The sequence below is a fragment of the Mycobacterium botniense genome (assembly GCF_010723305.1).
GTDB classification, from domain to species: domain Bacteria; phylum Actinomycetota; class Actinomycetes; order Mycobacteriales; family Mycobacteriaceae; genus Mycobacterium; species Mycobacterium botniense.
Map to the genome: position 1 here is coordinate 111,411 of NZ_BLKW01000002.1, position 461,373 is coordinate 572,783.

A 461,373-nucleotide genomic window follows, 5' to 3' on the forward strand; every position below is an offset into this window, starting at 1 on the left:
CACGGATGTCGGCGTACTCCACACCGGGCCCGATGTGTCGGGTGAGATGGGTGCCCAGGCGATCGAGCAACTCGGTCCGCGGAATCGGCGTCAGCTGCGGGGCAGCCAACGGAAACACGATGACCTCGGCGGCGTCCACCGCCCCCGCCGCCGCCAGCAGCCCACCCCGCGCCAGCACCTCGACCCTGGCCCGGATGGGATAGCGCCCCCACCGGTCGGCGACTGCGGCGACCGTCTGCCGTCCCGGCGATGTGGCATCGCAGGTCTTTAGTCGCATTCCCGCGACCGCCGACACCGCGAGGTCCAGTGCCGCGGCGTCATGTTGCGTCACCGCCCACACGTTCACGCGGACTTGCTCGGCCTCAAAACAGCGCTGCGAACCGGGCTGTGCGTGAACCCGGATCGCCGGCACCGGCCGCTGCCAGCTGGCCGAGCACAGCACGCCGAGCAGCGGCGCCGCGAACGCGACCAGCTGCCACCGCTGCCCGATCACGGCAGCCGCCAGTGCCGCGGCAGCGCAGGTGGCGATCGCACCGGCCAGTGGCGATGCACGCCAGCGTAATTCGACGTCGGTGTGGCGAGTCTCGGTCACACGGAATCGGTCCCCCCGCGGGCCCGGGGAACCGGCACCCGCCGCAACAGTTCCTCCACCACATCGGCACTCTGGATCTTTCGCACCCACATCTCCGGCCGCAACGTGATTCGATGCGCCATAGCCGGTGTGGCCAGAGCCTTGACGTCTTCGGGAATGACAAAATCCCGGCCGAGCAGTAACGCACGAGCCCGGGCGAGCTGAACCAGGTCGAGTTCTGCGCGCGGGCTGGCGCCGACCGCGACCTGCGGATGGTGGCGAGTGGCGTTGGCCAGCGACACCACATAGCGCAAGACATCCTCGTGTACACTCACCTGCTCGACCGATTCGCGCATGGCCAGCAGTTCATCGGCATCCACCACTTGGTTGACTGTGGGTTCCGCCGAGCCTCGTTCCAGGCGGCGGCGCAACATCGACGCCTCGTCGCGCTCGGAGAGATAGCGCAGTTCGAGCCGGATCGCGAACCGATCCAGCTGCGCTTCGGGCAACGGATAGGTACCTTCGTACTCGATCGGGTTGTCCGTCGCCAGAACGACGAACGGCGTTGGCAATCTGTGGGTTTCGCCGTCGATACTTACCTGGCCCTCGGCCATCGCCTCCAGCAGCGCCGCCTGGGTCTTGGGCGGCGTGCGGTTGATCTCGTCGGCCAGCAGCAGATTGGTGAAGATCGGCCCGGGACGGAACTCGAAGCGGCCCGACTGCATGTCGTAGACGGTCGAGCCGAGCAGGTCCGCGGGCAACAGATCCGGGGTGAATTGCACACGGGTGAACCCAAGTCCCAGCGCGGCCGCGAAGGACCGCGCGATCAGCGTCTTGCCAAGGCCGGGAAGGTCCTCGATGAGTACATGGCCGCGCGCGAGCACCGCGGTGAGAATGAGCGTAAGGGCGAATCGTTTACCGACTACCACACGTTCGATCTCATCGAGCACCGCTTCGCAGTGTGCGGTCGTCGCCGCGGCTGGCATCGTCATATCTGCTCCCAGCGTTATATCTGCTCCAAGCGTTGCAGAATTTGCTGCAGGGCCCCCCGGCCCGGACCGGGTTCGCGCCGGCCGGTGTCCGCGATGTTGTCCGGATTCACCCACCCCCACAACTCCGCGCCGAACAGCATCCGCCCGGTGGCCTGATAGCCCGCTGGGTCTTTGCTCTTGCGCTGACCGGTCGCGACCTCAAAGCGCCGCGCGAGGATCGGGCGCAGGTGCCGGTCCCAGTCCGCTCGGGTGGATTCGGATCGCCGGATCAATGTCTCGGTTGCCGACACCCAGCGGCGCAGCGACTCGCCCAGCTGATTGGAGTCCGGCTCGGCGATGGACTCACCGGAGTGTCCGAGGAAGCGACGGACACCGAGCAGCGCGACAGCCAACGCGGCACCTGACACCGTCAGCACGAGCCTGCGCTCATGCAGCAATAAAGCGAGCAGCTCGGCTCCGATGATCAGGAAAAGACTCGCTGCCGTCAGTTTTTTCATGTCACGCCCCGCAGTTCGGCGAGCACCAGCCGCAGCACCCGGACGGCGAGTTCCCGGTGGCTTTCGCTCATCACATGCGCACTGAACCGCGCCTCCTCGAACAGGCTCACCAGCTGAGCTGCGTTACCCGCATGCAGCGCATGGTGTTCGACGGCTCGGGCCAGCACCTCGGTCGGGGTGTCGAAGTCCTGTGGAACAGTTTCCGGAACTTTCGCGAGTTCGCGTTCCATCGCCGCATAGCACGCGATGATCGCCTCCCGCGGTTCGCGGCCGAGGTTCCCGATCTCGGCCAATCCGAGTTCGGCCGCTCGCAGCAGCGTTTCCGAACGCGCGGCCGGGGGCACAACCAGTTCGCCGTGACCATCACCAGCACCGGTGTCGCCGCGCTGCTGCTGTCGCCGCTGGTAAGCGGCGGTAACGGTTGCCCCGACCAGCAGTAGGAGAAAGATTACTGTGCTCGCGCCGAGATACCCGATCACATCACCGTCGGTGCGGTGCTGATTGTGTGTCGGCGACGGAGACGGGGTGCCCGAGGTATTGACCGGTGCCGGGGCAGTCGCGCCCGGCGCCTGGGCCGACTGGGCAATGCCGTGCAGCGCGACCGAGCGGGTCAACAGCAGCACAATCACCAACCAGCCCACCAGTATCCCGAGCCCGATCAGCAGTATCCGCCAACTCGGTCGCCCGCCGGGACTCCCCAACATCACCGACAACCCTGCGGTGCCGGGGGGCACGGACCGCGGATCCCGCAATCGGGCGACGATCGAAATCGCCACGATCGCCAACGCCCCGGCGAGCAGCGCGATAACGAACGCCAGCGCCGCAGAATGCGCGGTTTGTCTGGGCGGGATGCGCGTGCTCACCGGGAGATATCCGTGCAAGGCGGCAGCACCAAGGATCAAAAGCACGATCACGGCGACTACGCGCCCTGTCGGCTTGTCAATACCGGGCATCGGCACACCACTCGACCGGTTGCCTGCCGCCGGTGCGGCATTGGCTGGTGTCATCTTTGCACGCCGGTCGGCTGCCCCGCCAGCAGAGGGCGCTCACGGGTCCGCACCCGCTTCTCTAGTGCCGTGTTTCGATCCGGCTGGCCAGCAGTGACGTCCATTCGGCGATGTAGTGTTCGTCCGGCGTGTCTGCGTCCGACACCGCAAACAGCGTTTCGCTGAGTCGTTTGCCCAGCAGTGCATCGACCCCGACGGACGCGAGCATGGCGGCCTCGCCCTTGCTGATGCTTGCCGTCCAGCTTGTTATCCATTCGGCCAGTTCGGCTTTCAGCCCATCGACAAGCGCCGCGTAAGCGGCGTTGAGTCGCGCTGACTGATCCGACGGGATGCGGGAGGCGATCTTCAGCAGCTGCGATTCCTCGTCGAACACGGCCAGGATATAACGGCCCAGCATGGTGAGTTCGCTGCGCAGGTCGCCCAGCCCGGCGAATAGTGCGCGGATGTCACGCATGGCGCGGCGGCGATCCAGCTGCCGATCGATACCTGCGTCCAGCAGCGCCTCCTTCGAGGTGAAGTGGTGATAAAGCGCCCCGGAGCCCGGCGCCAATCCCGCCGCGGCCTCGATCTGCGCGACGCTCGTCGCGGTGTATCCCTGCTCACCGAACAGGCGCATGGCCTCGGTGACCAGGCGTTCTCGTGTGGAGGTTGCCGGCATTGACGACTCCCAAGTATGCACTTAGTATTACCAAGTGAACACTTTACTCTCGTGGTCGGTGCACCGGTAGGAGGCCGCCATGGGAGACCCGGTACCGCGCGGGCGGATCCGTCGCACCATGCCGTTGGCCGGGTTCACCGCTCGGGCTGCCGGTGGCCGGCTGGTGGCTGCGCTGCGGGAGAAGACCGGCGACACCGGTGCCGTCGAGCGTTTTCGCGAGCACGCCGCCGAGCGGTACGCCGAGTTGCTCGGTCACTCCAAGGGTGTGCTGATGAAAGCCGGTCAGGTCCTGTCTATGATCGACGCCGGTTCGATTGGGAACGGCGGTTTTTCGCCGTATCAGGCAGCTCTGGCCCGACTGCAGTCCACTGCGCCCCCCATGGATCCGGTGTTGGCTAAAGACGTCTTGCAGGCCGATCTCGGCCGGCCCGCGGACGAGGTGTTCGCGGAGTTCAGCGACGAACCGATGGCGGCATCCATAGGGCAGGTACATCGCGCGACGTTGCACGACGGCCGCCAGGTCGCGGTTAAGATCCAGTATCCGGGTGTCGCAGAAGCGATTCGCGACGATCTGGCCAACACCGAACTGCTGACGACCTTGGTGCGGTTGGCTGCATCTGCGTCGGGTACCGCGCTGCAGCCGGATCTACGGCAGATGACCCGGGAGATCGCCGCGCGTATTTCTGAGGAAATCGACTACCGCCATGAGGCGGCCAACATCACCGCATTCAGCGAGCTCTACCGCGGTCACCCTTTCATCCGAATACCGGAGGTCATCTATGAGGCATCCGGTAACCGGGTGTTGACCATGACCTATCTCGACGGGATCGACTGGGCCGCAGCGCAACAGAGCGACCAGGATCTGAAGAACACCTGGGCGGAAGTGATTGGGCGGTTTGCCGGGGGTTCTTACCGCCACGCCAACCTGTTCAACGCCGATCCCCACCCGGGAAACTATCGGTTCGGCTTGGACGGGACCGTGGGATTCGTCGACTTCGGCTGTGTCAAGATCCTGCCCGAGCGCACCCGCCGCAGATTCGTCGAGATGGTTCGCGCAGCCATCGAAGGACGCAAACGTGATCTGCACGATCTGATGACCGAGTTGGGTTACTTCGCAGGAGGTTCCACACTGTCCGTGGACGAGACGTACCGGTGGATGGCGGAGCTGCTCTATGAGGCGCTCGCACCCCAGCCGGTCACCTTTACCCGGGACACCTCACAACGTGCCGTCCGCGCCCTGATCGATATCCGTCCGCCCGATCACCCGCTTCGGCGCCTGTCGGCGCCCGACGACTTGGTGTTCTTTCCCCGGCTCAATCTCATCCTGAACCCGATATGCGCCATGCTGGGGGCCACCGTGCACATCCGCTCGGCCATAGCCGACATGGACGGGGTCGCCGAGCCGATCACAGCATTGGGCAAGCAACATCACGCCTGGGTCCGCGCCCGGGGCCTACCGTACGGATTGGAGCCCCATGAGCATCCCTAGCACCACAGCACCACGCCTGCCGTGGGACGCGGTGAATCCCTATCCGTTCTACGAGCGGCGCCGCCGCGACGGCGACGTGGTGTGGGATGAAACCGCCCGATCCTGGCTCGTTCTCGGCTATGACGCCGCACAACAAGTGCTCGGCGGATCAGGGTGGACCAGCGATCCGCGGGCCAACTCCAACGCCCGGGCGGCGATGGATGCGCTCGGCGCCGATCTTCTCGACGGGTCCATGCTGTTCACCGACGGAGCGAACCACACCCGGTTGCGCGGATCTATGCGTGACGTGTTCACTCGCTCTTTCATCGATGGTCTGACCACCGGTGTCGAAGCCATCGCCGCCTCTGTCATCGACCACCCGCCGACAGCCACGACGTTCGATTTCATGGCTGATATCGCCCAGCCGCTGCCGATCGCGGTTGTCGGAGAATGGCTGGGCCTGGACGCCGAGACCTCGAAACTCCTTCGCGAGCAGTCGCCGACGATCATCCGGATGCTGGGTGCACTTGCCGATCCCGACGAGATCAAAGCAGGCGCCGCAGCTTCGGCCACGCTCGTGACGGAGTTTCTGCCCCTGGCCGCCGATCGGCGCTCCCACCCCGGTGATGACCTGCTCAGCTTCATCGCCTCAGACACGGACCTGGTTCTCGATGAGGTCGTCATCACGGCCATCCTGATTGCCGTCGCCGGCCATGAAACTACGGCGAATCTGCTTGGCGCTGCGATGGTTCGGTTATTCTCGGTCGGACCAGGGGGTACCTGCCCCGTGGACGCTGTCGACCCGGCCGACCCGTCGCTGATCAGCGAACTGCTGCGGCTCGACGGTCCGGTGCAGGCCACGGCGCGCACCGCGACAGCGGACCACGTTATTGGCGATGCGGAAATAGCCTGCGGTGAACAAGCTCTCGTTGTCATCGCCGCCGCCAACCGGGATCCGGCCGTCTTCGACGAGCCTGAGCAGTTCCGGCCGGGCCGGGTGGGACCGGCACCACTGGCGTTCGGCTACGGTGCGCATTACTGTCTCGGTGCGGCGTTGGCGCGACTGGAAACCACGGTGGCACTGCGGCAGATCCTCGCTCGCGACCCCGCCCTGGCCGGGCCGGCGACCTGGCGCGACACCCCGGCGATCCGCGGGCCGCTGCACTTGCCGATGGTCTTTCATTCCCCGTAGCCGGGCATCCGGATCCGGCACGGCGTCACACCGCGTGTGTTTGCGGCCGGCGGGGCGGGCGCATGTTGCTGCGCAGCTTGTGGATAGTGCTGACCGCGGTCCGCGCGGCGCCACCATGGGCGGGACACCGGTGCGACAAGTGATTACCGCGGCACGCTGATAGCGGGTCGTGTTGTCGCGGCTGTTTCGGGTCAACCGGTCAAACGCCGGTGTCGGTCTTGAAAGGCAGACAGGCGTGCCGATCCCCCAGCGGTGACGTCATGGATATTTCCTCTAGCGCAGTTGGCGGCGTAGTTCGTCGAGATCACCGATGACCCAGACGTCGGTGATGACGCTGTCGACGCGCTGGCTGACGACAACCCCGCACGTTATCCGCAAACGCATCTAGCGCGGCATCCGCAGCGTCAGAACGGGAAGCCCTCAACGACCACCCGCCCAGCCGGCAGCTGCGCGTCGTCGTGGAGCGGCAGCCAGCAGGTGCGCAGCGGCATCGTCACGGGTCCATCAGGTTGATCGACAATGACCTCGTCAGCGACGGGGTGCCACCCGAGCGTTTCATAGAACCGCACAAGTCCTTGTCTGCAGAACAGTAATCCGAAGGGTCTGCCCATCTGTCGCATCCGTTCTTGTGCGGCCTGAACGACGACCCTGCCGACTCCTCGCCCCCGCCATGTCCGGTTGACGAGCACTGCGCCGAGGCCGACCGCCTGCAGCGGCCGTTCATCAATCCGGAGCTCGACAGGCAGCCAACCTGCGTGCGCGATGAGCCGGCCGTCTGCAACCACCCCGACGTGGCCCGTCTGATCCCGCCAGACCAGGCCCAGCGAATCAGCCCCCCAAGCGTCGTGTTCCCCGCCCAGAATCTGGTCGCGTTGCGCCGGCCCGTAGTTCGGCAGGTCGATGACGTCCATCGCCGCAACGTTAGTACGCTGCACTGCTTTCGCGAACCGCACGAATCGGCCACTATGCCGGATCAGACCGGGCGGGTTGCGCGCCCCGGACGTTCGGACCGGAAGCTGGAAAGCGGGCACTGCGCCGATCCGGTCACCCACCGGGTGCGGTGACGATCACCGCGCGGACAGCGATGTGGGCCCGTGATTCGGAGAGTCGGGCACAGCCCGTGTGGACCGCAGTCAGTCGCGCTCGGCGATCGCGGCGAGCCGGTCCAGAGATGCCCGCAGCTTGTCGGCGGTCGTGCTGCGGGCACGCGGAAGACGTGCCGGGTCAGTCAATTGTGACCAGTCGTAGGTGTGCGTCACTCGGGTACGGGTGTCGTCCAGGGGTTCGAGCTCCCAGCGCCACAGGTGCCCGGGTGGTCGCCGACCAGGTTCTGCGGGCAGCCAGGCGATGCGACGGGCTTCCTCGAACTCCACAATGTGGTTTTCTCGGATGCTGCCCACCGTGATCCGCATCGTGAACACATCGCCGACATGCCGGACCCGCTGTCCCGGTTGAGCTTCCGTCAAGTTGTCGTTGCCGTCCCATCGCGGCTGTTGCGACGGATCGGCGATCAGCTCGAAAATTCGTTCCGGCGCCGCCGCGATCTCGCGGCTCGCGCTCACCACTCGGGGAACGTCGGTGTGGTCGGCCATGACCTGATCAAAGCACTGCGCTGCACTGCGCGCACACGCGGCAGTCCAGGCCGGTGATCCGTTCTCTCACCGCCCGGCCAATTCGGTTATCCACAGTCGGGTTTTCATCCACAGCTGTGGCTTACCGCCGTTGGTCACGCCGGATTTGTCAGCGGGTGTTCATAGCGTCAAGACATGGGTTCACGGGTGAGCGCCGAGGCGGCACGGCAGCGGATCAGTGCTGCCCTTGATGCCATCGACGCTGCCCATGACGTGCTGCGTGACACCTCGTCGGACATCGTCGGCAACGATTTTCGCATTGATGTCGCCGAGCGGCTGGAAACTCAAGAGCGCACCAACCGCGGACTGATGTATCGGTTCTTCGGGGAGATCGCCGACCCACCCGATGAAACCGGGATGGTGCCGGCGGTGCGCGACAAGCTGTGGGCGCGGCTGCGCCTCACCCCCAACGAAATCACCCGCCGTTTCCGGCTCGCCGCGCGGATCCGGCCCCGGCGCTCGCTGATCGGTCCGCCCGTACCCCCGGAGCTGCCGAAGTTGGCGGCCGCGGTGCAGGCCGGCACCGTCGGCGAGGATCACATCCGCGCGGTGTGCCGCGCCGTCGACGTGCTGCCGTCCTGCCTGTCGGCCGCCGACGTGGCCGACGCCGAGCGCACACTGGTCCAGCATGCGACAAAACTCGATGCCGGTGTGGTCACCAAGCTGGGTCAGCGTATCGCGGACTACCTCAACCCGGACGGTCACTTCGATGACACCGACCGGGCCCGCCGGCGCGGACTGCGCCTGGGCCCACAAGGACCCGATGGCATGTCGCACCTGAGCGGGCTGCTCGACCCGGAGACCCGCGCTTATTTCGAAGCCATCGCCGCCGCGGTACGGCCCGGGCGACACCAACCCCACGACAGTGATCCCCCAGCACGCGATGACCGCACGCCTGCCCAACGCTGCCACGACGCGCTCAAACTCGCCCTGGAAACGGCGATCGCCTCGGGCAAGCTCGGTGCACATCGCGGCCATCCCGCCACGGTGATCGTGACCACCACACTGGCCGAACTCAACCAGGCCGCGCTGGCGGCAGCCGACGAATCGCTCCCGATTCCGGCGCCCGCGCGCACCGGCGGCGGCTCCAGGCTGCCGATGCGCGACCTGATCCGGATGGCCGCCAAAGCGATTCACTACCTCGCAGTCTTCGATGACCACACCGAACGCCCGCTGTATCTGGGCCGGCAAAAACGGGTCGCCACCACCGACCAACGGCTGATCTGCTATGCGCGGGACCGCGGCTGCACCCACCCCAACTGTCTGGAACCGGGTTACCACTGCGAAGTGCACCACTCACCGGACTGGGCCAGCGGCGGCCGCACCGACGCCGACAAACTCTACTTCGGCTGCGGCCCGCACCACGGCAGGGCAAGCCGCGGCGAGCTGCACACCCAGGTCATGGACAACGGGCGACTCGGCTGGAGCGACGGCACCGGCCCACCGGAAGTCAACCATGCCCACCACCCCGAGGAACTCCTCCACACCGACCCCGACCCGCCCGACGACCCACCACAGTGAACGACGGGCCGACATACCTCGTGGGACACTGTCTCGCGTGCGGTCGTGTCATCGGCCCGACGCGACGGTGACACCGTGCACCACGATGGCGGCGGTCTGCTGCACCCACTCCTCGCCGAGCGGCTCGTCCGGACGCAACAGCAACGCCAGCATCGTCGCTCCCCCAATCAACTCGATCAGCCGGTCCGGGTCCACATCCGGATGCGCCTCGCCGCGGTCGACGGCCTCCGTCAGCCGCCCGCGCACCGCGGCGAACAGATCGGCGAACCGTGACATCACCCGGGCGTTGAGTTCCGCGTCAGCGGTCATGTCGGCCACCAGCCCGGGCAACGCGGCCCGCACCACCGGGCTGGTGAACACGTCGCGGGTGGCCGCGATCATGGCACGGATATCCGCGGCGATGTCGCCGGCCGGGGCCGCCAGCGCGGTGGGCGCTGCCGGAAACGCTGCCTCGTGCACCAGCTCGGCCTTGCTTGACCAGCGGCGGTACAGCGCCGACTTGGTGGTTCCGGCGCGTTCGGCGACCGCGGCCAGGGTGAGGTTGGAATAACCGATTTGCACAAGCAGTTCCGCGGTCGCCGACAGTATGGCAGCGTCGATCCGCGGATCGCGGGGCCGTCCCACGGCCGGGCCCTTGTCAACCGAAGACGAGTCTGCTTTCATAACGCTACCCACAGTATCGTAATTGCCTCGGCGAAGGAGGCGCTTGTGACCCCGGAACCGGCCATCGAAGACGTCGACCGACTGCAGCGCTCCAGCCGCGATATCACCACTCTGCCGGCGGTGATGTCGCGATGGCTGTCCACCGTACTGCCCGGCGGCACGAGACCCCAGGTGACCGTGCACAGCGGTGTCGACTCCACCGGGATGTCGTCGGAAACCATCATCTTGACCGCCCGCTGGGACCAGGATGGAACACCGATCGCCCAAAAGCTGGTGGCGAGGGTGGCACCCACCACCGAAGACGTGCCGGTGTTCCCCTCGTATCGGCTGGATCACCAATTCGAGGTGATGCGGCTGGTCGGCGAGCTCACTGATATTCCCGTGCCCCGGGTGCGCTGGATCGAGACCACCGGCGAGGTGCTCGGAACACCGTTTTTTGTGATGGACTACGTCGAGGGCGTGGTACCCCCCGATGTCATGCCGTACACGTTCGGCAATAACTGGTTCGCCGACGCGCCCCCCGACCGGCAACGCGAGCTGCAGGACGCTACCGTCGAGGTGCTAGCCAAACTGCATTCGATTCCCAACGCACAGAAGATCTTCGGGTTCTTGCCCACTGCCGGTGACGCGCCGTTGCTCCGGCATTTCGAGTGGGTGCGCTCCTGGTACGAATTCGCGGTGCCCGACATCGGGCGTTCGCCGCTGCTGGAACGCAGCTTCGACTGGCTGCAGGCCCACTGGCCGCAGGACGTACAAGGCTGTGATCCGGTGCTGCTGTGGGGCGACGCCCGGGTGGGCAATGTGCTCTACCGCGACTTTCGCCCGGTCGCGGTGCTGGACTGGGAGATGGTGACGCTGGGGCCACGCGAACTCGACGTAGCGTGGATGATCTTTGCGCACATGGTCTTCCAAGAACTCGCCGGTCTGGCGTCGCTGCCGGGCCTGGCTGAGGTGCTGCGCGAAGACGACGTGCGCGCAACCTATCAGCGGCTCACCGGCGTGCAACTCGGTGATCTGCGCTGGTTTTACGTGTATTCGGCGGTGATGTGGGCGTGCGTGTTCATGCGCACCAGCGCACGCCGGATTCATTTCGGCGAGCTGGAGAAACCGACCGGCCCGGAATGCCCCGAATCGCTCTTTTACCACGCGACGTTGCTGAAACGCCTTATTGGAGAGGATCATTGATGATCGGACCGCTCGATGAGTTCCCGGTGCACCAGCTTCCGCAGCCGATCGCCTGGCCGGGTTCCTCCGACCGCAATTTCTACGACCGCTCGTATCTGAACGCCCACAACCGCACCGGCGAGATCTTCCTCATCACCGGCATCGGTTACTACCCCAACCTCGGCGTCAAGGACGCATTCGTGTTGATCCGCCGTGGTGACACGCAGACCGCAGTGCATCTGTCCGACGCCATCGACCACGATCGGCTGCACCAGCACGTGGGCGGCTACCGCATCGACGTGATCGAGCCACTGCACACGCTGCGGGTAACCCTGGAGGACACCGAGGGTATCGCGGTCGACCTGACCTGGCAGGGGCTGTTCGACGTCATCCAGGAGCAGCCGCACGTCCTGCGCTCCGGAAACCGGATCACGCTCGACGCCCAGCGGTTCGCCCAGCTGGGCACCTGGAGCGGCCGGATCGCGATCGACGGCCAGGAGATCCCGGTCGATCCGGCGACATGGATCGGCAGCCGCGACCGGTCCTGGGGCATCCGGCCGATCGGCGAGCCCGAGCCGGCGGGCCGTCCCGCCGATCCGCCGTTCGAGGGCATGTGGTGGCTGTACATGCCGATGGCGTTCGACGAGTTCGCTGTCGTGCTGATTATTCAAGAGGCGCCCAACGGGTTCCGCTCGCTCAACGACTGCACCCGGGTCTGGCGCGACGGCCGTGTCGAGCAGCTGGGCTGGCCGCGGGTGACGACGCGCTACCGCTCCGGCACCCGCATCCCGACCGGGGCCACCATCGAAGCGACCGGCGCCGACGGCACGCCGGTGCGCTTCGACGTGGAGTCGAAGTTGGCGGTTCCGATCCACGTCGGCGGCGGCTACGGCGGTGACTCGGATTGGCTGCACGGGATGTGGAAGGGTGAAAAGTTCACCGAGCGGCTGACATACGACATGACCGACCCGGCGATCATCGCCCGCTCGGGTTTCGGGGTGATCGACCATGTGGGGCGTGCGCTGTGCCGCGACGGCGACGCGGATCCGGTGGAGGGCTGGGGCCTTTACGAACACGGCGTGCTGGGCCGCCACGACCCGTCCGGATTCGCCGATTGGGTTTCGGTGGCACCGTAGCCGCGCCGGATGCTGTCCCTCGTGATATCGCATCGGCGATCGCTTCGCGGACACGCACCCCAGCGCTAGCCGGTGCCGCTGTGACCGCTGTGGCTCGTGGCCGAGGGGCGCACCCGCGCTGTACCGCCGCGAACCGATCGCACCTGCGGTTGACTAAGGGGCGTGCCGACATGGAGTGCCGAGGTCGTGGTGGTGGGTGCCGGTTTCGCGGGGTTAGTCGCAGCTCGCGAGCTCATGCGCCGCGGACGCGACGTGCTGGTCCTGGAAGGCCGTGACCGGGTCGGTGGGCGCTCCCTGACCGGCAACGTCGCGGGCTTACCCGTCGACCTCGGCGGCACTTTCGTCGGCCCGACCCAGGACGCGGTCCTGGCGCTGGCGGCCGAGCTCGGCGTCCACACCGTCCCGACCTATCACGCCGGCGCCAACCTGATTAGGTGGCGCGGCTGGGTACGGCCCTATCACGGCACGATTCCCAGGCTCTCGCTGACCGGGCTACTCGACATCGGCCGGGTGCGTTGGCAATTCGAACGGATCGCACGCCGCGTCCCGCTCACACAGCCGTGGACGGCACACCGCGCTCACCAGCTGGACACCGTGTCGCTGGGCCAATGGTTGCGGTCGGTGCATGCCACCGCGACATCGCGCGATCTGATGGCCATCATGGCGCGGGTCACCTGGGGCGCCGAACCCGACGAGGTGTCGATGCTGCATGCGGCCCGTTATGTGCACGCAGCCGGCGGCCTGGACCGGTTGCTGGACGTCGAAAACGGCGCTCAGCAAGACCGTTTCCTGGCCGGCACCCAGCAAATCGCGCACCTGATGGCCGAGGAATTGGGTTCCCGCGTCGTGGTGGCCACACCGGTCACCGGTATCGAGTGGCATGACGGGACGGCAACGGTCATCGCGGCGCACGGCCGGGCCGAGGCGCGATTCGTCATTGTCGCGATACCCCCGGCCCATCGCGCATCCATCCAGTTCGCTCCCCCGCTGCCCGTTGAGCACCAGGAGCTGGCCGAACACTGGCCGCAAGGCCGGCTCAGCAAGGCGTTCGCTGCGTACTCCACCCCGTTTTGGCGGGCTCAAGGGTTTTCTGGTGAAGCGCTATCCGATGAGGGCCCGGTTTTCATCACCTTCGACGTCAGCCCGCGCGACGAGGGGCCGGGCATCCTGTTGGGGTTTGTCGACGCCCGCAACTTCGACCACCTGCCCGCTGAACAGCGCCGGCGGGAGGTGGTGTCGTGCTTCGGGTCGCTGTTCGGTGAGGAGGCGGCGAAACCGCTCGACTACGTCGACCACTGCTGGGGCGCAGAAGAATTCGCCGCAGGCGGTCCCACCGCGGCCGTCCCCCCGGGGTCGTGGACCCGCTACGGCCCATGGTTAAGACAACCGGTCGGGCCGATTCACTGGGCCGGCACCGAGACCGCCGACCAGTGGACCGGCTTTCTCGACGGTGCTGTGCGCTCCGGACTGCGGGCAGCCGCCGAGGTTGAGGCGCTGTTATGAGCTGATCCGCCGCGCCGCGGTCACCGATTCCGCGAGCGCTCGCAGCTGGCGGTTGATATCGGCGGGGTGTTCCAGCATCGAGCAGTGGCCGCCGGGCAGCTCCACCAGCTCGACGAGGTTGGGCAGGGCAGCAGCGATTCTGCGGGACTGGCTGATGGGTGTCAGCCGGTCGCGCGTGCTGCCGATGACCAGGGTCGGCACCGTCATACCCGTGACGCTGAGATGTCGCTCACCCAGCGCGTCGGCAAGCATCTTGCCGCAGCTGCCGCGCACTGTCGGCGGCGTGGCGGCGAAAAGCTCATAGATCAGCCCGGCCACGCCCGGGTCGGCTTCGGCGCCCACTGCCAGCGTCGCCACCAACTCCCGAATCGGGCGGTGCATCGGGCTGGGCACCGGAAAAGAGCCGAACACCGAGATCAATCCGCGGGCTACCAGCACGCGTACCCCAGCCAGGGGACGCGGGAGCGGCACCAGCTTGAGCGCGCGCAGCAGGTCACCGGTGGTGGTGTTGATCAGGGCGACCGCGTCGGCGCGTCGGTGAACCTTGTGGCGGTACCGATCCGACCAGGCGGCGATGGCGATGCCGCCCATCGAGTGCCCGGCGATCACGGCGCGCTCTCGCGGGCCCAGGGTCGCCTCCAGCACCGCGTCGAGATCAGATGCCAAGTGGTTCAGGCTGTAACCCCGCCGGTGCGGCACGCCGCTTCGCCCGTGGCCGCGGTGGTCGAAGGCAATGACCCGGTAGTCGGTGGCCAGTTCGGCGATCTGGTACGCCCACACGCGGATAGCACACGTGATGCCGTGGGACAGCACAATCGGGTAACCGTCGTCCGGTCCGAACACCTCGGTGTGCAAATGGGTCCCGTCGGCGGCCCGTACCGCCACGGTGCGGCTGCACGGCAAGGCAGCGGGTATCCCGGTCCGACTCGATCGCTGAGAAACCATCGGTTCCCCTCCGCCGCGGCGACAGTGCTGCACGGCGAGTTTAGCGAGTGACCGGGCCCCGAGTCGGCAAGTTCGCCGCTGCCTCCGGGTGAACGAGCCGGCCCCGATTCGTGGCCGAAGAGGCATGTGATACCTCTGTGGCTGATGATCCGCCTGCGGGCTAAGCGGACTGCCGCTGCTCAGCGGTCGCCCGGCCGAATACCATGTGGTCATCGATCGGCCGCAACCGGTGGTCGAGCGCGTCGCGCAAAAAGTGGTGGCTGATGACCCAGGGTCGGCGGGTGCCCGACTTGGGCAGCACATCTAAAGAGCGCAGCACATAACCCGCCTGCAAGTTGAACGCGGGCTGCTCAGGCATGTCGGTGTCGCCAAGATGCGGATAGGCATGCGTATAGCCGTGGGTACGCATGTATTCCAGCAACTTCGCCACCGATCGCGCGGTCATGTCGGCGCCGAGCGTCCACGACGCATTGGTGTACCCGACACACCAGGCCGCGTTAGGGACGTCCTCGAGCATATGCCGCCGGTACACGAAGCGGTCGTGTGGGTTGATCTTCTCACCGTCGAGGCTGATGGTGATGCCCCCCAGGGCCTGCAGTTGCAGCCCAGTCGCGGTGACGATGACGTCAGCGTCGAGGCGGCGCCCGGATTTCAGCACAATGCCGTGGGCGTCCATGTGGTCGATGTGGTCGGTGACGACGTCGACGGCACCCCTTCTGATCGCCTTGTACAGATCGGCTCCCACCACGAAGCACAACCGTTGGTCCCACGGGTCATACGGCGGCGTGAAGTGGGTGTCGATGTCGTAGCCCGCGGGCAGATGCCGTTCGGCGATGCGCCGCAGCCGCCGCTTCATATACTGCGGCGCCCGGCGTGATACCTCCCATAACAGCACGCCGATCAGCGCGTTGCGCCAGCGGATGATCCAGTGAGCCACCTTCAGCGGCAATAGCTTTCGCAGCAGATTGGCCGTCGGCTCGATCTGCGGCGCCGAAATCATGTATGACGGCGTGCGCTGCAGCATGGTCACGTGCGCAGCTTGCCGCGCGAGCGACGGAATCAGGCTGACCGCGGTCGCGCCGCTGCCGATCACCACGACCCGTTTGCCGGTGCAGTCCAGCGACTCGGGCCAATGCTGCGGGTGGACCACTTCTCCGGCGAAGTCTTGGATACCGGCAAATGCCGGGGTGTAGGGATTGTCGTAGTCGTAGTAGCCGGTGCCGAAGAACACGAACCGGCACCGGTACGTCTCGTCGGCGCCATCACGCTCGGCGCGGATCGTCCAGGTGTCGGTGCTCGAGTCCCAATCCGCCGAGCGCACATGGGTGCTGAAACGAATGTGCTTGTCGATGCGGTGCTTGCGCGCCGTATCGGCCAGGTACTGCCGAATGTGGGCGCCGTCGACGATCATTTCCGGGCGGGTCCACGGCTCCCACGGGAAACACAGCGTGAAGATATCGCTGTCGGACCGGACACCTGGATAACGGAACAGGTCCCAGGTGCCGCCGAGCCGTGGGCGTCGCTCCAAGATCGTGTAGCGCACGTGCGGGTTGCGCTCCCTGATCCGGTACGCCGCGCCGATACCCGATATCCCGGCGCCGATGATCACTACGTCAAAGAACTGGTCGTCGACCACCGCTGCGCTCCCCTCACCCACACCCGGACCATCGCCGGGCACATCCCAGCGTAAAACGTCCGGTGTGACCGGTCGCGCCCGTGAGCGGCCGATTCCGTACTCCACCGGTTCCCACTTCAAAAACCCCATCCGCCACAGGAGCCAAGAGCCAGCCAATAGACTCGGAATCGGGGGGGCTGAAGAGGAGCGTAACCACATGGCCACCATCGAAGCGGACGCAGCGGCCCGCACACCGTTTACCCAGGACCTGGAGAATGAGATAGCCGCCACGCAGCGATACTTCGACAGTCCGCGCTTCGACGGGATCATTCGGCTCTACTCGGCCCGCCAGGTGGTCGAGCAACGCGGCACAATCCCGGTGGACTATACCGTGGCACGTGAGGCCGCCACGGCCTTCTACGCCCGGCTGCGTGAGCTGTTTTCCCAGCGCAAATGCATCACGACCTTCGGCCCGTATTCGCCGGGGCAGGCCGTGACCATGAAGCGGATGGGTATCGAGGCGATCTACCTCGGCGGCTGGGCGACATCTGCCAAAGGGTCGGCTAGCGAGGACCCGGGCCCCGATTTGGCCAGCTACCCGCTGAGCCAGGTGCCGGACGAGGCTGCCGGGCTGGTGCGTGCCCTGCTGACCGCCGACCGCAATCAGCAATACCAGCGCCTTCGGATGAGTGAAGCGGAGCGCGCCGCGACCCCGGCCACCGATTTCCGCCCGTTCATCATCGCCGACGCCGACACCGGTCACGGCGGTGACCCGCACGTCCGGAACCTGATCCGGCGCTTTGTCGAGGCCGGCGTGCCGGGATATCACATCGAGGACCAGCGGCCCGGCACCAAAAAGTGCGGCCACCAGGGCGGCAAGGTTTTAGTGCCGTGCGACGAGCAGATCAAGCGGCTCAACGCGGCACGTTTCCAGCTCGATGTGATGGGAGTGCCCGGCATCATCGTTGCGCGCACGGATGCCGAGGCCGGCAACCTCATCGACAGCCGTGCCGACGAACGTGACCAGCCGTTTTTGCTTGGCGCTACCAACCTGAGAATCCCGTCGTACAAAGCCTGCTGGTTGGCGCTGATGCGGCGCTTTTACCAACTGGGAGTCAAGGAGCTCAACGGTCACCTGCTCTACTCGCTTCCGGACGGCGAGTACGCCGCGGCCGACGCCTGGCTGGAGCGGCAAGGCTTGGTGGACCTGGTCGCGCAGGCGGCTGCGGGGTGGCAGCAGAACGGGCGGCAATCCGTCGATGCGCTCTTCGACAACATCGAGGCCCGGTTCGTCGAGGCCTGGCAAGACGATGCCGGGCTGGAGACCTACGGCGAAGCCGTGGCGGATCTGCTGGAATTCCGGGAGAGCGAGGGCGAGCCGGCCGAGATGAGCACGGCTGAGTGGCGGCAGTTCGCGGCGCACGCTTCGCTGTTCGAGGCCCGCGAAAAAGCCAAGGAGCTGGGCGCCGACGTCGGTTGGGACTGCGAGCGTGCGAAAACTCCAGAAGGCTATTACCAGGTCCGCGGCGGGATACCCTATGCGATCGCCAAGTCGCTGGCCGCGGCGCCGTTCGCCGACCTGTTGTGGATGGAGACCAAGACCGCCGATCTCGCCGATGCCCGGCAGTTCGCCGAGGCGATCCATGCCCAGTTTCCCGACAAGATGCTGGCCTACAACCTCTCGCCGTCGTTCAACTGGGACACCACCGGCATGACCGACGAGGAGATGCGGGCATTCCCCGAGGAGCTCGCCAAGTTGGGGTTCGTGTTCAACTTCATCACCTACGGCGGCCACCAGATCGACGGCCTGGCCGCTGAGGAGTTCGCGACCGCCCTGCGGCAAGACGGCATGCTGGCGCTGGCGCGCTTGCAGCGCCAGCTGCGGCTGGTCGAGTCGCCCTACCGCACCCCGCAGACCCTGGTCGGGGGACCACGCGCCGACGCTGCGCTGCTGGCGTCCTCGGGACGCACGGCGACCACCAAGGCGATGGGCAAGGGCTCCACCCAGCATCAGCATCTCGTGCAGACCGAGGTGCCGAAAAAGCTGCTGGAGGACTGGCTGGCGATGTGGAGCGAGCACTACCGGCTCGGGGAGAAACTCCGGGTGCAGCTGCGCCCGCACCGCGCGGGTTCGGAACTGCTCGAGCTCATCATCTATCGCGAAGGCACCGACGCCGAGCAAAAGCTCGCCAACGTGATTTTCGCCCCGTTCCAAGACCGGCGCGGCAGCACTATCCTCACCGTGCGCGACCAGAACACGTTCGCCGAGCAGCTGCGTCAGAAACGGCTGATGACGTTGATCCATCTATGGCTGGTGCACCGGTTCAAGGCCGACGCCGTGCACTACGTCACCCCCACCGAGGACAACCTGTATCAAACGGAGAAGATGAAGTCGCACGGCATCTTCCGCGACGTGCATCAAGAGGTGGGGGAGATCATCGTCGCCGACGTCAACCACCCCCGCATCACCGAGCTGCTGGCGCCCGATCGGGTGGCACTGGGACGGTTGATTCGCAAGGAGGGCTGACAGCCCATCCGGCGGCAACCACAGCGGCGCGGCCGGAGCCGGGCGGCGCGCTCACCGCGGCACCATGCGCAGCACCACCGTTCGGCGCAGCACCCAGTGCTGGTCCACCGCGAAGCCCTGGCGTTCCGCCGCGCTCGTCACCGGCGACGGCACCCGGCGGTCGACGATGACCCACAGCGTCGCGCATGCCGCTAACCGGGGGCGCACGGTGTCGCTGTCAAGCGGCAGATCCTGTGACCACAGCTGGGCCGCTTCCGCACCCGAAACACCGGCCGCCACGTCGTCGAGCGGCACAAACGCGCCGGGTCGCGCCGCGGCGATGGCCCGCAGCGGTTCACGCGGGGCGGCGCCGAACACCACGCAGTCGTGCGGGCGGGCGCCGTGCTCGATCAGGTCGGCGACCGCGGAATAGTCTGCCGCACCTGGCTTTCCGTAACGGCCACGCTGTGTGATGAACGCCGTGCTCGAACTGGCCGCCAGGACCGCGAGCAACAGCACCACAAGCCGTATCCAGTGCCGCGCGATCGCCACAACACACACCCCGAGCACCAATCCCAGGCCCGGGGTGGTGAAAGTCAGGTATCGAGGTTGATAGACATCGCGGAACCACGCGGAGTAGCCGACGAGCAGCACAGTCGGCACCACGACCCACGGCACCGCCACAGCCAGGGCGGCGTGCGCACCGTGGGCGCGCCGGATTAGCACAGCGGCTGACCCGCAAGCCAGCAGCGCGACGCAAACGCCCAGAAAAAACCGCGAGCGGGTAAACCATTGCTCGAACAGCACCCCGGTCGCGAAACCGCCTTGGGCCGGATTGATCCAGTCGAGTTGTTGGCGTTGATTCAGCGTCAGCGATATCAGGGGGGACGCTAGAGCGAGGCCCCCCGCGGTGGCGGCCGCCCACGGCAGCAGGGTGCGCCGCGGCCGGCGCAGCGCCAGCGTCAGCGCGTGGGCGAACACCATGAGCCCCAGATACACAAAAGAGACGATGGCCAGCGCGAGCACGAGCCCGTAGAGGACCCACAGCGCGGCGCCACGAGCCGACGCCGCGACCACCAGGGCTACCGTGAGCCACACCGCGATCGCCGCGGTCAACGCATACGACCTGGCCTCGACCCCGGCCCACAGCGTGCGCGGCACGGCCGTGGCTGCCACCGCCGCCGCCCACCCGGTGGGGCGGCCGGCCAGCAACGTGCCCAGCACCAGCAGGCCGGCGGCGGCCGCGCCGACCGCGACAGCACTGGGCAGCCGCGCGGTGAACTCGTTGACCGGCACCCACGAGAACCACACGTGCATGGCCAGGTAGTACAGCCCATGAACCGCGTCGAAGTTCAGTAACAGACGCAGGATGTCGACCTCGGACCGGTTGGCAGCGGCTATGGTGGCGGCTTCATCGAACCAGAACGAGGGCCGCCACGACAGCAAAGCTGTCACCAGGGTCGCCGCCGCACCCGCCAGCCAGGGATCGGCGCGCTCCGACACCCGCAGCCTCGCGAGCGGAGTCGTCATCTCGCTGTGCACCGTCCCGCCGGGGGCACGGTCACCTCGCCCTGAGACGGTCGGTGCTGGTCAACGTCTCGCGTTCGGACGCTGAGCATCACCGCACGCCACGTCGGCTACCAGACCCGGATGTAGTCGATGAGCATATCGGCCGGAAAGGTGCCAAGTGCGGGATCGCCAGCGCCCGGCCCACCGACCGCAAGGCTGAAGATGGCAGCCATCAGGTAGCCGGGCTGATTAAAGGGCCAGACTCCTTTGATGGGTTTCGCCGCAACGGTGAAGTAGGGCGCCGCGCCGTCGACATAATCTCTCCAGAACTTGAAACCGTCGTCGTCCCAGCGCATTCGCCACGTGTGCCACCCGCTGTCGACTAACTCGGGGATTGATTTGCCTTCCCAGGTTTTGCCGTCGGACCGTGCATGGACGGTGGTTCCCGCCGGCCAATCACCGTTGCCGTACCACTCGACCACGTCAACTTCGCCGTCGGGAAGCGGTTCCTCGTTCACCGTCCAGAATGCGGGCCAGCAACCGGGAGTGAGGCAGTTGAATTTTATTCGGGCTTCCCAGGTATGGCCGATTCCGCCCTTCCAGTTGCTGTGGATTTTGCCGGTGTACCACTGGTCACCTTCTTGGGTGGCGCGCAGCACCAGATTGGAGTTGCCATCGAGGAAGACATTCTGGGCGCGGTAATGCCCCAAAACCGGGGGGTAGACGTCTTCATCCCAGTTCCACACCGTCCATTTCGCTAAATCGGGGCCCTGACCGGCGGGCCCATCGAACTCGTCCTGGAAGATGTACCCTCCGCTGGCGGCGCCGGGCGGCGCGGCGGGCGATGGCGCCGCCGGGGGGCTTGGCCGGGACGGGTGGGCGTGCGCGTCCGGCATCGGTATGGTGGCCGCGAGCAGGCCGAACCCGGTCATCATCATGATGCTGCGACGATCGATCTGAGCCACAGATCCGATAAAAGCAGGAACGACAGTCGCGGCGCAATTTGTGCATTTCTGGGGGCGCGTCGTCGGTGCGGCGACCGGCAGCAGCAAAAAGCCCCCCGGCGACTGGCTCCGGGGGGCTGTTTTTGGTAGCGGGGACAGGATTCGAACCTGCGACCTCTGGGTTATGAGCCCAGCGAGCTACCGAGCTGCTCCACCCCGCGACGGTAACTACCAGGTTACCGAATGGCTGACAGCGCCGCCAAATCACCGGATGAGCGGTGCGCTGCCGGGCGGCCAGTTGGTGCTGCCCCGCCGCCGAGTCGGCTGTTACTTGGCGGTGTTGAACTTGTTGATGGCGTCTTCGAGACGCTGCAGCGCAGCCCCGTAGCCGGCAAAGTCCCCCTTCTTCTGCGCATCCCGCGCCGCGCCGATCGCCGCCTGGATTTCCTTCAGCGCCGCGGCCTTGGCCGGTGACAACACGACAGCGCCGTTCGGCGACGGTGGGGTCTGCGCAGCCGGTGGCGGCTTGACCCCGGGCGCCGCCGCCAGCGGCGGGGTGCCCGCCGGCGGGTTCGCCGGCGCCCCGGCATCGGCCGGCTCAATTTCCGTCGCCGCCGCACCGGCGCCGGGCCCGAACAACTCGGTGAGCGCATCGCTGACCGTGGGGCCGTAGCCGACCTTGTCGTTGTACATCATCGCCACCCGGATCAACCGCGGGTAAGAGGACGCAGCGTCGCTGGCCCCCGGAGAGGCGTAGACGGGCTCGACATAGAGCAGCCCGCCCCGCCCGACCGGCAGGGTGAGCAGATTGCCCCACCGGATCCGGTTCTGGTTATCCCGCCCGATCACCCCGAGGTCCTGCGACACCGCGGTATCCGTGGTGATCGCGTTGTTGGCGAGTTTGGGACCGTTGACCTGGCCGGGGATGGTCAGCACCGTGATCTTGCCGTACGTCGCGGGATCGGAGCTGGCGCTGATATAGGCGGCCAGATAGTCGCGCTTAAACCTGTTCATCGCGCTTGTCAGCTGGTATGAAGCCGAATTGTCGTCTTTAGCAAGGTTTTTGGCGACGATGTAATACGGCGGCTGATAGCTGCTGGCAGTCGGATTCGGATCCAGTGGTACATCCCAGAAATCCGATGTGGAAAAGAACGTGACCGGATCGTTGACGTGATATTTCGCCAGCAGCATTCGCTGCACCTTGAACAGATCCTCGGGATAGCGCAGGTGGTCGGCGAGCTCCGGTGTGATATCGCTCTTGGGTTTGACGGTGCCGGGGAACACCTTCATCCACGCTTTGAGCACCGGGTCGCGCTCATCTTGCGCATATAACGTGACGGTCCCGTCGTAGGCGTCCACGGTGGCCTTGACCGAGTTGCGGATATAGGACACCTGCTTGTCGGGGGTCACCCGGTTGAACGCCACCTCATTGGAATCGGCCGTGGCCGACGACAACGAGGTGAGCTCGGAGTACGGATAGTTGTCCAGCGTGGTGTAGCCATCGATGATCCACACCAGCCTCCGGTTGACCACCGCCGGGTACACGCGGCTGTCGGTCGTCAGCCACGGCGCCACCGCTTGCACCCGCTGCGCCGGATCACGGTTGAACAAAATTTTGCTGTTAGATCCGATCACATTGGAGAACAAGAAGTTTCGTTCAGCGAATTTCGCGGCGAACACGCTGCGGGACAACCAGCTGCCGATCGGGACCCCGCCACTGCCCGCGTACGTGTAATTCTTGGTTTCGGTGCTGGTTTCGTAGTCGTATTCCCTGTCGGCCCCGTTCTTGCCGACGATCGCATAGTCTGCGGGAGCACTGGCGATCACCGGCCCGAAGTAGATCCGCGGCTGGTCAAGCCGCGCCGGCCCGTCGGAGATCACTCCGCCGTTGGCGCCGACAACATTGACCAAAAACTCCGGATAACCGCCGTTTTGGTTGGGATCGTTGGCGATCCCGCGCACGGTGTTGGCCGGGGACGCGATGAATCCATTGCCGTGCGTGTACACGGTGTGGCGATTGATCCAATCCCGCTGGTTGTCGATCAACCTGTCTGGGTTCAGTTCGCGGGCCGCGACGACGTAGTCACGCAGGTTGCCGTCCCGGTCCACGTACCGGTCGATCGACAGCTGGTCGGGAAAGTAGTAGAAGTTCTTTCCCTGCTCGAACTGGGTGAACGCCGGGCTGACGATGGTGGGATCAAGCAGCCGGATATTCGACGTCGTGGCGCGGTCGGCCGCAACCTGCTGAGCTGTCGCCGGGGCGTCGCCGCTGTAGTTGCGGTAGGTCACCACATCGTCGGTGAGGCCGTACGCTTGCCGGGTCGCGGTGATACTCCGGCGGATGTATTCGCTTTCCTTCTGAGCAGCGTTGGGTTTGACGCTGATCTGCTCGACCATAAGCGGCCAGGCCGCGCCCACGATCAACGACGAGAGCAGCAGCAGAACCAAACCGATAGCCGGAATCCGCAAGTCACGCAACGTGATCGCAGAGAAGACGGAAATCGCACAGATGAGTGCGATCGCCACCATGATCAGCTTGGCGGGCAGCACAGCATTGATATCGGTATAACCCGCGCCGGTGAACGGTTTACCGCCTCGGGTATGCGAAAGCAGTTCGTAGCGGTCCAGCCAGTACGCTGCCGCTTTGAGCAACACCAGCATTCCGGCCAGGCTCAACAACTGCACACGTGCCGAGCGGGTCATCGCACCGGTACGACCAGATAGTCGAATACCGCCGAACACGTAGTGCGCCAACAGGTTTGCTACGAACGCCAGTAGCAGCGCGACGAACAAGTAGCTGAGCACCAATCGATAGAACGGCAGATCAAATGCATAAAAGCCCAGATCCTTACCGAACTGCGGATCGTTGATCCCGAAGTCGCCGCCGTGCAGGAACAGCTGGATGCGCACCCAGTATGTCTGTGCGATGATGCCGGCCAGCAGCCCGATGACCGCGGGTATGCCGATAGCGATCACCCGCAGCCGCGACATGACCACCGCGCGGTACCGTGCCACCGGGTCGTTGTCGTTGCTGGGCACGAACACCGGCCGGGTGCGGTAGGCCAGCGCCAGCCCGCCGAATACGATGCCGCCGACCACCACTCCCGCCACCACGAACACCCCCAAGCGGGTGAGGAGAACAGTGGTGAATACCGAGCGGTAGCCGAGCTCACCGAACCACAACCAGTCGACGTAGCCGTCGATCAGCCGCGGCCCGGCCAGCAGCAACACGATCACAGCCAGCGCAATCCCGATCAGAACCCGGCTGCGCCGGGTCAACTTCGGCATCTTGGCGGCGGGCCGCATTCCCACTGGCGACGCTCCCTGATCACTACGAGATGATGGCGGTGTATAAGGGCGGTTTCCCTACCCTCTGGACGATCACAACTGTACGCATCCCGGGCCGACTGGCGGCCGCCATTCACATAGCCCCTGCTTGGCCGCCCGTTTTCCGCCGGATTTTCTGAGCCACAGCGCAGCTGCGCACCACTAACAACTGGGCGGATGCCCGCCTGCGGTCATGGTGTGCAATGCATCCACCGCCTGGCTGAGGCTGTCGACTTTGATCAACTGCAGGCCGAGCTTGTTGTCGGAACTTGCCTCATAGCAGTTCTTCGAGGGCACCAAAAACACCGTTGCACCGGCGGCACGGGCGGCCACCATCTTGTGCACCACTCCCCCGATCGGGCCCACCTTGCCGTCGGCGCTGATCGTGCCCGTGCCCGCGACAAACGTCGACCCGACCAGGTTCCCGGTGGTCAGCTTGTCCACCACGGCCAGACTGAACATCAGCCCGGCCGACGGCCCGCCCACGTTGGCCAGGTTGAACTCGATGGTGAACGGTGCCCACGGCGCATCCAGCACCGCGATACCCAAAAACCCGTAGTCGCGATCTGGGTTGTGACCCAGCGTAATCCGCGCAATCCCGGGCGGTGAGTTCTTGCGGCGGTAGTCGATCACCACTTGCTGACCGGGCTTGGTGTGCTTCAGCACCGATGTGAACTGGTCCACGTTGGCCACCGGGGTGCCGTTCACCGCGTCCACGGCATCACCGGTGCGCAACGCGCCCGCCGAGGGCCCGGGTTCGTTGACGGCCGCAACGGTCACCGCCTTCGGGTATTTCAGGTATCCCAGTGCGGCGTACTCGGCGTCGTGTTCGGACCGCTGAAATTCGGCGTTGTTGGCCTTGTCGATCTCCTCGCGTGACTTGCCGGGCGGGTAGACGAGATCGCGCGGCATCAATTGCTCCCGCCCGGATACCCACAGGGCCAGGGCTTCACCCAAGGTCAGGTCGTCACGTTCGGAAACCGTCGTCATGTCCAGATGACCTGTCGTCGGGTGCGTTTGGGTTCCCTCGATCTCGACTACTTGCTTGCCGTCCACTTCACCGAGAGTGTCGAACGTCGGGCCGGGACCGAGCGATACGAACGGCACGGTGACCACCGCGAGCAGTACACCGAACGCCACGATCGGTATTAGCGCGACCATCAGCGTCACAATCCGCCTGTTCACGCCGCTTACACTAGACGGGCCGGCCCGGATGGCCCGGGCTGCCTCATGCCGGCGCGTGGCGCGTAGCGTCGCGGGACGGGGGTTCACTCACAGCGAGACCGCGGATGACGCGGTGCGGCTCGCTGGTGAGTACCGTTGAAGGTATGGCTGACCCGCCTTTCGGCTTCTCCGCCGGAGATGATCCCGAGCGCAACACGCCCGGCAAGAACGATCCCCAGCCGGGTTCATCCGACCCGTTCGGTTTCGGCGGCGCGTTCGACATGGCCGACCTGGGCCAAATCTTCACCCGGCTGGGTCAGATGTTCAGCGGGGCCGGCACAGTGATCGCCGCCGGTAAAGCCAGCGGCCCGGTGAACTACGACGTGGCCCGTCAGCTGGCGGCGAACACGATCGGGTATGTGGCGCCGATCCCCGCGGCGACGAACACGGCCATCGCCGATGCGGTGCACCTGGCCGAGACCTGGCTGGACGGGGTGACGGCGCTGCCCGCGGGCACCACCAAAGCCGTCGCCTGGCGTCCCAATGACTGGGTGGATAACACGCTGGACACCTGGAAACGCCTGTGCGACCCCTTGGCCCACCAGATCGCCACGGTGTGGGCGGCGGCGCTGCCGGAAGAAGCCAAGACCATGGCCGGTCCGCTGCTGTCGATGATGTCGCAGATGGGCGGTGTGGCGTTTGGTTCGCAACTGGGTCAAGCACTGGCCCGCTTGTCCCGGGAAGTGCTGACCTCGACCGACATCGGCCTGCCGCTGGGGCCCAGGGGACTGGCCGCGCTGCTGCCGGAGGCCATCAACTCGTTCGCCGCCGGGCTTCAGCGGCCGCGCGATGAAATCCTGACCTTCCTGGCGGCCCGCGAGGCAGCGCACCACCGGTTATTCAGCCATGTGCCGTGGCTGACCAGTCAGCTGTTGGGCGCGGTCGAGGCCTATGCCCGGGGCATGAAAATCGACGTGGCCGGAATCGAGGAGCTGGCACGCGATTTCAATCCAGCGTCGCTGACCGATCCCGCCGCGGTGGAGCAGCTGTTGAGCGAGGGGGTATTCGAGCCCAAAGCGACACCCGAGCAGCTGCACGCGCTTGAGCGGCTTGAGACATTGCTGGCCCTGATCGAAGGCTGGGTCGAGACCGTGGTGACAGCGGCGTTGGGCGAACGGATTCCCGGCACCGCCGCGCTGGCCGAGACGCTGCGGCGCCGCCGGGCCACCGGCGGTCCCGCCGAGCAGACGTTCGCCACGCTGGTCGGTCTCGAGCTGCGGCCGCGCAAGTTGCGGGAAGCCGCGGTGTTGTGGGAGCGGTTGACGCAGGCCGTGGGCGTGGACGCCCGCGACGCGGTCTGGCAACACCCGGATCTGCTCCCCGAATCCCATGATCTCGACGAGCCGGCCGCTTTCATCGACCGGGTCATCGGCGGCGACACCAGCGGACTCGACGAGGTGATCGCCGAATTGGAGAAGGGCATCGATTCGGACCACGACGACGGCTCTGTGGACAACTGAGCCGGGGGTGGTGCCTCGCATGGCACAGTCCCACCCATGCCAGCGGCTGCGTCGCCCCTGTACGCGCTCGACCCGGCGATGCCGGTGCTGCTGCGCCCAGACGGCGCAGTCCAGGTCGGCTGGGATCCCCGCCGGGCGGTGCTGATTTATCCGCCGCCCGGCCTGGCCGCGGCCGCGTTGGCCGCGCTGCTGCGATCCATGCGGTCGCCGGTAGCGATGACCGAGTTGCGCCGGCAGGCCGCCCGTCACGGGTTGGCCGATACCGATGTGCTGAGCAGCCTGGTCGACCAACTCGTGGACGCCGGCGTGGCCACCCGCGGGCGCCGGCGACGGCGGCGGTCGGCGTCGATCCGGGTTCATGGTTGCGGACCGCTGTCGGATCTGATTGTGCAGTCGCTGCGCTGTTCGGGTGCCCGGATCAGCCAGACCAGCCAGCCGCATGCCGTGGCGGCTCGGGCGGCAGCGGACCTGGTGGTGTTGGCGGACTACTTGATCGCTGAGCCGCGGGTACTCCGCGATCTGCATGCGGAGCGTGTGCCGCATCTGCCGGTGCGGGTGCGTGACGGCACCGGGCTGGTGGGGCCCCTGGTCGTCCCCGGGGTGACGAGCTGCCTGGGCTGCACCGATCTGCACCGCAGCGACCGCGACGCGGCGTGGCCGGCGGTCGCTGCCCAGCTGCGGAACACGGTCGGTACCGCAGACCGGGCCACCCTGCTGGCGACCGCTGCGCTGGCGCTGAGCCAAGTGAACCGGGTGATCGCGGCCGTGCACGGGTTCGCAGGGGCCGCCGATCCGGGGCCCCCGCCGGCGGCGCTGAACGCCACGCTGGAGCTCGACCTGGGCGCCGGCTCGATCACCGCGCGGCAGTGGACCAGGCATCCGTTGTGCTCGTGCTGACAGGGACGATCGCGCGGGCACCGGCCACCCGTGATGGATGATGGTGGTGTGACCGATATCAAGCGTGGGCGCGCAGCGCGCAACGCAAAACTCGCCAGCCTGCCGGTCGGCATTGCCGGCCGGGCGGCGCTGGGGCTGGGCAAACGGCTGACCGGCAAGTCAAAGGACGAGGTCAACGCCGAGCTGATGGAAAAAGCGGCCCACCAGCTGTTCACCGTCCTCGGGGAGCTCAAGGGCGGCGCGATGAAGGTGGGCCAGGCGTTGTCGGTGGTCGAAGCCGCCATTCCGGACGAGTTCGGTCAGCCCTACCGCGAAGCGCTGACAAAGCTGCAGAAGGACGCCCCGCCGCTGCCCGCGCCCAAGGTGCACCGGGTGCTTGACGCGCAGCTGGGCACCCGATGGCGGGATCGTTTCCGCTCGTTCGACGACACCCCGGTGGCCTCGGCCAGCATCGGGCAGGTGCACAAGGCGGTGTGGTCAGACGGCCGCGACGTGGCCGTCAAAATCCAGTACCCGGGGGCTGACGACGCGCTGCGCGCGGACCTGAAAACGTTGCAGCGCATGGTCGGGGTGCTCAAACAGTTTTCACCGGGCGCCGATGTGCAGGGCGTCGTCGACGAGCTGATTGCGCGCACCGAAATGGAACTCGACTACCGGCTGGAGGCAGATAACCAGCGCGCCTTCGCCAGGGCGTATCAGGGTCACCCGCACTTTGTGGTGCCCCGCGTGGTGGCAAGCGCTCCCAAAGTCGTCATCCAGGAGTGGCTCGACGGCACCGCGATGTCGGAGATCATCCGCAACGGGACCACCGAACAACGCGACCTGATGGGAACCCGGCTGGCGGAGCTGACGTTCGACGCGCCGCGACGGCTGGAGATGATGCACGGCGACGCGCACCCCGGCAATTTCATGTTGTTGCGCGACGGCCGGATGGGTGTGATCGACTTCGGCGCGGTGGCGCCACTGCCCGGCGGTCTGCCCATCGAGCTGGGGATGACCATCCGGCTGGCCCGCGACAAGAACTACGACCTGCTGCTGCCGACGATGGAGAAGGCCGGCTTCATCCAGAAAGGCCAGCAGGTCGCGGTCCGCGAGATCGATGAGATGCTGCGCCAATACGTCGAGCCCATCGAGGTCGATGTTTTCCACTACACCCGCAAATGGCTGCAACGAATCACCACGCGTCAGATAGACCGGTCGGTCGCCCAGATCAAGACGGCCCGGCAACTTGACCTGCCGGCCGGGCTGGCGATTCCGCTGCGGGTGATCGCCTCGGTCGGTGCGATTCTGTGTCAGTTAGACGCACATGTTCCGATCAAGGCGCTGTCCGAAGAGCTGATCCCGGGCTTCGCCGAGCCCGAGCCGGACACCGCGGTGATCTAACGGCGCCCTGCCGGTGCGCGGTCAGCGGGTAAAACCGCATCGTCGCCGGACGAGCCGCAGCACATCCGCACCGTACAGTTCCAGTTTGCGTGCGCCAATACCCGGGATCGCGACGAGCGCCGCCGCATCGGCCGGACGCGATTCGGCGATTGCGATGAGCGTGTTATCGCTGAAGACGACAAAGGCGGGCACGTTCTGGCGCTGGGCGGTTTGCCAGCGCCACTGTTTGAGCTGCTGCAACAACGGTTCGTCGACATCGCCGGCACAGGTGTCGCACCGGCGCAGCACCACGGCTGCCGACGTGGTCAGCGGTGCGTTACAGATCCGGCAGTGCGCGGTGGCCCCCCGGCCCCGGCGCCCACGGCCCGCCCGCGCACCAGGCTGCAGCTGCGGCGCAATGCCGTTCAGAAACCGTGACGGCTTGCGGGTCTGCCGCCCGCCGGCGGCGCGGGACAGCGCCCAACTGAGCGCCAGATGCACCCGTGCCCGGGTGATTCCGACATAGAGCAGTCGACGTTCTTCCTCGACGGCGTCACTCGCCGGCCCGTGGGCCAGCGCATGCGAGATGGGCAGCGTACCGTCGGTCAGGCCGACCAGGAACACCGCGTCCCATTCCAGGCCCTTCGCGGCGTGCAGCGAAGCCAGCGTGACGCCCTGCAGCACCGGGGGATGACGCGCGTCGGCCCGCAGCCGAAGCTCGGCCAGCAGCCCGTGCAGGTCCAGCCCGGGACGCCGGGCGACCTCGTCGTCAACCAACTCCGCCAGCGCGGTCAGCGTCTCCCAACGCTCCCGGGCGCGGCTGCCGGCCGGCGGCCGGTTCGTCAGCCCCAGCGGGGCGAGCTGCGCGCGCACCACCTCGGGCAGCGCACCCTCGACCCCACGGTCAGCGGCACGCTGCAACGCCAGCAGCGCCTGTTTGACCTCCTGACGGCTGAAAAACCCCTCGCCGCCGCGGACCTGGTAGGGGATACCGGCTTCGGTCAATGCCTCTTCGTAGACCTCAGATTGGGCGTTGATCCGGTACAGCACCGCGATGTCCGCCGGCGGGGTACCGGCGGAGATGAGCCGGGAGATCGCCCTCGCCACCCCCGCCGCCTCGGCAACCTCGTCGGGATACTCGTGGAAAGAGGGCTCAGGGCCGGGCTCACGCTGGCCCACCAACTGCAGTCGGCTGCCCACCGCGCGCCCGTGGGCGCCGGCGATCACCCGATTGGCCAGCGACACCACCTGCGGCGTCGAGCGGTAGTCCCGCTCGAGGCGCACCACCGTGGCGTCGGGAAACTGTCGGGAGAAACCGAGCAGGAACCGCGGCGATGCCCCGGCGAACGAGTAGATGGTTTGGTTGGCGTCACCGACGACGGTCAGGTCATCGCGTTCGCCCAGCCAGGCCGACAGCAACCGCTGCTGCAGGGGTGTGACGTCCTGGTACTCGTCGACGACAAAGCAGCGATACCGGTCGCGGAACTCCTCGGCAACACATGCGTCGTTCTCGATCGCAGCAGCGGTGTAGAGCAGTAAGTCATCGAAGTCGAGCAGCACAACCCCGTCACGGCGGGTTTTGAGGGTTTCATACCCCGAATACACGGCGGCAACCTGCGCGGCGTCGCACGGCGCGTCGCGGCCCGCCGCCGCCACGGCCTGCGCATACTGCTCGGGGCCGACCAGCGACGCTTTAGCCCACTCGATCTCTGCCGCCAAGTCCCGCACGTCGTCGGTGCTGACCTGCAGCCCCGCCCGGTTTGCGGCGCGGGCGACGACGGCGAACTTACTGTCCAGCAACTGCCAGCCGGTGTCGCCGACCACGCGCGGCCAAAAATACCGCAGCTGGCGGTGTGCGGCCGCGTGGAATGTCGAGGCCTGGACGGCCCCGACAGCGCAATCGGTTCCCGTGGCCGCGTGCAGCGCGCGCAACCGGGTGCGCATTTCCCCCGCGGCGCGTTGCGTGAACGTCACCGCCAGCACTTGGTGCGCGGCGACGTGCCCGTGGGCGACAAGCTGAGCGATCCGGTGAGTGATCGTGCGGGTCTTGCCCGTTCCGGCACCGGCCAGCACGCAGACCGGCCCGCGGGGTGCCAGCACTGCCTCCCGCTGTTTGTCATCCAAACCCGCAGTCAGGGGGCTCGCGGTCAGCGGCATGCTGCCCATCTTGGCAGCGGTAGCCGACACCTGCCCAGCGCCACGCCACCCGCGGCTGGGCCGAGCTGCCGCCTACCGGTTAGGTTGAGTAGGTGATGACTGGCGCTGCGCTCACGCTCTACACCACCCCCTGGTGCGGCTATTGCCATCGGCTCAAGATGGCGTTGAAGGTCTCCGGAATCTCCTACCATGAGGTCGATATCGAACAAGACCCCGCCGCCGCGGAGTTCGTCGGTTCCGTCAACGGCGGCGCCAGGACCGTGCCGACGGTGAAGTTCACCGACGGCTCAACCCTGACGAACCCGGATGTGAGCCAAGTCAAGGCGAAGCTGGCTGAGATGGGCACCGGGTGACACCCGGTCACCCTACAGCGCGGCCCACGACTCGATGATCACCCGGGCTATCGAGATTGAGCCGGGCAGAAGAAGTTTCGACTCCGAGGTACTGCTCCAGTCACCGGCTTCCAGCGCTGCTCGCACTTCAGCGCGGGTGAACCACGCCGCTTCGGCGATCTCACCGTCGTTGTACGAGAACTGCTCAGCGGGGTCGGCGGTCGCGTGGAACCCCACCATCAATGAACGCGGGAACGGCCACGGCTGGCTGCCCAGGTAGCGCACATCGCGCACGGTCACACCGATTTCCTCGCGGATCTCACGGGCGACACACGCTTCGAACGACTCGCCGGCCTCCACGAAACCAGCCAGCAACGAAAAAAACCTTTCCGGCCATACCCTTTGGCGAGCCAGGATCACACGATCGCCACCGTCGTGGACCAGGCAGATTACCGCCGGGTCGATCCGCGGGAACTCCTCGTGACCGGTGACAGGGTTCACCCTCGACCAGCCGCCCCGAAACGGTTTCGTCGGTGAGCCGTCCACCGCGGAAAACCGGGCGCTGTCATGCCAGTTCAGCAACGCGATGGCTGACGACACCAGCTGCGCGCTGACATCGTCGAGGGACTGGCCGCCGCGACGAAGGTCGGTGACCACGGCCTGGACGTCAGGGTCGCGCGGGGCTTCCAAGGGGCCCCGGATAGCCCAGACGTGGCGGCCCCCTTCGATCCGGCCGAGAAACACCGCATCGGCAGGTGGTTTGTCGGCAAACGCGCTTGCCGCGCCGAGGACCACCCGGCCGTTTGCCACCAGAACGTGGTTGCGGGAATCGACGCGCAGCAGCGCAGCCTCTGCCCAGCCCGCGATGGCCGCGTCCACATCGGTGCGCAGGTGGTCGGCGCGGTCGGCGCCGACGCGCGACAGCAACGGGACACTGCGCAGCCGGAAATCCACGCGAACCCTAGCTGCCCACGCTGCGGATGTACAGCAGCCGATCACTGGCCTCGATGGCGTCGACCTCCGGGGCGTCCACACGCAGCAGATGGCCGTTGCGAACGACGCCGAGCACGATGTCGCGCAGATGCCGCGGCGAACCACCTACTTCGGTCTGCTCCACCTGACGCTCGGCGATGGCGAACCCGGCGTCGGGTGTCAGCAGGTCCTCGATCATCTCCACCACCCTGGGCGTGGTGGTCGCGATGCCGAGCAGTCGGCCAGCGGTCTCCGAGGACACCACAACCGAATCGGCTCCCGATTGGCGCAGCAGATGCTGGTTCTCGGCCTCCCGGATCGACGCGACAATCTTGGCTTTCGGCGCGATTTCCCGCGCCGTCAGGGTGACCAGCGCCGCCGTGTCATCGCGGCTGGTGGCCACGATGATCGAGGACGCGTGCTGAGCCGCGGCCAACCGCAGCACATCGGATCGGGTGGCGTCCCCGTGCACGGTGACCAAACCCGCGGCCGCGGCCTGGCTGAGGGCGGTCTGGTCGGTGTCGACGACGACGATGTCGCCGGGCGCCGCCTCGTCGCTGAGCATCGCGGCGACCGCCGTTTTTCCTTTGGTGCCGTACCCGATGACGACGGTGTGGTTGCGCACTTTGTTCCTCCAACGCTGAATCTTCCACGCCTGCCGGGAGCGCTCGGAGAGCACCTCGAGCGTCGTGCCGACCAGCACAGCCAGAAACGCGATCCGCAGCGGCGTCATCACGACAACGTTGACCAGGCGCGCAGGCTCGGTGTCCGGGGTGATGTCGCCGTAACCGGTCGTCGATAACGACACCGCCGCGTAATACACGCAGTCGAGGAACGTCAGTTGGCCGCCTTTGATGTCGCGGTACCCGCTGCGCCCCAGATAGACCATCACTGCCGCGGCCATCAACACCAGAACGGCGATGGCGACTCGGCGCACGATGACCCGGGTGGGACTGCCCGGACTTTCCGGGATACGCAGCACACCGACCAGAACATGACCAGGTTGCGCGGTCAGCGCCTCATCGCGAGGAACCAACCTAGTTCTGGCCATCATGCTCCGTCATCGGCTCAACCCGGCGCACGTGACAATGTAACCACGACCGCCTGGGCGGCAGTAGCTCCCCGCAGCCCGGTTACCAGTGCGCCGCCCGGCCCGCGCCGCACCGAGCCAGCAGCGTCGCCAGCTCCCCGGGCCCCGGCACGGTCTGCGGGACAACGGTCTCCCCGGTGCGAACGTAATAGAAAGCGGTGCGCACCAACACTTCTGGGCATCCCCGCAATCCCGCCCAGGCCGCGCGGTAGACGCCAAGCTGGACAGCGGCTTGCCGCACTGCGTGCGGCCCGTCCGGCGGCTCGCCGGTCTTCCAGTCCACCACGGTGACTCCCCCGTCCGGATCAGCGAATACGGCGTCGATGCGGCCGCGCACCACGGTGTCAGCAATCAGCATCTCAAACGGCACCTCGACCGCGAGGGGGCTACGGGCAGCCCACGGCGACTTCATGAACATCGCCTGCAGCTCAGCCAGCTCCGCGGTCTGCGCCTCAGCCAGGTCGGTGTCTGCCGCGCCCGGCAGGTCGGCCAGGTCGAACAGCCGCTCCGCCCCGTAGAACTGCTGCACCCAGTCATGAAAAGCGTTGCCGAGCACGGCATGCGGGTCCGGGCGTGCGGGCACTCGACGTATCAGCCGCTGCGCCGCAGCGACCGGGTCGCGGGCCAGCTCCACAAGGCTGCTGACCGACAACTGGGTGGGCAACGCCGGCGCAGCCGGGCGGGTGGCACTGGCCCGTTCGGCCAAAAGCGCGTCGACGTCGGCGACCCAACCGGCGGCCTGAGCGCTGCCGGGCGGGACCGGGGCATCCGCCGCCATCGCCGCGGTCACCAGCGCTGCCCCGCGTTCCACGTCGGCGCGGCGAGCACCTAGCGGGTCGGCTGGCCAGCACGCTTCGACAGCATTGCCTAGCAACGGATTTCGCTCACCGTCGGCGGGCGGCGGAGCCCACTGCTCCACCACCCCGCATGGCCGGCCATCCACGGCCGAACGTTCGATGACGTCTTTGAGTTCGCAGAGGAATTCCGACGGCCCGCGTGGCTTGACTCCGGTTGGCCCCCAGTGGTGGCCGGACAACAACAGGGTCTCCTCGGCCCGGGTGATGGCCACATACAGCAGGCGGCGCTCCTCGTCGGCGCGGCGCTGCTGCAGCTCACGACGGTGCGCAGCAATCGTGTCGGACAACTGTTTGCGGTCGGCGACTTGCGAGGTATCCAGAACCGGGACACCGTGCGAGCCGCCTGACGCACGGTCGCCGCGCAGCAGCGGCGGCAAGTCGGCAGCATCGGTCAGCCAGGTGCGAGTCGACGCAGTCGATGGGAACACCCCCGCCGACAGATGCGGCACCGCCACCACCTGCCATTCCAACCCCTTGGCGGCATGCACGGTCAGCACCTGCACACGATCGCGCGGGGCGGCGCGCTGGCCCGGCGGTAATCCGTCCTCGACGGCCGCCGCGGCATCCAAGTAGGCCAACAGACCCGTCAGCGTCGGCGCGGACACGCCGGAGCGTGCCGCGGCCCTCTCGGCATAGCCGGCGACCACGTCGGCAAACGCATCAAGGTGCTCGGCACCGGACCAGTCGCCGGAGGCCGCCCGCACCTCGCAGTCCACGCCCAGCATTCGGCGCACCTCGGCGACGAGGTCCACTAAGGGATGGCCCAGGTATCCGCGCAGCGTGCGCAGCTCCTGGCCCAGTGCGAGAATGCGCCGATAACCCACCGCCGAATAGTGGTGCGCCGGCCCCGGATCGCTGAGGGCGTCGGCCAGGCAGGCGCCGTCGGTGTCGCGGATATCGGGCCACGGCGCGGGCTGCTCGACGGCAGCCGACTCCGCCCGGCCCGGCTCAGCGCCGAGTTCTACCGCGCGCCGCCACAGCGCCGCGATATCGCGGCCACCCAGACGCCACCGCGGACCGGTGATCACCCGCATCGCCGCCGCCCCGGCCGTCGGGTCGGCGATCAGCCGCAGCATCGCCACCACATCGGCGACTTCCGGAATTGACAGCAGACCCGCTAATCCGACCACCTCCACCGGTATTCCGCGGGCGCGCAGCGCATCAGCCATCGGTGCGGCGTCGGCATTGCGCCTGACCAGCACGGCGGTGGTGGGTGGGCTGACTCCGGCCCCCCGGGCGCGCCGGTAGTGCTGGTGCACCTGCTCGGCGATCCAGTCGCGCTCGGCGCGCACATCGGGCAGCAACACGCAGCGCACGGTTCCCGGCGGGGCGCCCGGTCGCGGCCGCAGGCTGGGCACCGCAACCGATCGCCGCCGCGCCTCGCCCGCGATCGCGTTGGCGAGCTGCAGCGCCCGTCGCGGGTTGCGCCAGCTGGTGCGCAGCTCCAAGACAGCGGCAGGGGTCCCGTCGGAGCGCGGGAAATCGGTGCAAAACCGCGGCAGGTTGGTGGCCGACGCGCCCCGCCAGCCGTAGATCGACTGGATCGGGTCACCCACGGCGGTCAGCGCCAACTGGTCGTCGACCCCACCGCCGAACAGCGCCGAGAGCATGACCCGCTGGGCATGCCCGGTGTCTTGGTACTCGTCGAGCAGCACCACCCGGTAGCGGCGGCGCAGCTGCGCACCGACGTGCGGAAATCCGGCCGCCAGCCGGGCTGCAGCGGCCATCTGCGCGCCGAAGTCCATCACCTTGTCCGCGCGCAGCCGCTGCTGCAGCGCATCGAGCACGGGCACCAGTTCAGCGCGTTCGGTCTGGGTGGCCAGCATCCGCAGCAACCACTGGTTCGGGCCGTGGTCGCGCTGGTAGCGGCCCGGCGGCAGGGTATGCACGAGCCGGTTCAGTTCTCCATGCATGTCGCGGAGCTGGCTGGTTTCGACGAGGTGTTCGCTGAGCTGGCCCCACAATCGCAGCACCATCGCAGTGACCGCCGCGGGGGTCTGGTCGGTGTGGAGTTCACCGGCATAGCCGGTGACCACGTCGAAAGCCAGCTGCCAGAGTTCGGTCTGGCTGACCAGCCGGGTGTCAGGCTCGATGGAAAGCAGCACACCGTGTTCGCGCAGTAACCACCCGGCGAAAGCGTGGTAGGTACTGACGACGGGCATCTCAGGGGCGCGGCCCGGCTCACTCGCCGCCGGGCACGCGGTCAAACCGGCGCCGGCCAGTCGGGCCAGCCGGGAGCGGACGCGACGCAGCAGCTGTCCGGCGGCCTTGCGGGTGAACGTCAGCCCCAGGACCTGGCCGGGGTCGGCGTACCCATTGGCCACCAGCCACACCACCCGCGCGGCCATCGTCTCGGTTTTGCCCGCGCCGGCTCCCGCGATAACGACCAGTGGGCCCGGCGGCGCGGCGATGATCGCGGCCTGTTCCGCGGTGGGCTCGGACAGCCCGAGCACACCGGCCAGCTCAGCCGGGCTGTAGCGTTCCGCCGGGCTCATGGCCGCCTCTCGGGACCGACATGAGCCGGGCAGCTGGGCCGGATCGGGCAGTGGGCACAACCCTCGTTGACCCGGGCCACAAACTCCGGTCCGGCCGTCGCGGCGGCCGCCTGCCCGATGAGGTTGAGCCAGGTGTGGCGGGCATCCGGGGTCAACGGGTCCTGCTCGCGTTCGACCACACCGTTGGCCCGGCCCAAATAGACCAGCCGTGCCCCGCCGGGTTCGTCCGCACCCGGCAGCAGGCCTTCAGCCACCGCCAGCTGATACATCGCCATCTGCGCATGCCGTTGGGCATCGTCTTTGCTGACCGGTGTCTTACCCGTTTTCAGGTCGACGATGACCAGGCGCCCGGCACCATCTCGCTCCACGCGGTCAACCCGCCCGCGCAGCCTGACCCTGCCGCCATCGGGGGTTTCGACGACACCCTCGACGCCGACCTCGACGCCCACCTCGGTCAGCTCATGGCGCGTCTTTTCCCGCCATCGGCAAAACGCCTGAATCATCGCGTGGTGGCGCGCCCGCTCGTTGGCCGAATACCACGGCGAGTCGAAGGGCAGCTGCGGCCAGACCCGGTCCAGCGCGGCCGCCAGCTCGGGTTCGCTCCGGTCGGGTTGAGCCAGCAACGTGTGCAGCAACGACCCGAGGGTGGAACGCAGGTCGCGGGCGGGAGTTCCGCCGTGGCGTTCGACCAGCCAGCGCAGCGGGCAGTCGGTGAGTGTGCGCAGGGTCGAGGGGGTGAGCGTGACGATATCGCCGCTGCACAGCGGTGCAGTGGTGCTGACCGGGCTCAGGCCGTACCAGTGGGCCGGATCAGCACCCGCAACACCGCTTTGCGCCAAGCGGGCCAATTGTGCTGCGGCGCAGGCGCGATCATGATCGGACACCGCTCCGTCGGCTGCGCACACCACGCTGCGCAACTGGCCGACCACCGCGGCCGCGGACAGCAGCCGCGGCGCTGCGACCGGCTGAACCGCACCGGAACCATCCTCCCCGCCCGCCCACTGCGCGATCTCGACAAAGAACGCCGAGGGCAGCGCAACCTCCTGGCCGGCCTCTCCGGCCTCGTTGTCGACCGCGGTCACCAGCAGCCGCCGCCGCGCCCGCCCCATCGCCGCCACCAGCAGCCGGCGCTCCTCGGCCACCAGTGGCGCCCGCAGAGACGCCTGCTGGGCGACACCGTCGAGGACATCCAGCAACCGCTGCGTGTCCAACACTCCTCCGCGTGGAATCGTGTTGGGCCACAACCCTTCCTGTAGTCCCGCGATGACCACCAGATCCCACTCGTGCCCGAGTGCGGCGTGTGCGCTGAGCACCCTGACCTGTTCTGCCGGCGACAGCGGCTCCGGGTCGCCGACGGGCAGCCGCAACGCCCTGATGTGCTCAAGCAGCCCGTCCAGCGTCGCGCCGGCCGTGCGCGACACGTATTGCTCAGTAAGGTCGAACAACGCGGTCACCGCGTCGAGATCGCGCGCCGCCTGGGCGCCGGACGGCCCGCCGCGCGCGCTGGCGTGAAGCCACCGAGGGTGCAGACCGGAAGCCTGCCACGCCGCCCACAGCGTGGAGCGCGGATCCCGGCCGTCACGGTGACAGCGAGCGGCTGCGTCCAGCACGGCACGCACCCGCCGCAGCGGGCGAACGTGGGTGACCGGCAGGGACGGCGGCTCATCGCCGGTCAGCGCCTCGACGACCAGGTCGTCGAAGCTCGGGGAATCCGCTCCCCTGCGGCGCAGGGCCCGGCGCAGTTGTCGCAGCGATATCGGATCGACCCGGCCGATGGGCCCGGTCAGCAATGCCACTGCCCGCTGCCCGTCCAGCCCGGTGACGGCAGCCTCCAGCACCGTCAACAGCGCGGCCACGGCCGGCTGCGCGGCCAGCGGTCCGCTGGCCGCGGGCACGGCCACCGGAACCCCGGCCGCGGCCAGGGCCTGCGGCAACCGGGCTGCCCGCGACACCGACCGCACGATCACCGCCATCTGCGACCACGGAATCCCGTCGACCAGATGGGCCCGCCGCAGCGTGTCGCCGATCAGCGCCGCCTCCGCCTGTGCGGAGGCGGCCAGCCGCACCGTGACCGATCCGGGATCCGGTCCGGCGCCGCGGATTTCCCTGCCCGGGGCGCTGCCGGGAAGCCGGCGCGCCACCGCGCTCACGGCCCGCGCCACTGCGGGAGCGCAGCGGTGCGACCTGGTCAGCACCACCGCGGGAGAATCGCCGGCGAGCAGGGCGGCCGGGTCGGCACCCCGGAACCCGTACACCGCCTGGTTGGGGTCGCCGGCCACCAACGTCAGATCGGTGCCCGCCGCTAACACGCGGATCAGGCGCGCCGCCTGCGGATCCAGTTGCTGAGCATCGTCGACCAGCAGGATCCGCAACCGGGCACGCTCGCCGGCCAGCAGATCGGGATCGACCGCGAAGGCGTCCAGCACGGCCCCCACCAGTTCGGCGGCGCCCAGCGCCGGCGTCCTCGCCTGCGGCGCCGCCGTTCCGGCGGCCGCGCGCAGCAGCATCACCTGCTCGTACTGGCGGGCAAACCGGCCGGCCGCCGCCCATTCCGGGCGCCGCCACCGTCGGCCCAGCCGCTCCAGGTCCCCCGGCTGGACTCCACGTTCGCTGCACCGCGATATCAGGTGGCGCAAATCGGTGGCGAAGCCAGCGGTGGCCAGCGCCGGCCGCAGGTGTGCCGGCCAGCGACTCGCCGCGGCGCTGTCGGTGTCGTCGGCGAGATCCCCGGCGAGCAACTCCCGGATCACGGCATCTTGTTCGGCGCTGGTGACCAGGCGCGGGGGCCGCTCACCGGCGCGCTGGGCGGCTCTTCGCACGATGGCGTAGGCATAGCCGTGCACCGTGCGCACCAGCGGTTCCCGGATCACCGGCCGGCGCCCGGCGGCAGCCCGCGAGCGCAGCAACGCCCTCGTCAACGCGCTGCGCGTCCGCGTTCCGATCCGCCCGGCCCCCGTGAGCAGCAGAACCGATTCCGGGTCGGCGCCGGCGCTGATGCGGGCAGCCGCCGCGTCGACCAGCAGACTGCTCTTCCCGGTTCCCGGGCCACCCAGGACACGCACCAGCCCGCGCAGACTCGGCTCCAGCAGGCTTTGCGCATGGGCGTCCCAGGTGCGGGGCATAGCCGCATCACAGCACAAGGCTCCGACAACCCGCCGGCGGACGATCAGCGGTGCCAGCGGACCGGCCCGGCCCGCAAGGGAGGTTCATTGTCGACGGGCTCAATCCGCGTGACCGGTATCCGGACCGGGCCGGTGTCCCTGCGGGCGGGGCGAGCGGTGCGGTCATACTCCGCGCGGCGGCGGGGATCACGCAGTAATGCATACGCAGCAAGAATTTGCCGTAGCCGCTCGTCGGCGCCCGAATTCGACGCGCTGGGGCGACTGTCGGGGTGATGGGCGCGCAGCTGGCGCCGGTACGCGCGAGTGATCTCGGCCTGTGTCGCCGTCGGCGCCACGCCGAGCACCGCATAGGGGTCCGTCATGTAACACCGCGCCTTTCAGCCTGCGTCGGCGGTGGACTGCGGCGGTGGGCGCGCCGAACCGCTGTGCGCGCCCACCCCGATCGATGAGGCCCCGCTGTCCTCGGGCCGGGCCACCACCGCCCGTGACACTGCGCCGCAGCCGGCAGCCTGCGGCCCATCACATCAGCTGAGGAACGGCACTGGGGCCGACATGCGAGTGTCAACCGTCGACGCATCACCTCCTCGGTGTCACGGCCGTTGCGGGTAGCCGGCACCGGAGGCGACCGTGGACGGGCCGCTGGTCCGGTGCGTGAACCTGCGCCGTCAGGCGTTGATAGCCGTGCGCTCCGAATCGCGGCTGATCTGGATACGACGCGGTTTGGCTTGTTCTGCGACCGGGATGGTGAGCCGTAGAACACCGTCGTGGTAGTTGGCTTCGATTTTGTCGGTGTCGAGGTTCTCCCCGAGGAACAGCTGCCTGCTGAAAACACCACGCGGCCGCTCGGCCGATACCATTTCCCGGCTTGGGTCCAGGTCGGGACGTTCGGCACGCACTGTGAGCACATTGCGCTCGACGTCGAGATCCAGCGAGTCAGCCTTCACGCCGGGCAGATCGAACTCGACGATGAACTTGTCACCTTCCCGCCAGGCGTCCATCGGCATGACCGCCGGCCGGGCCGCGGTCCCCAGCACCTGTTGGGTCAACCGGTCGAGTTCGCGGAATGGATCCGTCCGCATCAACACCATGTTCACCTCCCCGACTAGGAGCAGATCATCTATGTCTGCTGAGATAACTTTGTCATATCACTAGCAGAAGACTTATGCAAGTATCTAAGAGAAATTTTCTCTCTCAGAATGACGTGAACAGAGGTCGCCAGACCGCTTGGCGGGAGTCACGTACATCTCAAGCGGATGCCGGGCGCTCACGGAATCGATGCTGTTACCAGCGACTACTCGGCCACATCCGCGTTGATCAGTATGAAACCTATGTCCATAGACATAGATTCTCATCTCTATGTATGGTACCTTTGTGTACGTGAGCACCAGCAAGTCTCGTAGCAAAACGGAGCAGCAGTCGGCCACGCAGGAGCCATCGCGTTCCGCGCGCGGAGTGTACGGCATCTCGGTCGCATCCGAGTTGTCCGGCATCGGACCACAGACGCTGCGGCTCTATGAGCGTTGGGGACTGCTGAGCCCGTCACGCACCGCCGGGGGGACACGTCGCTACAGCGACGACGACCTCGACCGCCTCAAACAGATCAGCGAACTTGTCGACCAGGGCGTTAACTTGGCCGGTATCGCACGAATACTGGACCTGGAGAGCCGAAACAGCCAACTGGAATCCCACAACACCCAGCTGCGGCTAGACAATGCCCGGCTCAGAGCCGATCACAAGGAGTCGGCCAGCACCACCAGGCCGAAAAAGGGAAGGAGGGGCTCCGCCAATGAGGGAGGCCGCAACAACCGCGCGAATCGGCGAAACCCCTGAAGCCGACACGGTCGAACAGCACTTGGCGGTGCTCGATGACGAGGGCGGGCTGGACCCGTCGTGCCTTGCCCACCTCACCGATCGCGAAGCCAACGAAGCCGACGTGATCGAGCAGGCCACTGTCGTCCCGGTCGCCGCAGACGAGCCGCCATGGTAAGACCGTCAGCTACAGCCGCGGCCCGCTAGACATCCTCGGCGGGCAACCCGCGTCCCGGCTCGGCGTGCGCCCAGCCGCGCGGGCCGGCGCGGAACAACTGGCCCCAGGTCGACAGCGCAACCGCCGCCGCAGCGTCATCGATGTCCCTGCCGTGCTGATCCTCGGCGAGGGTGACCAGGGCATGCGCCAGGTTGACCGCATCGACGTTGTGCCGCTTGGCCGTGTGCATAATCTCGACGAACGCCTCGTCGAGTCGGTAACGGCGCAGCGCCACCAGAACACCCTCGGCTGTATCGAGGATCCGCGCACCCGTCCTGCGCGTTTCGCGCGGCCGAGCGTCGTGCGTCATGGTCATCACCTCGTCAGGGTCGGACAGACTGGCCGGCGGCGGGTGGTCTGGTCTGGGCCATGTTCCGCCGCACCGTCTTAGGCGTTGACGACCTTCGGCGTCCCGGTCGTGACGGCGAGCTTGCGGGGCTTAGCATGCTGGGCGAGCGGAATCGCCAAGCGCAGCACTCCATCGGTGTAGTCGGCGTGCACGTTGTCGATATCGAGGCTCTCCCCAAGGAATAGCTGGCGGCTAAAGACTCCGTGCGGGCGCTCCCACACCAGCATGGTGTGACCGGACCCAACATCCGGACGCTCCGCGCGCACGGTCAGCACGCCCCGCTCGACAGTGACGTCTAGCGACTCTGGCCGCATGCCCGGCATGTCGAGCTCCACGAAGAACGTGTCGCCGTCCCGCCACGCATCCATCGGCAGGTATGCGGGAAGCGCGGCGGTGCCCAGCACACGGTGGGTGAGTCGGTCGACCTCACCGAGCGCGTCGGCACGCATCAGCATGGACACCACCTCCTTGCCGAGTCCGCAGTTGTTTTCTTCGACTACAACTTGTGGCCGATAACACATATTTCGGGTTGGGCGCAGGGCACGGGCACCACGGTGACCGCCCCGGCCCACCACGGCCGCAGACACAGCTGGCACCATCGACGCGTGACCGTCGACCTTCATGTGCATCGGTATGGTCCGGGCCGGCCCGCACACGTGCTGGCGCTCCACGGGCTGACCGGCCACGGGCAGCGCTGGCAGCAGCTCGCCACCGGGTATCTGCCCGAAATCGCCGTGGCCGCACCCGACTTGCTGGGACATGGACGGTCCTCGTGGGCGGCCCCGTGGACGATTGACGCGAACGTCGAAGCGCTGGCAGCGCTGCTGGAGGAGCAGGCCGACACCCCCGTGGTGGTGGTCGGCCATTCGTTCGGCGGTGCGGTCGCACTGCATCTGGCCGCGGCACACCCCGACAAAGTCGCCGCGCTGGTGCTGCTCGACCCGGCGGTTGGGTTGGACGGCGCCTGGATGCGCGAGATCGCCGATGCGATGCTCGCCGCACCCGACTACCCGACTGCAGCGCAAGCCCGCGCCGACAAGGCGACCGGATCGTGGTCCGATGTAGACCCCGCTGTGCTCGACGCCGAGCTCGACGAGCACCTCGTCGCACTCCCCAGCGGACGCTACGGCTGGCGCGTCAGCCTGCCGGCGATGATGTCGTACTGGAGTGAACTGGCCCGCGACATCGTCTGGCCGCCCCGGACCACCCCGACGACGGTGGTGCGGGCGCGCCGGACGTCACCGCCGTACGTCGGCGACGAGCTCATCGGCGGGCTTCGCCGGCGCCTGGGATCGGGTTTCGAACTGCTGGATTTCGACTGCCAGCACATGGTGGCTCAGGCCAAGCCTGCCGAAGTCGCTGCGTTGATCCGCCGCCACATGCACCACCGATGCCCGCAGTGACCGACGAGCACATCGAGCAAGTGCGCGCATTGGTCGCAGCCATCCCGGCGGGCCGAGTCGCCACCTACGGCGACATCGCCGCTGCCGCAGGGCTTTCCAGTCCACGCACGGTTGGCTGGATCATGCGAACTGATTCCGCCGACCTGCCCTGGCACCGGGTGATCAATGCGTCGGGACGCCCGGCTCGGCATCTGCGGGCCCGTCAGCTGGAATTGCTGCACGCCGAAGGGATTCTGAGCGTCGATGGCAGGATTCCGCTGCAGCAGCACCGCTACGCCTTTCCGCGCCGGCTACAGTATCAGCCGGACCAGGGCAGCAGTGCGGGCCAGACCCGGAAACGCGGCCGCCGTCGAACGCGGGTGCAACGCATGGACGGCTAACCGAAACATCAACGCGCGCAATAGCATTTGTGGCCACTCTGGCAATGCGTCCCAGCGCTCGATGAGCCCGTCGTCGGCCTCGCCCCACGACAACGCATCCACCACGACCACACCGGCAGCCCAGGACGCGGGCCGCCAGTAGGGTGTGATGTCGGTGATCCCCGGCGGGGCGGTTCCAGCGAAAAGCACTGTCCCATACAAATCTCCGTGCACCAGCTGGCTGGGGCTCTTGGTTGGCCGGCGCAGTCCGGCGAGTTGGTTGATCAAGTCGATCGACCGCTGCGCGTCTGCAGTGGCCGGGGCCACTCGCGCCGCCGACGGCACCGACTGCAGTGGACGCTCTTCCCACGCAGCCCGGTCCGCCGCAATGAAAACGTCGACGTCCGCCCACGGGGCGGTGGGCCCTTGGGTGAGGAACCGGGGGCGCTCCAGCCGGGCGGTGGCTTCGTGCAGCCGCACCGCCGCCGAGACAACTTCGTCGTGCCTCGGCTCCGGTCGACCGGCAACGAAAGTATCTGCCCGCCAACCGGAAACGACATACCGTCCGTCGGTCGAACGCACCGGCCGCGCCAGCCGCACCCCGTCGACGAACAATGTCTCACGCACCCGCGCCGACCAGGCGGCGCGGGCGTGGTCGGCCACCATCGACAACACCACTTCGCCGCACCGCCAACCGCCCTCCCAGCCGTCTTCCAGCGGGACGGGGTGGACCCCTCTCAGACCGAACGCCGCCACAACGTGCTCGGGCGGCCGCTCGACACTCACACGGTCAGGGTAACCGCGCCGAGCGCGCGCAACCGGACGAGACACGACAGCCGAGCCGGACTGCCCGCGCCCCGGCCGCGACGCGGCCGGTTATGTCAGTACATCACCATGTCGGGTTGTATCTGTTTGGCCCACGCCACGATGCCGCCCTGCAGATGAACCGCATCGGCAAAGCCTGCCCTCTTCAGCGCGGCCAGCGCTTCCGCTGACCGCACGCCCGTCTTGCAATACAGCACCGGCATGCGATCTTGTGGCAGTTTGGCCAAACCCTCGCCGGAGTTGATCTGCGAATGCGGGATCAACTGGGCCCCATCGATGTGGTTGATCTCCCACTCTGCCGGCTCCCGGACGTCAATCAGTGCCAGCTTCTTACCGGAGTCCAGCAATTCGCGCAGCTCACGTGGTGTGATCGTGGAGTCGGCGACGGCGTCGGCGGCCTCGTCGGACACCACACCGCAGAATTGCTCGTAGTCAACCAATTCGGTGATCTTCGGGGTCGACGGATCCTTGCGGATCGCGATCGTGCGGTAGCTCATCTCCAGTGCGTCATAGATCAAGAGTCGCCCCAGCAGCGGCTCCCCGATCCCGGTGATCAGTTTGATCGCCTCGGTGCCCATCACCGATGCGATCGACGCGCACAGGATTCCCAGCACCCCGCCCTCGGCGCACGACGGCACCAAACCCGGCGGCGGGGGCTCCGGATACAGGTCGCGGTAGTTCAGCCCGATTCCGCCGGGCGCGTCCTCCCAGAACACCGAGACCTGCCCTTCGAAGCGATAGATCGATCCCCACACGTAGGGCTTTCCCGCCAGCACGGCGGCGTCGTTGACCAGATAGCGAGTGGCAAAGTTGTCGGTGCCGTCCACGATCAAGTCGTACTGCTCGAACAGGTCGACAGCATTGTGTGGTCGCAGTCTCACCGGGTGCACACGCACCTGGACCAGCGGGTTGATCTCGGCGATGGAATCGCGTGCCGACTCGCCCTTGGGCCGGCCGATGTCGGAGACACCATGGATGATCTGCCGCTGCAGGTTCGATTCGTCGACGACATCGTCATCGACGATGCCGATGGTGCCGACCCCGGCCGCGGCCAGGTAGAGCAACGCCGGGGCCCCGAGCCCGCCGGCCCCGATCACGAGCACCCGCGCGTTTTTGAGCCGCTTCTGCCCCTCAACTCCCAGGTCGGGAATGATCAGGTGCCGACTGTAACGGGCGATCTCCTCGCGGGTCAGCTCGGCTGCCGGCTCCACCAGCGGTGGCAACGTTGTCGACACCGGTGTCTCCTCGTTATCTCCTCGACTAGGCTCTCGCGGGACATCAGCCACCACCATCACAGCAGCTGTCCCCGTCAACGGCAAACAGATCAACCACACATGGCCGGCGTTGCTTCCCGCCGAGCCCTCTCATGCCAGACGGGCCGGCACCGATCGTCTCAGGTGATCGGATAGGGCCACGGATTGTAGCGACAGGTTTTGCCGTCCGGCTTAACCCATTCCGGGTCGAACTTCGCGGCATCGTCGTCAGCCGTCGAAAACGTCTGCTGCATCATCACCGGCGCCAGGCCCCCTTGTTTGTCGCATGACTCATGACGCAGGTAGCCGATCGCATGACCGACCTCGTGGTTGATCACATATTGGCGGTACGAACCGACATCACCCTCAAAAGGCACTGCCCCGCGGATCCAGCGTGCCTCGTTGATGAACACCCGCGGCTGCCCTGCGGGACCATACGACGGGTTGTAGCAGGAGGTCTCCAGCGGAAACTCGTAGCCGCACCCTTCGCGCACCGTCATCGGCGAGGACAATGAAATCCGAAAGTCAGGGTTTCCGCTGTCGATCCTGGTGAACCCGAACTGCGGGTTGTGGATCCAGCCCTTCGGGTTGGCCAGTGTCTGGTCGACCATCCGCACGAACGCGTCGTCACCGCCAAACAGTGTGGCGTCGATCCCGTTTTCGACCTCGACGGTGTAGGTGAAAACCTTGGCGGTGCCCCGACCGACCTGGGGGGCTGTGCCGGCGAGAATGTGCCAGGTTTTGTCGCCGCCGGGGGTGAACGGGCCACCGTCCGGCAGCACCCCGGTGGGCAGGCTGGCGTCGAAGCGGGCCACACCGCGCGGCGGCGCGTCGATAATCGCGGTACTCACCGCCCCGATCGACGGCGGGCCTTGCGCCGGCTCCTGGGAGGCCGGGGCCGGTGCACTGGTCCCGGTCACCGCCTGGTAGAGCACCATGACGGTCAGCGCCGAGAGCACCGGCAGGGCGTAGGCGCGCCACCCGTATGTCGACACAAACCGGCCGAGCCAGGTTTGCTTGCGCCAGCGGCTGTGGCGGTCCCGATTGGACCGAGCCCGGCCAGTGTTCCAGGCGAGCGGGTCGCGCTGCGCGCGCAACGGTTCTCGCCAGTCGTCGCGAAGCATCGGTACTCGACCGATGCCGGACGGGGCCGGATCATAGGTCACAGCCTCCAGAATGGCACAACTGCGCACAACCCGAACTTGTAACGCGCCCTGCGGGCACGGCCCGGCCGGTGATGTATGCCAAACGTCGACCACGTCGCTGCCGGTCATGACACAGTGATCGGTAGTAGTGTCGACGCGACAACCACGTGCCGATCCGGCGACACCTGGCGGCGACAGATTGAGGACTTGATGAGTGATCTCGCCAACACCACCGAGCGCAGCGGCGTCAAACCTGCCGACAGCGACCTGTCGTTGGACAGCGGAAACCGGCGCGGAAACCGGCTCCCCCGCGATGAACGCCGAAGCCAACTGCTGATCGCTGCCAGTGAGATTTTCGTCGATCGCGGCTACCACGCCGCCGGCATGGACGAAATCGCCGAACGCGCAGGGGTGAGCAAACCGGTTCTTTACCAACACTTTTCCAGCAAGCTTGAACTGTATCTGGCCGTGCTTCGCCGCCATGTGGACAATCTGGTGTCCAGCGTGCGTCAAGCGCTGCGCACCACCACCGACAACCGCCAGCGCTTACACGCGGCGGTGCAGGCCTTCTTCGACTTCATCGAGCACGAAAACCAGGGCTACCGGCTGATCTTCGAGAACGACTATGTCACCGAACCACAGGTTGCCGCGCAGGTGCGGGTGGCCACCGAGTCATGTACCGACGCGGTATTCGACCTGATCAGCGCCGACTCCGGACTCGACCCTCACCGGGCCCGGATGATCGCAGTGGGCCTGGTCGGCATCAGCGTGGACTGCGCGCGGTATTGGCTCGACAGCGACCGCCCGATTTCCAAAGAAGAAGCCGTAGAGGGCACTGTGCAATTCGCCTGGGGCGGGCTGTCGCACGTGCCGCTCACCCGCTCCTAGCAGACTCGATTCCAACGCCGAAGCCGACGCGGCGCGCGTCGGCGACGCCGATTTCCACGTAGGCAATTTTGCTGGCCAGAACCAGGAAGCGGCGACCCCTCTCGTCGCTCAGGCTGAGCACCCGCGAGTCCTCACGCAGCGCGGCGGTGATGAGCTCTTCAACTTCACCAGGCGACTGCGAACTGGTGAACACCAGCTCACGCGGGCTGTCTGTGATACCGATCTTGACCTCCACGCTGGTCCCTTCCGTCCAGTCACACCGTTTCAGCAGCAGGCTAGTAGACCCCCTGGCAGAAGCCGATCGCCCGGCCACACCACCAGTGGCGCCGGCCCGGCCCGGCTGTGGTCACGATCACCCGACACGCCCGTGCCGCAGCGACCGCCACGATGTTCACACAGATAACATCAGCACCATCAGCACCATGAGCCACCTCGATGCCGAGATCGAGGACTACCCGGACGACGAGATCTACGCCGACGCCGTCGACCACCCCGCGCCGACCGATCAGCGCTGGCGCCCGGTGGCTGTCACCGCCGGCGTGGTGCTGGTGCTCGCCGTGGTCGCCACCGTCCTCATCGTCAACGGCGGGGACAACGCATCCACCCCGGCCACCGTGCTGCCTTCACCCAGCCGGACCGTGATCGCCACGCCCGCGCCAACCGCCCCGACGGCAGCGCCCACCACCTCGCTGCCCCCCGAAACCGTCACCACCTTGCCGCCCCGACAGACGCCGGCCCCGGCGCCCACTCACACCCCTACCGCCGCCCCCAGCGCGCCACCGACCGCGCCACCGGAAACAAGTCCGCCGCCGGCGGTGAATCCGCGCACCATTGTGTACACCGTGACCGGGAGCAAACAGCTTCTGGACCTGGTGACCGTGATCTACACCGACGAGCAGGGCCTGCCCCATACCGACTTCAACGTGGCGCTGCCCTGGAGCAAAACCGTCGTCCTCAACCCCGGGGTACAGAACAAATCCGTCGTGGCGACCAGCCTGTACAGCCGTCTGAACTGCGCGATCACCAACGCTGAAGGCCAGACGATCGCGGTGTCGACCACCAATACGATGATCGCGACCTGCACCCGCTGACGCCGCCGGTCGCCCGGGCGACAGCCGAGGCCGGTCACAGCAGGCCCAGTTCACGCATCCGCTGGTCGTGGGTGTGCTGCAGCCGATCGAAAAACGCGCTGAGCTGGGTAAGCCCGTTGGTCCCGGCGGTCACCAGATCCACCAGTTCGTCGTGTTCGGCCAGCACATACTGGGCCTGGGTAATCGCTTCGCCCAGCAGGCGGCGAGACCAGAGCGCCAGCCGGCTGCGCTGCCTGGCACTGGACGTCACCGCGGCGCGCACTTCGGCGACGACGAATTGGGAGTGCCCGGTCTCCGCCAACGCCGCCCGTACCACGTCAGCCACCTCGTCGGGCAGGGCGTCGGCAATCTCCAGGTACAAGTCGGCGGCCAGCGCATCACCGACGTAGGTCTTGACCAGAGCCTCCAGCCAGGTGCTCGGGGTGGTCAGCCGGTGGTAGTCATCGAGCGCGGAGGCGTATTTCGACATCGCCGGCAGCACATCGACACCGCGTCGTTGTAAGGCGTCGCGCAGCAGCTCATAGTGCCCCATCTCGGCGGCGGCCATGCTGGCCATCGAGATCCGGCCGCGCAGGTCCGGCGCCATCCGCGCCTCATCGGCCAGCCGGTAGAACGCCGCCACTTCACCATAGGCCAGCAGCGCGAATAGCTCGTTGACGCCAGGATGGTCCGCCGGCAACCGGGGCTTTTCCGACTCGGTGGCCCGGTCGGCCCGCGGAAGCGAGGTCATGGGTTTCTCCTATGTCAAGCCGCTGCCGGTTGGCAAGGCTGTTGACGGTTCTGTTCGTCGGTCTGGAGGTGGCCGAAGACGACGCGGGCCAAGCGGCGTTTGAGGCAGCGCAGGGCTTCGGTGGTGGAATCGCTGTCGGCTAGCCGCTTCCGGTAGTAAACCTGCCCAAGGCCGTTGAGACGGATCTGGGTTACGGCGATGCGATGCAGGGCGGCGTTGAGTTGGCGGTTGCCCGAGCGGGTCATGCGCACGCGACCGGCAGTGTTTCCCGACCACACCGGGACAGGCGCCACCCCGGCATGGCGCGCGAAGGCGGCCGCGCTTTTGAACCGGGTCACCCCGGCGGTTTCTCCGACGAGTTTGGCCGCGGTCAGCTCCCCGCAGCCTGGAAGAGCAAGCAGCACCGGGGCGACGTGGCGAACTCGCTGTCCGATGCGCTTGGTCAAGGCGTTGATGGTCTCGGTGAGTCGGATGATGTCGGCTAGCTCGTCGCGCGCCAACTCAGCGACCAGGCCAGGCACCGTGGCAAGCCAATCGCCGAGAATCCGGCGGTGCTTGGCCAGATCCAGCGAACGGGCTTTGGGCGCGTGGTCGGGGTCGAGCTCGTGCACCCGCCACAACAGCCGGTTGATGGTGGCAGTGCGTTGCGCCACAAGGACTTCCCGGCGATCCACCAACAACTTCAACTCCCGCGACACCTCATCATGGGAGGCGACCGGCAGATCGGGTTCACGCAGAAAACCGCGCGCGACTGCTAAGGCGTCGATTGGATCAGACTTGCCCCGGGTGCGTGCGCTAGCCCGCGTTTGGGCCATCAACTTCGGCGGCACCCGCACCACCGACTGACCAAAGCCCATCAGATCACGCTCTAACCGGGCCGACAGATGCCGGCAATCCTCGATCGCCCACACCACCTCTGGCCCGAAGCTTTCTCGGGCCCACATCACCCCTCGGCATGACCTGCAGTAGTGGCCTTGACAACCTTCTCGGCCAGCTTGCGCCCGGCCTCATCGACCGCGACGAACGTGTGCGTGCGCTTGTGTACATCGGCTCCAACAACAACCATGGTGGTTGCCTCCTTCACTGTGAGGTGACGGTTGGGCCGGTCGGCGGACACATCTCAGTCGGGGCGGATGCCACGCTCCTATCAAGTCACGCCGGCCGGTCCTTCACACCTGATGCCGACAAAACCCATGCACGCCAGCCCGAAGGCGGCAGACACTCTACGAGCCAGACACCAGGTGATCAGGATCCAACCACCGCAACATGCGGCATCTCACCCTGACACTGACAACACTGTAGTCGGCGCCCGCGCGGTACCGGCGGGCGCGACAGCCGACCAGTTATGCTGGAATCCGGTAGTGGCGGTATTTCGATTTCGTTTACCACTGGTACCGACGACATGTGCGTGCACGCAGTTGGCCCGCCGCGCGTGGGCGCGGGACCCGCGAATCGGCAACGTTTTCGGCTGTCAACTCGTGCGCGCGGGGACCGCGACGAGATGTGACCGCAACGAACACCGAAAGGCTTAACGCCCACGTATGACACAACTTGCTACGACAACCCAATCCAGTTTTGCCAAACTCGGCGTCTGCGACGAAATTGTGCGCGCACTAGCCGAGCAGGGCATCCAGCATCCCTTTGCTATTCAGGAGCTGACGCTGCCGCTGGCGCTGGCCGGGGAGGACGTCATCGGCCAGGCCCGCACCGGCATGGGCAAAACCCTGGCGTTCGGGATTCCCGTGCTGCAGCGCATCACTGCAGCCGGTGCTGAGCGGCGGCTCGCCGGTACTCCGCGGGCGCTGGTGGTCGTGCCCACCCGGGAGCTGTGCCTGCAGGTCACCGAGGACCTGAGCGCCGCCGGGAAATATCTGACCGCCGACGGCCGACGCCGCTTGTCGGTGGTGCCGATCTACGGCGGGCGGGCCTACGAACCGCAAATCACGGCGTTGCGCGCCGGCGCTGACGTCACGGTGGGCACCCCGGGCCGGCTGCTCGACCTGGCCCAGCAGGGCCATCTGCGGCTGAGCGAGCTGTCGGTGCTGGTGCTCGATGAGGCCGACAAGATGCTCGATTTGGGCTTCCTGCCCGATATCGAGCGCATTGTGCGCCAGATACCCGATCGGCGGCAGTCGATGCTGTTCTCGGCGACTATGCCCGGTCCGATCATCACGCTGGCCCGTGCGTTCATGAACCAGCCCACCCACATCCGGGCCGAGGCCCCGCACAGTTCGGCCGTGCACGACGCCACCGAGCAGTTCGTGTACCGCGCCCACGCACTGGACAAGGTCGAGCTGGTCAGCCGGGTGCTGCAATGCCGCGATCGGGGCGCGACCATGATCTTCACCCGCACGAAGCGCACCGCTCAAAAGGTGGCCGATGAACTGGCCCAACGCGGTTTCGCGGTGGGCGCGGTGCACGGTGACCTCGGGCAGGCAGCGCGTGAGGAGGCGCTGAGCGGGTTCCGCAGCGGCGATATCGACGTGTTGGTCGCCACCGACGTGGCCGCCCGCGGGATCGACATCGACCACGTCACCCACGTCATCAACTACCAATGCCCAGAGGACGAAAACACCTATGTGCACCGCATCGGCCGCACCGGGCGCGCCGGGCGCGCCGGGGTGGCCGTCACCCTGGTGGACTGGGACGAACTTCCCCGCTGGGCGATGATCGACAAAGCGCTGGGTCTTGGCTGCCCCGCGCCGGCCGAGACCTACTCCAGTTCGCCGCACCTCTACACCGAGCTGGGCATACCGGCTGACGCCGGCGGCACCGTCGGCGCACCGAAACGCCAGCACCGCAACGGCCAGAAACCCGCGCAGCGCAACAGCTCTCGGCGCCGGCAGCGCACCCGCGGTGGTCAGCCCGCCACCGGACATCCCACCACCAGTCACCGCAAGACGAACGTCGTCGCCAACGCCAACTGAGCCGGCACTGGGCATGGTCAGACCGGAACGGCGCACCACAGCCGATGTGGTCGCCGCTGCGACGATCGCGGTCGCGGTGGTGGTATCCGCGGGATTGATCTGGTGGAACAGCGACGCCCGAGCCACCCTCAGCCGCCCCGCCGTCACACCGGCGCCTAATCCGGCTCCGGCGCGTATGGTTCCGGTGTCACTGACCCCGCTGTGGAGCAGCGTCAGCACCGCCACCACCAGGCCGGTGGTGGTGGGCGGGACGGTTGTCACCGGTGACGGACACCAGGTGGACGGGCGCGACCCGGCCACCGGCAAGGTGCGCTGGAGTTACCGCCGCGACACCGCGCTGTGCGCGGTGTCGTGGGTCTACCGCTACGCGGTCGCGGTCTATCGCGACGGCAGAGGTTGCGGTCAGGTCAGCACGATCGACGCCTTCACCGGGCGTCGCGGCCCGGCCCGCAGCAGTTACGCCGACCGGCATGTCGAGCTCTCCTCCGACGGCACGACAGTGTTGTCGGTGGGCCCCACCCGACTGGAGTTGTGGCGCTCGGATATGGTCCGGATACTGTCCTACGGCGAAGTCGACGCCCGGGTGAAACCGTCGGCGCGGGGACTGCACAGCGGATGCCGACTGGTGTCGGCCGCGGCCAGTGCGTCGGCGGTGTCGGTGTTCGAGACCTGCGGCACTCACACCGGTCTGCGGCTGGCCCTGCTGCGGCCGGGCCGAGAAGAAGACGAACCCGAACAGCGCTATGTCGAAGAGCCCGATGTCAGCGCCGACTCCGGCGCGCGGGTGCTGACCGTCTCTGACACCACGACCGCGGTGTACCTGCCGACGCCGCAGCCCAGGGTCGAGGTGCTCGACGACACCGGCGCCGCCGTAGCGAGCACGCTGCTGCCCAAGCCGGCGTCCCCCTCGGCGGTGATCTCACGGGCGGGCAACCTGGTCACGTGGTGGACCGGCGATGCCGTGATGGTGTTCGACACGGCCAACCTCGTCTACCGCTACACCATCGCCGCGGCCGGGCCGGCGGTCCCGCTCGGGCCGGCCACGATGATGGCGGGGCGGTTGCTCGTCCCGGTTACGGGCGGGATCGGCGTCTACGACCCCGCCACCGGTGCCAGTGAGCGCTGTTTGGCGGTCGAGCGGCCACCGGTCAGCTCGGCGGTGATCCCTGCTGTTTCGGGTTCCACCGTCGTCGAACAACGCGGCGATGTGCTCGCGGCGCTGGGCTGACCAGCGGTGGGGTCAAGCCGTGGGGTTCGGTGTCGGCCCTGGCTACATCTCCACGGTGAACGTCGGCAACGGGTTGCCGGTGTGCCAGTGGGTGAGCAGCGCCTGCGCCAGCTGCCGGTAAGCCTCCGCGCCCTTGTTTTTGCGGGCGGCCATCACCGATGCGCCCGACGCGCTGGCCTCGGCGAACCGCACCGTGCGCGGAATCGGCGGCGCCAGGACCGGCAGGTCATACCGATCGGCGACGTCGAACAACACGTCTCGGGTGTGGGTGGTCCGCGAATCGAAGAGGGTTGGCAGCACGCCCAGTAACCGCAGCCGCGGATTGGTGATCTGCTGCACATCGGCCACCGTGCGCAGGAACTGCCCGACGCCGCGATGCGCCAGCGTCTCACACTGCAGCGGGACGATGACTTCGTCGGCAGCCGTCAGACCATTCAGGGTGAGTACCCCCAGCGAGGGCGGGCAGTCGATGACCACCACATCGAACTGGTCCGCCAGTTTGTCCAGCGCACGTTTGAGCGCATACTCGCGCCCGGCGCGCATCAGCAGCATTGCCTCGGCGCCGGCCAGGTCGATGTTGGCCGGCAGCAGCGTCATCCCCTCGCTGGTCGCGACCAACACCGCGTTCGGCTCCACCTCCCCAAGCAGCACTTCATGCACCGAGACCGGCAGCTTGTCCGGATCGTGTCCCAGCGAGAACGTCAGACAGCCTTGGGGATCAAGGTCGACCAGCAGTACTCGCGGTCCCGCATCTGCGATCGCCGCACCCAGCGACGCCACCGTCGTCGTCTTGGCCACCCCACCCTTCTGGTTGGCCACCGCCAGGGTCTTCGTCACACCGCCATCCTGGCACCTCCCGTCGCAGCGCGGGGCCGGCACCGAGCGTCCGGCACAATCGGTCGACATGGGCGTAGAGAACCACCGGCTGCTGCTGGCGCGACACGGGGAAACCGAATGGTCGAAAACTGGACAGCACACCAGCCGCATCGAACTGCAGCTGACCGAGGCCGGACGCTGGCAGGCCAAGCTCCTGGGCCGAGCCCTGGGGGGAATCAGGCTCGACAACGTCATGGTGATCAGCAGCCCGCGCCGGCGGGCCCTGGCCACCGCCGAGCTCGCCGGCCTGACTGTCGACGAGGTGTCACCGCTGATCACCGAATGGGATTACGGCTCGTATGAGGGCTTGACAACCGCGCAGATCCGCAAGTCCGAGCCGGACTGGTTGGTCTGGACGCACGGCTGCCCGGACGGGGAAACCGTCGCGCAGGTCAGCGACCGCGCCGATACGGCCATCGGATTGGCGTTGCGCCATCTGTCGTCACGCGATGTGCTGTTCGTCGGTCACGGACATTTCTCCCGCGCGGTGATCACACGCTGGCTGCAGCTGCCACTTGTCGAGGGCAGCCGGTTTGCCATGAGCGCCGGATCAATCGCGATGTGCGGCTTCGAGCACGGGGTCCGTCAGCTGCTCGCCCTCGGGCTGAACGGCGCGCCACACCCGCCTGCACCCGGCGGCGCCGGCCGCCACGTGGGCGATGAAGCTTAGCCAGCCGCCGTTCGTCCTGTGCGGGCCGACGGGGACTCTCATTGCCGACGGTGTGCAGGCCCGCTACGCCGACGTCACGGCCGCGCAGGCGATGATGCGCTCGGGTTCACAACCAATGCTGTTGGGCGCGTTGCCGTTCAACTTAGACAGCCCCGCCGCGCTGATGGTACCGCGTGCCGTGCAGCGCACCGCTGCGCCGCCTGATTGGCCCACCGGCCCCCTGCCGGCGGTGCGCATCGCGGCAGAGATCCCGGCGCCAGAGGAGCACCGCGCCCGGATCCGGCGGGCCCACGCCCAGCTGGCGGCACCGGACACTTCGCTGCACAAGGTGGTGCTGGCGCGAGCGTTGCGGCTGGTCGCCGACGCTCCGCTGGATGGCCGCGTCATCCTGGCCCGGCTGCTCGCAGCCGACCCAGCCGCTTACGGCTACCTTGTCGATCTGACCGCGGCCGGTGGTGAGTATTCAGGTGCCGCGCTCGTCGGAGCCAGCCCGGAATTGCTGGTCGCGCGTGACGGCGAACGGGTCATATGTCAGCCGTTCGCCGGGTCGGCGCCCCGTTGCGTCGACGCGGACCTCGACGCCGCGACCGGCTCGGCATTGGCCGCGTCGGTCAAGGATCGTCACGAACACCAACTGGTCGTCGACGCCGTGCGGGAGGTTCTTCGTCCGCTGTGCCGGCAGATGACGATCCCGGCTCAGCCCCGGCTGCGCCGAACCGCGGCCGTCTGGCATCTGTGCACACCAATCACTGCGCGGATCAACGACATCTCAACTACTGCCCTGGATTTGGCGTTGGCGCTGCATCCCACGCCGGCGGTGGGCGGCGTGCCGGCCGATGTTGCGTCGAATCTCATCGCCACCCTCGAAGGTGATCGCGGCTTCTACGCCGGCGCAGTCGGCTGGTGCGATGGCCACGGCAACGGCGAATGGGTGGTATCGATCCGCTGTGCGCAATTGGCCCCCGACGGGTGCAGCACCCTCGTCCACGCCGGTGGCGGGATCGTCGCCGAATCAAATCCCGATGACGAACTTAACGAAACGACCATAAAATTCGGCACGATTTTGACAGCGCTGGGAGTCCAGCGGTGACCGCCGGTGTCCGCCGGTCCGCGCCGTGCCCGGTCACCAAAGTCACTTGCGCACAGCGATTTCAGCGTTCACCGGATGGGTTACCGGTGATCCGGGCCGTCGTCGGCTGCGCCGGGCGGGTGCCGCTCGTCGCTGCGGGCTGCCCAGCGCACTGCAGCGGGATGCAACAGCAACGCCAACCCGCCCAGCGCGCTCACCGCGACGGGAATCCCCCACACAGCCTGATGCGCGTCCACCGCAAGGTTCCAGGCCACGGGCAACAACAACAGCTGAGTGAAAACCGCCAGTCCGCGGCCCCAGCGCCTGCCGGCAACCAGGCCGGATCCGGCCGCTGACACGCCACAGCCGACCAGAACGAACCAGGCTGCGGTTCCGAAACCGTTGACCATGTGCTGCTCGGTTCCGGCGAGCCCGCGCGCCGTCAGCACGGCGGCCACAGCGAGAGCGGCTGCACCCTGCGCTGTGACAATGACTCCCGCACCACGCACAACAACTGGCGCGGGGCGAACCTCCCGCCTGCCGCGGACAGCCACCTGCTCAGCGTAGCTTGCCGGGTCGCTGCGCAACCCGCGTCATCACCGGACTTAAGCTCATGCGTCATGCGCGCCGTGCTGATCGTCAACCCCACTGCCACGTCCACCACCGCCGCCGGTCGCGACTTGCTGGCGCATGCGCTGAAAAGCCGCCTCGAATTGACTGTCGAGCAAACCACTCACCGTGGCCACGGAGCTGAAATTGCACGGGCCGCAGTGTCCGACGGAGTCGACCTCATCGTGGTGCATGGCGGCGATGGCACGGTCAGCGCGGCGGTCAACGGCATGCTTGGCCAGCCGGGTTCGCCTGCACCGCCGCATCTGCCGGCAGTGGCCGTGGTACCGGGCGGATCAGCGAACGTTTTAGCTCGATCATTGGGTATTCCCCCGGACCCTATCGATGCCACGAACATGCTGATTGAGCTGCTCGACCACCACGGGCGCCAACCGAACTGGCGACGGATCAGTCTCATCGACTGCGGCGAGCGATGGGCTGTGCTCAACGCCGGGATGGGCGTCGATGCCGAGGTGGTCGCCGCGGTTGAGGCGCAACGGGACAAGGGTGTCAAGGTCACGCCGTCGCGTTATTGGCGGGTGGCGGTGCCGGCCGTGGTGGCCTACAGCCGCCGCGAACCGCGACTGACAGTGCAGCTACCCAACCGCGACCCCATCCCGGGCGTGCACTTCGCCTGGGTGTCCAACACCAGTCCATGGACCTACAGCAACAACCGTCCGATGCACACCAACCCGAGCTGCAGCTTTGACACCGGGTTGGGGGTGTTCGCCCTGACCGACATGAAGGTGATTCCCACGCTGAAGCTGCTTCGCCAAATGCTCTCCAAGCACCCCAAACTGGAAGCCAAGCAGCTCATCCGCGACGATGACACGGCGTGCCTGCGGATTACCTGCGATGGCCCCCCCATCGCCAGCCAAATCGACGGCGACTACCTGGGTGTGCGCGAGACGATGACGTTCCGGGCCGTTCTCGGCGCCCTGCCCGTCGTTGCTCCACCCCCCAAAAAACCGCTCTGACCTGCGGTGATTATCACCTGACCCGATTGAGGGTGCAACTCAGGCCGTAGTGTAGTACAGATGAGTAAGGGCTTCGGTAACAGATCGTCAAAGTGAGATTGCCCACGTGCTAACGCTCACTATTGACATCTGTTGTCCCTGTGAAACGATCGTACGGTCACCTGTAACGGTACGGAAACCTTTTTCGTGCACGTGTTAACAGCCGAAGAAAAATGCCGGTGCGTCGTGCTGCGCACACAGTGAGGAGTAGCAACGTATGGATTGGCGCCACAGGGCGGTCTGTCGCGACGAGGACCCGGAGCTGTTCTTCCCCGTGGGTAACAGCGGACCGGCGCTCGCGCAGATCGCTGACGCGAAACTGGTCTGCAACCGGTGCCCAGTCACCACAGAATGCCTGACGTGGGCGCTGGAGACCGGCCAGGACTCCGGCGTCTGGGGCGGAATGAGCGAGGAGGAGCGGCGTGCACTCAAGCGCCGCAACGCACGGACAAAGGCCCGCACCGGAGTCTGACCTCGCGATTGTTCGGTTTTGCGGCCCCGACCACGGTTGGGGCCGCACCGTTGTGTTGAGTGTCTTACGTCAGCCTGGTCCGGCGCCCAAGTGGTACCCGCAGCACCACATCGGTACCGCCCTCGGAGGCGTTGTGCATATCCAGTGAGCCGTCGAGTTCGGCCGTTACCAGGGTGCGGACGATGTGCAGACCCAGGCGATCGGACGTGTCCGGGCTGAAACCAGGGGGCAGGCCTCGCCCGTTGTCGTGGACGACGACGTCGAGCCAGCGTGCCGACCGCTCAGCGCGGATCGTGACGCAGCCGCGGCCACGCGCCGGATCGAACGCGTGCTCGATCGCGTTCTGGACAAGTTCGGTGATCACCATGACCAGGGCGGTGGCGCGGTCAGAGTCCAGCACGCCGAACTCGCCCACCCGGTTGATCAGGATCGGCGTGTCCACGCTGGCCACATCGTTCATGATCGGCAGGATCCGACCGATGACATCGTCGAGGTTGACCTGCTCGTCGACCGACATTGAGAGCGCGTCGTGGACCAAGGCGATCGACGACACCCGGCGTACCGACTCGATGAGCGCCTCCCGCCCTTCGGCGTTGGCCGTGCGGCGAGCTTGCAGGCGCAGCAGCGCCGCGACCGTCTGCAGGTTGTTTTTGACCCGGTGATGGATTTCCCTGATGGTGGCGTCCTTGGACATCAGCGCACGGTCCCGGCGCTTCACCTCGGTGACGTCACGCACCAGCACCGCCGCACCGGCGGCCGCCCCGTGCACCACCAGCGGCAGTGTCCGCAGCAGCACCGTGGCGCCGCCGGCGTCGACCTCCATACGCATGCTCGCCCCGCCGGCCAACGAGTTGCGCACATGTTCGGCCATTTCTTGGGCCTCGAAAGGATCCGAGATCAGCGGGCGGGTGATCTCGACGAGGTTGTGACCTTCCAGTTCGGCGGTCAGACCCATGCGGTGGTAGGCCGACAACGCGTTGGGACTGGCATAGGAGACGACGCCGTGAACGTCAAGGCGGATGAAGCCGTCGCCGACCCGCGGGCTGGAGCGCGCCATGGCTACGTCTCCGACGTTGGGAAAGGTGCCTTCGGCGAGCATCTGGACGAGATCGGCAGCGCAATCCAGGTAGGCGGTCTCCAGCGGGCTGGACTTGCGGCTGGCTGTCAGGGCGGTTTGCCGCGTCAGCACGGCCACCACCCGCCCGTCGTGGCGCACCGGCACGGCTTCGATGCTTAGACCCTTCTCCTGCCACGAATAGTGTTGAGCTGATTGGGTTTCCCGGATGGCCGACTCGAAGGCGGCTGCAACCTGCGGTAACTTGTCGGCGGTGACGACAGTGCCCACCAGATCGGTCTGCATTGCCGTGGGTGCGGTAGTGGGGCGGCATTGCGCAACACAGGCCAACGCACCATCGTCGCGACGCACCCACATCAAGTAATCGGCGAACGACAAATCGGCCAGCAACTGCCACTCGCCGACGACCGCATGCAGGTGATCGACGGCGTTGCCCGGCAGTACGGTGTGTTCGGCGAGCAGGTCACCGAGAGTTGACATCGCCCACTCCGGGCCTTAGGTGCAAGAAGGACAACAGCTAGCTGATCACCGCGATCAGGTCGCCCGCCTGGATGACGTCTCCCACCGACACGCTCACTTTGCTGACCGTGCCGGCGACCTCAGCGAGGACTGGAATCTCCATCTTCATCGACTCCAGCAGAACCAGAGTGTCGCCCTCGCCGATCTGATCGCCCTCGTTGACGACAACTTCGAGCACACTGGCCACGATCTCAGCGCGGACGTCCTCGGCCATGATCACCCCGTTCATCACCCGCCGGTGTTTGCGTCATTCTGTCGCTCCCATCGAACCACAATCGCGATCGCCGGTGAGCAATTACCTGTCCACCGGCGGACGTGTTGCCAACACGACTGCCCGCACCGATGACGATGCCGCAGGGCCAGCGTCGCGAGAGTTCCGGACCGCACCTGGCGCCGGCCCGCTTAGCCGGGCCCGAGCAAACCGCTAAGCAAACTCCAAGATTAGTAAGCGGATCTATAGAGTTTGATCTGTGATCGTGTCGTGTTACAGCTGTGATTTTTGAGCAGAATCGTAACCAGAGTGATTTCCGTGTGTGAAGCACGCGTCGTTTCTCGGTGACGAGAGGGGTAGCTCAGTGAACATGTTTGCGATCGCCAAGAGTCGCGGGCCGGTGGCCCGAGCGACCATCGGTGCCGGAGTAGTGCTGGCGGTGATGGGCGCGATTGAGTTTGCCAGCGGGATCGCTGCTGCCTCTCCTCAACCTGTGCTCGTCGACGATCCCGCACCCGCTCCTGCCGCGCCCAACCCGGCAGCAGCTGTGAATGTCGCCAACGCGGTCTTCGCCGAACTCGATTCCCTGCTTAATACGGTGTTCCCCGGCATCGGTCCGGTCTTCATGCCCGCAGCCTCTGGGATGAACCCCTTGACTCCCGGCTATCCCGGTCAGGTCCCCACCACACTGCCCGGACAAACCCCGGCGGCGGCGCTACCGGGCCAGATCCCCACCACACTGCCCGGACAAACCCCGGCGGCGGCGCTACCGGGCCAGATCCCCACCACACTGCCCGGACAAACCCCGGCCACGGGACTGCCGGGCCAAACCCCCACCACACTGCCCGGACAAACCCCGGCCGCGGGACTGCCGGGCCAAACCCCCACCACACTGCCCGGACAAACCCCGGCCACGGGACTGCCGGGCCAAACCCCACCACACTGCCCGGACAAACCCCGGCCACGGGACTGCCGGGCCAAACCCCACCACACTGCCCGGACAAACCCCGGCCACGGGACTGCCGGGCCAAACCCCACCACACTGCCCGGACAAACCCCGGCCACGGGACTGCCGGGCCAAACCCCCACCACACTGCCCGGACAAACCCCGGCCGTGCCGGGCAATCCCGCCTCGACAGCACCCGCGCAGAGCAACCCGGTGGCACCGGCAGACACCAGTCCGGTGGTGTAGCCTCGGCGTCGCCCAGCGGCGGCCGGATGAGAGACTACTGCGTAACCAAATCGGTGAGGAGGACCAGTGATGGCCAAACGTGGCCGTAAAAAGCGCGACCGCAAGCACAGCAAGGCTAATCACGGCAAGCGGCCCAACGCCTCCTAGAACAGCTGTTGACCGCGGATGATGGTGGTCCGCCTGATCTCCATCCGCAGCCGCTCCCGTAAATGGTCCGGCGCCTTCTCGCCTCTGCACTTCGCGGCGATCAGCGCCTTGATCCGTTCCTCAAGACCGTAGTGGCGCAGACACTCCGGGCATTTCTCCAGGTGCTGGCGCAGCTTATTCCTGGTTTCGGGTGTGCACTCACCATCCAGGAGGGTCCATACCTCGGCGATGACTTCTGAGCAATCCACATGGGACTCGCCACCGCTGGCGGCGTCGGAGGGGTTTGACGCGCAAGTGAACTCCGTCACGGCGATACCTCCTCAGTGGTGTGTTCACCGCGCGTGAAACCGCGCTCCTTGGCCACATTGGCCAGCAGGGACCGGAGCTGACGCCTACCGCGATGCAGCCGCGACATCACCGTCCCGATCGGAGTATCCATGATCTCGGCGATCTCCTTATATGGGAAACCTTCGACGTCGGCGTAATAGACCGCCATTCGGAACTCTTCCGGCAGCGCCTGAAGGGCTTCCTTGATTTCGGTATCCGGCAATGCCTCAAGCGCTTCGACTTCGGCCGAGCGCAGCCCCGATGAGGAGTGCTCGGCAGTAGCCGCCAGCTGCCAGTCGGTAATCTCCTCGGTCGGATATTCCGCCGGCTGCCGCTGCTTTTTGCGGTAATTGTTGATGTAGGTGTTGGTCAAGATGCGATACAGCCACGCCTTGAGGTTGGTGCCCTCACGGAACGATCGGAACCCCGCATAGGCTTTGACCATCGTCTCCTGGAGAAGATCCTCGGCGTCGGCCGGATTGCGCGTCATGCGCAGGGCGCCCCCGTAGAGCTGATCCAGCAAAGGAATCGCATCGCGCTCGAACCGCGCGGTCAGCTCCTCGTCCGTTTCCTCGGGTGCGGCGGAAGGGGAGGACTCCGGCCCAGTCGCGCCGTCGACGTCGGCCATAGCGGGTAACACAATCCCTTCTGTCGTGGTGTCACTACAAAGCACCGGCGGCGATACCGGACGCTGAAGGCTGTGAGCCGACTGCTCACCATCCAGCAGACTCGTCGCCGTCGACACCAGACTCCTCCTCCCAATCTAGAGGGTGCGGCTGGCCACGTCCCTCCGGCCCGGGCATGACCGCCACCACAACAGACCCATCAGTCAACAGCATCGGCTGTCGCGCTATTTCCGGCGGTCGGCACGGTCGCTCCCACGCGCTCGCGCGGGCAGGCTATCGAGAACACCACCTGCTCAGCACCGGCCCTCCCCGACGGGTTTTGCAGGTCCACCTGGCGGTGCGGTCGAAGCCGGCCGCCGAGGACTGCGGAGAGCCCATCGTTGATCGGTGCCGACGACCTGCCGCGCCCGGGTGTCACGACCGCGATGCCGTTTGCGGCCCTCGCCGCGGACATACTGACTGCACAGCACCCGGCCCGCCAGAACTGGTGAAACCATAGCCGCAGTGACTTCGAATAACGCTGATCCCCAATGCCTTTCGACATCGCGCTTGAAAGGCGCTTAACACCGGATCGTGTTGGTCTCACGCGAGCCCACCGCTGCAGCATTATCGAACATCACTGTGCGACATGAACCATAACGCCCTCTCGCCAGGTGGCCAGCACCGCGATGTCCGGCAGGCGCGCGGGCTCCGTTATGAACGGGTCCGCGCTGAGCAGAACCAAGTCGGCGATTTTTCCCTCGGCGATCGTGCCGGCCTCGTGGTCAACTCCGAGCGCTTTGGCACCGCCACTGGTGTAAGCGGCGAAAGCGTCCGCAACGGAAATGGCCTCGCCGGAATGTAGCCTTGCGCCCGAGGATGTTTCGCGAGTGACAGCGGACCGGATCGCTCGGAGGACATCGCACCCGGCGACCGGGTAGTCGGAGCTACCGGCCAGAGTCACGCCGGCGCGCGAGAGGCTGGCCAGCGGATTCATGCTCAGCCCCCTGGGCAGTCCGCGGCCGAGCACCTCGTCTCCGATCTCATGCAGGAAGTACGGCTGAACAACGGCGACCGCGCCGCTAGCGGCGATACGCTTTTCCAGACCCGGTGTGAGCAGCATCGCGTGTTCCAGCCGCGGCCGCCCTGGCCGCTCGCTCAGCTCGCTGACCTGGTCCAGCGCGTCGCAGGCGCGCTGCACCGCCCAGTTGCCCAGAGCGTGGATCGCGATCTGCTGACCATTTCCGGCGGCAACCCGGATCGCATGGCGCAGTGCCTCGGGTTCCCAGAAAGGTTCTCCGATGGTGAACCGCGTGCCCGCCAACCGGATCCGGCCAAGACGCATGCCCGCACGCAGCGCCGCCAGGCCGCCACCGGTCGCCGCCCGGCGCAGTGTTGCCCCGGCCATGCCGGCCAGTTGTGCGCCCGACAGGCACACCGCGCAGCGGTCGGCCCCGTCGAGGAACAGCTTCGCCGGCCCGGTCGGCGCAGCCGCCGGCCCGTCGCCCGTCGCGCGGCCGCCGGCTCCCCGGGGTTGCAGAAACGACCGTTCACCCACCGGCATCCGATGCACAGTGACCGGAAGCATCCCGGCCGCGGCAGCTCGATCGTAGAGCGGGTCGAACGCCGGCGGAACCGCGGCGTCACCCACTCGCACGATCCCCAGGGCCAGCAAGGCGCGCCCGTGCGCGTGGGCTTCGGCGAGCCAGGCATCAGCGGAGTCCGCCAGCAGGCTGCCCCGGGATGCCGCCTCGGCTAAAAAGAACGCCGCCTCCAGCACCTCGCCGGTGAGGTGGCCCCGTCGGCGACACAGTACGCCGTGCGGAGGGTCGGGGCTGGCGGCATGCCAGCCCATCGCGGCCAGCCCGGCGGTGTTGAGCACACCCTCGTGGAAGGAGTAGGCGGCGACGAGCAGTGGCCGGTCACTGCAGACCTCGTCGAGTTCTGCGGCGGTCGGTGCGCGCCGCTCGGCCAGTTTCAGCGGGTCGTAGCCCTGCAACCGCAGCCAGCCGGTACCCGGGGCGCGCTCCCTGTGTAAAGCGACTCGGGCCTGCAGGTCGGCGATCGAGGAGCCCGACGGCACGTGCAGGTCGACAGCGCGACGGTCGAATGCCGCCAGGCAGAAGTGGTGATGAGCGTCGATGAACCCCGGCAGCAGCACGCCGTCGAGGTGGACGATGCGCGCGTCCGCCCCGGCCCGGGCAAGCACCTCCCGGCGGGAACCGACCGCAACGACGCGCCCGGCCGAGATGGCGACCGCGGTGGCCGTCGGCGCCAGCGGATCCATGGTGTACACCGCGTTCGCGGTCAGTACGGTGGGCGTCATCGCGCATCCGCCCTGAGCACGTCGGCCGCGGCGTCCTCGCCCGAGCGGATCGCCCCATCGATATAGCCGTTCCAGATCGTGGCCGTCTCGGTGCCGGCCCAATGGATACGCCCGACCGGGGTGCGCAACGCCGGCCCGAACTCGGTCCAGGTGCCCGGGGGCATCACCGCCGTGTAACAGCCCCGGGTGAACTCGTCGGCCAGCCAGTCCTTATCGACGTAGCGCTGCGGCCGGGCCGCCCGCGCCCCGAACAGCCGGGCGAAGGTACCGACCACGAGGTCCCGGCGCGCCGCAGCGGATACGGCCGACAGCCGGCGGGCCTCGCGGCCCTCGAGGAAGCCCAGCAGCACACCCGGTGACCCGCGGGGAGGGCTGTTGTCGAACACCACACTGACCGGGCCCACCAGGCTCAGCGCCTGCCCGCTGAGACCGTCGCGCCGCCAGAACGGTTCGTCGTAGATCGCCATGCACTTGATGACCGACCCCATCGGCATACGTTGAGTGAGCTGGTCGCGGTCGGCGGGCAGCGGCGGCGTGTAGTCGATGCGGCCGGCCAGCGCAGGGTGTAGCGACACGATCACCCGGTGTGCGCGCAGCTGGTGGTCACCGGCGCGGACGGTGACACCGCCGTCGTCAGAGCCGATGCCCCGGACCGGGCGCCCCAGCAGCACGCGGTCACCGAGTTCGCGGGCCAATCCGGCGGCGAGCAGGTGCGTGCCGCCGACGACACGGTCCTGCTGGGCACCACCGCTGGTGCCGACCAGGCGGTCGAACCCGCCGCCGGAATGGATGTAAAACAGCACGTGCAGCAACGACACCTCATGCGGCTCACACGCCCAGACGGCCTTGAGAGCGACGCGCAGCAGGCTGCGCGCGTCACGGGTGCAGACATTGCGCGACAGCCAGGTGGCGAACGTCATCGCGTCGCGTTGCCGGGCGCGGACACTGCTCCAGGGCGCGTCCAGCGGGACGCGCCGGGCCATCCGGTCCAGGCGGGCTTGCGCTTGCCCGACATCTGCCAGCACGAGTGGGTTGATCGGGGGAATCTCGCCGCGATAGCGCAGCAATCGGCCGTCGTGGCGCTCGAGGAGCTTATCGCCCTCGGCGTAGGTCGGATACAGTGTCAGCCCCAGCCGCTGAGCCAGCGCCCGGGCGCGGTCCTGGGTAGGGCCCAGCCACTGCCCGCCCATCTCGATGACTTGCGTCGGATCGGATGAGTCCAGAACTTCGTTGAGGACCCGGCCACCGAAACGGTTGCGCGCCTCGACCACCAGAACCGATTTGCCTTCGGCCACCAGCCGTTCCGCTGCAGAAAGGCCGGCCATGCCCGCGCCGACGACAATCACGTCCGCGTCTGTGCTCACAACGCTCCCCTACTTGACGGCGTTTTCGTCCAGAGTGCCGTCTCCGGCCGGCCGGCACAGCCGGATCGCAAACTGCAGTGTGGCTGTTCGGCACGCTGGCCCACCGGAAAGCCTTGTGGCAGAAGGATTTCACTGTGCTTAGCAGAGAAGTCGCGCACAGTTCCTCCACTTGACAGCCGCGAGCGTGCGGTTACGCTGAGCTCATTCTTACCTCGTTCTTAGCCAGAACCCAGGTTGGCGGGCGTTGTGGGCGGGTCGGGAAGGCAGGTGGGTGATGGCGAACGGATCTGGCTGCCGGCGTTCCCGCCGCGCGCGGATCGCCGCGGCAGGCGTAGCCGCCGGTGCAATGGCCGCCGCGGCGCTGACCCCGGGCCCGGGAACACCGGCAGCGCGGGCCGATGTGCTGGATATGATTCTCGACCCGCTGATGAGCGCGGTGGCAGCGGCCACCACCGACCCGACGGCTGCTGCGGATTCATCGACGGCCACCGTGGTTACTGAGATCAACAACGCGATTCAGGGGTGGATCACCAGTGCGGTGGGCGAGAAGATCGACGGCATCATCAACGTTCCGTTTGTGGATTTGTTCGGGCGGGACTTGATCGGTAACGGGGTTAACGACTTCACCGGCGCCAACACGTCGTTGTTGGGCAGTTCAGGGATCTTCGGCAACCTCGGTGACGGCGGATTCCTGGCCGGGAATGGCGGTGTCGGAGCGACCGGGACTGCGGCGACCAACGGTGTTGGCGGAGTTGGTGGTTCGGCGGGGTTGATCGGTAATGGCGGTATCGGCGGCGCCGGGGTCGACGGTGGGCACGGCGGCGCCGGCGGCAACGCCGAACTCATCGGCAACGGCGGCGACGGCGGGGCCGGCAGCCAGGGCGCCATCGGCGGACTCGGTGGCGCAGGCGGTTCGCTGTTGGGCGGACCCGGCGCCAACGGCCCGGGAACAACACCGCCCGGTGCGGTCCCCCTGCGCGTCGATAACAGCGATCCGTTGTCATCGTCGTCACTGAGCGACGAGCCGGTGGTCAACGTGTCCATCGGCGGCGGACGCGGGGTGCCGGTGCTGGTCGACACCGGATCGGCTGGTCTTATGGTCCCGGTGTCTGACATCGGGTTGGCACACACCGGGTTTCCCACCGGTTTCGGTGTAGTCGAATTCGCCGGCGGGGAATCCGTCGTCTACCTCAAGGTTCCGACAACAATCGATTTTGGAAACGGAACCGGCACCGAACCGATCATCGACGACGCACCGATCTTCAGCTTCCCGTTCCCCTTCAGCTTCCTGCCCGGGCCGGGCAGCGGGATCGACGGCATTGTGGGCGTCGGGCCGGGTGCCCTAGGTCCGGCGGACAGCCCGGCCACCGCGGTATTACCGGGTGAGCTCAGCGACGGTGTGCTTATCGACGAACCCCAGGGCTTGCTGCAGTTCGGCCCCAACCCATTGCCGGAACGGGTCGCGGTTGAGGGATCACCGCTCGTTGAGCACGCCGCCATCCAGGTGAACGACGGACCGATTCAGCCCATCACCGACGCGATGGCCCGATATCCCGCTATAGCCATCGATTCCGGCGGCAAGATGGGAATCTTCCCGTCCTCGCTTGTCCCGGTGACACTCGAACCCGGGACCCGTATCTCGATATATGTGGATAACGCTCCGGGTGGCGAGCCGACGCTGCTGTACTCCTATATCCCCAACGCTGAAACCGGCTCGCCGCTCAGTGTGCCCGACAGCACATTGAAGTCCCTCTACGACTTCCCGAACACCGGAAACGCGCCGTTCGCCGAGCAGCCCATCTACATCTCGAACAGCCCCAGCGGGATTGGGCAGACCATCTTCGATAGCTTGCCTGAATGAGCGGCGTTATCCGGCACCAGGCAGGGCCCGATGATTCGCCGAACCGTGGTGAGCAGCAGCGACACAACACATTCGGGTGCTGACCTTTCTCGGCACGCGCCACGTCGATCCCGCCGGGCTGCACTGTTTGGTCAGCGCAAAATCAGTTGCCGCCTCGGCCACGGCACCAGTGAGCGGGGGCGACACAACAGCGCGGGAGCACGGGAAATTCCCCGGGAACGGCGAAACAGTTTCCGCGGAAAATGCGGAAAATTGGGCGGTGCGGGTTGCGTTGCCGGATAGATGAGGAATAGCTTAACGCAGTCTGAGAATATCGGTGGCCGGGGTTTGTTGGGAGGGGTTGGGGCGATGGCTGGTGCGGGTGATCGTGGACCTGGTGTGGGCCGCCGTCGTGGTGTGGGGTTGTCGCTGGCGGCTGGGGTGGCCGTGGCTGCTGCGCTGGCCCCGGTAGGGGGTGCGGCACGGGCGCGCGCGGATTTTCTGGACGTGATCATCGACCCGCTGCTGGATCCGTTGCAGGCGGTGGTGGCGGGGTTGGCTGATGGTGTGACCGGTGTTGGGGCGGACGGCGGGGTGGTGGGCGCTGGTGTCGCTGATGCGGTTGCGGGCGCCCATGTGGGTGCGGGTGGGGTGGATGTGGGGGCGGGGTCGTCGGCGGCGGTGGCCACGGTGGCGTCGGTACTTCATGATCTGGAGCAGCAGTGGATCACCAGTCGGGTGGGCGCTGAGGTGGATGGGGGGCTGAATGGGTTGTGGCAGGACTTGGGGGGTCGCGGCATCCTGATCGGCAATGGGGCCAATGGGGTGGACGTGGAATGGATGGAATGGAAGGAATGCAGGAATGGATGGAATGGAATGGTGGAAGGGGAATGGATGGAAGGGCCGGTGGTGGCAGGGGAATGGGATGGTTGACGGTGGCAACGGGGGCAATGCGGGTGCGGGCAGCAATCCTGAGGGGTTACCCGCCCTGGGTGGGGCCGGCGGCACGGGGGGTGTGCTTGGGTTGCTGGGCAGCCATGGCGCGCTTGGTCACTACGGCACGGTCAGCGCCGATTCCTCGGGGGTGGTTTCGTCCGGTGACATCTCGTCGGCGCAGATCGCAAACAGCGACATTCTCACCATCGGGACTACCGGGAGCTGGCTGACCAACAGTGAGGGACAGGTGGTGATCTTGCATGGGCTCAACGAGGTGTACAAGGTGCCGCCGTATGAGCCCGCCGCCAGCGGGTTCGGCGCCCAAGACGCCCAGTTTTTAGCTGAGAACGGTTTCAATGTTGTGCGGCTGGGCGTGATCTGGTCGGCGGTGGAACCCCAGCCCGGTGTCATCGACTACGCCTACCTTGAATCGATCGCCCAGACCGTGCAAACCCTGCAAAACAACGGCATCTATGTGGTGATCGACATGCACCAGGACGCGTACAGCAGCGTATTCGGGGGTGAAGGTGCGCCCGCGTGGGCGGTGCAGACCGGCGGGCTGCCCAACCCCACGCTGCCGTTCCCGCTGAACGATTTCATCAATCCCGCGGAGGCTTACGCGTTCGACGCGTTCTGGTCCAACGCCTCCGCACCGAACGGGGTGGGGCTTGAGGACAATTACGCGCAGATGTATGAAGTCGTCGCGGACTACTTCAACGGCAACCCCGACGTGGTCGGTTTCGAGATCATGAACGAACCGTCGCCGGGCTTTATGGACCTGCCCATCTTACTGGGTAGCCGGGCCTTCGACACTCAGGATCTGACCCCCTTCTATGACCAGGTGGCCTCGGCGATCCGCGCCGTCGACCCGACCACGCCGATCTTTTACGAGCCCAACATCCTCTTCGATGCGGGGCTGCCCACCCACCTGGGCACCGTAGACGTGCCCGGCACCGTCTTCTCCTTCCACGACTACTGCGAGTTCCAGCTGGGGCCGCTGGGTTGCCTGCCCAACGTCGCCGACATCGCCAACGGTGCTGAGGCATACGCGCGGGCGCACGATATCCCGGCCTTCATGACCGAGTTCGGGGCCACCAGCAACCAGTCCGAGATCACCGCCCCGATGCTGGCCGCCAATCAGCGCCTGATCGGGTGGACCGAATGGGCTTTCAGCGGTCAAGGCGATATCACCACCAGCGCGTCACCGCCGAGTTCGGAGTCACTGGTGTACAACCCAGAGCTGCCGCCGACGGGCGCCAACGTCAACACCGCGAACCTGGAGACACTCGCCGAACCCTATCCGCAGGTGATTTCCGGCACCCCCAATACCTGGTCGTTTGACAATGGTGTGTTTCAGTTCAGCTATTCCACCGCCAAGGTTGACGGGCTGGGCAGCTTCCCGGCGGGCTCGCAGACGACCATCTCGGTGCCGCAGGTCGAATTCCCCAACGGCTACCAGGTCACCGTCACCGGGGGCTCGGTGGTCTCCGCCCCCGACGCCCCCCAACTGGTCATCGCCTCCGACCCCGGCGTCAGCACCGTCAGCGTCACCGTAAGCCCGGCCACCGCATGACAGCGGCCCCCGCCACCGCAGACCACCGCGCATCCTGTGACCTCGTGCGGAGGTAGACCCGGGGGTCTACCATCGGCGATCATCATGACGACCAGCTATTGGCGCAGCGCGTCCGAGGACGAGGCGATGCAGGACGCGCACCGCTTCGTCTGGCACGCGATGCTCGAGACCATCGACGTCGACCTGGCCGGGACACGGGTGCTCGACGTCGGCTGCAATCGGGGCGGCTTTCTGCGGCTGCTCGCCGACGACTGCGCCATCCACGAGGGTTTCGGCTACGACCCGGCGGCAGCCGCGATCGAAGACGCGCGCCGCCTGGCGGGGCATCGGCCGCTGCGGTTCGCGTCGGCCACGGCACCGCCGGCGGCGTGGGGCGGCTTCGACGTGGCGTTTAGCCACGAGGTGCTCTATCTGCTCGATGACCTGTCGGCGCACGCAGCAGCGATCTTTCGGGCCCTCAAACCCGGCGGGGTGTATTACGCCGTCATGGGTGTGCACGCCGCCAGCCCCCTGATGGCGGCCTGGCACGAGCAAAACGTCGAAACAATGAGCCTGCCACCGCTTTACACTCTCGACCACGTGGCCGCTACGTTTCATGACGCCGGGTTCGAGGTCGCCGCCAGTCGACTCTGCGTACGCTTCATCCCCATCACGGCTCGGCACCTCACCGAGGGCCGGTTACTCGACTGGCTCGACTACTACTACAACCAAAAGATCTTGCTCCGCTTCAGCCGCCCCGGCTCGGCGGCAGGCTTGCAGCCCAAGCGGATTCGTCGCTGACCCAACACCTGGTGGACTGCCGCGGCGACTCATCCGCCCCGACGCCGAGCCCAGCGCGACACCGGCATAGGCTGGCGGCCATGTCGCTTTCCGGGAAAACCATGTTCATTTCGGGCGCCAGCCGCGGCATCGGGCTGGCCATCGCCAAGCGGGCCGCTCAGGACGGCGCCAATATTGCGTTGATCGCCAAGACCGCTGAGCCGCATCCGAAGTTGCCGGGGACCATCTACACCGCGGCCAAGGAGATCGAGCAGGCCGGCGGGCAGGCACTGCCGATCGTGGGTGACGTCCGAGACGGCGATGCGGTCGCCTCCGCGGTCGCCCAGACTGTCGAGCAGTTCGGCGGCATCGACATGTGTGTCAACAACGCGTCGGCGATCAACCTGGGCTCCATCACCGAAGTGCCGCTGAAGCGTTTCGACCTGATGAACGGTATCCAGGTGCGCGGCACCTACGCGGTCTCGCAGGCATGTATCCCCCACATGAAAGGCCGGGAGAACCCACACATCCTGACGCTCTCGCCGCCGATCCGCCTGGAACCCCAGTGGCTCAAGCCGACGGCCTACATGATGGCCAAATATGGAATGACGCTGTGCGCGCTGGCGATTGCCGAGGAGATGCGCGCCGAGGGGATCGCCTCTAACACCTTGTGGCCGCGCACCCTGGTGGCCACCGCCGCAGTGCAGAACCTGCTCGGGGGCGCCGAAGCGATGGCGCGGGCCCGCAAGCCCGAGGTGTACGCCGACGCGGCCTACGTCATCCTCAACAAGCCCGCCACCGAATACACCGGCAACTCGGTGCTCTGCGAGGATGTGCTGCTCGAGTCCGGTGTAACCGATTTGTCGGTATATGACTGCACACCGGGTGGCGAGCTCGGGGTCGACCTGTGGGTGGACTCCGTCAATCCTCCCGGATACGGTCACCCGTAGCCTATTTCGAGCCGGTAGCAGCCGCTGGTGACAGTGCGCAACGCCCTGAGTTTTACAACAGTTTCGCCTGTTCGGGTTGCGGCTCGACCGGTTCGATCAACTCGGGACCGTTGTTGCGCACGTTGTTGACCAAGGTCGAGATTTCACGCACCCGGATGTCAGGCAACTCCGGCGGGCGGGACAGCAGGTCCAGATCCACGGGGGTATCAGGGTCAAGCCAGCGATCCCAGTCGTGTTCGGCCACCACCAGCGGCATCCGATCGTGGATCTCGGCGACCTCGCCGACCGCGTCGGTGGTGACGATCGCACACGTCAGCCAGGGCGCGGCGTTTTCGCCGGGTTTCCACACCGACCACAGGCCCGCCACCAACAGCGGCTCGCCATCCGCGCGGTAGAGGTAAAACGGCGTCTTGCGGGCCTTTTTGCCGGCACGGCCGTCGGGACGCAGACGCCATTCATAGAAACCGTCCATCGGAACCAGGCAGCGCTTGGATTGGGCGCTCGAACGAAAGGCCGGTGATGTGGTGAGTGTGTCGGCGCGGGCGTTGATGAGGTGCGGCCCTTTGGTCTCCGGCGCGCCGTCCGGACCCGGCTTGACCCACGGCGGTATCAGACCCCAGCGCATCAGCCGCAGCCGCCGCGTCGCCGCGCCATCGGGCCCGTCGTGACGGCACACCACAGTGCTGATGGTTGCTGTCGGCGCCACGTTGTAATTCGGGCCGGCCACCGTGCCGGTACCGGTCGTTTCGTCGATCGCCTTGATCTTTTCGGCGAGCGACGCCGGGTCGGTGGACACCGCGAAACGACCGCACATGCCTTTATGGTGGCAGAACCGACCGACAAGCGATGATGGACCAGTGACCACGTGGACGGCCCCGTATGCACCGACACCGGTGTCGGCGACGGTCACCGTGCCCGGCTCGAAGTCGCAGACCAACCGTGCGCTGGTGCTCTCGGCGCTCGCCGCCGCCGGCGGGCAGGGTTCCTCGACCATCCGCGGCGCGTTACGCAGCCGCGACACCGATCTGATGGTCGCTGCGCTGACCGCCTTGGGCCTGCGGGTGGATGCGGCCGGTTCTGCGCTGGCGGTGAGCGGGCGCATCGGACCCGGCCGCAATGCGCGAGTGCATTGCGGGCTGGCCGGCACCGTGCTGCGTTTCGTCCCGCCGCTGGCGGCGCTGGGCCGCTCGACGGTGGAGTTCGACGGTGATGAACAAGCCCGGGCGCGGCCCATCGCACCGCTGCTGAGTGCGTTACGCGGTCTGGGTGTGGATGTCGACGGCGTGGGCCTTCCGTTCCGGGTCCGGGGATCCGGCACGGTCCGCGGCGGCACGGTCGCGATCGACGCCTCGGCATCCTCGCAGTTCGTTTCCGGCCTGCTGTTGTGCGGGGCGTCGTTCGTCAACGGACTGACCGTGCAGCACACCGGTCCGCCGCTGCCGTCTGCGCCGCATATCACGATGACGGTGGCCATGCTGCGGCAGGCCGGGGTCGACGTCGACGACTCGACACCCAGCCGCTGGCAGGTACGGCCCGGTCCGGTCGCGGCGCGGCCCTGGCGCATCGAACCGGATTTGTCCAACGCCGTTCCGTTCCTGGCGGCCGCCGTGGTCAGTGGGGGCACGGTGCGCATCAGCGGCTGGCCGGCGACCAGCATCCAGCCCGCCGACCTCGTGACGGATATCCTGCGGCGGCTGAACTCTGTTGTCACCCAAACTGATTCGTATCTGGAGGTGCGTGGGTCAGCGGTATATGAGGGCCTGGACGTCGACTTGCATGACGTCGGTGAGCTGACCCCGGCGGTGGCGGCACTGGCGGCGCTGGCGCGTCCGGGCGCGGTGTCGCGGCTGACCGGTATCGCTCATCTGCGCGGCCACGAGACCGACCGGCTGGCGGCGTTGAGCACCGAGATCAACCGGCTCGGTGGCAACTGCCAGCAGCTCCCCGATGGTCTGGTCATCACGGCGACACCGCTGCGGCCGGGTCTGTGGCGGTCGTATGCCGATCATCGGATGGCGATGGCCGGAGCAATCGTCGGCCTGCGCGTCGCTGGGGTCGCCGTGGAGGATATTGCGTGCACCGCCAAGACACTGCCGGACTTCCCGCAGCTCTGGGCTGACATGATGGCCGATTCCGGTCCCGACGGTGCGGACCGGGACGGCGCGATCACACGCCGCGAACACACGCGAGGGCCCGGCGGTTGAGGCCCGGCGACTACGACGAATCCGACGTCAAGATCCGCTCCGGCAAGGGATCACGGCCGCGGACCAAGACCCGTCCCCGACACGCCCACGCGAAACCGGCCATGGTGGTCAGTGTCGACCGCGGCCGCTGGGGATGCGTCCTCGGCGGCGACCCGAATCGTCGGGTCACTGCCATGCGGGCACGCGAGCTGGGCCGCACTTCGATCGTTGTCGGCGACGACGTCGACCTTGTCGGCGACCTCTCCGGGCGCCCGGATACCCTGGCCCGCATTGTGCGGCGCGGGCCGCGACGAACGGTGCTGCGGCGCACCGCCGACGACACCGACCCCGCTGAGCGGGTGGTGGTGGCCAACGCTGATCAACTGCTGATCGTCGTGGCGCTGGCCGACCCGCCGCCACGCACCGGGCTCGTCGACCGTGCGCTGATAGCTGCCTACGCCGGCGGGCTGACCCCGATCCTGTGCCTGACCAAGACCGACCTCGCCCCCCCGGGGCCGTTCGCCGCACAGTTCGCCGACTTAGACTTGCACATCGTCACCGCCGGGCGTGACGACCCGCTCGACGCGGTCGTTCACTTATTGACCGGGAAAGTCACCGTGCTGCTGGGACATTCCGGAGTAGGTAAATCAACGTTGGTGAATCGTCTTGTGCCCGAAGCGGATCGCGCTGTCGGCGCGGTGACCGAGATCGGCAAGGGGCGGCACACCTCGGCGCAGTCGGTGGCGCTGCCACTCGACAAATCAGGGAATGCGTCCGGCTGGGTGATCGACACTCCCGGCGTTCGCTCGTTCGGACTGGCGCATATCGAGCCCGATGATGTGCTGTTGGCGTTCTCAGATCTGGCCGTCGCCATCGGCGACTGTCCGCGGGGCTGCGGGCACATGGGCCCGCCCGCCGATCCCGAATGCGCGCTAGACGCCCTGACCGGCCAGGCCGCCCGCCGCGTCGCCGCAGCGAGACGCCTGCTGGCGGTGCTCCGACGCTCTTAGCGGGCACAACCCGGCCAGCGTGCGCACCTGAGGCCGTTGGCGCGCACAGCTCAGACGATCCATGTGCTGTCTTGGCCAGCTGACAGCAAATTTGCAGCAGACCCACTGCCGAAGGGCCATACCAAAAGCGGGGGGTGGAATACCCTTGCGCTCAAGGCGATGACAACAACGCCAAATTCATCCCCCAATAGCCCGCGGCCCGCGCTGCCGGGTCTGGCGGTGCTGCTCACGCTGGTGATCGGCATTACTGCCGCTGCCATCGTGTCGGTGTTCTGCTGGAAACGTGATCCCGCAACGCCGACAGGTTCGATCGCGGTTTCACAAAGCGTGTCCCCGCCGCCGAACCCATTAGACCGGGATGGCCGATTTCTGTTCCTGCTGGAAGCACAGGGGCTTCAACTGTCGGGGGGCCGTGACGCCAGCATCAACGATGCGCACGCCGTGTGCTCACGCGTGGCGGCCGGCGAGAGCGAAGCGCAAATCGTCAAAGACATTGTCCGGGGATCACCGGGCATGTCCCCGGACACGGCAGCCGATTTCGCCGACACTGCTATCACCGTGTATTGCCCGCACGGTTCGGAGACCCCATAGTCACAACGCTCGCCCTGCGCGTGCCCGCGTCGCCGGTCCGACGACATCCGGTAGCGCGCCCCCGGTTGCCGGACGCTGGCATATCGGGCACCAAAACCCGCACCCGCAGACCCGCCCCCTTGCTGCGGCAGGCGCGCTCACGCGCAGCGCGACGGCGCCGCAACGGGTGGTGACCCGGCGCGCCTTTGCCGTCGCCAACCCCGCACGGCGGCCATCGCGGTCTTCAGGCCCCGTCGGCGTCCGGTAGCCGGGTCGGTGCCTGTGACACCGGGCGCCAGCTCGGCGAACATCCGCTCACTGCGGGTCTCCGGCGCATTGTCGGCGGTATCACGCAAAAATGTGTCGGGCAGTGACAGTTTCGCGATGGTCCGCCATGCCTTGGCATACTGCAGCAGAAATGAGCCCGTGGTGTAGGGCAGGTCGTATTTGTCGCAGACCTCACGCACCCGCATCGAGATCTCAGCGAGCCGGTTGCTGGGCAGATCCGGGTAGAGATGGTGTTCGATCTGGTGACACAGGTTGCCGCTCATGAACCGCATCACCGGCCCGGCGTTGAAGTTGGCGCTGCCGAGCATCTGACGCAGATACCACTGACCCTTGGTCTCGCCGACCATGTCGGTTTTGGTGAATTTCTCTGCGCCATCAGGGAAATGACCACAGAAGATGACCGCGTTGGACCACAGGTTGCGGATCACGTTGGCGATCGCGTTGGCCGTCAACGTCGATGCGTATGTCGCGCCGGGCGACAGGGCGGTCAGCGCCGGAAACGCGACATAGTCCTTGAACAGCTGGCGACTGGCTTTTCGCATGAACAGCCGAAAACGGGTCCGGGTCTCTTCGGGGGCCGCCCGGCCCTTGACGACTTTGCCGAGCTCCACATGCTGCAAAGCCACTCCCCACTCGAAACCGATCGCCAGCACGGTGTTGAACAGCAGGTTGAACAGGTTATGCGGCTTCCAGCGCTGATCCCGGGTGACCCGCAGCAGGCCGTAGCCCACATCGTCGTCCATGCCCAGGATGTTGGTGTATTTGTGGTGCACGAAATTGTGGTTGTAGCGCCAGTGCTTGGCGGCCCCGAGGTTGTCCCACTCCCAGCTCGACGAGTGAATCTCCGGATCGTTCATCCAGTCCCACTGGCCGTGCATGACGTTGTGGCCGATCTCCATGTTTTCGATGATCTTGGCCATGCCGAGGGTCACCGCGCCGGCCCACCACGCCCAGCGCCGCGAGCCGGCGGTCAGCAGCACCCGGCCGGCCACCTCCAGCCCGCGCTGTGCGGCGATAGTGCGCCGGATATACCGCGCGTCGCGTTCCCCGAGGGAGTCTTCGATATCGCGGCGGATGGCATCCAGCTCCACCGCCAAATTTTCCACATCTGCGTCGGTGAGGTGCGCAAAGACGTCCACATCGGTGATCGCCATCTGTGATCTGTTGCCCTTCCGCCGTTCTAACCCGTCGCTGACCTACGCTATCGTAACCTACGAACGCGTAGGTTACCAGTCAGTAGCCGTTAGATGTCGAGGACACAATCCCCGGATGCCGCCGAGATACAGGTCTGAATCCGGGTGCCGAAGTGGTGTTCAACGCCGGTTCGCAGATCGCGGACGTGGCCGTCCAGCAGGGGGACGACGCAGGATTTGCAGATACCCATCCGGCAGCCGAAGGGCATCCGCACTCCCACGCTCTCACCGGCATCCATCAGTGAGGTCGCCGCGTCGGCGGCAACACTTTGTCCGCTTCTGGCGAAGGTGACCGTGCCCCCCGCCCCGGCAGCCGCTGCCCGCGACACCGCGAATCGCTCCACGTGCAGCCGCTCGCTGATATCCGCCGAAGACCACACTTTCTCAGCCTGGTTGAGCATGCCCTCCGGCCCGCAGACCCAGGTCTGGCGCTCCCGCCAATCGGGGACCTCATCATCAAGCCGGGTGAGGTCGAGCCTGCCCTCAACGCGGGTCGCGCGTATCCGCAACCGGTAACCCGGATGATTTCGGGCCAGCTCGCTCAGTTCGCCGGCAAACATCACGTCGGCTGCGGTCGGTGCCGAATGCAGATGCTCGATGTCGGTGATCTGGTTGCGCCGCACCAATGTTCGCAGCATCGACATGACCGGGGTGATGCCGGACCCGCCGGTGAGGAACAGGATGGCGGCCGGCGCCGGATCGGGGAGCACGAAATTGCCCTGCGGGGCCGCCAGTCGCACAATCGTCCCGGGTTCGACCCCGCTCACCAGATGAGACGACAGGAAGCCCTCGGGCATCGCCTTGACGGTGATGGTGATGGTGCGTGTCCGCCGTCGGGCGCCCTCGGTCACCGGGCTTGACGTGAGCGAATACGAGCGCCACCACCAGCGCCCGTTGACCAGCAGACCGATCCCGATGTACTGGCCCGGCTGGTAGTCGAAGCTGAAGCCCCAGCCCGGTTTGATGACCAACGTTGCGGAATCTGCGGTTTCGCGGCGCACCGCCACGACGCGGCCGCGCAACTCCCGCGCCGACCACAGCGGATTAGCCAGGTGCAGGTAGTCATCCGGCAGCAGCGGGGTCGTGATGCGGGTGGCAATCTTGCGCAACACGTTCCAGCCCGGATGCTTGTCCGCGCCGACCACGGTGGGCTGCGTGGTGTCGACCACGTTCGCGGTGAGGTTTGCCTGTTTCTTGGAGGGAAGGGAGTTCATCGGAAGCTCCTGCTCACGGTGGAATGGCGGCCTCATGCCACTCACGGAGTGCGGCTTCCCGCCCCCGGCGAACTTACGGTACCGTAACCCATGGGCGCAGCTCCAGTCGCACAGCCGTCCGGACTCACAGCAGCTCCAGCAGAAACGGCAGCTCTTGGGTGGCGTACCAGGCCAAGTCGTAGTCCTGAGCGTCGCCGACGACCAGTTCAGCATCTTCGTCGCCGAGATCGGCCGCGTCGATCACCGCCATCGCCGCCGTGACAGCCGGCTCCGCCGCTGCATTGTCGACGAATACGGCGACAACGTGGTCGAGGGAAACCGGTTCACCAAGTTTGACGACAGCATCGTCGAGATCAGGCCGGCATGTGACATCGTTGACATCGGCGACCAGCACCGCGCGTCGCGGCGGCATCTTCTGATCGGTGTCGGCGGCCAACAGCCGCAGTGACGCCAGCGCGGCCTCGCGCAGCGCCACCTCGGCGAGTTCCTCCTCGTCACCGCTGGCGTAGGTTTCGCGCAGCGTCGGTGTCACCGCGAACGCGGTGCCGCCCGCTGGCCACAGTGCACCCTCGGCGACCAGCAGCTGCAGCGTGGCCAAAGTGGCCGGCACATAGACCCGCATCACGGCACCCACATCGGGCTTGTTGTTGACACCTATCAACGGTGCCACAAACGCTTAGCCGTCAGGTGCCCCAGGTCGTCCCCTCAGCACCGGCGAGGCGGCTGGTTGCCGCGCCCCCGGGCAACGCGACGCTGTGGGCGGGCCGCGGCGGCTGCGCCCGCTTACTGCGCGGCTTCCAACAGCTCGTCGAGTGACTCACTGAGCAGCGACGGCAGCAAGTCGACATCGCTCATCGCGTCATGGTCGGCGTTGATCCCGAAATACAGCATCCCGTTGTACGACGTCACTCCGATAGCCAGCGCCTGATTGTGCAGCAGCGGGGGCACGGCATAGGCCTCCAGCAGTTTGGCGCCGGCGATATACATCTGCGCCTGACCACCGGGTGCGTTGGTGATCAACAAGTTGAACATCCTGGCCGAAAAACCGGTGGCCACCCGGATACCCATGGCGTGCAGGGTCGGCGGGGCGAACCCGGACAATGTCAGCATCGTGCGGGCATCGACCAGGCTGCCCGCCACCGGGTGCGACTCGGTGGCGTGAGCGATCTGCGACAGCCGCACGACGGCGTTGCCCTCCCCCACCGGCAGGTCGACAAGGAACGGAATCACCTGACCGATCGCGCGGCCCGGGTTACGCGCATCAAAACGGCTCTCGGGATAGACCGGCATCGGTGCCATCGCCCGGATCAGGGCGGTGGGTGCCAGCGCCTCGCCGCGTGCCAGCAACCAGCCGCGCAGCGCGCCGGTGACCACCGCCAACACCACATCGTTGATATCGCAGTCGTAGCGCGCACGCACAGCCCGGTAATCCTCCAGGCGTCCACGGGCCACGGCCAGTCGTCGATTGCGGGAGACCTGGGCATTCAGCGGGCTGTTGGGGGCGCTGCCACGGGCCCAGGTGCGTGCCCTGCCGACCAGCCGCCGGCCGGCGTTGACGACCTGCCCGGAATTCGTGACCAGCCCGGCGACCGCGGAACCGGCCGCCTGCAGCTGAGCCCGGGGACCGGAGATCCAGTCGCTGACTGCCCCCACCAGCAGCCGGGTCGTGCCGGGGTCGCGCTCGGGTATCCAGATGTCCTCGGGAGCCGGTGGCGGACGACGAGTCCGGTCGACGATGACATGGCTGAGCGCCAGCGCCGTCATCCCGTCGATCAGTGCTTGATGCGACTTGGTGTAGAGCGCAATCCGGTTCTTGGCCAACCCCTCGACCAGGTACATCTCCCACAGGGGCCGTGACTTGTCGAGCGGGCGTGCGGCCAGCTGGGCGATCATGTCGTGCAGTTGCTCGTCGCTGCCGGGTGACGGCAGCGCCGATCGGCGGACGTGGTAGGTGATATCGAAATCGCCGTCGTCGATCCACACCGGCCGCCCCAGGCCCAGCATCACTTCGCGGACTTTCTTCCGATATCTCGGTACCTGCGGCAGCCGCTGCTCGACGGTGGCCAGCAGCGTCTCGTAGCTCAACCCGGTACGCGGGCGGCGCAGGATCGCCAGCGATCCGACATACATCGGGGTGGCCGTGTTCTCCAATCGATAAAAGGACGCATCCGACGCCGACAGCCGGGTCACCATTGCGCCGCTGTCCTCCTTGCTGATTCGGCCTGCCGCGGCATCACTGCCGCCCACGCTAACCGCTACCGGGAGACGGCGGGGGTGACGGTAAACGCAAAAGCGTGATCTGTGCGATGATTACCGCCGTCTGCCACTCTCCAGCAGGCTCGCCCGTCCGACCGACCACTGGAGAGTACCCGTTGACCGACACGCCCAGTCCGCACCAGACATTCGCCGTGGCACCCGTCGTCGACTACGAGCCGGCGCCGCGGAATATCCGCCAATGCCAGCCTGTATCGCCCTGGACGCTGCGGCAGCGGACAGATGCGCCACGCCGGCATCCCAGCCGGCACCCGGCGGCCACCGAGCCGAACGCGATGCCCGCGCCGATGCGGCAGGCGGCAACATTCGCCGACGCCGCGCTGCGGCGAATCCTGGAAGTCATCGACCGGCGCCGGCCGGCGCATCAGCTGCGCCCCCTGCTGGCGGCCCATCTCGTCGAAGCCCTGCTCGCGGGCAACCCGGCAGAGCCCGCACACACCGCGGCCGCGGTGCTGCGCCGAGTGCGACTCCAGCCGGTCGGCCGCAACAACGCCCTCAGCGCCGCCGAGGTGTTCGGCACCTACCGCCGCGGGCATCGGATTCACGCCATCGCCGGTCGCGTCGAACACACGATCGCGGGCCGGCAACCCCGGTGGCAGGTCGTCGCTTTGCACATCGGATAAACCACGTGCTAGGGCAGGCTGGCCTCGGCGGCCCGGGCGGGGCTCCCGGTGACGCGAGCCACCAGCGGTCCGGCGATGGCCATCACGAACACGTACGACATCGCCAGCGCAGCGACCCCGGTGATCGATGAGCCGACCAGTCCAATGATGATCAGCGAGAACTCGCCCCTGGCGATCAGGATGGTGCCGGCACGTACCTGCCCCCGCCGCGCCACGCCGTCACGCCGGGCGGCGAAGATCCCGGTCGCCAGCTTTGTCGCCGCAGTGACAGCGGCCAGCGCGACAGCGACCGGCAACACCGGCACCAGCCGCTGCGGATCAACCGACAGGCCAATTCCCAGAAAGAAAACCGCGGCGAACAAATCACGCAACGGGCCCAGCACCCGACGGGCCCGGTCGGCCGTGTCGCCGGTCAGCGTCAGACCGACCAGAAACGCGCCGACAGCAGCCGAGGCGTGCACCGACTCGGCCACCGCCGCCACCATCAACGTGATTCCCAGTACCCGCAGCAGCAGCTGCTCGGAATCCGGGTGCGTCACCAGCCGCCCGACATGGTGGCCCCAGCGATAAGACGCCGAGACCGCAATCCACAGGGCGGTGACGGCGGCGGTCATGCTGCCCACCGCGTGCCACCAGCGACCACCGGACGCGACCACCGCGAAGAACGGCAAGTAGCCCGCCATCGCGAAATCCTCCAGCACCAGCAACGACAACACGGCCGGTGTCTCCCGGTTACCCAGCCGGCGCAGATCCTCCAGCAGCCGCGCGATCACACCCGAGGAGGAGACATAGGTGACACCGGCCAGCGCGAGGATGCCCACCGAGTCGAGTCCCACCAGCCAACCGGCCAGCGCGCCGGGCGTGGCGTTCAGGGCCACGTCGACCACCGCGGACGGCAGGTGGTGACGCAGGCTGCTGGCGAATTCGGTCGCGGAGAACTCCAGACCCAAGGTGAGCAAGAGCAGCACGATGCCGATGGGTGCGCCGGTGGTGATGAATTGGCCCGCAGCGGCCACCGGTACGATGCCGCCGTTGCCGAGGGCGAGACCGGCCAGCAGGTACACCGGGATCGGAGACAGCGCGAAACGGCGTGCACCAGCACCCAAAAGCGCGAGCGCGGTCAGGACGGCGCCGAGTTGCAACAACAGCGCCACCGAAATTTCCACCAGCTCAGCCCTTGTCGATAATGTGCTCGACCCCGGCGATGCCCTCTTCGGTGCCGATCACCACGAGGACATCTCCGGCGCGCAGCACCTCCGTCGGCGCCGGCGACGGAATCACGTTTTTGTCGCGCACAATCGCCACGATCGAGGCGCCGGTGCGGGTGCGCGCGCAGGTCTCGCCCAGCGGGCGGTCCACAAACCGGCTGCCCGGTTCGATGTCGACCTGGCCGACATCGAGTCCGGGAACTTCGCGGGTCAGCTCGGTGAACCGTTCGGCGATCCGCGGCGCGCCCAGGATCTGGGCGACGGCGTCAGCCTCGTCGTCAGTGAGGTAAAAGACCGGCCGAGCCTGGTCGGGGTCGTCGCGGGGATACAGGCAGACCTCGAAGTCGCCGCTGCGGCGGGCGACGATGCCGACCCGGTCACCGTTGCGGGTGGTGAACTCATACCGCACACCGATGCCCGGCAGCCGTACCTCCTTGACATCCATGCACCAATCCTTCACGACGGGCTGCGAGAGCGGCAATTCAGCGCATCCACAGACCGGTCCGGCGGGTGCCGGTCCGCCGAGAACCCGCTGCGCGCACCGAGGAACACCTCAGCGGAGCGGGCCAAAAGTTAGTGTCGCGAAACCGATTTCGATGGTTTCGCAGGTCTGCGCGACGCTAGCGCTTCTTCACCGGTTTCAGCGGCTTCGCCCCGCGGCCTTGACGGCGTGCAGCTTCACGTCGTTCGCGCCGGGTGGTTCCAGCCTGCGCCTCCCGCTGCGAACCATCCCCGCTGCGCTGGATTTGAGCTGAGCCGTCTTCGGACGGCCCGGTGTAGGTCAATGCACGGGTCTCGTCCTCAACTCCTCTGGCGCGCAACGTGCTTGGCGCGGTCTGGCTTGCACTGCCCGCAGCGCCCGCCACCCGCTGCTGCGCCGCAGCGGCTGACGCTGTCGCGAACTCGGCGAGGTCCTGCGGCTCGGCTTCCGGCGGCGGCTGCGGGGCGGGCACCGCTTCGACGGCAACGTTGAACAAGAAGCCGACCGACTCCTCTTTGAGGCCGTCGAGCATGGCCATGAACATGTCGTAGCCCTCACGCTGGTATTCCACCAGCGGATCACGCTGGGCCATGGCGCGCAGGCCGATGCCCTCCTTGAGATAATCCATCTCGTAGAGGTGCTCGCGCCACTTACGGTCGATGACGTTGAGCAGCACACTGCGTTCCAGCTGGCGCATCGCACCGTCGCCGGCGAGCGCCTCAATCTCGGCTTCCCTTGCGGCGTAGGCTCGTTCGGCGTCTTTCAGCAACGCGTCGAGCAGTTCGTCGCGGGTCAGCTCACCGGGTTCGCCGACGGCGTCGGAGTCAATCAGATCCTTATGGTCGATGCCCACCGGATACAGCGTCTTGAGCGCATCCCAGAGCTTTTCCAGGTCCCAGTCCTCGGCGTAGCCTTCCGCGGTCGCCCCGTCGACATAGGCGGTGATCACGTCGCGGACCATCGACAGCGCCTGCTCCTTGAGGTTCTCACCCTCCAGGATGCGGCGGCGCTCCGCATAGATGACCTTGCGCTGCTGGTTCATCACCTCGTCGTATTTGAGGACGTTTTTGCGGATCTCGAAGTTCTGCTGCTCGACTTGGGTCTGGGCGCTCTTGATCGCGCGGGTGACCATCTTGGCCTCGATCGGCACGTCATCGGGCAGGTTCAGCCGGTTGAGCAGTGCTTCCAGCGCGGCGCCGTTGAACCGGCGCATCAGTTCGTCCCCCAGCGACAGGTAGAACCGCGACTCGCCGGGGTCGCCCTGGCGACCGGAACGCCCGCGCAGCTGGTTGTCGATCCGGCGCGCCTCGTGGCGTTCGGTGCCCAGCACGTACAGCCCGCCGGCCTCGATCACCTCCTTGGCTTCCGCGGCGGCCTCGGCCTTGACCAGGGGGAGCTCCTCATGCCAGGCCCGCTCGTATTCCTCGGGGGTTTCCAGGGGATCGAGTCCCCGCTCGCGCAGCCGTTTGTCGGTGAGAAAGTCGACGTTACCGCCCAGCACGATGTCGGTGCCGCGACCGGCCATGTTGGTGGCGACGGTGACCGCCCCGCGCCGGCCCGCCTCGGCGATGATCCCCGCCTCCTGTTCGTGATATTTGGCGTTGAGCACGTTATGCGGGATGCGCCGCTTGGTCAGCAGCCGCGACAAATACTCGGATTTTTCGACGCTGGTGGTGCCGATGAGCACCGGCTGGCCCTTTTGGTAGCGTTCGGCAACATCGTCGACGACCGCGAGGTATTTGGCTTCCTCGGTCTTATAAACCAGATCGGACTTGTCCTCCCGGATCATCGGCTTGTTGGTGGGGATGGTCACCACCCCGAGTTTGTAGATCTCGTGCAGCTCGGCGGCTTCGGTCTGCGCGGTGCCGGTCATGCCGGCCAGCTTCTCGTAGAGCCGGAAATAGTTCTGCAAGGTGATGGTGGCCAGCGTCTGGTTTTCGGCCTTGATCTCCACCTGCTCTTTGGCCTCGATGGCCTGGTGCATACCCTCGTTGTAGCGCCGCCCGTAGAGCACCCGGCCGGTGAACTCGTCGACAATGAGCACCTCACCGTTGCGGACGATGTAGTCCTTGTCGCGGTGGAACAGCTCCTTGGCCTTCAGCGCATTGTTGAGGTAGCTGACCAGCGGCGAGTTGGCGGCCTCGTACAGGTTGTCGATGCCCAGCTGGTCTTCGACGAACTCCACCCCGGCCTCGTGCACACCGACCGTGCGCTTGCGTAAGTCGACCTCGTAGTGGACGTCTTTTTCCATCAGCGGCGCGATCCGCGCGAACTCGGCGTACCAGTTGGTGCCGCCGTCGGCGGGGCCGGAGATGATCAGCGGGGTGCGCGCCTCGTCGATCAGGATCGAGTCGACCTCGTCGACGATGGCGTAGGCATGGCCGCGCTGGACGCATTCCTCCAGCGAATGCGCCATGTTGTCACGCAGGTAGTCGAACCCGAACTCGTTGTTGGTGCCGTAGGTGATGTCGGCGGCATAGGCTGCGCGGCGCTCGTCGGGACCCATTCCGGCCAGGATCACGCCGACGTCCAGCCCCAGGAACCGGTGCACCCGCCCCATCCACTCGCTGTCGCGTTTAGCCAGGTAGTCGTTGACGGTGACAATGTGCACGCCCCGGCCGCCCAGTGCGTTGAGGTAGGCGGGCAGCACCGAGGTCAGGGTTTTGCCCTCACCGGTTTTCATCTCGGCGACGTTGCCGAAGTGCAGCGCCGCAGCGCCCATCACCTGCACATGGAAAGGACGCTGATCGAGCACCCGCCAGGCGGCTTCCCGGGCCACCGCAAACGCCTCGGGCAGCAGGTCATCGAGGCTTTCCCCGTCGGCGTGGCGCTTGCGGAACTCGTCGGTCTTGGCGCGCAGTTCGGCGTCGGTGAGCTGCGCGACGTCGTCGGCGAGGGTGTCGACATAGTCGGCGACCTTCGCGAGACGCTTGACCATGCGGCCTTCACCAAGGCGCAGCAACTTCGACAGCACAGCTGGTCCCCTATGGGTCGAACGGATCCGTCGGACAAATCTCGCGGAATCCATCCTAGGTGACATCGTGTTGCGGACAGCCGTCAACGACCGGTGTCGGCATCCCGGCCGGCCCGGCGGCCCGGCCGGCCTCAGGCGAGCCTGATCAGACCGTAGTCGTAGGCGTGACGGCGGTAGACGACCGACGGCCGGTCGGTGTCCTTATCGTGAAACAGGAAGAAATCGTGGCCGACGAGCTCCATTTCGTAGAGCGCGTCATCGACCGACATCGGCGTGGCCGGGTGCTCCTTGACCCGCACGATCCGGCCCGGCTCGTGGTCGGTGACGGCGACGTCCAACCCGGGTGACTCCGTGGGTTGGATCCCGGTACTGGCGGGGTCGTGATCCGGCGGTGTCACCGCCGCGGCGACCTCGCACAGTGACACGGGGGTTTTGTCGCCGTAGTGGACTTTGCGGCGATCGTTGACCCGGCGCAACCGGTTCTCCAACTTGTTGACAGCGGTCTCGAACGCGGCGTAGAAGCTGTTCGCGCAGGCTTCGCCGCGCACGACCGGTCCGCGGCCGCGTGCCGTGATTTCCACGTGCTGACAGAATTTGCGCTGGCGGCGGTTGGGTTCATGCTCGAGTTCGACGTCAAAAAGGTAGATGGTCCGGTCGAACCGCTCCAAACGGGCAAGTTTCTGCGAGACGTAGGTGCGGTAGTGATCGGGAATCTCGACGTTGCGGCCCGTGACGACGACCTTGGCGCGGGGCACCCGTTCATCGCGCTCCTGAACCCCAGCTCCTGGCCCCTGATCGGAATCCACGGTTTGCCTCGACATGCGCATCAACTCGTCTCTTCTCCCTCAGCACGCACAGGGCGTGTCCCGGCTTGCCATATCCGTCCGGCGGGAGTTGCGCAATCGCCCGCAGTCCACCCGCCGGTGACAGGTATCGACAATCACCTCCTAGCGCTATCGGTGAAATGGCGCTCAACCGCGGAGGATGTGTGGCCGTGCGGCCTTCACGGGTGTCTAGCTCGACGGTAGCCGGTGTTCACCTGGACGTGCTAGTGCTTTCCCGGACCTGTTGCACGTTATTCACGTCCGCAAGCCTGACAGGTGGCGCGCCGGGTTGGGCTCATGCCGCCGCCAGGGTGAGCACCCCGGTCACTTGCAGGCCGGCCGACCGCAGGACGCGGACCGACTCGCGCGCGGTCGCGCCGGTAGTGACGATGTCATCGACGAGCAGCACCTCGCCGGTTTCGGGCAAAGCCCGCTGTCGCAGCCGCACTCGGCCCGCGATATTGCGCTCACGGGCGGCGGTGCCCAGGCCGACTGAGTCGCGGGCTGAGGCCGTCATCCGCAACGCCGCGATCACGGTGATCTGCGGGTGCCGCGCCACCGCGGTGGCCGCCATGCGGCAGACGGGGTCACCGCCGCGGCGCCGCGCCGCCCACCGTCGCGTCGGTGCGGGCACGAGCGTCAGCGGGGTTTGCACCATACCCCAGACCAGCAGCCGGTGCACACCGAGGGCCAGGGCGCGCGCCAGCGGTGCGATGAGGTCGGAGCGGCCGTGCTCTTTCATCGCGACGATGGCGCGCCGCCGCGCGCCGGCGTACCGCCCGAGGGCAAACACCGGCACGTGCGGGTCGATGCGCGGGCTGACCACGCGCGGCTGGTCGGGCCCGACCTCGAACTGCCGGGCGCAGGTGTCGCACCAGCGGGTGGCCGGTGCACCGCAGCCGCCGCATTCCAGCGGAAGGACCAGATCGAGCACGGCTGCAGTGTGCCGCGCCGGGGTGACAGCGCCACCCCCCGCCGGCTGGCCGGACACCGCCGGGCACCGCCGGCCGCTCCCCGGTGCACCGCTCAGCCCGGCAGCACCGGCACCGCCCCCGGCACCGCGAACCCGGGCACCTCCGACCAGATTTGCTCGCTTTCTGCGGCGGAACTGGACAACTGCACCACCCCGCGCGGATCAGCCACATATACCGTCGACGGGTTCGCCGCGATCGTTGAGACCGGAGTCTGCAAACCCCGGTTGGGCGCATCGGAGTTCACCCCGTCCAGGTTCACATACGACACCGGATGGGTAGGGTCGGTGCGGCTCACCACGATGTCGTCGCCGGTCCGCCACGACAACGACACCACCGAAGAGCCCAGCCCGAACCCCAGCCGTCGCGGGTAGGTCAGCGCGAACTGACCCGCCTGCGTTTGTTCGACACTGGCCAGGATCACCTGCCCCTGGATGACCATCGCCGCCCGCGTCCCGTCCCGGGACAACTGCAGCTCAGCGATCGGACCCGGGAAGCGGCTGGACACCGCACCGGAATCGACCGGAATGCGCGCCGGCTGCCCGGAGGCTGGTTCGGCGAAGGCGCGCAGCACAGTGTTGCCGTCGACAACCACCCACACCGCGTTGTCAAGCGACCAGCTGGGCCGCGACAGGGTGTGACCGTCTGCGGCCTGCACCGCCTCACCGCCCAGATTGCCGATCCACAGGGAATCGGCCCTATCCGGAGCACCGGGCCGCTGGGTCACCACCGACGCCACCTGATGCCCATCGCGTGACACTGTGGCGGCGGTCTGATCCGGCGTGCGCCCGAACGCTCCCGGCACCGGGGCGGAATGCTGTCCGTCCAGCGCTACCAGCGAACCGCCCACCAGCGCGTGCACTCCGGCGCCGGCGCCGTCGGCCATACCCGGATCGGTGGCCGCCACATCAGATGTCGTCCACCCGTCGGCGAACCGGTCATCGAGCGGCGCACCATCGGCGTTGATCACATACGGCCCCTTGATATCAGCGCGGGCCAGTGTCCAAATGATTTGTGCAGCAACCAAAAGCCGGCTGTGCGGGTCCGTGGTAGACAGGTTCTGCAGATCCACCCGTGCCCCGGCGTAACCACGGCCCACGCCGCTCTTCCCGCCGTCGGCGCGGGTGACCGGACCGCTCAGCCGCAGCGGCGGCGCGAGCAGATTGTGCACGGCGTGGGCCATCTCCGGACGCGGACCGGCGATCAGCTTCGAAACCAGCTCAGTGCCCAGCTGATCGCGGTCGGCCACCGCGATATAGCGGGGGTCGGGAACCATGGTTTTACCGGTAGGGTCGGCGAAATAGAGAATGTGGCGCTTGTAGGTCGCCTGAAACTGCTGCCAGTCCAAGAACACGCCGTTCGGTAACCGGTTGATGCGCCATCCGCCCGTCGTCTTCACCAGTTCAATCGGTCCCGGGTCCGGCAGCGCGCCCTCGGCGGTCTCGAACACGCCCATGTCGGAAAGAGATCCGAGAATATCAGCTCGCATGGTTACTAAAACCCGTTCCGCGCCACGGGTTTCGACGAACACCACATGGTCTATCAGCAGCGCGCTTCCCCCATCATCCCACGCATTCGATGCCGACTGGGTGAGAAACTGGCGAGCCGCCAGGTGCCGGTTCGCCGGATCTGCTGTGGCCTTGAGGAATTCGCGCAGCACCATGTCGGGATCCATACCCGGGGTGGGTTTGGGCAGGTTCGACGGAGCCGCGCGTTCCACCGTGCCAATGGCCTGCGGCGCCGACGAGCTGGGCACTCCGGCACAGCCCGCCAGCAGCACCGCGGAAAACAGCACAGTGGCCAGCCACCGCCCGGCGACGGTGCGGGCCGCAACGGCGCGGGCCGCGCAATCGGGCCGCCGCACTAACCGCTCCTTTCGGCGTGCTCCCGCCGGCGGTGCGGACCCGGTTCGGGAGCAATCGGTTTCAGCGGAAGGGGGCTGGTGGTGACCTTGTGTCCGCGAACCAGCGGAAGTGTCAGCCGGAAGCAGGCACCCTTACCCGGCTCCCCCCACGCCTCCAGCCGGCCCTGATGCAGCCGCGCGTCCTCGAGGCTGATCGCCAGCCCCAGCCCGGTGCCACCGGAGCGCCGCACCCGCGAAGGGTCCGAGCGCCAGAACCGGCTGAATACCAGTTTCTCCTCGCCGGGCCGCAGCCCGACGCCGTAGTCGCGCACCGTGACCGCGACGGTGTCCTCGTCGGCGGCCATCCGGATCCGCACCGGCTTGTGCTCGGCGTGGTCGATCGCGTTGGCAATCAGGTTGCGCAGAATGCGTTCGACCCGCCGCGCATCGACTTCGGCTATTACTTGGGTCTCGGGCATGTCCACGATCAGCTTGACGCCGGCTTCCTCGGCTAGATGGCCCACATTGCCCAGTGCGCTTTTGACCGTTGCGCGCAAATCGACCGATTCGACCGACAGCTCCGCCACCCCCGCATCATGGCGGGAGATTTCCAGCAGGTCATTGAGCAGTGACTCGAAGCGGTCCAGCTCGCTGACCAGCAGCTCGGTGGAGCGTCGCAGTGCCGGGTCGAGGTCATCGCTGTGGTCATAAATCAAGTCGGCGGCCATCCGCACCGTGGTCAACGGTGTGCGCAGTTCATGGCTGACATCGGACGTGAAGCGCCGCTGCAGGTTGCCGAACTCCTCGAGCTGGGTGATCTGCCGCGACAGACTTTCGGCCATATCGTTGAACGACACCGCCAGCCGAGCCATATCGTCTTCGCCGCGCACCGGCATCCGCTCGGAAAGGTGTCCCTCAGCGAACCGTTCAGCGATCCGCGACGCCTGCCGGACCGGCACCACCACCTGGCGGGACACCAGCAGCGCGATGGCCGCGAACAACCCCAGCAGCACCAGCCCGCCGGTGGCGATGGTGCCGCGCACCAGCGCAATGGTGGCCTGCTCGTTGTTGAGCGGATAGATCAGGTACAGCTCCAGGTTGGTGACCCGGGACGACGTCGGCGTGCCGATGATCAGCGCCGGCCCGGAAAACGCCTCGGTGTGCACCGTCGCGTATTGGTAGGCCACCTGCCCGGCCTTCACGAAATCGCGCAACGCCGAAGGCACTTGGTCGATCGGTCCGGCCGTGGTCGCGGCGCGGGGCCCGTCACCGGGGACCACCAGCGCAGCGTCGAAGGCGCCGGCGAGCCCCGGTCCCAGGGCCGGGTCGGTTTTGGATGTCAAGGTGTTGCGGGCAAGTTGCAGACTGCTGTCGAGCGACCGTGCCTCCTCACCGCTGACAATCCCGCTGACGGTGTTGCGTGCCCGTTCGATTTGCTCGGTGGCGGCCTTGAGCTTGACATCAAGTACGCGGTTGGTGACCTGACTCGTCAGCACGAACCCGAGCACCAAGATCACCGCGAGCGAAAGGCCCAAGGTGAGCGACACCACCCGTAACTGCAACGAGCGCCGCCAGGCAACGGCAACGGCCCGCCGCAACGCACTCATACCGCGGGTCAACGGGCCGGAACGGCCCCACCGACTGCGAAGGCGCCGCCTCGAGCCCAGGATCACCGGCGCCGCTCCTCCGCATCGCTGCGGTCTGCACCGTCGCCGGTGCCGATCACGGGGGTCCGGCCTTGTATCCCACTCCTCGAACGGTCAGTACTACCTGCGGGTTTTCCGGATCTTTCTCCACCTTGGCCCGCAACCGCTGGACATGCACGTTCACCAAACGGGTGTCCGCGGGATGACGGTATCCCCACACCTGTTCGAGCAGCACATCACGAGTAAACACCTGCCGCGGTTTGCGTGCCAGCGCCACGAGCAAATCGAATTCCAGGGGCGTCAGCGAGATCTGCTCGCCATTGCGGGTGACCTTGTGCGCCGGGACGTCGATATCCACGTCGCCGATCGACAGCATCTCGGCGGGCTCGTCGTCGTTGCGCCGCAACCGCGCCCGCACCCGCGCGACCAGTTCTTTCGGTTTGAACGGTTTCATGATGTAGTCGTCGGCGCCCGACTCCAGGCCCAGCACCACGTCAACGGTGTCGGTCTTGGCGGTCAGCATCACGATCGGAACCCCGGAGTCCGCGCGCAACACCCGGCACACGTCGATACCGTTCATACCGGGCAGCATCAAATCCAGCAGGACCAGGTCGGGGCGCAACTCACGCACCGCAGTGAGCGCCTGGCTGCCGTCGCCGATGACCGCAGTGTCGAAACCCTCCCCGCGCAGCACAATGGTCAGCATCTCGGCGAGCGAAGCGTCGTCATCGACGACGAGAATCCTTTGCCTCATGGTGTCCATGGTGTCACCAGATCGCGACAAAACTCAGGTACTACACGCGCGTTTCTTCGACGACCCGGCCGAATCTGTCGGCCGAGCCGCCGGCCGGCCGGCGCGGAACCCTCGTCAGCCGCCCCACAGGGTCCCGGCCAGCCGGCCAGGGTCGACGCCGGCGTCGACGACCAACCAGCGCCCGCCCCACCCGCTGGCCGCCAAAGCCGCATAAACCATGCCGGTGCGCTGCTGCAGACCCTCATCGTGTTCGTAGAAGTCACGTGGCCGGTTTGCCTCCCGCTCGGCTCGGCGCCGGGCCCGCTCACCAGCCAGTTCAGTTGAAACATCAAGCAACACTTGTAAATTCGGCTTAGGTAGCTGCAGCCGGTGGTATTCGATGTCGTGCACCCAGGCCACCACCTCGCCGGTCGCTTCCTGACGCAGACGCGCCGCGCTGTATGCGGCGTTGGAGGCCACGTAGCGGTCGAGGATCACCACGTCATGGCGGCGGCACAATTCGCTGATGTGCGCCTTCGCTTCGGCGCGGTCGAAGGCGAACAGCAGCGCCATCGCATACACCGAAGACGCCAGATCACCGTGCCGGCCGTGCAGCGCCTCGCCGGCGATATCGGCCGCCACCGAGTGCCCATAGCGCGGGAACGCCAACGTCGCGACCGAGGTTCCGGCAGCCTCGAACGCCGCCCGCAGCCCGTCCGTCAGGGTGCGTTTACCGGCGCCGTCCACCCCTTCGATCGCGATCAACACTGACGCGAGCCTAGCGCCCCGCCGCCCGGGCGCTCAGTAACGATAGTGATCGGCTTTATACGGCCCGTCGACGTCGACGCCGATGTATTCGGCCTGCTCTTTGGTGAGCTTGGTCAGCTTGCCGCCAAGCGCCTCGACGTGGATGCGGGCAACCTTCTCGTCGAGGTGCTTGGGCAACCGGTACACCTCGTTGTCGTACTCGTCGTGCTTGGTCCACAGCTCGATCTGGGCGATCACCTGGTTGGAGAAACTGTTGCTCATGACGAACGAGGGGTGCCCCGTCGCGTTACCCAAGTTCAGCAGCCGGCCTTCGGAGAGCACGATGATCGAGCGGCCGGTGTCGGGGAAGGTCCACTGGTCGACCTGCGGCTTGATGGTGGTCTTGATCGCTCCGGAACGTTCCAGCGCGGCCATCTGGATCTCGTTGTCGAAGTGGCCGATGTTGCCGAGGATGGCCTGATCCTTCATCCGCCGCATGTGCTCGAGCGTGATGATGTCCTTATTGCCGGTCGCGGTGACGACGATATCCGCCTGGTCGATGACATCGTCGACCGTCTTGACCTCGTAGCCCTCCATCAACGCCTGCAGCGCGTTGATGGGATCGATCTCGGTGACGGTGACCCGGGCGCCCTGGCCTTTCATCGCCTCCGCGCAGCCCTTCCCGACGTCGCCGTAGCCGCAAATCAGCACGCTTTTGCCGCCGATGAGCACATCGGTGCCGCGGTTGATGCCGTCGATCAGCGAGTGCCGGCAGCCATATTTGTTGTCGAATTTGGATTTGGTCACCGAGTCGTTGACGTTGATCGCCGGGAATTTCAGCTCCCCGGCCGCGGCGTACTGGTAGAGCCGCAGCACACCGGTGGTGGTCTCCTCGGTGACACCCCGGACCGACTCGGCGATCCTCGTCCACTTGGTCTTATCGGTCTCGAAACGGTTGCGCAGCCGGTTCAAAAACGCTTTATATTCGGTCGAGTCGTTCTCGTCGGCGGGCGGCACCACGCCGGCCTGCTCGTACTGCATACCGCGCAACACCATGAGGGTGGCGTCTCCGCCGTCGTCGAGAATCATGTTCGCCGGTTCACCGGGCCAGGTCAGCGCCTGCTCGCAGGCCCACCAGTACTCGTCAAGTGTTTCGCCCTTCCAGGCGAACACCGAGGTGCCCTTGGGCTCCTCGGGGGTGCCGTGTGGCCCGACGACCACGGCGGCGGCGGCATGGTCCTGGGTGGAGAAGATGTTGCACGACGCCCACCTGACCTGTGCACCCAGTTCCAGGAGGGTTTCGATCAGCACCGCGGTCTGCACGGTCATATGCAGCGACCCCGAAATCCGGGCACCCTTCAGCGGCTTCACGTCGGCGTACTCACGGCGCAGCGACATCAAACCCGGCATTTCGTGCTCGGCCAGGCGGATCTCTTTGCGACCGAAGTCCGCCAGCGACAGGTCAGCGACCTTGTATTCGATTCCGTTGCGGACGTCGGCGGTCAGTGTCTTCTCAGTCGTCGTCATAGTGAGTACCCAATCGTTAATCGATCCAACTACTTAGCTAACGTACACATTATTGCGCGGGGTGCGGTCCGCCGACGATGTGCCGCACCGGCCGGACGCGCCGCGAGACCTATGGCTGCGTTGCATCCCGGGCCGGGCGGCCCATCTGATCACAGAAGCCTCCGTAGCGTTCGGCCGCCGGGGTGAACAGGCGCGCCAGGTCGGCCGCGACGTCGTGATCGGCCTCCGGCGGCATCGACACATAGCTCATCGCCAGCCGCACGATCGCACGCGCCAAAATGCCGGCATCGTCATCACCGGCCTTGATCCAGCTGTGGGTAAACAGCGCGGTAAGCCGCGCAGAGCAGTGGGCGATGATAGGGGCGCTGTCAGTGGTGATCAGTTGCAGCAGATCGGGTTTGGCGACTCCGCTGAGCAGTGAGATCACCAGCGGATCGGCCGCCGATTCGGTGAAGAATGTCCGAAACCCCTGGAGGAATGCGGCGTAGATGTCGCCGACATTGGCGTTGATCGCATCGCCGACCGCGTCCACCAGGCGGTCGGCCAGCCGCAGGGCATAGCCTTGCGCGAGCCCTTGCCGCGACCCGAACTCGTTGTAGATGGTCTGCCGGCTGATACCCGCCGCGCGGGCCACATCGGCAAGGGTGATCGCAGACCAGTCGCGGGTCATCAGCAGGTCACGCATGGCGTCCAGCACCGAATCGCGCAACAGCGCCCGCGACGCTTCGGCGTACGGGACCCGTCTCACGTGCGCGACACTAGCGGTGATCGCGCCGCTCCTGCTCATCGCTGCGCTCCGCATCGCCGCCGGCAGGGCTACTCACGACCGCGCCACCTCCACCATCTCGAAGTCGGATTTGGCCGCGCCGCAGTCCGGGCAGCTCCAATCGTCGGGAATGTCGTCCCAGCGGGTACCCGGTGCGATGCCGTCGTCCGGCCAGCCCAGCGCCTCGTCGTACTCGAATCCGCACTGGATGCAGCGAAACAGCCGGTAGTCGTTCATGAGTGTGCTCCTATCGGTTCGAAGTCGACCTTCTCGCGCACCCCGCAGTCTGGACAGCACCAGTCCTGCGGGATGTTCTGCCACGGTGTGCCTGCCGGAAAACCCTCCCGTGCAGCACCTTTGGCTTCGTCGTAGACGTAGTCGCAGACGGGACAGCGGTAGGCGGCCATCACGCCGCTGCCCCGTAGCGGCCCAGGATCTGCTCCCGGCGGCGCGGATGCAGGTTGGCTCGGGTGATGTCGCCGCCGTAGTGGGCCAGCACCCGCTTATCCATCACCCGCCGCCACAGCGGCGGAAGATAGGCCAGCGTGATCATCGACGCATACCCGCTGGGCAGGTTGGGCGCGCCGTCCAGGCTGCGCAGCGTCTGGTAGCGCCGGGTCGGGTTGGCGTGATGATCGCTATGGCGCTGCAGATGGTAGAGGAACAGGTTGGTCACCAGATGGTCCGAGTTCCAGCTGTGTTCCGGTGTGCACCGTTCGTAGCGACCGGTCGCCGTTTTGCGGCGAAGCAGCCCGTAGTGCTCGAGATAGTTCACGGTTTCCAGCAGCGAGATACCGTAGACCGCCTGGATGAGCACGAAGGGGATCAACGCCGGGCCGAACAGCGCAAGCAGCACCCCCCACAGCAGCACCGACATCAACCAGGCGTTCACCACGTCATTCGACGGGTGCCAGGGGCTCTTGTTCAGCCGGCGCATCCGCTGGGCTTCCAGCCGCCATGCCGAGCGCAGGCTGCCCACGACGCTGCGCGGCAGAAACTCCCAAAACGTTTCGCCGAAACGGGCCGACGCCGGGTCGTCGGGGGTGGCCACCCGCACATGGTGGCCGCGATTGTGCTCGATGTAGAAATGCCCGTAACAACTCTGCGCCAGCGTGATCTTGGCCAGCCAGCGCTCGACAGCCTCCTTCTTGTGCCCCATCTCATGAGCGGTGTTGATACCCACCCCGCCCAGCGCACCCACCGAGAGGGCCACACCGATTTTGGCCGGCCAACTCAGCCCGCCGTGATAGCCGAGCCAGCCCAGGTCCGCGGCGGTGAACAGACAGGCGCCCACGATCACGCTGAGGTACTGAAACGGGATGAAGGCGTACGTGCAGTAGCGGTAGTACCTGTCGTTCTCCAGCCACTCCATCGCCTCGTCGGGCGGGTTCTGGCCGTCCGGGCCGAAACGCAGGTCCAGCGCCGGCAACACGAGGTAGAGCAGGACCGGGCCGATCCAGAACAGCGCCTGCGAGACACCAAGCCCGCCCAGCCGGTTGATCCCCCACACCAGCGGCAGGATCACGAGCAGCATCGTGGGCGCAATCAGCCCCAGCAGCCACAGGTAACGCTTCCTATCGCGCCACACCGCGGCATCGTGACCGGGTTCCGCGGGTGCACCGGCAGCCATAACGTCAACCTCCCTGGTCTCCACACCGTAGTCCGTGTGGACAATATCGGGATTTTTGTCTTTTGTCTAGACATATTTATGTCTTTTGTAAAATCTCGGCGCCTGCCCGGCGCACCGGCGAACGGGATGGCGGTACCCCAAGGCCGTCCTCGTCATGTGCTGATGGCGCGTGCAGCGGAGGTCGACGTCGTGTTCCCCGGCCCGTTCGAGGACATGGCGGCTGCGGGAATTCCCATCCCCGCGTCGCCTGGCGCGCAGCCCGGACCGCAACGTCGATCTCCGACGTCAATGCCACCTGCCAGGCCCGTCTGCCACACGCTCTTTCCGACCACCAGGTGACTGAGCGCCGCGGCGACGGCCCAGACATCCTCTCAGCAGCAGTCCACACCATGGGCCGGCTCCAAGCTCCCGAACAAGAACACCGCACGAGCAGACACCACACTCCACGGAAGACCGCTCAAACTCAGGGATCACCATGTGTCCCAGTCGGACCCTCGGATTCGCCCGTGGACTCACACCGAGGCTCAATGTCGGACCCGGTTGCGATGATGTCGGTATGTCGTTGACCGCATCGTCTGCCGCGCCGGTGAGCCCTGCCGGGCGCCTGGAGGTGTTGTTCGAGGAATTGGCGCAGTTGGCCGGTCAGCGCAATGCGATTGACGGGCGCATCGTGGCGATCGTCGCCGAGCTGGACCGCGAGCAGCTGTGGGGGGCGACGGGGGCGCGGTCGGTGGCGGCGTTGGTGGCCTGGAAGCTGGGGGTGTCCTCGGCCAATGCCCACACGATCGCCACCGTGGCGCGCCGGCTTAACGAGTTTCCGCGTTGCGCGGCGGGCCTGGCCGAGGGGCGGTTGTCGCTGGATCAGCTCGGGGTGATCGCGGCGCGGGCGGGTGAGGGCTCCGATGCGCATTACGCGGCGCTGGCGCGGGTGGCCACGGTCAACCAGCTGCGCACCGCGGTGAAGCTCGAACCGCGGCCCGAGCCTGATCCTGCGCCGCCGCCGCAGCGCTCGATCACCAAAACCAGCACCGAGGCGTTCACCTCGTGGCGCATCAGGCTTCCCCACGATGAGGCGGCGATGTTTGAGGCGGCGCTGGCGTCGCATCGGGAGGCGCTGATCGCCGAGTGGACACACGATCACGGCAATGCCGAGCGCATATCGATGAATTGTCCCCCGGTGCCTGGCAGTATCGAGGCGTTTTTGCGCCTGGTGCAGACCGGCTGGGACGCTGAGGCGGTTCGGCGCCCGCACGGGCAGCACACCACGGTGGTGGTGCACGTGGACGTCACCGAGCGTGTTGGTGCGCTGCATGCCGGTCCGTTGCTGAGCGACGCGCAACGCCGATACCTGACCTGTGAGGCCAGCTGTGAAGTCTGGTTCGAACGCGACGGCGAGGTTATCGGCGCCGGCCGGGCGACCCGGGTGATCAACCGGCGGCTGCGCCGCGCCCTCGAGCACCGCCACCCGATGTGCGCGGTGCCCGGCTGCGGGGCCACCCGCGGCCTGCACGCCCACCACATCCGCCACTGGGAAGACGGCGGCCCCACCGAGTTATTCAACCTGGTGTTGGTCTGCCCATATCATCATCGGTTACACCACCGTGGGGGGATCACCATCGCCGGAACCGCCGACGATCTGACCGTCACCGACCGCTCCGGGCGACGCCTTCACGCAGGATCCCTGGCACGCCCACCCACCAAACCCCCACCCGCTGTGCCGCCGTGGGCCGGACCCACCGGCGAACGCGCCCACTGGTGGTGGTATGAGCCCTTCCAACCCCACCCACCCCCACCCAACTAGCCCGGCCAAGGACAGGTGCCAACAGCTTGAGGCTGACCACACTCGCCGCTGACCGACGCCGCGATACGCGCCACGGCGGGGCTCACGCCAGACCCGGCGTGCGATGGATCACCCCGCGCCCGGATGGTGACCTTACCGCGCAGATAGGCTCGGACGCAGCGCGTCGGGGCGCGCGCCACCGCGGCCAGAGGCCCATCAGCGCCTGCTACACACCCACGGTGGCGCGAAACAGCGTGCTGGGCCGGCGCGCCGCCAACCGGATCGGCCCGTCGTCCGCCGCCACCCACGCGGCCATACCGCGTTCCAGGGTCAGTGCCCCGGACTTTGCGGACACCGTGGTGCAACCCTCGGTGCACAACAGGATTTGTGGACCGTCGTGCCGTGCCGGCGCGTCGACCTCATGACCGAGGGAGTGCCCATCAAGCGTCAACAGCGAAACCGCGAACTCATCGGCGGGAGTGTCGTAGACCAACTCGAGTCCGTCCCGGTGTGTCGGGGGGCGCAACTGAGCTTCGGTGGTGGGCGTGAAGTCCAGGACGCGCAGCAGTTCGGGCACGTCGACGTGTTTAGGGGTGAGGCCTCCGCGTAAGACGTTGTCGGAGTTAGCCATTACTTCCAATGCGACACCGCGCAGATAGGTGTGCAAGTTTCCTGCCGGCAAGAAGATCGCCTCGCCGGGGGCGAGGCTGATGCGGTTGAGCAGCAAGGCCGCCAGCACACCGGCGTCGCCGGGATACCGCTCACCCAGCTCCAGCACCGTCTTGGCTTCGGCGGCGAACTGTGTCGCACCACAACTCACATAGTGGATCGCGCCGTCCAGCACTGCGGGCACCAGCACGTCGATATCGGGCTGGGGGGCAGTGATCCACGTCGTGAACAGCGCACGCAGACCGTCAGCGTCGGACTGGTCGTTCAGCAAGTCGATAAACGGGTCAAGATCAGACACCGCCAGCGCGCGCAGCAGCTCGACGGTTTGCCCTGCCGGCCGGAACCCGGCCAGCGCCTCGAACGGCTCCAGCGCGATCAAAAGCTCGGGTTTGTGGCTGGTGTCCCGGTAGTTGCGCACCGGGGAAGTGACCGGAATGCCGAGTTGCTCCTCCCGCCGGTAACCCTCGAGCGCCTGCTCGGCGCTGGGATGGGCCTGCAGCGAGAGCGGCTCGTCGGCCGCGAGCACCTTCACCAAAAAGGGCAGCCCATCGCCGAATCGGGCACGCGACGCGGCGCCGAGCTGTCCATCGGGGTCGGCGGCAAGGCGTTCCAGCAGCGACACTTCGCCGTCCTCGGTCTGCAGCCGGGCCGGATCAGCCGGGTGTGCGCCCAGCCAGAGTTCGGCTTCGGGGTGCACGGCCGGCACCGGCCGGCCGGTGAATTCGGCGATAGCGGTCCGTGACCCCCACGCATACGTCCGTATCGCTCCGCGTAGCAATTCCACGGTGTGTCTATCCCCGCACCAGTCGCAAATAAACCGCAGCCATCTCCAACCGGACGGCCAGTATCGCCAGTTGCTGGTCGGCCCGGTGCATGCCGGTCGGCGCCGGCGACCCGCCGGACACGACGGGCATATCCGGCACATCCTCGGCCGCGACCAGATCAACATCGTCGAGCCCGGCGACCCGTGCCGCTACCACTGTCCGTTCACCGGCCAGCGTCAGGGCCAGCACTCGCATCCGTTCCGGTAACGGGCCGTCGATCTGGTCATCGTGAAAAAGCGCGTCTGCCGCGCGGGCGGGTCCCGACGGCAGCCGGGAGCGCAGCGCCACCACCGCATCGGCCAGCCCGGTCGCGGCGGTCACCTGGCGGGCGACCCGCAGCAGCACCGCACTGCCGTGCCGGGCCAATGCCAGTGTTGCAGCGCAGTCACCGACCAACACCACATCGCGACCCGACATGCGTTCGGCAAGCGTCTTCGCGGGGTTGGTGAATAGTTCGCGGCCCGCACTGTTGCGCAGCGCCTCGGCGTCCAACTCGTCGGCCAGGGCCGCTAAATCCGTTCCCAGCCTGCCGTCCACGCTGTGCAGTGCGGCCAGGCCGACCGCCAGGTATCGGCTCAACCCGAATTCGTCGGGAACCTGCAGCCGTGGTTCCAGCACCGCGACACGGCCGGCCGTGGTGTCGCGCAGCGGCCCCTCGTAGGGCGCCGCGACTACCACCCGCGCGCCCCGGCGCACCCCGGACGCGGCCGCTCCGACCAACGCCGGATCGCCGGGGTCGTCGCCGGCGACGATCACCACATCCAGCGTGCCCAGCCAGGGCGGCGTCTCGGCGGCGAGCACGATCGGCACCCCGGCCACACCGCCCAGCGTCGCCGACAGGATCGCACCGGCGGTCTCGGCGGTGCCGCGACCGGCTACCCAGATCACCGCACGCGGGCGGTCGTCCCCGCGCACGGGGTCGAGGGCGCCCTCATCGACCGCGGCGGCGGTGGCACGTACCTGCGCGCCCGCCATGGATGCCGCTCGCAGAAGGCCGTCGCGGTCGGCGGCGATCAGGCTCTCGGTGTCGTCGAAGTCGATGGTGGCGCCGATAGCGTTCATTGCTGAGCCCTTTCAGACGCCCTTTCCCGCACACCGCCCGTTGCGGTGATCTGGGCGGCGATGTGTTGGACCACCGCGTCGACGTCCTCGGCGCAACGTCCCTCCACATTCAGCCGCAGCAACGGCTCGGTGTTGGAGCTGCGCAGGTTGAACCAGCTGCCGTCACCTAAGTCGACCGTCACGCCGTCCAGGTGGTCGATGGAATGAATCCGGCTCCCAAAGGATTTCAGCACCGCGTCGACAGATGCGGTGGCGTCGGAGACGGTGAAATTGATCTCGCCGGAGGATTCGTAGCGTTGGTAGTCCGCCGCCAGCTCCGAAAGCGGACGCTGCTGCTCACCGAGCGCCGCGAGCACGTACAGCGCGGCCAGCATACCGGAATCGGCTCCCCAGAAATCCCGAAAGTAATAGTGCGCAGAGTGCTCGCCGCCGAAGATCGCGCCGGTCTCCGCCATCAGCGCTTTGATATACGAGTGGCCGACACGCGAACGCACCGGTGTGCCGCCGCGCTCGAGCACCAGTTCGGGCACCGCGCGTGAGGTGATCAGATTGTGGATGACGGTGGCACCGATTTCGCGGGTCAGTTCACGCGCGGCGACCAGCGCAGTCACCGTCGACGGGGAGACCGGCCGGCCACGCTCGTCGACCACGAAGCACCGGTCCGCGTCCCCGTCGAACGCCAGCCCGATATCAGCGCCGGTGGCCCGCACATAATCCTGCAGGTCCTTGAGGTTTGTCGGGTCGAGCGGATTGGCCTCATGGTTGGGGAAGGTACCGTCGAGCTCGAAGTACAACGGCAACAGGGTGATCGAGTCGATCGGGCCCAGTACCGCGGGAGCGGTGTGGCCGGCCATCCCGTTGCCGGCGTCGACAGCCACCCGAAGGGGACGCAGTCCCGACATGTCTACCAGCGAGCGCAAAAACGCCCCGTAGTCGTCCAGCACATCTCGATCGGTGGTCGTTCCAGGTGGCCCATCGTAGCCTGCGACGCCGGTGATCAGAGCTTCGCGGATCGCGGCGAGCCCGCTGTCCTGGCCCACCGGTTTGGCGCCGGCCCGGCACATCTTGATGCCGTTATAGGCTGCCGGGTTGTGGCTGGCCGTGAACATCGCGCCGGGACAATCCAGCATGCCGGAGGCGAAGTAAAGCTGATCGGTGGACGCCAGACCGATCCGTACCACGTCAAGGCCCTGGGCGATCACCCCGCCGGCAAATGCAGCAGCCAGGGCGGGGGAACTGTCCCGCATATCGTGGCCGATCGCGAGCCGCTGCGACCCCTCACCGCGCATCAGCCTGGCGAACGCGGCGCCGACGTCGGCGGCGAGAGATTCGTCGATCTCCGTGCCAACCAGTCCCCGAATGTCATAAGCCTTAATCACACGATCGACAGCCGCAGCGGGCCGAGACATGACAGGGCTCCTGATGACGTGGACTCTTCACGGTCAGCCTATCGGTTTTGTCGGCATCGCCGGTCAGCAAACGGCGCGCTCGCACAATCGCGGTGCTCGCACGGTTCCCACAGTGGCGAGCCCATTCTGCTGCCCGCAGCGTGATATCGCCACGACGAAGCGGGCGTCCGTTCGAGTGGGACCCGGCACGCCTTAATCGGTCGGGTCAGGCAGGACCCGCAGGTGGCCGCGCCGGCGCCCGGAACTGGTGTGCGGGGGCGCGAGCACACTGCCGGTCTGCACCGTGGGAAGCTGGGACGGCAGAGTCCCGACGCCGTTGGGCGGCGGGCGCGTCGCCGATCGATCGCGGCCCTCCCGAACCGCGTCGGCGAGCGCGACCAGGTCGTCCTCATCGGGGTGGGTGGGCAATGGACCCGCGTGGCGCACGAGTTCCCACCCGCGTGGCGCGGTGATCCGACCGGCGTGGCCGACGCACAGATCCCAGGAATGCGGCTCCCGCGCGGTGGCAAGCGGACCGATCACAGCAGTCGAATCAGAGTAGACGAACGTCAGCGTCGCCACCGCGTAGTGCGGGCACCCGGGCCGGCAACAGCGACGGGGAACGGTCACGACCGAGAGGCTATCGTGGTCAAACCGCCCGGCAGCGCGGACACGCGCATGCGCACGGCCCACGATGTGTAACCGTTACCATCGGCGCGTGAGCGATTCGCGCAGCTCGCGGCGACGCGATCGGACGGTGCGCAGATCCGTTGCCCGGCGCGGCCGAGAGATGCGGGGGCCGTTGCTCCCGCCTACTGTGCCGGGGTGGCGCAGCCGGGCCGAGCGGTTTGACATGGCGGTGCTGGAGGCCTACGAACCGATAGAACGACAATGGCAGGACCGGGTGTCCGGGCTGGACGTGGCGGTTGATGAGATTCCGCGCATCTTTCCCAAGGATCCGGACAACGTGCAATGGCCGCCCGAGGTCGTCGCCGACGGCCCGATCCCGCTGGCCCGGTTGATCCCCGCCGGTGTCGACGTCCGCGGCCACGCTACCCGCGCACGAATCGTGCTGTTCCGCAAGCCAATCGAGCGACGCGCAAAGGACACGGTCGAGCTGGCCGATTTGCTGCATGACATTCTGGTGGCTCAGGTAGCCACGTATCTGGACGTCGATCCCTCGATCATCGACCCGACAATCGATGACGAGTAACGAGACACTCAGATGATGCCGCGCTTGAGACGGCGGCGCTCACGCTCCGAGAGACCGCCCCAAATGCCGAAGCGCTCGTCGTGCGCGAGCGCGTACTCCAGGCACTCATTGCGGACCTCGCAGCCCAGGCAGATTTTCTTGGCCTCGCGGGTCGAGCCGCCCTTCTCGGGAAAGAATGCCTCGGGATCGGTTTGCGCGCACAATGCGCGGTCTTGCCATTGCTCTCTCGTGACCGGCACCCGCGGAAATACTTCGGGCGCGTCGGGAACCAAACTCAAATGAGGGCGGGATGCCGCAGTTGTCCTCGCCGCGCCGATATTGGTGTGCGGTGTGCCTCCCACAACGCCCCGAAGGTGCTCATAGGACATGCTCCGCCTCCTCACCTGATTGGTCGTGAATGTCGCGCGCTGTTGTGATGTGTGTGTGATGTGCGGCCATCTCAATTTTCGAACAAGTGATCGAATCTCGGCTGCGACACCGTAATCGGCTGGCCACCGGGAATGACACTGATGTGATTACACACGCGTAATTGGCCGCGGTCAAGCGCTGGAATGCAAATTCATACCATCTCGTGACCAAATTTTGGTGGTGCGCGGCAGTTCGCGTTTTGGCGTGTCGGGGCGCGGACCTCGCCGCAGGCGCCAACGTTCCACTCCCGCAGACCACCTCGTCATCCGGCGTACTGTCTGCGATGTGAGGATCACGGTTCTGGTCGGCGGTGTCGGCGGTGCCCGCTTCCTGCTCGGCGTGCAGTGCCTCCTCGGCCTCGGGCAATTCGCTCCCCAACGCCGCCAGGCCGGTGATCACGAACTGACCGCCGTTGTCAATATCGGCGACGACGCCTGGATTCACGGGCTGCGTGTGTGCCCCGACCTGGACACCTGTATGTACACCCTGGGCGGCGGCGTCGACCCGCAACGCGGCTGGGGCCAGCGCGACGAAACGTGGCACGCCATGGAGGAACTCCGGCGCTACGGCGTGCAGCCGCAGTGGTTTCAGCTTGGCGACCGCGACCTGGCTACCCACCTGGTGCGTACCCAGATGCTGCGCGCGGGCTACCCGCTGTCGCAGGTCACCGCCGCGCTATGCGACCGCTGGCAACCCGACGCACGATTGTTGCCTACCAGCGACGACCCGTGCGAAACGCACGCGGTCATCACCGACCCCGCCGACGGCAACCGGCGAGCGATTCACTTCCAGGAATGGTGGGTGCGTTACCGTGCCCGGGTGCCGACCCACAGCTTCGCCTTCATCGGAGCCGAAAAGGCCAGCGCCGCACCCGAAGTGTTGAAAGCCATCGCTGACGCTGACCTCATCTTGTTGGCGCCGTCGAATCCGGTGGTGAGCATCGGCGCCATCCTCGCCGTTCCCGGTATTCGGGCAGCCCTGCGCTCCGCTGCCGCCCCGATCATCGGTTATTCACCGATCGTCAGCGGAAAGCCGTTGCGCGGCATGGCTCATGAATGCCTTACTGTCATCGGTGTGCAGTCCACCGCTGAGGCCGTCGGCCAGTATTACGGCGCACGCAACGCGACCGGGATCCTGGATTGCTGGTTGGTTCATGAGACTGACCATGCTGACATCGACGGGGTCGCTGTGCGCTCGATACCGCTGCTGATGACCGACCCGAAAGCGACGGCCGAGATGGTCAGCGCAGGTCTCGAGCTCGCGGGCATGGTGAGATGACCCGCACGCCAGCGCCGGCCAGAGCCGAGCATGGAACCGGCTCGGCGATCGAGATTCTCCCCGTCACCGGCCTCCCGGAATTCCGGGCCGGCGATGATCTGTGCGCTGCGCTGGCCGCTGCGGCGCCGTGGCTGCGTGACGGCGACGTCGTCGTGGTCACCAGCAAGGTGGTGTCGAAGTGCGAGGGCCGGCTGGTGCCGGCCCCCACCGATCCCCAAGCCCGAGACGAATTGCGGCGCAAGTTGATCGAACGCGAAGCGGTCCGCGTGCTGGCCCGCAAAGGCCGGACGTTGATCACCGAGAACACGCTCGGCGTGGTTCAGGCCGCCGCCGGGGTGGACGGCTCGAACGTCGGCACGGGCGAATTGGTGCTGCTTCCCGCCGATCCCGACGCCAGCGCCGCGGCCCTGCGCGCCGGTCTGCGCGAGCGACTCGGGGTCACGGTGGGCGTCGTCATCACCGACACCATGGGCCGCGCCTGGCGCACCGGTCAGATCGACGCCGCCGTCGGTGCTGCCGGGTTGACGGTGCTGCGCAGTTACGCCGGTGTCGTGGACCCGCACGGCAACGAACTGGTCGTCACCGAGGTCGCGGTCGCAGACGAGATCGCGGCCGCAGCTGATCTGGTCAAAGGCAAACTGACCGCGGTACCGGTGGCAGTGGTGCGCGGGCTCAACGGCAGTGTTGTGACTGAAAATGGTTCGACAGCAAGACATTTGGTGAGACCGGGCACCGAGGACCTGTTTTGGCTGGGTACTGCTGAAGCGCTTGAGCTCGGCCGGCAGCAGGCTCAGCTGCTGCGCCGCTCCGTGCGCCGGTTCACTGCCCAACCGGTGCCCGCACACCTGGTGGAAGCCGCTGTCGCAGAGGCGCTGACCGCCCCCGCACCGCACCATACCCGGCCGGCGCGGTTCGTGTGGCTGCAGACCCGCGCGACCCGCACTCGGCTGCTGGACGCGATGCGCGACAAGTGGCGGGCCGATCTCGCCGGAGACGGCAAGTCCGCCGAAGCCATCGAACGGCGGGTAGCGCGCGGCCAGATCCTCTACGACGCACCCGAAGTCATCATCCCGATGCTGGCCGCCGAAGGCGCACATCCCTACCCTGACGCCGCCCGCGCCGCGGCAGAGCACACGATGTTCACCGTGGCCGTCGGCGCGGCGGTGCAAGCCTTGCTGGTCGCACTGGCGGTGCGGGGATTGGGCAGCTGCTGGATCGGGTCGACCATCTTTGCCGCCGATGTGGTCCGCGCCCAGCTGCAGTTGCCATCCGACTGGGAACCGTTGGGCGCCATCGCGATCGGCTACCCGCACGACCCAGCCCAGCCACGGCAACCGGCGCCGGTCGACGGTGGGCTGGTGCGCAAATGAGCGTTCGGGATTCGGCGATCGCGATGCTCACCAGTTGGCGGGCACCCGATCCGGCCCAGGATGCACTGCGGGAGGCTGTGCTGGCGTTTGTCCATGCTCGCCGCGATTCTTGCCGCCGCGAGTGCGCGCCGGGGCATGTCACCGCCTCGGCGCTGGTGCTCGACGACAGCGGCGGTCAGGCGCTGCTGACCCTGCACCCGCGGGTGGGCCGCTGGGTCCAGCTGGGCGGGCACTGCGACGACGACGACGCCGATATCGTCGCGGCCGCCCTGCGCGAGGCCACCGAGGAATCCGGTGTTTCCGGCTTGCGCATCCACCCCGAACTGGCCGCTATCCATGTGCACCCGGTGACCTGCTCACTGGGTGTGCCGACGCGCCACCTCGACCTGCAGTTCGTGGCACGGGCACCGGCGGGGGCGCAGATCGCGGTCAGCGCCGAATCGGTGGATTTGCGCTGGTGGCCGGTCGACGCCTTGCCTGACGGCACCGATCCCGCGCTGGCGTACCTGGTTCGCCGAGCCTCGAGTGGCCTGGTGTGACGGTCGCTTCACCCCCGGGGGCTGGCCGCCGTCATCTGCCCACACTCGCGGTCGGCTGGGCCGCCTTCTGGATCGCTCATCTCCTGCGCTTACCGGCAGAACCACCGGAAATCTGACCGGCCTCACCAGCGACAAACCCCGGTGGCACGGTTCAGCAGTCCCAGCACCAGGGGGTGGGAACACCTCGACGGCGGCGACGAGGTACCGCTGTCAGTGCCCGGGACGGGGCCGCCCACCACTACAGCCGTCTGCTTGCGCTCCGCTGCGGCAGGGGCCCCGCTTGTTATCCGACACGAGACCCTCTCGCCGGCACCATCAGCGCGGCGTTATCAGTGGCCGAACCGCCACCCGGTCACCGCCGCCGCGGTGATACCAGCCGCCTACGCGCCGGGCTGCCCGCCGGCGCCGCCGGCGCCCCCGGCCCCGCCGGTGGCGTCGGTGGGTGTCACACCGGGCTCACCGGCCTCACCGGGCTGACCGGCCACACCATTAGTGCTACCGCCCTGACCACCGGTGCCACCGTGACCGCCGGTGCCGCCGGTACCGGTCAACTCGGTGGCGTTACCACCGGCCCCCCCTGTGCCGCCCGTGCCGCCGGTGCCACCGGTATTGCTACCGCTGCCGCCGGCGCCGCCGGTGCCGCCGGCCCCGCCGTCAGCGCCCTGGGTAGTGCCGGTGCCACCCACACCACCGGTGCCACCAGTGCCGCCGTTGCCGCCGATATAGCTGCCGTTTCCGCCCGCGCCGCCGGCCCCACCGGCACCGCCGGTCTCGCCGCTGACGCCCGCCGCACCGGTACCACCGGCACCACCGTTACCGCCGACGGAATACTCACCGGTTCCTGCGCCGCCGGTACCGCCGGCCCCGCCGGCCCCAGCGGTCTGGCCACCGGTACCTCCGGTGCCGCCATTACCGCCGTTGCCCGCGAGAGCGCTCTCACCGGTCGTTGCCCCGCCGGTACCACCGGCCCCACCGGTTCCACCGACCTCGCCGCCAGTACCACCGGTGCCACCGTTACCCCCGGTGCCACCAAGGAGGGGTGCTTGGCCGCCGGCCCCGCCGGCTCCGCCGGTGCCACCGGTGACGGCGCCGGTGCCGCCGTCCCCACCATTCCCACCGGTGCCGCCGGTACCGGCAGTGTCGCCGTCATAGTTGTTGGCCCCGCCTGCCCCGCCAGCGCCGCCGGTGCCACCGGTGAGACCTTCACCCCCGGCACCACCGTTACCGCCGGTGCCGGCTTGCACCGGGTTGCTGGTTGCGCCACCGTTACCGCCGGTGCCGCCGTTCCCGCCGTTCCCTTCGATACCGCTGGCGCCGTTGGTCCCGGCCGTGCCATTAACGCTCCCGGTGCCCGCGGCCCCGCCTTCACCACCGGCGCCACCGGCCCCGGCGTTACCACCGGCGCCGCCATCACCACCGGTGCCGGGGGTACCAGGCGCCGTCGGCAGCGAGGTGGCGCCACCGACTCCACCGGTGCCACCGTCACCACCGTTACCGCCGATACCGCCGGTCCCGCCGGCGCCACCGTCACCACCGGCCCCGGTCCAACCACCATGCCGCCGACACCACCCCCGCCACCACCACCCCACCACCCACCCACCTTCACCCGCCACCACCATCACCGCCCTCCCACCGGCACCGACCCCGCCGTCACCGCCGGTCCCACCGGCGCCGCCCGCACCGTCATTGGTGCCCAACACACCGGCCGCGCCCTCCGTGCCGGTTGTGCCCGTGGTGCCGGTCGCCCCGGCCGCTCCGGCCCCACCGGCGCCACCGGCGCCGCCGTTACCGAACAACACCGCCGAACCACCCGCACCACCGGCCCCGCCGGCCTCACCCGCGGTGACAGCGTCCCCACCAGCACCCCCCTCACCACCATTGCCCAGCAGCCACCCACCGGTGCCCCCCGCACCACCAGCACCCCCATCAACCCCGGCACCGCCGGCGCCCCCATCACCGATCAGCCCGGCCGACCCCCCAATCCCGCCGGCACCCCCATCAACCCCGGCCACCCCCGTGGCCCTGATGCCGTTACCGATCAAAAACCCGCCATCACTCAGATTGCCGAACAACCCCGAGCTACCCAACAGCGAATCATTAGTCCCGGTGAAATCATTGATCCCGTTACCAATCAAATCCCGGCCAAACACCAACACAAACGGGGTGTTGATCACCTCATCAACAGGCCCCCCGATCGGGCTGGTGATCCAATCCTGGGCCACCCCGTTCACCACGTTGTTGAGGTCTTGCACCACCCCCACCAGCGCCGCATCCAATCCGCCCAGCGGATCAGCCGACACCGACGTGGCCGACCCCACATCAGCCAGCCCCCCAACACCCAGCGCCGCGGCGGCCCCACCCAGATCACTCATCCCCGCACTCAGCGCACTCATCATCGGATCAAGAATGGGATCGATGATCACATCCACAATGTCGGCCCGCGCCCCCGGCGCGGTAGCACCCGCGGCCGCCACCAACCCCGCAGCCGCCGCACCCACACCAAAACCGCGCACCACCACCCGCCGCCGACGAGCATCCCCACCCGCCTGACGCCGCTGCCGCCGACTCCGCGGACCTCCAGCCATGACCTACCCCACCTTTCGTGCTGTGACCGGAGCCCAGTCAACCTAAGCGCTGACTGAGAACACGTTAAGCCTCTCTGTCATTGCTCACATGTCGAATGAAAAAATTTGCGTCTCCACCCGCCCCGAAACTCGCGGCGATACTCCACAACCAGATCGGCTCGGGGTGACCGAACACGCCGCTGCGCGTATGGGTCCGACCAGCGCCGTCGGCGCCGCTGGCGGGCTGAAAATCAGCGCACCGGCTCCATGACCAGCCGTCGCCCACTCGCCAGCGCGTACCACCGATACGGCGCCCTGCCAGGCTCGGCCACGGCGTTGTCACGACACAGCAGTGCGACACGACATGGACCGTTTTGTTAAAGTCGTAGTGCTTTTCTGCGGGTGCCGGCAAGGACGACAATCGAGGCACACGTGCAACGTTGAGAACCTTTGCCCGGGAAGGCAAGTCGATGGCTGATCGCAGCAGTTACACCGACCTACCACGGCTGTCACGCAACGCCCGGGCGCGCTGGCGTCGGGTAGTCGCGGGTGCGACCGTCGGCGCATTTTTGGCCGTGACCACAGCCTGGTCGTGGGTCGCCGCGCCCTCCGCCAAGGCCGACCTGCTCGATGTCATTCTTGACCCTATCGTTCAGCCCATCGTGAGTGCGATGACCGACATGGTCGGCGCCGCTGACCCCTCTGCCGCCACGGACCTGACGACGTTTTTCGACGCGGCAGGCTCCAGCGCAGGAGGTTTGAGCCTGAACTCGCTTGATCCGGCGGCTGCGTTGACACCGGCAGCCGATCCAGCCGCCGCGTCATCACCAGCTGACGCCTCGACAGCGGCCGACGTCGCAATCCCGCTGACCGTCTACGAGGGCACCGAACCCGCTGTTGACGTCTCGGTCAACGGCGGATCGGAAATACCGGTGTTAGTGGATACCGGATCCAGCGGACTGGTCGTTCCCTGGCAAGACTTGGGGCTGAAGGGACTATTGGACCTCGGGTTTCCCACTGGCATCGGCCTCAGCGGATATAGCGGGGGTGTGGACTATCTCTACTTGACCTACGACACAACCGTCGATTACGGCGGCGTCGTCAGTAGCTCGAATACCCCCGTCGATGTGGAGATCTTCTCCTGGCCGACATCCCCCGACTCACCTCCGTCGTTCCAGGCATTTCTCGCCGACGACGATGTACGCGGCATCATGGGTATCGGAGACAACGATGCCGGCCCGGGTATCAGCCCGTTGAAAGCCGCGGGCTATGAGGGAGTGCTCGTCGACGTGCCCCAGGATCAGCTTATCCTCGGTCCCAACCCGTATACCACCGACGACATCACGCTGAGCGGGGCGCCGATTACCAACCTCGAGGTCAGCATCGATGGCGGCTCCCCGGTTGCGGTGACCGGCGATGTGGATTCCGGTGGCGTGTACGGAACCATGCCCGAGTCGGTGACCGACAACCTGCCGGCGGGCACCACGATCACCGTTTATGACGGCAGTGGTCAAGAGCTGTACTCCTACACGACGACTGCCACGAATGACCCGACACTGGTGTCCAGCAGCTCCGACATGGACACCGGGTATGAACCATTCTTGCAGTACCCGATTTACATCAACTACACCGACGACACAATGGTTTTCGTTGAACGTTGGTAGTCAACACCAGGGTCGGGCGCGCGCGGCTGCATGGCCTCCAACCGGGCCAGCGGACCGGCGGACAGCCCGCCAGCCGGCTTCGGTGAATTGGCGAGCCCACCCGCAGCGCCAAGACGTCCGCCACCGCGCACATCGCAGCCGGGCCCACACGATCCCCCGGTGCAGCGGGTCACTGTGCGGACACCCGACATCCCCGCGCCGGCTGCCCGCACTACCCGAGCTGTGCCTACGAACGCGGTAGGCTTGTCCAACGAAATGTGGGCGTCAAATAACAGGATTAATCGTCAGCCGGAGTACCTCAATAAACGCCCGTCGTGCGGGGGGACTGGTCACCTCTAGTCCCCACCGGGGCCGACATCGTGAACATCAGTGACACGCCAAAAGACGGGAGACCTTTGGCCATCGACACCACCCCCCCGCGAGAAGCCGGTGCGCGTTCGCTGCCCGGGGCCAACACCGGAGCGGAGCCGTCGGCCGGTGAGGCCGGCGAGGACCGCAATGCGCCCAACCCGCGCGACACCGTGCCCGTGCTGGCGCTACCCACGGTCGGGATCTATCTGGCGGGGCTGATGGTGTTCGTGCTTTCGACCGGCGCGGCCCTGGCCGGACGCGCACCGATCTGGGTCACGATCCCGGTCAACGCCGCGGTGACCTACGCGATGTTCACCGTCGTGGTGCATGAGGCGGTGCACTACTCCATCAGCACGAAACCGTGGGTCAACGCACTGTTCGGCCGGCTCGCGTGGATTTTCGTCTGGCCGACGTCGTGTTTTTCGTCGTTCGTGTTTATCCATCTCGCGCATCACCGCTACACCAATGACCGCGCGAACGACCCGGATGCGTTTGCGACTGATGCCCGATGGTGGCAGCTGCCGTTTCGGTGGGCGCTGGCCGACGCGTTCTACGTGACCTACTACATGCGCCGGGTGCGCAGCAGACCGGCGCGTGAACTGGCCGAGACGACGCTGCTGCTCACGCTGAGCATGGCGACGGTGGTCGCCGCGGCGGCAACGGGGAAGTTGTGGACGCTCGCGGTGGTCTACATCATCCCGCAGCGCATTGCCATCACCATCTTTGCCTGGTGGTTCGACTGGCTTCCGCATCACGGACTCGAGGACACCCCCGCCGACAACCGCTACCGGACGAGCCGTGCCCTGGTTGGTGCGGAGTGGTTGGTGACACCGCTGATGTTTTCGCAGAACTATCACGTCGTGCACCATCTGCATCCGCGGATTCCCTGGTATCGGTATTTGGCGACATGGCAGGACAATGAGCCGGTCTACCTGAAGGCGGGTGTCGCACTCGGCACAGTGTTCGGGCGCCCGCTGACCCCGGAGGAGTTTGTGAAGCGGAAACGACTCGCCGGGCGTCGGCAGCGGCCGCTCTCGATACCGGCGGGCCGGGTGTCACGCGCACCGGCGGCCGAAACCGGGCGCGATGCGCCCGATGACGGTGTCGACGTCGTGGTGGTGGGATCCGGGCCGGCGGGGTGCGCGGCCGCGATCCTGCTCGGCCGCAGCGGCCTGCGGGTGGCGCTGCTGGAAGCCCACCGCAACCACGATCACTACAAACGCTTGTGTACGCACAGCATCCGTTCCAGTGCGCTGCCCACACTCCGGCGCCTCGGTCTGGACGCTGCCCTGGAACAGCGCGGCGCGGTGCGTAGCCGCGATTACCTGTGGACCAGACACGGATGGGTTGTCCCGAACCCTGACGGCGAGGTTTGCGGGCACGGCTACAACATCAGCCGTCACGTGCTGGATCCGCTGCTGCGGTCAACGGCCGCGGAGATTCCCGGTGTAGAGCTGATGCTGGGCGCAAGGGTCACCGAGCTGACGTTCGACCACGACGGCCGGGTCAGCGGGGTGGTGGCGGCTGTCAACGGCGCGGTGCACCGCATTCGCGCATCGCTGGTGGTGGGCGCTGACGGCCATGCGTCCACGGTGGCCGAGCTGGCGTCGCTGCCGGGGAAACGGTGGCGCAACGACCGGTTCATCTATTTCGCGAAGTACCGCAATATTGACCTGCCGGACTGGTGCACGACGACGTTATGGCTGCGCGAGCCCGATGCCGCCTACGTGTTTCGCAACGACGAAGACGTGACCCTGCTGGCGGCGATGCCGACGAAAGATCAGCTGCCCGCGTTCAGCCAGAACCGGGAGGCCGCACTCGTCGCGCTGTGCTCCGACCTGCCCGGCGGTCCCGACCTCACCAAGGCCGAGCGGGTGTCGGAGATCGTCGGGACCACCGACTACCCGAGCATCACCCGCACCCGCATCGTCGCCCCCGGGGTGGCGTTGATCGGCGACGCGGCAATGGTCAGCGACCCGCTGTGGGGTACCGGCTACGGATGGGCGCTGCAAAGCGCGGAGTGGTTATGCGATGCCGTCACCGATGCCCTGTTACAGGGAACCCGGGCCGATGTCGATGACGCCGCCCGCAGTTACCAAAGCCGGCACCGCCGGAGTTTGCTGCTGCATCAACTGATGAATATCGACTTCAGCCGTAGACGGCGCCTCAACCTCGTCCAGCGCCTGCTCTACACCGGGGCTGCCCGCGATCGTAAGGTGGCCGACGCGGTGCTGGCGGTGGGCTCCCGCGCCCGTTCCCCGCTCGTGCTGGCCTCACCGGTACTGCTTGTGCGGTCCGCCCTCGCCGCCCTCAAGCCGGCAACCGAACCCTCGCCCCGCGCCGTCGAGTACGTCTAAGACACCTCCCCGACGCAGGCTCACCGACCCGGCGCGACTCACACATCCGACGAGTAGCGGATGCCGCCATCGGGAATACACACCCCGGGCCATACCCGCGCACCACGAAGCAGCTCGCAGCGCGCGCCGATGTCGGCCCCGTCACCGACCACACCGTCGCGGATGAGTGCCCGCGGACCGATGCGGGCACCGAACCCGATGATCGAGCGCTCGATTACGCTGCCGGCCTCGATCCGCACCCCGTCGAAGATGACCGCTCCGTCCAAGCGGACACCGGGGCCGATCTCGGCGCCCCGCCCGACGGCCGTGCCGCCGATCAATACCGCTCCCGGCGATACCGCCGCACCGTCGTGCACCAGGGACTCCCCGCGATGCCCGCGCAGCGCCGGTGAGGGGGCGATACCGCGCACCAGGTCTGCCGATCCGCGCACGAAGTCTTCGGGTGTGCCCATATCACGCCAGTAGGCGGAGTCGACGTAGCCGCAGATGGTGACGCCTTCGGAAAGCAGCGCCGGAAACACCTCACGTTCGAGCGATACCTCCCGGCCGGTGGGTATCCGGTGGATCATCGCGCGCGAGAAGACATAGCAGCCGGCGTTGATCTGGTCGGTTGGCGGATCCTGGGTCTTCTCCAAAAATGCGGTGACCCTGCCGTCCTCGGTGGGCACACAGCCAAATGCCCGCGGGTCGGAAACCCGCACCAGATGCAGGGTGATGTCGGCGTGGTTGCTGCGGTGGTAAGCCACCAGCTGGCCCAGATCCGCCCCGGAGAGCACATCACCGTTGAACACCATCACGGTGTCATGGCGCAGATGGCTGACGACGTTGGCGATCCCGCCGCCGGTCCCCAACGGACGCTCCTCGGTGACATAGTCGATCTGCAGCCCCAGCTTGGATCCGTCCCCGAACTCCGCCTCGAACACCGCGGGCTGGTAGGAGGTGCCCAGCACCACATGCTCGATCCCGGCCGCGGCGATCCGCGACAACAAGTGGGTCAACAGCGGCAGTCCCGCGGTCGGCAGCATCGGTTTGGGCACCGACAGCGTCAGCGGCCGCAGCCGCGTGCCCTTTCCGCCCACCAGGACCACCGCATCCACGTCGGGCTCTGCCACCTCAATGCCGCCCTTCTGCCCGCCGCGCGCGGCGCGCCAACAACCGCGCCCGGGTTGCCAACCCGGCACGCATCGCCCATCGCAGGGGGGCTCGCCACCACCCCGAATGCCGGTCGGCAAGGAATATATACGTGCTTTTATGATGGGCCGCCAAATGGCCGATCGGGTCGCGGCCGGTGGAATGAGCCTGGTGATGCAGCACTTCTGCTGAGGGCACGTAGACGTTCAGCCAACCCGCTTTGTGGAGCCGGTCACCGAGGTCGACATCCTCGAAGTACATGAAGTAGCGCTCGTCGAAGCCGCCGACCTGCTCGAAAGCTGTGCGGCGCACCAGCAGACACGACCCGGATAACCAACCCACCGGGCGTTCGCTGGGCTCCAGGTGCTGTTGACGGTAGCTGGTCGACCACGGATTGTTGCGCCAGACCGGACCGATCACCGCATGCATTCCCCCGCGAATCAGGCTGGGCACGTGCCGTGCTGACGGATACACCGAGCCGTCGGGCTCCCGGATGAGCGGGCCCAGCGTGGCCGCCCGCGGCCAGCGAGCGGCGGCACCGAGCAAAGCGTCGATGCTGCCCGGCCCCCATTGCACATCCGGGTTCGCCACGATAAACCACTCGTCGGCGACTCCCTCTTCAGCAAGCCGGGCCACCGCGCGGTTCACCGCCGTTCCGTACCCGAGGTTGGCGCCGGTGGAAAACAGCCGCACGTTGGGGTAGCGCTCAAGCGCCGCCTGCGGTGCCCCGTCGGTGGAGCCGTTGTCCGCCAGCAGCACACTCACTGGCCGCTCGGTGGCCAGCGACAACGAAGCCAAGAAACGTTCGAGATGCGGGCCCGGAGAGTAGGTCACCGTCACCACCGGCAGGACGTCGCTCACGGCTTGAGGGTAACGGTCAGCGGCTGAGCGCATCGGCAAGTGCGTCGCGCCACGGCCGCAGCGGTGACAATCCGGCCTGCACCGACAGCCGGCTCGACAGCGCCGAGTACCGCGGCCGTGCCGCCGGGCGCGGATAGTCGTCACTGCTGACCGGGCGCACCCGCCGCGGGTCGGCACCGAGTTCCTCGAACACGGCCCGGGCTTGCCCGAACCGGGTCACCGCGCCCTCGTTGGCGGCATGCACGACGGGAGCGTGCACGTATCCGTCGGCGACCTGCAGCAGCGCGACGACCAGGTCGGCGACATAGGTCGGTGAGCCGGTCTGGTCGTCCACGACGTCCACGGTGCTGCCGCCCGCCGCCAGCCGGCGCATGGCGGCGACGAAGTCCTTGCCGGTCCCGCCGGTGTAGACCCAGGCGGTGCGCACCACAGTAGCGTTCGGAAGTGTTGCGAGAACAGCCAGTTCGCCGGAGAGCTTGGTGCGGCCGTACACGCTCAGCGGCCCGGTCTCATCGCCGGGCTCATACGGGCGCGGCGGTGAATCCCCGAACTCACCGCTGAACACGTAGTCCGTGGAGATGTGAATCAGCCGGGCGCCGGCCCGCGCGCACGCCCGCGCGATGTATTCCGGGCCGCGCACGTTGACCGCGTAGGCCCTGGAGGCGTCGCTTTCGGCGCCGTCGACATCGGTGTAGGCCGCGCAATTCACCACCACATCGCCGGGCTGGATGATCTGCTCGGCGGCGGCGCGATCGGTAATATCCCATTGCGCGGAGGTCAGTGCCAGCACGTCACGGCCCTGACCAGTGGCCTCGGCCGCCAGACAACTCCCGACCTGTCCACCGGCCCCAGAGATAACGATCCTGCCGGCGCGGGTCCCAGACACCGCTCCTCCTCACCGCTTCGCTTGGTCACCGGCGCGGTGTCGAGTCTGGCACGCCGGACACGCGCTCCCCACCCCGGGGCTGTTACGCAAGTAATCTGAAGTGATGCCTGCGCAACGTGTGGTCCGTGCGATTGCGACCGCGGCGGCCGTCGCCGTCGTGCTCGGCACCGGGGTGGCGTGGAGCAAGGTCCGCTCGTTCGAAGACGGCATCAACCACATCTTCGCCCCGTCGCTGGGCCGGGGGGGCGACGACGGCGCCATCGACATCCTGCTCGTGGGCGTGGACAGCCGCACCGACGCCCACGGCAACCCGCTGTCGGCCGAGGAACTGGCGACCCTGCGCGCCGGTGACGAGGTGGCCACGAACACCGACACCATCATCTTGATCCGCATACCCAACAACGGAAAGTCGGCTACGGCGATCTCGATTCCGCGCGACTCCTACGTGTTGGCGCCCGGTTTGGGCAAGACCAAGATCAACGGCGTCTACGGCCAGGTCAAAGAAGACAAGCGGGCCAGCCTGGTGCGATCGGGGGTTCCCGAAGTGGAGGCCGAAGCGCAGGGAACCGAAGCCGGCCGCGAGGCCCTGATCAAAACGGTCGCCGACCTCACCGGCGTGACCGTCGACCATTACGCCGAGATCGGGCTACTAGGTTTCGCCCTCATCACCGACGCTTTAGGGGGTGTCGATGTATGCCTGAAAGAACCTGTTTACGAACCACTTTCAGGCGCCGACTTTCCGGCCGGCTGGCAGAAACTCAACGGCCCGCAAGCGTTGAGCTTCGTGCGGCAACGGCATGACCTCCCGCGAGGCGACCTCGACCGGGTGGTACGCCAGCAGGCAGTGATGGCATCCCTGGCCCACCAGATCATCTCCGGCAAGACGCTATCCCACCCGGCCACCGTGGCGCGCCTCCAGCAGGCCATTCAGCGTTCGGTCGTCATCTCCTCGGGCTGGGACATCATGGATTTCGTGCAGCAGCTACAGAAACTGGCCGCCGGCAACATCGCCTTTGCCACCATCCCGGTGCTCGATGAAGCCGGCTGGAGCGACGACGGCATGCACAGCGTGGTCCGGGTGGATCCCCACCAGGTCGCGGAGTGGGTCGCCAGCCTACTGCACCAACAGGATCAGGGTAAAACCGAGCAACTGGCGTATACCCCCGAGAAAACCACCGCCGACGTGCTCAACGACACTGACATCAACGGCCTGGCTGCCGCGGTGTCAGCGGTGTTGGCCGCCAAAGGTTTTACCCAGGGCACTGTCGCCAACAACGAAACCGGGCATGTGACCGCCAGCCAAGTGCGGGCCGCTAAAACCGATGACCTGGGCGCGCAAGCGGTTTCCAAAGACCTCGGCGGCTTACCGGTCGTCGCCGATCCGACGGTGCCACCCGGGTCGGTGCGGGTGGTGCTGGCCAACGACTACACCGGCCCGGGTTCAGGTCTCGAAGGCGGCACGACGGCGTCCACTGCGGCGTCGCAGCAAGCGCCCGACAGCACCGCCCCCCCACCATCGCCGATTATCACCGCCGGCTCGGACCGCCCCGAGTGTGTCAACTGACGTGCGCACACTCAGCGGGGCGATCCTCGACCCGATCCTGCGCACCGATCCGGTGGGGCCGCTGATCACCTACTACGACGATGCCAGCGGCGAACGCATCGAGCTGTCCGCGGCGACGCTGGCCAACTGGGCCGCCAAAACCGGCAATCTGTTGCGCGACGAGTTCGGCGGCGGCCCGGACAGCCGGATCGCGGTGTTGCTGCCGGCCCACTGGCAGACCGCGGCCGTGCTGTTCGGGGTGTGGTGGATCGGCGCGGACGTCGTCCTCGGTGGCCCGCAGGCCGACATCGCCTTGTGCACCGCCGACCAGCTTGCCCGGGCCGAGAGCCTCGTCGGCGCCGACGGTGCGGTGGCGGTGCTTTCGCTGGACCCGCTGGGCCGGGCAGCGCCGGACCTGCCGGTGGGCGTCACCGACTTCGCCACCGCGGTGCGGACGCATGGCGATCAGATCGTTCCCGAACGCCGCCCCGGTCCGGCTCTGGCTGGCCGATCGGTCGACGACATCCTCGCTGACTGCCAAAGATCCGCTGCCGCCAGGGGTGTGACGGCAGCCGATCGGGTGCTCTCGGCGATGCCATGGGCCACTGCACCCGAGCTGATTGACGGTTTGCTCGCGATTTTCGCTGCCGGCGCATCGCTGGTGCAGGTCGCCCACCTGGATCGCTCGGCGTTGCACCGCAAGATCGAGACGGAGAAGATCACCCGCGTCATTGACTAGACCCGCGAACGCTTTATGAGCAATCCTGTTGCCTGACAACGTGAGAACGCTCGACCTCTGGATCCGCGATCCACTGCGGCAGAACAGTCCGTCCTACGGTAACCAACCCGCGCATATCAGACTCGACACCCGCGTCGACACACTCGCCAACCGGGACGATTCGGTCAACCGGAAGCGCGCCCGGCGACGGCCGCGGCGCCTGCTTCCCCCTGCCCACTTGACACAACGAATTACCTACTCAGCGTGTCGAACAACGCTGGTGGTGTTCGGCACCGCCGTTCTCGGGCGTCGTCGGTTCAGGCCGCGGATGCGGTGTGAACGCCGGTGCCGGAAATCGCGGCGCACGGTGGCGACCCGGTGATGATGCCGGCCCAACCGGGCGGCGGTCACGGCCTCACCGCCCGCATATTTTCATGTTGATATAGCAATATTTCTATGTTATCGTGCGGCGCATAACCTGCCAAGCAGGCAGACCGGGAGGAAGGTTGATCGATGCCGGGGCACGGGTTCTTCACCAAGGCAGCCACCACACTGCTCACCGGGCTGGTCGGGGCGACCGCCTACGAGGTACTGCGCAAAGCGGTGGCCAAAGCGCCATTGCACGGGACCGCGGTCACGGCGGCCGAGTGGGGCCTGCGCGGCACCCGCCGCGCCGAAGAAGCCGCCGAATCGGCCCGGCTGAAACTCGCCGACATCATGGCGGAGGCGCGTGAACGTATCGGTGAAGAGGCGCCGACGCCGGCCCTCACCGATATCGAAGACCACGAACACTGAGGTCCTATGAGCACTGATGTTCGCGTGCCCGACAGCTCCGGGCCGGCTGCCGGGTGGCCCGGGGTGCAGATCGTCTCGGATGCGGCCGGGCGGATGCGGGTCGCTGTCTCGTGGGTGCGCGCGAATCCCCGCCGCGCGGTCGCGGTCGAAGAAGCCGTGGGCCAGCAGCACGGGGTCCGTGTGGTACACGCGTACCCCCGTACCGGATCTGTGGTCGTGTGGTATTCGCCCAAGCGCTGTGACCGCTCCGCGGTCCTGGCGGCGATCACGGAGGCCGCGCACATCGCTGACGCGCTGATCCCGGCGCGCGCGCCGCATTCGTCGGAAATCCGCAATGCTGACGTGCTGCGCATGGCCGTCGGCGGTGCCGCGCTGGCGCTCCTGGGCGTGCGCCGCTACGTGTTCGCCCGCCCGCCGCTGCTCGGGGCCACCGGTCGGCTGGCCGCCACCGGTGTCACGATCTTCACCGGGTATCCGTTCCTGCGCGGCGCCTTGCGCTCGATCGGCTCGGGTCGCGCCGGCACCGACGCGCTGGTGTCAGCGGCCACGGTGGCCAGCCTGGTGCTGCGTGAGAACGTGGTCGCGCTGACGGTGCTCTGGCTGCTCAATATCGGTGAGTACCTGCAGGATTTGACATTGCGGCGCACCCGCCGGGCCATCTCCGACCTGCTGCGCGGCAGCCAGGACACGGCGTGGATCCGGCTCACCGACGGCCCCGACGCGGGCCGCGAAATACAAGTGCCGATCGATTCGGTGCAGATCGGCGACGCGGTGGTGGTGCACGACCACGTGGCGATCCCAGTGGACGGCGAGGTCGTCGACGGCGAGGCGGTTGTCGACCAGTCCGCCATCACCGGTGAGACCCTGCCGGTCAGCGTCATCGTCGGATCAACCGTGCATGCCGGTTCGGTGGTGCTGCGCGGCCGCCTGGTGGTGCGTGCCCGCGCGGTGGGCCAGCACACCGCGATCGGCCGCATCATCGCCCGCGTCGAAGAGGCCCAGCATGACCGGGCGCCGATCCAAACTGTCGGCGAGACCTTTTCGCGGCGGTTTGTGCCGACCTCGTTCGTCGTTTCCGCACTCACCTTGGCGATCACCAGGGATGTGCGGCGCGCGATGACGATGCTGCTCATCGCCTGCCCGTGCGCAGTGGGTCTGGCCACCCCGACCGCGATCAGCGCCGCGATCGGCAACGGTGCCCGCCGCGGCATCTTGATCAAAGGGGGGTCACACCTTGAGGAGGCCGGGCGGGTCGACGCCATTGTGTTCGACAAAACCGGAACACTCACCGTCGGGCGCCCGGTGGTGACGAATATCGTCGCCATGCACGAGGATTGGCAGCCCGAGGAAGTCTTGGCGTATGCGGCCAGCTCGGAGATCCACTCACGGCATCCGCTGGCCGAGGCGGTGATCCGCTCGACCGAAGAACGCCACATCACCATCCCGCCGCACGAGGAGTGCGAGGTGCTGGTCGGCCTGGGCATGCGAACCTGGGCCGACGGCCGCACGCTGCTGTTGGGCAGCCCTTCGCTGCTGCAGGCCGAAAACGTTGTGGTGTCGCAAGAAGCGGCAGCATGGGTGAACAAGTTGCGGCGGCAGGCTGAGACCCCGCTGCTGCTCGCCGTGGACGGCACCTTGGTGGGATTGATCAGTCTGCGCGACGAAACGCGCCCCGAGGCAGCGGAGGTGTTAAACAAGCTGCGCGCCAACGGTGTCCGTCGCGTTGTCATGCTCACCGGTGATCATCCCGAAATCGCTGAGGTGGTCGCCCGTGAACTGGGTATCGAGGAGTGGCGCGCTGAAGTGCTGCCCGAGGACAAGCTCGACGCGGTGCGCCAGCTGCAAAACGAGGGCCACGTCGTGGCCATGGTCGGCGACGGCGTCAACGATGCTCCCGCGCTCGCGGCCGCCGATATCGGAATCGCCATGGGGCTGGCGGGAACTGATGTCGCGGTGGAAACAGCCGATGTCGCCCTGGCCAACGACGACCTGCAGCGGCTGCTCGACGTGCGGGATCTGGGTGCCCGCGCGGTCGAGGTTATCCGGGAAAACTACGCGATGTCGATTGCGGTCAACGCTGCGGGGCTGCTTGTCGGCGCCGGTGGCGCGCTGTCACCGGTGCTGGCCGCGATCCTGCACAACGCGTCATCGGTGGCGGTGGTCGCCAATAGCTCCCGGCTGATCCGCTACCGCCTGAACTAAGGGGGCCGAGGGCATGCCGCGCCGGGCGTGGCCGGGCCCGCAGCCCCTCGTCAGCAGGCGCAGTTCTCGCCGCGCCAGGCCCGGACGCCCTGCCACAGCGCGGCAGCGGCGATACCCAGACCGATCGCCGGGTCGAGCCACCACCAGCCCGGCCACCTGGCGGTGACCGCGAGACCGGCCAACACCGCGGCGGCCTGGACGCCGCACAAATAGTTCTGGGTGCCTTCCCCTGCGGTGGCTGCTGAGCTCAGCCGTGCGGCGAGGCGGTGTTTGGCCCGCCCCAGGATCGGCATCAGCACCGCGGCGAGCGCTGTCAGCACAATGCCGATCACCGACGTGTCGGGGTGATGCCCGCCGAGCAGGTCGCGAACCGATTCCGCGGCGATATACGGAGCCGCGAGCCAAAACGACACGGCGACACCGCGTTGCGCACGCGCTTCGGCGATCTCGGAGAGGGTGCGCCAGCCACTAAACCGCCACACCACCATGGCGCTGGCCAGGGCTTCAGGTGCGCTGCCCAACGCCCATCCGGTCAGCGCTATGGACCCGACCGCCAGGCCCTGCCAGCAGCCCACCGCACCCTCGGCGAGCATCGCGGCCAGGCTGATCCAGGCCAGTCCCCGCGCCCAGCGAGCCGCGTGGTGCCAGGGGGTCCCCCGCGGTTCCGGGTGGGCCAGCGCAGACACCGCACAGCAGGTGTCGCGCCCGAGCCCGGCCCGGCTGCTGGGGCGCGAAAAGGTCACCAGGCGATGGTAGGCGATCAGGTCAGGCGCGGACGCCCCGCCGCCGGTGGCTGGGGTGAACCATCGCCGCGCGCAAGCCGACACGGCGTCCCCGGCTCGCCGATAGCGGCTCGTTACCCTGGCTGGTATGGCGCGTACCGATAACGACACCTGGGATCTTGCGACGAGCGTGGGAGCCACTGCCACCATGGTGGCGGCCGGCCGGGCCCGTGCCACCAAAGCCGGACTCATCGACGATCAGTTCGCCGAGCCGCTGGTCCGCGCGGTCGGCATCGATTTCTTCACCCGCTGGGCCGCCGGCGAGCTGGACTCGGCCGAGGTGGACATCCCCGACTTGCCGTGGGGCATGCAACGGATGACCGATCTGCTGGCGGTGCGTACCCGTCACATCGACGCGTTCGTCTCCGATGCTGTTGCCGCGGGCATCCGCCAAACCGTCATCCTGGCCTCCGGTCTGGATGCGCGCGGGTATCGGCTGTCGTGGCCCGCGGGGATGACGCTGTTCGAGGTGGATCAACCGCAGGTCCTCGAGTTCAAGGCCGAGACCCTGGCCGCACTGGGCGCCCAGCCGAAAGGAGATCTGCGGATGGTGCCGAGCGATCTGCGCCACGATTGGCCGGCGGCGCTGCGTGCGGCCGGGTTCGACGCCGGCCGGCCCACCGCGTGGATCGCCGAAGGTCTGCTGGCCTTCCTGCCGCCGTCGGCACAAGATCGTTTGCTGGACCAGATCACCGCGCTCAGTGCCGACGGCAGCCGGCTGATCGCGGAGATCTTCATGAACACCGGAGAAAATCTGCGGGTTCTGGAAGCCGCCAACCGCAAGTGGTACGAGCACGGACTGGACGTCAGACTCGACAACTTGGGCTACCAGGGCGACCGTCACGATGTCGCGGACTATCTGGCGAGCCGGGGCTGGCGCACCTCGCGCACCCTGGCCAGTCAGCTGCTGGCCGCCAGTGGCTTACCGGTGCCGCCCCGAAACGAGGGGTACCGCGAAAACTACTACTGCACCGCGCTCCTGGGTTCACGCTGATGCCCGGCAACAACGGCCCCCGGCCGCTGGAGGGGTTTCGGGTGCTCGATTTCACGCAGAACGTGGCCGGGCCGCTGGCCGGGCAGGTGTTGGCCGATCTGGGTGCCGAGGTCATCAAGGTCGAGGCGCCCGGGGGCGAAGCCGCCCGCCGCCTCATCTCGGTTCTTCCCGGCCGCCCGCCGTTGGCCGCATATTTTCTGCCTAACAATCGGGGCAAGAAATCGGTGACCGTCGACCTCACCTCCGAGCCGGCCAAACAGCAGATACTGCGGCTGGCCGACACCGCGGACGTGGTGCTGGAGGCTTTCCGCCCGGGGGTCATGGAAAGACTCGGCCTGGGTCCGGGTGATTTGCAGTCGCGCAACCCGAAATTGATCTACGCCCGCCTGTCGGCCTACGGCGGTAACGGCCCGAACGGGGACCGGCCCGGGATCGACCTGATGGTCGCCGCCGAGGCCGGCATGACCTCCGGGATGCGCACCCCTGAGGGCAAACCGCAAATCATCCCCTTTCAACTCGTCGACAACGCCAGCGGTCACGTACTGGCCCAGGCGGTGCTGGCGGCGCTGCTCAACCGCGAGCGCCACGGTGTCGCTGACGTCGTGCGGGTCGCGATGTACGACGTCGCCGTCGGGCTGCAGGCCAACCAGCTCATCGTGCACCTGAACCGGTCCGGCGTCGACCAGAAAGCATCAAAACCGAAGGGACGCAAGACAGTTGGCTTCGCCAGCCAGCCCTCGGACGCCTTCCGCACAGCGGACGGGTACGTCGTGATCAGCGCGTACGTGCCCAAGCACTGGGAGCTTTTGTGCCGAACCATCGGCCGGCCCGACCTTCTCGACGACGCCCGGTTCGCCGACCAGCGCTCGCGGGCGGTCAACTACGCGGAGTTGGCCGACGAACTGGAAGCGACGCTGACAACCAGGACCGCCGCCGAGTGGGTTGAGCTGTTGCAGCGCAACGGCATCATGGCGTGCCTGCCCCACACCTGGAAGCAAGTGGTCACGACCCCGCTGTTCGCCGAGAATGACCTCGCCGTGCGGGTCGGCAGCGGTGATGACGCCGTGACACTGATCCGCACACCGGCGCGCTACTCCACGTTCACCGCGACAGCAACAGGGCCGCCGCCGGCGGCGGGCCAACATAATGATGAGTTGCTGGTGGCGCCCGAGAGCGTCTCGCCCGAGCCGTGACCGCACGGGTGCTCCTGGCGGGTGTTTTCTGCGGCAAACCAGCGGCGGCGGCAGTGCCGCCGGTGTAGCCTGCGCCGCTGTGGTGGTGAACCCGAGCGAGAGGATGAGTCTGATATGCGCGACGCGCGGTTGACCGGCGGTCTGCGCACGGCCGGTGTCGCGCTCGGCGCCGTGGTGGGTGTCGGGCTGGTCAGTGCCGGGGTGGCCGGTGCCGCCGACCCGGTCCAGGTGAAGAGCCGACTAGGCAACTGGTGCCTGGACACCCCGAATGGCAGCAGCACCGCGGCGGTGGTCAACCCCTGCGACGGGTCGCGTTCTCAGCTGTGGGTTGTCGGCCCTGCCGGCCAGGCTGGCGGCCAGATCGAAAGTGTGGCTTTCCCGGGCAATTGTCTGAGCATCAGCAACTCAGCCGACAACACCCCGGTGCTCCTGGCCGCCTGCCGGGTCAATGCCACCACCGAGCAGTGGAACTTCCAGCCCGACGGCCAGATCACCAGTGCCCTGGGTCCCTGCCTGAACGTCTTCGGCGGTGTCGCGCAGCCCGGGACCGCGGTGATCGCCTACCACTGCATTCCCGGCGTAGCCGACGAACAGTGGGAAAGCGTGGCCGGCTGACACCGCGCACAGCTGCGGTGCCGCACGCCCGGGTGCGCCGCGAATCAGCGCAGCAGCGCGCGTGACATCACCACCCGCTGAATCTGGTTGGTGCCCTCATAGATCTGGGTGATCTTGGCGTCACGCATCATCCGCTCGACCGGGAAGTCGCGGGTGTAGCCGTATCCCCCGAACAGCTGCACGGCATCGGTGGTGACCTGCATTGCGACATCGGAGGCAAAACACTTCGACGCCGCGGAGATAAAACCCAGGCCCGTCTCGCCGCGCTCGGCGCGGGCCGCGGCGGTATAGACCATCAGCCGCGCTGCCTCCAGTTTCATCGCCATATCGGCAAGCATGAACTGCACACCCTGAAAGTCGCTGACCGGCCGGCCGAACTGGCGGCGCTCCTTGGTATAGGCGATCGCGGCGTCGAGCGCCCCCTGGGCGATGCCGACAGCCTGCGCGCCGATCGTGGGCCGGGTGTGATCCAGCGTCGCCAAGGCTGTCTTGAAACCGGTGCCGGGTTCGCCGATGATCCGGTCGCCGGGGATGCGGCAGTCGTCGAAGTAGAGCTCGGTGGTGGGCGACCCTTTGATGCCGAGCTTGCGTTCCTTGGGCCCGACCGTAAAACCGTCGTCGTCTTTGTGCACCATAAACGCCGATATTCCGTTGGCTTCCAGGTCGGGATCGGTCACCGCCATCACCGTGTACCAGGTCGACACCCCGCCGTTGGTGATCCAGCATTTCGACCCGTTGAGCACCCAGGAGTCCCCGTCAGCCCGGGCACGAGTGCGCATCGCCACCGCGTCGCTGCCCGAACCCCGCTCAGAAAGCGCGTAGGACGCCAGCGCCTCCCCGGAGGCAACCGTGGGCAGCACCTGCTGCTTCAACTCCTCTGACCCGCTCAGCAACAGGCCCATGGTGCCCAGCTTGTTCACGGCCGGGATCAGCGAAGCGGACGCGTCCACACGCGCCACTTCCTCGATGACGATGCAGGTAGCCACGGCGTCGGCGCCCTGACCCCCGTACTCTTCGGGGATGTGCACCGCCGAGAACCCGGCGCCGTTCAGCGCCGAGAGCGCCTCCTCGGGGAAACGGGATTGCTCGTCCACCTCGGCGGCATAGGGTGCGATCTCTTTTTCCGCCAGCGCACGTACCGCCGCCCGCAGCGCGTGATGCTCCTCGCGCAGCGCGAACAGGTCGAACGCCGGGTTTCCCGCCCACTTCGCCACCTCGGCCTCCTCGCTTCGTCGTGTGTGCCCGGCTTCTCGGGCCGCTAACCGCCGGTGACCTTACCGCGCAGCGCCTGGTCTTTGGCCCGCACCGTCTCGACCAGCTGCTCCTGGAAGGCCACGACCCGGCTGCGCAGCTGCGGGTTCGCTGACCCCAGTATGCGCACGGCCAGCAGACCGGCGTTGCGGGCGCCGCCGATGGACACCGTGGCCACCGGCACCCCGGCGGGCATCTGAACGATGGACAGCAACGAGTCAAGACCATCGAGATGTGCCAGCGGCACCGGCACCCCGATCACCGGCAACGGGGTGGCGGAGGCGACCATTCCGGGCAGGTGGGCCGCGCCCCCGGCGCCGGCGATGATGACCTCGATACCACGCTCGGCGGCACCGTGCGCGTAGTCGAGCATCAGCATCGGCGTCCGATGGGCCGACACCACCCGAACCTCGTAGGGGATGTCGAACTCGGCCAGCGCGTCGGCGGCGGCGGCCATCACCGACCAGTCGCTGTCGCTGCCCATGATCACCGCAACCCGGGGCTTTCGGCTCATCGCTGCCGCTCCGATCCGTCTCTCCATTGCGCGTGTGCTAACCAGTGTGCGGCCAGCTCGGCACGTTCACGCAGGTTCGCCGCGTCGGATCCGAGCAGGTTGACGTGCCCGATCTTGCGGCCCGGGCGTTCCTGCTTGCCGTACCAGTGCACCCGGACGTCGGGCATCCGCGCAAACAGGTGGTGTAGCCGCTCGTCGACGGTCATCGCCGGCTGGTGCTCGGCGCCGAGCACGTTGGCCATGACGGTCACCGGTGCGATGGCGTCGGTGGCGCCCAGCGGATAGTCCAGCACCGCCCGCAAATGCTGCTCGAACTGGCTGGTGCGGGCGCCGTCCATGGTCCAGTGCCCGGAGTTGTGCGGGCGCATCGCCAGTTCGTTGACCAGCAGCGCACCGGCGTCGGTTTCGAACAGCTCGACGGCCAGCACCCCCACGACACCGATCTCGGCCGCCAGTCGCAGCGCCAGCCGCTGGGCGTCACCGGCACGTTCGTCGGACAGCTCGGGGGCGGGTGCGATGACCTGCACGCAGATACCGTCGCGCTGCACCGTCTGCACCACCGGCCACGCCGCGCCCTGACCGAACGGTGAGCGCGCCACCAGCGCCGCGAGTTCTCGGCGCAACGCGACCCGCTCTTCGACCAGCACTGCGACCCCCGCGGCCAGCAACTCACCCGCGGCCGCGCGCGCCTGCGCCGGGTTATCGGCCACCCGCACCCCGCGACCGTCATACCCGCCGCGGACCGCCTTGACCACGACCGGGCCGCCTAGTCGGCGGGCGAAGGTTTCCGCATCGTCGGCGCTGTTCACACCGGCATAGCGCGGCACCGGGGCCCCCAGCGACGCCAGCCGCCGGCGCATCACCAGTTTGTCCTGGGCGTGCAGCAGCGCCTGCGGTGACGGCGCCACGTTGACACCCTCGCTGGCCAGCTTGTCCAGCAGCTCGGGCGGGACATGCTCATGGTCGAAGGTCAGCACCTCCGCCCCGGCGGCGACGCGGCGCAGAGCCTGCAAGTCGGTGTGCGAGCCGATCACCACGTCCGGGGTCACCTGCGCGGCCGGATCGTCAGCGGTAAGCGCCAGCACCCGCAGTGTCTGCCCGAGGGCTATGGCGGCCTGATGGGTCATCCGGGCGAGCTGACCGCCCCCGATCATGGCGACCACCGGCCCGCCGCTACGACTGCTCGGCACGGCACTTATGGTGTCATGGCGGCTGAGCGGGGTATTTATCGGCAGTCACACCGTTGCGGCGCACCGCTGAACGCCAGTCCGTACACTGCCAAACTGTGTCCTTTGCCGATGCCACTGTTGCGCTGCTTCCACGGCACGTTCGGCCCTATCTGGAACGCCATCACGAACTGATCAAGTTCGCCATCGTCGGCGCGACCACATTCGTCATCGACTCGGCGATTTTCTACACCCTCAAACTCACCATCTTGGAGCCCAAGCCGGTCACCGCCAAGGTCATCTCCGGCATTGTCGCTGTCATCGCGTCCTACATCCTCAACAGGGAGTGGAGTTTTCGTGACCGCGGCGGACGTGAGCGCCACCACGAAGCGCTGCTGTTTTTCGCGTTCAGCGGCGTGGGTGTGCTGCTGTCCATGGCGCCGCTGTGGATCTCCAGCTACGTCCTGCAGTTGCGGGTGCCGACCGTGTCGCTGACCGTGGAGAACATCGCCGACTTCATCTCGGCCTACATCATCGGCAACCTGCTGCAAATGGCGTTCCGCTTCTGGGCTTTCCGGCGCTGGGTATTCCCCGACGAGTTCGGCCGCAACCCGGAAAAAGCGCTCGAATCGGCACTGACCGCCGGCGGATTCGCGGAAGTCTTCGAGGACAACCTGGAAAACGGCGGCAACGTCACCCTGCTGCGCGCGTGGCGTTCGCGGCGTAACCGGTTCGCTCAGCTGGGCGAATCCTCCGATCCGAGAGTGTCGAAAACTTCGTGATAGAGCAGCGTGTGCACCTGCCGCACCCGTGGAATATCGGAGAACTCCAAGGGATCTTGGGCTGCCGTTTCGATGGTCAACGTGCCGGTGCGCAACAACCGGTCCACGATCCCGTGCCGGAACTCCACGTGCTCGATGCGGGCCAGCGGGATGTCGATACCGCTGCGGGTCAGCACTCCCTGCCGAAACATCACCCGCCGGTCGGTCACAACGAAATGCGTGGTCAGCCAGTTCAGGAAGGGCCCCAGCGTCAGCCAGCCGACCACCACCAGCCAGATCGCGCCGATGACCCCGCAGATCACATGCTTGGCAGCCGGATCCCAGGTGGTGGCGGTCACCACCGCCGCGGCGAAGGACGCCAGCCCGCTCGTCAGGATGAAGATCACCACCGCCGGGATCAGGCGCTTCCAGTGCGGGTGCCGGTGCACAACCAGCTGCTCGTCGTCGGCGAGCACGCTGTCGGGGTACCGCACGATCATCCGGGTCCCCCGGCATCCAGCGGGCGCACCCCGGCGACATCTCCCGCCGATATCGTCACGGTCTGCGCCCCGGTGTCGATCTGTAACCGTCCCATGTCGTCGAGGGCCTGGGCAATGCCGGCGACGTGCCGGTCGCCCGGCAGCGTGGCCCGAATCCGGCGGCCCAGGGTCACGCTGTGACACCGGTAGTCGGTGATCAGCGCCTGATTCACGCCCCCGGCCGCCCGCCAGGCGCCGATGCGAGCAGCCAGTTCGCGAAGGATGCAGCGTGCCAGCATGGTCCGATCAGTGACCGGTGATCCCAGCATGGCCAGCGACGTCGCCGCCGAATCGGGTGCTTCGTGGGCGGTCAACGTCACGTTCAGCCCCAGCCCCACCACGATCACCGGTGCGGGAGCGGCGACCTCGGCCAGTATGCCGGCCAGCTTGCCGTCACCGACCATCACATCATTGGGCCACTTCAGGCCGGCCCGCAGGTTCGCCGCACCGGCCAGCGCGTCGACCACCGCCAGACCCGCCGCCAGCGGCAACCAGCCCCACCGCGATTTCGGCACCGCGGACGCGTCGACGCCGACCGACAACGCGATCTGCGCACGCGGCGGCGCCGACCAGCGCCGGCCGTGGCGCCCGCGGCCGGCGTTTTGGTATTCGGCGAGCAGCACCGACCCGTCGATATCCGCACCGGAGGCGCACCGCGCAAGCAAATCGGCGTTCGTGGACCCCGTTTCGTCGACAACATCGAGCCGGCGCCACGACAGCCCCGGCCCGACCAGACCGTCGCATAACGCCGAGGCATCCAGTGGCGGCCTGAACTGAGCACACACCATCGCCGCCCAGCTTAGGGAGCAGCGCATCCGCGGGGCTAAGCTCGGGGGCCATGACAAGCGTTACCGATCATCACGCCGAACCGGCCGCCGAGCACACGATCGACATCCACACCACGGCCGGCAAGCTGGCCGAGTTGCGCAAGCGGGCCGCCGAGACACTGCACCCGGTCGGGGAGGCCGCGGTCGAGAAGGTGCACGCCAAGGGCAAACTGACCGCCCGCGAACGCATCTACGCGTTGCTGGACGAGGGCTCGTTCGTGGAACTCGATGCACTGGCCCGCCACCGCAGCACCAACTTCGGGCTCGACCGGAAGCGTCCGCTCGGCGACGGCGTGGTGACCGGCTACGGCACCATCGACGGGCGCGATGTGTGCATCTTCTCCCAGGACGCCACGGTGTTCGGCGGCAGCCTCGGCGAGGTGTACGGCGAAAAGATCGTCAAGGTGCAGCAGCTGGCGATCAAGACCGGGCGCCCGCTCATCGGCATCAACGACGGCGCGGGCGCGCGCATCCAGGAGGGTGTGGTCTCGCTGGGCCTCTACAGCCGCATCTTCCACAACAACATCCTGGCCTCCGGGGTGATCCCGCAGATCTCGCTGATCATGGGCGCCGCCGCGGGCGGGCATGTGTACTCGCCCGCGTTGACCGATTTCGTGATCATGGTCGACCAGACCAGCCAGATGTTCATCACCGGCCCCGATGTCATCAAGACCGTCACCGGCGAGGACGTCACGATGGAGGAGCTGGGCGGGGCGCACACCCATATGGCGAAATCCGGCACGGCCCACTACGTCGCATCCGGTGAACAGGACGCCTTCGAGTGGGTGCGTGACCTGCTGAGCTACCTTCCGCCCAACAACTACGCCGACCCGCCGCGCTACCCGGCGGCCGTGGCCGAGGGCCCCATTGAAGACAACCTCACCGCCGAGGACCTCGAGCTGGACACGCTGATCCCCGATTCGCCCAACCAGCCCTACGACATGCACGAGGTGATCACCCGCCTGCTCGACGACGACGAGTTTTTCGAAATCCAGGCCGGTTACGCGCAGAACATCGTGGTGGGCTTCGGTCGGATCGAAGGCCGCAGTGTGGGCATCGTCGCCAACCAGCCCACGCATTTCGCCGGCTGCCTGGACATCAACGCCTCGGAGAAGGCGGCCCGCTTCATCCGGACCTGTGACTGCTTCAATGTCCCGATCGTGATGCTGGTCGACGTGCCCGGCTTCCTGCCGGGCACCGACCAGGAGTACAACGGCATCATCCGCCGAGGCGCCAAGCTGCTCTACGCCTACGGCGAAGCCACCGTCGCCAAGATCACCGTGATCACCCGAAAGGCCTACGGCGGGGCCTACTGTGTGATGGGCTCCAAGGACATGGGCGCCGATGTCTGTGTGGCGTGGCCGACCGCGCAGATCGCGGTGATGGGCGCCTCAGGGGCGGTCGGATTCGTGTACCGCCAGCAACTCGCCGAGGCCGCCGCGAAGGGTGAGGACGTCGACGCGCTGCGGCTCAAGCTTCAACAAGAGTACGAGGACACCCTGGTCAACCCCTACATCGCCGCGGAGCGGGGATATGTCGACGCGGTGATCCCGCCGTCACATACCCGCGGCTATGTCGCCACCGCGCTGCGGCTGCTGGAGCGCAAGATCGCGCAGCTACCGCCGAAAAAACATGGGAACATTCCGCTATGACGAACGATCCGGCCACCACAGACGGTCACGAACCGCACATCAAGATCGTCAAGGGTGATCCGACTGACGAGGAGCTGGCCGCCCTGATCGCGGTGCTCGGCAGCGCGGGCGGCGGCCCGGCCCAACAACGCCCCGCCGAGCGCAATATGTGGGGGCATCCGGTTGACAAACTGCGCTATCCCATCTTCAGCTGGCAGCGAGTCACCCTGCTGGAACGGATCCATATGCAGCGATGACCGCCGGGACAGCGGCGCGATGACCCGGGTGGTGCTGGGATCGGCCTCTCCAGGCCGGCTCAAAATGCTCCGCCAGGCAGGGATCGACCCGCTGGTCATGGTTTCCGGCGTCGATGAACAGGCGGTGGCTGCCAGTCTCGGACACGACGTGTCACCCGGCCACATAGTCTGCGCCTTGGCCCGGGCCAAGGCTGAGCGGGTCGCTGCTGATGTCGACAGCGCAGTTGGCGCGGATTGCGTTGTCGTCGGCTGCGATTCGATGCTCTACATCGACGGCCGGTTGTGCGGCAAACCGCAATCGGTCGCCGACGCGCGGGCACAATGGCAGTCGATATCCGGCCGCGCCGGCCAGCTCTACACCGGCCATTGCGTTATCCGCTTGCTGGACAAGAAGATCACGTTTATCGGTAGTGAAAAATCAGTTACCACAGTGTATTTCGGAATACCCTCACCTGGCGATCTCGAAGCGTATCTTGCCAGCGGGGAGCCGCTGCAGGTCGCCGGCGGTTTTACGCTGGACGGGCTGGGCGGCTGGTTCATCGACGGCGTCGACGGCGATCCGTCGGCCGTGGTGGGGATCGGGCTGCCGGTGACGCGTTCCCTGCTGCAGCGCGCCGGCTTGTCGATCGCTGCGCTCTGGGCGGCCAACCCCGTCGGCTGAATCGCGATTGTCGCGCGCTGCTGACGATCTCGGCGTCTGGCCCCGAAAAGGCCGTGGTGGGTAGGCTTGCAGTGTGCCGCTACCACCAGATCCCGACCCCAGCCTGCAGTCGTACGCCCACCCCGAACGGCTGGTCACCAATGACTGGCTGGCCGAAAACATGGGCAAACCCGGTTTAGCCATCGTCGAATCCGACGAAGATGTTTTGCTCTACGATGTCGGCCATATTCCCGGCGCGGTGAAGGTCGATTGGCACACCGACCTCAACGACCCGAGGGTGCGCGACTACATCAACGGTGAACAGTTCGCCGCGTTGATGGACCGAAAAGGTATCGCCCGCGATGACACCGTGGTCATCTATGGGGACAAGAGCAACTGGTGGGCCGCCTACGCGCTGTGGGTGTTCACGTTGTTCGGCCACCCCGATGTGCGACTGCTCAACGGCGGGCGGGACCTGTGGCTGGCTGAAGGCCGGGAGACCACGCTGGACGTGCCGACCAAAACGTCAAGCGGCTATCCCGTCGTGCCGCGCAACGACGCACCGATCCGCGCCTTCAAAGACGACGTCCTCGCCAGCCTGGGCCGCCAGCCGCTGATCGATGTGCGTTCCCCCGAGGAGTACACCGGTCAACGCACCCATATGCCCGACTACCCGGAGGAAGGCGTGCTGCGTGCCGGTCATATCCCCACCGCGGTGCACATTCCGTGGGGCAAGGCGGTCGACGAGACCGGGCGGTTCCGCAGTCGCGAGGAGCTTGAGCAGCTCTACGGCTTCGTCACACCCGAGGACAAGACCATCGTGTACTGCCGCATCGGGGAGCGCTCCAGCCATACCTGGTTCGTCCTGACACATCTGCTCGGCAAGCCGGGGGTACGCAACTACGACGGCTCGTGGACCGAATGGGGCAACACCGTTCGGGTACCGATCGTCGCCGGCGCCGAGCCCGGAGAAGCACCGCCCCGATGACCCTGCCCGCGCCCCTGGCCGACGTGGTGTCCGAGTTCGCCGAAGTCCAGGGCCAAGACAAGCTCAAGCTGCTGCTGGAATTCGCGGACGAGCTGCCGCCGTTGCCGCCCGAGCTGCACGACGCGGCGCTGGAACCGGTGCCCGAGTGCCAGTCCCCGCTGTTCCTGCACGTCGACGCCCGCGACCCGCAGCGGGTGCGGCTGCATTTTTCCGCGCCGCCGGAAGCGCCCACCACCCGCGGGCTCGCCTCGATCCTGGCCGCCGGCCTCGACGAGCAGCCCGCCGCTGCCATCCTGGCCGTCCCTGACGATTTCTACACCGAGCTGGGCCTGGCGGCGTTGATCAGCCCGCTGCGGCTGCGCGGCATGTCGGCGATGCTGGCGCGGATCAAGCGGCAGCTGCGGGCGGCAGCCTGATGCCGGGCACCCCCTCGCCCGGGTGACGGCGCGGTGCTTAGACTTCCCCCGACGCTGTTGTAAGAAATTCTCTTAGAGTCTTAACGTCCGCTAGCGAACGACACAGGAGGCGCAGTGCCCACTCACGCCAGCTCGAGGATCGCCAAGGTGCTGGTCGCCAACCGCGGTGAGATCGCGGTTCGGGTGATCCGTGCGGCCCGGGATGCCGGCTTGTCCAGCGTGGCGGTCTACGCCGAGCCCGATGCCGACGCACCGCACGTCCGGCTGGCGGACGAGGCGTTTGCGCTGGGAGGCCAGACCTCGGCGGAGTCCTACCTGGATTTCGCCAAGCTTCTCGACGCCGCTGAGAAGTCCGGTGCCAATGCCGTTCATCCCGGCTACGGGTTTTTGAGCGAGAATGCTGATTTCGCGCAGGCGGTCATCGACGCCGGGCTGATCTGGATCGGGCCCAGCCCGCAGTCGATCCGCGACCTCGGGGACAAGGTCACTGCACGGCATATCGCCGCGCGGGCCAAGGCTCCGCTGGTGCCCGGGACACCGGAGCCGGTCAAAGACGCCGACGAAGTGGTGGCCTTCGCCCGTGAGCACGGTGTGCCGATCGCCATCAAGGCGGCGTTCGGGGGCGGCGGCAAGGGGATGAAAGTCGCCCGCACCCTCGAGGAGATCCCGCATCTTTATGAGTCGGCGGTGCGCGAGGCGACCGCCGCGTTCGGGCGCGGCGAATGTTTCGTCGAGCGCTATCTGGACAAGCCCCGCCACGTGGAGGCCCAGGTGATCGCCGACCAGCACGGCAACGTGGTGGTCGCCGGTACCCGCGACTGCTCACTGCAGCGGCGCTACCAGAAACTCGTCGAGGAGGCGCCGGCACCGTTTTTGACCGACGCGCAACGCAAAGAGATCCACGAATCCGCCAAGCGGATTTGCCGTGAAGCCCACTATTACGGCGCGGGCACCGTGGAATTCCTGGTCGGCCAGGACGGTTTGATCTCCTTCCTGGAGGTCAACACCCGCCTGCAGGTCGAGCACCCGGTCACCGAGGAAACCGCCGGCATCGACCTGGTTTTGCAACAGTTCAAGATCGCCAACGGCGAGAAACTCGATATCACCGAGGACCCGGCTCCGCGCGGACACGCGATCGAATTCCGGATCAACGGCGAAGACGCGGGGCGCAACTTCCTGCCCGCGCCGGGTCCGGTCACCAAATTCCACCCCCCCAGCGGCCCGGGGGTGCGGCTGGACGCCGGGGTGGAAACCGGCTCGGTGATCGGCGGCCAGTTCGACTCGATGCTGGCCAAGCTGATCGTCTACGGCGCGACCCGTCAGGAAGCGATCGCGCGGGCCCGCCGGGCACTCGACGAGTTCGAGGTCGAGGGCCTGGCCACGGTGATTCCGTTTCACCGGGCCATCGTGCGCGACCCGGCATTCATCGGTGACGAGAACGGCTTTTCGGTGCACACCCGCTGGATCGAGACCGAGTGGAACAACACTGTCGAGCCGTTCAGCGGCGGCGAGCCCCTCGATGACGAGGACGCCCGCCCACGGCAGAAGGTCGTTGTGGAGGTCGGTGGCCGACGCCTCGAGGTGTCACTTCCCGCCGACCTCGCACTCTCCGACGGCAGCAGCCGCGAACCCGCTGGTGTGATCCGCAAAAAGCCCAAGCCGCGCAAACGCGGCGGGCTCGGCGGCGCGGCAGCCTCGGGTGACGCGGTGACCGCGCCGATGCAGGGCACCGTGGTCAAGGTCGCTGTCGAAGAGGGGCAGCAGGTCGCCGCCGGTGATCTGGTGGTGGTGCTCGAGGCGATGAAAATGGAGAACCCGGTCACCGCGCACAAAGACGGCACGATCACCGGGCTGGCGGTCGAGGCCGGCGCTGCGATCACCCAGGGCACTGTGCTCGCCGAAATCAAGTAGCCGGCGGCCGGAAACCACCCGGGCACGGGACGGCGCGATCTCGGCGCCGGGCACGCGATCTGGCCAGGGCTGTTACCGACCGGGGCGGGGCTCGTTAGCGGGCCGGCCAAGACGCGGGTACAGTCGAGACAGGTTGAGTTCACAGCCGCCCGGAGCAGCGTCATTGAGGTGTGGGGGCGCACGCACTCCCCGCCGTGAGGGCTTGTAGCGCTCGACGTGATCCACAGTACGAATGTGTCGTCGACTGATGGAGTCACCGGATGTTTTCTCCCCTTATCGCAGCATCCGCGGCGGCCGGAGCGGATGCGGGTTTTCCGTCCCGGCCGCGGCACAGCCGGACCGCCCGCTGGACCGTTCACCGAGGTCGGTCAACGGTGCTGGTCACCGCACACGGTGAACTCGACGCATGCAATGCCGCCCAGTTCACCGAGTACGTGCACTGTTGCGCCGCGCAGTGCAGGCGGCTGATACTCGATCTCAGTGGCGTGGAATTCTTTGGTACAGCTGGTTTTTCAGCTCTGCACATGATCAGTGCGCGCTGCGCGGACGCCGACGTGTCGTGGACTGTGGTGCCCAGCCGCGCCGTGTCGCGGGTACTGCAGATCTGCGACCCCGACCACCTCCTGCCGACCGTGGAATCAGTGGCCGAAACAGTGGCGGTGGCGCCGGCGGACCCCTGGGAGCAGCGGCGCCTATTGCAACTGGTCTCGCAGCCGTGCGAGGGATTTGGCGAGCAGGCGTGACACGTGCATCTGGGAGATCCCGATCCGCTCAGCGATCTGGGTCTGGGTCATCGACTCGAAGAACCTGAGCACCACCACTGTTCGTTCGCGCTCGGGTAACGCGCTGAGCAAGGGACGCAGCGCCTGCTGGTTTTCGATCCGCTCCAGCCGGGCATCGACGTCGCCGAGGGTGTCGGCGATGGCGCGGACGTCGTCGTCACCGCCGCCGCTGCCGCTGTCGATCGACAACGTGTTATAGGAGCTGCCCGCCACCAGGCCCTCGACCACCTCAAGACGGTCCATGTCGAGTTCCTCGGCCAGTTCTGAGGCGGTGGGCGCCCGCCCGAGCCGTTGCGACAGCTCCGCAGTGGCGGTGCCCAGTCGCAAATGCAGCTCCTTGAGCCGCCGCGGAACCTTCACCGACCAGCTGTTGTCCCGAAAGTGGCGCCGGACCTCGCCCATGATGGTCGGGACCGCAAAAGACACGAAATCGGATCCCGCGCCCACATCGAACCGCGCGACCGCGTTCACCAGCCCCACCCGTGCCACCTGCACGAGGTCCTCACGCGGCTCGCCGCGGCCTTCGAAGCGCCGCGCGATGTGATCGGCCAACGGCAAACAGCGTTCCACGATCTTGTCGCGCTGACGCTGAAACTCCGGCGAGCCGGCATCAAACGCGGCCAGCTCACCAAACATGTCCACAACATCGGCGTAGTCGTGAGGCCGTTCCTGAGGTCGCGAAGCCGAGCTACCGCCAGCCCGCGACGTCACCTGGCAGAGCCCGTCCGTCGGGTCGTCAGGGTGATGCCGAATACCCCGCCGGCTGCGCCGGGCCGGTGATCATCGTGGAAGGTTCGTACGTCGTCGGCCAGCGATGTCAGCACATGCCAGCTGAAACTGCCGGGTGCCACCACATCGAAGGTCGCGCAGGTCGTGGAGGCTTCGATCACCACCTCGTCTGCGCGCGGATCCACAACCACCACAAGCGTGGCGTCGGGGGTCGCCGAGCGGATCAACCGGGTGCAGACTTCGTCGACCGCCAGCCGCACATCGGCTACCGCGTCGAAATCGAGATCCTCGAAGGTGCCGATCGCACCGACCAGCGTGCGCACTATCGCCAGATTCTCCAGACGCGCCGCGACCCGCAGCTCCACGGCGCGCTCACCCCGTCGATGCTTGCCACCCGGCAATTCGGCGGTCATGTGGCCTCCCGGACGTACCGGACCGACACTACCCCAGGGCTGCACCGGGTTAGTCATAATAGCCGCCGGGTACTCGGCTGGTGAGAGACGACACCGGCCAGACCGAACCGCATCGGGCATGGCGGCCGGGGCGAACAGCCGTGATCGCAGGGGTCATGCTGCTGGTGTTGATCTCGGTCGCAGTGATGGTGTACGTGATGGCTGTTGTGATCGTTTCCCCCATGATGGGATGAGGGCTGTCGCTCGCTAGTGCTGTGCGTGCTGGCTCGGTGCAAGTCATGGTCCCAGGTAATACCCGCTCACCGCAGCGGCTCAAACAACCACACAGCTGCACTGTCAGGGCAGCCGACCGACGGATCAACCGACGGATCGACCGACGGATAAGGAGATCGGGATGCACAACCGCGACCAACGTTCCGACGAAATCCCTATCGCCGACGCCGTCGAGCAACACCAAGAAACCGCGCCGGTGCCAGACGCGCCCGACACGCCCGACCCGCCGACTGAGGCCGATCCGCGTGACTGGCATGAGCAACTGCTGGAATTCGGTGATGACGACCGCGACGAGTACCGGGGATAATCCCGGCCCGCCACACCTACGCTTGGTGGTGTGAGGCACGTTCTGCTGCGCGCAGCCGTCTTCCTGGGTTCGTGGGCGATTGGACTGCGGGTGGCGGCGTGGCTGGTTCCCGGTGTTTCGGTGTCGGCACCCGGGTTCACTGTCGCCGTCGTGGTGTTCTCGGCCGCGCAGGCGATGCTTTCACTGGTGCTGTTGAAGCTGCCCCGCGCCTATGCGTCGCTGTCGCTGGGGGGCGCCGGGCTGGTGTTGACCCTCGCCGCGCTGAGTCTCGCCGCGGTGTTGACTGAGGGCCTCCACATCGGCGGCATGACCTCCTGGGTCGCTGTCACGGTTGTCGTGTGGCTGGTGACAACGGTTGGCGCGATTTCGGTGCCCGACGCGTTGTTTCGCGGCGAAGCCGCCGCGACCGAAGAAAGCGAGGGAAAAGAGCGCTCCGGGCCGCGCGGACAGCGCGGATAGCCGCATGGCCTGCCCGGGGCATTCGTCAGAGGCCGCCCGGAAGGGGAGCTGATGGGAGACACGCATCACGACCCGATCGACCATTGCCGCACCACGCAACCGCATGCCGGTATCACGATGAAAGACAACTTCTTCTGGCCGGGGTTCATTCTGCTCGCGGTCGCATTGTTGGGGGCGGTCAGCACCGTGGCGGCCGCCGCCTACCACCATTACGAGTGGCTGGCGACGACGGGACTGATCACCGCACTCGCGACCGTCGCCGCGGTGCTGTGGTTCATGTCCGAGCGGCGCCGCGTCCTGCGCATCGAGCAGCGCTGGCAGGCGGCCGGTCCAGACAGCCGGAGCGGGGAGCGCACCGGATCCACGTCAGCCGAGTAGGGCCGGGCCCGCGATCGGAGGTGCACCCATCGTCCGTGCCAGCACCATCGGCACAAACCAGCCGGCCCCTGCCATGCCCACCAGCTACCGCGCTCACGCCACACGCGGTAATGCGCACGAGCGCCCAGACGCCCGCCGCCCAGCACAGGGCCGGTGCCCCGAACGCCAGCAGGGTAAACCGCCAGCCAGTCGGGGCTAGGCCAGGTCGCGCAATGCCGCGTGCAGAGCGGCTACCGCCACGTCGATATCGGCGCGCGACACGGTCAGTGCCGGACGAAACCGCACACTGTCGTCTCCGCTGGGCAACACGATCACCTGACGCTGCCACAGCCGACGGATCAGCTCATCCCGCGTGGCGCGGGTGGGCAGGCTGAACGCACACATGAGGCCGCGCCCGCGGGGATGGCGCACCAATCCCGGGAACTGGGCGGCCAACTCGCCGAGCCGGGCTTGTAAATAGCGTCCGTGCTCACTGGCCTGATCGAACAACCCCTCCGCGTCGATCACCTCGAGGACGCGCCGCGCCCGGACCATGTCGACGAGGTTGCCGCCCCAGGTGGAGTTGAGCCGGGACGGGACACGAAACACGTTATCGGCGACCTCGTCGACGCGCCGGCCTGCCATCACCCCGCAGACCTGTGTCTTTTTGCCGAATGCCACCACGTCGGGCAGCACACCGAATTGCTGGTAGGCCCATGCGGTTCCGGTCAAACCGCAGCCGGTCTGCACCTCGTCGAAGATCAGCAGCGCATCGTATTCATCGCACAACTCGCGCATCGCGGCGAAGAACTCGGGCCGGAAATGCCGATCGCCACCTTCGCCTTGGATGGGTTCGGCGATGAAGCAGGCGATGTCGTGCGGATGCGCCTCGAACGCCGCGCGGGCCTGCCGCAACGACTCGGCTTCGGCCGCGGCGACATCGACGTCCGGACCGATGCACGGCGCGTCGATCCGGGGCCAGTCGAATTTCGGGAACCGTGCGACGGCGGTGGAACCACTGTTGGTCAGCGACAGGGTGTAGCCGCTGCGGCCGTGAAACGCCCCGCGCAGGTGCAAGACCCGCGTGCCGAGCGCGGGATCGATACCGCGTGCCTCGTTGTGCCGGCTCTTCCAGTCGAACGCCACCTTGAGCGCGTTCTCCACCGCCAGGGCTCCGCCTTCGATGAAGAACAGATGCGGCAGCGCGGGGTCGCCCAGCACCCGGGTAAAGGTTTCCACGAAACGGGCCATCGGCACCGAATACACATCGGAGTTGCTGGGCTTGTTCAGCGCGGCCTCGGCCAGTTCGGCACGGAACTCGTCGTCATCGGTGAGTGCCGGGTGGTTCATGCCCAGCGCCGAGGACGCGACAAAGGTGAACATGTCCAGGTAGCGCCGACCGTCCCGGGCATCGACCAGATAAGAGCCGCGCGAGCGGCGCAGGTCGAGCACCAGGTCGAACCCGTCGACCAGCATGCTGCGCGCCAGGATCACCTGAACCTGGCCGGGTTCGACTGGGCGTGCGACCGGCGCCACAACAGCCATGATCACCATGATACCGCGTATTTTTACGGAATTCTGATGGCACACCGTAACTATTACGGTATATACTGTCGGCCACTGTAAAATGTCTGTAAGATAATGGTGCTTCGGGTGCGCACGTTCGCCGTGGTGCGGATGCGTTGCAGCAAATCTTCGAGCGCGCGCGCGGATTCGACGCGCACCAGCAGGATGTAGCTTTCCTCACCGGCCACCGAGTGACACGACTCGATCGCCTCGATGTGTTCGAGACGAGCGGGCGCATCATCGGGCTGAGAAGGATCGAGAGGGGTGATCGCCACGAACGCCGACAGCTGCTGGCCCACCGCTTCGGGGTTGATCCGCGCCGTGTACCCGGTCACCACACCGCGCGATTCCAGCCTGCGCACCCGCGACTGGACCGCCGACACCGACAGGCCGGTGCTCGCGGCCAGCTGTGACAGGGTGGCCCGGCCGTCAGCGACCAGCGCGCGCACCAGAATCCTGTCGATCTCGTCCAGTGCGTCACCCATGGGCGGAGACTATCGCAGCGGCGGCGGCCGATGAGCCCCGCAAAGATGTTACCCACATGGCGGCTGCGGGCGCGTTTTGCCGCCGGGCTTTCGGCCATGTACGCCCGCGAGGTACCCGCCTATTCCACGCTGCTGCGGGTATGCGCGCAGGTCAACCACGAGTACGCGGCGCGCAACCCGGCCGCCGAGCGGCTGGGCTCGCTGCACCGGGTGACCGCCGAGCGCCACGGCGCCATCCGGGTGGGCAGCCCGGCCGAACTGGCCGACGTCGCTGACCTGTTCGCCGCTTTCGGCATGCTGCCGGTGGGCTACTACGATCTGCGTGACGCCGCCTCGCCTATTCCGGTGGTGTCAACAGCTTTCCGCCCTGTCGACGCAGAAGAGTTGGCGCGCAACCCGTTTCGGGTCTTCACCTCGATGCTGGCGCTGCGCGACTCGCGGTTTTTCAGCACCGATCTGCGTGCACGGGTGCAGGCTTTCCTCGACCGGCGGCAGCTGTTCGACCCCGCGCTGATCGCACAAGCCCGGTCGATCGCCGCCGACGGCGGTGCCGACGCCGACGCGGCCGAAACCTTCGTCGGGCAGGCGGTGGCGGCGTTCGCCCTGTCACGTGAGCCGATCGACAAATCCTGGTATGACGAGCTGTCGCGGGTTTCCGCGGTGGCGGCCGATATCGCCGCGACGGGCTCCACCCACATCAACCACCTGACGCCGCGGGTGCTCGACATCGACGCACTTTATCGGCGGATGAGCGCGCACGGTGTCACCATGATCGATGCCATTCACGGCCCGCCCCGTACCGACGGCCCCGCTGTGCTGCTGCGTCAGACGTCGTTTCGCGCCCTCGCCGAACCACGCCGATTCCGCATGCGCGACGGAACCCTCGCCGAGCAGACGGTGCGGGTCCGCTTCGGCGAGGTCGAGGCGCGCGGCGTGGCGCTCACCCCGAAAGGCCGCGGGCGCTACGATGCCGCGATGGCCGCACCCGATCCGGCGCAGGTGTGGGACGACTACTTCCCGTCGACCGATGCACAGATGGCCGCCCAGCAGCTGGCCTATTACCACCGCGGTGACCCGTCCAAACCCATTGTGTACGAGGACTTCCTGCCCACCTCAGCGGCGGGCATCTTCCGCTCCAACCTGGATCGCGACAGCGAGGCCGCTGCGGGCGCCGACGAGTCCGGTTACACCGCGAGCTGGATGGCCGGTGCCGTCGGCCGTCCCATCTACGACCCCGACGCCCTCTACGAGACGCTTTCCCGGGAGGCAGCGTCGTGACCGAGAATCCGAACGCGCCGGCCGCCCGGCTGCCGACCGCCGACGAGCTGCGCACGCGGGTGCTGCGCGTCTTCGACGTGATCGGCGCCGCCGGATCAGCGGCCGCCCGGCTCGGCGAACCGGGGGGACAGGGGTTGCCGGCCGGCACGCCGATCACCGGCGACGTGTTGTTCACCGTCGCGCAAACCGATGACGCCGACTGTGTGATATCCGATGCGGCACAAGCTTTTCCGGTTTGGCGCGCTACCCCGGCGCCGGTGCGCGGTGCGCTCGTCGGCCGTCTGTGCGAGCTGCTGCGCACCTACCGGAACGCTCTGGCGGGGCTGGTGACGGTCGAGGTGGGCAAGATCACCTCCGAAGCGCTGGGCGAAGTGCAGGAGATGATCGACGTCTGCCAGTTCGCGGTGGGCCTGTCCCGCCAGCTCTACGGGCGCACCATCGCCTCCGAGCGCCCGGGACATCGGCTGCTGGAGACCTGGCATCCGCTCGGTGTGGTCGGGGTGATCACCGCGTTCAACTTCCCGGTGGCGGTGTGGGCGTGGAACACCGCGGTCGCCCTGGTGTGCGGGGACACCGTGGTGTGGAAACCCTCCGAGCTGACCCCGTTGACGGCGCTGGCCTGCCATGCCCTGGCGGTCCGGGCCGCCCATGATGTCGGTGCGCCGCCGCAGGTCGCCGGCCTGCTGCTGGGCGGGCGCGACGTCGGCGCACAGCTGGTCGATGACCCGCGCGTCGCGTTGCTGTCGGCGACCGGCTCGGTGCGGATGGGCCGGCAGGTCGGTCCCCGCGTCGCCGCACGTTTCGGCCGGGTGCTGCTGGAGTTGGGCGGCAACAATGCCGCCATTGTCACGCCCGCGGCCGACCTGGACCTGGCGGTGCGGGCCATAGTGTTCGCCGCGGCCGGCACCTGCGGGCAGCGCTGCACCACGCTACGCCGGCTGATCGTGCACCACTCGGTGGCCGAGGAGGTGGTGCAGCGCATCGTCTCGGCCTACCGGCAGCTGCGCATCGGGGATCCGTCGCAGCAGGGCACGCTGGTCGGCCCGTTGATCCACGAGCGGGCCTACCGCGACATGGTGGGCGCGCTGCAGCAGGCGGCCGCCGACGGCGGCGAGGTCATCGGCGGCGAGCGCCACCTCGCCGGGCTGTGCGAGAGTGCCTACTACGTCGCGCCCGCGGTGGTGCGGATGCCCGCGCAGACCGCCATCGTGGCCACCGAGACGTTCGCGCCGATCCTCTACGTGCTGACCTACCATGACCTCGATGAGGCGATTGCTCTGAATAACGCTGTTCCGCAGGGTCTTTCGTCGGCGATCTTCACCACCGACCTGCGCGAAGCGGAGCGCTTCATCGACGGATCCGACTGCGGGATCGTCAACGTCAACATCGGAACATCGGGCGCGGAAATCGGCGGCGCGTTCGGCGGCGAAAAGCACACCGGTGGCGGGCGGGAAGCCGGGTCGGACGCCTGGAAAACCTATATGCGGCGGGCAACCAACACCATCAACTACTCCGGTGAGATGCCCCTCGCGCAGGGTGTGCAGTTCGGGTAACGTTCGCGCGCGGCGTTTTCGCCCGCATCGATGTGCTGGGCGAGGCCTCTTATGCTCACGGTATGGCGCAGCGTCGGACGGTCTATGCCACCCATCCGCGCTATACCGACCATGACTTTCGCGGCCATCCCGAAAACGCAGACCGAATTCGAGCCGTCTGGCGGGGATTAGATGAGAGCGGCTTGAGTGCGCGCATGCAGTCGCTGCAGCCGGAGCCCGTCGATACCGGTGCCATCCTCGCCGTGCACAGCGCCGAGTATCTCGACATGCTCGGCCGCGTCAGCGCCCTGGATCGCATCACGTTCCTCGACGCCGACACCTATGTCGGCCCGGACGCGCTGACGATCGCGCGGTTGTCGGCCGGCGGTGTCGTCGGCGCGGTCGATGCGGTCTTGACCGGACGAGCCGACAACGGGCTGGCGGCAATCCGCCCGCCGGGGCATCACGCCGTTGCCGATCGGGGCATGGGGTTTTGCCTTCTGGGCAATGTCGCGATCGCCGCGCGCCACGCCCAGACCCACCACGACGTCGACCGTGTCCTGATCATCGACTACGACGTGCATCACGGCAACGGCACCGAGGCGATGTTTTACGAAGATCCGTCGGTGCTGTACATCTCGGTGCATCAGCAGCCGCTTTACCCGGGCACCGGCGCAGCCACCGACATCGGTGCCGGCCCGGGCGCGGGATACACCCTCAATATCCCGCTTCCGCCCGCAAGCGGCGACACCGGCTACGCGACGGTGTTCGATCGGATTGTCTCGGTTGCCGCCGAGCGCTTCGGCCCGCAGTTGATCCTGGTGTCGCTGGGTTTCGACGCCTACTGGGCCGACCCGCTCGCCGGGATGCAGCTGACATTGAGCGGCTATTCGCATCTTGCCGCCGAGGTGATGCGGATTGCGCAGCGGTGTTGTGCGGGCAGGGTGGTTTTCGCGCTGGAAGGCGGCTACCACCCGGATGCGCTCCGTGACGGGGTGAGCAATGTGGCGCGCATCCTGCTCGGCGAGCCCCCGACCGATCCGCTGGGCCCACCGCCGCGGCCGCGACCAGAGCCCGACATCTCGGCCGTGGTGTCGACGATCCAATCGCTGCACCGACTCTAATCCGGCGCCGTCCGGGGCGGGGCTGCGGGCGCCGGCACACGACATGCGCGGCTCCCCAGGTGCCGGACCGCTGGTCACGATCGTCACATACGCACAACGAAAAAGCGGGGACCAAAAGCGGAGACCAGTAGTATCGGCGACATGCGGGCGACACGGCGGCGGCTCTCCCCCGAGGATCGCCGCGCGGAGTTGCTCGCGCTGGGGGCGGAGGTTTTCGGTCAGCAGCCCTACGACGAGGTCCGTATCGACGAGGTCGCCGAGCGTGCCGGTGTGTCGCGCGCGCTGATGTATCACTATTTCCCCGACAAGCGGTCGTTTTTTGTGGCGGTCGTGAAGCACCAGGCCGACCAGCTGATCGAGGCCACCAGCCACCTGCCGCTGCCGGGTATGACGCTCTTCGAGGAAGTGCGGACCGGCGTTCTGGCGTATATGGAGTACCAACAGCAGCATCCGCATTCGGCGTGGGCGGCCTATGTGGGCATCGGGCGCTCAGATCCGGTCCTGCTCGGCATCGACGACGAGGCCAAGGATCGCCAGCTAGCGCATATCATGACCCGCATCATCGAGGTCGAAGGTCCCGGAACTGAACTGGATCCGAAGGTCGAGCAGCACCTCAAGGTGATCGTCTACGGCTGGCTGGCGTTCACTTTCGAGCTGTGCCGGCAGCGGATCATGCACCCGTCCACCGACGCGGGTCAGCTCGCCGACGCCTGCGCCCACGCGTTGCTGGACGCGGTCGGCCGAGTGCCCGGGATTCCTGCCTCGCTGGCCGACGCCATTGCCCGCGAGCGGCGGTGACGCTTGGCACCATGGCGCAGTGAGCACTGCGTCTGCTGACCCGCTGAGCCGGTTCAGCGCCGTGACCCGCGCCTGGTTCGCCACCACCTTCGACGCGCCCACCGCAGCGCAGGCCGGCGCCTGGGCCGCGATCGCCGACGGTGACCACACGCTGGTGATCGCGCCGACCGGGTCCGGGAAAACCCTGGCGGCATTCCTGTGGGCCATCGACAGCCTGGCCGGCGCTGCCGAGCGGCGCCCGGGCACCCGGGTGCTGTACGTGTCACCGCTTAAGGCGCTGGCGGTCGACGTCGAGCGCAACCTGCGCGCCCCGCTGGCCGGGATCAGCCGAATCGCCGAGCAACGCGGCCTGGCCAGGCCGCAGATCAGGGTGGGTGTGCGTTCGGGCGATACTCCGCCGGCGCGGCGCCGGCAACTCATCGCCGAGCCGCCTGATGTGCTGATCACCACCCCCGAGTCATTGTTTTTACTGCTGACCTCGGCGGCCCGGCGCACCCTCAGCGCCGTGCAGACGGTCATCGTCGACGAGGTGCACGCGATTGCCGGCAGCAAACGCGGCGCGCATCTGGCGCTGTCCCTGGAGCGGCTCGATGACCTGCTGCACCGGCCCGCGCAGCGCATCGGATTGTCGGCCACGGTACGTCCGCCCGAGGAGGTGGCGCGGTTTTTGTGCGGCCAGTCCCCGGCCACCATCGTCATGCCGCCCGCGCCAAAGACCATCGAGCTCACCGTGCAAGTGCCGGTCCCCGATATGGGCAACCTGGCCTCCGGCAGCATCTGGCCTGATGTGGAGGCGCGCCTGGCCGACCTGATCGACGCACACCAGTCGACGATTGTGTTCGCCAACTCGCGACGACTCGCCGAACGACTCACCGCGCGGCTCAACGAAATTCACGCCGAACGGTGCGGAATCCCGTCGGCGGCGGGTGCGAACCCCCAGGTGGCCGGCGGTGCGCCCGCCCAGCTGCTGGGCAGCGGCCAAACCTGCGGAGCGCCGCCGGTGCTGGCCCGCGCCCATCACGGTTCGATCAGCAAAGAGCAACGCGCCGCCGTTGAAGAGGCTCTCAAACACGGGCAGCTCAAAGCCGTGGTGGCGACCTCGAGCCTGGAGCTGGGCATCGATATGGGTGCGGTCGACCTGGTCGTCCAGGTGGGCGCCCCGCCGTCGGTGGCCAGCGGTTTACAGCGCACCGGCCGGGGCGGGCATCAGGTCGGCGAGGTATCGCGCGGGGTGCTGATCCCTCAGCACCGCACCGAGCTGATCGGCTGCGCGGTGGCCGTGCAGCGCATGCTCGCCGGGCAGATCGAGACAACGAGGGTGCCCGCCAACCCGCTGGACATCCTGGCCCAGCACACCGTGGCGGCAGCCGCGATGGAACCGCTCAACGCCGACCGGTGGTTCGACACGGTGCGCCGCAGCGCCCCGTTCGCGACGCTGCCGCGCAGCGCTTTCGAGGGGGTCCTGGACCTGCTGTCTGGTAAGTACCCGTCCACCGCGTTCGCCGAACTGCGGCCGCGGCTCGTCTACGACCGCGACACCGGCATGGTGACGGCGCGCCCGGGCGCCCAGCGGCTGGCCGTGACGTCGGGCGGCGCAATCCCGGATCGGGGGCTGTTCAGCGTCTACCTGGCCACCGACTCCGAAAAGCTGTCGCGGGTCGGTGAACTCGATGAGGAGATGGTCTACGAATCGCGGCCCGGTGATGTCATCGCGTTGGGGGCGACCAGCTGGCGGATTACCGAGATCACCCATGACCGGGTGCTGGTCATACCCGCGCCGGGGCAGCCGGCCCGCCTGCCGTTCTGGCGGGGAGACGACGCGGGGCGCCCGGCCGAACTGGGCCGCGCGCTGGGCGCGTTCACCGCCGAGCTAGCCGGCCTCGATCACGACACATTTCAGAGACGCTGCGCCGACGTGGGTTTCGATGATTACGCGACTGACAATTTGTGGCGGCTGATCGAGGATCAGCGCAGCGCCACAACAGTGGTACCCACCGACACCACACTGGTGGTCGAAAAGTTCCGCGACGAGTTAGGGGACTGGCGGGTGATCCTGCACTCACCCTACGGGCTGGGGGTGCACGGCCCGCTCGCGCTGGCGGTGAGCCGGCGGCTGCGGGAACGCTACGGTATCGACGAGAAACCGGCCGCCGCCGACGACGGCATCGTGGTGCGCTTGCCCGACACCGTCCCGGATGCCGACGATCTCGCCGGCACGCCTCCGGGCGCCGAGTTGTTCGTCTTCGACCCCGACGAGATCGACGCGATCGTCACCGACGAAGTGGGGGGTTCGGCGCTGTTCGCGGCGCGGTTTCGCGAATGCGCGGCCCGTGCCCTGCTGCTGCCGCGCCGGCACCCGGGCCGCCGCTCACCGCTGTGGCACCAACGCCAGCGGGCGGCCCGGCTGCTGGACGTGGCCCGCAACTACCCCGATTTCCCGATGGTGCTGGAGACGGTGCGCGAATGCCTGCAGGACGTGTACGACGTGCCGGCGCTGACCGCCCTGATGGCCGATATCGCCGCCCACCGGGTGCGGGTGGTGGAGGCACAGACCGCGACACCGTCACCGTTCGCGGCGTCGCTGCTGTTCGGCTACGTGGGCGCGTTCATCTACGAGGGCGACAGTCCGCTGGCGGAACGGCGCGCCGCGGCGCTGGCATTGGACACCACCTTGCTGGCCGAGCTGCTCGGCCGGGTGGAGCTGTGCGAGCTGCTCGACCCGAAGGTCGTCGCCGCCACCGCGCGCCAGCTGCAGCATCTGTCGGGCGATCGGCAGGCACGTGACGCCGAAGGTGTCGCGGATCTGCTGCGGCTGCTGGGGCCGCTCACCGCGGAGGAGGTCGCCGCCCGATCCGCCGCCGACGATGTCGGCGGCTGGCTGGAGGGTTTACGAGCCGCCAAGCGCGCACTCACCGTGTCGTTTGCCGGCCGCCGCTGGTGGGTGGCCGTCGAGGACCTCGGCCGGCTGCGCGACGGAGTGGGGGTGGCGGTCCCGGTCGGGGTGCCGGCCAGTTTCACTGCGGCCGTCGCCGACCCCCTCGCTGAACTGCTGGGCCGCTACGCGCGCACGCACACCCCGTTCACCACCGCCGATGCCGCCGCCCGATTCGGGCTTGGGCTGCGGGTCACCGCTGACGTGCTGGGCCGGCTGGCCGCCGATGGGCGGCTGGTGCGCGGTGACTTCGTCAGCGACAAAGCACCCGGGGATCAGTGGTGTGACGCGGAGGTGCTGCGGATTCTGCGCCGCCGTTCGCTGGCGGCGCTGCGGGCCCAGGTGGAACCGGTCAGCACCGCCGCTTACGCGCGTTTCCTGCCGGCCTGGCAGCAGGTGGGCTCGGCGAGCACCAGCGGCCCCGACGGGCTGGTCGCCGTCGTCGAGCAGCTCGCCGGGGTCGCGCTGCCGGCCTCGGCGATCGAACCGCTGGTGCTGGCGCCGCGGGTCCGTGATTACTCGCCCGCGCTGCTCGACGAGCTGCTGGCGTCGGGGGAGGTCACCTGGTCGGGCGCCGGGACGATCTCGGGCAGCGACGGCTGGGTCGTGCTGCACCTGAGCGATTCCGCGCCGTTGACGCTGGCAGCGCCCAGCCCGATCGAGTTCACCGACACCCATCGCCGCATCCTCGACACCCTGGCCGGTGGCGGCGCCTACTTCTTTCGCCAGCTCATCCAGCCCGGAATCGATCAGGCGTCGCTCAAAGCGGCGCTGTGGGATCTGGTGTGGGCCGGCTGGGTCACCGGCGACACGTTCGCGCCGGTGCGGGCGATGCTCGGCGCAGGGTTGAGCACCCACACGCGTTCCGTGCCGGCGCACCGGCGCCGGCACCCGCCGCGGCTGAGCCGGTACCGTGTTGTGCACGCTCAGACCCGCGCCCCTGACCCGACGGTGGCCGGCCGGTGGTCGGCGCTGCCCGAACCCGAACCGGATTCCACGCTGCGCGCCCACTTCCACGCTGAGCTGTTGTTGAATCGCCACGGTGTGGTGACGAGGGGGGCGGTAGCAGCCGAAGGGATACCCGGCGGCTTCGCCGCGCTCTACACCGTGCTCAGCGCATTCGAGGACGCCGGCCGCTGCCAGCGCGGCTATTTCATCGAGTCGCTGGGTGGGGCGCAGTTCGCTGTCGCGTCGACGGTCGACCGGCTGCGCGGCTATGTCGAGGGCATCGACCCGCAGCAGCGGCGATACCAGGCCGTGGTGCTGGCCGCCGCTGACCCGGCCAACCCCTACGGGGCGGCTTTACCCTGGCCGGCCCCCGCGTCGCTGAGCACAAGCGGTGCCCGGCCGGGCCGCAAGGCCGGGGCCCTGGTCGTCCTGGTGGACGGCGAGCTGGCCTGGTTCCTCGAACGCGGTGGGCGGTCACTGCTGAGCTTCACCGGCGATGCCGAAGCCCACCACGCGGCAGCGGGCGCACTGGCCGGGCTGGTCGCCGCGCGCCGGGTCGACTCGATTCTCGTCGAGCGCGTCAACGGCGTCCCGGTCCTCGATGCGCGCGCCGATACGGTGAGCCCGGCGGTGGCCGCGTTATCGGCGGCCGGTTTCGTCCGCACCCCGCGCGGCCTGCGGCTGCGCTAACCCGAGCGCCGGCCAGCGATGCCTGAAGGCGACACGGTGTGGCGCACCGCCGCCACCCTGCGGCGGGCGCTCGCCGGTCGCACGCTGACCCGCTGCGATATCCGGGTGCCGCGGTTCGCGACCGTCGACCTCACCGGGCAGGTGGTCGATGAGGTGCTCAGCCGGGGCAAACACCTGTTCCTGCGCATCGGCCCGGCCAGCATCCACTCGCATCTGAAAATGGACGGCAGCTGGCGCGTCACCCGCGCCGGGCCGCTGCCTGCGGATCACCGAATCCGGGTCATCCTGGACGCCGCCGATGTCCGGGCCGTTGGCATCGACCTGGGTGTGCTGGAGATCCTCGAACGAGACCGCGACCAGCATGTCGTCGCGCATCTGGGACCTGACCTGCTCGGTGAGGACTGGGACCCCACACGCGCCGCCGCCAACCTCACCATCGACCCCGACCGGCCGATCGCTGAGGCGCTGCTGGACCAGCGGGTGCTGGCCGGGATCGGCAACGTCTACTGCACCGAGCTGTGTTTCGTCACCGGAAACCTGCCGACCGCGCCGGTCAGCGCCGTTGCCGATCCGTTACGGCTGGTAGAGCTGGCGCGAGCGATGTTATGGGCCAACCGTCGACGCTGGAGCCGCTGCACCACCGGTGACACTCGCGCCGGCCGCCGGCTCTGGGTGTACGGGCGCGCTGGGCAGCCCTGCCGTCGCTGCGGCACGCTGATCAGCCGAGACACCACCGGCGAGCGGGTGACATTCTGGTGTCCGTCCTGCCAGCGTTAGCCCGGCGAACGGCGGGAATGCGAACGTGTTTACCGGATCGTGAAGTGTCGGCCAGCTTGCCGCTGCCGGCGCCACGTAAACTTGGGAGCGGCGCCCACCCGGTCTGCCGCACGTCCGGTTGCCGGCCGGGGTGGTGGGGCGCGATGGCTTTCGCAGTGCTCACTGGCGAGCGGTGCGCATCGGAAATCTCCACCCGCATCAGGAGAACGACCCGACTTGTGAAGGACTCACCATGACAACACTGCAGGACCGCATCGGCAAATCACTGGCCGATTTCACCGGGGTTGACTTTTTGCGGGCACGCGCCTGCGCGGTGGCGCAGACCGTGGCGCGCAGCCTGCAACCCCGGCACCCCGAGCCGGAGCACACCGAGCCGGATGCCCAGCCCGACCGGCATCAGAGGGATCCCGCGCCGACCGAGCTCGATGTGCCCGCGCCACACAGCCACCTGCCGCGGATCCCGCGCGGTGTCGAGCGCTGCTGACGCTCAGCACCCCCGGTCCGGCACCACCGTGAGTCCCGGACCCCGCCTCAACCGGCCGTCCGTGCCGGCGGCGCGCCGATGTCACCCAATGAGCGCCGGCTGACAAACCGGTGCCGCCGCCCACTCAACGGATCGTCGAATTCGAGGCTGTGCGAAAGCAACTGCAGCGGGGCGCCGAAGTCGTCACCGGAAATGTCGAGGATGTCGGGGTATAGCGGGTCGCCGATGAGGGGCAGTCCCAGCGCGGCCATGTGCACCCGAAGTTGGTGGGTGCGTCCGGTGCGCGGGGTCAGCCGGTACAGTCCGTCCGGGCCGGCCCGCTCCACCAGCGTCTCGGCGTTCGGCTCACCGGGTTCCTCGACCGCCTGTAAGCAGCCGCGACGTTTGACAATCCGGCTGCGCACCCGTACCGGCAGGTCGATCAGGGGTTGCGCGGCTGAGCGCGCCAGATACGTTTTGTGCACAGCGCCGCGGGCAAACAGTGTCTGATACCGGCCGCGTACGTCGGGCCGGACCGTGAACAGCAACACCCCCGCGGTCAACCGGTCCAACCGGTGGGCCGGGCAAAGCTGGGGTAACCCCAGTTCCCGGCGTAGCCGCACCAGCGCCGTCTGAGCGACATGGCGGCCGCGCGGCATGGTGGCCAGAAAGTGCGGCTTGTCGACGACCACGATGGCGCTGTCCCGGTACAGCACCGGGATATCGAACGGCACCAACGGCTCCCGGGGTAGTTCGCGATACAGGTACACGCTCGAACCGCGCGGCAGTACCGCCGTTTCGTTGAGCACATTGCCCGCGGCATCGACCACCTCTCCGGCCAGCAGTTTGTCCCGGACGGACGCACCGAAGCGGGCGCTCAGCTCCGCCAGCACCGGACCACCGCGTAACCGCACCCGCGCCGGCCCCAACCCGTCGCGAACCGGAAGCGGCGCTGCTCTCACGTCAGCGGCACCGGCTCGAGGATTTCGGCCCGGGCTTCGGGTGCGCTGGCGCGCAACGCATCGGCCGACGCGTCATCAGGCTGGGTCTGCGAGAGAATCTCCGCCTCCACCCGGGCAATATAGGTGGCGACTTCACGGTCAACGTCCGCAGGCCCCCACCCGAGCACCGGGGCCACCAGCTCGGCCACTTCGCGGGCACAATCAAGCCCGCGGTGCGGGTATTCGATGGAGATCCGCATGCGCCGGGCCAGGATGTCCTCGACGTGCAGAGCACCTTCGGCGGCCGCGGCGTAGAGGGCCTCCACCTTCAGGTACGCCGGGGCCGCGGTGATCGGGCTGAGCAACTCACGCCGGTCGGCGGCCAGCGCCAGCACCTCGCTGAGCAGCGACCCGTAGCGATCGAGCAGGTGGCGCACGCGGTAGGGGTGCAGCCCGTGCATCGCGCCGACGTGCTCGGCTTGGTTCACCAATGCGAAGTATCCGTCGGCACCCAGCAGCTGCACCTTCGCGGTGATCGACGGGGCGACCCGGGCCGGAATGAACTCCGCTGCCGCGTCGATCGCGTCGGCGGCCATCACCCGGTAGGTGGTGTACTTGCCCCCGGCGATGGACACCAGGCCCGGCGCGGGCACCGCGACGGCGTGCTCCCGTGACAGCTTGGAGGTGTCGTCGCTTTCCCCGGCGAGCAGCGGGCGCAGTCCCGCGTACACCCCGTCGATATCGGCGTGGGTCAGCGGGGTCGCCAGAACGCCGTTCACGGTGGTGAGGATGTAGTCGATATCGGCCTTGGTGGCTGCCGGGTGCGCCAGATCGAAATCCCAGTCGGTGTCGGTGGTTCCGATGATCCAATGGCTTCCCCACGGGATGACGAACATCACCGACCGCTCGGTGCGCAGGATGATCGCGACATCGCTGACGATCCGGTCCCGTGGCACAACGATATGCACACCTTTGGACGCCCGGATGTGAAACCGCCCGCGCTGTTTGGACAATGCCTGGATTTCGTCGGTCCACACCCCGGTGGCGTTGACCACCACGTGACCGTGGACCTCGGTGACCGCACCGTCCTCGGAGTCGCGGACCCGTACACCGGTCACCCGGTCACCCTCACGCAGCAGCGCCACCACCTGGGTGGAGGACCGGACCACAGCGCCGTAATAGGCGGCTGTGCGCGCGACCGTCAGCGTATGCCGGGCGTCGTCCACCACGGTGTCGTAGTAGCGGATACCGCCGATCAACGAGCTGCGCTTAAGACCCGGACACAACCGTAGCGCGCCGGCGCGAGTCAAATGCTTTTGCGGCGGAACCGATCTCGCGCCGCCGAGCCGATCGTAGAGAAATATGCCGGCCGCGACATAGGGGCGTTCCCACCAGCGCCGGGTCAGCGGGTACAAGAACGGCAGCGGTTTCACCAGATGCGGCGCCAACGTGGTCAGCGACAGTTCACGCTCGTAAAGCGCCTCGCGCACCAGCCCGAACTCCAGCTGTTCGAGGTAGCGCAGCCCGCCGTGGAACATTTTCGACGAGCGGCTCGAGGTGCCGGAGGCGAAGTCGCGTGCTTCGACCAGAGCCACCTTCAGGCCACGGGTGGCGGCGTCCAGCGCGCACCCGGAGCCCACCACGCCGCCGCCGATGACCACGACGTCGAATTGCTCGGCACCAAGCCGGTCCCAGGCCACGCTGCGTTGTTGCGGTCTCAACGAGGACGCCGGCCACGCCTGCACACCATCCGGCGCGCGGATCAGCTCGCTCACCTCAGCACTCCTGTCGGTTACTCGTCGGTAGCACACTGCTCTCCCCCAGGCTACGTGGAGCGCACGGTGACCGCCCGGCTTGCGGGCCGGGACCGTCCGCGCCCGCAGCACACGTTGGCGTCAGTCCAGGTCGTCGTGTGCCATCAGCCGCCGCCCGGCCTCGGTGATGGAACCGGACAGCGACGGGTAGACGGCCAGGGTCTGCGCCAGCTCATCGACCGTGATGCGGTTGGTCACCGCCACGGCGATCGGCAGGATCAACTCGGAAGCGATCGGGGCGACCACCACCCCACCGATCACCACCCCGGTGGCCTGCCGGCAGAACACCTTGACGAAGCCGTGCCGCAGCTCCGACATCTTGGCCCGCGCGTTGGTCCGCAGCGGCAACATGATGGTGCGGGCCAGCACCGAGCCGCTGTCGATCGCCGTCTGTGGCACGCCGACCGCCGCGATCTCGGGCCGGGTGAACACCGTCGCCGCCACGGTGCGCAACCGGATCGGACTGACGGCTTCCCCGAGGGCGTGGTACATCGCGATGCGGCCCTGCATGGCGGCCACCGAGGCCAGCGGCAGCAGGCCCGTACAGTCACCTGCCGCGTAGATACCGGTCACAGAGGTCCGCGACACCCGGTCGACCGTCACATGGTTGCCCGGTCCGAGCTGGATGCCGACCCGTTCGAGGCCAAGGCCAGCGGTGTTGGGCACCGACCCGATCGTCATCAGGGCGTGGCTGCCCTCGACGGTGCGCCCGTCGGTCATCGTCACCAGCACACCGGCGCGGGTCCGGGTGACCGATTCAGCGCGGGCGTTTTTGACCAGCCGCACACCGCGTTCGGCGAACGACTCCTCCAGCACCCGCGCGGCGTCAGCGTCCTCGTAGGGCAGCACCCGGTCCCGGCTGGCGACCACGGTGACCGCGGCCCCCAATTCGGTGTAGGCGTTGACGAACTCGGCGCCGGTGACACCCGAGCCCACCACAATGAGGTGCTCCGGCAGCGACTGGAGGTCATAGAGCTGCCGCCAGGTCAGGATGCGCTCGCCGTCCGGCCGCGCCGACCGCAGGATCCGCGGGCTGGCGCCGGTGGCGATCAGCACGACGTCAGCGTCATAGTCGCGGGTGGCGCCGTCGGCGGTGGTGACCCGGACGCGGTGACGCGCCAGCCCGGGAGCAGGGTCGGCCAACTCGCCGCGCCCGGCGATCACCTCGACTCCCGAAGCGAGCAGCTGGGCGGTGATATCGGCCGACTGCGCGGCGGCCAGCGTCTTAACCCGGTGATGGATGTGCGGCAACGAGATCTTGGCATCGTCGATGTCGATGTCGAAACCCAGCTGGGGTGCGCGGCGCAGTGCGGTGCGCAGTCCGCTGGACGCGATGAACGTCTTGGACGGCACGCAGTCCCACAGCACGCACGCGCCCCCGATGCCGTCGGAGTCGATGACGGTGACGTGAGCGACATCGGGACCGCGCGCGGCCGCGACCAGCGCGGCCTCGTATCCGGCCGGCCCTCCCCCGAGGATCACGATGCGGGTCACCACAGCCTTAACCTAACCGGGTCGCGGGATCGCCACGGGGCATGCGGTCGGCGTCTAAGCTTTCTGCGTGCCGCTCTACGCCGCGTACGGATCCAACATGGATCCCGAGCAGATGGCGCAGCGGGCACCCCACTCACCGATGGCCGGGACCGGCTGGCTGCACGGCTGGCGGCTGACATTCGGGGGCGAGGACATCGGCTGGGAAGGGGCGCTGGCCACCATCGTCGAGGATCCGGGCTCGAAGGTGTTCGTCGTGCTCTACGACGTGACACCTGCCGACGAGAAGAACCTGGACCGGTGGGAAGGCTCGGAGTTGGGTATCCACAAGAAGATTCGGTGCCGGGTGGAGCGGGTGTCATCGGACACGACGACCGATCCCGTGCTGGCGTGGCTGTATGTGCTGGACGCGTGGGAGGGCGGGCTGCCGTCGGCCCACTACCTGGGTGTGATGGCCGATGCCGCCGAAATCGCAGGCGCGCCACCAGATTACGTGCATGACCTGCGTACCCGCCCGGCCCGCAACATCGGCCGCTGACCACGCTCGCGCGTCCGTCACGGTCTTTGTCCGCGAGCGTGCGTGTTTGCACACCGACACGCCGTCGCCGACGCCATTCTGTGCACTCTCGCGAGACCCCTAGGCCGCCTTGGCACGGTGCAGCTGCGCCTCGATACGGCCGATGAGGTCCCACGGACGGTACCTCACATCCTCGGCGACGATGGAGACGATGACCCACCCGAGGTCTTGGAGTGCCGCGGAACGGCGTCGATCCCGGAAGAAGGCTTCCGGACCGCTGTGCCAGGCGACGCCGTCGTACTCAGCAGCGACCCGGTACTCAGGCCACGCGAAGTCGAGCCGCCAGGTCTTGCCGTTCGCGTCCATGACCTCGTACTGCAGCACCGGCGTCGGCAGCCCCGCGTCGATCATGACCAAGCGAGCCTCGCTTTCCATGGGGGATTCCGCCTCAGGCGCAGCCAACGGAAGCAGCCCACGCACCGCCACGATTCCGCGCCGGCCGGACTGGTGGTCGATCGCCGTCCGCAGGTCGTCGCGATCGCACGTACCGCTGCGCAGCGCAGCGTCGAGCGTCGCCAATGCTCGAGGCCGACGCAGACCGCGAGCCACCTCGATCGCGGTCCACGCAGGCGTGGTGGCTGGTCGTCCCGCAACCGGCATCAGCGGCGCCCCTTCACGCCGGTGCACGACCAGACCGTCGGTGGGCCGCAGTTGCCGACCGTCGGGGTTGAGCACGTGCAGGTCCCCGGTTTGTTCGGTGTCGAAGCCGTATATTGCAGCGGCCGTGCCCAGGCACACCGCAACGGTGGTGCCCGTCGCCAGGTCCAGCCCACGCAGCTGCACACTGGTATCGACGTCGCCCCGACCATAAATGCCGTACCAGACTTTTTGCAGCCCACCGTGATTGAGTTCGTACTCCAATTGGCGGCGGGTCAAAAATGTCAACGCCTGGCGCGCGGTGACGACCCCGCCTTGTTCGTCGAGCAGCCCACTGAGTTCCGTGTTCATGCCGTTTATCGTGGGCGCGCGGATTCGACCGTGCCCCAGCGGACTGGTTGTTCGACACCGACCTGTGCATAAATTCAGCGTTGTGCACAGTCCGGCCGACGGACGAGCGTGCAGAGAATGCCACGTCCCGCGGCGTGTCGGTGCACAAACACGCACGCTCGCCGGAAAGGGGTTAGTGCAGCGCTGACTGCTCGACCACGTTGACCATCACCCGCACACCGATGGCCAGGGCACGCTCGTCGATGTCGAATGTCGGTTGATGCAGATCCAGCTGGGGCCCATCGCCCGACCACACCCCCAGTCGCGCCATAGCGCCGGGAACTTCCTCCAGATACCACGAGAAGTCCTCGCCCCCGCCGGATTGCCGGGTGTCGGCGAGCACATCGGGGCCGACGGCCTCGATAGCGTGGGTGAGAATGCGGGTCGAGGTCTCTTCGTTGACCACCGGCGGCACTCCACGGCGGTACTGCAGCGTGTGATCGATGCGCAGCGGCGACAGCAGCGCCGCAACCGCCTCGCGGACAATGTCTTCCAGATCCAGCCAGGTTTGGCGGCTGGCGGTGCGCACGGTGCCGGCCAGGACACCGGCTTGGGGTATGGCGTTGGCGGCCGTGCCGGCCTTGACCGCACCCCACACCATGACCGTGGCGTGCCGCGGATCGATGCGGCGCGAGAGCACACCGGGCAGCCCCGTGATCACAGTGCCCAGGCCGTACACCAGGTCAGCGGTCAGGTGCGGACGCGAGGTGTGCCCGCCGGGCGAATACACACTGATCTCGACCGAGTCGGCCGCCGAGGTGATCGGGCCTGATTTCACCGCCACTTTGCCAACCGCGAGCCGGGGATCACAGTGCAGCGCGAAGATCCGCGAGACCCCGGTCAACGCGCCGGCCGCGATCGCGTCCAGCGCGCCTCCGGGCATCAGCTCTTCTGCAGCCTGAAAGATGAGCCGCACTGCGACCGGCAACTCGGGCGCCGACGCCAGCGCCAGCGCGGTACCCAGCAGGATCGCGGTGTGCGCGTCGTGGCCGCACGCGTGCGCGACATTGGGCGTGGTCGAGGCGTACGGCGCACCGGTGCGCTCGGTCATTGGAAGGGCATCCAGGTCCGCCCGCAACGCGATCCTGGGCTCCTGCTCGGGGCCGAAATCGCAGGTCAGACCGGTCCCGCCGGGCAGCACCTTCGGGTTGAGACCGGCGTCGGCCAGCCGTTCGGCGACGAACTGCGTGGTGGCGAATTCCTGGCGCCCCAATTCGGGGTAGCGGTGCAGATGCCGCCGCCAGGCGATCACGTCGTGGTAGTGCGCGGCCAGCCACGCTTCGGCGCTGTCGACCAGACTCATGACACCGCCCGCCGGTCACGAGCCGACAGCACCCGCTCACGCTGACTTTGATCTTGAGCAAGGTGGACTATGCTGCGCGCCAAAATGATTGCACCTTCGACGACCGCGCGGTCGGCGCTGGCGCCGGCCGCGGCAGCGGCGAAGCCCGGCTGGTGCACGGTGGCGCCGCCAGCGTCGATGCCGATCATCGGATGGATGCCCGGCAACACCTGGGTCACGTTGCCCATATCGGTGCTGCCCACCGGCATCGCCGCCTCGGTATCGGCGGGAACCGGGTGGCGCCCGAGCCGGCGCATCTCCTCGCGACACACCTCGACGAGCCACTGATCGGGTTTGAGTTCCGCGTATGCCGGAGCAGCATCGTTGATTTCGTAGTCGCAGCCGGTTGCCAGCGCACCCGCGGCGAAGCAGGCCACCATTTTGGCCCGCAGTTCGCCCAGCGAATCCGAGTCTTTGGCCCGCATCGCATACTGCAGGGCCGCATGCCCGGGAATGACGTTCACGGCCTGCCCGCCATCGATGACGATGCCGTGCACCAGCTGCCCAGGTGCCAGCTGCTGGCGCAGCAAGCCGACCGCTACCTGCGCGACCGTCGCAGCGTCCGCGGCGTTGACACCCTGGTAAGGCGCGACCGCGGCGTGCGATTCCCGGCCCCGGTAGTGCACGGTCACTTCAGACAGCGCCAGCGACCGCATCCCCGCCATATCGATCGGCCCGGGGTGCACCATCACCGCCACCGCGATGTCGTCGAACGTCCCAGCCTGCAGCATCAATGCCTTTCCGCCACCGAACTCCTCGGCAGGCGTGCCCAGCAACGCCACCTTCAGTCCCAGCTCGTCAGCGACCTCAGCCAGCCCCAGCGCCGCGCCCACCCCGGCCGCCGCGATGATGTTGTGGCCGCAGGCGTGTCCGATGCCGGGTAATGCGTCGTATTCGGCGCACACCCCGACAACCAGCGGCCCGTTACCGAAATCGGCGCGAAACGCGGTGTCTAAACCACCGGCGGACGCGGTGATCTCAAAACCGCGTTCGGCGACCAGTGCCTGCGTTTTGGCGCAGCTGCGGTGTTCGGCGAAGGCCAACTCCGGCTCGGCGTGGATGGCGTGGGATAACTCGACGAGCTCGGCGCCGCGGCGCCGCACCGCCTGTTCCACACTCTCCAATGCGGGATTCGATGCGGGGGCGGCGGACATTCTCGCAGTATCTCACTGCTCGGCTGCGTCTCCCCGTCGTCCCCGGTCACGGCGGGTTCCGCCCCGACGCGCGTGGCCAGCTAGCCTCGATGGCTGTGAGTGGCCAGCCCGATCCCGAGACACTAGCGCGCGCGGCCGCACAGGTGATCGCGCAACGCAGCGGGGTCGCTGAACACGATGTTGCGATCGTTCTCGGATCGGGCTGGGCGCCGGCGGCCGCAGCGCTCGGCTCGCCGTCCGCGGTGCTGCCGATGGCCGAACTGCCGGGTTTCACCCCGCCAACCGCAGTGGGACACAGCGGACAGGTGTGCTCGGTGCCGGTCGGGGCGCACCGGGTGCTTGTGCTGGCCGGTCGCCTGCACCCCTACGAGGGCTATGAGCTGCGCCACGTGGTGCACCCGGTGCGGGCGGCGTGCGCGGCGGGAGCTCGCATCATTGTGCTGACCAACGCGGCCGGAGCGCTTCGCGATGACCTCGAGGTCGGCCAGCCGGTGCTGATCAGCGACCACTTGAACCTGACCGCGCGTTCGCCCTTGGTCGGGCCGCACTTCGTCGACCTGGTCGACGCGTATGCGCGGCGGCTGCGCACCCTCGCCCGCGAGACCGACCCGACGCTGACCGAAGGCGTCTACGCCGGCCTGCCCGGACCGCACTTTGAGACACCTGCCGAAATCCGGATGCTGCGCCTGCTGGGCGCTGATCTGGTGGGAATGTCCACCGTGCACGAGACCATCGCGGCGCGAGCCGCCGGGGCCGAGGTGCTCGGTGTTTCGCTGGTGACGAACCTGGCCGCCGGGATCTCCGGCCAACCGCTCAGCCATACCGAGGTACTCGCGGTTGGCGCCGCATCGGCTGCCCGGATGGGTTCGCTGCTGGCCGATGTGATCACCCGGATCTGAGCACACACGCCGTGACACCTGAGCAGTGGATCGCCCACGACCCCGACCCGGTGACAGCCGCCGAGCTCGCCCGCTGCGACCCTGACGAACTGTCCGCACGGTTTGCGCACCCACTGTCGTTCGGCACCGCGGGCCTGCGCGGGCCGCTTCGCGGCGGGCCCGACGCGATGAACCTGGCCGTGGTGCTGCGCGCCACCTGGGCGGTCGCACAGGTCCTCACCCGTCACGGCCATGGTGGTTCGCCGGTGATTGTGGGCCGCGACGCCCGGCACGGATCAAGCCAATTCGCCGTGGCGACCGCTGAAGTTCTTGCTGCACAAGGATTTTCGGTTCTATTGCTGCCCGATCCGGTGCCCACGCCAGTGGTGGCGTTCGCGGTGCGGCAGATCGGCGCCGCCGCCGGCATCCAGATCACGGCCTCGCACAACCCCCCGACCGACAACGGCTACAAGGTGTATGTCGAAGGCGGCATGCAGGTCGCGGCCCCGGTCGACCGCGAGATCGAAACCGCGATGACCGCCGCCCCGTTCGCTGACCGGATCGCCAGAAGCCCGGTGCAACCCGCGGATACCGGTGTGGTCGGCAGCTACATCGAACGGGCCGCCCACATCCGGCGCAGCGCGGGCACCCTTCGGGTCGCGCTGACACCATTGCACGGTGTCGGCGGCGCGGTGGCCGTCGAAACCCTGCGGCGCGCCGGGTTCACCGATGTGCACTGCGTCGCATCACAGTTTTCCCCGGACCCGGACTTTCCCACGGTCGCGTTCCCCAACCCGGAGGAACCCGGCGCCACCGACGCCGTGCTGGCCCTGGCCGCCGACGTTGGCGCCGATATCGCGATCGCACTGGATCCCGACGCCGACCGCTGCGCGGTGGGAATCCCCACACCCGCGGGATGGCGGATGCTTTCCGGAAACGAAACAGGTTGGCTGCTGGGTGATTACATTTTGTCACGGACCCCGGTTCCGGGAGCGGTGGCCAGCACTGTCGTATCGTCGCGGATGCTGGCGGCGATCGCCGCCTACTACGGCGCGCCCTACGTCGAAACGCTCACCGGTTTCAAATGGCTTGCCCGTGCCGACGCGGATCTACCCGGAGCTGCCTTGATTTATGCCTACGAGGAAGCGATCGGCTACTGTGTTGACCCCGACGCCGTCCGCGACAAGGACGGTATCAGCGCCGCGGTGCTGATCTGCGATTTGGCGGCGATGCGCAAAGAGCAGGGAGCCTCGCTGCTCGACGCGCTCGACGAGCTCGCACGACGGCACGGTGTGCATGAGAGTGCGTTGGTGTCACGTGACGTCGCCGGCGCCGCCGAGGCCGCGGACTTGATGCGGCGGCTGCGGGCCCATCCCCCGCAGCAGATGGCCGGATTCGATCTCACCACAATCGATTTGCTCAATCACCCGGGACGGCTTCGGTCCGACGTGCTGATCTTCGGCGGCAGCGGCGGCGACATGTCAGTGCGAGTGGTGGTGCGCCCCTCCGGTACGGAGCCGAAAATCAAGTTCTACTTGGAGGTTCGCTGTCCTGCGTCCACCAATCTGCGCGACGGCCGGCAGCGGGCGGCCGCACTGCGTGACGAACTGGTCAGCGCAGTGCGGCGCTGGTAGTGTCAGCGCGGCCCGAACTGGCGGTCACCGGCGTCGCCGAGCCCTGGCACGATATACGCGATCTCGTTAAGCCCGTCGTCGACAGCCGCGGTGAACAACCGCACGTTCGGCGCCGATTTCTCCAGCGCGGCAATGCCTTCCGGCGCAGCGATCACGCTGATCACGGTGATGTCCGTCGCACCGCGGCAGCGCAGCAGATCGATAACATGGATCATCGAGCCGCCGGTCGCCAGCATCGGGTCAAGGACCATCACCGGCTGGACGCTCACGTCGTCGGGCAGTGCCTCCAGATAGGGAACCGGCAGATGAGTGTGCTCGTCGCGGGCCACCCCGACAAAGGCCACCCGAGCCTCCGGTATCAGCGCGTGTGCCTGGTCGACCATGCCCAGCCCGGCCCGCAGCACCGGAACCAGCAGCGGCGGTTTCACCAATCGTGCGCCCAGCGTCTCGGCCAGCGGAGTGCGGACGGGCACCGCTTCAGCAGGCGCGTCTCGGGTGGCCTCATAGACCAGCATCAGCGTCAAGTCGCGCAAGGCTGCACGAAACGCGGCGTTATCGGTGCGCTCATCACGCAGTGTGGTCAGCCGAGCGGCGGCCAGCGGGTGGTCCACGACACACACCTGCACGGTCCGACACTAATTGATTTCCGTGCTGGACACGGTCGTCTGCGTGCCCGGCGCCCCACACACCTGCTCCTATACTCCGGGCATGAGGCGCCTGCGACGGGAGAGGATCAGGGGATTTCGAGCTCTCGGGCTGCTGGGGGTGCTGGCGGTGGGTGCGGCGGTAGCGTCGTCACCGTCGTTTCACGTGACTCGCGTGGGTCTCGCGGCGGCCGCTGTGCCCACACCCGCGCACGTGGTGATCGTGGTGGAGGAGAACCGCTCTCAAAGCGCGATCATCGGCAACAAGTCGGCGCCCTACATCAATGCGCTGGCCGCCAACGGTGCGATGATGACGCAGTCGTTCGCCGAAACCCACCCCAGTGAGCCGAACTACTTCGCCCTGTTCGCCGGCAGCACACTCGGGCTGAAAGACAACAGCTGCCCTGTCAACGCCGGCGCAGCGCCGAACCTGGCATCCGAATTGCTCGCCGCCGGGTACACGTTCATCGGTTTCGCGGAAGACCTGCCCGCTGTCGGCTCGCTCGCCTGCAGCTCGGGCAAATATGCGCGCAAGCATGCGCCGTGGGTCAGCTTCACCAATGTGCCGCGCGGCTATTCGGTGCCGTTCTCCGCATTTCCGGGTCCCGCCAACTACGCCAGCCTGCCCACCGTGTCGTTCGTCATCCCCAATCTCGACCACGACATGCACGACGGCTCGATCGCCCAGGGTGATACATGGCTGCGCGACAACCTGTCCGCGTACGCGCAATGGGCCAAAACCAACAACAGCCTGCTGATTCTGACCTGGGACGAAGACGACAACACCACTCGCAATCAGATCCCGACCATTTTCTACGGCGCCAACGTGAAGACAGGTGCCTACGGTCAGCCGATCAGTCACTACACCGTGTTGTCCACCCTGGAGCAGATGTACCAGCTACCCAAGACCGGCTACGCGGCGCAAGCTCCTCCGCTCACAGCTATTTGGGAAGTCTAGGCTCTGGGCAGCTATCCCGCCGGCCGCGCGGCGGGGCCCGGCCGGTGCGGACTCGATCCGGGGCCCGCGCCCACCGTCGCTATTCTGTGCCGCATGGCTGCTGACCTCGTGCCCATCCGGCTGAGCCTGACTGTTGGGGACCGGTACACCTTGTGGGCGCCGCGCTGGCGTGACTCCGGTGAGGAATGGGAGGCGTTTCTGGGCAAAGACGAGGATCTCTACGGTTTCGGCAGCGTCGCCGACCTGGTCGCCTTTGTGCGCAGCGGCACCGACAACGACCTTGTGGACCATCCGGCGTGGAACGACCTGACGAAGGCCAACGCGCACCGGCTGGCTCCGGCCGAGGATAAGCAGTTCGACCTGATCACCGTCGAGGAGCTGGTCTCGGAAAAACCAACCGCCGAATCGGTCAGCCGGCTGGCGGACACGCTGACGATCGTGTCGTCCCTCGGAACGGTCTGTGAGTTGGCGGCGGTCTCGAAATTCTTCAACGGCAACCCCATCGTGGGGACGCTCGCCGGGGGGATCGAGCATTTCCACGGCAGAGCCGGGCTCAAACGCTGGAATGCGATCGCCGAGATCATCGGGCGCGGCTGGGATGATGTGCTGGCCGCCATCGAGGACATTGTGTGTACTCCCGAGGTCGATGCGCAGCTGTCGGCCCGCGCTGCCGAGGAGCTGGCCCAACCGCAGGAGGAGACGGAGCGCTCCGAGGCGGATGACGAGACCGCTGAGGACACCCCGCCCGTCGACACCGGTGACGACGACACCGGCGGCGCCGACACAGAAACCCCCGCGGCCGCCGAGAGCGTCGTCTTGGGTAGCGACGAGGATTTCTGGCTGAAGGTGGGCATCGACCCGATCCAGATCATGACGGGTGCTGGCACCTTCTACACCCTGCGCTGCTACTTTGATGACCGTCCGATCTTTTTAGGGCGTAACGGACGGATCAGCGTGTTCACCTCCGAGCGGGCGCTGGCCCGCTACCTTGCCGATGAGCACGACCATGACCTGTCCGATTTGAGCACCTATGACGACATCCGCACCGCCGCCACCGACGGCTCATTGACGATCGACATCACCGACGACAACGTCTACGTGCTGACGGGGCTGGCCGACGATTTCGCCGAGGGACCCGCCGCGGTGGATCGCGAGCAGCTCGACCTGGCTGTCGAGCTGCTCCGCGACGTCGGCGACTACGCCGAGGACAGCACCGTCGACAAGGCGCTGGCGACGGACCGGCCGTTGGGCAAGCTGGTGGCCTACGTGCTCGACCCCAGCTCTGTCAGCAAACCCGCGGGCCCCTACGCCGACGCGGTGCGTGAGTGGGAGCAGCTGGAACGGTTCGTCGAATCGCGGCTCCGACGCGAATAGCCGATGCCCACCCGCTGCGTGGCCGCCGGCGCCGGCCGGCGGTCAGCCGATCAGCACGGCGTACCGCGGCTTGATCACCTCGTCGATGATCGCCAGCCGCTCATCGAACGGGATGAACGCCGATTTCATCGCGTTGATGGTGAACCGCTCCAAATCGCTCCAGCTGTAGCCGAATGCCTCAACCAGCCGGTGCATTTCGCGGCTCATCGACGTGTCACTCATCAGCCGGTTGTCGGTGTTGATCGTCACCCGGAACCGGGTCCGGGCCAGCAAGTCGAACGGATGCTCGGCGATGCTGTCGACCACCCCGGAGTGCACGTTGGAACTGGGGCATAGTTCGAGTGGAATTCGCTTGTCCCGCAAAATCGAAGCCAGCCGGCCCAGCCGCACAGTGCCGTCGTCGTCGACGTGGATGTCGTCGACGATGCGCACACCATGGCCGAGCCGGTCGGCGCCGCAGAACGCGATCGCCTCGTGGATGGACGGCAGGCCGAACGCCTCACCGGCGTGAATGGTGAAGCGGGCGTTGTGGTCTCGCATGTATTCGAAAGCGTCCAGGTGCCGGGAGGGAGGGTAGCCGGCTTCTGCGCCGGCGATGTCGAATCCGACCACCCCCTTGTCGCGGAACCGGATCGCCAGCTCGGCGATCTCCCGCGACAGCGCGGCGTGGCGCATCGCGGTGACCAGACAACGCACGGTGATGGTGCGACCGGCGGCCGCCGCGGCCTTTTCGCCGTCGGCGAACCCGGCCAGCACCGCGTCGACCACCTCATCGAACGACAATCCGCCCTCGATATGCAGTTCGGGGGCGAAACGCACCTCGGCGTACACCACGTTGTCGGCGGCCAGGTCCTCCACGCACTCATAGGCGACCCGGTGCAGCGCCTCGGGTGTCTGCATCACGGCTACGGTGTGCGAGAACGGCTCCAGGTAGCGCTCCAGCGACCCGCTGTAGGAGCGGGTGTGAAACCAGCGGGCCAGCTCGTCGACATCAGTGGTGGGCAAATCGTCGTAGCCGATCCGGCCGGCGATGTCCACCACGGTCGCCGGGCGCAGCCCGCCGTCGAGGTGATCGTGCAGCAGCGCCTTCGGGGCTTTCTCGATCATCTCCAGGGTTAACGATGCGGTCATGAGGTCATCCGATCGAGGATCAAAGGTTGCGGGCGGGGCGGGGTGTCAACCACGCGCCAGCCGCCGTCGAGTGCGCTCATCGCAGCCGGGAAACGCTCCGGCGTGTCGGTGTACAGCGTGAACAACCGCTCACCGGCCGCGACCGGCTCACCGGGCCGCCGGTGAATGCGGATCCCGGCGCCGGGCTGCACCCGCTCGCCCGGACGCGATCTGCCCGCACCGAGCCGCCATACCGTCAACCCTATTGCCATCGCGTCGATGTCGCCCATTGTGCCGCCCCGGGCGGCGGTGACGGTCTCCGAACACGCCCCGATCGGCAACGGTGCCGACAGATCACCGCCTTGCGCGGTCACCAGCGCGCGGAACCTGTCCATCGCCGTGCCGTCACGGAGGCTCTGCGCCGGATCACGGTCGTCGACCCCGGCAAGCTCGAGCATCTCGGCGGCTAACCGCAGCGTCAGCTCCACCACATCGGGCGGCCCACCACCGGCAAGCACCTCCAGCGCCTCGGCCACCTCGACGGCGTTGCCGGCCGCGCCGCCCAGCGGGCGGTTCATGTCGGTGAGCAACGCGCGGGTGCGCAGCCCGTGGGCGGCGCCGAGCCGGGTCATGGTGTGCGCCAGCTCCCGGCACTGTGCCACAGATTTGATCAGCGCCCCGGAACCGACCTTCACGTCGAGCACCAGCGCGCCCGCGCCCTCGGCCAGCTTTTTGCTCATCACGGAGCTGGCGATCAACGGCAGCGACTCGACCGTGCCGGTGATGTCGCGCAACGCGTAGAGCTTGGCATCAGCCGGCGCCAGCTGGCCGGCCGCGAAGATCGCGGCCCCGACAGTGCACAGTTGCTGACGCACGTGCTCGTTGGGGAGGTGCGCGGTGAAGCCGGCGATGGACTCCAGCTTGTCCAGGGTCCCCCCGGTGTGGCCAAGCCCCCGGCCGGCCGCCTGCGGCACCGCGGCACCGCAGGCGGCGACGACGGGCACCACCGTCAGCGTGATTTTGTCTCCCACCCCGCCGGTGGAGTGCTTGTCGACGGTCGCCAGCGGGTGGCCGGCGCGTCGAAGACCGCGCAGGTCGAGCCGATCGCCTGAGGACACCATCGCCGTGGTCCAGCGGACGGTTTCGCGGTAGTCCATGCCGCGCAAAAAGATCGCCATCAGCAGCGCAGCCATCTGCTCTTCGGCGACCCGGCCCCGGGTGTAGGCGTCGATCACCCAGTCGATCTCGGCGTCGGTGAGCCGGCCCCCGTCACGTTTGGTTTTGATCACCGCCGGTGCGTCGAAGCTCACCGGGACCGCCCTGCCAGATCGCCGGGGCCGAACGCATCCGGCAACAGCTCACCAAGCCGGCGGGGCCGGTCTGGATGGTCGATCCACAACTGTGCGCCGCCGTGCTCCCACAGCACCTGACGGCACCGCCCGCACGGCATCAGCGGCGAACCCGCGGGATCCACGCACGCCAGCGCCACCAGCCTGCCGCCCCCGGTCGAATACAGGGCGCACACCACTGCGCATTCAGCGCAGAGACCTAGGCCATATGAGACATTCTCCACATTGCATCCGGTGACTACCCGGCCGTCGTCAACCAACGCCGCCGCCCCTACCCGGAACTGTGAATACGGCGCGTATGCTCTCGATGCTGCTTGGATCGCTTTGTCCCGCAGCATCTTCCAATCGATTGCCCGGTCCGTCGTCGCCATATCCGATGGTTTCTCAGTGCATTCGGCGGCTTGGTCGCCGATCTCTGCAAGCCACCCTAGCGGCGCCGCGGCGGTGCCCGGCGGCGGCCGCGGAGTGGTTCTGCAACCCGGAAGGGTTTAAAGTCCACCCCACGACACGTTGGGGAGGGCCGATGACGACGATGTCCGCAAAGCCCGCTCGCCCGGTCCCGCGGACCCTGTACCGCGGTGATCCCGGCATGTGGTCGTGGGTATTGCACCGCATCACCGGAGTGACCATCTTTTTTTTCCTGTTCGTGCACGTGCTGGACACCGCGCTGGTCCGGGTGAGTCCGCAGGCCTATGACGAGGTCATCGAGCTTTACAAGACACCGGTCGTGGGCCTGATGGAGCTGGGGTTGGTGGCCGCGGTGCTCTACCACGCGCTGAACGGTGTCCGGATCATCCTGATCGACTTTTGGGGGCAAGGGCCGCGCTACCAGCGGCTGATGTTGTGGGGGGTCGGCATCGTGTGGCTGCTGATCATGGTCCCGGCCAGCGTGGTGATCGGTGTCCGCCTGCTGGGACGGTGGGGATGAGCGCACCTGTTCGGGGCCCGGTACCGGGGTGCAGCGACAACCGGCCTGCCGGGCTGGGCGATCCGCGGACACCGCGGCGCCGGCCGGCGCGTATACCCAACTTCGAGAAGTACGCCTGGCTGTTCATGCGGTTGTCCGGTGTCGTGCTGGTGTTCTTGGCGCTCGGGCACCTGTTCGTGATGCTGGTGCCCGACGACGGGGTGTACCGCATCGACTTCAACTACGTGGCGGCGCGCTGGCACTCGGGGTTCTGGCAAATCTGGGATCTGCTGCTGTTGTGGCTGGCGCAGCTGCACGGCGGCAACGGCCTGCGCATCATCATCGACGACTACGCCCGCACGGGCTCCGCCCGGTTCTGGCTGAATACTGTGCTGGCGGCCTCGATGGTGTTCGTTTTAGCGCTGGGCAGCTACGTGCTGCTGACCTTCGACCCGAATATCGCATGACTCACCACCATCGCTTCGACGTAGTGATCGTCGGCGCCGGCGGTGCCGGGTTGCGGGCCGCGATCGAGGCGGGTCCGCGGGTGCGCACCGCGGTCTTGACCAAGCTGTATCCCACCCGCAGCCACACCGGCGCCGCCCAGGGCGGCATCTGCGCGGCGCTGGCCAATGTCGAAGAGGACAACTGGGAATGGCACATGTTCGACACCGTCAAGGGCGGCGACTACCTGGCCGACCAGGACGCGGTGGAGATCATGTGCAAAGAAGCCATCAACGCGGTGCTCGACCTGGAGAAGATGGGGATGCCGTTCAACCGCACCCCCGACGGCCGCATCGACCAGCGCCACTTCGGCGGGCACACCCGCGAGCACGGCAAGGCCCCGGTGCGCCGTGCGTGTTACGCGGCCGATCGCACCGGCCACATGATCCTGCAGACGCTGTATCAGAACTGCATCAAGCACGATGTGCAGTTCTTCACCGAGTTTTACGTACTCGACCTGGCGCTGACGCAGACCTCGGACGGGCCGGTGAGCACCGGGGTGGTCGCCTACGAACTGGCCACCGGCGACATACATGTCTTTCACGCCAAGGCCGTAGTGATCGCCACCGGCGGCTCGGGCCGTATCTACAAGACCACCTCCAATGCGCACACCCTGACCGGTGACGGCATCGCCATCGTATTCCGCAAGGGACTTCCATTGGAGGACATGGAATTTCACCAATTTCACCCGACCGGTCTGGCGGGGCTGGGCATTGTGGTCTCCGAAGCCGTGCGCGGCGAGGGTGGGTGGCTGCTCAACGGTGAAGGCGAGCGGTTCATGCAACGCTACGCGCCGAGCATCCGGGATTTGGCGCCGCGCGATATTGTCGCCCGCTCGGTGGTGCGCGAGGTGCTGGAAGGCCGTGGCGCCGGGCCGCGCAAGGATTACGTCTACCTCGACGTGCGCCATCTCGGCGCGGACGTGCTGTGCGCCAAGCTGCCCGATGTCACCCAGTTCGCGCGCACCTACTTGGGCGTGGACCCGCTCACCGAGCTGATTCCGGTCTACCCGACCTGTCACTACCTGATGGGCGGGATCCCGACCACCGTGACCGGGCAGGTGCTGTGCGACAACACCACCACCGTGGCCGGGCTGTACGCCGCGGGTGAATGCGCGTGCGTGTCGGTGCACGGCGCCAACCGGCTGGGCACCAACTCGCTGCTGGATATCAACGTCTTCGGCCGGCGGGCCGGTATCGCCGCGGCCGACTACGCGCTCGGGCACGATTTCGTCGACATGCCGCCGCAACCGGAGGCGATGGTGCTCGGCTGGCTCGCCACCATCCTTTCCGGGCACGGCAGCGAACGCGTCGCCGACATCCGTCATGCGCTGCAGCAAACGATGGACACCAACGCCGCGGTGTTCCGCACCGAGGACACTCTTCAGCACGCACTCAAAGACATTCACGCTTTGAAGGATCGCTACTCCCGGATACGGCTGCACGACAAAGGGAAACGCTTCAACAGCGAGCTGCTGGAGGCGATCGAGCTGGGTTTCCTGCTGGAGCTGGCCGAGGTCACCGTGGTGGGTGCATTGCACCGCCGAGAATCCCGCGGCGGGCATGCCCGCGAGGATTACCCGAGCCGCGACGACACCCACTACCTGCGCCACACCATGGCGTACAAACAAGGCAGTGAGCTGCTGTCCGATATCCGACTGGACGTCAAACCCGTCGTGCAGACCCGCTACGCGCCCGGGGAGCGGACGTACTGATGGTTCTCGCGGCACAAGCCGGCGACCTGCCTCCGATTCCCGAGGGCGCGGTGATGGTGACGCTGAAGATTGCCCGGTTCAACCCGGAAGAGCCGGACAAATATGCGAATACCGGCGGCTGGCAAAGCTTCCGGGTGCCGGGCCTGCCCACCGACCGGGTGCTCAACCTGCTGATGTACATCAAGGACTATCTCGACGGGACACTTACCTTCCGCCGGTCGTGCGCGCATGGCGTGTGCGGCTCCGATGCCATGCGGATCAACGGTGTCAACCGGCTGGCCTGCCAGGTGCTGATACGTGATGTGCTGCCGGATAAACCGGGCAAGCCAGTGACCGTGACGATCGAACCCCTCCGCGGGCTGCCGGTGCAGAAGGACCTGGTGGTCGACATGGAGCCGTTCTTCGCCGCCTACCGCGCAGTCAAGCCGTACCTGATCACCAGCGGGGAGCCACCGGCGCGGGAGCGCAGACAAAGCCCGGCCGACCGGGCCCGCTACGACGACACCACCACCTGCATCCTGTGCGCGGCCTGCACCACCAGCTGCCCGGTGTTTTGGCATGCGGGCAGCTACGTCGGCCCCGCGGCGATCGTCACCGCGCATCGCTTCATCTTCGACAGCCGCGACGAGGCCACCGCCGAGCGCCTCGATATCCTCAACGAGGCCGACGGGGTGTGGCGCTGCCGGACCACGTTCAACTGCACCCAGTGCTGCCCACGCGGCATCGAAGTCACCAGGGCGATCGGAGAGGTCAAGCGCGCGCTGTTCACGCGCTGAGCGGCTGTCCACCACTGCGGGGTGGCACGAGCACACCGCCGGCGCCGCTAACATCCGCCACGTCTGCCACAAGAGTCACCGCCCAAGTCACCGTGCTCTGTGCCCGGCTCTGAGCGATTTTCGGCGCGCAGTGCCAGCACCCGTTGATGGATGCGATGCTCGGTGCCACGCGGCATCTGCCCCGGACCGTAGCGGCCCCGCCCGAGTCGGCGCACCCGGCCCCGTCGCATTTCCCACCGCAACGCGTCCGACACCGATTTCGGCGCCGGCCGACCGACGTCGAAACCCTGCGCGGCGAGCGCCTCGACCAGGCTCGTGATGGTCGTGGGACCGTGGTCAAACAGGTGCATCGTGAGGGTGTAGCGGAGTTCGATTCCACGCAAACGCAGGCGCCGCACGTCGTTCATCGTCAGACCATCGCATGCTGGTACGACATCATCGTGAAATCGCTCGAAGGCGGGCACATCCCCACTTGACCGAAGCGGTGACGCGTGTGACAGATGAAGCACCAGTGCTGCACGCTGAACCTTCGGCCCGAACGTCCGCGTGCCGTCACATATTCCGCGGCTACCGCGTCTGACGGGTATGACGATCCGCGTCGAACCCCGTCCCCGAAACGCGCACCGCTGGGGATCCGCGCGATGTGCCGGTACGCCAAACGACGCCGGCGTGATCGAGCGATCGGATCGGCGTGCAGAACATGCGGGCACGAATGAATGCGGGGTTGGCGATATCCCATAGGGCGCAAACCTTTTCGTCGCGCACCATGATGGCGAGGATCGCGGCAGCAGCGGGCCACCGTGCCGGGACCGTCACTGACCCCCGAGTCTAGGCAGGCCCGGTCCACACCGGACGAGACACTCGCGGGCAAGATGGCGGGGATGGAGTTCCCCGATTTGTCGGCCAAGGCGGATCGCTACCTGTGGGGCCATTTCGCCCGTCACGGTGCGGGCATCAGCCCGCCGATCATCACTGGTGGTGAGGGTGTGCGGATTGTCGACGACCGCGGCAAGAGCTACCTCGACGCGCTGAGCGGGCTGTTCGTGGTGCAGGTCGGGTACGGGCGTGCCGAGCTCGCCGAGGCCGCCGCACGGCAGGCCCGCAGGCTGGCGTACTTCCCGCTGTGGTCCTATGCCACTGCACCGGCGATCGAGCTCGCCGAGCGCATCGCGCACTACGCGCCCGGTGATCTGAACCGGGTGTTCTTCACCACCGGCGGCGGCGAGGCCGTGGAGACCGCGTGGAAGCTCGCCAAGCAGTACTTCAAGCTGACCGGCAAACCGGGTAAGTACAAGGCGATCTCGCGGACGGTCGCCTACCACGGCACCCCGCACGGGGCGCTGGCGATCACCGGCGTGCCCGAGTACAAGGCGCCGTTCGAACCGCTGACACCGGGCAGTGTCCGGGTGCCCAACACCAACTTCTACCGCGCACCCGAGCCGTTGCACAACGACGCCAAAGCCTTCGGGCGCTGGGCCGCCGACCGCATCGCCGAAGCGATCGACTTCGAAGGGCCGCACACCGTCGCCGCCGTGTTTTTGGAACCGGTGCAAAACGCGGGTGGCTGCATCCCGCCTCCCCCAGGTTATTTCGAGCGGGTCCGCGAGATCTGCGACCACTACGACGTGCTGCTGGTCTCCGACGAGGTGATCTGCGGCTTCGGGCGGATCGGGTCGATGTTCGCCTGCGACGATTTCGGCTATGTGCCCGATATGATCACCTGCGCCAAGGGCCTGACATCGGGTTACGCACCGCTCGGCGCGATGATCGCCAGCGACCGACTGTTCGAACCGTTCGGTGACGGTGACACGATGTTCCCGCACGGCTACACCTTCGGAGGACACCCCGTGTCGGCGGCCGTCGCGCTGGCCAACCTCGACATCTTCGAGCGGGAGCGCCTCAACGACCACGTCAAGCACCACGCACCGAAGCTGCGCGCCACCCTGGAGAAGCTGGATGACCTGCCCATCGTCGGTGATATCCGCGGCGAGGGTTATTTCTACGCCATCGAGCTGGTCAAGGATAAGGCCAGCAAGGAAACCTTCACCGCCGACGAACGCCGCCGGCTGCTGCCCGAGCTGTCCGCGGCGCTCTACGATGCCGGGCTGTACTGCCGCATCGACGACCGCGGTGACCCGGCGATCCAGGTGGCGCCGCCGCTGATCAGCGGCCCGGCCGAGTTCGACGCCATCGAATCCATCCTGCGCGCCGTGCTCAGCCGTCGCTAGGCGGCACGATGCGGCAGTGGCCGAGCCACCCCTCGACTCGATATTAACTTCTACCCCACCCGTCACAGCGCGGCGTCCGGGAATCCGGCCGCCGGTCGCCTACCCTGCACAGAGATGGCCTTCTTACGTTCCGCATCGTGCCTGGCAGCCACGGTGTACCTGGTGCTGCTTGGCCTGCCGGCTGCCGGCGCCGAACCGAATGCCGCCCCGGCCAACTGCCCCTATAAGGTGTCCACTCCGCCCGCGGTGGACTCCTCGGAGGTCCCGCACGCCGGAGATCCACCGCTTCCGCTGCCGGTGCCCGCGACTCCGGTGGGCGGAAAGGCGTTGGGCGAGTGCGGACTCATCACCGCGCCCGGCACACCGCCGGTGCCCGGTGATATCTCGGCGGAGGCCTGGCTGGTGGCGGACCTGGACAACGGCGCCGTCATCGCCGCCAAAGACCCGCACGGGCGTCACCGCCCGGCCAGCGTCATCAAGGTGCTGATCGCCATGGTGGCGCTCACCGAGCTCAACCTCAACACCACGGTGGCCGGCACCGCCGAGGACGCCGCCGCCGAGGGCACCAAAGTCGGCGTCGCCCCGGAGGGCACCTACACCGTCAACCAGTTGCTGCATGGGCTGTTAATGCATTCGGGCAACGACGCCGCGCACGCCTTGGCCAGGCAGCTCGGCGGAATGCAGGCGGCATTAACGAAGATCAATGTGCTGGCCACCAAACTGGGCGGGCGCGACACCCGGGTGGCGACGCCGTCCGGGCTGGACGGGCCGGGCATGAGCACGTCGGCCTACGATATCGCCCTGTTCTACCGCTACGCCTGGCAGAACCCGACCTTCGCCGACATCGTGGCCACCCGGACCTTCGATTTCCCGGGGCACGGCGATCACCCCGGCTACCAGCTGGAAAACGATAATCAGCTGCTCTACAACTACCCGGGTGCGCTGGGCGGCAAGACCGGCTACACCGATGACGCGGGTCAGACCTTTGTGGGCGCCGCCGGCCGCGACGGGCGCCGGCTGTTGGTGGTGCTGTTACATGGCACCCGCGAACCCATACCCCCGTGGCAGCAGGCGGCGCACCTGCTGGACTACGGGTTCGCGACCGCCCCGGGCACCCAGATCGGAACACTCGTCGAACCCGATCCCGCCCTGTCACCGGCCAAGGCTGCTGCCGACGACACCGGAACCCTCGCCCGCGGCGGCCCGCTTGCGCACCCCGCCGACGCAGTGCCGATCCGGGTGGGTGTGACGGTCATCGGGACGGTCATCGTCGCGGCGTTGATCATGCTCGCCCGCTCACTAAACCGTCGACCGGCGCCCTGAGCGCGCGCCCCGGCGTACCCCTCGCCGACATGCCGGAGCGCCTCTCAGGTATTGGTGGATAGCAGACCCCACCCACTGAGAGGGGACGCGAGTGGGCCGAATCGACGAGTTGCGACGCTCCCGGCAGGGTTTTGTGGTCGGGCTCACCGCGGCCAGCGTTGGCATCATCTCCGGCTATGACCTGTCCAGCACCGCCGGTGCGCTGCTGTACCTCACCGACGGGTTCCGCTTGACCACACACCAGCAGGAACTGGTGATCACGGTTGTGGTGATCGGCGAGATCGCCGGAGCACTGGGCGGTGCCGTGCTCGCCAATGCGATCGGCCGGAAGACGTCGATGGTGCTGGTGGTCACCGCGTATGCGGTATTCGCCGTGCTGAGCGCAATATCGACGTCGGTGACGATGCTGCTGGTGGTTCGGCTGCTGGTCGGTGTGGCTATCGGTGTTTCGCTCGTCGTGGTTCCGGTCTACATCGCCGAGTCCGCGCCGGCGGCGATACGCGGTTCCGTGCTGGTCGCCTATCAGGTGGCGACGGTCCTCGGGATCATCGCCGGTTACCTGGTCGCCTACCTGCTCGCCAGTTGGCAAAACTGGCGAGCGATGCTGGGCCTGGCGGCCGTGCCGGCCGTGCTGGTGCTGCTGCTGCTGCGCCGGCTATCCGGCACCGCTCGCTGGTACATGCTCAAGGGCCGGGTCCGTGAAGCCCGCCACGCCTTACAGCGGATCGAGCCCGACACAGACGTCGAGAACGAACTCGCCGAGATCAGCCGCGCAGTCGAAGAAGAACGCGGCGGCGCGCTCACCGAGATGCTGCGCAGCCCCTACCGGCGCGCGATGATCTTCGTCCTCGGGCTGGGGTTTCTCTCCCAGGCCACCGGTATCAACGCGATCGTGTGCTATAGCCCCCGGCTCTTCGAGGCGATGCATTTCACCGGCAATTTCGCCCTGCTTGTCCTGCCGGCTCTCGTGCAGGTCATCGCGCTGGCCGCGGTGTTCGTCGCCATGGACCTGGTCGACCGGCTGGGCCGCCGACCGATCCTGTTATCAGGGATCGCGATGATGCTGGCAGCAAACCTCTTGCTGATCTGGGTGTTCGTCGTTCCAAGCGCGGGCGCTGTGCCCACAACATTCGGGTTTCTTGCCGTGCTGGTGTTCACGATCGGCTACAACCTCGGCTTCGGCGCCCTGATATGCGTTTATGCTGGCGAGAGCCTGCCCTCACGGCTGCGGTCCATCGGGTCCGGCGCGATGCTGGCGGCGGATCGGGTGGCCAACGCGCTCGTCGCCGCTGTTTTCCTCACCATGCTGCATGCGCTGGGCGCAGGGACATTCGCTCTGTTCGGTCTTCTCGCGGCCGGTAGTTTCGCATTCGTGTACCGGCTGGCTCCGGAAACCAAGGGCAGGCAGCTCGAGGATATCCGCCACTTCTGGGAAAACGGCGGTAAACCAGGCGCTGAGCCGGTCATTGCGCTGTCGGGATCCCGGCAATGATGAGCGCAGTCCACATCCAGGCGGGGCGGTGAGCCCAGCGGCCGCTGTCCGCGGCCGGTTGATGGCCGCCGAGATCGCCGAACAACCCCGGGTGTGGCGTCGGGTGTTGACCCGGGCCGTCGAGCCGATCGCCGCCGCGGCTGCCCGCATCGCTGCTGCCGCACCGCGATTCGTGCTTTTCGCCGCCCGCGGAAGCAGCGCGAACGCAGCGCTGTACGCCAAGTACCTCGTCGAGGTCGTCCACGGGTTGCCGGCCGGGTTGGTGTCACCGTCCGCGACAACTGTGTACGGGGCGCGTCCGCAGCTGCGCGATGTGCTCTACGTCGCGGTGAGCCAATCCGGGAGCTCGCCCGATCTGGTGCGCTGCGTTGAGGCCGCCCGCCGGCAGGGCGCGCTGACGCTGACCGTGACCAATAACCCCGCCTCCGCGCTGGCCGGTGCGGCCGAGATGCACGTTGACATGCTCGCCGGGCCGGAACGGTCAGTGGCGGCGACCAAGTCCTATACCGCCGAGCTGCTGGTGCTGTATCTGCTGTTCGACCGTCTGCGCGGCGGTGACGGTCAGCACGCCACGCCGCTGCCCGATGTGGCCGACCGTGTGCTGGCCGGCGAGGTCGACGCGGTGGCTCACCGTTACCGGTTCGCGCAGCGGCTGATCACCACCGGACGCGGCTATTCCTATGCGACGGCACGTGAGGCCGCGCTCAAGCTGATGGAAACCTGCTACCTGTCGGCGCAGGCTTTTTCGGGCGCGGACCTGCTGCACGGTCCTCTTGCCACGGTCGACACCCAGGTGCCCGTGCTGGCCGTCGTCCCCGAAGGCGTCGCCGGGCGGGCGATGCTGCCGGTGCTGTCCCGCTTGGCAGAACGCCGCGCCGATATCGTCGGCGTCGGCGCCGGCCCCATACCGGATCAGCTGGCGACCCGGATCACCCTGCCCGGCGGGATACCCCAGGAGTTGTCGCCGTTACTGGAAATCCTTCCGCTGCAACAACTGGCGCTGCAGTTAGCGATCGCCCGCGGCGGCGACCCGGACAAGCCGCGCGGCCTGCACAAGGTCACCGCGACGCTATGACGCTGATCGGCGCCGGGATCGTCGCCATCGACGACCGGATCTGCCGGCCCGGGTGGGTGCAGACGTCCGGGCGGCAGATCGTCGCGTGCGGGCCGGGCCCGCCCCCGCGGCCGGCCGACGTCAACGTGCCCGATGCGGTGGTGGTGCCCGGTTTCGTCGACATGCATGTGCACGGCGGCGCCGGCGCGTTCTACCATGACGACCCAGCCGCTATCGCGCGGGCCGCGGCGTTTCACTTGCGGCACGGCACCACCACGACGATGGCCAGCCTGCTCACCGCATCGCGACAAAATCTGCTCGCAACGGTGCGCACCCTCGCCGAGGCAACACGCCAGGGTGTTGTCGCGGGGATTCATCTGGAGGGGCCCTGGCTCAGCCCGGCACACTGCGGGGCACACGACCGCGGACAGCTGCGTGATCCCGAGCCCGACGAGATCGACACCGTGCTTACGACGGGCGACGGCGCGATCCGGATGGTGACGCTGGCCCCGGAGCGGCCCGGCTGCGCCGCGGCCATCAAACGCTTCCGCGACGCCGGCGTGGTGGTGGCCGTCGGGCATACCGATGCGACGTACGAGCAGACGCGGCGCGCGATCAGCGCCGGCGCGACGGTGGGAACGCATGTGTTCAACGCGATGCGGCCGCTTCATCAACGCGAACCGGGACCGGCGCTTGCTCTGCTGCAAGAGGAGCAGGTGACCGTCGAAATCATCGCCGATGGCGTGCATGTTCACCCCGCGCTGATGCGCGCGGTGATCGATGCTGCCGGGCCAGCCCGGGTCGCCGTCATCACCGACGCCACCGCGGCGGCCGGACTCGGTGACGGTTCATTTCGGTGGGGAGCGCTGCCTATCGACGTTGTCTCAGGGGTGGCGCGGGTGCACGGCACGGCAACCATCGCGGGCAGTACCAGCACCATGGACCAGCTCTTCCGCGCGGCGGTCGGCCTCGGCGACGGTTCGGATGCCGCGCTTGCCGCCGCGGTGCGCATGACCGCGACCACCCCGGCGCGCGCGCTGGGCTTGGACAACCTGGGCAGGCTGCACCCCGGCTTCGACGCCAACTTGGTGGTGCTGGACCGCGATTTGCAGGTGAGGGCCGTCATGGCCAACGGCGAGTGGCGGGTGCAGCCCGGTTCCTGACCCCCTGTACTCGCCGCCCGACCGGTTTACCGTCATCGTGACCCACCCTTGAAGAACCCAGTGATCCTTGGTCGCTAGCGATCCATGGCCGCTAGGCGATGAGGATTCGACACCTGCATCCTCTGCCCCCCATTGCCTGTCTCAGCTCACCGACACGACCGAATCTTCGAAATCACACACCCTCAGCTGCACTGCATTTCCGGAAGAGCCTCTCAACCAGCAGAAATCACCGACACCGTGTTATTAGCCAAGTTGGTGACATAGGCGTCGCCGGCCTGCGGGCCGGTCGGGCTGACCGCCACGAACTGTGGCGCGCTTCCCACGCCGATGGTGGCGATCACGGTGTCGGTGGCAGGATCGATCACCGACACAGCTTTATCACCAATGTCGACGACGTAGACATCACCAGTCTGGGGGCTCACCGCCACGCCATAAGTGCCCGTGGTATACGTCCCCATGTCGATGGTGGCGATCACGGTGTTGGTGCTGGGATCGATCACCGACACTACATCGCTGGTGTTGGCTGCGTAGATGTCACCGGCGCCGGGGACCCCGTCGGGGGCGACCGCTATCCAGTGCGCTCCATCGCCCACGGGGATGGTGGCGATCACGGCATCAGTGCTGGGATCAATCACCGACACATCGCCAGTGGCCACGTAGACGTCGCCGGCGCCGGGGACCCCGTCGGGGGCGACCGCCACCCCAACTCCACCGACGGGGATGGTGGCAATCACGGTATCAGTGCTGGGATCAATCACCGATACATCGTCAACGCCGGTCACATAGACGTCACCGGTCTGCGGGCTCACCGCTACCCCCGGGCTCGGCGAAGAACCAACGGGGATGGTGGCGATCACCGTGTCGGTACTGGGATCAATCACCGACACCTCCCCACCTTCTCCGGTTACATAAACGTCGCCGGCTCCGGTGACCCCGCTGGGGGCGACCGCCACCCCATACGGCTCAGAGCCCACGGGAATGGTGGCGGCCACGGCACCAGTGCTGGGGTCGATCACCGACACGTCGCCAGAGCCCGAATTGGCCACGTAGACATCACCGGCGCCGGTGACGCCGCCGGGGGCGACCGCCACCCCTTCCGGCTCAGAGCCCACGGGGATGCTGGTCGCCCCAGCGGCCCCGCCGGCTCCGCCGGTCCCGCCGGCCCCGCCGGTGCCGCCGGTGCTGCCGACGGGGCTGCCGCCCGGGCTGCCTTTCTCGCCTGGGCTGCCGGCAGCGACAGTGCTGGAGCCGCCGGCGCCGCCGTTGCCGCCGGCGCCGCCGTTACCGCCGTTACCGGCCGTCCCCGCCATCCCGGAGGCTGCCCGATCGGCCCCGGCCCCGTTAAGACCCCCCTCACCGGCCGCGCCGCCCGCCCCGCCGGCACCCCCATTGCCCCCGGTTCCGCCCGTGCCGCCGTTACCGCCGGCCAGGCCAGCGGTTGTCTGCGAATACCCGGCCCCCGTTCCCGCCGGTACCCCCGACACCGCCGGCACCGCCATCCCCGCCGTTACCACCGATCCCGCCGGCCCCGGGCTGCCCATCAACACTGCCGGTGCCCGCCGCCCCCTTGACCCCCCGCACCGCCAGCACCCCCGACACCTCCGGCGCCCCCGGTACCGCCATTAGCGCCAGCGCCCCCGGTGGGATCCGCCGCCGTTCCCTCCGCACCATCAGCCCCATTACCACCCGCTGTGCCCGCCGCACCATTTGCGCCATCACCACCGGCGCCACCAGCCCCGCCGTTACCCCCAGTGCCGGTGGAACCGAAAAGACCGCCGACACCCCCATCGCCGCCGGCACCGCCATTACCGCCAGCCCCCCCATTACCCCCGGCCCCACCGGTACCCGCGTCGCCGCCGCTAAGACCAGCGTGCCCGGTTGCGGTGTACCCCGCACCCCCCGCACCCCCCACACCTCCAACACCACCGGCCCCGCCAGCACCCCCAGAACCACCAGCACCACCGTCACCAATAAACGACCCGGCCGCACCCCCCGCACCCCCCGCACCACCGGCGCCCCCGGCACCGCCCACACCCCCGGCACCGCCCACACCCCCATTAACCTGATCCAGTGTGCCGGCCGCACCAGCCACCCCCGCACTGCCCGCCCCACCACTCGCCCCCGCCCCACCGGCGCCACCGGCTGTTACCGAACAACACCGCCGAACCACCTGCACCACTGGCCCTGCTGGCTCACCTGCGGTGACAGCGTCCCCACCAGCACCCCCCTCACCACCATTGCCCAGCAGCAACCCACCGGTGCCCCCTGCACCACCAGCACCCCTATCAACCCCCCGCCGGCGCCCCATCACCGATCAGCCCGGCCGACCCCCCAATCCCGCCGGCACCCCATCAACCCCGGCCACCCCCGTGGCCCCGGTGCCGCCGTTACCGATCAAAAACCCGCCATCACTCAGATTGCCGAACAACCCCGAGCTACCCAACAGCGAATCATTAGTCCCGGTGAAACCATTGATCCCGTTACCAATCAAATCCCGGCCAAACAACAACACAAACGGGGTGTTGATCACCTCATCAACAGGCCCCCCGATCGGGCTGGTAATCCAATCCTGGGCCACCCCGTTCACCACGTTGTTGAGGTCTTGCACCACCCCCACCAGCGCCGCATCCAACCCCCCCAGTACATCGGCCGGCATCGACGTGGCCGACCCCACATCAGCCAGCCCCCCAACACCCAGCGCCGCCAACACCGACTCCACAATCGGATCCACCAGCACATCCACCACATCAGCGCGCCCCACCGCCACCCCCCCCACCGGAGCCATCACCCCAGCCCACAACACCCCCACCGTCGCACCCACCCCTGCCGCCCCACAACACCGCTGCACCCCACACGACCGCCGATTACGCTTACCGGCCCGCCGAGCCATACCCACTCCTCACCGACAACAGGCTGAGAAAACCCACACCGATTCTTAACGGATGTTAAGGCTAAAAAAGTTGATCACCCCGATATGGGCCACAACCCCAGAATCGTTATCAACTCGTGATCAATAACTCAACTCGTCACGCGTTACCGTCCAACCCCGTTAACACCACCCGGACCATCCCGGGTTTCGTGCACATCTTCTTTTGAGGGAAGGATGCCACGATGGCAACGAGGTACGATCAGGACGCGAAGGCCAAGGCGGTCCGGCTGGTCCGGGAGCATCGCGACGAGTACGACACCGAGTGGGCGGCGATGCGGGCCATCTCGGCCCGGCTGGGATGAGGGCCGGAGACCCAGCGCAAGTGGGTGCGCCAGGTCGAGATCGACGAAGGCCAGGCCACTGGGGTGTCGACCGTGCAGAGCCGGGAGTTGCGTGAGCTACGCAAGAAGAACCGTTAGCTTGAGCAAACCATCGAAATCCTGAAGGCGGCAACAAGTTTCTTCGCGCGGGGGAGCGACCCGCGACACCGTTGATTTGTGAGTTCATTGCCGAGCATCGTGCTCGGTTCGGGGTCGCTCCGATCTGCCGCATGCTCAGTGAGCACGGCTGCACGATTGCCCCGAGAACCTTCTACGCCGGGCAGGCTCGCCGACCATCGAAAGCCTTGTGGGACATGACGGTCGCCGAGATCCTGGCCGGGCCACTACATCCCCGATGCTGATGGTTGCCGTAAGCCCGAGTCACTCTACGGCGCGACCAAGATGTGGGCCCACCTGCAACGACAGGGTATTCCGGTGGCCAAGCCGCGCGTCGAGCGTTGTGTGCCGTATGTTCGGTCGAGTTTCTTTGCCGGAGAACAGTTTCGCGACATCGACGCCTGCCGGGCCCGCGCCGCGCGGTGGTGCGCCGAGGTGGCCGGGATGCGCAAACACGGCACCACCCGGTGTCGCCCGGCCGAGGTTTTCGCCATCGAAGAACAGCCCAAGCTCAAGCCGCTGCCTGACGAGCCATTTGACATCCCGACCTGGACTCATCCCAAGGTCGCTTCGGATCGACACGTGCAGATCGCTCGGGCGCTTGACAGCGTTCCTGGCCAGCTGGTCGGGCGGCGGCTGGATGCCCGTGTCGATACGCGCACGGTGAAACTGTATTGGCGTGGTGAGTTGATCAAGGTCCATCCCGTGGTGGGTCCGGGCCGTCGGCGCACTGATCCTGCCGATCTGCCCGCGCAGGTGTCGGCCTACGCCATGCGTGATCTGAACACGTTGCAACGCCAGGCCTCCGCCCATGGCGCTCACGTTGGTGCCTATGCGGCCGCGGTATTGGAGCATCCGCCGCCGTGGACCTGCCTGGCAGGTCAGCACGCAGCCCTGATCGAGGGCGTCGTGCCCAAGGGCGAAGTTGTGTTCCATCACCACCGTACCGTTGAGCAGCTTGGCCCGGCAGGTGCCGCATGCACCGCCGGATTGCTCACGCCAGTGGTGTCATAGCCGTAGAACAGCTCCAGATGGATCCGTTTAGGGTCGACACCGTGCGCCAGCAGCGTTTCGCGTGCGGTTTCGATTAACCCCGGTGGACCACACAAGAACCACTCGTCCACCTCGCCGGGGCGCAGCTCCTCGGCTAGCCAGGTCCGCAATCTGGGGCGATCGATCCGCCCGGTCAGCGGCGGATTGCGATGTGGCTCACGGGAAAGCACGTGTTTGATCTCCAGCCGGTCGGCGTACCGGGAACCGAGCCCAAGGTCTTGACGGACATCACACACTCGAAGGTTCGCCGCGAGCTTGCGTGCCCTTGACCCGCGTCCCGCGAGATCTACGCAGCCGGGCCAGCAGGGAAAGACCCCGTGCCGCAGCTGTTCCCAGCACCGCGGGGATCGGGGACCGCTGCAGACTCAGCCAAGGTTGCCGCCCACGCGGCGGCGAACAGAATCAACCGGGCGGTGATATAGGCGAACACCATCACGCCCAGCACCGGCCCGAACGTGGCACCCGCGGGTGTGCGGAGAACGGCCCGCAGGTAGACCGAGGCAATCTGTGCGAACAGCCCAAAACCGACCGCTGCGAGCAACCCCGCCCGCACCGAGATCGCGAGGCTGACCCGAGCCCGGGGTAACCGGGCGATCATCCAGGTGGACAACAGCCACGACACCAGCACCGACATCAGCAGTGAAACACCACGAAGGATCACACCCAACCCGGGCAGGTCGTGGATACCCACCCACCGCAACATCCTCGCCATCACCGTCGCGTCGCCCAGCGTTGTCAGCGCGATGGCGGCAACCGTGACCAGGAACGCCGACAGCATCGCCGCCAAATCGGATAGTTTTGTCCGCGCCAAACCCGCTGGCCTGGCTTGGCATTTCCACATGCAGCTCAGCGCTTCCCGCAGGTTGGCCATCCAGCTCAGGCCTGCCCACGCCGCGGTGGCCAGACCGACCGCACCGACGGATGTGCGCGAGTCAATCGCTGCATTCATCAACCCGATAAGCTGCTGGCCCAGCTCGCCTGACACCGATGCTCTGATGCGGCCGTCGATGCGGGTGAGCAGATCGGGGCGGCGGGACAGCATGAATCCCACCACCGCGAAACCGACCATCAGCAGCGGGAACAACGCGAAGATCGTGTAGTAGGTGAGGCCGGCGGCCAAGAAATTGCCATTCCCCGCGTTGAAGCGCTCGTTGGCGCGCAGGACATGGTCGAACCAGCCGTACCGTGCCCGCATCCGGGCCACAATGGTCGGTTTGGCCGGTTTGCTCACCGCACTACCGGCGTCGTGGCAGGAACCCAAGCCGGTTATACACCCGCTGCACCGTTTTCGCGGCGACATCGGCGGCCCGCGCTGCTCCGGCGGCCAGCACCGCCTCCAATTCGGCGGCGTCGGCGATCAATTCGTCGACTCGGGCCTTGATCGGTGCCACAAACTCCGCGACAGCCTCGGCAGTGTCTTTCTTGAGGTCACCGTAGCCGTGCCCGGCATAGCGCTGCACGAGTGTGTCGATCTCGACACCGGTCACCGCGGACTGGATGCACAGCAGGTTCGACACGCCCGGCTTGCTGTCCGGGTCGTAGCGGATATCTTTTTCGCTGTCGGTCACAGCCGAGCGGATCTTTTTGACCGACAGGGCCGGATCATCGAGCAGGTTGATTAATCCGGCCTCCGTGGATGCCGATTTGCTCATCTTCGCTGTCGGGTCCTGCAGGTCATAGATCTTGGCGGTGGTCTTCGGAATCAGCACGTCAGGAACCACGAAGGTGTCCGGGAAGCGGCTGTTGAACCGTTGCGCGATGTCGCGGGCCAGTTCGAGATGCTGGCGCTGGTCCTCCCCCACCGGCACCAGGTCGGTGTCGTAGGCCAGCACGTCGGCCGCCTGCAGCACTGGGTAGGTGAATAAGCCGACCGTGGCGGATTCGCTGCCGTGTCGCACCGATTTGTCCTTGAACTGCGTCATCCGCGATGCCTGGCCGAAACCGGTGAAACAGCCCAGCACCCAGGCGAGCTGGGTGTGCGCGGGCACATGGCTTTGCACGAAGATCGTGCTGCGGGCAGGGTCGATACCCAACGCGATGTACTGTGCGGCGGTGACCAGGGTGCGCCGCCGCAGTGTGTCGGGATCCTGCGGGACGGTGATGGCGTGCAGGTCGACCACGCAGAAAAACGCCTCGTAGTCATCCTGCAGCTCGACCCAGCGGCTGATCGCGCCCAAGGCGTTGCCGAGGTGAAGCGACTCCGAGGTGGGCTGCACACCAGAAAACACCCGGCGGGATCCGGTAACACTGCTCATGATGACTCGATCTTGTCATGGCCGGACCGGACCGTATTCCACGGTCACCGGCGCATGGTCCGACCAGCGCAGCGCATAAGCCGCCGGACGCTCGACGCGTGCGCCAACCACCCGCTCCGCCAGCCGCGTGTTCGCCAGTTGATAGTCGATACGCCAGCCGGCATCGTTGTCGAAGGCCCGGCCCCGCCAGCTCCACCAACTGTACGGACCGGCCCTACCCGGGTGGGCCCGGCGCACCACGTCCACCCATCCGTCCGCCAACAGTTCAGTCAGCCACGCGCGCTCACTGGGCAAAAAGCCCGACTTGGCCACATTGGCCTTCCAGGCTTTGATGTCGTTTTCGGTGTGCGCAATATTCCAGTCGCCGCACACCACCACATCGTGGGATTCCCCGGAAAGGAGCGCCATCCGCTTCGCGAGCGCCGCCATGAAGCGCTCCTTCTCCAGCTGCCGGGGTGTGCCCGCCTCCCCGGTGTGGATGTAGACGCTGGCCACCGTCAGCCTGCCTGCAAGCGGCGCCCCGTCCAGATCGGCTTCCAGATACCGGCCGTGAGCCGCGAACTCGTCATCGGGGTGCACACCGACCCGCACCGCGGCGAATGGCCACCGCGATAGTATTGCTACTCCGTTGCGCCCCTTGACATTTGCGCTTGCCGAAACCAGATGCCAGCCCTCGTCGATCACCGGCGCCAGCGCCGACGCCACCTGATCGTCGTCGGCACGGGTCTCCTGCAGGCAAACGATGTCGGCCGTGCTGCGGGCCAGCCACCCCAACAGGCCCGGGTTGGCGGCCGAACGCTGCCGGACCGCCGCGCGGATGCCGTTGACGTTGACGGTGCTGATGATCACCGGCAGCGACCCTAATCGATTGCTGCCGGCGGTTGCCAACCGCTGCGCGCCCGCGACACGCCGCGCCCCTTGTTGCGGTACCGGCGGTATCGGCCCTAGTGTCGGCGCCATGGGTCTGCTCGGCTCCCCGCGTGTGCGTTGCGCCCACTCCCCGGCGCCGTGGGCGCGGGCGCCGATCCACCGGGGTGCCGGGGAGCCTATTGTGCTGCTGCACCCATTCCTGATGTCGCAGATGGTCTGGGAAACCGTGGCCGAGCAGTTGGCCGACACCGGCCGCTATGAGGTGTTCGCCCCGACGATGGCGGGCCACCATGGCGGCCCGCCGAGCGGAACCCGGTTCCTCAGCCCTGCAGTCCTGGCCGACCACGTCGAACGACAACTTGACGAGCTGGGCTGGAATACCGCTCATTTCGTCGGCAACTCGCTGGGCGGCTGGGTGGCGTTCGAGCTGGAAAGCCGCGGACGGGCGCGCACCGTCACCGCGATCGCACCCGCCGGGGGCTGGACGCGGTGGAGCCTGACCAAATTCGAGGTCATCGGCAAGTTCGCCGGCGGCTTACCGGTCTGGGTGCTGGCCCGCTGGCTGGGTCCGCGGATATTGGTGCTGCCGGCCAGCCGCCGCATTGGCACCTTGCCGATCAGCGGATCACCGCACGGGGTGAGCGAACGCGAACTCAGCGCTGTCCTCGACGACCTGGTGCGCTGCCCCGCCTATTTCCAGCTGCTCGCCAAGTCGTTGCTGCTGCCGGGCCTGGTGGATTTGGGCCGCACCGCGACGCCGACGCATCTGGTGTGGTGCGAAAAGGACCGGGTGCTGCCTCCGCGCAGGTTCAGCGGGCATTTCACCCGTCACCTGCCCGAGGGAACGACGGTGACCGTGCTGGACGGTGCCGGGCATATTCCGATGTTCGAGGCGCCGGGACGAGTCGCCGCGCTCATCGCCGACTTCGTTGACCGGCACACGCAGCCGAGCCGGGCGGTCGGCGCGCAGGTGAGCTAGCCGAGCGCTTTTTTCAGGTTGTCCGCGATTGAGCCGAGGAACTCCTCGGTATTGAGCCAGGGCTGATCCGGCCCGATGAGCACAGCCAAGTCCTTGGTCATCTGCCCGCCCTCGACCGTGCCGATCACGACCTGCTCCAATTTCTCGGCGAAATCGATCACCTCGGGAGTGTTGTCGAGCTTGCCGCGGTGCTGAAGTCCACGTGTCCAGGCGAAAATCGAAGCGATCGGGTTGGTGGACGTCGGTTTTCCCGCCTGATACTGGCGGAAATGCCGGGTGACGGTGCCGTGCGCAGCCTCGGCCTCAACCGTCTTGCCGTCCGCGGTCATCAGTACCGAGGTCATCAGCCCCAGTGAACCATAGCCCTGCGCAACCGTGTCGGACTGAACGTCGCCGTCGTAGTTCTTGCAGGCCCAGACATAACCGCCCTCCCATTTCAGGCAGGCGGCCACCATATCGTCGATCAATCGATGCTCGTAGGTGAGCCCGGCGGCCTCGAATTTGTCCTTGAACTCCTCGTCGTAGATACGCTGGAACTCGTCTTTGAACATGCCGTCGTAGGCCTTGAGGATGGTGTTTTTCGTCGACAAATACACCGGGTAGTTTTCTTGCAGCCCATAAGCGAACGTGGCACGCGCAAAATCCTGGATGGACTGCTTGAAGTTGTACATCCCCATCACCACACCGCCGTCTTCGGGGATGTCCACCATTTCGTGCACGATCGGCTCGCCGCCGTCGTGCGGGGTGAAGGTCAACGTGACTGTGCCGGGCCGGTCGACCTTGAAATTGGTTGCCCGGTACTGGTCACCGAAAGCATGCCGGCCGATGACGATTGGCTTGGTCCAGCCCGGCACCAGCCGCGGCACATTCGAAATGATGATGGGTTCGCGGAATATGGTGCCCCCCAAGATGTTGCGAATTGTTCCGTTCGGTGACGGCCACATCTTCTTGAGGTTGAACTCCTGCACGCGCGCCTCGTCGGGGGTGATCGTTGCGCACTTGACGCCGACGCCGCGTTTCTTGATGGCATACGCTGCGTCGATCGTCACCTGGTCGTCGGTGGCGTCGCGATGCTCGATGCCCAGGTCGTAATACTCCAGGTTGATGTCAAGGTGCGGAAAGATGAGCATGTCTTTGATGAGCTTCCAGATGACCCGTGTCATCTCGTCGCCGTCAAGCTCCACCACCGTGCCTGCGACTTTGATCTTGGATCCGCCGGACATGTGAGCCCCCGTCCTCCTCCGCAATGATCAGCGCCTTGTGAGCGCGTGTGATCGGCCACCCGAAGCTGTCGCGCTTCGTCACTCGCTGGCCAGACTACAAGCAGCGATTCCGCCGCCAGCAGCCGAGCGTGGCGCTGTTATGTCTACTCACCGGTAACGATGCGCGGCCCCGGGGCGGCGCTCAGCGCGTCACCGCCGGCCCGATCCCGGCTGGCATCCGGCCGGCGTCATACGATAGGCTGTCTATCGGTCATGAGCGCCAGCGCCAAGCCCCGGCTTGCTGGTCGGCAACCCTCCAACCGCGGTGGGGTGCCCCGGGTGATGACCAGGTTGAGTAGCCACCACCGGCTACGCGGCAAGCGCGGGTCCGCCATGACGGGCCCCCCGGAGTAGACAGGGAAACCTGATGCGCGCCTATTTGGGCTGGCCCGCCATGTGTTGGTGTCGCTGAACACATGTCGCCGGTTGACGTCATCACCGATGACGTCAACAGCGGCTGCGAACACCGCACAGCCGTCCGACTTCCAGCAGAAAGCATCCCGATGAGCTCTGAGGACAACACCGACCCGACTGCGCACTGGTCGTTCGAGACCACACAAATCCATGCCGGCCAGCAGCCGGACGCGGCGACGAAGGCACGTGCACTGCCGATCTATGCGACCACGTCCTACACCTTCGACGACACCGCTCAGGCCGCGGCCCTGTTCGGTCTTCAGATTCCGGGCAATATCTACACGCGGATCGGCAACCCGACCACTGAGGTCGTTGAACGGCGGGTCGCCGCGCTGGAACGCGGCGCCGCGGCCCTGTTCGTGGCGTCCGGGCAGGCCGCGGAAACCTTCGCGATCCTCAACCTGGCCGGCAGCGGCGACCACATCGTATCCAGCCCACGGCTCTATGGCGGCACCTACAACCTGTTCCGCCATTCGCTGCCCAAGCTCGGCATCGACGTCAGCTTTGTCGATGATCCCGACGATCCGGACTCGTGGCGGGCGGCGGTGAGACCCAACACCAAAGCGTTTTTCGGTGAGACCATTTCCAACCCCCAGATCGATATCCTCGACACGCCGGGAGTGTCGGCGGTCGCTCACGAGAACGGTGTGCCGCTGATCGTCGACAACACCATCGCCACCCCCTATCTGATCCAGCCGATCACCCAGGGCGCCGACATCGTGGTGCATTCGGCGACCAAGTACCTGGGCGGGCACGGCACGGCGATCGCCGGGGTGATTGTCGAGGGCGGCAGTTTCGATTGGACGCAGGGCCGGTTCCCGGGATTCACCACACCCGACCCCAGTTACCACGGGGTGGTCTACGCCGAACTCGGTCCGTCGGCGTTTGTGACCAAGGCCCGGGTGCAGCTGCTGCGCGATTACGGTTCGGCGGCTTCGCCGTTCAACGCGTTTCTGGTGGCCCAAGGTCTGGAAACCCTGAGCCTGCGCATGGAAAGGCATGTCGCCAACGCGCGCCGGGTCGCCGCGTTCCTCTCCAACCACCCCGACGTGCTGTCGGTCAATTACGCAGGGCTGCCCGGATCACCATGGTATGAGCGGGCACAAAGGCTGGCGCCCAGGGGAACCGGAGCTGTGCTGGCATTCGAGCTCGCCGGTGGTGTGGAGGCTGGAAAAGCGTTCGTCAACGCCCTGCGGCTACACAGCCATGTGGCAAACATCGGCGATGTGCGGTCGCTGGTGATTCACCCTGCGTCGACGACGCATTCCCAGCTGAGCCCCGCCGAACAGCGTGCCACCGGTGTGGGCCCCGGGTTGATCCGGCTGGCCGTCGGCCTGGAAGGTATCGACGACATCCTGGCCGATCTCGAACTCGGCTTCGCCGCCGCCCGGGCGCACCGCTCCGCCCACACCGATCTGGCCGCGGCGGCGTTTTAAAGGAGCTCTGGCGTGACGATCTCCGACGCACCAACCCAGACCCTGCCCGCCGAGGGCGAGGTCGGACTGGTCGACATCGGCGCGCTGACGCTGGAAAGCGGTGCGGTGATCGATGATGTCTGTATCGCCGTGCAGCGTTGGGGCACGTTGTCGCCCGCGCGTGACAACGTCGTGGTGGTATTGCATGCGCTGACCGGCGATTCACACATCACCGGGCCGGCCGGCCCCGGGCACCCCACCCCGGGCTGGTGGGACGGGGTAGCCGGGCCGGGTGCGCCGATCGACACCACCCGCTGGTGCGCGGTGGCCACCAATGTCCTGGGCGGCTGCCGCGGCTCAACCGGGCCCAGCTCGCTGGCCCGTGACGGAAAGCCCTGGGGCTCAAGGTTTCCCCGGATTACCGTGCGCGACCAGGTGGAGGCGGACGTGGCCGCGCTCGCCGCGCTCGGCATCACCGACGTCGCCGCCGTTGTCGGCGGGTCGATGGGTGGCGCGCGCGCGCTGGAATGGATCGTCAGTCACCCTGACAGGGTCCGCTCGGCGTTGCTGTTGGCCGTCGGCGCGCGAGCCACCGCCGACCAGATCGGCACGCAAACCACCCAGATCGCGGCCATCAAGGCCGACCCGAATTGGCAGGGTGGTGACTACCACGGCACCGGGCGAGCACCTGACGACGGACTTCAGATCGCGCGCCGGATCGCGCATCTGACCTACCGCGGGGAGCTCGAGCTGGACACCCGGTTTGCCAACAACCCGCAAGGTGACGAAAACCCGCTGACCGGCGGACGCTACGCGGTGCAAAGTTACCTCGAATACCAAGGCCGAAAGCTGGTGTCGCGGTTTGACGCTGGAACCTATGTGGTGTTGACCGAGGCGCTCAACAGCCACGACGTCGGCCGCGGCAGGGGCGGGGTGGCCGCCGCGCTGCGCAGCTGCCCGGTGCCGGCGGTGGTCGCGGGCATCACCTCTGACCGGCTCTACCCGTTGCGTCTGCAGGAGGAGCTGGCCGACCTGTTACCCGGATGTGGTGGCCTACACGTCGTCGAGTCCATCTACGGCCATGACGGTTTCCTGGTGGAATCCGAGGCCGTCGGCGAGTTGATCCGGCAGACACTGAAACTAGCTGCTGCCGAGGGTGCGCGTCCGCGGTGACCGGCTCCCGGCAGGTGCGCTCGTTGTCGTTTGGCGCGGAGGCGGCTGCCTATGAACGTGGCCGTCCGTCATACCCGCCGGAGGTGATCGACTGGCTGCTGCCGGCCGGGGCGTGTGATGTGCTCGACCTGGGCGCCGGAACCGGGAAGTTGACCACCCGGCTGGTCGAACGCGGCTTGAACGTGGCGGCGGTCGACCCGATTCCGGAGATGCTCGAAGTGCTGCGCAGCTCGTTGCCGGACACCGCGGCGTTGTTGGGCACCGCAGAAGAGATTCCGTTGCCGGACAGCAGCGTCGACGCCGTCCTGGTTGCGCAGGCGTGGCACTGGTTCGACCCGGCGCGCGCTGTTCCCGAGGTGGTGCGGGTGCTGCGGCCCGGTGGGCGGCTGGGTCTGGTGTGGAATACCCGCGATGAGCGGCTGGGCTGGGTGCGCGAGCTGGGGCGGATTATCGGCAGCGACGGCGACCCCGTCCGCGATCGCGTGGTACTGCCGGAACCGTTCCGCGATGTGGAACACCACCGCGTGGAATGGACGAATTACTTGACACCGCAAGCCCTTATTGACTTGGTGGCGTCACGCAGCTACTGCATCACCTCACCGGATCACGTGCGCGCCCAAACCCTGGAACGGGTGCGCGAGCTGTTGGCGACTCACCCGGCGCTGGCGCACCGCACCGGCCTGGCGCTGCCCTACATCACGGTGTGCGTGCGCGCCACGCTGCGCTGACCTGCGCCAGCGCCGGCAGGCGCGGCGCCGGGGTGATCGGGACGTGACGGGAGCCGTCCAGGGAACTGTGCGCAAACTTTTACCCCCCCGTGCTGTCCGCGTGACCGCCGTGCAGCACAGTTCGTGGAAAGCCCGAACAGATAGCGGTGAGGAGCGGTCGGCGGTGGCGTCCCATAACTGTCTCATGCGGATCGCGGTGGCGGTGACCGCCGGTCTGGGCGTTGCGGCGGCCATGGCGGCGCCGGCCCGGGCGGACGCGATCGACGATCAGTTCCTGGGCGCGTTGAACAGCGCGGGGGTCGACTACCAAGACCCCGCGGGCACGGCCGCACTCGGGCAGTCCATTTGCCCGATGCTGGCCCAGCCGGGCGGGACGTTCGCCGCCGCCGCGTCAAGTATTGCCGGCAAAGACGGGATATCCCCGGCAATGGCAGACATGTTCACCAGCATCGCGATATCGATGTACTGTCCGTCGATGATGCAGTCACTGGCTCACGGCGAGGTGCCCACTGTTCCGCAGCTGCCCGGCGCACCGGGTATTTAGCGGGTTCCCAGCGGGTCGATGGTCCACGCGATGTATACCACCGCGGCGGCGACCGTCGCCATCGTGACGAAGTCAATTCCCTTGCTGCGAACCGCCAGTAGGCCCGCCCGCTGCTCGGACAACGCGAGCCGCAGGGCCGCCGCCACGCCCACGCCGATACCGATCAGCAGTGCGCCGCGGCGCCAAAAATTCGCCGCCGCCAGCGCGAACCCCGCGGCGAAGATCAGCCCGACCACCAGGATCGGCCACTGCGAGCGGATGACGTCACGCACACTCATCGCTGCTCGGCCAGCTCGACAACATTGGTCAGTAAAAACGCGCGGGTCAGCGGCCCGACACCGCCGGGATTCGGGGACACATAACCGGCGACCTGCCACACATCGGGGTGCACGTCGCCGACGAGCCCGTCATCGGTGCGGCTGACGCCGACGTCGATGACCGCGGCGCCGGGACGCACCATGGCAGCGGTCAGCAGGTGGGGCACACCGACCGCAGCCACGATGATGTCAGCCTGTTTGGTCAACGCGGCAAGATCGCGAGTTCTGGTGTGGCACAACGTCACCGTGGCGTTCTCCGAGCGGCGCGACAACAACAGGCCCAGTGGGCGGCCTACCGTGACCCCGCGGCCGATGATGACCACATGCGCGCCGGCGATCTCAACGTCATAGCGCCGCAGCAAATGAACGATGCCCCGCGCCGTGCACGGCAGCGGCCCGGGCGTGCCGAGCACCAGCCGGCCCAGGTTCGTCGGGTGCAGACCGTCGACATCCTTGGCCGGGTCGATGCGCTCCAATGCGGCATTTTCGTCGAGATGCTTCGGCAGCGGCAACTGCACAATGTAGCCGGTGCAGTCCGGGTTGGCGTTCAGCTCGTCGATGGTGTCGTTGAGCTTGGCCTGGCTGATGTCGGCGGGCAGATCGCGGCGGATCGAGGTGATTCCCACTGCGGCCGAGTCGGCGTGTTTACCCCGGACATAGGTCTGCGACCCGGGGTCGTCGCCGACCAGAATGGTGCCCAGACCCGGTGTGCGCCCCGATGCGGTCAATGCGGCCACCCGCCGCTTGAGGTCAACGAAGATCTCATCGCGGGTGGCCTTGCCGTCCAGCGTGATAGCAGCCACGCCTGACAGTCTGACACCTGCCCGGCTGACCGTGGTGCCCGCCACCGTAGGCTGCTGCTATGCCGGCCATCCCAGACGTGTTCGCCCCGGCCAAGCTCGGTCCGGTGATACTGCGCAACCGCATCATCAAGGCCGCGACATTCGAGGCGCGCACCCCCGACGCGCTGGTGACCGAGGACCTGATCACCTACCACCGGCTGCCGGCTGCCGGGGGGGTCGGTATGACGACCGTCGCGTATTGCGCAGTCTCCCCCGGCGGGCGTACAGCCGGCAATCAGATCTGGATGCGCCCCGAGGCCGTGCCGGGACTGCGCCGGCTCACCGAGGCCGTCCACGCCGAGGGCGCGGCGGTGAGCGCACAGATCGGGCACGCCGGCCCGGTGGCCGACGCCCGCTCCAACAAGGCCGCGGCACTGGCGCCGGTGCGGTTTTTCAACCCGATCGCGATGCGGTTCGCCAGAAAAGCGACCCGCGACGACATCGACGAGGTCATCGCCGCCCACGCCAACGCGGCCCGGCTCGCCATCGACGCCGGTTTTGACGCCGTCGAAATCCATTTGGGCCACAACTATCTGGCCAGTTCGTTTCTGAGCCCCCTGATCAATCGCCGTGACGACGAGTTCGGCGGCTCGCTGGAGAACCGCGCCAAAGTCGCCCGCGCTCTGGTGCTGGCGGTCCGCGGCGCGGTGGAAAAGGACGGCGCCGGGCGAATCGCTGTGACCGCCAAGCTCAACATGGCCGACGGTGTGCGCGGCGGCATCACGGTCGAAGAAGCGTTGACCACCGCGAAATGGCTGCAGGACGACGGCGGTTTGGATGCTCTTGAGCTGACCGCGGGCAGCTCGCTGGTCAACCCGATGTATCTGTTCCGCGGCGACGCGCCGGTCCGGGAGTTCGCCGCCGCGTTCACACCGCCGGTGCGCTGGGGTCTGCGCCTGACCGGCCGTCGCTTTCTGCGCCACTACCCCTACCGCGACACCTATCTGCTGCGTGAGGCCCGCCTGTTCCGGTCCGAGCTGTCGATGCCGCTGATTTTGTTGGGCGGTATCACGAACCGGGAATCGATGGAGCTGGCCATGGCGGAAGGATTCGAGTTCGTTGCGATGGCCCGGGCCCTGCTGGCCGAACCGGACTTGGTCAACCGGATCAAAGCCGAAGCCGGCGGGAGCGCAGTCCGCTCGGCCTGTATACATTGCAATCGATGCATGCCGACGATCTACACCCGCACCCGCTGCGTGGTCACCGGAGCACCGGACACCTGCTGACGATGCCCGCCGCGCACCGTCTAGCAAACATCGGCAGCCGGGGCCGGCGGTCGCGGCACCCCACGCACCAGACAGGTGCCAGTGCTGAACACTGTGGTGGGCGGTTCGGATCCCGCCGCGCCACAACCGATACAGTTGGTGCAATGGTCAACCAGCTACAGTTGGTGCGATGACTCAAGCAGCCCCCCCCGTGCTGACCGTCCGCTATGACGGTGCCCAGCGCACATTTGCGGCCGGCCACGACGTGGTCATCGGGCGTGATCTGCGCGCCGACATCCGGATCACGCACCCGTTGATCTCCCGGGCACATCTGCTGCTGCGTTTCGATCAGGGCCGGTGGCTGGCGATCGACAATGGTTCCCTCAACGGGACTTTCGTCAACGGTCGCCGGGTACCCGTGGTCGATATCCACGACGGCCAAACCATCAACATCGGCAACCCCGACGGGCCACAGCTGACGTTCGAGGTCGGACGCCACGAGGGCATGGCCGGGCGCCCGCCGCGAACCCAGTCGATGCGCGTGCTGCAGCCCGGGGCGGCGCCGTCGCGGCCCCAGCCCGCGCGGCCGGGCGGGGGGTGGGCGCCGCCACCGCCGCCGCGCCCGCATCCCGGCGCGGCACCGCCTACCACCGCGGCACCGCCTACCACCGCGGCACCGCCTACCACCGCGGCGCCGCCTCCCACCGCGGTGCCGCCTACCACCGCGGCGCCGCCGCCTTCGGCGTATCCGAGCACCGGCGGGCAGCGAACAGTCGGCTATCCGGCCAGCTCCCCGCAGCCCGCGCCGACGAACTGGCGAGCGCCCAGCGCGCCGCATCCGCCCGCGCCGCCGGCGTATCAGCCGCGGACCGCGATGGCGCCCGCTGCCGCCAAACCTCCAGAAGTGTCCAACCTGGCGACCAAGATGATCCAGGCGCTGCGGCCCAGCACGGCGGCGCCGGAGAAACCGGCCGACTCGCTCACGATTGGCCGTGCCACCGACAACGACATCGTCATCCAAGATGTGCTGGCCTCCCGCCACCACGCCTTTTTGGTATCCACGCCGCTGGGCACCGAGATCCGCGATGCCCGCAGCATCAACGGAACCTTCGTCAACGGGGTCAGGGTCGGGTCGGCGATCTTGAACGAGGGCGATGTGGTCACCATCGGCAACGTCGACCTGGTGTTCAGCGAGGGCACTCTGGTGCGCCGCACCGAGGCCGCTGCCCGGACCGGCGGCCTCGAGGTGAACAGTGTCTGCTTCACTGTCGACGGGAAGCAACTGCTCGACCACATCGCGTTTACCGCCCGGCCGGGCACCCTGACCGCGATCATCGGCGGTTCGGGCGCCGGTAAAACCACACTGTCGCGGCTTATCGCCGGTTATACGCGTCCCAGCGCGGGCAATGTCACATTCGAGGGACATGACATCCACCGCGAATACGCGAGTATGCGCAGCAGGATCGGGATGGTGCCGCAGGACGATGTGGTCCACCGTCAGCTCACGGTCAGCCAGGCGCTGGGCTATGCCGCTGAGCTGCGCCTGCCGCCGGACACCAGCAAGGCAGACCGCGACCAGGCCGTCGCCCAGGTGCTCGAAGAGCTCGAACTGACCAAGCACGCCGGCACCCGCGTGGATAAGCTCTCCGGCGGCCAACGCAAACGCGCTTCGGTGGCGCTGGAACTGCTCACCGGGCCCTCGCTGCTGATTCTCGACGAGCCGACCACCGGCCTGGACCCGGCGCTGGACCGGCAGGTGATGCTGATGTTGCGGCAGCTGGCCGACGCCGGGCGCACCGTGCTCGTGGTGACGCACTCGGTGTCCTACCTCGACGTCTGCGACCAGCTGCTGCTGGTGGCGCCGGGGGGTAAAACGGCGTTCTTCGGCCCGCCCGCCCAGATCGAGTCCGCTTTTGGCACCCGCAACTGGGCCGACATCTTCGCTCAGGTGGGCGCCGACCCGGACGAGGCGAATCGCCGCTTCCTGGAAAGGGAACAACGGCGCAGAGAACCGGTGCTGACCGCTGAGGCTCCGGGCGATCTGGGCGAGCCGCCGCGCACCGACGTGTTGCGCCAGTTCTCCACGATTGCGCGCCGCCAGGTGCGGCTGGTCATCTCCGACCGCGGGTACACGGTGTTTTTGGCGGTGCTGCCGTTTCTGATCGGTGCGCTATCGCTGACCGTCAAGGGTCCCAAACCCGGGCTCGGTCCTGCCAGCCCCACCGGTCCGGCACCGACCGAACCGCAGTACATCATGGTGCTGCTGAACATCGGCGCGGTGTTCATGGGCACCGCGTTGAGTATCCGGGACCTGATCGGGGAGCGCCCGATCTTCCAAAGAGAGCAGGCGGTGGGCCTGTCGACCAGGGCCTACCTGCTGGCCAAGGTTTGTGTATTCAGCGGGTTCGCGACGGTTGAGGCGGCGATCGCGACCGCGATCGTGATCGCCGGCAAGGGTGCGCCGACGGCGAAAGCCCTATTTTTCGGCAACGTCAGCTTCGAGCTTTTCGTGACCGTCGCCGCGACCTGTGTCGCCTCGGCGATTCTCGGCATGGCGCTGTCGGCGTTGGCGCAATCCAACGAGCAGATCATGCCGATGCTGGTGGTCTCGATCATGTCCCAGCTGGTGCTCTCCGGCGGGATGATCCCGGTGACCGGCCGGGTGGGGCTTGACCAGCTGTCCTGGTTGACACCGGGACGTTGGGGGTATGCCGCGGGAGCCTCCACAATCGACTTCACCAATCTGGTCCACGTCCCGCAGATTCCCAAGGATGGTCTGTGGAAACACACCGACGGCATCTGGTTGCTGGATATGGCCATGCTCACGGTGTTGTCGGTGGTGTATTCCGGCGTGGTGTGGTGGAAGATCCGGCTCAAGCGCTGAGACCCGGCGGCTGCTGCTCAGCGGCGCGGCGGGGCGGTGGCAAGGCTTTCCAGCGCATATTCGCTGATCGCGATCAGCGCGTCGGTGGCAGACCTGCGGTCTCTCGCGTCGATGGTGATGATTGGGATGTGCTCGGGCAGCGCCAGCGCTTCGCGCACCTCGGCAACCGGATATCGCGGGGCGCCGTCGAATTCATTGACGGCGACCAAAAACGGCAGGTTGCGGTGCTCAAAGAAGTCGACCGCGGCGAAGCTGTCTTGCAGGCGCCGGCAGTCGACCAGGATGACCGCGCCAATAGCGCCGCGCACCAAATCGTCCCACATGAACCAGAAGCGGCGCTGGCCCGGCGTGCCGAACAGGTACAGCACCAAGTCCTCGTCTAACGTGATCCGCCCGAAGTCCATGGCCACCGTGGTGGTCCGTTTGTTCGGGGTGGCGTCCAGCATGTCGACGCCGACGGAGGCGTCGGTGACCATCGCCTCGGTGCGCAACGGCATGATCTCGGAAACCGCACCGACGAAAGTCGTCTTCCCGACACCGAAGCCGCCCGCGATGACAATCTTCGTCGAGGTCGGACCACGCCTGTCAGAGTGCACGTAGGCCACGCAGTGTCCTTCCGATAAGTTCACGACGTTCGTCGCGGCTGGAGCGGTCGGTCAACGTCGGCTGCACCCGAAGATAACCAGACGTGACCAGATCACCGACCAAGACCCGCGCCACACCCAGCGGAACGTCCAGACGGGCCGAGATCTCCGCGACCGAGGGACTGTGGACACACAGTTGGATGATCTTGCCGCGCATATCGTCGGGGGGCCAGCGGTGAAACAGTGCCGACTGCAGCGTTTGCACCGGAGCTTCCAGGGGAAGATCGACGCTGGTCGTCGTCCGTCCCGCGGTCAGCGTGTAGGGGCGGACCAGGCTGGCCTCATGTCCGGCTTCGGGGGGATCGTGTTTGCCCATCGCGGCTCACGAAGGTGACGGTGCCCGCCGGGACGACTGCACAATACTGCCCACCCGTTCGACCAGGATGGCCATCTCGTAGCCGATCTGACCGATATCACATGACGTCGCGGCCAGCGTCGCCAGCTGTGAACCGTCGCCGACCCCCATCAACAGCAGATAGCCGTTCTGCATCTCGATCACCGACTGCAGCACCTGCCCGCCCTCGAAAAGTTGCGCAGCGCCCGTCGCGAGACTGGCCAGCCCGGACGCCACCGCGGCCAGCTGGTCAGCTCGTTCGGGCGGCAGGTGCTCACTGGCGGCGATCAGCAGCCCGTCGACCGACACCAGAACCGCATGTGACACCCCAGGTACGTCGCGCACGAAATTGGACACCAGCCAGTCCAGCGAGTTGTCAGACGACGGGTAGCTCATTGCTGATCGGGTCCTTGTTTCGTCTCGCGGGCATGCGACCGGCCCGCACGCACGCCGCCGAAATGACTGCTCATGGAGGCGCGCACCGCATCAGGGTCGCGTACCCGCGCCGCGTGCTGGGGCTGGCTGTCGGCGCGAAATCCGCCGTTCGATGCTAGCTGGTCCGCTGGTTTCTGCTCGGCCCGGTGCTGCGCGGTCCCGTTGAGGCCGGCCGGCGGCGCGGGCTCCGATGCGGCCGTGCCGGGCACCAGCCGGGCACCGGGCTCGCGCACCGGCAGACCGTGGTCGGTGTGGGTCTGCACGGGAACGTTTTCGGCTTCGGCCGCCGCCGACCAGCCGCGATCCCACACCGATTTCCAGTCCAGGTCAGCGCTTCGGGCCAGTTCGTGCGGATCGACCAGGTATTCGGAGAGCATCCGCTGGTAGATCAGGTCCTCGGCGGAGGATTGCGGCGGCGGGGGTGGGAAGGTGTGCTCGCAGTCTGCGGCCGCCGCGTCACCGGAGCGGGCAGCGGTCTTCTCAGCATCCTGAGGCAGCGGAGCTGTCGTGCCGCCGACTCGTGACCGGGCCGAGAAAAATTCGGATGTATCCGAAACCTGTTGGGGGGCCGCCTTTTCCGCCGGGTGTTCGGTCGGCTTTTCCCACCACGGCTTCGGGAGCTCACGGCGGTGCCGCGGCCGCTCAACTGAGTGACCGGCTGCCGTGGGCCGGACCGGAATGTCGGTGATACCGCTGGACCCCGGCTCACGGCGCGGTAACACCGTGAGCGGCGGGTGCGACCCGTTACGCTCCGACGCGGACGGGGACGCGGAAGCGGATGTTGTCGCCGGCGGCGCGTCGGGCGAACGTGTCTGCTGCTCGACCGTCGCGGTGTAGGCCACGGGTGCCCGCGGGATGCCGCGGCTGTCGGTGGGGCGTTCGGCGAGGACGGCCGGGGGCAGATAGACCTCGGCTGTCGTCCCGGACCCGGGCTGGTTGGCCGCCGAACCACGCAGCCGCACCCGCAGGCCGTGCTTGTCGGCGAGCCGGCCGACCACAAAAAGGCCCATATGACGCGCGTTGTCGGGGATGACCTCACCGCCGGCGCGCAGCCGCATATTGGCCACGCGCCGGTCGCCGTCGGTCATACCCAGCCCGGCGTCGACGATCTGCAGCAGGACACCCCCATCCTGGCGGCGGACCGCCGAGATATGCACCGGCGAAGTCGGCGGCGAATAACGCAGCGCGTTGTCGATCAACTCCGCGAGAAGATGGACAACGTCACCCACCGCGGCGCCGGTGACGGTGCAGCCGGGTAGCCGCACGGTTTCGACCCGGCGATAATCTTCCACCTCGGACGCCGCGGCGTTGACTACCGCCGACAGCGGCATCGGTTCGCGCTGCTCACGCGATATCTGCGCACCGGCCAGTACCAGCAGGTTGGCGCCGTTGCGGCGCATCCGGGCAGCCAGGTGGTCGAGCCGGAACAGGCTGTCGAGCCGTTCCGGATCGTCTTCGTTGCGCTCCAACCGGTCGATCAGCGCCAGTTGCTGGTCGACCAAGGAGCGGTTTCGCCGCGACATGGTCTCGAACATCTCGTTGACCAAAAGCCGCAACCGTGCTTCGTCACCGGCCAGCAGCAGCGCCTGGGTGTGCAGCTCGTCGACGGCATGCGCCACCTGGCCGATTTCCTCGGTGGTGTACACCGGTAGCGGTTCGGGAAGCCGCTCGTCGCCGGAGCGCACCTGGGCGATCTCGCGCTCGAGGTCGTGGTGGGCGACCTTGAGCGCGCTGTCGCGGAGCACTCGCAGCGGCTGGATCAGTGATCGCGCGACGAGGAACACGACAACCAGCGCGGTCACGAGGGCGGCCACCACCAGGACGGTGTCGCGGATGGCAGCGTCACGCCGAGCTGCCGCCTGGTCGCGGACCGAGGTGGCCAACGAGGCCGTGGTGTCTTTGATGACCTTGTCGGCGATCGAGTCGGTGGTTTGTATTGAGCGCAGCAGCAGGGGGTTGTTGACCAGCACAGTGGCCGGGTCGGACATGATCGCCATCCGGTCCACCATCTGCTGTTGCAGCGTCTTGGCCTGGGGCGAGCCGACGCCGAGCACTTCGCCGAGCGCGAACAGCGTCGACGGCTCGGTGCCCGCCAGGGTCATCATCGCAAAACGCAGCTCCGGCTCGGGAAGGTCCGCACCGCGGGTGATCAGGAGTTGCTGCATCATCATCTGCCCGCGCGCGCCGACCGCGCGGCTCAAACCCTGCGCCTCGGCGCGGATCCGCTCGGTGTCGACACGTACCGAGCCGGTGATCGCGTTCTGCGCGGTCATCAACAGCGGTGCATAGGTGGTCACCCGGTCCCGCAAACCGATGCTGTTCGCGGCGACCTTGTCCAGCAGGGCCTGAGCACCGTTCAACACCGTGTTCAACCCGGTGCGAACATCGGGGGCGACATCGGTTTCCGCCAGCCGGGTTTGCAGCTCATGTTTGCGGGCTTCGTAGTTTTTCTTCGCACCCTCGGGATCACCACCGGTGGAGTACGCCAGCAAAGCGACGTCCAGCGCCGACATGTATTTGGTGATCGCCGGGACCACCGCGGCACGGTCCGCGGCCAGCCGCAGCTTGCCGGCGTCGGCGACCGCGCTGTAGATGCGCATCCCGCCGAACACCATCGACAGCAGCAGCGGAATCAACGCGATCGCAACCACTTTCCACCGCACCGGCCAGTTGCCCAGCGACCAGCTCGGCGGGCGTTTAGCGGCCCCGGCTTCTGGGATATTCGATTTTTCGTCCGGTACCGCCGCGACCTTCTCAGCCGGGCGAGCAAACATCGTCACAGTGCGGCGGCCGTGTTACCGACCGCTCCCCATCGCAGTGTCAGCGCGTCGTTCATAGGACTTCCTGCTCAATCCGCCCGCCCGAGGGCAGAGAGGCGAGCGATCTACGCCTGGCAATTCGACGAGTATGACAGCACGCGGGCCCGGTTGCCACAATTCTTACTGAACAGACAAAGTCCGTTGGCGCGGGGCACCCACCGTCGACGATGAGCCTGGCAAACTGCCCGCGGGCAGCTGTCATGATCGAATGATGTTTCGGCTGCTGTTTTACTCGCCGCGGATCGCACCCAATACCGGTAATGCCATCCGGACCGCAGCGGCCACCGGCTGTGAGCTCCATCTGGTCGAGCCGCTGGGCTTCGACCTGTCCGAACCCAAGCTGCGGCGGGCCGGGCTGGACTACCACGACCTGGCGTCGGTCACCGTGCACCCGTCACTGGCAGCCGCGTGGAACACCCTGGGGCCGCGGCGGGTGGTCGCGTTCACCACACATGCGGCGACGCTGTTCACCGAGGTGGCTTACCAGGCCGGTGACGTGTTGATGTTCGGGCCCGAACCCACCGGCCTGGACGAGGCGATCCTGGGCGACACACACATCACCGAGCGGGTGCGCATCCCGATGCTGACCGGGCGGCGGTCGCTGAACCTGTCCAACGCCGCCGCGATCGCCGTCTACGAGGCGTGGCGCCAGCACAATTTCACCGGAGCTCTCACCGTGGCTAAGGACGCGGGCCGGGACACCACCCGGGGACAACACCAGTGGTCGCGGCCGGGATCCTGACGATGCACGTGTGCGGTGCTACCAGCTGTTCCAGTGGGTGACGGCTTCCACCGGCAATCTCTTGGCCGGCCGGAAGTCGGTGCCTTTGGTGTAGGCGATGGGGAATAGCCCGCCCTGGCTGTACTCGTCGTAGGGTATTCCGAGCACCGCCGCCGCCTGCTTCTCACCATCGCCGAACAGGTGCAGCGTTGTCCAGCAGGAGCCCAGACCCCGCGAACGCAGCGCCAGGCAAAAGCTCCAGACCGCCGGAAACAGCGACGCCCAGAACGATGCGCTGAGCTGCGGGGCCTGCTCTACCCGGCCCTGCAGGCAGGGAATCATCAAGACAGGCACCTCGTGCATGTGCTCGGCGAGATAGGTCGCCGACTCGCGGACGCGGTCCATCCGCTCACCGCGGGTGTCTCCTTCGGGGTAGTGGGGTGGGGGCAGGCTCAGATAGCCCCGGGCGTTGGCCAGGTAGATGTCGGCCAGCGCCTTCTTCTTGTCGGCGTCCTCGACGAACACCCACTGCCAGCCCTGCGCGTTGGAACCGGTGGGCGCCTGCAGCGCCAGCGTCAGGCATTCCGTGAGCACCTCCCGGGGCACGGGCGTGTCCAGGTCAAGCCGCTTGCGTACCGATCGGGTCGTGGTCAGGACTTGGTCAACGGACAGGTTCAAGGTCATGTCCGCAGACTAGCGCCCACCGCCGGCCCGGCCGAGGCACGTGTCACCTGCGGCGAGCGCGCGGGTTTGTCCACCGACACGCCGCAACTGCCGGCATTCTGCCGGCTTCAGCGAAAATCGCGTGACGTCGATCCGGCCGTCAAGGTGAGCTTTCTCATCCGCTCAGCCACCACAGTGACCGCACCGCTGGCGTTTTGGACCTGGCCGCGGATCAGCAGCGCCGACGCCGTCTGCGCCAGCTTGCGGTGCCGCGCCCACACCCCGGGCGTGCAGAGCACGTTGACCATCCCGGTCTCGTCCTCGAGGTTGAGAAACGTCACGCCCTGGGCCGTCGCCGGCCGCTGCCGGTGAGTCACCGCACCCGCGATCAGCACCCGGTCACCGTCCGGGACGCTGAGCAGCTTCTCGGCGGGCAGCACGCCCCGCGCGTCCAGATCCGCCCGCAGAAACTGGGTCGGGTAGCTGTCGCAGGAGATACCGGTGGCCCACACGTCGGCGACGGCCCGCTCCAGCTCGCTCATCCCCGGCAGCGCCGGGATGTGCGACGGCACGCCCACCCCGGGCAACCGGTCCGGCCGGCCCGTGGCGGCCGCTCCGGCCGCCCACAGCGCCTCACGGCGGGAGAGCCCGAAGCAGCCCAGCGCCCCGGCGGTGGCCAGCGCTTCGGCCTGGGGCACGGAAAGCTGCACCCGCGACGTCAAATCCGGCAACGAAGTGAACGGCCCGTTGGCTTTTCGCTCTTCGACCAGCTTTTCGGCCAGCTTGTCTCCGATATGACGCACACCGCCCAGGCCCAGCCGTACCTCGGTCCCGGCGTTCTCCACGGTGGCGTACACCAGGCTGGCGTTGACATCGGGGCCATGGACCACGACGCCGTGCCTGCGGGCGTCGGCGACCAGCGACTGCGGCGAGTAAAAACCCATCGGCTGGGCGCGCAGCAGCGCTGCGCAGAACACCGCCGGGTGGTGCAGCTTGAACCACGCCGAGTAGAACACCAGCGACGCGAAGCTCAGCGCATGGCTTTCGGGGAACCCGAAATTGGCGAAAGCCTCTAGTTTTTCGTACACCCGGTCGATCACCTCGTCGGGGGCTTTATGCAGCGCCCGCATGCCGTCGTAGAAGCGGGCACGAAGCCGTCGCATGCGTTCCGCGGAACGCTTGGATCCCATGGCACGCCGCAGCTGGTCAGCCTCGGCGGCGGAAAACCCGGCGCAGTCGACCGCGAGCTGCATCAGCTGCTCTTGAAACAGCGGCACCCCCAACGTCTTTCGCAGCGCCGACTCCATCGACGGGTGGTCGTAGACGACCGGGTCGATACCGTTGCGCCGCCGGATGTACGGGTGCACCGATCCGCCCTGGATGGGCCCGGGGCGGATCAGCGCGACTTCGACCACCAGGTCGTAGAACTCGCGTGGCCGCAGCCGCGGCAGAGTGGCCATCTGTGCGCGCGACTCCACTTGGAACACCCCGACCGAATCAGCGCGGGCCAGCATCTCGTACACCGCCGGTTCGGAGAGGTCGAGCTTGGCCAGGTCCACCTCGATGCCCTTGTGTTCGGCCACCAGGTCGATGGCATAGTGCAGCGCGGAGAGCATACCCAGCCCGAGCAGATCGAATTTCACCAAACCGATTGCCGCGCAGTCGTCTTTGTCCCACTGCAACACACTGCGGCCCTTCATGCGGGCCCACTCCACCGGGCATACGTCGGCGATCGGGCGGTCGCAGATCACCATGCCGCCGGAGTGAATCCCCAGGTGCCGGGGCAGGTTGGCGATCTGGGTCGCCAGCTCGATCACCTGCTCCGGGATGCCCTGAATAGCTGGCTCATCAGACGGCAGCCCGCTCCAGCCGTTGATCTGTTTGCTCCAGGCATCCTGCTGGCCTTGCGAGAACCCCAGGGCACGGGCCATGTCGCGCACCGCGATCCGGCTCCGGTAGGTGATGACGTTGGCAACCTGCGCGGCGTGGTCACGGCCGTACTTGTCGTAGACGTACTGGATGACCTTTTCGCGCTGGCCGGACTCGATGTCGATGTCGATATCGGGTGGCCCGTCACGGGCGGGTGAGAGGAATCGCTCGAACAACAGATCGTTGGCCACCGGGTCGACGGCGGTCACCCCGAGCGCATAGCAGACCGCCGAGTTGGCCGCCGATCCCCTGCCCTGACATAAGATGTTGTTCTTGCGGCAGAACCGGATGATATCGTGCACTACCAGGAAGTAGCCTGGAAAACCAAGCTGTGCAATAACGTTCAACTCATGGCTGATCTGGGCGTAGGCCCGCGGCGCCTGTTCGGGCGTTCCGTAGCGCCGTAGGGCACCGGCCATCACCAACTCGCGCAGCCAACTGTCCTCGGTATGTCCGGCCGGGACGTCGAACGGTGGCAGCTGCGGGGCGATGAGCGCCAGCCCGAAGGCGCACTGTTCACCGAGTTCGGCTGCCGCGCTTACCACCTCGGGGCACCACGCGAAAAGGCGTGCCATCTCCTCGCCGGACCGCAGATGCGAGCCACCCAGCGGGGCCAGCCAGCCGGCGGCGGAGTCCAGGCACTGCCGGTGCCGTATCGCGCCCATGGCCATCGCCAGCCGGGCCCGCGACGGCCCGGCGAAATGCGCGCCGGTGGTGGCGACCAGGCCCACGCCGAAACGCGGCGCCAACGCCGCCAGCGCGGCGTTGCGTTCGTCGTCGAGCGGCTGACCGTGATGAGTCAGCTCGACGCTGACCCGGTGTGCGCCGAACCGGTCCACCAGATCGGCCAGCGCCGCCGCGGCCGCCTCCGGCCCTCCCCGGGAAAGCGCCTGGCGCACATGGCTTTTACGGCAGCCGGTCAGGATGTGCCAATGCCCGCCGGCGGCCTCGGAAAGCGCGTCGAAATCAAAGCGCGGCTTGCCTTTTTCGGCTCCGGCCAGGTGGGCCGCGGCCAGCTGCCGCGACAACCGCCGATAGCCTTCCGGGCCGCGGGCCAGCACCAGCAGGTGCGGACCGGGCGGATCCGGACAGTCGGTGCGGGCGCCGGGCCCTAGCGACAGTTCGGCGCCGAAAACGGTGCGCATGTCCAGTTCCGCGGCGGCTTCGGCGAACCGCACCGCCCCGTAGAGGCCGTTGTGGTCGGTCAGCGCGATAGCGCGCAGGTCCAGCCGTGCGGCCTCTTCGACCAGCTCCTCCGGTGTGCTGGCCCCGTCGAGAAAACTGAACGCCGAATGCGCGTGCAGCTCGGCATAGGCGACCGGCGAGCGGAGCATCTGGCTGTTGTCCGGCGGTTGATACCGTCCGCGCTTGCGTGACCAGGCCGGGCTGTCGCCGCCGTCACCCGGCAGCGATCCCGAACCGGCACCGGCGCGGCGCGGCGTGCCGGCCAGCACTCGCTCCATCTCGGCCCAGCTCGGCGGTCCGTTGCTCCAACCCACATCCGGCAGTGTATCGAATGTATGTTCGATTACCTACCCCGCCGCCTTTGCCCGGAAGGCTTCACCGAATTTCTGCTGCCGCAACGGCTCTCGCCGCCCCATCCGAGGACGGCAACATAGCCTTAACACCAGCGAACGGCATTGCCACACAGTCGAAAAACAGCCGTTCGGAAGATTTAATCTTCCGGCCACATCCCGTGCCGAGAGACGGCGGATACTCATCCCCATTACCCATCCAACCAGGCGGTGACCGCTCGTGGAGCAACTCAACACACTCGATGCCGGTTTCCTCATGGCTGAAGACTCCGACCGGCACGTGAGCCTGGCGATCGGCGGGATCGCCATCGTGGAAGGCTCCGCCCCCAGCGACAGCCGGTTCACGAGCGTACTGGCAGAACGGATTCACGCGATACCGCGGTGCACCCAGGTGCTGCGGACCCACCCCTTCGATATGGGTGCCCCCACCTGGGTCGAGGATCCCCGCTTCGACCTCACTCGGCATGTGCGCCGGGTGGCGCTTCCCCGGCCCGGCGGCGATCGGGAACTCTTCCGGGTGGTCGCGGACGTGGTGGAGCGGCGGCTGGACCGGGACCGACCGCTGTGGGAATGCTGGGTCATCGAGGGGCTGCAAGGCAACCGGTGGGCGATCGTGGTCAAGATCCACCACTGTGTCGCCGACGGGGTCTCTGCCACCCGCATCCTCACCCGGCTGTGTGACGACGCCGACGGCCTCGACAGCTCGGTCTTTGCCTGCCGCGTCGGCCCGAACCGCACCGCACGACCATCCGCACATCTGCGGCCGCTGCCCGACGCCGCGCCGCGCGGCCCGCTTGACGGGCTCTGGCGGGCCGGCACCGCCGTCACCGCCGCCGCCACGCGGACGGTCAGCGGCGCCACGGAAATCGCCCTCGGCTTGCTGCGGCCGGCGGCCGGGTCGTCGCTGGTGGGTCCGGTCACCGCCATGCGGCGCTACCGCGCGGTGCGGGTTCCGCTCGCCGATGTCGAGCAGGTGTGCCGCACATTCGGTGTGACGATCAACGACGTCGCCCTCGCCGCGATCACCGAGGGCTTCCGGGCGGTTTTGCTGCATCGCGGCGAGCAGCCGCGCGCGGACTCACTGCGCGCCCTGGTGCCGGTCTCGGTGCGCTCACCGGATGCGCTGGACACACCGGGCAACCACATCTCGATCATGCTGCCGCACCTGCCCGTCGAGCAGCACGACCCGGTTCAGCAGCTACGCAGCGTGCACCAGCGGTTGCGGCGGGCCAAGCAGGGTGGGCAGGCCCACGCCGGCAACATCATCGTGGCAGCCGCCAATCACGTTCCGTTTATGGTGTCCTCCTGGATGATTCGGCTGCTGACACGGCTGCCGCAACGCGGCATCGTCACACTGGCGACCAACGTTCCCGGGCCACGACGCCCGTTACGGTTGCTGGACCGTCCGGTGGTGCGGTTGCTGCCGATTGCCCCGATCGCGCTGCGGTTGCGCACCGGGATCGCGGTGCTGAGCTACGCCGATGACCTGGTGTTCGGTATCACCGCCGACTTCGACACGGCACCGGATGTGGAGAAGCTGGCCCGGGGTATCGAGACAGCGGTGGCGCGTCTGGAAGCGCTGAGCCAGGATCCCATTGTGCTTTTCGCGAAGTGACCTCCGCATCGGATGGCGGGCCTGAGCCGACTGCACTGCGGTGCCGTGTGGCGGGCGCGTCACGAATCGCCACTAAGCCGCCGGTGAGGCACACCCGTGTCGACGGGCGGGTTTTGAATGCGCGAGGCACCCTACCCCCACAATAATGAAATTCTAATGTAAATAAACAAATCTATAGAGTCATATTCGTGACGGTTTCGTGTCACAACTGTGATTATTGAATAGCATCGTTTCGGATGTGATTGAAAGTTCTGCGCGCGGTGACCGTACGTCAACCATTCGAGACGAAGGGGAGGAACTTATGGGGCACAGCCGAACTTTCGGGGCGGGATTGGCAATGTCAATCGGTCTGATTGCTGCGGCTGCCGTCTGGGCGGCGCCGGCGCAGGCAGACCCGGTCGACGACTCGGGAAAGTCGGTCTGCCCGATGATGACTCAATTGGGCGCGTCATTTGCGTCGTTAATGTCCACGCTGATCAATGCGACGTCCGATATTCACGGAAAGACCGCTGTCGCCCCGGATACGGCCGGGATGTTTAGTAAGATGGGAATATCGAATTACTGCCCGGACGCAGAAAGGTCGCTGCGCAACAACCAGCTGCCGAACGTGCCCGGGATTATCAGCGACAGGCCCGACGTGCACGGCATTGTCGGCGGTGTGCCCTCCAACCCTGGCGTGGCCGGCCACTAGTCAGGTCAGCCGGAACGTCCACCTCGGTCAGCTCGGCTCGCGTGTCGTCTGTCGTCTCGGGCGGGCCGGTCGCCGGTGAGCACTACCGTGACTAGCGGGGGCGCCGTAGGCGGTGTCCAGAAAGGCTGTCCATGCCGGTCACCATCGACCCACGCCACCATGACGCGGCGGTGTTTGACCTCCACGCACGAACACCCGAGACCGCAGCCGCCGCCACGCTGATCGGCCGGCTGCACGACGCCGGGATCCGCACCGCCGTGGTGCCGTCGCACCGCGGCGGTGCGGATGCACCGGCCGGTGTGATCGATCGTGCGGAAAAACCCGATCAGGCCCGGCTTGTCGAGGCAGCCGATCGGCTGGGGGCCCGGCCCGGGCGGTGCGTGGTCGTCACCGACGGCGAGGCCGGTGTCGCGGCCGCACGCGCGGGCGGATTCGCGTTGGTTATCGGCCTCGACCGCACCGGACAGGCCGACCCGCTGCGCCGCCGGGGCGCCGACGACGTGGTCACCGATCTGGGTGAGGTCAGCGTGCGGACCGGCGACCCGCGGATGTCGGAGCTGCCGGATGGCATGCGCGTTGTTGACCTGGTCCGCGACGCCGGTGTACCACCCGCGGTGTTCTTCGACTTCGACGGCACACTTTCCGAGATCGTCAACGATCCGGCCGCGGCCCGGCTCACCGCCGGGGCGGCAGAGGCACTTCAGCTGCTGGCCGCGCGCTGCCCGGTCGCGGTGCTCAGCGGCCGCGACCTCGCCGACGTCTGCCGGCGGGTCGGCCTGGCCGGTATCTGGTACGCGGGCAGTCACGGTTTCGAGTTGACCGCGCCCGACGGGACACACCACCACAACGAGGCGGCGGCCCCGAGCATAGCGGTGCTGGGGCAGGTGGCCCTGCGGCTGCGCGACCAGCTCGCCGCGATTCCCGGTGTTGTGGTGGAACACAAGCGATTTGCTGTTGCAGTGCATTATCGCAGCGCGCCGCGTGACCGGGTCGGCGAGGTGGCCGCGGCGGTGCGCGCCGCCGGACGGCGCGAGGCGCTTCGGGTGACAACGGGCCGCGAGGTCATCGAGCTGCGGCCAAATATCGACTGGGACAAGGGAAAAACGCTGAATTGGGTCATCGATCACCTGCACGGCGCTGGGACGGGTCCTTTGTTACCGATCTATCTCGGCGACGATCTCACCGACGAGGACGCTTTCGACGCGGTGCGCCAAGACGGTATCGGCATTGTGGTGCGGCACACTGACGACGGCGACCGCGCCACCGCCGCGCGGTTCGCGCTGGACGGTCCCGCACAGGTCAGCGAGTTCGCCCGGCGGCTGGCTGGTCAGCTCCCCGTCAGTCAACCAGCTTCAGCCGATTCGTAGCGCACCGCGGCGTCGGGGCGGGCCGCGACCCGCTGCGCCTCGGCCCGGCAACCCCGAACCGCCGTCGCTGTGCGGCTCGTGAAATCGTGTTAGGGCGCGCTATATTCCACCACACCGTCGTCGAGCACCACCCGGGCGGCCCCATCTGCGGCACCTTCGGTACCAGAGGCTTCGGTGCGGAACACCGCCCGGCCCGGTTCGGTGCGCCAGATCATGGTGCTCAGCGTCTCGCCGGGGAACACCGGAGCGGTGAATCGGGCGTCGATCGCGGTGATGGCGGTGGCATCGCCCTTGCCGAGTTCGGCGACCAGCGCGCGCCCGGCGAAACCATAGGTACACAGCCCGTGCATGATCGGCTTGGGAAATCCCGCCATCTCTTTGGCGAACCAGGGGTCGCTGTGCAGTGGATTGCGGTCGCCGGAGAGCCGGTAGATCAGCGGCTGATCTTCGCGGGTGGGTAACGAGATCCGGGCGTCCGGCTCGCGGCCGGGGATTTCCGGCGCGGGTGGGCGCTGACCCGGCGCTCCGCCGAATCCCCCCGCACCGCGGATGACCAGTGTTGTCAGCGTCTCGACGATGAGCTTGCCGGAGTCGGGATCGGTGCCGCGGCCGCGGAGCATGATGATCGCGTTCTTGCCCTCCCCCTTGTCCTGGATGTCGGCAACCTCGGACACCACCGACAGCTTTCCCGCGGGCGGCAGCGGCGCGTGCAGCCGAATGCCCTGGGAACCATGTAACAGCATGGCCCAGTTGAACGTTCCGATCTTGGCCGCCGCCCCGAATGCCGGGCAACAGATCACCGCGTAGGTAGGGAGCACTTGCAGCGTGATTCCATGGCTGTTTTCCGTGGTGAAGGACAGATCCTCGGTGCCGGCGCCCACCCCGAGCGCGTAGAGCATCACGTCCCGGTCGGTCCACTCGAATAGCGTCGGCTCGGTCACCGCACCGATGGCATTCGGATCGATCGCCATGCGGCTTCTCCTCATCGATTAGTAGGGGCTGGGTTGACGGTCATCAGACCGGAATGGTGGCGGGTCTGCCGCTGGGCTGCCGCCGGGATTGTGCGGTCGCCGGGAGTGCGGCTACCCGGCGCTGCGGCGGCGGGATGCCGGTGCCCGCAGCACCGGGCGTTCTGACTCGCGCGCCCACTCCAGGCGTGACCACGACCGTGCCGACATGGCGCTGATCCTCGGACGCGGCGACAGGCGCCGGCGCCGTTGCCCATCCTGGCGGCCAACCGGTCACTCCCCAACCTTTCTGCATCCCAACGGCGGCAAACCCCTCCCACCGACGCCGTCGACAAGGCAGGCTATCGCTATGCCAAACCGCTCCGTTTTGTGGAGGGCGGCGGCCGCCCTCGTGGTGACCATAGCCCTCGGCGCCTGCTCGGGTGTCGTACCGCATGTTCGCACCATCACCCTGACCTTTGTCCGGCACGCGCAATCACAAAGTAACGCCGACGGCGTCCTCAACACCGAGGTGCCCGGGCCGGGTCTTACCGAGGAAGGCCGAGAGCAAGCCCGCCAAATCGCCCGCCAGCTCGCCCGCAACGGCTATGACGCGATCTACGCCTCGAGCATGGTCCGCACCCAACAGACCGCCGCACCGTTGGCCGAAAAACTCGGCAAACAGGTCGAGGTTTTGCCCGGGCTGCGGGAAATCGACGCCGGCTGGTTCAACGGTGAGCCCACGTCGATGGCCGCCTCGACCTACATGCTCGCGCCAATGGACTGGCTGGCAGGCGATCGCCAAGACGCCATCCCCGGCTCGGTCAACGGTAACCAGTTCAACGACCAGTTCTCCGCGGCCGTGCAGAAGATCTACGACAGCGGCCATGCCAAACCCGTCGCTTTCTCGCACGGTGCCGCGATCATGATCTGGACGCTGATGAACGTCAAGAACCCCAAGGACAGCTTGCTCCACAGCCACCCGCTGCCCAATGTCGGCCGCGTCGTCATCACCGGCAGCCCCGCGACCGGCTGGACGCTGGTGGACTGGGACGGTATCCGCAACTTCGGTTGACGGCGGTCTGCGGGCACCGTCCCGCGCCGCGAAACCCGGCTCGGCGACATGCCGGCCCACGGCACCGCGGTTGACGGGTGCGCATGCCGGCCGTCACCATGGCTGGCATGCGCTATGTCGTTACCGGCGGTACCGGGTTCATTGGGCGTCGCGTGGTTACCCGTCTGCTGGCGACCCGGCCCGACGCCGAGGTTTGGGTGCTCATCCGGCGCGGGTCGGCCGGCCGTTTCGAGCACCTCGCCACTGGCTGGGGGGACCGGGCGAAGCCGCTGGTCGGTGACCTGACCGCGGCCGGGCTGGGGTTGCCCGAGGAGGCGATTGCCGAGCTGGGCCGCGTTCAGCACGTGGTGCACTGCGCGGCCGTCGACGACCTCAGGGCCGGCGAGGCCGAGCAGCGCGCCGCCACTGTGGAGGGCACCCGAGCGGTGATCGAGCTGGCGCGGCGGCTGGACGCCACCCTGCACCACGTGTCCTCGATCGCGGTGGCCGGCAACTTCGCCGGTGAGTTCACCGAAGCCGACTTCGATGTCGGCCAGGAGCTGCCCACCCCCTACCACCAGACGAAGTTCGAAGCCGAGCTGCTGGTGCGCTCGGCCCCTGCACTGCGCTATCGCATCTATCGGCCCGGCGTGGTGGTAGGCGATTCGCGTACCGGCGAGATGGACAAGGTCCACGGGCCGGACTACTTCTTTCCGCTGTTCTTTCCGCTGCTAGCGAAGCTGGCTGTGTTGCCGCGGTTCACCCCCGTGGTGCTGCCCGACATCGGGCGCACCAACATCGTGCCGGTCGACTATGTCGCCGACGCGTTGGTCGAACTGCTGCACGCCGAAGGCCGTGACGGGCAGACATTTCACCTGACGGCACCGCAAAGCATCGGGTTGCATGGCATTTACCGCGGCATCGCCGAAGCTGCCGGTCTGCCCCCGCTGCGCGGGTCACTGCCGCGTTCGGTCGCTACTCCCGTGCTCACAATGCGTGGCCGGGCCAAGGTGTGGCGCAACATGGCGGCCACCCAGCTCGGGATTCCCCCCGAAGTTCTCGACATCATCGACCTGGCGCCGACATTCACCTGCGATGAGACCCAGAAGGCGTTGTCCGGCAAGGGAATCGAGGTACCGGAGTTCTCCTCCTATGCACCCAGGCTGTGGCGGTACTGGGCCGAACACCTCAACCCCGACCGGTTCCGTCGCGACGACCCGGCGGGACCCCTGGCCGGACGGCACGTCATCATCACCGGCGCGTCCAGCGGTATCGGCCGCGCGTCGGCGATCGCGGTGGCTGAGCGGGGGGCGACAGTGTTCGCGCTGGCCCGCAACGCCGCCGCGCTGGACGAGCTGGTCGCCGAGATCCGCGCCAACGGTGGCGACGCGCACGCGTTTACCTGCGATGTCACCGATTCCGCGTCGGTGGACCATACGGTCAAAGACATCCTGGGCCGGTTCGGGCATGTGGACTATCTGGTCAACAATGCCGGCCGGTCGATACGGCGCTCGGTGGTCAACGCATGCGACCGGCTGCACGACTACGAGCGGATGATGGCGGTCAACTATTTCGGCGCGGTGCGGATGGTGCTGGCGCTGCTGCCGCACTGGCGCGAGCGCCGGTTCGGTCACGTCGTCAACGTCTCCAGCGGCGGCGTATTGGCCCGTAATCCCCAGTACAGCGCGTATCTGCCGACGAAGGCGGCGCTGGACATGTTCGCCGACGTGGTGGCCTCGGAGACGGTGTCTGATCACATCACCTTCACCAACATCCACATGCCGTTGGTGCGCACCCCGATGATCGTGCCGTCACGGCGGCTGAACCCGGTGCGCCCGATCAGCGCTGAGCACGCCGCCGCGATGGTGGTGCGGGCTTTGATCGAAAAACCGGTGCGCATCGACACCCCGTTGGGCACACTCGCCGAGATCGGCCACTATTTCACGCCGCGGCTCTCGCGGTGGATCCTGCACCAGCTCTATCTCGGCTACCCCGATTCGCCGGCGGCGCAAGGGCTGGCATCCCCCGACAGTGCAGCACCCAGGCAGCGGCGGCCGAAACGCGCGGTCCGTGCGGTCAACCCGCTGCGCGTTCCCCGGCCGGTCCGGAAAGCGGTACGCCTGGTGCCCGGAGTGCACTGGTAGGACAGCGATCTCGGACCGCTCGCCGCGCCCGGTATCGTTATCCGCAGTGGAGGTAACCCCGGTTTTCGCCGATGTGGACACCGGCGTCGACGATGCGCTGGCCCTGATGTATCTGCTTGCCGGCGCGGATGTGGTCGGTATCGCCTCGACCGGCGGAAACGTTGCGGTGCAGCAGGTTTGCGCGAACAACCTCGGTCTGCTCGAGTTGTGCGGCGCCCCCGGCATACCGGTGTCGCGGGGAGCCGACCAGCCCCTGAGCTGCCCGCTGCGCACTGGCGAGAAAACCCACGGTAGCCGGGGGTTGGGATACGCTGAGTTGCCGCCCAGCAACCGCCGGCTCACCGATTATGACTCCGCCGCGGCCTGGGTGCGTGCCGCGCACAGCTATCCCGGCACGCTGGTCGGTGTTGCCACTGGGCCGCTGACCAACCTGGCGCTCGCGCTGCGCGCCGAACCCGACCTGCCGAGGCTGCTGCGCCGGCTGGTGATCATGGGCGGAGCATATGACTACCGCGGCAACACCACACCGGTGGCGGAATTCAATATCAGCGCCGACCCCGAGGCAGCTGCCGAGGTGTTCGCCGGCTGGGCTGCCACAGCGGGCGGGGACGAGCCGCATGTGATTGTGTGCGGATTGGACCTGACCCAGAAGGTCGCGATGACACCGGAGCTGCTCGCCGAGTTGGCGGCCACCGCCAACTCGGCGACGACGATACTGAGCCCGCATGACGAGCGCGGCACCCGGTCGGCGGCGCCGAATCCGCTGATCCGGGTGATCGAAGACGCGATGCGGTTCTACTTCGAGGCCCACGATGACCGCGGCCACGGGTATCTGGCGCATCTGCATGACCCGCTGGCTGCCGCCGTCGCGCTGGATCCGGGGCTGGTAACGGCGCGGCCCGCGACGGTCGACGTCGAGCTCGCCGGGACCCTGACCCGCGGCATGACTGTTGTCGACTGGTCGGGGCGTTGGGGCCGAAAGCCTAACGCGCTCATTGGTATCGACGTCGACCCGGCGGTGTTCTTCGACCGGTTCATCACACAGGTCGGGGTGTTGGCTCGCCGGCTTGGCTCGCCGAACGTGCACTGACGGCGGTATTTTCGCGGTTTTTTCGCCATGGCTGCACGTTCGGCGCAAAAACCGTTACTCGTAGATTCCTTCCAGATACCACCGTCGCCGGCGGTAACACAGCAGCAGCGCGGTGCCGGGATCAGATGCGCACCGGCCGGCCAGCAGCACCTGGGCGCGGGCGGTGCGGCCCGCCGGACCACCCGCCCCCTCCGGGGCCCACCACCGCTCGTCAACCGGCCACGGTCCGGCCCACCAGCGCACCCGGTCGTCTCGACCGTGGGCGGTCAGCCGCACCGGGTCGGCGGAAAACAGTCCCCGACCAGTTACCCGCACCGGATGATCTTGGGCGTCAAGCAATTCCACTGGATCATCGAGTAGGACGCTTGGTGCGGGGTCGGGTATTCGACCGGGCCACGGCTGGTGTGGGTCAGCTCGCGGCACCGGCTCGTCGCCCAGCGGTGTCAGCGTGATACGTTCGGCGGGCCCGCGACCACCGCTGAGCACCGGCACCTGCACCGCCTGGTGTCCCAGCAGGCCCTGCACCCGGACCAGCGCCCGGCGGGCCCGCAGCCGGTCGTCTTCACCGAGACCGCCCCATAACGGCAACTGCAGCGCCGCACCGGACACCACCTCTATCGCCTGCAGCCGCAGCCGTGTCACCGGCGCCGTTGGGCGGTCGATAGTCCGATTGTGCAACCACCCGTCCAGCTGCCAGCGCACCCGGTCGGCGGTGGCGTCCTCGGTTAACGGCTCAGCGCATCGCCACACCCGGTTCAGCTCTTCGCCGTTGGCGGTGACGGCATGGATGGCCAGCCGGGTGCATCCCACTCCGGCAGCGAGCAGTCTGTGATGCAAGGCGGCAGCCAGCGAGCGTCCGGCAAATGCCGCGGCATCGACCCGGTCGACCGGCGGGTCGCAGTGCAGCACAGCATCCAGTTCCGGTGGCGGCCCGCCCCCGGAGGGCGGACGTTCCGGTTCACCGCAGGCGAACCGGTGCGCAACCAGCGCATCGGCGCCGAACCTGGACGCCACCTCGGCGCGCGGGAGCGCAGCAAATTGCCCGATGGTGCGAATCCCCATCCGCCACAACAGTTCCGCCAACCCTTTTCGCCCGGGGCCGGAGAGGCTGGGCTCGGTGGCGAGCTGGCGGATCGACAGCGCGGAGAGGAACGGGACGTCTTCCCCCGGCGCCACAATACGGCCCGCGCGTGCGGCGAAGACCGCAGTCGACAGGCGATCGGCAATGCCGACTTGACACTCGGCGCCGGCGGCGGCCACCGCGTCGGTCAGCTGCTCGGCCGCTGCCGGCTCGGATCCGAAAACGCGGGCCGCCCCGCGCACCGGCAAGACCAGGAGTCCCGGCCGCAGCACCTCGGCGCGGGGGACCAGTTCGTTCACCGCTGCGACCACCCTCTCGAAGAAACGGGCGTCGCGGTCGGGGTCGGCGGTCGCGACGTGCAGTTGCGGGCATCGGGACACCGCTTCCCGCCGTCGCAGGCCGCGCTGCACTCCCGCCGAACGGGCGGCCGACGAGCAGGCGATCACCCGGTTGGCCAGGGTGACTGCGACCGGGGCCGTCGCGGGGAGGTCTGCAGCGGCTGCTGCGGCGACCGCAGGCCAGTCCATGCACCAGATCGCCAACACCCGGGAGGCCACCGGACCACCTCATCCCGCCGGTGCCCGCAGGGTGCGTCCCCGCCCGGGCACCCGGCCAATCTGAAGCCGCACCCTGCGGATCCGCCCGAACCCGGGAACAGCGGTATCGCAGGTGGTTTCATAGCCGCAGACCCGGGCTTCCAACCGCATCGACGCCCCCTGCCAGTCGCCGTGGGTGATCAGCAGGGTGCAGCCTTTGTGACGGGCACGGGCCGTCAGCACCCTCGCCCGGGCCGGCGGCACCGCACGCCCGCGCAGGTCAAGCGCGACCAGATCCATCCCGTCCGTGAGCACCGCAGCGACCCCCACCGGATCGGCGCCAGGATGGGGTATCACTGCGAGCCGGCTCAGATCCGCTCCCATCTCCACGGCAGCCAGCAATCCGATGTCCGGTTGCCCGACGATGGCCGCATTCCCGCCGGCGGCCGTCACCGCAGCCACCATGCTCAGTAATAGCGACCGGGCTCCCGACAGTACCGCCACCGTCCCGCGTGGCAACGCCTCAGGCAGCACATCTGTCAGTAATTCCGGGACGGCCAGCGTGGTCTCCGACACCGGCAGCAGGTCATCCCTCTGAGCACGCTCAGAGGGATGACCGGCACGTCCGGCACCCCCCTTCTCCGATAGCGCCGCCATCCGGCGGCGTAGCAATTTCAGCTGCTCAGCACGGTCGCCATCACGTTGATCGGAGGCAAGAGCCGCCGTCATCATCACCTCCTGCGACCCACCGGGCAGCCGGAACCGGACTCTCCACTGTTTTCGAATATATGTTCGATACAGTCGAGTAAACACCCCGCCCTCGACAACGTCAACCGCTCATTACGGCAAAGGGGGAAACCCTGTTCGGGACCGGGTAATCACTCCCACTCGATGGTGGCCGGCGGTTTGCTGGTGACATCCAGCACCACCCGGTTGACCTCGGCGACCTCATTAGTGATCCGGGTGGAGATACGCTCCAGCACCTCATAGGGCACCCTGGTCCAGTCGGCGGTCATCGCATCTTCGCTGGACACCGGCCGCAGCACTATCGGGTGCCCGTAGGTGCGGTCGTCGCCCTGCACGCCGACTGAGCGGATATCGGCCAGCAGGACGACCGGGCATTGCCAGATCTGCTTGTCCAGGCCTGCGGCGGTCAGCTCCTCACGGGCGATCGCGTCCGCACGCCGCAGCGTGTCCAGCCGCTGTGCGGTGACCTCACCGACGATACGGATCGCTAAACCTGGTCCTGGAAATGGCTGGCGCACAACGATTTCTTCGGGTAAACCTAACTCCCGACCGACTGCACGCACCTCGTCTTTAAACAGCAACCGCAGCGGCTCAACGAGTTTGAACTTCAAGTCGCCGGGCAGGCCGCCCACGTTATGGTGGCTTTTGATGGTCGCGGTGCCGCTGCCTCCGCCGGACTCGACCACGTCCGGGTACAGCGTGCCCTGCACCAGAAAATCGATACTCTTTCCAGAAAGATTGTTGCCCAAGATATCTCGGACAGCACCTTCGAAGGCGCGAATGAACTGGCGGCCGATGATCTTGCGCTTACCCTCGGGTGACGTCACCCCGCGCAGCGCGTCGAGGAACGTCGCCGCCGCGTCGACAGTGACCAGATGAGCGCCGGTGACGGCGACGAAATCGCGCTGCACCTGCGTGCGCTCGCCGGCGCGCAACAGCCCGTGATCGACGAAGACACAGGTCAACCGATCACCAATGGCACGCTGCACCAGCGCTGCGGCCACCGCGGAATCGACACCGCCGGACAGCCCGCACAGAGCGTGGCCAGCACCGATTTGATTGCGTACCTGCTCGACCAGGGTGTCGACGATGTGGGCAGGGGTCCACTCCGCGCCCAGCCCGGCGAAATCGTGCAGGAACCGGCTGAGCACGTGTTGACCGTGCGGGGTGTGCATCACCTCCGGGTGGTACTGCACCCCCGCCAGGCGCCGCTCCCGGTTCTCGAACGCCGCCACCGGCGAACCCGGGCTGGTGGCGACCACGTCGAATCCCGCCGGGGCGGCCGTGACGGCATCCCCATGGCTCATCCAGACCGGCTGAGTCTCCGGTAATCCCGAATGCAGCTCGCCACCAAGGACTTTCAGTTCAGTTCGGCCGTACTCGCGGGTACCGGTCCGCACGACGGCGCCGCCAAGGGCCTGCGCCATGGCCTGAAAGCCGTAGCAGATGCCGAACACCGGCAGACCCAAGTCGAATAATGCCGAGTCCAATTGCGGAGCCCCGTCGGCATAGACGCTGGCCGGCCCACCGGACAGCACGAGCGCCAGCGGATCGCGGGCCTTGATCTCCTCCACCGAGGCTGTGTGGCCGATGACCTCCGAGAACACCCGCGCTTCCCGGATCCGGCGGGCGATCAACTGGGCGTACTGCGCACCGAAATCGATGACTAGCACCGGGCGGGGCGGCGCCGGCCCGCCCGCGCCGGGATCAGCAGATTCGGCCACGGTCCTTCAGTCTAGTGGCGGCCGGTGCCGCCGGTGCCGGCGTCGCACGTCAGCTGTGCGGCCACGGCCCCTGCGGCCTGATGCAGGCGCTCGTTCAGCGACCCGCACCTGATATACAGGACGTGCATTCGCGGCGGGATGGGGGCGGTCGACCTGACTGTTTCGATATCGGCGTGAACGTGCCGGCGCCGACGGCAGATGAGGTGGTAGCGGCCGAATGCCCGGAAGGGGGTCCATATGCTGGGTTTGCCGGAGACGGTACACGCGTGTCTGTTCGACCTCGACGGTGTGCTCACCGACACCGCCAGTGTGCATACCAAAGCCTGGAAGGCCATGTTCGACGCCTACCTGTCCCACCGGGCCAAGCGCACCGGTGAAAAGTTCGTCCCCTTCGATCCGGTTGCCGACTACCGCCGATACGTCGACGGTAAAAAGCGCGAGGACGGGGTGCGGTCCTTTCTGAGCAGTCGCGGCATCGAACTGCCCGAGGGTAATCCCGGCGATCCCCCGGACGCGGAGACGATACACGGTCTGGGGAACCGCAAAAACGACATGTTTCAAAAGACCCTGCACGATGAGGGTGTCGAGGTGTTCGACGGCTCGCGCCGCTACCTGCAGGCGGTCACCGACGCTGGTCTGGCGGTGGCGGTGGTGTCCTCCAGCGCCAACACCCGCGAGGTGCTGGAGGTCAGCGGCCTGGACCGGTACGTGCAGCAGCGGGTGGACGGTGTGACACTGCGCGAAGAACACCTCGCCGGCAAACCGGCCCCGGACTCGTTCCTGCGCGCCGCGCAACTGCTCGGGGTCGAACCGGATGCGGCGGCGGTGTTCGAAGACGCGCTGTCGGGCGTGGCGGCGGGCCGGGCGGGCAACTTCGGGTTCGTCGTCGGGGTCGACCGGCTGGGTCAGGCTGAGGAGTTGCGCCGCAACGGCGCCGACATCGTGGTAACCGATCTCGCCGAACTGCTGGAGGCCTGATCATGATCACCGAGGAAGCCTTCACCGTCGAACCCTGGCATGTGCGCGAGACCCGGCTGGATTTGAACATCCTGGCGCAGTCGGAATCGGTGTTCGCGCTGTCCAACGGGCACATCGGGCTACGGGGCAACCTCGACGAAGGCGAGCCGTGGGGGCTGCCGGGCACCTATTTGAACTCGTTCTATGAAGTGCGCCCGCTGCCCTACGCCGAAGCCGGCTACGGGTATCCGGAGGCGGGCCAGACCGTTGTCAATGTCACCAACGGCAAAATCCTGCGCCTGTTCGTCGGCGACGAGCCGTTCGACGTCCGCTACGGCGAGTTGCTCAGCCACGAGCGGGTGCTCGACCTGCGGGCCGGGACGCTGACCCGCCACGCGCACTGGCGCTCACCTGCGGGCACGCAGGTCAAGATCTGCTCCACCCGGCTGGTGTCGCTGGCACACCGCGCCGTCGCGGCCATCGAGTACGTGGTCGAAGCGCTCGACGAATTCGTCCGGGTCACAGTGCAATCCGAGCTGGTGACCAACGAGGACCAGCCGGAGATCTCAGGCGACCCGCGGGTGGCGGCCGTTTTGGAGCACCCGCTGGAGGCCGTCGAACATGAGCAGATCGGCCACGGGGCGCTGCTGATGCACCGGACCAAGGCCAGCGGACTGATGATGGCCGCGGCAATGGACCACGAGGTGGAGGTGCCCGGCCGAGTCGAAGTCTCCACCGACGCGCGACCGGATCTGGCCCGGACCACGGTGATCTGTGGGCTTCGCCCGGGCCAGAAACTGCGCATTATCAAATACCTCGCTTATGGCTGGTCAAGCCTGCGGTCCCGCCCGGCGCTGCGTGACCAGGCCGCCGCCGCGCTGACCGGCGCCCGCTATTCGGGCTGGCAGGGGCTGCTGGACGCGCAGCGCGCCTATCTCGACGACTTCTGGGACAGCGCCGACGTCGAGGTCGAGGGCGACCCGGAAAGCCAGCAAGCCGTGCGCTTCGGGCTGTTTCACCTGTTGCAGGCGAGCGCGCGCGCCGAGCGGCGCGCGATCGGGGCCAAGGGGCTCACCGGCACCGGCTATGACGGGCACGCCTTCTGGGACACCGAGGCATTCGTGCTGCCGGTGCTGACCTACACCGCCCCGCGCGCGGCCGCCGACGCGCTGCGGTGGCGGGCGTCGATCCTGGACCTGGCCAAGGAGCGCGCGGCCCAGCTCGGTCTGGCCGGCGCGTGTTTTCCCTGGCGCACCATCCGCGGGCAGGAATGCTCGGCCTACTGGCCGGCCGGCACCGCAGCCTGGCACGTCAACGCCGACATCGCAGCGGCGTTCGAGCGGTACCGGGTGGTCACCGGGGACGACTCGCTGGAAAAGGAGTGCGGCCTGGCGGTGCTGGTGGAAACCGCGCGGCTGTGGCTGTCACTGGGCCACCACGACCGCCACGGCGTCTGGCATCTCGACGGGGTGACCGGCCCCGACGAGTACACCGCCGTCGTCCGCGACAACGTGTTCACCAATCTGATGGCAGCCCACAACCTGCGCACGGCCGCCGAGGCCTGTACCCGCCACCCCGAGGCGGCCCACGCGATGGGTGTGAGCACCGAGGAGATGGCCGCCTGGCGTCACGCCGCCGACGCCGTGCACATTCCCTACGACGAGGAACTGGGCGTGCACCAGCAATGCGAGGGGTTCACCACCCTTGCCGAGTGGGATTTCACCGCCCACACGATGTACCCGTTGTTGTTGCACGCGCCGTATGTCCGGCTGTACTCGGCGCAGGTGATCAAGCAGGCCGACCTGGTGCTGGCGATGCAGTGGCACAGCCACGCGTTCACCCCCGAGCAGAAGGCCCGCAACGTCGATTACTACGAACGGCGCACCGTACGCGACTCGTCGCTGTCGGCCTGCACCCAGGCGGGGATGTGCGCCGAGGTCGGGCATCTGGACCTCGCGCATGACTACGCCTACGAGGCGGCGCTGATCGACCTGCGCGATTTGCACCACAACACCCGCGACGGGCTGCACATGGCGTCGCTGGCCGGGGCCTGGATCGCGCTGGTCGCCGGCTTCGGCGGGGTACGCGACGACGAGGGCGTGCTCTCGCTGAACCCCGCCCTGCCGGACGGCATCTCGGATTTGCGGTTTCGGTTGCGCTGGCACGGTTTTCGGCTCACCGTGCATGTCACCCACGCCGACGTCACCTACACCCTGCGCGACGGGCCGGGCGGTTCGCTGACCATCCGGCACGCCGGGGAGGATCTCACGCTGAGCACGGATGCGCCCTGCACTGTCGCCCTGCAACCCCGGGTGCCGCTGCTGCCGCCGCCGCAGCAGCCGCCGGGCCGCGAGCCGACACGCCGGCGCCTGGTCCGGCCTCGCCTACCGGTGTCCAGCCAGCTGGACTGACGGCGCCCGTGAGCCGCCGGCGACCGGCTGTGCGGACCTGCGGTCAGTGCGGTTCGATGATCCGGGCCGCCTCGGCGCTTACCGCCTCGCGCAACTCCGCGTCGGTCATCTCGTCGATACCGGCCGCCGAGCGCAGAAACGACTCGAACAGGCGCCAACCCAGTTGCAAAGCAACGGCATTGGCGACTGCCAGCCGGGCGCCGCGCTCATCGCCATAGCGCGGGCGCACGTGGTCGAGCAGCTGCGACACCCCGGGAAACCGGGTCTGCAGCTGCCCGGCCGGATAGCCGTCGAGCAGTGCGCGGGCCATCACCCGGATATGCCGGTCGAACGCCCGCTCCACCTCCGCCGGCGGGGCCCCGGCCTGCATCAACCTGCTCGTCGTCATGCCCAGATGATCGAGCACCGCACCGACCAGCTGGTCCTTAGTACCGAAGTGGCGAAACACCAGCCCGTGGTTCACCTTCGAGCGGGCCGCGATGTCGCGGATCGACGTCGCGGCCGGACCCCGCTCGGCGAAGAGGTCAGCCGCTGCGGCCAGCACGGCCGCCGCCACCTCTTCCCGGCCGACCGGTATGTCGGCACGCCGACCGGTTGCGCGTCCCGTAGTCATACGACTACACTAGCGGATATGACCGTAGTCAACTGACTACAGTTGGCGATTGGAGAGTGAAGGAACCACGATGACCCCCACGACCCCGACACCGTCGACAACACCGCTGACCGTGACGAAACTGGGCAGCCGGATCGGCGCCCGGCTGGACGGGGTACGGCTGGGCGGCGATCTGGACGCGGCCACTGTCGAGGAGATCCGGCGGGCACTGCTGCGCCACCGGGTGATCTTCTTTCGCGGCCAACATCACCTCGACGACGACGAGCAGCTCGCGTTCGCCAGGTTGCTGGGCACTCCGATCGGCCACCCGGCGGCGAAGTATCTGGCCGGCAGCACCCCGACGATCACACCGATCAACTCCGACTACGGCAAAGCCACGCAGTGGCACACCGATGTGACGTTCGTCGCCAACTACCCTGCGGCGTCGATCCTGCGCGCGGTCACCCTGCCGAGCTACGGCGGATCGACCCTGTGGGCCTCCACTGTGGCGGCTTATGCCGCCCTGCCCGAACCGCTCAAGCGTCTCGCTGAGAGCCTCTGGGCGGTGCACACCAACCGATACGACTATGTGACGACCCAATCACTGAGCGCGCAGCAGCGCGCATTTCGCGAAGCATTCGAGCAGCCGGATTTCCGCACCGAACATCCGGTGGTGCGGGTACACCCGGAGACCGGGGAACGCGCCCTGCTCGCCGGGGCTTTCGTGCGGGGGTTCCTCGGGCTGGACAACCACGAGTCCGGTGTGCTACTCGAGTTGCTACAGCGGCGGATCACCATGCCCGAGAACACGATCCGATGGAACTGGAAGCTAGGTGACGTCGCCATCTGGGACAACCGCGCTACCCAGCACCGCGCGATCGATGACTACGACGGCCAGCACCGGCTCATGCACCGCGTCACCTTGATGGGCGATGTGCCGCTCAGCGTGGACGGGAAGCGCAGCCGCGTGGTCAGCGGCGCACCGCTGGAGCCGGCGGCGGGCTGAACCGGCCCGGCGCCGCCGCCTCAACCGGCCGGGCGGAGCGGATCAATCCACCGCAGCGCTCCCGGCGCGTCGGCAGGCACGACGGGGTTCTTGGGGGGGATCGGCGCCAGCCGCCGATACGGTTCGCCCTGGGCGGGCCGCTGATCATCCTCACCTTTGTTGGGCCACAGCGCGGCCGCCCGCTCGGCTTGCGCGGTGATCGACAGCGCCGGGTTGACACCGAGATTGGCCGAGATCGCGGCCCCGTCCACCACGAACAGCGTGGGGTACCCGTACACCCGGTGATAGGGGTCGATGACGCCGTGCTCAGGGCTGTCACCGATCACCGCGCCGCCCAGGAAGTGCGCGGTGAGCGGGATATTGAACAACTCACCCCAGGTTCCGCCGGCCACTCCGTCGATCTTCTCGGCGATCCGGCGGGTCACCTTGTTCCCGATCGGGATCCACGTCGGGTTGGGCTCACCGTGGCCCTGTTTACTCGTGTACCGGCGCCGGCCGAACATACCCGGTTTGGTGAACGTCGTGATCGAATTGTCCAGGTGCTGCATCACGAGCGCGATTACCGTGCGTTCGCTCCAGCGGCGCGGATTGAGCAGCCGCAGGGTGCCGCGCGGGTTTTCGGCGACGCTGTGCACCAGCTGCTTCCATCGCGGCACCACCGTACCCTCGGGACCCGCTCCATCGGTCATCAAGGTCTGCAACAACCCCATTGCGTTGGATCCCTTGCCGTAGCGGACCGGTTCGATATGAGTGTCAGCGGTGGGATGAATCGATGAGGTGATCGCCACCCCGTGCGTCAGGTCGAGATCAGGCGAGACCTTCAGGCGTCCCGCACCCACGATTGATTCGGAGTTCGTGCGGGTCAGTTCACCCAGACGCTGCGACAGCCGGGGTAACTTGCCCTGGTCGCGCATGCGGAACAGCAGATGCTGTGTCCCCCAGGTGCCGGCGGCCAGCACCAGATAGTGCGCGGTGAACGTGCGGGTGTGCTTGCGCAGCCAGCGGCCGGTCCGCACGGTGCGGACCTCCCACACACCGTCGGCGCGCTGCTGGAACCCGGTCACCGTCGTCATCGGGACCACCTGCGCCCCAGCGGATTCCGCCAATCCCAGGTAGTTTTTCACCAACGTGTTCTTGGCACCGTATCGGCAGCCGGTCATACAACAGCCGCATTCGATGCAACCGGTGCGTGCCGGGCCTATCCCACCGAAATACGGGTCGGGCACCGTCGTGCCCGGTGTTGTGGCGCCGCCGGGACCGAAGAACACCCCAACCGGGGTTGGCACCCACGTGTCACCGAACCCCATCTCGTCGGCGACTTCTTTGACGATGCGGTCGGCGTCGGTGAAGGTCGGGTTGCGCACCACGCCCAGCATGCGCTGCGCCTGCTCGTAGTGCGGCATCAGCTCCGCGCGCCAGTCGGTGATATGCGACCACTGCCGGTCTGTGAAAAACGGTTCCGGCGGCACATACAAGGTGTTGGCGTAGTTCAGTGATCCACCGCCCACACCAGCGCCGGCCAGGATCATGACGTTGCGCAGCAAGTGGATCCGTTGGATGCCGTAGCAGCCCAGCTTGGGTGCCCACAGGAACTTACGCAGATGCCAAGAGGTCTTGGCGAACTCGTCGTCGGCGAAGCGGCGGCCGGCCTCGAGCACGCCGACCCGGTAGCCCTTCTCAGTGAGCCGCAGCGCGGTGACGCTGCCGCCGAAACCCGAACCGATGATCAGGATGTCGTAATCCGGCTGCATCGCATCAGCCTAATGCGAATCGATCAGCACGCCCGTGCGAGGTCGGCCAGGATCAGCTGTTGACTGTCAGCCCGACCTTCTGGAATTCCTTGAGGTCACAGTAACCCGCCTTAGCCATCGACCGGCGCAGACCACCGACCAGGTTCAGTGAGCCGAACGGATCGTCGGACGGGCCGTTGAGCACCTGCCGCAGCGGCGCCCGCTCGCCGACCGCCACTTGCAGCAGCGCGCCGCGGGGCAGTGAGGGGTGCGCGGCCGCGGCCGGCCAGAACCATCCCTCGCCGAGAGCCTCGGCGGCCTCGGCCAGCGGCGTACCCAATAGCACCGCGTCGGCACCGCAGGCGATGGCCTTGGCCAGCTCGCCGGAGGTATGGATATCGCCGTCGGCCAGCACATGCACGTAGCGCCCCCCGGTCTCGTCGAGGTATTCGCGGCGGGCGGCGGCGGCGTCGGCGATCGCGGTGGCCATCGGCACACTGATGCCCAGCACCTCGTCGGTGGTGGTCACGCCCTGGGTGGACCCGTAGCCGACGATGACGCCGGCCGCCCCGGTGCGCATCAGGTGCAAGGCGGTGCGGTGGTCGAGCACACCGCCGGCCACCACCGGGACGTCGAGTTCGGCGATGAATGTCTTCAAGTTCAGGGGCTCACCGGTCCCGTCCCGGTCCCGGGCCACCCGTTCCGCGGACACGATGGTGCCCTGGATGACGAGCAGATCGATACCGGCGGCGATCAGCCCCGGGGTCAGCGCCCGCGCGTTTTGCGGGCTCACCCGGACCGCGGTGGTGACACCGGCCTCACGGATGCGCGCCACCGCAGCGGCGAGCAGCTCGGGATCCAGCGGCGCAGCGTGCAGCTGCTGCAGCAGCCGGATCGCCGCGGACGGTTCGGGCTCTTTTTCAGCGGCCTCGATGACCTGCGCGATCTTGGCCGGGTAGTCGGCGTGCCGGCCGATCAACCCCTCGCCGTTGAGCACCCCCAACCCGCCCAGCCGGCCCAGCTCGATGGCGAATTCCGGTGACACCAGGGCGTCGGTGGGGTGCGAAACTACCGGGATGTCGAACCGGTAGGCGTCGAGCTGCCAGGCGGTGGACACATCCTTGGACGAGCGGGTGCGCCGCGACGGCACGATGTTGACGTCCTCGAGTTCGTAGGTGCGCCGCGCGGTGCGGCCCATGCCGATCTCGACCATGTCACGCATGATGAATCAGCCCCGATCCTCGCCGAGATCGACATTGCGCAGCCATGGTGCAGACATAGTGTGCCGCCACAGTTCGAGAATCGGCCTGCCGACCCTCGATCTGGGCGCGTTGGCGTCGCTGGGGCACCGGGTCTCACTCAGCGGGCGTAGTAGTTCGGCGCTTCGACGGTCATGGTGATGTCGTGCGGGTGGCTCTCCTTGAGTCCCGCCGCGGTGATCCGGACGAACTGCGCCCGCTGCAACGCTTCGATGGTCCCGGCGCCGGTATAGCCCATCGCAGCGCGCAACCCTCCGGTGAGCTGATGGATGACTGTCGACAGCGGCCCGCGGAACGGCACCCGGCCCTCGATACCCTCGGGCACCAGTTTGTCCTCGGAGAGGGCGTCGTCGGCGAAATAGCGGTCTTTGGAATAGGACTTGCCCCCGCCCCGTCCCTGCATGGCAGCCAGCGAGCCCATCCCGCGGTAGGTCTTGTACTGTTTGCCGTTGACGAAGATCAGCTCACCGGGGGCCTCGGCGGTGCCCGCCAGCAGCGAGCCCAGCATCGCCGTGGACGCCCCCGCGGCCAGCGCCTTGGCGATGTCACCGGAGTACTGCAACCCGCCGTCGGCGATCACCGGCACGCCCGCCGGCGCGCACACCGCGGCGGCCTCCAGGATCGCCGTGATCTGCGGCGCACCCACACCGGCCACCACCCGGGTGGTGCAGATCGAGCCGGGGCCCACCCCGACCTTGACCGCGTCGGCGCCCGCCTCGACCAGCGCGGCGGCCGCCGACCGGGTGGCGACATTGCCGCCGACCACCTCCACGGTGTGACCGACTTCGGCTTTGAGCTTGCCCACCATCTCGAGCACCCGCCGGTTATGCGCGTGCGCGGTGTCAACGACCAGCACATCGACCCCGGCGTCGACCAGCGTCATGGCCCGCACCCAGGCATCGTCACCGACACCCACGGCGGCCCCCACCAGCAGCCGCCCGTCGCTGTCTTTGGTGGCCAGCGGGTGCTGCTCGGTCTTGACGAAGTCCTTGACCGTGATCAGCCCGGTCAGGCGTCCGCGGCCGTCGACGATGGGCAACTTCTCAATCTTGTGCCGGCGCAACAACCCCAGCGCTGCGTCAGCGCTCACCCCCTCATGGGCGGTGATCAGCGGGGCTTTCGTCATCACCTCGGCGACCCGTTTGGACTGGTCGACCTCAAACCGCATGTCGCGGTTGGTGATGATGCCCACCAGCGCACCGTCATCATCGACGACGGGCAGCCCGGAAATGCGGAACCGCGCGCACAGCGCATCGACTTGGGCCAGTGTGTTGTCCGGGCGGCAGGTGACCGGGTCGGTGACCATCCCCGCCTCGGACCGCTTCACGGTCTCAACCTGGGCGGCCTGCTCAGCCACCGGCAGGTTGCGGTGTAACACACCGAGCCCACCGGCCCGCGCCATCGCGATGGCCATCCGCGACTCTGTGACGGTATCCATCGCCGAACTGACCAGTGGCACCTTGAGCCTGATCTTTTTGGTGAGCTGGCTGGAGATGTCGGCACTGGCCGGCACCACATCGGAGGCCGCCGGCAGCAGCAGCACATCATCGAAAGTCAGCCCCAGCATCGCCACCTTGTGCGGATCGTCGCCGCCGGTCGGCGCCAGGTCCTCGGTCAGGCCGGCCACGCGAGCGTATGGGCGGGCTATCAGGTCGGCGCTGCCTTCCAGAGCGGACATCGCTGAGGCCCTCCATACGCATTCGGAGTGAGACACCCATCCTATCGGCTCACCGGCGGTGACGATGCGCACCGGGGCGCCACGCGGCGGCGCCACCGCTGGCGCGATACCCGCGAGGCTGCGTAATGTGGAAGCGTGCGCGACCAACTCCCACCGGATTTGCCGCCCGACCCGTTCGCTGACGACCCCTACGATCCGTCCGCGGCGTTGGACGCCGTCGAGCCGGGTCAGCCGCTTGATCCGCAGGAGCGGATGGCGGTTGAGGCCGATCTCGCCGACCTCGCCGTGTACGAGGCGTTATTGGCGCCCAAGGGTATTCGCGGCTTGGTGGTCTGCTGCGACGAATGCCAACAAGACCACTACCACGACTGGGACATGTTGCGTGCCAACCTGCTGCAGCTGCTGGTCGACGGCACGGTACGCCCCCATGAGCCGGCCTATGACCCTGAACCGGACGCCTACGTCACCTGGGATTACTGCCGCGGCTATGCCGACGCCTCGCTCGAGGCGACCTCGGATGCCGACGGCTTCCACCGGCAGCGCTGAGGCCGGTGCGCCCCGTCGCCCGGGGTGCCCGGGCTGCGGCGTTACCGGCCCGGGCGGCGCCCCGCCCCCGGCTCGGGCGGGAGCGTCGCATTGGGGTCGCGGGTGGCCACCTTTGCGTGCAGCAGCCGCACCCGGCCCATCAGGTCTTCTTTGCGGTTGGCGTCGTTGAGGGTTTGCACCCTGTTGTTGACAGCGGCCAGCTTGTCTTGGGCTTGGTCCCATTGACCGTGCGCGATCATCTGTTGCACGGTGTCGAGTTCGGTTTTCGCCGCCAACACGATCTGGTCGTCGCTGACGTTCGGCTCGCCGAACAGCATGGTGTGGATGCCATAGAGCGCGTCCCCGGGCTGCGCGCCGGCGACCAGTGCGCCAAACCCGCCGAGACCCACGACCGCCGCGGCCGCCACACCGACCATCACCCGGGCGCGCCGGGCGCGCCGGCGGGCGACCACGCCGCGCCGCAGCGCGGCGAGGGCCTCGCGGTCCGAGACCAGCGCCCGGGCCGGCGGCCGTCTCAACTCGTCGCGCCACTCTGCCAGCAGGGCGGCCAGCGCGGCATCCCCGGAATCACCGGATTCGGCAGGCTGGCGCCGGGCGAGCGCGTCCAGCCAGCGATCGGCGCGGGCCACCGCTTCCGGCTCCGGCCGATCTGCCGCGGCATCCAGCCCATCAACCATGGTCGTGTCCCGCCGCGATGATCGCGGATTTCAGCCGCGCCAGCGCCCGGTGCTGGGCAACCCGAACAGCACCGGGGGTGGTGCCGAGGACGCTGGCGGTTTCCTCCGCGTTCAGGCCCACCACGATCCGCAGGATGAGGATTTCGCGTTGTTTGGCCGGTAACGCATCGAGCAGCTCGTTCATCCGCGTGATCCGGTCGGCTTCGATGGCCAGTTGCTCAGGGCCGGGGTCAGCCGACAGCGCCTCGGGAACGCAATCAGCCGGATAAGCCAGCTCGCGGCCGGCGGCCCGATGCGCGTCGGCTACTTTGTGCGCGGCGATGCCGTAGACGAAGGCCAGGAAAGGGCGTCCCTGATCGCGGTAGCGCGGCAGTGCCGTGATGGTTGCCAAACACACCTCCTGTGCCACGTCGTCAGCCGACACGCCGCTTCGCTCTGCCGTGCCGATTCTGGCGCGGCAATACCGGACGACGATCGGGCGGATGGTCTCCAGCACTTGGCGCAGCGCGTCCCGGTTCCCTGCGACCGCATCGGCGACGACAGCGTCGAGACGTTCCCTTGGAATTGTCATCGACGGCGGCATCTCCAACGTTACGACTGCGACCATCCCCTGCCCGAGGACACGTTGACCATAACGCCCGTGCGGGAGTTCGGTGTCAGACCGCAGACCAGACCCCGCCGGCGTGGCGCACCCGGTGCGCGCAGACCTCCCGAAGGTCGCGCAGGTCGGCTGTGGTGCGGGTTGCGCTTCCGATATCGAGCAGCAAACAGGCCACTGCCCAGCCCAGCGGAACCAGCCCAAGCCGCCCGGCGGCGTCCAGCGCCGCGTCGCCGACAGCGCGCGCCCGGTCGGTGGCGCCGGCGCAGCACAGGGCAGCGGCCAGAACCACCTCGCTTTTGACCCGGTGTCGCGCCGACACGGTCTCGCCGATCGCGGCGCCGGACAGCTCGACTGCCGCGCGGGCATGACAGACTGCGGCGGCACCGTCGCCGGCGGCCATCGCCAGCTCGGCGGCCACCCAGCTGCGGCGCACCGCCAGGCGGTGTGTCGGTACGACGGCCGCGGCGAGCACATCGCCGGCACGGTCCAGCAACGTCTGCGCAACCGAAAACCGCCCCACCCCCAGCGCGTCGGCCGCCAACCCGATCAGCGCATCGGCACGGGCTTCGGGATCGGCACCGGCCAGGGCAAGCGCCTGACCATCCCAGCGCCGGGCCTGTGTGTGCCAGCCCAGCTGACGCAGGAAGGATCCGTGGGTGCTGTGGGCCAGCGACACCCACCGACCCGGGGCAGCGGCGCGCCGCAGCATCGCCAAATCGCGGTAAGCACTGGCGTAGCGACCCTGCCCGCCGGCGGCGACCGCCCGCAGCCACAGGTGGTCTGGGCTAGTCGCCGCGGGCAACGGCCAGCGGCCAGGCTGGTCACCGAAAGCAGCGGCGGTCAGCGTGGCTTCGAGCGCGGAATCGCCGCCCTGCGCAATCACCGTGCGTCGCCGTTAAAAGTTTGTGGTTTCTGAGTTACCGCCATATTAACCGCGGCGGGGGGCAATTGTGTTTCTGCGACAGCCGTCGCACGCGAACAGGGAAATCACGGTGCGCTCGACGGCGCTGTCCCACAGGGGTCTTCACCACATGCATCATGGCGATGAACATGACGTAAATTCTCACGATACCGTGAGATATTCGGCCATGTGCGCCGCTATTGACTCAATTTGCGCGCGGCCCGTACCTTTAGTGCAGGCACGCAGTCATCGGCGACAGCCGCTCGAATCAGTTGCATCATTCACGCGTTCGCGAACTGGTTTCCACCACGGATGTCCAGAGAGGGATTCACTCATGCCACAGCCGGAGCAACTACCCGGGCCCAACGCCGATATCTGGGATTGGCAACTGCAGGCCCTGTGCCGCGGCGTCGACTCCTCGGTGTTCTTCCATCCCGACGGCGAACGCGGCCGGGCCCGCATTCAGCGCGAACGGCGCGCCAAGGCCATCTGCAGACGCTGCCCGGTGATCGAACAGTGCCGCTCGCACGCGCTGACGGTCGGCGAACCGTACGGCATCTGGGGTGGCCTGTCAGAATCTGAGCGCGACCTGCTGCTGTTCGGCCGTATGCGGGCTATTCGCCGCACGGCCTGAGGACGCGCGCAGACGCGACGGCCGGCGTTGGTGTCTGCGCGCGACGACCTCAGTGAGCGTGACCGTGGTGGTCGTGCTCCTCTTCCTCCGGCTTGTCCACCACCGCCGTCTCGGTGGTGAGCACCATGCGTGCCACCGAGGCGGCGTTGAGCACCGCGGTGCGGGTGACTTTGACCGGGTCGATGACCCCTGCAGAGGCCAAATCACCGTAGCTCAGCGTCTCCGCGTTAAGCCCGTGCCCGGCGGGCAGATCGCCGACCTTGGTGACCACCACCGAACCGTCCAGCCCCGCGTTGGTCGCGATCCAATACAGCGGGGCGCTCAGCGCCTCGGAGAACACGTCAACCCCCAGCGCCTCATCACCGGTCAGCGATGAGCGCAGCTGCGCCAGCGCCGCGCGGGCGCGCAGCAGCGAGGTCCCGCCGCCTGCGACGATGCCCTCCTCGACGGCGGCTTTCGCCGCGTTGACCGCGTCTTCGACGCTTTCCTTGCGTTCCTTGAGCGCTGTCTCGGTGGCGGCTCCCACCTTGATGACGGCCACCCCGCCGGCCAGTTTGGCCAGCCGCTCTTCGAGCTTCTCGCGGTCCCAGTCCGAGTCGGTCTCCTCGATCTCCCTCCGCAGCTGCTTGGCGCGGGCGGCGATCGCGTCGGGGGTGCCGCCCCCGTCGACGATCACGGTGTCGTCTTTGGTGACCACGACGCGACGCGCCGAGCCCAGAACCTCCAGGCCGACCTCGCGCAGCACCAGCCCCACGTCGGGGTTGACGACCTGCCCGCCGGTCACCACCGCCAGGTCTTCCAGGAATGCCTTGCGGCGGTCACCGAAGTAGGGCGCCTTGACCGCGACCGTTTTGAGCGTCTTGCGGATGGCGTTGACCACCAATGTGGCCAACGCTTCGCCTTCGACGTCCTCAGCGATCACCAGCAGCGGTTTGCCCGCTTCGGCGACCTTCTCCAGCAACGGCAGCAGATCAGGCAGGGAGCTGATCTTGTCGCGGTGCAACAGGATCAGTGCGTCCTCGAGCACCGCCTGCTGGGCGTCGAAGTCGGTGACGAAATACCCTGACAGATAGCCCTTGTCGAAGCCGATACCTTCGGTGAACTCCAGCTCGGTGGTCAGCGTCGAGGACTCCTCGACGCTGACCACGCCGTCGTGGCCGACCTTGGTCATCGCCTCGCCGACCAGTTCACCAATCTGGGGATCACGTGAGGACACGGTGGCGACCTGGGCGATGGCCGTCTGACCGGCGACCGGGGTGGCCGCGGCCAGCAATGCCTCAGACACCGCGTCGGCGGCCTTGCCGATACCCGAACCGAGCGCGATCGGGTTGGCGCCGGCGGCGACGAGGCGCAAACCCCCTTTGATCAGCGCCTGGGCCAGCACGGTCGCGGTGGTGGTGCCATCCCCGGCGACATCGTTGGTTTTCGTCGCCACAGATTTCACCAGTTGAGCACCCAGATTCTCGAATGGGTCTTCCAGATCGATCTCCCGCGCCACGGTCACGCCGTCATTGGTGACCGCGGGCCCGCCAAACGCCTTGGCCAGCACTACATGCCGGCCGCGCGGACCTAATGTCACCCGTACCACGCCGGCGAGCTTGTCCACGCCGCTCTCCAGGGCGCGACGCGCGGTTTCGTCGTATTCGAGCAGTTTGCTCATCGGTCGGTCCTGTCTCGTCTACCCAGCCCGGCGACGACCCGGCCCGCGAGTGCGAGGGGAAGCCGGGCAAGTGGCCCTGCAGTGCCCCGCCCCGGGAATCGCGCGGTTTGCCGCGGGGAATCGCCGGGGCGGGGCACCTCTGCGTTATTTGTTGACGATAGCCAGTACGTCGCGCGCCGAGAGGATCAAGTACTCCTCGCCGTTGTACTTGATCTCGGTGCCGCCGTACTTGCTGTAGATCACGGTGTCACCTTCCGACACGTCCAGCGGGATTCGTTTCTGGCCGTCCTCATCCCACCGGCCGGGGCCGACGGCGATCACGGTGCCTTCCTGCGGTTTCTCCTTAGCGGTGTCGGGGATGACCAGACCGGACGCGGTTGTGGTCTCGGCCTCGTTGGCCTGGACAAGAATCTTGTCCTCGAGTGGCTTGATGTTGACCTTCGCCACGATTGGAGCCCTCCACTAGTTGAGATCGGGGTCCGGGGCAGCCCCGGACCAGTGTTGGCGGTAGGTCCGGGACCGGCCCCGGACCTGTCGGATTACCAGGTGCTTCGGCATTCGGCTGTGGCCCTCGTGTCGTCGTCGCGGGTGCCGACACTCGGATTGCGCGATTGCCATCTAGCACTCTATACACGAGAGTGCTAGCACTCAAGGTCGGTCCGCTGATTCCGTGCCGGCGGGCCCGGTGGCCATCTCGTCCTCGCCGGACCGGCGATCCCGAGCAGCCGCCCCGCGGGTGGGCGTCACCCTGACCGCGGTCCGTGCTGCGGTCATCGGTGATCTGCCGGGCCGAAACCGCGCTCCGCTCCGCTACTCGTCACGCGCTCACGGCTCGCCGAGGGCTCCCCATGCCCCGCAATGCTCAGAGTGGCTAATAATTGAGGCCATGGTGCCCGGCATCCCCACCGCGAGCCGCACCGTCGGTGCGGCCACCCTCGCTGTCGCGGCCTGCATCGGATTAGTCGGGGTCGGCATCGGAGTGTCCCGGGCTGACCCGGACGGCCAAATGTACGGTAACCCCGATGCTGCCGCCCCCTACTGGCGCTACCAGCACCAGGAAGACTGCGGCCTGATGGCCGTCGCCGATGTGGTCGGCCAGCTCACCGGCAGAGAACCCTCCCAAATCGGCATCGAACTACGCGGCATCTTCACCAAGAGCGTGTCCCACCGCGGAGACGTCTATTTCTTTGACGGCACTTCTCCCGAAGATATGGTCCTGCTGTTGGAGAAATACGGTATCCAATCCACTCTCACCACCGGCAACACCATGCAGACCCTGGAGCAGGATCTGGCCGGCGGGCACAAGGTGATCGCCGCGGTCAACGCCGAAACCATCTGGAACTACCCCCCGGGCAAGGGACAGCGGACCAAGGCTGACCACGCCGTCGTCGTCACCGGTGTCGACACCCGCACCGACATCGTCCACCTCAACGACAGCGGCATCCCCACCGGCCGCGATGAGCGGGTGCCGATGGCCACCTTCACCCAAGCCTGGGCCACCAGCAACGACCTGCTCATCGTCACACAAGAAACCAACAACATCTAACGAGCGCACGCTGGCAGCGGGCCGGGCACCCGTCCGTGCGCTCCCGGCGGGCCACCGAGACGATCAGGCGCCGGTCGCCGCCGCGGCGTGGGTGCCACGGTGCAGCGCACCACGAAAAACACGACCGGAGGACTGCCCGACGATCAGCGGCTGCCGAACCGGCGCGGGTCGATCAGCAAGTGCCCTGAGGTGTCCCCGAGGAACTCGACATCCATGCGGCGGGTCACGAAAAACCACCCCGCCTCGTCGCGTTCGAAGGTGTCGTAGTAGCGGCCGACGACCACCGGTTGCAGCGGCACTGTGTCGGTGCCTTGTACCACGCAAAAGGTTGACCGTGCACTGGCCATCCGGTCGGCGACGTCGATGATCGGGTTGAGCACCAGATGGCGGGTGCGTGGGGTGCCGACCCCGCCGGCCGGGCCCGGGTAGCGGCGGGTCGTCGTCGCATACAGCTGCGCAATGGCCGCCGCGCCGGTGATCGTCGGTGAGCCCGGGCCGCCGACGGTGCATCGCGCCAGCAGTTGCCCGACGCCGTCGAAATCGCCGGCATCGATCAGCTCGGCATAGCGGTACAACAACTCGGTGATGGCCAGCTGGTCGGCCACCCGCTCGATCGAGGTCATCGGACCTGACCTTTCACCACCGGCAGACCGGGATCACTGGGCACGTCCAGCGGTGACGGCGGCGCTCCGGCGGCCACCAGATGCGCGGCAAACGCGGCGATCATCGCCCCGTTGTCGGTGCACAGCCCTGGTTTGGGGATGCGCAGACTCAACCCCGCTTCCGCGCAGCGCTGAGCGGCCAGCTCGCGCAACCGCGAATTGGCCGCCACACCGCCGGCGATCAGCAGGGTCGACACACCGAGCTCGGTGGCCGCGCGCACCGCCTTCATGCTCAGCACATCGGCGACGGCCTCCTGGAACCCGGCCGCGATATCGGCGAGCGCGGCCTCGGGGTGAGCCTCCACGTAGCGGGCGACCGCGGTTTTAAGCCCGGAGAAGCTGAACGCATACGGGTCGTCACGGGGCCCGGTCATGCCCCGCGGGAACACGATGGCGTCCCGGTCACCGGTGCGGGCCAGGTCGTCGAGCACCTTGCCGCCCGGATAACCCAGCCCCAGCAGCCGCGCCACCTTGTCGTAGGCCTCGCCGGCGGCGTCGTCGACGGTGCTGCCCAGCTCGCTGATCGGCTCGCCGAGCGAACGCACATGTAACAGGTGGGTGTGCCCACCCGACACCAGCAGCGCCACGCTCGGCGGCAGCGGCCCGTGCTCGTAGACGTCGGCGGCCAAATGCCCGCCCAGATGGTTCACCGCGTAAAACGGTACCTCCCAGGCCGCCGCATACGCCTTGGCGGCGGCCACCCCGACCAGCAACGCGCCCGCCAGCCCCGGCCCGATGGTGGCCGCGACGATATCGGGCTTTTTCACGCCTGCGGCGGCCAGCGCCCGGCGCATGGTGGGGCCCAGCGCCTCCAGGTGCGCCCGGGAGGCGATTTCGGGAACGACGCCGCCGAAGCGGACGTGCTCGTCGACACTGGAGGCCAGCTCGTCGGCCAGCAGCGTCACGCTGCCGTCAGCGCCCAGCCGGGCGATACCGACACCGGTTTCATCGCACGACGTTTCAATGGCCACGATCACCGTCATCGGCGCGCCTCCCGCCGCATGGTATACGCGTCGGCGCCGCTGGCCCGGTAGTAGCGGCGGCGCACGCCGACTGCGGTGAAGCCGGCGCTGCGGTACAGCTCGATCGCCGGCGCGTTGTCGGTGCGGACCTCCAGGTAGACCGCAGCATCCCCGGCGACGTTCAGCAGCTCCTCAAGCAACCGGCGGCCGATGCCCCGGCCCTGGTAGGCCTTGTCCACCCCGATGGTATGCACCTCGTATTCGAATGGCGCGGTGCGGCCCAACCGGGATATCCCGGCATAGCCCACCAGCACATCGCCGATACGCGCCCCGACATAGCGGTTGTTGACGCTCGCGATTTCGCGGAGGAAGGCCTCTCTCGGCCACGGGTCGTCGCCGTCGAACAGCTGGGCCTCCAACTGGGCGCACCGCTCAGCATCGGCAGGTGTCAGGGCGTCGATGCTGACCGGCACCACGGGTTCGCGGGCCGTCGGGGAGGTCGGCGCACCCCGGCGGCGGCGCGCCGCTTGCCGTTCTTGCAGCGACGTGGCGTCTGGGCGGCGCAGATACAGCGGCACCAACGCCGCCGGGCGGGCCGACCAATCGGCGACCGCGGCCACCAGGCCGGTTGGTGTCGGATAGGCCGGCCCGCACCACGGCAGACCGAAAAGCGCGGCATGCTCGGGTGAGCCGGCCACTGCCGACGCCGCGCCGGCATCGACGGCGGCCGGGGCGCTGACCGCCGGACCACCAACGCGGACCCCGTCGCGATACCGGGCCCAGTAGACCTCGCGCCGGCGGGCGTCGGTCACGACCAAGGTCTCACCGGTGGTCTGCACACCGATGGCGTCCAAACTGCACACCCCGCGCACCGGAATATCCAGCGCATGCCCGTATGCCGCGGCGGTGGCCATCCCCACCCGCAGCCCGGTGAACGGGCCCGGGCCGCAGCCGACCACTACCCCGTCGAGGTCGGCCATCCGCACCGCGGCATCGGTGAGCGCGGCCAGCACGTTGGGCGTGAGCCGCTCGGCGTGCGCCCGGGCATCGACGGTGACCCGTTCGGCCAGCACGGCGGCCCGCCCGGCGTGTCGCACCCGCACAATCCCGGCGGTCACCGCGGCGGTGGCGGTGTCCAGCGCCAGCACCAGCATCCCCGGCTCACGGCTCATGAACTGCCCCAGCGCCAGGTGGCGATCCGCGTGTCGGAGTCGCGGACACGGTCGAGCCGAATGTCGAGGTGGCGCTCGGAAAGCCGCTCGGCGATCCCCTCGCCCCATTCCACGACGACGACCGCGTCGTCGAGATCGGTGTCGAGGTCCAGCGAGTCGAGCTCGGCCAGCAGGTCGGCGTCGCTGCGATCCAACAGCCGGTAGAAGTCGACATGAATCATCGCCGGCGCGCCGGTTTTGCGGGCCGGGTGCACCCGTGCGAGCACGAACGACGGCGAGGTGACCGGCCCGTCAACGTCCATCGCAGCCGCGATTCCCTTGGCGAGCACCGTTTTTCCGGCACCGAGCGGGCCGGAAAGCACCACCACGTCACCCGCACGCAATTGCTCCCCCAACCGGGTCCCGAGCGCAACGGTGTCGGCCACGCGCGGCAGCGTCGCCGTCCCGGACCGCTGCTCAGCCATGGCGCCGAACCCGTTCCCGCCACCCCCCGGCCAGTCTGGCCAGCTTGCCGGGGCTGGATCGTTTGACGAGGCGCACCAAACCCTCGTTGATGCTCTCGGGCTTTTCTAATTGCACCAGATGGCCCGCGCCGCCGACGACCAACAGCTCGGAGTGCGGCAGCGCGGCAGCCATTTCCCGGGAACGTTCGACGGGCGTGAGCAGATCGTGATCACCGCACGCGATAAGTGTGGGTATCGTCGCCAACGTGGGGAGCGCGGCGCTTTCATCGTGGACTTCCAGCGCGTGCAGAAATTCCACCAACGTCGGAATGGGTGTGTCGTACATCATCTTCTGCGAGAACGCCACCACGCTCGGGCTGACCTTCGCGTCGCCGTAGGAGGCCGCCGCCAAAATAGGGCCGATCAGCGACCGGGTCACCGCGCGCCCGTGGTGCACCAGTGTAGGCGCAGAGCGCGCGGTGAACCGCACCGCTTGCAGCGCAGGGTTTTTCAAGATTTCCCCCAGCAGCGACCTGGACACCCCAGCGGCTGCGGACGAAATCAGCGCGGCACCGGTGATACGGGTGCCGTAGTGCTCGGGGTATTGGCGGGCATGCGATAACACCGTCATCCCCCCCATCGAATGCCCGACCAGCACGATCGAGCCGCGCGGCGCGGCGACCTGCAGCACTGTTTCGAGGTCTTTGCCCAATTGGGTCAGCGTGTAGGTGTCCGGCGAGGCTGCGCCGGATTTGCCGTGTCCGCGCTGGTCATAGAAAACCATCCGCGCCTGCGCCCCCCACTCGCGACTCAATCGCACCCGCTGAAAGTGAAAAGCACCCATTGACAGACAGAATCCGTGTGCGAACACCACGGTCAGCGGAGCGTCCGCCGGGCCGACCTCGCGTACCGCGAGCGGCACGCCGTCCGGGGTGGTCACCACATAGCTGCGGTCGGCGTCCAGCGCGTCGAAATTTTCCGCGGCATAAGGGTCTTCAGTCGCACCTCGGCGTGTCACCGACCGGGCCACGCTGAATCCGGCGATCGTGGCCACCGCCGCCAGCCCGGCGGCACCGGCCAGCCACGCCTTACCCGTAAAGGGTGCGTGGGCGTGATCACCACTCAACGGGTCGAGCTTCCCGGTAGGTCTTGGTAATGCGCCCTCGGGGGCTGGTCACCACCTCGTAGTGGATGGTACCGAGCAGGTCAGCCCAATCCTGTGCGGTCGGCTCTCCGTGAGTGCCGGGCCCGAACAGGATCGCCTCATCACCCTCAGCCACATCGGTCACCCCGGGACCGAGATCGACCACGAACTGGTCCATACAGATCCGTCCCACCCCCCGGCAGCGCCGACCGTTGATCAGCACTTCGAGGCGCCCGCTGAGCGTCCGAAACACCCCGTCGGCGTAACCGATCGGCAGCAATGCCAGCGTGGTGTCCCGATCGGCGACCCAGGTATGCCCGTACGACACCCCCTCCCCCGCAGACACCGGCTTGACCAGTGCGACAGCGCATTTCACGGTCATCGCCGGTGTCAGCCCCATATCTCCGCGCGCGGGGATGGGGCTGAGCCCGTAGACCGCGATCCCTGGACGCACCAGGTCGAAAGCCATGTCGGGGCGCGACAGGGTCGCCGACGAATTCGACAGGTGGGCCACTTCGAACTGCACGCCGTGGTCGCGCGCCTGGGTGAGCATATCGCGAAACCGTTGAGCCTGAAGGTTATTCGTCGGATGCTCCGGATCGTCGGCGTAGACCAGATGGGACATGATCCCCCGCAGCCGGATGGCGCCGTCGGCAACGGCCTGGCGCAACGCGGTCAACATCGCCGGGTAGCGCGCCGGACTGACGCCGTTGCGGTTGAGTCCGGTGTCGACCTTGACGGTCACGGTGGCGGGCAAGCCGGTCCGGTGCACAGCGTCGAGCAGTTCGTGCAGCTGGCGCACCGAGGAGACGGCGATTTGCACGTCGGCGCGCAGTGCGAGCTCGAAGTCGGCGCCGGGCCGGTGCAGCCACGCCAGCACCGGCGCGGCGATGCCGTTGGCGCGTAATTCGAGTGCCTCATCGATGGTGGCGACACCGAGTTCGGCGGCACCCGCGGCCAAGGCGGTGCGGGCCACCTGGGTCGCCCCGTGCCCGTATCCGTCGGCTTTGACGACAGCCATGACCTGCGCGGATCCGGCATGCTCACGCAGCACGCGCACGTTATGTGCGATGGCGTCCAGGTCGACCACAGCCTCGGCGAGGACCCCGGGCAGCCGCGATTCGGCGGACGACGTTACCGTGTGCATCGAGCTCACCGCTCCGATTGTCCCAGACCCGGTCGCCCGCCTCCGCGCCGAGCGGCCCGGCCGCGCGGCGGGCCGGGGATTTGGCCTGCAGCCGGCCACCGGCCGGGGGGTCGCCGCCGGTCAGTGCGCGAAGTGGCGTTCGGAAAAGTGCCCCCGCGGTTTGAGTTTGTCGAGGTGGGCGAGCGCGGTGAAAGTGTCGTCACGCAGCGCACGGGCCAAATCCGCCGAGAAGCCCTCCCGCACCACGATCCGCAGCACAGACACGTGGCTGGCGTTGGCCGGCATGGTGTAGGCGGGCACCTGCCACCCACAGGTCCGCAGCTCGTGGGACACGTCGAACTCGGTGTAGCCGCGGTCGCCGCGAAGCCGGGCGGCGACTACCGGAATCGCTGAGCCATCGGAGATCACCTCGAAATGCTCGCTGGCGGCGAGCCAGTCACCCAGCCAGCGCGCGGTCTGCGACAGGGTCTGCATGACCTTGGTGTAACCCTCCCGACCGAGCCGCAAGAAGTTGTAGTACTGGCCGACCACCTGGTTGCCCGGGCGGGAAAAGTTGAGGGTGAATGTGGGCATATCGCCACCCAAATAGTTGACCCGGAAGATCAGCTCTTCGGGCAGGTGCTCGGCGCTGCGCCACACCACGAACCCGATGCCGGGGTACGTCAAACCGTATTTGTGGCCGCTGACGTTGATCGACACCACCCGGGGCAGCCGGAAATCCCACACCAGGCCGGGGTGCAGAAAGGGCACGACAAAACCCCCGCTGGCCGCGTCGACGTGCACGGGAATGTCCACGCCGCCGCTGCGCGCCAGGTTGTCCAGGGCCGCGCAGATCTCGGCGACCGGTTCCAGCTCACCGGTGTAGGTGGTGCCCAGGATCACCACCACGCCGATGGTGTTCTCGTCGACCGCCGCGACCACTTGTTCGGGGGTGATGACGTAACGCCCTTCCGCCATCGGCAGATAGCGGGGTTCGACGTCGAAATAACGGCAGAACTTTTCCCACACCACCTGGACGTTAGAGCCCATCACCAGGTTGGGGGTGCGGGTCTTCCACCCGCCTTTTTCCCGACCGATTCGTTCTCGCCAGCGCCATTTCAGCGCCAATCCGCCCAGCATCACCGCCTCGGAGGATCCGATGGTGGACACCCCGGTGGCGCTGGAGGGGTCGTCATCGCGTAATCCCTCGGCGTGGAACAAGTCAGCAACCATACAGACGCACCGCTGCTCGATGGCCGCGGTGGCCGGGTATTCGTCCTTGTCGATCATGTTCTTGTCGAACGCTTCGGCCATCAGCTCCTCGGCCTCGGGATCCATCCAGGTGGTGACGAACGTGGCCAGATTCAGCCGCGAGCTGCCGTCCAGCATCAGCTCGTCGTGAATGAACCGGTAGGCGGCGTCGGGCTCCATCGACTCGTCGGGCATCCGCAGCGCCGGCACCGGCGCGGTGAACAGCCGGCCGGTGTAGGCGGGGGCGAGTGAGTGCACGGATGCAGACGGGCGGTGGGGCACGACGAATCCTTTCCTAGACTTTCCTGGACTTTCTTCCTAGGCGGTGGTCACAGCGAGGCTAAGGCGGTTCGGATGTGGCCGACGATCCGCGAGGCCGATGTCGGCGCGCTGCCCGGGCCCGGGTCGGCGGCAGCGAGGTTCGCCGCGCGGGCGTGCACGAATGCCGCTGCCGCGGCGGCCTCACCCGCCGGCATCCCGGCGGCCAGCAGCGCGCCGATCATCCCCGAGAGCACATCACCGGATCCGGCGGTGGCCGCCCAGGACTGGCCGGCCGGGTTGAGGTACACCGGGCCGCCGGGCTCGGCGATCACGGTGACGTTCCCTTTGAGCAGCACGGTGACACCCCAGGCGTCGGCGAGCTTGCGGGTGGCGCCCACCCGGTCTGGTCCCGGTGGCGCCCCGGCCAGCCGGGCGAACTCCCGGGCGTGCGGTGTCAACACCGTGGGGGCGTCGCGGGTGGTGACCAACTCCGGGTGGGCAGCCAGCAGAGTCAGCCCGTCGGCGTCGACGATGACGGGCAGGTCGGTCTCGAGCGCGAACCACAGCGCGGCGGCGCCGGTGTCCTCGGTGCCCAGGCCGGGTCCGACCACCCAGGACTGGACCCGTCCCGCGGCGGCGGGAGTGGGTGCGGCGACGACTTCCGGCCAGTGGGAGAGCACCTCGCCGAGCGCGCCGCCGGCATAACGCACCATCCCTGAGGTGGCCGCGACCGCGCCGCCGGTGCACAGCACCGCTGCGCCGGGGTAGGCCGACGACCCCGCCAGAATGCCGGTCACACCCTGGGTGTATTTGTCGTCGCTGGGTCCGGGCACCGGCCAGCGGGCCTTGACGTCGGAGGCTTCCAAGCCCAGCACATCGGTGCTGGGCAGATCCAGTCCGATATCGACCAGCTGGACGCGGCCGCAGTCAGCGAGCGCATGCACGGGTTTGAGCCCACCGAAGGTGACGGTCAGGGCGGCGTGCACGGCCGGGCCGCTGGTTGCGCCGGTGGCCGCATCGATACCGCTGGGGATGTCCACGGCGACCACGGGGATCCCGGCGGCGTCGACGGCGGCGAACACCTCGGCCGCCGCCGGCCGCAGCGGACCGCTCCCCGCCAGACCCACCACCCCGTCGATCACCAGATCCGTTGTCGCCGAGACATTGTCCACCACCCGCCCGCCGGCCTTGCGGAACGCTGTGAGCGCTGTGCGGTGCGTGCGCTCCGGGTTGAGCAGCACGGCCTCCGCGGCGGCCCCGCGCCGGCGCAGGAACGTCGACGCCCAGAGCGCGTCACCGCCGTTATCACCCGAGCCCACCACCGCGCACACCCGGCGGCCGGCAACTCCGCCGGTACGCGCCGTCAGCTCGCCGATGATCGCGGTGGCCAGCCCGAAGGCGGCGCGCCGCATCAGCGTGCCCTCAGGCAGGCTGGCCAGCAGTGGCGCCTCGGCGTGGCGGATCGCGTCAACCGAGTAGTACTGCCGCATCAGCTCGCTTGCCCCTCTGCTCGCTACCGACTCGCGCGCCCCCCGGGCTACGCGCCCGGGCCGCCCGGCGGGTCAGCTGCTGCACCGGGTGACCACCTTCTGCCGCGCCGCTTGGCGGCCCGCCGGTGCCGTCCGGGGTTCACTGTCGAAGCCTACCGTCGCGCCCGGGTTCGATGACGTCACCGACGCGCACTGCGTGGCATTCGGACAGCGTGCGCGGAGCCGGCCGTGGCGCGCCCGGATCCCTGGTTTGGCGACGAGCGTGGCAGTCACCGCGGCCGCCGACCGCCATCAGGGCCGCGGGTTTGTTTGCCGCCAAAGGGTTTTCGGTTCAGCACGGTGACAATGCACAAGCCCTGATGTTCAACGTCTTGCCTGCGTGACCGCCGCGCGGATCTGGCCTCGCCTCAGCGCGGCCGGTCGCGAGCCCCCGATCTGCCCGGTTTTGCCCGGATTGTCGCCGGGTTCACCGTCGGGCCGTCCCGACATCGGGCCAATGGCTCGAAACAGGTTCCGATGACAATCGCGGAGAAATGGCCGATCGCGGTGAAGTCGGGTTTGATGATCAGCATCACGCCGAATAGCGCAACCAGTGCCGCGACATACCCCCAGCGCCAGGGGGCCGCGATGTGATAGGTCAAAACGCCCATCACGCCGAGCAGAAAGTAGCTGACCCCGATATCGCGGGCGTGCACCAGCCGTTCGGGTGCCAGGTGGTGTTCGATCTCCTGATACAGCACACCTTCGCTGATGTAGGTGGCGACGATGTGCGCGGTCAAACCCACTGTAAGCCAGCGGATTTGGCCCAGCCAACGCTCAGCAGGCGCCAGGAATAAGGTGAACAGCACCACGTATGGCGTCCAGTATTTCCCGTCGATCCACAACAGGCTGGCGAACAGAACGTGCAGCGGATCTTTGGCCAGCTGTTGCAGGTTTGTCGATTCGTGGACCAGCAGCGTATGCAGCACCCGCCCGGTCAGCTGGTGCTGGAGGATCGTGGTACCCAGCAGTACGGTCAGCCACGCGTACGTCAGCGGCGCGCTGCCGATCCAGCGCAACACAGCAATCGCCCAGATTTTCAGACGTGGCGTCATCACTGGGTCCGGCACGGCGTCTACCCTCGCATGTCCGCTGACCGCCGGCGTGAAATCGTCAAAGATGGTCTGGCGGGCAGCGCTATTCGACGGTGACCGACTTGGCGAGGTTACGCGGCTTGTCGACATCGTAGCCGCGGGCCCGCGCCACCGACGCGGCGAACACCTGCAGCGGGATGGTCGACAGCAGCGGCTGGTACAGCGTCGACACCGCAGGGATCTCGATCAGGTGATCGGCGTAGGGGCGGACCGTGTCGTCGCCCTCCTCGGCGATCACGATCGTGATCGCTCCGCGGGTCTGGATCTCGCGGATATTGGACAGCAGCTTGGCGTGCAGCGTGGCGGAGTTTTTCGGCGACGGCATCACAACGATGACCGGCAGACCCTCTTCGATCAGCGCGATCGGTCCGTGTTTCAGCTCGCCGGCGGCAAAGCCCTCGGCATGCATGTAGGCCAGTTCCTTGAGTTTCAGCGCGCCTTCCAGCGCCACCGGATAGCCGACGTGACGGCCTAAAAACAGCACGGCCGAAGACTGGGCGAACCGCTGGCCCAACGCGGCCACGGGCTCCATCTGGGTGAGCACTCGGGCCACCTGCTCGGGCATCGACTCCAGCTCGCGATATTCGCGCTCGACCTCGTCAGGGTATTTGGTGCCGCGGGCCTGCGCCAAAGCCAGCCCGAGAAGGTAATTCGCAGCGACTTGGGCCAAAAACGTTTTCGTCGACGCCACCCCGATCTCGGGCCCGGCGCGGGTGTAGAGCACCGCGTCACATTCGCGGGGAATCTGCGAACCGTTGGTGTTGCAGATCGCCAACACCTTGGCTTTTTGCTCTTTGGCATGTCGCACCGCCTCCAGGGTGTCAGCGGTTTCACCGGACTGCGAGATGGCCACCACCAAGGTGCTGCGGTCCAGCACGGGATCGCGGTAGCGGAATTCGCTCGCGAGCTCCGCCTCCACCGGCAGCCGGGTCCAGTGTTCGATTGCGTACTTCGCCAGCAGCCCAGAGTGATACGCGGTGCCGCAGGCCACCACGAACACCTTGTCGATCTCGCGCAGTTCCTGCTCCGACAGGCGCTGCTCGTCGAGGACGATCCGGCCGTCGACAAAATGGCCCAGCAAGGTATCGGCCACCGCGGCAGGCTGTTCGGCGATCTCCTTGAGCATGAAGAACTCATAGCCGCCCTTCTCGGCGGCAGCCAGGTCCCAGTCGATATGGAAACGGCGAGCATTCGCGGCATCGTCGTTGCCGTCGAAATCGGTGATCCGATACCCGTCAGCGGTGATCACCACGGCCTGATCCTGGCCCAGTTCGACGGCGTCGCGGGTGTGGGGGATGAACGCGGCCACGTCAGATCCGACGAACATCTCCCCATCGCCGATGCCGAGCACCAACGGTGTCGAACGGCGCGCAGCGACAACGGTGCCCGGCTCGTCAGCGTTGGCGAACACCAGGGTGAAATGTCCTTCCAGGCGGCGCAGCACGGCCAGCACCGAGCCAACGAAGTCTCCGGCGGTTTCGCCGTGTCGATACGCCTGCGCCACCAGGTGCACCGCCACCTCGGTGTCGGTGTCGCTGGCAAATTCCACGCCGGCGGCCTCGAGTTCCCGGCGCAGGATCACGAAGTTCTCGATGATGCCGTTGTGGACGACGGCGATCTTGCCGGCCGCGTCCCGGTGCGGATGCGCGTTGCGGTCGGTGGGACGTCCATGGGTGGCCCAGCGGGTGTGGCCGATTCCGGTACTTCCCGCCAGATTGGCGGCAACCGTCTCGGCGATGGCTGTCTCCAGGTGGGCCAGCCGGCCGGCGCGGCGGCACACGGTGAGTTTGCCGCAACCGTCGACCAACGCGATACCCGCCGAGTCGTAGCCGCGATACTCCATCCGGCGCAACGCGTCCATGACGACCTCGCAGGCCGGGCGGTGCCCGACGTAGCCGACGATGCCGCACATAGCTGATCAGGGTAGTCCAGCCGCGCCGGGCCGGGACGGTGCAACCGGGCTGACCCGGCACCACGCCGGTCAGCGGATACCGTTGCGCCGGCTCAGGGCTGCCCGGGGCCCGGACCGTGCCAATGGCCCGGGTCGTGGGGGTCGCCGTCGTAGTAGTGGGCATCGTGACAGCGGGCCCAGTCCCAGTTGTCTCCCCAGGCTGGATCCCACGGCTGGCCGGGGCACCAGTGATAATCCGGCTGGGCCTGGGCGACGCCGGCCGCACCCACCGCGGCAAGCCCCAAACCTGCGGTCATGAGGACTGCTGCAGTAACGCCTGCGCTGGTTTTCATGGGTAGGTTATGAGCACACGAACCCGGTCCACACCAGTCACGGGGGCATGCAGTCCAGGATGCCGCGCCATCATGGTGATCGCTCGGCTGACCGGCCGCGGTGCGTTACCGTCGACAGGTGGCTAGTGCTCGCAAACTCGTCGCCGCCCTCACCCGGCGCGGCCCGCACCGGGTTTTGCGCGGCGATCTCGCCTTCGCCGGCCTGCCCGGAGTCGTGTATACCCCCGAGTCGGGACGGGGTCTGCCCGCTGTCGCGTTCGGTCACGACTGGCTCACCGGTGTGCACCGCTACCGTCGTGTGCTCGAGCACCTGGCCTCGTGGGGCATCGTGGCCGCCGCACCCGACACCGAGCGCGGACTGGCGCCCTCTGTGCTCAACCTGGCCTTCGATCTCGGTACCGCCCTCGACATCGTGGCGGGTGTGCGCCTGGGATCGGGCACGATCAGCGTGCACCCCGCCAAACTCGGCCTGGTGGGTCACGGCTTCGGCGGTTCAGCCGCGGTGTTCGCTGCGGCCGGCATGCCGGACAAACCGGCTGCGGTCGCGGCGGTTTTTCCCGCGGTCACCGAGCCCCCCGCAGAGCAGCCGGCCGCAACGCTGACCGTCCCCGGTGTGATCTTCAGCGCTCCGCAAGATCCGAAATCGTTGCGGTCCAACGCTATCGAGCTTGCACGGGCGTGGAGCACGGCAACGGTCCGGGTCATCCACAAAGCCCAGCCCGCCGGGCTGGCCGAGGGCCGGCGGCTCACACAAGCAATCGGCCTCGGCGGCCCGCACCGCAAAACCCAAGCGGCGGTTCGCGCCCTGTTGACCGGCTACCTGCTCTACGCAGTAGGTGGCGACACAACATATCGGGAGTTCGCCGACCCGAGCGTGCGGTTGCCCAAGACCCGCCCGGTCGACTCCGCCGCGGCGTCGGCCAGTCTGGAGGAGAAGGTGGTCGCTCTGCTGAAGAGCTGAGCGCGCCGACCGCCTGGCCGGCTGCTGCGACTCGCGACACAGCCGGTAGGGCCGATCTCGCCGACTGGTCCCGGGGGCGTCGCCGCCGATGGGCCGATGAGGCCGCCGCCGACAGCGCATGCCGAAGCGGCGCGCTGTCTCGAGCAGCCCCAGCAGGTGCTGCCGGGGTGACCGTCCGGGCCGGTGGCGGGTCAGCGTGGTCACTGCCCCGCCTGGGGAAGCTCGTCGGCGGCGATTTCGCAGGGCGTTGATCCGCCGGGCTGTGACTGTGGTGGTGGGGATGGGGGTGGTCCGCCATCGGGCGGTGCAGCGGTGGACGGCGGCTCCGCCGGGGAGGGGTTGGGCTGCTGGTCTGTGGTGTCCCCGGGGCGGCTGCCCGAGGCACTGGCCGCAACCGGCTCAGCGGCCGCGATGTCACCGCCCTCGGGCTCGTCGGCCTGCCCATCGGGTGGCTGGCCGGGCGGTGCGCCGGACTGGCCGTCGGCTTTCTCGCCGGGCTCCTCGGCAGGCTCGGCGGGCACATCGTCGTCGAGCGCAGCGTCCCCGTCGAGCAGGCCGTCAGGTGACGAGTCGGCCGCCAGGGAGTCGGCCACGCCCGCAGTCAGCGAAGCCAGCAGACCACCGATCGCCCCGGCGATCTGTCCGACCAGACTGCCAAGGCTGCCCACACCGCCGAAGGCGCCGGAATCACCCAGACCATCGGCCGCCGCCGGTGTCCCGGCGGGCATCCCGGGAAACGCTTCCAACCCGGGCGGCGCGGGGGCGAAATCTCGGGGGCCGGCCGGCGGCGGGGAGGTCGGCGGCATGGTATCCACCGCTGAACCCGCCGGTGGGAGTAACCGCGCGGCAGCCTCGGCACTATCCGGCGCCGATGCTGCTGCCCTGTCGCCGGCGGAAAGCGCCGCGGGCGCCGTGACCGGCGCAACACCGGCAGCCCCATCACCGTCCCCCGGCTCCTGCGGCGGCACCGGGCGGTCTGAGCCGAGATCACCGGGAAGTTCGAAACACCTCGTGGGCGCGGTCAACAACCGGTGGATCAGCGTGTCATACGATGCCGCTACCGCGGCTCGGGCCGCGCACATTTCGGTCAGCCAGTCGATCCGGATATCGGTGTCCACATACGGTTTTACTTCCTGATCGACGATCTTTTCGGCCGCGTCCACGTCTCCCGCGCCGGTTGTCACGGCCCGGGCGGCGGCCAACCATGCCGGCCGTTGCGCCAGGCTGCGGTCGTCGATGGCCACGGCCGCCGCAACCTTGGAGTCGACCAGCTGCCACAGCCCGTCGCGCAGGGCCGCGCACCCTTCGGCCGCCGCGCCCAAAGCAGCGACCACCGCGCCGCCGGCGTCACAATGACGCTGCACAAACCGGATCGCCGAGTCGGCTCCCGGCCCGGTCCAGGCCGCGGCAAGCTCGGCCACCAGCGCCCGCTGCAGCCGCAGCGCGTCCTCGGCCGCGGTGCGCACCGCCCACAGCAGCGCGCAGTCACTGTCGAGGGCATGCAGGTCAAGACCGTACTCGGTGTCATACCAGTCGCGGACCTGTGATTCGTGGGTGGTCAGGTCCGGATGGTGATAACCGAGCCGACCGCAGGCCCACACATAGCGCTGGGTGTGTTCGGCTGCCGGCCGGCCCTCGGCCAGGCGGGCCGCGACCTCGAACCGCCCCGCCACCGGGTCAGTCGATCCTGGCCGCGACGCGCAGCTCGGTGTGGGTATAGCGGTCCGCGGTGGCCCGCAGCGCGTCGGCGATCACGGCGGTGGTGTGTGACCACCGCGACACCTCGGCCGCCAACCGCTCCAGCGCGGCGCGCAGCTCCGCACCGCGGGCGCGGTGCGCCCGCCCGGCTGTTGCCCCGGCGAAAACCAAACCCGCCGACTGGTTGCGTGCCGCCTCGTCGAGCATCTGCGCGGTGGTGTCGAATCGGTTGGCGAGCGCCCGCAACGCGCCGACGTCGATAGCGGTCCGGTCTGGCTGTCCCATACCCGGCTAGGATGCGCCGGACCGGCATGTGGTTCCCGGCCTATGGCGGCGACGCACCCGTCGGCCGGGGCCGTCGGGGCCTCAGGCGGAGGCGGTTACCGAATCGGCGACCGTGGCCGCGAGCCGGCGCGCGACGTCTCGATCAGTAGCTTCCACCATCACCCGGATCACCTGTTCTGTTCCCGAGGGGCGCAGCAGGATCCGGCCGGTGTCTTTGAGCTGGGCTTCGGCGTGCCGGACCGCGGCCTGCACAGCGGGCGACGCAACCGCTGCGGCCTTGTCGGCGACCTCGACGTTGATCAGCACCTGCGGCAACGCGTGCATCGCCGAGGCGAGAGCGGCCAGCGATGAGCCGGTCTGCGCCATCCGTGACATCAGCCGCAGCCCGGTGAGGATACCGTCACCGGTGGTGGCCAGCGCCGGCATCACAATATGCCCGGATTGCTCGCCGCCCAGCCGGTAGTCGCCGGCCCGTAACTCCTCAAGAACGTAGCGGTCACCGACGTCGGTGGTCCGCACGGTGATACCGGCCTTGCGCATGGCCAGGTGCAGCCCCACGTTGCTCATCACGGTGACCACCAGCGTGTTGGACGCAAGCTCACCGGCTTCCTGCATGGCCAGCGCCAGCACCACCATGATCGCGTCCCCGTCGACCACCTGGCCGGCGGCGTCGACCGCCAGACAGCGGTCGGCATCGCCATCGTGCGCCAGTCCCAGATCGGCGCCGTGCGCCAGCACCGCGGCCCGCAGTGATTCCAGGTGCGTGGACCCGCAACGGTCGTTGATGTTCAGCCCGTCGGGTTCGGCGTTGATGGCGATCACCCGGGCACCGGCAGCGCGGTATGCGCGCGGGGCAGCCACCGACGCTGCGCCGTGGGCGCAGTCGACGACCACGCTCAGGCCGTCGAGCCGGACCGGGCAGGCCTTGCCCACCTGCTGTAGATAACGATCCATCGCGTCCCGGGCGTCGACGACTCGGCCGATCCCCGCCCCGACTGCACGCAGACCCGGACCGGTGGCCAGCAGATCTTCGATCTGGTCCTCGGTGGCGTCGTCGAGTTTGTGCCCGCCCGGCCCGAAGATCTTGATGCCGTTGTCGGGCATCGGGTTATGTGAGGCCGAGATCATCACGCCGAAGTCGGCGTCGTAGGCACTGGTCAGATATGCCACCGCGGGAGTCGGGAGCACGCCGACCCGCAACGCGTCAACACCCTCGCTGGTCAGGCCCGCGATGACCGCAGCCTCCAGCATCTCCCCGCTGGCCCGCGGATCCCGGCCGACCACGGCGACGCTGCGGCGGGCGGCGGTCGAGCCGGCCAGTCGGCGCGCCGCTGCAGCGCCCAGGCCCAGGGCAAGCTCAGCGGTCAGCTCCCGGTTGGCAACCCCGCGCACCCCGTCGGTGCCGAAAAGTCGACCCATGCGGACAAACCTCTCATAGGTGCACTCCCTTTGTGCCGTGAGGGTGCGTGTTTGTCCGCCGACACGCCGCACGTTGCGTACAACGTGGCACGCTCGCGGCTCGACCGTGATCGCCGGTCAGCGTTTGCTGTACTGCGGGGCTTTGCGAGCCTTCTTCAACCCGTACTTTTTGCGCTCCGTAGCCCGCGAATCACGGGTGAGAAACCCCGCCTTTTTCAGGGCGGGCCGGTCCTCGGGCGAGGCCACAATCAACGCCCGGGCGATGGCGAGCCGCAGCGCGCCGGCCTGCCCCGACTGTCCCCCGCCGTCGAGATGAGCAAAGATATCGAAACTGTGCAGCCGGTCCACGGTGACCAGCGGTGCCTTGATCAGTTGCTGGTGCACTTTGTTGGGGAAGTAGTCTTCCAGGCTGCGCCCGTCCAGGTCGAACTTGCCGCTGCCGGGAACCAGCCGCACCCGGGCGACAGCCTCTTTGCGGCGGCCCACGGTCTGGATCGGGCGCTCGAATACGAAGGACTCCGCCGGGGAGCCCGCCGGCGCCGGGGCCGCGAAGGTCTCGGCGGTCGCGGCGTCGCTGGTTTCGGTGCCTGCGGTCATTGCGCTACCTGCTTGATCTCGTACGGAATGGGCTGCTGAGCGGTGTGCGGGTGCACGGGGCCGGCGTAGACCCGCAGTTTGCGCTTGATTTTCCGCCTGAGCTTGTTCTTGGGCAGCATGCCGACGATCGCCTTTTCGACCACGCGATCAGGGTGTTTGTGCATCAGCTCCCCGAGCGTGCGTTTACGCAACCCGCCGGGATACCCCGAGTGGCGATAGACCAGCTTGCTCTTGAGCTTGTCGCCACTGAGGGCAACCTTGTCGGCGTTGACGACGATGACGAAATCGCCGCCGTCGACGTGGGGGGTGAACGTCGGCTTGTGCTTACCGCGCAGCAGGGTGGCCGCCGCGGCGGCAAGGCGGCCGAGCACCACGTCCGTAGCGTCGATGACATACCACGACCGCGTGACGTCACCCGCCTTCGGCGTGTAAGTAGGCACAGCGCTTACCTTCTTCTCTCAGGGTGGATCCCGGCATCAGCCGGGGACCGGTCCAGCGTGGGCGATGGGATGTTCTCGGCGACCAGCACTGGCCCAGTTCCCGGCCTACGCCGGGAGTTGTTGCCAGCATTCCGTCGCCGTCCCGGCGTACCGCACGCCAACGCAGCAGCTTACCGGCGGGCATCCGTGCAGGTCAAAATACGTGCCCGGGACGGGCCTCGTGCCGGGAGAGGCCGCGTCATCACCGCACGTGGGCCATGTGTCGGGCAGGTGACTGTGGGCCCCGACGCTCTCCTCCGTCGGGGCCGCACAGAGTCGGTGGTCCGCCGCGTTCCCGCTAGCCTGCCCAACTGCTCGCCGCCTGCCGGTCGGCGTCGGCCATCTCGGTGGCACCATCGCGCACCGCGTTGCCAAGGTTGATCAGTATCTCGTTGAGCGCAGCGGCCGCGTGGTGCCACCTCAGCTGCTCGAGGCGGTACGCTTCGGCGGCTTCTCGGGTCCACTGTTGCTGCAGCGGCGCGATCTGCGCGCGCAGCTCCTGTAGTGCGGCAGTCAACCGGGCCGCGGTGGTATGGATGTCCTGACGGACGGCGTACTCGAGTTCGTCAAAGTTGTACGACAACACCGGGTCCATGGGCGGTGACCTCGACTCACAGGTGTCCGCTGGCAGCCGTGATGTGATGCGCGTGGTTCTCACTCGCCTGCTGCAGCACGGCCGCGTTGTGCCGGATGGTTTCGGCGATGGTGTGCAGCGCTTGGTGCAGCTTGATCGTCTCAGCATTCCAGCGGCTCATGATGTCTTTGAACCGCATGGCCGCGACACCGTGCCACGCTGACGGCGGCACACTGCTCATGCGCCCGATAAAGGCGTGTAACATCGCCCTGATCTCCTCATTCCGGGTGTCTGTCATAGCCGCGACCGACCGCATCAGATCGAAGTCGGTGCGCAGGGTGTTGACACCTGCCGGTGCGCTCACGTGCTCCCCTTACGCTTACCTGTTCGCGAGGACTTCTCGCGCCGGATAACAGCTATGACCCCGCGGACTGCCGTGTGGTTCCCGGCAAATCGGTCAACTCGCCGACCGGTTCAGGGCGCGGGCCGACCGCACCGCCTGCTCGCAGGCTTCACGCACGAGTTGCTCTCCGCCGGGCGGGCTTTGGCAGCCCACGCTGATCCGCACCGCACCGTCGAGTAGCACGGTCCACCGGATGTCGTGTCCGGTGCGCACTTCGCGGTAGGTGACTGCGGGTCGCCCGGCGGTCTGCCCGGCCGGGTTGAAGTCGACGAAAACACCGGCCGGCTGCGCATCGATCGCCTGTTTCAACGTTTCCGCGGTGCGGGCCAGTGTTTCCCCGGCCACCGGCGATTGCGTCACATGCAGCGCCACCTCGGGATCCCCGGGTGCACTGACTCGCACCCGCGGGGAGCCGGGCCCGCCGACAATACGCTGGACCGCCCAGTGCGCCGGAACCGTCAACGCTACCCGACCCTCGACCAGAAAGGTCGTCGGCTCCGTCTGCGCCGGCAGCTCGCGATGACCTGGGATCGCCAACACCGCGGCAGCCGACGCCACACCGGCAAGCGACATCGTCGCCCACACCCCGCGACGGCGCAGGGTATGCCGGGGTGAGTCGGCGGGTTGGGCCGGCGCCGGCCTGGCCGCAATGTGCTTTTTGACCAGCCGCTGCAGCCCCGCATCACCGACTTCCACCACGCTGCACCCGGCTTCGGTGCCGCGTAGTGCCTCCGCGATCAACGCCGCCAGGCCGGCTGCCGCGGTGATCGTGCCGGGCGCGTCGATCACGACAACAACCGGGCCGCCCCGGCTTGTGCGGGTGACAGCCTGCGCCACCGTGTCGGCCACGGTGTGCGGCTCACCGCTGCGGGGAACCGCCGCCACCGCGCAACCGGTGACGACGACCACCCGCTCGGCGACCTCAACCACCACCGGTTGCGGGTCTGCGACCGCCTGAGCCAGGAGCCAGGACCGCGGCCGCGCCACCACGTCACCGGCGATCGCCCCGGCCGCGGCGCTGACCATGTCCACACGCCATGTCGCCCACCACGACGGGTGGACGAGCAGCACGGCATCTGCGCGCCCGCAGTCCAACGACCCCAGCACCGCCGACCACACCGCCTCAACAGCAACCGGATGGCCGTCGACCAGCCCGACCGCGTCATCGATGGCATCCAGCGCGGTGTCGGCCAGTTCGGCGTCGGCGACCACTGCACCACCGCAACATAATCGGCGCACAGCACCCGGACCCGCCTCGATGACGACGCGGTGCGCGCTCACGGCGGCGGGCTCCAGCCGACCTGCACCAGCTGCTCGTCACCGTGACCCGCAACCAGAATGCCGCGCCCCGGCGGCAGCGGGGCGAAACGAGCGGACCCGATCACCGGTCCCTCCTCGGGGTGCCCGCTCATGAGCAAAGCCAGGCAACCTGAGTCGCGGAGCGCCGCGAGCAGCGGCTCGAACAGCCCATGCGCTGCGCCGCCGCTACGGCGTGCGATCACCAGATGTAAACCGAGATCCCTTGCATACGGGAGGTATTCGCTAATCGGCGTCAACGGGTTGCCCGCGGCGGTGGCGACCAAGTCGTAGTCGTCGACAATGACATAGACCTCCGGACCCGACCACCAGGATCGTGCCCGCAGCTGCGCCTGGGTAACCCGGGGTGGTGGCATCCGCCGCTGTAGTAGCTCCAGCACCTCAGGAAGCAGTGCCCTCAGCGCTGTCACCGAGATGGCGTAGCCGCCGAGGTGCTCGGATTCGACCACGCCGAGCAGGCTGCGCCGGGCGTCGACAACGAACAGCTGCGCCTGCGCGGGCGTGGTGGTCCGGACAATCTCGCGGCACAGTGTGCGTAGCGCGCTGGTCTTGCCGCACCGGTTGTCGCCGAGAATCAACATGTGCTCATGTTGGTCGAAATCGACTGGGACAGGCTGTAGTTGGCGATCTTCGAGCCCGATTAGGATCTGGGTGCGCAGCCGGTCGCCGGCTCGGTCGACGACGACGGCGTGATCCACCTGCGTGGGCAGCAACGGTATCGGCGGTGCGACGGATCGGCCGTGGCGGCGCCGCAATTCCTCAGCCACCTCGACGCTGGCTTCGGAAAGCCCCGCGGTTGAGTCCAGCCCGTCCAGCCGCGGCAGGGCGACCACCATGTGCAGCCCTTCGGGTGAGAGTCCCCGGCCCGGGCAACCGGCCGGAACGTGGCATGCTCGCTTACGATCCATTTCGGAATCGGCGGGATCACCCAACCGCAACTCGATCCGGGTGCCGATCTGGTCTTTGAGACCGGATCTGATCTCCGCCCAGCGCGACGCCGTTAACACCACGTGCACCCCGAACGAAAGCCCCTGCGCCGCAAGTGCAGTGACGGCCGGCTCGAGTCTGTCGAACTCGCGGCACAAGCCCGCCCATCCGTCGATGACCAGAAAGATGTCGGCCGGCCGGGCGGTGCCGGCGGCGGACTGCAGGCCCCGATACTGGGTGATCGAGCTGATACCGTGGTCGCGAAAAAAGACTTCCCGGGAGCGCACGATCGACTCCAGTTCAGCGATCGTGCGGGTGACCCGTTGCGGCTCCGCGCGCCCGGCTACCGATCCGACATGGGGCAACGCGCACACCGAGCCCAGCGCTCCGCCGCCGAAATCCAGACAGTAAAACTGCACCTGGTCGGGACTGTGGGTCACGCACAGCGCCGTGATCAGTGTGCGCACCGCCGTCGACTTACCTGATCGAGGTGCACCAACCACTGCGACATTGCCTGCCGCACCGGACAAGTCGACCATCAAAGGGGTGCGGCGCTGCTCGAACGGGCGATCGACGATTCCGATGGGCACCGCCAATCGCGCCGGGGCCACGTCAGCGGGTGTGGCCGCGCGAAGCACGGTGTCCAAAGCTGGCGCCGATCCCAGCGGCGCCAGCCACACCTCGTGCGCGCGCGGTGCGCAACCGGCGAGGCGATCCACCACCGCCTGCAGGACAGTACGCGGGGTCTGCTGGTCGTCCGGCGCGGCAGCTGTGCCGGTGACCGGCCCGGCGGGAGTCACCCCGAACAGCCGAACCGATGGCGCAGCCGGCGCGCCGCTGGACGCGGAAACGGCAGTGGGCTTCGGGCAAGGCCCTGACACGAACGCCGTCTGGAAGCGGATCAGCTCACCGGTGGCCGTCCGGAGTACACCGGCGCCCGGAGTGTTCGGCAACTGGAAGGCGTCCGCGGTTCCCAAGGCCAGCCGTGACTCGTTGGCGGACAACGTTTTCAAGCACACCCGGTACGACAGGTGTGATTCCAGCCCACGCAGTCTGCCCTCGTCGAGCCGCTGACTGGCTAACAACAGATGCATCCCCAGCGACCGGCCCTGACGCCCGATCGCCACGAACAGATCAGCGAAATCAGGGTGCTGGCTCAGCAATTCGGAGAACTCGTCGACAATGATGAACAAAGCCGGCAGAGCGGGCAGGCGGGTGCCCGCCCGCCGCGCCTGCTCATACGCCGCGCAGCTCACGTAATTGCCCGCCGCCCGCAGTAACTGCTGGCGGCGGTACATCTCACCCGCCAGTGCGTCCTGCATGCGGACGACCAGCTGAGCCTCATCAGACAGATTGGTGATCACCGCGGCGACGTGCGGCGCCTGCTCCAGGTGCAGGAAGGTGGCGCCGCCCTTGAAATCCACCAGCACCAGGTTGAGCACGTCGGTGGGGTGCCGGGCCATCATGCCCAGCGCGACTGTCCGGAGGAATTCTGATTTGCCCGACCCTGTCGCCCCGATGCAGAGGCCATGCGGGCCTGTGCCGTGCTCGGCTGCTTCCTTGATGTCGAGTTCCAACGGGGCACCCGCCTCCGTGATACCGATGGGCACACGCAGCCGATCACGATGATTGCGGCTGCGCCACAAGGCGATCGGATCGAATGCGGTGACGTCGCTGATGCCAAGCAGGTCCGGCCAGGGTGAATCGCTGCTGCGCGCAAGGCTGCCGGTGCTGTTGAGTACGTGGTAGCCGCCCAGCCGCCGTGCGCATTCCACTGCCTCGACCATGTGGAGCCGGTCCGGGCGCGCGCATACCTGCCGGTTGTCGGCGCCGTACCGGATCACCAGGTTCTCAGCGGTGACGTGCAGCCGCACGCCGCCGGCGGCCGCCCGGGCGTGCGCACCGTCGCCGGCCACCAGGGTGGTGAATCCCGCGATCGGGTGGCCGCCGAGCCGATCACCGCCGTCGACGACGACCACCACGTGCGGCGGTGCGAGGCCCGCAAGCCGGTTCTGCGCTTCGCCAACCGACGAATACACCATGCGGGCGGCACCGATCGCATCGGTGAGGGTGGGATGCCGATTGTGCGGCAGCCACTTCAGCCAGTCCCAATAGCGGCGAGTGGTGTCGCTGACCACGCCCGCGATCAGCAGCAGGTCCGGGGGGTGCAGCACCGCAAGTTGACAGAGCATCGCACGCAGCAGCCCGCGCACCCGGGCCGGATCGCCGTCGACCGTGACAACGGCGAGTCCGGTGAGCGCGACCGTGATCGGCGCGTCCGCGATCGTCGAGTAGGTGCCGATGAAGCGGCGCAGCGCTGCCTCGGTCACCGGGTCGGCGCGACCCGCGGGCTTCGGGGGCACCAAACGCGTCGCTGCTTCGCGGATCCCGACTCCGACCCGGACCTGGCAGAAATCCTGGTCGGCCGGCCGGCGTTCCCACATCCGTCTGCTGCCGATCAACGTCCACAGTGTGCCCGGCTCAGGATGACGCCAGGCCAGCCATCGCCGCTGCGCTGCGGCGGTTTGGGCTACCGCGGCCCGCAGACCGCTCAGGTAGCTGAGGTAGTCGGCGCGGTCGCAGTCGATCTCGTGACCGCGCCGACGCTCATGTCCACTCGCGTATGTCGCGGCCGCCGACACCAGAATCGTCACCGGCAATGCGTACAACATCGGGTGCACCATCGGATCGTGTGCACTCGCCGGTCCCCGGCGCACCAGCACCGTCATCATGACCAGCACCACCGCCGAGGTGAGCAGCGGCACCAACCGGGACAACAGGCGTGAACGTGTCCGCGGCGGCAGCTCCGGCGGCGCCGCGACGGTGATCTCACCGGTCGCACCCGCCGGCGGCGCGGTACCCGGCGCCGGCACGAAACCTGTCGTCGCGCCGGCGCGGTCGCCCTGAGCCATCCGGGCACCGTAAGCAGCGCAGACACCGGCCGCAAGTCGCAGCTGGGGATGGGCGAATACCCCCGGCGCGGGTGCTGGCTAGGGTGCCGACACGAGAACCCGTATCGGGAAGGGGTTTGCGGTGCCTGAATCCGATCCCGGTGTGCGCCGGGTCTGCATTCACGCCGGTGTTGACCGTGTCGATCTGGCCGTGCCCGCCGCAATGCCGGTCGCGACACTGATACCGGCGGTCGTCGACATCCTGGCAGCCGCAGACCACCGCAGCCCCAATCCGCCGGCGGCACCGGCGGCAACACGCTACCAGCTGGCCCGGCCCGGGGTGGCCCCGCTAGACCCGTCGACAACGTTGGCACAGAACGATATCCGGGACGGAACACTCCTTGTTTTAACCTGCTCCTCAACCGAGCCGACGCCCGCCCCGGCTGTCGACGACACGGCTGAGGCGATGTCTACCACACTTGGTGCGGTGACCCGGTCGTGGACCCCGAATGCGACCCGGCTCACGGGTGCCGCGACCGCGGGCTGGCTGGCCTGTACGGGTTTCGTTGTGTTGATGCGAAACATGTTTGTTACCAGCAGTTCTCGCCACCTTTTTCTCACCGCTGGCGTCGCGGCGGTGCTCAGTTGCGTGACATGGTCGGCCTCGGTGCTGTCGTACCGGGCATATCGCGACAAGGCGGTCACACTGACTCTGGGGCTGCTGGGTGTCGGATTCTCTGCTGTAGCAGGCTTTTTCACGGTGCCGGGCGGACCGGCCGCACCCAACCTCTTGCTCGCCGCCACGGCAGCCGCTGTCACTTCGGTGCTGACTGTACTGGTAACCGGCTGTAGCGCTCCCTGTTTCGCGTCGATAGCCTGCGTCGCGGTGGTCGTCGCCGTCGGTTCGGTCGCCGCCGTGACCACCGCGGTTCCGTTGACCGTCCTCAGTTCGGCAGCGGCGGTGGCCTCGCTTGGGCTGCTTGAAGCGTCGGCGCGGGTGTCGATCGTGGCGGCGGGGTTGTCACCCTGGCCGGATCTCGACGCAGATAGTGCCGTACCGGCTGCGGATTGCCTGGCTGCCAAAGCGGTTCGGGCGGATAGTTGGCTGACCACGCTGACCGGGGCGTTCTGCTGGACAGCCGGTGCCGGCGCAGTCGCCACCGCTGTCGGAGTACACGGCAGCGGGGCACCCCGCCTCGGCAGCGTCGTGTTCGCCATAGTGGTGGGCGCTGTGCTGTTGTTACGTGCGCGCGCACAGGCGAACACCCGGCGAAGGGTGCTGCTTCTGAGCAGCGCGATCGCCACGAGCAGCGCTGCTTGGGTGGTAGCCGCGACGGCTTGGCCGTCGTATGCCCCGTGGATCGCTGCGGCGCCGATCATGCTGGCCGGAGCGGCGCTATTTCTGGGTTTCACCGCGCCGACGATCGCATTCTCGCCTGTGGCGCGCTTCCGCGTTGACCTCCTGGAGTATCTGCTGTGGGCCGCCGCGATCCCTCTGGCATGCTGGATCAGCGGCCTCTACGGCACCGTCCGTCATCTGAATCTGACGTGACAACCTCACGTGCACTGCGTGTGGCGGCGGTCACGGTGATCACCACGGTTTCGCCCTGTTTGGCGCCGACGGCGCAGGCGGTTTCGCCACCACCGGTCGACGACAGCCGGCTGCCCGGACCGGCCCGGCCGGCCCCACCGGAACCTACCGTCCAGCGCGAGCTGTGCGCGGTGCTGTCGGCGGATTCCGGGGCCGGCGACCGCGGTGCTCCGAGTCAGCTCGCAGGCCTTGCCCTACCCCAGGTCTGGCAACTCACGCGCGGGTCGGGGCAGCGGGTGGCGATCATCGACACCGGGGTGTCGCCGCACCGGCAGCTGCCCGGCCTGGTGGGCGGCGGTGACTACGTGTTCACCGGTGACGGCACCCAAGATTGCGATGGACACGGCACGGTGGTCGCCGGAATTGCCGCTGCGGCAGCGGACTCGGAATCCGACAGCTTCAGCGGTGTGGCTCCCGAAGCCACCGTGATCAGCATCCGTCAGTCCAGCACCAAGTTCGGCCCGCTTCGCGACCGCTCCAGGACCGGATTCGGCGATGTCGACACCATGGCGAAAGCAGTGCGCACGGCAGCCGATCTGGGCGCATCGGTGATCAATATCTCCTCGGTGGCCTGCGTTCCGGTGACCTCGACACTCGAGGACCGCGCACTGGGCGCCGCACTGGCTTACGCGGTCGACGTCAAAAATGCTGTCGTCGTCGCCGCCGCGGGCAACACCGGTGGTGCCGGGCAGTGCCCGCCGCAGCGGACCGAGCCGACCTGGGACAGTGTCACGGTCGCGGTCAGCCCGGCATGGTACGACGACTATGTGCTGACCGTGGGCTCGGTGAACACCGACGGCGCACCCTCGGCGTTCACCCTCGCCGGGCCGTGGGTGGATGTCGCCGCCCCCGGTGAAGCGGTGCTTTCTCTGAACCCGGCGGGCGACGGCGTGGTGAACGCAGCACGGGTCGAAAACGGCACCGTTCCGCTCTGCGGAACCAGTTACGCCGCACCGGTTGTCAGCGGTCTGGCAGCGCTGATCCGCGCGCGCTTCCCGTCATTGACAGCACGGCAGGTAATGCAACGCATCAAAGCCACTGCGCATCACCCGCCCGGCGGGTGGGACCCGTTGGTCGGCAACGGCGTTGTCGATCCTCTGGCGGCGGTCAGCACGGATGCGCCGCCGGGGGCCGCCCCCCGGCGTGACAACACGCCGGTGGCGATCCCGATACCGCCGGCGACCCGCCAGCCGGACCGTCGGGCCGCGCACATCGCACTCACCGGCGCGGGGATCTGTCTGGGGGCCCTGGTGGCGGCGCTTGCCCTGGGCACGGCCCGACGGCTATCGCGGATGCGGGCGGTGCGGGGCGCCGGTGGCTCCGGGCACGACGGCATCCCAGCCGGCTGACGCGTTATCCCTGCGCAGCTCCGGCCCGCAGGGCAGTGACGCCAGCAACGGCCACGGCGCCGGCACCGCCGTCGCCGGCAGGCCCAGATCGTGTGCCGCCTGGTCGTCGTGAATCGGGAAACGCACACCGGTGTCGGTGACAAGGTATCGGGTTGCGGCGCGGAGGTAATCGCCGGTCAGGGCTGCGGCGTAGACATAAGCGCTGCGCCCGGGTGGCAGATAGACGGCGTCCACAGCGGGACCACCGGCGTCAGCTTGTGCCAGGGTTACCGGTATTTGGCCGGCCGGAAGGGGTAAACCGCTGCCCGCGGAAAAGGAGATGCCGCTACCGCCGGACGGCGCCGGCGCCCAGGTTACGCACAGCGTGGTGGCGTCGCGCTCCGCCGGGGTCGGCGCCTGATCCGGAAATGTGGCCATCGGGAGGACATCCACCGCGGGACTGGAGCTGATGACGTCGGGGGCGACGGCGATGATGGTGTGGGTGGCCTGCGAGTCGCTCAGACGGATCAAATCCGCGGCGAGCGCTCCTATGCGCTGGACTCCGGTGCTGAACACCACGAAGTATTCATCGCGGTCGGCGCGCGCCACGCGCAGCACGCTTCCCACCGGGAATCCCGACAGTTTGGCGGGCCCGTGACCGCCGGCACCTGGGATCCGGGGAGCTTCGATCGGCGGCGCCTCCGGCACCGTGTTGAGAAATATCCGCGAAACACTATGCGGTGCAACGCTTTCTAAGCGAAGTGCACGCACAACCGTCAAGTCGGATAGATTCACCACCGCCCGGTGCCCGTTGTAGAGCAGATAAACCGGTGCGCCGGGGCCGGAGGCGACCAGGAGGCTCTGCTGGGCAGACAGCCTGCGGGCCGGCGGTCCGGGACGGGTTCCGGCGATCACCGTGGTGACTGCCGATGCCCGGTGGTCGGTGTCGCAGATCGTCCAGGCCGGTTCACCCACCGGAGGCGCCAGCAGCTGCGGAGCTCCCGGAATGCCGAGCAGCGGCCCGCGTGGGGTCCGGCGAAGCTCAGACTCGCTCACCGGTTGCGGGTCGGCGGCCGTCCCGGCGATCAATCGGGCCGAGGCCAGGTTCAACACCGGATGCACCGTGTCGCCGACACGCACATACAGCGCGCCGGACTGGTGGTCCATCACAATCGGCGCATTGCCCAACGCTGCCTGCGGGCGCAGAACGGCAAGCGCCGCGCATCCGATCACAATGACCAGCGTCAGCACACCGCCGGCGGCCAACGACAGTGCAGGCGCGCGGACCGGTTCATGGACCGTGCACAGATCGGCGCGCAGCAATGCACACTCCATGCGGCGCATGAGAAATCGATACCCGCTGAGTTGCAGCCGCGTCGCCGAGTGCCTCGCCATCGTTGGGCCTCACAATAAGACGCGGGCAGGGCCCGCGCCGACGCCGATCCCCAGCGCACCGCGTAGCCCTACAACGACCTGTAGCATTTTCTTGTGAGCATCGCCCGCCACCGACGCCCGGACCGGCATCGTTACCGGTCGGGCACCTGGCGGCCGGCTGGCCGGGCTATGGGGCTGGCTGGCGCGGCGCTGCTCGCGGCCGGCGTCCTGGTGGTGGCACCAAGCGCCGTTTCCGGCGGCGGACCGCTGGCCGCTGCGACGGATTGCCCCGACGTCGAGGTGATTTTCGCCCGCGGCACCAGTGAGCCGCCCGGCGTCGGACGCGTCGGGCAGGCGTTGGTCGATTCACTGCGCGAGCAGACCGGGCTGAACATCGATGCCTACGGCGTGAACTATCCCGCCGGCCGCCTCCAGCTTGGTGGCGGCGACGGCGCCAACGACACCATTTCGCGGGTCAAAAGCGTCGTCCAGACATGCCCGAACACCAAGATCGTGCTGGGCGGGTACTCGCAAGGCGCCTCGGTGATGGATATCGTCGCCGGGGTTCCGGTGGGGGGTATCACCTGGGGTAATGCGCTGCCCGCCCAATATGCCGACCACGTTGTGGCGCTTGCCACTTTCGGCAACATCGCCGACCGGTCCGGCACACCGATTTCCAGCCAGAGCCAGCTGCTGGGGTCCAAGACCATCGACGTGTGCAACCCCAGCGACCCGATCTGCCACGCGGGACCGGGTAATCAGTGGAGCGGGCACACCGAGGGCTACGTGCCCGTGTACACCGACCAAGCGGCGAGGTTCATCGCGGCCAGACTGTTAGCCGGCCAGCCGCATCTGCCCGGGGACAGCCAGCCGCAACCGACGTGACGGTCGGCCTGAGCGAGCCCCGATCGGTGAGGCCGGTGCTATCGCGCCATGAGTGGGTTGTCGACTGGTTTGCCCCGCACCGCGGATCGCCTTGCGGTGGCCGCAAACCGTGCGGCCGGCCGGGTGGTCGCGGCGTTGTGTGCGGCGCTGATCGCCCTTGCGATGGTATTGGCCCCGACGGCAGCGGCAGCATCGTGCCCGGACGCCGAGGTGGTGTTCGCACGGGGCCGTCTGGAGCCGCCCGGCGTCGGCCAGGTCGGCAGCGCGCTCGTCGGCGCGCTGCGGTCGAGGATGCCCGCGAAGAACCTTGGCGTCTACCCGGTCAACTACGCGGCCAATACCGATGTGGCCCAGGGCGCCAACGACATGAGCGGCCACATCCAGTACATGGCCAGCACCTGCCCCGACACGCGACTCGTGCTCGGCGGTTACTCGCTCGGCGCGGCCGTCACCGACGTGGTGCTCGCGGTTTCCACTCCGGTGTTGGGGTTCACCCGACCCCTGCCGGCGGGCACCGATCAGCACGTGGCCGCGGTGGCACTGTTCGGCAACGGAAGCCAGTGGGTGGCGCCTATCACCGCCATCAGCCCGCTGTACCGCGACCGGACCATCGAGGTCTGCCACGGTGCTGATCCCGTCTGCACTCCGGCCGACCCCCATACCTGGTCGAGCAACTGGCCCGACCACAGTGCTCACGCGTATATCGAATCCGGCATGGTCGATCAGGCCGCCGACTTCATCGCGGGCAAGCTTTAGCTGAGCTCGTCGCGACGACGCACATCGCGGGTGACGGCCGTTCGCGCGTGCAGTTCGCCGTCGGGCGGGTAGTCCACGCCGATCAATGTCAGCCCGTGCGCCGGTGCGGCGGTAAAGTCGCTGGATCGCCGCGTCGCTGCCAGCAGGTCGCGGCACCAGGCGGCGTCGCGCCGATGTTCGCCGACCGCAAGCAGCGCCCCCACCACCGACCGTGCCATCGACCAGCAGAACGCATCGGCGCTGACATGGGCGGTGATCAGGTCGCCGTCGCGCGACCAGTCCAGCCGCTGCAGGTCCCGGATCGTCGTGGCACCGGCGCGATGGCGGCAGAATGCGGCGAAGTCGTGCAGCCCGATCAGCTCGTGCGATGCGGCGGCCATCGCCTCGACGTCCAGCTGCCGTGGCCACGCCGCAACGTAGCGCGCCTGATGCGGCTCCACGCCGTAGGGCGCAGTCGAGAGTTGGTAGCGGTAGTGGCGGCGCAGCGCCGAAAATCGCGCGTCGAAACCCGCCGGTGCCCGGATGATCCGCCGAACCCGCACATCAGCGGGCAGTAACCGGCTGAGACGGCGCACGAGCGGCAGAAATTCCGGCTCGGAGGTGCGGCGCGCCCGCGGATAGGCATTCGGCAGCACATCTGCCGGGACGTCGACGTGGGCCACCTGCCCGGTAGCGTGCACACCCGCATCGGTGCGCCCGGCCCCACGCAGCCGCACCCGGGTACGGAAAACCATCGACAGCGCCTCGTCGATCACACCCGACACGGTGCGCCGACCGGCCTGCACCGCCCAGCCCGCGAAATCAGTTCCGTCGTAAGCGATGTCGAGCCGAAGACGCACATGCCCGCCACCGGTGTCGACAGCGGACACACCGCTCGGCGGTAGGCCCAGAGTGGAAACTCCTTCCGGCCCAGCGCTATTCGGACTTGCCAGAGTCCTCGCCCTCGGCCTCGGGAGCCGCGGCCTCCGCCTGAGCGGACGGCGTGTGCTCCGCTTGGGCGATCTCGGCCGCACCGTCGGTCACCTTGGCCTGCTTCGTGTCGGCCTCCTGCGCCGTGCGTTGCCGGGTGTCGGCCTGCTTGGTCGTCGCCCGCGCCGCGGCTCGACGGGCCCGGTCGGCTTCTGCGGTCACCGTTTTCTCGCGGACCAGTTCGATGACGGCCATCGGCGCGTTATCGCCCTGGCGAGCCTCAACCTTGATGATCCGGGTATACCCGCCGTTGCGGTCGGCGAAGAACGGCCCGATCTCGGCGAATAGCTTGTGCACCACATCCTTGTCGCGGATCTTCTTGAGCACCTCTCGCCGGTTGTGCAGCGTGCCCTTCTTGGCGTGGGTGATCAGCTTCTCCGCATACGGACGCAAGGCCCGGGCCTTGGGCTCAGTGGTCTTGATCCGCTCGTATTCGAACAACGACGTGGCCAGGTTGGCCAGCATCGCCTTCTGATGCGAGGACGACCCGCCGAGGCGACGGCCCTTGGTGGGCTTGGGCATTGATGACGCTCCTGTCTGAATCAGGGCTACTAGAGCTGTTCGGTTTCGGCGTAGTCCTGGTCGTCGTAGCCGCCGTTATGCGACCAGCTGCCGGTGGCGGCATCGTAGCCCGCGACCTGTGACGGGTCGAAACTCGGCGGGCTGTCCTTGAGTGAGAGGCCCAGCTGGTGCAGCTTGACCTTGACCTCGTCGATGGACTTCTGCCCGAAGTTGCGAATGTCGAGCAGGTCCGACTCGGTGCGGGACACCAGCTCGCCGACGGTGTGCACTCCTTCGCGCTTGAGGCAGTTATAGGAGCGCACGGTCAGGTCCAGGTCGTCGATCGGCATCGAGAACGCCGCAATATGGTCGGCCTCCGCGGGTGACGGACCGATCTCGATGCCCTCGGCTTCGACGTTGAGTTCGCGTGCCAGGCCGAACAATTCGACCAGAGTCTTCCCCGCCGAAGCCAGTGCGTCCCGCGGGGTGATCGAGCTTTTGGTCTCCACGTCGAGGATCAGCTTGTCAAAGTCGGTGCGCTGCTCGACCCGCGTCGCCTCCACCTTGTAGGTCACCTTGAGCACCGGCGAGTAGATGGAGTCAACGGGGATACGACCGATTTCAGCGCCGGACGCCTTGTTCTGCACCGCTGGGACATAGCCGCGGCCCCGCTCAACCACCAGCTCTACCTCCAGCTTGCCCTTGTCGTTGAGCGTGGCGATGTGCATATCGGGGTTATGAACGGTCACCCCGGCCGGCGGCACGATATCACCCGCGGTCACCTCGCCCGGCCCCTGCTTGCGCAGATACATCGTCACCGGCTCATCCTCATCGGAGGACACCACCAGACTCTTGAGATTCAAGATGATTTCAGTGACATCTTCTTTGACCCCGGGCACCGTCGTGAACTCGTGCAGCACACCGTCGATGCGGATGCTGGTGACCGCCGCACCGGGAATCGACGACAGCAGTGTGCGACGCAGCGAATTGCCCAAGGTGTAGCCGAAACCCGGTTCCAGCGGTTCGATGACGAACTGGGACCGGTTGTCGCTGAGGACCTCCTCGGACAGGGTGGGTCGCTGTGAGATCAGCATGGTTTTCTTTCTCTCCTTCTCGGCACCCGCCATTTGATGCCGCTCAGGTGGTCCGTCGCCGCGGCCGCGGCTCCGGGGTACCCGCCGCTGGGGGCAGTGGCGGAAGACGGTGTTTACTTCGAGTAGTACTCGACGATCAGCTGCTCGGTGAGCGGGACGTCGATCTGAGCTCGCTCGGGCAGCTGGTGGATCAGGATACGGGGGCGCTCCCCCACCACCTGCATCCAGCTGGGGACTGGCCGATCACCCATGGTCTCGCGCGCGATCTGGAAGGGCACGGCGTTGAGTGACTTGTCCCGCACGTCGATGATGTCGTACTGCGACACCCGGTAGCTGGGAATGTTGACCTTCGCACCATTGACCAGGAAATGACCGTGGCTGACCAGCTGGCGCGCCTGTCGGCGGGTGCGCGCGATCCCCGCACGATAGACCACGTTGTCCAGGCGGCTCTCCAGGATCTTCAGCAGTTCCTCGCCGGTCTTGCCCGGCTGTCGCACAGCCTCCTCGTAATAGCGGCGAAACTGTTTTTCCATCACACCGTAGGTGAAGCGGGCCTTTTGTTTCTCCTGCAACTGCAGCAGGTACTCGCTTTCTTTGATCCGGGTGCGCCCGTGCTGGCCCGGTGGATAGGGCCGCTTCTCAAAGGCCTGGTCAGCACCGACCAGATCGGTGCGCAGCCGACGTGATTTGCGGGTAACGGGTCCGGTGTAACGAGCCATCTTCCTCTATCTCCCCTAGACGCGGCGGCGCTTCGGCGGACGGCAGCCGTTGTGCGGCTGAGGGGTGACGTCGGCGATCACGCCCACCTCTAGTCCGGCGGCCTGCAGCGATCTGATCGCGGTCTCCCGGCCCGAACCCGGGCCTTTGACGAACACATCGACTTTGCGCACGCCGTGCTCTTGCGCCTTGCGGGCGGCATTCTCGGCAGCCAGCTGCGCGGCGAAGGGTGTCGACTTGCGCGACCCCTTGAAGCCAACGTGACCCGAGGACGCCCAGGCGATGACGTTGCCTTGCAGATCGGTGATCGTCACGATGGTGTTGTTGAAGGTGCTCTTGATGTGGGCCGCGCCGTGGGGGATGTTTTTCTTCTCCCGCCTGCGGGTTTTCTGTCCCTTTTTGGGAGCTGCAGTCGCCTTCTTCGGTGGCATAGGTTACCTGGCCTTCTTCTTGCCTGCGATGGTGCGCTTGGGACCTTTGCGGGTCCGCGCGTTCGTTTTGGTCCGTTGGCCGCGCACCGGCAAACCCCGGCGGTGTCGCAGACCCTGGTAGCAGCCGATCTCAATCTTGCGGCGGATGTCGGCCTGCACCTCGCGGCGCAGGTCACCCTCCACTTTCACATTGCCCTCGATGTAGTCACGCAGCCGGGCGAGCTGGTCGTCGGTGAGATCCTTGGTGCGCAGGTCCCGGTCGATACCGGTGGCGGCCAGGATCTCGTTCGAAAGACTACGGCCGATGCCGTAGATGTAGGTCAGAGCGATCTCCAAGCGTTTATCGCGCGGCAGGTCGACGCCGACAAGTCGAGCCATCTGTGGCAGTCCTCGTTCTTCCCGGAGGTCTGATCCCAGTCCATCCCGGCCGATTCCGGGGCCCGGCCTCCGTCCGGGCGCGCTGAGCGGCCCTTCCGCTCAGAGGTACTGGGAGGTCTGCATTCAATTGTCACTAGTCGTGGCACTGGTCCGCCCCGTCGGGGTCAGGCCACCGCACGCTCCATCGTGCCATCGCCACCGACCGGGCTAACCCTGTCGCTGTTTGTGGCGCGGGTCAGAGCAGATCACCATGACCCGCCCATGCCGACGGATCACCCTGCACTTGTCACAAATCGGCTTGACGCTGGGGTTCACCTTCACGGCAGTTGCGATCCTGTTCTCTCGTTCGGGCGTTCCACTACTTGTATCGGTATACGATGCGGCCCCGGGACAGGTCGTAGGGGGACAACTCCACGACGACCCGGTCCTCGGGCAGGATGCGGATGTAGTGTTGCCGCATCTTGCCGCTGATGTGGGCGAGCACCTTGTGGCCGTTTTCCAGCTCAATGCGGAACATCGCATTGGGCAAGGGCTCGACCACGCGGCCCTCGACCTCGATGGCGCCGTCCTTTTTGGCCATGACGCTGCGGCGATCCTCCGTGTCCTTGTTTCGGGTGAGCTTCTCTGGGCTTACTGTCAGCTCTAGTGTCAGCTCTCGTGGTTCTTTCGGTGCTCTTGTGGTGTCGGCGCGCCTGGTTCGGTGCAGCTGGTTGCTCGGACTGCAGAACGTGAGCCGGTGGCAGGAAATTCCGCGAATTCCAGGACTGGGCACGCAAAGAGCCGGCACGGACGCCGCACCGGCATTCCACCATACCCGCATCAGGACATCAGGTGCAAAATGACGCCCGCGGGCTGTGCCGGCGGATCGCACCGGCCGTCGGCCGCGTGACCGGAATACGACCAGTGTTCGGGCAGGTTACCAACAACCATGACCGATCCTGCTGCACGCAAGCCCGATCTCGGCCGGTTTGGATCCTTCGGGCGCGGCGTCACCCCGGCGCAAGCCAGGGACATCGAAGCTCTCGGCTACGGCGCTGTGTGGGTGGGCGGCTCGCCGCCCGCCGAGTTGGACTGGGTGGAACCCATCCTCGAACAGACGACCACCCTGCAGGTGGCCACCGGTATCGTCAATATCTGGTCGGCGCCGGCCCAGCAGGTCGCCGAGTCGTTTCACCGCATCGAGACAGCCTACCCGGGCCGCTTCCTGCTGGGTATCGGTGTCGGGCACCCCGAGGCGATCAGCGAATACCGCCGCCCCTACGACGCGCTGGTGCAATACCTGGACCGGCTCGACGATTACGGCGTACCCGCCGACCGCCGGGTGCTGGCCGCGCTGGGCCCGCGAGTGCTGGGGCTTTCGGCGCAACGCAGCGCCGGCGCGCATCCCTACCTGACCACGCCCGGGCACACCGCGTTCGCCCGCGACCTGATCGGACCATCGGCCTTCCTGGCGCCCGAACACAAGGTGGTGCTGACCGTCGACCCGGAGCGCGCCCGTGCCACCGGCCGCAAAGCCCTCGACATCTACCTCAACCTGGCGAATTACCTGAACAATTGGAAACGACTGGGCTTTACCGACGACGACATCGCCCGGCCCGGCAGTGACCGTCTCGTCGATGCTCTGGTCGCCTACGGCACACCTGAAACCATCGCGGCACGGCTCAACGCCCACCACGAGGCCGGCGCCGACCATGTCGCCGTCCAGGTCCTCACCAGAAGTGAGCACCTGGTTCCGGCGCTGGCCGAACTGGCCGGGCCGCTCGGGCTGAGCCCGGCCTGAACCACGCGCGCGACACCGAAGGAGGGACGGCGATGACCGGGGCAGTGTCACTTAAACCCAACCTGGGCCGGTTCGGGGTCTGGCTGGGCACCCGCTCCATCACCCCTGAGCTGGCGGCGCAGATCGAATCGCTGGGCTACGGGGCTGCCTGGATCGGCGGATCGCCCGATGCCGAGCTGGCCTGGGTCGAGCCCGCCCTGGCCCGGACCACGTCGCTGCAGCTGGCCACGGGCATCGTCAACATCTGGTCGGCACCGGCCACGGCGGTCGCCGAGTCCTACCACCGTATCGAAAAGGCCTACCCGGGGCGTTTCCTGCTGGGCATCGGAGTCGGTCACCCCGAGCACACCCCGCAGTACCGCACGCCCTACCGCGCGCTCGTCGCCTACCTCGATGAACTCGATGCGGCCGCGGTGCCGACCAGCCGCCGGGTGATCGCCGCCCTCGGTCCGCGCGTGCTGACCCTGGCCGCGCAACGCAGCGCCGGCGCCCATCCCTACCTGACCACACCAGAACACACGGCCAAGGCCCGCGAGGTGGTGGGCAACACGGTGTTCTTGGCCCCCGAGCACAAAGTCGTACTCACCAGTGACGCGGAACGGGCTCGTGCGGTTGGCCGCCGGTTCGTTGATTTCTACCTGGGCTTGAGCAACTACCTCAACAACTGGCGACGGCTGGGGTTCACCGAGGCTGACATACGCAGGCCCGGCAGCGACAGGCTGATCGACGCGCTGGTGGCGTACGGTACGCCCGAGGCCGTCGCGGATCGTCTCAACCAGCACCTGCAGGCCGGCGCCGACCATGTGGCCATCCAGGTGCTGGGCCAGCCTGACGAGCTGGTGCCCGCGCTCACAGACCTGGCCGGGGCTTTAGGCCAGCGAACTGCCAGCTGACTGTTCCGCCCGGTTACAGTTTGACCATGCGGTTGCTCGTCACCGGGGGCGCCGGGTTCATCGGGGCCAATTTCGTGCACAGCGCGGTGCGTGCACATCCCGAGTATGCCGTGACCGTGCTGGATGCTCTGACCTACGCCGGCAGCCGCGAGTCTCTGGCACCCGTTGAGGACCAGATTCGGCTGGTCCAGGGTGATGTCACCGATGCCGGGCTGGTTTCCCGGCTGGTCGCCGATTCCGATGCGGTGGTCCATTTCGCCGCCGAAACCCATGTCGACAACGCGCTGGCCGACCCGGAGCCCTTCCTGCGCACCAACGTGATCGGGACGTTCACCGTTCTCGAAGCGGTGCGCCGCCACGGGGTGCGCCTGCATCATGTCTCCACCGACGAGGTCTACGGCGAACTCGCACTCGACAATCCCGCGAGGTTCACCGAATCCACCCCCTACAACCCGTCCAGCCCCTACTCAGCCACCAAGGCCGCCGCTGACATGCTGGTCCGAGCCTGGGTGCGCTCCTATGGTGTGCGCGCAACGATTTCTAACTGCTCCAACAACTACGGGCCGTATCAGCATGTCGAGAAGTTCATCCCGCGTCAGATCACCAACGTGCTGACCGGACGCCGCCCCAAGCTCTACGGCAGCGGCGCCAACATCCGCGACTGGATCCACGTCGATGACCACAACGACGCGGTCTGGCGCATCCTCGAAAGTGGTCAGCCCGGACGGACCTATCTCATCGGCGCCGACGGCGAGCGTGACAACTTGACCGTGTTGCGCACGCTGCTGAAGATGATGGGCCACGACCCCGACGATTTCGACCGCGTTCCCGACCGTGCCGGTCATGACCTGCGCTACGCCATTGACCCTTCATCTCTGTATGACGAACTAGGTTGGGCACCAAAGCATACCGACTTTGACGAAGGCCTGCGCGCCACCATTGAATGGTACCGCAACAACGAGTCATGGTGGGGTCCACTGAAAGACGCTGTAGAAGCCCGGTACGAACAACGCGGTCAATGATATGGACGCACGCGAACTCGACATTCCCGGAGCCTGGGAGATCACACCGCAGCTGCACGCCGATAGCCGCGGACTGTTTTTCGAGTGGCTCACCGACCACGGATTCACCGCATTCGCCGGGCACCGCTTGGATGTCAGGCAGGCCAACTGCTCGGTCTCACATGCGGGCGTGCTGCGTGGACTGCATTTCGCGGAGTTGCCGCCGAGTCAGGCGAAGTACGTAACCTGCGTTTCCGGATCGGTTTTCGACGTCGTCGTCGACATCCGCCTTGGCTCTCCGACATTCGGCCAGTGGAGCTCGGTGCTGCTCGACGACCGAGAGCGCAAATCCGTCTACATTTCCGAAGGCCTCGCGCACGGCTTCCTTGCTCTGCAAGATAATTCGACAGTCATGTACTTGTGCTCGACACCATACAACCCGCAGCGCGAACACGCGATAAACGCCACGGATCCAGCGTTGGCGATAGCCTGGCCGCGGGTCAACGGAGCACCACGGCTTTCAGAGCGGGACGCTGCGGCCGCTTCTCTCGCCGAGGTGCACGCTGCCGGTTTGCTGCCTACGTGGGAAGCCTGCCGCGCCTTCACCAAGGGGCTTGGCCGGCGCTGAATTACTCGAAAGATCATCTTGCGTTGTGCATCTCGGGAAACGGGCCGCCGACCGGAACCGCCGAAGCCACGATCTTCTCGATCGCGTCAAGATCCGCGTCAGAAAGCGTTACCTCGGCGGCCGCGGCACTGTCCTGAAGGTAGCCAAGATGCTGCGCGCCGACGATAGCAACGTGCACGCCGGGTTGTGCAAGCGTCCATGCGATCGCCAACTGGCTGAGGGTGATGCCGAGGTCGTCAGCAAAAACCCTGAGATTCTCAATGACTTCTAAGTTCTTCAGGAAGCCGTCACCATTGAAGATATCGGACTTTGCGCGCCAGTCGTCGGGAGCGAACTTGGTGGCACGGCCGACCGTTCCGGTCAACAAGCCATGTGCCAGAGGCCCGTACACGAAGACCCCAATATTGTTTGCGCGGCAATACGGCAGCAAATCGCGCTCGATGTCGCGGCGAAGCAGATGATACGGCGGCTGCACCGCCTCCACCGGAAGCGTGGCCGAGAACTCCTTCACTTGCGCGGTGTCGTAGTTCGACACACCCACATGTCGAATCTTGCCCTCGGACAAAAGATCTGCGAGTGCGCCGGCGGTCTCGGACGCGGGTACGCCCGGATCAGGCCAGTGCACCAGGTATAAATCGATGTAGTCGACTCCCAGTGCGCTCAGGCTGGAGTGCACTCCTTGCCGCAGCCATTCCGGGCTGGCGTCGCGGGCGAGCCCGTCGTCGGTCTGACGTAAACCGCCTTTGGTGGCGATGACGACCTCGTCCCGAGAACGTGCAAGGTCGGTCCGAAGAGCTTGACCGAGAAGGCGCTCGGATGCTCCGAATCCGTATTGCTGTGCGGTGTCGAAGAAGTTGATGCCAAGCTCGCGGGCATGACGGATCATTGCGATCGCGGCATCCTCATCGGCGCGCCCCCAGTCGCTGCAGAATTCCCAGGTGCCGAAGGCGATCCGCGAGACGTTAAGGCCCGTTGCGCCGAGTGTAGTGGTTTTCATGTCAACCTTTTCTTTGGATCTTTTGGACATTCTTTGGGCACATGTCAACTGCTACAGGCGAGGAAGCTTCCGGTCGGCCCTCGTCAACGACAGTGTTGCTGCCACCTACCCAAGTACCCGATTTTCACCGAATATCAATCGCCGAGCCGAAATCGATGAGAGTCGGCCTTCAGCTGGACCGTCATGTGGCCGCTCGACCCTAGTACAGGGCACTGTCGAGGACGCCGCTCACAGCCCGGGCCGGTCCACGACTACCCGGAGCGGTGCGAATGGCCACACCGGCGCGGCACACTCCTGCGCCTGCCCGAGGTCGTTGTGTTCTTCATGCATCACACGCAGGTGCGAACGCCAGCATACCGCATGACATCGGGTTGCGCCACCACCCAGCCAGCCCTACAGCTCCTGTCGCTATCGAAAAACCGTTCCTCACCTGGAGGTTCGATAGGAGTTCGGTAGGAGTGCGATAGGAGTGAGCATTTCAGCATTGCGCGACTTCGGTTTTGGCTGATTGATTTCCATAGATGTTCCATAGGTCTTCCAAAGATGCGACGCCAGAGACAAATCCACTATTCCTCGGCCAGTTTTGGGCTGGAAAGCTTGCGATGCCACTACACGACCGCTAGCCTGGGCCCCGGCTGATGTTTGGCACCGTTGTATGCAGACCGGGTTATGTACCGGTTTCAGCGGTGAAGAGCGCACATCACCAAAGTCGGTCCGAGAGACCATGTTTCCTCAGGTTAGGAGGATGATGACCACATTTTCTCAGGTACGAGAGTTGACGACAATCAACGACACATTCGGTTCGATTCCTTCGGTCAGTCTCAACGACAACACGAAGATGCCGGTTCTCGGCCTTGGTGTCGCTAAACTTTCCGACGCCCAGACTGAGGAATCGGTGGCAGCGGCCTTGGAAGCGGGATGCCGGTTGATCGACACCGCCGCGGCCTACGGCAATGAGGAAGCCGTCGGCCGCGCGATCGCAGCGTCCAACATCCCACGTGAGGAGCTTTTTGTCACCACCAAGCTGGGAACCTCCTGCCAAGGCTACGACAGCGCGCAGCAGGCATGTGAGGCCAGCTTGGAACGTCTTGGCCTGGACTACATCGACCTTTATCTGATTCACTGGCCGGCGCCGCAAATCGGGAAATTCGTCGAGAGTTTCGAGGGCATGATCCAGTCGCGTGAGGCTGGTCACACTCGCTCGATCGGTGTGTCGAACTTTACCGAAGAACACCTCGACGAGATCATTGAAAAGACTGACACGGTGCCCGCCGTCAATCAGATCGAGCTGCACCCGCGGTTGAATCAGGCGGAGCTACGCGCCGCAAATGCCGAGCGCGGCATCGTCACCCAGTCCTACAGCCCGCTCGGCGTCGGCCGACTGCTCGACCACCCGACCGTGACATCGGTGGCAGCCGAGTATGACCGCACACCCGCGCAAGTTCTCCTCCGCTGGAACCTGCAACTGGATAACGTCGTCGTCTCGCGCTCCGGGAAGCCGGAACGTGTGGTGGAAAACCTCGACGTGTTCGATTTCGAGCTGGCCGAAGAGCACGTGGAGAAGCTGAACAGCCTGCATGATGGGACTCGCGTGCTCCACGACCCACTAACCTTCACCGGCACCTGAGGCGTGCCGCTCGGCGCGGCGCCCTGCCCGGCGGTGCGTCGACCGAATCCCGATGCGGTCAACACGGGGGTGGTTGCGGGTTCGATGCCCCGGTTACTAGGATATGCAAGTATCCCGTGCTTGTTCCAGCCGACCGAGGACGCCCATGACCACGCACATCCCGCACTTCATCGACGGTCGACGCACCGCCGCGCCATCCGCCCGCTCGGCTGAGGTGTTCGATCCCAACACCGGCAGGGTGGCTGCGCTGGTCCCGATGGGCGGCAAGGCCGAGGTCGATGCCGCTGTGGCATCGGCGAAAGCGGCGCAGACGGGCTGGGCGGCGTGGAATCCGCAGCGTCGGGCCCGGGTGTTGATGCGGTTCATCGAGCTGGTCAACGACCATGTTGACGAGCTGGCTGAGCTGCTTTCCCTTGAGCACGGCAAGACGCTGGCCGACTCCCGCGGCGACATCCAGCGTGGTATCGAGGTGATCGAGTTTTGCATCGGCATCCCGCATCTGCTCAAGGGCGAGTACAGCGAGGGCGCCGGGCCGGGCATCGACGTGTACTCGATTCGCCAGCCTTTGGGCGTGGTCGCCGGGATCACGCCGTTCAACTTCCCGGCGATGATCCCGTTGTGGAAAGCCGGACCGGCACTCGCATGTGGAAATGCGTTCATTCTCAAACCGTCCGAACGCGACCCGTCGGTGCCGGTGCGGCTGGCTGAGCTGTTTATCGAAGCTGGCCTGCCCCCGGGCGTGTTCCAGGTGGTGCACGGCGACAAAGAAGCCGTCGACGCCATTGTGGCCCACCCCGATATCAAGGCGGTCGGGTTTGTCGGCAGCTCCGATATCGCGCAGTACATCTACGCGACCGCCGCCGCGCACGGCAAGCGCGCCCAATGCTTCGGCGGTGCCAAAAACCATATGATCGTGATGCCCGACGCCGATCTCGACCAGGCGGTGGACGCCCTGGTCGGCGCTGGATATGGCAGCGCCGGTGAACGATGCATGGCGATCAGCGTCGCGGTGCCGGTCGGTGAGCAGACAGCAGACCGGTTGCGCGCCAGACTTGTCGAGCGTGTCAACAACCTCCGGGTAGGCCACAGCCTCGACCCGAAGGCCGACTACGGCCCACTGGTCACTGAGGCTGCTTTAAACCGGGTGCGTGACTACATCAGCCAGGGCGTGTCCGGCGGCGCGGAACTGGTGGTCGACGGTCGGGAGCGCGGCAGCGACGACCTGACGTTCGGCGACACGAACTTGGAGGGTGGGTACTTCATCGGGCCCACGCTGTTTGACCATGTCACACCAGACATGTCGATCTACACCGACGAGATCTTCGGGCCCGTGCTGTGCATGGTGCGAGCCCACGACTACGAGCAGGCGCTGCGGCTGCCCTCGGAGCACGAATACGGCAATGGTGTGGCGATCTTCACCCGTGACGGCGACACCGCCCGCGACTTCACCTCCCGGGTACAGGTCGGCATGGTCGGTGTCAACGTGCCGATCCCGGTGCCGGTCGCCTACCACACCTTCGGCGGTTGGAAGCGCTCCGGTTTTGGTGATCTCAACCAGCACGGCCCGGCGTCGATCCAGTTCTACACCAAGGTCAAGACCGTGACCTCCCGGTGGCCGTCGGGCATCAAGGATGGCGCCGAATTCGTGATCCCCACAATGAAATAGCTACACGATGCACGGCCTTAATGACGACGAGCAAGTGATCACCGAGACAGCGGCTGCGTTCGCCGAGAAGCGGCTTGCCCCCTACGCCCTGGAATGGGATGCAGCCCAGCATTTTCCGGTCGACGTGCTGCGTGAAGCGGCTGAGCTGGGGATGGCTGCGATTTACTGCCGCGACGACGTCGGCGGTAGCGGGCTGCGCCGCCTCGACGGTGTGCGCATCTTCGAACAGCTGGCCATGGCCGACCCGACCGTCGCCGCATTCCTGTCCATTCACAACATGTGCGCCTGGATGATCGACGCCTTCGGCACCGCCGAACAACGCAAAATCTGGGTGCCCCGGCTGGCGTCGATGGATGTCATTGCCAGCTATTGCCTGACCGAGCCCGGCGCCGGTTCGGATGCCGGCGCATTGCGCACCCGCGCTGTCAAACACGGCGGTGACTACGTGCTCGACGGGGTCAAACAGTTTATCTCCGGCGGCGGAGCGTCGGACGTTTACCTGGTAATGGCGCGCACCGGCGGCGACGGTCCCCGTGGGATATCCGCGTTTGTCGTCGAAAAAGGCGCTGCAGGACTTAGTTTCGGCACACACGAGCAGAAGATGGGTTGGAACGCGCAGCCGACCACGCAAGTGGTGCTGGAGGGAGTGCGGGTGCCTGCCGACGCGATGGTGGGTGGTGCAGACGGCGAGGGCACCGGTTTTTCCATCGCGATGAACGGCCTCAACGGCGGCCGGATCAACATCGCCGCCTGCTCACTTGGCGGCGCCCAGTGCGCCTACGACAAGGCCGTTCGCTACGTCCGCGACCGCCACGCGTTCGGCGCCAGCCTGCTCGACGAGCCCACCATCCGGTTCACGTTGGCCGACATGGCCACCGCGTTAGAGACGTCGCGGCTGTTGTTGTGGCGGGCGGCGACCGCGCTGGACAACGATGACGCCGACAAGGTCGAGCTGTGCGCGATGGCCAAACGCTACGTCACCGACGCATGTTTCGATGTCGCCGACAAGGCCCTCCAGTTACACGGGGGCTATGGGTATTTGCGCGAGTATGGTGTGGAGAAGATCGTCCGCGATCTGCGGGTGCACCGAATCCTCGAGGGAACCAACGAAATCATGCGCGTGGTGATCGGACGGGCCGAGGCTGCGCGAGTCCGCGCCGCCACTTAGGAGGACCGATGTCGGCGACGTCCACGATCGCGTTTCTCGGCTTGGGTCACATGGGTGCCCCGATGTCGGCGAATCTGGTTGCGGCGGGCCATCTCGTCCGTGGCTTCGACCCGCAGTCCGCCGCCGCGGCCGTCGCCACCAAAAACGGTGTCGCCGTGTTCGACAGCGCCGCCGATGCGGTGGGCGATGCGGAGGTGGTCATCACCATGCTGCCCGACGGAGAGACCGTGAAGCGCTGTTACGCCGAGGTGCTTCCTGCTGCGCAACCGGGGACGCTGTTCATCGACAGCTCCACCATTGCAGTCAGCGACGCCCGCGAGGTGCACACCCTGGCCGGCTCGCATGGTTTTGCCCAGCTCGACGCCCCGGTGTCCGGCGGGGTGGCCGGCGCGGTCGCCGGCACGCTGGCGTTCATGGTCGGGGGTGACGGGGCGGCCCTTGAGCGAGCGCGGCCGGTGCTGGAACCCATGGCAGGCAAGATCATTCACTGTGGTGCGGCCGGCGCGGGCCAGGCCGCCAAGCTGTGCAACAACATGGTGCTCGCAGTGCAGCAGATCGCGATCGCTGAGGCGTTCCTACTCGCCGAGAAGCTCGGGCTGTCGGCGCAGTCGCTATTCGACGTCATCACCGGCGCGACCGGCAATTGCTGGGCGGTGCACACCAACTGCCCGGTGCCCGGTCCGGTGCCGACATCACCGGCCAACCACGATTTCGCACCGGGTTTTGCCACCGCGCTGATGAACAAGGATCTGGGGCTGGCGATGAACGCGGTGGCGTCCACCGGGACGGCCGCGCCTCTGGGCCGCTGCGCCGCCGAGATTTATGCCCGGTTCGCGGCCGAGCACCCCGAGAAGGACTTCAGCGCGGTAATCGAGATGCTGCGCCGCGGCTAAGCGGTTCCCAAGCGCTTCTGAGCGAGCACCCATTGCCGGTGCAGTTGCTGGCAACCGGCGGCGACCAGCGGATCGGCGCCGTCGTAACCGGAACGGAGCGCGGCGGCACCGGTGAAGTTCTGGCAGGCACTGTAGTCGGTGGTGACCACCACGGTGGGCAGCCCGACGGCGAGCGCCGCCGCCAGCCCCCGACCTGAACCGGTGACCGCCAGCGCACTCTCGGGCGTTATTCCCAGTTCCCACAACGCGAGCCGGTACAGTTCGACATCACCGGGCCGATCTGCGTCATCACCGGTCACTATGGTCTCGACCAGCCCCTCCCCCACGACGTTGCGGACCAGCGCCTCGACCCATGACCGGCGGCACGTGCTGACCACACCCACCCAGGTCCCGGCGACGAACAAACCCATCACCAAGTCGACGAGCCCGGGCCGGGCTGCAATGTCACCGTCGAGTATGCGCTCGCCGACGATTGCCTTCTGGGTCGCGCAGACTCGGGCGGCGAGCGTATCCGCCCAGGCCCCGAAGCCGCGCGCGCCAAGTGCGCTCGCGACGCGCTGATGCTCGTCGGCGATTCGCAGAAGGCGCCCGTATTCCTCCACGCCCCAACTGATATCGAGATCGTGGGCGTCAAACGCAGCGTTGTAAGCCACCCGCTGCGCGTCACGTTCCAGATCGACCAGCGCCGTCTCCGCGTCGAACAACACCGCGCGCAGCGGCTCGACGTCGGCATCCCCCGGACGTGCCCGGTCCCACCAGAACGTCCGCGCGGGCCGTGTCTGCATCGGCACGGTTCGCATACCGCTAGCGTGTCCGCGTCGCTCCCTCGGGTCGTCCCCCATTCGGGGGATTGGCATGGCTATTCACCCCGCTATTCACCCCGCTATTCACCCCGCTATTCACCCCGCGACGACGCGGCCGCGGCGTCCCCGGCGCCGGTTTCCGCCCGGCGATGGGGCGCTGCGCGACTATGGTGTTGCCATGGTGGTGGGGTCTGCCGGTGCCCCGGTGCGGCTTGTGCTCGTCGATGACCACGAAATGGTGATCGAGGGTCTCAAGGCGATGCTCGCCGCCTTCAAGGACCGGGTGCGGGTGGTCGGGCAGGCCGTGGGCGCCGAGCGGGCGATCAGCGTTATCGAGAGCCTGCAGCCCGACATCGTGTTGTGCGACGTGCGCATGCAAGGTTCCAGCGGCTTAGACCTGTGCCTGGCGCTGCGTGAACGTGACCCGGAACGCAAAGTCGTCATGTTGTCGGTCTACGACGACGAACAGTACCTGTTTCAGGCGTTGCGGGTGGGCGCGCGCGGGTACTTGCTGAAAAGCATCAGCAGCGACGAGTTGGTGCGCCAGCTGGAATCGGTGCACCACGGTGAAACGGTCATCGACCCCGGTCTGGCCGCTCGCGCGGTCGACACCGCGGCACGGCTGCAGCGCGACGAGTTTTGGCCGGGCGCCCGGCAGGGATTGACCCAGCGGGAAAGCGAAATCCTCTCCTACATCGTCACCGGACTGTCTAACCGTGGCATCGCCAATAAGCTCGTGATCGGCGAGGAGACCGTCAAAAGCCATCTGCGGTCGATATACCGCAAGCTTGGCGTCAGCGATCGTACCGGTGCGGTGGCCACCGCGCTGCGGGAAGGCATCTACCGATGACAGGCTCCGGCGCGGCAGCTGCTCAGCCGCGGCGCGGCATGCCCAACGCGGTGCGCGACCTTGTCGACGCCGATCGTGAGCTGGCGCTGCTGCGCGAGCTGATCCAGGCGGCCTCCAGCGGCCCCGAGGTCGAACCGCTCGCGGCGGCGGCCGCGCGCATGATCACCGCGGCCACCGGGACCGACGTGTGCTTCGTGCACGTACTCGACGACAGCGGCCGCTCGTTGACGCTGGCCGGTGCGACGCCGCCGTTCGACGGGCAGGTCGGCAAAATCCGGTTGCCGCTGGGCTCCGGGGTGTCCGGCTGGGTGGCACGGCACCGCGAACCGGTGGTCATCAGCCACGACAAAGAGGCCGACCCACGCTACCTGCCCATCCCGTCGCTGCGCGGCCGAGATTTCACCTCGATGGTGTCGGTGCCCATGGAAACCGACCCGGGCGGGCTGGTGGGCGTGCTGAATGTGCATACGGTCGTGCGCCGGGAGTTCACGCACGGTGATGTCGAGTTGTTGCGCGTCATCGGCCGGCTCATCGCCGGTGCCATGCATCAGGCGCGGCTGCATCGGCAGCTGGTGGCCCGCGAACGCGCGCACGAGCTGTTCGTCGAGCAGGTGATCGAGGCCCAGGAGATCGAGCGCCGCCGGCTCGCCGGGGATATTCACGACGGGATTTCGCAACGGCTGATCACATTGACCTACCGCCTGGACGCGGCGGCGCGTGCCGTCAACGACAATCCGGCCGAAGCCTCGCAACAACTCGACGAGGCCCGCCAGCTCGCCCAACTCACACTTCAGGAGGCGCGTGCCGCGATCAGCGGGCTGCGCCCGCCGGTGCTCGACGACCTGGGCCTCGCGGGCGGATTGGCCAGCCTGGCCCGCTCGATGCCCCAGCTGGAGCTGCAGCTGGATCTTTCAGATGTGCGGGTCCCCGAGCATATCGAGCTCGCGCTCTACCGCATCGCGCAGGAAGGCCTGCAAAACATCGTCAAACATGCCCACGCGACGATGGCCCGGCTGAAGTTCGCGGTCGAAAACGACACCGCCCGGCTGGAAATCGTCGATGACGGAGTGGGTTTCGACACTTTCGAGAACCCGCTCGGCGGCGACGACATGGGTGGGTACGGGGTGCTGTCGATGGCCGAGCGCGCCGAACTCGTTGGCGGACAGCTCAATATCCGGTCGCGACCCGGTGCCGGGACCGCGGTCACGGCCACCATTCCGCTGCGGTCCGTCTAGACGAAGGCTGGTCTCCTTCCTCTCCACAGGGCGCTCTCGGCTCGGTGGTGCGGTGCGGCAGCGAGGGCGCGAGAATAGCCCGGGAGCGACGGCGTGGCCCCGGCGTCACGGTCGGGCAACGTAAAACCGCCCAATGTCCCCGGGACTGGGTAATTTTGCGGGGTAATATTGCGTCCGCTCGCGAGTCAGAAATCCCCGGCGTTATGCCGCAACGTTCCGATCGATGACACCAAGGCTCGCGCTTCCTCCGGAGACATGCCGATATCGGCGAACACCTTCTCGTTGAGCGTGACCGTGGCGTCCTCAACCGTGGAGCGACCGAGATCGGTGATCTGCACCAGGGTAGTGCGCCCGTCGGTGGGGTGCGGCGTGCGCTTCACCAGCCCATCGGCTTCCAGCCGGCGAATCGCGTGGGTCACGCTGGTGACATGGACCTGCAGCCGGTCGGACGCCTTGGTGATTGGCAACGCACCGGTCCGGCTGAACGCCAGCAGCCGCAACAACTCGAAGCGGGAAAAGCTTAAGTCATACGGGCGCAACGCGTTCTCGACGCGGGCGAGCAAAATCTGGTGGGCGCGCATCACCGACGTGACCGCGACCATGCCGTCCGCGAAATCGCCCCAGCCTGCGCGCTCCCAGTTGGCGCGGGCCTGCGCAATCGGGTCACGCCTGTCGGGTTGCTCAGCGGCCATGCTTTTTCATACCGCACTTGCGGGGCAGCGGTCAGCCGACGTTTGCCGTGGACTTTGTCACCGCGGCCAACGCCGTCGTTCACGCCCTGACTATTGGGGTGAGCTCGCCGGCCGGCTATTGTCCGAGGACGCACAGGCCAAATATGTTGGTATACAGTAAAAATGATCGCAGACCGTGGGTTGCGGCAGGCTAGCGGGTGTTCTGTCCGCAGGCTTGTCATCGGCCGCGCTACCGCGCCGCAGTGGCCCGCGAACTCGGGTTGTCGCGGAACACCGTAAGCCTTAGCCGAGGGTCAGGATGCGCGGCCCGTCCCCGGTTGCGGCCACGGTGTGCTCCCAGTGTGCGGCGCGCGAACCGTCGACGGTCACCACCGTCCACTCGTCGTCGAGCACAACCGTGTCGCCGGACCCGAGGGTCAACATCGGTTCGATGGCCAGCACCGAGCCCGGGACCAGCAGCGGACCGCGGCCCGGGGCGCCCTCGTTGGGCAGGAACGGCTCCATGTGCATGCGCCGGCCGATACCGTGGCCACCGTAGCCCTTGACGATGCCGAAGGCGCGTCCGTAGCGGGCTTCCGCCGCGTGCGTGCCGGTTTCGATGGCATGCGACACATCGCTGAGCCGGTTACCGGGCGTCATCGCGGCGATCCCGGCCTCCAGCGAATCCCTGGTCGCCTGCGCCAGCACTGCATCCTCTGCGCTGAGTGTCCCGACACCGAAGGTGACCGCGGCGTCGCCGTGCCAGCCGTCCAGGATCGCTCCGCAGTCGATCGACACCAGGTCACCGGGCGCGAGAATCTCGGCAGCGGAGGGAATCCCGTGCACCACCCGGTCGTTCACCGACGCGCAGATCGACGCCGGATAACCGTGATACCCCAGGAACGACGGCGTGGCCCCGGCGTCACGGATCACCGATTCGGCGATCTGGTCGAGGCTCAGTGTGGAGACTCCGGCGACCGCTGCCTGCTGGACCGCGCGCAGCGCCGCGGCGACGACCGCGCCGGCCGCAGCCATCGCGTCGAGTTCCCCCGGGCTGCGTTGTGCCACAACCTTGCGCGGACGCAGACCGGCCAGTGCGATCACGCTATTTCCCCAGGGCTTGCAGTGCGCGGGCGAATACTTCGTCGATGCTGCCGACGGCGTCGACGGTTTTCAGCTCGTCACGGTAGTAGTCCAGCAGCGGCGCGGTCTCATCGTTATAGACCTTCATCCGGTTGAGGATGATCTCCTCGGTGTCGTCGGCGCGGCCCCGCCCTTCGAGCCGTTCGAGCAGCACGTCCCGCGGCACCCGAAACTCCAGGACCGCGTCGATTTTGGTGCCACGGCGCTCAAGCATCTCGTGGAGTGCCTTGGCCTGCTCAAGGGAACGGGGATAGCCGTCGAGGATGAACCCGGCGGCTGCGTCCGGATTGTTCAGGCGGTCGTCGACCATCGCGTTGGTCAGCTCGGACGGCACCAGGTCACCGGCGTCCAGGTACTGCTTAGCCTCGACGCCGAGCTTTGTCCCCGCCTTGATGTGGCGCCGAAACAGCTCCCCGGTGGAGATCTGCGGAATCTCGAGTTTCTCCGCCAGCTTTGCCGCCTGCGTGCCTTTACCCGCCCCCGGCGGCCCCAGCAGAATAACCCTCACTTCAGGAACCCTTCATAGTTGCGCTGCATGAGCTGGCTCTCGATCTGCTTGACCGTATCCAAACCGACGCCGACCATGATCAGTACCGCCGTTCCGCCGAACGGCAGATTCTGGACCGTCCCGGTACTGCCTAACCCGAGAAAGAAATTAGGCAATACCGCGATCACACCGAGGTAGATCGAGCCCGGCAACGTAATCCGGCTCAGCACAAAACGCAAATAGTCAGCCGTTGGCCGGCCCGGCCGAATACCGGGAATGAAGCCGCCGAACTTTTTCATCTCGTCGGCGCGTTCATCGGGATTAAATGTGACCGAGACGTAGAAATACGTGAAGAAGATGATCAGCGCGAAATAGATGGCGATGTATACGGAGTTGCCGGGGTTGGACAGGTAGTTCGCGACGAATTTGTCCCACCAACTGCTGCCCCGACCGCCACCGCTTCTGATCAGCTGGGTGATCAGCTGCGGAATATAGATCAGTGACGAGGCGAAGATGACCGGGATGACCCCGGCCTGGTTGACTTTGAGCGGCAGATACGTCGACGTCCCGCCGTACATGCGCCGACCCACCATGCGCTTGGCGTATTGCACCGGGATGCGGCGTTGGCCCTGCTCGACGAACACCACGCCGACGATGATGACCAGCGTGGCCGCACAGACCGCGGCGAAAGTCATTCCGCCGCGGTTGTGCAGGATGTCTCGGCCCTCGAAGGGGATCCGGGCGGCGATGCCGACGAAGATCAACAGCGACATACCGTTGCCGATCCCGCGCTCGGTGATCAGCTCGCCCATCCACATCACCAGCGCCGCGCCCCCTGTCATCACAAACACGATCACGACGAGGGTGAAGATGCTCTGGTCGGCGATGATGTCTAATGCGCAGCCCTGCAGCAGCCCGCCGTTGGCTGCCAGCGCCACAATGCTGGTTGCCTGCAAGATGGCCAGCGCGATCGCCACGTAGCGGGTGTATTGGGTCATTTTGGCCTGACCGGCCTGACCCTCTTTGCGCAGCTCCTCGAACCGCGGGATGACGACCGTGAGCAGCTGCACGATGATGCTGGCGGTGATGTAGGGCATCACGCCGACCGCGAACACGGTCAGCTTCAGCAGGGCGCCGCCGGAGAACAAGTTGATCAGCGAGTAGATCTGGCCGCCCTCACCGCCGGTGACCTGGGCGATGCACTTCTGCACGTTGGGGTAGTTCACCCCGGGAGACGGCAATGAGGCACCGATGCGATAGATCACGACGATGCCCAGCGTGAACAGGATCTTCCGTCTCAGGTCGACTGTCCGCAGCGATGAGATGAAAGCCGAAAGCACTCTTCCTCCTGCGCAGCCGAACACCGGTCGGAATGCCAACCGGGCCGGCCGGCATCGGATAGTTCTGGGTCACGCGCCAGGCACCCGCAGGCCAGGATGTGTCCCGGCGCGTCGAACAGTTTACGAGAGTAACAGCGCGGGCGACGCCTCCCAGCAATGAGGCGCGCAGATCCATGGCTTATTATATTGGCTAAGTATCAAGTGGTGGTTGCGGGGGTGAGGATGATGCGCAGGGACAGCGTACGGTTCGACGGCGACACGTGGGATCTGGCCTCCAGCGTCGGTGCAACAGCCACGATGGTCGCTGCGGCCCGCGCGCTGGCCAGCACCGAACCCGACCCGATTATCGACGACCCGTTCGCCGCGCCGCTGGTGCGCGCGGTCGGTGTGGAATTCTTCACCCGACTGGTCGACGGTGACATCGCCGTCTCGCAGGCGGCTGAGCAGGCCGGGCGAAACCTCCGGCTGGAGACCGATTCGATGGCAGTGCGCACCCGCTTTTTCGACGATTTCTTCGTCGCAGCCGCCGAGGCCGGGCTGCGCCAGTCGGTGATCCTTGCCGCCGGACTCGACTCGCGCTCGTACCGGCTGGCGTGGCCGGCGGGCAGCGTCGTCTATGAGATCGACCAGCCGCGGGTAATCGACTTCAAGACGCGGGCATTGGCCGATCTCGGCGCCACCCCCACCGCCGAGCGCCGCCCGGTGGGCATCGACCTGCGTGACGACTGGCCCACCGCGCTGCGGCAACACGGTTTCGACCCGGCCCAGCCGACCGCCTGGAGCGCCGAGGGGCTGCTGATGTACCTGCCGCCACACGCGCAGGACCGGTTGTTCGACGACATCACCGCGCTCAGCGCCCCGGGCAGCCGGCTGGCCACCGAATATCACCCTGAGTCCGGGCCGACGATGGCCCAACGTGCCCAGATGTTCAACCGGCGGTGGGCCGATCTCGGCTGCGATATCGACCTGTCGGGACTGTTCTACGACGGCCCGCGCAGCAATGTCGTCGACTACCTGACTGACCGGGGCTGGCAGGTGAGCACCCGGCTTCGACGGGACTTGTTCGCCGACTACGGCCGGACATTTCCCGATGACGAGGAGATGGCGGCGTTTCGCAACGTCGTCGCTGTCACCGCGATCCGCACAGCAGCAGACAGCCCGCCGATGCACAGACAACCGACTCGCGACGAAGAAGGAGGCGCCCCGAATTCCGATGGCCCGAACCGATAACGACTCCTGGGACCTGGCCTCCAGCGTGGGGGTGACCGCGACCATGGTCGCAGCCTCACGCGCGATGGCGTCGCAAGGTCCCGATCCGCTGCTCGACGACCCGCTGGCCGATCCGCTGGTCCGCGCGGTCGGCCTGGAGCCTTTCGTCCGCCTGATCGACGGCGAAATCGACGTCGACGACGATCCGCTGCTGAACCGGAAGACTCGAACCGAGCGGATCACGGTCCGGACAAGGTTTTTCGATGATTTCTTCGTCGCAGCCGCCGAGGCGGGGGTGCGCCAGGCCGTGATTTTGGCTTCCGGTCTGGATACCAGGGCTTACCGGCTGCCCTGGCCGGCGGGCATGGTCGTCTACGAGATCGACCAGCCGCCGGTGATCGATTTCAAAACCCGGACCCTCGCCGAACTCGGCGCTGCCCCGGCCGCCGAACACCGCCCGGTGGGCATCGACCTGCGTGACGACTGGCCCGCGGCGTTGCGGCACCACGGTTTCCACCCGGACCAGCCGACCGCCTGGAGCGCCGAGGGGCTGCTGCCCTATCTGCCGCCCGAGGCCCAGGATCGGTTGTTCGACCACATCACCACGCTCAGTGCACCCGACAGCCGGCTCGCCACTGAGCATTTCCCGGAGCGCAACGCCTTCTCCGACGAGCGGGCGCAGCGGTTCACCCAACAGTGGCAACGCCTGGGCATGGACCTCGACATGTCCGACCTGTTCTATCCGGGTGAACGCAGCATCGTCGTGGACTACTTGAGCAGCCACGGCTGGCAGGTGACCGCCTATCCGGCGCGAGAACTCTACGAGCGCAACGGGTTCGAATTCCCTGAAGACCAGATAGTGGCTGCCTTCGGCGATATGAGCTACGTCAGCGCGGTACGGCGCTAACCCGGGACGGCTGCTCGCCCAATTCCAGAAACCGCCGGTAGCGTTCCTCCATGACGCGGGCCCAGGCGGGGTCGGGTTCGACCACGCGTTCGGTGCGGGCCCAGCGGGCGGCATCGATCGGCGACGATTCCAGGCCGGCCGCCATCCTGGCGAGAAACGCGGCGCCCAGCGCCGCTCCCTCGGCCACCGCCGACACCTCCACCGCACGTCCGGTGGCATCGGCGATGGCCTGCATCCACAGTGGTATCCGCGTCCCACCGCCCGCCGCCACGATGCGTGACACCGGTACACCGCTTCGCTCGATGAGCTGGCGAACGACAAACCCCGACGCCTCGTACGCAGCCCGCCGCACCGATGCCGGGCCGTGAGTCAGATCCAGACCGTCGAGCACGGCCCGGCGATCCGGATCGTGGTAGGGCACGCGTTCCCCACGCACATACGGCGACCACACCGGCACCCGCTGGGGATCCAGCGTTGTCGGATCGCCAGGGCCCAGCAAACGATCCGCCCAGGTGAGAAACAGACCGCCGGCGTTACTCGCCCCCCCGATCTGGCTTTTCCCGGGGGCGGTATGCGGGATGGTCCACAGCCCCGGAACGTGGCGGGCGTCGGGTATCGTCGTCCACACCACCAGGGTGGTGCCGCACAAGACGAGCACATCACCGTCGTGGTCGGCGCCGGCCACCACCCGCTCGCACAGGGCGTCGACGGTGCCGACCGCCAACATGGTGTCGCTGTCGCGCACCTGCCCGGCAACTGCGCCGATCATCTCGACCCGGGGCAGACGGTCCACCGTCACGCCGTAGTCGGCGCATGCCTTGTCGTTCCAGCCGCTGCCGTCGAATAGCGGCGCGCTGGTATACGCGGTGGCGTGGTCGATCACCGCCTCGCCCGCCAGCGCGTAGTTGGCCACCGCCGGCGCCGGCCAGTACCCGGCCGCGCCCGGCGCCTGCCGGGCCGTCCAGCGCACGAACTCGGCGGCCTCCCCCATCGGGGGTAATGGTTGGTCGGGGGCCGCCGGGACCCGGCCCCGCCCGTCGCCATACAGCAGCCCCGGCGTGATGGGCTGGCCGGCGGAATCGACGGCCGCCAGCGACGGCACCATCGCCGTGACGGCCACGGCCAGTGCCTCGGGGCACGCCAACCGCTCGAGCGCCGCAAGCGGGCCGCGCCGCCAGGCCTGGTCGGCGTCGTGCTCCAGCCGGTCGGGCGCCGGCACGTGCAGCCGGTGCACAATCCGTGTCCGGCCCACCACCCGCCCGTCCGCGTCGGCGGCCACCGCTTTGACGGCGGTTGTGCCGATATCGATGCCGATTGTGACCTCTGTGCGTGACACGGGCGTCACCGTACGCCAGCATTGGCACTCGTGACGCGTGCTTTGGTCACTGCCCCGCTGCGCGGCGCAGGATTCGACAAACTGCGGCAGCTGGTCGACCTGGCCTACGACCCGTGGATCGACCAGCACCCGTTCCGCATCTACACCGCCGAGCAGCTCGCTGACCGGATCCGCGCCGAAAACGCCGATGTCGTCGTGGTGGAAAGCGATTCGGTAGCCGGCCCGGTGTTCGACCTGGGGTTGCGCGCGGTCGCCTCTACCCGGGGCGACCCCAACAATGTCGACGTTGCTGCGGCCACTGCCGCGGGCGTGCCGGTGTTGTTCACCCCCGGACGTAACGCCGACGCGGTCGCCGAGATGACGCTGGCCCTGTTGTTCGCCGCCACCCGCCACCTGGTGGCGGCCGATGCCGAGGTCCGCGGCGGCAATGTTTTCCGCGGTGGCACCATCCCCTACCAGCGGTTCCGGGCGTGGGAGGTCGCCGGGCGCACCGCCGGGCTGATCGGCCTGGGCGCTGTCGGACGCGCAGTCAAATGGCGGCTCTCAGGGCTGGGCATGCGGGTCATCGCCTGCGACCCCTACAACCAGGACGCCCGCCACAGCCTGCCGGAGCTGCTCGCCGAGGCCGATATCGTCTCGCTGCATGCGCCGGTCACCGCCGACACCGTCGGGATGATCGGCGCCGAGCAGTTCGCCGCCATGCGTGACGGTGTCGTCTTTCTCAACACCGCGCGGGCCCAGTTGCACGACACCGACGCACTCGTCGATGCGTTACGCAGCGGCAAAGTCGCCGCTGCCGGCCTCGATCATTTCGCCGGGGAATGGTTGCCGCCCGAGCACCCGCTCGTCAGCATGCCCAATGTGGTGCTGACTCCACATATCGGCGGGGCGACCTGGAACACTGAAGCCCGGCAGGCACAGATGGTTGCCGACGACCTGGAAGCGCTGTTCACCGGACACCGGCCCAAAAATATCGTCAACCCGGAGGTGCTGGGGCCATGAGATTCGTCGACAACCCGGAGGCTGCGGTGCTGGCGGCGGCCAAGGAGATGCTGCGCCGCGGCCTGGTCGAGGGAACAGCGGGCAACCTTTCGGCCCGGCGGTCGGACGGCAACCTGGTCATCACCCCCTCGTCGGTCGACTACGAGGAAATGACCCTCGAGGATCTGGTGCTTGTCGATCCCGACGGCTCCGTGCTGCACGCGCGGGAGGGGCGGTCGCCGTCCACCGAGATGAAACTACATCTGGCCTGTTACAAGGCGTTCGACGACATCGGCAGTGTCATCCACAGCCATCCGGTGTGGGCCACCATGTTCGCTATTGCCCATCAACCGATTCCGGCATGCATCGACGAGTTCGCCATCTACTGCGGCGGAGAGATCCGCTGCGCCGACTACGCCGCCTCCGGTACCCCGGAGGTGGGCCTGAACGCGGTGAAGGCGCTGGAAGGTCGTGCGGCCGCGCTGATTGCCAACCATGGCCTGGTCGCGGTCGGGCCCCGGCCCGACCACGTGCTGCACGTGACCGCTCTTGTTGAGCGCACAGCCCAAATCGCTTGGGGAGCAAGAGCTCTAGGCGGTTTCATACCCATACCCGAAGACGTCAACGCTGGCTTCGCGGCCATCTACAGCTACCTGCGCGCTAACCTGCGCTAGCGTGCGGCCGCACACCCGAACACCGGCAGCCTGGCCGCTGCGCGGCTAGCGCTGATCGAACGCCACCTTGACGGCGCCGCTGGCAGCTTGATCGGCGAGCGCGAGAAAGGCCTCCCGCCACTGCTCCAGCCGGAACGTGTGAGTCAGCATCGGCCGCAGGTCCAGCCGGCCGGCGGTAACCAGATCCAGGTAGTGGGCGATCGCGTGCTTGCGGCACCCGTTGATCTCCTCGACCCCGAACGCGTTGGAGCCCACCCAGCTGATCTCCTTGAAATACAACGGACTCCACTCCCAGCGGCCAGGCGCGTGCACGCCGGCCTTCACCAGGGTGCCGCGTGCCCGGAGCACCCGGACCCCGACTTCGAAAGTCTCCGGCTTGCCGACGGTGTCGTAGACCACATCGACGGCGCCGGGGTGCGCCATCGGCAAACCCTGCAGCGGTTGACGCAGCCGCCCCCCGCCCCACGCGACCAGCTCCTCGATCAGTGCCGAACGCGGCTCGGGCGCAAGCACTTTTGCGGCCCCGAACCGGTGGGCCAGCTCGGCCTGGGCGGGGAAACGCGCGACGACGGCCACCGCGACGTCGGGGTAGAGGGCCCGCAGGATCGCCACCGCGCACAAGCCCAGCGAACCGGCGCCATATACCAGGACCCGACCGGACCGCGGCGGCGGATGGCGGGTAATGGCATGCAGGGACACCGAAAACGGGTCGGCGAACACTGCGAGCTCGTCGGGCACCGATTCGGGAACCGCAAACAGCATGCTGTCATGAGCAGCCATCAGCTCGGCGTAGCCCCCGGTCACATCGGCGGACACCCCGGTGTGGATGCCGGGCTTGATGTCGCCGTCGGCGAAGCTCCAGCACAGACTGTAGTCGCCGCTTCGGCAGGCCGGGCACGGCGGCTCGATACCCCGGGGCCCGCACGACAACCACGGGTTGAGCACGACCCGCTGCCCCACCTCCAGCCCCCGCGCCCTGGGCCCCAGCGCTATGACGTCCGCGACCACCTCATGGCCCATCACTTGAGGAAACGAGCAGAACGCGGCCATGGCGTTGTCGGCATCACCCTCACCGAAGTCAAGCAGGATCTGCTTGGAATCCGATCCGCAGATGCCGGTCAGCCGCGGCCGGGTGATCACCCAATCCTCGTGCAGCAGCTGCGGATCGGGTACCTGCATCAGCGCGACCGGACTGCGGGCGAGGTTCTGCACCAGCGGGCTGGTCTCCGGGCCGGCCCGGCTGGGCAGCTCACACGGCTCCGGCGCCACCCCATATACCAGCGCTTTCATCGCGGTGCCATGGCGGCTGCGCTGCTGATATAGGCCTCCAGGTCGGCGTTTTTGACGTCGACGACGGCCTTCATGTCGGGCAGGTAGTGCTCGACGCGGTCACTGTCGAACGCATCGATGATGCCGACCGCCACCTCATCGGCGGTGACCTTAGGTCCCTGGTAGAGAGGTTCTTCGTTATCGGGCTGGTCCCAGATCTCGGTGTCGACGGGGCCCGGCTCGATCAGTTTCACCGACACCCCGCTGCCGTGCAGGTCGACGGCCATGGATTCACTCCAGCCGCACAGCGCGAATTTGCTTGCGCAGTAGGCGGCTTCGTGGATGATCCCAAGCCGGCCGCCGACACTTGACACGTTGACGATCATGCCGGTGCCGCGGGCCAGCATCCGGGGCAACAGCAGCAGGGTCAGCTGCACCGCCGCGAAGAAGTTGACCCGCATGACGGTCTCCACCTCGATGAGTCGCAGCTTGGTCACCGCCCGGCGTTTCGGGATTGCCGCATTGTTGATCAGCACGTCGATGCCGTCGAAAGCGTCCCAGGCGTGCACGGCGAGCCGCTCGACGGCGGCGGGATCGGCGAGGTCGGTCACCCACATCGCTGAGGCGGGCGAAGCGGGTTGACAGTCGGCCAGCACCGCAGCCAGACGGTCACGGCGGCGGGCAACCAGCCCCACCACCGCCCCCCGGGCCGCCAACTGCCGAGCCAGCGCCGCGCCCACCCCCGATGAAGCCCCGGTGATCAGCACCCGCTTACCCGCGACCGAATACGCCATAGCACAAGACTGGCGCCACCGGCGGGTTGTCACACGGGTTTTCGCGATTTCGGTGCGACCAGAGAGACTTTCGGATCGGCATGGGTGCCTCAGAGGCCGCGGCGCGGCGCCTCGCTTTCAGGATCGCGGCTTGGCGTGGGCTCACCGCCAGGCTGCGCGCGCCCCGGTACCACAAACCTCGGATTCCCGCAGCTGCGACACGCCGTTACACGGGAATTCCCAGGCTAACCCTCATATTTAGGTCATACTCCGCCCGTGCCCAATAGCGAGGCCGCGCACGGGTCCGGTTTGTCGGCGCCGGTGTCTCGGCGCGCGGTGCTGGGCGGGCTGAGCCTGTTGCCGCTGGCCGCCACCGTGCCGGGTGTGCTCCCGGCTGCGTCCGCCGACACGACATACCGATTCCTCACGGCCCACCAGGCCGCCGTGCTCGACGCCGCCACTCGCCGCCTGATCCCCGGCCCGGAAGACGAGGCGCTGGAGATCGGCTCGCCGGGCGCGCACGAAGCCAACGTCGTCCGCTATCTGGACAACATGTTGGCAGCCTTCACGTTCTCGCCGCCTTTGGTGCACGCAGGCGGACCGTGGAGCAACCGTCAAGGCGGCACCGAGGATTTCATGGCCGACTTCGTCCCGCTCGACCGCACCCAGACCTACGGGTGGCAGCAGCGGATCGCGACCCTTCGCGAGCAGTTCACCAACGGGATCGCGCTCCTTGATCAGTTGGCCGGCGGTGACTTCACCACGGTGTCCAAGGCGCGTCAAGACCTCATCCTGGCCCACGGTAAGGCGGTGTCCTTCACCAAATTGCTGTTCACCCACACCATCGAGGGGATGTATGCCGTCCCGGAGTACGGAGGGAACGCCAATCTGGTCGGCTGGCAGGACATCAAGTGGGTCGGCGACATTCAGCCGCGGGGCTTCACCAATGCCGAAGTCGAAGCACCCGAGTATGACCCGATCGGCCCCCTGGGGGGGATCATCGAGATGCTGCTGCGCGGGGGCTGGCAGCAGATCATCGCCAAGATGGGCGGAAAAGGCGGCGTCAATGCCTAAAGCGATCGTCGTCGGATCGGGCGCCGGCGGGTCGATCGTGTCGATGGTGCTCGCCGAAGCCGGCTGGGATGTGGTGCTCTTCGAGATGGGGCCGCAATATTTCACCAACCTCGCCGGACATGGACCGTTTCCGACGGTATTTTCCAACGACGAGCTCAAACACCTGCGCTATTTCGAAAACCCCGACCCTATCGCGTTTCCGCGCACCTTTCGGCAAAAGGCGAGCCAAAACGCCGCGGCGACCTACGTCGGCAAGGTCGATGACCTGGCCAACCAGGTCGGGGGCACCTACCCGCATTCGGATCAGAAGTTTTGCCGACTGTGGGATATCGACTTCAAGGGGCTGTCGCTGCTGGGCCCGGTGCCCGGCGCGGATATGGCCGATTGGCCATTCGAATACAGCGACATCGCACCGTACTACGACGAGGTCGAGAAGCTGATCGGCACCCAGGGTGATCTGGGGTCGACACCTGCGCTGGTGCTACAACATGCGCCGCAGGACACGCCGTTCCCGATGCCGCCGGGACCGCAGCAGCGCTCGTCTCTGCTGCTTGCCGCCGGAGCCAAACGTCTCGGTTTACATCCTTACTTTTATCCGATGGTGATCAACTCGGTGGAATACAACGGCACCCCGGCATGTAACAACTGCGGGTTTTGTTCGGGCTACGGCTGCCCGATCTCGGCCAAACCGAGCACCTTGATCCCGCTGCGGCGGGCGCTGCGCACCGGGCGGGTGGACTTGCGGCCACTCACGCAGGTCACCAAGGTCAATTTCACCGGCCGGCGGGCCACCGGAGTGTCGTTCATCGGACCACAGGGCCAATCCGGCGGGGAAAGCGCCGATGTAGTGGTGCTGTCCTGTTCGGCGGTGTTGACACCGTGGCTGGCGCTCCTGTCTGAGCTGCCTGATCCCTACGGCCGCATCGGCAAACGGATCATGTTTCAAAATTTCTACGAAGGGTTCGCCATCTTCCTGGACCAGCGGGTGCACGCCTACAAAGGCCGTGCGCTCACGCAGTGTATGCAGGACTTCAACGATCCCGATTTTCCCGGGGCCCGGGCTTTCGCCCGGGTGGCCGGGCTGCCCTATATCCGGGCCGGGTTATGCGAGCTCGGCGGCAGCCAGTACCCGATATCAGAAGGTCAGTTTTATCAGCAGATCCTCGGGTTCTTGCCCGGGGTGCAGTTTTTCGGCCGCCCGTTCAAACAGCTGATGCGCGCCTCGCTGCTGCGTGACCGGCTGGCCGGGGTGGACTGTTTCGCCACCGACATGCCGTATCTGACCAACAACGTCACGTTGGACCCCACGATCAAAAACGTCAACGGCCAGCCGGTGCCCCGGATCACCTATAACATCGGCAAATTCGAGCAGGTCGCCGAAGACTTCTTCGTGCCGCTGGTGGCAGCGATGTGCGGGGCATCCGGCGCTCAGCTGTTCGCTGCGGTACCCAAGCGTCTGGTCGCTTCACTGTCGGGCCCACCGCTGCCCAGCGGCAAGCACACCATGGGCGGGATGCAGATGGGCACCGACCCCAAAACCAGTGTCGTCGACGCGAATGGGCGCATGCACTTCATGGACAACGTCTACGTCGCCGACGGCAGCGTATTCGTCACCTCCAGCGGCAGTCCCCCCACTCAGACCATCATGGCGGTGGCGTTGCGCACCGCGCGCGGGCTCACCGGCCAGCGGAAAAACTGACCGGCGCCAGCAATGAGCCGGTCGACGGGCACCACGATGAGCGGAAAAGGCGGCGCGAATGCCTAAAGCAATCGTCGTCGGATCGGGCGCCGGCGGGTCGATCGTGGCGATGGAGCTCGCCGAGGCCGGCTGGGATGTGGTGCTCTTCGAGAAGGGGCCGAACTACTACAGCAACCTGGCCGGGCGCGGGCCGTTTACCACGGTGTTTTCCAACGACGAGCTCAAACGCCACCGCTATTTCGAGCAGCCGGACCCCATCGCCTTCCCGCGCACATTTCGCCAAAAAGCCAGCCAAAACGCGGCCGCGACCTACGTCGGCTCCGTCAACGACCTTTCGAACCAGGTGGGGGGCACCTTTCCGCACTCGGACTGCAAGTTCACCCGGATGTGGGACATCGACTTTAAAGGGCTGTCGCTGCTGGGCCCGGTGCCCGGCGCGGATATGGCCGATTGGCCATTCGAATACAGCGACATCGCACCGTACTACGACGAGCTTCAGACCCTGCTCGGGGTGCAGGGGGATCTCGGGTCGATACCTGCTCTGGTACAGAAACACCAGCCGCAGCAGACACCGTTCCCGATGCCGCCCGGGGCGCAGCAGCGCTCATCGATGCTGCTTGCCGCCGGGGCGAAACGCCTGGGGCTGCATCCGTTTTATTTCCCGATGGCGATCAACTCGGTGGAATACAACGGCAGCCCGGCGTGCAACAACTGCGGGTTCTGTTCGGGCTACGGCTGCCCGATCTCAGCTAAACCGACCACCCTGATCCCGCTGCGGCGGGCGCTGCACACCGGACGGCTGGACTTGCGGCCACTCACCCAAGTCCTGCAGGTCAAGTTCACCGGCCGACGAGCCACCGGTGTGTCCTATCTCAACCCGCAGGGCCAGTCCGGCACCGAAAACGCCGACGTGATCGTGCTGGCCTGCTCGGCGATTCTGACACCGCATCTGGCGCTGCTGTCCGGCCTGCCCGACCCGTATGGGCGCATCGGCACGCGGATCATGTTCCAAAACTTCTACGACGGGTTCGCCATCTTCCTGGACCAACGGGTACACGCCTACAAAGGCCGCGCGATCACCCAGTGCATGTTCGATTTCAATGATCCCGATTTCCCCGGTGCCCGCGCCTTTGCCCGGCTCAACGGGCTGCCCTATATCCGCGCCGGACTGTGCGAGCTCGGCGGCAGCCAATTCCCGATCGAGGAGGCCAATTTCTATCAGCAGATTCTGGGGTTTTTGCCGGGGGTGCAGTTTTTCGGCCGCCCGTTCAAACAGCTGATGCGCGCCTCGCTGCTGCGCGACCGGCTCGCTGGTGTGGACTGTTTCGCCACCGACATGCCGTATCTGACCAACAATGTCACCTTGGATCCGACGGTCAAAGACATTAACGGTCAGCCCGCGCCCCGGATCACCTACAACATTGGCAAATTCGAGCAGGTCGCCGAAGACTTCTTCGTGCCGCTGCTTGCCGCGATGTGCGGGGCATCCGGCGCTCAGCTGTTCGCCGCCGTACCCACACGCCTTGTCACGTCGCTTTCCGGCCCACCGGTGCCCAGCGGCTATCACACCATGGGGGGAATGCAGATGGGCACCGACCCCAAAACAAGCGTTGTCGACGCGAATGGCCGCATGCATTTTATGGATAACGTCTACGTTGCTGACAGCAGCGTATTCGTCACCTCCGGCGGCTCGAACCCCACCCAGACGATCATGGCGGTAGCACTGCGCATCGCCCGCGGGCTCACCGGCCGGCGCAAACCCTGACCGGCCAACGTTTTGATCCGGTCGCGAAACCATACGATCAGTTTCTTCGGCAACGGGGACACCGTTTACGGAGTACGCGGTATCCATTCGGCCGTTCCCCCGCAGCAAGACGACAAGCCGCGTAATTCGGGTTTTCTGATTATGGTCCGGATTCGGTATCCGCGGACTAAATTAATGCCCGTCGGAACGGCGGCGGGCTTAAGGCGGACTATGGCTGGTCGGCACACGAGGCGGAATGGTCGGTCACGCAATGCCAGGGTTCGCCGCGCTCGTCGAACGGTCGGCCTATCGACGACCGCCGGAGCATTTTTAGCCGGGGCGATGGCCCCCCTGGCCGCCCCGCCGGCGGCCAACGCAGACATTCTCGACCTGGTCATCGAACCCGTCATTGAACCGGTCCAGGTGGCTCTGGCGGGTCTGAGTGATCCCGTCGCCAGTCTGGATTCCGCCGCAGGTATGGCCGAGCTGAGCAGCGCCGGCTCGGGCGCTGCTGCGGCGAGCATCTCGTCGGGGTCTGATCCATCCCTTGCCGGTGTGATTGCGGGCTTATTCGACACGCTGATCTACCAGCCGACCTATACCGTCGGGGAATTCTGGGTCACCAACCCGGCCGGTGAATTCATCGACAACACGTTCATCAACCCGATCGGCCTGGCACTGTTCGGCCGGGATCTGCTCGGCAATGGCGCGCCGGGAATGAGTGGCGGAACGGTTCTGCAGGCCGCTGGCGGGCCGGGCGGCTTGTTGTTCGGGGACGGCGGAGCCGGTGGTACCGCGGCGAGCGGTCAGGGCGGCCTCGGCGGGCCCGCCGGGCTGATCGGTAACGGCGGTGTCGGCGGCGCCGGAGCCGACGGCGCACCCGGCGGCGACGGCGGCAACGGCGGACTGCTGATGGGAATCGGCGGTAACGGCGGTGACGGCGGCGCCGGAGGTGTCGGCGACAATGGCGGCGCCGGCGGGGCCGGTGGCGACGGTGTGGGCTGGCTGTTCGGCAACGGCGGTAACGGCGGGGCCGGCGGGACCGGTGGGCCCGGCGCCGACGGCACTGCCGGTGTTTCGGGCTTCCCGGGCACGAACGGCACCGACGGCGCACCCGGCGGTGCCGGCGGTCCCGGCGGCAGAGGCGGTAACAGTAGCCTGCTGATCGGCGACGGCGGTAACGGTGGGGTCGGCGGGGCCGGCGGGACCGGCGGGGCCGGCGGCAACGGCGGGGCCGGCGCCGATGCCACGGTCGCCGGTGCCGCCGGCGGCACCGGCGGCAATGGCGGTGACGGGGGCGCTGGCGGGGCCGGCGGGACCGGCGGCAACGCGGGTGCGGCCTTGGGGATCGGCAGCGTCGGCACCAATGGCGACGGCGGCGCCGGCGGCACCGGCGGGGCCGGCGGCGCGGCCGGTGACGGCGGCAACGGCGCGCCCGGCACCTTCAGTGCCGGCGGTGACGGTGACGGCGGCGCCGGCGGGGCCGGCGGTAACCCCGGCACCGGCGGCGCCGGCGGGGCCGGCGGCGCGCCCGGCGACACCGGCACCGGCGGCGTTGCCGGCAAGACCGGCGAGCCCGGCAGCACGCCGTCCAGCGGCGGCAACGGCGGCAACGGCGGGGCCGGAGCCAACGCGACCACCCCGGGCGGCGCCGGCGGCAACGGCGGCGCCGGCGGCAACGGCGGGCTGGTCGGCAACGGCGGCAACGGCGGTGACGGCGGCAACGGTGCTCCCGGCGCCAACGGGACCTCGGCCGCTACCCCCACCGACGGACAGGCCGGCGGCAACGGCGGGGCGGGCGGTCCGGGCGGCAACGCAGGAGCAGACGCCGGCAATGGCATCGTCGCCGGGGCCGGCGGCAATGGTGGAGTCGGCGGCGACGGCGGGGCCGGCGGGGCCGGCGGTAACGCCACTGGTGACGGTGCGGTGGGCGCGGCGGGTGGTCGCGGCGGCGACGGCGGAGCCGGCGGCCGGTGGCACCGCCACCGGCTACAGCGCGGCCGCCGGTCAGGGAGGTGCCGGCGGTACAGGCGGCACCGGTGGACACGGCGGCGACGGCGGGCCCGGGGTAACCACCGCGGGTGCCGGCGGCGGTGGCGGACAAGGCGGCGACGGTGGAGCCGGCGGGGCCGGGGGCGCAGCCACCGGCCGCTTCAGCACCGGCGGCAACGGCGGCACCGGGGGCGCGGCGGGGGGCGGCGGCGCCGGGGGCAACGGCGGCCAGGCCACCGGGACCGACGGGATCGCCGGTGCAGGCGGCACCGGCGGGCGCGGCGGCGCCGGGGGTGACGGCGGGGCCGGCGGAGCAACCCACAGTTCGTTCAGCACCGGCGGCAATGGCGGCACCGGGGGCGCGGCGGGGGGCGGCGGTGCCGGGGGTGACGGCGGCCAGGCCACCGGGACCGACGGGGTCGCCGGTGCAGGCGGCACCGGCGGGCGCGGCGGCGCCGGGGGTGACGGCGGGGCCGGCGGGGCGGCCACCACCAGTGCAACTGGCGACGGCGCGCACGGCGGTAACGGCGGGGCCGGCGGCGCTGCCGGGGGCGGCGGCGCCGGCGGTCAGGGCGGCCAGGCGACCAGCGGGGCCGGCGGCGTCGGTGGGGTCGGCGGCGACGCAGGGGCGGGCGGCCACGGCGGCAACGGCGGCGCCGCCAGCACCGGGGTCCACAGTTACGGCGGTGACGGCGGGGCCGGCGGGATGGCCGGCGACGGCGGTCACGGCGGCAACGGCGGGGCCGGCGTCACGGCTGGCGGCGCCGGCGGGAACGGCGGCGCTGGAGGCAGCGGCGGAACCGGTGGGAACGGTGCGAATTCCGCGCAAGGGCCCGCCGGTGACGGCGGTAACGGCGCCAACGGCGGCAACGGCGGTGACGGCGGCAACGGCGGCAGCGCCCCCACCCCGGGTACCTACGGCGAGGGCGGGGCCGCCGGGGCGGGCGGCGACGGCGGGGCCGCCGGGGTCGGCAATCCCGACGGCGCGCCCGGAACCACCGGGGTCAGCGGCCAACCCGGTGAGAACGGCCAGCCCGGCGGCTCCAGCACGTCCAGCGGGTCGGGTGCCGGATGACCTGGGACTGCCACAGACCGGAACCGTACCCGCCACGGTCCGGTCCGCTGGCGCGAGCCGGCTCGCCGCCGCGCAGCTGTCGACAATCCGGTTGATAAAACTCGGAATTTGCGAAAGATCACGCATTGTGGTGACGCTCGCACCGCGGCGGGAGTATCTTAGCGGCTACTTTAACGCTGCCTCGGAACGTTGTCTTATTCTCGGAGAGGCCCACGATGGCTCAGCATTTCAGCAAGCGGTATCGCACGCGGCGCCACGCCATAAATCCGCGGCATCGCCGCGCAATTGAGCTGGGTACAGCTGTCGGTGCGACTCTGGCGGCCGGAATAGCCTCATTGGCGACCGCGCCTACCGCCAACGGCGACATGATCGATCTCATTATCGAGCCTATCGTCGAGCCCCTCACGAATTTTACGGATTCGATCACTGATTTAACGAGCTGGGTTGATCCGGTGTTGGGAACGTTGAATTTACCCTCCGAGACCCTGGCCGGTCTCGCATTGCCATACTCAGCAATCGATCCAGCCGGCGGGGCCACGGTCGCCGTCGACCCCAGTTTCGCGAATAGCCTGGTCCAGGCTCTCTATTTGCCGATTTACGATCTCGGTCAAGCCTGGGTGACAAGCCCAGTGGGTTCAGCGGTGGACACTGTGATCAATTTCCCGACCGCCACCCTCTTTCATATTGACCTGATCGGCAACGGCGCTCCCGGGACGGAGGCAGACCCCACCGGCGGTGCCGGCGGGATCCTCTTCGGTGACGGCGGTGCCGGGTACAGCTCCACCACAGCCGGTGTGGCCGTCGGCAACGGCGGCAACGCCGGGCTGATCGGCAACGGCGGTGCCGGCGGTGACGGCGGCGCCGGGACCGCGGGCGGCAACGGCGGCAACGGCGGGTTGCTGATCGGCAACGGCGGGAACGGCGGTGACGGCGGCACCGCGACCACCGCGTCCTACGCCGGCGCGGACGGCGGAAACGGCGGCAACGGGGGGTTGTTGTTCGGCCAGGGCGGCAACGGCGGCAACGGCGGTGCCGGCAGCGACGGCGGCACCGGCATCGACGGTGCCAACGCCACCACTCCGGGCGCCACGGGCGGCAACGGCGGGGAAGGCGCTGCCGCCGGCGCTGGCGGGTCCGGCGGCGCCGGCGGGCGCGGCGGTCTGCTGTTCAGCGACGGCGGCCACGGCGGCCAGGGCGGCGCAGGGGGCGACGGCGGTACCGGCGGCACCGGCGGCACCGGCGGTACCGCCGGTACGACAGTCGCCGCCGGCGCGGGCGGTGCCGGTGGTCCCGGTGCCATGGGGGGACAGGGCGGCGCCGGCGGCGCCGGCGGCAGCGGCGGCTTTTTGGGCCAGGGCGGTAACGGTGGCAACGGCGGCGCGGCCGGCGACGGCGGGGCCGGCGGTACCGGCGGCACCGGCGGCGCGGGCAACTCGGAATTTCCGGCCGGCGGCAGCGGCGGCGACGGCGGGGCCGGCGGCCAGGCCGGGACAGCCGGTTTCGGCGGGGCTGCCGGCTCCTCTTTCCTGTTCGGGCACCAGGGCATGGCCGGTGCCACCGGCGCGGCCGGCACGGCCGGCAGCGCCGGGGCGACCGGTGCGGATGGCGCGAACGGGTGATGCCGCACACTTCCTTCGCGTGAGCGCTCCGCGCGTGCACGTCCGGACTCCCGCGGAAGCAGCCGCACACCGCATTTGTTACATGAGCTAAGTGTTTGTTACACTAACTAAGTAATTGGGCTTACTTGACGATGTGAAGGAGATATTGCGATGACGCGCACCGATAACGACACCTGGGATCTGGCATCCAGCGTCGGCGCGACCGCGACCATGGTCGCGGCTGCCCGCGCACGGGCAACCGATGCCGATCCTCCGTTGATCAACGACCCGTTCGCTGAGCCGTTGGTGCGCGCGGTGGGCATCGACGTGTTCACCCGCCTGGCCAGCGGCGAACTCAACCCCGCGGACCGGCCCGACGACGATGGGGACGGCTCGGCCGACCTGCACCGGATGACCGACAACATGGCGGTTCGCACCAAGTTTTTCGATGAGTTCTTCCTGGAGGCGACACGAGCAGGTATCCGGCAAGTGGTGATCCTGGCGTCCGGGCTGGATGCACGCGCCTACCGGTTACCGTGGCCCCCCGGCACGGTGGTCTACGAGATCGACCAGCCCCAGGTCATCGAATTCAAATCCCGCACGCTCGCCGAGCTGGGCGCCGAACCCACCGCGGAGCGGCGCGCAGTCGCTGTCGATTTACGTGACGACTGGCCCGCGGCGCTGCGCGCGGCCGGCTTCGATCCGAACCGTCCGACGGCGTGGAGCGCTGAGGGGCTGTTGGGCTATCTCCCGCCGGAGGCGCAGGACCGCCTGCTTGACACCGTCACGGCGCTCAGCGCCCCCGGCAGCCGGTTCGCCACCGAAAGCGCGCCCAACCACGAGCCCGCCGACGAGGAGCGGTTCAAAGAACGCATGCGCAAAGCCTCCCGGCGCTGGCGTGAACACGGATTCGACCTTGACATGACCGAGCTCGTCTACTTCGGCGACCGCAACGAAGCCGCGTCGTATTTGTCCGACCGCGGCTGGCAGATGAACGGCAGCAGCATCCAGGAACTGTTCGCCGCCAACGGGCTTCCGCCGCTGGACGGCGAAGCGGTGCAGTTCGCCGACCTGCGCTACGTGCACGGCATTCTGACCGGTACCGCTCGCAACTAGGAGCTGCCCACGCGCCGTTATCGCAGCCGCGAGTCCCCCAGCCACAGCGCACTGGTCCCGGTGAACGTCTGCTCGGCCTGCTCGATCATCCCGGCAACCGCCCGGCTCAGCAGTGCCCCGACTGCGCCGGGCAGCGACACGGTGGCCGGCTGTGACGACGGACGCGGCCGCACGACCTCCCACAGCGACGAACTCGGATAGCTGACGATGCGGACGTCGGCGTCAGGATCCAGGCCGGCCAGGATCTTGGCCCGGCGCAGCGCGGTGCGCAGGCCGCCGAGTTCATCGACCAGTCCACGCTCCAAAGCGTCGGCACCGGTCCAGACCCGGCCCCGCGCAACAGCATCCACAGCTTCGATGCTCAGCTTGCGGCCCTCGGCGACCCGCCGGACGAAATCGGCATAACATAGGTCAGTCTCGGCTTCGACCAACGACTGCTGTTGCGGGGTAAAGGGCGCGTTAATCGACCAGGCATCGGCGTTGGCGTTGGTGCGCACGGCATCAAACCCCACACCCAGCCGGTCCTTGAGATCCCGGGCCACCAGCTTTCCCGTGACGACACCGATCGACCCGGTGATGGTGCCCGGGTTGGCCACGATCGCATCCGCCCCCATCGCAATGTAGTAGCCCCCTGAGGCCGCAACCGCACCCATCGACGCCACCACCGGCTTACCCCGTTCGCGGGCCTTGGTCACCGCGCGCCAGATGGTCTCCGACGCGGTCAGCAACCCGCCCTGGCTGTCGACCCTCAGCACAATCGCCGACAGCGCGTCGTCAGCGGCGGCTTCCCGCAGCGCGGCAGCGATGGTGTCGGCACCGGCGGCGGAGTGGGCGAAGGGCAGTCCCGACGGCCCGCCCCGCCCGTTGACAATCGGGCCGGCTACGGTGACGATGGCGATCTTGGGCTTGGGCCTGCGGCCGGGAATCGGTGGCGCGGGTGGCCCGGGCCGCGGCGCGCTCGCGCGGGCGTACCGTGTCAGATAAAGCCGCGGCGGCGCATTCTCGTGCAAGTCTGCATCACCAGATTCCGGTGAGATACCCTCCGCACCAACGAGTTCGGCGATTCGCGCATACGCCTGGTCGCGGAACCCGATCCGGTCGACAAGACCCGAGTCCACAGCGTCGTCACGCAGCAGCGGTGCCCGGTCGGCCAGCTCGTCGACCACCTCGGGGTCGATCTTGCGCGATTCGGCGATCGCCGCCCACACCTGGGTGTGCAGGCTTTCCAGTAGCCGGGTGTCGGCCTCGCGATGCGCGTCGGTGTAGCGGTCCTGCGTGAAAAGATTTGCTGCAGACTTGTATTCGCCGCGCGCGACGAATTGCGCGTCGATGCCGGCCTTGGCGAGCGCGCCGCGCAGGAACACGGCGTTAGTCGCGAAACCCACCAGCCCGACGGTTCCCGAGGGCTGCATCCAGACCTCGCCGAAGGCCGAAGCCAGATAGTAGGACAGGGTTCCCGGATAGGTCTCGGCCCAGGCCAGTGACGGTTTGACGGCGGTGAATGCCGCGACAGCGTCGCGCAACTCTTGAACCGGCCCAGCGGGTGCGGACGACAGCTGCACCCGGGCAATCAGCCCGGCGACGCGCTTGTCGTCGGCGGCGCGGTGAATCGCGGCCACCATATCGCGCAGCACCATCTGACGCCCGCCGCCGGTGATCAGCGCGAGCGGGTCGAAACCAGCGGTCTCCGGCGGCACGGACCGCAGGTCCACTTCCAGCACGCAGCCATTGGGCACCCCATGGTGGCGGGCGGTATCGATCCAGCCGGCCAACGCACGCACCTCTCCGCTACCGGGAAAGTCGGGCACGAAAGTGAACATGAGTCTGAGCCTACCGAGCACCGTAGCGGGCCGGATCGGTCCGTACGGTGGAGAGATGCGGTTTTCCATTTCGATCCCCCAGCTCGATAGCACCGGATTCGATGACGCGGGCTTCCGCGCCTATCTGGCCCGCGCGGAAGAACTCGGGTACACCGGCGGCTGGGTTCTCGAGCAGACCGTCGGTGCGGCACCACTGCTGGCGCCCCTTGAGCTGCTGGCGTATTCCGCGGCCTGTACCCGGCAGCTGCGGCTGGGCGTCGCTGTGCTGGTTTCGTCCCTGCATGATCCGCTGCAGTTGGCGTCGGCCGTGACGGCCGTCGACCGGCTCAGCCACGGACGGCTGGACGTAGGGGTGGCACCCGGTGGCGGTTTTCGCCCGTTTTCCGCCTTCGGTGTGGAGAAAACAACATTCGTGCGACGTTTCACCGAAGGATTGCAACTGATGAAGGCGGCGTGGTCCGACGAGCCGCGGATCACCTTTCACGGGCGGTTCCGTCACCTCGATGACCTTCCGATCCAGCCGAAACCGGTGCAGCGACCCCATCCGCCGCTCTGGTTCGGCGCGCGGGCACCACAAGCCCTGTCCCGGGCAGTGCGTCTCGGCGACGGTTTCCTCGGCGCCGGTTCGTCGACAACCGCCGACTTCGCGAAAGCGGTGACCACGGTCAGAGCCGAATTAGCGGCGCAAAACCGCGATCCTGCAACCTTCCCGATCGGCAAGCGGGTCTACCTGATGGTCGACGACAATGCCGAGCGCGCGCGTGAACGTGTGCTCGCCGGGCTGCGCCGCATCTACGGCGCAATGCCCGGCATTGACGCTGTACCGGTGTGGGGCACTCCGGACGATGTCAGCCGCGGCCTTCGCGAAGTGATCGATGCCGGCGCTGAAACGCTCCTGCTCAATCCCGTCGGCGATGATGTGGCCCAGGATCACGAGCAAATGGAACGCCTTGCCGCAGAGGTGATCCCGCAGCTGAGCTGATCTCTGTCACAAGCTACAGTTCGGTAACCGAGCCCCCCGCCGCGGTGATTTTCTCTCGGGCGCTGGCGCTGAACTTATGCGCGGCGACGTCGACCTTGACCGTCAGCTTGCCGTCGCCGAGCACTTTGACCAACGAATTCTTGCGCACCGCGCCTTTGGCCACCAACTCGTCGACACCGACCGGCCCGCCGCCGGGGAACAGCCGGTTGATGTCGCCGACGTTGACAACCTCGTACTCCGTGCGGAACCGGTTGCGGAAACCCTTCAGCTTGGGCAGTCGCATGTGCACCGGCATCTGCCCACCCTCGAAGGTCACCGGCACGCTCTTGCGTGCTTTGGTGCCCTTGGTGCCGCGGCCGGCGGTCTTGCCCTTGGAGCCCTCGCCACGACCGACCCGCGTGCGTCGGGTCTTCGCACCGGGGGCAGGCCGCAGGTCGTGCAGCTTGATCGTCACTTCGTCGCACCTCCGGCGGATGTGTCGGCGGGCTCCACCCGGACCAAATGGCGCACGACCGCGATCAGCCCGCGGGTCTGTGCGTTGTCCTCGCGGATCACCGAATGCCGAATCCGTCGCAGACCCAGGGTGCGCAGACTCTCCCGCTGCTTCCAGCGCGCACCGATCACGCTACGCACCTGGGTTATCTTCAGCTCAGCCATAATTATGCGGTTCCCTCACGCGTTGCGGTCGACGTCAGCATCGGACTTTCCCGGCGCGCCTTGAGCATTCCCGCCGGCGCGACGTCCTCGATGGGCAGCCCGCGCCGTGCCGCTACCTCCTCGGGACGCTGCAACTGCTTAAGGGCTGCCACGGTGGCATGCACGACATTGATGGCGTTGTCACTGCCCAGTGATTTGGCCAGAATGTCATGTACACCAGCGCATTCCAGCACAGCGCGTGCCGCGCCCCCGGCGATCACACCGGTACCCGGGCTGGCCGGGCGCAGCAGGACCACACCAGCGGCCGCCTCTCCCTGCACCGGGTGGGTGATAGTGCCGCCGATCAGCGGGACCCGGAAAAAGTTCTTGCGAGCCTCCTCGACACCCTTGGCTATGGCAGCCGGCACTTCTTTGGCCTTGCCGTAGCCGACGCCGACCATCCCGTTGCCGTCGCCGACGATCACCAACGCGGTGAAACTGAACCGGCGCCCACCCTTGACCACCTTGGATACCCGGTTGATCGCGACGACCCGTTCCAAGTAGTTGGACTTGTCGCCGTCGCGGTCGCGGCCACGCGCGCTGTCGCGGCGGCTGCGGCTCTCTCGTCCCTCACGGCCCTCGGTGCGGGTTTCGCCGACACCTGCAGCTGCCGGAGCGCCCTGCGTTGTCGTCGCGGTGGTGTGCCCGACCGCCCCAGCAGCCGACTGCTCCGCCATCATGCAGTCCTTCCGTTGTCGATAAAGCGTCTCATCAGAACTTCAGCCCGCTCTCCCGTGCGGCGTCGGCCAGCGCGGCGATCCGCCCGTGATAGGCGTAGCCGCCGCGGTCGAATACCACCGTCTCGATCCCGGCGGCCTTGGCGCGCTCGGCGATCAACTGCCCCACCCGCACACTGCGGGCCTTCTTGTCGCCCTGCACGCCGCGCACATCGGCCTCGATCGACGACGCGGCGGCCACGGTGGTGCCGTTGGTATCGTTCACCAGTTGTACGTGGATGTGGCGCGCTGAGCGGTGCACCACCAGCCGGGGGCGCTCCGCGGTGCCGGAGATCTTCTTGCGGATCCGCGCGTGCCGACGCAGCCGGGCAGCTCGCCGAACTTCAGATACGCTCTGCCCCACACGCTTTCGCTGTACGGCACCCGATTGTGTTGCAGCCATCACTACTTACCCGTCTTCCCGACCTTGCGGCGGACCTGCTCGCCTTCGTACCGTATGCCCTTACCCTTGTACGGGTCGGAGCGGCGCAGACGCCGGATATTCGCCGCAACCTGGCCGACCTTCTGTTTGTCAATGCCGGAGATGGAAAACTTCGTCGGTGACTCGACCGCAAATGTGATGCCTTCGGGGGCCTCGATCACCACGGGATGGCTATACCCCAACGCGAACTCCAAACTGGAGCCCTTAAGCTGCACGCGGTAGCCGACACCGAAGATCTCCATCTTGGTCGTGTAACCCTGGGTCACGCCGGTGACCAAGTTAGACACCAGCGTGCGCGAGAGCCCGTGCAGGGAGCGGCTGCGCCGATCGTCGTCGGGGCGGCTCACGACGATCGCACCCTGGTCGTTGCGCGAGACGCTGATCGGCTCGGCGACCCGCAACTCGAGCGTGCCCTTGGGCCCCTTCACCGCGACGTTCTGGCCGTCGATCATCACGTCGACCCCGTCGGGTACCGGGATCGGCTGCCTACCAATGCGCGACATCGTTCTGTCCCCTCACCTCACCACACGTAGGCGAGAACTTCGCCGCCCACGCCCTGCCTGGCCGCCTGACGGTCGGTGAGCACACCCGATGACGTGGAGATGATTGCCACGCCCAGCCCGCCAAGCACCCGCGGCAGGTTGTTGGATTTCGCGTAGACCCGCAACCCCGGCTTGGACACCCGACGCAGTCCGGCCAGGCTGCGCTCGCGGTTGGGCCCGTACTTGAGCTGAATGACCAGCGTCTTTCCTACTCGGGCCTCTTCGATGCGGTAGTCGCTGATATATCCCTCGTTTTTCAGGATCTCGGCGATATTGGCTTTCAGTTTCGAGTGCGGCAACCGTACCTCGTCGTGGTATGCCGAATTTGCGTTACGCAGACGGGTCAAAAAGTCTGCGATCGGGTCCGTCATCGTCATCAGCGCCGCTCCTCCTCATCGCTGCGCTCTGCACCGCATGTCATGACAACGCCTGCTCACCTGCTGCGCGGTTTACCAACTGCTCTTCTTCACACCGGGCAGCTCACCCGCGTGCGCCATCTCACGCAAGCAGATCCGGCACAGCCCGAACTTGCGGTAGACGGCCCGCGGGCGGCCGCATTTGCTGCAGCGAGTGTAGGCGCGCACCGCGAACCTGGGCTTGCGGGCCGCTTTGTTGACGAGTGCCTTTTTCGCCATCTGGTCAGTTCTCCTTGAACGGAAACCCGAGGGCGCGCAACAACGCCCGCCCTTCCTCGTCGGTTGTCGCCGAGGTGACGACCGAAATGTCCATGCCGCGGACCCGGTCGACCTTGTCCATGTCGATCTCGTGGAAGACCGACTGCTCGGCCAGCCCGAACGTGTAGTTGCCGGCACCGTCGAACTGGGTGGGCGAGAGCCCGCGGAAGTCGCGGATCCGTGGCAGCGCGATCGAGATGAGCCGGTCGAGAAATTCCCACATCCGATCTCCGCGGAGGGTTGCCCGCACCCCGATCGGCATGCCCGTACGGAGCTTGAACTGCGCGATCGACTTGCGGGCCCGGCGGATTTCCGGCCGCTGCCCGGTGATCAGCGCCACATCGTTGACCGCGCCGTTGATCAGCTTGGCGTCCCGGGCCGCCTCGCCGACCCCCATGTTGACAACGACCTTCACCACCGTGGGAATCTGCATCACATTGCGGTAGCCGAACTGCTTTTGCAGCGACTCCCGGATTTCCTCGCGGTAGCGCACCTTGAGCCGCGGCTGCACCTTGGCGGGCGTTTCAGTGCTGGTCATCAGTTAGATATCCTTGCCGTTGCGCTTGGAGATGCGGACCTTTTTGCCGGTCTCCTCATCGATGCGATAACCGACTCGGGTGGGCTTGCCGTCGGAATCGACCACCATCACGTTGGACACGTGAATCGGGGCCTCCTGGGTGACGATTCCGCCGGAGCGCACTCCGCGCTGGTTGGTCGAGATCGGCGTGTGTTTCTTGATCCGGTTGACTCCCTCCACGAGCACCTTGTTCTGCGCCGGATAGGCCTTGAGCACTTTGCCCTTGGCGCCCTTGTCTTTTCCGGAGATGACCAGCACGGTGTCACCCTTGTGAACTTTCATCTACAGCACCTCCGGCGCAAGCGAGATGATCTTCATGAACCGCTTCTCCCGCAGTTCGCGGCCAACCGGACCGAAGATGCGGGTGCCGCGTGGATCGTTGTCCGGTTTGATGATCACGGCCGCGTTCTCGTCAAACTTGATGTAGCTGCCGTCGGGTCGGCGGCGCTCCTTGGCGGTGCGCACGACGACGGCCTTCACCACGTCGCCACGCTTGACGTTGCCGCCGGGGATAGCATCCTTGACCGTCGCGACGATGACATCGCCGATACCGGCGTAGCGGCGCCCCGAGCCGCCCAACACACGGATACACAAGATCTCCTTGGCGCCGGTGTTGTCGGCCACCTTCAACCGCGATTCCTGCTGAATCACCAGATCTCCTCTATTCTCCCCCGGCCTTTCCGGCGGCTCGGCGCAAACTGCCCGTCGGGTGACCGGGTTGAACGTGCGCACACCTATCGCAGACCGGCGTGCGTAGTCTTTCATCGCCGAAGGGCACGCGGGGCCGCCGTCATGCGCCAGCCGAGGTCTGCCCACGGCAACCCTTTGAGTCTAGGTGACGACCTGCTGAGCGCCAAATTTCGTCAACCGGAGTCATTCGTCGCCGGTGCCGGGCGGCGCCGGCCCGGCCTCGTTCAGGCTCCCGGTCCGTCGCGCGGTGCGGTCGCGGCAGTTACTTTTGGACGCACTCGGGAAAGCACTCGGGAAACCAATGCCCGCATCGGAGATCGGCGGAGGACGACTCCTCGTCGGTGATGCGATAGACGATGAAGCCCAGTCGTTTGCCGAGCATTACCACTTCGTCCCCGTCCGCAACCGCACGCGCCGCCAGGTGATGACGGTGTCCACCGCGGCTCAAACCCTCGGCGAGCGCCGGCACGACTGAACAGTCTGCTCGAACAGGTTTTCGATACGGGGCGAGGCTTCCGACCGCCCACCACCCCGCGCAGCCGGCTGTGGATCACCGCCGCGAATGAGCGCCGGCAGCCACGCACATCCCTAGCGATCGGCCACGCAGCGAAAACCGATGTGGGTGGTGGCGCTGTCTTGCGACTGCGGGGAGCGCGCTGCCGGCCGGTAGCGGTGACAGTACTCGGGCGCGCACAGGTGCGAGCCGCCCTTCAGCGTCTGGCTGATCGTGGGGTCGGCGGGACCCGGCGGTGCACAGCACGGTTTCGGCGGCTGGTTGAGCCGGTGATGCGCCGAGAACTCGGTGGCTGTCCACTCCCAGACATTGCCGATCATGTCCAGCAGTCCGAACCCGTTGGGCGGGAATGTGCCCACCGGGGAGGTGCCCACCCAGCCGCGAGCGCCGTCGTTGCGGTACGGGAACGCGCCCTGCCAGGTATTGGCCATCAGCTGCCCGCCCGGTTTCTCCTCGTCACCCCACGGGTAGGTCGTGGTGGCTCCGCCGCGGGCCGCAAACTCCCACTCGGCCTCGGTGGGCAGCCGCCGCCCGGCCCAGCGCGCGTATGCTGCGGCATCCGGGTAGGCGACGTGCACGACGGGGTGATCGGCTTTGCCCGCGAGATCGCTGGCCGGTCCATAGGGGTGTCGCCAGTTCGCACCCGGTGCCCAGTGCCACCACTGGCGCCAGTCGCGCAGGTCGACCGGGCCGGGTGTCGGGCGGAACACCATGGCGCCGGGCTGCAGGGCACCAGGATCCGCTCCCGGGTAGAGCGCGGGATCGATCGGTTGTTCGGCGACCGTCACATAGCCTGTTGCGGCGACGAATTCGGCGAACTGCGCATTGGTCACCGGATGGCGCTCCACCGCGAATGCGCGCACGGTCACGGTGTGGATCGGTGCCTCTTCCGGGTAGAAGCTGGTCGAGCCCATGCGAAACGATCCACCCGGCAGGTCGACCAACTCGGTGAGCATGGTTTCAGGGTATGACGACGGCGAACCCCGGCCTCACCGCGGTTTTCGCCGCGCCGAATCCGGAGGCGCCGACCTCATCGGCAGCTCAGTCACGCGCAAACGCAAGCGCCAGTTTCTTTTCCAGGTCTTCATATCGTGAGCCGGCGATGTCGACGGTGACCTGTGCGATTGTCCCGCCGGTGAACGCGTACGGAGCTTTGTACCGGCGGGACACCGCCGAACCGCTGTTGCGTCCGACGGTGATGGTGGCACCGGCCAATCCGAACGTGCCGGGCTGCGTTTTCATATCCGGCACCGTCACGACCGCGGCGTCATCGATGAACAGCCTGGCCTCACCCAGCGGGGTGTGGCTGTTCTGCACTGTTCCGGTGCGGGTATAGCAGATGCCGAACAGATGCCGGCCGAGCGGCACAGGCGCGGGTGATGACAGCAGTTGCTCCTGCTCACCGAGAAAGTTGTAGACGTAATGCAGCCGCCCGTCTTGGATGAACAGCACATGGCCACCGTGCGCGCCGCCCTGCTTGAACAACACTCCCTCCGCGCCGGTACTTTCGACGGTCACGTCGGCCAACACGGAAAACGATTGACCGCGCAACTCGGCGCCGGCGCCCATGCCCACCTCGGCGGCGCCCGGGTAATAGACATAGGTTGTTCGTTCGCCGACCAAATACGGGCGCCAGCGCGTCATCGTTTCCATGATGTTCAGATCCGCCAACGGCAGCCCGTTGTACTTGGCGGCCTCGGAGAACCACAACGCTTTGAGTTCTTCGAGTTTATCGGGATACTCGGCGGCCAGGTCGTGGCACTGGCTGCGGTCTGCCTCGATGTGAAACAGTTCCCAACGGTCGGCATCGAAATGCGACCAGCCCGCTGGTGCGGCGGCGCGCACAGTGTTGGCGAACCAGCCTTTGTGCCAGATTCCCCGGGTGCCCAGCATGGTGTAGAACTGGGTGTCCTTACCGGTGGCGGCCTTCGGATCGTCAAGCGCTGCTTTGAAACTCACCCCGTCGAGCGGTTTCTGTGGAATACCCTTGACAGTCTGCGGCGGAGCCATATTCAGCAGGTCGTAGACCGTCGGGGTGATGTCGCAGACATTGATGTAGCTGTCGCACACCTTTCCGTGCGCCGCAATGCCGTTGGGCCAGGAGATGATCGCCGCGTCGGCGATGCCACCCTCATGCGAGGCGTAGCGTTTGAACAACTTGTAGGGCGTGTTGAACGCCATCGCCCACCCGATCGGGTAGTGGTTGTAGGTTTCCGGGCCGCCGAGACGGTCGAGGAACTTCATGCTCTCTTCGACGGTGTCGATGTAACCGTTGAAGAATTTCGTCTCGTTCACCGACCCGTTCGGGCCGCCTTCCCCGCTGGCACCGTTATCGGAGATCACCACAATAATGGTGTTGTCGAGCTGACCGGAGTGCTCGAGATAGTCCAGGATGCGGCCAATCTGGGCGTCGGTGTAGCTCAGGAAACCGGCGAAAACCTCAGCCATCCGGCAAAACAGCTTTTTTTCGTCAGCGCTGAGCGAATCCCACGGCCGCACCGTGTCCTGCAGCGGCCACGGTTCGCCCTGGGGACCTTTCACATCGCGATAGGGGTTCATCGGCGACAGTTCAGTACCCGGCGGCACGATGCCCATCGACTTCTGGCGTTCCAGCACAATTTCTCGGTAACGCTCGTAACCCATGTCGAAGCGGCCGGCGTAGGTGTCGGCCCACTCTGTGAAGACGTGATGGGGGGCATGCCCGGCGCCGGGGCACAGATAGGCGAACCACGGTTTGTCGGGCGCGATCACCTTGGCGTCCCGGATGAACTCGATCGTCTTGTCGGCAAGATCCTTTGACAGGTGATAGCCGTCTTCGGGGCCGGCCGGGGGTGGCACCGGGTGATTGTCATAAACCAAGTCCGGATACCACTGGTCGGTTTCGCCGCCCAAGAAACCGTAGAACCGTTCAAAGCCGCGTGAAAGCGGCCAGTGCCGCTTGGTCGACGCCAGGTTGGACTCCTCCAGCGGCGTCAGATGCCATTTGCCAATGCAGTACGTGTTGTAACCGCGTTCGGCCAGCACTTCCGACAGCAAAGCAGTGTCGGCGGGAATACGCCCGTGACAGTTCGGGAAACCGTCGGTGAATTCTTCGATCGTCGCCATTCCGACCGTGGTCGCGTTGCGTCCGGTCAGCAGTGACGCCCGCGTCGGGGAGCACAGCGCGGTGGTGTGGAATTGCGATAGGCGCACACCGCGTTCGGCGATCCGGCTCATCGCCGGCATGTCCACCAGCCCGCCAAAACAATCCCACGTCGCGATTCCGACGTCGTCCCACACCAGGTAGAGGATATTGGGTGCGTCTGCGGGCGCGGTCGGCGCCGCGAACGGACCCCAGTCGGGCTCAGAGTCACGAATGTCCAGCTCGATCCTGCCCTGAAACTCAGTAGCCATCAGCAGCTCCATTCCCCGCGCGTGTGGGCGTCACACCTGCCGGTGCGGCGAGCTTATACCGGCCTGATCCCCGCCGCCTGCCAAAGGGAGGCCGATCGGCATGCTCAATAGGGCGGTCGTAGCAAAAGCGGGCGCCCCCGAGGGCAGTCGGGGCTTATTTCGCCTTCTCCAGGATTTCCACCAGCCGCCACCGCTTGGTCGCCGACAACGGGCGGGTCTCCATCAACGACACCCGGTCACCCACGCTGGCGATGCCGTTCTCGTCGTGAGCCTTGACCTTTTTGGTGGTGCGGATGATCTTGCCGTAGAGCGGGTGTTTCACCCGGTCCTCCAACTCGACCACGATGGTCTTTTGCATCTTGTCGCTGACGACGTAGCCGATCCGGGTCTTACGGCGACCGCGGGGCTTGGGGGTGCGCGGAGTGTGCTTAGGCCCCTTCTCCTTCGGTGCGGCGGTGTCGCCGCCGTTCTGCGGTGCTGCGGCGGCGGTCTTCGTCGCGGTCTTCTTCGGCGCAGCCTTCGAGCCGGTCTTGGCCTCTGCCATCACGATTCCTCACTTTCCGGCCCCGAGGCCAGGCCCAGCTCCCGCTCCCGCAGCACCGTATAGATGCGGGCTATTTCCCGGCGAACCACCCGGAGTCGGCGGTTGTTATTCAGCTGCCCGGTCGCCATCTGGAATCGCAGATTGAACAGCTCCTCCTTGGATTCCCGCAAGCGTTCCATCAACTCCTCGTCGGTGAGCTCACGCAGTTCGCCGGCGGAAACTCCTAGTGCCATCAGAACTGCTCCTCTCGGGTCACAATGCGGGCCTTGATCGGCAACTTGTGGATTGCCCTGGTCAATGCCGCACGGGCCACGGTCTCGTTGGGATAGCTGAGCTCGAACAGCACCCGTCCCGGTTTCACGTTGGCCACCCACCACTCGGGCGAGCCTTTCCCCGAACCCATCCGTGTTTCGGCAGGCTTTTTCGTCAACGGACGGTCCGGGAAGATGTTGATCCACACCTTGCCGCCGCGCTTGATGTGCCGGTTAATGGCAATACGCGCGGACTCGATCTGGCGGTTGGTGATGTAGGCGTGTTCCAGGGCCTGGATACCATAGTCGCCGAAGCTCACCGCCGTACCGCCGCTGGCAATTCCGCGTTGGCGTGGATGATGCTGCTTGCGGTGTTTAACCTTGCGGGGAATCAACATAATTTAGCTCTCCGTGCTCTGCATCTGGGCCGGCTCGCCGATCACCGTCGCTTCGTCAGTGCTCGGAGCGCCCTGCCCGGCTTCGGTGGTACCGGCGGCTGCAGTGCCCGCAGCGCCGCTACGGCGGGGCCGTGTGGCCGAGGGCCGCTCACGGCGAGAACGCTCGGCGCCCGCTGGGGCCGGGGCAGCCAATTCGCGTTTGCCCCCGACGACATCGCCTTTATAGATCCACACTTTCACACCGATGCGGCCGAACGTGGTTTTCGCCTCGTACAACCCGTAGTCGATGTCGGCGCGCAGCGTGTGCAGCGGGACCCGGCCTTCCCGGTAAAACTCCGAGCGGCTCATCTCGGCACCACCAAGCCGCCCCGAGCACTGCACCCGGATGCCTTTGACGTTGGGCTGACGCATTGCTGACTGAATCGCTTTGCGCATGGCGCGCCGGAACGCCACCCGGTTGCTCAACTGTTCAGCGACTCCCTGGGCTACCAACTGGGCCTGTGATTCAGGATTTTTCACTTCAAGAATGTTGAGCTGCACCTGCTTACCGGTCAGCTTCTCTAAATCGGCACGGATGCGGTCGGCTTCGGTGCCGCGGCGGCCGATGACGATGCCGGGGCGGGCGGTGTGGATGTCCACGCGAACGCGGTCGCGGGTCCGCTCAATCTCCACGTCGGCGATACCCGCGCGCTCCAGCCCAGTGTGCAGCAACCGCCGAATCGCAACGTCTTCTTTGATGTATTCGGCATACTGCTTGTCGGCGTACCAGCGGGACTTCCAGTCGGTGGTGATGCCGAGACGAAAGCCGTGCGGGTTGATCTTCTGGCCCACTAGCGCGAGCCTCCCTTCGCTTCAGAAGTCTGCGAGCTTGTCGCCGACGGTTCCGTGGATTTCGCGGCGGCGCGTTTCTGGGCCGGCTGCTTGGTGGCCGCCTTCTTCGTGGGCGCTTTCTCGGCCGCCTTGCTGGCCGCCTTGGTGGCCGGCTTCTTCGTGGGCGCTTTCTCGGCCGCCTTGCTGGCCGCCTTGCTGGCTTGGGCACGGCGGGCCCGCGACGACTGCAGCGATCGCCGGTTGCTGACCGGCCGGCTTTCGACCACCACGGTGATGTGGCTGGTGCGCCGGCGGATCCGGAACGCGCGGCCCTGCGCGCGCGGACGGATCCGCTTGGCCGTGGGGCCTTCGTCCGCGTAGACGGTGGCAACCACCAGGCTGTCCGGATCCAGGCCGTTGTTGTTCTGGGCGTTGGCCGCAGCGCTGGCGATCACCTTGGCCACCGGTTTACTGGCCGCCTGCGGCGCCCACCGCAGGATGTCGAGTGCATCCGAGACCGGTTTGCCGCGCACCAGGTCGATCACCCGGCGGGCCTTACTCGCGGACACCCGCACAAACCGCGCTTTGGCGACAGCAGACGGAAATTCGGTGGTGGTCATCGCCGCTTGCTCTTCCGGTCGTCTTTGATATGGCCTTTGAAGGTGCGCGTCGGTGCAAATTCACCGAGTTTGTGACCCACCATTGCCTCGGTGATGAACACCGGGACGTGCTTGCGTCCATCGTGCACGGCGAACGTATGCCCGATGAAGTCCGGAATAATCGTCGACCGTCTCGACCAGGTCTTGATGACCTGCTTGGTGTTCTTCTCGTTTAGCGCATCGACCTTCTTGAGCAGATGGTCGTCGACGAATGGACCCTTCTTCAGGCTGCGTGGCATAACTACTCCCCGACTTCCTAGCGTGAGTGCTTCTTGCCGGTGCGCCGACGTCGAACGATGAGCTTGTCGCTCAGCTTGTGTCGCTTACGAGTCCGTCCCTCGGGCTTCCCCCAGGGGCTGACCGGGTGACGCCCGCCGGAGGTTTTACCCTCGCCGCCGCCGTGCGGGTGATCAACCGGATTCATGACAACACCGCGCACCGAGGGCCGCCTGCCCTTCCACCGCATCCGGCCGGCTTTGCCCCAGTTGATATTTGCCTGCTCAGCGTTGCCCACCTCGCCGACGGTGGCGCGACAGCGCACGTCGACGCGGCGGATTTCACCGCTGGGCATGCGCAGCGAGGCGTAACTGCCCTCTTTACCGAGCAACTGAATGCTCGAACCCGCCGCGCGAGCGAGCTTGGCGCCACCGCCCGGCCGCAGCTCCACGGCGTGAATCAAGGTACCCGCCGGAATGTTGCGCAACGGCAGATTGTTGCCCGGCTTGATGTCCGCGTTGGGGCCTGACTCCAACACATCTCCCTGTGAAATACCTTGCGGCGCAATGATATAACGCTTTTCCCCGTCGAAGTAATGGAGCAACGCGATATTCGCGGTGCGGTTCGGGTCGTATTCGATGTGGGCGACTTTGGCGTTGACGCCGTCTTTGTCGTTGCGGCGGAAGTCGATGATCCGGTAGGCGCGCTTGTGTCCCCCACCTCGGTGGCGCGTGGTGATCCGGCCGTGCGCGTTGCGTCCACCACGGCTGTGCAGGGGACGTACCAACGACTTTTCCGGATGCGAGCGTGTAATTTCCGCGAAATCGGACACACTGGCACCACGACGGCCGGGAGTCGTGGGCTTGTACTTGCGAATTGCCATGTCGGTAAGGTCTTCCTTCTCTCAGCTAGACCGGTGCTCCGAACAGGTCGATCGGCTTGCTGCCGGGTGCCAGCGTCACGATGGCGCGTTTCGTGTTCTTACGCTTGCCGTATCCGGTCCTGGTGCGTTTACGCTTGCCCTGCCGATTTGCGGTATTCACCGACGCAACCTTGACGGAAAAGATCTTTTCGACAGCGATCTTGATCTGCGTTTTGTTCGAATCGGGATGTACCAGGAAGGTGTAGACGTTATCGTCGATCATCGCGTAGGACTTCTCCGAGATGACCGGTGCGAGGATGATGTCGCGGGGATCGGTGAGAGTCGCCATCAGGCCGACACCTCCTGGGCCTTCTCCGTGTTGGCGGCGATATAGGTAGTGAGGGCCGCGACGGAAAACACCACGTCGTCGGCGCGAAGCACGTCGTAGGTATTGAGCTGGTCCGGCGCCACGATGTGCACTCCAGGCAGGTTGCGTACACTTTTCGCGCCGATCTCATCATCGCGCCCGATAACCACGAGCACCTGTTTACGAGTTGTCAGCGTGCCCAGGAAAGCTTTCGCGCTCTTGGTCGAGGGTTTCTCCCCGGACACCAACTCGGTGACCGCGTGGATTCTGCCGTTGCGCGCCCGGTCGGAAAGCGCTCCGCGCAAGGCCGCTGCGATCATCTTCTTCGGTGTGCGCTGGCGGTAATCGCGCGGCTTGGGGCCGTGCACGATCCCCCCGCCGGTGAACTGCGGCGCGCGCACCGAACCTTGCCGCGCCCGGCCGGTACCCTTCTGCCGGTAGGGTTTGCGACCCCCGCCGCGAACCTCCCCGCGCGTTTTGGTCGAGTGCGTGCCTTGCCTCGCGGCCGCGAGCTGCGCGGTGACCACCTGGTGCATCAGCGCGATATTGGCCGGGGCGTCGAACAGCTCAGCCGGCAGCTCGATGGAGCCGTCGACTTTGCCGTCCGGTGTTTTCACGTCGATCGTCAAGGTATGGGAAGCCATTACTTCTCACCTCGTTTGATCGCGCTGCGGACCATGACGAGCCCGCCCACGCGCCCGGGCACCGCCCCTTTGATCAGCAGTACGCCGTTCTCGGCATCAACTTTGTGCACCACCAGGTTCTGTACGGTCACCCGTTTGTTGCCCATCCGGCCGGCCATCCGGGTGCCTTTGAACACCCGTGCCGGGGTCGCACAGCCGCCGATGGAGCCCGGACGGCGGTGCACCGCCTGGGCGCCGTGGGCAGCGCCCTGACCACGGAACCCGTGCCGTTTCATGGTGCCGGCAAAACCCTTACCCTTGGAGGTCCCGGTGATATCGACGTAGCTGCCATCGGTGAAGATCGCGGCGGTCAGCTCCTGGCCGACCTGGTACTCGGCCGCTGCTTGCGGGTCGTCGAGTCGCAGTTCAGCCAGGTGGCGGCGCGGGTTGACACCCGCGGCGGCGTATTGACCGGCCAGCGGCTTGGTGACTTTCCGTGGGCTGATATCACCGTAAGCCAGCTGCACTGCGCTATAGCCATCGCGTTCCGGGGTGCGAATCCGGGTCACCACGTTGGGCCCGGCCTTGACCACCGTCACCGGAACAACCCTGTTGTTCTCGTCGAACACCTGTGTCATGCCCAGCTTGGTGCCCAGGATGCCTTTTCGTGCCATCGGTCTGCGAACTCCTACTGGATGTTGACGTCGACGCTGGCCGGCAAGTCGATGCGCATCAGCGCGTCAACCGTCTTGGGTGTCGGGTCGAGGATGTCGATCAGCCGCTTGTGGGTGCGCATTTCGAAGTGCTCTCGCGAGTCCTTGTATTTGTGCGGGGAGCGGATCACGCAGTACACGTTTTTTTCGGTCGGCAGCGGCACCGGGCCGACCACGCTGGCGCCCGTGCGCACGACAGTCTCCACGATCTTGCGCGCCGATGCGTCAATCGCCTCGTGGTCGTAGGCCTTGAGCCTGATGCGGATCTTCTGTCCCGCCACGCTTTCCTACCTCGCTCCTGCCTGGGTTCGGTGTCCGGTCGCCCACCCCGGGCAGCGGGGTGCCGAGCTGGACGTCGTGCCACTATTTACCTGTCCTGGTGCACCGGTCCCGCGGCCGGGTGTGTCACCCGCGTGCAGCCTCATCCGCGGCCGAAATTCATCGCGCTTCGAGGATGGGACCGGACGCGCCCGTGCGGGCGCCGGTCGTATGCCCGACCAGGTGCAAACCCGGCGCAAGGCAACCTGAACAGTATGCCCTAGATCATGGTATCGGCCAAATCTCCGGCCCGCGCAGACGGCTATGGCTCGCCCCGATGGCGCCGGGCATGGCGTGCTGGCTGTCGGACTCCGCACTAGGGTGCGTCGGTATGGCCGGCTCAACCAGCGCCGATGCGGCCAGCATGGGATGCGCGGCCACCGCACGGCTGACCCGGCGACACCAGCCCGTTCCCGGCGACACCGCGATACCCGGTTCCGCGCCACCGCACGGCGTGTCATCGCTTGCCCTTAAGCGTCGCCCAGAACGGGCATTGATGTGACTCCGCGAAGTCGGTGACGACGCGGCTGCCGTCGGGGCGCAACTGCATCCACGGTGAGTGGGCCGGGTCACGGCTCACCGCAGGCCAGTCGGGTTGGCCGGCCGCGTCCGGCGCCCCGGCGGTCACGAATCGGCTCCAGTAGTCGATCATCTGATCCGACAGCTGGCGCTGGGCGGGACTCAGCGGCGGGGCGCCGCCAACGGTGAACAGGTACCGCAGCTCCAGCGAGTGGCTGGCGCCAACCGGAAAAGGGACGTGGCGCAACGGCTCCGGGGCAGGTGCGTCGCGGTCATCGAACTCGTAGGCATACACCGGCGCCCGGCGGCCCAACATGTCAGCCATGCGATCAGCCACGCACGCGAAGACGCCGTCGGTCACCGCCGACGAATAGGCCAGTGACACATTCCCGCCGTACCGCTCGGGTGGATAATGCGCCAGCACGGTGTGGCTGTCGGCGCCGAAAACATCAGCCAGCTGGCGCGGATACTCGGCCGCCGTCATCGCCTGGCCCAGCCGCAGATAACGCAACGCGGTAAACATGGTGAACTCGTCATGGGTGGTGCCGATCAGCACCGGAACCCGGGCAGCACGGCCGGCGCCGAACGCCGCGACCGGGTCGGCCGGCAACACCGCTGTCCCGGTGACCGGGCCCGAGAGCGCATTGGCGTCCCCGATGTGGGAGTACCACAGCGGCCGGGCCAGCGCGGTCGCGGGCAGCGCGCGCAGGCACTGCGCGGCGGTTGCGGGGTCGCGGCAGCCCGCCGACGCGGCGTAGTCGACGCTGATGCGCTGCGCGTTGGTCAGCTCGGCCTGCACCTGACACGGGCCACTTTGGATGATCGCGGCCCGGAAGAGCCCCGCCGAACCCGGCGCCACCAGATGGTCACACACCGACATGGCTCCTGCGGACTCGCCGGCGATCGTGACTTTGTCCGGGTCACCGCCGAATTCAGCGATATTGTCGTGCACCCAGCGCAGCGCGGCCTGCTGATCGGCCAGCCCATAGTTGCCGACATCGGCGCCCGGGCCCAATGCGGGGTGGGCCAGAAAGCCCAACGCGCCCAGGCGGTAGTTGATGCTGACCACCACGATATGCCCACGACCGGCCAGCCGCCGCGCGTTATAGAGGTCCCCGCTGCCGTTGACGAACCCGCCGCCGTGAATCCAGACCATCACCGGGCGTTTATCCGCGCCGGCCGGCGGTGTCCAGACGTTGAGGGTCAGGCAGTCCTCGCTGGTGGCCCTGACCGAACCGCGCTCATGAGCGGTTTCTTGCACACACTGTGGCCCCGGCTTGCTGCCGTCCCGCATTCCCGGCCACGGCGCAACCGGCTGAGGCGGCTGCCAGCGCAGCGTCCCCACCGGCGGCGCCGCATACGGAATGCCTTGGAACAGCCGGTAATCCGCGGCGACCATACCGCGCACGAACCCGGCGGCGGTGCGCACCACGCCGGCATCAACCTGCCCGGAGCGGGCCAGTCCCGCCGGGGATGTCGCACTACCGCCGCTGCTGCCGCAGCCGGCCACCAGCACCGCCGTCGCTACCAGCGCCACGGCGCATCCCCACAGACGACCAGCCGATCCGACCTGCACAAAAGCCGAGCCTAGGACAAACAGCCGACGGCGGGTCGCCAGCAGCCCCACCCGCGCCACGGCGCCGCCCGCCCGGTCGAACACGCTAACCTGACACACAACAACGTGCGGCCCGAGGAGCGGTGATGAGCACACCCATCGTCGACGAAGCTGCCAAAGTCTTCGCCGACCCGACCGCCTACGCCGACGAGCCGCGGCTGCACGCGGCGCTGACCCACCTGCGCGCCCACGCGCCGGTGTCGCTGGTGGACTGTCCGCCGTACCGGCCATTTTGGGCGGTGACCAAACACGCCGACATCATGGAGATCGAGCGGAACAATGATCTTTGGATCAATGCGCCCCGGCCGCTGCTGCAGACCGCGGAAAACGATGACATCGCGCAAGCGCAGCTCGATGCGGGGATGGGGCTGCGGACCCTGATCCACATGGACGACCCCCAACACCGGATGGTGCGGGCGATCGGCGCGGACTGGTTTCGGCCCAAGGCAATGCGGGCGCTGAAGGTCCGTGTCGACGAGCTGGCCAAGATCTACGTCGACAAGATGCGCGACGCCGGCACCGAATGCGACTTCGTCCAGGAGGTCGCCGTCAACTACCCGCTCTACGTCATCATGTCGCTGCTGGGCCTGCCGGAATCGGATTTCCCGCGAATGCTGCGGCTGACCCAGGAGCTCTTCGGCGGGGACGACACCGAGTTCCGCCGCGGTAGCACCCCCGAAGAACAACTCCAGGTTCTGCTGGACTTCTTCGACTACTTCAACCGGCTCACCGCGTCACGGCGCGAGCACCCGACCGAGGACCTGGCGTCGGCGATCGCCAACGCCCGCATCGACGGCGAACCGCTCTCCGACGTCGACACCGTTTCCTACTACGTGATCATCGCCACCGCCGGACATGACACCACCAGCGCGACGATCGCCGGCGGGCTGCACGCCCTGATCGACAACCCCGACCAGCGCCGCCGCCTCGCCGACAACCTCGATCTGATGCCGCTGGCCACCGAGGAAATGATCCGCTGGGTGACCCCGGTCAAGGAGTTCATGCGCACCGCCACCGCGGACACCACCGTGCGCGGTGTGCCCATCGCCAAAGGCGAGTCGGTGTATTTGTCGTACGTCTCGGCCAACCGGGACGAGGAGGTGTTCGAGGAGCCGTTCCGCTTCGACGTCGGGCGAGACCCCAACAAGCACCTGGCGTTCGGGCACGGGGTGCATTTCTGCCTGGGTGCGGCCCTGGCGCGCATGGAGGTCAGCAGCTTTTTCACCGAGCTGGTGCCGCGGCTGAAATCGATTGAGTTGAACGGGGAGCCAGAGCTCATCTCCACGGTATTCGTGGGCGGGCTCAAGCACCTGCCGATCCGCTACCAGCTGCGTTGACTCCGGTCCGGGCAGCCTCAGCAGCCCGGCGCTGCACAGACAAAAACCCGTCGACGGCCGCGCGCACACACTCGCGGTAGTCGAAATCGGGCAGGGTGGAAAGCCGGCCCACCACCAGCGGACCGAGCAGCAGCGCAATCGCGCGGGAGCGGTCGATCTCGCCCAGCTCGGCGGCCTCCGGGCTGTCGAATATCGCGTCGAATGGGGCGGTGTACTGCTGAACGATGCGTTCGCGCAACGTGGTGATCGCTGCGCTACCGCCGACATCAGCGTGATGAGCCGGTGGCACCTGGTGCAGGTCGGGTCCCAACGCCAGCCAGGACATCGCGGTCAGCATGCCCGGCGCTTCGGCGATCAATTCCGCCTGGGCTTGCAGCAAAACGATCAGCCGGTCCCGCAGCGAACCCTCGTCGGGGGGCATCGGCGCCGGCGGGATCAAGCTGTTGAACGCTGCCGCCAGCAGATCATTTGCGCTGGGGAAGTGACGATACAGCGTCGCCCGGGCCACATTGGCGCCCCGGGTGACCGCATCGATCGTCACCGCGCTGGGCCCCCCGGAACGCAGCAGCGCGGTGGCAGCCTCGAGCAAACGGGCTCGAGAGCGGGCCGGACGAGGATCGCTGCCGCCGCCGATGTGCGCCACCTCCCACAGACGACCAGGACTTCCGGTCTATTTCCCATACTGACAGCCCCGACACGCCCCCGGCCACCGGAACACGACGTGTGCCCGTCGGCGATCCACTCGCCCGGTCTGACCAGCGTACCGAGCGGAGAGCGTCGGCGGTTGCACCCGGTATCCGGGCGGCGGCGACGGCTACCCGGTGGCGCGGGCTCGGCACTGTCGGCACAGCGACTGTCGGGCTGGCACCCGGAGTCATGCAATGAACTCCGCGGCGCGGTGCGCCAGCATGACGATGGTCGCGTATGGGCCCCGGCTGGTAATCCTCGGCAGCACAGAGCCGTCGATTACCCACAGGTTGTCGACGCCGCGGACCCGGCAGCGCTCGTCGACGACGGCGCGCGGATCCGGCTCTGGTCCTACCGGCGCGCTACCGCACAAATGTTGCGACGTCGACCACCTGGGCGGACCGACAACCGTTGCAGCACCGATGAGTTCGCGAACTAACTCGACGCCCCGGCGCAGCACCGCAACATCACCAGCCACGGCGTCGTAACGATGTTCAATGCGTGGCGGCACCTGAGGGTCGGCGCTGAGCAGGCTGATGCGGCCCCGGGACTGAGGTTGCATCAGCGCGACCCCGATATGCGGCCAGTCCGGATCCCGACGATCACCGGTCATCGCAGCGAATCCACTTGTGTATGGCCTGATCTCGATGTAATCGTCGGTGCTCAACACCACTTCCAGGACCGGGCGCCCGGCAGCGCCGGTCCAGTTCATCGGCAACACCCATTCGGGATGGTCACTGCACTCCTGACCCACCGGCAGCGGTGCTACCACATTGACGCCGGCAGCCCGCAGCATGGATGGCTCACCGATACCGGACAGCATTAGCAGATGTGCCGACTCGATAGCTCCAGCGCACAACACGATTCGATCGGACGTTAGCCTCAGTGGACGTCCGGCACTGACAGCGTCGACACCCACGGCCCGCATGTCCGAGAAAACCAGCCGCACCGCCCGTGTTCGCGTGAGCACTGTCACGTTGGGGCGTCGCAGCGCCGGCACCAAATAGCCCGCCCCGGAGCTGGTCCGCACACCATCGACCACGTTCAGCGGCACGGCGCCGACGCCCGACGGCATCGTGGGCCCGACGTCGTTGAGATCAGCGATCCAGCCGTATCCGGCGCGTTCTGCTGCAGCGATGAAAGCCTCTGAAGGGCCGGTGATCTCGCGCGTCCGACGAACCGGGATCGGGCCACAGCTGCCATGGGCGGGGGTGTCGAAGTCCAGGTCTGTCTCGATCGACCGGAAGTGGTTGAACACGTCCGGCCACGCCCACCCGGGAGCCCAGCCGAAGTCTCGAGGCAAGCCGCGGCAGAAATAACCGCCGTTGACCGCACCGGAACCGCCGAGGGTCGCGCCGCGCACGATCGTCGCCGGACGAGCCGGCCGTTCGGTCAGCTCAGTCTGGTAGCGCCAGACCAGCGGGCTGGCGGCGCCGACGGGCAGTTGCAATCCATTGGTCGTTCGAGCCAGCAGATCAGCTTCGGTGAGTCCAGGCCCCGCCTCGAGCACCATGACCCGGCAGCTTGGGTTGGCTGAAATGCGTTCGGCCAGAACAGATCCAGCGCTGCCGGCCCCGACGATCAGCACATCGCTGTGCGTAGTGGGTAGGCTCAACGCGGCGTTCAGATTCGAATCTGCGGTTTAAGGGCCCCGACGTTGCGCTCGCGCAACACTCCGCACCACAGCCCCGCGCCGTAGGCCAGGTCGTCGAGACGTTTCAGCAGCAGGTAGGACAGCAACCCGATTGGTCGCGCGTCGTCATCGGTGACTCCTCTGCGGTCTATCCAGTCCACCACGCCGTCGACGATGGCCGCGATGATGACAGCCCGGCGGAACTGGCGCGACACGATGGCCGCACACAGCGCAATGGGCCAGTAGTGCCGGCAGATCGCCGAAGCCAGTTGCAGCGCCGCCGACCACAATCCCCGCGCAGCCACCGCCACGACATCCCAGAGCTGGGTGTCGGCGCCCTGCATGGTCGCGGCGATCCGACGGCCCGTCAGGGCAGCGGCGGCGAGCGAGGCCAGGTAGCCGATGCCCGACCCGACGGCCATGAGAACCCACGCGGCCAGTGCCCAGCCGGAGATGACCAGCGGGGCCGTCTTGTCCGGGTGACGTATCGATAACGGAGCCGCTGAGCTGCCGTAGAATGCCCTGCGCGCCAGCCAATCCCGCAATTCAGTGCGATGATCGTGGGCGACCAGCGCGATCGGCTCGTAACGCAGCCGGGCACCGGCTTCGACCAGCCGCCAGCACAAGTCGACATCCTCGCCCGACTGTAGCGTCTCGTCGAACCCGCCAATGTCGCGAAGCATTGACGTGCGGCAGATTATTGCCGCACTGGGCACATACGAGACCGCGCTGTAGGGGATGACGGGCGCTTCCCGCTGACCGAGATCTAGTGAGGAACGCACAGCCTCGTAGCGGGCCAGAAGATGATCGCTCTGGGTCAGGCTGATAATGCGCGGCGCCACCAACGCCACTGTGGGATCACAAAAATGACCAAGCAAAGCCTCCAGCCAGCCGCGGCGAGGCACCACGTCAGAATCGAGAAATGCCACGAAATCTGTTGTACAATAGGATAATCCAGTATTTCTCGCTGCGGCGGGGCCTCTGCTTCGTGGATGGCGCAGCACTTCGACATCACAGCTCGAACTTGCGTAGTCGTCGGGTTCGACTGGGCGGGACGAGCCGTCGTCTACTATGATGACCCGAAGCCCGCGCAGCGATGTCAACAGCCTGCGCAATCCGGAAGCGTTGTCCCGCACTGGAATTACTATGGTAACGTCTCGATGTGACGGACCGCCGGCGGGCCGGGGATGGGCTACCGTCGCATCGAGCAAGGTGCGAGCCAGCTGTGCGCTCAGAGCATCGTGAACCTTCAAGCGGCCGTCGGAAAGCATTTGTTGTGCCGCCGGGGCCAGCCGCAGCAGCCGGGTCGGAGAGCCCCCGAGCAGCGTGGAGCCGCCGCCGAGCACCCGGACGCGCCGGTCGACCTGCACCGCAAAGCCGTCGGGTAGTCGGCCCGGGGTCATCTCAGCAACCCGTGCACATCAGGCGCCCACCGGGAGATCCGCCGGACACACTCCTCGACCATCTCGCTGAAGATCCGCTCCCCGTCCGCCGCGCTCGACGTGGTCGGGTCTCCGAGTACCCCGACCTCCGTGACCGCCGCCACTCCGCCGCGGCGCATCGAGGGCAACAGCTCGGCAAGGGGCGCGCCGTTGCCGGCGCGCCACCGCTCGGTGAGCACTGCATCAGGTGAAAGGTGCAGCAACACCGAGGTTTCGGTGTGACCGGCATGAGCGTCAGCGCCCGCCACGAAACACGGGCACCATCCCACATCGCGGCCTTCGGATCGCAGCCTACGCACCGCATCGCGCAGCGCGGCGGTGTTGCCGCCGTGACCGTTGATGAACACCAGCCGCTGTGCCCAGCAGGTGGCCGACCGGCCGTACTCGACCAGCAGCGCCGTCAGGGCCGCTGTGCCGATGGAGATCGTTCCGGCGAAGCCCTGGTGTTCGCCGCTGGCGCCGTACGCAATGGCCGGTGCGAGCAGCCAGTGGCGGTCAGCCGGCGAGTCCGCACCCGTCAGGCGGCCCACGACCGCCGAAGCGACCGCGGTCGCGATGCGGGTGTCAGTGTCCAGGGGAAGGTGAGGTCCGTGCTGTTCGGTGGATCCCAGCGGTATCATCAGCGACCTCGGCAAGCTCTCAAGCTCGCTCAATGTCGAGCTCGCGACTTCGCCGAGGACCACCTGCTGGACGGCCACTTGCCGATGGTAAGCCGAATTCACCTGGCGTGCACCGGTTGTTCGTTCATCCGTGAAACTTTTTTCAGGCGGGCGGCCGGGTCGGCCGCTTTCGGTCACGCCTGCCACGGCTGCCACCCCAGTATCAGGCTCGTCACGGTGTCAATCCGGGCCCGTCTCCTCATCCCCGGTGGACGGCACCCCCAGTGCCCGGACGAAGCCGGCAGGAACCACGATGTCATCGGGAATCAGGTCGTGAACCGAGGCACGGCCGAGGCCCATCAGCGCCGACTCAATACCGCCGCGCAGAATGTCGAGCACGTTTTCCACACCCGCCTGCCCGGCCGCCGCCAGCCCCCACAGGTAGGCGCGACCGATCATCACAGCGCGTGCGCCCAGTGCCAGCGCCTTGACCACGTCGCCGCCGCGGCGGATACCGCCGTCCAGGACCACTTCGACCTGGTCACCGACCGCCGCCGCCACGGTGGGCAGCGCCCGAATCGTCGCGGGTGTGCCGTCGAGGTTATTGCCCCCGTGATTAGAGACCGAGATCGCCGACACACCAACATCAACAGCTCGTCTGGCGTCGTCGACGCGCATCACGCCTTTGAGCATGAACGGTCCGCCCCACAGCTCGCGCAGCCAGGCGATGTCGTCCCAGGTCGGCGGCGGTGTGGCCATCCACTGCCCATACGCGGTGAAAAACGGCGGCCCCGGCTCCCCTCGCCGGCCCTGGTTGGGCACCCGCAAGGTCGGCGGCCGCAGCGTCTTGGCGTACGCCCACAGCCAGCCCGGCCGTGCGATCGCCTCCGGGAACAGTCGCAGCATGGTGCGCACATTCATCTGTTCGGGGATCTTTGGGCTGCCCCAGTCGCGCCCATGCGAGAAGGTCCAGTCGGTTGTCACGATCAAGCCGGCCGCTCCGGCTTGTCGGGCCCGTTCGACCCGCTCAGCGATGACGTCGCGGCTGCCCAGCCAGTAAACCTGGAAGAACAGCTTCGGGTTAGCGGCGATCACCTCTTCGATGGGTTTGCTGGCGAACGAGGACAATCCCATTGCCGTGCCGCGCGCGGCCGCAGCGCGAGCGACAGCCACCTCACCGTCAGGATGTACCGCCTGGACACCAGTCGGGGCGATGATCACAGGTAATGAAAGTTCCTGTCCCATAAGGGTGGTAGACAAATCACGCGTTTGAGTCGCACCTACCACATGAGGAGCGAAGCCGAGCTCGCTGAATGCGTCAACGTTGTCGGCGACTGTGATTCCCTTCTCACTAGCCGAAATAAGAGATGAATAAACAGATTTCGGTAGCCGGCGTTTCGCTCGTTGCTGGGCGATGGCGACCGTCTCGAACCAGGTGTCACGAGCCACGGCTAGATGGGGCTTTCGTCGCAGCGTCGCAGCGGCGGACGTCGCGACAGCGTCAGCGCGACCGGCCCACCGGCCCGAGATGCACGGGAATGGTCGCTGCTCGGTCGCGGCTTGCCGGGGGCGCGGGCCAGCGCCGCCGCGCCGTGCCCTTGCACGCATTCGGGGTCCGGTCCGGACAACGGCAGGCCGGTGAAAAATTTTGCCGCCATGCAACCGCCGCGGCAGCCCGCGTAATGTTCGCAGCCGGCGCAAGCGCCGGCCGACTGTGGTTCGCGCAGCTCACGAAACAGCGGGGCGTTCTTCCACACATTTTCAAAACCGCCGTCTGACAGCACATTTCCGGCAAGAAAACGGTCATGTATGGCGAAGGGGCAAGCGTACACATCGCCCACCGGATCGATCAGGCACACCACCCGCCCCGCTCCGCACATGTTCAGCCCGGCCAGCGCTCCGGGTTCACCCAGCCCCGACAGGTGAAAGAACGAGTCGCCGGTGAGCACCCGTTCGCCTTTGGCAACGAGCCAGTCATACAGCGCTATCTGCTGCTCAGCAGTCGGGCGCAGCTCATCCCAGACATCTGCCCCCCGCCCCGATGGTCGCAGCCGGGTGATCCGCAAGGTTGCGCCGTAACGACTTGCCAGCGCGGCAAACTCGTCAAGCTGGCCGACATTGTGCCGAGTGACGACAACAGAGATCTTGGCGTTGCGGAAACCCGCTGCCGCAAGATTTTCCAGAGCGCGCACCGCCATCGCGTACGATCCGGCGCCGCGAACAGCATCGTTGACCTCGGCAGTCGCGCCATCGAGTGAGACCTGGACGTCCACGTAGTCGCTGGCCGCCAGCCGCGCAGCCACCTCGGAGGTGATGCGCACACCGTTGGTGGAGAATTTCACCCCGACGCGGTGTTCGGTCGCATAGTCAACGAGCTCCCAAAAGTCTTGGCGCACAGTGGGTTCGCCGCCGCCGATGTTAACGTAGAATACCTGCATCCGCTCCAGCTCATCGATGATGGCTTTGCACTGCCCAGTGGATAACTCATGCGGATCGCGTTTGCCGGAGGACGACAGGCAGTGCACGCAGGACAGGTTGCACGCATATGTCAGCTCCCAGGTCAGGCAGATGGGCGCATCCAGACCACGCTCGAAATGCTCCACCAGCCGGGGTGCAGCCGCTGTCACGCCTCTACCTTCGGCTCGCGGGGCACCAGCATGTTTGAACCCGCCAGCACACCCAGTGCGTCCAGATACGGGCCAACTTCAGCGTCATCGACGCCGACTGCGCGACAAGCTGATTGGGCGTCGGGATGCTCGGCCAGCGCCTGCACCACCGCCACGATCGTGCGGTTTTTCAGAAACGAGAGCTTGCGCGTGCCGAAGTGATACAGCAACGCGCCGAACGGCTCGGGACGCATCGCTACCTGCGGATGTAACCGCCAGCCACGATCGGGGTGGAATGCGCCGGCCTGGGCCGGAGTTGACACGGTCAGTAGACCCCGCACATCCCGTCGATCGACACTTCTTCCACCAGGGTTTCGCTCACCAATTCGGCGCCGGTGTGCTGCTGCGTCTCGGTACCGGTCTGGGTCCGCTGGTCCATGAAGATCCCTTTCGTCATCTGGTCGACAACTCGGCGTCGATCCGGTCAGAATCGTGGTCAGGATATGGCATCGAGTGCCGAAATGGAAGGGCGGATTTATGCTGCCTCGGCTCCGGGTCGGTCGGCGCCGCTCGACGACACGCGACCACATTGCCAACGTCGCGATCGAGCTGTTCGCCGCCCGCGGATTCGACGAGGTGAGCGTCGACGACGTTGCACAGGCCGCCGGTATCGCACGGCGCACCCTGTTCCGCTATTACGCGTCGAAAAACGCCATCCCCTGGGGCGATTTCGACGCGCATTTGCAGCATTTGCGGGATCTGCTCGATCACGTTGACCCACGGGTGAGGCTGGCCGACGCTTTGCGCGGAGCGCTATTGGATTTCAACACGTTTGACGAGTCGGAGACGGCCCGGCACCGCCAGCGCATGCGGGTCATTTTGCAAACGGCCGAACTGCAGGCCTACTCGATGACGATGTATGCCGGATGGCGAGATGTCATCGCGCGATTTGTGGCCCGCCGAGCAGGTGTCCGCACCACTGACCTGCTGCCCCAAACCATCGCCTGGATCATGCTGGGGATGGCGCTTTCGGCTTACGAGCACTGGCTGGAAGACGAATCCGTCTCACTGCCTGAGGCGCTCGGCAATGCGTTCGACCTTGTCCGCGGCGGCCTGGATCGGCTGGACGGGTGAGCGGGCTCGAGCACCTGCTGCGCTCGCTGCGGGCGCAAGGGCACGCCTGCGCGGCTTTGGGTTCTCCGATGTACGGTGAACTGCTTGACCGGGTCGCCGCGGACGTCACGGCCGGTGGCATCTTCGCGGCGGTGCTGGCCGGCCATGAGAACGACCCCGCGCGACTGGCGCTGCCACTTCGACTGCTCGGTGGGCTGCACCGGCTGGTCCTTGACGGTCGCGCACCGGCGTTGCGCCGCTGGTACCCGAGCACTGGGGGCAGCTGGAATGCGCAGCGGGCTTGGCCGGATATCACACTGGTTGCGGCGCGGCATGTCGGGTCGTTGCGCGCCGTACTCAATCGGCCGCCCCAAACCAACGAGGTAGGCAGATCCGCCGCGCTGCTCGGCGGATTGCTGATCCTTTATCACCGATTCACTTTGCCGATCAGGCTTTTCGAGATCGGATCAAGTGCCGGGCTGAATCTGCGAGCAGACCAGTACCGCTATCGCTACCGCGGCGGGCAGTGGGGTCCCACAGACTCACCGGTGACCATCGACGACGCGTGGCATGGCCGGCTGCCGCCCACCGGTGCGCTGCCGATCGTGGAACGGCGGGGCTATGACATCGCGCCTATCGACCCGACCAGTGCCGCAGGCGAAGTGACCCTGTTGAGTTATGTGTGGCCGGACATGACCGACCGGCTGGACCGGTTGCGCAATGCCATCGGCGTCGCCCGGCGCGTTCCGGTCCGGCTGCAGCGGCGCCCGGCGGCGGACGCAGTCGCCGGCCTGTGCCTCGGCGAAAATGCATTGACTGTGCTATGGCACTCGGTCACCTGGCAGTACCTGTCCACCGGCGAACAAGCCGCTGTCCGCGCGGGAATCGAGACCCTGGGCGCCCAGGCTGATACCCGCTCACCGTTCGTGCATCTGGCGATGGAACCGGCCCGCCGCACACCCGATGCTCCGCACGCGTTTTTGCTGCGCGCCCGCAGCTGGCCGGGCGGCGACGATCGGATCCTGGCCGAATGCGCCCCGCACGGCCCACCGGTGACCTGGGAATAGACCTCACACTCAGCTGAGTGAGTGCGAGCGTGCATGTTTGCACGCCGACACGCCGTTGGTGACGGCAGAGTGTGCACGCTCGCGGTGCCGGCCAGACACGAACCTCAGCCCAGGACCTCGGAGATCGGTGCCCCGGCAGCGATTTTGGCGCGGGTTTTCATCACCCTGGCGGGCATGCCGGCGCCCACGGCGCCGACGAACATACCGTCGCGCTCGTAGTAGGCCAAAAACCGGCGCCCGTCGTCTTCGACCAGGTGCACGATGTCGCTGGCGTGCGGCTCACCCAGGCACTGGATCTTGATGTCGTACTGGTCGCTCCAAAAGTACGGGACGACAACGGTCGACGGTAACTCCTGGCCGAGCATTGCGGGCACCGCAACCCGGACCTGTTCGGCAACGTTGCTCCAATGCTCGACGCGTACTTGATTTCCCATGGAATCACGCCAAGAAGCGACATCACCAAGCGCCCACACATGGGGTGCGCTGGTGCGCCCCCTGTCATCGCAGATCACCCCATCGTCGACTTTGATACCGCTGCCCTCCAGCCAGTCGGTCGCCGGCCGCGAGCCGATGCCCACCACTACCAGATCGGTGGCCACGTCGGCGCCGTCGGTCAGCACGACTTTCTCCACATGTCCCTGACCGTGCACCGCCGCCACCGCAAGCCCGGTGCGCAGGTCGACACCTTCGGCGCGGTGCAGCCGCGCCACCAGTGCACCGATCTGCTCGCCGAGCACCGCTGCCAGCGGCGCGGGCTGGGGCTCGACCAGCACCACCTGTATCCCCAGGCCGCGCAGGCTGGCCGCCACCTCACAGCCGATGAACCCGGCGCCGACGACCACTGCGCTCCGCGCAGCCGACGCATGGCGGCGTAACGCCAGGCTCTCATCGTAGGAGCGCAGCACCCGGATTCCCTCGAGGTCGGGAAACACCGGAATGCGCCGCGGTACCAGCCCGGTTGCGATCACGAGCTCGTCGTAGCCGAGCACCGTGCCGTCGTCGAGAGTCACGGTCTGCGCCGCGGTGTCCAGGCTGGTAGCGGCCGAGCCCAGTCGCACTGTGATGTGGTGTTCTTCGTAGAACTCGCGGGGTTTGAGCGTCACATCATCGACTTCGCCGCGCAGCACCTCCTTAGACAGCGGGGGCCGGTCGTAGGGGAGATGTTGCTCGTCGCTGACGATCGTGACGGGACCGGGGTAGCCCGCGCGACGCAGGTGTTCGGCGGTACGGGCCGCGGCCAGGCCCCCGCCCACGATCACGATCCCTTGTGCGGGCGTATCGCCGTGCCCGCGTGCGCTACTGGTCACGTGCAGTTCATACACGATCGCGGCGCCGGGTTGCGCACCAGCCTGCCGATCGGCGCCGCGTCAGTACTTCAACACGCCTTTGTCGATAGGGATCTGGGCGCCCGACAACGTAGCCGACCCGTCGCCGGCCAGCCAGACCACCACGTCAGACACCTCTTCGGGAGTCATGAAACCTTTGGGCTGTAACGGCATTGGCGGGAAGCTATGCACATAGCTGGGGTGCTTGGCCAGTAGCTGTATCATCGCGTCGGTTTCGATCATCGGGGTGTCGACCGAATACGGGTGGATGGAGTTGACCCGGATGCCGAATTCGGCAACCTCGAGAGCCAGCGTGTTAGTCAACCCGACCAGGCCGTATTTGGCAGCCGAGTAGTGACCGTTGCCCGGGGTGGCTTTGACACCGGCGGCCGAGCTGACCACCACGATCGAGCCGCCGTTGCCGGCCTCGATCATCGCGGGCACCACGGCGCGCAGCGTGCGCCAGGTGCCGGACAGGTTGATTCCCACGACCGTGTCCCATTGTTCGTCGCTGAGTTCCCAGACTCGGCCCCAGCCGAGTACACCGGCGTTGGCCACCAGGATGTCGAGCCGGCCGAATTGCTCGACGCCGTCGGACACCAGTTGCCGCAGCGCCACGTCGTCACGGATGTCGACCTCACGCGCCACCACCTTGCGTCCGGCGGCTTCCACGGCGCGGACTGTCTCGGCGAGATCCTCGGGGGTGGCCGGCGGGTAGGTGATCGTGTCCGACACCGGCGCGCAGATATCCAGGGCGATGATGTCGGCGCCCTCCCGGGCCAGTCGCACGGCATGGGCACGTCCCTGACCGCGCGCGGCACCGGTGATCAACGCCACGCGTCCCTGCAGTGTGCCGGCAGGGCCAGCCATCGCCCGTCCTTTCCTCGGTCCGCGATCAGGCTAGCAACCGCATTGCACCGTGTTCTACCCGGCGACGATATGCGCCGCCTGTGCCACGACAGCGGATTCACGCCTCGGTGGTGGCGCCAACCCGCTTCGGGCATGCTCCCGGCCGGTCAGCGCCTCGGTCGCGGGCCGGTCCTTCCGCTGCCGGCACCGCCCGCCACACCCACACCCGGCCGCTGGCGGAGCGGCAGAACCGCGAAAGCCCCATTTCGTGGCGAAATGCGGGCTTTCGCGTCTGCTGACGCCGAACGTGGCCTACTTGATGATCTTCGTGACGCGGCCCGCCCCGACGGTGCGGCCACCCTCGCGGATCGCGAAGCGCAGCCCCTCATCCATCGCGACCGGCTGGATCAGCTTGACTTTGATATTGGTGTTGTCGCCGGGCATCACCATCTCGGTGCCTTCCGGCAGCGTCACCACACCGGTCACGTCGGTGGTGCGGAAGTAGAATTGGGGGCGATAGTTGGTGAAAAACGGTGTGTGCCGGCCGCCCTCGTCCTTAGACAGGACATAAACCTGAGCCTCGAACTCGGTGTGGGGTGTGATGGTGCCCGGTTTGGTGACGACCTGACCGCGCTCGACCTCGTCACGCTTGACGCCGCGCAGCAGCAAACCGACATTGTCGCCGGCCTGCCCCTGATCGAGCAGCTTGCGGAACATCTCCACACCGGTGACGGTCGTCTTCATCGTGCTCGGCCGGATACCGACAATCTCGACTTCCTCGTTGACGTTGATCACGCCCCGCTCGACCCGGCCGGTGACCACGGTGCCGCGACCGGTGATCGTGAACACGTCTTCGACGGGCATCAGGAACGGTTTGTCGATCTCGCGCACCGGGTCGGGGATCGACTCGTCGACAGCTTGCATGAGCTCTTCGATGCTGGCGACCCACTTCGGGTCTCCCTCAAGCGCCTTCAGTGCGGAAACCCGCACAACCGGGGCGTCCTCATCGAACTCCTGGGCGGCCAGCAGTTCGCGAACCTCCATCTCGACGAGCTCGAGCAGCTCCTCGTCCTCGACCATGTCGGCCTTGTTCAGCGCGACGAGGATGTAGGGAACACCAACCTGGCGGGCGAGCAGCACGTGCTCGCGGGTCTGCGGCATCGGGCCGTCGTTGGCCGCGACCACCAGGATCGCGCCGTCCATCTGGGCGGCACCGGTGATCATGTTCTTGATGTAGTCGGCGTGGCCAGGGGCGTCGACATGCGCGTAGTGGCGCTTCTCCGTCTGGTATTCCACGTGGGCGATGTTGATGGTGATACCACGCTGACGTTCCTCGGGCGCATTATCGATCTGCTCGAACGCCTTGACCTCGTTCAGATCGGGGAATTTGTCGTGCAGAACCTTGGTGATCGCTGCGGTCAGCGTGGTCTTGCCGTGGTCGATGTGACCGATTGTCCCGATGTTGACGTGCGGCTTCGTCCGCTGGAACTTCGCCTTCGCCACTTTGGTGTCCTCCTGGACTTGTTAGTGCTTGTTAAAGCAGTGTTGATGTTTTCAGTTGTGCCGCTAGTGACCGGGCAAGGTTACTCCCCGTCGCCGTCGCGGTGGTCGTTGCTCGGCTCAAGACATCACTGGCCCGTCGCCTTCGCGATGATTTCCTTCGACACCTGCGCTGGGACTTCGGCGTAGGAGTCGAACAACATCGAGTAGTTCGCCCGGCCTTGAGTCTTCGACCGCAGGTCGCCCACATAGCCGAACATCTCCGACAGCGGCACATGTGCCTTTACGACGCGTGCACCGCCGCGCTCCTCCATGGCCTGAATCTGACCACGGCGGGAGTTCAGGTCGCCGATCACATCGCCCATGTAATCCTCGGGGGTAATGACCTCGACAGCCATGATCGGCTCCAGGATCACCGGCTGGGCCTGCGCCACAGCTTTTTTCAGCGCCTGCGCGCCGGCGATCTTGAACGCCATCTCTGAGGAGTCCACCTCGTGGAAGGCGCCGTCTTCGAGCGTGACCTTCAGGTTGACCAGGGGGTAGCCGGCCAACACACCGTATTGCATGGCGTCTTGCGCACCGGCGTCCACCGCGGGGATGAACTCGCGCGGGACCCGCCCACCTGTCACCTTGTTCTCGAACTCGTACGTCGCGCCGTCTTCGCCGGTGAACGGCTCGACGCTGATGATGACCTTCGCGTATTGGCCGGCGCCGCCGGTCTGCTTCTTGTGGGTGTACTCGACGTGCTCCACCTTGCGGCGGATGGTCTCCTTGTAGGCCACCTGCGGCTTGCCGACGTTGGCCTCGACCTTGAACTCGCGGCGCATCCGGTCGACCAGGATGTCCAGGTGCAGCTCGCCCATCCCGCCGATCACGGTCTGCCCGGTTTCAGGGTCTTGATGCACCTTGAAGGTCGGATCCTCCTCGGCGAGCTTCTGTATCGCCGCTGACAGCTTCTCCTGGTCGCTCTTGGTCTTTGGCTCGATGGCCACCTCGATGACCGGGTCGGGGAAGGTCATCGATTCCAGCACGATCTGATCGTTGGGGTCGGATAACGTGTCCCCGGTGGTGGTGTCCTTGAGGCCGATCACCGCGTAGATGTGGCCGGCGGACGCGGTGTCCACGGGGTTCTCCTTATTGGAGTGCATCTGAAACAGCTTGCCCAGACGCTCTTTCTTGCCCTTGGTGGCATTGATGACCTGCGAGCCCGACTCGACCTTGCCCGAGTAGACGCGGATGTAGGTGAGTTTGCCGAAAAACGGGTGGGTCGCGATCTTGAACGCCAGCGCGGCGAAGGGCTCCTCGGTGCTCGCGTGGCGGATTACCTCCACATCCTCATGCCCCGGCGCATGCCCGATCGCGGGAGGTAGATCCAGTGGAGACGGCAGATAGTCGACCACAGCGTCCAGCATCGGCTGCACACCCTTGTTCTTGAAGGCACTGCCGCACAGCACCGGAGTGATCTCGATGGCGATCGTCAGCTTGCGGATCGCCGCTTTGATCTCCTCGACGGTGATCTCCTCCCCGCCGACGTACTTTTCCAGTAAGTGCTCGTCGGATTCGGCGATCGTTTCCAGCAGCTTGGTGCGGTACTCCTCGGCCGTCTCGGCCAGCTCCGGCGGAATGTCAATGATGTCGTACTTTTCGCCGAGTTTGGTTTCACCGCGCCAGACTTTGGCGTTCATCTCGACGAGGTCGACGACGCCTTCGAACTCGCTCTCGGAGCCGATCGGTAATTGAATCGGCACCGCGTTGGCGCCGAGCCGCTCTTCCATCGTCTTGACCGAGAAGTAGAAGTCGGCGCCGATCTTGTCCATCTTGTTGACGAAGCAGATGCGAGGGACGTGGTAGCGGTCGGCCTGCCGCCACACCTGCTCGGACTGCGGCTCGACGCCCTCCTTACCATCGAAGACCGCGACCGCACCGTCGAGCACCCGCAGATTGCGCTCCACTTCGACGGTGAAGTCCACGTGGCCGGGGGTGTCGATGATGTTGAGCTGGTTGCCTTTCCAGAACGTCGTGGTAGCCGCGGAGGTGATGGTGATCCCCCGCTCCTGTTCCTGCTCCATCCAGTCCATGGTGGCGGCGCCCTCATGGACCTCACCCATCTTGTAGTTAATGCCGGTGTAGTACAGGATCCGCTCGGTTGTCGTCGTCTTACCGGCATCAATGTGCGCCATGATGCCGAAGTTGCGGACCTTGCTCAGGTCGGTTAGCACGTCCTTCTGTGCCACAGAAGTCTTCCCACTCTTTCAGTTGCTTGCTCTCGTTTGCTGTATTCCCGCCTCCGGCCACGCTGCCGGATATCGCCGTCACGCGGCTCCGCTGCCGGCGACTGTCACCAGCGATAGTGTGCAAAAGCGCGGTTCGCCTCGGCCATCTTGTGCGTGTCCTCACGTCGCTTGACCGAGGCCCCCAGACCGTTGCTGGCATCCAGGATTTCGTTTGCCAGGCGCTCGACCATGGTCTTCTCCCGGCGTTGCCGCGCGAAGGTGACGAGCCAGCGCAGCGCCAGCGTCGTCGCCCGGTCGGCGCGCACCTCGACGGGCACCTGATAGGTCGCACCGCCCACCCGGCGGCTGCGCACCTCCAGGGCCGGTCTCACATTGTCCAGAGCGCGCTTGAGCGTAATGACCGGATCGGTGCCGGTCTTTTCGCGGGCTTGTTCGAGCGCACCATAGACAATGCGCTCAGCCAGGGATTTCTTCCCTTTCAGCAGAACTTTGTTCACCAACTGGGTGACCAGTTGTGATCCGTAGACCGGGTCGTTGACCAGCGGACGCTTGGGCGCCGGTCCCTTGCGCGGCATCAGCCCTTCTCCTTCTTGGCGCCATAGCGGCTGCGGGCTTGCTTACGGTTTTTGACACCCTGGGTGTCGAGCGAGCCGCGGATGATCTTGTACCGCACCCCGGGCAGGTCTTTAACCCGCCCGCCGCGCACCAACACCATCGAGTGTTCCTGCAGGTTATGACCCTCGCCGGGGATGTACGCCGTCACCTCAACCTGGCTGGTCAGCTTCACACGCGCGACCTTCCGCAGCGCCGAGTTCGGTTTTTTCGGCGTGGTGGTGTACACCCGGGTGCACACGCCACGCCGCTGCGGGCTGCCCTTGAGCGCGGCCGTCTTGACCTTCGCGACCTTGTCGCGGCGCCCCTTGCGGACCAGCTGCTGGATGGTTGGCATCTACCGGCTTCCTGTGTTGCGTTGTATGGTCTGTCCTGCAGTTATGCCCGGCCGCAGTACCCCGCGACCGGGTGTGTCGCATGCGCTTGCCCCGGACCTATCCCGTTGCGGCGTGGACATGCGAATTGGCCCGGCGTGCGCGCCTACGTCACCAAAGGCGCCGTGAGCCGCCAGGCACGAGCTACCACAATACCTGCCCCCGGTCGGGCGGGTCAAAGCGACGCCACCCACCCCGGCACCGGGTCATCGCAGCTTTCTAGCCCTGCCGGTCGGGGTCCCGTCGGCGCTCCAGGCCTGCCGCCAGCCGCAGCACCATATCGGTGAAGAGCGCGTCGGTGTCGATGTCGTCCATCACACCCGTCATCTCGAGCAACACGAACCCATGCAGTGCCGACCAGAACTCCAGTGCCGCGTGGAAGGCTTGCTCGCCGGTCAGGCCGTAGGAGGACAGCACCGCGATCACCGGCGCGGCTGCAGCCCTGGTCGCCGCGGTGTAGTCGGGGTCATCACCGCCCGGTGGCATCCGGGTGAACGCCGCATACCTCCCGGGGTGGTGATGGGCGTAGCTGCGGTAGGCGCCCGCCATGACCAGCACAGCGTCGTCGCCGCTGCGGCCCTGCCCGGCCCTGTGGAGCATGCCGATGATGTCGTCGATGACGCGCATCCGTACGGTCCGGCGCAGATCCTCCAGGCTGTGCACGTGGTTGTACAGCGATGGCCCCTTGGTTCCGAGTTGGGTCGCCAGCGCGTTGATGCTCAGCGCATCCCAGCCTTCCCGGTCTAAGAAGGTAAGGGCAGCGTTGACGATGACATCGCGGCTCAGCCTGGCCGACCGCGGGACTGATCTGCTGCCGGCACGCGAGCGGCTCGCCGCTGACGGCTGATCCGGCTGAGCTGTCATGGCGATCACCCTTCGGTTGCCACGATGGTCACCACCGCGTTCCCCGGCGGAAGGTCAGCGAAGAACTCTAGTGGACGTAGCGCCCAACCCGCGCCATGCCTGGGCTGGCGCGGCACGCCGCCGGCGCACCGCTTTTTGCTGCCCACCGGCGAAACCGATCGCCCGCACATCAACCAACACGCCCATCGCGCACCCGGATGCACGTACGCTCAGACGAGCAGACCATGCGCTCTGGCGAGAGGAGCAGCCGGTGAAAACAGCGCTTGTCGGCTCGATGCTGGTCGCCTGGGCGCTTGCCGTCCCGGCCGCGTTGACGGGCGGGACACCGGCCGCGAACGCCAAAAACGGCGATACCCATATCACCGGGCAAGGCGTCGAGCAGACGGTGGACTGCAATGACTCCACATTGCTGGTCGACGGCACCGCCAACACCGTCCACGCGCTGGGCACCTGCTGGGCGGTGACGATGATGGGATCGGGTAATACGGTCATCGCAGACACTGTCGTCAACGACATCACCGTCTACGGGTGGAATGAAACGGTGTACTTCCACAACGGCGACCCGTTCATCTGGGACCGCGGCCGTGAACTGGGCATGGTCAACCGGATCACCCGGGTGCCGACGTGAGACCGGCTGCGTTCGAGATCAGGGGCAAAGCCGCATACGGCGCCAATAGCGGGACGGATAGAGGGATGATGCGGGCCATCAGCACCGACTTCACCAGACCGGCGGCCGGGGCGCTGGCCGTCACGCTCGCGGCCCTGCTGGCGGCTTTCGCGCCGGCCGGCTGCGCTCCGAAGAACAAGGGCGCGGCCCCGTCGACCACGAGCACGGCAAGCGCCGGCGCGCAGTTCGAGGTAGGCAACACACTCAACTACGCCTCATTCGGCACGACTGCCGAACTTGACTGCGGCAACGGCAAATCGCTGGACGTCGGCGGTTCCAACAACACCTTGACCGTCAAGGGCACCTGCGCGTCGGTGAATATCGGCGGCGCAGACAACAAAGTCACCCTCGACAAGATCGACCAGCATCTCAGTGTGGTGGGGCTGAACAACACCGTCATCTACAAAAGTGGTGACCCGAAGGTCGATAACCTCGGCTCGGGTAACACCATCACCAAAAAGTGACCGCCGGGCCAGCGATTAGACCAGAATAAGCCGGCCGGCTTCGCTCACGCGGGCGCTCCGTGACGCCCCGCACCGGCCGCGAACCGCCCGGCACCGGCCATCGCCTCGTCCGCGACCCGGGAAATGCTGGCGAACTCGGCGTCGAGCGCCTCAGCTTCCGGCAGCCCCCACTGGTGCAGCGCCGACAGCCGATCCGATCGCATGCACTGCTGCGGCAGCGCGGCCAGCTGAGCTGCCAGCTCCTCGGCTGCCCGGCGGGCTTGACCCTTGGGCACGACGCGGTTGGCCAAGCCCATCATGAGCGCTTCGTCGGCTTTCACCGCGCGGCCGGTGAGGATCATATCCATCGCCCGGCTGTGCCCGATCAGCCGCGGCAGCCGAACGGTGCCGCCGTCGATGAGCGGCACTCCCCACCGCCGGCAGAATACCCCGAAGACCGCGTCCTCTTCGGCCACCCGCAGATCGCACCACAGCGCCAGCTCCAGGCCACCGGCCACCGCGTAACCACTGACCGCCGCGATGACCGGTTTGGACAGCACCATCCGCGTCGGGCCCATCGGCCCGGGCCCGGTGCGGTGCACGGCGTTGGCCTCCGGGGTGCCGAAAGCTTTCAAATCAGCTCCGGCGCAAAAGCTGCCACCCGCACCCCATAAAACCGCCACCGACGCGGTGTCGTCGCGGTCGAACTGGTCGAACGCCGCGTACAGCGCAGCAGCCGTTGGACCGTTGACGGCGTTACGCGCTTCCGGCCGATTGAGGATCACCGTCGTCACCGGCCCATGACGTTCGACACGCACCGGGTCACTCATGTCGCCTCCACTAGTTGGGTTCGGTTGCGCCGTGCGATCAGTTCGGCGGCGAAATCGTGGTACGCGCTGCGCAATTGCCCGCCCGGCCAGTCGGCAGGCAGGAGCTCCGCCGGCAGCATCGGGTCGGTCAGCAAATGGCGCACTATCGCCGCTGCCACGACAAATCGTGCGCGGGTGTCCGACGCGCTGCCCATCTCCTGAAGTAAACGCCGCCCCGCGCGCGCCCACTTCGGCAGGTCCCACAGCTGTGCGGCTAACTCGGCAGGTGCTGCATCACGGGCCTTCAACACCCGCACCTGAGCACGAATACCGGGCTCGAGGTCGACATCGATATTGTCGGGCCGCAGCCACACCCCTTCACGCAGTTCAGCGAAACGCTTGCTGTGCAGGCTTGTTCGCAACGCAGCACGGGTGCGTGCGTCAGCGCCCACGCTGGTGACGACCAGGGTGATCCAGTAACCGCGCCACGGCCGCACCCTCATGCTTATCGCCTCGTCTTGACGACGCTGACGGGCCAGCAGCCGGTCCGAGAGCCGATAGCCATCGGCTGAGCGGACCAGGTCGCCGGCGCTGACCATCCGGGTGAGCGCGACCCGCAAAGTGGTCTCTTTGATACCGAAATCCTCAGTCAACCTGATTAGTTCACTTGCGCTGGCCCAGGCAGGGTGCGCACCGAGCAGCACAGAAAGCACCACCGACCGAGCGGTCATGCGCGCCAACGTCTTTGGCACCGTCTACACCTGCGACGTTTGCCGGCCGTAGTCGCCGAACGGCTCGTCGCGGTGGCGCACCGCTTCCCGGAAACCGTGCTGAACCGCATCGGCGACGAAAGCGTGCCCCTCGGGGGTGTGGCGAGCGATACCGTCGAACACAGTGCCGACCATTCTGCTCGTCGCAACGCCTTGTTGCAGCAGAGCCGAATTCAGCGCAAGCTTGACCATGATCAGCTGGTTGACCGGGATAGCGGCGATGCGGGCCACCAGCCGCTCGGTGCGCTCGTCGAGGTCTTCCGGCGCCGGCGCCTCAACCGCCAAGCCCCACTCGGCGGCCTGAGCGCCGGTGATGCAATCTCCAGTCAGCAGAAGGCGTTTGGCTCGCTGGTCACCCAGCCGGTGCGCCCACAAGCCCGCTGCCGGCACGCCCCATACCCGCGTCGGTGGGTAGCCGATCTTGGCGTCGGCGGCAGCGATCACCTGATCGGCGTGCAGCGCAATATCGGTGCCGCCGGCCACACAGTAGCCGTGGATCTTGACGACCGTCGGCTTGTCGGCGTACATGAGGCTGGAAAAACCGCGCACGAAACGGCTCATCATCTGGTAGTCGATCATCGGATCCCACGGCTGATCCGGCCGGTGGTTGAGGGCCTGGGTTTTCCCGTCGAGCACGGTGCCCCGATACGAGCTCCCGCCACCGGCCGACGACGACCCCTCGGCATAGGCGCTCAGATCGAACCCGGCACAAAATCCCTCGCCGCGGCCGGACACCAGGATCACGTGCACGTTGGGGTCGAGGTCTGCACGCTCGACGAGAGCAGCGAGCTCCACCGGTGTGTCGGCGACGATCGCGTTACCTTTTTCGGGCCTGTTGAAGGTGATCCGCGCAACCCGGTCGGTGACCTCATAGGTCATCGTCTTGAGGTTGTCGAAGTCGACTGGTCTGATCGCGTGGGTCATCCCTTCACCAGCGCTCGCTCGAGGATAGGCGCAAGATCCAGCCCCGTCGGCAGGGTGCCGAACGCCCCGCCCCACTGCCGGCCGAGCCGGGTGGCCAAAAACGCCTCCGCGACGGCGGGGTGCCCGTGGCGCACCAGCAGCGAACCCTGCAGCGCCAGGCAAATACCCTCGGCCACCGTGCGGGCACGGTACTGGATGGTCTCAGAGTCGCCGAGCTGGCGCTTGAGGTCTTCGACATGGGCGTCCAGCCGGGGATCCTGACCCGCGGTGGTGCCCAGCTCCGAAAACAGCACGTCGACACATTCGGGCCGAGTTGCCATGGCGCGCAAGGTGTCCAGCGCACTGACATTGCCGGAACCCTCCCAGATGCCCATAAGCGGGGCTTCCCGGTACAGCCGCGGCATCCCGGAGTCCTCGACATAACCGTTGCCGCCCAGGCATTCCAGCGCCTCAGCCGCGTGTGGAGTGGAACGCTTGCACACCCAGTACTTGCTGGCAGCCAGCCCGATACGGCGCAGCAGCGCCTCGGTGTGGTCACCTCGCACCGCGTTATCGGTTGCGCCGGCCATCCGCATCGCCACCATGGTGGCGGCCTCGGCTTCCACAGCCAGGTCCGCCAGAACGTTGCGCATCAACGGCTGGTCGATCAGATAGGCGCCGAACGCTTTGCGGTGTTGGGCGTGGTGGATGGCGTGTGTCAGACCGGTCCGCATGCTGGTGGCACTGGCCAGTGTGCAGTCCAGCCGCGTCAAGTTGACCATCTCGATGATGGTGGGCACACCGCGGCCCTCCTCCCCGACCAGCCACGCGATGGCACCGTCATATTCGACCTCGGCAGATGCGTTGGCGTGGTTGCCCAGTTTGTTCTTCAGCCGCTGCAAAAACATCCGGTTGCGGGTGCCGTCCGGCAGCACCCGGGGCAATAAGAAGCACGACAGACCGCCGGCCGCCTGGGCGAGCACCAGGAAGATGTCGCACATCGGCGCGGAAGTGAACCACTTGTGCCCGGTCAGGCGGTAGCTGCCGTCACCGTTGCGGGTCGCCTGGGTCGTGTTGGCCCGCACGTCGGATCCGCCCTGTTTTTCGGTCATCGACATGCCCGCCGTCACTCCGGCTTTGGCGGTGGGGATCTTCAGCTCGGGGTCATAGGCGCGGCTTGTCAGCAGTGGCTCGTAAACCTGCGCCAGTTCCGGGTTGAAACGCAGCGCCGGAACGACGGCGTAAGTCATCGAGATGGGGCACATGTGGCCGGGCTCGACGGTCCACACCGACGTTTTGGCTGCCCGGACTACATGCGCGCCCGGCCGGTCGTCGGCCCACGGGGCGGCGTGCAGGCCGTGGGAGATGGCCGTGCGCATCAGCTCGTGATACGCCGGATCATATTCCACTTCGTCGATGCGATGCCCGTACCGATCGTGGGTGTGCAAGATCGGCCGGTTGCGGTCGGCGAGCTCACCCCACCGTTGGGCTTGTGCCGTCCCGGACAACGCCCCCAGCTCGGTCACCTCGTCCACGCCCCACTGTCCGCCCTCGCGGACCAGCGCCTCGAGCAGAACCGGTGATGACGCCGGATTGTAGTTCTCCAGCGGCGGAACCTGGTTGGTGACGATATGGGTATCTGGCATTGGTTCAGTGTTACATTTTGTCGACAACTGCACAAGACATGTAATAACGGGCGGGCGCCGTCGACGCGGCACGCCCGGTCTCAGGCGCGGCGGGCGCCGCGTCGCTAACCGGCCAGGTGTGCGCGCAGGAAAGCGATATCGTCCCTGCGGCCCGCGTCCGGGGTTTCGCAGACGACCGGCGCGCCGGCCGCTTTGATGACGCTGATCAGCACCTCCGGGTCGATTTGGCCGGCGCCGATGTTGGCGTGGCGGTCCGCGCCCGAGCCCGCTGCGTCTCTGGAGTCGTTGCAATGCACCAAATCGATTCGGCCCGTGATCGACTTGATGCGATCGACGGCGGCGACCAGCGACTCGCCGGCCGCCCAGGTGTGGCAGGTGTCAAGACAAAAGCCGATACCGGTATCGCCGATGTGGTCCCACAGCCGCGCGATGGTGTCGAAGTGGCGGGCCATCGCGTGCTCCCCGCCGGCGGTGTTCTCCAGATACACCGGGACGTCGGTCTCGAGGCGCTCCATCGCCTTGCGCCACCGCTCACAACCGGCCTGAATGTCATCGTCATCGGCGTGGCCGCCGTGCACGATCACGGCGGTGGCCGCGATCTCGGCGGCCGCGTCGCAGGTGTCCTGCAGCATCTTGCGGGAGGGAATGCGCACGCGGTTGTTCGCGGAGGCGACGTTGATCAGATACGGCGCATGGACATACAGCGGCACCGGGGATTTCCGCAGCTGCTCGGCATCATCGCGCGGTGTGGGCTTCTTCCAGCTCTGCGGGTTGCCGAGGAAGATCTGCACGATATCGGCGCCCTCGGACTGGGCCGCAGCCAGCGGATGCTGCGGGCTGACGTGCGAACCGATCAGCACCATCCCCAGTGTAGTGAGCGCGCCTCAGCCAGCACCAGGCGGCGACGTATCACCGGCAGCCGCCAAAGCCCCCCATTTCGGCGCGGCAGGGGGCTTCGGCGGTTTCCGTGCGGTTCGCGGCAGTCTACCGGTAATCCGAGTAGCCGTAGTCGTCCAGCGGCACCGCAGCCCCGGTGGCCTGCCCGAAATCGGGGCTGTAGTACTGGTCCTCGTACGACGGGATCGTGTAGGCAGCCGCGCGCGCCTCCTCGGTGGGCTGCACCTGGATGTTGCGGTAGCGGGAAATCCCGGTCCCGGCCGGGATCAGCTTGCCGATGATCACGTTCTCCTTCAGACCGTTGAGCCGGTCGCTGCGACGGTTGATCGCCGCATCGGTCAGCACGCGGGTGGTCTCCTGGAACGACGCCGCGCTCAGCCACGAGTCGGTGGCGAGGCTCGCCTTGGTGATCCCCATCAGCACGGGGCGACCGGCGGCAGGCTCGCCGCCTTCGGCCACCACCCGGCGGTTTTCGGCCTCGAATTCCGCGCGATCGATCAGCGAGCCGGGCAAGAACTCGGTTGAGCCCGAATCGATGACGGTCACACGCCGCAGCATCTGCCGCACGATCACCTCGATGTGCTTGTCGTGGATCGACACACCCTGCGCCCGGTAGACCTCCTGAACCTCCCGGACCAGGTGAACCTGCACCTCGCGGGGACCCTGTACCCGGAGCACCTCGTGCGGATCAGCGGAGCCTTCCAGCAGCTGCTGGCCGACCTCGACGTGGTCGCCGTCGGCGAGTACCCGCTCGGTGCCGTCCTCATGCTTGAACACCCGCAGCCGCTGACGCTTGGAGAGCTTGTCGTAGACCACCTCGTCGCCGCCATCGTCGGGGACGATGGTGATCTTGTAGAACTTGTCGCCCTCCTCGAGCCGTATCCGGCCGCTCACCTCGGCGATCGGTGCCTTACCCCGGGGCACCCGGGCCTCGAACAGCTCCTGGACCCGCGGCAGACCGCCGGTGATGTCCTCACCGACACCGCCCTGGTGGAATGTCCGCATCGTCAGCTGTGTCCCGGGCTCGCCGATGGACTGGGCCGCGACGATACCGACGGCTTCGCCGATGTCGACCAGTTTGCCGGTCGCCATCGACCGTCCGTAACAGGTCGCGCAGACCCCCATCCCGGTCGCACAGGTCAGCACCGACCGCACCTTCACCTGGGTGATGCCGGCCGCCAGCAACGCCTCGATCTCGGGGTCACCCAGATCCCGGCCGCGCTCGACGATGACGTTGCCGTCCTTGTCGACCGCGTCGGTGCCCAACGTGCGCGCATAGGCCGAGGTCTCGATATAGGGATCGCGAATCAAGGTGCCGTCGGGCTGACGTTCTGCCAAGTCCACGACGATGCCGCGCTCGGTGCCGCAGTCACCCTCGCGCACAATGACGTCCTGCGACACGTCGACCAGGCGCCGGGTCAGATAACCTGAGTCGGCGGTTCGCAAAGCGGTGTCCGCCAGACCCTTCCGGGCGCCGTGGGTGTTGATGAAGTACTCCAGCACCGTCAGGCCCTCGCGGAACGACGATTTGATCGGCCGCGGAATGAACTCCCCCTTCGGGTTGGTCACCAGCCCCTTCATCCCGGCCAGTGTGCGGGTCTGGGTGAAGTTCCCGGTGGCACCCGAATCGACGATCATGATGATCGGATTGTCGTCCGGGTAGTGCTCCCGCAGCCGCTGACCGACTTCGTCGGTGGCCTCTTTCCAGATCTCCACGAGTGCCTCGTTGCGCTCGTCACGGTTCAACGCACCACGCTGGAACTGTTTTTCCACCTTGTCGGCCCGCTCCTCGTACGCGTCGAGGATCTCCTGCTTGCCCGGCGCCACCAGTACGTCGGCCATCGACACGGTCACACCGCTTCGGGTGGCCCAGTAAAAACCGGCGTCCTTGAGCTTGTCGACGGTCTGAGCCACCACGATCATCGGGTAGCGCTCCGCGAGGTCGTTGATGATGGTGGCCTGCACCTTTTTGTGCATCTGCTCGTTGACGAAGGGGTATCCCACGGGCAGCAGTTCGTTGAACATCACCCGGCCCAGCGTGGTTTCTGCCATCCAGGGATCTCCTGGGCGCCAACCATTTTCGCCGAAGAGCTCCGCCTCGACTTCCGGTGGCGGACGCAGCTGGGTCAGCCGTACCTTGATCTTGGCCCGCACGCTCAAAGCACCACGGTCCATCGCCATGATGGCCTCCGCAGGCGAGCTGTAGACACCGCGTTCCGGCGAATCCTTGGTGGCAGGCTGATATTCACCGATATCGCCGGGCACTTCGGTGGTCAGGTAGTACAGCCCGGTCACCATGTCCAGCCGCGGCATGGCCAGCGGCCGTCCCGACGCCGGCGAGAGGATGTTGTTGGAGGACAGCATCAAGATGCGGGCCTCGGCCTGCGCTTCCGCGGACAGCGGCAGGTGCACGGCCATCTGGTCCCCGTCGAAGTCGGCGTTGAACGCCTCACACACCAACGGGTGCAGCTGAATCGCCTTGCCCTCGATCAGCATTGGCTCGAAGGCCTGGATACCCAGCCGGTGCAAGGTGGGTGCCCGGTTCAGCAGCACCGGGTGCTCGGCGATGACCTCCTCGAGCACGTCCCACACCTGCGGACGCTGACGCTCCACCATTCGCTTGGCGCTCTTGATGTTCTGCGCGTGGTTGAGGTCAACCAGCCGCTTCATCACAAACGGCTTGAACAGCTCCAACGCCATCAGCTTGGGCAGACCGCACTGGTGCAGTTTGAGCTGCGGACCGACCACGATCACCGAACGCCCCGAGTAGTCGACACGCTTACCGAGCAGGTTCTGGCGGAACCGGCCCTGCTTGCCTTTGAGCAGATCCGACAGCGACTTCAGGGGACGGTTGCCCGGCCCGGTGACCGGGCGGCCGCGGCGGCCGTTGTCGAACAGCGCGTCCACCGATTCCTGCAGCATGCGCTTCTCGTTGTTGACGATGATCTCCGGTGCACCGAGGTCGATCAGTCGCTTGAGCCGGTTGTTGCGGTTGATCACCCGCCGGTACAGGTCGTTGAGGTCACTGGTGGCGAACCGGCCACCGTCGAGCTGCACCATCGGGCGCAGCTCCGGCGGGATCACCGGCACCGCGTCGAGCACCATGCCCATCGGCGAGTTGCCCGACTGCTGGAACGCCGCCACCACCTTGAGCCGCTTGAGCGCGCGAAGCTTCTTTTGCCCCTTGCCGTTTCGGATGACCTCACGCAGCGCTTCAGCTTCGGCGTCGATGTCGAAGTTCTCGATGAGCTTCTGGATCGCCTCCGCACCCATCGCCCCGGTGAAGTACTCCCCGTAACGGTCGACCAGCTCGCGGTACAGGTTCTCGTCGACGATCAGCTGCTTGGGCGCCAGCTTGGTGAAGGTGCTCCAGATTTCCTCCAGCCGGTCCAGCTCGCGCTGGGCCCGGTCGCGGATCTGGCGCATCTCGCGCTCCCCGCCGTCACGCACCTTGCGCTTGGCGTCGGCTTTGGCACCCTCCGCTTCCAGCTGGGCCAGGTCGGCCTCCAGCTTCTGGGCGCGGGCCTCCAGATCGGCATCGCGCTGGTCTTCAATGGCCTTGCGCTCCACGGCCATCTCAGCTTCCAGCGTCGACAGCTCGTTATGCCGCAGTTCTTCGTCGACATCGGTGATGACGTAAGCGGCAAAGTAGATGATCTTCTCCAGGTCCTTGGGCGCCAGGTCCAGCAAATACCCCAGCCGGCTCGGCACGCCCTTGAAGTACCAGATGTGGGTGACCGGGGCGGCCAGCTCAATGTGGCCCATCCGCTCGCGGCGCACCTTGGCGCGGGTCACCTCCACACCGCAACGCTCACAGATGATGCCCTTGAACCGCACCCGCTTGTACTTGCCGCAGTAGCACTCCCAGTCGCGAGTCGGTCCGAAGATCTTCTCGCAGAACAGGCCGTCTTTCTCCGGCTTCAGCGTGCGGTAGTTGATGGTCTCCGGCTTTTTGACCTCGCCGTAGGACCACTGCCGGATATCGTCGGCGGTGGCCAGGCCGATGCGGAGTTCATCGAAGAAGTTGACGTCGAGCACGTAACTTCCTTTCCCCATGCGGGTTGAGTGACTAGCGGTTATAGCTCTTCTTCGGTTTTGCGGACTGTTGCGTTAGCACGCACGAAAGTCAGGCGAGGTCCTCGACGGACGCGGATTCGTTGCGCGACAAATTGATTCCCAAGTTGGCTGCAGCCCGCTCCAGGTCGTCGTCTTCACCCTCGCGCAGCTCGATAGCCGCGCCGTCTTTGGCGAGCACCTCCACGTTCAGGCACAGCGACTGCAGTTCCTTGAGCAGCACCTTGAACGACTCGGGGATACCCGGTTCGGGGATGTTTTCGCCCTTGACGATCGCCTCGTAGACCTTGACCCGCCCGACGGTGTCGTCGGATTTGATGGTCAACAGCTCCTGCAGCGTGTAGGCGGCGCCGTAGGCCTGCATGGCCCAGCACTCCATCTCACCGAACCGCTGACCACCGAATTGCGCCTTACCACCGAGCGGCTGCTGGGTGATCATCGAGTACGGGCCGGTGGAGCGGGCGTGGATCTTGTCGTCCACCAGGTGGTGCAGCTTCATGATGTACATGTAGCCGACGGTCACCGGGTAGGGGAACGGTTCCCCGGAGCGGCCGTCGTAGAGCACCGCCTTGCCGTCACCGTCGACCAGCACCTCGCCGTCGCGGTTGGGCAGCGTGGCCGACAGCAGACCCTGCAGCTCCTCCTCCCGCGCGCCATCGAACACCGGTGTGGCCACGATCGTGTTCGGCTCGGCCTCCAGCAGCTCCTCGGGCATCTTGGACGCCCAGTCCGGCACCCCCTTGGAGGTGTCGATCTTCCAGCCGCTGTGCGCGCACCAGCCCAGATGGGTTTCCAGGATCTGGCCGATGTTCATCCGGCGCGGCACCCCATGGGTGTTGAGGATGATGTCCACCGGGGTGCCGTCCGGCAGGAACGGCATATCCTCGACGGGCAGAATCTTGCCGATCACGCCCTTGTTGCCGTGCCGGCCGGCCAGTTTGTCGCCGTCGGAGATCTTACGTTTCTGGGCCACGTACACGCGGACCAGTTCGTTGACGCCGGCCGGCAGTTCGTCGTCCTCGTCGCGGGAGAACACCCGGATGCCGATCACCTTGCCGGATTCGCCGTGCGGCACCTTCAGCGAGGTGTCCCGGACTTCGCGGGCCTTCTCGCCGAAGATCGCCCGCAGCAGCCGCTCCTCGGGGGTCAGCTCGGTCTCCCCCTTCGGGGTCACCTTGCCGACCAGGATGTCGCCGTCGCGAACCTCGGCGCCGATGCGCACGATACCGCGCTCGTCGAGGTCGGCCAGCGCCTCGTCGGAGACGTTGGGGATATCGCGGGTGATCTCCTCCGCGCCCAGTTTGGTGTCGCGGGCGTCGATCTCGTGTTCCTCGATGTGGATCGAGGTGAGGATGTCCTCCTCGACGAGCCGGTTGGAGATGATGATCGCGTCCTCGTAGTTGTGGCCTTCCCACGGCATGATCGCCACCAGCAGGTTCTTGCCCAGGGCCATCTCGCCGTGGTCGGTGCACGGGCCGTCGGCGATCACCTGACCGGCCTCCACCCGGTCACCGGCGTCGACGATCGGACGCTGGTTGGCGCAGGTGCCGTGGTTGGTGCGGGCGAACTTGCGCATCCGGTACGTGTGCCGGGTGCCGTTATCGGTCATCACCGTGATGTAGTCGGCGGACACTTCTTCGACGACACCGCTCTCGTCGGCGACGACGACGTCGCCGGCGTCGATCGCGGCGCGCAACTCCATCCCGGTGCCCACCAGGGGCCGCTCGCTGCGCACCAGCGGAACGGCCTGGCGCTGCATGTTGGCCCCCATCAGGGCGCGGTTGGCGTCGTCATGCTCCAAGAACGGGATCATGGCGGTGGCCACCGACACCATCTGGCGCGGCGAGACGTCCATGTAATCCACCTCGGAGGAGGACACGTACTCGACCTCGCCGCCCTTGCGGCGCACCAGTACCCGGGCCTCGGTGAACCGGCCGTCATCGTCGAGCGGGGAGTTGGCCTGCGCGACGACGTGGCGGTCTTCCTCGTCGGCGGTCAGGTATTCGATCTGGTCGGTCACCACACCGTCGACCACCTTGCGGTACGGGGTTTCGATGAACCCAAACGGGTTGACCCGGGCGTACACCGACAGCGAGCCGATCAGACCGATGTTGGGTCCCTCGGGGGTCTCGATCGGGCACATCCGCCCGTAGTGGCTCGAGTGCACGTCGCGGACCTCCAGCCCGGCGCGTTCCCGGGACAGGCCGCCCGGGCCCAGCGCCGAGAGCCGCCGCTTGTGGGTGAGCCCCGACAGCGGGTTGTTCTGGTCCATGAACTGGGAGAGCTGGCTGGTGCCGAAGAACTCCTTGATCGCGGCGACCACCGGGCGGATGTTGATCAGCGTCTGCGGGGTGATCGCCTCGACATCCTGGGTGGTCATCCGCTCGCGCACCACCCGCTCCATCCGGGACATGCCCACCCGGATCTGGTTTTGGATCAACTCGCCGACCGTGCGCAGCCGACGGTTGCCGAAATGGTCGATATCGTCGGTTTCCACCAGCACCTCGACACCGCCGGGGACGGTCATCGTGGGATGTCCCTCATGCAGCCGCACCAGGTATTCGATGGTGGCGACGATATCCTCTTCGGTCAGGGTCACGGTGGTGAGCGCAACGTCCAGGCCGAGTTTCTTGTTGACCTTGTAGCGGCCGACCCGGGCCAGGTCGTAGCGCTTGTCCTTGAAGAACAGATTCTCCAGCAGCGTCTGGGCGGACTCTTTGGTCGGCGGTTCGCCGGGGCGCAGCTTGCGGTAGATGTCCAGCAACGCGTCGTCGGTGCCGGCGGTGTTGTCCTTGTCCAGCGTGGACATCATGATCTCGGAAAAACCGAACCGCTCGGTGATCTGCTGGCCGGTCCAGCCCAGCGCCTTGAGCAGCACAGTGACCGGCTGGCGGCGTTTGCGGTCGATGCGCACCCCGACGGTGTCACGTTTGTCGACGTCGAATTCCAGCCAGGCACCGCGGCTCGGGATCACCTTGACCGAGTGCAGCGTCTTGTCCGTGGACTTGTCGATGGTCTCGTCGAAGTACACCCCGGGTGAGCGCACCAGCTGGCTGACCACCACCCGCTCGGTCCCGTTGATGATGAACGTGCCTTTTTCGGTCATCATCGGGAAGTCGCCCATGAACACCGTCTGGCTCTTGATCTCGCCGGTGTTGTTGTTGATGAACTCGGCGGTGACGAACAGCGGGGCCGCATACGTCATGTCCTTGTCTTTGCACTCGTCGATGGGGGCTTTGACCTCATCAAACCGAGGATCGGAAAAAGACAGTGACATCGACCCGGAAAAGTCCTCGATCGGCGACAGCTCGGCGAGGACTTCCTCGAGCCCGCTGAGCGGCTGGGCCTCACCGCGGGCGAGCGCGGCCTCGCGCCAGCGCGGCGCGCCGATCAGCCAGTCGAAGGAGTCGAGTTGCACATCAAGCAGCCCCGGAACTTCGAGGGGTTCGCGAAGCTTGGCGAAGGAAATACGGTTAGGCGCTCCGGGGACGGAGTTGTAGGACGACGTGTGAGGGTTGGTCTTGGTCTGGCGGGTAACTGCCAAGATGCATCCTTCCAGCACCGGGTGCGACTACCGGTCCGGCGCACCGGACCTATTCGCCGCGATAGTCGGGTCGTTTCGGCTGGCGAACGATCTGTCCGGGTCTCACGCACGCAACTGAAAGTGCTGAGCCATGATGGGGAGCTCAGGCCAAAGACCACAGTGTCAAGTGGCGGGTGAGATGGGCAGGAAGTAGCCAGCGCAACGTCCAACGATAGCGCAGGACTGCGCGTTCCTCAACTACCGTGCCCCGCGGTCCCGGCGCTGGCTGGCGTATCGACCGTCCGGTGCACCATGCTGCCCAACAGACTGGCCCGTTTGCGCCCGTCCGTCAAGGGGTGACGCGCCGGGTCGCGAACGACATCTGCTCCCCCGGGGCGAATCGACGGCTTCTCAGTAGTCCCCCTGGGCGGGGATCGACGCGGTGGGCGCCTCCTCCTCGCCGCGATGCCGGCCGATGGCGACCTCGTCGGGCAGCTCGTGCGCCACGAACTTGTGCGTGCCCTCCAGGTCGTCGAGAATCGCGGCCTGCGCGTTCTTGGGCAGCGTGTGCAGGATCTCGCGCACACGAGCGCGGCGGCGGGCCACCGCTTTGCGTTCCGGCATCCCCGGTGTGGGGGTGATCTGCGGCGGCACACCCTCGATATCCTCGACCCCGCCGTCGTGATGACCCATTTCCAGGTGCGCCTGCTCCTCGGCCATCGTCGCCTCGTCTTTTTCCTCGGACATGCCGATCGGGCCGATGCGCCGACCGTTGAGGAACTGACGCACAACCGGCTCGTCGCTGGTCAGCAGCACCTCACGGGGGCCGAACATCACCAGCTTGCGGCGGAACAGCATGCCCATGTTGTCCGGCACCGTGCGGGCGATGTTGATGTTGTGCGTCACGATCAAGATCGTGGCGTCGATCTGCGCGTTGATGTCGATGAGCAGCTGGCTCAGGTATGCGGTGCGCACCGGGTCCAGCCCCGAGTCGGGCTCGTCGCACAGGATGATCTGCGGGTCGAGCACCAGCGCCCGGGCCAGGCCCGCGCGTTTGCGCATACCACCGGAGATTTCCCCGGGGAACTTCTTCTCGTCCCCGCCCAAGCCGACCATCTCCAGCTTTTCCATGACGATGTCACGGATTTCGCTTTCCTTTTTCTTGGTGTGCTCGCGCAGCGGGAACGCGGTGTTGTCGTAGAGGTTCATGGACCCGAACAGGGCGCCGTCCTGGAACATCACCCCGAACAGGGTGCGGATCTCGTAGAGTTCCTTGGCCGTGCATTGGGTGATGTCGGTGCCGTCGATGATGACCGAGCCGCGCTCCGGCCGCAGCAGGCCGATCAACGATTTCAGGAACACCGACTTGCCGGTCCCCGAAGGGCCCAGCAGCACGCTGACCTCACCGGCTGGGATATCCATCGTGACGTCTTCCCAGATCCGCTGGGATCCGAAGGACTTGCTCAGCCCCTCAACCTTGATAGCGGTACCCATACGACACCCTTCCTGCGACCCTTCCGGCGGCGCCCCGCACTACCCGCCCCGCTTGTGGCATGAGTCACTGTAGCGCACCCGAAGACCGGCATCACGTCCGTCCGGCAGCCAAAAATTGCTGACGGCGCCAACCCTGTTGGTCCTTGTCACGGCCGGGGTGCGGCCCTCCCCCCGCATCGCGTCATCACCGGCGCGGGCGGCGCGACACCACACATCACCGCCGAGCAGCGGTGCCGGCTCCACCGCGGGGCACGGTGGTCAGCCCGAGGCCGGACCCGCCCGCGTCGGTGGTGGTAGCGCCGCGCAGCTGCGGGTGTTGATCGACGGATCGGTGACGTTTCCCGAATCCCGCGTCCCGGGAGTGTGCCGCGGACCTACTTGACGGTGACGCTGGCGCCGGCGGCCTCCAACTTGTTCTTGGCCTCCTCGGCCGCCTCCTTGCCGACCTTCTCCAGTACCGGCTTGGGCGCGCTGTCGACCAAATCCTTGGCTTCCTTGAGGCCCAGGCCGGAGACGATCTCGCGGACAACTTTGATGACGCCGATTTTCTTGTCGCCGGCCGATTCGAGGATGACGTCGAACTCGGTCTGCTCCTCAGCCTCCTCAGCGGCAGCCGCCGGCCCGGCTCCCGGAGCCGCCGCCACGGCGGCGACCGGGGCGGCCGCGGTGACCTCGAAGGTCTCCTCGAACTTCTTGACGAAGTCGGAGAGCTCCAGCAAGGTCATGTCCTTGAACGCGTCGAGCAGCTCGTCGGTGGTGAGCTTAGCCATGAGCCGGGGTCCTTCCTGTTCGATGCGACGTTATTGGTTGTCCGGTGCGTTGTCTGCGGGGGTTTGCGCGGCCGCGCCGGCGGGAGCCTCGGCGGCCTTCTTGTCCTGGAGGGCAGCCACCAGCCGGGCCACCTGGGACGCCGGCGCGCTGAATAGCCCAGCCGCCTTGGCGAGGTTGCCTTTCATCGCGCCGGCCAGTTTGGCCAGCAGCACCTCACGGGACTCCAAGTCGGCGATGCGCTCGACCTCGGCCACCGTGAGCGGGCGCCCATCCATGTAGCCGCCCTTGATGACCAGCGCCTTGTGCTCCTTGGCGAAGGTTTTGAGGGCCTTGGCGGCGTCCACCGGCTCGCCGGTGACGAACGCGATTGCCGTGGGGCCCACGAACAGCTCATCGAGACCTTCGATGCCGGCCTCGGCCGCGGCCCTTTTGACCAGAGTGTTCTTCGCCACCGCATAGGTGGCTGAGGGGCGCAAAGACCGGCGCAGCTCGGCCAGGTTGGCCACCGTGAGACCGCGATACTCGGTGATCAAAGCGGCAGTCGAGACCTTGAACTGCTCTGCGATGTCTGCGACGGCCGTGGCCTTTTCCGCCCGGACCATCCACAACCTCCTGGGATCTGCTGCGAGTACCGTGCGACCCTGCGGAGCCCGGGAACACCAAACGCCCCGACACAGCAAGTCGGGGCGCTACCCCGTCGGTGCGGCGACGGGAAATGCCTCGTCCTCCTGCGTGGGCCGCCCGGTGTGCCCGGACCTTCGACCGATGACTCGGTGACCGACGGTCTTCGGTGGATCGGCACCCACAATAGCGTGGCCGCCGCGATCAGCCAAAACCCGCGACACCGGGCGCACCGCGCTGCGCGCCCGTGATTGCCTGGGCCGGCACCGCCGGGCCCTGCGCGTCGACTGCGCACCGGACGACTCGCGGCTGCCCGGCGGGCTGACCAGCGGCGAGTCTGGCTGGGCTCAGGTGGTCGACGCGACCAGTGCCGCCGCCCCGATCAACCCGGCATTGCTTCCGAGCTCAGCGGGCGCCACCTGCAGCCCGCGGATGAAATCCAAGCCGGTACGGCACGACAACGCGGCCCGCAGCGGGTCGAATAACACCCGGCCGGATTCGGCGACTCCCCCGCCGATGACCACCCGGTCCAGGTCGCACACCGCCGCCACCGAGACGATCATCGCCGCGAGCGCGGTGGCGCCGCGGTCAAATGCCTGCACGGCCACCGCATCGCCGGTGGAGGCTGCCCGGGCCAGCGCCCGGGCCCCGGTTCCCACCCAGCCGTGGGCCCGCGCCCAGCGCACCATCGACGGCCCGGCGGCGACGGTTTCCACACAGCCGCGGCCACCGCATGCGCACGGCTGGCCGTCGGGATCGACCACCACGTGCCCGACGTGCCCGGCGTTGCCGGTTCGGCCCTGGTAGCCGGCGTCGTCGAGCACCAGGCCCCCGCCCACACCGGTGGACACCACGATGCCCAGCAGAAAACGTGCTCCCCGGCCGGCGCCGCGCCAGTGCTCGCCCAGCGCCATACACACACCGTCGCCGCCCAGCCGAACCGGCACACCGGGCACCGCGGCGCTGACGCGGTCGCGAAGCGGAAAACCGCGCCAGCACCCGATGTTGATCGGATCGACGGTGCCGCTGTGCCGGTCGATCGGGCCCGCCGCGGCGATGCCCACCGCACCCACCGCACCCGCTGCAACGGCCCGCTCCGCGGCGACCATATCCGCGACCACAGCCCAAACTTCTTCAGCACCAGCATTATTCGGTGTTGGACGACGGGCGCAATGGATCAATTCGCCGTCGGGATCGACCAACCCGGCGGCGATCTTGGTGCCGCCTATGTCCAGGCAGAGCGTCAGCATCGGTCAGTGGCGGTGGGTGTTATCGGGCTGACGCGGATCGCCGGGGTGTTCGTAGCCGGGGGCCAGCCGCACCAGCGCGGCCCGGCGCGCATCCAGCCACACCCGGAAGGCGCGGCGCCGCGCGGCGGCGCGCAGGTGGTCGGTGATCGCCGGCCGCACCAGATGCAGCGGCGGCGCGCTGACGCGGGCCCGCCAGCCCGGGTGACGGGCGGCCGGTGCGGCGAACCGCAGCGGGTTGCGGGCATGGTAGTCAGCCACCTCATCGGCGCTGACGTCGACCGTCTCGGTGACCCGGGCGAACAACGCCCGCGCCAGCGGGTCGGCGAGCGCGGCCGCGGCGATACTGCCGAGCTCCAGCCGCGCTGTGGCATCAGGTAACAGCTCGTGCTCGGTGGGCGCGGCTTCAGCGGTCAGGCCGCGGGCGCTGGCCTCGGCCGCGATCACCCGTTCGGTCACGATCAGCTGAGTCAGCCAGCGGCGCAGTTGCCGGCCCTCGCTGGTGCCCGCCGCGGGCAGCGCGGCCGCCAGTGCCCCCTGGCGCAACCGCAGCTCGCGCTGGTTGAGCTCGTCGAGCGTTACCGCGGTGCTGCCCACCGTGGCGATATTCATCGGACCATTCATCGGACCATTCATCGGACCATTCATCGGACCGTCACCTTCGCCGCGGGTGAGTACAGCAGCCGGCCCGCGCAGCCCGCCCGCACCAGGGCCCACCAGGTTCCGGGTTCCAGGTCGGCCGGCGGGGTCAGCTCGAAGCTGAGCTCGGCGGTGCCGCGGGCGGGCAGCACCGCTCCGAGCGCGGCCGGCGTCATCCATTCCCAGGTTCCCCACGGGCTGATCAGGTGCGCTTCCAGCGCCAGGGCAGCGCACGCGTGGGTGCCGACAGTGACGGTCAGGCGAGCCGAGGCGCCGGCATCCAGTTCGACATCGGCCGGCCCGCCGACCAGGTACACCACCCGGTCGTCCGCGGCCGGGCCGACCGACACCAGGCACACATCCTCGACCACCTGGTGCCAGGCGCGCGGGATCTCGTCCCCCAGCACACTCAGCTGTGCCCGCACCGGATAGAGCCCCGGCGGGGCGCCGGCCGGCACCGTCACCGCCAGCACGGCTTCGCGGTATTCGCCGGGCCGCAGGCGAACCGGCAGCTCCGCCGGGCTGGCGGGCCAACCCGTTGGGCACACGATTCTGACCGTCCCGCGCAGCGTCCGATCGGTGCAGTCGCTGGCCGCGGTGAGCCGCAGCGCCAGGTTGCTGCCCGGTTGGGCGGCCAGCCGCTGCGGATGCAGGTGGGCCACCGCCGGCAAACCACCGAGCGGGGCGGGGCCGCGGTTGTGCTGCCAGTAGCGGGCGTAGAGCGGTTGCGCCGCCTCCGCCTCGGGCGCCAGGGTGATGGCGGCGCCATGGTGCACCGCGGGCACATCCAGGCGTGCCAGTACGGTGGCGATCTGGTAGCCGTGCAGTGTGGCCGACCATACCGGCCGGTGTGGCTGTTCCAGCAGGCTGGCGCTGCGCAGGTCGCGCACCGCGCCGACTGGCGAGCTCACGGCGACCCGCGTGTCGGTGCCGGTGGTCTGCACCAACCGCATCGCCACCGTGCCCGGATCGACCGGCTGGGCGCTGCCGCGCGCCAACGGGTTGCCGGCGGGCTTGAGGGCGCCCAACTGTACCGTGCCGGCGGGTTCGACGTGCAGCAGCGACCCGCTCGGCGGCAGCCGGCCGGTGCGCGGTCGCGCCGGCACGGCCAGCAGCGGATGGGAGAACTCCGCGCTGCGCGCCGGGATTTCGGCCTGGCGCCAGTCCCCTGCGCCGGCGACCAGCGCGTAATCGAACCCATGGGTCCAGTGCTGCAGCTGGAACCCCGAGCCGTCGGGCGTGCTCCGGCGCGGTTGATCGGTCCACACCCCGGATGGCCAGCCGGTGCAGGAGCGCATCAGCGCGGTATGCAGGGTCCCGTCGGCTTCGACGGCGAAGCTCGGCACCCCGCGGTTGAGCAGGGCCACGGTGCGCGACTCGAACGGCTCCAATCCGGACGGGACATGCTGGGTGACGACGATCTCGGCGTCGGCCAGGTCGTCGGCCACCGCCGCGATGGCCGCCCCCAGATCGTCGTCGTCACTGCTGGCGATCACCAGCACCGGCAGGGCCCGCGGGTGGCGCACGTCGGCGCCGGGCACCCACACCGCCGTCAGCGGCGCCGCCGGCGGCACCCACACCCTGGCTCGGCCGGTCTCGCCCAGCTGGCGGTCAAGCTCGACGGTGTAGAGCAGGTCGGCTTGGGCCAGCACGGTTTTGGTGAACGTATTCTGACCCGGCCCGCCCAGCGCGATCCGGGTGTCGGGCAAGTTGGAGTCCACGTCCAGATGGCCGTAGCGCGGCTTGTCAGCGCCGCTGCAGGTGGCGGTGACCCCCGCGCGCACCAGCGCGACCATCAGCTGCCGCGCCAGCGGGTGCGACATCGTCTCGGTGGGTGACACCACCTCGGCCACCGAGACCGCCCGCACGTCGGCACCGACGCGCACCCGCGCCGCGGAGGACAGCCCGAACCACCCGTAGGCGGGGTTGTCCAGCGTCCACGGGTAGTCGGCGGTGTCCACCGACTGGCTGGTCGCACGGTGGTGCAGCAGCGCAAACCCACGCCCGATCACCGCGTCACCCACCTCGCTGACGGGCATCGCGCCCGGCACCGGACACGGCCAGCGCAGCCGCAGCAACTGGTCGGCTCCGGTGAACCCGTCCACGGTGGTCCGGCAATCCAGCCGCGCCAGTGAGCGCCACAGCGTCAGTGTCTGGGTATAGCGCAGTAGCCCGCCGATCCGGCCGCGGACCACCAGCCGCTGCCCGAGCGGGCCCTGGTAGGCATGCACCTGCGCGGGCGCTTCCGATGAGCAAATCACCGGCCCGCGGGGCAGCAGGTGCCACGGCCCTTCACCTGAGCTCGGGTGTGCCGCATATTCCTCGTACAGCGCCAGCTCGTTGCCGAGCCGGCCCGCGGCGATCAGCTGGCGGCCCTCGTGCAGCAGCGAGCACACCCCGCCGCCGCGGGCCGGGTCCACCGAAAGCCGGTAATGCTCGTTGGCGATCTCGGCTCCGGGCAGCGGGTGCCATGCTGCGGCGCCGTCGGCGGCGACCAGCCGGTAGGCGCGCCACCCCAGCGACGGGACGTCGCGCGCCAGCCAGCTCACCGATCGGCCGGCGGGCTCGACATGCACGGGTACCTCGACCCCCTCGGAGTCGACGACCCGCACCGCACGCTCATCGGGAAGCCGCGCTGTCACCACGTCAGTGCGCTTGTGCGCTAAGGGATTCCACACCACAACGTGTTCGGAGTCGCCGCTGATCGCGCTGGACAGCAGCGCCAGTGCGTTGTCCCGGGCGCTGCGGCCGAGCTCCCAGGCGTCACGCCAGCCGGTGAGCAGGTCGAGGTAGACCTGGTCGGATTCCGAGCCGGTGATGGCGTCGTGGTGCGCACCGTAGAGCAGCTGCGTCCACGCCTTGGCCAACGCCGCCTGCGGATACTCGACCCCGGTCATGCCCGCGGCGAACACCGCGAAACGCTCCGCGTCCAGCACGGCGTTCTCGGCGGCCCGGTTGGCCTGTTTGGTGTCGATGAACGACACGTCCTTGCCGGTGTAGACCGGGTTCATATCGCGGGTTTGCGGCGACGGCCACCGGCCCTGTGTCTGCAGTTCGTCCCGCACCGCGGCGAAGAATTCGCGCGGCAGCGCGCACACGAACTTCGGCCACGTGTAGCGCGCGTTCCAGTCCCGGTGGATTTCGGTGACCCACTTGTTCGGCGGGGTGTAGTCGGTTCCTACCGGCAGCAGCACGTTTCGGGTCAGCGCGACCTTCTTGAGGTCGTGGTAGAGCCGGTAGGTGGCCTGTTCGGCGTCGGCCAGCGAGGTCGACGAGTCCATCCACCAGCCGGCCGAGTAGTGCGCCGGCATGTAATGGGTGAGCAGACCGCGCCCCGAGGGGGCGACCCATTCGAACTCGCTGCAGAACTGCATGCGCGCGACGTCGCCGCCCCCCAGCATCGGACCCCACTGATGGTGCGGCCCGCGCGCCCACGAACTCGACGTCAGCCCCGCGTCGGCGGCCATGCCGGGAAACTGCGGGTCGTGGCCGAACACGTCGAGCTGCCAGGCGGTCGCCGGGTCGGCTCCCAGCACGTCACGCTGAAACGCGGTGCCGTGAACCAAGTTTCGAATTGTGGTCTCCGGGCTGGTCAGGTTGGTGTTGGGTTCGTTGTAGGTGCCGCCCATCACCTCGACGCGACCCTGCGCGATGAACCGGCGCAGGTCGGCTCGATCCTCGGGATGCGTATCCCAGTACGGCTTGAGGTAATCCACCTCGGCCAGCACGAATTTGTACTCGGGTTCGCGGCGGGCCATCTCCAGATGGGCGCGCACCAGGTCGAGGCCGTTGGCCTGACGGGCTTGCCCCGGCGGGTCTTCGCACCCGCCGCTGGTGTAGGGGCCCTGGGTGTTCCACCACACCGGGTCGTAGTGGAAATGGCTGACCATGAACACCGTCCAGCCCGGTTCGGCCACGGTGAAGCTGAAGTGCGTCGTGCTGCCGCAGGCGTGGACCCGTGCCGCACGGCGCTGACCGACCACCGGGTCGTCGACCACCACCGGAATCTCCAGTGCGCCGTCACCGGTGCCCGTCACCGCCTCGCCGGTCAGGCCCTGCCCGTCAACGCGCACCGGCACCGGCTGCGCGCACCCGCTGTAGGTGATCCGCGCCAGCTGCAGCGGCGCATCGGGCGGACCGGTGAAAAGCTCGGTCGACTCCGCGGAAATCACCCGCATGCCCGCACTGTACGGCGGTCCGGCCCGCCGCGGCCGAACAAAGTCCTTATCGGTCCGCCGCAGTGGACACCCGCACCCGGCATTCGCCGACCACCATGCCGATCAGCGCCGATCACAGCGATATCTTTCAGCTGGCCGCCGTGACCGGGCTCACGTTAATTGGGAGTCGGCAGCAACCATTTGGCACACTGCTGAGATGAGTTCCACCAAACACCGCGAGGTAGCCAAGCTGGATCGGGTGCCCCTGCCGATCGAGGCGGCGCGGATCGCGGCGACGGGTTGGCAGGCCACCCGCACCGCGGCCCGCGTCCTCACCAAACTGCCCAGCCGCGGCCCCTGGCAGCACAAGGTGATCAAGGAGCTCCCGCACGCCTTCGCCGACCTGGGGCCCACCTATGTCAAGTTCGGGCAGATCATCGCCTCCAGTCCCGGCGCGTTCGGGGAACCGCTGTCCCGGGAGTTCCGCAGTTTGCTGGACGCGGTGCCGCCCGCCAAACCCGCCGAGGTGCACAAACTCTTCGTCGAGGAACTCGGCGCCGAGCCGTCGGAGCTGTTCGCCGCCTTCGAGGAGAAGCCGTTCGCGTCGGCGTCGATCGCGCAGGTGCACTACGCGACGCTGCACAGCGGCGAGCAGGTGGTCGTCAAAATCCAACGGCCGGGCATCCGGCGCCGGGTGGCCGCCGACTTGCAGATCCTGAAACGATTCGCCCAGCTGGTCGAGCTGGCCAAACTGGGTCGGCGGCTGTCGGCCCAAGACATCGTCGCCGACTTCGCCGACAACCTGGCCGAGGAGCTGGACTTCCGCCTCGAGGGCCAGTCGATGGAAACGTGGGTGGCGCACATGAACGCCTCCCCGCTGGGCCGCAACATCCGGGTGCCCCAGGTCTACTGGGACTACACCACCGGGCGGGTGTTGACCATGGAACGGATCCACGGTATCCGCATCGATAACGCCGCCGAGATCCGCAAAGCCGGCTTCGACGGCACCGAGCTGGTCAAGGCGCTGCTGTTCAGTGTCTTCGAAGGCGGTCTGCGGCACGGCCTGTTCCACGGCGACCTGCACGCCGGCAATATCTACGTCGACGCCGACGGCAAGATCGTGTTCTTCGACTTCGGCATTATGGGCCGCATCGACCCCCGCACCCGCTGGCTGCTGCGCGAGCTGGTGTATGCGCTGCTGGTGAAAAAGGACCACGCAGCCGCCGGCAAGATCGTGGTGCTGATGGGCGCGGTGGGCACCAGGCGGCCCGAGGCGCAGGCCGCCAAGGATCTGGAGGCGTTCGCCACCCCGCTGACCATGAAAACCCTCGGCGACATGTCGTATGTGGAGATCGGCCGGCAGCTTTCGGCGCTGGCGGACGCCTACGACGTCAAGCTGCCCCGCGAGCTGGTGCTCATCGGCAAACAGTTCCTCTATGTCGAGCGGTACATGAAACTGCTGGCACCGACGTGGCAGATGATGTCTGACCCGCAGCTCACCGGCTACTTCGCCAACTTCATGGTCGAGGTCAGCCGCGAGTACGATCCCGACGCCAGCGGTGTGGCCCATGGCCGGTGAGCCCGGCGCGGACCCGCCCCCCGGTCCGGTGCGATCCGGTATCGCGCGCAACGGGGCGGTTCAGCTCTACTACGAGGACATGGGTGAGCCCGACCGCTCGGCGGTGCTGCTGATCATGGGGCTGGGCGCCCAGCTGCTGCTCTGGCCCACCGGTTTCTGCGAGAAGCTGATCGGGCAGGGGCTTCGGGTCATCCGCTACGACAACCGCGACGTCGGCCTGTCCAGCAAGACCGAATATCGGGGCCGGATCGGGCCGCTGGTCCCGCGGCTGATCCGCTCCTGGCTCGGGCTGCCCAGCCCGGCGATCTACAGCCTGGAGGACATGGCGCAGGACGCGGCCGCCGTGCTTGATCATCTCGGCATCGGCGCCGCCCATATCGTCGGCGCGTCCATGGGCGGCATGATCGCCCAGATCTTCGCGGCCCGCTTCCCCCAGCGCACCAGATCGTTGGCGGTGATCTTTTCCAGCAATAATCGGCCATTGCTGCCACCGCCGCATCCGCGTGCGCTGGCGGCGATCATCACGGGCCCGCCCCCGGGTTCGCCGCGAGAGGTGATCGTCGACAACGCGGTGCGCGTCAGCAAGATCATCGGTGGGCCACGGTATCCCAAGCCCGAGGCGCAGGTGCGCCGGGAGGCGGCCCAGAGCTACGACCGCAGCTATCACCCGTGGGGTATCACCCGGCATTTCGACGCCGTCCTGGGCAGCGGCAGCCTGGCCCGCTACGACCGGCAGATCACCGCGCCGACGGTGGTGATCCATGGCCGCGCCGACAAGCTGATGCGCCCCTCCGGCGGGCGGGCGATCGCCCGCGCCATCCGCGGCGCCCGGCTGGTTCTGGTCGACGGTATGGGCCACGAGCTGCCCGAACAGCTGTGGGATCTGGTCGTCGGTGAGCTGAAAAGGAATTTCGCCGAGGCCAGCTGATCGGATACCATGCCTCGGATATCCACCAGTTGGTTTCGGGGAGCCTGGCGAACCCGCTGAATACCTCGGGAGTTCGGAAGGGCGCGCAGATGGCTAAGAAGCTGACCCCCCACTTCGAGGACGTGCAGGCGCACTATGACCTGTCCGACGAGTTCTTCCGGCTGTTTTTAGACCCCACCATGACCTACAGCTGTGCCTATTTCGAGCGTGAGGACATGACGCTGGAGCAAGCGCAGATCGCCAAGATCGATCTGGCGCTGGGCAAATTGGGCCTGAAACCGGGGATGACGCTGCTGGATGTGGGCTGCGGCTGGGGGTCCACCATGCGCCGGGCGGTCGAAAAGTACGACGTCAACGTCATCGGCCTGACCTTGTCCAAGAACCAGGCCGCGCACGTGCAGAAGCTCTTCGACCGAATGGACAGCCCGCGTAGCCGGCGGGTACTGCTACAAGGCTGGGAGCAGTTCCGCGAACCCGTCGACCGCATCGTGTCGATCGGCGCGTTCGAACATTTCGGCCACGACCGCTACGACGACTTTTTCACGATGGCCTACGACATCCTGCCCGGCGACGGGGTGATGCTGCTGCACACCATCACCGGCCTGACCGGTAAGCAGATCGTCGAACGCGGTTTGCCGGTGTCGTTTGAGATGGCCCGCTTCATCAAGTTCATCGTGACCGAGATCTTCCCGGGCGGCCGGTTGCCGTCAATCGAGAAAGTCCAGGAGCACTCGGGCAAGGCCGGGTTCACGCTGTCGCGCATCCAGTCGCTGCAACCGCACTACGTGCGCACCCTGGAGCACTGGGCGGCGGCCCTGGAGTCGCATCGCAGTGAGGCCATCGCGATCCAGTCCGAAGAGGTCTACCAGCGGTATATGAGGTACCTGACCGGTTGCGCTCGGGGTTTCCGGATCGGCTACATCGACGTCAACCAATTCACACTCGAGAAGTAGATTTCGGCGCTGCGGCAGATGTGGATGTTTCCGATGAGGCGCCGACCGGGCGACTGCCGTTGGGTAAGGTTGCACGTCAATAGACCGATAACTCGTGGTGCGTAACCACCGAGGATCCCCAGGAGAATGACGACCACAATGTCTGACACACCCCGCGGCACCACGCAGATTCGGACACGATCCGAAGACATCGAGGCCCACTACGACTTATCCGACGACTTCTTCGGGCTGTTCCAGGATCCCAGCCGCACCTACAGCTGCGCCTACTTCGAACACGACGATATGACCCTCGAAGAGGCCCAAATCGCCAAGATCGACCTGAATCTGGACAAACTGGACCTGCGGCCTGGAATGACGCTGCTGGACATCGGCTGCGGCTGGGGCTCCACGATGAAACGTGCCATCGAAAAATATGACGTGAACGTCGTCGGGCTGACCCTGTCAAAAAACCAGTTGGCCCGCTCCCAGCAAGTCTTGGACGCCGTCGACACCAACCGGTCTCATCGGGTGCTGCTGTGCGGATGGGACCAGTTCACCGAGCCTGTCGACCGGATCGTGTCGATCGAGGCCTTCGAGCATTTCGGGTTTGAGAATTACGACGACTTCTTCAAGAACTGTTTCAACATCTTGCCCGACGATGGACGGATGACGGTGCAAAGCAGCGTCAGCTATCACCCGCACGACCCCAGGATGCGGGGCAAGAGGGTCAACTTCCAAACGGCGCGGTTCATCAAGTTCATCATCACCGAGATATTCCCCGGCGGCCGCTTGCCCACCACCGAGAAGATGGTGCACCACGGCGAAAAAGCGGGTTTTATTGTGCCCGAGCCGCTTTCGCTGCGACCCCACTACGTCAAAACCCTCACGATCTGGGGTGATTCGCTGGAAGCCAACAAGGACAAAGCCATTGAGGTCACCTCCGAAGAGGTCTACAACCGCTATATGAAATACCTGCGTGGCTGCCGCGACTACTTCGCCGACGAAATGCTCGACTGCAGCCTGGTCACCTACCTCAAGCCGGGAGCGGTGGCCTAACACCCGACCCGGCCCGGACATCAGCGCGGATGGTGGTGAGGGTGTGGGTGCGGTGCCGCTCAGGGGTCGCGCGGGAGTCAACCTCGCCGGCTGGTGCTGGCGGCCGTGGACCCACGGGGCGACGCGGACAGACAACGGGTCGGGGCGCCGCCTCCAACACCGTTCCCCCAGGGCGCGCCGGCGCGGGCCCTACACCTCCGCGAAGTTGCGGGTGATCGAGGGATCTACCGGAATGCCCGGGCCGGTGCTCGTCGAAAAAGTGACCTTCTTCAGGTAGCGGCCCTTCGAGGTTGACGGCTTGAGCCGCAAGATCTCATCGAGAGCAGCGCCGTAGTTCTCCGCCAACCGCTTTTCGTCAAACGACGCCTTGCCGATGACGAAGTGCAGGTTGGCCTGTTTGTCGACCCGGAAATTGATTTTGCCGCCCTTGATGTCGGCCACCGCTTTGGCGACGTCGTTGGTGACGGTGCCGGTCTTGGGGTTGGGCATGAGGCCACGCGGACCGAGCACCCGCGCAATCCGGCCCACCTTGGCCATCTGGTCGGGCGTGGCGATCGCGGCGTCGAATTCCAGCCACCCGCCTTGAATCTTTTCGATCAGGTCGTCGCTGCCGACCACATCCGCGCCGGCGGCCTGCGCCTCTTCGGCCTTTTCTCCGACGGCGAACACCGCGACCCGGGCTGTCTTACCCGTCCCGTGCGGCAGGTTCACCGTGCCGCGGACCATCTGATCGGCCTTGCGCGGATCGACGCCGAGCCGGATGGCCACCTCGACTGTCGCGTCATAGTTGGCCGACGACGTTTCTTTGGCCAACTTGGCCGCTTGCAGCGGCGTGTAGAGGTTGCTGCGGTCCACCTTCGCGGCCGCGGCACGATATGCCTTGCTGGTCTTGCTCATTCGATACCCACTCTCTGGTTGTGGTGATCCAGCGGGCCGAAGCTGGCCCTCCCACTGGCCGAGAACTACTCGACGGTTATTCGACGGTTATTCGACGGTAATGCCCATCGACCGGGCAGTGCCGGCGATGATCTTGGCGGCCGCGTCGATGTCGTTGGCGTTGAGATCAGCCTTTTTGGTCTCGGCGATCTCGCGAACCTGATCCCAGCTGACCTTGGCGACCTTGTTCCGGTGCGGCTCGGCCGACCCCTTGGCCACTCCCGCGGCCTTGAGCAGCAACTTGGCCGCGGGCGGCGTCTTGAGCGTGAAGGTGAAGCTGCGGTCGTCGTAGACCGTGATCTCCACCGGGATGACATTGCCGCGCTGATTTTCTGTCGCAGCGTTGTACGCCTTGCAAAACTCCATGATATTGACGCCATGCTGACCGAGCGCAGGGCCCACCGGCGGCGCCGGATTCGCCTGTCCCGCTTCGATTTGCAGCTTGATCAGCCCGGCAACTTTTTTCTTCGGGGCCATCTGGTCTGGGTATTCCTTTCTGGGTCAGGTGGCCCGCCCGGCGGCGGGCCGCACGCGCGCGTGCCGGACTAGATCTTGGAGACCTGGTTGAAGGTCAATTCCACAGGTGTTTCGCGGCCGAAGATGGACACCAGCACCTTGAGTTTCTGTTGTTCGGCGTTGACTTCGCTGATCGTCGCCGGCAGCGTGGCGAACGGTCCGTCCATGACCGTCACCGATTCGCCCACCTCGTAGTCGACCTCGACGACCGGGCGTTCCAGCCCGCCCTCGGCGGCGGCTGCGGCGGCGGCGGCGCCCTTGGCGGCCTTCTTCGCCTGCCCCTGCGGCAACAAGAACTTCACCACCTCGTCAAGTGACAGCGGGGACGGCCGCGAGGTCGCGCCGACGAACCCGGTGACACCCGGGGTGTTGCGCACCGCGGCCCACGAATCGTCGGTGAGCTCCATGCGCACCAGGATGTAACCCGGCAGCACCTTGCGGTTGACCAGTTTGCGTTGGCCGTTTTTGATCTCGGTGACCTCCTCGGTGGGCACCTCGACCTGGAAGATGTAGTCACCGACGTCGAGATTTTGCACCCGCGTCTCGAGGTTGGCCTTCACCTTGTTCTCGTAACCGGCATAGGAGTGGATGACGTACCATTTGCCCGGCTTGCCGGCCAGTTCCTTCTTGAGCGCGGCCGCCGGGTCGACCTCATCGGCCGGCTCCGCGCCGGCCTCGGCCGGCTCCGTGCCCGGTCGGATCGTGTCCTCGGCTCGCGGCTCGGTGTCGTCAACATCTACCGCCTGACTTGCGGACGTCTCACCGTCGAAGCTAGTCACGGTTTCTCAGCCCTCTCTCTACGCTCTGCGAGCCTCAGCCGAACACCAGCATCACCAGCTTGGCCAATCCGAAGTCGGCCACGCCGATCAACGCCACCATGAACGCGAGAAATGCCAGCACCACTGAGGTGTAGGTCATCATCTGTTTGCGGTTGGGCCAGATCACCTTACGCATCTCGGCGACGACCTGGCTCAGGTAGCGGTAGACAACGGCGATCGGGTTGACCACGGGGCGCGCCGCTTTCTTGGCCGTCTTGACCGCCGCACCGCCACCGTTTTTGGCGACTTCGAGGCTCGCACCGTCGGCGACAGCCGTGGCACGCTGCCGGGACCGCTTGCCGGTGGGTCGGCGCGGCCGGGTCACGACGGCCGTCTGACCACCACTGTGCCCGCTGGTGCCCCCGATGGTGCCGCCGCGGGCGGCGTCGGCACCGTCGCGCTCGTCGCTCACCGCATGCTCCTTTGTTCGCTTCGCCTAGCGGCCACCTTCCAGTGTCCACCATTGCACATGTCACCGTAAGCAGGGGCGACAGGACTTGAACCTGCAACCTGCGGTTTTGGAGACCGCTGCTCTGCCAGTTGAGCTACGCCCCTTCATGGTGGCAGGCCAACCTGCACATGGCGGGGCTTACGTCGACACGTGCGTCCACCCGGTCGACCGGTGCTACACGTCTCCGGCAATCGCCGACCGCGCGCAAAACACGCTGGTAATGGGCAAACCCCGAAGCCCGAGTGTACATCGGAGCAGGTGCTGGGTACTAATCACGCGATCCGGATGACCTGCCCGGACTCTCTGTCCCACTTGATCATGGTGGAGCCGGCACCCTGCTGGCCCATCAGCGTGGTGTAGGCCTCCAGCACCAGCTCACCCGCGTCGTTGGTGCACAGGTTCCGGGTGACGACGATGTCGGCGCCGAAACGCTCGTCCACCGAGTGGATGTCCATGCGGGCCCAGAGTTTGTCGCCGGCGCATATCGGCTTGTGGTAGATGAACTTCTGGTCCACCTGCACTATCTGCATGGTCTCGTAGCCGGTGTCGACATGCTTGAAGAAGTCCTGCTGGACCAGACGCGCGAAAATCGTGGTGAAAGTCAGCGGCGCCACGATGTTGTCGTAGCCCAGTTCGGCGGCGGCATCCTCCTCGTAGCTGGCCGGATCCTCACATTTGATCGCCTTGGCGAAATCCCGGATCTGCTCGCGGCCCACGACGAAGTAGTCCGGATAGCGCCAGATCATCCCGCGAACATCGGTTTTGATCGCGCCCATGACTACGCCAGCCTCGCCGAGGCGATGGCCCGGCCGAAGATCTTCTTGCCGCCGGCCGTGGCGGTGAGCGCGATCGTCACCGACTTGGATTCCGGATCGACCGACTTCACCCGGCCATTGAACACGATCTCGGCGCCCTTGCCGTCGTTGGGCACCGGCACCACCGAGGTGAAACGGACGTTGTACTCGGTCACCGCGCCCGGGTCACCGACCCACGAGGTGACATAGCCGCCGCCCAGCCCCATGGTCAGCATGCCGTGCGCGATCGCGGTGTCCAGCCCCACATGCTTGGCGATCTCGTCATCCCAGTGGATCGGGTTCAGGTCACCGGAAACCCCCGCGTAGTTCACCAGATCCTGGCGGGTCAGCGGATAGACCTTTTCCGGAAGCTGGTCACCCACCTTCACCGAACTGAACTCACGCAGCGCCATTTGAAAATCCCTCTTCTCCATCTTCACCGGCACGACCCGCCAGGGTCGTGTAGGTCTCCATCACCAGCTCTCCCGCGTCATTGGTGCAGACGTTCTTGGTGACGATGATGTCGGTCCCGTGGGCCTGACGCACCGAGTCGACATAGATGTCGCAATAGAGCTTGTCACCCGCCTTGATCGGCTTCAGGTATTTGAGCACCTGATCGACCTGCACGATCTGAGCCTCGCGGATCGCGATGTTAGCGCTCTCGAAAAACGATGACTGGGCTTGGTAGCCGAATACCGAGATGAAGGTCAGCGGCGCCGGCAGCACCTCGTAACCAAGCTCCGCGGCGGCCTTCTCGTCGAAGAAAATCGGGTCATCGTTCTTCACGGCCGCTGCGTATTCGCGGATCTTTTCCCGCTCGACTTCGTAGTGGTCGGGGTAGCGATAATGCATCCCGACGATGTCTGCGCTCAACGACACGGCTCTAAAACCTACCTGGCCAGCCCCGAGCAACCGCTGAAGGGGCGGTGCTACCGCGTTTCGCGGTGCGGCTGATGCTTACCGCAGTTCGGGCAGAACTTCTTCAGCTCAAGCCGATCCGGGTCGTTGCGGCGATTCTTTTTCGTGATGTAGTTGCGATGCTTGCACACGTCGCAGGCCAACGTGATCTTCGGACGTATATCGGTACTGGAGGCCACAGCGGTTCCCTCTTCACGGTGTTGTTGGTGTCTGGTAGCGATGGCCGGACTCGAACCGGCGACCTAACGATTATGAGTCGTTCGCTCTAACCGACTGAGCTACATCGCCCCGGATACGCGCCGCCAGCCTGCCCGGCGTCCGCCGAGCCCCCTAACGGAATCGAACCGTTGACCTTTTCCTTACCATGGAAACGCTCTGCCGACTGAGCTAAGGGGGCGTCACCCGTAGCGACCAGCCGGGTCGCGCCGCGGGCCTAACTGAGGGTACAGGCTGGTGCCGAACGTCACCAAACCCCCGCGTGCAGTGCCGCGATGTCCCGGTGCGCGGCTCAAGTGGCCTCGCTTGACCGCTTGGGACGCAAGGCGTCGAGGTTGCTGAATTCGTCAACCTCCTCATCCAGCGAAGGATCTGGGGTCTCTGAGTCGCGGACGAGGGTCCGCAGGGCGAGATGGATCGCTTCCCGCGCGCCGTGGACGTGGTATCGGCGGATCACCTCGTTGACGAGGTCTTCATCGATCTCGATCTCTACCTTCCTACGCACCATGCGATAACGATACCCACTGACCGCGACGGTCAACCAGGCAAACCCGGTACTGTGGCAAACACCAACCCCGTTGGACGCCAGCGTTATGCGCCGCCGCAGCGAGTCCTACTCTGGTGGTGTGGCTGATTCTGACCGGCTGTATTTTCGCCAGTTGCTCTCCGGTCGCGATTTCGCGGCAGGCGACATGTTCGCCACCCAGATGCGCAACTTCGCCTATCTGATCGGGGACCGCGCAACCGGTGACGCCGTCGTGGTCGACCCGGCCTACGCCGCCGGGGATCTGGCCGACACGCTGGAGGCCGACGGGATGCGCCTGTCGGGGGTGCTGGTCACCCATCACCATCCCGATCACGTCGGGGGCTCGATGATGGGATTCCAGCTCAAAGGACTGGCCGAGCTGCTGGAGCGCGCGCAGGTGCCGGTACATGTGAATACGCATGAGGCGCTGTGGGTTTCCCGGGTCACCGGCATCAGCCTGGCTGACTTGACACCCCATGAGCATCGCGACAAGGTCACTGTCGGCGCTATTGAGATCGAGTTGCTGCATACCCCGGGCCACACACCGGGCAGCCAGTGTTTTCTGCTCGACGGTCGGCTGGTTGCCGGTGACACCTTGTTCCTGGAGGGCTGCGGCCGCACCGACTTCCCCGGCGGTGACTCCGAGGCGATGTACCGCAGTCTGCGCGAACTTGCCCAACTCCCCGGTGACCCGGTGGTGTTCCCCGGACACTGGTACTCAGCTGAGCCGAGCGCTCCGCTGTCGGAGGTCAAACGTTCGAACTATGTGTACCGCGCTGCCAACCTCGACCAGTGGCGAATGCTGATGGGCAGCTGAAGCGACCAACTCCGCAGCTAGCAAACCGCCGGAACTGACTTTACGATCACGTCAGCGAATTTTTGCGGGCGGTGTGATATAAGCGGAAGGTGGAGTCGATGGGGTGGATCCAAGACCGCTGGCGGGAGGTGGCCGGCGCCGGGTCCGGCACCTGGCTGGCGTGGGCGGCGTGGGCGGCGTTAGGGCTGGGCGTGATCGCGCTCCTCTACACCCACCGGCAGATTCAGCGCGGCCGCCAGCTGACCGCCGAGCAGACCCGACCCTACGTGAGCATGTTTATGGAGCCGCATGCGGCGGACTGGCACGTGATCGAACTCGTCGTCCGCAATTTCGGTAAAACCGCGGCGTACGACATTGCTTTCGCCTTCGCTAACCCGCCGACCGTCGCCGCATATGAGCATGCCTCCGACGGCTACGCCGAAGTCGTCGAACTGCAACTACCCAGTGGGTTGCCGACGCTGGCACCCGGCCAGGAATGGCGCATGGTGTGGGATTCGGCGCTGGACCGTGCTGAACTCGGCGAAGGCATCGACTCGCGGTTCACCGGCACGCTGACCTACTACGACCGGCCGGATCAGCCCCGGGGTTGGCGGTTGTGGCGGCGTGCGCGCCGGCCGCTGCAGACCACAGTGGTGCTGGACTGGACTGCGCTGCCGCCGGTCCAGCGGGTCGAGTTGATGACGAACCACGACCTGGCCAAACGGGAAAAACAGAAACTGGAATTGCTGCGCGGTCTGCTGACCTACTTTCACTATGCGAGCAAGGAAACCCGCCCCGAGGTATTCCGCAGCGAGATCGAACGGATCAACAACGCGGTGCGTGAAACCCAGGACAGGTGGCGCACCCGGCAACTCGACGAGCCCACCGACGTCAGTGTGCGCTGGGGTGAGGCCGAAGGCGAACTCGGCAAGCATCACACCGAAGCGGTATGACGCCCGGCGTGTGCTGACCGCCATTTGATTCAATCAACGGGCTGTCGGAGATCGAAGGAGTCTTCCATGAACGGCCCGGTCACCTACCGCTACGAGGAGCCCATCGCGGTCATCACGATGGATGACGGCAAGGTCAATGTCCTGGGGCCGGGCATGCAGCGCGCCCTGAACGACGCGCTCGACAACGCCGACCGCGACGATGCCGGCGCGATCGTGATCACCGGCAACGACCGGGTGTTCAGCGCCGGGTTCGACCTGAAGATACTCACCTCAGGGCAGGTGCAGCCCGCGGTCGACATGCTCAAAGGCGGATTCGAGCTGGCTCATCGGCTGTTGTCCTACCCCAAGCCGGTGGTGATGGCCTGCACCGGTCACGCCATCGCGATGGGGGCGTTTTTGTTGGCCAGCGGCGACCACCGGATAGCCGCCCCCGCCTGCACTATCCAGGCCAACGAGGTCGCGATCGGTATGACAATCCCCTACGCGGCCCTGGAGATCCTCAAACTGCGTCTGACACCGTCGGCCTACCAGCAGGCCACCGGGCTGGCCAAGACTTTTTTCGGTGAAACCGCGATCGCTGCGGGCTTGCTCGACGAGATCGTGCTGCCCGAGATGGTGCACAGCCGCGCTGAAGAGGCGGCCCGCGAGTTCGCCACGCTCAACCGGCAGGCGCATGCCGCCACCAAACTGCGCGTCCGCGCCGATGCGCTGGCCGGCATCCGTGCGGGGATCGACGGGATATTCGCGGAATTCGGGCTGGACGAACCACCGGGCGCCGGGCCGGCCTCCCCGCGAGCGTGACGCTGCGGCCGGTGTCCCGGGATTGGGCCGTGGCGGTGTGCCCGCCACCGAGCAGGGCGGTGCGACACCGTCACACCGGGTGGCCGCCGGAGGTGGCGGCACGTCGGCGCACCCCGACCGGGCCCGGTCCGGGCGTTATCACCGGCGATACCGCTGCAGGTACTCCGCCCAGTCCCAGGTCAGCAGGAACGCCTGGGCGGCCGCATATCCCCGGTCGAAGAGCTCCTCGAGCCGCTTTCGGGAGACGCTGAAGTCGAGCACACCGACCGGGGTGGATTCCACCAGGATTGCCCGGGACCTGACCCACGGCAGGTTCAGATGTGTCTGGTCGTGACCCACCAACATGGTGGTGAGCAGGCTTTCCAGCAAAGACGTCTGGTCGAAAAGCCGCAACGGCCGCAGCGCGGGCATCACTTCGCTCACACCCTCGGCGAGCCTGGGCACCACGGTGATCCCGAATGTCGGCCAGCGCGGCAGCTTGCCATCGGGCCGGTCGAACGTGTCAACCGGAAAATTCGACAGCACTCCCCCGTCGACCAGGGTCGACGTCAGACCGGTAGCGCTGGTCAGGGTGACCGGCTTGTAGAAGAACGGGATCGCCATCGACGCGCGCACCGCGTCGGCGACGAGTTGCTCGTCGGGGTCTAACCCGTAGACCCGCCGATAGTCCCAGGGCAACCGGACCAGCTGCGCCGTCGTCACGTCGGCCACGGTCACAACGGCCCGGTAGCGGCGCTCCTTGAGCAGATAGTCCTCGTCGAGCATCAGATCACCGAAGGTGGTGACACCCAGGTTCTTCAGCTCGCTGCGGATCCACTCGTAGGCGAAGTCGCCGCGGTACATGCTGGAGTCGCGCAGCAGGCCCCACACCGGACCGAGAAAGGGCACCGGCGCCGCGTCACGCCATTTGCGCAGCGGCACCGACAGCGCCAGCTCCTTGACCTCCGCGCTCGTCACCCGGTCACTTGTGGACATCGCCGCCAAAATCGCCGCGACCACCGAGCCGGCGGAAACACCTGACACCCGTGGGAACGAATATCCGGCGTCCATCAGCGCGACGACGGCACCGACCAGCCCGATGAACTTCGTCCCGCCGCCGGACAGCACCAGGTCGGCGACCTTCGGTGGCGGCGTAGTCGAGTGCTCCTCTGTCATGGACGCCCTTCCTGTTCGCAGCAGCTGAGAAAGCCGCGGCCGCACCGCCGAGCGCCGGGGTTGCCGAGCATATTCGGCCATCCCGACCTGCCCGGCTCAGCTGTCAGCGGAAACCCATTCGTAGGGGAGGAATTTACCGTCGAACGTCACCACCACCCGGTCACCGGAGGGGTGTGGTTTCTTGTGCAGCTCCACGCTCATGTTGATCGCGCTCATAATCCCGTCGCCGAACTGCTCATGGATGAGCTCCTTGATCGCCGGGCCGTAGACCTGGATCGCTTCGTAGAAGCGGTAGATGGTCGGGTCGGTGGGCACCGCGGTCGGCAGCCCGCCGCGCATCGGGGTGGCGGCCAATACCGGTATCGCCGATTCGTCCAGACCCAGCATCTCGACGAGGACCTTGGCCAGCTCCACGGGAATCGGGTGCTGGCCGAGCAACGCCGCCGTGGTCCACACCACGGGCTTGCCGATGGCGTCGGCCAGCTCCTGCCAGCTCAAACCCTTCTGCAGACGGGCCACGACAATCTGCTCGGTGATCTCGTTTCGGGTCATGCCCCCCAGCATGCACCCCGAGCGCGGGTGCGCGCGGCGGCCCCCGCTTACCCGCTCCGGTGTCCCAGCGGTTTGGTGGCCACCACCAGTCGGGTGGGGACCCAGGGACCCCCGTACCACATCCGCCAGCCCAGGTTGCGGTGGCGCACCTCGCACCAGCCAAGTTCCCGCACATGCTCGGCATGCGCGCGCGTACCCCACAAATCCGCGACGGCCAGCCGGCCACCCGGACGCAGCACCCGAACCGCCTCGCTGAGCGCCTGCCGCCGGCCGGCGGGGGTCGGAATGTTATGGATTGCCAGGCTGCTGACCACGACGTCGACGCTCTGGTCGGCGAACGGCAGGGCGGTGATGTCGGCGGTGTGCACCTCGACCCGATCGGCCACCCCCTCCAGCTCCGCATTGGCCAGCGTGGCCTGCGGGGAGTTGCCGGTTTGATCAGCGCGCCACAGGTCGACGCCGATGGCACGCCCGCGCGGCAGCCGCTTGGCCGCGGCCAGCAGCACCGCGCCGCGTCCACACCCGAGATCGACCAGTGTCTCATCGCCGCGCAACCGCAGATCGTCGAGGATGCGCTCCCACACCACGAACTTGCCGACCCGGGTGGCGTAGCCGTACGAGGCGGCGCTGGCGGCGATCCCGGCGGCGGACAAGCCCGTCAGCGCGGCAACGGCCCGCCTGCCGCGGGCCAGGCTGATGATGCTGCATGCCGCCAATGCGGCGCAGTCGACGACGATCATCGCGGCCTGCACCCGCGCGGGCACGGTATGGAAAGACCCGTCGATGCCGTAGTCGCCCTTGCGGTCACGCCCCACCGCTACCCCCCGATCACCAGTGCCCGCGGTGGACGACTTCGGCAAACGGTCGCCGGTTGGGTGTGCGGATCGGGGCCAGCGGACGGTCGGCCGGGTAGCCCAGGCCGAGCAGGTAAGCGACCAGACGGTCCGCGGGCACCCCCAGGATGGCGCGGGCCTTGTCCTGATCGCCCACCGAGGAATGGCCGGTGCCGATCCCCATGTCAGTGGCCGCGATCATCATCGCCATCGTCGCCTGCCCGATGTCGTACTGGTCGGTGAGCTTGCGGCGTTCATTCGGCGGGACCGGGACGACCAGGGCGATCGCGGCCGCCGCCGAGGCGATATGCCCGGCGCCTTGCCACACCGTCGACAGTTCTTGCAGCTGCGCCCGATCGGTGACGATGACGAAGTCCCGCGGCTGACGGTTTTTCGCTGACGGGGCCCGCCAGCCGGCCTCAACGATCCGGTTCAGGTCGGGCTCGGGGAGCGGCTCAGGCCGGTAATGCCGGACATTGCGGCGCGCGCGGAGTGCATCCCAGGCTTCCATCTGGTCCCTTTCTCGTCACCAGCTGTCCCGTAGAGCCGGCTGTCTTCCCGACGGCCACGTCTCACGATCGCACACCGCGGCGACACGGGCTGAAACCGGCGCGGCTGTCGGCGCGGACGTTTATGGTGGCAGCGCTATGGCACTTCATGTGCACCGTGCCGAGCGCACCGACCTGCTGGCCGACGGACTGGGCGCCCTGTTAGCCGATCCGCTGCCCGATCCGTTCGCCCAGGAGCTGGTGCTGGTCGCGGCGCGGGGCGTGGAACGCTGGCTCAGCCAGCGGCTTTCCCACCTGCTCGGTCGCGGCCGCGGTGACGACGGGGTGTGCGCCGGGGTGGCGTTTCGCAGCCCGCGTTCGCTGATCGCCGAAATCACCGGCGCCGCCGACGCCGACCCTTGGTCGGCGGAGGCGATGACCTGGCCGCTGCTGGAGGTTATCGACTGCTGCCTGGACGAGCCGTGGTGCCGGCCGCTGGCAAAACACTTGGGGCACTTCCATAGCGGCGACGAGGCGGAGTTGCGGCGCGGCCGGCGCTATTCGGTGGCGCGGCGGCTGGCGGGGTTGTTCGCGTCCTATGCACGGCAGCGTCCGCAGCTGCTGGCCGACTGGCTGGACGGCCGCACCGCAGGACTCGACGCCGACCTGGCCTGGCAGCCCGAACTCTGGCGGGCACTGGTCGGGCGGGTCCAGGCCGACCCGCCGCAGGTGAGACATCAGCGGACGCTGGCCCGGCTGCGGGCCGGCCCGGTTGAGCTGCCGGCACGGCTCTCGCTGTTCGGGCACACCCGGCTGGCGTGCACCGAGGTGGAATTGCTCGACGCGCTGGCCACCCACCACGACCTGCACCTGTGGCTGCCGCACCCCAGCGACGACCTGTGGCGGGCGCTGGCCGGCACGCACGGCGCGGTACCGCGCGCCGCGGACACCAGCCGGCACGCGGCGCGTCACCCGCTGCTGAAAACCCTGGCCCGGGATCTGCGTGAACTGCAGCGCGCACTGCCCGGCGACGCCGCGTCGGACGAATACCTCACCGGCGCAAGCAAACCCGACACCTTGCTGGGCTGGCTGCAATCCGACATCGCCGCCAACGCCGTCCGCAGCCACGGGCGGGTGCTGGCCAGCGGAGACCGCTCGGTGCAGGTGCACGCCTGCCACGGCCCCGCCTGGCAGGTCGATGTGCTGCGCGAGGTGCTGCTGGGACTGCTTCAGGACGACCCGACACTTCAGCCGCGCGACATCGTGGTGATGTGCCCGGACATCGAGACCTACGCGCCGCTGATCGTCGCGGCCTTCGGGGTCGGCGACACCGCCGATGACGGCCATCCCGCCCATCGGTTACGGGTCAAGCTGGCCGACCGCGCACCGACTCAGACCAACCCGCTGCTGGCCGTCGCCGCCGAACTGCTGGCCATCGCCGGAACCCGCGCCACCGCCACCGAAGTGCTCGACCTCGCGCAGCGGGCCCCGGTGCGCGCCCGCTTCGGTTTCACCGACGACGACCTGGACACCATCACCGGGTGGGTGCGGGACTCCAACATCCGCTGGGGCTTCGACCAGCACCACCGCCGGCCCTACGGGCTGGACCACCTCGTGCACAACACCTGGCGGTTCGGGCTGGACCGGATCCTGACCGGGGTGGCGATGTCGGATGACTCGCGGGCCTGGCTGGGCACCGCGCTGCCGCTTGACGACGTCGGCAGCGACCAGGTGGAGCTGGCCGGGCGGTTGGCCGAGTTCGTTGAACGGCTGCACGATACCGTCGAAAATCTCAGTGGCACAAAAACTTTAACGGAGTGGCTGGAGACGCTCAGCGCGGGGGTGGAGCGGCTCACCGCAGCCGGCGACGCCTGGCAGCAGGCGCAGCTGCGCCGCGAGTTCGCCGATGTTTCGGCCCAGGCGGGCTCACACGCCTCGACCCTGCTGCGGCTCTCTGATGTGTGCTCGCTGCTCGACACGCACCTCGCCGGGCGCCCCACCCGGGCCAACTTTCGCACCGGCACGCTGACCGTGTGCACCATGGTGCCGATGCGCTCGGTTCCGCACCGGGTCATCTGCCTGGTGGGGCTGGACGACGGGGTGTTTCCGCGGCTGGCCACTCCCGACGGCGACGACGTGCTGGCCCGCGAGCCGATGACCGGGGAGCGCGACATCCGTTCCGAGGACCGCCAATTGCTGCTCGACGCCATCTGCGCGGCGACCGACACGCTGGTCATCACCTACACCGGGGCCGACGAGCACACCGGGCATCCCCGTCCCCCCGCGGTGCCGCTCGCCGAGTTGCTCGACGCACTGGACCAGACCACCGAAACACCGGTGCGCCAGCACATCCTGACCCGGCACCCGCTGCAGCCGTTCGACCGCAAGAACGTCACGCCCGGTGCGCTGACGCCCGATCAGCCGTTCACGTTCGACCCCGCGGCGCTGACCGCCGCCCGGGCGGCCGCCGGGAAACGCGGCAGCCCGAAACCCTTCATCACCGATCCGCTGCCCGCGCGTCCGGCGGACGACATCACGCTGGCCGACCTGCTGGAGTTCTTCACGGACCCGGTGAAAAGCTTTTTCCGGGCACTGGATTACACCCTGCCCGGGGATGTCCAGGTCGTCAAAGACGCGATGCCGGTCGAGCTCGACCCGCTGGAAGAATGGACGGTCGGCGACCGGATACTGCGCGACCTGGTGCGCGGGATGGACCTCAACACCGCGGCGCAGCTCGAGTGGCGGCGTGGCACGCTGCCGCCGGCGCAGTTGGGCTGGCGCAAAGCCGGGCAGATCCTGCACGCGGCAGCCGCGGTGGCGACCGCCGCGCAGCGCTACCGGCAGGGCGCCCCGGCCGCCCACGACGTCGCCGTCGACCTCGGCGGCAACCGGCGCCTCACCGGCACGGTGAGCCCGGTGTTCGACCGCCGCCTGGTCGCGGTCACCTACTCCAGGCTCGCACCCAAACACACACTGCAGGCGTGGATCTCGCTGGTTGCGCTGACCGCCGGCGAGCCGGACCGGGACTGGACCGCGATCTGCGTCGGACGCGGCCGCAACGACGGCGTCAAGGTGTGCGCGTTCGGCAAACCGCCCGACGCGCTCCGCGTTCTCAACGACCTGGTCATGCTGTTCGACGCCGGGCACCGCGAGCCGCTGCCGCTGCCGCTCACGACATCGCACACCTGGGCCGAAAAGCGCTCCCACGGCAAAGACCCGACACCCTACGCCCGCAGAACGTGGGAGTCGCCCAACCATGACGGTGAAAACCGCGGACGCGCTCACGTGCGGGTGTGGGGAGCCAACGCTCCGCTGGAGGTGCTGCTGACACCGCCGCGCCCGGGGGAGGAAATGCCCGGCGAAAACACCCGGCTGGGTGCGCTGGCGGCCCGGCTGTGGCTCCCGATGCTGGCCGCTGCGAGAGACCCCGGCTGATGGATCGCTTCGATCTGCTGGGTCCGCTGCCGCGCGCGGGCTCCACCACCGTGCTGGAGGCCAGCGCCGGCACCGGCAAGACGTTCACGCTGGCCGGGCTGGTCACCCGCTACCTGACCGAAACCGACACCACGCTCGATCAACTGCTGCTGATCACGTTCAACCAAAACGCCAGCCGCGAGCTTCGCGAACGCGTCCGCGGCCAGATTGTCGAGGCGGCAGCCGCGTTGGAGAATCCCGGCGCGCACCGCAACGAGCTGATCGAGCATCTGCTGCGCGGCAGCGCCCATGAGCGCGCGACCCGTCGAGCGCGGCTGCGTGACGCGCTGGCCAACTTCGACGCGGCCACCATCGCCACCACCCACGAGTTCTGCGGTCGGGTACTGAAATCGCTTGGCGTCGCCGGTGATACCGCCGCCGGCGTCACACTGCAGACACGCCTCGACGAGCTGGTCACCGAGACCGTCGACGACCTGTATCTCGCGACGTTCGGCAGCGGCGACCACGACCCGCCGCTGAGCCGCCAGCAGGCGCTGGAGCTGGCCCGCGCGGTCGTCAACGACCCGTGCGCGCAGCTGCGGCCGCACGATCCCGGCCCCGACAGCGAGGCCGGTGCCCGGCTGCGCTTCGCCGAAGCGGTGAAAACAGAACTCGACCACCGCAAGCGCCGGCGCCGCGTGCTGGGCTACAGCGACTTGCTCACCCGGCTGGCGGACACCCTGGAGGCGGCGGACTCCCCGGCCCGCGACCGGATGCGGCGGCGCTGGCGCATTGTGCTGGTCGACGAGTTCCAGGACACCGATCCCATCCAGTGGCGGGTGCTCGAGTGCGCGTTCAGCGGGCATGCGACGCTGATCCTGATCGGCGACCCCAAACAAGCCATCTACGGTTTCCGCGGCGGTGACATCTACACCTACCTCGCCGCGGCCCGCACCGCCGACGCCCGCTACACGCTGGGCGTCAACTGGCGCAGCGACCGGGTGCTCGTCGAGAGCCTGCACACGGTGCTGGGCGGCGCGGCGCTGGGCCACCCGGAGATCGTCGTACACGACATCGAGGCCCGCCACGACGGGCACCGGCTGGCCGGCGCACCCCACAACGCGCCGTTTCGGCTGCGCGTCGTCAAACGCCGCGCCCTCGGCTATGGCGGCACCGACAACATCCCCATCGCCCGGCTGCGCCAACACATCCCCGCCGATCTGGCCGGCGATATCGCCGGGCTGCTGGCCAGCGGTGCCCGCTACGAGGGCCGCCCCGTGGTGGCCGGAGATATCGCGGTGATCGTGGAGCGCCACGAAGATGCGCGCGCCTGCCGCGATGCCCTGGCCGCAGCCGGCATCGCGGCGGTCTACACCGGTGACACCGATGTGTTCGACTCCCCGGCCGCCACCGACTGGCTGTGCCTGCTGGACGCGTTCGACGCGCCACACCGCAGCGGGCTGGTCCGCGCTGCCGCCTGCACGGTGTTTTTCGGTGAGACCGCAGAAACCCTTGCCGCCCAAGGCGATACGCTCACCGATCGGGTAGCGGACACGCTGCGGGAGTGGGCCGATCACGCCCGCCACCGCGGGGTGGCGGCGGTGTTCGAAGCCGCCCAGCTGCGCGGCATGGGCCGGCGTGTGCTGGCCCAGCACGGCGGCGAGCGGTACCTGACCGACCTGGCGCACATTGCGCAGCTGCTGCACGAGACCGCCCATCGGCAACACTACGGCCTGTCGGCGCTGCGGGATTGGCTGCGCCGCCAATGTGACAGCCGCACCCGGGTGAGCGAGCACACCCGCCGGCTGGACAGCGACGCGGGCGCGGTGCAGATCATGACGGTGTTCGTCGCCAAGGGGCTGCAGTTCCCGATCGTGTACCTGCCGTTCGCGTTCAATCGCTATGTCGGCAGCGCCGACATACTGCTCTATCACGATGAGGAGGACACCCGCTGCCTCGATATCGGCGGTAAGCACAGTCCCGGCCGTGCCCGCGTCGAGGAACTGAACCGGCGCGAGGCTGCGCGCGACAACATCCGGGCCACCTATGTCGCGCTCACCCGGGCGCAGTCGCAGGTGGTGGCGTGGTGGGCGCCAACCCGCGACGAACCCAACGGCGGGCTGTCGCGGCTGTTGCGCGGCCGCGGCAGGGGCGAGGCCGAGGTGCCCGACACCTGTGCGCCGGCCATCACCGACGACGACGCGTGGGCGGCGTTGAAGAAATGGGAGGCCGTGGGCGGGCCGGTGGTGGAAGAATCGGTCCCCGTCACCCCCTCGGCTGTGCAAACACCGCAGCCGGCAGTGGATTTCGCGGTGCGCCATTTCCACCGCCCGATCGACACCGGCTGGCGGCGCACCTCGTATTCGGCTTTGGTCCGCGACGCCGCGCCGGTGAGCTCAGCGGGTATCGGCAGCGAACCGGAGGTTTCTGCGCGCGACGACGAGGTCGACGGTGTGGTGGTCAGCACACCCAGCCCCGGCGGCAGCGTTACCTCGCCGCTGGCCGCGATGCCCTCCGGCGCGGCGTTCGGTTCGCTGGTCCACGCGGTATTGGAGACCGCCGATATTTCCGCCGCCGACCTGGCCGGCGAGTTGGGCGCCCAGGTGCGCCGGCACGCCACGTGGTGGGTGGTCGACGTCGCCGCCGACGAGCTGGCCGCCGCGTTGCTGCCGATGCTCGACACCCCGCTGGGCCCGCTCACCAGCGGGCTGACGTTGCGGCAGATCGGCGTGCGCGACCGGCTGCGGGAGCTGGCGTTTGAGATCCCACTGGCCGGGGGTGATCTGCGCGGCCCAGCGCCGCACGTGTCGTTGTCCGACGTGGGCGAGCTGCTGCGCGCCCATCTGCCCCCAGACGATCCGCTGGCGGCATACGCCGACCGGCTGGCGTCCCCCGGGTTGGGTGGGCAGTCGCTGCGCGGCTACCTGGCGGGCTCGATCGACGCGGTGCTGCGGCTGCCCGGGCCGCGTTATGTGGTGGTCGACTACAAAACCAACCACCTTGGCGACACGGCCGCCGACTACAGCCGCGACCGACTGGCCGAGGCGATGCTGCATTCGGACTATCCGCTGCAGGCGGTGTTGTATTCGGTTGTCCTGCACCGATTCCTGCGATGGCGTCAGCCCGGCTACGACCCGGCCGTACATCTGGGCGGGGTGCTGTATCTGTTCCTGCGCGGCATGTGTGGCGCCGACACCCCCGTGATCGGCGGTCATCCCTGCGGCGTGTTCAGCTGGCAGCCGCCGGCTGGGCTGGTGGCCGGGCTCTCCGAACTGCTCAGTGAAGGGAGGCGAACAGCATGAGCGTCACCGATCGTGCGCTGCGCGCGACCGGTGTGTTGCAGGCCTTCAACCAGGCAGGGGTGCTGGATATCGCTGATGTGCATGTGGCGCAGCGTATCTGCGCGCTCGGCGAGGAGGCCGACGAACGGGTGGCGCTGGCGGTGGGGCTGCTGGTGCGGGCATTGCGGGGTGGATCGGTGTGCCTAGACCTGGCAACGGTTGCGGCGACGATCGGCGCCGACGGGTTACCGTGGCCGCAGCCCGGGCAGTGGCTGGCGGCCGTGCGGGCCAGCACGCTGGTGTGCGACCCGCCGGTGCTGCATCTCTACGGCGATCGGCTGCTGTACTTCGACCGGTACTGGCGCGAGGAAGAACAGGTCTCTCGCGACGTGCTCGCCCTGCTCACGCCCAGGCCGCCGGCCACCGCACCCGCGTTCGGGCGGCTTTTCCCCGCCGGGTTCGACGAACAGCGGCGGGCCGCCGAAATCGCGGTGTCGCAACCGGTCACCGTGCTGACCGGGGGCCCGGGAACCGGCAAGACCACCACAGTCGCCCGTTTGCTCGCCCTGTTGGCCGAGCACGCCGAGCACACCGGCGCGTCGCGACCGCGTATGGCGTTGGCGGCGCCCACCGGCAAAGCGGCCGCCCGGCTCACCGAAGCGGTGCAGCACGAGCTGGGCAAGCTCGACGCGGTGGATCGGGAGCGGCTCGGTGAGCTGCAGGCGATGACGGTGCATCGGCTGCTGGGCCGCCGGCCCGGGTCGTCGTCGCGGTTCCGCCACGACCGCGGAAACCGGTTGCCGCACGATGTGATCGTGGTCGACGAGACCTCCATGGTGTCGCTGACTTTGATGGCGCGGCTGCTGGAGGCGGTGCGCCCGGATGCCCGGCTCATCCTGGTGGGCGACCCCGACCAGCTGGCGTCGGTGGAGGCGGGTGCGGTGCTTGCCGATTTGGTGGACGGATTGTCGGCACGCGACGGCGTGCAGGTGGCGGCGTTGCAGACATCGCACCGGTTCGGGGAGTTGATCGGGGCGTTGGCGGCGGCGATCCGCAGCGGTGACGCCCAGCGCACGTTGGCGTTGCTGCGGTCGGGTGACGAACATGTCGACTTCGTCGAAAACCAGGATGCGACTGACCATTTGCGCTCCGTGCTGCTGCCGCACGCGTTGCGGCTGCGGCAAGCGGCGCTGATGGGTGCCGCCGAGGCAGCGTTGACCATTTTGGGCGAGCACCGGCTGCTTTGCGCGCACCGGGAGGGCCCTTTCGGGGTGGCGCACTGGAACCGGCAGGTCGAGCAGTGGCTAGCCGAGGAAACGGGCCAGCCGCCGTGGTCGGAATGGTACGCCGGGCGCCCACTGCTGGTGACGGCCAACGATTACGGGCTGCGCGTCTACAACGGTGACACCGGGGTGGTAGTGGCCGGACCCGACGGTCTGCGGGCTGTCATCGCCGGTGCCACCGCAACGCTCGACTTCGCGACCAGCCGCCTGGGCGACGTCGAGACCATGCACGCCATGACCATCCACAAGTCTCAAGGCAGCCAAGCTGAGGAGGTGACAGTTCTTCTGCCGCAGGATGATTCACGACTTTTGACGCGGGAACTGTTGTATACGGCGGTCACTCGCGCGAAGAAGAGAGTGCGCGTGATCGGCTCGGAAACCTCGGTTCGCGCCGCGCTGGGGCGGCGGGCGCTGCGGGCGAGCGGGCTGCGGCAGCGGCTGGCGGGGCCGGCCGGTGCCGGCGTGGCCTAGTCGATCAGGGATTGGCCCGATGGTGCGGGCCGGTGCGCACGCACCCAGGTTTGGGCAGCGACCTGGACGGCATCCCAGGGGGATCCCAGCGGGGGACAGTAGGACAGGTCCAGCTCGTTGAGGCCGTCGACGGTCATGCCGTGATAAAGCGCGGCGGCGAACGTGTCGACACGTTTGGCGATCTCGGCGCTGCGGTGCCCGACCAGTTGGGCGCCCAGCAGTTGGCCGCCGCGCCGATCACCGGTGATACGGATGTGGATGCGAGTGGCGCCCGGGTAGTAGGCCTTGTGATCATCCGGACTGGATTGGCTGGTGACGGGGATCCATCCGCGCCCGGCGGCGCGGGCTTCTTGTTCACGAAGACCGGTGCGGGCCGCGACCAGGTCGAAGACTTTGACGACCTGGGTGCCGAGGCTGCCGGCGAAGTGGGCGTCACCCCCGACCGCGTTCTCCCCGGCGACGCGGCCTTGTTTGTGGGCGGTGGTGCCCAGCGGCAACCAGGTGACACCGAGCAGACGGTGGTGCGTGTGCACACAGTCGCCGGCAGCGAACATGTCGGGCACGCTGGTGCGCATCATGTCATCGACGACGATGGCGCCCTTGACACCCAGCTCGGCGCCGGCCTCGGCGGCCAGCCCGGTGTCGGGCCGCACGCCCACGACGACGAGGACGACATCGACGGTGCGGCTGAGGGTTTGCCCGTCGCGGCTGGCGGTGACGCTGAGCGCGGCGGTGTCGGTGCGGGTGATTCGGCTGACCGTGGTGCTGGTGAGGACTTCCACGCCGTGGCGCTGAAGTTCGGCGCGAACAAGAGCGCCCAGTTCGGGGTCGACGGTGGGCAGCACCTCGGGCAGGGCTTCGATGTGGGTGACGGTGATACCGCGCCGGGTGAGGGCTTCCGCCATTTCCACTCCGAGGTAGCCGGCGCCGATGATCGCCGCAGTCTTGGGGTTGCGTTGGCGCAGCGAGTCCATGACAGCGAACGTGTCGCCCATGGAGTGCAGCAGATGCACGCCGTCGGCGGGCCCGAGCGCCCCGGCTCCGGTGAGCCCGCTGATGGGCGGACGCGCGCTGACGGCTCCGGTGCCGACGATCACGGCGTCATAGCCCAGCTGTGCGGGGCTGCCGTCGCGGTGGAGCACCTCGACGGTGTGCTCGTCGGCATTGATGCGGGTGGCGGTGGTGTCGGTGCGGACCCGCATACCGGTGGCGGCGAGATCGGCGGCGCTGCGGTGGGCAAGCTGACTCCAGTGCCCGACTTCCCCGGCGACGTAGTAGGGGATGCCGCAGATGGAAAAGTTCGGGTAGGCGTCGGCCACGATGACAGTGACCTCGGTGGCGGGGTCGAGTTCGCGGGCGCGCAGTGCGGCGCTGATGCCGGCGTCGCTGCCGCCGATCACGACGATATGGCGGGCTGCCATGAGCGCTCTCCCGGGGGGTGCCGGAACCGGGCGGCGCTCATGGCCGACCCGGCCGCGCCGTCACAGCCTGTCCGGCCGTGAGATCGGTGCGATCATCATGCGCCCAGGCCAGCCGCCGGTGCAGCCCCAGCGCCACATAGACCAGGCCCAGCAGCACCGGAACCTCGATGAGCGGGCCCACCACCCCGGCCAGCGCCTCTCCGGAGGTGGCGCCGAAAACACCGATCGCCACGGCGATGGCCAGCTCGAAGTCGTTGCTGGCGGCCGAGAAAGCCAGCGCCGCGGCACGCGGGTAGGACAACCGCAGCCCGCGGGCGATGGCGAATCCGCCGGCCCACATCACACCGAAGTAGGCCAGCAGGGGCAGCGCGATCCGGGCCACGTTCAGCGGCTGGGATGTGATCGTCTTGCCCTGCAGGGCGAACAGCACCACCACCGTGAACAGCAGCCCATACAAGGCGACCGGGCCGATGCGCGGCAGTAGCCGGCTTTCATACCACTGGCGCCCGCGCGCACGTTCGCCCAGCGTCCTGGTGAGAAATCCGGCGAGCAGCGGGATGCCCAAGAACACCACCACGGTGAGCGCAATGGCGGCAAAGGACGCGTGCAGGTTCTGGGTAGGCAGTCCCAGCCAGCCGGGCAGCACATTGAGGTAGAACACCCCCAGCGCGGCGTAGGTCAGCACCTGAAAAACCGCGTTAAGCGCCACCAGCACAGCAGCCATCTCCCGGTCACCGCAGGCCAGGTCGGTCCAGATGAGCACCATCGCGATGCAGCGGGCCAGCCCCACCAGGATGACCCCGGTGCGGTAGGCGGGCAGGTCGGCCAGCAGCAGCCAGGCCAGGGCGAACATCACCGCAGGACCGATGATCCAGTTGAGGATCAGCGATGTGGTGATCATGCGGCGATCGGCGGTGATCCGCCCGATCTCGGTGTAGCGGACCTTGGCCAACACCGGATACATCATCAGCAGCAGCCCGACCGCGATCGGCAGGCTCGTGCCGTGGATCGCCACCGCGTCCAGACCATCGGCCAAACCGGGGATTACCCGCCCCAGGACAAGCCCCGCCGCCATGGCCAGGCCGATCCAGAGCGGCAAGTACCGGTCCAGGGTGGAGAGCCTGCCGGCCACAGACGGCGCGGCAGTCGAGACGGTGTGCTCGCTCATCGGTGTCCTTCCGGTGTGCTCACGCGGGGCCGGGGGTGCGCTCAGTGACTGGCGGCGACCGCAGGCTTTCTGGCGCGGATGATCGCGCCGTGCATCGCGTCGGCGACCTCGTGGGTGAAAGTCACTGCAGCATCGGTGAATCCGGCGGCCGCCAAGCCGTCGAGATATTCCTGCCTGGACAATGCCCCGGCGATGCAGCCGACGTAGGAGCCACGTGCGGCCCGTTGCGCGGGGCTGAGGTGGTCTTCGGCGACGACGTCGCAGATTCCGATGCGCCCCCCGGGAGCCAGCACACGGTACATGTCGGCGAGCACCGCCGGTTTGTCGACCGACAGGTTGATCACACAGTTGGAGATCACCACGTCGACGCTGGCGTCGGGCAGCGGGATGTCCTCGATAGTGCCCTTGCGGAACTCGGCGTTGCTGATACCGGCCTCGGCTTTGTTCGCCTCGGCGAGGGCGAGCATCTCGTCGGTCATGTCCACGCCGTACGCGAACCCGGCGGGCCCCACCCGCCGCGCCGACAGCAGCACGTCGATCCCGCCACCCGAACCCACGTCGAGGACGCGTTCGCCCGGGCGCAGTTCGGCGACGGCGGTGGGGTTACCGCACCCCAAGCTCGCCGCCACCGCGTCGGCGGGTAGCTCGCAGTGCTCCTCGGCACCGTAACGCCCGGCACCGAAGAGGCTGCCTTCGTCGACCGAATCGCTCGATCCGCAGCAGCTCGCGGCGGTGAGCACATCGCTGTTGGTGGCGCCGCTGCCGATCGCGCCGGCGGCTGCCCGGTACCGGGCCCGGACCTGATCACGCAGCTCGTCAGCCCGGATCGCAGCCATCCCGACGGCCCTTTCCTCGACCATTTCCTCGACCCTTCCATCGACAGACGTCTATGCAACCAAGGGTGCACGACCCATCGATGGATGTCAATTCATGACCGGGATGCGGTCCTCGCTGCGCTCACCGGGCATCACAGCCGGGCCATCGCGGTCACCGGGTTCTCGACGAAATCGGCGAAAAGCCTCAGGAACCCGCCCGCGGTGGCCCCATCGCAGACCCGGTGGTCGAAGCTCAGCGACAGCTGGGTGGTCTTGCGCACACTCAGCGCACCGCCGTGCACCCACGGGCGGTCGATGATGCGCCCGACCCCCAGAATCGCCGCCTCGGGGTAGTTGATAATCGGCGTGGCCCCGTCGACCCCGAAAACACCGTAGTTGTTGAGGGTAAACGTGCCGCCGGTCAGCCGGGAGGGCGGCAGCGAACCGTCGCGGGCTGCGGTGGTCGCCTGCGCCAACGCCTCAGACAGTTCGATCAAATCCAGTGCGTCGGCCTGCTCGATCACCGGCACCACCAGCCCGCGCGGGGTGTCGACGGCCACGCCCAGATTGACATGACGAAAGCGCACGATCTCCGACCGAGCACTATCGACCGATGAATTCAGCTCCGGGAACTGTCGCAGCGCGGCCAGCGCGAGGCGCGCCAGCAACGCCAGCAGGCTGACGTCGCCGGCTGCGGCCGCGCGGATCGACTCGCGGGCCGCAAGCAATCCGGTGGCGTCGACGTCCACCCAGGTTGTCGCGTCGGGGATTTCCTGGCGGCTTCGTGACAGTTTCTCCGCACCCGTCCTGCGCGCCGCCGTCATCGGGATCCGCTGGACCTCCGGCCCGGCCGGCGCGCGAGCCGCCAGGGCTTGTTCGACGTCCGCGCGGGTGATCACCCCATGTGCTCCGCTGCCCGGTATGCGGGAAAGGTCGATATTGTTGTCGCGGGCCAGTTTTCGGACCACCGGGGAGATCACGGCAGGCACGGTGGTTGTCTCCTGGGGCGCCGGCCGGGTGCGGTGCTTCTCGTGCTCGCGGGTTCCGTATCCGACGAGCACCGGTCCCGAGCCGTCCGGCTCATCCGCGCCGTCGCCGCCGGGCTGCGGATCCGCGTCGGCGCGAACATCGGCGGTCCGCACCGTGATCAGCGGACTGCCGACCGCCACCGTGGATCCGGCCTGAGCGTGCAGTTCGACCACCGTTCCGGCGAACGGGACCGGAAGCTCGACCGAAGCTTTGGCGGTTTCGACCTCGACGATCACCTGGTCGACCGATACCGTCTCGCCGACCTGCACCCGCCAGTCGACGATCTCGGCCTCGGTGAGCCCTTCCCCGAGATCCGGCAACAAGAACGTGTGCTCACTCACGCCGGCTCCGCCCAGAAAGTGTCGGGACAATCGCCCCATTGCAGCCGCTCCAGCGCGCCGCGGATGCGCGCGCAATCGGGACGCTGTAGCCACTCGAGTTTGGGTGGCGGGTAGGGGATGTCGAATCCGCACACGCGGATCACGGGCGCCTGCAGATAGTGAAAGCACCGTTCTTGCACCCGGGCCGCGATTTCCGCGCCCACCCCGGCGAAACCCGGTGCCTCGTGCACCACAACACAGCGTCCGGTTTTGCGGACCGAGGCCGTCACCACCGCGTCATCGAAGGGCACGATCGAGCGCAGGTCGATCACTTCGACGTCGTAGCCGTCGTCGGCGGCAGCCTGCAGCGCGGCCGGTACCGATGCCCCGTAGGCGATGATCGTCGCATCACGCCCCGGCCGGACAACTCGCGCCTGTCCCAATCCGCCGCCCCGCTCGGGCCGGAAATCGCCGCGGCGAAAATACAAGCATTTGGGTTCGAGGAACACCACCGGGTCGGGGTCGTCGATAGCGGCGCGCAGCAGGCTGTACGCGTCGGACACCGTCGCCGGCACAACGACTTTCAGCCCCGGCGTGTGCGCATAGTAGGCCTCGCTGGAATCGCTGTGATGCTCCACGCCCCCGATGCCCCCGCCGACCGGTATCCGGATCACCATGGGCACCGACAACGCGCCGCGGGTGCGGTTTCTCAGCTTGGCGACATGGGAGACGATCTGCTCGAATGCCGGGTAGGCGAACGCGTCGAACTGCATCTCGACCACCGGGCGGAAACCGGCCATCGCCATCCCCACGGCGAAGCCCACGATACCCGACTCGGCCAGTGGGGTGTCGAAACACCGCTGTGTGCCAAAGGTTTTCGCCAGGCCGTCGGTGACCCGGAAAACCCCACCGAGTTCCCCGACATCCTCCCCGAACACCACGACGGACTCGTCGTCGTCAAGAGCGTCCCGTAACGCGCGGTTGAGGGCTTGCGCCATGGTGATCGCGCTCATGCCGACCCGCCCCGCCCGGCTTCCGCCGCCGGCCCGTCGGGAAGGCACCGTTGTTGCTCGCGCAGCTGAGCGGTCTGCTCGGCGAAGACATGCTCGAACAACTGGCCGGCGTCGACGGCCCGGTCGGCGTTCATCGCGGCGCGCACTTCCGCGGCCAGCTCGTCGGCTTCCGCGGCCAACCCCGCCGCGAATGTGTCATCGATCAGACCCTCGGCCCGCAGGTAGGTGTCCAGTCGGGTGATCGGGTCGCGCTCACGCCAGAACGCCAGCTCCGTATCGGTGCGGTAGCGGGTCGGGTCGTCGGCGTTGGTATGTCCTTCGACCCGGTAGGTGTGGGCTTCCACCAGCACCGGCCCGTTACCGTCTGAGACGTAGCGGCGGGCTTCGTCCAGCACCGCGAGCATGGCGACCGGGTCGTTGCCGTCGACTTGCTCGCTGCCGATTCCGTATCCGATCCCCTTGTGCGCCAACGACGGAGCCGCGGTCTGCCGTGCCAGCGGGACGCTGATCGCAAAACCGTTGTTTTGCACCAGGAAAACCACCGGTGCCCGAAAGACCGCGGCAAAGTTGAGGGCTTCGTGGAAATCACCTTCGCTGGTCGCGCCGTCGCCGCACAGCGCGAGCACCACGGCGCCGGTGTCTTTGCGCAGCTGCGCGTACGCCAGGCCGGCGGCGTGCAGGAGCTGGGTCGCCAACGGGGTGCATTGCGGCGCCGTTCGATACCGCACCGGGTCATAGCCGCAATGCCAGTCACCGGCCAGCAGTCCGAGGATTCCCGCGGGTTCGATACCCCGGGTGAACAACGCCATCGAGTCGCGGTAGGTGGGGAACATCCAGTCGTCGCGACCCAGCGACATCGCCGCAGCGACTTGGCAGGCCTCCTGTCCCCGGGCGGACGGATAAACCGCCAGCCGCCCCTGTTTGGTCAGCGCTACGGCCTGCTCGTCAAATCGCCTACCCAGCACCATCTTTCGGTACATTTCGACCAGCCGCTCAGCCGGTGGGCGGGGGTATCTCGCGGTGCTCGAGGTGAGCTGTCCGGCGGGATCGAGATATTGCACCGGAACGTCTGCGGGCAAAAACCTCGCGTATACCGTGCTCACCGGCTCGACCACGGTCACTGGCTACCTCCCGACGACGCCTATGTCCCTAAATCGTCGATGTCGCTCAACTGAATGACAACACATCCCGGTAAATACGAAACGTATTGCTCTTCTACTGCCTTCTGGAGTACATATTGTTCATACCCTCATTCGGCACGACCGGGGCAGTGAACACTATGGACGACACCGCGGACTCGATCCCCCTCGACGAGGTGGACCGCAGCCTGATTCGCGCACTCGTGGCAGATGGCCGGATCTCGATGCTGGAACTTTCCAAGCGTGCCCACGTTTCTCGGACCCACCTGTATTCGCGTATCGAGCGCCTGCAACAGGCGGCGATCGTCGAAGGTTTCACCGCCCGGATCAACCTGGCAAAAGCAGGTTTTGCCACCTCGGCGCTGATCGCGTTGTCCATCCACCAAAACGCCTGGCGCGATCTGTCCGCCCAGCTGCGCACGCTGCGCTACATCGAACGCTACCTGTTGGTCGGAGGGGATTTCGACGTCCTGGTGATGGTCCGCACACCGGACAACGAGACGCTGCGCACCATGGTGCTGGAGCGATTGCACAGTATGCCCGGTATTCGCTCGACGCGGACCTGGCTGGTATTCGACGAATGGCAGGGCGATCCGTCCAAGTGGTTCTGATCAGACGGTCACCGAAACGTCCGCTGCCGCAGCGGCGGCGCGGCGGTGCGCCAGCAGCCGGGCCGCCGCCTCGGTGGTGATATCGCGCGCCTCGCTGATCGTGTAGACCTCCATCAGCGTGTCGGCGATTCGTCTGGTGTAGCGGTCGACGGTGTCGCCGTCCCAGCCGAGCACCTCGCGGCCAACCAGGTGAAAAGCGCCGCCGGCGTTGGCGACAAAATCCGGGGCGTACAGGATTTCCCGCCGGCGCAATATCGCCCCGGCCTGTTCGTCACGCAGCACATTGTTTGCGGCGCCGACCACGGCGCGCGCCGGCAGCCCCGCGGCCGCGGCGGCGTCGATGACGCCGCCCAGCGCGCAGGGGGCGAAAATGTCACACGGTGTCGTCAAAGCTGCCTCGGGATCAACTGTCTCACCGTCGAATTCACGGGAACAGGCGAGACGCTGCGGGTCGGTGTCGGTCACCAGCAGCCGGGCCCCGGCTTGCGAAACCAGGGCAGCCAGTGTGCTGCCCACCGCACCCAGCCCCTGGATGAGCACCCTCAAACCGTCCAAGGTCCCCAGCCCACGCCGCGCAGCGGTCACCTTCATCGCTTCGAACACCCCCAGCGCGGTGCTGTAGGCGCTGGATCCCACGCCACCGCGCTGCACCGAGCGCCCGAAAACGAATTCGGTTGTCTCGCTGAGGATGTCCATATCCTCAGCGTTGGTGTTGACGTCGGGACCGGTCCAGTAGCTGCCGTTGAGCTTGTTGATGTTGTCGGCATGCACCCGCAGCATCTGCCGCCAGGCGTCCGCAGCGATGTCCTTGCGCGGCGCGGGCAGCACAATCACCGACTTGCCGCCACCCATCGGAAGCCCGCTGACCGCCATCTTCAGTGTCATCGCACCGGCCAGCCTGCCCGCGTCCTCCAGCGCAGCCACCAGGGACGGGTAGTGCGCGGCGCGGGTGCCGCCGGCGGCCCGTCCGCACCGGATCGAATCCACGCGGATGACAAACCAGGCCCCGGTCGCCGGATCGTAGCGGGTCAGGGTCAGCTCGCCGTCCCAGCGCAGGGCGTCGTCGACGTTCACTAACGGTGTCCTCTCGACGTCGTTGCCGGTCGCAACAGTGCGCGCCGCTCTCCGGAGCCGGCTGGAATGGATCCGGACATGCAGACCGGCAGGGCCGGGCGGCCCGACTCGAAACCTAAAGGCAGCAAAGCCCGCACGCACGAACCGTCAGGCACTTCGGAACACACTGCCCGAAAAGTGTCCAGCAGCGCACCATCGTGTTCATCTGACAGGAGGTACGGCGTTGTCCCGCGGGCACTCTGCGCCCATCGCTTCGGCGGTGTGGCGGGCCGGCCCGGCCGCCCGCGCCGGCTCACCGCCGTCACCGCGGTGCACCACGACACCGCGGTGCACCACCCCTCGGAGTCGCTCAGCCAGGTTACCGACGGCGACCTCGGTGCCCTCCAGCAGCACCAGATCGGCGCGCTTACCCGGTGCCACCTCACCGATTTCGTCGGCGGCGCCCAGTAATTCGGCTGCCGATGTGGTGGCCGCTCGCAACGCGTCGGCGGGGGACAGACCTTGGGCGGCCAACAACTCGAGCTCGCGGAGATTCTCACCGTGTGGAGCGATTCCGGCGTCGGTCCCCATCGCGATGCGCACTCCGGCTGCATGCGCCAGCCGCACCGAGGCGTCGTGTGCCGCGACAACGTCGACGACCTTGGCGCGGGTGGCGTCGGTGAGCCCCGCCGCGGCCGGCCCGTCACGCAGCAGCGCGCGGGGAGCGGAAAGTGTTGGCACCAGCCAGGTCCCGTGGTCCACCATCATCTCCACGGCCTCTTCGTCGAGGTATACCCCGTGCTCGATGGAGCGCACGCCCGCGCGGACGGCGTTTTTGATGCCGTCGGTGCCGTGGGCGTGCGCCATGACCGACACCCGCGCCGCGCGTGCCTCGGCCATCAACACGGCAATCTCGTCGGGGCCGAAATAGGCGCGCCTCGGGTCACTTCGGGGACTGATGACGCCGCCGGTGGTGGCCACCTTGAGCACGTCGGCGCCGGCGCGCAGCAGCTCGCGGACCGTGCGGCGCATGTCGTCCGGGCCGTCCACGACCGTTGCCGGGCAGCCGGGATAAGACGGCCACAAGGCGTGCACGCACCCCCCGGACGGCAGCCATTCGTCGGCGTGGCCGCCGGTGGGGCTGAGCATGCCGATCGCGATGCGCATGTCGGGCCCCTCGACCAGCCCGCTGGTCACCGCGTGTTTGACGCCGAGGTCGGCCCCGGCCGCGTCTCGCACGGTGGTCACCCCGGCCCGCAAGGTCAGGCGCAGGTTACGGGCAGCGTGAAAAAACCTCAGCGAGAACGGAGTTTGGAGAAGCCTCAGCACATTGACGTCGTCGAGCATGACATGCACGTGACAGTCGATGAACCCCGGCACCACGAGCTGCCCGGTGGCCTCGAGCACGCGGTCGCCGTCCAGGCCCGGGCCGACGTCGAGGATGCGCTCACCGTCGATGACCACATCGGCGCGCGCCGCTGTCCCCGAGACGGGGTCGAAGACATGTCCCCCGCGCACCAGCAGCCGCCGGCTCACCGCCGGTCCATCGCGGCGTGACCGTAGAGGGTGCTGAGCCAGATCGTGGTGAGCGCCTCAGTCACCGCCGTGGGGTCGGCGAACGGGCGCTGGCCGAAGGAGGCCAGCAGGTAGCGCTCGTTCATCCAGGTCAGTGCCCGCGCCACCTCGTAGGGCTGCCCGATGCGGCTGCGTCCGGCCTCGACGTCGGCTTGGATCCGCCGCGCCGTCGCCGCCGTCAGATCTTCGGCCAGCGCCGAATAGAGCTGGTTGACCTCCGGGTCGTAGCGTGCGGTGTCGGAGATCGCCTGGATGAGCCGGCCATGTTCGACGAAAATCGCGGTCAGCCCGGTCAGGCTGCGGCGCAGCTCGGCGACCGGGTCATCAGTGCCGCCCATCCAATTGTCGGCGACGTGGCCTAATTCCAAACCGACGTCGTCGAGCATCGCCATCAGCAAGTGCTGCCGGTCGTCGAAATGCCGGTAAAAGGCGGTGCGGGCCACCTCGGCGGCCGACGTGATGTCATCGAGGGAGATTTCGGCCCATGGCCGGCTTTCCAGCAGCCGATGTGCCGCGTCGAGCAGCCGGCGGCGTGCGTTGCGCCGGTGTTCACGCCGCCGCGCCTGCAGGTCCGTGTGCCGGGTTGTCACCCCGACAGTGTCGCACAGTTCGGACGCGATGTGAAACTCGATTGTTGACACGGTGTCACACATGGCTTAGCGTGGGCTGCACATCCAGGTGCGGGCGGTAGCGAGACGAGGTCGGGCAGTGCGAGTCAGCTTGTCGTTCACCGGGTTCGGCCCGATCCTGGCCGACCTGCCGGCCGTGCAGGCCGCCGAGGAGTGCGGGCTGGACGGCCTGTGGTACGCCGAGCACATCTGCGCTCACGACGCGGTGGTGCCCGCCGCGGTGTATCTGCGTGCGACCGAACGGCTGGAATTGGCTTTGATGGGTGTCAGCACCGCGGGACGCCATCCCGGCCTGGCCGCTATGGAACTGGCCTCACTGGCCGAAATCGCTCCGGGGCGGGTGCGCGCGGCCATCGGCACCGGGGTGCCGGACATGATCGCCAAGCTGGGCAAGACGGTGTCTCGGCCCGTCGAGACCACCCTCGCGCTGCACCGGGCGCTCAAAACCGCGCTCGCCGGCGGCGAGTTGACCGGCGAGCAGCCCGGATTCAGTTTCCGCCACTACCAGTTGGCGCCGGTGAGCACGCCCCCGCCGTTGGACCTCATGGCGGTGCGGCCCCGCATGCTCGATGCGGCCGCCCGCTGCGCCGACGGCGTGTGCCTGAGCGCGGGCGCGTCGCGGCGCTACCTTTCCGATGCGGTCACGCGGGTGCTCACAACGCTGGACGCGGCCGGCCGCCGGCGCGCCGATTTCCGGATCTCGGCGGTGGTGCTCGCGTTCATCACCGACGACATCGACAGCGCCCGCAGCCAGGCGGCCCAACTACTCGCCGGCTTCGATGCCGCGACAACCGAATACCTTGCCGCCGGGGCCATCCCCCCCGGCGCGCTGGTCGCCGCGGTGGCCGAACGCGGCCCGGCGGGCGCCCTGGAGGTGCTCACCCCGGAGGTCATCGACGCCCTGGCGCTGGTGTGCCCGCCCGACGAACTTGGCGAGTCGCTGACCGCCTACGCCGCAACCGGAATCGACGAGATCGCAATCGCGCCCTGTGCGCCGCCGGACCAGTTGCCGGACTTGGTCGAGCTCATCGCCAAGTGCCGCAGCCAATTTACCGCCCACCCCTGACACGGAACGGATGAGGCACCGATGACCGACACCGATACCCGCCTCGACGGCGACGTGGCACAGATCATGCGCCTGCACCGGGAATTCGTCGAGGCCAACGGCCCGCTGGATTCCAGCTATCTGCGTCGCCGCGTCACGGCCACTCCCGGGGAACTGGTCTGGTACAACCTCAACGGCTCGGTCTACCGCGGGCAAGACCACATCGCTGAGTTGTGGGATGCGCTGGCGTCGAACATGAGCGGCCCGGCCAGCACCACCGAGTTGCGCGACGAACACGTGGAGGTCGTCGGCGACGTCGCCTGGGTGACCTATCTCAACCATTACCGCAGCGATTTCGGCGATCTCGGCAGCTGTGACTGCGATATGCGGGCCACCGAGATCTGGCGCCGCCGGGACGGCGAATGGCGGCTGGTGCACGCGCACTTCTCCACTCATGTGCCCAACCAGATGGGCGGTGTGTAAAGGCTCCCGGGGTGGAAGTGGTCGAGCAGTTCTGCGTGGCCGGCCCGGTGGGACGGGTCGGCGGACTACGCTGCGCCGGTGAGCACCCGGGTATTCCCGCGGTGTTCGTGCACCCCATCAACGGCGCCGCCGAACACTGGTCTGCGGTGATGCGGCGGCTGAGCGGCCGTCCCGTGATCAGCGTTGACCTGCGTGGACACGGCCGGTCGCAGCCGGGCGGAGGCTACGGTGCCGCTGACTACGCCGCCGATGTGGAGGCGGTGATGAACGGTCTCGGCATTCCGCACGCGCACCTGGTCGGCGCCTCCTTCGGCGCCAGCGCTGCCCTCATGCTCGCCGCCCTTCGGCCGCAGCGGGTGGTATCGGTGACCGCCATCGGCGGTGCGCTGCGCGTCGACCTGGACGCTGACGCCGCGGTCCGGGAGCTCCACACGCTCGGCCCGGCGGCGTTTTTCACGAAATTCGCGAAGGTGAGCTTCGCGCCCGGCACCGATCCCCGTGTGCTCGCCGACACTGTCGCCTGGGCGACGCGCGCCGACATCAGCGTCACCGAGCAGATCATCCGGGCAGCGTTCGCGGCGGACATCTCCGCCATCGTGGGCCGGGTCGTCGCACCCGCCCTGGTGCTGACCGGGGCGCAGGATCGCACCTGCCCGCCCGCCGCGGGCGCGGCCCTGGCCGCCGCGCTGGGCACTGAATGCCGGGTCCTCGACGGGCACGGGCACCTGCTGCATCTGGAGGATCCGGAGCTGGTGGCCCGCCTGGTCGACGACCATGCCCGGCGCAGTGAAACGCGCATGGAGGGCGGCTAGATGGGTGCGGCCCCGTTCGATTACCTGGCGGCGCAGTCCGTCGAGCAAGCCTGTGCGATGTTGAGCGATGATCCTTCCGGCACAAAAGTTCTCGCAGGCGGGCAGAGCCTGATGCCGCTGCTGGTGCGCCGGCTGGCGCGGCCGCGCCGGCTGGTTGACATCACCCGGATCGCCGAGCTGCACACCATGGACGTGAGCTCCCGCGGCTGGCAGCTGGGCGCGGCGGTCACCCAGCGGACCGCGGAGCTGGCCGGCGCGCTGGCCGGCTTCGGTGTGCTCGCGCAGGCGCTGCCCCGCGTCGGCAAGGTCAGCACCCGCAACGTGGGAACGGTCTGCGGCAGCATCGCCCACGCCAATCCCGCCGCCGAATTGGGTGTCTGCCTGCTGACGCTGGGCGGAGAGGTCACCGCCACCTCGGCGGCGGGTTCCCGCTCCATTGCGGCTGAAGAGTTTTTCCTGGGCCCGCACCGCACCGCGCTGCGAGCCGACGAATTGGTGTGCAGTGTCACGTTTTACCGGCCACCCGCGGGATCGGTGGGCTATTTCGACGAGGTCACGCTCCGCGGCGCCGGCGACACTCCGGTGATCAGCGTCGCAGTCAGCGGCCAGCTCCACGACGGCGAGCTGGGCGGGCTGCGGGTCGCGGTCGGCGGGGCCGGACAGCAGCCCGTGCTGGCACCGGCGGCGATCACCGCGGGGCTTGCCGGGCCCGACGACGCGGTCGGCGACGCCGCGCACAGTTTCGCAGCGCAGCTGCACTTCGCCGACGACGCGCACGCCTCGGCGCAACACCGGCGCCGGCTGGCGGCCAACCTGGTGGCCCGACTGGTGCGCCGGCTGCGGAAGGAGCTGCCATGACCAGCGAGGTGACCATCACACTGCGGGTCAACGGGCGGCCCGTCACCGCGAGCGTGCCGGCACGGATGACGCTTGCCGACTTTGTGCGGGACCGGCTCCGGCTCACCGGAACACACCTGGGCTGCGGCCAGGGGCTGTGCGGCTGCTGCAATGTGCTGCTCGACGAGCGGTCGGTGCGGGCCTGCCTGCTGCTGGCCGTGCAAGCCGACGGTAAAGATGTCGTGACCGTCGAAGGCATATCAGCGGCAACCGATTTCGACGACCATTCCAGTATTGCGGGGTGTCTGGTGCGCCACCACGCTCTGCAATGCGGTTTCTGCACACCAGGATTCGTGGTGCTGCTGGCAGAGCTGCTGGCCGAGGTCGACCGGGGCGCCCGTCCCGCGCCGGCGGAGCTGCGGACCCGCCTGGCCGGGTGCCTGTGCCGCTGCACCGGCTACGCGCCGATTTTGGCCGCCGCCGAAGAACTGGTCGCCGCCAAGATCGTGGAGTGCAGCCGATGAGCCCGGCCCGCCAGGTCGGTGGCAGCCCCGCAGGGCCGAATCTGCGGCGCCTGGCCGCCGGCGGGGGGCGTTATCTGGCCGATGAGTGCGCGGCCGGGGAACTGCACCTGGTGGTGGTCCGCTCCCGCGAACCGCATGCCCGCATCTCGGTGGACACCCGGCGGGCCCGCGCCGCGCCCGGTGTGCATGCGGTGCTGGTCGGCGCGGACGTGCGCGGGGCCACCGAGCCGATGGGCATGATGTGGAACGCGCCGATCCAGGCCAGCGCGCCCACCTGGTGTCTGGCCGGTGACCGGGTCCGCTATGTCGGCGAGCCGATCGCGGCCGTCATCGCCGATGACGCCTACCTGGCCGAGGACGCCGCGGAGCTGGTGGACGTCACCTATGACCCGCTGCCGGCGGTGGTCGAGGCGTCCGAGCAGAGCACTCCGCTGCTCTATGACGACTGGCCGGATAACGTCTTCGGGCGCACCCGGTTCGAGGCGGGCGACGCCGCCGCCGCGCTGGCCGGCGCCGCCGTGGTGGTGCGGGGCCGCTACACCAACAGCAGGGTGGCCGGGTTGTCGCTGGAGACCCGCGGGGTGCGGGCGGCCTGGGATATCGCCGGGCAGACCGTCACGGTGTGGACATCCACCCAGTCCCCGCATCAGGTGCGCGAGGCGCTGGCGACGTCGCTGCGCATCCCGCGCAGCCGCGTGCAGGTGCGCTGCCCCGACATCGGCGGGGCGTTCGGCAACAAGGCGTGCGCCTATATCGAGGAGATCCTGGTGGCGTTCGCGGCGCGGGTGGTGCGCCGCCCGGTGCGGTGGATCGAAGGCCGCAGCGAGGCGTTCCTCGCCACCGTGCACGGCCGCGGCACCGTCGTCGACCTCGAGCTGGGGTTCACCGCCGACGGCGTCATCTCGGGACTGCGGGCCACCGTGCTGTTGGATTGCGGCGCAACACCGTACATGGTGGGGTTGGGCACCGGGGTGGTCACCGCGGCGACGGTGCTGGGTCCGTACCGGATCGGTGACGCGCTCAGCGAGCTGGTGGCGGTGGTGACGAACAAGACACCCATCGGCGCCTACCGCGGATTCGGCATGCCCGAGGCCACCTTCGCCATCGAGCGCGCGATGGACGAGGGCGCCCGGCTGCTGGGCATGGATCCGGTGACGATCCGGCACCGAAACCTGCTGCGCCCCGAGGAACTTCCGTACTGGACGGCGGCGATGATGTGCCTGGACAGCGGGCGCTACAGCGAGCTGCTGGATCTGGTGGCGGAGCGCATCGACTGGCAGCACACGCGCCGGGAAGCCGAGCAGGCGCGGGCCGCCGGCCGGCTGGTGGGCGTCGGGGTGGCCTGCTATCTGGAGGCGACGAATTTCGGGCCGTCGCTGACGGCGGCGATGATGGGGATCAGCAGCGCCGGGCACGACCGCGCCGTGGTGCGGGTGGACGCCTCGGGTCTGGTCACCGTGCTCACCGGTCAGATGCCGATGGGTCAGGGGCTGGACACGGTGCTCGCGCAGGTCGCCGCCGACGAGATCGGGGTGCCGCTGGAGGCGGTGGAGGTGATCTGCGGGGACACCGCGGCATGCCCCTACACCGGTTACGGCAGCGGCGGCAGCCGCGGGGCGGGGGTCTCCGGGTCAGCGGTGATGATGGCCGCGCGTGAAGTCCGCGAGCAGATGCTCGTGATCGCGGCTCACCTGCTGAACGCTGCCGACTCGGCGGTGCTGCGCGACGCCGACGGAGCGTTCACCGACACCTCGGGCCGCCGCGTGACCGTCGCCGAAGTGGCCGAAGCTGCCTATCGGGCAACGGATCTGCCCGACGGTGTGCAACCCGGCCTGGAAGCGGCCTACACCTATGACCCGCGGGGTTTCGCGTTCTCCTACGGCTCGGTGGCGGCGGTGGTCGAAATCGACCCCGACACCGGCACGGTCACGGTGCAGCGGCTGGTGTTCGGCCACGACTGCGGTGTGCAGCTCAACCCGGCCAAGGTGGCGGGGCAGATCCTCGGCGGCGCGGCACAGGGGCTGGGCGCGGCGCTGTACGAGCAGCTGCCCTACAGCGCGGACGGCTATCCCGTGGTGCAGTCGCTGTGGGACTACTTCCCGCCGCTGCCGGCCAACATGCCGCCGGTCGAGCTCGTGCATTTGGAGACCCCCTCGCCGTTCTCCCTCAACGGCGCCAAGGGCACCGGCGAAAGCGGCGCCATCCCGATCCCCGCGGTGCTGGCCAACGCCATCCGCGACGCGCTGGGCGAGCACGCCGGCACCGTCGCCGACACCCTGCCCATCACCGCGGAACGGCTGCTCGAGGCGATCGAGACGACGCGCCGAAGCGCACCGGTCCGCATCGAAACCCGGTGATCGACCAGTTCAGGAGGAATCGTGAAATACGTGTCCCAGCAATGGCTGGACCGCCAGCGCGAACTGCAGCAGAGCTTTCAGCACCGCCCCGGCGCGTCGGCGCGGGTGCAGTACCGGCTCACCGGTGTCCCTGACGGCGAGGACATCTGCTATTACGCCGACGTGCAGGACGGCCGCATCGTCGAGCAGCGGCTCGGCGAAGACCCGCGCGCCGACGGGACGATGACGGCGTCCTACGCCGACTCGGTGGCAATGTTGCGCGGTGAGCTGGCCCCGACCAAGGCGTTCATGGAGGGCCGCATCACGATCAGCGGTAATGTGGCCAAGCTGGCGACGCTCATGCCGATCACGCAGACCGCCGAATACCGCGACCACTACGCCGCGCTGCTCGCCGAGACCGAGTTCTGATGCTGCCCCGGGCCGGCGCCGAAGCGGTGTGGGGATGACGCTGTCGTTGCTGGCCCGCGACCCCGGCAGCGGTGCGCTCGGGGTGGCCACCCAGTCGCATTTTTTCGGTGCGGGCGCCACGGTGCCCTGGGCCCAGGCCGGTGTCGGGGTGGTGGCGACCCAGGCCATCGCCGAGCGGTCCTATGGCCCACGGATTTTGGCGGCGCTGCGCCGGGGTGTTTCGGCCAGCCGGGCGCTTGCGCCGCTGCTGGAGGCCGACCCGGCGCGCGAGCTGCGGCAAGTGGCCTGCCTGGATGCGGTGGGCGGGGTGGGGATCCACACCGGGACACGGTGTCTGCCTGCCGCCGGCGCGGCGACCGAGGGGTGCGCCGCGGCGGTGGGAAATATGCTCGAGCGCCCCGCCGTGCTCGATGCGATGCTGCAGGGCTTTCACCGGGCGCCAGGCGATCTGGCGCATCGCCTGGTGGCCGGCCTGCGCGGCGGCGAGCAGGCCGGCGGCGACATCCGGGGCCGTCAGTCGGCCGCGCTGCTGGTGGTGTCGGGTGAGCGCGGCGACGCCCCGTGGGAGGGGGTGATCCATGACCTGCGCGTCGACGATCACCCCGATCCGGTCGGTGAGCTTGCCCGCCTCGTCGACCTCGCCGACGCGTTCCGCCACCTGTCGCAGGTGGTGTTCGACCCGGACGGCCCGGTTTTCGGCGAAAGCGTATCCGATGACGAATTCGCTGCTGCGGCACAATCGTTAGCGCAGGCCGACCAGGTTTTGGGCAGCAACCCGGAAGCCGCCTGGTGGTCGGCGGTGCTGCACGCGCGCCGGGGCCGGTTCGCCGACGCCCGACGGCTGCTGGCCGGGGCGGCCCGGCGCAACCCGCGGCTGCCGCGGCTGGTGGCCGGTCTGGTCGAGGCGGGGATCGTCACCGCCGAGCAGGCGGCGCGCTGGTCGGGCCGGCGGTGAGTGCGGCCGGCCTCAGCCCGCGGCGTGGCCCCGGCGATCGAGGATGCGGCTGGCCTTGCCGTCGCAGCGGCCCAGCGCGCCCGTGGCCAGCACGGTCACCTCGACGCTGACCCCGATGCGGCTTTTGACTTGGGCGGCCAGCGCGTCGGCGGCGGCCCGCGCGTGCCGGGGCGAGACGCCGCGGCGGGTTTCCACCCGGATGGTCAGCTCGTCGAGCTGCCCGCGCCGGTCCAGTACGCACTGAAATTGCGGGGCCAGCACCCGATGACCCAGGATGAGTTCCTCGATCTGGGTGGGAAACACGTTCACGCCGCGCACGATCATCATGTCGTCGCAGCGGCCGCTGATTCTTTTCAGCCGCCGCATGCTGCGCGCGGTGCCCGGCAGCAGCGCGGTCAAATCACGGGTGCGGTAGCGGATCACCGGGAATGCTTCTTTGGTCAGCGAGGTCAGCACCAGCTCGCCCACGGTGCCGTCCGGCAACCGCTCGCCGGTGTGCGGGTCGACGATCTCCGGGTAGAAGTGGTCTTCCCAAATATGAGGGCCGTCTTTGGTTTCCACGCATTCCTGGGCCACGCCGGGGCCGATCACCTCGGACAGACCGTAGATGTCGACGGCGTCGATACCGGCGCGGCGTTCCAGTTCGCCGCGCATGTGTTCGGTCCAGGGTTCGGCGCCGAATATCCCGACCCGCAGCGAGCTGCCGGCCGGGTCGACGCCGGCGGCCTCCATGGCGTCGAGGATGGTCAGCATGTAGGAGGGGGTGACCATGATGGCGTCGGGCCGGAAGTCGCCGATCAGCTGGACTTGGCGTTCGGTCATGCCCCCTGACATCGGGATCACCGTGCAACCGAGTCGTTCCGCCCCGTAGTGCGCGCCGATGCCGCCGGTGAAAAGCCCGTAGCCGTAGGCGATGTGGACTTTGTCGCCGGGCCGCACCCCGGCGGCGCGCAGCGAGCGGGCCACCAGGCCTGCCCAGGTGCTGATATCGGCGTCGGTGTAGCCCACCACGGTGGGCTGCCCGGTGGTGCCCGACGACGCGTGCACCCGGCGCACCCGGGCCTGGGGCACCGCCAGCATCCCGAACGGGTAGTTGGCCCGCAGGTCAGCTTTGGTGGTGAACGGGAATTGCGCCAGGTCCTCGAGGGTGCGCAGATCGTCGGGGTGCACACCCCGCGCGTCGAACGCCGCCCGGTAGTGCGCGACGTTTCGGTATGCGTGCGCCAGCGACCATTTCAGTCGCTGCAGCTGCAGCGCGGCGAGCTCGTCGCGCGACGCGGTTTCGATCGGTTCCAGCTCCCCGGGTGATCGGGTCCCGCAGGTGGGATCACCGATGTGGCTCATCATGGCTCCTCCGCTGGCCGCAGGGCCGGTTAGGCGTCAAAGTCGACGGTGAGGGTGTCGCTGCGCGGAAAGGATTGGCAGGTCAGCACGAAACCGGCTGCCACTTCGTCGTTTTCCAGGGCGAAGTTGCGCCGCATCTCGACCTCCCCGGCGGTGATCTTGGCGCGGCAGGTGCCGCACACTCCCCCTTTGCAGGCGAACGGCAGGTCGTCGCGCACACGCTGCGCGGCGTCGAGCACGCTGAGCTGCCGCGGCAGCGTGTGGGTGCTCACCCGGCCGTCGACGATAATCGTGACCCGGCTGCTGGGCCCGCTGAGCTGCTCGTCGTGGTGCCGAAATGGTGGTGGCGCAACACTTTCGACGAAGAACAGTTCACGGTGCACCCGTTCGCGGGGGACGTTCAGCTCGCGCAGCACCTGCTGCGCCGCGTCGACCATGCCCAGCGGACCGCACAACCAGACATGGTCGACAGCGCCGACCGGGACCAGCCGGCGCAGCAGCGTGCGCAGCCGTGCGGCGTCCAGGCGCCCGCAGAACAGCTCCGCGCCGCGGGCTTCCCGGGACAGCACATGAACCAGTTGCAGCCGTGCCGGGAAGCGGTCTTTCAGCTCGGCGAGCTCGTCGACGAACATCGCGGAGTTGACGCTGCGGTTGCCGTACAACAGGGTGACGTGCGTGCCGGGATGTGTCAGCACCGACGCGGTGATCGACAGGATCGGGGTGATCCCGGATCCGGCGGCGATCGCGAGGTGCCGGGCGGCGGTGCCCGGGTCGGCGGTGAAGGTGCCCGCCGGTGGGGCCACCTCGACCTCGTCGCCGGGACGCACCTCGCGCACCAGCCACGGCGACAGCGATCCGCCGGGCACTTCGCGCACCCCGATACGCAGCGGGGCGCCCCTCGGCGCGCAGATGGAGTAGGTGCGGCGCTGCTGGGTTCCGCTCTTGCGCACCGTCACCGACTGTCCGGGTGAGAACGCGAAATCGGCTCGCAGCGCGGGGGGAACGTCGAACGTGATCGCCGCGGCGTCGTCGCACAGCCGCTGCACCGCGGCCACCGGCAAGCGGTGAAACACCGGCGCGCCGCGGCGTGCACGTGTTGCGGTGCTCACCTCAAATCTCCTTGACCCGCGCGAACGGCTCTTTGCAGCAGCGACATTGGTGCGCCGAGGTGCACAGTGTCGCGCCGAACATCGACAGCATCGTGGTGTCGGCTGACCCGCAATGCGGACAGTGCGCGGTGGGCGGGCCCGGGTTCAGCCGCAGCGGTACCGGACCGCCGCGGGGCGCCGGGCCCGGCGGGGCGATCCCGTACTGGGCGAGTTTGCGCCGCCCGTGCTCGCTGATCCAGTCCGAGCTCCACGGCGGTGTCAGCGCGGTGCGGATCGCCACGCTGTGAAACCCGGCCCGGGCCAGCGCCCGCCGCAGCTCGGCCCGGATGGCGGCCAGCGCCGGGCACCCGGTGTAGGTGGGGGTGATGGTCACCTCCACCGCGCCGTCGTCGGCGCAGCGCACGTCACGCAACACCCCGAGGTCGGCCAGCGTCAGCACGGGAAGCTCCGGGTCGGTCACGGCGGCGGCTGCCCGCCACGCGCGTTGCTGCGCCGCGGTATCGGCGGTCATCGGGTTCACCACCGCCCCAACGGGTGGGCCCGGGCCAGCGACTGCATCTCGGCGAGCAGCAGGCCCATCGCCTCGGTGTGCACACCGTCGCGCCCGGTCCGCCTGCCCGGGGCCGCCTTGGGGCGCAGCGGCGGAACGTTCAACCCGGCGGCGGGAAACACCTCGGCGCTCACCGCGTCGAACTCGCTGCGCAGCGTGGCCGGGTCGACACCGACACCGGCTGCGGCGAGCCGGGTTTCAACCGGGTGCGCGGTGAACAGTTCAGCGACGTAGGGCCACACCACGCGCAACGCGGCCTCCACACGACCGCGTGATTCCGCGGTGCCGCACGCCAAAACGATCAGCCACCGGGCGGCGTAGTCACGGTGGTAGGCGACCTCGGGCACGCCTTTGGCCGCGGCGGCGGCCAGCACCGGGTCCCGGCTTTCGCGTAGCTTGTCCAGCAGGGCCAGCCGGAAGGTGGCGAACGCCAGCAGCCGCACGATGGTGCGCGCGAAGTCGCCGTTGTCCAGCTCCACCAGCCGCACGTTGCGGAACTGCGGCTCGTCGCGGAAGAACGCCAGCGCATCCTCGGCGGCCGCCGGCGACCCGTCGGGAAGCACGGGCAGCACCGCCGGGTGGGCGGCGGCGGCGCGGGACAGCAGCAGGCGGGCCTGGCCGAGCAGATCCAGGCCGATATTGGCCAGCGCGACTTCCTCTTCGAGTTCGGGGGCGCGGGTGATCCACTGGGTGAGCCGCTGCGCGGCGATCAGCGCGTCGTCGCCGAGCATCAGGCAATAGGCGGCGAGGTCGGCCGGGTCCACGCCGGCGGGCAGGGTGGTGTCCACGCCGTCCAGCGGGTCGTGAAAAGCGGTGCCGAACGCCCACTGGTCGCCGGCGTCGACGTCGACGAGTCCGGCGTAGGCCGAGTCGTGTTCACTCATGGTCAATCCTGTTGCCGTGCAGGCGGTTACATGTGCGGGACGGTGTCGGGGATGTGGTAGAAGGTGGGGTGGCGGTAGATCTTGTCCCCGCTGGGCGCAAAGTAGGGGTCTTTTTCGTCGGGGCTGGACGCGGTGATCGCCGCTGAACGCACCACCCAGATGCTGACCCCTTCGTTGCGCCGGGTGTAGACGTCGCGGGCATGCCGCAACGCCATCGCGTCGTCGGCGGCGTGCAGGGATCCGACGTGGACGTGGTTGAGGCCACGCTTGCCGCGGACGAACACCTCATACAGCGGCCAGTCGCCGTCGATCGTCTCTGCACTGTTGTCGCTGCTCATGCTGTTTGCTGCTCCGCGGAACGGCGGGCGAAGGCCATGGCGGCCTCCCGCACCCAGCGGCCCCCCTCGTGGGCGGCCTTGCGGGCGGCGAGGCGGTCGTCGTTGCACGGGCCGTGCCCGTTGATGACGGCGGTGAACTCGGCCCAGTCCGGTGGGGTGAAGTCGTAGCACCCGCGCTGCGCGTTCCAGGCCAGCGCGGGATCGGGGAAGCGCACCCCGAGCGCCTCACCCTGCGGGACGGTCATGTCCACGAAACGCTGCCGGAGCTCATCGTTGGTGTGGCGTTTGATGCCCCACGCCATCGACTGCGCCGTGTTGGGTGACTGGTCGTCGGGCGGGCCGAACATCATCAGCGCCGGCCACCACCATCTGTCGACGGCGTCTTGCACCATGGCGCGCTGCGCGTCGGTGCCGCGCATCATCTGCATCAGCAGCTCATAGCCCTGCCGCTGGTGAAACGACTCTTCTTTGCAGATCCGGATCATCGCCCGCGCGTACGGGCCGTAGGAGCTGCGGCACAACGGCACCTGGTTGCAGATCGCCGCGCCGTCGACCAGCCAGCCGATCACGCCGACGTCGGCGTAGCTGAGCGCCGGGTAATTGAAGATGGACGAGTATTTGTGCTCGCGGGCAAGGAGTTTGGCGGTCAGCTCGGCCCGGTCGGCGCCGAGGGTCTCCGCGGCCGAGTACAAGTAGATGCCATGGCCGGCTTCGTCTTGCACCTTGGCCAGCAGGATCGCCTTGCGGCGCAGCGACGGAGCCCGGGTCAGCCAGTGTCCCTCCGGCTGCATGCCGATGATCTCCGAATGGGCATGCTGGGCGATCTGGCGGATCAGGGTCTTGCGGTAGCCGTCGGGCATCCAGTCGCGCGGCTCCACCCGCTGCCCGGCGGCGATGACCTCCTCGAACTCGCGTGGGCTCACCGCACTCTCCTCACCGTCCGGTGAAGGTGGGACGCTGTTTGCCCACAAACGCGGCGACCGCGGATTTGTGGTCGGCGGTGGCGCCCAGCTGGGCCTGGGTGCGGGCTTCCCGCGCCAGCACATCAGCCAGCTCAGCCCCACTGTTTTCGGCGATCAGTCGTTTGACGGCTTTGAACGCCATGGTCGGGCCGCTCGCCAATTGTCGTGCCAGCGCGTTGGTTTCGGCCTCGACGTCGCTGTCGGGCACCACTCGGTGCACCAGCCCCCAGGAGTGGGCGGTGCCGGCGTCGACCGTCTCACCCAGCAAGAACAGGCCGGCCGCCCGGCTCGGCCCGATCGCCGCGGCCAGGGTGGCGCTCAGCCCGGAGTCGGCGGCCAGCCCGATACCGCAGAACGCGGTGGCGAACTTGCTGTGCTGCCCGGCGACCCGGATATCCGCACCCAGCGCGATCCCCAGCCCGGCGCCCACACAGGCGCCGCCGATGCCGGCGACGACGGGAACGCCGATCGCGTTGAACGCCATCATGATCGGGTTGTAATGCTGGGTGATGGTGTCCATTGCCCGCGCCGGGTCGGCCCGCAGCGCCTCGGCGTGCTCGGCGAGATCCTGGCCGACGCAGAAGTTCTTGCCCGCCGCGGTCACCTGCACCGCCCGCACCGCAGGATCCGACCCCGCCGCCGAAAGTGCTTTCAGCAGCTGCTCTTTCATGACGTTATTCAGCGCGTTGGACGCCGCCGGCCGGTCCAGCACGATGGCGGCGACCCCCTCCTCGACGCGGTAGCCGACGCACGCGGTCTCGGTCATGACGGCGTTCCTCCTCGCGGGTGGGCGGTGACGCGGCGGGCTCGCGCCCACCGCACCCTCGAGAGTTCACAATAACCTACCTTTCGGTCAGTAATCAAGGTGGCGGCGCGCTGGGTCGTGACCGGTGCCGCGGCCGCGGGTGAAATGCCAGGGGATGCGAGGGGAAATGCGATGATGTGCGGTATGGCCGTGCCGTCTTCGCGTCCCGCCGGCCGGGTGGGCCGTCCAGGCTATGACCTGGACTCGCTGCTCGCGGTCGCCGTGGCGGTGTTCAACCAGCGCGGCTATGACGGCACCAGCATGGAGTATCTGGCAAATCGGCTGGGGATTACCAAATCGGCGATCTACCACCATGTGCCCGGCAAGGCCGAGCTGCTGCGGCTGGCGGTCAACCGGGCGCTGGACGCCCTGTTCGCGGCCACCAGAGAGCCGGACACCACCACCGGACCGGCCCTCGACCGGCTGGAAAATCTGGTTCGCCGCAGTATTCACGTGCTGGTCGAGCAGCTGCCGTATGTCACGCTGCTGCTGCGGGTGCGCGGCAACACCACCGTCGAGCGGCGCGCGCTGGCGCGTCGCCGCGAATTCGACCACCTCGTCGAACAGCTGGTGCAGCAGGCCCGCGACGAGGGCAGCGTGCGCACCGACGTGGACCCCGCCCTCGTCAGCCGGCTAATTTTTGGCACGGTCAACTCGCTGGTGGAGTGGTACCGGCCGGCCCGCGGCCTGGGTGCCGACGAGCTCGCCGACGCGGTGGTCGCGGTGCTCTTCGACGGGCTGCGGGTGACGCGCCCGGATTCGCGCTAGCGAGGCGCCGCGCGGGGTTCCCCCTTGACGGCCGGGCATTGTGCTGCCACCGTATTACTGACCGAACGGACGGTTGGAAAGGAGCTCGCTGGGATGGCGGCGCTGTTGCACAGTTACGTGGCCGGGCAGTGGAGCACCCCGCAGGACGACGGCGTGCCGCTCGCCGACGCCGCCACCGGTGAGGAGGTGGCCCGCTACTCGACGCGCGCCCTGGATTTCGCCGCGGTGGTCGACTACGCCCGGCGGGTGGGCGGTCCGGCGCTGCGTGAGCTGACGTTCCATGAACGGGCCGCGGCGCTCAAGGCGCTGGGCAAGCGGCTGATGGGCGCCAAGGACCAGTTCTACCCGCTGTCGTTTGCCACCGGGGCCACCGCGCGTGACTCGGCGCTGGACGTCGACGGCGGTATCGGGGTATTGCTCAGCTACGCCAGCAAGGCAGTGCGTGAACTTCCCAACGACACTGTTTATCTCGACGGGGGAACTGAAAGCATCGGACGCGCGGGAACATTCGTCGCCCAGCACATCTACACCACACGGCCCGGTGTCGCGGTGCAGATCAACGCGTTCAACTTCCCGGTGTGGGGGATGCTGGAGAAACTGGCGCCGGCGTTTCTGGCGGGGCTGCCCACCATCGTCAAACCCGCTCATCAAACCGCCTACTTGACCGAGCTGGTGGTGCGGCACATCGTCGAGTCGGGTCTGCTGCCGGAGGGCTCGCTGCAGCTGGTGTGCGCCAGCCCGGACGGATTGCTCGAGCAGCTCGGCGAGCAAGACGTCATCGCGTTCACCGGCTCGGCGGCCACCGCGGCGCGGCTGCGCAGCCACCCCCGGGTCGTCGGCGCCGGAGTGGGGTTCAACGCCGAGGCCGATTCGCTCAACTGCGCCATCCTGGGTCCCGACGCCGGCCCCGGCACACCTGAATTCGACTTGTACGTCAAGCAGTTGGTGGCCGAGATGACCAGCAAGGCGGGGCAGAAATGCACCGCCATCCGCCGCGCCCTGGTGCCGCGTCCGCTGCTCGACACGGTGGCCGACGCCACGGCGGCCCAGCTGGCCGCGGTGGTCGTCGGCAAACCCGATCTCGACGGTGTCCGGATGGGCCCGCTGGCCAGCACCGCGCAGCGCGACGAGGTGCTGCGCGCGCTGAAGAGCCTCACCGACGCGGCCCGCCTCATCAGCGGCGATCCGCAGCATGTCGCGGTGGAGGGCGCCGACCCGGATCGCGGGGCCTTCCTGCCGCCGCTTTTGCTGCGCGCCGACGACAACACCGCCGACGCCGTGCACGAGGTGGAAGCCTTCGGGCCGGTGAGCACGCTGATGCCCTACGGCGATATCGACGAGGCCGTCGCGCTGGCCATCCGGGGCCGGGGCAGCCTGGTGGGATCTGTCATCACCCACGATCCGGAAGTCGCGCGCCGGGTGGTGCTCGGCGTGGCCGCGTATCACGGCCGCCTGCTGGTGCTGGACCGCGACGACGCCAAAGAATCCACCGGGCACGGTTCGCCGCTGCCCACCCTGGTGCACGGCGGGCCCGGACGCGCGGGCGGGGGCGAGGAGCTCGGCGGCATCCGCGGTGTGTTGCACTACATGCAGCGCAGCGCCGTGCAGGGCTCCCCCGACATGCTCACCGCGGTCGCCGGGCGCTGGATCACCGGCGCGGCCCGGCACAGCGGCGGTGTGCATCCGTTCCGGAAATACCTGGAGGAGCTGCGGATCGGCGACACGATTGTCGGCGGTCCGCGCGCGGTGACCGCCGAGGATATCGCGCAGTTCGCCGCGTTGACCGGGGACACCTTCTACGCGCACACCGATCCGGTTGCGGCGGCGCAAAACCCGCTGTTCGGGGGCATCGTGGCGCACGGTTACCTGGTGGTGTCACTAGCGGCGGGTTTGTTCGTGGAGCCCAGTCCCGGCCCGGTGTTGGCCAATTTCGGCGTCGACAATCTGCGCTTTCTCACCCCGGTCAAACCCGGTGACAGCCTGACGGTCACCCTCACCGCGAAACAGCTGACCCCCAGGGCTTCCGCGGATTACGGGGAGGTGCGCTGGGACACCGTGGTGACCAACCAGGACGGCGCGGCGGTCGCCACCTACGACGTGCTGACACTGGTGGCCAAGCGGCCCGCCGGCCAACCCCGGGAGGTTTGATGCATCTGGTCTGTGTGTGTTACGGCCAACCCGCCGACCCGGCGGCGTTCGACGACTACTACACCCGCGTCCACATCCCGCTGGCGCTGAAAATCCCTGGGCTGGTGAGTTTTACCACGGGTAAATGCCGTTCGCTGGATGGTTCGGGCCCGCCCTGTTATCTGGTGGCCCGATTGGGGTTCGCCGACGCTGACTCGCTCACAACCGCCCTGCGCTCCGCGCAGATGCGGGCCGCCGGCGCCGACGTCGCCAACTTCGCCACCGGCGGGGTGACGATGCACCTCGAGGAGCACAACGTCATCCTCGGCTAACGCGGGTCGTTGACGGCAGCCGGCCGGGGCCGCGTGTCGGTGATCCCGGGCGGGCCGCAGGTGCGGCCGACCCCGGGGTCCGCCCGGTGGGCGCCGGCCCCGTCGGTGTTGCCGATGATCGGGTGGCTACTGAAGCGCTAGCAGCGGTTAGCGGTTCAGCGGTTTGTAGAACACCAGTCCGTTGCCCTTGTTGTCGTAGACCACGGCGCGGCGTTCGTGGGCGTCGTCGTAGGGGCCCTTCGCGATGCCGCCGCCGCTGGCCTCGACCGCTTTGGCCGCGGCGTCCACGTCGGCGGTTTTGATGCCCACGACAACCTGCCCGGGTATGGGGTGGTCCACCGCCGTCGCCAACGCCAGGGTGACCGGCCCGCCGTCGAGGGCGGCGAAGTGGGCACCATCGCGGAACTTCAACGGCATCCCCAGGGTCTCGCTGTAGAACTTGATCGACTCGTCCAGGTTGTCCGTGGACAGGATGATCATCTTGACTTCGTGGTCGCTCACTGGTGCCTCCTTGTCGCTCAACCGCTTTCACACCTCGACCCGCACCGGACGGCGCCGGTTGGGCACTCCTCGACGGTAGTACAGTGGCGCGGCGGCTGACCTGCCGGTGCGCGGGCTCGACTGCCGCGGCTGCGCCGGCGCGGCTCAGCGGTGAGCAGCCCGACGAACCGCCCCGGGTGTTACCCCGCCCGCTGCGCGGAGACGAACAGATTGCGCGGGGCGGCGTCTTCGATCTCCGTGGGCGGTCGTCGCCCGTAGCCGGCCATCAGCTCCGCCGACGGGGTCACCGTCACCTGCCAGCCGTGCCGGCGCAACCAGTCACCGACGTCGTCGCGCTCCTCGAAGTACCACAGCTCGTCGCTGCGCGGAACCTGACGGTGGGGGTCGGCGTTGGCCATCAACGCCTGGATACGCTCCATCCGCTGGCGGCGCCGCGCGCGGGCCTCGGGGTCGGCGAAGTCGGGTGCCAGCGCCTCGACCGCGACGCGGCTGCCGGTGACGGTCAGCGCGTGCACCCGGGTGAACAGCAGCTCCTGGGCCGCCGCCGGCAGATACGGCATCAGCCCCTCCGCTGACCACGCACTGGGCGCCGATGCGTCGAACCCGGCCTGCCGCAACGCCGTCGGCCAATCCTGGCGCAGGTCCACGGGGACAGCGACCCGCGTGCAGGCCGGCTCGGCGCCGTGGGCGCGCAATGTCGATGATTTGAACTCCAGCACCCGGGGTTGGTCGAGTTCGTAGACGGTGACACCGTCCGGCCACGGCAGCCGCCAGGCCCGCGCATCCAGCCCCGCCGCCAAGATCACCGCCTGCCGGATGCCGGCGTTGGTGGCGTCGAGGAAAAACGAGTCGAAGAAGGCGGTCCGCGACGCGAAGTAGTCGACCATCGCGCGCATGCGCCGCGGCAGGTCGGGTTCGGCGGCAACGACCTCGGCGGGCAGCTCGCGGGCCTCATACCAGCTCCACACGCCGTCGCCGACGGTGTCGAGGAACACCCGGGCGAACGGATCGCGGATCAGCGGGTTGGCGCTTTCGGTTTCTGCCGCGCGCGCCGCCGCCACACCCAGCGCCGTCGCGCCCACACTCTCAGTGATCTCCCAGGTGTCGTTGTCAGTTCTTGTCACACGCGCTCCTTTTCGGTCACCAACCCACCACCGCCGACCATACGTGAGGCGATCCCGCGTCCGGGACGGCCACTGTCGGTGCGGGACAATCGCCCTCAGCATGGTCGACACCGACGGTTGGGTACCGCAATCCCGGCAGCGCCACATCGTGCGGCTGGCCGTGTTCGCCTGTGCGCTGCTCGGGCTGTTCTACCTGGTGGCCGTCCAGAGGGTCGTCGACATCGGGGTGGTGCAGCACGTGGTCGCGGCGAGCGGGCCGGCGGCGCCGCTGATCTATGTGCTGGCCTCGGCCGTGCTCGGGGCGCTGTTCGTGCCGGGTCCGGTCCTGGCCGCCAGCAGCGGTCTGCTGTTCGGTCCGGCCCTGGGCCTCGCCGTGACGCTGGCCGCGACGGTGGGCACCGCTGTCACCGCGAGTGTGGTCGGCCGCCGGGGCGGCCGGGCCGGCGCGCGGGCCCTGCTGGGTGCGGCCCGCGCCGACCGCGTCGACACGCTGATCGAACGGCTCGGGCTGTGGGCGGTCGTGGGTCAGCGCGTGATTCCCGGCATCTCCGATGCGCTGGCCTCCTATGCGTTCGGGGCGTTGGGGGTTCCGGTGTGGCAGATGGCGGTCGGCGCGTTTATCGGTTCGGCGCCACATGCATTCGTCTACACCGCGCTGGGCGCTTCGATCGCTGAGCGCTCCGGGCCGTTGGCCTATGCGGCGGTAGCGGTGTGGACCGTGACCGCCATCGTCGGCGCGTTCGCTGCGCGGCGCGCCTACCGGAACCGGCGGGGCCGCGCCGGCGGTGGCGGGCACACCGGGGTGCACTGAGATATCCGGCGCGACGCGCCGCCGCGGCGGGTTCGCAACTCGGCCCGCGGCGTATACGGTGATCGGATGGCTACAACACTGGACGCGACCGCGACCATCGCCGAACTCCTGGCCGAGCACGGCCCCTTGCACCTAGACGATATCGCCGCGCGGCTGCGCCAAACCGGGCAAGCCGAACCGGATCCGCTGCTGGGTGAGGTTCTCGATGAAATCAGTTGTCCAGCACGGCAATTGGTTGACGATCGCTGGGTGTGGCTGCCGGCGCTGCTGAGCGGGCGCACCTTCACCCACCGGCTCGGCGCAGCCGAGATAGCCCACGACATCCTCACCGTGACCCCGGACCTGGATCCGATCAGCACGCTCTGCGAACACGAGCAGTACCGGCGGCTGGCCGACGGGTCGCCGGCGCGGGTCGTGCTCGAGGAGTTCGACGGCGCGCTGCTGCAGCAGCGCGGCATCCCGGCCGGGGTGATCGACCCGAACGGGGCGCTGCTGTTGGCGCCGGGCACGCTGCGCGGGTTGGGCGTGGCCGAGGGCGACCTGCTCGGGGTGCGGCTGGACGAGCAGGGACTGGTCGTCGAGCGGGTCGCCACGCCACGGCACGCGGCCGAGGTGGCCGCCCGGCTGGCGGCCACCCTCGACGGTGATGAGCCGGTGTATTTCGCTGCGGCCGTGTGGACGGCGTGCGCGGCAGACCCGAGCCTCTTGCGCGAGCCGGCGCCGCCGTTGGGTGAGCTCGTCGGCGAGCACGCTCTGGCGCAGCGCGGCGAGTGGCTGGCACCCGCCGGGTTCGATTTCGACCGGTGGTTTTTCGAACGCGGGTGTGTGGCGCTGGCCGAGCGCCACGATCTCGACCCCGATGACGCGGTTGCGCTGTACACGTTGCTGCAGATCTACGACCAGCTCTCGCTGCTGATCGCGGCCGCCGACGCGGACGCGGACGAGCCCCCCGCGGAAACGTTGGCCGCGGCTGCCGAGGACATGAGCAGGTCTCAGGCCGAGCAGATCCTGGGGCTGGTGGGTGAGCTCGGGGCCGTGCTGGCCGAACCGCTGCTGGCCGAAGTGTTGGTGGCCGAGACGGTCGGCACCGGCCGTGCCGGAGCGGCCGCGCTGGGCGTGTTCGCCGGGATCCTGGAGCCGCGGGTGCCCCGCGCGGCGCGGGTGGCGTGTCGCTGGCTGCGCGCAGTGGCGCTGGAACGCATCGGCGATATCGAGGGTGCCGAAGGTGAGCTGCTGGCGGCCGAGTCGCTGGATCCGAACTGGCCGCTGCCGCTATTGGATCTGGCCCGTATCGCGTCCGATCGCGGCGACGCCGAACGGGGGCTGGCGTTGCTGCGCCGCGCTGACGCCGAGCCGGACCACCCGTTGGTGGAGCTGCTGGAGCTGCATCGCGCCGAGCCGCGCCGCGACCTGGGCCGAAACGAGCTGTGCTGGTGCGGATCTGGGCGCAAGTACAAAAAATGCCATCTTGGGCGTGAGCAGCTTCCGCTGACCGAGCGGGCGGGCTGGCTGTATGCGAAGGCGATCCAGCACACGCTGCGCAGCGGCTGGAACGACCTGCTGGTCGAGGTGGGCTACGAACGTGCTCGCTACAGCGCGGATGATCCCGACGCGTTGGAGGCGGCGCTGGGTGATCCGCTGGTGATCGACGCGGTGCTGTTCGAGGGCGGCGCGTTCGCGGAGTTCGTGGCGGTGCGCGGGTCGCTGCTGCCCGACGACGAGCGGCTGCTGGCCGAGCAGTGGCTGCTGATGCAACGCTCGGTGTTCGAGGTCGAGCAGGTGCGGCCCGGGCAGGGTGTCACGGTGCGCGATGTGCGCACCGGAGACCGGCACCAGGTGCGGGAGCGGTTGGGCAGCCGTCAGCTCAAGGCCGGGCAGCTGGTCTGCACGCGGGTGCTGCCCGCCGGGGACAGCAGCCGGTTTTTCGGTGGGGTCGAACCGGTTGGGCTGCACCAACGCGACGCGTTGATCGATCTGCTCGACACCGGGCCGGACCCGGTGACACTGGTGGCATGGCTGAGCCGCCGGTTCGCCCCGCCGGCGCTGGTCAACACCGAGGGTGATCCGCTGGCGCTCTGCGAGGCCAGCGTGCGCCCCGCCGACCCGGTCGCCCTGCTGCCCCTACTCGACGACACCTACGACCGGGTCGAGGGTGATCGACCGCCGCGCTGGTTCGAACACGTCACGACCGGCGGCATGCAGCGGATCCGGGCCAACCTGGCGCTCGAGGATGACACGCTGCGGGTGGAAACCAACAGCGAAATGCGCATGGACCGGGTCCTGGCCACGCTGGCGCGCCTGGACCCCGCGATGACGGTGCTGGAGGATTCTCGGCGCCCGATCCCGACCATCCGCGACGCCGCCAAGCTGGCCGGACAGCTGCCGAGTAGCGGAGCGGACGCGCTCGAACCCGACGACCCCGAGGTGGCAGCAGTTGTCGAGAACCTCATCCGCCGCTACGAGGCCGCCTGGCTCGACGAGCCGATCCCCGCGCTCGCCGGCCACACCCCGCGGCAGGCCGCCGACGACCCCACCCGCCGCGGCGACCTGATCAAACTCCTGGACACCTTCCCCGCCGGCGAATCCGCGCGCGGCGGCATGGATGCCGATCGGCTGCGCGCCGCGCTGCGCCTGTAGCGGCCGGCGAACGGGCAACCGTTTTCAAAACTTCTGACACCACGTGCTGCGGCGCCGATGATCGGGGTTGCGCCGTTCAGCGTTTCGTCGCGGCCCCGGTAGCGCATCATGGAGGGGTGCGGATCGGCGTGGGGGTTTCCAGCGCGCCCAATGCGCGGCAGGCGGCGGCGCAGGCCGCGGCGCAGGCGCGCGATGAACTCGCCGGTGCGCCGCCGTCGCTGGCCGTGCTTGTGGCGTCGCGATCCCACACCGAGCGGGCCGCCGACATCGTGGCCGCGGTGCAGGAGCTGCTCGCCCCGCCCGCGCTGATCGGGTGTGTGGCCCAGGCGGTGGTCGCCGGGCGCCGCGAGCTCGAGGACGGGCCCGCGGTGGCGGTGTGGCTGGCCTCGGGCCTGGCCGCTGAGACCTTTCAGCTGGAGTTTGTGCGCACCGGCGCCGGGGGGCTGCTCACCGGGTATCGGTTCGAGCCCGGCGGGCACGATCTGTATCTGCTGCTGGCTGACCCCTACACCTTCCCGTCGCATCTGCTCATCGAGCACCTCAACACCGATCTGCCGGGTACGGCCGTGGTGGGCGGGCTGGTCAGCGCCGGGCCGACAGCGGGTGCCACCAGGTTGTTTCGCGGCCGTGACGTGTTGACGTCGGGCCTGGTCGGGGTGCGTCTGCCCGGGGTGCATGCGGTGCCGATCGTGTCGCAGGGGTGCCGGCCGATCGGGCACCCCTACATCGTCACCGGCGCTGAGGGCGCGGTGATCACCGAGCTGGGCGGGCGCCCGCCGCTGGCACGGCTGCGCGAGATCGTCACCGGGCTGCCGCTGGGCGAACAGGAACTGGTCAGCCGTGGCCTGCAGATCGGCATCCTCGTCGACGAGCACCTGGCGGCCCCGGGGCAGGGGGACTTCCTGATCCGCGGGCTGCTGGGCGCCGACCCGGCCAGCGGGGCGATCGAGATCGGCCAGCCCGTCGAGATCGGGGCGACCGTGCAGTTTCAGGTGCGCGACCCTGCGGGGGCCGACAAGGATCTGCGCCTGGCCGTGGAGCGGGCCGCCACCGAGCTGCCCGGACGGCCGGTGGGCGCGCTGCTGTTCACCTGCAACGGGCGCGGGCGACGCATGTTCGGGGTGCCCGACCACGACGCGGCCACCATCCAGGACCTGCTGGGGCCGATTGCGCTGGCCGGTTTCTTCGCCGCCGGGGAGATCGGCCCCATCGCGGGCCGTAATGCGCTGCACGGATTCACCGCGTCGATGGCGCTGTTCATCGAATAAGCCATTGGCGGCGGAACACTCGCATGGCGCATTATCCGCCCAACCCGTCGCCGGTGACGCATGAGCCGAATTGCCCGCCTCGGAGCGACTTTTCCGTGACACCGGGATGCCCCTTGCCGCACCGGCGATAAGCCGGCGGCACCGACGTGGCAACCGGAAAACCTGGTCGCACAAACAGACTCGGGCCGATCACCATCCGCGCCGAGGCTGAGCAGGCGTTTCCGCAGGACGCGGGGCTGCGGCTGCGGGACCCCGCAGATCGAACACCCGGTCAACGGGGCGGGCCGGTGGCGCACCGGGTTACTGGTGCGCGGCCGTTTCGTGGCCCCGGGGCTCGGTTACTCTCAAAAGCCTGGTTAGCGCCAGCACCGCACCGTACCACACCCCACGAGCGGAAAGAGTACGAACCGGTATGACTACTCCACCCGAGCCGCTTCGTCACCAACCGCGATCTGACGACGAGTCGCGCTCCTGCACCACCGATGTCCGGGCCCAGCATTCCCCGGCCGACCCCGCGGCTGACGCGCACGGGCCGGCGACCGACGCGGAAGATCCGGCCGGCGACGCCCAGCCGGTTCCTCATCCTCCCTACGAGGACGGGCCGATGTTTTTGGCGGCGCGCCGGCGTTCCCGCGCCGCGCACGGCTGGCGCAAGCTGATCGCCACCGTCACCGGCGGGCGGGTCAATCCGGGACCGAGCGCTGAGCAGCGGCGTGCCGCCGAGTTGGTCGGCCGGATCCGCGCTTCGCTGGACGGTGTGCACAAGGTGGCGTTCGTCTCGGCCAAGGGCGGTGTCGGCAAGAGCACGATGACCGTGGCGGTGGGCAATGTGGTGGCCCGGGCGCGTGGCGATCGGGTGATCGCTGTCGACGTCGACCCGGATCTGGGTGATCTTTCGGCGAGGTTCAGTGAACGCGGCGGCCCGCACGCCAACATCCAGCAGGTGGCGTCGCTGCAGGACGGCGACCGCTACTCGACCGTGCGCCTGCACACCGTGATAAACAACGACCGGCTCGAACTGCTTGGCGCCCAAAATGATCCGAAGTCGACCTACACCTTGGGCCCGGAGGACTACGCGGCGACGATGAGGATCCTGGACCGGCACTGCAATGTGATCTTGCTGGACTGCGGGACGTCGATCACCGATCCGTTGTTCACCGCGATCGCCGGTGATGTCAGCGGTCTGGTGGTGGTGGCATCCCAGGATGTGCGCGGCGTCGAGGGCGCGTTGGCCACCTTGAATTGGCTGTATGCGCATGGGTTCGACGGGTTGCTGACGCGCAGCGTGGTGGCCCTGAACGCCACTCGGGACGGCCCACCGCTTGTCGACCTGAAAGTCGTCGAGAACGAATTCGCCAAGTTCGTGTCGGAGGTCTTCCGGGTGCCCTACGACCCGCATCTGGCCGACGGGCTGGCCGTCGAATTCAGCGCCCTCAAACCGCGCACCCGCAAGGCCGTGCTCGAGCTCGCCGCCGGTGTGGCGCAACACTTTTCCACCAGCCATATACGCCCCTACCATGACGACGACCTGGGCGCCTGGATGGACATGATCCGCTGAGGCCGGCTGACCGACGGCCCGGGCGCCGGGACGTGACGCCGGCCCGGCCTGCCGGGCTGGTTTTCGCGGGGTCTGTTCAGCGATTCAGCGACCGTGACTAAGTGAGTGGCGGGTGATTGCGGGCAGGGCTTACTATCCCACGCATGCCAGCCCAGACCCCGGGTCGTGCGGGTGCTCGCCGCCGGGTTAGTGCAGCTAGGGACCGATTGCGAGACGATCAGCGCCGGGTTGGCCGCGCACACCGCGGGGCCGGTGGTGGCGGCCTCAGCCTGGCAGTCCAATGTCGGTGCGGTGAACCTGGCCGCCGCCGCAGCCCGCACAAACCTGGGCGCGATCGCGACCCGGATCGCCGATCGCGGCCGCCACTACGGCGCGGCGGGCGCCGCCTACCCCACGACCGATCAGGACAATGCGGTGATGTTGCGTGAACTGGTGCGGTGATGGCCGGTGTCTCTGCCTTGCCGCAGGGCTGGCCCACGCTGTCGGAGCTGCGGGCATCGACGTTTGGTCATCTGGGGCAGTTCGCCAACTGGTGTGAGCGCATCTCCGGTGACGCCGAGAAAGCCTTGGAGCAGCTGGCCCACCAGGTGCGTGCGCCCGGCGGTGTGGCATGGGAGGGGGCGGCCGCTGAGGCAGCGATCGCTCAGGCCGACGCCGATGTGATCACCGCGCGCCCGTTTCTGTGGGGTTTGCCCGACACAGCGGCGATCGCCCGCCGCGGCCAAGACACGCTGCAGGCCGGGCAACGTCTGGTCCTGGACGCGGTCGAGGACGCCCAGCGCGACGGGTTCGCAGTGAGCGAGGATTACAGCGTGACCGACACCCGCGAGGTCACCACGCGCGAGCAGCTGGTTCAACGCCAAGCCGAAGCCCAGGCGCATGCCAATTACATCCGCCACCGCGTCGGTCAGCTGGTGGCCAACGACCAGCATCTGACCGCCCAACTCCACGAGGCCACCGCAAGCTGGGGGAAGCTCACGTTTCCGGAGTCGGGCGGCGCCGACGCGCAGCCGCTCGACCATCGTTGGAAGCAAGGCGGGCCAAGTGATTTGCCGCCGGAGGATCCCAAAAAATTCCACGACTGGTGGCAAAGCTTGACGCCGGAACAAAAAGACCAGGTCTACAGCTACGACCACGACATCGGCAACCATCCCGGGATGCCGTGGGACCCTCCCGACCATTTGGGCAAGGACCACTACCACCGGCTGCACCTGCATGAGCTTGAGCAGCAAACGCAAGCCGACATCGACCGCATGCAGCACAGCCTCGATGAGATGATGCACGGCCACAACGTCGACGACGGCGCCCTATACGCCCTGCAAACGCAGTTGGCGGTGGCCAGAAACCATCTGCAAGGCTACAAAGCGGTGGAAGCAGAGCTGAATTCCAAGGACGGCCCGAAACGCTACCTGGGGCAGCTCGACGAATTCGGCCACGCCGCAATCGCTCTCAACAATCCCGATACCGCCACCCGTAACGCCATCTTGGTGCCCGGCACCGGCCAAGACGTCACGAGGATCCATGTGCCCGGGCTGCTCAGGTGTCGCCATTATTAGCTGCAGCGTCTTTTGCGTGAGCGGAAACCTGCTGGGGCGATTGGCAAGCCGATCAAGCAGCGCCTGCGCATAGACGGCCACATCGTGCGCTGTGGAGAACTCCCCGGCATGCCCGGCCACGCCCCCCATCCGCCGCGCCGTCGGGTCATGCACGCTGCCGCGAAGCAGAAAACCATAATCGGGATTCTTGCCCGGATCGGCTCGGCTTTCCTCGTCGAGTGCTGTCGGCGCGATACGCGGCACAACGCTGGTGCGCCAGGTCCCTGCCGCACAGGCGCGCGCTTTTGGCCCGGCAGCCCAGCCAATCGCAGCCCCGCGCAGCGTATGTGGACCGCATGCTTTGGCCGCAGGAAGATAGCCGGTGTCTGTCATGCCAAGCGGAGCAAACACATTGCGCTGAACATAGTCGTCTTCGGCCTCGCCGCTGAGTTTCTCCAACAGCGCACCCAGCAGAATGAAGTTGATGTCGGAGTAGCGGAAAACCTCGCCGGGAGCCGATTGCAGGGGCGCACTCAGCGCACGATGAACGCCTTCTGCTTTGTCGGCTCGCCCCAGTCCCCACGGATCTTGCAGGCTGATATCGACTGCTTCGCCGGACGTCTGGGTCAGCAGCATGCGAACCGTCACCCTGGCGCGCTGGGGATCGTTGGTCGGGTTGAAGTCGGGCAAATACGTCTGCACGGGATCGTCGAATGTAACCTTGCCCTGTTCGTACAGCTGCATGACGGCAGTGGCCGTTGCCAGGCACTTCGTCAACGACGCCAGGTCGAAGATCGTGTCCTCGCTCATCGGCTCTGCGGGTGCGGGCGATCCGTCCAGCCCGGGTTCGCCGGCAAGCTTGCGCGCGCCGTACGCCTGGTGGAAGACGATCTTGCCGGCATGCCCGATCACCACCACCGCACCCGGAAACCGCTGTGCCGCAATCGCATCGTTGATCAGCGTGGAGACTGCCGCGAACTCAGGTGCGGAAGCCGCATCGGTGGCCTGCGTCGCCGGTGAAATCGCAGACGCAGCCGGCCCCTGCGTTGTCGGCGCGCTGCCGCTTTCTGCGGTGTGCGCTGCATAGCCACGCGAGGAGGCCGCAGCGAGCGCAAGCAAGACAGTCCCAACGGCAACGGCCTTTCTGGCCGGGCCCCGCGGACCGGTCCGGATCGATGAGTGTCGTTGCCGCTGATTACCCATGCCAGCGTAGCGAATCCGTGCTCGCAGGCACCCCACGGTTGGTGACGCGGTCAGACGGCGCCGCTTCGAGCGGTTGTCCCGGCTTCTGCGCTATCGGCGCAAAGTCGTTGTCCAAGGGCACGACTGTACGCCCGGATAGCCCGGCGAGAGCCGCGACGAGACGATCCGCAATCGGTGGCCCACTGTTGGCTGATCGCGGCCAGCCTTAATGAGGCGGAGTTCCCTGATCTGGCGCGCGCGGGCGCGGCCAGCCTGGATGCGTTCGAAAACGGCCAGCGCGCCTCCCAGACCAACGCTACCTCTCTCGTTTTGACACTTCGGGAACCCTGAGTACCGCCACGCGCGTCGCTCAGGCAGGCGTGCGCCTGCAGGCCGTGTCGGGATTCTTGTCGCGGGCGAATTGGCCCACGGGGTCTTGTTCCTGGCGATAATGCGGTGGTGCGGTTCTACTTCGCCGGGCTGATGTCGCGGGTGCGCGGTGGGCGGTGACGCGGTCGATCCGCTTTTGCTCGGGCAGCGTGTGGTGGCGATCCTCGAGACCGGCCTGCGCACCGCCACGTACAAACTCGCCACGTTGATGGCGTTGATTGACCATTGCATCGAGAACTTGCCCGAGCGGCCCGCCGATGTGTTACGGGTGCCGATTGCCGATCTCGCGCATCGGGTGCTGGAGATCTACTGGCCGCAGGTGCGCCCGTTCGAGGGCCACCAACTGCGCCAATCCACCCAGTCGCGAGCACGAATCCTGATCGCCACGAATGCGTTACGTGAGGCGGCCGGGGTCACACGCACTGGTGTCTCGGTGGATATCGCCCGGCTGCGCGCGCCTGCGGCCTACCAACGGGCCATCGACGAGATCACGCTGTGCCTGGCCCAGCAGCCGCTGCATCGACTGCAGAAACTGCCGGGCTCGTCGACGAGTGATCCTTTCCTCTACGATGATTCATTCCTGCACGACCACGTGTCGCGGTCCACCCTGCGCGCCCACGGGGACGCTATCGAATTGAAACCCGGTGTTGCACACGGCCTTGCCCGACTCGCCGGGCTACTCAAACCGGCGCTGGAGATCATGTGGGTCGACGACGTGCGCCGGATGAACAAGTTCCTGTACGCCGAGGTTCCCGACGTGGCGGGCCATCTGTTCGGTCGTGACCGCACCGACCTGGCTGCTGTGCGCGAACCGTTCAAAGAGGTGTACGGCCCGCACTGCTTTTACTGCGGCACGCACCTGCCGGTGAACAATCCCATCGATCATGTGCTGCCATGGTCACTGGTGGGTATCGACGGGCTGGCCAATCTGGTGCTGGCATGCGCCCGCTGTAACGGTGACAAGGCCGGTGCGCTGCCCGCGGTGTCGATCATGGACCGGGTGCTACAGCGCGACCGAGCAGTGCTGGAGCAGATCTCCTCCGAGATTCAGTGGCCCACCCAGCGCGACCGGGTCGTGGCCGCGGCGTGCGGCATTTATCGCATGCAGCCCGCCGGTGTTCCGACCTGGTCAGGGTATAAGCAGACCGCCCGGCTGGATATCGGCTTCCCGCTGTCGTGGACGTGAATCGTGTTGGTCGGGAACGCAGTTACGCTTCACGTTCGGCTTGCTGAGCAGCTCATTCCGGCTGTCGCGGGCGGTGGCCGCGCCGGTCGCCGCCGCGTCGGCGACGGAGAATGCAGTTGCTGTGCTCCACGTTGCTGACCCGATAGCTGTTCTAAACAGCGGTCGCGACAGTAAATAAAAGTCCCGGCAGGGGGGGTGCAGGGCCGCGGTGCCCGCCGCGATCAGGCGTTGGGCGCCGCCGGGGTGCGGGTTGGGGCTGCTACCGCGGGCTGTCATGCTGGCTCAAGTCTGGGCCTCGGGGGTCACTTTTCGGCCGGCCATCTTTGCACCAGTTGCGTACGTCAGCGGGGATCTTGATGAGGGCGTCGGCTGTCGGATCGGGGTCGGTGCAGGCTTGATTGCCGACCGTGGTTATCACGATCCGTTGGCAGTGGGTAGCGCAGACGAGATTTAGTATGCCCCAACTTGTTTCGGCTTCCAGACGAGGCTGCTGGCCGGGCTAGTTGGGTGGGGGTGGGTGGGGTTGGAAGGGCTCATACCACCACCAGTGGGCGCGTTCGCCGGTGGGTCCGGCCCACGGCGGCACAGCGGGTGGGGGTTTGGTGGGCGGGCGTGCCAGGGATCCTGCGTGAAGGCGTCGCCCGGAGCGGTCGGTGACGGTCAGATCGTCGGCGGTTCCGGCGATGGTGATCCCCCCACGGTGGTGTAACCGATGATGATACGGGCAGACCAACACCAGGTTGAATAACTCGGTGGGGCCGCCGTCTTCCCAGTGGCGGATGTGGTGGGCGTGCAGGCCGCGGGTGGCCCCACAGCCGGGCACCGCGCAGCTGGGGTGGCGGTGCTCGAGCGCGCGGCGCAGCCGCCGGTTGATCACCCGGGTCGCCCGGCCGGCGCCGATAACTTCGCCGTCGCGTTCGAACCAGACTTCACAGCTGGCCTCACAGGTCAGGTATCGGCGTTGCGCGTCGCTCAGCAACGGACCGGCATGCAGCGCACCAACACGCTCGGTGACGTCCACGTGCACCACCACCGTGGTGTGCTGCCCGTGCGGGCGCCGAACCGCCTCAGCGTCCCATCCGGTCTGCACCAGGCGCAAAAACGCCTCGATACTGCCAGGCACCGGGGGACAATTCATCGATATGCGCTCGGCATTGCCGTGATCGTGTGTCCACTCGGCGATCAGCGCCTCCCGATGAGACGCCAGCGCCGCCTCAAACATCGCCGCCTCATCGTGGGGAAGCCTGATGCGCCACGAGGTGAACGCCTCGGTGCTGGTTTTGGTGATCGAGCGCTGCGGCGGCGGCGCAGGATCAGGCTCGGGTCGCGGTTCGAGCTTCACCGCGGTGCGCAGCTGGTTGACCGTGGCCACCCGCGCCAGCGCCGCGTAATGCGCATCGGAGCCCTCACCCGCCCGGGCGGCGATCACCCCGAGCTGATCCAGCGACAACCGCCCCTCGGCCAGGCCCGCCGCGCAACGCGGAAACTCGTTAAGCCGGCGCGCCACGGTGGCGATCGTGTGGGCATTGGCCGACGACACCCCCAGCTTCCAGGCCACCAACGCCGCCACCGACCGCGCCCCCGTCGCCCCCCACAGCTGCTCGCGGTCCAGCTCGGCGACGATCGCCACGATGCGCCCATCAATCGCATTGCGCTGACCAGCCAACTGCGCCAATTCCTCGAACAACACCTCCACCCGCCCGGCAGGGCTCACCGGCGCGGCAGACGACACGGTCAACGACATACCGACATCATCGCAACCGGGTCCGACAAGTTTGGGCCGCCGACCCGCGCCCGGGCGGGGCCGACTTGCACCCCGTCTCGGGGATGTTCGGCCGCCTTGCGGCTGCGTGCCTGCCGCGCTTCACGGCCACCAGCCTGGTCGCGGTGGGTGCGGTTCGCAGCCCGCATCATGGTGTGGTGTGGTGACTGTTCTGGCCGACGCGGTGTTGCCGTTGGTCAGAACTCGCGCCGAGGTGTGGCGGCGCAGTGTGGCCAACGCGCACGGCACCCGGATGCACGAGGCCGTCGCGATGCTGCGCAACGCCGCCCATGGCGCCGGTGACCCCGCCGAGGTGTTCGCCGTGACCCAGCGCGCGATCGCTGCAGCGCTGACGGTGATCATGCGCGCCGATGACTCCAGCGGAATCATCGGGGATGCAGCCGGGATCTTCTCGAGTTGCACCCAGTCGTTGCGGCGCGCGCCCGGGTGGCCCCGGGCAAGCTCATCGACTGGATGATGAAGTTTCAGTTCGACAACGACTGCGACTATTTCACCCTCGACGGCTGCACGACACCGCCGTGGCGCTGAGGGAAATCGGCGACGTCGACGCGGCGACCGACTGGGCCAAACAAGCCAGCGACTTCGACGACGGCCACCAGGCACGGCGGGCCGCCGAGTACTGGTGCGACCTGCTGGCCGCCCATCGCCCCGACGAGCTGCTCGAGGCCCGCCTGCAGGTGTTTCGCCGCTGGCCGTCCTCGACCACCGCCGGCCGGCTGTACCGGGACGCCGGCGCGGCCTGGCCCGACTACCGCGACGAGGTAATGGCGCGCCTGGCCTCGCATCCGCGCGATGTGGTGCTGTTCGCGCAGCTGTCGCTGAACGACATTCCCTACGCCTGGGCGCTGGCCCATGAGCTCGGCCTCGACGACGACCGCACCTGGAGCGACCTTGCGAATGCCTACGAAATGATAGACCCGCTTGCCGTCCTGCCCGTCTATTCCGGACTGGCCGAGCGCGAGCTGGCCGGTCCCGACGCGCGAAACTACCGCAGCGCCGCCCGGCGGTTGAAGAAGATGCGCGCCCTGGCCGCCGGGTCGCCGGAAGCCGCGGCCGTCGATGAGTTGATCGCCGAACTCCGCGAGAAACACCGCCGCCGCCCGCGCCTGCAACGGGAATTCGACCGCGCCGGCCTGCCCTGACCATCACTATCTTTGTGCCAAAATCCTCTCAGACCTATCAGCCGCGATGTCGGGGTCGTAAACGTGAGGCATCGATTTTGGCAACGTGCCGACTAGTGTTGCCACGATACGGAAGGCTAGCGCCAATGGCGACTGGGGCTGGTGACGACTATTGGGGAGGCCCGAATCTCCCGAGCGTCATAAAGCATTGCATTTTGCGTCGCTACTCGCCCATCTTTTTGTCGAGAACATCGATGCAGGGAGGAAAAGTCGTTATAGTCGATGGGTACGCAGGACGGGGCGTTTATGAGAACGGCGCGCTCGGCTCCGCTGGCATGATGCTGCGGTGGGCTCTTGAGCGTAAACACGACCGAGATCATCCGGCCGAATACATCCTGCGGTTCTTTGAGACCAACCGGGCCAGTTATCAGACGTTGAGTTGTCTCTGTGCGGAGTACGCAAACCAGGGCATCAACGTAACTGCCGAAAGGATTAACTTCGCCGCACGACTGAGAAGTGTTGTGGCTGAAGCAAATGGCTTACCGTTGTTCTTGTTCGTAGATCCTACGGGCGTTGGATTGCCTTTCGCCGATTTGGCCGCAGCTTTGAACCGACCACGAAAGCATAACTGGCCTCCGACAGAAGCACTTATTAACTTCAGCTATGAGGCAATACGCCGGATCGGTGGACATGTACGATCTGCGCATAGCAACGTGCGCACAATGGAAAAGCTTGACTGGGCAGTAGATGGTGAATGGTGGCGAAAATACTTCGCGCAAGGTGTAACTGATGACGCAGTTGATGCTGTCGTTAAAGAGTTTATCCGCCGTCTAAGCCGTGCGACCAGCGCCTTCGTTGCGTCAATCCCCGTACGACGTGATCTCCATCATAAGCCGCTCTACAGCCTCGTATTTGTGACGCGCTACCAGCGCGGCGCGTGGCACTTCGGAGACACCACCGCCAAGTGTCTTGACGAGGGTCGCAAAGCCGCAGATACACGTGCCGGCAGGCTCAATCTGAACTTGAGCCGAGCCGAACTCGAGGACAGAGCTCTCCCGGATATTGAAACTAACTTGCTCGGCCTTGCCGCTGAAAAGGGGGAGGTGACCGTTGGTGAGTATCCGCTGCGGGTATTCGGCGACCATTATGGCGAAGTTGGCGAAACCGTTGTGCGAAGGGCGATCAAGTCGCTACACGCGAAAGGATTAACTCCGTCGACTGGTGTCGGTGGCAAGACGGAGAACTTGCGAATCGCTCCCAGGTAGCGGCGTCTGATTCCAGACTCGACCATCCAGGTAGCGACCTAGAGACTTGGGTGTGCGACCTCCCCATTGTTTGAAGAAAAACGCTACCCCCGCGTCGTTGCAGGCATCTCGGATCTCCCGCACCCATGAGATCTCTGGACGGCGATAGCGAGGCCCTGATTCACCCCCGACAATCACCCAATGAATCCTCTCTAGGTTGAGACCGGTCAGGGGCCCGAGCAGAGGCTCGCAAGAAAGGAACCGGATGGCCGCTGGTACCTCGCACAGGTGAGAAACACGGTTGAGGGCATTGGCATTTTCAACCGATACGCCCATCCAAAGATTTGTCGGCCAATGAAGTTTGCCAGCTACTCGACTGAGCCGAAGGCTTCGCTTAGTGAGTATTTGATAGGTATGTTGTGGGGTGTCTGAGATGACATCAAACACGTCCTGAATGAAGGCAAGCGGAACCCGTGCATGGAATAGATCGCTCATTGAGTTGACGAATACCGTACGGGGCTTGCGCCATCTCCGTGGCTCATCAAGCGAACGAGGATGGATTGCGACGCCAAAGCCCGGACCAGACGTGCGCGGATTGCCGTCGCTTTGGTATTTGTCCGATCCCATGGCCTTGAGACGTTTAGCCAACCTCATGGCATAGCAGTGGTCACATCCAGCGGAGATCCGGTCGCACCCGGTCACAGGATTCCATGTAACCTCTGTCCATTCGATCGCAGACCGATCAGCCACCATCGCTCCAGTCTGATCGAAATATGCTTGGGCGCGTTCGTGCTCGACGCGGGCCGCTGAGCGTTATCCGAGGCAGTTTATACAAGCTCATAGAGAGCCCCATGCTTGCTGGCCATGGTGGATTCGATTGACGTCGCCAGCCCGTTGTCGTGGATGAGCAGCCCGAACTCGACATTGCGATTCTCGGCGTTGTACGAAAAGTTGGCGCTGGTCAAGAGCACGATTTCGTGGTCGACGATGATGAATTTGGTGTGACTGACGATCGCACTGCCGTCAGGCAGCCGCGCCGAGCGGTACACCGTGGCAAGGGGCAACTGAGCCTTCACGGCACACGGCTCACCCTTCTCGGCGTCGACGTACACGCAGACGGTGACGCCGGGTTGTTCGGACGCGATTTTGAGCGCCTCCCACATCGTGGAGTTTTTCGAGAAGTTGTAGGTCGCGCACGTCACGGCGACGCGGGCTCCGGTGACCATGCGGTAGAACTCGCTGGTGAGATGCCCGATGGTGGCTTCGTTTCCGGGCATTGTCCACACCGGAACGAGGTGGCGGTGCACGGATTTCGCCCCGGCCACGGCCCAGAGCACCGCTGCAGAAAGAGCGGGTTCGGTGTGACCGAGCCCGGCGGCGGTCAGTAGTTCCGCGGCCCGGTCACGCCGCGCGGAGCTGACCGAGCGCAGCGCGTACACGGTGTGTTCGCCGATCTCGAAGAGCACGGCAAGCGCTTCGGCCTCAGTGGCTGTGAGGTATTCACCCAGTGCCGCATAGTGGTTCATAGTTCACCGGGAGCCCCGAAGAACCCTGGCACCGGCTCGTCATCGGCGCTGGGCAGAGTGAGCAGGAAGCGGCGGTCGAGGAACCGGTTCGCCTTCTCGCAGGACGTTTCCGAGGCGAACGAGCAGCAGTGACAAGCGGCCCCATGCAGAAAGTCCTCCGGGTCGCTGGGTGTGCGCATCGCGCACACCGGATCCGAGGAGCACCGCGAAGCACGCCGCAGGGCATTGGCCAGTAACCCTTGCAGTCGAGCAGGTTCGGCGAGTGCGACCAGGCCGCCGAGGGTGCCTTCGCTATCGGAGGCGGTGGTGCAGATCAGCAGCCCGGCGGCACCTTCTCGCTGGGCTGACGTGCGCCAGCCGTAGATGCGCTCAGCCAAGCTGGCCGCACCGTAACCGCATGACATCGCCATCTCGCGGATCAGCACATGCGACAACGTGTGCAGCAGCCAATACCGTGGCGCCGGCAACCGGGTGTCGGGGTCGATATCCCGGTCGGCCGTTTCGGAAAAGCGCCGCCGGAAGTTTCGGCGATGCGCATCCCGATGAGCCGCCCACAGCTTCGACCCGAGAATCGTGCTCTCCCAGGCTTCTACCGCAGGAAGATCGAGCTGCACGAAGATCCCCTCACCGCGGTCTTCGGTGGCCGGCACCCAACTCGGCTTGCCGTTACGGGTCAGCTTGACCAGCCGGCTGGGCACGTCGCCGACACGATCCAACTCGTCAAGCCGGGTAAAGCCCACGAAAGCGTTGACCTTCTTCATCTTGTTGACCGCGACGACCCGGCTGATGCGGCTGTGCAGTTTGGGGTCGCGCTGTTTCTCGGTCACCATCAGCCCGCTGCTGTTGGGCTGCTGGGCAAACAGTGGCGGCTTTTGCAGGTATCGCCACTCGGGGACCAGCATGTCGATGGGGCTCCAGGCGGCGAGCTTTTCGTGGCGTTGCTCCTCGGAGACCGGGGGCGCGACCACCTCGGCGACGGCTTGCGCCAGCTCGTCATCGGAGACTCCTGCCAGGTCGATGTGCGCGGTGTCGGCCAGCTCTCGGATGAAATCAAGCTGCGCAGCGTATTTCGTGACTTTCTCCACGCCGAGCTCGGCCCGCAGGCGGTCGGCGAGCGCTTCGGCCTTCTCGTCGGTGGGCATCACGATGATCGACTGGGTGCACGCGAACCACAGGTTCGAGGCGCCCATCATGATCAGCGCGGGTTGTGCGTCGCAGTCGGTGTCGAAGGCGTTGAGGTGTGGGTGGCGGCCTCGGCATTTCTGCGGCAGCTTGTCCCGCCCGGCGGCGCCTTGGGCTTCGGCCATGCTGCGCCGCGCCCCGCAGGCGGCGCATTCGATCGTCGAGCCGACGCTTCTGCCGACGTTGGCGTCACGCATCTTCAGGTCTGGTGACACAGCTTTGGGGCACGTTTTGCCACGGTGTATCCATAGCGGGTAGGGGAATTCGTCGAGGTGCCCGTTGGTGCAGGTCAATAGATGCTGGGCGGGAACGGCCGGGCTCTCCCGTTTGCGCGTCGTCGCGCCCGCGCGCTGTCCGCCCCGTCCTGGGCAGCTCTTGTGGGTGAACCGCGCCAGGTCGGGCCGGAACGGGTGGGTGTTGGTGTAGGTGAATCGCGGCAGCGGCCCGAGGTAATCGCATCCCGTGCAGCGCAACCATTGCGGGAACACCCGGGCCGGGATACCAAGATCATCACCCTCTTTGGATAATGCTCCTTGTTTCGGTTGCCAGGGATAGGGCCGCAGCGCGTCGACCTGGGGGCCGAGGTGCAGCCGCACGACCCGGAGCAGGCGTGGCTCGATGATGGTCGGGATGTGCTCGCGGCGTTTCCAGATCGGCTCCCAATCATCGAGCCCTGCGGGCATGACCGAGAACCCGGGAAGGTCCATGATCGCGCCCGGCCCGTAGGTGTAGAGCAGCGACGACGGGCGCGCCGAACCTACCTTGGCCCGGTTCTTGACCACGCCCTCGTCAACGTCGGCGAGCGGGTCGAGGGCGTCGGCTGTGTCGTGCAACATCTCGGGCACGGTGTCGGTCATCACTCGTCCTCACGGGTTGGCAGGCTCCAAGCGGGAACGCCCTCGGGTGCGCGGGTGAACAGCTTTTCCTGGATGGGGCTGACCAGGATGTTGATCTCCGGCTGCACTTCCCGCATCGAGTTGGCGACGACGAACGGTGCTTGAGTCGAGCCGCTCACCGACGCTTTGGCGTTTTCGGGGCTGATGAGCAGCGGCAAATACCTGTCCGCTTCGCCGGTGCGTTCGTACACCAAGGTCTTGCCCAGGTCGGTGGCGTAGGCGGCCCGCTTCGTCCACCAGTCGAGCCGGTTGACCAGCAGGTCGCTGGCGCGTTGGGTGGCATTGTCGTCTTGAGCGGCCACCGCGATACGCTTCTTCAGCCGTTCGATGATGTGCTCGACGGCGGCGCGCTGGCCCGTGATCCGCCCGGCGTTGCGCTCCGGTGACAGCCCGTCGGCCAGATGCGCCTGCATGACGCGCGCGACGCTGACCAGCAGTCCGTCGACACCGCGCTCCAGCGATGTCGGTGAGTAGGGCGTGACGGAGAGCGCCTCAACTTGGGCGTAGAAGGTTTCGTGGTAGTGCCGGAACTGCTCGAAATGGGCGAGGTCGCGGGGCCGCGCCCAGTTGCCGAGGGTCACAACGAGTCCCGGCCGGTTTGTGGCGTCGCGGCCCACCCGGGAGGAGGCCTGGATGTATTCGGCGGTGTTCTTGGGCTGCCCAACCACCAACATCAGCCCGAGCCGCTGGACGTCCACCCCGACTTGCAGCATCGACGTCGCGAGCACCACGTCGAAGGGCGCCTCGTTACGGGTGGGCACCTTCTTGCCGGCGTTCTGGTCGGCCATCCGCACCCGAAAAGCCGCGGTGGTGTCGTAGCTTGGGTCGAACGGCAACCCGAGCCGGTCTAGCGTCTTGCCGATCTCCGAGGATGCGATGCGCGCGGTCAGCTCACCCTTTTCTAACAGCCCGAAAGCGGCCCCCAGCCGCGGGGCAAAGCCGGAATCCTTGCGCGGCCGTTTCACCCGCTCCTGCACGTCGCTGCCCAGGTAGCGGGTCATGCCCGCCAGCTCACGGGTCGCGTTGAAGTAGCCCACCAGCGTCATGTACGGGTCGGCGTCGGCGCCGCAGCGGTCGAACAACAGTTGACCGGCCAGCAGCAGCACCTCTGCGATCCGGATCTCCGCCGCCGTCAACCGCACTCCTTGGGCGCTGACCCCGACATACCGGCGACCTGGGTTGTCCTTGCTGACCGGGACCTCCTGAGAGAAATAGGTGTCCGCGACATCGAGCACCTGGGGAGGGAAGATCTCCACCCGCCGCCCGTAGAGCCCGCGCACCTGTTCGTGCGCGTTGCGCACGGTCGCGGTCGACGCGACGATCAACGGCCGCACGAGTTTGCCGTCGGACCCCTCCCACGACGCCAGGGTCTCCACCGCGGTTTCGAACACACCGACCGACGTGCCCAGCGCCCCGGTGATCAGGTGCAGCTCGTCCTGGATGATCAGATCCGGGGGCCGCAGGCGACCCACCGGGTGCATGGTGGCCGCCGGCTGACCGTCGGTGGGCGGGTGGGCGGTGGAGATGGTGCACGCCGCGTAGTCGGGGTGCACGTAGCCGTGCCGGGCGCACTTGCGCCCGACGTATCCGAACAGCGCCGCGGCCTCACCCTCACGGGCCAGCCGGGCGAACTTGTCGACGGTGCCGATGATGAACGCCGGGGTGAGCCGGTAGATCTCTTCGTCGACGGTCAACACCGGCAGACCCTCGGTCACGCTGCCGCCCTTGGCGAACGGGCACTGCGCGAGCTCGTCGCCGCAATAGACGAACACCCGGCGCAGCGTCTTGTCGGCCTTCACCTGCGCGGAGCTGATCGGTGTGCCGCACCACGGGCAACGCTGAATCTGCAGCACGGTCAACCGGTGCGCGCCGTATTCGTTGGCCCGGGCCAGTTGCTCCTCGGCCTCCTCGAAGCGTTTCGGGCTCACGTCGGTGCCGACCCACAGCCCGATCCGCAACGGCACGCTGCCCCAGGTGTTCTCGTCGGCCCGGCGCGCCAACTCCGCGGCGCACATCAGCGCGGTGGCGCGCTGGAATTGCTGGGAGGTCAACAGCCGCAACGTGTAGCGCATCAGCACGGCAACCCCGTCGCGGCCGTCGAGCGGACCGCCGGCCGATTCGACGACGCCCTGGCGGCGCCGGACCGCGAAGGTGTAGGCCGCCAGACCGAGATAAGCCTCGGTTTTGCCGCCGCCGGTCGGGAAGAACAGCAACTCGACCTGGGCCTGATGATCGGCGCTGCGCAACGGTGCGGTGGGATCGCTCAGCGCGGGAAGCTGCATGAGGATGAACGCCAACTGGAACGGCCGCCACGAGGCCGCGTCGTCACCCTTGGCCGCGACCTTGGCCCGGGCCGCCGGGATCGACAGCGACGGGTCGGAGGCGCGTTCGGCGGCGACCTGGGTGGCGATGCGCTGCTCGCGCATCACCTGGTTCATGAACCGGAAGCAGCGCAGCGCTTCGGTGTCGGTGGCGACGTGCTCCAGCCCGGTTTGCAGCCGCTGGTGGGCGCCGCGCGCCTTGGACAACACCGCGTCGGCGGCCTCGCGCAGATGCTGCGGCAGTTCGGCTGAGGCGGCTTGCTGGGTGTCGAGCCATGTTCGGTAACCGTCGATCAGTGGCTGTAGTCCGGTTCGCAGCTCGTCGGGGGTGACGTGGGCCAGCTTGTCCATGGACAGCAGCGCGTCGTCCACCGACCGGGCCTGGGTTTGCGGGGTTTCGGCAACGGGGAGCCAGGTGGTCCACACCGCCGACGCGCGCCGTGCGCCGTCTTTGACCGACCAGTCCGCCGAGCAGGTCCGTCCGATCGCGTATTCCAGCCGGTTGCGGTATTGCAGGTCCAGCTGACGCATTTCCGGGTCGTGTTCGGCCCAGTCCTGCTCCGCCAGCACGTCGCGGACCGGCAGGAACACCTCCGCGCCGCCGGCGTCGACGTGCAGTTTGGTTTGAAACATCCACATCCCGATCGGGATTGGCATCGGGGTTTCGCGGTCGTTGCACAGCGCGATCTCGATGAGCACCCGCCCGGGGTCGTTGTAGCGGTCCACCCGCAGGCAGATCGACTCCCGCAAGCCGATGGTGGTGGTGCGACCGGGGCGCAGGTCGGCCAGCTTGACGGTGCGTGTCTCCTGCATGGGGGTGCGCTGGTAGTGGCGGATCGGCCGACCGGCCTTGGTGACCTGATCGGTCGCAACGGTTTCATAAGCGCCCCACGACGCGGTGACGGTGAACGACTCCAGATCCGGCGGCACCTGAAACCGCAGACCCATCGACGCGGGGATCATCAAGCCCTGCTTGGGGGTGCGGTCTTCGGCGTCGTCGTCCTCGGCGTCGGCGTCGTTGTCATCGGCGTAGGCGGGCACGCCGCGGCTTTCGTGCAGCGCCTCCTCGTCGGTGCGGGCCTCCACGAGATGCCCCCGCTCGGCGACGGGTTCGGTGTCGTCGTCGGTGAGCGCGGCGCCGGTCAGTTTCACCGGGGCGATGTGCCCGATCAGGTATTGCGAGCGCGGGCTGAGCGGCAGCACCTCGTGCGGGCCGTGGATCGGGCCGAGCAGCTCGCGCTGCAGGATGTCGACCAGGTTTTCCCGCACGGTGAACGACGTGCCGTCGGGCTGGTAGGTCAGCTCATACGTCGCGTGCGGGCCGTCGGGTTTGTCGGTGGTGTCGCTCATGCGAACAGTGTCGCCTCACCCTCTGACACGTTGGTGCCGCGGCGGGGTTTGCGCTTCGGTTTGCGCGCCTGCGCGGCTTCGTGGGCGGCCCGGCGGTGGTTCTCTTCCAACAGCCGGTCGAGGATCTCGACCCGGGCCGCCGGGCTGACGGTCCAGCGCCGCATCTGTCGATACGTGTGAAACCCGTGATCGAGCGGGATGTCCGACCAGCCGTAGGCGTCCATCGCCGCGTGGTCGAGTTCGACGTGGATGGCCCGCATCCGCGCCACATCCGGGTCGGCGGCGTCGCTGATCTGCGGGTCGTTGACCAGGTTGTAGAGCGTGGTCAGGCCGAGGTCGCGGCGCAGCATGATCTCGCGGCGCTCCTCATCGAGGGTATGGCCGATGCGTTGCAGCCACTCGGACTGCGCTGGGCGCGGGAAGGTTTCGAACACGTCGGATGGCGTGTAGCGCACGCGCGTTTCGAGCGTTGAGCCGTACGTGATCGCCCACGTCTGATGAGCCGACGAGGACAGCACCGCCTGATCCGCAAACGAATCGGTGGCGAAGACCACGACCTGCTCGCTCGGTATCGGACCGGTCGCAATCCTCGCCGGCATCACACTCTTACTTAGGCGCGCGATCACCAGGACCTCGTCGAGGCCAGCGATCGCCCTCCGCAGCGCGGGACGGGCGTTCCAGAACTTCCACCACTCGTAGACCATCCTCGGGTACTTCGCGCCGTCCTTTTGAGCGCGCTCGGGATAAACTTCTCTGAGCACGCGCTCCCAGGGGCGCGGGAAGGATGCTGCGACTTCTTCGGTTCGTTCGTTAAAGTCGATCACCCAGCGGGAGGCCGAGCAATCGGGCCGCGAGTTGAGGTCCTCGCCGTTGAGGTAGGGGAACAGCACGTCGGCGTTGCGCGGGTCCGCGGCGATCCACGCTTGCGCCTCCTCGGGTTCCAGGACGAATCCCATGCCCAGAACGATGCAGCCCTGAAACGCGATATCTGCGTTCTCGGCGAGCCGCACGGGGTTGCCTACGACCCGCCCCTCCGGTTCGAGCAGGGTGGAGATCCGCGTGACGGGGGTGTCGTCGCTGATGCGCGGCACGTCGTCGGCGACCGGGCCGAGGCTGCCCCACACCGCGGCGTACTCGAGGTTGGCGCTGCTGGCGGGCCAGGACCGGCTTTGGACGGCCCGGGTGATGGTGAACCCCGATGCCACCATCTGGTCGAGCCCGACCTCTCGGGTGTCGCCTTGGGCGATGGTGTTGGTGGCGATTAACCCCACGGTTCCGTGCGAGCACAGCAGCGATTGGGCGCGTAGGAAGAAATAGGCCACTTGATCGGCGTTCCCCGTCGTCCCGCACGCAACCACGTTCACGAGCCATTCGCGAACGTCTGATCCCATTGCTGGACTTAGCTTCTTGCCACCCAGGAATGGCGGGTTGCCGATGATCGCGTCAAACCCGCCGCGCTCGACAATGACATCGGGGGCTTCGATGACCCAATGGTTCGGCCGCCACCGCTGGTAGTCGGTCGGAACGGTGGGTGTGAGGCCACGGTCGATGATCGCGTCGAGCGACGTCGAATCCGGTTGCCCGGATTCGGGGTGGGCAGCTTTGACCGCGATGCGCAGGTTCTCATACGCCTCGTCGAGCGCCTTGCCCGGTGTGCCGCCCAGCGGCAGCCCGGCGGCGATCACCCCGTCGGCGATAGTGCGCAATTCGGCTGTCACAGCACGCAATTGGGTGAGCTGACGGCGTTTGGCGGCGGCATTGCGGGCGGGGTCGTACTCGTCGATCTCGCTGGCCAGTTTGCGACGCAGCTCCACGGCCCGGCGGATGATGGCGTCGATGTCGACATCATAAAAGTCGATCATCGCCGTGGTCGGCACCCGCGCCGGGTCGATGTGCAGCCTGCGCAGCTGGTCGAGGCTGGTCAGCCCGAGCAGCGAGTTGCCCAGGAAGATCTTGTCGTCGACGAAGGAGAACGGCAGGTCGCGGTCGAGGGAGACCAGCCACAGCGACAGCTTGCACATCTCGACGGCCATGGCGTTGATGTCGGCGCCGTAGATGCAGTTGGCGACAACCTTACGAATGGCCCGCAGATGCAGGTCGCGGCGCTGCCTATTGGCCGGGTTCTCCGCGATCCACGCCTCCACCACGCGTTCGGCGAGATAGCGTGCCGCCGCGACCAGGAATGCCCCGGAGCCGCAGGCGATGTCGGCGACCTTGAGGCTCAAGATGTCGTCGGAGGATTTGAGCTTCCAGCGGGTTTCGTCAGCGGTCTCGTGCGGGCCGGGCCGGTAGCACAGCGGTTGCAGCGCGTGGCGCACCACCTCTTCGGCCAGCGATTTCGGGGTGTAGTGCGCGCCGGCGTTCTTGCGCGACGGGGTCTCTGTGACCATCAGGCCGCCCGCGCGCACGACGAATGGCCGCCCCCGCAGGTCCAGGCGCACCAGACCCAGCCACGGCAGCACCCGCTCGCGCAAGCCGGCGTCGCCACCCACAGCCTGGGTGAGGGCGCTCACCGCGCTCGGGTACGGCTCGGCGCCAAGGGTTTTGGCGATCGCGGTTGCCGACGGCGGGTTGGCGCCCGGCTGGTCGTGCTCGACCCACGCCCGAATCGCGGCGGCGAGCGTCGTCCGATCAGGGTTGGCGGCGCCCAGCTCATCGAGCACCGCCAGCGGGATCTCCGGTTCCGCACCGGGTGTGCCGCGCAGCCCGAGGTAGGTTTGATCCACGGTGACGGCGGTGTAGCCGAGCAGACCCTCGTAGATGTAGCCGATCTGCTCGACGTCGATGTCGCGAAACGAGATTCGGCGTGCTTCCCCGTTGAGCACGGCCTGCTGCACCGAGCGCAGCACGTGCAGCATCACCCGGTCGGGCACCGTCAGCGCCAGGGTGCCCTGTTCGGTGGTCGCGGTCAGAAACGGGAAGCGTTCGGGGTCGAACAGGGAGCCGCCGTAGGCGGGCATCCGCATGCCCTCGAACGACGCGCCGCGATACAGCGCCTGGCTGGTGGCCAGCAGCCGATGCCACATCATCGAGGTGGCATCCAGGGCCTCTTCGCTTTCGTTGATCTCGCGGCGCTGCAGGCGATCCAGCGAGCCGGCGATCCCGTAGGCCTGCTCGAACAGCTCCCCGGAGGGCAACAGCCCGCGCTCCTCGGCGAACAGCAGGAACACGATCCGCATCATGATCGTGACCGCCGCCTCGTAGGTGTGGTGCGGGTCGGCGGGCAGCGGGTTGGGCAGGCCACGGAGTTGCGCGTCGGCCGCCGATTCGGAAAACGACCGGACAAGGAGCTCGACGGCGCGGCGCACCTGGGCGCCCAGCGCCTCGGTGATCTCCTCAGCGGCGGCGATCGACTCGGCGAACAGCACCGGCAGCCGCTCATCCGGGTCGCCGCCGATGAGGTACTGGCGGCCGATGATGGTCAGGAACGCGTCCCGGGTGCGGGGCTCCTCAACCCAGGTCAGCGCGTCGACGATGCCCGAGGCGGCCATGGCGTTTTCGCGGGCGCACACCAGCCCCCACCAGCGCCCGTCGGTGACGACGCCGATCTCAATACCGTTGTCGCGCAACAGCGCTTCCATCCGGTCGACCGGGGTGGCGGCCCACAAATCGCCCGGCACCTGCCGCAGCGAATCGACCGGGTCGACCACGTACACCAGGGCGCCGACGCCGTCTGGTCCATTCAGCGCGGCCTGCGCGGTGATGCTCACCGCCTTATTCGGGGACTGCGCCTGAACGCCGGGTACCTCGCCCCACGACAGTGACTCGGCCCAGCCGGCCACGTCCCGCAACACGGTTTCGACCCATTTGTCGCGGGCGACCCGGTAGGCCTCCAGGGTCGCCTGGTGGTCGGGGGCCCGGTCGCGGGCTTCCCATGCGGCCTCGAAGTCCTTGCGGGCATACATCAATGTCTGCTTGCGCTCATCGGACAGGCTGGGCATGCCCTGCGGCCACACCCGTTTGAGCGGCGGAATCGCCAGGAACGGGCCATCAGTGTCGACCAGCTCCAGCCATTGGCGGTGCAGATCAGAGACATTGGCCAGCGGGGGGCGCCGGGTTGGGCGGGCCATCAGCCCAACCCTGCCGCGGCGTCGTGCGGCGTGAGCGCGAACACCACGGCGGCCGCGGTGGTGTGCGGCTTGACGTCGGCGTAGCGCTGCGTGATCGCGGCGATCTCGCGGGCCTCCTCATCGTCGAGCTCGTCGAGCCGGCGCTGCATCGCCTCGATGTCGCGGCGCCACTGCTTGGCCTGATCGTCGGCCCACAGCATCGCCTCGGCTTCGGCTTCCTTGGTGCGCAGCTGGGCCAGCGACTCGCGCAGGTTGACCCGAAACGCCGCGAAGATGTCGCGCGCCCGCTGAACGTCGGAGGCTTCGCGGCGGGCCAGCTGCCCCATCACCATGTCGCGGCGGCGGTTCGCGCGGGTGGCCATGGATTCTTCGAGCCGAGCGCGCAGCGGCGCGTCGGGGACATTCCACAGCGCGCACAGCTGGTCGAGCACCCGCTGGTCGGCGAGTTGCAGCTGGTCGCCGTCGAGTGCCTGGTCGAGGGCGGCTTCGGCTTTCTCCTCGGCCATCGCCCGGCGGCCCTTCAACCGAACCCCAGCCAGAAACACCTCTTCATGCAGGCGCACCCCGCCGCGGCCGACCAGCACCATGCGGGTCACCGCCGCGACGAACGACTCCGGCAAGTCATCGACCACCACCGCGGTCACCCGATTCAGCGGCGAGTCCACACTCCACAACGACCGCCGCAGCAACCGCTGGGCTTTCTGCACGATCGGGTGCCCGAGATGCACATATACCAGATCGCCGCGGCCCTCGGCCGCGGTGGGGTCAAACGTGATCGGGCGCAGCACACCGGGTTTCAGGCGGGTGTCCAAGCCTTTGAGGGCGTCGTGCCAACCCGGGCTCAGCGTCGGCACCTCGAACACCTCGGCGTCACTGCGTTCGTCACCGATCGGGATCAGCGGGGGCTGGTGGTTGATCCGCAGCGCGGTGTCCACGACTCGCCGCAGATTACCCGGCTCCAGATGCAACTCGGCCCGGGAGGTGCCAAAGCCCTGCTCCAGCTGGGTGAGCCGGGCATTGAGCTCCACCCCACCCGCCAATGCGGTGTTGATCACCTCGTTGGCGTCGACGCGTTTCGCCGTGCGTTTGACTGGTTTCCCGCGGGTGAAGTGGTGCTGGATCTCCTCGCCGATCACCTGGTTCACCGAGCCGAGATCCTGTTCGACCTGCGCCACCTTTTTGGCGATGCGGGCCATGAAGCCGGCGTCGGCCCCATACGTCGACGATTTCTCGTCGGGCACGAAGTGAAACACTTCCGGCTCGTGGGTTTGCCCCCAGCGGTCGATGCGGCCGATCCGCTGCTCCAGCCGCGACGGGTTGAACGGGATGTCGAAGTTCACCAGCCGGTGGCAGTGGGTCTGCAGGTCGATGCCTTCGCCGGCGGCGTCGGTGGCCAGCAGCACCCGCACCGGCTCCGTCGCCGGGTCTGTGGTGAACTGGGCGCGGATGTATTCGCGCTCCTCGGTCGGCGTCGAGCCTTGGATGACCGCCAGCCGCTCGGCGTAGCCGCGTTGAGTCAGCACTCGTTCGAGCCAGTCGACGGTGTGGGCGTATTCGGTGAACACGACAACCCGCTCGTTGGACCAGAAGCTGGTGTCGATGCGGCACACCCCGTCGAGAAAACCGATCAGCGCCTCCAGCTTCGAGTCCGGGCGGCTTTCAAAGCTCAGTCCCCACTCGGCCAGCTTTTCCAGCTGCCCCGGCCCGGCGGCACTGAGCGGATCGGAGCCCTTCGACTCACGCAGCCGCTGCGCCTCGTCCTGGTCCCACAGCCCCTCTTCCTCATCGGCCTGACCTTCGCCGAAGATCTCGTCGTAGTCGTCATCGCTCAGCCCGCGGCCCGCCTTAGCGCTCAGGTAGTGGCTCAGCGTCATCCCGAACGCGAAAGGGCTGGACAGGAAGCGCTTCTTGAGCAGCATTGTGACGATGTCGCCGCCGGGCTTGGCGCCGTTGCGTTTGGCGCTTGTGGTGACGATCTCGTCGAGCAGGGCGAACATTTGCTGCTCGTCATCGCCGGGGGTGAAGGGCAGGATTTTGACCCGGCGTTCCTTGAATCCCTTGGCTTTGAGGTCCCTCTTGAGCCGGCGGACGGTGACGTCCTTGAGTGCGGTGGAGTCCAACATCGCGCCGCGGGAGAACCGGCACGGGTCGATCATCTCCATCAGCGCGGTGAACGACTCCGGGTGCCCATTGTGGGGGGTCGCGCTCAGGAAGAGGCGGTGCTCGCATTTGTCGGCGAGCTGGCGGACGGCGATGGTGCGCTGGGTGTCCACCGCGTAGCCGCGGCCGCTGGCGATTGCCGATGGGCTTGACGGCGCGACGTGGTGGGCCTCGTCGACGATCAGCACGTCGAATGCGAACCGCTTGCCCGACTTCGGGTTTGAGGTTTGTGCGTACACGTCGCGCAGCAGCCGTTGCGCGCGCACCTGCGGTAGCCACGCCATGCTGACGATCACCCGCGGGTAGAGCAGGAACGGGTTGGCGTGCAGGCCGTGGCTGCGGCGTACCTGGGCCATCAGCTCACTGTTGACGATGGTGAACTGCAGGCCGAACTTGTCGCGCATCTCGTCTTGCCATTTCAGCGCCAGGCTGGGCGGGCACACGATCACCGCCGTGCGTGCCCGGTGCCGTAAGAGCAGCTCTTGAAGGACGAGTCCGGCCTCGATGGTTTTGCCCAGCCCCACGTCGTCGGCCAGCAACAGGTTTGCCCGCGGGCTGGCCAGTGCGCGGCGCAGCGGTTCGAGCTGGTAGGCCTCCACCGTGACACCCGACCAGAACGGCGCCTGGTAGCGGTTCGGGTCGGCCGAGGTCACCGCGCCCCAGCGCATGGCGTCGATGAACCCCGCCAGCGTGACCGGGTCATCGAAGCCCTCCGGGTAGATCAGCTCGGGCGGCCCGGCCGCCGGGGTGACGGTGTGGCCGACTTCCAGCTCCCAGATCACCGACAGCTGCTCGCCCAGCCGGTCCTCGTCGAGGGATTGCAGCTCAACCACGTGGTTCAGCTGCGCGGTAGCCTCGTCGGCCGGGCTGCGGGGCAGGCCCTGCGCCTGAACGTTCGCGACCGCCCACCTGGACCCGCGAACCTCGACAACCTGGCCGGGTTCGGGAGGAGAAATCGCCACGGACACTGCTATATCACCCTGCGCATCGGCCTCACGCGGACACTATCGCACCGGCCGGTGACTATGGGCGGATTTTGAGGCATGAGGCAGACGCCCGCCGGTGCACGCCATCCGACGCGGGCTATGCAAACGCGACTGCCTGGGATGACCGCTTCGATGAGAACATCCGAGAACCCCACGCCGGCCGCCGGTATGGCCCGGGTAGCGGACGACGACGAGCACCCCAGGTATACGCAATTCGTGACGCCCAGCTGACATAATTGCGGCGTGACGCAAGCGGGACCGGCCTGGACCGCGCGGACGGAAGCCGAACTGCGGGCAGCGCTAGACAACGGTCTTACCGAAAGCCATTACCTTGACTTCAAGCGCGAACTGCCCCGCACCGATTCAGCGAACAGAAACCTCGCGATTGACATCGCCTCGCTGGCAGTGGACGGAGGCATACTCATCATCGGCGTGGACGACGCTACGTCGCCACCCTCGCTCACACCGATAGACCTGACCAACTTGGCCGAGCGGGTCACCCAGGTTGCGCTGACCCGACCGGATGAAGGTGTGCCAGTGCGAACCTTCCCGATCGAATCAGCCAGTCAACCGCAACTCGGGTATCTGCTGATCCACGTGCCCGCATCACCGCGTGCTCCGCACATGGTGGACGGTCGGTATTACGGCCGCGCCGACAAGACGAACCGCATTTTGTCCAACGCCGAAGTTGTTCGGCTCCATGCACTCCAGCACGCGGCGCAGCGTGACGTCCTTGCGGATGCGCGCAACGCCCTGAAGGCTCTTCTTGGGGACACACCCGACCCGCCGCCCATGTTGCTGCTTCTTGCTGAGCCGACAGGCGCTCACCACGACCCGCTAGTCGCCCTGACAGGATCACAATCGTTTCAGCAAACGGTGCGAGAGCTCATAGGGGCAGCGGTGATAGCCGAACACCAGCAGTTCTCACCCAGTCTTCGATCGCCAGCGCAAGTCATCCGCCGCGCTGGCGCTGTAGCAGCAACCACGGAATTCCATGAGGGCGAACCATTCCCGGGGAGCGAGCACACCGCGGAAGTTCGCCTTTATGAATCGGGCGAAATCGTCGTCGCCTCCCGTAGAGCGGTGGTGTTTCCTAACTCCGTCGACGAGCCGCAAGCCTTTGAGCCGTTGATCATTGGGCACACTGACCTCCTTGCCCGCTTAGCTGCGCTTGTTTCGGAGCGATATGGTTTTGGCGGTTCTTGGCGGTTTGGATTAATCGTCACTGGGCTGCGTGGCGCCATCTCGTACACGCTCGCGACTCAGCCCTTCTCCGATCGAGTTCCGGTGTTTACCGACCCCGTCTACGAAAGAGCGACGATCGCATCGCTTCTGGAACTCGCACAGTCACCCCAGGTGGTGGTTAATCGACTCGTGGGCAGCCTGCTGCGCAGTTTGGGTAGTCATGAGCGTTGGCCTTGGCTCGGACAGCCTTCGTCTAGCGGACAGGAGTAGCGAGCACGAGCCGGTAACCTGGGGTCTATGGCCCAGATCTCCCGCGCTCACCACACGGTGCCGCGGTTTTACTTGAGCGGCTTCGCAGACGACCGGCAATTCGTCGGAGTCGTCCGGCTCCCTGGGAACGCCCGCTATCGGCAGTCCGTCGGGAAGGTGTCGGTGATCAACGATTTCTACACCGTCAACAGCGCAGCCGAAAGGGACGTGATTGAGAAGCTCATCGCCGATCAGATCGAGGCGCCCGCCGCTGAGATCTTCCGGAAGGTGCTGGTTGACCAGGTCTGGCCGCTCGATGAGGCGGAGCGCGCCATCCTAGCGACCTTTCTTGCCCTGCAGCACGCTCGGGGATCGAATAAGCGCAGGGCGCTTGACGAGATTGCGAAGACTATCGCAAATACGTTGGGTGACAGCAGTGGATTCGATATTTCAGCGGTGGATTGGCCGGAAAAGCTTAAGGCCGCCCATATCACGTCGATGCTCGATTTCGGTCAAACTGGGCCGTGCTTCTATCTGCGTCCTTGGACGTTGATTCGCTTCAATCGCAAACGCCTTCTCACCTGCGATACGCCTATCAGTCTGCATCCGTTTCCAAATGCGCCGGCTGGGTCGGCGGTGGGGACCGGCACGGCGTGGCGCATCACCTTTCCGATGTCTCGCACGACCGGGCTGGCGATGCTCGGTCATCTCATAGGAAGCGAGGCAGAGGCTGCAGAGATAGCGTCCGGACGCCTCGACTCCGTCGAGCGAGGCACAGCAGCCTTAGCAAAAGACTTCAACGACGCGACGCTGCACAATGCACGCGAATGTGTTTATCACCACCCAGAAGATGGCGGCCTGGTTCCAACTCAACTACCAGAGCCGCGGGCGAATGAAATCGTGACTGGGCACCCGGCCGTGACTCAGCAGCGACCTCTTTAGCTGGCCGACACGGTCGCTGAATCACGACCTCACGCCGCCGCGGCACGCGAGGCCATAAACACCTCGGTCGGCATCGGTCGCTGCAGCCGCCAGGTGATCGCCATCGGCCGGTCGCCCTCGTGGGAGACGTAGTGGACCGGCCCGAGGAACACATACGGGGCGGTGCCGAGGGCGTTGGTCTTGGTTTCCCGAACGAACAGCAGAATGTGTGAGCCGCGTTCGCGGTGGTGGATATAGCGCTGCCCGGTCGGCGAAGCCGCCGAGGTGGTCGATTGCGATTCCCAATGGAAAAGCTCTGCGCTGAGCGCGAAGTCACGGTACATCGTCGTCGGCGAGTAGTCGGTTTCGGTCTTTTTCAGCGTGACCAGAAACGCGTCGGTGTTGATCGCGTCGCACCACAGCACACCTTCCCGAAAGGTGCTCGGTCGCCGCCGCGATGCCACACCAAGGGCGGCGAGGATTTCTTCTCGGGAGTAGCTGGCGTGCACCGCCAGTGGCACATCGCTGAGTGCCGGGATCAACTCACCCAGCGGTTGGGTGCTGCGCCGCGCCGCGTCGAAGGCGATGTCGATCACCTGGCGCATCTCGTCGAGCACCGGTTCATCGCCGATCGCGGCCAGCGCGTCTGCGGCGCTGGTGAATTCGCCACCGTCGGGAAACAGCGAATAAAACAGCATCTCGGCCAGCCGTTGCTCGGTCGGGCTCTGAGCCGACATCTCACCATTGAAGATGGCCCGATAGCCGGTGTGACGCTGCCGATCATCGACGTGGGCGAGCGCGCGGACCCGGTTGACCAGTTCACGTTCACGCGGCCCAGGCTGGACGGGCAGCTTGCCGGCGTCGCGGCACAGCGTGGTCCATGAGCGACCCGAGCGCAGCACATCCTCCAAGCCGCGACCAGAGGCGTCGAGATAGGAGGCGAGGTCATTATTGGGATGATCCCGGATCTCCGAGACCAACGCCGCCCAGCGCGGCTGGACTTGCTGGCGGACGTTTTCTAGCACCAGATCCCGCGCTATCGGGTCGAGCACAATCTGGCTACCCGAGGGCAGGAAGGGAAAACCCTGCTGCAGCTGGTGGACCAAAGCCGTGCGGCTAAGCCCCGTCAACGCACGGAAACGCTGATCGAACCGGAACTCGCGGCGTTGATTCCCAACGAAATCCATGGCGGTCAGCACGGTTTTGCCCGGTGTCAACCGCAGGCCGCGGCCGAGTTGTTGGAGGAACACGGTGGCGCTTTCGGTCGGGCGCAAAAACAGCACCGTGTCCACCTCGGGGATGTCCAGGCCTTCATTGAACAGGTCGACGGCGAACACGATGTTGATTTCCCTGTTGCGCAACGCGGTCAGCGCCGACTGGCGTTCGCTGCCCGGAGTTTCGGCGGAGATCGCACGCGCCGGAACACCCGCGGCGACAAACCGATCCGCCATGTAGCGGGCATGCTCGATGCTCACACAAAAACCCAGGGCACGCATCGCCGCCACATCAGCCACCTTGTCGCGCAGCTCCTTGAGCACGATGCGGGTACGCGCGTCATTGCCGGTATACAGACTGCTCAGCGCAGCCACGTCGTATCCACCACGTTTCCACTGCAATCCGCCCAAATCGACCCCGTCGTGAATACCGAAATAGTGAAACGGGCACAACAGGTTTTGTTCCAGCGCCTCCCACAGCCGCAGCTCCGCGGCAACCCGACCGCCGAAGAACTCCCGCACGTCGACGCCGTCACCGCGCTCCGGTGTTGCGGTCAGCCCCAGCAGTTCGATGGGTTGCACATGGTTGAGCAGCCGCCGATAGGTGGCGGCCTCGGCGTGGTGGAACTCGTCGATCACCACCACGTCGAAGTGGCTGGGGTCGATGGTGGCGAGCCGTTGGGCCGATAGCGATTGGATGCTGGCGAACACGTGGCGCCACCGGGTCGGCCGGTCCCCGCCGACCAGCAGTTCGCCGAAAGCCGGATCGGTCAACACCTCCTGATACAGCCGTCGCGCCTGGGTGAGGATCTCCTTGCGGTGAGCCACGAACAGCAACGTCAAGTCGCGGCCGTGCACCTCGCGGACCAGCCGCCGATAGTCCAGCGCCGCGATGACGGTCTTGCCTGTGCCGGTGGCTGCCACGATCAGGTTGCGGTGCCGATCATGCAGCACGCGTTCCGCGTCGAGCTCTTCGAGCATCTCGGCCTGAAATGCCTTGGGCTGCACCTCCAGCCCCGATAGTGTGACCGTGAGCCGGTCACGCTGTCGCCCGCCTGCGGCAATGTCGAGCGCCGCACGCAGCCGCTCCCCGTCAGCCGACGGTTGGTAGGGCTCGAATTCGCGGTTTTCCCAATAGGACTCGAATGTCGCCCGGAACTTCTCCAGCAAATGTGGAGTCGAAACCGCCGAGAGCCGCACGTTCCACTCCAGCCCGTCCACCAACGCCGCATGCGACAGGTTGCTCGACCCCACATAGGCGGTGTGAAAACCGGTGTTGCGCCGCAACAACCACGCCTTGGCGTGCAAGCGGGTGCGCTCGATTTCGTAGTTGACCCGCACCTGCGCGCCGAACTCCTGCACCAACGCGTCGAGTGCGCGGGCGTCGGTGGCCCCCAGATAGGTCGTGGTGATGACCCGCAGCGGCACCGCACGCACCCGCAGCTCGCGCAGTTCGTCTTCCAGCAGCCGCAGGCCCTGCCACTTCACGAAGGCGCACAACAAATCCACCTGATCGGCGCTGACCAGTTCAGCGCGCAGCTCGGCAGCCAGCGTGGGCTCGTTGTGCGCCGCGGTCAATAGCGCCGTATCTGATAACGGTGTCGCAGGCCGGGGTAACCGGGCCGCACCCAGCCGGTGGGCGGCCTGGATCTGCTCGAGACGCTCAATGGTGCCGGGCTCGCGTTGATACAGCCCCTCAGCCATCGCGTCGGGGTCAGGGAGCGCGGCCAACACTCGGCGCACCAGCTCGGTGCGGGCCTGCGGCGTCGCCGCGACGCGCAGCGCGCGTACAATCACCGGCATCAAGTGCCTGGCAATCGTCAACGGCTGCTCGCCCTCATCAACCGGGCCGATCTCGGGGTGCAGGTCAGGACGCGCGGCCAGCGCCTGGTGCAGCCGCTCAGTCAGCAGTGACTCGTAGAGACCTTCCTGCACGCCGGCAGGCTAACGGATAGGTAAGACAAGGGGAGCCGAAATGGGACGATAACGCTTTCGGCGAAGCCGCAGCCGTCGGTGAACAGCTCTACAGCCAACCGAAGGGCGATCACGGCTGCTTTGGCTGCCGAGAGCGCCGCTAGCCTGACAGCGCGCCACGACCGTCGGGCTCGAAATCACCCGTTCCTCCGAAGGACCGCTTACGTCTTCGGCGTTGATACTCCCCCACCAGGCGGATTAGCGGTCGGACTTTGTGCCGGCTTCGGTCGACGACCCCCGGTTCGGGGACGACGGCCCCCTCCTCGGGGTTGGGGATTCAGGGGGCCATTAGCGGCGGGAGCCGATTCGGCACGTTCGGCCGCATCACGACGCGGCAAGTTACCCACGCCGCCGCCGCCCTTGGGCGGCTGCCGCAGTCAATTTCATGTGTTATGGCCTTCCGGACTCGCGTGGCTTCGCCGAGGGCCTAGGTCTGCCCGCCGCGTACCCCTTCGCTGGGCGCAAGGGCGGCACATTCGTCGGCGACGGCGCCCTGGGAACTAAATGGTCAGGATTCGTAACGTGGATAACGCGGCACTTGCGCTTCTCCTTGATCCCCCCGAGGCTAAAGACGTTGCTTGCCCCGTCCACCAGATCGCCGGTCGGCACGACGAGTAGATGGAAGTCGGGCTTCCACTGCGCGATTCCGACGCAACGCAGCAGCGCCGCTCGCACCAGTTCCGGGCGGTGATTCCAGCACTGCAGCAAGAGCCCATCGCCCTGCAGGAGCAGCGCCCCATCGTCAGCGACAGAGGCGATGACCGGGATTATCGGCCCCGGTCTTCGCACCGACAATTTGTATTGAATCCAGTGCACCCAATGGCCGGCCCCATAGGTGTGGCACCGGTTGTCGGTGCCGGAGAGGTTCCACCAAATTGCGGACATGAAGACTCCCGACAGATCGGGCCCCCGCAGGAGGCGCTCTTGCCGGCACCGGTTGGCGTCGGCCGCTTCGTCATCCGAGCCACCCACGAGCGTGGGGTTGGCGCGCCGTCCAGTCGGAGCTTGGCGACGGCGTCTCATGAAGCCAATTCAGGTTAGCGCACCGCTCCGACAACGTGCTCCGGGTTCACACTCGCCGCCATCGGCTTCGTCACCTACCGCCCGTGGCGCCCTGGCCGCAGCGGCCGTTGAAAAATGCGGACAGCGTCAACGCCCGCCGTCGGCGGTGTTTCGGGTGTGCTGTCCCGTCGGGTTCAGCACCCCCGCGGTGGCCGACGCCCAGGGCGAACAAGGGTATTTCGATTTTCCGCCTGAGGATTTCGGCTCCCAGCGCCGCAATGCTGGCTGGCCATTCAGCGGCGCAGTCAAGTGCGACCTCGAGGTCCGCTCAGCCCGTAGAGATCCGAACCGTGTGCCCTCAGCGAGCCGGTCGAACTCCTCTAATCACGCCGGCGCGCCGCGCCATGCGATACAGCGTGGCCGCGAGCACACAGTCATCAACGTTTCACACGCTGGTGTCAACGACGATCACGAGCGGCCGCGACGATTCTCCGCCAAAGCGCCGTCCCAGTGCACCGTGCCCCGTAGGTCGAGTACGCCGATCTGGCGATGCCGGGCGACAAGTTCGCGCAGCGCACGATTCACCGTGTCGCGCTTCGTCCGGGTGCCGACCAGGCGCTGGGCCTCCCGTAGGACGTCGTCGATGTCGATATTGGTCCGCGCACCGGTGATATCGCCTGTGATAGCGAGTTGGGAGCCGGCCCTTACTCCCGCGCGGTGGCTGGTGTGACCGATGTGGCTGCTGTGGGCTCGGGTCGTGCCGCGAGATCACCGCTGCCGCGCGTGGTTACCACGATGAGCTCACCGGATTGAACGATGGCGGCACGGACGACACGGCTGTGCCCCACCTCGTGGTGGAGGTGGCGGAGAGCGACAACATCAGGTCGCCGCCGGCGCGCAGGATCGACTCCGGAAGAAACGTCTGATCGGTAGGCTTGCCGTCGACGCTGAGCGGTTAGGAGAGTATGAACACTGTAGGCGATATGGCGCGCGAGGAAATACTGCTCGACGGTCTTGTTGATTTGGTAAGTCTCAGTGCGGTCAATTGGAAAGTGAGACAACAGCTTCCGTTGGCCTCCCTTTCAGAAATACAGAACGAAACTCTGGAAGTAGTGCGTTTTTTAATCGAGGAGGGGCTGTTCGAACTCGGCAGACGCTCAGGCGAAGACGACCGCTTTGTGGCCTGGGACGAGCCGCCCGATGTGTCGATGCAAAGGGTTCACGACGCCTATGTCACCCACCACGATGATCAACTGAGATGGGCCCACCGCTTCTGGCTTAAGCTGACGCCCAAAGGTGAACAGCTTGCGCTATCAACAGTAAACGGCAGGCATGTCGCGCAGGCCGTTGAAGAACAATTGAGGGAAATAAGGGCATTCAGCGATGGCGGTCGCGACTGATGCTGGATCGGTGCGATGGCTGCCGGTGCTCACCGATAACAAATGCGAGCGCCCGCCGATCTTTAAGTGGGACATCCCCGATCCAGTGCAACCGGGGACAGGCTCGGTGACGGCACTTGACCAGTGACTAGCGCGAGCGAGGAGTGTGCGGCCGAGCAGCGTCGGCTAGCGGATGCCTCATCGGTGGTCAACGTGGTGGCCCGCCACGTCGATGGGCTGGTTCAGCTTCGCCCTGAGCAGTTGCCGGGCTGGCCAAAAGACTTGGGCGTACCGCCGGGTTGAGCGATTGCTCTGGTGGAGGGCGGTAACGTTGCCCCGTCGCGGATCACGGTCAATGGCCCGCACTCCGATGGCCGCTGGGATGGCTGTGAAACGATCACCGTATTCGGGTTCACCGGCGAACCGCCGGAGGACGCCGTGACCCGGGTGACGACGAACGGGTTCACCTCGCCGAGGCACGCGCCGAGGGCCTCACGACGCACCCCCGGGCTCGGGGTGCAGGCGGCGCAGCGCCGCGCGGAAACCGGGATTGGGATTCGCACCGGGCAGCGCGTCTAGCACGTCGCGCAAAGCCCTGTCGATATCGATACGCCGCTTCCGCGCTCCGTAGAGCGCGGCCACGGTCGGCGTCCGCGTGTAGGCGTGAACGCCGTGGACAAACACCGTGCGGTCCTCGGCGCGCAGGTGCTCGATCGCCCGTACCGTGTCGAGCAGTACGAAGTCGAGGTTGGCGTTCTCGCCCTCCTGGTCGATCAGGCGAACGTCAAGCTGTATAGCGCCGGCGGGCAAGTGCCCGTCGGGGACCCGGCACAGCGATACGACCGCATCGATGGCCTCGGACAACTTCAGCAACCCTGCGATACCACCGATCCACACGTGCTCGTCGTGGGGGTGCCGAACTGGTTTGCGGGTTTCCGGAAAACCGCCATACGCCGACTCGAAAGCGTCAGACCCACCGTGATCAATGATCTGTTCAGCGAGTTGCACGAGGCCACGGCACCTCATGTTGGGCCAGCCCTGCAGCACTAACCGCCAGCGCGCCGGCACCGCCGAGGCGCCGTAGGCCGCCCCCAGCAGCCCACCCGCGATCGCGGCCACCGTGTCGGTGTCCCCGCCGCCGCGCACCGCGGCCTCAAGCGCCAGCCGCAGATGATCGACACCGAAGACTCCCGACGCCGGATCCTCCGCCGGGACAGGCGTCTTGACGATCGCCGACCAGGCGCCCTGCAGCGCGGCGACGACCCACCCATTGTTGGCCGCGAACGCCGCAGGCTCTAATTTCTCGGCCTCGTCCAGTCGCGCCGCCCATAGCTGGCGGCGTTCAGTGTCCAAGTGGGTCAATCCGATCCGCGCATCGAGCGTGCCGGTCAGGACGGCGTGGCGGATGGCGGAGCACCACAGCACGCAGGCGTCGCCGGCGTCGGGGTCAAAATGCGTCAGTTCACTGATTGTGCGGGCCGCCTCGATGAGTGCGACCTCGTCGTCGAGGTAGCCCAGCGCCACTGGCGCTGTGCGCATCAGCGACCCATTGCCTGCGGTTCGGCCGCTGCGTTCGTGTAGTGCTTTTGCCTCCTCACGAGCGGTTCGTGCCGAAATCCCGCGTCGCCCGGCGGCGGAAAGTACCGAACTGGTCTGCACACCAATGTCTTTAGCGGTTTGCGCCCATTCATGCCAGCGTTCGACCACATAATCCAGCGCTGCGTCGTTACGTAGATCCGCCCCGGTGGCGGCGCTCTCGGCGATCGCTATAGCCATCGACGTGTCATCGGTCCACTCGCCGGGCTCGAAGGACCCCAGTCCGCCGCCGATCATCTCGACCGGCTCATCGGGTCCAGGCGGTCGCGCGAATTCGTAGCCTGCGCCCAAAGCATCGCCGGCGGCGGTGCCGAGCAGGGCACCACAGGCCCGATCACGTTGCGCGGTCGTTAATTCCATCTCTTACCCATCCCTCGGGCTGTCGATCGAAATGAGATAGCCAAATTGCGGTTCGCCGACGTCGCCACCGGGTATCGCGCAGGGCATTTCAGCTTCCACCGGGCACGAGCCCCCACCACTGACCAAAGCCGGCCCGGGTCGTGATGCCACAGCGCCAGTTCCAGGTTATTACTTTCGGTTTCGATACACCCATCCTCATGAACAGCCACGGCCTTCACGCCGATGTCGGCCCGCTTCGCCATCCAAGCCACCCACGAGCGTGGGGTTGGCCAACCAGATCGCCGATGTCGGTCCAATCGTACAAGCGTCGATCACTTCACTCTGACACATTCGAAGTGGCCGCGGTCGGTGTTCGTCGGCCGGCCGATAGACGCTGCAGCCGACCGGGTGACGTACACCGACTTGCCCCATCGATAACGGGCAGATCCGGTGATACATCAATGCCAATGCCCTCACCACGCCGCCGCAATAACCACCAGCGACACACGGCCTGTGGTACGAGATGACGGCGCCCCCGAGCCCCGCCCACGCGCCCCGCCGTTCGGTGCGCGCTCACCTGACCGGCACACTCCCTTACGAGGTTGGCGGCCCCGACGCCCGAGCTCTCAGCGCACGCACGATTTGTCGGTAGCCGTTGCACGTGCTGGCCACCGGACTCCACCAGCTGGGCGGCCAATGCGAGAAGATCAGCGGCGAACTGACCGCGGCTGCCGCTCCCCCGAGATCGCTGCCTCGTCGTGGCAGTGCAACGCCGCGGCGGTGTACGTCGCGCCGCGGCGGCGGGTAAAGACCTGGGTGCGATCGCCGGCCGGGTGGGCAGCCGAAGCGCTGGCAACCACACAGCCGACACTGCGACGAGGCGGTTCTGTACTACTGCCTCATCGATCTCGAAGAGGGCCGGGGCACCCCGGGAATGATTGCCGTGACGGCGCTGACGAGACCGAGCGAGCTGCGACGCGGCCGGTGTCTCGGACCACTCACCGCCGCTGATCAACCCAGCGGCAGTCGGGTAGCGGTAAGGACAATCAATCGCAGCGGAACAGTTAGTAGTGGTATCGCGCCTTGAGCACTTTGACTTCCTTGTCGTCTGCCCGGTACACCAGCCGGTGTTGGTCATCGATGCGGCGCGACCAGTATCCGGACAGTTCTCCTTTCAGCGGTTCGGGTTTGCCGATCCCGGTGAACGGATCCTGTTGGATCTCGGCGATGAGGCGGACGATGCGGCGGGCGGTTTTACGGTCGGAGGCCAGCCAGAACAGGAAGTCCTCCCAAGCGTCCGGGTCGAAGCAGATGCTTCTCACTGCTGGCCGCCGGCCATCTCCCTCAGCTCGTTTATCGATGTGCTGTGTACCGGGTGTCCGGATTTGTCGCGGGCGACGGCTTCCATCAACCGCCGGGCGTTTTCTGGTGAGCGCAACAGATACACCGTCTCTTGCCACGAGTCGTAGTCGTCGGCCGACATCAGCACCGCGTCACCGGCCCGGGAGGTGATGCGCACGGGCTCGTGATCGGTGTTGACTTGCTCCAGCAGAGGAAACAGGCGTTGGCGGGCTTCACTTGCGCTGATGCTCACGTCGGACACTCCATAATGTTGTACGATGATTCTGTACTGCAGTGGTACGAATCAATTGTACAGATGTGTTCCAGACGGCTGCAACCGCGTACGACAGATACGAGACAGGTCAGCCGGCTACCCACGGCATGCTGAAAGCCCCTGTCGCACAGGTGTACTGCACCGGGTGCCGCGCTGGTATCTCGAATTGCCCTAAGCCCCCGTCCGCTGCCCTGCCACAAACAAATTCCCCGGCACTTAGTTCCCTGGCCTGCCGTTCAGCGTTCTTCGTGACGGGCGCGCTTGTTGGCCCATGGGAAGAAACGCGCCACCGCCGCGGCGATCACGCACTGATACGACGAGCCGCCGACCCGCGCCAGCACATCGAGGGCCTTGGCCTCCCAGCCGATCACCACGCGGGCGCGGCCCTTGCCGACGCCCTCGACGATCGTCTGCGCCGCCATCTCCGGCGAATGCATTGCCAGATACGTGTCGGAGAACTCCGCAACGCAACCAGCATGTGCTGGCGCAGCGCCTCTGTGAAGCCCCGCACCGCGAACTTCGCCGCGTGGTACGCGCTCTGGCCCCGCACCGCGATCAGCCCGAACAGGCGCGAGATGTTGACGATGTGCCCGTCACCCGACGCGATCACATGCGGCAGAAACGCTTTGGTGCCGTTGACCACGCCCCAAAAGTCAACGTCCATGATCCGCTCGATGTCCTTGAACTCCGACTTCTCGACCTCGCCGTGGTACGCGAGCCCGGCGTTGTTGTACACCTGATGAA

The 461,373-nt window shown here is 67.3% G+C and carries 413 protein-coding genes, 4 tRNA genes, 9 pseudogenes and 2 riboswitches (2 of these 428 running past the window's edge); of the genes and pseudogenes, 169 read left to right on the top strand and 257 right to left on the bottom strand.

Annotated features, from left to right (window positions below):
- From G6N08_RS00805 to G6N08_RS00825, 5 genes are all read right to left on the bottom strand, one after another.
- On the bottom strand, positions 1-592 hold the start of the coding sequence (locus tag G6N08_RS00805) for a DUF58 domain-containing protein (RefSeq protein ID WP_163753359.1). It extends 674 nt beyond the left edge of the window; 592 of the gene's 1,266 nt are visible here — the first part of the coding sequence; the start codon lies at positions 590-592; its stop codon lies beyond the left edge, outside the window.
- Entirely contained in the window at positions 589-1,563 is a 975-nt protein-coding gene (locus tag G6N08_RS00810; RefSeq protein ID WP_163753361.1) for an AAA family ATPase, read from the bottom strand. Before G6N08_RS00810 ends, G6N08_RS00805 begins: the two co-directional genes overlap by 4 nt.
- A 14-nt stretch (positions 1,564-1,577) precedes the next feature.
- Positions 1,578-2,060 (bottom strand): hypothetical protein, encoded by a 483-nt coding sequence (locus G6N08_RS00815; RefSeq protein ID WP_163753363.1) that lies wholly within the window; start codon positions 2,058-2,060, stop codon positions 1,578-1,580.
- Positions 2,057-3,013, bottom strand: coding sequence for a DUF4129 domain-containing protein (locus G6N08_RS00820; RefSeq protein ID WP_174813236.1), 957 nt, complete (start codon positions 3,011-3,013; stop codon positions 2,057-2,059). The genes G6N08_RS00815 and G6N08_RS00820 overlap by 4 nt, the downstream gene beginning before the upstream one ends.
- 115 nt (positions 3,014-3,128) lie before the next feature.
- Positions 3,129-3,725 carry a TetR/AcrR family transcriptional regulator gene (locus tag G6N08_RS00825; protein WP_163753365.1) on the bottom strand — a complete coding sequence of 199 codons (597 nt, stop codon included), beginning with the start codon at positions 3,723-3,725 and terminating at the stop codon, positions 3,129-3,131.
- A 79-nt stretch (positions 3,726-3,804) separates the two neighbouring features.
- Between G6N08_RS00825 and G6N08_RS00830 the strand changes: the two genes are divergently transcribed.
- On the top strand, positions 3,805-5,214 hold the full coding sequence (locus tag G6N08_RS00830) for an ABC1 kinase family protein (RefSeq protein ID WP_163753367.1): 1,410 nt from the start codon (positions 3,805-3,807) through the stop codon (positions 5,212-5,214).
- On the top strand, positions 5,201-6,385 hold the full coding sequence (locus tag G6N08_RS00835) for a cytochrome P450 (protein WP_163753369.1): 1,185 nt from the start codon (positions 5,201-5,203) through the stop codon (positions 6,383-6,385). Before G6N08_RS00830 ends, G6N08_RS00835 begins: the two co-directional genes overlap by 14 nt.
- Positions 6,386-6,789: 404 nt before the next feature.
- On the opposite strand, the gene G6N08_RS00840 is transcribed toward G6N08_RS00835, so the two are convergent.
- Both G6N08_RS00840 and G6N08_RS00845 read right to left on the bottom strand, forming a co-directional pair.
- Complete coding sequence (locus tag G6N08_RS00840) at positions 6,790-7,296, bottom strand: GNAT family N-acetyltransferase (RefSeq protein ID WP_163753371.1); 507 nt, start codon at positions 7,294-7,296, stop codon at positions 6,790-6,792.
- Positions 7,297-7,518: 222 nt separating this feature from the next.
- Positions 7,519-7,977, bottom strand: a complete 459-nt coding sequence (locus G6N08_RS00845; protein ID WP_163753373.1) for an SRPBCC family protein — start codon at positions 7,975-7,977, stop codon at positions 7,519-7,521.
- A gap of 174 nt (positions 7,978-8,151) precedes the next feature.
- Here G6N08_RS00845 and G6N08_RS00850 point away from each other — a divergent pair, with 174 nt between their 5' ends.
- Positions 8,152-9,537: an HNH endonuclease signature motif containing protein gene (locus tag G6N08_RS00850; protein ID WP_163753375.1), complete on the top strand. Its 1,386-nt coding sequence runs from the start codon at positions 8,152-8,154 to the stop codon at positions 9,535-9,537.
- A gap of 48 nt (positions 9,538-9,585) precedes the next feature.
- Here G6N08_RS00850 and G6N08_RS00855 read toward each other — a convergent pair whose 3' ends face one another.
- On the bottom strand, positions 9,586-10,200 hold the full coding sequence (locus G6N08_RS00855) for a TetR/AcrR family transcriptional regulator (protein ID WP_163753376.1): 615 nt from the start codon (positions 10,198-10,200) through the stop codon (positions 9,586-9,588).
- 45 nt (positions 10,201-10,245) lie between these two features.
- Between G6N08_RS00855 and G6N08_RS00860 the strand changes: the two genes are divergently transcribed.
- The 3 genes from G6N08_RS00860 (at position 10,246) to G6N08_RS00870 (ending at position 14,003) form a co-directional block, all read left to right on the top strand.
- Positions 10,246-11,385 (top strand): phosphotransferase family protein, encoded by a 1,140-nt coding sequence (locus G6N08_RS00860; RefSeq protein WP_163753377.1) that lies wholly within the window; start codon positions 10,246-10,248, stop codon positions 11,383-11,385.
- Positions 11,385-12,500 carry an Rv3169 family protein gene (locus G6N08_RS00865; RefSeq protein ID WP_163753379.1) on the top strand — a complete coding sequence of 372 codons (1,116 nt, stop codon included), beginning with the start codon at positions 11,385-11,387 and terminating at the stop codon, positions 12,498-12,500. Before G6N08_RS00860 ends, G6N08_RS00865 begins: the two co-directional genes overlap by 1 nt.
- A gap of 234 nt (positions 12,501-12,734) precedes the next feature.
- A complete protein-coding gene (locus G6N08_RS00870) occupies positions 12,735-14,003 on the top strand; it encodes a flavin monoamine oxidase family protein (RefSeq protein WP_246216665.1) in 1,269 nt (422 codons plus the stop codon).
- Here G6N08_RS00870 and G6N08_RS00875 read toward each other — a convergent pair.
- Entirely contained in the window at positions 13,998-14,948 is a 951-nt protein-coding gene (locus tag G6N08_RS00875; RefSeq protein WP_163753381.1) for an alpha/beta fold hydrolase, read from the bottom strand. The genes G6N08_RS00870 and G6N08_RS00875 overlap by 6 nt on opposite strands.
- Before the next feature lie 160 nt (positions 14,949-15,108).
- On the bottom strand, positions 15,109-16,584 hold the full coding sequence (locus tag G6N08_RS00880) for a flavin-containing monooxygenase (RefSeq protein ID WP_163756494.1): 1,476 nt from the start codon (positions 16,582-16,584) through the stop codon (positions 15,109-15,111).
- Positions 16,585-16,780: 196 nt separating this feature from the next.
- Here G6N08_RS00880 and aceA point away from each other — a divergent pair, with 196 nt between their 5' ends.
- Positions 16,781-19,090, top strand: a complete 2,310-nt coding sequence (gene aceA, locus G6N08_RS21145) for an isocitrate lyase ICL2 (RefSeq protein ID WP_163753383.1) — start codon at positions 16,781-16,783, stop codon at positions 19,088-19,090.
- A gap of 51 nt (positions 19,091-19,141) precedes the next feature.
- Here aceA and G6N08_RS00890 read toward each other — a convergent pair whose 3' ends face one another.
- The 5 genes from G6N08_RS00890 to G6N08_RS00910 all read right to left on the bottom strand — a co-directional run bounded on the left by G6N08_RS00890 (position 19,142) and on the right by G6N08_RS00910 (position 26,034).
- The gene (locus G6N08_RS00890; RefSeq protein WP_163753385.1) at positions 19,142-20,599 is read right to left on the bottom strand and encodes a glycosyltransferase family 39 protein; all 1,458 of its coding nucleotides are present in this window, start codon (positions 20,597-20,599) and stop codon (positions 19,142-19,144) included.
- A 107-nt stretch (positions 20,600-20,706) separates the two neighbouring features.
- Positions 20,707-21,534 carry a glycoside hydrolase family 16 protein gene (locus G6N08_RS00895; RefSeq protein WP_218033359.1) on the bottom strand — a complete coding sequence of 276 codons (828 nt, stop codon included), beginning with the start codon at positions 21,532-21,534 and terminating at the stop codon, positions 20,707-20,709.
- A gap of 132 nt (positions 21,535-21,666) precedes the next feature.
- A tRNA-Met gene (locus G6N08_RS00900) sits at positions 21,667-21,743 on the bottom strand.
- A 106-nt stretch (positions 21,744-21,849) separates the two neighbouring features.
- Positions 21,850-24,834 carry a UPF0182 family protein gene (locus G6N08_RS00905; protein WP_163753387.1) on the bottom strand — a complete coding sequence of 995 codons (2,985 nt, stop codon included), beginning with the start codon at positions 24,832-24,834 and terminating at the stop codon, positions 21,850-21,852.
- Between the two features lie 177 nt (positions 24,835-25,011).
- The gene (locus G6N08_RS00910; protein ID WP_163753388.1) at positions 25,012-26,034 is read right to left on the bottom strand and encodes a YlbL family protein; all 1,023 of its coding nucleotides are present in this window, start codon (positions 26,032-26,034) and stop codon (positions 25,012-25,014) included.
- Between the two features lie 125 nt (positions 26,035-26,159).
- Here G6N08_RS00910 and G6N08_RS00915 point away from each other — a divergent pair, with 125 nt between their 5' ends.
- Genes G6N08_RS00915 through G6N08_RS00925 form a run of 3 tightly spaced genes read left to right on the top strand, consistent with a single transcriptional unit; the run spans position 26,160 to position 29,813 of the window.
- The gene (locus G6N08_RS00915; RefSeq protein WP_163753390.1) at positions 26,160-27,533 is read left to right on the top strand and encodes a zinc-dependent metalloprotease; all 1,374 of its coding nucleotides are present in this window, start codon (positions 26,160-26,162) and stop codon (positions 27,531-27,533) included.
- Positions 27,534-27,569: 36 nt separating this feature from the next.
- The gene (locus G6N08_RS00920; protein ID WP_163753392.1) at positions 27,570-28,430 is read left to right on the top strand and encodes a cyclodehydratase; all 861 of its coding nucleotides are present in this window, start codon (positions 27,570-27,572) and stop codon (positions 28,428-28,430) included.
- 33 nt (positions 28,431-28,463) lie between these two features.
- Positions 28,464-29,813 (top strand): macrolide-binding ATPase MABP-1, encoded by a 1,350-nt coding sequence (locus G6N08_RS00925; RefSeq protein WP_163756497.1) that lies wholly within the window; start codon positions 28,464-28,466, stop codon positions 29,811-29,813.
- A 21-nt stretch (positions 29,814-29,834) separates the two neighbouring features.
- On the opposite strand, the gene G6N08_RS00930 is transcribed toward G6N08_RS00925, so the two are convergent.
- Positions 29,835-31,949 (bottom strand): ATP-dependent DNA helicase UvrD2, encoded by a 2,115-nt coding sequence (locus tag G6N08_RS00930; RefSeq protein WP_163753394.1) that lies wholly within the window; start codon positions 31,947-31,949, stop codon positions 29,835-29,837.
- Between the two features lie 95 nt (positions 31,950-32,044).
- On the opposite strand from G6N08_RS00930, the gene mrx1 reads away from it, so the two are divergent.
- Positions 32,045-32,302 (top strand): mycoredoxin Mrx1, encoded by a 258-nt coding sequence (mrx1, locus tag G6N08_RS00935; protein WP_163756499.1) that lies wholly within the window; start codon positions 32,045-32,047, stop codon positions 32,300-32,302.
- 12 nt (positions 32,303-32,314) lie between these two features.
- On the opposite strand, the gene nudC is transcribed toward mrx1, so the two are convergent.
- From nudC to G6N08_RS00965, 6 genes are all read right to left on the bottom strand, one after another.
- On the bottom strand, positions 32,315-33,235 hold the full coding sequence (nudC, locus tag G6N08_RS00940; RefSeq protein WP_163753396.1) for an NAD(+) diphosphatase: 921 nt from the start codon (positions 33,233-33,235) through the stop codon (positions 32,315-32,317).
- Positions 33,236-33,242: 7 nt separating this feature from the next.
- Positions 33,243-34,304 (bottom strand): potassium channel family protein, encoded by a 1,062-nt coding sequence (locus G6N08_RS00945; RefSeq protein WP_163753398.1) that lies wholly within the window; start codon positions 34,302-34,304, stop codon positions 33,243-33,245.
- Positions 34,305-34,386: 82 nt separating this feature from the next.
- The gene (locus G6N08_RS00950) at positions 34,387-37,695 is read right to left on the bottom strand and encodes an ATP-dependent helicase (protein ID WP_163753400.1); all 3,309 of its coding nucleotides are present in this window, start codon (positions 37,693-37,695) and stop codon (positions 34,387-34,389) included.
- A complete protein-coding gene (locus G6N08_RS00955) occupies positions 37,692-40,817 on the bottom strand; it encodes an ATP-dependent helicase (protein ID WP_163753402.1) in 3,126 nt (1,041 codons plus the stop codon). Before G6N08_RS00955 ends, G6N08_RS00950 begins: the two co-directional genes overlap by 4 nt.
- Positions 40,818-40,861: 44 nt before the next feature.
- Positions 40,862-41,179 carry a J domain-containing protein gene (locus G6N08_RS00960; protein ID WP_163753404.1) on the bottom strand — a complete coding sequence of 106 codons (318 nt, stop codon included), beginning with the start codon at positions 41,177-41,179 and terminating at the stop codon, positions 40,862-40,864.
- 303 nt (positions 41,180-41,482) lie between these two features.
- Positions 41,483-41,905, bottom strand: a complete 423-nt coding sequence (locus tag G6N08_RS00965) for an Hsp20/alpha crystallin family protein (RefSeq protein ID WP_163753406.1) — start codon at positions 41,903-41,905, stop codon at positions 41,483-41,485.
- 289 nt (positions 41,906-42,194) lie between these two features.
- On the opposite strand from G6N08_RS00965, the gene G6N08_RS00970 reads away from it, so the two are divergent.
- On the top strand, positions 42,195-42,647 hold the full coding sequence (locus G6N08_RS00970; protein WP_246216560.1) for a heat shock protein transcriptional repressor HspR: 453 nt from the start codon (positions 42,195-42,197) through the stop codon (positions 42,645-42,647).
- Complete coding sequence (locus tag G6N08_RS00975) at positions 42,604-42,804, top strand: Rv3202a family protein (protein WP_163753410.1); 201 nt, start codon at positions 42,604-42,606, stop codon at positions 42,802-42,804. The genes G6N08_RS00970 and G6N08_RS00975 overlap by 44 nt, the downstream gene beginning before the upstream one ends.
- A 25-nt stretch (positions 42,805-42,829) precedes the next feature.
- On the opposite strand, the gene G6N08_RS00980 is transcribed toward G6N08_RS00975, so the two are convergent.
- Together G6N08_RS00980 and G6N08_RS00985 are read right to left on the bottom strand one after the other, a co-directional pair.
- Entirely contained in the window at positions 42,830-43,153 is a 324-nt protein-coding gene (locus tag G6N08_RS00980) for a hypothetical protein (RefSeq protein WP_163753412.1), read from the bottom strand.
- Between the two features lie 77 nt (positions 43,154-43,230).
- Positions 43,231-43,647, bottom strand: coding sequence for an Hsp20/alpha crystallin family protein (locus tag G6N08_RS00985; RefSeq protein WP_163753414.1), 417 nt, complete (start codon positions 43,645-43,647; stop codon positions 43,231-43,233).
- Between the two features lie 150 nt (positions 43,648-43,797).
- On the opposite strand from G6N08_RS00985, the gene G6N08_RS00990 reads away from it, so the two are divergent.
- Both G6N08_RS00990 and G6N08_RS00995 read left to right on the top strand, forming a co-directional pair.
- A complete protein-coding gene (locus G6N08_RS00990) occupies positions 43,798-44,595 on the top strand; it encodes an alpha/beta fold hydrolase (protein ID WP_163753416.1) in 798 nt (265 codons plus the stop codon).
- A pseudogene (locus G6N08_RS00995) lies at positions 44,583-44,879 on the top strand (MGMT family protein); the annotation flags it as partial. The gene G6N08_RS00990 and the pseudogene G6N08_RS00995, both read left to right, overlap by 13 nt.
- A gap of 6 nt (positions 44,880-44,885) precedes the next feature.
- Here G6N08_RS00995 and G6N08_RS01000 read toward each other — a convergent pair.
- The 3 genes from G6N08_RS01000 to G6N08_RS01010 all read right to left on the bottom strand — a co-directional run bounded on the left by G6N08_RS01000 (position 44,886) and on the right by G6N08_RS01010 (position 48,156).
- Positions 44,886-45,740 carry a TIGR02569 family protein gene (locus G6N08_RS01000; RefSeq protein WP_163753420.1) on the bottom strand — a complete coding sequence of 285 codons (855 nt, stop codon included), beginning with the start codon at positions 45,738-45,740 and terminating at the stop codon, positions 44,886-44,888.
- Positions 45,741-45,835: 95 nt separating this feature from the next.
- The gene (gene moeZ, locus G6N08_RS01005) at positions 45,836-47,014 is read right to left on the bottom strand and encodes an adenylyltransferase/sulfurtransferase MoeZ (RefSeq protein WP_163753422.1); all 1,179 of its coding nucleotides are present in this window, start codon (positions 47,012-47,014) and stop codon (positions 45,836-45,838) included.
- 158 nt (positions 47,015-47,172) lie between these two features.
- Positions 47,173-48,156 (bottom strand): DUF3152 domain-containing protein, encoded by a 984-nt coding sequence (locus G6N08_RS01010; protein ID WP_218033360.1) that lies wholly within the window; start codon positions 48,154-48,156, stop codon positions 47,173-47,175.
- A gap of 231 nt (positions 48,157-48,387) precedes the next feature.
- Between G6N08_RS01010 and fasR the strand changes: the two genes are divergently transcribed.
- A complete protein-coding gene (gene fasR, locus G6N08_RS01015; RefSeq protein ID WP_163753424.1) occupies positions 48,388-49,065 on the top strand; it encodes an HTH-type transcriptional activator FasR in 678 nt (225 codons plus the stop codon).
- Here fasR and G6N08_RS01020 read toward each other — a convergent pair.
- Positions 49,052-49,300 (bottom strand): DUF3107 domain-containing protein, encoded by a 249-nt coding sequence (locus tag G6N08_RS01020; RefSeq protein WP_163753426.1) that lies wholly within the window; start codon positions 49,298-49,300, stop codon positions 49,052-49,054. The two genes, fasR and G6N08_RS01020, sit on opposite strands and share 14 nt — an antisense overlap.
- 187 nt (positions 49,301-49,487) lie before the next feature.
- On the opposite strand from G6N08_RS01020, the gene G6N08_RS01025 reads away from it, so the two are divergent.
- Complete coding sequence (locus G6N08_RS01025; RefSeq protein WP_163753428.1) at positions 49,488-50,156, top strand: MmpS family transport accessory protein; 669 nt, start codon at positions 49,488-49,490, stop codon at positions 50,154-50,156.
- Positions 50,157-50,190: 34 nt separating this feature from the next.
- On the opposite strand, the gene G6N08_RS01030 is transcribed toward G6N08_RS01025, so the two are convergent.
- Positions 50,191-50,886, bottom strand: a complete 696-nt coding sequence (locus G6N08_RS01030; RefSeq protein ID WP_163753430.1) for a ferritin-like fold-containing protein — start codon at positions 50,884-50,886, stop codon at positions 50,191-50,193.
- A gap of 14 nt (positions 50,887-50,900) precedes the next feature.
- Positions 50,901-51,970: pseudogene (locus G6N08_RS01035) on the bottom strand (IS110 family RNA-guided transposase).
- Between the two features lie 457 nt (positions 51,971-52,427).
- Between G6N08_RS01035 and G6N08_RS01040 the strand changes: the two are divergent.
- Both G6N08_RS01040 and G6N08_RS01045 read left to right on the top strand, forming a co-directional pair.
- Positions 52,428-53,798, top strand: a pseudogene (locus tag G6N08_RS01040) (DEAD/DEAH box helicase); the annotation flags it as partial.
- Between the two features lie 28 nt (positions 53,799-53,826).
- Entirely contained in the window at positions 53,827-55,041 is a 1,215-nt protein-coding gene (locus G6N08_RS01045; RefSeq protein WP_163753434.1) for an Rv3212 family protein, read from the top strand.
- Between the two features lie 42 nt (positions 55,042-55,083).
- Here the strand turns inward: G6N08_RS01045 and G6N08_RS01050 are convergent, their stop codons facing one another.
- The gene (locus tag G6N08_RS01050) at positions 55,084-55,878 is read right to left on the bottom strand and encodes a ParA family protein (protein WP_246216561.1); all 795 of its coding nucleotides are present in this window, start codon (positions 55,876-55,878) and stop codon (positions 55,084-55,086) included.
- A gap of 67 nt (positions 55,879-55,945) precedes the next feature.
- Between G6N08_RS01050 and G6N08_RS01055 the strand changes: the two genes are divergently transcribed.
- Positions 55,946-56,587 (top strand): acid phosphatase, encoded by a 642-nt coding sequence (locus G6N08_RS01055; RefSeq protein WP_163753439.1) that lies wholly within the window; start codon positions 55,946-55,948, stop codon positions 56,585-56,587.
- Positions 56,577-57,677 carry an isochorismate synthase gene (locus G6N08_RS01060; RefSeq protein ID WP_163753441.1) on the top strand — a complete coding sequence of 367 codons (1,101 nt, stop codon included), beginning with the start codon at positions 56,577-56,579 and terminating at the stop codon, positions 57,675-57,677. Before G6N08_RS01055 ends, G6N08_RS01060 begins: the two co-directional genes overlap by 11 nt.
- A gap of 80 nt (positions 57,678-57,757) precedes the next feature.
- Here the strand turns inward: G6N08_RS01060 and G6N08_RS01065 are convergent, their stop codons facing one another.
- Complete coding sequence (locus G6N08_RS01065) at positions 57,758-58,210, bottom strand: hypothetical protein (protein ID WP_163753443.1); 453 nt, start codon at positions 58,208-58,210, stop codon at positions 57,758-57,760.
- A 66-nt stretch (positions 58,211-58,276) separates the two neighbouring features.
- On the opposite strand from G6N08_RS01065, the gene G6N08_RS01070 reads away from it, so the two are divergent.
- On the top strand, positions 58,277-59,242 hold the full coding sequence (locus G6N08_RS01070; RefSeq protein WP_163753446.1) for a diacylglycerol/lipid kinase family protein: 966 nt from the start codon (positions 58,277-58,279) through the stop codon (positions 59,240-59,242).
- A gap of 256 nt (positions 59,243-59,498) precedes the next feature.
- On the top strand, positions 59,499-59,753 hold the full coding sequence (whiB1, locus tag G6N08_RS01075; protein ID WP_163753448.1) for a transcriptional regulator WhiB1: 255 nt from the start codon (positions 59,499-59,501) through the stop codon (positions 59,751-59,753).
- Positions 59,754-59,817: 64 nt separating this feature from the next.
- Here whiB1 and G6N08_RS01080 read toward each other — a convergent pair whose 3' ends face one another.
- Together G6N08_RS01080 and G6N08_RS01085 are read right to left on the bottom strand one after the other, a co-directional pair.
- Entirely contained in the window at positions 59,818-61,308 is a 1,491-nt protein-coding gene (locus G6N08_RS01080) for a sensor histidine kinase (protein WP_163753450.1), read from the bottom strand.
- Between the two features lie 37 nt (positions 61,309-61,345).
- A complete protein-coding gene (locus G6N08_RS01085) occupies positions 61,346-61,561 on the bottom strand; it encodes a biotin/lipoyl-binding carrier protein (RefSeq protein WP_014208824.1) in 216 nt (71 codons plus the stop codon).
- Between the two features lie 361 nt (positions 61,562-61,922).
- On the opposite strand from G6N08_RS01085, the gene G6N08_RS01090 reads away from it, so the two are divergent.
- On the top strand, positions 61,923-62,750 hold the full coding sequence (locus G6N08_RS01090; protein ID WP_163753453.1) for a hypothetical protein: 828 nt from the start codon (positions 61,923-61,925) through the stop codon (positions 62,748-62,750).
- Between the two features lie 69 nt (positions 62,751-62,819).
- A complete protein-coding gene (locus G6N08_RS21215; RefSeq protein WP_371868980.1) occupies positions 62,820-62,897 on the top strand; it encodes a 50S ribosomal protein bL37 in 78 nt (25 codons plus the stop codon).
- Here the strand turns inward: G6N08_RS21215 and rsrA are convergent.
- The 4 genes from rsrA to G6N08_RS01110 form a co-directional block, all read right to left on the bottom strand.
- Positions 62,894-63,205, bottom strand: coding sequence for a mycothiol system anti-sigma-R factor (gene rsrA, locus G6N08_RS01095; RefSeq protein WP_163753454.1), 312 nt, complete (start codon positions 63,203-63,205; stop codon positions 62,894-62,896). The two genes, G6N08_RS21215 and rsrA, sit on opposite strands and share 4 nt — an antisense overlap.
- Positions 63,202-63,852, bottom strand: coding sequence for a sigma-70 family RNA polymerase sigma factor (locus G6N08_RS01100; protein WP_163753456.1), 651 nt, complete (start codon positions 63,850-63,852; stop codon positions 63,202-63,204). The genes rsrA and G6N08_RS01100 overlap by 4 nt, the downstream gene beginning before the upstream one ends.
- Positions 63,853-64,466: 614 nt before the next feature.
- Positions 64,467-66,155, bottom strand: coding sequence for an amidohydrolase (locus G6N08_RS01105; RefSeq protein ID WP_163753458.1), 1,689 nt, complete (start codon positions 66,153-66,155; stop codon positions 64,467-64,469).
- Complete coding sequence (locus G6N08_RS01110) at positions 66,152-67,519, bottom strand: flavin monoamine oxidase family protein (RefSeq protein ID WP_163753460.1); 1,368 nt, start codon at positions 67,517-67,519, stop codon at positions 66,152-66,154. The genes G6N08_RS01105 and G6N08_RS01110 overlap by 4 nt, the downstream gene beginning before the upstream one ends.
- A gap of 274 nt (positions 67,520-67,793) precedes the next feature.
- Between G6N08_RS01110 and G6N08_RS20970 the strand changes: the two genes are divergently transcribed.
- The 5 genes from G6N08_RS20970 to G6N08_RS01130 all read left to right on the top strand — a co-directional run bounded on the left by G6N08_RS20970 (position 67,794) and on the right by G6N08_RS01130 (position 73,577).
- Positions 67,794-69,380, top strand: coding sequence for a PecA family PE domain-processing aspartic protease (locus G6N08_RS20970; RefSeq protein WP_163753462.1), 1,587 nt, complete (start codon positions 67,794-67,796; stop codon positions 69,378-69,380).
- 348 nt (positions 69,381-69,728) lie between these two features.
- Complete coding sequence (locus G6N08_RS20425) at positions 69,729-70,292, top strand: hypothetical protein (protein WP_246216562.1); 564 nt, start codon at positions 69,729-69,731, stop codon at positions 70,290-70,292.
- On the top strand, positions 70,285-71,868 hold the full coding sequence (locus tag G6N08_RS01120) for a cellulase family glycosylhydrolase (protein ID WP_246216563.1): 1,584 nt from the start codon (positions 70,285-70,287) through the stop codon (positions 71,866-71,868). The genes G6N08_RS20425 and G6N08_RS01120 overlap by 8 nt, the downstream gene beginning before the upstream one ends.
- Positions 71,869-71,952: 84 nt before the next feature.
- Positions 71,953-72,648, top strand: a complete 696-nt coding sequence (locus G6N08_RS01125; RefSeq protein ID WP_163753465.1) for a class I SAM-dependent methyltransferase — start codon at positions 71,953-71,955, stop codon at positions 72,646-72,648.
- An 80-nt stretch (positions 72,649-72,728) separates the two neighbouring features.
- On the top strand, positions 72,729-73,577 hold the full coding sequence (locus G6N08_RS01130) for an SDR family oxidoreductase (protein ID WP_163753467.1): 849 nt from the start codon (positions 72,729-72,731) through the stop codon (positions 73,575-73,577).
- 52 nt (positions 73,578-73,629) lie between these two features.
- On the opposite strand, the gene G6N08_RS01135 is transcribed toward G6N08_RS01130, so the two are convergent.
- Positions 73,630-74,391: an SOS response-associated peptidase gene (locus G6N08_RS01135; RefSeq protein ID WP_163753469.1), complete on the bottom strand. Its 762-nt coding sequence runs from the start codon at positions 74,389-74,391 to the stop codon at positions 73,630-73,632.
- Between the two features lie 43 nt (positions 74,392-74,434).
- Between G6N08_RS01135 and aroA the strand changes: the two genes are divergently transcribed.
- From aroA to G6N08_RS01150, 3 genes are all read left to right on the top strand, one after another.
- Complete coding sequence (gene aroA / locus G6N08_RS01140; RefSeq protein ID WP_163753472.1) at positions 74,435-75,781, top strand: 3-phosphoshikimate 1-carboxyvinyltransferase; 1,347 nt, start codon at positions 74,435-74,437, stop codon at positions 75,779-75,781.
- Positions 75,778-76,770 (top strand): ribosome small subunit-dependent GTPase A, encoded by a 993-nt coding sequence (rsgA, locus tag G6N08_RS01145; protein ID WP_163753474.1) that lies wholly within the window; start codon positions 75,778-75,780, stop codon positions 76,768-76,770. Before aroA ends, rsgA begins: the two co-directional genes overlap by 4 nt.
- 159 nt (positions 76,771-76,929) lie before the next feature.
- Positions 76,930-77,361, top strand: coding sequence for a DUF732 domain-containing protein (locus G6N08_RS01150; RefSeq protein WP_163753476.1), 432 nt, complete (start codon positions 76,930-76,932; stop codon positions 77,359-77,361).
- Between the two features lie 137 nt (positions 77,362-77,498).
- On the opposite strand, the gene G6N08_RS01155 is transcribed toward G6N08_RS01150, so the two are convergent.
- From G6N08_RS01155 to G6N08_RS20315, 4 genes are all read right to left on the bottom strand, one after another.
- Positions 77,499-78,782 carry a fatty acid desaturase family protein gene (locus G6N08_RS01155; RefSeq protein ID WP_163753478.1) on the bottom strand — a complete coding sequence of 428 codons (1,284 nt, stop codon included), beginning with the start codon at positions 78,780-78,782 and terminating at the stop codon, positions 77,499-77,501.
- Positions 78,783-78,871: 89 nt separating this feature from the next.
- Entirely contained in the window at positions 78,872-80,035 is a 1,164-nt protein-coding gene (locus tag G6N08_RS01160; RefSeq protein ID WP_163753480.1) for a ferredoxin reductase, read from the bottom strand.
- A gap of 124 nt (positions 80,036-80,159) precedes the next feature.
- Positions 80,160-80,660 carry a DUF6912 family protein gene (locus G6N08_RS01165; RefSeq protein WP_163756503.1) on the bottom strand — a complete coding sequence of 167 codons (501 nt, stop codon included), beginning with the start codon at positions 80,658-80,660 and terminating at the stop codon, positions 80,160-80,162.
- 158 nt (positions 80,661-80,818) lie between these two features.
- Complete coding sequence (locus G6N08_RS20315; protein ID WP_170301253.1) at positions 80,819-82,228, bottom strand: WS/DGAT/MGAT family O-acyltransferase; 1,410 nt, start codon at positions 82,226-82,228, stop codon at positions 80,819-80,821.
- Positions 82,229-82,407: 179 nt separating this feature from the next.
- Here G6N08_RS20315 and G6N08_RS01180 point away from each other — a divergent pair, with 179 nt between their 5' ends.
- Positions 82,408-82,932 (top strand): Rv3235 family protein, encoded by a 525-nt coding sequence (locus tag G6N08_RS01180; protein ID WP_163753484.1) that lies wholly within the window; start codon positions 82,408-82,410, stop codon positions 82,930-82,932.
- An 8-nt stretch (positions 82,933-82,940) separates the two neighbouring features.
- Here G6N08_RS01180 and G6N08_RS01185 read toward each other — a convergent pair whose 3' ends face one another.
- The 14 genes from G6N08_RS01185 to G6N08_RS01250 all read right to left on the bottom strand — a co-directional run bounded on the left by G6N08_RS01185 (position 82,941) and on the right by G6N08_RS01250 (position 98,282).
- Positions 82,941-84,098, bottom strand: a complete 1,158-nt coding sequence (locus G6N08_RS01185; RefSeq protein WP_163753486.1) for a cation:proton antiporter — start codon at positions 84,096-84,098, stop codon at positions 82,941-82,943.
- A gap of 4 nt (positions 84,099-84,102) precedes the next feature.
- Positions 84,103-84,585, bottom strand: a complete 483-nt coding sequence (locus G6N08_RS01190) for a cation:proton antiporter regulatory subunit (RefSeq protein WP_163753488.1) — start codon at positions 84,583-84,585, stop codon at positions 84,103-84,105.
- A 175-nt stretch (positions 84,586-84,760) separates the two neighbouring features.
- Positions 84,761-87,595, bottom strand: coding sequence for a preprotein translocase subunit SecA (secA, locus tag G6N08_RS01195; protein WP_163753490.1), 2,835 nt, complete (start codon positions 87,593-87,595; stop codon positions 84,761-84,763).
- A 131-nt stretch (positions 87,596-87,726) separates the two neighbouring features.
- Positions 87,727-88,416, bottom strand: a complete 690-nt coding sequence (hpf, locus tag G6N08_RS01200; RefSeq protein WP_163753492.1) for a ribosome hibernation-promoting factor, HPF/YfiA family — start codon at positions 88,414-88,416, stop codon at positions 87,727-87,729.
- Between the two features lie 298 nt (positions 88,417-88,714).
- A complete protein-coding gene (locus G6N08_RS01205; protein WP_163753494.1) occupies positions 88,715-89,353 on the bottom strand; it encodes a ComF family protein in 639 nt (212 codons plus the stop codon).
- Between the two features lie 92 nt (positions 89,354-89,445).
- The gene (lpqB, locus tag G6N08_RS01210) at positions 89,446-91,194 is read right to left on the bottom strand and encodes an MtrAB system accessory lipoprotein LpqB (RefSeq protein ID WP_163756505.1); all 1,749 of its coding nucleotides are present in this window, start codon (positions 91,192-91,194) and stop codon (positions 89,446-89,448) included.
- A gap of 59 nt (positions 91,195-91,253) precedes the next feature.
- The gene (gene mtrB, locus G6N08_RS01215) at positions 91,254-92,906 is read right to left on the bottom strand and encodes an MtrAB system histidine kinase MtrB (RefSeq protein WP_163753496.1); all 1,653 of its coding nucleotides are present in this window, start codon (positions 92,904-92,906) and stop codon (positions 91,254-91,256) included.
- Positions 92,907-92,955: 49 nt separating this feature from the next.
- Positions 92,956-93,642 carry a two-component system response regulator MtrA gene (gene mtrA / locus G6N08_RS01220; RefSeq protein ID WP_163753498.1) on the bottom strand — a complete coding sequence of 229 codons (687 nt, stop codon included), beginning with the start codon at positions 93,640-93,642 and terminating at the stop codon, positions 92,956-92,958.
- A 105-nt stretch (positions 93,643-93,747) separates the two neighbouring features.
- Entirely contained in the window at positions 93,748-94,380 is a 633-nt protein-coding gene (locus G6N08_RS01225; RefSeq protein WP_163753500.1) for a dTMP kinase, read from the bottom strand.
- 33 nt (positions 94,381-94,413) lie between these two features.
- A complete protein-coding gene (ahcY, locus tag G6N08_RS01230) occupies positions 94,414-95,886 on the bottom strand; it encodes an adenosylhomocysteinase (RefSeq protein ID WP_163753503.1) in 1,473 nt (490 codons plus the stop codon).
- A 109-nt stretch (positions 95,887-95,995) separates the two neighbouring features.
- Positions 95,996-96,673, bottom strand: coding sequence for a TetR/AcrR family transcriptional regulator (locus G6N08_RS01235; protein WP_163753505.1), 678 nt, complete (start codon positions 96,671-96,673; stop codon positions 95,996-95,998).
- Between the two features lie 33 nt (positions 96,674-96,706).
- On the bottom strand, positions 96,707-96,889 hold the full coding sequence (gene rubB / locus G6N08_RS01240; protein ID WP_163753507.1) for a rubredoxin RubB: 183 nt from the start codon (positions 96,887-96,889) through the stop codon (positions 96,707-96,709).
- The gene (locus G6N08_RS01245; RefSeq protein WP_163753509.1) at positions 96,886-97,059 is read right to left on the bottom strand and encodes a rubredoxin; all 174 of its coding nucleotides are present in this window, start codon (positions 97,057-97,059) and stop codon (positions 96,886-96,888) included. The genes rubB and G6N08_RS01245 overlap by 4 nt, the downstream gene beginning before the upstream one ends.
- Positions 97,059-98,282: an alkane 1-monooxygenase gene (locus tag G6N08_RS01250; protein ID WP_163753511.1), complete on the bottom strand. Its 1,224-nt coding sequence runs from the start codon at positions 98,280-98,282 to the stop codon at positions 97,059-97,061. Before G6N08_RS01250 ends, G6N08_RS01245 begins: the two co-directional genes overlap by 1 nt.
- Positions 98,283-98,838: 556 nt before the next feature.
- Here G6N08_RS01250 and G6N08_RS01255 point away from each other — a divergent pair.
- On the top strand, positions 98,839-100,083 hold the full coding sequence (locus G6N08_RS01255) for an HNH endonuclease signature motif containing protein (RefSeq protein WP_163753513.1): 1,245 nt from the start codon (positions 98,839-98,841) through the stop codon (positions 100,081-100,083).
- Positions 100,084-100,288: 205 nt separating this feature from the next.
- On the opposite strand, the gene manA is transcribed toward G6N08_RS01255, so the two are convergent.
- The 4 genes from manA to G6N08_RS01275 all read right to left on the bottom strand — a co-directional run bounded on the left by manA (position 100,289) and on the right by G6N08_RS01275 (position 104,635).
- Entirely contained in the window at positions 100,289-101,515 is a 1,227-nt protein-coding gene (manA, locus tag G6N08_RS01260) for a mannose-6-phosphate isomerase, class I (RefSeq protein WP_163753515.1), read from the bottom strand.
- A 7-nt stretch (positions 101,516-101,522) separates the two neighbouring features.
- Positions 101,523-102,617 carry a TobH protein gene (locus tag G6N08_RS01265; protein ID WP_163753517.1) on the bottom strand — a complete coding sequence of 365 codons (1,095 nt, stop codon included), beginning with the start codon at positions 102,615-102,617 and terminating at the stop codon, positions 101,523-101,525.
- On the bottom strand, positions 102,614-104,026 hold the full coding sequence (locus G6N08_RS01270; protein ID WP_163753518.1) for a phosphomannomutase/phosphoglucomutase: 1,413 nt from the start codon (positions 104,024-104,026) through the stop codon (positions 102,614-102,616). Before G6N08_RS01270 ends, G6N08_RS01265 begins: the two co-directional genes overlap by 4 nt.
- Positions 104,027-104,218: 192 nt before the next feature.
- A complete protein-coding gene (locus tag G6N08_RS01275; RefSeq protein WP_218033323.1) occupies positions 104,219-104,635 on the bottom strand; it encodes a DUF3499 domain-containing protein in 417 nt (138 codons plus the stop codon).
- Between the two features lie 160 nt (positions 104,636-104,795).
- Between G6N08_RS01275 and G6N08_RS01280 the strand changes: the two genes are divergently transcribed.
- Entirely contained in the window at positions 104,796-105,218 is a 423-nt protein-coding gene (locus G6N08_RS01280) for a metallopeptidase family protein (RefSeq protein WP_163756507.1), read from the top strand.
- An 8-nt stretch (positions 105,219-105,226) separates the two neighbouring features.
- Here G6N08_RS01280 and G6N08_RS01285 read toward each other — a convergent pair whose 3' ends face one another.
- Positions 105,227-105,586 carry a WhiB family transcriptional regulator gene (locus G6N08_RS01285; protein WP_308494689.1) on the bottom strand — a complete coding sequence of 120 codons (360 nt, stop codon included), beginning with the start codon at positions 105,584-105,586 and terminating at the stop codon, positions 105,227-105,229.
- 325 nt (positions 105,587-105,911) lie between these two features.
- On the opposite strand from G6N08_RS01285, the gene cofD reads away from it, so the two are divergent.
- Genes cofD through G6N08_RS01300 form a run of 3 tightly spaced genes read left to right on the top strand, consistent with a single transcriptional unit; the run spans position 105,912 to position 108,813 of the window.
- A complete protein-coding gene (gene cofD / locus G6N08_RS01290) occupies positions 105,912-106,904 on the top strand; it encodes a 2-phospho-L-lactate transferase (RefSeq protein WP_163753522.1) in 993 nt (330 codons plus the stop codon).
- Positions 106,901-108,274 carry a coenzyme F420-0:L-glutamate ligase gene (locus tag G6N08_RS01295; protein ID WP_163753524.1) on the top strand — a complete coding sequence of 458 codons (1,374 nt, stop codon included), beginning with the start codon at positions 106,901-106,903 and terminating at the stop codon, positions 108,272-108,274. Before cofD ends, G6N08_RS01295 begins: the two co-directional genes overlap by 4 nt.
- A complete protein-coding gene (locus G6N08_RS01300) occupies positions 108,271-108,813 on the top strand; it encodes an NUDIX hydrolase (RefSeq protein ID WP_163753526.1) in 543 nt (180 codons plus the stop codon). Before G6N08_RS01295 ends, G6N08_RS01300 begins: the two co-directional genes overlap by 4 nt.
- 380 nt (positions 108,814-109,193) lie before the next feature.
- Here the strand turns inward: G6N08_RS01300 and G6N08_RS01305 are convergent, their stop codons facing one another.
- Entirely contained in the window at positions 109,194-111,398 is a 2,205-nt protein-coding gene (locus tag G6N08_RS01305; protein WP_163753528.1) for a PE family protein, read from the bottom strand.
- Between the two features lie 419 nt (positions 111,399-111,817).
- Between G6N08_RS01305 and G6N08_RS01310 the strand changes: the two genes are divergently transcribed.
- Both G6N08_RS01310 and G6N08_RS01315 read left to right on the top strand, forming a co-directional pair.
- Entirely contained in the window at positions 111,818-113,041 is a 1,224-nt protein-coding gene (locus G6N08_RS01310; RefSeq protein WP_163753530.1) for a PecA family PE domain-processing aspartic protease, read from the top strand.
- 359 nt (positions 113,042-113,400) lie between these two features.
- Positions 113,401-115,749 carry a fatty acid desaturase gene (locus G6N08_RS01315; RefSeq protein ID WP_218033324.1) on the top strand — a complete coding sequence of 783 codons (2,349 nt, stop codon included), beginning with the start codon at positions 113,401-113,403 and terminating at the stop codon, positions 115,747-115,749.
- Between the two features lie 38 nt (positions 115,750-115,787).
- On the opposite strand, the gene manB is transcribed toward G6N08_RS01315, so the two are convergent.
- From manB to rfbD, 3 genes are read right to left on the bottom strand one after another with little or no spacing between them, the layout of a single operon-like run.
- Positions 115,788-116,861 (bottom strand): mannose-1-phosphate guanylyltransferase, encoded by a 1,074-nt coding sequence (gene manB, locus G6N08_RS01320; protein WP_163753534.1) that lies wholly within the window; start codon positions 116,859-116,861, stop codon positions 115,788-115,790.
- A 1-nt stretch (position 116,862) separates the two neighbouring features.
- The gene (locus tag G6N08_RS01325) at positions 116,863-117,723 is read right to left on the bottom strand and encodes a glycosyltransferase family 2 protein (protein ID WP_163756511.1); all 861 of its coding nucleotides are present in this window, start codon (positions 117,721-117,723) and stop codon (positions 116,863-116,865) included.
- Between the two features lie 34 nt (positions 117,724-117,757).
- Complete coding sequence (rfbD, locus tag G6N08_RS01330) at positions 117,758-118,627, bottom strand: dTDP-4-dehydrorhamnose reductase (protein ID WP_163753536.1); 870 nt, start codon at positions 118,625-118,627, stop codon at positions 117,758-117,760.
- Positions 118,628-118,727: 100 nt separating this feature from the next.
- On the opposite strand from rfbD, the gene G6N08_RS01335 reads away from it, so the two are divergent.
- The 4 genes from G6N08_RS01335 (at position 118,728) to ctpC (ending at position 123,885) form a co-directional block, all read left to right on the top strand.
- Positions 118,728-120,191: an LCP family protein gene (locus G6N08_RS01335; RefSeq protein WP_163753538.1), complete on the top strand. Its 1,464-nt coding sequence runs from the start codon at positions 118,728-118,730 to the stop codon at positions 120,189-120,191.
- 1 nt (position 120,192) lies between these two features.
- Positions 120,193-120,909 carry a TIGR03089 family protein gene (locus G6N08_RS01340; RefSeq protein WP_218033325.1) on the top strand — a complete coding sequence of 239 codons (717 nt, stop codon included), beginning with the start codon at positions 120,193-120,195 and terminating at the stop codon, positions 120,907-120,909.
- Between the two features lie 492 nt (positions 120,910-121,401).
- A complete protein-coding gene (locus G6N08_RS01345; RefSeq protein ID WP_163753540.1) occupies positions 121,402-121,683 on the top strand; it encodes a DUF1490 family protein in 282 nt (93 codons plus the stop codon).
- 6 nt (positions 121,684-121,689) lie between these two features.
- On the top strand, positions 121,690-123,885 hold the full coding sequence (gene ctpC, locus G6N08_RS01350) for a manganese-exporting P-type ATPase CtpC (RefSeq protein ID WP_163753542.1): 2,196 nt from the start codon (positions 121,690-121,692) through the stop codon (positions 123,883-123,885).
- A gap of 50 nt (positions 123,886-123,935) precedes the next feature.
- Here the strand turns inward: ctpC and G6N08_RS01355 are convergent, their stop codons facing one another.
- A complete protein-coding gene (locus tag G6N08_RS01355; RefSeq protein ID WP_246216667.1) occupies positions 123,936-124,571 on the bottom strand; it encodes a cation efflux transmembrane domain-containing protein in 636 nt (211 codons plus the stop codon).
- 184 nt (positions 124,572-124,755) lie between these two features.
- Between G6N08_RS01355 and G6N08_RS01360 the strand changes: the two genes are divergently transcribed.
- The 3 genes from G6N08_RS01360 (at position 124,756) to G6N08_RS01370 (ending at position 127,469) form a co-directional block, all read left to right on the top strand.
- Positions 124,756-125,661 carry a class I SAM-dependent methyltransferase gene (locus G6N08_RS01360; protein WP_163753545.1) on the top strand — a complete coding sequence of 302 codons (906 nt, stop codon included), beginning with the start codon at positions 124,756-124,758 and terminating at the stop codon, positions 125,659-125,661.
- Positions 125,661-126,854 carry a CaiB/BaiF CoA transferase family protein gene (locus tag G6N08_RS01365; RefSeq protein ID WP_163753547.1) on the top strand — a complete coding sequence of 398 codons (1,194 nt, stop codon included), beginning with the start codon at positions 125,661-125,663 and terminating at the stop codon, positions 126,852-126,854. The genes G6N08_RS01360 and G6N08_RS01365 overlap by 1 nt, the downstream gene beginning before the upstream one ends.
- Positions 126,855-126,968: 114 nt before the next feature.
- Complete coding sequence (locus G6N08_RS01370) at positions 126,969-127,469, top strand: Rv1419 family lectin (RefSeq protein WP_163753549.1); 501 nt, start codon at positions 126,969-126,971, stop codon at positions 127,467-127,469.
- A 44-nt stretch (positions 127,470-127,513) separates the two neighbouring features.
- On the opposite strand, the gene G6N08_RS01375 is transcribed toward G6N08_RS01370, so the two are convergent.
- The 3 genes from G6N08_RS01375 to G6N08_RS01385 are packed head-to-tail and all read right to left on the bottom strand — an operon-like array spanning position 127,514 to position 130,433.
- Positions 127,514-128,683: an acyl-CoA dehydrogenase gene (locus G6N08_RS01375; RefSeq protein ID WP_163753551.1), complete on the bottom strand. Its 1,170-nt coding sequence runs from the start codon at positions 128,681-128,683 to the stop codon at positions 127,514-127,516.
- 44 nt (positions 128,684-128,727) lie between these two features.
- The gene (purE, locus tag G6N08_RS01380) at positions 128,728-129,234 is read right to left on the bottom strand and encodes a 5-(carboxyamino)imidazole ribonucleotide mutase (RefSeq protein ID WP_163753553.1); all 507 of its coding nucleotides are present in this window, start codon (positions 129,232-129,234) and stop codon (positions 128,728-128,730) included.
- On the bottom strand, positions 129,231-130,433 hold the full coding sequence (locus tag G6N08_RS01385) for a 5-(carboxyamino)imidazole ribonucleotide synthase (RefSeq protein ID WP_281352723.1): 1,203 nt from the start codon (positions 130,431-130,433) through the stop codon (positions 129,231-129,233). The genes purE and G6N08_RS01385 overlap by 4 nt, the downstream gene beginning before the upstream one ends.
- 86 nt (positions 130,434-130,519) lie before the next feature.
- Here G6N08_RS01385 and G6N08_RS01390 point away from each other — a divergent pair, with 86 nt between their 5' ends.
- Entirely contained in the window at positions 130,520-131,182 is a 663-nt protein-coding gene (locus G6N08_RS01390) for a GtrA family protein (protein ID WP_163753555.1), read from the top strand.
- On the opposite strand, the gene G6N08_RS01395 is transcribed toward G6N08_RS01390, so the two are convergent.
- Positions 131,137-131,655, bottom strand: coding sequence for a PH domain-containing protein (locus G6N08_RS01395; protein ID WP_163753557.1), 519 nt, complete (start codon positions 131,653-131,655; stop codon positions 131,137-131,139). The genes G6N08_RS01390 and G6N08_RS01395 overlap by 46 nt on opposite strands.
- 2 nt (positions 131,656-131,657) lie before the next feature.
- Positions 131,658-132,488 carry a biotin--[acetyl-CoA-carboxylase] ligase gene (locus G6N08_RS01400; protein WP_163753558.1) on the bottom strand — a complete coding sequence of 277 codons (831 nt, stop codon included), beginning with the start codon at positions 132,486-132,488 and terminating at the stop codon, positions 131,658-131,660.
- A gap of 50 nt (positions 132,489-132,538) precedes the next feature.
- On the opposite strand from G6N08_RS01400, the gene G6N08_RS01405 reads away from it, so the two are divergent.
- The 7 genes from G6N08_RS01405 to G6N08_RS01435 all read left to right on the top strand — a co-directional run bounded on the left by G6N08_RS01405 (position 132,539) and on the right by G6N08_RS01435 (position 139,113).
- The gene (locus G6N08_RS01405; protein ID WP_163753560.1) at positions 132,539-134,179 is read left to right on the top strand and encodes an acyl-CoA carboxylase subunit beta; all 1,641 of its coding nucleotides are present in this window, start codon (positions 132,539-132,541) and stop codon (positions 134,177-134,179) included.
- Positions 134,176-134,415: an acyl-CoA carboxylase subunit epsilon gene (locus G6N08_RS01410; protein ID WP_163753562.1), complete on the top strand. Its 240-nt coding sequence runs from the start codon at positions 134,176-134,178 to the stop codon at positions 134,413-134,415. Before G6N08_RS01405 ends, G6N08_RS01410 begins: the two co-directional genes overlap by 4 nt.
- Before the next feature lie 19 nt (positions 134,416-134,434).
- The gene (locus G6N08_RS01415) at positions 134,435-135,076 is read left to right on the top strand and encodes a Maf family protein (RefSeq protein ID WP_163753563.1); all 642 of its coding nucleotides are present in this window, start codon (positions 134,435-134,437) and stop codon (positions 135,074-135,076) included.
- A 73-nt stretch (positions 135,077-135,149) separates the two neighbouring features.
- The gene (locus G6N08_RS01420) at positions 135,150-136,043 is read left to right on the top strand and encodes a sulfurtransferase (RefSeq protein WP_163753565.1); all 894 of its coding nucleotides are present in this window, start codon (positions 135,150-135,152) and stop codon (positions 136,041-136,043) included.
- The gene (locus G6N08_RS01425; RefSeq protein WP_163753567.1) at positions 136,040-136,459 is read left to right on the top strand and encodes a SufE family protein; all 420 of its coding nucleotides are present in this window, start codon (positions 136,040-136,042) and stop codon (positions 136,457-136,459) included. The genes G6N08_RS01420 and G6N08_RS01425 overlap by 4 nt, the downstream gene beginning before the upstream one ends.
- Before the next feature lie 114 nt (positions 136,460-136,573).
- Positions 136,574-138,370 carry an acetyl/propionyl/methylcrotonyl-CoA carboxylase subunit alpha gene (locus G6N08_RS01430; protein ID WP_163753569.1) on the top strand — a complete coding sequence of 599 codons (1,797 nt, stop codon included), beginning with the start codon at positions 136,574-136,576 and terminating at the stop codon, positions 138,368-138,370.
- Between the two features lie 260 nt (positions 138,371-138,630).
- Positions 138,631-139,113: an STAS domain-containing protein gene (locus tag G6N08_RS01435; RefSeq protein WP_163753570.1), complete on the top strand. Its 483-nt coding sequence runs from the start codon at positions 138,631-138,633 to the stop codon at positions 139,111-139,113.
- Here the strand turns inward: G6N08_RS01435 and G6N08_RS01440 are convergent.
- A complete protein-coding gene (locus tag G6N08_RS01440; protein ID WP_163753573.1) occupies positions 139,063-139,863 on the bottom strand; it encodes an RNA polymerase sigma factor SigF in 801 nt (266 codons plus the stop codon). The genes G6N08_RS01435 and G6N08_RS01440 overlap by 51 nt on opposite strands.
- A complete protein-coding gene (locus G6N08_RS01445; protein WP_163753574.1) occupies positions 139,860-140,294 on the bottom strand; it encodes an ATP-binding protein in 435 nt (144 codons plus the stop codon). The genes G6N08_RS01440 and G6N08_RS01445 overlap by 4 nt, the downstream gene beginning before the upstream one ends.
- Before the next feature lie 394 nt (positions 140,295-140,688).
- Between G6N08_RS01445 and G6N08_RS01450 the strand changes: the two genes are divergently transcribed.
- Genes G6N08_RS01450 through usfY form a run of 3 tightly spaced genes read left to right on the top strand, consistent with a single transcriptional unit; the run spans position 140,689 to position 141,711 of the window.
- Entirely contained in the window at positions 140,689-140,874 is a 186-nt protein-coding gene (locus G6N08_RS01450) for a hypothetical protein (RefSeq protein ID WP_163753576.1), read from the top strand.
- A gap of 30 nt (positions 140,875-140,904) precedes the next feature.
- The gene (locus tag G6N08_RS01455) at positions 140,905-141,333 is read left to right on the top strand and encodes a phage holin family protein (RefSeq protein WP_163753578.1); all 429 of its coding nucleotides are present in this window, start codon (positions 140,905-140,907) and stop codon (positions 141,331-141,333) included.
- A 51-nt stretch (positions 141,334-141,384) separates the two neighbouring features.
- Entirely contained in the window at positions 141,385-141,711 is a 327-nt protein-coding gene (gene usfY / locus G6N08_RS01460; protein ID WP_163753580.1) for a protein UsfY, read from the top strand.
- 195 nt (positions 141,712-141,906) lie between these two features.
- On the opposite strand, the gene lat is transcribed toward usfY, so the two are convergent.
- Both lat and G6N08_RS01470 read right to left on the bottom strand, forming a co-directional pair.
- On the bottom strand, positions 141,907-143,235 hold the full coding sequence (gene lat / locus G6N08_RS01465; RefSeq protein ID WP_246216565.1) for an L-lysine 6-transaminase: 1,329 nt from the start codon (positions 143,233-143,235) through the stop codon (positions 141,907-141,909).
- Between the two features lie 53 nt (positions 143,236-143,288).
- The gene (locus G6N08_RS01470) at positions 143,289-143,741 is read right to left on the bottom strand and encodes an Lrp/AsnC family transcriptional regulator (RefSeq protein ID WP_163753585.1); all 453 of its coding nucleotides are present in this window, start codon (positions 143,739-143,741) and stop codon (positions 143,289-143,291) included.
- Between the two features lie 30 nt (positions 143,742-143,771).
- Here G6N08_RS01470 and hglS point away from each other — a divergent pair, with 30 nt between their 5' ends.
- The 7 genes from hglS (at position 143,772) to G6N08_RS01505 (ending at position 154,304) form a co-directional block, all read left to right on the top strand.
- Entirely contained in the window at positions 143,772-145,019 is a 1,248-nt protein-coding gene (gene hglS / locus G6N08_RS01475) for a 2-oxoadipate dioxygenase/decarboxylase (RefSeq protein WP_163753587.1), read from the top strand.
- Positions 145,016-146,572: an L-piperidine-6-carboxylate dehydrogenase gene (amaB, locus tag G6N08_RS01480; protein ID WP_163753588.1), complete on the top strand. Its 1,557-nt coding sequence runs from the start codon at positions 145,016-145,018 to the stop codon at positions 146,570-146,572. The genes hglS and amaB overlap by 4 nt, the downstream gene beginning before the upstream one ends.
- Before the next feature lie 62 nt (positions 146,573-146,634).
- Positions 146,635-147,675, top strand: a complete 1,041-nt coding sequence (locus G6N08_RS01485; protein WP_163753590.1) for a histone deacetylase family protein — start codon at positions 146,635-146,637, stop codon at positions 147,673-147,675.
- 141 nt (positions 147,676-147,816) lie between these two features.
- Positions 147,817-148,473, top strand: coding sequence for a TetR/AcrR family transcriptional regulator (locus G6N08_RS01490; RefSeq protein ID WP_163753593.1), 657 nt, complete (start codon positions 147,817-147,819; stop codon positions 148,471-148,473).
- 19 nt (positions 148,474-148,492) lie between these two features.
- Positions 148,493-153,043 (top strand): ATP-dependent helicase, encoded by a 4,551-nt coding sequence (locus tag G6N08_RS01495; protein ID WP_163753595.1) that lies wholly within the window; start codon positions 148,493-148,495, stop codon positions 153,041-153,043.
- Positions 153,044-153,061: 18 nt separating this feature from the next.
- Entirely contained in the window at positions 153,062-153,820 is a 759-nt protein-coding gene (nei2, locus tag G6N08_RS01500; RefSeq protein WP_163753597.1) for an endonuclease VIII Nei2, read from the top strand.
- 232 nt (positions 153,821-154,052) lie between these two features.
- Positions 154,053-154,304 carry a hypothetical protein gene (locus tag G6N08_RS01505; protein ID WP_163753598.1) on the top strand — a complete coding sequence of 84 codons (252 nt, stop codon included), beginning with the start codon at positions 154,053-154,055 and terminating at the stop codon, positions 154,302-154,304.
- A 47-nt stretch (positions 154,305-154,351) separates the two neighbouring features.
- Here G6N08_RS01505 and G6N08_RS01510 read toward each other — a convergent pair whose 3' ends face one another.
- The 3 genes from G6N08_RS01510 to G6N08_RS01520 all read right to left on the bottom strand — a co-directional run bounded on the left by G6N08_RS01510 (position 154,352) and on the right by G6N08_RS01520 (position 158,535).
- Positions 154,352-155,245: a pseudouridine synthase gene (locus tag G6N08_RS01510; protein ID WP_163753600.1), complete on the bottom strand. Its 894-nt coding sequence runs from the start codon at positions 155,243-155,245 to the stop codon at positions 154,352-154,354.
- Positions 155,242-156,999 carry a glycerol-3-phosphate dehydrogenase/oxidase gene (locus G6N08_RS01515; RefSeq protein ID WP_163753602.1) on the bottom strand — a complete coding sequence of 586 codons (1,758 nt, stop codon included), beginning with the start codon at positions 156,997-156,999 and terminating at the stop codon, positions 155,242-155,244. Before G6N08_RS01515 ends, G6N08_RS01510 begins: the two co-directional genes overlap by 4 nt.
- Positions 157,000-157,119: 120 nt before the next feature.
- On the bottom strand, positions 157,120-158,535 hold the full coding sequence (locus G6N08_RS01520) for an NAD(P)H-quinone dehydrogenase (protein WP_163753604.1): 1,416 nt from the start codon (positions 158,533-158,535) through the stop codon (positions 157,120-157,122).
- A 64-nt stretch (positions 158,536-158,599) separates the two neighbouring features.
- Here G6N08_RS01520 and G6N08_RS01525 point away from each other — a divergent pair, with 64 nt between their 5' ends.
- On the top strand, positions 158,600-159,067 hold the full coding sequence (locus G6N08_RS01525) for a gamma-glutamylcyclotransferase family protein (protein ID WP_163753606.1): 468 nt from the start codon (positions 158,600-158,602) through the stop codon (positions 159,065-159,067).
- A 99-nt stretch (positions 159,068-159,166) separates the two neighbouring features.
- Here the strand turns inward: G6N08_RS01525 and G6N08_RS01530 are convergent, their stop codons facing one another.
- The 3 genes from G6N08_RS01530 to G6N08_RS01540 all read right to left on the bottom strand — a co-directional run bounded on the left by G6N08_RS01530 (position 159,167) and on the right by G6N08_RS01540 (position 162,589).
- Entirely contained in the window at positions 159,167-160,054 is an 888-nt protein-coding gene (locus G6N08_RS01530) for a type IV toxin-antitoxin system AbiEi family antitoxin (RefSeq protein WP_163753607.1), read from the bottom strand.
- A gap of 172 nt (positions 160,055-160,226) precedes the next feature.
- The gene (locus tag G6N08_RS01535; protein ID WP_163753609.1) at positions 160,227-161,396 is read right to left on the bottom strand and encodes a M20 family metallopeptidase; all 1,170 of its coding nucleotides are present in this window, start codon (positions 161,394-161,396) and stop codon (positions 160,227-160,229) included.
- Positions 161,393-162,589: a M20 family metallopeptidase gene (locus tag G6N08_RS01540; RefSeq protein WP_163753611.1), complete on the bottom strand. Its 1,197-nt coding sequence runs from the start codon at positions 162,587-162,589 to the stop codon at positions 161,393-161,395. The genes G6N08_RS01535 and G6N08_RS01540 overlap by 4 nt, the downstream gene beginning before the upstream one ends.
- A gap of 95 nt (positions 162,590-162,684) precedes the next feature.
- On the opposite strand from G6N08_RS01540, the gene G6N08_RS01545 reads away from it, so the two are divergent.
- Together G6N08_RS01545 and G6N08_RS01550 are read left to right on the top strand one after the other, a co-directional pair.
- Positions 162,685-163,488, top strand: a complete 804-nt coding sequence (locus G6N08_RS01545; RefSeq protein WP_246216566.1) for a purine-nucleoside phosphorylase — start codon at positions 162,685-162,687, stop codon at positions 163,486-163,488.
- A gap of 11 nt (positions 163,489-163,499) precedes the next feature.
- A complete protein-coding gene (locus G6N08_RS01550; RefSeq protein WP_163753615.1) occupies positions 163,500-165,101 on the top strand; it encodes a phospho-sugar mutase in 1,602 nt (533 codons plus the stop codon).
- A 2-nt stretch (positions 165,102-165,103) separates the two neighbouring features.
- On the opposite strand, the gene upp is transcribed toward G6N08_RS01550, so the two are convergent.
- Positions 165,104-165,727 carry a uracil phosphoribosyltransferase gene (upp, locus tag G6N08_RS01555; protein ID WP_163753617.1) on the bottom strand — a complete coding sequence of 208 codons (624 nt, stop codon included), beginning with the start codon at positions 165,725-165,727 and terminating at the stop codon, positions 165,104-165,106.
- Between the two features lie 82 nt (positions 165,728-165,809).
- On the opposite strand from upp, the gene G6N08_RS01560 reads away from it, so the two are divergent.
- Both G6N08_RS01560 and satS read left to right on the top strand, forming a co-directional pair.
- A complete protein-coding gene (locus G6N08_RS01560) occupies positions 165,810-166,703 on the top strand; it encodes an alkaline phosphatase family protein (protein ID WP_163753619.1) in 894 nt (297 codons plus the stop codon).
- Positions 166,704-166,796: 93 nt separating this feature from the next.
- Positions 166,797-168,077 carry a protein export chaperone SatS gene (gene satS / locus G6N08_RS01565; protein WP_163753621.1) on the top strand — a complete coding sequence of 427 codons (1,281 nt, stop codon included), beginning with the start codon at positions 166,797-166,799 and terminating at the stop codon, positions 168,075-168,077.
- Positions 168,078-168,119: 42 nt separating this feature from the next.
- On the opposite strand, the gene G6N08_RS01570 is transcribed toward satS, so the two are convergent.
- From G6N08_RS01570 to G6N08_RS01580, 3 genes are read right to left on the bottom strand one after another with little or no spacing between them, the layout of a single operon-like run.
- Positions 168,120-169,208, bottom strand: coding sequence for an adenosine deaminase (locus G6N08_RS01570; protein ID WP_163753623.1), 1,089 nt, complete (start codon positions 169,206-169,208; stop codon positions 168,120-168,122).
- A complete protein-coding gene (locus tag G6N08_RS01575) occupies positions 169,205-170,497 on the bottom strand; it encodes a thymidine phosphorylase (protein WP_163753625.1) in 1,293 nt (430 codons plus the stop codon). The genes G6N08_RS01570 and G6N08_RS01575 overlap by 4 nt, the downstream gene beginning before the upstream one ends.
- Complete coding sequence (locus tag G6N08_RS01580; protein WP_163753627.1) at positions 170,494-170,907, bottom strand: cytidine deaminase; 414 nt, start codon at positions 170,905-170,907, stop codon at positions 170,494-170,496. The genes G6N08_RS01575 and G6N08_RS01580 overlap by 4 nt, the downstream gene beginning before the upstream one ends.
- A 152-nt stretch (positions 170,908-171,059) precedes the next feature.
- On the opposite strand from G6N08_RS01580, the gene sdhC reads away from it, so the two are divergent.
- The 4 genes from sdhC to G6N08_RS01600 are packed head-to-tail and all read left to right on the top strand — an operon-like array spanning position 171,060 to position 174,437.
- Positions 171,060-171,464, top strand: a complete 405-nt coding sequence (gene sdhC / locus G6N08_RS01585) for a succinate dehydrogenase, cytochrome b556 subunit (RefSeq protein WP_163753629.1) — start codon at positions 171,060-171,062, stop codon at positions 171,462-171,464.
- Positions 171,461-171,910 (top strand): succinate dehydrogenase hydrophobic membrane anchor subunit, encoded by a 450-nt coding sequence (locus tag G6N08_RS01590; protein ID WP_163753631.1) that lies wholly within the window; start codon positions 171,461-171,463, stop codon positions 171,908-171,910. Before sdhC ends, G6N08_RS01590 begins: the two co-directional genes overlap by 4 nt.
- On the top strand, positions 171,907-173,661 hold the full coding sequence (gene sdhA / locus G6N08_RS01595; RefSeq protein ID WP_163753633.1) for a succinate dehydrogenase flavoprotein subunit: 1,755 nt from the start codon (positions 171,907-171,909) through the stop codon (positions 173,659-173,661). The genes G6N08_RS01590 and sdhA overlap by 4 nt, the downstream gene beginning before the upstream one ends.
- Positions 173,661-174,437, top strand: a complete 777-nt coding sequence (locus G6N08_RS01600; protein ID WP_163753634.1) for a succinate dehydrogenase iron-sulfur subunit — start codon at positions 173,661-173,663, stop codon at positions 174,435-174,437. The genes sdhA and G6N08_RS01600 overlap by 1 nt, the downstream gene beginning before the upstream one ends.
- A 47-nt stretch (positions 174,438-174,484) precedes the next feature.
- Here the strand turns inward: G6N08_RS01600 and G6N08_RS01605 are convergent, their stop codons facing one another.
- Positions 174,485-174,844, bottom strand: coding sequence for a hypothetical protein (locus G6N08_RS01605; RefSeq protein ID WP_163753635.1), 360 nt, complete (start codon positions 174,842-174,844; stop codon positions 174,485-174,487).
- 465 nt (positions 174,845-175,309) lie between these two features.
- On the opposite strand from G6N08_RS01605, the gene G6N08_RS01610 reads away from it, so the two are divergent.
- From G6N08_RS01610 to nagA, 5 genes are all read left to right on the top strand, one after another.
- The gene (locus G6N08_RS01610; protein WP_218033361.1) at positions 175,310-176,665 is read left to right on the top strand and encodes an aspartate aminotransferase family protein; all 1,356 of its coding nucleotides are present in this window, start codon (positions 175,310-175,312) and stop codon (positions 176,663-176,665) included.
- A 114-nt stretch (positions 176,666-176,779) separates the two neighbouring features.
- Positions 176,780-177,988: a D-alanyl-D-alanine carboxypeptidase DacB1 gene (gene dacB1, locus G6N08_RS01615; protein ID WP_163753637.1), complete on the top strand. Its 1,209-nt coding sequence runs from the start codon at positions 176,780-176,782 to the stop codon at positions 177,986-177,988.
- 91 nt (positions 177,989-178,079) lie between these two features.
- On the top strand, positions 178,080-179,480 hold the full coding sequence (locus G6N08_RS01620; protein ID WP_163753638.1) for a sugar porter family MFS transporter: 1,401 nt from the start codon (positions 178,080-178,082) through the stop codon (positions 179,478-179,480).
- Positions 179,481-179,541: 61 nt separating this feature from the next.
- Positions 179,542-180,555, top strand: coding sequence for an SIS domain-containing protein (locus G6N08_RS01625; protein WP_163756518.1), 1,014 nt, complete (start codon positions 179,542-179,544; stop codon positions 180,553-180,555).
- On the top strand, positions 180,552-181,697 hold the full coding sequence (gene nagA / locus G6N08_RS01630; RefSeq protein ID WP_163753639.1) for an N-acetylglucosamine-6-phosphate deacetylase: 1,146 nt from the start codon (positions 180,552-180,554) through the stop codon (positions 181,695-181,697). The genes G6N08_RS01625 and nagA overlap by 4 nt, the downstream gene beginning before the upstream one ends.
- 212 nt (positions 181,698-181,909) lie before the next feature.
- Here the strand turns inward: nagA and G6N08_RS01635 are convergent, their stop codons facing one another.
- The 3 genes and pseudogenes from G6N08_RS01635 to G6N08_RS01645 all read right to left on the bottom strand — a co-directional run bounded on the left by G6N08_RS01635 (position 181,910) and on the right by G6N08_RS01645 (position 184,518).
- Positions 181,910-183,007 (bottom strand): beta-propeller fold lactonase family protein, encoded by a 1,098-nt coding sequence (locus G6N08_RS01635; RefSeq protein ID WP_443093834.1) that lies wholly within the window; start codon positions 183,005-183,007, stop codon positions 181,910-181,912.
- A gap of 51 nt (positions 183,008-183,058) precedes the next feature.
- Positions 183,059-183,972, bottom strand: a pseudogene (locus G6N08_RS21220) (hypothetical protein); the annotation flags it as partial.
- A 39-nt stretch (positions 183,973-184,011) separates the two neighbouring features.
- Complete coding sequence (locus tag G6N08_RS01645) at positions 184,012-184,518, bottom strand: hypothetical protein (protein ID WP_163753644.1); 507 nt, start codon at positions 184,516-184,518, stop codon at positions 184,012-184,014.
- Positions 184,519-184,808: 290 nt separating this feature from the next.
- On the opposite strand from G6N08_RS01645, the pseudogene G6N08_RS21225 reads away from it, so the two are divergent.
- Positions 184,809-185,933: pseudogene (locus tag G6N08_RS21225) on the top strand (Mu transposase domain-containing protein); the annotation flags it as partial.
- Here the strand turns inward: G6N08_RS21225 and G6N08_RS21230 are convergent.
- The 4 genes and pseudogenes from G6N08_RS21230 to G6N08_RS01665 all read right to left on the bottom strand — a co-directional run.
- Positions 185,928-186,325: pseudogene (locus G6N08_RS21230) on the bottom strand (2Fe-2S iron-sulfur cluster-binding protein); the annotation flags it as partial. The pseudogenes G6N08_RS21225 and G6N08_RS21230 overlap by 6 nt on opposite strands.
- A 77-nt stretch (positions 186,326-186,402) precedes the next feature.
- Positions 186,403-187,311, bottom strand: a complete 909-nt coding sequence (gene yhjD / locus G6N08_RS01655; protein ID WP_371868982.1) for an inner membrane protein YhjD — start codon at positions 187,309-187,311, stop codon at positions 186,403-186,405.
- Positions 187,312-187,351: 40 nt separating this feature from the next.
- Positions 187,352-188,371, bottom strand: coding sequence for a tryptophan--tRNA ligase (gene trpS, locus G6N08_RS01660; protein ID WP_163753648.1), 1,020 nt, complete (start codon positions 188,369-188,371; stop codon positions 187,352-187,354).
- Between the two features lie 15 nt (positions 188,372-188,386).
- Positions 188,387-189,220, bottom strand: coding sequence for an exodeoxyribonuclease III (locus G6N08_RS01665; protein ID WP_163753650.1), 834 nt, complete (start codon positions 189,218-189,220; stop codon positions 188,387-188,389).
- 202 nt (positions 189,221-189,422) lie between these two features.
- Between G6N08_RS01665 and ephH the strand changes: the two genes are divergently transcribed.
- Complete coding sequence (gene ephH / locus G6N08_RS01670; protein ID WP_163756522.1) at positions 189,423-190,220, top strand: epoxide hydrolase EphH; 798 nt, start codon at positions 189,423-189,425, stop codon at positions 190,218-190,220.
- Here ephH and G6N08_RS01675 read toward each other — a convergent pair.
- On the bottom strand, positions 190,217-191,443 hold the full coding sequence (locus G6N08_RS01675) for an NADP-dependent isocitrate dehydrogenase (RefSeq protein WP_163753652.1): 1,227 nt from the start codon (positions 191,441-191,443) through the stop codon (positions 190,217-190,219). The genes ephH and G6N08_RS01675 overlap by 4 nt on opposite strands.
- Positions 191,444-191,691: 248 nt before the next feature.
- A riboswitch (SAM riboswitch) is annotated at positions 191,692-191,811 on the top strand.
- A gap of 174 nt (positions 191,812-191,985) precedes the next feature.
- Here G6N08_RS01675 and G6N08_RS01680 point away from each other — a divergent pair.
- The 4 genes from G6N08_RS01680 to G6N08_RS01695 all read left to right on the top strand — a co-directional run bounded on the left by G6N08_RS01680 (position 191,986) and on the right by G6N08_RS01695 (position 195,756).
- Complete coding sequence (locus tag G6N08_RS01680) at positions 191,986-193,332, top strand: bifunctional o-acetylhomoserine/o-acetylserine sulfhydrylase (RefSeq protein ID WP_163756524.1); 1,347 nt, start codon at positions 191,986-191,988, stop codon at positions 193,330-193,332.
- 12 nt (positions 193,333-193,344) lie between these two features.
- Positions 193,345-194,484 carry a homoserine O-acetyltransferase MetX gene (gene metX / locus G6N08_RS01685; RefSeq protein ID WP_163753654.1) on the top strand — a complete coding sequence of 380 codons (1,140 nt, stop codon included), beginning with the start codon at positions 193,345-193,347 and terminating at the stop codon, positions 194,482-194,484.
- The gene (locus tag G6N08_RS01690; protein ID WP_163753656.1) at positions 194,481-195,212 is read left to right on the top strand and encodes a class I SAM-dependent methyltransferase; all 732 of its coding nucleotides are present in this window, start codon (positions 194,481-194,483) and stop codon (positions 195,210-195,212) included. Before metX ends, G6N08_RS01690 begins: the two co-directional genes overlap by 4 nt.
- Positions 195,213-195,396: 184 nt before the next feature.
- Positions 195,397-195,756, top strand: a complete 360-nt coding sequence (locus G6N08_RS01695; RefSeq protein WP_163753658.1) for a DUF732 domain-containing protein — start codon at positions 195,397-195,399, stop codon at positions 195,754-195,756.
- On the opposite strand, the gene G6N08_RS01700 is transcribed toward G6N08_RS01695, so the two are convergent.
- Positions 195,753-196,034 carry a DUF3017 domain-containing protein gene (locus G6N08_RS01700; RefSeq protein ID WP_163753659.1) on the bottom strand — a complete coding sequence of 94 codons (282 nt, stop codon included), beginning with the start codon at positions 196,032-196,034 and terminating at the stop codon, positions 195,753-195,755. The genes G6N08_RS01695 and G6N08_RS01700 overlap by 4 nt on opposite strands.
- On the bottom strand, positions 196,031-196,876 hold the full coding sequence (locus G6N08_RS01705; RefSeq protein ID WP_163753661.1) for a bifunctional methylenetetrahydrofolate dehydrogenase/methenyltetrahydrofolate cyclohydrolase: 846 nt from the start codon (positions 196,874-196,876) through the stop codon (positions 196,031-196,033). Before G6N08_RS01705 ends, G6N08_RS01700 begins: the two co-directional genes overlap by 4 nt.
- 59 nt (positions 196,877-196,935) lie before the next feature.
- On the opposite strand from G6N08_RS01705, the gene G6N08_RS01710 reads away from it, so the two are divergent.
- Positions 196,936-198,141, top strand: a complete 1,206-nt coding sequence (locus G6N08_RS01710) for an NADH:flavin oxidoreductase (RefSeq protein WP_163753663.1) — start codon at positions 196,936-196,938, stop codon at positions 198,139-198,141.
- A 169-nt stretch (positions 198,142-198,310) separates the two neighbouring features.
- Positions 198,311-201,004 (top strand): FHA domain-containing protein, encoded by a 2,694-nt coding sequence (locus G6N08_RS01715; protein WP_163753665.1) that lies wholly within the window; start codon positions 198,311-198,313, stop codon positions 201,002-201,004.
- A 17-nt stretch (positions 201,005-201,021) separates the two neighbouring features.
- Here the strand turns inward: G6N08_RS01715 and G6N08_RS01720 are convergent, their stop codons facing one another.
- The 4 genes from G6N08_RS01720 to G6N08_RS01735 are packed head-to-tail and all read right to left on the bottom strand — an operon-like array spanning position 201,022 to position 205,197.
- Positions 201,022-201,609: a GTP-binding protein gene (locus tag G6N08_RS01720; RefSeq protein ID WP_163753667.1), complete on the bottom strand. Its 588-nt coding sequence runs from the start codon at positions 201,607-201,609 to the stop codon at positions 201,022-201,024.
- Positions 201,590-201,964, bottom strand: coding sequence for a DUF742 domain-containing protein (locus G6N08_RS01725; RefSeq protein ID WP_163753669.1), 375 nt, complete (start codon positions 201,962-201,964; stop codon positions 201,590-201,592). The genes G6N08_RS01720 and G6N08_RS01725 overlap by 20 nt, the downstream gene beginning before the upstream one ends.
- 6 nt (positions 201,965-201,970) lie before the next feature.
- Positions 201,971-202,378 carry a serine protease inhibitor gene (locus G6N08_RS01730; protein ID WP_163753671.1) on the bottom strand — a complete coding sequence of 136 codons (408 nt, stop codon included), beginning with the start codon at positions 202,376-202,378 and terminating at the stop codon, positions 201,971-201,973.
- Positions 202,375-205,197, bottom strand: coding sequence for a sensor histidine kinase (locus G6N08_RS01735; RefSeq protein WP_371868939.1), 2,823 nt, complete (start codon positions 205,195-205,197; stop codon positions 202,375-202,377). Before G6N08_RS01735 ends, G6N08_RS01730 begins: the two co-directional genes overlap by 4 nt.
- Positions 205,198-205,447: 250 nt before the next feature.
- Between G6N08_RS01735 and G6N08_RS01740 the strand changes: the two genes are divergently transcribed.
- On the top strand, positions 205,448-205,978 hold the full coding sequence (locus G6N08_RS01740; protein ID WP_163756526.1) for a tRNA (cytidine(34)-2'-O)-methyltransferase: 531 nt from the start codon (positions 205,448-205,450) through the stop codon (positions 205,976-205,978).
- 18 nt (positions 205,979-205,996) lie between these two features.
- On the opposite strand, the gene G6N08_RS01745 is transcribed toward G6N08_RS01740, so the two are convergent.
- Together G6N08_RS01745 and G6N08_RS01750 are read right to left on the bottom strand one after the other, a co-directional pair.
- A complete protein-coding gene (locus G6N08_RS01745) occupies positions 205,997-206,641 on the bottom strand; it encodes a nitroreductase family protein (protein WP_163753675.1) in 645 nt (214 codons plus the stop codon).
- 107 nt (positions 206,642-206,748) lie between these two features.
- A complete protein-coding gene (locus G6N08_RS01750; RefSeq protein WP_218033326.1) occupies positions 206,749-210,048 on the bottom strand; it encodes an error-prone DNA polymerase in 3,300 nt (1,099 codons plus the stop codon).
- Between the two features lie 256 nt (positions 210,049-210,304).
- Here G6N08_RS01750 and G6N08_RS01755 point away from each other — a divergent pair, with 256 nt between their 5' ends.
- The 3 genes from G6N08_RS01755 (at position 210,305) to otsB (ending at position 213,757) form a co-directional block, all read left to right on the top strand.
- Positions 210,305-211,699: a WS/DGAT/MGAT family O-acyltransferase gene (locus G6N08_RS01755; protein ID WP_163753677.1), complete on the top strand. Its 1,395-nt coding sequence runs from the start codon at positions 210,305-210,307 to the stop codon at positions 211,697-211,699.
- A 337-nt stretch (positions 211,700-212,036) separates the two neighbouring features.
- Positions 212,037-212,390: a hypothetical protein gene (locus tag G6N08_RS01760; RefSeq protein ID WP_163753679.1), complete on the top strand. Its 354-nt coding sequence runs from the start codon at positions 212,037-212,039 to the stop codon at positions 212,388-212,390.
- A gap of 131 nt (positions 212,391-212,521) precedes the next feature.
- The gene (gene otsB / locus G6N08_RS01765; RefSeq protein ID WP_163753682.1) at positions 212,522-213,757 is read left to right on the top strand and encodes a trehalose-phosphatase; all 1,236 of its coding nucleotides are present in this window, start codon (positions 212,522-212,524) and stop codon (positions 213,755-213,757) included.
- Between the two features lie 89 nt (positions 213,758-213,846).
- On the opposite strand, the gene G6N08_RS01770 is transcribed toward otsB, so the two are convergent.
- Entirely contained in the window at positions 213,847-214,728 is an 882-nt protein-coding gene (locus G6N08_RS01770; RefSeq protein ID WP_163753684.1) for a MaoC/PaaZ C-terminal domain-containing protein, read from the bottom strand.
- Between the two features lie 346 nt (positions 214,729-215,074).
- Here G6N08_RS01770 and G6N08_RS01775 point away from each other — a divergent pair, with 346 nt between their 5' ends.
- The 3 genes from G6N08_RS01775 (at position 215,075) to G6N08_RS01785 (ending at position 218,992) form a co-directional block, all read left to right on the top strand.
- Positions 215,075-215,779 (top strand): histidine phosphatase family protein, encoded by a 705-nt coding sequence (locus tag G6N08_RS01775; protein WP_163753686.1) that lies wholly within the window; start codon positions 215,075-215,077, stop codon positions 215,777-215,779.
- 107 nt (positions 215,780-215,886) lie between these two features.
- Positions 215,887-217,902: an SDR family oxidoreductase gene (locus G6N08_RS01780; protein WP_163753688.1), complete on the top strand. Its 2,016-nt coding sequence runs from the start codon at positions 215,887-215,889 to the stop codon at positions 217,900-217,902.
- A gap of 46 nt (positions 217,903-217,948) precedes the next feature.
- Entirely contained in the window at positions 217,949-218,992 is a 1,044-nt protein-coding gene (locus G6N08_RS01785; RefSeq protein ID WP_163753690.1) for a nucleoside hydrolase, read from the top strand.
- Positions 218,993-219,046: 54 nt separating this feature from the next.
- Here the strand turns inward: G6N08_RS01785 and G6N08_RS01790 are convergent, their stop codons facing one another.
- The 3 genes from G6N08_RS01790 to guaA form a co-directional block, all read right to left on the bottom strand.
- Positions 219,047-220,600, bottom strand: coding sequence for a DNA polymerase Y family protein (locus G6N08_RS01790; RefSeq protein WP_163756530.1), 1,554 nt, complete (start codon positions 220,598-220,600; stop codon positions 219,047-219,049).
- A 39-nt stretch (positions 220,601-220,639) separates the two neighbouring features.
- A complete protein-coding gene (gene imuA' / locus G6N08_RS01795; protein WP_163753692.1) occupies positions 220,640-221,338 on the bottom strand; it encodes a DnaE2-dependent mutagenesis accessory factor ImuA' in 699 nt (232 codons plus the stop codon).
- 149 nt (positions 221,339-221,487) lie between these two features.
- The gene (guaA, locus tag G6N08_RS01800; protein WP_174813237.1) at positions 221,488-223,080 is read right to left on the bottom strand and encodes a glutamine-hydrolyzing GMP synthase; all 1,593 of its coding nucleotides are present in this window, start codon (positions 223,078-223,080) and stop codon (positions 221,488-221,490) included.
- A gap of 237 nt (positions 223,081-223,317) precedes the next feature.
- Between guaA and G6N08_RS01805 the strand changes: the two genes are divergently transcribed.
- Positions 223,318-224,058 carry a beta-phosphoglucomutase family hydrolase gene (locus G6N08_RS01805; RefSeq protein WP_163753694.1) on the top strand — a complete coding sequence of 247 codons (741 nt, stop codon included), beginning with the start codon at positions 223,318-223,320 and terminating at the stop codon, positions 224,056-224,058.
- Between the two features lie 2 nt (positions 224,059-224,060).
- Complete coding sequence (locus G6N08_RS01810) at positions 224,061-226,448, top strand: glycoside hydrolase family 65 protein (protein ID WP_163753696.1); 2,388 nt, start codon at positions 224,061-224,063, stop codon at positions 226,446-226,448.
- Between the two features lie 43 nt (positions 226,449-226,491).
- Here the strand turns inward: G6N08_RS01810 and G6N08_RS01815 are convergent, their stop codons facing one another.
- On the bottom strand, positions 226,492-227,061 hold the full coding sequence (locus G6N08_RS01815) for a helix-turn-helix domain-containing protein (RefSeq protein ID WP_163753697.1): 570 nt from the start codon (positions 227,059-227,061) through the stop codon (positions 226,492-226,494).
- 70 nt (positions 227,062-227,131) lie between these two features.
- Between G6N08_RS01815 and G6N08_RS01820 the strand changes: the two genes are divergently transcribed.
- Entirely contained in the window at positions 227,132-228,046 is a 915-nt protein-coding gene (locus G6N08_RS01820) for a TauD/TfdA dioxygenase family protein (RefSeq protein ID WP_163753699.1), read from the top strand.
- A 20-nt stretch (positions 228,047-228,066) separates the two neighbouring features.
- Here G6N08_RS01820 and G6N08_RS01825 read toward each other — a convergent pair whose 3' ends face one another.
- From G6N08_RS01825 to guaB, 3 genes are all read right to left on the bottom strand, one after another.
- Positions 228,067-229,797, bottom strand: a complete 1,731-nt coding sequence (locus G6N08_RS01825; protein WP_163753701.1) for an FAD-dependent oxidoreductase — start codon at positions 229,795-229,797, stop codon at positions 228,067-228,069.
- 52 nt (positions 229,798-229,849) lie between these two features.
- The gene (locus G6N08_RS01830; RefSeq protein ID WP_174813238.1) at positions 229,850-230,989 is read right to left on the bottom strand and encodes a GuaB3 family IMP dehydrogenase-related protein; all 1,140 of its coding nucleotides are present in this window, start codon (positions 230,987-230,989) and stop codon (positions 229,850-229,852) included.
- 146 nt (positions 230,990-231,135) lie between these two features.
- The gene (gene guaB, locus G6N08_RS01835; RefSeq protein WP_163753705.1) at positions 231,136-232,713 is read right to left on the bottom strand and encodes an IMP dehydrogenase; all 1,578 of its coding nucleotides are present in this window, start codon (positions 232,711-232,713) and stop codon (positions 231,136-231,138) included.
- Between the two features lie 135 nt (positions 232,714-232,848).
- On the opposite strand from guaB, the gene G6N08_RS01840 reads away from it, so the two are divergent.
- On the top strand, positions 232,849-233,259 hold the full coding sequence (locus tag G6N08_RS01840; RefSeq protein WP_163753707.1) for a DUF5319 domain-containing protein: 411 nt from the start codon (positions 232,849-232,851) through the stop codon (positions 233,257-233,259).
- Between the two features lie 41 nt (positions 233,260-233,300).
- Here G6N08_RS01840 and G6N08_RS01845 read toward each other — a convergent pair whose 3' ends face one another.
- The 3 genes from G6N08_RS01845 to G6N08_RS01855 all read right to left on the bottom strand — a co-directional run bounded on the left by G6N08_RS01845 (position 233,301) and on the right by G6N08_RS01855 (position 235,420).
- On the bottom strand, positions 233,301-233,936 hold the full coding sequence (locus G6N08_RS01845) for an anti-sigma-D factor RsdA (protein WP_163753709.1): 636 nt from the start codon (positions 233,934-233,936) through the stop codon (positions 233,301-233,303).
- Entirely contained in the window at positions 233,929-234,507 is a 579-nt protein-coding gene (locus tag G6N08_RS01850; RefSeq protein WP_163756534.1) for a sigma-70 family RNA polymerase sigma factor, read from the bottom strand. The genes G6N08_RS01845 and G6N08_RS01850 overlap by 8 nt, the downstream gene beginning before the upstream one ends.
- Before the next feature lie 85 nt (positions 234,508-234,592).
- A complete protein-coding gene (locus G6N08_RS01855; RefSeq protein WP_163753711.1) occupies positions 234,593-235,420 on the bottom strand; it encodes a hypothetical protein in 828 nt (275 codons plus the stop codon).
- Positions 235,421-235,772: 352 nt separating this feature from the next.
- Between G6N08_RS01855 and G6N08_RS01860 the strand changes: the two genes are divergently transcribed.
- Entirely contained in the window at positions 235,773-236,072 is a 300-nt protein-coding gene (locus tag G6N08_RS01860; protein WP_163753713.1) for a WhiB family transcriptional regulator, read from the top strand.
- Positions 236,073-236,121: 49 nt separating this feature from the next.
- Here G6N08_RS01860 and groL read toward each other — a convergent pair whose 3' ends face one another.
- Together groL and groES are read right to left on the bottom strand one after the other, a co-directional pair.
- A complete protein-coding gene (gene groL / locus G6N08_RS01865) occupies positions 236,122-237,732 on the bottom strand; it encodes a chaperonin GroEL (RefSeq protein ID WP_163753715.1) in 1,611 nt (536 codons plus the stop codon).
- 144 nt (positions 237,733-237,876) lie between these two features.
- Entirely contained in the window at positions 237,877-238,179 is a 303-nt protein-coding gene (gene groES / locus G6N08_RS01870) for a co-chaperone GroES (RefSeq protein WP_163753717.1), read from the bottom strand.
- A gap of 289 nt (positions 238,180-238,468) precedes the next feature.
- On the opposite strand from groES, the gene G6N08_RS01875 reads away from it, so the two are divergent.
- Positions 238,469-239,278, top strand: a complete 810-nt coding sequence (locus G6N08_RS01875) for a C39 family peptidase (RefSeq protein ID WP_246216568.1) — start codon at positions 238,469-238,471, stop codon at positions 239,276-239,278.
- A gap of 143 nt (positions 239,279-239,421) precedes the next feature.
- Here the strand turns inward: G6N08_RS01875 and G6N08_RS01880 are convergent, their stop codons facing one another.
- The 12 genes and pseudogenes from G6N08_RS01880 to G6N08_RS01930 form a co-directional block, all read right to left on the bottom strand.
- Positions 239,422-239,901, bottom strand: a complete 480-nt coding sequence (locus G6N08_RS01880; RefSeq protein ID WP_163753719.1) for a nuclear transport factor 2 family protein — start codon at positions 239,899-239,901, stop codon at positions 239,422-239,424.
- Entirely contained in the window at positions 239,898-240,923 is a 1,026-nt protein-coding gene (gene tsaD, locus G6N08_RS01885) for a tRNA (adenosine(37)-N6)-threonylcarbamoyltransferase complex transferase subunit TsaD (protein WP_163753721.1), read from the bottom strand. The genes G6N08_RS01880 and tsaD overlap by 4 nt, the downstream gene beginning before the upstream one ends.
- The gene (rimI, locus tag G6N08_RS20445) at positions 240,920-241,378 is read right to left on the bottom strand and encodes a ribosomal protein S18-alanine N-acetyltransferase (protein ID WP_246216672.1); all 459 of its coding nucleotides are present in this window, start codon (positions 241,376-241,378) and stop codon (positions 240,920-240,922) included. The genes tsaD and rimI overlap by 4 nt, the downstream gene beginning before the upstream one ends.
- Positions 241,379-241,441: 63 nt before the next feature.
- A pseudogene (gene tsaB, locus G6N08_RS20450) lies at positions 241,442-242,074 on the bottom strand (tRNA (adenosine(37)-N6)-threonylcarbamoyltransferase complex dimerization subunit type 1 TsaB); the annotation flags it as partial.
- Positions 242,071-242,538 (bottom strand): tRNA (adenosine(37)-N6)-threonylcarbamoyltransferase complex ATPase subunit type 1 TsaE, encoded by a 468-nt coding sequence (tsaE, locus tag G6N08_RS01895; protein ID WP_163753725.1) that lies wholly within the window; start codon positions 242,536-242,538, stop codon positions 242,071-242,073. The pseudogene tsaB and the gene tsaE, both read right to left, overlap by 4 nt.
- Positions 242,531-243,643 (bottom strand): alpha/beta fold hydrolase, encoded by a 1,113-nt coding sequence (locus G6N08_RS01900; protein ID WP_163753728.1) that lies wholly within the window; start codon positions 243,641-243,643, stop codon positions 242,531-242,533. The genes tsaE and G6N08_RS01900 overlap by 8 nt, the downstream gene beginning before the upstream one ends.
- Complete coding sequence (alr, locus tag G6N08_RS01905) at positions 243,633-244,808, bottom strand: alanine racemase (protein ID WP_163756538.1); 1,176 nt, start codon at positions 244,806-244,808, stop codon at positions 243,633-243,635. The genes G6N08_RS01900 and alr overlap by 11 nt, the downstream gene beginning before the upstream one ends.
- Positions 244,809-244,928: 120 nt before the next feature.
- On the bottom strand, positions 244,929-246,320 hold the full coding sequence (gad, locus tag G6N08_RS01910) for a glutamate decarboxylase (protein WP_163753730.1): 1,392 nt from the start codon (positions 246,318-246,320) through the stop codon (positions 244,929-244,931).
- Between the two features lie 47 nt (positions 246,321-246,367).
- Entirely contained in the window at positions 246,368-247,789 is a 1,422-nt protein-coding gene (locus G6N08_RS01915; protein WP_163753732.1) for an NAD(P)H-hydrate dehydratase, read from the bottom strand.
- 407 nt (positions 247,790-248,196) lie between these two features.
- The gene (locus G6N08_RS01920; RefSeq protein ID WP_163753734.1) at positions 248,197-248,883 is read right to left on the bottom strand and encodes a rhomboid-like protein; all 687 of its coding nucleotides are present in this window, start codon (positions 248,881-248,883) and stop codon (positions 248,197-248,199) included.
- A gap of 82 nt (positions 248,884-248,965) precedes the next feature.
- The gene (glmS, locus tag G6N08_RS01925; RefSeq protein ID WP_163753736.1) at positions 248,966-250,834 is read right to left on the bottom strand and encodes a glutamine--fructose-6-phosphate transaminase (isomerizing); all 1,869 of its coding nucleotides are present in this window, start codon (positions 250,832-250,834) and stop codon (positions 248,966-248,968) included.
- A gap of 92 nt (positions 250,835-250,926) precedes the next feature.
- Positions 250,927-251,130 (bottom strand): Mtp family mycobacterial-type pilin, encoded by a 204-nt coding sequence (locus G6N08_RS01930; protein WP_281352671.1) that lies wholly within the window; start codon positions 251,128-251,130, stop codon positions 250,927-250,929.
- A 154-nt stretch (positions 251,131-251,284) separates the two neighbouring features.
- On the opposite strand from G6N08_RS01930, the gene G6N08_RS01935 reads away from it, so the two are divergent.
- On the top strand, positions 251,285-252,127 hold the full coding sequence (locus G6N08_RS01935; protein WP_163753739.1) for a dienelactone hydrolase family protein: 843 nt from the start codon (positions 251,285-251,287) through the stop codon (positions 252,125-252,127).
- Positions 252,128-252,327: 200 nt separating this feature from the next.
- Here G6N08_RS01935 and G6N08_RS01940 read toward each other — a convergent pair whose 3' ends face one another.
- The 9 genes from G6N08_RS01940 to eccCa form a co-directional block, all read right to left on the bottom strand.
- Entirely contained in the window at positions 252,328-253,800 is a 1,473-nt protein-coding gene (locus G6N08_RS01940; protein ID WP_163753740.1) for a hypothetical protein, read from the bottom strand.
- Between the two features lie 4 nt (positions 253,801-253,804).
- Entirely contained in the window at positions 253,805-254,110 is a 306-nt protein-coding gene (locus G6N08_RS01945) for a type VII secretion target (RefSeq protein ID WP_163753742.1), read from the bottom strand.
- 81 nt (positions 254,111-254,191) lie between these two features.
- A complete protein-coding gene (gene glmM / locus G6N08_RS01950) occupies positions 254,192-255,529 on the bottom strand; it encodes a phosphoglucosamine mutase (RefSeq protein ID WP_163753745.1) in 1,338 nt (445 codons plus the stop codon).
- Between the two features lie 117 nt (positions 255,530-255,646).
- Positions 255,647-256,126, bottom strand: coding sequence for a 30S ribosomal protein S9 (gene rpsI, locus G6N08_RS01955; protein ID WP_163753747.1), 480 nt, complete (start codon positions 256,124-256,126; stop codon positions 255,647-255,649).
- The gene (rplM, locus tag G6N08_RS01960) at positions 256,123-256,566 is read right to left on the bottom strand and encodes a 50S ribosomal protein L13 (RefSeq protein WP_163753749.1); all 444 of its coding nucleotides are present in this window, start codon (positions 256,564-256,566) and stop codon (positions 256,123-256,125) included. Before rplM ends, rpsI begins: the two co-directional genes overlap by 4 nt.
- Positions 256,567-256,903: 337 nt before the next feature.
- Entirely contained in the window at positions 256,904-257,200 is a 297-nt protein-coding gene (locus G6N08_RS01965) for a WXG100 family type VII secretion target (RefSeq protein WP_163753751.1), read from the bottom strand.
- Between the two features lie 16 nt (positions 257,201-257,216).
- Positions 257,217-257,516 (bottom strand): WXG100 family type VII secretion target, encoded by a 300-nt coding sequence (locus G6N08_RS01970; RefSeq protein WP_163756540.1) that lies wholly within the window; start codon positions 257,514-257,516, stop codon positions 257,217-257,219.
- A gap of 120 nt (positions 257,517-257,636) precedes the next feature.
- Positions 257,637-258,863, bottom strand: coding sequence for a type VII secretion-associated protein (locus tag G6N08_RS01975; protein ID WP_163753753.1), 1,227 nt, complete (start codon positions 258,861-258,863; stop codon positions 257,637-257,639).
- Entirely contained in the window at positions 258,860-262,738 is a 3,879-nt protein-coding gene (gene eccCa, locus G6N08_RS01980; RefSeq protein ID WP_163753755.1) for a type VII secretion protein EccCa, read from the bottom strand. The genes G6N08_RS01975 and eccCa overlap by 4 nt, the downstream gene beginning before the upstream one ends.
- 121 nt (positions 262,739-262,859) lie before the next feature.
- On the opposite strand from eccCa, the gene eccD reads away from it, so the two are divergent.
- Together eccD and mycP are read left to right on the top strand one after the other, a co-directional pair.
- Entirely contained in the window at positions 262,860-264,269 is a 1,410-nt protein-coding gene (eccD, locus tag G6N08_RS01985) for a type VII secretion integral membrane protein EccD (protein ID WP_163753757.1), read from the top strand.
- A complete protein-coding gene (gene mycP / locus G6N08_RS01990) occupies positions 264,266-265,657 on the top strand; it encodes a type VII secretion-associated serine protease mycosin (protein WP_281352673.1) in 1,392 nt (463 codons plus the stop codon). Before eccD ends, mycP begins: the two co-directional genes overlap by 4 nt.
- Here the strand turns inward: mycP and eccB are convergent.
- Positions 265,592-267,031 carry a type VII secretion protein EccB gene (eccB, locus tag G6N08_RS01995; RefSeq protein WP_163753761.1) on the bottom strand — a complete coding sequence of 480 codons (1,440 nt, stop codon included), beginning with the start codon at positions 267,029-267,031 and terminating at the stop codon, positions 265,592-265,594. The two genes, mycP and eccB, sit on opposite strands and share 66 nt — an antisense overlap.
- Positions 267,032-267,199: 168 nt before the next feature.
- On the opposite strand from eccB, the gene G6N08_RS02000 reads away from it, so the two are divergent.
- The gene (locus G6N08_RS02000; protein ID WP_163756542.1) at positions 267,200-267,895 is read left to right on the top strand and encodes a cutinase family protein; all 696 of its coding nucleotides are present in this window, start codon (positions 267,200-267,202) and stop codon (positions 267,893-267,895) included.
- A gap of 162 nt (positions 267,896-268,057) precedes the next feature.
- Positions 268,058-268,651: a cutinase family protein gene (locus G6N08_RS02005; protein WP_371868983.1), complete on the top strand. Its 594-nt coding sequence runs from the start codon at positions 268,058-268,060 to the stop codon at positions 268,649-268,651.
- Here G6N08_RS02005 and truA read toward each other — a convergent pair.
- The 8 genes from truA to infA form a co-directional block, all read right to left on the bottom strand.
- Positions 268,648-269,520 carry a tRNA pseudouridine(38-40) synthase TruA gene (truA, locus tag G6N08_RS02010; RefSeq protein ID WP_246216571.1) on the bottom strand — a complete coding sequence of 291 codons (873 nt, stop codon included), beginning with the start codon at positions 269,518-269,520 and terminating at the stop codon, positions 268,648-268,650. The genes G6N08_RS02005 and truA overlap by 4 nt on opposite strands.
- 46 nt (positions 269,521-269,566) lie before the next feature.
- Positions 269,567-270,142, bottom strand: a complete 576-nt coding sequence (rplQ, locus tag G6N08_RS02015) for a 50S ribosomal protein L17 (protein WP_163753765.1) — start codon at positions 270,140-270,142, stop codon at positions 269,567-269,569.
- A 29-nt stretch (positions 270,143-270,171) separates the two neighbouring features.
- The gene (locus G6N08_RS02020; protein WP_163753766.1) at positions 270,172-271,215 is read right to left on the bottom strand and encodes a DNA-directed RNA polymerase subunit alpha; all 1,044 of its coding nucleotides are present in this window, start codon (positions 271,213-271,215) and stop codon (positions 270,172-270,174) included.
- Positions 271,216-271,328: 113 nt separating this feature from the next.
- Positions 271,329-271,934, bottom strand: coding sequence for a 30S ribosomal protein S4 (gene rpsD / locus G6N08_RS02025; RefSeq protein ID WP_163753768.1), 606 nt, complete (start codon positions 271,932-271,934; stop codon positions 271,329-271,331).
- Positions 271,935-271,949: 15 nt separating this feature from the next.
- The gene (gene rpsK / locus G6N08_RS02030; RefSeq protein ID WP_163753770.1) at positions 271,950-272,363 is read right to left on the bottom strand and encodes a 30S ribosomal protein S11; all 414 of its coding nucleotides are present in this window, start codon (positions 272,361-272,363) and stop codon (positions 271,950-271,952) included.
- A 3-nt stretch (positions 272,364-272,366) separates the two neighbouring features.
- Positions 272,367-272,741: a 30S ribosomal protein S13 gene (gene rpsM, locus G6N08_RS02035; RefSeq protein WP_163753772.1), complete on the bottom strand. Its 375-nt coding sequence runs from the start codon at positions 272,739-272,741 to the stop codon at positions 272,367-272,369.
- A gap of 207 nt (positions 272,742-272,948) precedes the next feature.
- The gene (gene rpmJ / locus G6N08_RS02040; RefSeq protein WP_003879483.1) at positions 272,949-273,062 is read right to left on the bottom strand and encodes a 50S ribosomal protein L36; all 114 of its coding nucleotides are present in this window, start codon (positions 273,060-273,062) and stop codon (positions 272,949-272,951) included.
- Positions 273,063-273,099: 37 nt separating this feature from the next.
- Positions 273,100-273,321 carry a translation initiation factor IF-1 gene (gene infA / locus G6N08_RS02045; RefSeq protein ID WP_003418601.1) on the bottom strand — a complete coding sequence of 74 codons (222 nt, stop codon included), beginning with the start codon at positions 273,319-273,321 and terminating at the stop codon, positions 273,100-273,102.
- A 348-nt stretch (positions 273,322-273,669) separates the two neighbouring features.
- On the opposite strand from infA, the gene G6N08_RS02050 reads away from it, so the two are divergent.
- The 4 genes from G6N08_RS02050 to rfbC are packed head-to-tail and all read left to right on the top strand — an operon-like array spanning position 273,670 to position 277,043.
- The gene (locus G6N08_RS02050) at positions 273,670-274,521 is read left to right on the top strand and encodes an LLM class F420-dependent oxidoreductase (RefSeq protein WP_163753773.1); all 852 of its coding nucleotides are present in this window, start codon (positions 273,670-273,672) and stop codon (positions 274,519-274,521) included.
- A gap of 32 nt (positions 274,522-274,553) precedes the next feature.
- Complete coding sequence (locus G6N08_RS02055) at positions 274,554-275,414, top strand: LLM class F420-dependent oxidoreductase (protein WP_163753775.1); 861 nt, start codon at positions 274,554-274,556, stop codon at positions 275,412-275,414.
- Positions 275,415-275,440: 26 nt separating this feature from the next.
- The gene (gene rfbB / locus G6N08_RS02060) at positions 275,441-276,436 is read left to right on the top strand and encodes a dTDP-glucose 4,6-dehydratase (protein ID WP_163753777.1); all 996 of its coding nucleotides are present in this window, start codon (positions 275,441-275,443) and stop codon (positions 276,434-276,436) included.
- A 1-nt stretch (position 276,437) separates the two neighbouring features.
- Entirely contained in the window at positions 276,438-277,043 is a 606-nt protein-coding gene (gene rfbC, locus G6N08_RS02065; protein WP_163753779.1) for a dTDP-4-dehydrorhamnose 3,5-epimerase, read from the top strand.
- Between the two features lie 13 nt (positions 277,044-277,056).
- On the opposite strand, the gene G6N08_RS02070 is transcribed toward rfbC, so the two are convergent.
- Positions 277,057-278,040: an aldo/keto reductase gene (locus G6N08_RS02070; RefSeq protein WP_163753781.1), complete on the bottom strand. Its 984-nt coding sequence runs from the start codon at positions 278,038-278,040 to the stop codon at positions 277,057-277,059.
- A 748-nt stretch (positions 278,041-278,788) separates the two neighbouring features.
- Here G6N08_RS02070 and G6N08_RS02075 point away from each other — a divergent pair.
- From G6N08_RS02075 to mmsB, 4 genes are all read left to right on the top strand, one after another.
- On the top strand, positions 278,789-279,667 hold the full coding sequence (locus G6N08_RS02075; protein WP_218033363.1) for an aldo/keto reductase: 879 nt from the start codon (positions 278,789-278,791) through the stop codon (positions 279,665-279,667).
- A gap of 145 nt (positions 279,668-279,812) precedes the next feature.
- Positions 279,813-281,333, top strand: coding sequence for a CoA-acylating methylmalonate-semialdehyde dehydrogenase (locus G6N08_RS02080; protein ID WP_163753783.1), 1,521 nt, complete (start codon positions 279,813-279,815; stop codon positions 281,331-281,333).
- 7 nt (positions 281,334-281,340) lie between these two features.
- Positions 281,341-282,501, top strand: coding sequence for an acyl-CoA dehydrogenase family protein (locus G6N08_RS02085; RefSeq protein WP_163753785.1), 1,161 nt, complete (start codon positions 281,341-281,343; stop codon positions 282,499-282,501).
- Positions 282,502-282,509: 8 nt separating this feature from the next.
- Positions 282,510-283,394: a 3-hydroxyisobutyrate dehydrogenase gene (mmsB, locus tag G6N08_RS02090; protein WP_163753787.1), complete on the top strand. Its 885-nt coding sequence runs from the start codon at positions 282,510-282,512 to the stop codon at positions 283,392-283,394.
- On the opposite strand, the gene G6N08_RS02095 is transcribed toward mmsB, so the two are convergent.
- Entirely contained in the window at positions 283,391-284,194 is an 804-nt protein-coding gene (locus tag G6N08_RS02095; protein WP_246216572.1) for an HAD hydrolase-like protein, read from the bottom strand. The two genes, mmsB and G6N08_RS02095, sit on opposite strands and share 4 nt — an antisense overlap.
- Before the next feature lie 181 nt (positions 284,195-284,375).
- Here G6N08_RS02095 and G6N08_RS02100 point away from each other — a divergent pair, with 181 nt between their 5' ends.
- Positions 284,376-285,047, top strand: coding sequence for a response regulator (locus tag G6N08_RS02100; protein ID WP_163756548.1), 672 nt, complete (start codon positions 284,376-284,378; stop codon positions 285,045-285,047).
- A 38-nt stretch (positions 285,048-285,085) separates the two neighbouring features.
- Positions 285,086-286,282 carry a GAF domain-containing sensor histidine kinase gene (locus tag G6N08_RS02105; protein WP_163756552.1) on the top strand — a complete coding sequence of 399 codons (1,197 nt, stop codon included), beginning with the start codon at positions 285,086-285,088 and terminating at the stop codon, positions 286,280-286,282.
- A 185-nt stretch (positions 286,283-286,467) separates the two neighbouring features.
- Here G6N08_RS02105 and G6N08_RS02110 read toward each other — a convergent pair whose 3' ends face one another.
- The 4 genes from G6N08_RS02110 to secY form a co-directional block, all read right to left on the bottom strand.
- Positions 286,468-286,974: a MarR family transcriptional regulator gene (locus G6N08_RS02110; protein ID WP_163753789.1), complete on the bottom strand. Its 507-nt coding sequence runs from the start codon at positions 286,972-286,974 to the stop codon at positions 286,468-286,470.
- Positions 286,975-287,256: 282 nt separating this feature from the next.
- Complete coding sequence (map, locus tag G6N08_RS02115; RefSeq protein ID WP_163753791.1) at positions 287,257-288,057, bottom strand: type I methionyl aminopeptidase; 801 nt, start codon at positions 288,055-288,057, stop codon at positions 287,257-287,259.
- Between the two features lies 1 nt (position 288,058).
- Entirely contained in the window at positions 288,059-288,604 is a 546-nt protein-coding gene (locus G6N08_RS02120; RefSeq protein ID WP_163753793.1) for an adenylate kinase, read from the bottom strand.
- Positions 288,601-289,923: a preprotein translocase subunit SecY gene (gene secY, locus G6N08_RS02125; protein WP_163753795.1), complete on the bottom strand. Its 1,323-nt coding sequence runs from the start codon at positions 289,921-289,923 to the stop codon at positions 288,601-288,603. Before secY ends, G6N08_RS02120 begins: the two co-directional genes overlap by 4 nt.
- Before the next feature lie 222 nt (positions 289,924-290,145).
- On the opposite strand from secY, the gene G6N08_RS02130 reads away from it, so the two are divergent.
- Positions 290,146-291,153: a class I SAM-dependent methyltransferase gene (locus G6N08_RS02130; protein ID WP_443093830.1), complete on the top strand. Its 1,008-nt coding sequence runs from the start codon at positions 290,146-290,148 to the stop codon at positions 291,151-291,153.
- Positions 291,137-292,039 carry a class I SAM-dependent methyltransferase gene (locus G6N08_RS02135; protein WP_163753799.1) on the top strand — a complete coding sequence of 301 codons (903 nt, stop codon included), beginning with the start codon at positions 291,137-291,139 and terminating at the stop codon, positions 292,037-292,039. The genes G6N08_RS02130 and G6N08_RS02135 overlap by 17 nt, the downstream gene beginning before the upstream one ends.
- On the opposite strand, the gene G6N08_RS02140 is transcribed toward G6N08_RS02135, so the two are convergent.
- Positions 292,020-293,375 carry a xylulokinase gene (locus tag G6N08_RS02140; protein WP_163753801.1) on the bottom strand — a complete coding sequence of 452 codons (1,356 nt, stop codon included), beginning with the start codon at positions 293,373-293,375 and terminating at the stop codon, positions 292,020-292,022. The genes G6N08_RS02135 and G6N08_RS02140 overlap by 20 nt on opposite strands.
- Before the next feature lie 21 nt (positions 293,376-293,396).
- Here G6N08_RS02140 and G6N08_RS02145 point away from each other — a divergent pair, with 21 nt between their 5' ends.
- On the top strand, positions 293,397-294,377 hold the full coding sequence (locus G6N08_RS02145; RefSeq protein WP_163753803.1) for an NAD(P)-dependent oxidoreductase: 981 nt from the start codon (positions 293,397-293,399) through the stop codon (positions 294,375-294,377).
- Entirely contained in the window at positions 294,374-295,030 is a 657-nt protein-coding gene (locus G6N08_RS02150) for an L-fuculose-phosphate aldolase (protein WP_163753805.1), read from the top strand. Before G6N08_RS02145 ends, G6N08_RS02150 begins: the two co-directional genes overlap by 4 nt.
- Before the next feature lie 45 nt (positions 295,031-295,075).
- Here G6N08_RS02150 and G6N08_RS02155 read toward each other — a convergent pair whose 3' ends face one another.
- Together G6N08_RS02155 and G6N08_RS02160 are read right to left on the bottom strand one after the other, a co-directional pair.
- A complete protein-coding gene (locus G6N08_RS02155) occupies positions 295,076-296,320 on the bottom strand; it encodes a zinc-dependent alcohol dehydrogenase (protein WP_163753807.1) in 1,245 nt (414 codons plus the stop codon).
- On the bottom strand, positions 296,317-297,093 hold the full coding sequence (locus G6N08_RS02160; protein WP_163753809.1) for an SDR family NAD(P)-dependent oxidoreductase: 777 nt from the start codon (positions 297,091-297,093) through the stop codon (positions 296,317-296,319). Before G6N08_RS02160 ends, G6N08_RS02155 begins: the two co-directional genes overlap by 4 nt.
- A gap of 255 nt (positions 297,094-297,348) precedes the next feature.
- Between G6N08_RS02160 and G6N08_RS02165 the strand changes: the two genes are divergently transcribed.
- From G6N08_RS02165 to G6N08_RS02195, 7 genes are all read left to right on the top strand, one after another.
- A complete protein-coding gene (locus G6N08_RS02165; protein ID WP_163753812.1) occupies positions 297,349-298,146 on the top strand; it encodes a gluconate 2-dehydrogenase subunit 3 family protein in 798 nt (265 codons plus the stop codon).
- The gene (locus G6N08_RS02170) at positions 298,139-299,845 is read left to right on the top strand and encodes a GMC oxidoreductase (RefSeq protein WP_163753814.1); all 1,707 of its coding nucleotides are present in this window, start codon (positions 298,139-298,141) and stop codon (positions 299,843-299,845) included. The genes G6N08_RS02165 and G6N08_RS02170 overlap by 8 nt, the downstream gene beginning before the upstream one ends.
- Positions 299,846-299,903: 58 nt before the next feature.
- Complete coding sequence (locus G6N08_RS02175; RefSeq protein WP_163753817.1) at positions 299,904-301,610, top strand: GMC oxidoreductase; 1,707 nt, start codon at positions 299,904-299,906, stop codon at positions 301,608-301,610.
- Positions 301,611-301,931: 321 nt separating this feature from the next.
- A complete protein-coding gene (locus tag G6N08_RS20975) occupies positions 301,932-303,878 on the top strand; it encodes a PGRS repeat-containing protein (RefSeq protein WP_163753819.1) in 1,947 nt (648 codons plus the stop codon).
- Between the two features lie 409 nt (positions 303,879-304,287).
- The gene (locus G6N08_RS21150) at positions 304,288-304,656 is read left to right on the top strand and encodes a PE family protein (protein WP_163753821.1); all 369 of its coding nucleotides are present in this window, start codon (positions 304,288-304,290) and stop codon (positions 304,654-304,656) included.
- A 617-nt stretch (positions 304,657-305,273) separates the two neighbouring features.
- Entirely contained in the window at positions 305,274-306,275 is a 1,002-nt protein-coding gene (locus tag G6N08_RS02190) for a PGRS repeat-containing protein (RefSeq protein WP_443093835.1), read from the top strand.
- A gap of 150 nt (positions 306,276-306,425) precedes the next feature.
- Complete coding sequence (locus G6N08_RS02195) at positions 306,426-307,370, top strand: class I SAM-dependent methyltransferase (protein ID WP_371868940.1); 945 nt, start codon at positions 306,426-306,428, stop codon at positions 307,368-307,370.
- Between the two features lie 17 nt (positions 307,371-307,387).
- On the opposite strand, the gene sppA is transcribed toward G6N08_RS02195, so the two are convergent.
- Positions 307,388-309,190 carry a signal peptide peptidase SppA gene (gene sppA / locus G6N08_RS02200; RefSeq protein WP_163753825.1) on the bottom strand — a complete coding sequence of 601 codons (1,803 nt, stop codon included), beginning with the start codon at positions 309,188-309,190 and terminating at the stop codon, positions 307,388-307,390.
- A gap of 55 nt (positions 309,191-309,245) precedes the next feature.
- Between sppA and G6N08_RS02205 the strand changes: the two genes are divergently transcribed.
- On the top strand, positions 309,246-310,172 hold the full coding sequence (locus G6N08_RS02205) for an LLM class flavin-dependent oxidoreductase (protein WP_163753827.1): 927 nt from the start codon (positions 309,246-309,248) through the stop codon (positions 310,170-310,172).
- Between the two features lie 13 nt (positions 310,173-310,185).
- Here G6N08_RS02205 and rplO read toward each other — a convergent pair whose 3' ends face one another.
- From rplO to rplN, 10 genes are all read right to left on the bottom strand, one after another.
- Entirely contained in the window at positions 310,186-310,626 is a 441-nt protein-coding gene (gene rplO / locus G6N08_RS02210) for a 50S ribosomal protein L15 (RefSeq protein WP_163753829.1), read from the bottom strand.
- The gene (rpmD, locus tag G6N08_RS02215) at positions 310,623-310,829 is read right to left on the bottom strand and encodes a 50S ribosomal protein L30 (protein ID WP_163753831.1); all 207 of its coding nucleotides are present in this window, start codon (positions 310,827-310,829) and stop codon (positions 310,623-310,625) included. The genes rplO and rpmD overlap by 4 nt, the downstream gene beginning before the upstream one ends.
- Positions 310,830-310,831: 2 nt before the next feature.
- Positions 310,832-311,545, bottom strand: a complete 714-nt coding sequence (gene rpsE, locus G6N08_RS02220) for a 30S ribosomal protein S5 (RefSeq protein ID WP_371868941.1) — start codon at positions 311,543-311,545, stop codon at positions 310,832-310,834.
- A 34-nt stretch (positions 311,546-311,579) separates the two neighbouring features.
- Positions 311,580-311,948, bottom strand: coding sequence for a 50S ribosomal protein L18 (rplR, locus tag G6N08_RS02225; protein ID WP_163753836.1), 369 nt, complete (start codon positions 311,946-311,948; stop codon positions 311,580-311,582).
- 41 nt (positions 311,949-311,989) lie between these two features.
- A complete protein-coding gene (rplF, locus tag G6N08_RS02230; protein WP_163753838.1) occupies positions 311,990-312,529 on the bottom strand; it encodes a 50S ribosomal protein L6 in 540 nt (179 codons plus the stop codon).
- A gap of 17 nt (positions 312,530-312,546) precedes the next feature.
- Positions 312,547-312,945, bottom strand: coding sequence for a 30S ribosomal protein S8 (gene rpsH, locus G6N08_RS02235; protein ID WP_163753840.1), 399 nt, complete (start codon positions 312,943-312,945; stop codon positions 312,547-312,549).
- 72 nt (positions 312,946-313,017) lie between these two features.
- A complete protein-coding gene (locus tag G6N08_RS02240; RefSeq protein WP_163753842.1) occupies positions 313,018-313,203 on the bottom strand; it encodes a type Z 30S ribosomal protein S14 in 186 nt (61 codons plus the stop codon).
- A 4-nt stretch (positions 313,204-313,207) separates the two neighbouring features.
- Positions 313,208-313,780 (bottom strand): 50S ribosomal protein L5, encoded by a 573-nt coding sequence (gene rplE / locus G6N08_RS02245; protein ID WP_163753844.1) that lies wholly within the window; start codon positions 313,778-313,780, stop codon positions 313,208-313,210.
- A gap of 3 nt (positions 313,781-313,783) precedes the next feature.
- On the bottom strand, positions 313,784-314,101 hold the full coding sequence (rplX, locus tag G6N08_RS02250; protein WP_163753846.1) for a 50S ribosomal protein L24: 318 nt from the start codon (positions 314,099-314,101) through the stop codon (positions 313,784-313,786).
- Positions 314,102-314,470 (bottom strand): 50S ribosomal protein L14, encoded by a 369-nt coding sequence (rplN, locus tag G6N08_RS02255; protein ID WP_003920623.1) that lies wholly within the window; start codon positions 314,468-314,470, stop codon positions 314,102-314,104.
- A 340-nt stretch (positions 314,471-314,810) separates the two neighbouring features.
- On the opposite strand from rplN, the gene G6N08_RS02260 reads away from it, so the two are divergent.
- Positions 314,811-314,984, top strand: a complete 174-nt coding sequence (locus tag G6N08_RS02260; RefSeq protein ID WP_246216573.1) for a histone acetyltransferase — start codon at positions 314,811-314,813, stop codon at positions 314,982-314,984.
- Between the two features lie 113 nt (positions 314,985-315,097).
- Here G6N08_RS02260 and G6N08_RS02265 read toward each other — a convergent pair whose 3' ends face one another.
- From G6N08_RS02265 to G6N08_RS02330, 14 genes are all read right to left on the bottom strand, one after another.
- Positions 315,098-315,979 carry a formylglycine-generating enzyme family protein gene (locus G6N08_RS02265; protein ID WP_163753848.1) on the bottom strand — a complete coding sequence of 294 codons (882 nt, stop codon included), beginning with the start codon at positions 315,977-315,979 and terminating at the stop codon, positions 315,098-315,100.
- Positions 315,980-316,064: 85 nt separating this feature from the next.
- A complete protein-coding gene (locus tag G6N08_RS02270; protein WP_163753849.1) occupies positions 316,065-318,416 on the bottom strand; it encodes an arylsulfatase in 2,352 nt (783 codons plus the stop codon).
- Between the two features lie 154 nt (positions 318,417-318,570).
- Positions 318,571-318,963, bottom strand: a complete 393-nt coding sequence (gene rpsQ, locus G6N08_RS02275; RefSeq protein WP_163753851.1) for a 30S ribosomal protein S17 — start codon at positions 318,961-318,963, stop codon at positions 318,571-318,573.
- Entirely contained in the window at positions 318,960-319,193 is a 234-nt protein-coding gene (rpmC, locus tag G6N08_RS02280; RefSeq protein WP_163753853.1) for a 50S ribosomal protein L29, read from the bottom strand. The genes rpsQ and rpmC overlap by 4 nt, the downstream gene beginning before the upstream one ends.
- Positions 319,193-319,609, bottom strand: coding sequence for a 50S ribosomal protein L16 (rplP, locus tag G6N08_RS02285; protein ID WP_163753855.1), 417 nt, complete (start codon positions 319,607-319,609; stop codon positions 319,193-319,195). Before rplP ends, rpmC begins: the two co-directional genes overlap by 1 nt.
- 3 nt (positions 319,610-319,612) lie before the next feature.
- Positions 319,613-320,440: a 30S ribosomal protein S3 gene (gene rpsC, locus G6N08_RS02290; protein ID WP_163753857.1), complete on the bottom strand. Its 828-nt coding sequence runs from the start codon at positions 320,438-320,440 to the stop codon at positions 319,613-319,615.
- Positions 320,440-321,039 carry a 50S ribosomal protein L22 gene (gene rplV / locus G6N08_RS02295; RefSeq protein WP_163753859.1) on the bottom strand — a complete coding sequence of 200 codons (600 nt, stop codon included), beginning with the start codon at positions 321,037-321,039 and terminating at the stop codon, positions 320,440-320,442. The genes rpsC and rplV overlap by 1 nt, the downstream gene beginning before the upstream one ends.
- Entirely contained in the window at positions 321,036-321,317 is a 282-nt protein-coding gene (gene rpsS, locus G6N08_RS02300; RefSeq protein ID WP_163753861.1) for a 30S ribosomal protein S19, read from the bottom strand. Before rpsS ends, rplV begins: the two co-directional genes overlap by 4 nt.
- Before the next feature lie 17 nt (positions 321,318-321,334).
- Positions 321,335-322,177, bottom strand: a complete 843-nt coding sequence (gene rplB / locus G6N08_RS02305) for a 50S ribosomal protein L2 (protein ID WP_163753862.1) — start codon at positions 322,175-322,177, stop codon at positions 321,335-321,337.
- Between the two features lie 25 nt (positions 322,178-322,202).
- Complete coding sequence (gene rplW, locus G6N08_RS02310) at positions 322,203-322,505, bottom strand: 50S ribosomal protein L23 (RefSeq protein WP_163753864.1); 303 nt, start codon at positions 322,503-322,505, stop codon at positions 322,203-322,205.
- Positions 322,505-323,167, bottom strand: coding sequence for a 50S ribosomal protein L4 (rplD, locus tag G6N08_RS02315; RefSeq protein WP_163753866.1), 663 nt, complete (start codon positions 323,165-323,167; stop codon positions 322,505-322,507). Before rplD ends, rplW begins: the two co-directional genes overlap by 1 nt.
- A complete protein-coding gene (gene rplC / locus G6N08_RS02320) occupies positions 323,167-323,820 on the bottom strand; it encodes a 50S ribosomal protein L3 (protein WP_163753868.1) in 654 nt (217 codons plus the stop codon). The genes rplD and rplC overlap by 1 nt, the downstream gene beginning before the upstream one ends.
- A gap of 14 nt (positions 323,821-323,834) precedes the next feature.
- A complete protein-coding gene (gene rpsJ / locus G6N08_RS02325; RefSeq protein ID WP_003873519.1) occupies positions 323,835-324,140 on the bottom strand; it encodes a 30S ribosomal protein S10 in 306 nt (101 codons plus the stop codon).
- Positions 324,141-324,634: 494 nt separating this feature from the next.
- Positions 324,635-326,233, bottom strand: coding sequence for a carboxylesterase/lipase family protein (locus G6N08_RS02330; protein ID WP_246216574.1), 1,599 nt, complete (start codon positions 326,231-326,233; stop codon positions 324,635-324,637).
- A gap of 164 nt (positions 326,234-326,397) precedes the next feature.
- Between G6N08_RS02330 and G6N08_RS02335 the strand changes: the two genes are divergently transcribed.
- Positions 326,398-327,648 carry a cytochrome P450 gene (locus G6N08_RS02335; RefSeq protein ID WP_163753872.1) on the top strand — a complete coding sequence of 417 codons (1,251 nt, stop codon included), beginning with the start codon at positions 326,398-326,400 and terminating at the stop codon, positions 327,646-327,648.
- Here G6N08_RS02335 and G6N08_RS02340 read toward each other — a convergent pair.
- From G6N08_RS02340 to mftA, 8 genes are all read right to left on the bottom strand, one after another.
- Complete coding sequence (locus tag G6N08_RS02340; RefSeq protein WP_163753874.1) at positions 327,614-328,291, bottom strand: TetR/AcrR family transcriptional regulator; 678 nt, start codon at positions 328,289-328,291, stop codon at positions 327,614-327,616. The two genes, G6N08_RS02335 and G6N08_RS02340, sit on opposite strands and share 35 nt — an antisense overlap.
- 231 nt (positions 328,292-328,522) lie before the next feature.
- Complete coding sequence (gene mftG / locus G6N08_RS02345) at positions 328,523-329,950, bottom strand: mycofactocin dehydrogenase MftG (RefSeq protein WP_163753876.1); 1,428 nt, start codon at positions 329,948-329,950, stop codon at positions 328,523-328,525.
- A gap of 8 nt (positions 329,951-329,958) precedes the next feature.
- Positions 329,959-331,371: a mycofactocin biosynthesis glycosyltransferase MftF gene (gene mftF, locus G6N08_RS02350; protein WP_163753878.1), complete on the bottom strand. Its 1,413-nt coding sequence runs from the start codon at positions 331,369-331,371 to the stop codon at positions 329,959-329,961.
- Positions 331,368-332,132: a mycofactocin biosynthesis peptidyl-dipeptidase MftE gene (gene mftE / locus G6N08_RS02355; protein WP_163753880.1), complete on the bottom strand. Its 765-nt coding sequence runs from the start codon at positions 332,130-332,132 to the stop codon at positions 331,368-331,370. The genes mftF and mftE overlap by 4 nt, the downstream gene beginning before the upstream one ends.
- Before the next feature lie 117 nt (positions 332,133-332,249).
- Positions 332,250-333,458: a pre-mycofactocin synthase MftD gene (gene mftD, locus G6N08_RS02360; RefSeq protein ID WP_163753882.1), complete on the bottom strand. Its 1,209-nt coding sequence runs from the start codon at positions 333,456-333,458 to the stop codon at positions 332,250-332,252.
- 2 nt (positions 333,459-333,460) lie between these two features.
- Positions 333,461-334,636 (bottom strand): mycofactocin radical SAM maturase, encoded by a 1,176-nt coding sequence (mftC, locus tag G6N08_RS02365; protein ID WP_163753884.1) that lies wholly within the window; start codon positions 334,634-334,636, stop codon positions 333,461-333,463.
- Positions 334,633-334,938: a mycofactocin biosynthesis chaperone MftB gene (gene mftB, locus G6N08_RS02370; protein ID WP_371868942.1), complete on the bottom strand. Its 306-nt coding sequence runs from the start codon at positions 334,936-334,938 to the stop codon at positions 334,633-334,635. Before mftB ends, mftC begins: the two co-directional genes overlap by 4 nt.
- Before the next feature lie 2 nt (positions 334,939-334,940).
- Complete coding sequence (gene mftA / locus G6N08_RS02375; protein ID WP_246216575.1) at positions 334,941-335,072, bottom strand: mycofactocin precursor MftA; 132 nt, start codon at positions 335,070-335,072, stop codon at positions 334,941-334,943.
- An 80-nt stretch (positions 335,073-335,152) separates the two neighbouring features.
- Between mftA and mftR the strand changes: the two genes are divergently transcribed.
- Positions 335,153-335,749: a mycofactocin system transcriptional regulator MftR gene (gene mftR / locus G6N08_RS02380; RefSeq protein WP_163753886.1), complete on the top strand. Its 597-nt coding sequence runs from the start codon at positions 335,153-335,155 to the stop codon at positions 335,747-335,749.
- Positions 335,746-336,795 (top strand): DUF2332 domain-containing protein, encoded by a 1,050-nt coding sequence (locus tag G6N08_RS02385; RefSeq protein ID WP_163753887.1) that lies wholly within the window; start codon positions 335,746-335,748, stop codon positions 336,793-336,795. Before mftR ends, G6N08_RS02385 begins: the two co-directional genes overlap by 4 nt.
- A 104-nt stretch (positions 336,796-336,899) precedes the next feature.
- Here G6N08_RS02385 and G6N08_RS02390 read toward each other — a convergent pair whose 3' ends face one another.
- The 7 genes from G6N08_RS02390 to G6N08_RS02420 form a co-directional block, all read right to left on the bottom strand.
- Complete coding sequence (locus G6N08_RS02390) at positions 336,900-338,108, bottom strand: NAD(P)/FAD-dependent oxidoreductase (protein ID WP_174813272.1); 1,209 nt, start codon at positions 338,106-338,108, stop codon at positions 336,900-336,902.
- Between the two features lie 54 nt (positions 338,109-338,162).
- Complete coding sequence (locus G6N08_RS02395) at positions 338,163-338,990, bottom strand: mycofactocin-coupled SDR family oxidoreductase (protein WP_163753889.1); 828 nt, start codon at positions 338,988-338,990, stop codon at positions 338,163-338,165.
- Positions 338,991-339,281: 291 nt separating this feature from the next.
- Entirely contained in the window at positions 339,282-340,472 is a 1,191-nt protein-coding gene (gene tuf / locus G6N08_RS02400) for an elongation factor Tu (protein WP_163753890.1), read from the bottom strand.
- 125 nt (positions 340,473-340,597) lie between these two features.
- A complete protein-coding gene (gene fusA, locus G6N08_RS02405) occupies positions 340,598-342,703 on the bottom strand; it encodes an elongation factor G (protein ID WP_163753891.1) in 2,106 nt (701 codons plus the stop codon).
- 104 nt (positions 342,704-342,807) lie between these two features.
- On the bottom strand, positions 342,808-343,278 hold the full coding sequence (rpsG, locus tag G6N08_RS02410) for a 30S ribosomal protein S7 (protein ID WP_163753892.1): 471 nt from the start codon (positions 343,276-343,278) through the stop codon (positions 342,808-342,810).
- A complete protein-coding gene (rpsL, locus tag G6N08_RS02415) occupies positions 343,278-343,652 on the bottom strand; it encodes a 30S ribosomal protein S12 (protein ID WP_163753893.1) in 375 nt (124 codons plus the stop codon). Before rpsL ends, rpsG begins: the two co-directional genes overlap by 1 nt.
- A 256-nt stretch (positions 343,653-343,908) precedes the next feature.
- Positions 343,909-344,553 (bottom strand): TetR/AcrR family transcriptional regulator, encoded by a 645-nt coding sequence (locus tag G6N08_RS02420; RefSeq protein WP_163753894.1) that lies wholly within the window; start codon positions 344,551-344,553, stop codon positions 343,909-343,911.
- 274 nt (positions 344,554-344,827) lie between these two features.
- On the opposite strand from G6N08_RS02420, the gene G6N08_RS02425 reads away from it, so the two are divergent.
- Together G6N08_RS02425 and G6N08_RS02430 are read left to right on the top strand one after the other, a co-directional pair.
- The gene (locus tag G6N08_RS02425) at positions 344,828-345,181 is read left to right on the top strand and encodes a DUF3060 domain-containing protein (protein WP_163756558.1); all 354 of its coding nucleotides are present in this window, start codon (positions 344,828-344,830) and stop codon (positions 345,179-345,181) included.
- 65 nt (positions 345,182-345,246) lie between these two features.
- The gene (locus G6N08_RS02430) at positions 345,247-345,684 is read left to right on the top strand and encodes a DUF3060 domain-containing protein (RefSeq protein ID WP_246216576.1); all 438 of its coding nucleotides are present in this window, start codon (positions 345,247-345,249) and stop codon (positions 345,682-345,684) included.
- Between the two features lie 44 nt (positions 345,685-345,728).
- Here the strand turns inward: G6N08_RS02430 and G6N08_RS02435 are convergent, their stop codons facing one another.
- The 13 genes from G6N08_RS02435 to G6N08_RS02495 form a co-directional block, all read right to left on the bottom strand.
- Complete coding sequence (locus tag G6N08_RS02435) at positions 345,729-346,493, bottom strand: crotonase/enoyl-CoA hydratase family protein (protein ID WP_163753895.1); 765 nt, start codon at positions 346,491-346,493, stop codon at positions 345,729-345,731.
- A complete protein-coding gene (locus G6N08_RS02440) occupies positions 346,490-347,212 on the bottom strand; it encodes a PaaX family transcriptional regulator C-terminal domain-containing protein (RefSeq protein WP_163756562.1) in 723 nt (240 codons plus the stop codon). Before G6N08_RS02440 ends, G6N08_RS02435 begins: the two co-directional genes overlap by 4 nt.
- Before the next feature lie 15 nt (positions 347,213-347,227).
- Positions 347,228-348,166 (bottom strand): crotonase/enoyl-CoA hydratase family protein, encoded by a 939-nt coding sequence (locus G6N08_RS02445; RefSeq protein WP_163753896.1) that lies wholly within the window; start codon positions 348,164-348,166, stop codon positions 347,228-347,230.
- Positions 348,163-349,791, bottom strand: coding sequence for an acyl-CoA dehydrogenase family protein (locus tag G6N08_RS02450; protein ID WP_163753897.1), 1,629 nt, complete (start codon positions 349,789-349,791; stop codon positions 348,163-348,165). The genes G6N08_RS02445 and G6N08_RS02450 overlap by 4 nt, the downstream gene beginning before the upstream one ends.
- Before the next feature lie 104 nt (positions 349,792-349,895).
- Positions 349,896-350,651, bottom strand: a complete 756-nt coding sequence (locus G6N08_RS02455; RefSeq protein ID WP_163753898.1) for a deoxyribonuclease IV — start codon at positions 350,649-350,651, stop codon at positions 349,896-349,898.
- Between the two features lie 124 nt (positions 350,652-350,775).
- Positions 350,776-354,726 (bottom strand): DNA-directed RNA polymerase subunit beta', encoded by a 3,951-nt coding sequence (locus G6N08_RS02460; protein WP_163756564.1) that lies wholly within the window; start codon positions 354,724-354,726, stop codon positions 350,776-350,778.
- An 88-nt stretch (positions 354,727-354,814) separates the two neighbouring features.
- On the bottom strand, positions 354,815-358,306 hold the full coding sequence (gene rpoB / locus G6N08_RS02465; protein ID WP_371868943.1) for a DNA-directed RNA polymerase subunit beta: 3,492 nt from the start codon (positions 358,304-358,306) through the stop codon (positions 354,815-354,817).
- A 390-nt stretch (positions 358,307-358,696) separates the two neighbouring features.
- Positions 358,697-359,779 (bottom strand): ABC transporter ATP-binding protein, encoded by a 1,083-nt coding sequence (locus tag G6N08_RS02470; protein WP_163753900.1) that lies wholly within the window; start codon positions 359,777-359,779, stop codon positions 358,697-358,699.
- A 374-nt stretch (positions 359,780-360,153) separates the two neighbouring features.
- Positions 360,154-360,549 carry a 50S ribosomal protein L7/L12 gene (gene rplL, locus G6N08_RS02475; RefSeq protein WP_163753902.1) on the bottom strand — a complete coding sequence of 132 codons (396 nt, stop codon included), beginning with the start codon at positions 360,547-360,549 and terminating at the stop codon, positions 360,154-360,156.
- 30 nt (positions 360,550-360,579) lie between these two features.
- Positions 360,580-361,152 carry a 50S ribosomal protein L10 gene (rplJ, locus tag G6N08_RS02480; RefSeq protein ID WP_163753904.1) on the bottom strand — a complete coding sequence of 191 codons (573 nt, stop codon included), beginning with the start codon at positions 361,150-361,152 and terminating at the stop codon, positions 360,580-360,582.
- Between the two features lie 366 nt (positions 361,153-361,518).
- Entirely contained in the window at positions 361,519-362,421 is a 903-nt protein-coding gene (locus tag G6N08_RS02485) for an ROK family protein (protein ID WP_163753906.1), read from the bottom strand.
- Positions 362,422-362,424: 3 nt separating this feature from the next.
- A complete protein-coding gene (locus G6N08_RS02490) occupies positions 362,425-363,066 on the bottom strand; it encodes a DUF7158 domain-containing protein (protein ID WP_246216577.1) in 642 nt (213 codons plus the stop codon).
- Positions 363,063-367,235: a glycoside hydrolase family 38 N-terminal domain-containing protein gene (locus G6N08_RS02495; protein ID WP_163753907.1), complete on the bottom strand. Its 4,173-nt coding sequence runs from the start codon at positions 367,233-367,235 to the stop codon at positions 363,063-363,065. Before G6N08_RS02495 ends, G6N08_RS02490 begins: the two co-directional genes overlap by 4 nt.
- Before the next feature lie 196 nt (positions 367,236-367,431).
- On the opposite strand from G6N08_RS02495, the gene G6N08_RS02500 reads away from it, so the two are divergent.
- The 4 genes from G6N08_RS02500 (at position 367,432) to G6N08_RS02515 (ending at position 371,709) form a co-directional block, all read left to right on the top strand.
- Entirely contained in the window at positions 367,432-368,793 is a 1,362-nt protein-coding gene (locus G6N08_RS02500; protein WP_163753909.1) for an ABC1 kinase family protein, read from the top strand.
- On the top strand, positions 368,783-369,721 hold the full coding sequence (locus tag G6N08_RS02505; protein WP_163753911.1) for an alpha/beta fold hydrolase: 939 nt from the start codon (positions 368,783-368,785) through the stop codon (positions 369,719-369,721). The genes G6N08_RS02500 and G6N08_RS02505 overlap by 11 nt, the downstream gene beginning before the upstream one ends.
- Positions 369,722-369,810: 89 nt before the next feature.
- Positions 369,811-370,674 carry a cyclopropane mycolic acid synthase family methyltransferase gene (locus G6N08_RS02510; RefSeq protein ID WP_163753913.1) on the top strand — a complete coding sequence of 288 codons (864 nt, stop codon included), beginning with the start codon at positions 369,811-369,813 and terminating at the stop codon, positions 370,672-370,674.
- 138 nt (positions 370,675-370,812) lie between these two features.
- Positions 370,813-371,709 carry a cyclopropane mycolic acid synthase family methyltransferase gene (locus tag G6N08_RS02515; RefSeq protein ID WP_163753915.1) on the top strand — a complete coding sequence of 299 codons (897 nt, stop codon included), beginning with the start codon at positions 370,813-370,815 and terminating at the stop codon, positions 371,707-371,709.
- A 189-nt stretch (positions 371,710-371,898) separates the two neighbouring features.
- Here the strand turns inward: G6N08_RS02515 and rplA are convergent, their stop codons facing one another.
- The 12 genes from rplA to G6N08_RS02575 all read right to left on the bottom strand — a co-directional run bounded on the left by rplA (position 371,899) and on the right by G6N08_RS02575 (position 376,863).
- Positions 371,899-372,606, bottom strand: coding sequence for a 50S ribosomal protein L1 (gene rplA, locus G6N08_RS02520; protein WP_163753917.1), 708 nt, complete (start codon positions 372,604-372,606; stop codon positions 371,899-371,901).
- An 87-nt stretch (positions 372,607-372,693) separates the two neighbouring features.
- Positions 372,694-373,122, bottom strand: a complete 429-nt coding sequence (rplK, locus tag G6N08_RS02525) for a 50S ribosomal protein L11 (RefSeq protein WP_163753919.1) — start codon at positions 373,120-373,122, stop codon at positions 372,694-372,696.
- A gap of 68 nt (positions 373,123-373,190) precedes the next feature.
- Positions 373,191-373,940, bottom strand: coding sequence for a transcription termination/antitermination protein NusG (nusG, locus tag G6N08_RS02530; protein WP_163753921.1), 750 nt, complete (start codon positions 373,938-373,940; stop codon positions 373,191-373,193).
- A 34-nt stretch (positions 373,941-373,974) separates the two neighbouring features.
- A complete protein-coding gene (gene secE, locus G6N08_RS02535; RefSeq protein ID WP_163753923.1) occupies positions 373,975-374,391 on the bottom strand; it encodes a preprotein translocase subunit SecE in 417 nt (138 codons plus the stop codon).
- 70 nt (positions 374,392-374,461) lie between these two features.
- Positions 374,462-374,534, bottom strand: a tRNA-Trp gene (locus G6N08_RS02540).
- A 168-nt stretch (positions 374,535-374,702) separates the two neighbouring features.
- A complete protein-coding gene (gene hadC / locus G6N08_RS02545; protein ID WP_163753925.1) occupies positions 374,703-375,206 on the bottom strand; it encodes a (3R)-hydroxyacyl-ACP dehydratase subunit HadC in 504 nt (167 codons plus the stop codon).
- A 2-nt stretch (positions 375,207-375,208) separates the two neighbouring features.
- Positions 375,209-375,637, bottom strand: a complete 429-nt coding sequence (hadB, locus tag G6N08_RS02550; protein WP_163753927.1) for a (3R)-hydroxyacyl-ACP dehydratase subunit HadB — start codon at positions 375,635-375,637, stop codon at positions 375,209-375,211.
- A complete protein-coding gene (gene hadA / locus G6N08_RS02555) occupies positions 375,624-376,103 on the bottom strand; it encodes a (3R)-hydroxyacyl-ACP dehydratase subunit HadA (RefSeq protein ID WP_163753929.1) in 480 nt (159 codons plus the stop codon). The genes hadB and hadA overlap by 14 nt, the downstream gene beginning before the upstream one ends.
- 50 nt (positions 376,104-376,153) lie before the next feature.
- Positions 376,154-376,321 carry a 50S ribosomal protein L33 gene (gene rpmG / locus G6N08_RS02560; RefSeq protein ID WP_163753931.1) on the bottom strand — a complete coding sequence of 56 codons (168 nt, stop codon included), beginning with the start codon at positions 376,319-376,321 and terminating at the stop codon, positions 376,154-376,156.
- A 32-nt stretch (positions 376,322-376,353) separates the two neighbouring features.
- A tRNA-Met gene (locus G6N08_RS02565) sits at positions 376,354-376,430 on the bottom strand.
- Positions 376,431-376,466: 36 nt separating this feature from the next.
- Positions 376,467-376,539: transfer RNA gene (locus G6N08_RS02570), tRNA-Thr, on the bottom strand.
- Between the two features lie 111 nt (positions 376,540-376,650).
- Positions 376,651-376,863, bottom strand: coding sequence for a type II toxin-antitoxin system VapB family antitoxin (locus G6N08_RS02575; protein WP_163756569.1), 213 nt, complete (start codon positions 376,861-376,863; stop codon positions 376,651-376,653).
- Positions 376,864-376,951: 88 nt separating this feature from the next.
- Here G6N08_RS02575 and G6N08_RS02580 point away from each other — a divergent pair, with 88 nt between their 5' ends.
- The 3 genes from G6N08_RS02580 (at position 376,952) to G6N08_RS02590 (ending at position 379,434) form a co-directional block, all read left to right on the top strand.
- Positions 376,952-377,701 (top strand): MBL fold metallo-hydrolase, encoded by a 750-nt coding sequence (locus G6N08_RS02580; RefSeq protein WP_163756571.1) that lies wholly within the window; start codon positions 376,952-376,954, stop codon positions 377,699-377,701.
- Between the two features lie 98 nt (positions 377,702-377,799).
- The gene (locus tag G6N08_RS02585; RefSeq protein ID WP_163753933.1) at positions 377,800-378,633 is read left to right on the top strand and encodes a DUF8453 domain-containing protein; all 834 of its coding nucleotides are present in this window, start codon (positions 377,800-377,802) and stop codon (positions 378,631-378,633) included.
- Positions 378,634-378,699: 66 nt separating this feature from the next.
- Positions 378,700-379,434 (top strand): crotonase/enoyl-CoA hydratase family protein, encoded by a 735-nt coding sequence (locus G6N08_RS02590; RefSeq protein ID WP_163753936.1) that lies wholly within the window; start codon positions 378,700-378,702, stop codon positions 379,432-379,434.
- A 138-nt stretch (positions 379,435-379,572) separates the two neighbouring features.
- On the opposite strand, the gene G6N08_RS02595 is transcribed toward G6N08_RS02590, so the two are convergent.
- The 4 genes from G6N08_RS02595 to G6N08_RS02610 all read right to left on the bottom strand — a co-directional run bounded on the left by G6N08_RS02595 (position 379,573) and on the right by G6N08_RS02610 (position 382,485).
- Positions 379,573-380,589, bottom strand: a complete 1,017-nt coding sequence (locus G6N08_RS02595; protein WP_163753938.1) for a patatin-like phospholipase family protein — start codon at positions 380,587-380,589, stop codon at positions 379,573-379,575.
- A 96-nt stretch (positions 380,590-380,685) separates the two neighbouring features.
- Positions 380,686-381,141, bottom strand: coding sequence for a cyanase (gene cynS / locus G6N08_RS02600; RefSeq protein WP_443093831.1), 456 nt, complete (start codon positions 381,139-381,141; stop codon positions 380,686-380,688).
- A gap of 47 nt (positions 381,142-381,188) precedes the next feature.
- Complete coding sequence (locus tag G6N08_RS02605) at positions 381,189-381,956, bottom strand: class I SAM-dependent methyltransferase (RefSeq protein WP_246216578.1); 768 nt, start codon at positions 381,954-381,956, stop codon at positions 381,189-381,191.
- Between the two features lie 13 nt (positions 381,957-381,969).
- A complete protein-coding gene (locus G6N08_RS02610; protein WP_163753942.1) occupies positions 381,970-382,485 on the bottom strand; it encodes a nitroreductase family protein in 516 nt (171 codons plus the stop codon).
- A 136-nt stretch (positions 382,486-382,621) separates the two neighbouring features.
- Between G6N08_RS02610 and recC the strand changes: the two genes are divergently transcribed.
- Genes recC through recD form a run of 3 tightly spaced genes read left to right on the top strand, consistent with a single transcriptional unit; the run spans position 382,622 to position 390,911 of the window.
- Positions 382,622-385,897: an exodeoxyribonuclease V subunit gamma gene (gene recC / locus G6N08_RS02615; RefSeq protein ID WP_163753944.1), complete on the top strand. Its 3,276-nt coding sequence runs from the start codon at positions 382,622-382,624 to the stop codon at positions 385,895-385,897.
- Positions 385,897-389,178 (top strand): exodeoxyribonuclease V subunit beta, encoded by a 3,282-nt coding sequence (recB, locus tag G6N08_RS02620; RefSeq protein ID WP_163753947.1) that lies wholly within the window; start codon positions 385,897-385,899, stop codon positions 389,176-389,178. The genes recC and recB overlap by 1 nt, the downstream gene beginning before the upstream one ends.
- The gene (gene recD / locus G6N08_RS02625) at positions 389,175-390,911 is read left to right on the top strand and encodes an exodeoxyribonuclease V subunit alpha (protein ID WP_163753950.1); all 1,737 of its coding nucleotides are present in this window, start codon (positions 389,175-389,177) and stop codon (positions 390,909-390,911) included. The genes recB and recD overlap by 4 nt, the downstream gene beginning before the upstream one ends.
- On the opposite strand, the gene G6N08_RS02630 is transcribed toward recD, so the two are convergent.
- The 6 genes from G6N08_RS02630 to G6N08_RS02655 form a co-directional block, all read right to left on the bottom strand.
- Positions 390,908-392,332 (bottom strand): FAD-dependent oxidoreductase, encoded by a 1,425-nt coding sequence (locus tag G6N08_RS02630; protein WP_163753953.1) that lies wholly within the window; start codon positions 392,330-392,332, stop codon positions 390,908-390,910. The two genes, recD and G6N08_RS02630, sit on opposite strands and share 4 nt — an antisense overlap.
- Before the next feature lie 37 nt (positions 392,333-392,369).
- A complete protein-coding gene (gene arsB, locus G6N08_RS02635) occupies positions 392,370-393,500 on the bottom strand; it encodes an ACR3 family arsenite efflux transporter (protein ID WP_163753956.1) in 1,131 nt (376 codons plus the stop codon).
- A gap of 41 nt (positions 393,501-393,541) precedes the next feature.
- Positions 393,542-394,360, bottom strand: coding sequence for an arsenite methyltransferase (gene arsM, locus G6N08_RS02640; RefSeq protein WP_246216579.1), 819 nt, complete (start codon positions 394,358-394,360; stop codon positions 393,542-393,544).
- A gap of 107 nt (positions 394,361-394,467) precedes the next feature.
- A complete protein-coding gene (locus G6N08_RS02645) occupies positions 394,468-395,685 on the bottom strand; it encodes a dihydrolipoamide acetyltransferase family protein (protein ID WP_218033327.1) in 1,218 nt (405 codons plus the stop codon).
- The gene (locus G6N08_RS02650) at positions 395,682-396,677 is read right to left on the bottom strand and encodes an alpha-ketoacid dehydrogenase subunit beta (RefSeq protein ID WP_163753963.1); all 996 of its coding nucleotides are present in this window, start codon (positions 396,675-396,677) and stop codon (positions 395,682-395,684) included. Before G6N08_RS02650 ends, G6N08_RS02645 begins: the two co-directional genes overlap by 4 nt.
- Positions 396,674-397,798, bottom strand: coding sequence for a thiamine pyrophosphate-dependent enzyme (locus G6N08_RS02655; protein WP_163753965.1), 1,125 nt, complete (start codon positions 397,796-397,798; stop codon positions 396,674-396,676). Before G6N08_RS02655 ends, G6N08_RS02650 begins: the two co-directional genes overlap by 4 nt.
- A 158-nt stretch (positions 397,799-397,956) precedes the next feature.
- Between G6N08_RS02655 and G6N08_RS02660 the strand changes: the two genes are divergently transcribed.
- Positions 397,957-398,427: an Lrp/AsnC family transcriptional regulator gene (locus G6N08_RS02660; protein WP_163756577.1), complete on the top strand. Its 471-nt coding sequence runs from the start codon at positions 397,957-397,959 to the stop codon at positions 398,425-398,427.
- Here G6N08_RS02660 and G6N08_RS02665 read toward each other — a convergent pair whose 3' ends face one another.
- The 3 genes from G6N08_RS02665 to G6N08_RS02675 all read right to left on the bottom strand — a co-directional run bounded on the left by G6N08_RS02665 (position 398,428) and on the right by G6N08_RS02675 (position 401,645).
- Positions 398,428-399,501, bottom strand: a complete 1,074-nt coding sequence (locus tag G6N08_RS02665) for a Glu/Leu/Phe/Val dehydrogenase dimerization domain-containing protein (protein ID WP_163753968.1) — start codon at positions 399,499-399,501, stop codon at positions 398,428-398,430.
- A gap of 201 nt (positions 399,502-399,702) precedes the next feature.
- Complete coding sequence (locus tag G6N08_RS02670) at positions 399,703-401,016, bottom strand: metal-dependent hydrolase family protein (RefSeq protein ID WP_218033328.1); 1,314 nt, start codon at positions 401,014-401,016, stop codon at positions 399,703-399,705.
- Entirely contained in the window at positions 401,013-401,645 is a 633-nt protein-coding gene (locus tag G6N08_RS02675; protein WP_163753971.1) for a TetR/AcrR family transcriptional regulator, read from the bottom strand. The genes G6N08_RS02670 and G6N08_RS02675 overlap by 4 nt, the downstream gene beginning before the upstream one ends.
- Positions 401,646-401,763: 118 nt before the next feature.
- Here G6N08_RS02675 and G6N08_RS02680 point away from each other — a divergent pair, with 118 nt between their 5' ends.
- The 8 genes from G6N08_RS02680 to G6N08_RS02715 are packed head-to-tail and all read left to right on the top strand — an operon-like array spanning position 401,764 to position 409,105.
- Entirely contained in the window at positions 401,764-402,750 is a 987-nt protein-coding gene (locus tag G6N08_RS02680) for an LLM class flavin-dependent oxidoreductase (RefSeq protein WP_163753974.1), read from the top strand.
- A 21-nt stretch (positions 402,751-402,771) separates the two neighbouring features.
- The gene (locus tag G6N08_RS02685) at positions 402,772-403,212 is read left to right on the top strand and encodes a YybH family protein (RefSeq protein WP_163753976.1); all 441 of its coding nucleotides are present in this window, start codon (positions 402,772-402,774) and stop codon (positions 403,210-403,212) included.
- A gap of 11 nt (positions 403,213-403,223) precedes the next feature.
- Positions 403,224-404,024, top strand: a complete 801-nt coding sequence (locus G6N08_RS02690; protein WP_163753981.1) for an alpha/beta fold hydrolase — start codon at positions 403,224-403,226, stop codon at positions 404,022-404,024.
- Positions 404,025-404,882, top strand: coding sequence for an FAD binding domain-containing protein (locus G6N08_RS02695; RefSeq protein WP_163753984.1), 858 nt, complete (start codon positions 404,025-404,027; stop codon positions 404,880-404,882).
- Positions 404,879-405,385 carry a (2Fe-2S)-binding protein gene (locus G6N08_RS02700; protein WP_163753987.1) on the top strand — a complete coding sequence of 169 codons (507 nt, stop codon included), beginning with the start codon at positions 404,879-404,881 and terminating at the stop codon, positions 405,383-405,385. Before G6N08_RS02695 ends, G6N08_RS02700 begins: the two co-directional genes overlap by 4 nt.
- The gene (locus G6N08_RS02705; RefSeq protein ID WP_163753990.1) at positions 405,382-407,742 is read left to right on the top strand and encodes a xanthine dehydrogenase family protein molybdopterin-binding subunit; all 2,361 of its coding nucleotides are present in this window, start codon (positions 405,382-405,384) and stop codon (positions 407,740-407,742) included. Before G6N08_RS02700 ends, G6N08_RS02705 begins: the two co-directional genes overlap by 4 nt.
- Positions 407,743-407,763: 21 nt before the next feature.
- Positions 407,764-408,150, top strand: coding sequence for an SCP2 sterol-binding domain-containing protein (locus G6N08_RS02710; protein WP_163753993.1), 387 nt, complete (start codon positions 407,764-407,766; stop codon positions 408,148-408,150).
- A 34-nt stretch (positions 408,151-408,184) separates the two neighbouring features.
- Entirely contained in the window at positions 408,185-409,105 is a 921-nt protein-coding gene (locus tag G6N08_RS02715; protein ID WP_163753996.1) for a DUF1028 domain-containing protein, read from the top strand.
- A 12-nt stretch (positions 409,106-409,117) separates the two neighbouring features.
- Here G6N08_RS02715 and paaK read toward each other — a convergent pair whose 3' ends face one another.
- From paaK to G6N08_RS02750, 7 genes are read right to left on the bottom strand one after another with little or no spacing between them, the layout of a single operon-like run.
- Positions 409,118-410,449, bottom strand: a complete 1,332-nt coding sequence (gene paaK / locus G6N08_RS02720; RefSeq protein ID WP_163753999.1) for a phenylacetate--CoA ligase PaaK — start codon at positions 410,447-410,449, stop codon at positions 409,118-409,120.
- A gap of 29 nt (positions 410,450-410,478) precedes the next feature.
- A complete protein-coding gene (gene paaE, locus G6N08_RS02725) occupies positions 410,479-411,558 on the bottom strand; it encodes a 1,2-phenylacetyl-CoA epoxidase subunit PaaE (RefSeq protein WP_163754001.1) in 1,080 nt (359 codons plus the stop codon).
- A 1-nt stretch (position 411,559) separates the two neighbouring features.
- A complete protein-coding gene (gene paaD / locus G6N08_RS02730; RefSeq protein ID WP_163754002.1) occupies positions 411,560-412,069 on the bottom strand; it encodes a 1,2-phenylacetyl-CoA epoxidase subunit PaaD in 510 nt (169 codons plus the stop codon).
- 5 nt (positions 412,070-412,074) lie between these two features.
- Positions 412,075-412,992, bottom strand: coding sequence for a 1,2-phenylacetyl-CoA epoxidase subunit PaaC (gene paaC / locus G6N08_RS02735; protein ID WP_163754004.1), 918 nt, complete (start codon positions 412,990-412,992; stop codon positions 412,075-412,077).
- 26 nt (positions 412,993-413,018) lie between these two features.
- The gene (gene paaB, locus G6N08_RS02740) at positions 413,019-413,330 is read right to left on the bottom strand and encodes a 1,2-phenylacetyl-CoA epoxidase subunit PaaB (RefSeq protein ID WP_163754006.1); all 312 of its coding nucleotides are present in this window, start codon (positions 413,328-413,330) and stop codon (positions 413,019-413,021) included.
- A complete protein-coding gene (gene paaA, locus G6N08_RS02745) occupies positions 413,327-414,253 on the bottom strand; it encodes a 1,2-phenylacetyl-CoA epoxidase subunit PaaA (protein WP_246216580.1) in 927 nt (308 codons plus the stop codon). Before paaA ends, paaB begins: the two co-directional genes overlap by 4 nt.
- Positions 414,254-414,263: 10 nt before the next feature.
- Entirely contained in the window at positions 414,264-415,058 is a 795-nt protein-coding gene (locus tag G6N08_RS02750; protein WP_163754010.1) for an enoyl-CoA hydratase/isomerase family protein, read from the bottom strand.
- Between the two features lie 183 nt (positions 415,059-415,241).
- On the opposite strand from G6N08_RS02750, the gene G6N08_RS02755 reads away from it, so the two are divergent.
- The 3 genes from G6N08_RS02755 to G6N08_RS02765 all read left to right on the top strand — a co-directional run bounded on the left by G6N08_RS02755 (position 415,242) and on the right by G6N08_RS02765 (position 418,324).
- A complete protein-coding gene (locus G6N08_RS02755) occupies positions 415,242-415,865 on the top strand; it encodes a TetR/AcrR family transcriptional regulator (RefSeq protein WP_163754012.1) in 624 nt (207 codons plus the stop codon).
- Between the two features lie 93 nt (positions 415,866-415,958).
- Complete coding sequence (gene paaZ, locus G6N08_RS02760) at positions 415,959-418,013, top strand: phenylacetic acid degradation bifunctional protein PaaZ (protein ID WP_163754015.1); 2,055 nt, start codon at positions 415,959-415,961, stop codon at positions 418,011-418,013.
- Positions 418,013-418,324, top strand: coding sequence for an EthD family reductase (locus G6N08_RS02765; RefSeq protein ID WP_174813240.1), 312 nt, complete (start codon positions 418,013-418,015; stop codon positions 418,322-418,324). Before paaZ ends, G6N08_RS02765 begins: the two co-directional genes overlap by 1 nt.
- A gap of 147 nt (positions 418,325-418,471) precedes the next feature.
- Here the strand turns inward: G6N08_RS02765 and G6N08_RS02770 are convergent, their stop codons facing one another.
- Entirely contained in the window at positions 418,472-418,825 is a 354-nt protein-coding gene (locus G6N08_RS02770; protein WP_163754020.1) for a VOC family protein, read from the bottom strand.
- Between the two features lie 179 nt (positions 418,826-419,004).
- Positions 419,005-419,949, bottom strand: a complete 945-nt coding sequence (locus G6N08_RS02775; RefSeq protein WP_163754023.1) for a class I SAM-dependent methyltransferase — start codon at positions 419,947-419,949, stop codon at positions 419,005-419,007.
- A 100-nt stretch (positions 419,950-420,049) separates the two neighbouring features.
- On the opposite strand from G6N08_RS02775, the gene G6N08_RS02780 reads away from it, so the two are divergent.
- The 5 genes from G6N08_RS02780 (at position 420,050) to G6N08_RS02800 (ending at position 426,664) form a co-directional block, all read left to right on the top strand.
- A complete protein-coding gene (locus tag G6N08_RS02780; RefSeq protein ID WP_163754026.1) occupies positions 420,050-420,760 on the top strand; it encodes a TVP38/TMEM64 family protein in 711 nt (236 codons plus the stop codon).
- A 66-nt stretch (positions 420,761-420,826) separates the two neighbouring features.
- Entirely contained in the window at positions 420,827-423,397 is a 2,571-nt protein-coding gene (locus tag G6N08_RS02785) for an SEC-C domain-containing protein (protein ID WP_163754029.1), read from the top strand.
- A gap of 116 nt (positions 423,398-423,513) precedes the next feature.
- A complete protein-coding gene (locus G6N08_RS02790) occupies positions 423,514-424,665 on the top strand; it encodes an FIST signal transduction protein (protein ID WP_163754032.1) in 1,152 nt (383 codons plus the stop codon).
- A 412-nt stretch (positions 424,666-425,077) separates the two neighbouring features.
- Entirely contained in the window at positions 425,078-426,223 is a 1,146-nt protein-coding gene (locus tag G6N08_RS02795) for a MinD/ParA family ATP-binding protein (RefSeq protein ID WP_163754035.1), read from the top strand.
- Positions 426,224-426,388: 165 nt separating this feature from the next.
- A complete protein-coding gene (locus tag G6N08_RS02800; RefSeq protein WP_163754040.1) occupies positions 426,389-426,664 on the top strand; it encodes a hypothetical protein in 276 nt (91 codons plus the stop codon).
- Positions 426,665-427,530: 866 nt separating this feature from the next.
- Here G6N08_RS02800 and G6N08_RS02805 read toward each other — a convergent pair.
- Positions 427,531-428,877: a serine hydrolase domain-containing protein gene (locus G6N08_RS02805; protein ID WP_246216581.1), complete on the bottom strand. Its 1,347-nt coding sequence runs from the start codon at positions 428,875-428,877 to the stop codon at positions 427,531-427,533.
- A gap of 562 nt (positions 428,878-429,439) precedes the next feature.
- Between G6N08_RS02805 and G6N08_RS02810 the strand changes: the two genes are divergently transcribed.
- Positions 429,440-430,516: an HNH endonuclease gene (locus G6N08_RS02810; RefSeq protein ID WP_163754046.1), complete on the top strand. Its 1,077-nt coding sequence runs from the start codon at positions 429,440-429,442 to the stop codon at positions 430,514-430,516.
- Between the two features lie 499 nt (positions 430,517-431,015).
- On the opposite strand, the gene G6N08_RS02815 is transcribed toward G6N08_RS02810, so the two are convergent.
- Positions 431,016-432,260 (bottom strand): HNH endonuclease signature motif containing protein, encoded by a 1,245-nt coding sequence (locus G6N08_RS02815; protein ID WP_163754049.1) that lies wholly within the window; start codon positions 432,258-432,260, stop codon positions 431,016-431,018.
- Positions 432,261-432,322: 62 nt separating this feature from the next.
- A pseudogene (locus G6N08_RS20465) lies at positions 432,323-432,400 on the bottom strand (zinc ribbon domain-containing protein); the annotation flags it as partial.
- Between the two features lie 41 nt (positions 432,401-432,441).
- On the opposite strand from G6N08_RS20465, the gene G6N08_RS20470 reads away from it, so the two are divergent.
- From G6N08_RS20470 to tcmP, 3 genes are all read left to right on the top strand, one after another.
- Positions 432,442-432,756 (top strand): hypothetical protein, encoded by a 315-nt coding sequence (locus tag G6N08_RS20470; protein WP_246216582.1) that lies wholly within the window; start codon positions 432,442-432,444, stop codon positions 432,754-432,756.
- A 61-nt stretch (positions 432,757-432,817) separates the two neighbouring features.
- Positions 432,818-433,441 carry a hypothetical protein gene (locus G6N08_RS02820; RefSeq protein ID WP_246216583.1) on the top strand — a complete coding sequence of 208 codons (624 nt, stop codon included), beginning with the start codon at positions 432,818-432,820 and terminating at the stop codon, positions 433,439-433,441.
- Positions 433,442-433,566: 125 nt separating this feature from the next.
- A complete protein-coding gene (gene tcmP, locus G6N08_RS02825; protein ID WP_163754052.1) occupies positions 433,567-434,685 on the top strand; it encodes a three-Cys-motif partner protein TcmP in 1,119 nt (372 codons plus the stop codon).
- Here the strand turns inward: tcmP and G6N08_RS02830 are convergent.
- The 6 genes from G6N08_RS02830 to drmD form a co-directional block, all read right to left on the bottom strand.
- Complete coding sequence (locus G6N08_RS02830) at positions 434,626-435,417, bottom strand: DUF5131 family protein (protein WP_371868944.1); 792 nt, start codon at positions 435,415-435,417, stop codon at positions 434,626-434,628. The two genes, tcmP and G6N08_RS02830, sit on opposite strands and share 60 nt — an antisense overlap.
- Positions 435,418-435,491: 74 nt before the next feature.
- The gene (drmC, locus tag G6N08_RS02835) at positions 435,492-436,190 is read right to left on the bottom strand and encodes a DISARM system phospholipase D-like protein DrmC (protein WP_163754055.1); all 699 of its coding nucleotides are present in this window, start codon (positions 436,188-436,190) and stop codon (positions 435,492-435,494) included.
- Entirely contained in the window at positions 436,187-438,229 is a 2,043-nt protein-coding gene (gene drmB / locus G6N08_RS02840; RefSeq protein ID WP_163754057.1) for an MrfA Zn-binding domain-containing protein, read from the bottom strand. The genes drmC and drmB overlap by 4 nt, the downstream gene beginning before the upstream one ends.
- Complete coding sequence (gene drmA, locus G6N08_RS02845; protein WP_163754061.1) at positions 438,229-441,939, bottom strand: DISARM system helicase DrmA; 3,711 nt, start codon at positions 441,937-441,939, stop codon at positions 438,229-438,231. The genes drmB and drmA overlap by 1 nt, the downstream gene beginning before the upstream one ends.
- A complete protein-coding gene (locus tag G6N08_RS02850; protein WP_163754064.1) occupies positions 441,936-446,009 on the bottom strand; it encodes a DNA methyltransferase in 4,074 nt (1,357 codons plus the stop codon). Before G6N08_RS02850 ends, drmA begins: the two co-directional genes overlap by 4 nt.
- On the bottom strand, positions 446,009-449,137 hold the full coding sequence (drmD, locus tag G6N08_RS02855) for a DISARM system SNF2-like helicase DrmD (RefSeq protein ID WP_246216584.1): 3,129 nt from the start codon (positions 449,135-449,137) through the stop codon (positions 446,009-446,011). Before drmD ends, G6N08_RS02850 begins: the two co-directional genes overlap by 1 nt.
- Positions 449,138-449,398: 261 nt before the next feature.
- Between drmD and G6N08_RS02860 the strand changes: the two genes are divergently transcribed.
- Both G6N08_RS02860 and G6N08_RS02865 read left to right on the top strand, forming a co-directional pair.
- The gene (locus G6N08_RS02860; protein ID WP_163754067.1) at positions 449,399-450,610 is read left to right on the top strand and encodes an AlbA family DNA-binding domain-containing protein; all 1,212 of its coding nucleotides are present in this window, start codon (positions 449,399-449,401) and stop codon (positions 450,608-450,610) included.
- Between the two features lie 27 nt (positions 450,611-450,637).
- Positions 450,638-451,531: a DUF4238 domain-containing protein gene (locus tag G6N08_RS02865; protein WP_163754070.1), complete on the top strand. Its 894-nt coding sequence runs from the start codon at positions 450,638-450,640 to the stop codon at positions 451,529-451,531.
- A gap of 29 nt (positions 451,532-451,560) precedes the next feature.
- Here G6N08_RS02865 and G6N08_RS02870 read toward each other — a convergent pair whose 3' ends face one another.
- Positions 451,561-454,659, bottom strand: a complete 3,099-nt coding sequence (locus G6N08_RS02870) for a DEAD/DEAH box helicase (protein WP_163754073.1) — start codon at positions 454,657-454,659, stop codon at positions 451,561-451,563.
- 954 nt (positions 454,660-455,613) lie between these two features.
- Positions 455,614-455,725: riboswitch (SAM riboswitch) on the bottom strand.
- 443 nt (positions 455,726-456,168) lie between these two features.
- Positions 456,169-456,435, bottom strand: coding sequence for a type II toxin-antitoxin system VapB family antitoxin (locus tag G6N08_RS02875; protein WP_308494705.1), 267 nt, complete (start codon positions 456,433-456,435; stop codon positions 456,169-456,171).
- 248 nt (positions 456,436-456,683) lie between these two features.
- On the opposite strand from G6N08_RS02875, the gene G6N08_RS02880 reads away from it, so the two are divergent.
- Positions 456,684-457,100, top strand: a complete 417-nt coding sequence (locus tag G6N08_RS02880) for a hypothetical protein (protein WP_163754076.1) — start codon at positions 456,684-456,686, stop codon at positions 457,098-457,100.
- A gap of 123 nt (positions 457,101-457,223) precedes the next feature.
- Entirely contained in the window at positions 457,224-457,382 is a 159-nt protein-coding gene (locus G6N08_RS02885) for a hypothetical protein (RefSeq protein WP_163754079.1), read from the top strand.
- A gap of 189 nt (positions 457,383-457,571) precedes the next feature.
- On the opposite strand, the gene G6N08_RS02890 is transcribed toward G6N08_RS02885, so the two are convergent.
- From G6N08_RS02890 to G6N08_RS02905, 4 genes and pseudogenes are all read right to left on the bottom strand, one after another.
- Positions 457,572-459,035 (bottom strand): ADP-ribosylglycohydrolase family protein, encoded by a 1,464-nt coding sequence (locus G6N08_RS02890; protein ID WP_163754081.1) that lies wholly within the window; start codon positions 459,033-459,035, stop codon positions 457,572-457,574.
- Positions 459,036-460,078: 1,043 nt separating this feature from the next.
- Positions 460,079-460,336, bottom strand: coding sequence for a Txe/YoeB family addiction module toxin (locus G6N08_RS02895; protein WP_163754084.1), 258 nt, complete (start codon positions 460,334-460,336; stop codon positions 460,079-460,081).
- Complete coding sequence (locus tag G6N08_RS02900) at positions 460,333-460,608, bottom strand: type II toxin-antitoxin system Phd/YefM family antitoxin (protein ID WP_048892820.1); 276 nt, start codon at positions 460,606-460,608, stop codon at positions 460,333-460,335. The genes G6N08_RS02895 and G6N08_RS02900 overlap by 4 nt, the downstream gene beginning before the upstream one ends.
- Positions 460,609-460,865: 257 nt before the next feature.
- Positions 460,866-461,373 (bottom strand): annotated as a pseudogene (locus G6N08_RS02905) (SDR family NAD(P)-dependent oxidoreductase); its annotated part runs 94 nt beyond the window's last position; the annotation flags it as partial.

Bases quoted from the DNA above. Each gene is read 5' to 3' on its own strand.
- G6N08_RS00810 (WP_163753361.1), bottom strand. From the start codon at position 1,563: ATGACGATGCCAGCCGCGGCGACGACCGCACACTGCGAAGCGGTGCTC.
- G6N08_RS00815 (WP_163753363.1), bottom strand. From the start codon at position 2,060: ATGAAAAAACTGACGGCAGCGAGTCTTTTCCTGATCATCGGAGCCGAG.
- G6N08_RS00820 (WP_174813236.1), bottom strand. From the start codon at position 3,013: ATGCCCGGTATTGACAAGCCGACAGGGCGCGTAGTCGCCGTGATCGTG.
- G6N08_RS00825 (WP_163753365.1), bottom strand. From the start codon at position 3,725: ATGCCGGCAACCTCCACACGAGAACGCCTGGTCACCGAGGCCATGCGC.
- G6N08_RS00830 (WP_163753367.1), top strand. From the start codon at position 3,805: ATGGGAGACCCGGTACCGCGCGGGCGGATCCGTCGCACCATGCCGTTG.
- G6N08_RS00835 (WP_163753369.1), top strand. From the start codon at position 5,201: ATGAGCATCCCTAGCACCACAGCACCACGCCTGCCGTGGGACGCGGTG.
- G6N08_RS00840 (WP_163753371.1), bottom strand. From the start codon at position 7,296: ATGGACGTCATCGACCTGCCGAACTACGGGCCGGCGCAACGCGACCAG.
- G6N08_RS00845 (WP_163753373.1), bottom strand. From the start codon at position 7,977: ATGGCCGACCACACCGACGTTCCCCGAGTGGTGAGCGCGAGCCGCGAG.
- G6N08_RS00850 (WP_163753375.1), top strand. From the start codon at position 8,152: ATGGGTTCACGGGTGAGCGCCGAGGCGGCACGGCAGCGGATCAGTGCT.
- G6N08_RS00855 (WP_163753376.1), bottom strand. From the start codon at position 10,200: ATGAAAGCAGACTCGTCTTCGGTTGACAAGGGCCCGGCCGTGGGACGG.
- G6N08_RS00865 (WP_163753379.1), top strand. From the start codon at position 11,385: ATGATCGGACCGCTCGATGAGTTCCCGGTGCACCAGCTTCCGCAGCCG.
- G6N08_RS00870 (WP_246216665.1), top strand. From the start codon at position 12,735: ATGCGCCGCGGACGCGACGTGCTGGTCCTGGAAGGCCGTGACCGGGTC.
- G6N08_RS00875 (WP_163753381.1), bottom strand. From the start codon at position 14,948: ATGGTTTCTCAGCGATCGAGTCGGACCGGGATACCCGCTGCCTTGCCG.
- aceA (WP_163753383.1), top strand. From the start codon at position 16,781: ATGGCCACCATCGAAGCGGACGCAGCGGCCCGCACACCGTTTACCCAG.
- G6N08_RS00890 (WP_163753385.1), bottom strand. From the start codon at position 20,599: ATGACGACTCCGCTCGCGAGGCTGCGGGTGTCGGAGCGCGCCGATCCC.
- G6N08_RS00920 (WP_163753392.1), top strand. From the start codon at position 27,570: ATGCCAGCGGCTGCGTCGCCCCTGTACGCGCTCGACCCGGCGATGCCG.
- G6N08_RS00925 (WP_163756497.1), top strand. From the start codon at position 28,464: ATGGATGATGGTGGTGTGACCGATATCAAGCGTGGGCGCGCAGCGCGC.
- G6N08_RS00930 (WP_163753394.1), bottom strand. From the start codon at position 31,949: ATGCCGCTGACCGCGAGCCCCCTGACTGCGGGTTTGGATGACAAACAG.
- mrx1 (WP_163756499.1), top strand. From the start codon at position 32,045: ATGACTGGCGCTGCGCTCACGCTCTACACCACCCCCTGGTGCGGCTAT.
- G6N08_RS00945 (WP_163753398.1), bottom strand. From the start codon at position 34,304: ATGGCCAGAACTAGGTTGGTTCCTCGCGATGAGGCGCTGACCGCGCAA.
- G6N08_RS00950 (WP_163753400.1), bottom strand. From the start codon at position 37,695: ATGAGCCCGGCGGAACGCTACAGCCCGGCTGAGCTGGCCGGTGTGCTC.
- G6N08_RS00955 (WP_163753402.1), bottom strand. From the start codon at position 40,817: ATGCCCCGCACCTGGGACGCCCATGCGCAAAGCCTGCTGGAGCCGAGT.
- G6N08_RS00960 (WP_163753404.1), bottom strand. From the start codon at position 41,179: ATGACGGACCCCTATGCGGTGCTCGGCGTGGCGCCGACGGCGACACAG.
- G6N08_RS00965 (WP_163753406.1), bottom strand. From the start codon at position 41,905: ATGGTGTTGATGCGGACGGATCCATTCCGCGAACTCGACCGGTTGACC.
- G6N08_RS00975 (WP_163753410.1), top strand. From the start codon at position 42,604: ATGAGGGAGGCCGCAACAACCGCGCGAATCGGCGAAACCCCTGAAGCC.
- G6N08_RS00980 (WP_163753412.1), bottom strand. From the start codon at position 43,153: ATGACGCACGACGCTCGGCCGCGCGAAACGCGCAGGACGGGTGCGCGG.
- G6N08_RS00985 (WP_163753414.1), bottom strand. From the start codon at position 43,647: ATGCTGATGCGTGCCGACGCGCTCGGTGAGGTCGACCGACTCACCCAC.
- G6N08_RS01010 (WP_218033360.1), bottom strand. From the start codon at position 48,156: ATGCTTCGCGACGACTGGCGAGAACCGTTGCGCGCGCAGCGCGACCCG.
- fasR (WP_163753424.1), top strand. From the start codon at position 48,388: ATGAGTGATCTCGCCAACACCACCGAGCGCAGCGGCGTCAAACCTGCC.
- G6N08_RS01025 (WP_163753428.1), top strand. From the start codon at position 49,488: ATGAGCCACCTCGATGCCGAGATCGAGGACTACCCGGACGACGAGATC.
- G6N08_RS01030 (WP_163753430.1), bottom strand. From the start codon at position 50,886: ATGACCTCGCTTCCGCGGGCCGACCGGGCCACCGAGTCGGAAAAGCCC.
- G6N08_RS01045 (WP_163753434.1), top strand. From the start codon at position 53,827: ATGGTCAGACCGGAACGGCGCACCACAGCCGATGTGGTCGCCGCTGCG.
- G6N08_RS01055 (WP_163753439.1), top strand. From the start codon at position 55,946: ATGGGCGTAGAGAACCACCGGCTGCTGCTGGCGCGACACGGGGAAACC.
- G6N08_RS01060 (WP_163753441.1), top strand. From the start codon at position 56,577: ATGAAGCTTAGCCAGCCGCCGTTCGTCCTGTGCGGGCCGACGGGGACT.
- G6N08_RS01070 (WP_163753446.1), top strand. From the start codon at position 58,277: ATGCGCGCCGTGCTGATCGTCAACCCCACTGCCACGTCCACCACCGCC.
- whiB1 (WP_163753448.1), top strand. From the start codon at position 59,499: ATGGATTGGCGCCACAGGGCGGTCTGTCGCGACGAGGACCCGGAGCTG.
- G6N08_RS01080 (WP_163753450.1), bottom strand. From the start codon at position 61,308: ATGTCAACTCTCGGTGACCTGCTCGCCGAACACACCGTACTGCCGGGC.
- G6N08_RS01085 (WP_014208824.1), bottom strand. From the start codon at position 61,561: ATGGCCGAGGACGTCCGCGCTGAGATCGTGGCCAGTGTGCTCGAAGTT.
- G6N08_RS21215 (WP_371868980.1), top strand. From the start codon at position 62,820: ATGGCCAAACGTGGCCGTAAAAAGCGCGACCGCAAGCACAGCAAGGCT.
- G6N08_RS01100 (WP_163753456.1), bottom strand. From the start codon at position 63,852: ATGGCCGACGTCGACGGCGCGACTGGGCCGGAGTCCTCCCCTTCCGCC.
- G6N08_RS01105 (WP_163753458.1), bottom strand. From the start codon at position 66,155: ATGACGCCCACCGTACTGACCGCGAACGCGGTGTACACCATGGATCCG.
- G6N08_RS20970 (WP_163753462.1), top strand. From the start codon at position 67,794: ATGGCGAACGGATCTGGCTGCCGGCGTTCCCGCCGCGCGCGGATCGCC.
- G6N08_RS20425 (WP_246216562.1), top strand. From the start codon at position 69,729: ATGGCTGGTGCGGGTGATCGTGGACCTGGTGTGGGCCGCCGTCGTGGT.
- G6N08_RS01120 (WP_246216563.1), top strand. From the start codon at position 70,285: ATGGTTGACGGTGGCAACGGGGGCAATGCGGGTGCGGGCAGCAATCCT.
- G6N08_RS01125 (WP_163753465.1), top strand. From the start codon at position 71,953: ATGACGACCAGCTATTGGCGCAGCGCGTCCGAGGACGAGGCGATGCAG.
- G6N08_RS01130 (WP_163753467.1), top strand. From the start codon at position 72,729: ATGTCGCTTTCCGGGAAAACCATGTTCATTTCGGGCGCCAGCCGCGGC.
- G6N08_RS01135 (WP_163753469.1), bottom strand. From the start codon at position 74,391: ATGTGCGGTCGTTTCGCGGTGTCCACCGACCCGGCGTCGCTCGCCGAA.
- G6N08_RS01150 (WP_163753476.1), top strand. From the start codon at position 76,930: ATGACAACAACGCCAAATTCATCCCCCAATAGCCCGCGGCCCGCGCTG.
- G6N08_RS01155 (WP_163753478.1), bottom strand. From the start codon at position 78,782: ATGGCGATCACCGATGTGGACGTCTTTGCGCACCTCACCGACGCAGAT.
- G6N08_RS01160 (WP_163753480.1), bottom strand. From the start codon at position 80,035: ATGAACTCCCTTCCCTCCAAGAAACAGGCAAACCTCACCGCGAACGTG.
- G6N08_RS20315 (WP_170301253.1), bottom strand. From the start codon at position 82,228: ATGGTGACCCGGCTGTCGGCGTCGGATGCGTCCTTTTATCGATTGGAG.
- G6N08_RS01190 (WP_163753488.1), bottom strand. From the start codon at position 84,585: ATGGATGTCAAGGAGGTACGGCTGCCGGGCATCGGTGTGCGGTATGAG.
- hpf (WP_163753492.1), bottom strand. From the start codon at position 88,416: ATGTCGAGGCAAACCGTGGATTCCGATCAGGGGCCAGGAGCTGGGGTT.
- mtrA (WP_163753498.1), bottom strand. From the start codon at position 93,642: ATGGACACCATGAGGCAAAGGATTCTCGTCGTCGATGACGACGCTTCG.
- ahcY (WP_163753503.1), bottom strand. From the start codon at position 95,886: ATGACGACGACTGAGAAGACACTGACCGCCGACGTCCGCAACGGAATC.
- G6N08_RS01235 (WP_163753505.1), bottom strand. From the start codon at position 96,673: ATGAGCAGGAGCGGCGCGATCACCGCTAGTGTCGCGCACGTGAGACGG.
- rubB (WP_163753507.1), bottom strand. From the start codon at position 96,889: ATGAACGACTACCGGCTGTTTCGCTGCATCCAGTGCGGATTCGAGTAC.
- G6N08_RS01245 (WP_163753509.1), bottom strand. From the start codon at position 97,059: ATGGCCGCCTACCGCTGTCCCGTCTGCGACTACGTCTACGACGAAGCC.
- G6N08_RS01250 (WP_163753511.1), bottom strand. From the start codon at position 98,282: ATGGCTGCCGGTGCACCCGCGGAACCCGGTCACGATGCCGCGGTGTGG.
- G6N08_RS01255 (WP_163753513.1), top strand. From the start codon at position 98,839: ATGTCGTTGACCGCATCGTCTGCCGCGCCGGTGAGCCCTGCCGGGCGC.
- G6N08_RS01265 (WP_163753517.1), bottom strand. From the start codon at position 102,617: ATGAACGCTATCGGCGCCACCATCGACTTCGACGACACCGAGAGCCTG.
- G6N08_RS01270 (WP_163753518.1), bottom strand. From the start codon at position 104,026: ATGTCTCGGCCCGCTGCGGCTGTCGATCGTGTGATTAAGGCTTATGAC.
- G6N08_RS01280 (WP_163756507.1), top strand. From the start codon at position 104,796: ATGCGGGGGCCGTTGCTCCCGCCTACTGTGCCGGGGTGGCGCAGCCGG.
- G6N08_RS01285 (WP_308494689.1), bottom strand. From the start codon at position 105,586: ATGTCCTATGAGCACCTTCGGGGCGTTGTGGGAGGCACACCGCACACC.
- G6N08_RS01295 (WP_163753524.1), top strand. From the start codon at position 106,901: ATGACCCGCACGCCAGCGCCGGCCAGAGCCGAGCATGGAACCGGCTCG.
- G6N08_RS01300 (WP_163753526.1), top strand. From the start codon at position 108,271: ATGAGCGTTCGGGATTCGGCGATCGCGATGCTCACCAGTTGGCGGGCA.
- G6N08_RS01305 (WP_163753528.1), bottom strand. From the start codon at position 111,398: ATGGCTGGAGGTCCGCGGAGTCGGCGGCAGCGGCGTCAGGCGGGTGGG.
- G6N08_RS01345 (WP_163753540.1), top strand. From the start codon at position 121,402: ATGCCGGGGCACGGGTTCTTCACCAAGGCAGCCACCACACTGCTCACC.
- ctpC (WP_163753542.1), top strand. From the start codon at position 121,690: ATGAGCACTGATGTTCGCGTGCCCGACAGCTCCGGGCCGGCTGCCGGG.
- G6N08_RS01360 (WP_163753545.1), top strand. From the start codon at position 124,756: ATGGCGCGTACCGATAACGACACCTGGGATCTTGCGACGAGCGTGGGA.
- G6N08_RS01365 (WP_163753547.1), top strand. From the start codon at position 125,661: ATGCCCGGCAACAACGGCCCCCGGCCGCTGGAGGGGTTTCGGGTGCTC.
- G6N08_RS01370 (WP_163753549.1), top strand. From the start codon at position 126,969: ATGCGCGACGCGCGGTTGACCGGCGGTCTGCGCACGGCCGGTGTCGCG.
- purE (WP_163753553.1), bottom strand. From the start codon at position 129,234: ATGAGCCGAAAGCCCCGGGTTGCGGTGATCATGGGCAGCGACAGCGAC.
- G6N08_RS01400 (WP_163753558.1), bottom strand. From the start codon at position 132,488: ATGGTGTGTGCTCAGTTCAGGCCGCCACTGGATGCCTCGGCGTTATGC.
- G6N08_RS01405 (WP_163753560.1), top strand. From the start codon at position 132,539: ATGACAAGCGTTACCGATCATCACGCCGAACCGGCCGCCGAGCACACG.
- G6N08_RS01410 (WP_163753562.1), top strand. From the start codon at position 134,176: ATGACGAACGATCCGGCCACCACAGACGGTCACGAACCGCACATCAAG.
- G6N08_RS01415 (WP_163753563.1), top strand. From the start codon at position 134,435: ATGACCCGGGTGGTGCTGGGATCGGCCTCTCCAGGCCGGCTCAAAATG.
- G6N08_RS01425 (WP_163753567.1), top strand. From the start codon at position 136,040: ATGACCCTGCCCGCGCCCCTGGCCGACGTGGTGTCCGAGTTCGCCGAA.
- G6N08_RS01435 (WP_163753570.1), top strand. From the start codon at position 138,631: ATGTTTTCTCCCCTTATCGCAGCATCCGCGGCGGCCGGAGCGGATGCG.
- G6N08_RS01445 (WP_163753574.1), bottom strand. From the start codon at position 140,294: ATGACCGCCGAATTGCCGGGTGGCAAGCATCGACGGGGTGAGCGCGCC.
- G6N08_RS01450 (WP_163753576.1), top strand. From the start codon at position 140,689: ATGCACAACCGCGACCAACGTTCCGACGAAATCCCTATCGCCGACGCC.
- usfY (WP_163753580.1), top strand. From the start codon at position 141,385: ATGGGAGACACGCATCACGACCCGATCGACCATTGCCGCACCACGCAA.
- lat (WP_246216565.1), bottom strand. From the start codon at position 143,235: ATGGCTGTTGTGGCGCCGGTCGCACGCCCAGTCGAACCCGGCCAGGTT.
- G6N08_RS01470 (WP_163753585.1), bottom strand. From the start codon at position 143,741: ATGGGTGACGCACTGGACGAGATCGACAGGATTCTGGTGCGCGCGCTG.
- hglS (WP_163753587.1), top strand. From the start codon at position 143,772: ATGAGCCCCGCAAAGATGTTACCCACATGGCGGCTGCGGGCGCGTTTT.
- G6N08_RS01485 (WP_163753590.1), top strand. From the start codon at position 146,635: ATGGCGCAGCGTCGGACGGTCTATGCCACCCATCCGCGCTATACCGAC.
- G6N08_RS01490 (WP_163753593.1), top strand. From the start codon at position 147,817: ATGCGGGCGACACGGCGGCGGCTCTCCCCCGAGGATCGCCGCGCGGAG.
- nei2 (WP_163753597.1), top strand. From the start codon at position 153,062: ATGCCTGAAGGCGACACGGTGTGGCGCACCGCCGCCACCCTGCGGCGG.
- G6N08_RS01505 (WP_163753598.1), top strand. From the start codon at position 154,053: ATGACAACACTGCAGGACCGCATCGGCAAATCACTGGCCGATTTCACC.
- G6N08_RS01530 (WP_163753607.1), bottom strand. From the start codon at position 160,054: ATGAACACGGAACTCAGTGGGCTGCTCGACGAACAAGGCGGGGTCGTC.
- G6N08_RS01535 (WP_163753609.1), bottom strand. From the start codon at position 161,396: ATGAGTCTGGTCGACAGCGCCGAAGCGTGGCTGGCCGCGCACTACCAC.
- G6N08_RS01540 (WP_163753611.1), bottom strand. From the start codon at position 162,589: ATGTCCGCCGCCCCCGCATCGAATCCCGCATTGGAGAGTGTGGAACAG.
- G6N08_RS01560 (WP_163753619.1), top strand. From the start codon at position 165,810: ATGAGGCGCCTGCGACGGGAGAGGATCAGGGGATTTCGAGCTCTCGGG.
- satS (WP_163753621.1), top strand. From the start codon at position 166,797: ATGGCTGCTGACCTCGTGCCCATCCGGCTGAGCCTGACTGTTGGGGAC.
- G6N08_RS01570 (WP_163753623.1), bottom strand. From the start codon at position 169,208: ATGACCGCATCGTTAACCCTGGAGATGATCGAGAAAGCCCCGAAGGCG.
- G6N08_RS01580 (WP_163753627.1), bottom strand. From the start codon at position 170,907: ATGGCGACGACGGACCGGGCAATCGATTGGAAGATGCTGCGGGACAAA.
- sdhC (WP_163753629.1), top strand. From the start codon at position 171,060: ATGACGACGATGTCCGCAAAGCCCGCTCGCCCGGTCCCGCGGACCCTG.
- G6N08_RS01590 (WP_163753631.1), top strand. From the start codon at position 171,461: ATGAGCGCACCTGTTCGGGGCCCGGTACCGGGGTGCAGCGACAACCGG.
- sdhA (WP_163753633.1), top strand. From the start codon at position 171,907: ATGACTCACCACCATCGCTTCGACGTAGTGATCGTCGGCGCCGGCGGT.
- G6N08_RS01600 (WP_163753634.1), top strand. From the start codon at position 173,661: ATGGTTCTCGCGGCACAAGCCGGCGACCTGCCTCCGATTCCCGAGGGC.
- G6N08_RS01605 (WP_163753635.1), bottom strand. From the start codon at position 174,844: ATGAACGACGTGCGGCGCCTGCGTTTGCGTGGAATCGAACTCCGCTAC.
- G6N08_RS01610 (WP_218033361.1), top strand. From the start codon at position 175,310: ATGGCGGGGATGGAGTTCCCCGATTTGTCGGCCAAGGCGGATCGCTAC.
- dacB1 (WP_163753637.1), top strand. From the start codon at position 176,780: ATGGCCTTCTTACGTTCCGCATCGTGCCTGGCAGCCACGGTGTACCTG.
- G6N08_RS01625 (WP_163756518.1), top strand. From the start codon at position 179,542: ATGGCCGCCGAGATCGCCGAACAACCCCGGGTGTGGCGTCGGGTGTTG.
- nagA (WP_163753639.1), top strand. From the start codon at position 180,552: ATGACGCTGATCGGCGCCGGGATCGTCGCCATCGACGACCGGATCTGC.
- G6N08_RS01635 (WP_443093834.1), bottom strand. From the start codon at position 183,007: ATGGCGGGGACGGCCGGTAACGGCGGTAACGGCGGCGCCGGCGGCAAC.
- yhjD (WP_371868982.1), bottom strand. From the start codon at position 187,311: ATGCGGGCACGGTACGGCTGGTTCGACCATGTCCTGCGCGCCAACGAG.
- trpS (WP_163753648.1), bottom strand. From the start codon at position 188,371: ATGAGCAGTGTTACCGGATCCCGCCGGGTGTTTTCTGGTGTGCAGCCC.
- G6N08_RS01675 (WP_163753652.1), bottom strand. From the start codon at position 191,443: ATGTCCGGCGGATCCAAGATCAAAGTCGCAGGCACGGTGGTGGAGCTT.
- G6N08_RS01680 (WP_163756524.1), top strand. From the start codon at position 191,986: ATGAGCTCTGAGGACAACACCGACCCGACTGCGCACTGGTCGTTCGAG.
- G6N08_RS01695 (WP_163753658.1), top strand. From the start codon at position 195,397: ATGCGGATCGCGGTGGCGGTGACCGCCGGTCTGGGCGTTGCGGCGGCC.
- G6N08_RS01700 (WP_163753659.1), bottom strand. From the start codon at position 196,034: ATGAGTGTGCGTGACGTCATCCGCTCGCAGTGGCCGATCCTGGTGGTC.
- G6N08_RS01710 (WP_163753663.1), top strand. From the start codon at position 196,936: ATGCCGGCCATCCCAGACGTGTTCGCCCCGGCCAAGCTCGGTCCGGTG.
- G6N08_RS01715 (WP_163753665.1), top strand. From the start codon at position 198,311: ATGACTCAAGCAGCCCCCCCCGTGCTGACCGTCCGCTATGACGGTGCC.
- G6N08_RS01725 (WP_163753669.1), bottom strand. From the start codon at position 201,964: ATGGGCAAACACGATCCCCCCGAAGCCGGACATGAGGCCAGCCTGGTC.
- G6N08_RS01730 (WP_163753671.1), bottom strand. From the start codon at position 202,378: ATGAGCTACCCGTCGTCTGACAACTCGCTGGACTGGCTGGTGTCCAAT.
- G6N08_RS01740 (WP_163756526.1), top strand. From the start codon at position 205,448: ATGTTTCGGCTGCTGTTTTACTCGCCGCGGATCGCACCCAATACCGGT.
- G6N08_RS01745 (WP_163753675.1), bottom strand. From the start codon at position 206,641: ATGACCTTGAACCTGTCCGTTGACCAAGTCCTGACCACGACCCGATCG.
- G6N08_RS01760 (WP_163753679.1), top strand. From the start codon at position 212,037: ATGTCAATCGGTCTGATTGCTGCGGCTGCCGTCTGGGCGGCGCCGGCG.
- otsB (WP_163753682.1), top strand. From the start codon at position 212,522: ATGCCGGTCACCATCGACCCACGCCACCATGACGCGGCGGTGTTTGAC.
- G6N08_RS01770 (WP_163753684.1), bottom strand. From the start codon at position 214,728: ATGGCGATCGATCCGAATGCCATCGGTGCGGTGACCGAGCCGACGCTA.
- G6N08_RS01775 (WP_163753686.1), top strand. From the start codon at position 215,075: ATGCCAAACCGCTCCGTTTTGTGGAGGGCGGCGGCCGCCCTCGTGGTG.
- G6N08_RS01780 (WP_163753688.1), top strand. From the start codon at position 215,887: ATGCGCTATGTCGTTACCGGCGGTACCGGGTTCATTGGGCGTCGCGTG.
- G6N08_RS01790 (WP_163756530.1), bottom strand. From the start codon at position 220,600: ATGGACTGGCCTGCGGTCGCCGCAGCAGCCGCTGCAGACCTCCCCGCG.
- imuA' (WP_163753692.1), bottom strand. From the start codon at position 221,338: ATGACGGCGGCTCTTGCCTCCGATCAACGTGATGGCGACCGTGCTGAG.
- G6N08_RS01805 (WP_163753694.1), top strand. From the start codon at position 223,318: ATGCTGGGTTTGCCGGAGACGGTACACGCGTGTCTGTTCGACCTCGAC.
- G6N08_RS01810 (WP_163753696.1), top strand. From the start codon at position 224,061: ATGATCACCGAGGAAGCCTTCACCGTCGAACCCTGGCATGTGCGCGAG.
- G6N08_RS01815 (WP_163753697.1), bottom strand. From the start codon at position 227,061: ATGACTACGGGACGCGCAACCGGTCGGCGTGCCGACATACCGGTCGGC.
- G6N08_RS01820 (WP_163753699.1), top strand. From the start codon at position 227,132: ATGACCCCCACGACCCCGACACCGTCGACAACACCGCTGACCGTGACG.
- G6N08_RS01825 (WP_163753701.1), bottom strand. From the start codon at position 229,797: ATGCAGCCGGATTACGACATCCTGATCATCGGTTCGGGTTTCGGCGGC.
- G6N08_RS01830 (WP_174813238.1), bottom strand. From the start codon at position 230,989: ATGGTCGAGATCGGCATGGGCCGCACCGCGCGGCGCACCTACGAACTC.
- guaB (WP_163753705.1), bottom strand. From the start codon at position 232,713: ATGTCCGCTCTGGAAGGCAGCGCCGACCTGATAGCCCGCCCATACGCT.
- G6N08_RS01845 (WP_163753709.1), bottom strand. From the start codon at position 233,936: ATGGTTGATGGGCTGGATGCCGCGGCAGATCGGCCGGAGCCGGAAGCG.
- G6N08_RS01850 (WP_163756534.1), bottom strand. From the start codon at position 234,507: ATGACAATTCCAAGGGAACGTCTCGACGCTGTCGTCGCCGATGCGGTC.
- G6N08_RS01860 (WP_163753713.1), top strand. From the start codon at position 235,773: ATGCCACAGCCGGAGCAACTACCCGGGCCCAACGCCGATATCTGGGAT.
- groL (WP_163753715.1), bottom strand. From the start codon at position 237,732: ATGAGCAAACTGCTCGAATACGACGAAACCGCGCGTCGCGCCCTGGAG.
- G6N08_RS01880 (WP_163753719.1), bottom strand. From the start codon at position 239,901: ATGACCTCGATCGAGCGGGTGGCCGACCAGCTGGCCATCACCGAGTTG.
- tsaD (WP_163753721.1), bottom strand. From the start codon at position 240,923: ATGACGGTGATCGTGGCCATTGAAACGTCGTGCGATGAAACCGGTGTC.
- tsaE (WP_163753725.1), bottom strand. From the start codon at position 242,538: ATGGCTGAGCAGCGGTCCGGGACGGCGACGCTGCCGCGCGTGGCCGAC.
- alr (WP_163756538.1), bottom strand. From the start codon at position 244,808: ATGCACACGGTAACGTCGTCCGCCGAATCGCGGCTGCCCGGGGTCCTC.
- G6N08_RS01915 (WP_163753732.1), bottom strand. From the start codon at position 247,789: ATGCGGCAGTACTACTCGGTTGACGCGATCCGCCACGCCGAGGCGCCA.
- G6N08_RS01920 (WP_163753734.1), bottom strand. From the start codon at position 248,883: ATGACGCCACGTCTGAAAATCTGGGCGATTGCTGTGTTGCGCTGGATC.
- glmS (WP_163753736.1), bottom strand. From the start codon at position 250,834: ATGTGCGGCATCGTCGGCTACGTCGGGCACCGCCCGGCCTGCGAGGTC.
- G6N08_RS01930 (WP_281352671.1), bottom strand. From the start codon at position 251,130: ATGACCGCAGGTTTGGGGCTTGCCGCGGTGGGTGCGGCCGGCGTCGCC.
- G6N08_RS01945 (WP_163753742.1), bottom strand. From the start codon at position 254,110: ATGGGACAGCCAGACCGGACCGCTATCGACGTCGGCGCGTTGCGGGCG.
- glmM (WP_163753745.1), bottom strand. From the start codon at position 255,529: ATGGGTCGACTTTTCGGCACCGACGGGGTGCGCGGGGTTGCCAACCGG.
- rpsI (WP_163753747.1), bottom strand. From the start codon at position 256,126: ATGACCGCAGGCACCGAAACCAGCGACGCCGCGACCGCCGAGACCTTC.
- G6N08_RS01965 (WP_163753751.1), bottom strand. From the start codon at position 257,200: ATGGACCCGGTGTTGTCGTACAACTTTGACGAACTCGAGTACGCCGTC.
- eccCa (WP_163753755.1), bottom strand. From the start codon at position 262,738: ATGGCTCAGGGCGACCGCGCCGGCGCGACGACAGGTTTCGTGCCGGCG.
- eccB (WP_163753761.1), bottom strand. From the start codon at position 267,031: ATGGCGAGGCACTCGGCGACGCGGCTGCAACTCAGCGGGTATCGATTT.
- G6N08_RS02000 (WP_163756542.1), top strand. From the start codon at position 267,200: ATGGGGCTGGCTGGCGCGGCGCTGCTCGCGGCCGGCGTCCTGGTGGTG.
- G6N08_RS02005 (WP_371868983.1), top strand. From the start codon at position 268,058: ATGGTATTGGCCCCGACGGCAGCGGCAGCATCGTGCCCGGACGCCGAG.
- rplQ (WP_163753765.1), bottom strand. From the start codon at position 270,142: ATGCCCAAGCCCACCAAGGGCCGTCGCCTCGGCGGGTCGTCCTCGCAT.
- G6N08_RS02020 (WP_163753766.1), bottom strand. From the start codon at position 271,215: ATGCTGATCTCACAGCGACCCACCCTGTCCGAGGAGGTCCTCAGCGAC.
- rpsD (WP_163753768.1), bottom strand. From the start codon at position 271,934: ATGGCTCGTTACACCGGACCCGTTACCCGCAAATCACGTCGGCTGCGC.
- rpsK (WP_163753770.1), bottom strand. From the start codon at position 272,363: ATGCCACCGAAGAAGGCGACTGCAGCTCCCAAAAAGGGACAGAAAACC.
- rpsM (WP_163753772.1), bottom strand. From the start codon at position 272,741: ATGGCTCGACTTGTCGGCGTCGACCTGCCGCGCGATAAACGCTTGGAG.
- infA (WP_003418601.1), bottom strand. From the start codon at position 273,321: ATGGCCAAAAAGGACGGCGCCATCGAGGTCGAGGGCCGCGTGGTCGAG.
- G6N08_RS02050 (WP_163753773.1), top strand. From the start codon at position 273,670: ATGACCGATCCTGCTGCACGCAAGCCCGATCTCGGCCGGTTTGGATCC.
- G6N08_RS02055 (WP_163753775.1), top strand. From the start codon at position 274,554: ATGACCGGGGCAGTGTCACTTAAACCCAACCTGGGCCGGTTCGGGGTC.
- rfbB (WP_163753777.1), top strand. From the start codon at position 275,441: ATGCGGTTGCTCGTCACCGGGGGCGCCGGGTTCATCGGGGCCAATTTC.
- rfbC (WP_163753779.1), top strand. From the start codon at position 276,438: ATGGACGCACGCGAACTCGACATTCCCGGAGCCTGGGAGATCACACCG.
- G6N08_RS02070 (WP_163753781.1), bottom strand. From the start codon at position 278,040: ATGAAAACCACTACACTCGGCGCAACGGGCCTTAACGTCTCGCGGATC.
- G6N08_RS02075 (WP_218033363.1), top strand. From the start codon at position 278,789: ATGACCACATTTTCTCAGGTACGAGAGTTGACGACAATCAACGACACA.
- G6N08_RS02080 (WP_163753783.1), top strand. From the start codon at position 279,813: ATGACCACGCACATCCCGCACTTCATCGACGGTCGACGCACCGCCGCG.
- G6N08_RS02085 (WP_163753785.1), top strand. From the start codon at position 281,341: ATGCACGGCCTTAATGACGACGAGCAAGTGATCACCGAGACAGCGGCT.
- mmsB (WP_163753787.1), top strand. From the start codon at position 282,510: ATGTCGGCGACGTCCACGATCGCGTTTCTCGGCTTGGGTCACATGGGT.
- G6N08_RS02095 (WP_246216572.1), bottom strand. From the start codon at position 284,194: ATGCGAACCGTGCCGATGCAGACACGGCCCGCGCGGACGTTCTGGTGG.
- G6N08_RS02100 (WP_163756548.1), top strand. From the start codon at position 284,376: ATGGTGGTGGGGTCTGCCGGTGCCCCGGTGCGGCTTGTGCTCGTCGAT.
- G6N08_RS02105 (WP_163756552.1), top strand. From the start codon at position 285,086: ATGCCCAACGCGGTGCGCGACCTTGTCGACGCCGATCGTGAGCTGGCG.
- G6N08_RS02110 (WP_163753789.1), bottom strand. From the start codon at position 286,974: ATGGCCGCTGAGCAACCCGACAGGCGTGACCCGATTGCGCAGGCCCGC.
- G6N08_RS02130 (WP_443093830.1), top strand. From the start codon at position 290,146: ATGATGCGCAGGGACAGCGTACGGTTCGACGGCGACACGTGGGATCTG.
- G6N08_RS02135 (WP_163753799.1), top strand. From the start codon at position 291,137: ATGGCCCGAACCGATAACGACTCCTGGGACCTGGCCTCCAGCGTGGGG.
- G6N08_RS02150 (WP_163753805.1), top strand. From the start codon at position 294,374: ATGAGATTCGTCGACAACCCGGAGGCTGCGGTGCTGGCGGCGGCCAAG.
- G6N08_RS02155 (WP_163753807.1), bottom strand. From the start codon at position 296,320: ATGAAAGCGCTGGTATATGGGGTGGCGCCGGAGCCGTGTGAGCTGCCC.
- G6N08_RS02160 (WP_163753809.1), bottom strand. From the start codon at position 297,093: ATGGCGTATTCGGTCGCGGGTAAGCGGGTGCTGATCACCGGGGCTTCA.
- G6N08_RS02170 (WP_163753814.1), top strand. From the start codon at position 298,139: ATGCCTAAAGCGATCGTCGTCGGATCGGGCGCCGGCGGGTCGATCGTG.
- G6N08_RS02175 (WP_163753817.1), top strand. From the start codon at position 299,904: ATGCCTAAAGCAATCGTCGTCGGATCGGGCGCCGGCGGGTCGATCGTG.
- G6N08_RS20975 (WP_163753819.1), top strand. From the start codon at position 301,932: ATGGCCCCCCTGGCCGCCCCGCCGGCGGCCAACGCAGACATTCTCGAC.
- G6N08_RS21150 (WP_163753821.1), top strand. From the start codon at position 304,288: ATGGCCGGCGACGGCGGTCACGGCGGCAACGGCGGGGCCGGCGTCACG.
- G6N08_RS02195 (WP_371868940.1), top strand. From the start codon at position 306,426: ATGACGCGCACCGATAACGACACCTGGGATCTGGCATCCAGCGTCGGC.
- sppA (WP_163753825.1), bottom strand. From the start codon at position 309,190: ATGTTCACTTTCGTGCCCGACTTTCCCGGTAGCGGAGAGGTGCGTGCG.
- G6N08_RS02205 (WP_163753827.1), top strand. From the start codon at position 309,246: ATGCGGTTTTCCATTTCGATCCCCCAGCTCGATAGCACCGGATTCGAT.
- rpmD (WP_163753831.1), bottom strand. From the start codon at position 310,829: ATGGCTGAGCTGAAGATAACCCAGGTGCGTAGCGTGATCGGTGCGCGC.
- rpsE (WP_371868941.1), bottom strand. From the start codon at position 311,545: ATGGCGGAGCAGTCGGCTGCTGGGGCGGTCGGGCACACCACCGCGACG.
- rplF (WP_163753838.1), bottom strand. From the start codon at position 312,529: ATGTCGCGCATTGGTAGGCAGCCGATCCCGGTACCCGACGGGGTCGAC.
- rpsH (WP_163753840.1), bottom strand. From the start codon at position 312,945: ATGACGATGACGGACCCGATCGCAGACTTTTTGACCCGTCTGCGTAAC.
- G6N08_RS02240 (WP_163753842.1), bottom strand. From the start codon at position 313,203: ATGGCGAAAAAGGCACTCGTCAACAAAGCGGCCCGCAAGCCCAGGTTC.
- rplE (WP_163753844.1), bottom strand. From the start codon at position 313,780: ATGACCAGCACTGAAACGCCCGCCAAGGTGCAGCCGCGGCTCAAGGTG.
- rplX (WP_163753846.1), bottom strand. From the start codon at position 314,101: ATGAAAGTTCACAAGGGTGACACCGTGCTGGTCATCTCCGGAAAAGAC.
- G6N08_RS02260 (WP_246216573.1), top strand. From the start codon at position 314,811: ATGCCCGCATCGGAGATCGGCGGAGGACGACTCCTCGTCGGTGATGCG.
- G6N08_RS02265 (WP_163753848.1), bottom strand. From the start codon at position 315,979: ATGCTCACCGAGTTGGTCGACCTGCCGGGTGGATCGTTTCGCATGGGC.
- G6N08_RS02270 (WP_163753849.1), bottom strand. From the start codon at position 318,416: ATGGCTACTGAGTTTCAGGGCAGGATCGAGCTGGACATTCGTGACTCT.
- rpmC (WP_163753853.1), bottom strand. From the start codon at position 319,193: ATGGCACTAGGAGTTTCCGCCGGCGAACTGCGTGAGCTCACCGACGAG.
- rplP (WP_163753855.1), bottom strand. From the start codon at position 319,609: ATGTTGATTCCCCGCAAGGTTAAACACCGCAAGCAGCATCATCCACGC.
- rplV (WP_163753859.1), bottom strand. From the start codon at position 321,039: ATGACCACCACCGAATTTCCGTCTGCTGTCGCCAAAGCGCGGTTTGTG.
- rpsS (WP_163753861.1), bottom strand. From the start codon at position 321,317: ATGCCACGCAGCCTGAAGAAGGGTCCATTCGTCGACGACCATCTGCTC.
- rplB (WP_163753862.1), bottom strand. From the start codon at position 322,177: ATGGCAATTCGCAAGTACAAGCCCACGACTCCCGGCCGTCGTGGTGCC.
- rplW (WP_163753864.1), bottom strand. From the start codon at position 322,505: ATGGCGACTCTCACCGATCCCCGCGACATCATCCTCGCACCGGTCATC.
- rplD (WP_163753866.1), bottom strand. From the start codon at position 323,167: ATGGCTTCCCATACCTTGACGATCGACGTGAAAACACCGGACGGCAAA.
- rplC (WP_163753868.1), bottom strand. From the start codon at position 323,820: ATGGCACGAAAAGGCATCCTGGGCACCAAGCTGGGCATGACACAGGTG.
- G6N08_RS02335 (WP_163753872.1), top strand. From the start codon at position 326,398: ATGAGCACACCCATCGTCGACGAAGCTGCCAAAGTCTTCGCCGACCCG.
- mftF (WP_163753878.1), bottom strand. From the start codon at position 331,371: ATGACCCCGGGCCGACTACCCGACGGCTTTGCGGTGCAGGTCGACCGG.
- mftA (WP_246216575.1), bottom strand. From the start codon at position 335,072: ATGACGAAAGGGATCTTCATGGACCAGCGGACCCAGACCGGTACCGAG.
- mftR (WP_163753886.1), top strand. From the start codon at position 335,153: ATGCTGCCTCGGCTCCGGGTCGGTCGGCGCCGCTCGACGACACGCGAC.
- G6N08_RS02395 (WP_163753889.1), bottom strand. From the start codon at position 338,990: ATGGCTGGCCCTGCCGGCACACTGCAGGGACGCGTGGCGTTGATCACC.
- rpsG (WP_163753892.1), bottom strand. From the start codon at position 343,278: ATGCCGCGCAAGGGACCGGCGCCCAAGCGTCCGCTGGTCAACGACCCG.
- rpsL (WP_163753893.1), bottom strand. From the start codon at position 343,652: ATGCCAACCATCCAGCAGCTGGTCCGCAAGGGGCGCCGCGACAAGGTC.
- G6N08_RS02420 (WP_163753894.1), bottom strand. From the start codon at position 344,553: ATGACAGCTCAGCCGGATCAGCCGTCAGCGGCGAGCCGCTCGCGTGCC.
- G6N08_RS02425 (WP_163756558.1), top strand. From the start codon at position 344,828: ATGCTGGTCGCCTGGGCGCTTGCCGTCCCGGCCGCGTTGACGGGCGGG.
- G6N08_RS02430 (WP_246216576.1), top strand. From the start codon at position 345,247: ATGATGCGGGCCATCAGCACCGACTTCACCAGACCGGCGGCCGGGGCG.
- G6N08_RS02435 (WP_163753895.1), bottom strand. From the start codon at position 346,493: ATGAGTGACCCGGTGCGTGTCGAACGTCATGGGCCGGTGACGACGGTG.
- G6N08_RS02445 (WP_163753896.1), bottom strand. From the start codon at position 348,166: ATGACCCACGCGATCAGACCAGTCGACTTCGACAACCTCAAGACGATG.
- G6N08_RS02450 (WP_163753897.1), bottom strand. From the start codon at position 349,791: ATGCCAGATACCCATATCGTCACCAACCAGGTTCCGCCGCTGGAGAAC.
- G6N08_RS02470 (WP_163753900.1), bottom strand. From the start codon at position 359,779: ATGGGTACCGCTATCAAGGTTGAGGGGCTGAGCAAGTCCTTCGGATCC.
- rplL (WP_163753902.1), bottom strand. From the start codon at position 360,549: ATGGCTAAGCTCACCACCGACGAGCTGCTCGACGCGTTCAAGGACATG.
- rplJ (WP_163753904.1), bottom strand. From the start codon at position 361,152: ATGGTCCGGGCGGAAAAGGCCACGGCCGTCGCAGACATCGCAGAGCAG.
- G6N08_RS02485 (WP_163753906.1), bottom strand. From the start codon at position 362,421: ATGCTGACGCTCTGCCTGGACATAGGCGGCACCAAGATCGCCGCCGGG.
- G6N08_RS02490 (WP_246216577.1), bottom strand. From the start codon at position 363,066: ATGAATGGTCCGATGAATGGTCCGATGAATGGTCCGATGAATATCGCC.
- G6N08_RS02495 (WP_163753907.1), bottom strand. From the start codon at position 367,235: ATGCGGGTGATTTCCGCGGAGTCGACCGAGCTTTTCACCGGTCCGCCC.
- G6N08_RS02500 (WP_163753909.1), top strand. From the start codon at position 367,432: ATGAGTTCCACCAAACACCGCGAGGTAGCCAAGCTGGATCGGGTGCCC.
- G6N08_RS02505 (WP_163753911.1), top strand. From the start codon at position 368,783: ATGGCCGGTGAGCCCGGCGCGGACCCGCCCCCCGGTCCGGTGCGATCC.
- G6N08_RS02510 (WP_163753913.1), top strand. From the start codon at position 369,811: ATGGCTAAGAAGCTGACCCCCCACTTCGAGGACGTGCAGGCGCACTAT.
- G6N08_RS02515 (WP_163753915.1), top strand. From the start codon at position 370,813: ATGTCTGACACACCCCGCGGCACCACGCAGATTCGGACACGATCCGAA.
- rplA (WP_163753917.1), bottom strand. From the start codon at position 372,606: ATGAGCAAGACCAGCAAGGCATATCGTGCCGCGGCCGCGAAGGTGGAC.
- rplK (WP_163753919.1), bottom strand. From the start codon at position 373,122: ATGGCCCCGAAGAAAAAAGTTGCCGGGCTGATCAAGCTGCAAATCGAA.
- hadC (WP_163753925.1), bottom strand. From the start codon at position 375,206: ATGGGCGCGATCAAAACCGATGTTCGCGGGATGATCTGGCGCTATCCG.
- hadB (WP_163753927.1), bottom strand. From the start codon at position 375,637: ATGGCGCTGCGTGAGTTCAGTTCGGTGAAGGTGGGTGACCAGCTTCCG.
- G6N08_RS02580 (WP_163756571.1), top strand. From the start codon at position 376,952: ATGCGCCGCCGCAGCGAGTCCTACTCTGGTGGTGTGGCTGATTCTGAC.
- G6N08_RS02585 (WP_163753933.1), top strand. From the start codon at position 377,800: ATGGGGTGGATCCAAGACCGCTGGCGGGAGGTGGCCGGCGCCGGGTCC.
- G6N08_RS02590 (WP_163753936.1), top strand. From the start codon at position 378,700: ATGAACGGCCCGGTCACCTACCGCTACGAGGAGCCCATCGCGGTCATC.
- G6N08_RS02595 (WP_163753938.1), bottom strand. From the start codon at position 380,589: ATGACAGAGGAGCACTCGACTACGCCGCCACCGAAGGTCGCCGACCTG.
- cynS (WP_443093831.1), bottom strand. From the start codon at position 381,141: ATGACCCGAAACGAGATCACCGAGCAGATTGTCGTGGCCCGTCTGCAG.
- G6N08_RS02610 (WP_163753942.1), bottom strand. From the start codon at position 382,485: ATGGAAGCCTGGGATGCACTCCGCGCGCGCCGCAATGTCCGGCATTAC.
- recC (WP_163753944.1), top strand. From the start codon at position 382,622: ATGGCACTTCATGTGCACCGTGCCGAGCGCACCGACCTGCTGGCCGAC.
- recB (WP_163753947.1), top strand. From the start codon at position 385,897: ATGGATCGCTTCGATCTGCTGGGTCCGCTGCCGCGCGCGGGCTCCACC.
- recD (WP_163753950.1), top strand. From the start codon at position 389,175: ATGAGCGTCACCGATCGTGCGCTGCGCGCGACCGGTGTGTTGCAGGCC.
- G6N08_RS02630 (WP_163753953.1), bottom strand. From the start codon at position 392,332: ATGGCAGCCCGCCATATCGTCGTGATCGGCGGCAGCGACGCCGGCATC.
- arsB (WP_163753956.1), bottom strand. From the start codon at position 393,500: ATGAGCGAGCACACCGTCTCGACTGCCGCGCCGTCTGTGGCCGGCAGG.
- arsM (WP_246216579.1), bottom strand. From the start codon at position 394,360: ATGGTCGAGGAAAGGGCCGTCGGGATGGCTGCGATCCGGGCTGACGAG.
- G6N08_RS02650 (WP_163753963.1), bottom strand. From the start codon at position 396,677: ATGAGCGCGATCACCATGGCGCAAGCCCTCAACCGCGCGTTACGGGAC.
- G6N08_RS02660 (WP_163756577.1), top strand. From the start codon at position 397,957: ATGGACGACACCGCGGACTCGATCCCCCTCGACGAGGTGGACCGCAGC.
- G6N08_RS02685 (WP_163753976.1), top strand. From the start codon at position 402,772: ATGACCGACACCGATACCCGCCTCGACGGCGACGTGGCACAGATCATG.
- G6N08_RS02695 (WP_163753984.1), top strand. From the start codon at position 404,025: ATGGGTGCGGCCCCGTTCGATTACCTGGCGGCGCAGTCCGTCGAGCAA.
- G6N08_RS02700 (WP_163753987.1), top strand. From the start codon at position 404,879: ATGACCAGCGAGGTGACCATCACACTGCGGGTCAACGGGCGGCCCGTC.
- G6N08_RS02705 (WP_163753990.1), top strand. From the start codon at position 405,382: ATGAGCCCGGCCCGCCAGGTCGGTGGCAGCCCCGCAGGGCCGAATCTG.
- G6N08_RS02715 (WP_163753996.1), top strand. From the start codon at position 408,185: ATGACGCTGTCGTTGCTGGCCCGCGACCCCGGCAGCGGTGCGCTCGGG.
- paaK (WP_163753999.1), bottom strand. From the start codon at position 410,449: ATGAGCCACATCGGTGATCCCACCTGCGGGACCCGATCACCCGGGGAG.
- paaD (WP_163754002.1), bottom strand. From the start codon at position 412,069: ATGACCGCCGATACCGCGGCGCAGCAACGCGCGTGGCGGGCAGCCGCC.
- paaC (WP_163754004.1), bottom strand. From the start codon at position 412,992: ATGAGTGAACACGACTCGGCCTACGCCGGACTCGTCGACGTCGACGCC.
- paaB (WP_163754006.1), bottom strand. From the start codon at position 413,330: ATGAGCAGCGACAACAGTGCAGAGACGATCGACGGCGACTGGCCGCTG.
- G6N08_RS02750 (WP_163754010.1), bottom strand. From the start codon at position 415,058: ATGACCGAGACCGCGTGCGTCGGCTACCGCGTCGAGGAGGGGGTCGCC.
- G6N08_RS02755 (WP_163754012.1), top strand. From the start codon at position 415,242: ATGGCCGTGCCGTCTTCGCGTCCCGCCGGCCGGGTGGGCCGTCCAGGC.
- paaZ (WP_163754015.1), top strand. From the start codon at position 415,959: ATGGCGGCGCTGTTGCACAGTTACGTGGCCGGGCAGTGGAGCACCCCG.
- G6N08_RS02765 (WP_174813240.1), top strand. From the start codon at position 418,013: ATGCATCTGGTCTGTGTGTGTTACGGCCAACCCGCCGACCCGGCGGCG.
- G6N08_RS02780 (WP_163754026.1), top strand. From the start codon at position 420,050: ATGGTCGACACCGACGGTTGGGTACCGCAATCCCGGCAGCGCCACATC.
- G6N08_RS02785 (WP_163754029.1), top strand. From the start codon at position 420,827: ATGGCTACAACACTGGACGCGACCGCGACCATCGCCGAACTCCTGGCC.
- G6N08_RS02795 (WP_163754035.1), top strand. From the start codon at position 425,078: ATGACTACTCCACCCGAGCCGCTTCGTCACCAACCGCGATCTGACGAC.
- G6N08_RS02815 (WP_163754049.1), bottom strand. From the start codon at position 432,260: ATGTCGTTGACCGTGTCGTCTGCCGCGCCGGTGAGCCCTGCCGGGCGG.
- tcmP (WP_163754052.1), top strand. From the start codon at position 433,567: ATGGCGACTGGGGCTGGTGACGACTATTGGGGAGGCCCGAATCTCCCG.
- G6N08_RS02830 (WP_371868944.1), bottom strand. From the start codon at position 435,417: ATGGTGGCTGATCGGTCTGCGATCGAATGGACAGAGGTTACATGGAAT.
- drmC (WP_163754055.1), bottom strand. From the start codon at position 436,190: ATGAACCACTATGCGGCACTGGGTGAATACCTCACAGCCACTGAGGCC.
- drmB (WP_163754057.1), bottom strand. From the start codon at position 438,229: ATGACCGACACCGTGCCCGAGATGTTGCACGACACAGCCGACGCCCTC.
- drmA (WP_163754061.1), bottom strand. From the start codon at position 441,939: ATGAGCGACACCACCGACAAACCCGACGGCCCGCACGCGACGTATGAG.
- G6N08_RS02850 (WP_163754064.1), bottom strand. From the start codon at position 446,009: ATGGCCCGCCCAACCCGGCGCCCCCCGCTGGCCAATGTCTCTGATCTG.
- G6N08_RS02865 (WP_163754070.1), top strand. From the start codon at position 450,638: ATGGCCCAGATCTCCCGCGCTCACCACACGGTGCCGCGGTTTTACTTG.
- G6N08_RS02880 (WP_163754076.1), top strand. From the start codon at position 456,684: ATGGCGCGCGAGGAAATACTGCTCGACGGTCTTGTTGATTTGGTAAGT.
- G6N08_RS02890 (WP_163754081.1), bottom strand. From the start codon at position 459,035: ATGGAATTAACGACCGCGCAACGTGATCGGGCCTGTGGTGCCCTGCTC.